407 protein-coding genes and 2 pseudogenes (2 of these 409 cut by a window edge) are annotated in these 454,779 nt (G+C 69.5%); 200 read left to right on the top strand and 209 right to left on the bottom strand.

Annotated features, from left to right (window positions below; all coding sequences use genetic code 11):
* On the bottom strand, positions 1-1,305 hold the beginning of the coding sequence (gene uvrA, locus NBY65_RS26800; RefSeq protein WP_150043902.1) for an excinuclease ABC subunit UvrA. Its footprint begins 1,554 nt before the window's first position; 1,305 of the gene's 2,859 nt are visible here — the first part of the coding sequence; its start codon is at positions 1,303-1,305; its stop codon lies beyond the left edge, outside the window.
* Between the two features lie 191 nt (positions 1,306-1,496).
* On the opposite strand from uvrA, the gene ssb reads away from it, so the two are divergent.
* Entirely contained in the window at positions 1,497-2,006 is a 510-nt protein-coding gene (gene ssb / locus NBY65_RS26795) for a single-stranded DNA-binding protein (RefSeq protein ID WP_150043900.1), read from the top strand.
* A 237-nt stretch (positions 2,007-2,243) separates the two neighbouring features.
* Here the strand turns inward: ssb and NBY65_RS26790 are convergent, their stop codons facing one another.
* The 3 genes from NBY65_RS26790 to NBY65_RS26780 form a co-directional block, all read right to left on the bottom strand.
* Entirely contained in the window at positions 2,244-3,503 is a 1,260-nt protein-coding gene (locus NBY65_RS26790) for an ATP-binding protein (protein ID WP_150043898.1), read from the bottom strand.
* Between the two features lie 101 nt (positions 3,504-3,604).
* On the bottom strand, positions 3,605-4,429 hold the full coding sequence (locus tag NBY65_RS26785; protein ID WP_150045871.1) for an IS5 family transposase: 825 nt from the start codon (positions 4,427-4,429) through the stop codon (positions 3,605-3,607).
* Between the two features lie 51 nt (positions 4,430-4,480).
* Entirely contained in the window at positions 4,481-6,139 is a 1,659-nt protein-coding gene (locus NBY65_RS26780) for a PAS domain-containing protein (protein ID WP_250265746.1), read from the bottom strand.
* Between the two features lie 322 nt (positions 6,140-6,461).
* Between NBY65_RS26780 and NBY65_RS26775 the strand changes: the two genes are divergently transcribed.
* Positions 6,462-8,741, top strand: a complete 2,280-nt coding sequence (locus NBY65_RS26775; RefSeq protein ID WP_150043017.1) for an ATP-binding protein — start codon at positions 6,462-6,464, stop codon at positions 8,739-8,741.
* A pseudogene (locus NBY65_RS26770) lies at positions 8,738-9,115 on the top strand (response regulator); the annotation flags it as partial. The gene NBY65_RS26775 and the pseudogene NBY65_RS26770, both read left to right, overlap by 4 nt.
* A gap of 200 nt (positions 9,116-9,315) precedes the next feature.
* Here NBY65_RS26770 and NBY65_RS26765 read toward each other — a convergent pair.
* The 10 genes from NBY65_RS26765 to NBY65_RS26720 all read right to left on the bottom strand — a co-directional run bounded on the left by NBY65_RS26765 (position 9,316) and on the right by NBY65_RS26720 (position 23,943).
* A complete protein-coding gene (locus NBY65_RS26765) occupies positions 9,316-10,746 on the bottom strand; it encodes an amidase family protein (protein WP_239002940.1) in 1,431 nt (476 codons plus the stop codon).
* Positions 10,747-10,769: 23 nt separating this feature from the next.
* Positions 10,770-12,371 (bottom strand): gamma-glutamyltransferase, encoded by a 1,602-nt coding sequence (locus tag NBY65_RS26760; RefSeq protein ID WP_150043014.1) that lies wholly within the window; start codon positions 12,369-12,371, stop codon positions 10,770-10,772.
* Between the two features lie 28 nt (positions 12,372-12,399).
* Positions 12,400-13,800: an amidase family protein gene (locus NBY65_RS26755; protein WP_150043013.1), complete on the bottom strand. Its 1,401-nt coding sequence runs from the start codon at positions 13,798-13,800 to the stop codon at positions 12,400-12,402.
* Positions 13,801-13,828: 28 nt separating this feature from the next.
* Positions 13,829-15,352, bottom strand: a complete 1,524-nt coding sequence (locus NBY65_RS26750) for a M81 family metallopeptidase (protein WP_150043012.1) — start codon at positions 15,350-15,352, stop codon at positions 13,829-13,831.
* A 41-nt stretch (positions 15,353-15,393) separates the two neighbouring features.
* Entirely contained in the window at positions 15,394-17,046 is a 1,653-nt protein-coding gene (locus NBY65_RS26745; protein WP_150043011.1) for a dipeptide ABC transporter ATP-binding protein, read from the bottom strand.
* Positions 17,047-17,084: 38 nt separating this feature from the next.
* The gene (locus NBY65_RS26740) at positions 17,085-18,005 is read right to left on the bottom strand and encodes an ABC transporter permease (protein ID WP_239002939.1); all 921 of its coding nucleotides are present in this window, start codon (positions 18,003-18,005) and stop codon (positions 17,085-17,087) included.
* Between the two features lie 22 nt (positions 18,006-18,027).
* Positions 18,028-18,969, bottom strand: a complete 942-nt coding sequence (locus tag NBY65_RS26735; RefSeq protein WP_150043010.1) for an ABC transporter permease — start codon at positions 18,967-18,969, stop codon at positions 18,028-18,030.
* A gap of 3 nt (positions 18,970-18,972) precedes the next feature.
* Positions 18,973-20,571 carry an ABC transporter substrate-binding protein gene (locus tag NBY65_RS26730; protein ID WP_150043009.1) on the bottom strand — a complete coding sequence of 533 codons (1,599 nt, stop codon included), beginning with the start codon at positions 20,569-20,571 and terminating at the stop codon, positions 18,973-18,975.
* 532 nt (positions 20,572-21,103) lie between these two features.
* The gene (locus NBY65_RS26725) at positions 21,104-22,426 is read right to left on the bottom strand and encodes an aspartate aminotransferase family protein (RefSeq protein ID WP_150043008.1); all 1,323 of its coding nucleotides are present in this window, start codon (positions 22,424-22,426) and stop codon (positions 21,104-21,106) included.
* 20 nt (positions 22,427-22,446) lie between these two features.
* A complete protein-coding gene (locus tag NBY65_RS26720) occupies positions 22,447-23,943 on the bottom strand; it encodes a CoA-acylating methylmalonate-semialdehyde dehydrogenase (protein WP_150043007.1) in 1,497 nt (498 codons plus the stop codon).
* Positions 23,944-24,074: 131 nt separating this feature from the next.
* Here NBY65_RS26720 and NBY65_RS26715 point away from each other — a divergent pair, with 131 nt between their 5' ends.
* Entirely contained in the window at positions 24,075-24,962 is an 888-nt protein-coding gene (locus NBY65_RS26715; protein ID WP_150043006.1) for a LysR family transcriptional regulator, read from the top strand.
* A 100-nt stretch (positions 24,963-25,062) separates the two neighbouring features.
* The gene (locus NBY65_RS26710) at positions 25,063-25,236 is read left to right on the top strand and encodes a hypothetical protein (protein WP_162530730.1); all 174 of its coding nucleotides are present in this window, start codon (positions 25,063-25,065) and stop codon (positions 25,234-25,236) included.
* Between the two features lie 20 nt (positions 25,237-25,256).
* Here the strand turns inward: NBY65_RS26710 and mazG are convergent, their stop codons facing one another.
* Complete coding sequence (gene mazG, locus NBY65_RS26705) at positions 25,257-26,048, bottom strand: nucleoside triphosphate pyrophosphohydrolase (RefSeq protein WP_275266324.1); 792 nt, start codon at positions 26,046-26,048, stop codon at positions 25,257-25,259.
* A gap of 199 nt (positions 26,049-26,247) precedes the next feature.
* Here mazG and ilvD point away from each other — a divergent pair, with 199 nt between their 5' ends.
* The gene (ilvD, locus tag NBY65_RS26700; RefSeq protein ID WP_150043004.1) at positions 26,248-28,098 is read left to right on the top strand and encodes a dihydroxy-acid dehydratase; all 1,851 of its coding nucleotides are present in this window, start codon (positions 26,248-26,250) and stop codon (positions 28,096-28,098) included.
* A gap of 156 nt (positions 28,099-28,254) precedes the next feature.
* Here the strand turns inward: ilvD and msrA are convergent, their stop codons facing one another.
* A complete protein-coding gene (gene msrA, locus NBY65_RS26695) occupies positions 28,255-28,821 on the bottom strand; it encodes a peptide-methionine (S)-S-oxide reductase MsrA (protein WP_150043003.1) in 567 nt (188 codons plus the stop codon).
* Positions 28,822-28,894: 73 nt separating this feature from the next.
* Between msrA and NBY65_RS26690 the strand changes: the two genes are divergently transcribed.
* Complete coding sequence (locus tag NBY65_RS26690; protein ID WP_150043002.1) at positions 28,895-29,695, top strand: enoyl-CoA hydratase-related protein; 801 nt, start codon at positions 28,895-28,897, stop codon at positions 29,693-29,695.
* Here NBY65_RS26690 and cuyA read toward each other — a convergent pair.
* Positions 29,659-30,669, bottom strand: coding sequence for a D-cysteate sulfo-lyase (gene cuyA, locus NBY65_RS26685; RefSeq protein WP_150043001.1), 1,011 nt, complete (start codon positions 30,667-30,669; stop codon positions 29,659-29,661). The genes NBY65_RS26690 and cuyA overlap by 37 nt on opposite strands.
* A 180-nt stretch (positions 30,670-30,849) precedes the next feature.
* On the opposite strand from cuyA, the gene msrP reads away from it, so the two are divergent.
* Together msrP and NBY65_RS26675 are read left to right on the top strand one after the other, a co-directional pair.
* Positions 30,850-31,821 (top strand): protein-methionine-sulfoxide reductase catalytic subunit MsrP, encoded by a 972-nt coding sequence (msrP, locus tag NBY65_RS26680; RefSeq protein ID WP_150043000.1) that lies wholly within the window; start codon positions 30,850-30,852, stop codon positions 31,819-31,821.
* Positions 31,821-32,129 (top strand): hypothetical protein, encoded by a 309-nt coding sequence (locus NBY65_RS26675; protein ID WP_150042999.1) that lies wholly within the window; start codon positions 31,821-31,823, stop codon positions 32,127-32,129. Before msrP ends, NBY65_RS26675 begins: the two co-directional genes overlap by 1 nt.
* Before the next feature lie 13 nt (positions 32,130-32,142).
* Here the strand turns inward: NBY65_RS26675 and NBY65_RS26670 are convergent, their stop codons facing one another.
* Positions 32,143-32,475, bottom strand: a complete 333-nt coding sequence (locus NBY65_RS26670; RefSeq protein WP_150042998.1) for a hypothetical protein — start codon at positions 32,473-32,475, stop codon at positions 32,143-32,145.
* Between the two features lie 142 nt (positions 32,476-32,617).
* Between NBY65_RS26670 and NBY65_RS26665 the strand changes: the two genes are divergently transcribed.
* Genes NBY65_RS26665 through NBY65_RS26635 form a run of 7 tightly spaced genes read left to right on the top strand, consistent with a single transcriptional unit; the run spans position 32,618 to position 40,392 of the window.
* Complete coding sequence (locus NBY65_RS26665; protein ID WP_150042997.1) at positions 32,618-33,718, top strand: NAD-dependent epimerase/dehydratase family protein; 1,101 nt, start codon at positions 32,618-32,620, stop codon at positions 33,716-33,718.
* Positions 33,718-34,752, top strand: a complete 1,035-nt coding sequence (locus NBY65_RS26660) for an NAD-dependent epimerase/dehydratase family protein (RefSeq protein WP_150043020.1) — start codon at positions 33,718-33,720, stop codon at positions 34,750-34,752. The genes NBY65_RS26665 and NBY65_RS26660 overlap by 1 nt, the downstream gene beginning before the upstream one ends.
* Positions 34,749-36,029 (top strand): TIGR04295 family B12-binding domain-containing radical SAM protein, encoded by a 1,281-nt coding sequence (locus tag NBY65_RS26655; RefSeq protein WP_150042996.1) that lies wholly within the window; start codon positions 34,749-34,751, stop codon positions 36,027-36,029. The genes NBY65_RS26660 and NBY65_RS26655 overlap by 4 nt, the downstream gene beginning before the upstream one ends.
* Entirely contained in the window at positions 36,017-37,099 is a 1,083-nt protein-coding gene (locus NBY65_RS26650) for a glycosyltransferase family 4 protein (RefSeq protein WP_150042995.1), read from the top strand. Before NBY65_RS26655 ends, NBY65_RS26650 begins: the two co-directional genes overlap by 13 nt.
* A 5-nt stretch (positions 37,100-37,104) precedes the next feature.
* A complete protein-coding gene (locus NBY65_RS26645) occupies positions 37,105-38,208 on the top strand; it encodes a CgeB family protein (protein ID WP_150042994.1) in 1,104 nt (367 codons plus the stop codon).
* A 1-nt stretch (position 38,209) separates the two neighbouring features.
* Positions 38,210-39,304 (top strand): CgeB family protein, encoded by a 1,095-nt coding sequence (locus NBY65_RS26640; protein ID WP_150042993.1) that lies wholly within the window; start codon positions 38,210-38,212, stop codon positions 39,302-39,304.
* Positions 39,301-40,392, top strand: coding sequence for a CgeB family protein (locus tag NBY65_RS26635; RefSeq protein WP_150042992.1), 1,092 nt, complete (start codon positions 39,301-39,303; stop codon positions 40,390-40,392). The genes NBY65_RS26640 and NBY65_RS26635 overlap by 4 nt, the downstream gene beginning before the upstream one ends.
* 90 nt (positions 40,393-40,482) lie before the next feature.
* Here NBY65_RS26635 and NBY65_RS26630 read toward each other — a convergent pair whose 3' ends face one another.
* On the bottom strand, positions 40,483-41,076 hold the full coding sequence (locus NBY65_RS26630) for a DUF2939 domain-containing protein (RefSeq protein WP_162530729.1): 594 nt from the start codon (positions 41,074-41,076) through the stop codon (positions 40,483-40,485).
* A 361-nt stretch (positions 41,077-41,437) separates the two neighbouring features.
* Between NBY65_RS26630 and NBY65_RS26625 the strand changes: the two genes are divergently transcribed.
* Complete coding sequence (locus NBY65_RS26625; protein ID WP_150042990.1) at positions 41,438-44,428, top strand: PAS domain-containing protein; 2,991 nt, start codon at positions 41,438-41,440, stop codon at positions 44,426-44,428.
* 54 nt (positions 44,429-44,482) lie between these two features.
* Here the strand turns inward: NBY65_RS26625 and NBY65_RS26620 are convergent, their stop codons facing one another.
* The 6 genes from NBY65_RS26620 to NBY65_RS26595 all read right to left on the bottom strand — a co-directional run bounded on the left by NBY65_RS26620 (position 44,483) and on the right by NBY65_RS26595 (position 50,604).
* A complete protein-coding gene (locus NBY65_RS26620) occupies positions 44,483-45,247 on the bottom strand; it encodes a carbonic anhydrase (RefSeq protein WP_150042989.1) in 765 nt (254 codons plus the stop codon).
* Positions 45,248-45,391: 144 nt separating this feature from the next.
* Positions 45,392-46,783 (bottom strand): tetratricopeptide repeat protein, encoded by a 1,392-nt coding sequence (locus tag NBY65_RS26615; RefSeq protein WP_150042988.1) that lies wholly within the window; start codon positions 46,781-46,783, stop codon positions 45,392-45,394.
* A gap of 30 nt (positions 46,784-46,813) precedes the next feature.
* Positions 46,814-47,953, bottom strand: a complete 1,140-nt coding sequence (locus tag NBY65_RS26610; protein ID WP_150042987.1) for a CaiB/BaiF CoA transferase family protein — start codon at positions 47,951-47,953, stop codon at positions 46,814-46,816.
* Positions 47,934-48,692, bottom strand: coding sequence for an SDR family NAD(P)-dependent oxidoreductase (locus NBY65_RS26605; protein WP_150042986.1), 759 nt, complete (start codon positions 48,690-48,692; stop codon positions 47,934-47,936). Before NBY65_RS26605 ends, NBY65_RS26610 begins: the two co-directional genes overlap by 20 nt.
* A 204-nt stretch (positions 48,693-48,896) precedes the next feature.
* Positions 48,897-49,406 carry a cyclase dehydrase gene (locus tag NBY65_RS26600; RefSeq protein WP_150042985.1) on the bottom strand — a complete coding sequence of 170 codons (510 nt, stop codon included), beginning with the start codon at positions 49,404-49,406 and terminating at the stop codon, positions 48,897-48,899.
* A gap of 28 nt (positions 49,407-49,434) precedes the next feature.
* Positions 49,435-50,604 carry a zinc-dependent alcohol dehydrogenase gene (locus NBY65_RS26595; protein WP_150042984.1) on the bottom strand — a complete coding sequence of 390 codons (1,170 nt, stop codon included), beginning with the start codon at positions 50,602-50,604 and terminating at the stop codon, positions 49,435-49,437.
* A 181-nt stretch (positions 50,605-50,785) separates the two neighbouring features.
* On the opposite strand from NBY65_RS26595, the gene NBY65_RS26590 reads away from it, so the two are divergent.
* Positions 50,786-52,255, top strand: coding sequence for an MFS transporter (locus NBY65_RS26590; protein WP_203330615.1), 1,470 nt, complete (start codon positions 50,786-50,788; stop codon positions 52,253-52,255).
* Positions 52,256-52,278: 23 nt separating this feature from the next.
* Here the strand turns inward: NBY65_RS26590 and NBY65_RS26585 are convergent, their stop codons facing one another.
* The 4 genes from NBY65_RS26585 to NBY65_RS26570 all read right to left on the bottom strand — a co-directional run bounded on the left by NBY65_RS26585 (position 52,279) and on the right by NBY65_RS26570 (position 56,421).
* The gene (locus tag NBY65_RS26585) at positions 52,279-53,070 is read right to left on the bottom strand and encodes an EcsC family protein (RefSeq protein WP_150042983.1); all 792 of its coding nucleotides are present in this window, start codon (positions 53,068-53,070) and stop codon (positions 52,279-52,281) included.
* Entirely contained in the window at positions 53,067-54,245 is a 1,179-nt protein-coding gene (locus NBY65_RS26580) for an EAL domain-containing protein (RefSeq protein ID WP_150042982.1), read from the bottom strand. Before NBY65_RS26580 ends, NBY65_RS26585 begins: the two co-directional genes overlap by 4 nt.
* A 180-nt stretch (positions 54,246-54,425) precedes the next feature.
* The gene (locus NBY65_RS26575) at positions 54,426-54,851 is read right to left on the bottom strand and encodes a DUF3597 domain-containing protein (protein WP_150042981.1); all 426 of its coding nucleotides are present in this window, start codon (positions 54,849-54,851) and stop codon (positions 54,426-54,428) included.
* Between the two features lie 190 nt (positions 54,852-55,041).
* Positions 55,042-56,421, bottom strand: coding sequence for an FAD-binding oxidoreductase (locus NBY65_RS26570; RefSeq protein ID WP_150042980.1), 1,380 nt, complete (start codon positions 56,419-56,421; stop codon positions 55,042-55,044).
* Between the two features lie 67 nt (positions 56,422-56,488).
* Here NBY65_RS26570 and NBY65_RS26565 point away from each other — a divergent pair, with 67 nt between their 5' ends.
* The 6 genes from NBY65_RS26565 to NBY65_RS26540 all read left to right on the top strand — a co-directional run bounded on the left by NBY65_RS26565 (position 56,489) and on the right by NBY65_RS26540 (position 62,553).
* On the top strand, positions 56,489-57,478 hold the full coding sequence (locus NBY65_RS26565) for an ABC transporter ATP-binding protein (protein WP_150042979.1): 990 nt from the start codon (positions 56,489-56,491) through the stop codon (positions 57,476-57,478).
* The gene (locus NBY65_RS26560) at positions 57,471-58,163 is read left to right on the top strand and encodes an SDR family NAD(P)-dependent oxidoreductase (protein WP_150042978.1); all 693 of its coding nucleotides are present in this window, start codon (positions 57,471-57,473) and stop codon (positions 58,161-58,163) included. Before NBY65_RS26565 ends, NBY65_RS26560 begins: the two co-directional genes overlap by 8 nt.
* A gap of 77 nt (positions 58,164-58,240) precedes the next feature.
* Positions 58,241-59,800 (top strand): ABC transporter substrate-binding protein, encoded by a 1,560-nt coding sequence (locus NBY65_RS26555; protein ID WP_150042977.1) that lies wholly within the window; start codon positions 58,241-58,243, stop codon positions 59,798-59,800.
* Positions 59,797-60,738 carry an ABC transporter permease gene (locus NBY65_RS26550; RefSeq protein ID WP_150042976.1) on the top strand — a complete coding sequence of 314 codons (942 nt, stop codon included), beginning with the start codon at positions 59,797-59,799 and terminating at the stop codon, positions 60,736-60,738. Before NBY65_RS26555 ends, NBY65_RS26550 begins: the two co-directional genes overlap by 4 nt.
* Before the next feature lie 10 nt (positions 60,739-60,748).
* Positions 60,749-61,582, top strand: a complete 834-nt coding sequence (locus NBY65_RS26545; protein ID WP_150042975.1) for an ABC transporter permease — start codon at positions 60,749-60,751, stop codon at positions 61,580-61,582.
* Positions 61,579-62,553 carry an ABC transporter ATP-binding protein gene (locus NBY65_RS26540; protein ID WP_150042974.1) on the top strand — a complete coding sequence of 325 codons (975 nt, stop codon included), beginning with the start codon at positions 61,579-61,581 and terminating at the stop codon, positions 62,551-62,553. Before NBY65_RS26545 ends, NBY65_RS26540 begins: the two co-directional genes overlap by 4 nt.
* A gap of 23 nt (positions 62,554-62,576) precedes the next feature.
* Here the strand turns inward: NBY65_RS26540 and NBY65_RS26535 are convergent, their stop codons facing one another.
* A complete protein-coding gene (locus NBY65_RS26535) occupies positions 62,577-63,590 on the bottom strand; it encodes a methyltransferase (protein WP_150042973.1) in 1,014 nt (337 codons plus the stop codon).
* A gap of 199 nt (positions 63,591-63,789) precedes the next feature.
* Between NBY65_RS26535 and NBY65_RS26530 the strand changes: the two genes are divergently transcribed.
* Positions 63,790-64,566: an HpcH/HpaI aldolase family protein gene (locus NBY65_RS26530; protein WP_150042972.1), complete on the top strand. Its 777-nt coding sequence runs from the start codon at positions 63,790-63,792 to the stop codon at positions 64,564-64,566.
* A gap of 166 nt (positions 64,567-64,732) precedes the next feature.
* Here the strand turns inward: NBY65_RS26530 and NBY65_RS26525 are convergent, their stop codons facing one another.
* The 5 genes from NBY65_RS26525 to NBY65_RS26505 form a co-directional block, all read right to left on the bottom strand.
* The gene (locus tag NBY65_RS26525; protein ID WP_150043210.1) at positions 64,733-65,788 is read right to left on the bottom strand and encodes an alkene reductase; all 1,056 of its coding nucleotides are present in this window, start codon (positions 65,786-65,788) and stop codon (positions 64,733-64,735) included.
* Between the two features lie 212 nt (positions 65,789-66,000).
* Positions 66,001-66,846 carry a fumarylacetoacetate hydrolase family protein gene (locus tag NBY65_RS26520; protein ID WP_150043209.1) on the bottom strand — a complete coding sequence of 282 codons (846 nt, stop codon included), beginning with the start codon at positions 66,844-66,846 and terminating at the stop codon, positions 66,001-66,003.
* A 19-nt stretch (positions 66,847-66,865) separates the two neighbouring features.
* The gene (locus tag NBY65_RS26515) at positions 66,866-67,621 is read right to left on the bottom strand and encodes an SDR family oxidoreductase (protein ID WP_456313038.1); all 756 of its coding nucleotides are present in this window, start codon (positions 67,619-67,621) and stop codon (positions 66,866-66,868) included.
* 16 nt (positions 67,622-67,637) lie between these two features.
* Complete coding sequence (locus NBY65_RS26510; protein ID WP_150043208.1) at positions 67,638-69,428, bottom strand: IlvD/Edd family dehydratase; 1,791 nt, start codon at positions 69,426-69,428, stop codon at positions 67,638-67,640.
* A gap of 169 nt (positions 69,429-69,597) precedes the next feature.
* Positions 69,598-70,407: a dienelactone hydrolase family protein gene (locus NBY65_RS26505; protein ID WP_162530751.1), complete on the bottom strand. Its 810-nt coding sequence runs from the start codon at positions 70,405-70,407 to the stop codon at positions 69,598-69,600.
* Between the two features lie 150 nt (positions 70,408-70,557).
* Here NBY65_RS26505 and NBY65_RS26500 point away from each other — a divergent pair, with 150 nt between their 5' ends.
* Positions 70,558-71,139, top strand: a complete 582-nt coding sequence (locus tag NBY65_RS26500) for a helix-turn-helix domain-containing protein (protein WP_150043206.1) — start codon at positions 70,558-70,560, stop codon at positions 71,137-71,139.
* Positions 71,136-71,792 (top strand): GNAT family N-acetyltransferase, encoded by a 657-nt coding sequence (locus tag NBY65_RS26495; protein WP_150043205.1) that lies wholly within the window; start codon positions 71,136-71,138, stop codon positions 71,790-71,792. The genes NBY65_RS26500 and NBY65_RS26495 overlap by 4 nt, the downstream gene beginning before the upstream one ends.
* On the opposite strand, the gene NBY65_RS26490 is transcribed toward NBY65_RS26495, so the two are convergent.
* Both NBY65_RS26490 and NBY65_RS26485 read right to left on the bottom strand, forming a co-directional pair.
* Positions 71,689-73,248, bottom strand: coding sequence for a DHA2 family efflux MFS transporter permease subunit (locus NBY65_RS26490; RefSeq protein WP_150043204.1), 1,560 nt, complete (start codon positions 73,246-73,248; stop codon positions 71,689-71,691). The genes NBY65_RS26495 and NBY65_RS26490 overlap by 104 nt on opposite strands.
* Positions 73,245-74,381: an HlyD family secretion protein gene (locus NBY65_RS26485; protein WP_150043203.1), complete on the bottom strand. Its 1,137-nt coding sequence runs from the start codon at positions 74,379-74,381 to the stop codon at positions 73,245-73,247. Before NBY65_RS26485 ends, NBY65_RS26490 begins: the two co-directional genes overlap by 4 nt.
* A gap of 116 nt (positions 74,382-74,497) precedes the next feature.
* Between NBY65_RS26485 and NBY65_RS26480 the strand changes: the two genes are divergently transcribed.
* On the top strand, positions 74,498-75,073 hold the full coding sequence (locus NBY65_RS26480; protein ID WP_150043202.1) for a TetR/AcrR family transcriptional regulator: 576 nt from the start codon (positions 74,498-74,500) through the stop codon (positions 75,071-75,073).
* A 4-nt stretch (positions 75,074-75,077) separates the two neighbouring features.
* Here the strand turns inward: NBY65_RS26480 and NBY65_RS26475 are convergent, their stop codons facing one another.
* On the bottom strand, positions 75,078-76,082 hold the full coding sequence (locus NBY65_RS26475) for a C-terminal binding protein (protein ID WP_150043201.1): 1,005 nt from the start codon (positions 76,080-76,082) through the stop codon (positions 75,078-75,080).
* Positions 76,083-76,177: 95 nt separating this feature from the next.
* On the opposite strand from NBY65_RS26475, the gene NBY65_RS26470 reads away from it, so the two are divergent.
* On the top strand, positions 76,178-77,722 hold the full coding sequence (locus tag NBY65_RS26470; RefSeq protein ID WP_150043200.1) for an acetolactate synthase large subunit: 1,545 nt from the start codon (positions 76,178-76,180) through the stop codon (positions 77,720-77,722).
* Positions 77,719-78,591 carry a phosphonopyruvate hydrolase gene (locus NBY65_RS26465; RefSeq protein ID WP_150043199.1) on the top strand — a complete coding sequence of 291 codons (873 nt, stop codon included), beginning with the start codon at positions 77,719-77,721 and terminating at the stop codon, positions 78,589-78,591. Before NBY65_RS26470 ends, NBY65_RS26465 begins: the two co-directional genes overlap by 4 nt.
* 93 nt (positions 78,592-78,684) lie before the next feature.
* On the opposite strand, the gene NBY65_RS26460 is transcribed toward NBY65_RS26465, so the two are convergent.
* Positions 78,685-78,990: a hypothetical protein gene (locus tag NBY65_RS26460; protein ID WP_239002971.1), complete on the bottom strand. Its 306-nt coding sequence runs from the start codon at positions 78,988-78,990 to the stop codon at positions 78,685-78,687.
* A gap of 12 nt (positions 78,991-79,002) precedes the next feature.
* Positions 79,003-79,452 carry a hypothetical protein gene (locus tag NBY65_RS26455; protein WP_150043198.1) on the bottom strand — a complete coding sequence of 150 codons (450 nt, stop codon included), beginning with the start codon at positions 79,450-79,452 and terminating at the stop codon, positions 79,003-79,005.
* Positions 79,453-79,603: 151 nt separating this feature from the next.
* Here NBY65_RS26455 and NBY65_RS26450 point away from each other — a divergent pair, with 151 nt between their 5' ends.
* On the top strand, positions 79,604-80,182 hold the full coding sequence (locus NBY65_RS26450) for a YqaA family protein (protein ID WP_150043197.1): 579 nt from the start codon (positions 79,604-79,606) through the stop codon (positions 80,180-80,182).
* A 15-nt stretch (positions 80,183-80,197) separates the two neighbouring features.
* Here NBY65_RS26450 and ftsH (NBY65_RS26445) read toward each other — a convergent pair whose 3' ends face one another.
* The 6 genes from ftsH (NBY65_RS26445) to NBY65_RS26420 form a co-directional block, all read right to left on the bottom strand.
* Positions 80,198-82,018: an ATP-dependent zinc metalloprotease FtsH gene (gene ftsH, locus NBY65_RS26445; protein ID WP_150043196.1), complete on the bottom strand. Its 1,821-nt coding sequence runs from the start codon at positions 82,016-82,018 to the stop codon at positions 80,198-80,200.
* Between the two features lie 17 nt (positions 82,019-82,035).
* Positions 82,036-82,659 carry an exopolysaccharide biosynthesis protein gene (locus NBY65_RS26440; RefSeq protein WP_162530750.1) on the bottom strand — a complete coding sequence of 208 codons (624 nt, stop codon included), beginning with the start codon at positions 82,657-82,659 and terminating at the stop codon, positions 82,036-82,038.
* A gap of 10 nt (positions 82,660-82,669) precedes the next feature.
* Positions 82,670-83,662 carry a TerC family protein gene (locus tag NBY65_RS26435; protein ID WP_239002969.1) on the bottom strand — a complete coding sequence of 331 codons (993 nt, stop codon included), beginning with the start codon at positions 83,660-83,662 and terminating at the stop codon, positions 82,670-82,672.
* 138 nt (positions 83,663-83,800) lie between these two features.
* Positions 83,801-84,301, bottom strand: a complete 501-nt coding sequence (locus tag NBY65_RS26430; RefSeq protein ID WP_203330631.1) for a CinA family protein — start codon at positions 84,299-84,301, stop codon at positions 83,801-83,803.
* A 51-nt stretch (positions 84,302-84,352) separates the two neighbouring features.
* Positions 84,353-84,805 (bottom strand): phosphatidylglycerophosphatase A family protein, encoded by a 453-nt coding sequence (locus NBY65_RS26425; RefSeq protein WP_150043193.1) that lies wholly within the window; start codon positions 84,803-84,805, stop codon positions 84,353-84,355.
* A 71-nt stretch (positions 84,806-84,876) separates the two neighbouring features.
* Entirely contained in the window at positions 84,877-86,808 is a 1,932-nt protein-coding gene (locus tag NBY65_RS26420) for a lytic transglycosylase domain-containing protein (RefSeq protein ID WP_150043192.1), read from the bottom strand.
* 126 nt (positions 86,809-86,934) lie between these two features.
* Between NBY65_RS26420 and dapA the strand changes: the two genes are divergently transcribed.
* The gene (dapA, locus tag NBY65_RS26415) at positions 86,935-87,813 is read left to right on the top strand and encodes a 4-hydroxy-tetrahydrodipicolinate synthase (protein WP_150043191.1); all 879 of its coding nucleotides are present in this window, start codon (positions 86,935-86,937) and stop codon (positions 87,811-87,813) included.
* A 77-nt stretch (positions 87,814-87,890) separates the two neighbouring features.
* Positions 87,891-88,376 carry an SsrA-binding protein SmpB gene (gene smpB / locus NBY65_RS26410; protein ID WP_150043190.1) on the top strand — a complete coding sequence of 162 codons (486 nt, stop codon included), beginning with the start codon at positions 87,891-87,893 and terminating at the stop codon, positions 88,374-88,376.
* A gap of 263 nt (positions 88,377-88,639) precedes the next feature.
* Here smpB and parC read toward each other — a convergent pair whose 3' ends face one another.
* Both parC and recO read right to left on the bottom strand, forming a co-directional pair.
* Positions 88,640-90,856 (bottom strand): DNA topoisomerase IV subunit A, encoded by a 2,217-nt coding sequence (parC, locus tag NBY65_RS26405; RefSeq protein ID WP_150043189.1) that lies wholly within the window; start codon positions 90,854-90,856, stop codon positions 88,640-88,642.
* Positions 90,849-91,595, bottom strand: a complete 747-nt coding sequence (recO, locus tag NBY65_RS26400; protein WP_150043211.1) for a DNA repair protein RecO — start codon at positions 91,593-91,595, stop codon at positions 90,849-90,851. The genes parC and recO overlap by 8 nt, the downstream gene beginning before the upstream one ends.
* Before the next feature lie 83 nt (positions 91,596-91,678).
* On the opposite strand from recO, the gene NBY65_RS26395 reads away from it, so the two are divergent.
* Positions 91,679-92,872, top strand: coding sequence for an MFS transporter (locus NBY65_RS26395; protein ID WP_150043188.1), 1,194 nt, complete (start codon positions 91,679-91,681; stop codon positions 92,870-92,872).
* A 4-nt stretch (positions 92,873-92,876) separates the two neighbouring features.
* On the opposite strand, the gene NBY65_RS26390 is transcribed toward NBY65_RS26395, so the two are convergent.
* The 6 genes from NBY65_RS26390 to NBY65_RS26365 all read right to left on the bottom strand — a co-directional run bounded on the left by NBY65_RS26390 (position 92,877) and on the right by NBY65_RS26365 (position 99,689).
* A complete protein-coding gene (locus NBY65_RS26390; RefSeq protein ID WP_150043187.1) occupies positions 92,877-93,503 on the bottom strand; it encodes an NUDIX hydrolase in 627 nt (208 codons plus the stop codon).
* Between the two features lie 94 nt (positions 93,504-93,597).
* Positions 93,598-94,479 (bottom strand): sulfurtransferase, encoded by an 882-nt coding sequence (locus NBY65_RS26385; RefSeq protein WP_150043186.1) that lies wholly within the window; start codon positions 94,477-94,479, stop codon positions 93,598-93,600.
* Between the two features lie 85 nt (positions 94,480-94,564).
* On the bottom strand, positions 94,565-95,176 hold the full coding sequence (locus NBY65_RS26380) for a methyltransferase family protein (RefSeq protein ID WP_150043185.1): 612 nt from the start codon (positions 95,174-95,176) through the stop codon (positions 94,565-94,567).
* Positions 95,177-95,347: 171 nt separating this feature from the next.
* Positions 95,348-98,017 carry a molybdopterin dinucleotide binding domain-containing protein gene (locus tag NBY65_RS26375; protein WP_250265745.1) on the bottom strand — a complete coding sequence of 890 codons (2,670 nt, stop codon included), beginning with the start codon at positions 98,015-98,017 and terminating at the stop codon, positions 95,348-95,350.
* A 4-nt stretch (positions 98,018-98,021) separates the two neighbouring features.
* Positions 98,022-99,014, bottom strand: a complete 993-nt coding sequence (gene nrfD / locus NBY65_RS26370) for an NrfD/PsrC family molybdoenzyme membrane anchor subunit (RefSeq protein WP_150043183.1) — start codon at positions 99,012-99,014, stop codon at positions 98,022-98,024.
* 3 nt (positions 99,015-99,017) lie between these two features.
* Positions 99,018-99,689, bottom strand: coding sequence for a 4Fe-4S dicluster domain-containing protein (locus tag NBY65_RS26365; RefSeq protein WP_150043182.1), 672 nt, complete (start codon positions 99,687-99,689; stop codon positions 99,018-99,020).
* Positions 99,690-99,889: 200 nt separating this feature from the next.
* On the opposite strand from NBY65_RS26365, the gene purU reads away from it, so the two are divergent.
* Together purU and NBY65_RS26355 are read left to right on the top strand one after the other, a co-directional pair.
* Positions 99,890-100,750, top strand: a complete 861-nt coding sequence (gene purU, locus NBY65_RS26360; RefSeq protein WP_150043181.1) for a formyltetrahydrofolate deformylase — start codon at positions 99,890-99,892, stop codon at positions 100,748-100,750.
* Between the two features lie 253 nt (positions 100,751-101,003).
* The gene (locus NBY65_RS26355; RefSeq protein ID WP_250265744.1) at positions 101,004-104,132 is read left to right on the top strand and encodes a hybrid sensor histidine kinase/response regulator; all 3,129 of its coding nucleotides are present in this window, start codon (positions 101,004-101,006) and stop codon (positions 104,130-104,132) included.
* A 208-nt stretch (positions 104,133-104,340) separates the two neighbouring features.
* Here the strand turns inward: NBY65_RS26355 and ftsH (NBY65_RS26350) are convergent, their stop codons facing one another.
* Entirely contained in the window at positions 104,341-106,191 is a 1,851-nt protein-coding gene (gene ftsH / locus NBY65_RS26350) for an ATP-dependent zinc metalloprotease FtsH (RefSeq protein WP_150043179.1), read from the bottom strand.
* A 29-nt stretch (positions 106,192-106,220) separates the two neighbouring features.
* Positions 106,221-107,087: a universal stress protein gene (locus tag NBY65_RS26345; protein WP_150043178.1), complete on the bottom strand. Its 867-nt coding sequence runs from the start codon at positions 107,085-107,087 to the stop codon at positions 106,221-106,223.
* 318 nt (positions 107,088-107,405) lie between these two features.
* On the opposite strand from NBY65_RS26345, the gene NBY65_RS26340 reads away from it, so the two are divergent.
* Together NBY65_RS26340 and NBY65_RS26335 are read left to right on the top strand one after the other, a co-directional pair.
* On the top strand, positions 107,406-108,122 hold the full coding sequence (locus NBY65_RS26340) for a CBS domain-containing protein (protein WP_150043177.1): 717 nt from the start codon (positions 107,406-107,408) through the stop codon (positions 108,120-108,122).
* Between the two features lie 3 nt (positions 108,123-108,125).
* Positions 108,126-109,643 carry a DUF294 nucleotidyltransferase-like domain-containing protein gene (locus NBY65_RS26335; RefSeq protein ID WP_150043176.1) on the top strand — a complete coding sequence of 506 codons (1,518 nt, stop codon included), beginning with the start codon at positions 108,126-108,128 and terminating at the stop codon, positions 109,641-109,643.
* A 94-nt stretch (positions 109,644-109,737) separates the two neighbouring features.
* On the opposite strand, the gene NBY65_RS26330 is transcribed toward NBY65_RS26335, so the two are convergent.
* Complete coding sequence (locus NBY65_RS26330) at positions 109,738-111,204, bottom strand: PAS domain-containing sensor histidine kinase (protein ID WP_150043175.1); 1,467 nt, start codon at positions 111,202-111,204, stop codon at positions 109,738-109,740.
* Positions 111,205-111,554: 350 nt separating this feature from the next.
* On the opposite strand from NBY65_RS26330, the gene NBY65_RS26325 reads away from it, so the two are divergent.
* Complete coding sequence (locus tag NBY65_RS26325; protein WP_150043174.1) at positions 111,555-112,343, top strand: hypothetical protein; 789 nt, start codon at positions 111,555-111,557, stop codon at positions 112,341-112,343.
* A 4-nt stretch (positions 112,344-112,347) separates the two neighbouring features.
* Here the strand turns inward: NBY65_RS26325 and NBY65_RS26320 are convergent, their stop codons facing one another.
* The 3 genes from NBY65_RS26320 to NBY65_RS26310 form a co-directional block, all read right to left on the bottom strand.
* On the bottom strand, positions 112,348-115,779 hold the full coding sequence (locus tag NBY65_RS26320) for an indolepyruvate ferredoxin oxidoreductase family protein (protein ID WP_150043173.1): 3,432 nt from the start codon (positions 115,777-115,779) through the stop codon (positions 112,348-112,350).
* 92 nt (positions 115,780-115,871) lie between these two features.
* The gene (gene mmsB / locus NBY65_RS26315) at positions 115,872-116,765 is read right to left on the bottom strand and encodes a 3-hydroxyisobutyrate dehydrogenase (RefSeq protein ID WP_150043172.1); all 894 of its coding nucleotides are present in this window, start codon (positions 116,763-116,765) and stop codon (positions 115,872-115,874) included.
* On the bottom strand, positions 116,762-117,907 hold the full coding sequence (locus NBY65_RS26310) for an acyl-CoA dehydrogenase family protein (RefSeq protein WP_150043171.1): 1,146 nt from the start codon (positions 117,905-117,907) through the stop codon (positions 116,762-116,764). The genes mmsB and NBY65_RS26310 overlap by 4 nt, the downstream gene beginning before the upstream one ends.
* Positions 117,908-118,180: 273 nt before the next feature.
* Between NBY65_RS26310 and NBY65_RS26305 the strand changes: the two genes are divergently transcribed.
* The 3 genes from NBY65_RS26305 to NBY65_RS26295 all read left to right on the top strand — a co-directional run bounded on the left by NBY65_RS26305 (position 118,181) and on the right by NBY65_RS26295 (position 120,283).
* Positions 118,181-119,074, top strand: a complete 894-nt coding sequence (locus NBY65_RS26305; RefSeq protein WP_150043170.1) for an alpha/beta fold hydrolase — start codon at positions 118,181-118,183, stop codon at positions 119,072-119,074.
* A gap of 251 nt (positions 119,075-119,325) precedes the next feature.
* Positions 119,326-119,655, top strand: a complete 330-nt coding sequence (locus NBY65_RS26300) for a hypothetical protein (protein ID WP_150043169.1) — start codon at positions 119,326-119,328, stop codon at positions 119,653-119,655.
* Positions 119,656-120,055: 400 nt separating this feature from the next.
* Complete coding sequence (locus NBY65_RS26295; protein WP_150043168.1) at positions 120,056-120,283, top strand: hypothetical protein; 228 nt, start codon at positions 120,056-120,058, stop codon at positions 120,281-120,283.
* Between the two features lie 6 nt (positions 120,284-120,289).
* On the opposite strand, the gene NBY65_RS26290 is transcribed toward NBY65_RS26295, so the two are convergent.
* On the bottom strand, positions 120,290-121,141 hold the full coding sequence (locus NBY65_RS26290; protein ID WP_150043167.1) for an MBL fold metallo-hydrolase: 852 nt from the start codon (positions 121,139-121,141) through the stop codon (positions 120,290-120,292).
* A gap of 123 nt (positions 121,142-121,264) precedes the next feature.
* On the opposite strand from NBY65_RS26290, the gene NBY65_RS26285 reads away from it, so the two are divergent.
* Entirely contained in the window at positions 121,265-122,377 is a 1,113-nt protein-coding gene (locus NBY65_RS26285; protein ID WP_162530944.1) for an IS4 family transposase, read from the top strand.
* 489 nt (positions 122,378-122,866) lie between these two features.
* On the opposite strand, the gene NBY65_RS26280 is transcribed toward NBY65_RS26285, so the two are convergent.
* Both NBY65_RS26280 and NBY65_RS26275 read right to left on the bottom strand, forming a co-directional pair.
* The gene (locus NBY65_RS26280; protein WP_150042233.1) at positions 122,867-123,397 is read right to left on the bottom strand and encodes a carboxymuconolactone decarboxylase family protein; all 531 of its coding nucleotides are present in this window, start codon (positions 123,395-123,397) and stop codon (positions 122,867-122,869) included.
* Positions 123,398-123,516: 119 nt separating this feature from the next.
* The gene (locus NBY65_RS26275) at positions 123,517-124,092 is read right to left on the bottom strand and encodes a peroxiredoxin (protein WP_150042232.1); all 576 of its coding nucleotides are present in this window, start codon (positions 124,090-124,092) and stop codon (positions 123,517-123,519) included.
* 124 nt (positions 124,093-124,216) lie between these two features.
* On the opposite strand from NBY65_RS26275, the gene NBY65_RS26270 reads away from it, so the two are divergent.
* The 4 genes from NBY65_RS26270 (at position 124,217) to NBY65_RS26255 (ending at position 130,113) form a co-directional block, all read left to right on the top strand.
* A complete protein-coding gene (locus NBY65_RS26270) occupies positions 124,217-125,158 on the top strand; it encodes a hydrogen peroxide-inducible genes activator (RefSeq protein ID WP_150042231.1) in 942 nt (313 codons plus the stop codon).
* A 70-nt stretch (positions 125,159-125,228) separates the two neighbouring features.
* Positions 125,229-127,304, top strand: a complete 2,076-nt coding sequence (locus tag NBY65_RS26265; protein ID WP_150042230.1) for a hydantoinase/oxoprolinase family protein — start codon at positions 125,229-125,231, stop codon at positions 127,302-127,304.
* The gene (locus NBY65_RS26260) at positions 127,304-129,037 is read left to right on the top strand and encodes a hydantoinase B/oxoprolinase family protein (RefSeq protein ID WP_150042229.1); all 1,734 of its coding nucleotides are present in this window, start codon (positions 127,304-127,306) and stop codon (positions 129,035-129,037) included. Before NBY65_RS26265 ends, NBY65_RS26260 begins: the two co-directional genes overlap by 1 nt.
* A gap of 20 nt (positions 129,038-129,057) precedes the next feature.
* The gene (locus NBY65_RS26255) at positions 129,058-130,113 is read left to right on the top strand and encodes an NHL repeat-containing protein (RefSeq protein ID WP_150042228.1); all 1,056 of its coding nucleotides are present in this window, start codon (positions 129,058-129,060) and stop codon (positions 130,111-130,113) included.
* 5 nt (positions 130,114-130,118) lie between these two features.
* Here the strand turns inward: NBY65_RS26255 and NBY65_RS26250 are convergent, their stop codons facing one another.
* Positions 130,119-131,189 (bottom strand): ROK family protein, encoded by a 1,071-nt coding sequence (locus NBY65_RS26250; RefSeq protein ID WP_150042227.1) that lies wholly within the window; start codon positions 131,187-131,189, stop codon positions 130,119-130,121.
* A 100-nt stretch (positions 131,190-131,289) separates the two neighbouring features.
* Here NBY65_RS26250 and NBY65_RS26245 point away from each other — a divergent pair, with 100 nt between their 5' ends.
* Complete coding sequence (locus NBY65_RS26245) at positions 131,290-132,087, top strand: YdcF family protein (protein ID WP_162530660.1); 798 nt, start codon at positions 131,290-131,292, stop codon at positions 132,085-132,087.
* Positions 132,088-132,433: 346 nt separating this feature from the next.
* Complete coding sequence (gene fusA, locus NBY65_RS26240) at positions 132,434-134,521, top strand: elongation factor G (RefSeq protein WP_150042225.1); 2,088 nt, start codon at positions 132,434-132,436, stop codon at positions 134,519-134,521.
* A 219-nt stretch (positions 134,522-134,740) separates the two neighbouring features.
* Here fusA and NBY65_RS26235 read toward each other — a convergent pair whose 3' ends face one another.
* From NBY65_RS26235 to NBY65_RS26220, 4 genes are all read right to left on the bottom strand, one after another.
* The gene (locus NBY65_RS26235) at positions 134,741-135,865 is read right to left on the bottom strand and encodes a DegT/DnrJ/EryC1/StrS family aminotransferase (RefSeq protein WP_150042224.1); all 1,125 of its coding nucleotides are present in this window, start codon (positions 135,863-135,865) and stop codon (positions 134,741-134,743) included.
* Between the two features lie 13 nt (positions 135,866-135,878).
* Entirely contained in the window at positions 135,879-136,850 is a 972-nt protein-coding gene (locus tag NBY65_RS26230; RefSeq protein ID WP_150042223.1) for an NAD-dependent epimerase/dehydratase family protein, read from the bottom strand.
* Between the two features lie 190 nt (positions 136,851-137,040).
* On the bottom strand, positions 137,041-137,901 hold the full coding sequence (locus tag NBY65_RS26225) for a metal ABC transporter permease (RefSeq protein WP_239002880.1): 861 nt from the start codon (positions 137,899-137,901) through the stop codon (positions 137,041-137,043).
* Between the two features lies 1 nt (position 137,902).
* Complete coding sequence (locus tag NBY65_RS26220) at positions 137,903-138,649, bottom strand: metal ABC transporter ATP-binding protein (protein ID WP_150042222.1); 747 nt, start codon at positions 138,647-138,649, stop codon at positions 137,903-137,905.
* 261 nt (positions 138,650-138,910) lie between these two features.
* Between NBY65_RS26220 and NBY65_RS26215 the strand changes: the two genes are divergently transcribed.
* A complete protein-coding gene (locus tag NBY65_RS26215) occupies positions 138,911-140,200 on the top strand; it encodes a DUF445 domain-containing protein (RefSeq protein ID WP_150042221.1) in 1,290 nt (429 codons plus the stop codon).
* Positions 140,201-140,237: 37 nt separating this feature from the next.
* Here NBY65_RS26215 and NBY65_RS26210 read toward each other — a convergent pair whose 3' ends face one another.
* The 4 genes from NBY65_RS26210 to NBY65_RS26195 form a co-directional block, all read right to left on the bottom strand.
* On the bottom strand, positions 140,238-140,603 hold the full coding sequence (locus tag NBY65_RS26210; RefSeq protein ID WP_150042220.1) for a hypothetical protein: 366 nt from the start codon (positions 140,601-140,603) through the stop codon (positions 140,238-140,240).
* Between the two features lie 312 nt (positions 140,604-140,915).
* Complete coding sequence (locus tag NBY65_RS26205; protein ID WP_150042219.1) at positions 140,916-141,197, bottom strand: hypothetical protein; 282 nt, start codon at positions 141,195-141,197, stop codon at positions 140,916-140,918.
* A gap of 61 nt (positions 141,198-141,258) precedes the next feature.
* Positions 141,259-141,726, bottom strand: coding sequence for an NfeD family protein (locus NBY65_RS26200; protein WP_150042218.1), 468 nt, complete (start codon positions 141,724-141,726; stop codon positions 141,259-141,261).
* Positions 141,727-141,736: 10 nt separating this feature from the next.
* The gene (locus tag NBY65_RS26195; RefSeq protein ID WP_150042217.1) at positions 141,737-142,711 is read right to left on the bottom strand and encodes an SPFH domain-containing protein; all 975 of its coding nucleotides are present in this window, start codon (positions 142,709-142,711) and stop codon (positions 141,737-141,739) included.
* A 109-nt stretch (positions 142,712-142,820) separates the two neighbouring features.
* Here NBY65_RS26195 and NBY65_RS26190 point away from each other — a divergent pair, with 109 nt between their 5' ends.
* From NBY65_RS26190 to NBY65_RS26170, 5 genes are all read left to right on the top strand, one after another.
* Complete coding sequence (locus NBY65_RS26190) at positions 142,821-143,606, top strand: SDR family oxidoreductase (protein WP_239002879.1); 786 nt, start codon at positions 142,821-142,823, stop codon at positions 143,604-143,606.
* Positions 143,607-143,719: 113 nt separating this feature from the next.
* Entirely contained in the window at positions 143,720-144,397 is a 678-nt protein-coding gene (locus tag NBY65_RS26185) for a trypsin-like serine peptidase (RefSeq protein WP_162530659.1), read from the top strand.
* A 73-nt stretch (positions 144,398-144,470) separates the two neighbouring features.
* On the top strand, positions 144,471-144,974 hold the full coding sequence (locus tag NBY65_RS26180; RefSeq protein WP_150042215.1) for a polysaccharide deacetylase family protein: 504 nt from the start codon (positions 144,471-144,473) through the stop codon (positions 144,972-144,974).
* A gap of 440 nt (positions 144,975-145,414) precedes the next feature.
* Positions 145,415-146,413 carry a sel1 repeat family protein gene (locus tag NBY65_RS26175; RefSeq protein ID WP_150042214.1) on the top strand — a complete coding sequence of 333 codons (999 nt, stop codon included), beginning with the start codon at positions 145,415-145,417 and terminating at the stop codon, positions 146,411-146,413.
* Positions 146,410-147,561 (top strand): TAXI family TRAP transporter solute-binding subunit, encoded by a 1,152-nt coding sequence (locus NBY65_RS26170; protein ID WP_239002878.1) that lies wholly within the window; start codon positions 146,410-146,412, stop codon positions 147,559-147,561. Before NBY65_RS26175 ends, NBY65_RS26170 begins: the two co-directional genes overlap by 4 nt.
* A 188-nt stretch (positions 147,562-147,749) precedes the next feature.
* Here NBY65_RS26170 and NBY65_RS26165 read toward each other — a convergent pair whose 3' ends face one another.
* The 3 genes from NBY65_RS26165 to NBY65_RS26155 are packed head-to-tail and all read right to left on the bottom strand — an operon-like array spanning position 147,750 to position 149,856.
* Positions 147,750-148,082: a DMT family transporter gene (locus NBY65_RS26165; protein WP_150042213.1), complete on the bottom strand. Its 333-nt coding sequence runs from the start codon at positions 148,080-148,082 to the stop codon at positions 147,750-147,752.
* Positions 148,079-149,101, bottom strand: coding sequence for a glycosyltransferase family 2 protein (locus NBY65_RS26160; protein WP_239002877.1), 1,023 nt, complete (start codon positions 149,099-149,101; stop codon positions 148,079-148,081). The genes NBY65_RS26165 and NBY65_RS26160 overlap by 4 nt, the downstream gene beginning before the upstream one ends.
* A gap of 38 nt (positions 149,102-149,139) precedes the next feature.
* Complete coding sequence (locus NBY65_RS26155; protein ID WP_150042212.1) at positions 149,140-149,856, bottom strand: class I SAM-dependent methyltransferase; 717 nt, start codon at positions 149,854-149,856, stop codon at positions 149,140-149,142.
* Positions 149,857-150,019: 163 nt separating this feature from the next.
* On the opposite strand from NBY65_RS26155, the gene NBY65_RS26150 reads away from it, so the two are divergent.
* Entirely contained in the window at positions 150,020-151,102 is a 1,083-nt protein-coding gene (locus NBY65_RS26150; protein WP_162530658.1) for a patatin-like phospholipase family protein, read from the top strand.
* A gap of 392 nt (positions 151,103-151,494) precedes the next feature.
* Here the strand turns inward: NBY65_RS26150 and NBY65_RS26145 are convergent, their stop codons facing one another.
* The 3 genes from NBY65_RS26145 to NBY65_RS26135 form a co-directional block, all read right to left on the bottom strand.
* A complete protein-coding gene (locus NBY65_RS26145) occupies positions 151,495-152,820 on the bottom strand; it encodes an outer membrane beta-barrel protein (RefSeq protein WP_150042210.1) in 1,326 nt (441 codons plus the stop codon).
* 248 nt (positions 152,821-153,068) lie between these two features.
* The gene (locus tag NBY65_RS26140; protein ID WP_239002876.1) at positions 153,069-153,539 is read right to left on the bottom strand and encodes a polysaccharide biosynthesis/export family protein; all 471 of its coding nucleotides are present in this window, start codon (positions 153,537-153,539) and stop codon (positions 153,069-153,071) included.
* A gap of 283 nt (positions 153,540-153,822) precedes the next feature.
* On the bottom strand, positions 153,823-154,833 hold the full coding sequence (locus NBY65_RS26135; protein ID WP_162530657.1) for an acyltransferase family protein: 1,011 nt from the start codon (positions 154,831-154,833) through the stop codon (positions 153,823-153,825).
* A gap of 194 nt (positions 154,834-155,027) precedes the next feature.
* On the opposite strand from NBY65_RS26135, the gene NBY65_RS26130 reads away from it, so the two are divergent.
* The 6 genes from NBY65_RS26130 to NBY65_RS26105 all read left to right on the top strand — a co-directional run bounded on the left by NBY65_RS26130 (position 155,028) and on the right by NBY65_RS26105 (position 163,980).
* Positions 155,028-156,467: an oligosaccharide flippase family protein gene (locus tag NBY65_RS26130; protein ID WP_162530656.1), complete on the top strand. Its 1,440-nt coding sequence runs from the start codon at positions 155,028-155,030 to the stop codon at positions 156,465-156,467.
* 246 nt (positions 156,468-156,713) lie between these two features.
* The gene (locus tag NBY65_RS26125; RefSeq protein ID WP_162530655.1) at positions 156,714-158,201 is read left to right on the top strand and encodes an exopolysaccharide biosynthesis polyprenyl glycosylphosphotransferase; all 1,488 of its coding nucleotides are present in this window, start codon (positions 156,714-156,716) and stop codon (positions 158,199-158,201) included.
* A gap of 25 nt (positions 158,202-158,226) precedes the next feature.
* Positions 158,227-160,485: a GumC family protein gene (locus tag NBY65_RS26120; RefSeq protein ID WP_162530654.1), complete on the top strand. Its 2,259-nt coding sequence runs from the start codon at positions 158,227-158,229 to the stop codon at positions 160,483-160,485.
* A 31-nt stretch (positions 160,486-160,516) separates the two neighbouring features.
* Complete coding sequence (locus NBY65_RS26115) at positions 160,517-161,899, top strand: O-antigen ligase family protein (RefSeq protein ID WP_162530653.1); 1,383 nt, start codon at positions 160,517-160,519, stop codon at positions 161,897-161,899.
* A 105-nt stretch (positions 161,900-162,004) separates the two neighbouring features.
* The gene (locus NBY65_RS26110) at positions 162,005-162,988 is read left to right on the top strand and encodes a CorA family divalent cation transporter (RefSeq protein ID WP_250265743.1); all 984 of its coding nucleotides are present in this window, start codon (positions 162,005-162,007) and stop codon (positions 162,986-162,988) included.
* 98 nt (positions 162,989-163,086) lie between these two features.
* Complete coding sequence (locus NBY65_RS26105; RefSeq protein ID WP_150042202.1) at positions 163,087-163,980, top strand: DMT family transporter; 894 nt, start codon at positions 163,087-163,089, stop codon at positions 163,978-163,980.
* A 179-nt stretch (positions 163,981-164,159) separates the two neighbouring features.
* Here NBY65_RS26105 and NBY65_RS26100 read toward each other — a convergent pair whose 3' ends face one another.
* Both NBY65_RS26100 and NBY65_RS26095 read right to left on the bottom strand, forming a co-directional pair.
* The gene (locus NBY65_RS26100) at positions 164,160-166,175 is read right to left on the bottom strand and encodes a lysylphosphatidylglycerol synthase domain-containing protein (protein WP_150042201.1); all 2,016 of its coding nucleotides are present in this window, start codon (positions 166,173-166,175) and stop codon (positions 164,160-164,162) included.
* 19 nt (positions 166,176-166,194) lie between these two features.
* Positions 166,195-167,775 carry a lysine--tRNA ligase gene (locus NBY65_RS26095; protein ID WP_150042200.1) on the bottom strand — a complete coding sequence of 527 codons (1,581 nt, stop codon included), beginning with the start codon at positions 167,773-167,775 and terminating at the stop codon, positions 166,195-166,197.
* A 63-nt stretch (positions 167,776-167,838) separates the two neighbouring features.
* Here NBY65_RS26095 and NBY65_RS26090 point away from each other — a divergent pair, with 63 nt between their 5' ends.
* From NBY65_RS26090 to NBY65_RS26080, 3 genes are all read left to right on the top strand, one after another.
* Entirely contained in the window at positions 167,839-170,664 is a 2,826-nt protein-coding gene (locus tag NBY65_RS26090; RefSeq protein WP_150042199.1) for an ATP-dependent DNA helicase, read from the top strand.
* A gap of 90 nt (positions 170,665-170,754) precedes the next feature.
* Positions 170,755-171,354 carry an SIS domain-containing protein gene (locus tag NBY65_RS26085; protein WP_150042198.1) on the top strand — a complete coding sequence of 200 codons (600 nt, stop codon included), beginning with the start codon at positions 170,755-170,757 and terminating at the stop codon, positions 171,352-171,354.
* The gene (locus NBY65_RS26080; protein WP_150042197.1) at positions 171,302-172,453 is read left to right on the top strand and encodes an HAD-IIIA family hydrolase; all 1,152 of its coding nucleotides are present in this window, start codon (positions 171,302-171,304) and stop codon (positions 172,451-172,453) included. Before NBY65_RS26085 ends, NBY65_RS26080 begins: the two co-directional genes overlap by 53 nt.
* Positions 172,454-172,504: 51 nt before the next feature.
* Here the strand turns inward: NBY65_RS26080 and NBY65_RS26075 are convergent, their stop codons facing one another.
* The gene (locus NBY65_RS26075; RefSeq protein ID WP_162530652.1) at positions 172,505-173,161 is read right to left on the bottom strand and encodes an OmpW/AlkL family protein; all 657 of its coding nucleotides are present in this window, start codon (positions 173,159-173,161) and stop codon (positions 172,505-172,507) included.
* 300 nt (positions 173,162-173,461) lie between these two features.
* On the opposite strand from NBY65_RS26075, the gene hemN reads away from it, so the two are divergent.
* Complete coding sequence (hemN, locus tag NBY65_RS26070) at positions 173,462-174,814, top strand: oxygen-independent coproporphyrinogen III oxidase (RefSeq protein WP_150042195.1); 1,353 nt, start codon at positions 173,462-173,464, stop codon at positions 174,812-174,814.
* A gap of 147 nt (positions 174,815-174,961) precedes the next feature.
* Here the strand turns inward: hemN and NBY65_RS26065 are convergent, their stop codons facing one another.
* Entirely contained in the window at positions 174,962-175,519 is a 558-nt protein-coding gene (locus tag NBY65_RS26065; protein WP_150042194.1) for a hypothetical protein, read from the bottom strand.
* A gap of 104 nt (positions 175,520-175,623) precedes the next feature.
* Here NBY65_RS26065 and NBY65_RS26060 point away from each other — a divergent pair, with 104 nt between their 5' ends.
* The 4 genes from NBY65_RS26060 (at position 175,624) to NBY65_RS26045 (ending at position 179,607) form a co-directional block, all read left to right on the top strand.
* Positions 175,624-176,379, top strand: coding sequence for a Crp/Fnr family transcriptional regulator (locus NBY65_RS26060; RefSeq protein WP_150042193.1), 756 nt, complete (start codon positions 175,624-175,626; stop codon positions 176,377-176,379).
* Positions 176,380-176,516: 137 nt separating this feature from the next.
* The gene (locus tag NBY65_RS26055; RefSeq protein WP_150042192.1) at positions 176,517-177,698 is read left to right on the top strand and encodes an efflux RND transporter periplasmic adaptor subunit; all 1,182 of its coding nucleotides are present in this window, start codon (positions 176,517-176,519) and stop codon (positions 177,696-177,698) included.
* Positions 177,695-178,939, top strand: coding sequence for an ABC transporter permease (locus tag NBY65_RS26050; RefSeq protein WP_150042191.1), 1,245 nt, complete (start codon positions 177,695-177,697; stop codon positions 178,937-178,939). The genes NBY65_RS26055 and NBY65_RS26050 overlap by 4 nt, the downstream gene beginning before the upstream one ends.
* Positions 178,939-179,607, top strand: coding sequence for an ABC transporter ATP-binding protein (locus tag NBY65_RS26045; protein WP_150042190.1), 669 nt, complete (start codon positions 178,939-178,941; stop codon positions 179,605-179,607). Before NBY65_RS26050 ends, NBY65_RS26045 begins: the two co-directional genes overlap by 1 nt.
* A 252-nt stretch (positions 179,608-179,859) precedes the next feature.
* On the opposite strand, the gene secA is transcribed toward NBY65_RS26045, so the two are convergent.
* On the bottom strand, positions 179,860-182,595 hold the full coding sequence (gene secA / locus NBY65_RS26040; protein WP_150042189.1) for a preprotein translocase subunit SecA: 2,736 nt from the start codon (positions 182,593-182,595) through the stop codon (positions 179,860-179,862).
* Positions 182,596-182,826: 231 nt separating this feature from the next.
* Here secA and NBY65_RS26035 point away from each other — a divergent pair, with 231 nt between their 5' ends.
* The 3 genes from NBY65_RS26035 to NBY65_RS26025 all read left to right on the top strand — a co-directional run bounded on the left by NBY65_RS26035 (position 182,827) and on the right by NBY65_RS26025 (position 185,677).
* Positions 182,827-183,729, top strand: coding sequence for a peptidylprolyl isomerase (locus NBY65_RS26035; RefSeq protein WP_150042188.1), 903 nt, complete (start codon positions 182,827-182,829; stop codon positions 183,727-183,729).
* Between the two features lie 36 nt (positions 183,730-183,765).
* Positions 183,766-184,995: a bifunctional glutamate N-acetyltransferase/amino-acid acetyltransferase ArgJ gene (gene argJ, locus NBY65_RS26030; RefSeq protein WP_150042187.1), complete on the top strand. Its 1,230-nt coding sequence runs from the start codon at positions 183,766-183,768 to the stop codon at positions 184,993-184,995.
* 337 nt (positions 184,996-185,332) lie between these two features.
* Entirely contained in the window at positions 185,333-185,677 is a 345-nt protein-coding gene (locus NBY65_RS26025; protein WP_162530651.1) for an Hpt domain-containing protein, read from the top strand.
* A gap of 384 nt (positions 185,678-186,061) precedes the next feature.
* On the opposite strand, the gene NBY65_RS26020 is transcribed toward NBY65_RS26025, so the two are convergent.
* Complete coding sequence (locus tag NBY65_RS26020) at positions 186,062-187,546, bottom strand: mannose-1-phosphate guanylyltransferase/mannose-6-phosphate isomerase (RefSeq protein ID WP_150042185.1); 1,485 nt, start codon at positions 187,544-187,546, stop codon at positions 186,062-186,064.
* On the opposite strand from NBY65_RS26020, the gene NBY65_RS26015 reads away from it, so the two are divergent.
* Genes NBY65_RS26015 through NBY65_RS26005 form a run of 3 tightly spaced genes read left to right on the top strand, consistent with a single transcriptional unit; the run spans position 187,545 to position 189,866 of the window.
* Positions 187,545-187,715, top strand: coding sequence for a hypothetical protein (locus NBY65_RS26015; RefSeq protein WP_162530650.1), 171 nt, complete (start codon positions 187,545-187,547; stop codon positions 187,713-187,715). The genes NBY65_RS26020 and NBY65_RS26015 overlap by 2 nt on opposite strands.
* A complete protein-coding gene (locus NBY65_RS26010) occupies positions 187,699-188,883 on the top strand; it encodes a M20 metallopeptidase family protein (RefSeq protein ID WP_150042184.1) in 1,185 nt (394 codons plus the stop codon). Before NBY65_RS26015 ends, NBY65_RS26010 begins: the two co-directional genes overlap by 17 nt.
* The gene (locus tag NBY65_RS26005; RefSeq protein WP_150042183.1) at positions 188,883-189,866 is read left to right on the top strand and encodes a ketopantoate reductase family protein; all 984 of its coding nucleotides are present in this window, start codon (positions 188,883-188,885) and stop codon (positions 189,864-189,866) included. Before NBY65_RS26010 ends, NBY65_RS26005 begins: the two co-directional genes overlap by 1 nt.
* Here the strand turns inward: NBY65_RS26005 and NBY65_RS26000 are convergent.
* Positions 189,854-190,735, bottom strand: coding sequence for a hypothetical protein (locus NBY65_RS26000; protein ID WP_239002875.1), 882 nt, complete (start codon positions 190,733-190,735; stop codon positions 189,854-189,856). The two genes, NBY65_RS26005 and NBY65_RS26000, sit on opposite strands and share 13 nt — an antisense overlap.
* A gap of 116 nt (positions 190,736-190,851) precedes the next feature.
* Here NBY65_RS26000 and NBY65_RS25995 point away from each other — a divergent pair, with 116 nt between their 5' ends.
* The gene (locus tag NBY65_RS25995) at positions 190,852-191,391 is read left to right on the top strand and encodes a cytochrome b (RefSeq protein ID WP_150042181.1); all 540 of its coding nucleotides are present in this window, start codon (positions 190,852-190,854) and stop codon (positions 191,389-191,391) included.
* A gap of 70 nt (positions 191,392-191,461) precedes the next feature.
* On the opposite strand, the gene NBY65_RS25990 is transcribed toward NBY65_RS25995, so the two are convergent.
* From NBY65_RS25990 to NBY65_RS25975, 4 genes are read right to left on the bottom strand one after another with little or no spacing between them, the layout of a single operon-like run.
* Entirely contained in the window at positions 191,462-191,671 is a 210-nt protein-coding gene (locus tag NBY65_RS25990; protein WP_150042180.1) for a hypothetical protein, read from the bottom strand.
* A 44-nt stretch (positions 191,672-191,715) separates the two neighbouring features.
* A complete protein-coding gene (locus NBY65_RS25985; RefSeq protein WP_150042179.1) occupies positions 191,716-192,468 on the bottom strand; it encodes an ABC transporter permease in 753 nt (250 codons plus the stop codon).
* Complete coding sequence (locus NBY65_RS25980; RefSeq protein WP_150042178.1) at positions 192,465-193,277, bottom strand: ABC transporter ATP-binding protein; 813 nt, start codon at positions 193,275-193,277, stop codon at positions 192,465-192,467. Before NBY65_RS25980 ends, NBY65_RS25985 begins: the two co-directional genes overlap by 4 nt.
* A gap of 34 nt (positions 193,278-193,311) precedes the next feature.
* A complete protein-coding gene (locus tag NBY65_RS25975; protein ID WP_150042177.1) occupies positions 193,312-194,307 on the bottom strand; it encodes an ABC transporter substrate-binding protein in 996 nt (331 codons plus the stop codon).
* A 147-nt stretch (positions 194,308-194,454) separates the two neighbouring features.
* Here NBY65_RS25975 and NBY65_RS25970 point away from each other — a divergent pair, with 147 nt between their 5' ends.
* The 10 genes from NBY65_RS25970 to cysC all read left to right on the top strand — a co-directional run bounded on the left by NBY65_RS25970 (position 194,455) and on the right by cysC (position 205,457).
* On the top strand, positions 194,455-194,790 hold the full coding sequence (locus NBY65_RS25970) for a DUF1491 family protein (protein ID WP_150042176.1): 336 nt from the start codon (positions 194,455-194,457) through the stop codon (positions 194,788-194,790).
* 214 nt (positions 194,791-195,004) lie between these two features.
* Positions 195,005-196,075 (top strand): OmpA family protein, encoded by a 1,071-nt coding sequence (locus NBY65_RS25965; protein ID WP_150042175.1) that lies wholly within the window; start codon positions 195,005-195,007, stop codon positions 196,073-196,075.
* 249 nt (positions 196,076-196,324) lie between these two features.
* Positions 196,325-197,581, top strand: coding sequence for a thiamine pyrophosphate-dependent enzyme (locus tag NBY65_RS25960; protein ID WP_150042174.1), 1,257 nt, complete (start codon positions 196,325-196,327; stop codon positions 197,579-197,581).
* A 3-nt stretch (positions 197,582-197,584) separates the two neighbouring features.
* Positions 197,585-198,598, top strand: a complete 1,014-nt coding sequence (locus NBY65_RS25955) for an alpha-ketoacid dehydrogenase subunit beta (RefSeq protein WP_150042173.1) — start codon at positions 197,585-197,587, stop codon at positions 198,596-198,598.
* 3 nt (positions 198,599-198,601) lie between these two features.
* On the top strand, positions 198,602-199,822 hold the full coding sequence (locus NBY65_RS25950) for a dihydrolipoamide acetyltransferase family protein (protein ID WP_150042172.1): 1,221 nt from the start codon (positions 198,602-198,604) through the stop codon (positions 199,820-199,822).
* Between the two features lie 13 nt (positions 199,823-199,835).
* Positions 199,836-200,501 (top strand): bifunctional nicotinamidase/pyrazinamidase, encoded by a 666-nt coding sequence (gene pncA, locus NBY65_RS25945; protein WP_150042171.1) that lies wholly within the window; start codon positions 199,836-199,838, stop codon positions 200,499-200,501.
* Positions 200,502-200,748: 247 nt separating this feature from the next.
* On the top strand, positions 200,749-201,618 hold the full coding sequence (gene cysE, locus NBY65_RS25940) for a serine O-acetyltransferase (protein ID WP_150042170.1): 870 nt from the start codon (positions 200,749-200,751) through the stop codon (positions 201,616-201,618).
* A gap of 410 nt (positions 201,619-202,028) precedes the next feature.
* On the top strand, positions 202,029-202,748 hold the full coding sequence (locus NBY65_RS25935) for a phosphoadenylyl-sulfate reductase (RefSeq protein WP_239002881.1): 720 nt from the start codon (positions 202,029-202,031) through the stop codon (positions 202,746-202,748).
* Positions 202,745-203,539, top strand: coding sequence for a sulfate adenylyltransferase subunit CysD (cysD, locus tag NBY65_RS25930; RefSeq protein ID WP_150042168.1), 795 nt, complete (start codon positions 202,745-202,747; stop codon positions 203,537-203,539). The genes NBY65_RS25935 and cysD overlap by 4 nt, the downstream gene beginning before the upstream one ends.
* A gap of 16 nt (positions 203,540-203,555) precedes the next feature.
* A complete protein-coding gene (gene cysC, locus NBY65_RS25925) occupies positions 203,556-205,457 on the top strand; it encodes an adenylyl-sulfate kinase (protein ID WP_150042167.1) in 1,902 nt (633 codons plus the stop codon).
* A 279-nt stretch (positions 205,458-205,736) separates the two neighbouring features.
* Here cysC and NBY65_RS25920 read toward each other — a convergent pair whose 3' ends face one another.
* Positions 205,737-206,951 carry an MFS transporter gene (locus tag NBY65_RS25920; RefSeq protein ID WP_150042166.1) on the bottom strand — a complete coding sequence of 405 codons (1,215 nt, stop codon included), beginning with the start codon at positions 206,949-206,951 and terminating at the stop codon, positions 205,737-205,739.
* A gap of 89 nt (positions 206,952-207,040) precedes the next feature.
* On the opposite strand from NBY65_RS25920, the gene NBY65_RS25915 reads away from it, so the two are divergent.
* Positions 207,041-207,604: a lipocalin family protein gene (locus tag NBY65_RS25915; protein ID WP_150042165.1), complete on the top strand. Its 564-nt coding sequence runs from the start codon at positions 207,041-207,043 to the stop codon at positions 207,602-207,604.
* Positions 207,605-207,727: 123 nt separating this feature from the next.
* Positions 207,728-208,327, top strand: coding sequence for an NAD(P)H:quinone oxidoreductase (gene wrbA / locus NBY65_RS25910; protein WP_150042164.1), 600 nt, complete (start codon positions 207,728-207,730; stop codon positions 208,325-208,327).
* 563 nt (positions 208,328-208,890) lie between these two features.
* Here wrbA and NBY65_RS25905 read toward each other — a convergent pair.
* Positions 208,891-209,643 carry a hypothetical protein gene (locus tag NBY65_RS25905; protein WP_250265742.1) on the bottom strand — a complete coding sequence of 251 codons (753 nt, stop codon included), beginning with the start codon at positions 209,641-209,643 and terminating at the stop codon, positions 208,891-208,893.
* A 515-nt stretch (positions 209,644-210,158) separates the two neighbouring features.
* Between NBY65_RS25905 and NBY65_RS25900 the strand changes: the two genes are divergently transcribed.
* Complete coding sequence (locus NBY65_RS25900; protein WP_150041304.1) at positions 210,159-210,500, top strand: hypothetical protein; 342 nt, start codon at positions 210,159-210,161, stop codon at positions 210,498-210,500.
* A 143-nt stretch (positions 210,501-210,643) separates the two neighbouring features.
* On the opposite strand, the gene NBY65_RS25895 is transcribed toward NBY65_RS25900, so the two are convergent.
* Entirely contained in the window at positions 210,644-211,423 is a 780-nt protein-coding gene (locus tag NBY65_RS25895; RefSeq protein WP_150041303.1) for a DUF72 domain-containing protein, read from the bottom strand.
* Between the two features lie 340 nt (positions 211,424-211,763).
* On the opposite strand from NBY65_RS25895, the gene NBY65_RS25890 reads away from it, so the two are divergent.
* The 3 genes from NBY65_RS25890 (at position 211,764) to hisC (ending at position 216,482) form a co-directional block, all read left to right on the top strand.
* Positions 211,764-214,337: an MASE1 domain-containing protein gene (locus tag NBY65_RS25890; protein ID WP_162530575.1), complete on the top strand. Its 2,574-nt coding sequence runs from the start codon at positions 211,764-211,766 to the stop codon at positions 214,335-214,337.
* A 56-nt stretch (positions 214,338-214,393) separates the two neighbouring features.
* Positions 214,394-215,308, top strand: coding sequence for a transcriptional regulator GcvA (gcvA, locus tag NBY65_RS25885; protein WP_150041301.1), 915 nt, complete (start codon positions 214,394-214,396; stop codon positions 215,306-215,308).
* Between the two features lie 109 nt (positions 215,309-215,417).
* A complete protein-coding gene (gene hisC, locus NBY65_RS25880) occupies positions 215,418-216,482 on the top strand; it encodes a histidinol-phosphate transaminase (protein ID WP_150041300.1) in 1,065 nt (354 codons plus the stop codon).
* A gap of 13 nt (positions 216,483-216,495) precedes the next feature.
* Here the strand turns inward: hisC and NBY65_RS25875 are convergent, their stop codons facing one another.
* Positions 216,496-217,671, bottom strand: coding sequence for a GntT/GntP/DsdX family permease (locus NBY65_RS25875; RefSeq protein WP_162530574.1), 1,176 nt, complete (start codon positions 217,669-217,671; stop codon positions 216,496-216,498).
* 187 nt (positions 217,672-217,858) lie between these two features.
* Here NBY65_RS25875 and NBY65_RS25870 point away from each other — a divergent pair, with 187 nt between their 5' ends.
* Genes NBY65_RS25870 through arsB form a run of 4 tightly spaced genes read left to right on the top strand, consistent with a single transcriptional unit; the run spans position 217,859 to position 220,518 of the window.
* Positions 217,859-218,215 (top strand): ArsR/SmtB family transcription factor, encoded by a 357-nt coding sequence (locus NBY65_RS25870; protein ID WP_150041298.1) that lies wholly within the window; start codon positions 217,859-217,861, stop codon positions 218,213-218,215.
* Positions 218,202-219,005 (top strand): arsenite methyltransferase, encoded by an 804-nt coding sequence (locus NBY65_RS25865; protein ID WP_150041297.1) that lies wholly within the window; start codon positions 218,202-218,204, stop codon positions 219,003-219,005. Before NBY65_RS25870 ends, NBY65_RS25865 begins: the two co-directional genes overlap by 14 nt.
* Complete coding sequence (gene arsC / locus NBY65_RS25860; RefSeq protein ID WP_150041296.1) at positions 219,002-219,439, top strand: arsenate reductase (glutaredoxin); 438 nt, start codon at positions 219,002-219,004, stop codon at positions 219,437-219,439. Before NBY65_RS25865 ends, arsC begins: the two co-directional genes overlap by 4 nt.
* The gene (arsB, locus tag NBY65_RS25855; protein ID WP_150041295.1) at positions 219,436-220,518 is read left to right on the top strand and encodes an ACR3 family arsenite efflux transporter; all 1,083 of its coding nucleotides are present in this window, start codon (positions 219,436-219,438) and stop codon (positions 220,516-220,518) included. The genes arsC and arsB overlap by 4 nt, the downstream gene beginning before the upstream one ends.
* A 23-nt stretch (positions 220,519-220,541) precedes the next feature.
* On the opposite strand, the gene NBY65_RS25850 is transcribed toward arsB, so the two are convergent.
* Positions 220,542-222,209 (bottom strand): methyl-accepting chemotaxis protein, encoded by a 1,668-nt coding sequence (locus NBY65_RS25850; RefSeq protein ID WP_275266307.1) that lies wholly within the window; start codon positions 222,207-222,209, stop codon positions 220,542-220,544.
* A gap of 228 nt (positions 222,210-222,437) precedes the next feature.
* Here NBY65_RS25850 and NBY65_RS25845 point away from each other — a divergent pair, with 228 nt between their 5' ends.
* From NBY65_RS25845 to NBY65_RS25835, 3 genes are read left to right on the top strand one after another with little or no spacing between them, the layout of a single operon-like run.
* Complete coding sequence (locus tag NBY65_RS25845) at positions 222,438-222,731, top strand: ArsR/SmtB family transcription factor (protein WP_150041293.1); 294 nt, start codon at positions 222,438-222,440, stop codon at positions 222,729-222,731.
* The gene (locus tag NBY65_RS25840) at positions 222,728-223,780 is read left to right on the top strand and encodes a permease (protein WP_150041292.1); all 1,053 of its coding nucleotides are present in this window, start codon (positions 222,728-222,730) and stop codon (positions 223,778-223,780) included. Before NBY65_RS25845 ends, NBY65_RS25840 begins: the two co-directional genes overlap by 4 nt.
* A 19-nt stretch (positions 223,781-223,799) precedes the next feature.
* Complete coding sequence (locus NBY65_RS25835; RefSeq protein WP_150041291.1) at positions 223,800-224,036, top strand: thioredoxin family protein; 237 nt, start codon at positions 223,800-223,802, stop codon at positions 224,034-224,036.
* 125 nt (positions 224,037-224,161) lie between these two features.
* On the opposite strand, the gene NBY65_RS25830 is transcribed toward NBY65_RS25835, so the two are convergent.
* The 4 genes from NBY65_RS25830 to NBY65_RS25815 are packed head-to-tail and all read right to left on the bottom strand — an operon-like array spanning position 224,162 to position 229,909.
* Positions 224,162-226,093 carry a heavy metal translocating P-type ATPase gene (locus NBY65_RS25830; RefSeq protein ID WP_150041290.1) on the bottom strand — a complete coding sequence of 644 codons (1,932 nt, stop codon included), beginning with the start codon at positions 226,091-226,093 and terminating at the stop codon, positions 224,162-224,164.
* Positions 226,090-227,097: an SPFH domain-containing protein gene (locus NBY65_RS25825; protein WP_150041289.1), complete on the bottom strand. Its 1,008-nt coding sequence runs from the start codon at positions 227,095-227,097 to the stop codon at positions 226,090-226,092. Before NBY65_RS25825 ends, NBY65_RS25830 begins: the two co-directional genes overlap by 4 nt.
* On the bottom strand, positions 227,094-228,020 hold the full coding sequence (gene hflC / locus NBY65_RS25820) for a protease modulator HflC (protein ID WP_150041312.1): 927 nt from the start codon (positions 228,018-228,020) through the stop codon (positions 227,094-227,096). Before hflC ends, NBY65_RS25825 begins: the two co-directional genes overlap by 4 nt.
* A 5-nt stretch (positions 228,021-228,025) precedes the next feature.
* Positions 228,026-229,909, bottom strand: a complete 1,884-nt coding sequence (locus tag NBY65_RS25815; protein WP_150041288.1) for an SPFH domain-containing protein — start codon at positions 229,907-229,909, stop codon at positions 228,026-228,028.
* 347 nt (positions 229,910-230,256) lie between these two features.
* On the opposite strand from NBY65_RS25815, the gene NBY65_RS25810 reads away from it, so the two are divergent.
* From NBY65_RS25810 to NBY65_RS25785, 6 genes are read left to right on the top strand one after another with little or no spacing between them, the layout of a single operon-like run.
* Positions 230,257-231,105, top strand: coding sequence for an STAS domain-containing protein (locus NBY65_RS25810; RefSeq protein WP_150041287.1), 849 nt, complete (start codon positions 230,257-230,259; stop codon positions 231,103-231,105).
* 10 nt (positions 231,106-231,115) lie between these two features.
* Positions 231,116-231,472 carry an STAS domain-containing protein gene (locus NBY65_RS25805; protein WP_150041286.1) on the top strand — a complete coding sequence of 119 codons (357 nt, stop codon included), beginning with the start codon at positions 231,116-231,118 and terminating at the stop codon, positions 231,470-231,472.
* On the top strand, positions 231,459-231,857 hold the full coding sequence (locus tag NBY65_RS25800) for an ATP-binding protein (RefSeq protein WP_150041285.1): 399 nt from the start codon (positions 231,459-231,461) through the stop codon (positions 231,855-231,857). Before NBY65_RS25805 ends, NBY65_RS25800 begins: the two co-directional genes overlap by 14 nt.
* Positions 231,858-231,861: 4 nt before the next feature.
* Positions 231,862-232,920 carry an ATP-binding SpoIIE family protein phosphatase gene (locus NBY65_RS25795; protein WP_150041284.1) on the top strand — a complete coding sequence of 353 codons (1,059 nt, stop codon included), beginning with the start codon at positions 231,862-231,864 and terminating at the stop codon, positions 232,918-232,920.
* A 1-nt stretch (position 232,921) separates the two neighbouring features.
* A complete protein-coding gene (locus tag NBY65_RS25790) occupies positions 232,922-234,661 on the top strand; it encodes an ATP-binding protein (RefSeq protein WP_203330502.1) in 1,740 nt (579 codons plus the stop codon).
* Positions 234,643-237,069 (top strand): response regulator, encoded by a 2,427-nt coding sequence (locus NBY65_RS25785; RefSeq protein ID WP_150041282.1) that lies wholly within the window; start codon positions 234,643-234,645, stop codon positions 237,067-237,069. Before NBY65_RS25790 ends, NBY65_RS25785 begins: the two co-directional genes overlap by 19 nt.
* Here the strand turns inward: NBY65_RS25785 and NBY65_RS25780 are convergent.
* From NBY65_RS25780 to NBY65_RS25745, 8 genes are all read right to left on the bottom strand, one after another.
* Positions 237,036-237,827: an MBL fold metallo-hydrolase gene (locus tag NBY65_RS25780; protein ID WP_239002818.1), complete on the bottom strand. Its 792-nt coding sequence runs from the start codon at positions 237,825-237,827 to the stop codon at positions 237,036-237,038. The two genes, NBY65_RS25785 and NBY65_RS25780, sit on opposite strands and share 34 nt — an antisense overlap.
* Positions 237,828-237,832: 5 nt before the next feature.
* Positions 237,833-238,612, bottom strand: coding sequence for a TatD family hydrolase (locus NBY65_RS25775; protein ID WP_150041310.1), 780 nt, complete (start codon positions 238,610-238,612; stop codon positions 237,833-237,835).
* Positions 238,613-238,619: 7 nt separating this feature from the next.
* Positions 238,620-240,155: a methionine--tRNA ligase gene (metG, locus tag NBY65_RS25770; protein WP_150041281.1), complete on the bottom strand. Its 1,536-nt coding sequence runs from the start codon at positions 240,153-240,155 to the stop codon at positions 238,620-238,622.
* A complete protein-coding gene (locus NBY65_RS25765) occupies positions 240,152-241,171 on the bottom strand; it encodes a DNA polymerase III subunit delta' (protein ID WP_239002815.1) in 1,020 nt (339 codons plus the stop codon). The genes metG and NBY65_RS25765 overlap by 4 nt, the downstream gene beginning before the upstream one ends.
* On the bottom strand, positions 241,168-241,794 hold the full coding sequence (gene tmk / locus NBY65_RS25760) for a dTMP kinase (protein WP_150041279.1): 627 nt from the start codon (positions 241,792-241,794) through the stop codon (positions 241,168-241,170). Before tmk ends, NBY65_RS25765 begins: the two co-directional genes overlap by 4 nt.
* 154 nt (positions 241,795-241,948) lie before the next feature.
* Positions 241,949-243,196, bottom strand: a complete 1,248-nt coding sequence (locus NBY65_RS25755; RefSeq protein WP_150041278.1) for a D-alanyl-D-alanine carboxypeptidase family protein — start codon at positions 243,194-243,196, stop codon at positions 241,949-241,951.
* A 22-nt stretch (positions 243,197-243,218) separates the two neighbouring features.
* On the bottom strand, positions 243,219-244,127 hold the full coding sequence (locus NBY65_RS25750; RefSeq protein WP_162530573.1) for a septal ring lytic transglycosylase RlpA family protein: 909 nt from the start codon (positions 244,125-244,127) through the stop codon (positions 243,219-243,221).
* On the bottom strand, positions 244,124-245,131 hold the full coding sequence (locus NBY65_RS25745; RefSeq protein ID WP_162530572.1) for a lytic murein transglycosylase: 1,008 nt from the start codon (positions 245,129-245,131) through the stop codon (positions 244,124-244,126). The genes NBY65_RS25750 and NBY65_RS25745 overlap by 4 nt, the downstream gene beginning before the upstream one ends.
* 229 nt (positions 245,132-245,360) lie before the next feature.
* Between NBY65_RS25745 and NBY65_RS25740 the strand changes: the two genes are divergently transcribed.
* On the top strand, positions 245,361-246,752 hold the full coding sequence (locus NBY65_RS25740) for an MmgE/PrpD family protein (RefSeq protein ID WP_150041275.1): 1,392 nt from the start codon (positions 245,361-245,363) through the stop codon (positions 246,750-246,752).
* Between the two features lie 111 nt (positions 246,753-246,863).
* Positions 246,864-247,550, top strand: a complete 687-nt coding sequence (locus NBY65_RS25735) for a metal-dependent hydrolase (protein WP_239002814.1) — start codon at positions 246,864-246,866, stop codon at positions 247,548-247,550.
* Positions 247,551-247,566: 16 nt separating this feature from the next.
* Here the strand turns inward: NBY65_RS25735 and NBY65_RS25730 are convergent, their stop codons facing one another.
* The 3 genes from NBY65_RS25730 to NBY65_RS25720 form a co-directional block, all read right to left on the bottom strand.
* Entirely contained in the window at positions 247,567-248,415 is an 849-nt protein-coding gene (locus NBY65_RS25730; RefSeq protein ID WP_150041273.1) for an NAD(P)-dependent oxidoreductase, read from the bottom strand.
* 31 nt (positions 248,416-248,446) lie between these two features.
* Entirely contained in the window at positions 248,447-249,457 is a 1,011-nt protein-coding gene (locus NBY65_RS25725) for a lipid A deacylase LpxR family protein (RefSeq protein WP_150041272.1), read from the bottom strand.
* Positions 249,458-249,601: 144 nt separating this feature from the next.
* Positions 249,602-250,906 carry an Nramp family divalent metal transporter gene (locus tag NBY65_RS25720; RefSeq protein WP_150041271.1) on the bottom strand — a complete coding sequence of 435 codons (1,305 nt, stop codon included), beginning with the start codon at positions 250,904-250,906 and terminating at the stop codon, positions 249,602-249,604.
* 216 nt (positions 250,907-251,122) lie between these two features.
* On the opposite strand from NBY65_RS25720, the gene mntR reads away from it, so the two are divergent.
* Complete coding sequence (gene mntR / locus NBY65_RS25715) at positions 251,123-251,590, top strand: manganese-binding transcriptional regulator MntR (protein ID WP_408895201.1); 468 nt, start codon at positions 251,123-251,125, stop codon at positions 251,588-251,590.
* A gap of 47 nt (positions 251,591-251,637) precedes the next feature.
* On the opposite strand, the gene NBY65_RS25710 is transcribed toward mntR, so the two are convergent.
* Positions 251,638-252,552 (bottom strand): LysR family transcriptional regulator, encoded by a 915-nt coding sequence (locus tag NBY65_RS25710; protein ID WP_150041270.1) that lies wholly within the window; start codon positions 252,550-252,552, stop codon positions 251,638-251,640.
* A gap of 153 nt (positions 252,553-252,705) precedes the next feature.
* Here NBY65_RS25710 and NBY65_RS25705 point away from each other — a divergent pair, with 153 nt between their 5' ends.
* Complete coding sequence (locus NBY65_RS25705; RefSeq protein WP_203330501.1) at positions 252,706-253,728, top strand: zinc-dependent alcohol dehydrogenase family protein; 1,023 nt, start codon at positions 252,706-252,708, stop codon at positions 253,726-253,728.
* Positions 253,729-253,804: 76 nt separating this feature from the next.
* Here NBY65_RS25705 and NBY65_RS25700 read toward each other — a convergent pair whose 3' ends face one another.
* Entirely contained in the window at positions 253,805-256,192 is a 2,388-nt protein-coding gene (locus NBY65_RS25700) for a heavy metal translocating P-type ATPase (RefSeq protein ID WP_150041269.1), read from the bottom strand.
* A gap of 119 nt (positions 256,193-256,311) precedes the next feature.
* A complete protein-coding gene (locus tag NBY65_RS25695) occupies positions 256,312-256,761 on the bottom strand; it encodes a YccF domain-containing protein (RefSeq protein ID WP_150041268.1) in 450 nt (149 codons plus the stop codon).
* 347 nt (positions 256,762-257,108) lie between these two features.
* Here NBY65_RS25695 and NBY65_RS25690 point away from each other — a divergent pair, with 347 nt between their 5' ends.
* Positions 257,109-258,185 carry a radical SAM protein gene (locus NBY65_RS25690; protein WP_150041267.1) on the top strand — a complete coding sequence of 359 codons (1,077 nt, stop codon included), beginning with the start codon at positions 257,109-257,111 and terminating at the stop codon, positions 258,183-258,185.
* A 48-nt stretch (positions 258,186-258,233) separates the two neighbouring features.
* Here NBY65_RS25690 and NBY65_RS25685 read toward each other — a convergent pair whose 3' ends face one another.
* From NBY65_RS25685 to NBY65_RS25670, 4 genes are all read right to left on the bottom strand, one after another.
* Positions 258,234-258,506 carry a hypothetical protein gene (locus NBY65_RS25685; RefSeq protein ID WP_150041266.1) on the bottom strand — a complete coding sequence of 91 codons (273 nt, stop codon included), beginning with the start codon at positions 258,504-258,506 and terminating at the stop codon, positions 258,234-258,236.
* A 12-nt stretch (positions 258,507-258,518) separates the two neighbouring features.
* The gene (locus tag NBY65_RS25680) at positions 258,519-259,049 is read right to left on the bottom strand and encodes a ferritin-like domain-containing protein (RefSeq protein ID WP_239002813.1); all 531 of its coding nucleotides are present in this window, start codon (positions 259,047-259,049) and stop codon (positions 258,519-258,521) included.
* A gap of 228 nt (positions 259,050-259,277) precedes the next feature.
* On the bottom strand, positions 259,278-260,363 hold the full coding sequence (locus tag NBY65_RS25675; protein ID WP_150041264.1) for an ABC transporter ATP-binding protein: 1,086 nt from the start codon (positions 260,361-260,363) through the stop codon (positions 259,278-259,280).
* Entirely contained in the window at positions 260,363-262,021 is a 1,659-nt protein-coding gene (locus NBY65_RS25670; protein ID WP_150041263.1) for an ABC transporter permease, read from the bottom strand. The genes NBY65_RS25675 and NBY65_RS25670 overlap by 1 nt, the downstream gene beginning before the upstream one ends.
* A gap of 39 nt (positions 262,022-262,060) precedes the next feature.
* On the opposite strand from NBY65_RS25670, the gene NBY65_RS25665 reads away from it, so the two are divergent.
* Entirely contained in the window at positions 262,061-262,996 is a 936-nt protein-coding gene (locus NBY65_RS25665) for a helix-turn-helix transcriptional regulator (RefSeq protein WP_338110416.1), read from the top strand.
* A gap of 439 nt (positions 262,997-263,435) precedes the next feature.
* On the opposite strand, the gene NBY65_RS25660 is transcribed toward NBY65_RS25665, so the two are convergent.
* The gene (locus tag NBY65_RS25660) at positions 263,436-264,233 is read right to left on the bottom strand and encodes an alpha/beta fold hydrolase (protein ID WP_150041261.1); all 798 of its coding nucleotides are present in this window, start codon (positions 264,231-264,233) and stop codon (positions 263,436-263,438) included.
* Between the two features lie 134 nt (positions 264,234-264,367).
* On the opposite strand from NBY65_RS25660, the gene NBY65_RS25655 reads away from it, so the two are divergent.
* Positions 264,368-265,498, top strand: coding sequence for a mandelate racemase/muconate lactonizing enzyme family protein (locus NBY65_RS25655; RefSeq protein WP_150041260.1), 1,131 nt, complete (start codon positions 264,368-264,370; stop codon positions 265,496-265,498).
* 24 nt (positions 265,499-265,522) lie between these two features.
* On the opposite strand, the gene NBY65_RS25650 is transcribed toward NBY65_RS25655, so the two are convergent.
* Complete coding sequence (locus NBY65_RS25650; RefSeq protein ID WP_150041259.1) at positions 265,523-266,701, bottom strand: vWA domain-containing protein; 1,179 nt, start codon at positions 266,699-266,701, stop codon at positions 265,523-265,525.
* Positions 266,702-266,705: 4 nt separating this feature from the next.
* Complete coding sequence (locus tag NBY65_RS25645) at positions 266,706-267,548, bottom strand: AAA family ATPase (protein ID WP_150041258.1); 843 nt, start codon at positions 267,546-267,548, stop codon at positions 266,706-266,708.
* Positions 267,549-267,747: 199 nt separating this feature from the next.
* On the opposite strand from NBY65_RS25645, the gene NBY65_RS25640 reads away from it, so the two are divergent.
* Positions 267,748-268,839: an NAD(P)-dependent oxidoreductase gene (locus NBY65_RS25640; RefSeq protein ID WP_150041257.1), complete on the top strand. Its 1,092-nt coding sequence runs from the start codon at positions 267,748-267,750 to the stop codon at positions 268,837-268,839.
* Positions 268,840-268,888: 49 nt separating this feature from the next.
* Complete coding sequence (locus tag NBY65_RS25635) at positions 268,889-269,635, top strand: SDR family oxidoreductase (RefSeq protein WP_150041256.1); 747 nt, start codon at positions 268,889-268,891, stop codon at positions 269,633-269,635.
* 310 nt (positions 269,636-269,945) lie between these two features.
* Here NBY65_RS25635 and NBY65_RS25630 read toward each other — a convergent pair whose 3' ends face one another.
* A complete protein-coding gene (locus NBY65_RS25630) occupies positions 269,946-270,713 on the bottom strand; it encodes a transporter substrate-binding domain-containing protein (protein WP_150041255.1) in 768 nt (255 codons plus the stop codon).
* Between the two features lie 313 nt (positions 270,714-271,026).
* On the opposite strand from NBY65_RS25630, the gene NBY65_RS25625 reads away from it, so the two are divergent.
* A complete protein-coding gene (locus NBY65_RS25625) occupies positions 271,027-271,332 on the top strand; it encodes an antibiotic biosynthesis monooxygenase family protein (RefSeq protein ID WP_150041254.1) in 306 nt (101 codons plus the stop codon).
* A 146-nt stretch (positions 271,333-271,478) separates the two neighbouring features.
* Here NBY65_RS25625 and NBY65_RS25620 read toward each other — a convergent pair whose 3' ends face one another.
* A complete protein-coding gene (locus NBY65_RS25620; protein ID WP_150041253.1) occupies positions 271,479-271,847 on the bottom strand; it encodes a response regulator in 369 nt (122 codons plus the stop codon).
* A 229-nt stretch (positions 271,848-272,076) separates the two neighbouring features.
* On the opposite strand from NBY65_RS25620, the gene NBY65_RS25615 reads away from it, so the two are divergent.
* Positions 272,077-274,056: an AsmA family protein gene (locus tag NBY65_RS25615; RefSeq protein WP_150041252.1), complete on the top strand. Its 1,980-nt coding sequence runs from the start codon at positions 272,077-272,079 to the stop codon at positions 274,054-274,056.
* 19 nt (positions 274,057-274,075) lie between these two features.
* On the opposite strand, the gene NBY65_RS25610 is transcribed toward NBY65_RS25615, so the two are convergent.
* The 3 genes from NBY65_RS25610 to NBY65_RS25600 are packed head-to-tail and all read right to left on the bottom strand — an operon-like array spanning position 274,076 to position 276,169.
* Positions 274,076-275,299 (bottom strand): anion transporter, encoded by a 1,224-nt coding sequence (locus NBY65_RS25610; RefSeq protein ID WP_150041251.1) that lies wholly within the window; start codon positions 275,297-275,299, stop codon positions 274,076-274,078.
* 30 nt (positions 275,300-275,329) lie between these two features.
* Positions 275,330-275,731, bottom strand: coding sequence for a hypothetical protein (locus NBY65_RS25605; protein WP_150041250.1), 402 nt, complete (start codon positions 275,729-275,731; stop codon positions 275,330-275,332).
* Between the two features lie 57 nt (positions 275,732-275,788).
* Positions 275,789-276,169: a YraN family protein gene (locus NBY65_RS25600; RefSeq protein ID WP_150041249.1), complete on the bottom strand. Its 381-nt coding sequence runs from the start codon at positions 276,167-276,169 to the stop codon at positions 275,789-275,791.
* Between the two features lie 46 nt (positions 276,170-276,215).
* Between NBY65_RS25600 and ggt the strand changes: the two genes are divergently transcribed.
* Positions 276,216-277,928, top strand: coding sequence for a gamma-glutamyltransferase (ggt, locus tag NBY65_RS25595; protein ID WP_150041248.1), 1,713 nt, complete (start codon positions 276,216-276,218; stop codon positions 277,926-277,928).
* A 28-nt stretch (positions 277,929-277,956) separates the two neighbouring features.
* On the opposite strand, the gene NBY65_RS25590 is transcribed toward ggt, so the two are convergent.
* The 3 genes from NBY65_RS25590 to NBY65_RS25580 form a co-directional block, all read right to left on the bottom strand.
* Positions 277,957-279,216, bottom strand: coding sequence for an Hsp70 family protein (locus NBY65_RS25590; RefSeq protein ID WP_150041247.1), 1,260 nt, complete (start codon positions 279,214-279,216; stop codon positions 277,957-277,959).
* Between the two features lie 68 nt (positions 279,217-279,284).
* The gene (locus NBY65_RS25585; protein WP_150041246.1) at positions 279,285-280,076 is read right to left on the bottom strand and encodes an FAD binding domain-containing protein; all 792 of its coding nucleotides are present in this window, start codon (positions 280,074-280,076) and stop codon (positions 279,285-279,287) included.
* A gap of 38 nt (positions 280,077-280,114) precedes the next feature.
* Positions 280,115-280,609, bottom strand: coding sequence for a (2Fe-2S)-binding protein (locus NBY65_RS25580; RefSeq protein ID WP_150041245.1), 495 nt, complete (start codon positions 280,607-280,609; stop codon positions 280,115-280,117).
* A 220-nt stretch (positions 280,610-280,829) separates the two neighbouring features.
* Between NBY65_RS25580 and NBY65_RS25575 the strand changes: the two genes are divergently transcribed.
* The 3 genes from NBY65_RS25575 (at position 280,830) to NBY65_RS25565 (ending at position 283,311) form a co-directional block, all read left to right on the top strand.
* Complete coding sequence (locus NBY65_RS25575) at positions 280,830-281,228, top strand: GtrA family protein (RefSeq protein ID WP_150041244.1); 399 nt, start codon at positions 280,830-280,832, stop codon at positions 281,226-281,228.
* 86 nt (positions 281,229-281,314) lie between these two features.
* Positions 281,315-282,151 carry a penicillin-insensitive murein endopeptidase gene (mepA, locus tag NBY65_RS25570; protein ID WP_150041243.1) on the top strand — a complete coding sequence of 279 codons (837 nt, stop codon included), beginning with the start codon at positions 281,315-281,317 and terminating at the stop codon, positions 282,149-282,151.
* The gene (locus NBY65_RS25565) at positions 282,151-283,311 is read left to right on the top strand and encodes an MFS transporter (protein WP_150041242.1); all 1,161 of its coding nucleotides are present in this window, start codon (positions 282,151-282,153) and stop codon (positions 283,309-283,311) included. The genes mepA and NBY65_RS25565 overlap by 1 nt, the downstream gene beginning before the upstream one ends.
* Positions 283,312-283,393: 82 nt before the next feature.
* Here NBY65_RS25565 and NBY65_RS25560 read toward each other — a convergent pair whose 3' ends face one another.
* Positions 283,394-284,755 carry a formimidoylglutamate deiminase gene (locus tag NBY65_RS25560; RefSeq protein WP_150041241.1) on the bottom strand — a complete coding sequence of 454 codons (1,362 nt, stop codon included), beginning with the start codon at positions 284,753-284,755 and terminating at the stop codon, positions 283,394-283,396.
* Between the two features lie 191 nt (positions 284,756-284,946).
* Here NBY65_RS25560 and NBY65_RS25555 point away from each other — a divergent pair, with 191 nt between their 5' ends.
* Both NBY65_RS25555 and NBY65_RS25550 read left to right on the top strand, forming a co-directional pair.
* Entirely contained in the window at positions 284,947-287,301 is a 2,355-nt protein-coding gene (locus NBY65_RS25555) for a xanthine dehydrogenase family protein molybdopterin-binding subunit (RefSeq protein ID WP_150041240.1), read from the top strand.
* 70 nt (positions 287,302-287,371) lie between these two features.
* Positions 287,372-287,989 (top strand): LysE family translocator, encoded by a 618-nt coding sequence (locus NBY65_RS25550; protein ID WP_150041239.1) that lies wholly within the window; start codon positions 287,372-287,374, stop codon positions 287,987-287,989.
* A gap of 10 nt (positions 287,990-287,999) precedes the next feature.
* Here the strand turns inward: NBY65_RS25550 and NBY65_RS25545 are convergent, their stop codons facing one another.
* Positions 288,000-288,974, bottom strand: coding sequence for a Gfo/Idh/MocA family protein (locus NBY65_RS25545; protein WP_239002812.1), 975 nt, complete (start codon positions 288,972-288,974; stop codon positions 288,000-288,002).
* Positions 288,975-289,126: 152 nt separating this feature from the next.
* Between NBY65_RS25545 and NBY65_RS25540 the strand changes: the two genes are divergently transcribed.
* The 3 genes from NBY65_RS25540 to secF all read left to right on the top strand — a co-directional run bounded on the left by NBY65_RS25540 (position 289,127) and on the right by secF (position 292,603).
* Entirely contained in the window at positions 289,127-289,972 is an 846-nt protein-coding gene (locus NBY65_RS25540; RefSeq protein ID WP_150041238.1) for an arylamine N-acetyltransferase family protein, read from the top strand.
* 82 nt (positions 289,973-290,054) lie between these two features.
* Positions 290,055-291,635, top strand: coding sequence for a protein translocase subunit SecD (gene secD / locus NBY65_RS25535; protein ID WP_150041306.1), 1,581 nt, complete (start codon positions 290,055-290,057; stop codon positions 291,633-291,635).
* 14 nt (positions 291,636-291,649) lie between these two features.
* Positions 291,650-292,603 carry a protein translocase subunit SecF gene (gene secF / locus NBY65_RS25530; RefSeq protein ID WP_150041237.1) on the top strand — a complete coding sequence of 318 codons (954 nt, stop codon included), beginning with the start codon at positions 291,650-291,652 and terminating at the stop codon, positions 292,601-292,603.
* 88 nt (positions 292,604-292,691) lie between these two features.
* Here secF and NBY65_RS25525 read toward each other — a convergent pair whose 3' ends face one another.
* Complete coding sequence (locus NBY65_RS25525; RefSeq protein WP_150041236.1) at positions 292,692-293,249, bottom strand: precorrin-2 dehydrogenase/sirohydrochlorin ferrochelatase family protein; 558 nt, start codon at positions 293,247-293,249, stop codon at positions 292,692-292,694.
* A gap of 100 nt (positions 293,250-293,349) precedes the next feature.
* On the bottom strand, positions 293,350-295,050 hold the full coding sequence (locus NBY65_RS25520) for an NADPH-dependent assimilatory sulfite reductase hemoprotein subunit (protein WP_150041235.1): 1,701 nt from the start codon (positions 295,048-295,050) through the stop codon (positions 293,350-293,352).
* A gap of 94 nt (positions 295,051-295,144) precedes the next feature.
* Here NBY65_RS25520 and cobA point away from each other — a divergent pair, with 94 nt between their 5' ends.
* Positions 295,145-295,954, top strand: a complete 810-nt coding sequence (cobA, locus tag NBY65_RS25515; protein ID WP_150041234.1) for a uroporphyrinogen-III C-methyltransferase — start codon at positions 295,145-295,147, stop codon at positions 295,952-295,954.
* A 152-nt stretch (positions 295,955-296,106) separates the two neighbouring features.
* Here the strand turns inward: cobA and NBY65_RS25510 are convergent, their stop codons facing one another.
* Positions 296,107-297,114, bottom strand: a complete 1,008-nt coding sequence (locus NBY65_RS25510; protein ID WP_162530570.1) for a polysaccharide pyruvyl transferase family protein — start codon at positions 297,112-297,114, stop codon at positions 296,107-296,109.
* A 439-nt stretch (positions 297,115-297,553) separates the two neighbouring features.
* Here NBY65_RS25510 and NBY65_RS25505 point away from each other — a divergent pair, with 439 nt between their 5' ends.
* The 4 genes from NBY65_RS25505 to NBY65_RS25490 all read left to right on the top strand — a co-directional run bounded on the left by NBY65_RS25505 (position 297,554) and on the right by NBY65_RS25490 (position 305,830).
* Positions 297,554-298,741: an efflux RND transporter periplasmic adaptor subunit gene (locus NBY65_RS25505; RefSeq protein ID WP_150041232.1), complete on the top strand. Its 1,188-nt coding sequence runs from the start codon at positions 297,554-297,556 to the stop codon at positions 298,739-298,741.
* A gap of 4 nt (positions 298,742-298,745) precedes the next feature.
* Positions 298,746-301,871, top strand: a complete 3,126-nt coding sequence (locus NBY65_RS25500) for an efflux RND transporter permease subunit (protein ID WP_150041231.1) — start codon at positions 298,746-298,748, stop codon at positions 301,869-301,871.
* A gap of 233 nt (positions 301,872-302,104) precedes the next feature.
* Positions 302,105-304,432: a xanthine dehydrogenase family protein molybdopterin-binding subunit gene (locus NBY65_RS25495; protein WP_150041230.1), complete on the top strand. Its 2,328-nt coding sequence runs from the start codon at positions 302,105-302,107 to the stop codon at positions 304,430-304,432.
* A 150-nt stretch (positions 304,433-304,582) separates the two neighbouring features.
* Positions 304,583-305,830, top strand: a complete 1,248-nt coding sequence (locus NBY65_RS25490) for a patatin-like phospholipase family protein (protein WP_162530569.1) — start codon at positions 304,583-304,585, stop codon at positions 305,828-305,830.
* A gap of 6 nt (positions 305,831-305,836) precedes the next feature.
* Here the strand turns inward: NBY65_RS25490 and NBY65_RS25485 are convergent, their stop codons facing one another.
* From NBY65_RS25485 to NBY65_RS25455, 7 genes are all read right to left on the bottom strand, one after another.
* Complete coding sequence (locus NBY65_RS25485) at positions 305,837-306,472, bottom strand: ABC-type transport auxiliary lipoprotein family protein (protein ID WP_150041228.1); 636 nt, start codon at positions 306,470-306,472, stop codon at positions 305,837-305,839.
* The gene (locus NBY65_RS25480) at positions 306,469-307,485 is read right to left on the bottom strand and encodes an MlaD family protein (protein ID WP_150041227.1); all 1,017 of its coding nucleotides are present in this window, start codon (positions 307,483-307,485) and stop codon (positions 306,469-306,471) included. The genes NBY65_RS25485 and NBY65_RS25480 overlap by 4 nt, the downstream gene beginning before the upstream one ends.
* Complete coding sequence (locus NBY65_RS25475) at positions 307,482-308,231, bottom strand: ABC transporter ATP-binding protein (protein WP_203330498.1); 750 nt, start codon at positions 308,229-308,231, stop codon at positions 307,482-307,484. The genes NBY65_RS25480 and NBY65_RS25475 overlap by 4 nt, the downstream gene beginning before the upstream one ends.
* The gene (locus NBY65_RS25470; protein WP_150041226.1) at positions 308,228-309,316 is read right to left on the bottom strand and encodes an ABC transporter permease; all 1,089 of its coding nucleotides are present in this window, start codon (positions 309,314-309,316) and stop codon (positions 308,228-308,230) included. The genes NBY65_RS25475 and NBY65_RS25470 overlap by 4 nt, the downstream gene beginning before the upstream one ends.
* Positions 309,316-309,771 carry a hypothetical protein gene (locus tag NBY65_RS25465; RefSeq protein ID WP_150041225.1) on the bottom strand — a complete coding sequence of 152 codons (456 nt, stop codon included), beginning with the start codon at positions 309,769-309,771 and terminating at the stop codon, positions 309,316-309,318. The genes NBY65_RS25470 and NBY65_RS25465 overlap by 1 nt, the downstream gene beginning before the upstream one ends.
* 115 nt (positions 309,772-309,886) lie before the next feature.
* Complete coding sequence (locus tag NBY65_RS25460) at positions 309,887-310,900, bottom strand: extracellular solute-binding protein (RefSeq protein ID WP_150041224.1); 1,014 nt, start codon at positions 310,898-310,900, stop codon at positions 309,887-309,889.
* A gap of 90 nt (positions 310,901-310,990) precedes the next feature.
* Entirely contained in the window at positions 310,991-312,151 is a 1,161-nt protein-coding gene (locus NBY65_RS25455; RefSeq protein WP_150041223.1) for an ABC transporter ATP-binding protein, read from the bottom strand.
* 65 nt (positions 312,152-312,216) lie between these two features.
* Here NBY65_RS25455 and NBY65_RS25450 point away from each other — a divergent pair, with 65 nt between their 5' ends.
* Genes NBY65_RS25450 through NBY65_RS25440 form a run of 3 tightly spaced genes read left to right on the top strand, consistent with a single transcriptional unit; the run spans position 312,217 to position 313,988 of the window.
* Positions 312,217-312,489: a DUF883 family protein gene (locus NBY65_RS25450; protein WP_162530568.1), complete on the top strand. Its 273-nt coding sequence runs from the start codon at positions 312,217-312,219 to the stop codon at positions 312,487-312,489.
* 3 nt (positions 312,490-312,492) lie between these two features.
* Positions 312,493-312,927: a phage holin family protein gene (locus NBY65_RS25445; RefSeq protein WP_150041221.1), complete on the top strand. Its 435-nt coding sequence runs from the start codon at positions 312,493-312,495 to the stop codon at positions 312,925-312,927.
* Positions 312,928-312,983: 56 nt separating this feature from the next.
* On the top strand, positions 312,984-313,988 hold the full coding sequence (locus NBY65_RS25440) for an enoyl-CoA hydratase/isomerase family protein (protein ID WP_150041220.1): 1,005 nt from the start codon (positions 312,984-312,986) through the stop codon (positions 313,986-313,988).
* Positions 313,989-314,069: 81 nt separating this feature from the next.
* On the opposite strand, the gene NBY65_RS25435 is transcribed toward NBY65_RS25440, so the two are convergent.
* Positions 314,070-314,657: an HdeD family acid-resistance protein gene (locus NBY65_RS25435; RefSeq protein ID WP_150041219.1), complete on the bottom strand. Its 588-nt coding sequence runs from the start codon at positions 314,655-314,657 to the stop codon at positions 314,070-314,072.
* A 187-nt stretch (positions 314,658-314,844) separates the two neighbouring features.
* Here NBY65_RS25435 and NBY65_RS25430 point away from each other — a divergent pair, with 187 nt between their 5' ends.
* Positions 314,845-315,144 carry a hypothetical protein gene (locus NBY65_RS25430; RefSeq protein ID WP_150041218.1) on the top strand — a complete coding sequence of 100 codons (300 nt, stop codon included), beginning with the start codon at positions 314,845-314,847 and terminating at the stop codon, positions 315,142-315,144.
* 7 nt (positions 315,145-315,151) lie between these two features.
* Entirely contained in the window at positions 315,152-315,838 is a 687-nt protein-coding gene (locus tag NBY65_RS25425; RefSeq protein ID WP_162530567.1) for an SIMPL domain-containing protein, read from the top strand.
* Between the two features lie 4 nt (positions 315,839-315,842).
* Here NBY65_RS25425 and NBY65_RS25420 read toward each other — a convergent pair whose 3' ends face one another.
* Positions 315,843-316,337, bottom strand: a complete 495-nt coding sequence (locus NBY65_RS25420) for an L-2-amino-thiazoline-4-carboxylic acid hydrolase (protein WP_150041216.1) — start codon at positions 316,335-316,337, stop codon at positions 315,843-315,845.
* Positions 316,334-317,266 (bottom strand): DMT family transporter, encoded by a 933-nt coding sequence (locus tag NBY65_RS25415; protein ID WP_150041215.1) that lies wholly within the window; start codon positions 317,264-317,266, stop codon positions 316,334-316,336. The genes NBY65_RS25420 and NBY65_RS25415 overlap by 4 nt, the downstream gene beginning before the upstream one ends.
* 516 nt (positions 317,267-317,782) lie before the next feature.
* On the opposite strand from NBY65_RS25415, the gene NBY65_RS25410 reads away from it, so the two are divergent.
* Positions 317,783-318,031, top strand: coding sequence for a hypothetical protein (locus tag NBY65_RS25410; protein ID WP_150041214.1), 249 nt, complete (start codon positions 317,783-317,785; stop codon positions 318,029-318,031).
* Positions 318,032-318,178: 147 nt separating this feature from the next.
* Here NBY65_RS25410 and NBY65_RS25405 read toward each other — a convergent pair whose 3' ends face one another.
* The gene (locus NBY65_RS25405; protein ID WP_150041213.1) at positions 318,179-319,333 is read right to left on the bottom strand and encodes a transglycosylase SLT domain-containing protein; all 1,155 of its coding nucleotides are present in this window, start codon (positions 319,331-319,333) and stop codon (positions 318,179-318,181) included.
* Positions 319,334-319,650: 317 nt separating this feature from the next.
* Here NBY65_RS25405 and NBY65_RS25400 point away from each other — a divergent pair, with 317 nt between their 5' ends.
* The 3 genes from NBY65_RS25400 to NBY65_RS25390 all read left to right on the top strand — a co-directional run bounded on the left by NBY65_RS25400 (position 319,651) and on the right by NBY65_RS25390 (position 321,816).
* The gene (locus tag NBY65_RS25400; protein WP_150041212.1) at positions 319,651-320,082 is read left to right on the top strand and encodes a hypothetical protein; all 432 of its coding nucleotides are present in this window, start codon (positions 319,651-319,653) and stop codon (positions 320,080-320,082) included.
* A gap of 179 nt (positions 320,083-320,261) precedes the next feature.
* Positions 320,262-321,035, top strand: a complete 774-nt coding sequence (locus tag NBY65_RS25395; protein ID WP_239002811.1) for an ABC transporter permease — start codon at positions 320,262-320,264, stop codon at positions 321,033-321,035.
* A gap of 4 nt (positions 321,036-321,039) precedes the next feature.
* Complete coding sequence (locus tag NBY65_RS25390) at positions 321,040-321,816, top strand: ABC transporter ATP-binding protein (protein ID WP_150041210.1); 777 nt, start codon at positions 321,040-321,042, stop codon at positions 321,814-321,816.
* Between the two features lie 81 nt (positions 321,817-321,897).
* Here the strand turns inward: NBY65_RS25390 and NBY65_RS25385 are convergent, their stop codons facing one another.
* From NBY65_RS25385 to NBY65_RS25370, 4 genes are all read right to left on the bottom strand, one after another.
* Positions 321,898-323,133, bottom strand: coding sequence for an outer membrane beta-barrel protein (locus NBY65_RS25385; protein WP_150045844.1), 1,236 nt, complete (start codon positions 323,131-323,133; stop codon positions 321,898-321,900).
* 106 nt (positions 323,134-323,239) lie between these two features.
* The gene (locus NBY65_RS25380) at positions 323,240-324,577 is read right to left on the bottom strand and encodes an ammonium transporter (protein ID WP_284347520.1); all 1,338 of its coding nucleotides are present in this window, start codon (positions 324,575-324,577) and stop codon (positions 323,240-323,242) included.
* Between the two features lie 18 nt (positions 324,578-324,595).
* Positions 324,596-324,934, bottom strand: a complete 339-nt coding sequence (locus tag NBY65_RS25375; RefSeq protein WP_150044597.1) for a P-II family nitrogen regulator — start codon at positions 324,932-324,934, stop codon at positions 324,596-324,598.
* 279 nt (positions 324,935-325,213) lie between these two features.
* Complete coding sequence (locus NBY65_RS25370) at positions 325,214-326,449, bottom strand: ABC transporter substrate-binding protein (protein ID WP_150044599.1); 1,236 nt, start codon at positions 326,447-326,449, stop codon at positions 325,214-325,216.
* A 180-nt stretch (positions 326,450-326,629) separates the two neighbouring features.
* On the opposite strand from NBY65_RS25370, the gene NBY65_RS25365 reads away from it, so the two are divergent.
* Positions 326,630-326,809, top strand: coding sequence for a hypothetical protein (locus NBY65_RS25365; protein WP_150044602.1), 180 nt, complete (start codon positions 326,630-326,632; stop codon positions 326,807-326,809).
* Between the two features lie 250 nt (positions 326,810-327,059).
* On the opposite strand, the gene NBY65_RS25360 is transcribed toward NBY65_RS25365, so the two are convergent.
* Positions 327,060-327,680 (bottom strand): hypothetical protein, encoded by a 621-nt coding sequence (locus NBY65_RS25360; protein ID WP_162530831.1) that lies wholly within the window; start codon positions 327,678-327,680, stop codon positions 327,060-327,062.
* Between NBY65_RS25360 and NBY65_RS25355 the strand changes: the two genes are divergently transcribed.
* Complete coding sequence (locus NBY65_RS25355; protein WP_162530832.1) at positions 327,645-329,345, top strand: ATP-binding protein; 1,701 nt, start codon at positions 327,645-327,647, stop codon at positions 329,343-329,345. The two genes, NBY65_RS25360 and NBY65_RS25355, sit on opposite strands and share 36 nt — an antisense overlap.
* A gap of 36 nt (positions 329,346-329,381) precedes the next feature.
* Here the strand turns inward: NBY65_RS25355 and NBY65_RS25350 are convergent, their stop codons facing one another.
* Positions 329,382-329,825 carry a c-type cytochrome gene (locus NBY65_RS25350; protein WP_162530833.1) on the bottom strand — a complete coding sequence of 148 codons (444 nt, stop codon included), beginning with the start codon at positions 329,823-329,825 and terminating at the stop codon, positions 329,382-329,384.
* Between the two features lie 604 nt (positions 329,826-330,429).
* Here NBY65_RS25350 and NBY65_RS25345 point away from each other — a divergent pair.
* From NBY65_RS25345 to NBY65_RS25320, 6 genes are all read left to right on the top strand, one after another.
* Positions 330,430-331,986 carry a GMC oxidoreductase gene (locus NBY65_RS25345; RefSeq protein WP_203330702.1) on the top strand — a complete coding sequence of 519 codons (1,557 nt, stop codon included), beginning with the start codon at positions 330,430-330,432 and terminating at the stop codon, positions 331,984-331,986.
* A 327-nt stretch (positions 331,987-332,313) separates the two neighbouring features.
* A complete protein-coding gene (locus NBY65_RS25340) occupies positions 332,314-333,732 on the top strand; it encodes a bifunctional enoyl-CoA hydratase/phosphate acetyltransferase (protein WP_150044610.1) in 1,419 nt (472 codons plus the stop codon).
* Between the two features lie 224 nt (positions 333,733-333,956).
* Positions 333,957-335,177 carry a serine hydrolase domain-containing protein gene (locus NBY65_RS25335; protein WP_150044612.1) on the top strand — a complete coding sequence of 407 codons (1,221 nt, stop codon included), beginning with the start codon at positions 333,957-333,959 and terminating at the stop codon, positions 335,175-335,177.
* A gap of 114 nt (positions 335,178-335,291) precedes the next feature.
* Positions 335,292-337,451, top strand: a complete 2,160-nt coding sequence (gene glgX / locus NBY65_RS25330; protein WP_150044615.1) for a glycogen debranching protein GlgX — start codon at positions 335,292-335,294, stop codon at positions 337,449-337,451.
* Positions 337,452-337,527: 76 nt separating this feature from the next.
* Positions 337,528-337,947 (top strand): tellurite resistance TerB family protein, encoded by a 420-nt coding sequence (locus NBY65_RS25325; RefSeq protein ID WP_150044617.1) that lies wholly within the window; start codon positions 337,528-337,530, stop codon positions 337,945-337,947.
* A 193-nt stretch (positions 337,948-338,140) separates the two neighbouring features.
* Entirely contained in the window at positions 338,141-338,695 is a 555-nt protein-coding gene (locus tag NBY65_RS25320; protein WP_150044619.1) for a hypothetical protein, read from the top strand.
* 55 nt (positions 338,696-338,750) lie between these two features.
* Here the strand turns inward: NBY65_RS25320 and NBY65_RS25315 are convergent, their stop codons facing one another.
* The 3 genes from NBY65_RS25315 to groES all read right to left on the bottom strand — a co-directional run bounded on the left by NBY65_RS25315 (position 338,751) and on the right by groES (position 341,302).
* On the bottom strand, positions 338,751-338,954 hold the full coding sequence (locus NBY65_RS25315; RefSeq protein WP_150044621.1) for a cold-shock protein: 204 nt from the start codon (positions 338,952-338,954) through the stop codon (positions 338,751-338,753).
* 350 nt (positions 338,955-339,304) lie between these two features.
* Positions 339,305-340,942: a chaperonin GroEL gene (groL, locus tag NBY65_RS25310; protein ID WP_150044623.1), complete on the bottom strand. Its 1,638-nt coding sequence runs from the start codon at positions 340,940-340,942 to the stop codon at positions 339,305-339,307.
* Between the two features lie 45 nt (positions 340,943-340,987).
* Positions 340,988-341,302 carry a co-chaperone GroES gene (gene groES / locus NBY65_RS25305; RefSeq protein ID WP_150044626.1) on the bottom strand — a complete coding sequence of 105 codons (315 nt, stop codon included), beginning with the start codon at positions 341,300-341,302 and terminating at the stop codon, positions 340,988-340,990.
* 296 nt (positions 341,303-341,598) lie between these two features.
* Here groES and NBY65_RS25300 point away from each other — a divergent pair, with 296 nt between their 5' ends.
* From NBY65_RS25300 to NBY65_RS25290, 3 genes are all read left to right on the top strand, one after another.
* Entirely contained in the window at positions 341,599-341,871 is a 273-nt protein-coding gene (locus NBY65_RS25300; protein ID WP_150044628.1) for an usg protein, read from the top strand.
* Between the two features lie 104 nt (positions 341,872-341,975).
* Positions 341,976-342,719, top strand: coding sequence for a glycosyltransferase family 2 protein (locus tag NBY65_RS25295; RefSeq protein WP_150044630.1), 744 nt, complete (start codon positions 341,976-341,978; stop codon positions 342,717-342,719).
* Positions 342,720-342,724: 5 nt separating this feature from the next.
* On the top strand, positions 342,725-344,365 hold the full coding sequence (locus NBY65_RS25290; protein ID WP_150044632.1) for an ArnT family glycosyltransferase: 1,641 nt from the start codon (positions 342,725-342,727) through the stop codon (positions 344,363-344,365).
* Here NBY65_RS25290 and NBY65_RS25285 read toward each other — a convergent pair.
* A complete protein-coding gene (locus NBY65_RS25285; protein WP_239003103.1) occupies positions 344,347-345,057 on the bottom strand; it encodes a TVP38/TMEM64 family protein in 711 nt (236 codons plus the stop codon). The genes NBY65_RS25290 and NBY65_RS25285 overlap by 19 nt on opposite strands.
* Positions 345,058-345,193: 136 nt before the next feature.
* Between NBY65_RS25285 and NBY65_RS25280 the strand changes: the two genes are divergently transcribed.
* Entirely contained in the window at positions 345,194-346,306 is a 1,113-nt protein-coding gene (locus NBY65_RS25280; RefSeq protein ID WP_150044635.1) for a COX15/CtaA family protein, read from the top strand.
* 111 nt (positions 346,307-346,417) lie between these two features.
* A complete protein-coding gene (gene tldD, locus NBY65_RS25275) occupies positions 346,418-347,881 on the top strand; it encodes a metalloprotease TldD (RefSeq protein WP_150044637.1) in 1,464 nt (487 codons plus the stop codon).
* A gap of 230 nt (positions 347,882-348,111) precedes the next feature.
* Here tldD and minE read toward each other — a convergent pair whose 3' ends face one another.
* From minE to crcB, 13 genes are all read right to left on the bottom strand, one after another.
* Positions 348,112-348,375 carry a cell division topological specificity factor MinE gene (gene minE, locus NBY65_RS25270; RefSeq protein WP_150044640.1) on the bottom strand — a complete coding sequence of 88 codons (264 nt, stop codon included), beginning with the start codon at positions 348,373-348,375 and terminating at the stop codon, positions 348,112-348,114.
* Positions 348,372-349,187, bottom strand: a complete 816-nt coding sequence (minD, locus tag NBY65_RS25265; protein WP_150044641.1) for a septum site-determining protein MinD — start codon at positions 349,185-349,187, stop codon at positions 348,372-348,374. Before minD ends, minE begins: the two co-directional genes overlap by 4 nt.
* 23 nt (positions 349,188-349,210) lie before the next feature.
* Positions 349,211-349,948, bottom strand: a complete 738-nt coding sequence (gene minC / locus NBY65_RS25260) for a septum site-determining protein MinC (protein ID WP_150044643.1) — start codon at positions 349,946-349,948, stop codon at positions 349,211-349,213.
* Between the two features lie 382 nt (positions 349,949-350,330).
* Positions 350,331-351,779 carry a sigma-54-dependent transcriptional regulator gene (locus tag NBY65_RS25255; protein ID WP_338110438.1) on the bottom strand — a complete coding sequence of 483 codons (1,449 nt, stop codon included), beginning with the start codon at positions 351,777-351,779 and terminating at the stop codon, positions 350,331-350,333.
* 206 nt (positions 351,780-351,985) lie between these two features.
* Positions 351,986-352,327 carry a hydrogenase maturation nickel metallochaperone HypA gene (gene hypA, locus NBY65_RS25250; RefSeq protein ID WP_150044647.1) on the bottom strand — a complete coding sequence of 114 codons (342 nt, stop codon included), beginning with the start codon at positions 352,325-352,327 and terminating at the stop codon, positions 351,986-351,988.
* 352 nt (positions 352,328-352,679) lie between these two features.
* Positions 352,680-352,859 (bottom strand): rubredoxin, encoded by a 180-nt coding sequence (locus tag NBY65_RS25245; protein ID WP_203330703.1) that lies wholly within the window; start codon positions 352,857-352,859, stop codon positions 352,680-352,682.
* Positions 352,856-353,665: a hydrogenase expression/formation protein gene (locus tag NBY65_RS25240; protein WP_150044650.1), complete on the bottom strand. Its 810-nt coding sequence runs from the start codon at positions 353,663-353,665 to the stop codon at positions 352,856-352,858. The genes NBY65_RS25245 and NBY65_RS25240 overlap by 4 nt, the downstream gene beginning before the upstream one ends.
* Positions 353,666-353,849: 184 nt before the next feature.
* A complete protein-coding gene (locus NBY65_RS25235) occupies positions 353,850-354,152 on the bottom strand; it encodes a HypC/HybG/HupF family hydrogenase formation chaperone (RefSeq protein WP_150044652.1) in 303 nt (100 codons plus the stop codon).
* Positions 354,153-354,157: 5 nt separating this feature from the next.
* Positions 354,158-354,724, bottom strand: coding sequence for a HyaD/HybD family hydrogenase maturation endopeptidase (locus NBY65_RS25230; protein ID WP_150044654.1), 567 nt, complete (start codon positions 354,722-354,724; stop codon positions 354,158-354,160).
* Positions 354,724-355,467 (bottom strand): Ni/Fe-hydrogenase, b-type cytochrome subunit, encoded by a 744-nt coding sequence (gene cybH / locus NBY65_RS25225; RefSeq protein WP_150044657.1) that lies wholly within the window; start codon positions 355,465-355,467, stop codon positions 354,724-354,726. The genes NBY65_RS25230 and cybH overlap by 1 nt, the downstream gene beginning before the upstream one ends.
* A 13-nt stretch (positions 355,468-355,480) precedes the next feature.
* Positions 355,481-357,271, bottom strand: a complete 1,791-nt coding sequence (locus NBY65_RS25220) for a nickel-dependent hydrogenase large subunit (RefSeq protein ID WP_150044660.1) — start codon at positions 357,269-357,271, stop codon at positions 355,481-355,483.
* 25 nt (positions 357,272-357,296) lie between these two features.
* Positions 357,297-358,382, bottom strand: a complete 1,086-nt coding sequence (locus tag NBY65_RS25215; RefSeq protein WP_150044662.1) for a hydrogenase small subunit — start codon at positions 358,380-358,382, stop codon at positions 357,297-357,299.
* A 327-nt stretch (positions 358,383-358,709) separates the two neighbouring features.
* Positions 358,710-359,114, bottom strand: coding sequence for a fluoride efflux transporter CrcB (gene crcB / locus NBY65_RS25210; RefSeq protein ID WP_203330704.1), 405 nt, complete (start codon positions 359,112-359,114; stop codon positions 358,710-358,712).
* 308 nt (positions 359,115-359,422) lie between these two features.
* Here crcB and NBY65_RS25205 point away from each other — a divergent pair, with 308 nt between their 5' ends.
* Complete coding sequence (locus NBY65_RS25205) at positions 359,423-360,649, top strand: glycosyltransferase family 4 protein (protein WP_348539798.1); 1,227 nt, start codon at positions 359,423-359,425, stop codon at positions 360,647-360,649.
* A gap of 2 nt (positions 360,650-360,651) precedes the next feature.
* Here NBY65_RS25205 and NBY65_RS25200 read toward each other — a convergent pair whose 3' ends face one another.
* From NBY65_RS25200 to NBY65_RS25180, 5 genes are all read right to left on the bottom strand, one after another.
* Entirely contained in the window at positions 360,652-361,431 is a 780-nt protein-coding gene (locus NBY65_RS25200; protein ID WP_150044667.1) for an enoyl-CoA hydratase-related protein, read from the bottom strand.
* A gap of 156 nt (positions 361,432-361,587) precedes the next feature.
* Positions 361,588-362,493 carry a hydroxymethylglutaryl-CoA lyase gene (locus tag NBY65_RS25195; protein ID WP_150042691.1) on the bottom strand — a complete coding sequence of 302 codons (906 nt, stop codon included), beginning with the start codon at positions 362,491-362,493 and terminating at the stop codon, positions 361,588-361,590.
* The gene (locus NBY65_RS25190) at positions 362,490-364,505 is read right to left on the bottom strand and encodes an acetyl/propionyl/methylcrotonyl-CoA carboxylase subunit alpha (protein WP_150042692.1); all 2,016 of its coding nucleotides are present in this window, start codon (positions 364,503-364,505) and stop codon (positions 362,490-362,492) included. Before NBY65_RS25190 ends, NBY65_RS25195 begins: the two co-directional genes overlap by 4 nt.
* Positions 364,506-364,512: 7 nt before the next feature.
* The gene (locus NBY65_RS25185) at positions 364,513-366,120 is read right to left on the bottom strand and encodes a carboxyl transferase domain-containing protein (protein ID WP_150042693.1); all 1,608 of its coding nucleotides are present in this window, start codon (positions 366,118-366,120) and stop codon (positions 364,513-364,515) included.
* A gap of 44 nt (positions 366,121-366,164) precedes the next feature.
* Entirely contained in the window at positions 366,165-367,334 is a 1,170-nt protein-coding gene (locus NBY65_RS25180; protein ID WP_150042694.1) for an isovaleryl-CoA dehydrogenase, read from the bottom strand.
* A 172-nt stretch (positions 367,335-367,506) separates the two neighbouring features.
* On the opposite strand from NBY65_RS25180, the gene NBY65_RS25175 reads away from it, so the two are divergent.
* Positions 367,507-368,217 (top strand): TetR/AcrR family transcriptional regulator, encoded by a 711-nt coding sequence (locus tag NBY65_RS25175; protein ID WP_150042695.1) that lies wholly within the window; start codon positions 367,507-367,509, stop codon positions 368,215-368,217.
* Between the two features lie 24 nt (positions 368,218-368,241).
* Here NBY65_RS25175 and NBY65_RS25170 read toward each other — a convergent pair whose 3' ends face one another.
* Together NBY65_RS25170 and NBY65_RS25165 are read right to left on the bottom strand one after the other, a co-directional pair.
* Positions 368,242-369,768 (bottom strand): alpha/beta fold hydrolase, encoded by a 1,527-nt coding sequence (locus NBY65_RS25170; RefSeq protein ID WP_203330598.1) that lies wholly within the window; start codon positions 369,766-369,768, stop codon positions 368,242-368,244.
* A 90-nt stretch (positions 369,769-369,858) separates the two neighbouring features.
* The gene (locus tag NBY65_RS25165) at positions 369,859-371,097 is read right to left on the bottom strand and encodes an acetate/propionate family kinase (protein WP_239002916.1); all 1,239 of its coding nucleotides are present in this window, start codon (positions 371,095-371,097) and stop codon (positions 369,859-369,861) included.
* Positions 371,098-371,364: 267 nt separating this feature from the next.
* On the opposite strand from NBY65_RS25165, the gene gmd reads away from it, so the two are divergent.
* Positions 371,365-372,387 carry a GDP-mannose 4,6-dehydratase gene (gene gmd / locus NBY65_RS25160; RefSeq protein ID WP_150042697.1) on the top strand — a complete coding sequence of 341 codons (1,023 nt, stop codon included), beginning with the start codon at positions 371,365-371,367 and terminating at the stop codon, positions 372,385-372,387.
* Positions 372,388-372,389: 2 nt separating this feature from the next.
* Positions 372,390-373,367: an NAD-dependent epimerase/dehydratase family protein gene (locus NBY65_RS25155; RefSeq protein ID WP_150042698.1), complete on the top strand. Its 978-nt coding sequence runs from the start codon at positions 372,390-372,392 to the stop codon at positions 373,365-373,367.
* Between the two features lie 2 nt (positions 373,368-373,369).
* Here NBY65_RS25155 and NBY65_RS25150 read toward each other — a convergent pair whose 3' ends face one another.
* Positions 373,370-373,954 carry a phosphatase PAP2 family protein gene (locus NBY65_RS25150; protein ID WP_162530701.1) on the bottom strand — a complete coding sequence of 195 codons (585 nt, stop codon included), beginning with the start codon at positions 373,952-373,954 and terminating at the stop codon, positions 373,370-373,372.
* A 172-nt stretch (positions 373,955-374,126) separates the two neighbouring features.
* Positions 374,127-374,426 carry a DUF2312 domain-containing protein gene (locus NBY65_RS25145; protein ID WP_150042700.1) on the bottom strand — a complete coding sequence of 100 codons (300 nt, stop codon included), beginning with the start codon at positions 374,424-374,426 and terminating at the stop codon, positions 374,127-374,129.
* 189 nt (positions 374,427-374,615) lie between these two features.
* Between NBY65_RS25145 and pyk the strand changes: the two genes are divergently transcribed.
* The 3 genes from pyk (at position 374,616) to NBY65_RS25130 (ending at position 377,317) form a co-directional block, all read left to right on the top strand.
* Positions 374,616-376,049 (top strand): pyruvate kinase, encoded by a 1,434-nt coding sequence (pyk, locus tag NBY65_RS25140; RefSeq protein ID WP_150042701.1) that lies wholly within the window; start codon positions 374,616-374,618, stop codon positions 376,047-376,049.
* Positions 376,050-376,094: 45 nt separating this feature from the next.
* Complete coding sequence (locus tag NBY65_RS25135) at positions 376,095-376,949, top strand: formate/nitrite transporter family protein (protein ID WP_150042702.1); 855 nt, start codon at positions 376,095-376,097, stop codon at positions 376,947-376,949.
* Positions 376,950-377,065: 116 nt separating this feature from the next.
* Positions 377,066-377,317 (top strand): hypothetical protein, encoded by a 252-nt coding sequence (locus tag NBY65_RS25130; RefSeq protein WP_150042703.1) that lies wholly within the window; start codon positions 377,066-377,068, stop codon positions 377,315-377,317.
* A gap of 92 nt (positions 377,318-377,409) precedes the next feature.
* On the opposite strand, the gene ada is transcribed toward NBY65_RS25130, so the two are convergent.
* Positions 377,410-378,459 carry a bifunctional DNA-binding transcriptional regulator/O6-methylguanine-DNA methyltransferase Ada gene (ada, locus tag NBY65_RS25125; RefSeq protein WP_250265741.1) on the bottom strand — a complete coding sequence of 350 codons (1,050 nt, stop codon included), beginning with the start codon at positions 378,457-378,459 and terminating at the stop codon, positions 377,410-377,412.
* Between the two features lie 165 nt (positions 378,460-378,624).
* Between ada and pal the strand changes: the two genes are divergently transcribed.
* Positions 378,625-379,146 carry a peptidoglycan-associated lipoprotein Pal gene (pal, locus tag NBY65_RS25120; RefSeq protein WP_150042705.1) on the top strand — a complete coding sequence of 174 codons (522 nt, stop codon included), beginning with the start codon at positions 378,625-378,627 and terminating at the stop codon, positions 379,144-379,146.
* A 111-nt stretch (positions 379,147-379,257) separates the two neighbouring features.
* Here the strand turns inward: pal and NBY65_RS25115 are convergent, their stop codons facing one another.
* Together NBY65_RS25115 and epmA are read right to left on the bottom strand one after the other, a co-directional pair.
* Positions 379,258-379,623, bottom strand: coding sequence for a hypothetical protein (locus NBY65_RS25115; protein ID WP_150042706.1), 366 nt, complete (start codon positions 379,621-379,623; stop codon positions 379,258-379,260).
* Between the two features lie 31 nt (positions 379,624-379,654).
* Positions 379,655-380,650: an EF-P lysine aminoacylase EpmA gene (epmA, locus tag NBY65_RS25110; protein ID WP_150042707.1), complete on the bottom strand. Its 996-nt coding sequence runs from the start codon at positions 380,648-380,650 to the stop codon at positions 379,655-379,657.
* 27 nt (positions 380,651-380,677) lie between these two features.
* Here epmA and NBY65_RS25105 point away from each other — a divergent pair, with 27 nt between their 5' ends.
* Together NBY65_RS25105 and NBY65_RS25100 are read left to right on the top strand one after the other, a co-directional pair.
* Positions 380,678-381,703 carry a lysine-2,3-aminomutase-like protein gene (locus tag NBY65_RS25105; protein WP_150042708.1) on the top strand — a complete coding sequence of 342 codons (1,026 nt, stop codon included), beginning with the start codon at positions 380,678-380,680 and terminating at the stop codon, positions 381,701-381,703.
* Between the two features lie 140 nt (positions 381,704-381,843).
* Positions 381,844-384,279, top strand: a complete 2,436-nt coding sequence (locus NBY65_RS25100; RefSeq protein WP_150042748.1) for a glucose/quinate/shikimate family membrane-bound PQQ-dependent dehydrogenase — start codon at positions 381,844-381,846, stop codon at positions 384,277-384,279.
* Here NBY65_RS25100 and bla read toward each other — a convergent pair.
* On the bottom strand, positions 384,264-385,154 hold the full coding sequence (gene bla, locus NBY65_RS25095; protein WP_150042709.1) for a class A beta-lactamase: 891 nt from the start codon (positions 385,152-385,154) through the stop codon (positions 384,264-384,266). The genes NBY65_RS25100 and bla overlap by 16 nt on opposite strands.
* A gap of 135 nt (positions 385,155-385,289) precedes the next feature.
* On the opposite strand from bla, the gene efp reads away from it, so the two are divergent.
* The 15 genes from efp to NBY65_RS25020 all read left to right on the top strand — a co-directional run bounded on the left by efp (position 385,290) and on the right by NBY65_RS25020 (position 399,483).
* Positions 385,290-385,856: an elongation factor P gene (gene efp, locus NBY65_RS25090; protein WP_150042710.1), complete on the top strand. Its 567-nt coding sequence runs from the start codon at positions 385,290-385,292 to the stop codon at positions 385,854-385,856.
* A 36-nt stretch (positions 385,857-385,892) separates the two neighbouring features.
* Positions 385,893-386,732: an inositol monophosphatase family protein gene (locus NBY65_RS25085; protein ID WP_150042711.1), complete on the top strand. Its 840-nt coding sequence runs from the start codon at positions 385,893-385,895 to the stop codon at positions 386,730-386,732.
* Between the two features lie 136 nt (positions 386,733-386,868).
* Positions 386,869-387,567, top strand: a complete 699-nt coding sequence (locus tag NBY65_RS25080; RefSeq protein ID WP_162530702.1) for an OmpA family protein — start codon at positions 386,869-386,871, stop codon at positions 387,565-387,567.
* Positions 387,567-388,736 carry a flagellar motor protein MotA gene (locus tag NBY65_RS25075; protein WP_150042713.1) on the top strand — a complete coding sequence of 390 codons (1,170 nt, stop codon included), beginning with the start codon at positions 387,567-387,569 and terminating at the stop codon, positions 388,734-388,736. The genes NBY65_RS25080 and NBY65_RS25075 overlap by 1 nt, the downstream gene beginning before the upstream one ends.
* Before the next feature lie 179 nt (positions 388,737-388,915).
* The gene (locus tag NBY65_RS25070) at positions 388,916-390,376 is read left to right on the top strand and encodes a peptidoglycan -binding protein (RefSeq protein ID WP_150042714.1); all 1,461 of its coding nucleotides are present in this window, start codon (positions 388,916-388,918) and stop codon (positions 390,374-390,376) included.
* A gap of 109 nt (positions 390,377-390,485) precedes the next feature.
* Entirely contained in the window at positions 390,486-391,529 is a 1,044-nt protein-coding gene (locus tag NBY65_RS25065) for a ligase-associated DNA damage response exonuclease (protein ID WP_150042715.1), read from the top strand.
* The gene (locus tag NBY65_RS25060; RefSeq protein ID WP_150042716.1) at positions 391,526-393,148 is read left to right on the top strand and encodes a cisplatin damage response ATP-dependent DNA ligase; all 1,623 of its coding nucleotides are present in this window, start codon (positions 391,526-391,528) and stop codon (positions 393,146-393,148) included. The genes NBY65_RS25065 and NBY65_RS25060 overlap by 4 nt, the downstream gene beginning before the upstream one ends.
* A gap of 49 nt (positions 393,149-393,197) precedes the next feature.
* Positions 393,198-393,593, top strand: coding sequence for a PRC-barrel domain-containing protein (locus NBY65_RS25055; protein WP_162530703.1), 396 nt, complete (start codon positions 393,198-393,200; stop codon positions 393,591-393,593).
* A gap of 9 nt (positions 393,594-393,602) precedes the next feature.
* Complete coding sequence (locus tag NBY65_RS25050) at positions 393,603-394,829, top strand: MFS transporter (protein WP_150042718.1); 1,227 nt, start codon at positions 393,603-393,605, stop codon at positions 394,827-394,829.
* 77 nt (positions 394,830-394,906) lie between these two features.
* The gene (locus NBY65_RS25045) at positions 394,907-395,230 is read left to right on the top strand and encodes a ribbon-helix-helix domain-containing protein (protein WP_150042719.1); all 324 of its coding nucleotides are present in this window, start codon (positions 394,907-394,909) and stop codon (positions 395,228-395,230) included.
* A gap of 213 nt (positions 395,231-395,443) precedes the next feature.
* Positions 395,444-395,839, top strand: a complete 396-nt coding sequence (locus tag NBY65_RS25040) for a VOC family protein (RefSeq protein WP_150042720.1) — start codon at positions 395,444-395,446, stop codon at positions 395,837-395,839.
* Between the two features lie 30 nt (positions 395,840-395,869).
* Positions 395,870-396,406, top strand: a complete 537-nt coding sequence (locus NBY65_RS25035) for a gluconate 2-dehydrogenase subunit 3 family protein (RefSeq protein ID WP_150042721.1) — start codon at positions 395,870-395,872, stop codon at positions 396,404-396,406.
* 15 nt (positions 396,407-396,421) lie between these two features.
* Positions 396,422-397,990 (top strand): GMC family oxidoreductase, encoded by a 1,569-nt coding sequence (locus NBY65_RS25030; RefSeq protein WP_150042722.1) that lies wholly within the window; start codon positions 396,422-396,424, stop codon positions 397,988-397,990.
* Positions 397,991-398,199: 209 nt separating this feature from the next.
* Entirely contained in the window at positions 398,200-398,985 is a 786-nt protein-coding gene (locus NBY65_RS25025) for an HpcH/HpaI aldolase family protein (RefSeq protein WP_150042723.1), read from the top strand.
* A 138-nt stretch (positions 398,986-399,123) separates the two neighbouring features.
* The gene (locus NBY65_RS25020) at positions 399,124-399,483 is read left to right on the top strand and encodes a hypothetical protein (protein ID WP_150042724.1); all 360 of its coding nucleotides are present in this window, start codon (positions 399,124-399,126) and stop codon (positions 399,481-399,483) included.
* A gap of 51 nt (positions 399,484-399,534) precedes the next feature.
* On the opposite strand, the gene NBY65_RS25015 is transcribed toward NBY65_RS25020, so the two are convergent.
* From NBY65_RS25015 to NBY65_RS25000, 4 genes are all read right to left on the bottom strand, one after another.
* On the bottom strand, positions 399,535-400,341 hold the full coding sequence (locus NBY65_RS25015; protein WP_150042725.1) for an NAD-dependent epimerase/dehydratase family protein: 807 nt from the start codon (positions 400,339-400,341) through the stop codon (positions 399,535-399,537).
* Positions 400,342-400,559: 218 nt separating this feature from the next.
* Entirely contained in the window at positions 400,560-401,516 is a 957-nt protein-coding gene (locus NBY65_RS25010; RefSeq protein WP_150042726.1) for an acetyl-CoA carboxylase carboxyltransferase subunit alpha, read from the bottom strand.
* 32 nt (positions 401,517-401,548) lie between these two features.
* Complete coding sequence (locus NBY65_RS25005; protein WP_150042727.1) at positions 401,549-402,469, bottom strand: site-specific tyrosine recombinase XerD; 921 nt, start codon at positions 402,467-402,469, stop codon at positions 401,549-401,551.
* A gap of 3 nt (positions 402,470-402,472) precedes the next feature.
* Positions 402,473-402,622 (bottom strand): hypothetical protein, encoded by a 150-nt coding sequence (locus NBY65_RS25000; RefSeq protein ID WP_162530704.1) that lies wholly within the window; start codon positions 402,620-402,622, stop codon positions 402,473-402,475.
* Between the two features lie 73 nt (positions 402,623-402,695).
* On the opposite strand from NBY65_RS25000, the gene aroB reads away from it, so the two are divergent.
* Entirely contained in the window at positions 402,696-404,372 is a 1,677-nt protein-coding gene (aroB, locus tag NBY65_RS24995) for a 3-dehydroquinate synthase (protein WP_239002919.1), read from the top strand.
* Between the two features lie 18 nt (positions 404,373-404,390).
* Here aroB and ctrA read toward each other — a convergent pair whose 3' ends face one another.
* Positions 404,391-405,227 (bottom strand): response regulator transcription factor CtrA, encoded by an 837-nt coding sequence (gene ctrA, locus NBY65_RS24990; protein ID WP_150042728.1) that lies wholly within the window; start codon positions 405,225-405,227, stop codon positions 404,391-404,393.
* A gap of 170 nt (positions 405,228-405,397) precedes the next feature.
* On the opposite strand from ctrA, the gene fliI reads away from it, so the two are divergent.
* The 3 genes from fliI to NBY65_RS24975 all read left to right on the top strand — a co-directional run bounded on the left by fliI (position 405,398) and on the right by NBY65_RS24975 (position 409,043).
* Positions 405,398-406,777: a flagellar protein export ATPase FliI gene (gene fliI / locus NBY65_RS24985; RefSeq protein ID WP_150042729.1), complete on the top strand. Its 1,380-nt coding sequence runs from the start codon at positions 405,398-405,400 to the stop codon at positions 406,775-406,777.
* Positions 406,774-407,199, top strand: coding sequence for a flagellar FliJ family protein (locus tag NBY65_RS24980; RefSeq protein ID WP_150042730.1), 426 nt, complete (start codon positions 406,774-406,776; stop codon positions 407,197-407,199). The genes fliI and NBY65_RS24980 overlap by 4 nt, the downstream gene beginning before the upstream one ends.
* 161 nt (positions 407,200-407,360) lie before the next feature.
* On the top strand, positions 407,361-409,043 hold the full coding sequence (locus NBY65_RS24975) for a methyltransferase domain-containing protein (RefSeq protein WP_150042731.1): 1,683 nt from the start codon (positions 407,361-407,363) through the stop codon (positions 409,041-409,043).
* 182 nt (positions 409,044-409,225) lie between these two features.
* Here NBY65_RS24975 and NBY65_RS24970 read toward each other — a convergent pair whose 3' ends face one another.
* The 4 genes from NBY65_RS24970 to NBY65_RS24955 all read right to left on the bottom strand — a co-directional run bounded on the left by NBY65_RS24970 (position 409,226) and on the right by NBY65_RS24955 (position 414,808).
* A complete protein-coding gene (locus NBY65_RS24970) occupies positions 409,226-411,157 on the bottom strand; it encodes a DUF3857 domain-containing protein (RefSeq protein WP_162530705.1) in 1,932 nt (643 codons plus the stop codon).
* Between the two features lie 128 nt (positions 411,158-411,285).
* Positions 411,286-411,582 (bottom strand): 50S ribosomal protein L28, encoded by a 297-nt coding sequence (gene rpmB, locus NBY65_RS24965; RefSeq protein WP_150042733.1) that lies wholly within the window; start codon positions 411,580-411,582, stop codon positions 411,286-411,288.
* A 120-nt stretch (positions 411,583-411,702) separates the two neighbouring features.
* Positions 411,703-411,981: a hypothetical protein gene (locus NBY65_RS24960; protein ID WP_150042750.1), complete on the bottom strand. Its 279-nt coding sequence runs from the start codon at positions 411,979-411,981 to the stop codon at positions 411,703-411,705.
* 166 nt (positions 411,982-412,147) lie between these two features.
* Positions 412,148-414,808, bottom strand: a complete 2,661-nt coding sequence (locus NBY65_RS24955) for a bifunctional acetate--CoA ligase family protein/GNAT family N-acetyltransferase (RefSeq protein WP_150042734.1) — start codon at positions 414,806-414,808, stop codon at positions 412,148-412,150.
* Positions 414,809-415,357: 549 nt separating this feature from the next.
* Here NBY65_RS24955 and NBY65_RS24950 point away from each other — a divergent pair.
* The 5 genes from NBY65_RS24950 to NBY65_RS24930 all read left to right on the top strand — a co-directional run bounded on the left by NBY65_RS24950 (position 415,358) and on the right by NBY65_RS24930 (position 420,232).
* Entirely contained in the window at positions 415,358-416,560 is a 1,203-nt protein-coding gene (locus NBY65_RS24950) for an ABC transporter substrate-binding protein (protein WP_150042735.1), read from the top strand.
* A 21-nt stretch (positions 416,561-416,581) separates the two neighbouring features.
* Positions 416,582-418,417 (top strand): ABC transporter permease, encoded by a 1,836-nt coding sequence (locus NBY65_RS24945; RefSeq protein ID WP_150042736.1) that lies wholly within the window; start codon positions 416,582-416,584, stop codon positions 418,415-418,417.
* Entirely contained in the window at positions 418,414-419,172 is a 759-nt protein-coding gene (locus tag NBY65_RS24940) for an ABC transporter ATP-binding protein (protein ID WP_150042737.1), read from the top strand. The genes NBY65_RS24945 and NBY65_RS24940 overlap by 4 nt, the downstream gene beginning before the upstream one ends.
* The gene (locus tag NBY65_RS24935; protein WP_150042738.1) at positions 419,172-419,873 is read left to right on the top strand and encodes an ABC transporter ATP-binding protein; all 702 of its coding nucleotides are present in this window, start codon (positions 419,172-419,174) and stop codon (positions 419,871-419,873) included. The genes NBY65_RS24940 and NBY65_RS24935 overlap by 1 nt, the downstream gene beginning before the upstream one ends.
* 101 nt (positions 419,874-419,974) lie before the next feature.
* Positions 419,975-420,232: an Lrp/AsnC ligand binding domain-containing protein gene (locus tag NBY65_RS24930; protein ID WP_150042739.1), complete on the top strand. Its 258-nt coding sequence runs from the start codon at positions 419,975-419,977 to the stop codon at positions 420,230-420,232.
* A 54-nt stretch (positions 420,233-420,286) separates the two neighbouring features.
* On the opposite strand, the gene NBY65_RS24925 is transcribed toward NBY65_RS24930, so the two are convergent.
* Together NBY65_RS24925 and NBY65_RS24920 are read right to left on the bottom strand one after the other, a co-directional pair.
* Positions 420,287-421,483: a DUF5666 domain-containing protein gene (locus NBY65_RS24925; protein WP_150042740.1), complete on the bottom strand. Its 1,197-nt coding sequence runs from the start codon at positions 421,481-421,483 to the stop codon at positions 420,287-420,289.
* Positions 421,480-422,325, bottom strand: coding sequence for a DUF6502 family protein (locus NBY65_RS24920; protein WP_150042741.1), 846 nt, complete (start codon positions 422,323-422,325; stop codon positions 421,480-421,482). Before NBY65_RS24920 ends, NBY65_RS24925 begins: the two co-directional genes overlap by 4 nt.
* A gap of 119 nt (positions 422,326-422,444) precedes the next feature.
* Between NBY65_RS24920 and NBY65_RS24915 the strand changes: the two genes are divergently transcribed.
* The gene (locus NBY65_RS24915; RefSeq protein WP_162530706.1) at positions 422,445-423,401 is read left to right on the top strand and encodes a glycosyltransferase family 2 protein; all 957 of its coding nucleotides are present in this window, start codon (positions 422,445-422,447) and stop codon (positions 423,399-423,401) included.
* 40 nt (positions 423,402-423,441) lie between these two features.
* Here NBY65_RS24915 and NBY65_RS24910 read toward each other — a convergent pair whose 3' ends face one another.
* Together NBY65_RS24910 and NBY65_RS24905 are read right to left on the bottom strand one after the other, a co-directional pair.
* Entirely contained in the window at positions 423,442-424,932 is a 1,491-nt protein-coding gene (locus NBY65_RS24910; protein ID WP_150042743.1) for an amidase, read from the bottom strand.
* A 190-nt stretch (positions 424,933-425,122) separates the two neighbouring features.
* Positions 425,123-426,721 carry a gamma-glutamyltransferase family protein gene (locus tag NBY65_RS24905; RefSeq protein WP_150042744.1) on the bottom strand — a complete coding sequence of 533 codons (1,599 nt, stop codon included), beginning with the start codon at positions 426,719-426,721 and terminating at the stop codon, positions 425,123-425,125.
* Positions 426,722-426,862: 141 nt separating this feature from the next.
* On the opposite strand from NBY65_RS24905, the gene NBY65_RS24900 reads away from it, so the two are divergent.
* On the top strand, positions 426,863-427,195 hold the full coding sequence (locus NBY65_RS24900; RefSeq protein ID WP_239002920.1) for a tRNA-binding protein: 333 nt from the start codon (positions 426,863-426,865) through the stop codon (positions 427,193-427,195).
* Positions 427,195-427,692: a xanthine phosphoribosyltransferase gene (gene gpt / locus NBY65_RS24895; protein ID WP_150042746.1), complete on the top strand. Its 498-nt coding sequence runs from the start codon at positions 427,195-427,197 to the stop codon at positions 427,690-427,692. Before NBY65_RS24900 ends, gpt begins: the two co-directional genes overlap by 1 nt.
* Positions 427,693-427,849: 157 nt before the next feature.
* Here gpt and NBY65_RS24890 read toward each other — a convergent pair whose 3' ends face one another.
* From NBY65_RS24890 to NBY65_RS33925, 3 genes and pseudogenes are all read right to left on the bottom strand, one after another.
* Positions 427,850-428,011: a hypothetical protein gene (locus NBY65_RS24890; protein WP_239002783.1), complete on the bottom strand. Its 162-nt coding sequence runs from the start codon at positions 428,009-428,011 to the stop codon at positions 427,850-427,852.
* Positions 428,012-428,045: 34 nt separating this feature from the next.
* Positions 428,046-428,408 (bottom strand): annotated as a pseudogene (locus tag NBY65_RS34025) (ATP-binding cassette domain-containing protein); the annotation flags it as partial.
* A complete protein-coding gene (locus NBY65_RS33925; RefSeq protein ID WP_275266298.1) occupies positions 428,405-428,536 on the bottom strand; it encodes a hypothetical protein in 132 nt (43 codons plus the stop codon). The gene NBY65_RS33925 and the pseudogene NBY65_RS34025, both read right to left, overlap by 4 nt.
* 477 nt (positions 428,537-429,013) lie before the next feature.
* Here NBY65_RS33925 and NBY65_RS24885 point away from each other — a divergent pair, with 477 nt between their 5' ends.
* Positions 429,014-430,453 carry a family 16 glycosylhydrolase gene (locus tag NBY65_RS24885; protein WP_150040827.1) on the top strand — a complete coding sequence of 480 codons (1,440 nt, stop codon included), beginning with the start codon at positions 429,014-429,016 and terminating at the stop codon, positions 430,451-430,453.
* A 30-nt stretch (positions 430,454-430,483) separates the two neighbouring features.
* Here NBY65_RS24885 and NBY65_RS24880 read toward each other — a convergent pair whose 3' ends face one another.
* From NBY65_RS24880 to NBY65_RS24870, 3 genes are read right to left on the bottom strand one after another with little or no spacing between them, the layout of a single operon-like run.
* The gene (locus NBY65_RS24880) at positions 430,484-430,942 is read right to left on the bottom strand and encodes a DNA polymerase III subunit chi (RefSeq protein WP_150040828.1); all 459 of its coding nucleotides are present in this window, start codon (positions 430,940-430,942) and stop codon (positions 430,484-430,486) included.
* A gap of 2 nt (positions 430,943-430,944) precedes the next feature.
* Entirely contained in the window at positions 430,945-432,360 is a 1,416-nt protein-coding gene (locus tag NBY65_RS24875; RefSeq protein ID WP_150040829.1) for a leucyl aminopeptidase family protein, read from the bottom strand.
* Between the two features lie 22 nt (positions 432,361-432,382).
* Positions 432,383-433,873 (bottom strand): leucyl aminopeptidase, encoded by a 1,491-nt coding sequence (locus tag NBY65_RS24870; protein WP_150040830.1) that lies wholly within the window; start codon positions 433,871-433,873, stop codon positions 432,383-432,385.
* A gap of 105 nt (positions 433,874-433,978) precedes the next feature.
* Between NBY65_RS24870 and cysQ the strand changes: the two genes are divergently transcribed.
* Complete coding sequence (gene cysQ, locus NBY65_RS24865) at positions 433,979-434,743, top strand: 3'(2'),5'-bisphosphate nucleotidase CysQ (RefSeq protein WP_150040831.1); 765 nt, start codon at positions 433,979-433,981, stop codon at positions 434,741-434,743.
* Positions 434,740-435,720: an L-threonylcarbamoyladenylate synthase gene (locus NBY65_RS24860; protein ID WP_150040832.1), complete on the top strand. Its 981-nt coding sequence runs from the start codon at positions 434,740-434,742 to the stop codon at positions 435,718-435,720. Before cysQ ends, NBY65_RS24860 begins: the two co-directional genes overlap by 4 nt.
* Before the next feature lie 28 nt (positions 435,721-435,748).
* On the opposite strand, the gene NBY65_RS24855 is transcribed toward NBY65_RS24860, so the two are convergent.
* Together NBY65_RS24855 and NBY65_RS24850 are read right to left on the bottom strand one after the other, a co-directional pair.
* Positions 435,749-435,964 carry a hypothetical protein gene (locus NBY65_RS24855; RefSeq protein ID WP_150040833.1) on the bottom strand — a complete coding sequence of 72 codons (216 nt, stop codon included), beginning with the start codon at positions 435,962-435,964 and terminating at the stop codon, positions 435,749-435,751.
* A gap of 250 nt (positions 435,965-436,214) precedes the next feature.
* Entirely contained in the window at positions 436,215-437,075 is an 861-nt protein-coding gene (locus tag NBY65_RS24850; protein WP_150040834.1) for a universal stress protein, read from the bottom strand.
* 259 nt (positions 437,076-437,334) lie between these two features.
* Here NBY65_RS24850 and NBY65_RS24845 point away from each other — a divergent pair, with 259 nt between their 5' ends.
* Both NBY65_RS24845 and NBY65_RS24840 read left to right on the top strand, forming a co-directional pair.
* Complete coding sequence (locus NBY65_RS24845) at positions 437,335-438,432, top strand: glycoside hydrolase family 5 protein (RefSeq protein ID WP_150040835.1); 1,098 nt, start codon at positions 437,335-437,337, stop codon at positions 438,430-438,432.
* Positions 438,419-439,186, top strand: coding sequence for a WecB/TagA/CpsF family glycosyltransferase (locus NBY65_RS24840; RefSeq protein ID WP_150040836.1), 768 nt, complete (start codon positions 438,419-438,421; stop codon positions 439,184-439,186). The genes NBY65_RS24845 and NBY65_RS24840 overlap by 14 nt, the downstream gene beginning before the upstream one ends.
* Before the next feature lie 28 nt (positions 439,187-439,214).
* Here the strand turns inward: NBY65_RS24840 and NBY65_RS24835 are convergent, their stop codons facing one another.
* Complete coding sequence (locus tag NBY65_RS24835) at positions 439,215-439,697, bottom strand: Fur family transcriptional regulator (protein ID WP_150040837.1); 483 nt, start codon at positions 439,695-439,697, stop codon at positions 439,215-439,217.
* Between the two features lie 20 nt (positions 439,698-439,717).
* Between NBY65_RS24835 and hisI the strand changes: the two genes are divergently transcribed.
* From hisI to lpxB, 4 genes are all read left to right on the top strand, one after another.
* Positions 439,718-440,125: a phosphoribosyl-AMP cyclohydrolase gene (gene hisI, locus NBY65_RS24830; protein WP_150040838.1), complete on the top strand. Its 408-nt coding sequence runs from the start codon at positions 439,718-439,720 to the stop codon at positions 440,123-440,125.
* Entirely contained in the window at positions 440,118-441,182 is a 1,065-nt protein-coding gene (locus NBY65_RS24825; RefSeq protein WP_150040839.1) for a CobW family GTP-binding protein, read from the top strand. The genes hisI and NBY65_RS24825 overlap by 8 nt, the downstream gene beginning before the upstream one ends.
* A 137-nt stretch (positions 441,183-441,319) precedes the next feature.
* Entirely contained in the window at positions 441,320-441,496 is a 177-nt protein-coding gene (locus tag NBY65_RS24820) for a hypothetical protein (RefSeq protein ID WP_162530542.1), read from the top strand.
* 45 nt (positions 441,497-441,541) lie between these two features.
* On the top strand, positions 441,542-442,708 hold the full coding sequence (gene lpxB / locus NBY65_RS24815; protein ID WP_150040840.1) for a lipid-A-disaccharide synthase: 1,167 nt from the start codon (positions 441,542-441,544) through the stop codon (positions 442,706-442,708).
* A 566-nt stretch (positions 442,709-443,274) separates the two neighbouring features.
* Here lpxB and NBY65_RS24810 read toward each other — a convergent pair.
* From NBY65_RS24810 to NBY65_RS24785, 6 genes are all read right to left on the bottom strand, one after another.
* The gene (locus NBY65_RS24810) at positions 443,275-444,189 is read right to left on the bottom strand and encodes an N-acetylneuraminate lyase (protein ID WP_162530543.1); all 915 of its coding nucleotides are present in this window, start codon (positions 444,187-444,189) and stop codon (positions 443,275-443,277) included.
* 82 nt (positions 444,190-444,271) lie between these two features.
* Positions 444,272-445,099 (bottom strand): FadR/GntR family transcriptional regulator, encoded by an 828-nt coding sequence (locus NBY65_RS24805; protein WP_162530544.1) that lies wholly within the window; start codon positions 445,097-445,099, stop codon positions 444,272-444,274.
* A 238-nt stretch (positions 445,100-445,337) separates the two neighbouring features.
* On the bottom strand, positions 445,338-446,639 hold the full coding sequence (locus NBY65_RS24800; RefSeq protein ID WP_203330479.1) for an MFS transporter: 1,302 nt from the start codon (positions 446,637-446,639) through the stop codon (positions 445,338-445,340).
* A gap of 84 nt (positions 446,640-446,723) precedes the next feature.
* Positions 446,724-447,542 carry an SDR family oxidoreductase gene (locus NBY65_RS24795; protein ID WP_150040844.1) on the bottom strand — a complete coding sequence of 273 codons (819 nt, stop codon included), beginning with the start codon at positions 447,540-447,542 and terminating at the stop codon, positions 446,724-446,726.
* 469 nt (positions 447,543-448,011) lie between these two features.
* A complete protein-coding gene (locus NBY65_RS24790; RefSeq protein WP_150040845.1) occupies positions 448,012-449,328 on the bottom strand; it encodes an MFS transporter in 1,317 nt (438 codons plus the stop codon).
* 47 nt (positions 449,329-449,375) lie between these two features.
* On the bottom strand, positions 449,376-449,741 hold the full coding sequence (locus NBY65_RS24785; RefSeq protein ID WP_203330480.1) for a MarR family winged helix-turn-helix transcriptional regulator: 366 nt from the start codon (positions 449,739-449,741) through the stop codon (positions 449,376-449,378).
* Between the two features lie 329 nt (positions 449,742-450,070).
* On the opposite strand from NBY65_RS24785, the gene NBY65_RS24780 reads away from it, so the two are divergent.
* Entirely contained in the window at positions 450,071-454,189 is a 4,119-nt protein-coding gene (locus NBY65_RS24780; RefSeq protein WP_250265740.1) for a PAS domain S-box protein, read from the top strand.
* A 29-nt stretch (positions 454,190-454,218) separates the two neighbouring features.
* Here the strand turns inward: NBY65_RS24780 and NBY65_RS24775 are convergent, their stop codons facing one another.
* Both NBY65_RS24775 and NBY65_RS24770 read right to left on the bottom strand, forming a co-directional pair.
* Complete coding sequence (locus NBY65_RS24775; protein WP_150040848.1) at positions 454,219-454,572, bottom strand: DUF4189 domain-containing protein; 354 nt, start codon at positions 454,570-454,572, stop codon at positions 454,219-454,221.
* A 199-nt stretch (positions 454,573-454,771) separates the two neighbouring features.
* On the bottom strand, positions 454,772-454,779 hold the 3' portion of the coding sequence (locus NBY65_RS24770) for an efflux transporter outer membrane subunit (RefSeq protein ID WP_150040849.1). It continues 1,534 nt past the right edge of the window; the window shows 8 of its 1,542 coding nt (coding positions 1,535-1,542); the start codon falls outside the window, past its right edge; the stop codon is at positions 454,772-454,774.

Here is a 454,779-nt window from a genome sequence, read left to right as displayed (position 1 = left end):
GATCGACAGCTCGGAGGCTTCGGCGATGGTGCTGCCGGCGACCTTGACCGCCAGCGCCTCCGGCTTGAGGCGGGCGCCGTGGCAGGTGGCGCAGGGCTTTTCCGCCTGGTAACGGCTGAGGTCCTCGCGTACCCAGGCGCTGTCGGTTTCCTGGAAACGGCGCTGCAGGTTGCGCAGCACGCCCTCGAACGGCTTGGTCACCGTGTACTGGCGGACCCCGTCCTTGTAGGTCATCGCCACCGGTTCCTCGCCGGTGCCGTTGAGGATGGCGTCGCAGACGCGCTTCGGCAGCTCACTCCAGGGGGTGCGGGGCGACACCTTGAAATGCTTGGCCAGGCTCTGCAGCGTCTGGTCGTAATACGGGCTCTGCGCATTGGCCCAGGGCAGCACCGCGCCGGCACCGAGGGCGACGCGCTCATCCGGCACCACCAGATGCGGGTCGAAGAAGGTCTCCACGCCCAGCCCGTCGCAGGCCGGGCAGGCGCCGTGCGGGGAGTTGAAGCTGAACAGCCGCGGCTCGATCTCCTCGATCGAGAAGCCGCTGACCGGGCAGGCGAAGCGCGAGGAGAACACGGTGCGCTCCCCGTCGTCGGCGCCCTCGGCATAGACCACGCCGTCGGCAAGGCCGAGCGCCGTCTCGAAACTGTCGGCGAGGCGCTGCTGCACGCCGTCGCGCACCACGATGCGGTCCACCACCGCCTCGATGTCGTGCTTGATCTTGCGGTTCAGCGACGGCACCTCGCCGATTTCGTAGAGCTTGCCGTCAACCTTGACGCGGGTGAAGCCGCGGCGCTGCAGCTCGGCCAGTTCCTTGCGGTACTCGCCCTTGCGGTCGCGCACCACGGGCGCCAGCAGCAGCAACCGTGTTCCTTCCTTCATCGCCATGACCCGGTCGACCATCTGGCTGACCGTCTGCGCCTCGATCGGCAGGCCGGTGGCGGGCGAATAGGGCACGCCCACCCGCGCCCAGAGCAGGCGCATGTAGTCGTGGATCTCGGTGACGGTGCCGACGGTGGAGCGCGGGTTGCGGCTGGTGGTCTTCTGCTCGATGGAAATGGCGGGCGAGAGGCCCTCGATCGCATCGACGTCGGGCTTGCCCATCAGCTCCAGGAATTGCCGTGCATAGGCCGAGAGCGATTCGACGTAGCGGCGCTGGCCCTCGGCATAGATCGTATCGAAGGCAAGCGATGACTTGCCCGACCCCGACAGGCCGGTGATCACGGTCAGGCTGTCGCGCGGGATCTCGACATCCACGTTCTTGAGATTGTGCTCGCGCGCACCGCGCACGCGGATGGAGCCGGCCATCGGTGGGTCGTCCTTGTGTCGGGTCTTGGGAAGGGGGTGGATTGTGTTCTTGAACTGTTCCCCCTATATGGACCTTCCGGGCCGGCTTGGGAAGCCTGCAGAGCATGCACAGGCTGCCATGCTGGGGGCCGGCGCTGGCCTGCCCACCGGGTCCCGGCTAGTGTGGAACGAGTGAATCGGGACGAGACATCATGGCAGGCAGTGTGAACAAGGTCATCCTGGTGGGCAATGTGGGGCGTGACCCCGAGGTGCGGAACACCCAGGACGGGTCGAAAATCGTCCAGTTCAGCCTGGCCACCAGCGAGACCTGGAACGACCGTGCCTCGGGCGAGCGCAAGGAGCGCACCGAATGGCACCGGGTTGTGGTGTTCAACGAGCGCATCGGCGACGTGGTGGAGAAATACGTCCGCAAGGGCAGCCAGGTCTATGTCGAGGGCAGCCTGCAGACGCGCAAATGGACCGACCAGAGCGGCCAGGAAAAATACACCACCGAGGTGGTGATCGGGAAATTCCGCGGCGAACTGACCCTCCTCGGCGGGCGTGGCGGCGAGGGCGCCGGGGCCGGCCCGGGCGAGGGCGGCGGCTATCAGCGCAGTGCGCCGGCGGCGCGGCCGGCGGCGGCGGCGCCCCGCGGCGGCAGCGGTGGCCCGTCCTGGGATGCGCCCAAGGGGGGCGACCTGGACGACGAGATCCCGTTCTAGGGTCCGGTGATTCTGTAATGTAAGGACGTCCCCCGGAACCGGGTGCCGCTCGCCATAAGAACGGGCCCATTTCGGCGGCCATTCACGCGGCGAGCGGTTTACCGATCATATCGGGGCGAACACGCTGGACTTGCCCTTCTGGCCGGGCCAGGTGGCGGGCGCGTGTCGAAAATGTCGGGACGAGGAACGTCCCGACACCGCCTGCGGGCCAAGCCTGAGTACCGCGGCGGCTTGTTTCTATCTCGGAACGGCATCCAGCGTCTCCCGGACTTTCCGGGCCAACGCCGCGAAGGAGTACGGCTTGGTGAGTGTCCGGGCTTGCGCATCCGACGCGTGGCCGTGCATGGCGGCGTTGCTGTAGCCCGTCGTGAACAGGACGGGCAGCTTCGGCCAGCGCTCCGCGGCCTGCTTCGCCAGAGCGAACCCGTCCATGCTTCCAGGCATGACGATGTCGGTGAACAGGAGGGTAATGCCTGGGATCCGGTCCGCCCCGAGTTGTATGAGTGCTTCGTCCGCGTCGGCCACCGCCGTCACGTCATACCCCAGCTCCGCCAGCGCCTCTTCGACATAGTGGCGCACGTCCTCGCTGTCCTCCACGAGCAGGATCGTCTCCCCGCCGCGGGATTTCGGCAGGGAAGCCCGGTCGATGGCCGGCGACGCGGGCAGCGCGTCATTCCCGGCCCCGGGGACGAACCGGGGCAGGTAGATCTTGACGATCGTCCCGTTGGCGACCTCGCTGTAGATGTGGGCGTGGCCGCCGGACTGCTTGACGAACCCGTGGACCATGGCCAGGCCAAGCCCCGTCCCGCGGCCAGGAGGCTTGGTTGTGAAGAACGGCTCGAACACATGTTCCAGCACGTCCTCGGCAATGCCGGCCCCCGTGTCGGTGATGCTGAGCAGGACGTAATCGCCCGGTTGAACGTCGCCCAAGGGGAAGACGTTCGCCTCGTCGAAGGTGACGTTCGCCGTCCCGATCGTCAGCCGCCCGCCGGACGGCATGGCGTCGCGCGCATTGACGACGAGGTTCAGGAGCACCGCCTCCAGTTGGTTGGCGTCGGCGAAGATCGGCCACAGGTCGTCCGCCAGAGCCGTCTCCACCGCCACGGCTCCGCCGAGCGTGTGCCGGATCAGGTCTAGGAAACCCTCGACGAACGCGTTTGGTCGGAGTTCGGTCGGCTCCAGCGCCTGGCGACGCCCGAAGGCGAGCAGGCGCTGGGTCAGTTGCGCCGCACTGCCCGCGGCCCGCCGGGCGTTGTCCATCGGCCGCAGAACGCCGTCCGCCCCACCCGGTGCAGAATCCAACGCCTCCCCCCGGTGCAGACGCCTCCCGGCGATGTCCAGGCTGCCGAGGATGACCTGCAGCAGGTTGTTGAAATCGTGCGCGATGCCGCCCGTGAGCTGGCCGATCGCCTGCATCTTCTGCGCCTGCAGGAACAGCGTCTCTGCCTTGATGCGCCGGCGGGTCTCCTCGATCAGGGCGACGGTGCGCTCGTTCACGCGGTGGTCGAGTTCCGCGTTCGCCTCTAAGTGTCTGACTCGAATCGGCTTCGTATCTCTATTTCCCTGATTCTATGTGGGAAGTGGATCAGGTGCTCGGCTCAAGTCGCGGCGAGGCGACGGGACATCAACTTGACGCTGGCGATGTAGAGCCAGGTCACGGCGCTTTCCGTGGTGGCCTCGAAATCCTTGGCCAGGCGCCGGTTGCGGTTCAGCCACGCGATCGTCCGCTCGACAACCCACCGCCGTGGCAACAAGACGAAGCCCTTGGCTGCGTCGGACCGCTTGATGATCTCGAGGGTCCATGTGCCGATGCTGTCCAGGGCCGTGCGCAGCTTCTCACCCGCGTAGGCAGCATCGGCGAACACATGGCGCAGCCAGGGGAATGAACTGCGGATGCTCTCCAGCAACAGTGGCGCGCCGTCGCGGTCCTGGATGTTTGCCGAATGCACAATCATTGCCACCGGCAGGCCGATGGTGTCGGTGAGGATATGCCGCTTGCGGCCTTTGACCATCTTTTCCGCCGCATAGCCGCGGGGGCCGCCAGCCTCGGTGGTCTTGACCGACTGGCTGTCGATCACGCCCGCAGTCGGGCTGGCTTCGCGGCCGGCCGCCTCGCGAACCTGCATCAGCAGCACGTGGTTGATCGCCTGCCACAGCCCGCTGTCACGCCAAGCGTAGAAGTAGCGCTGCACCGTGGTGAACGGCGGGAAATCCTTGGGCAACAGGCGCCACTGGCAGCCGGACTGGGCGATGTAGAAGAGGGCGTTGATCACCCCTCGCAGGCTGGTTTCGCGAGGCCGTCCGCACCCCGCTGGCGGCGGCAGCAGCGGCGCGATCACCGCCCATTCGGCATCGGTGGTGTCGCTTGCATAGCGCAGCCCGTCGCGCCGATACTTCGGTCGCGTGATGTCGGTCCAGACCATGACGAAGTCCCTCGTGTCTTTGCAAACTCGAGAGAATCGCGGTTGCTGACATCACGCAACCCCAGTGTACCAACCAATCCTCCACCACAAGCGATTGGAATAACTCGCTTTATTGTTGCAATTCCATTCCGGGTCAGCCTCTAAGAGCGCGTCGGCCAGGTTGCGGCGGGTGGTGATGTCGATGTTCACCCCCAGCATGCGTTGCGGACGCCCCTCGGCGTCCGCCATCAGGGAGCCGCGATTGGCGAGCCAGCGGGTGCCGCCCTCCGGCAGGATGACGCGGTATTCGGTGTCGTACGCCTTGCCGGACATCAGCGCTTCCGAGACCGCCGCGTCGGTCCGCTGGCGGTCGTCCGGATGCACCGCCTGCAGCCAGTCCATGTAGTGCATCGGCCGGGATGCCGCGGCCATGGCGTGCAAGCGGAAGTTCTCCGGTGACCAGCGGACGGCGTCGGCGCCGACATCCCATTCCCAGGTGCCGACCTCCGCGGCCTCCTGGGTCAGCCGCAGCCGCTCCTCGCTCCGGGCCAACGCCCGTTCCGCGCGGTGGCGCTCGGTCACGTCGCGGCCTTCGGCAACCAGGAACATCAGGGCGCCGGACGCGTCGCGCACGGGGCAGAGCGAGACGTCGACGCTGGCCACCTTCTCCCGCGGGCCGTTCAGCTCGATGTCGAAGCGGACCGTCTCCCCGCAGGTGGCCCGGGAGATGGCCTCGCGCAGGTGCAGCCTCGCATCGGGCGAGTCGGGCCAGCAGGGCGGGCTGCCGAAGGGCCGCCCTTCGACGGCTTCGGCCGGGCAGTCGATGAACTCCAGGAAGGTCCGGTTCGCCTTGAGCAGCGTGCCGTCCGGCGCGAGCAGCGCGATGAACGTGAATGTGCCGTCGAAGACGGCGCGCAGGCGCGCCTCGCTGGCCCGGACCGCGTCCTCCGCGGCGCGCTGCTCGGTGACGTCCAGCACCACGGCGTGGCAATGCCCGGGCCGGTCGGCGGCGTCGTACTCGATGGCGTAGCGCATCTCGATGCGCCTGATTTCGCCCGTGTCGGGGCGGCGGATCCGGAACTCGACGGAAGCCCCCGGGGCGCGCCGCGCAAGGATGGCCTCCCGTTCGGCGTCGATCCGCGCCATGTCCTCGGGAAGGCGGATGGCGTGCCATTCATCGAAGGACATGACGGCCTGGTCCGGCCGGAAGCCGAGCAGGCACTGGCCGCCCGATGACCAGCGGATGATCCGGGCGGGGATGTCCTGCTCGTAACTGGCGATCCGCCCCGCCTCCTGCGCCAGGCGCAGCAGCCGTTCGTTGGCGGCCAGGGCTTCCGTGCGCCGCCGCTCCGCCTGCTGGGTGAAGCGGTCCCGGGCGGAGTCGATCGCCCGCAGGAGCATATCCGGCGCCAGGAAGCGTTTGGGGAGATATTCCTGCGCCCCCGCGCGCAGGGCGGCGGTAGCCAGCGACCGGTCCTGCGCGCCCGTGAGCACGACGACCGGGACGGGCAGGTCATCAGCGCCGTTTTTCAGGCGCGCCAGAAACTCCAGGCCGTCCATGTCCGGCAGGTAGTAGTCGAGCAGGACGCAATCCGGAGCCTCGGAACGGCAGGCAGCCAGGCCGTCTTCGCCCGTGACGCTCTCCCGGATCCGGAAGTCGATCCCTTCTTTTGCGGCGTCGTGAAGAAGGAATTGGCGTGCTGTGTACAAATCTTCCTGGCAGTCATCCACCAGAAGAATTGTAGCGCGTTTATATGATTCTGATATTTTTGTTGTCCGGATGTTGGAATTTTCCGGCGTAGACACCATGGCTCCGCCAATTCACATGTAAGTAGATCATAAATAGGCCATAACAAACACACGAAGTCAAATGTCATGGAACCAGACTCAAAAAAACTACTGACGCGATCACTGGCAATGATGAATAAATGCACTCTGGCATTTCATCAAGATTTGCCTTGATTTGATGACGGTAGCCTGCCGAACTCCTGCGATCCGCCGTGGTTCCGCGCGTGGGCGGCGCGGGCTGATCGCGTTGCGGCGAGGGGATGGAATGCAACATGAAGCGGGCGCAGCCGACGCGGTCGTGACGGCCGCGAACGTGGACCTGAGCAACTGCGACAGGGAACTCGTCCACATGCCCGGCCTGATCCAGCCGCACGGGGTCATGCTGGTGCTGCGGCCATCGGATCTTGGCCTGCTGCAGGCAAGCGCGAACATGGCCGACCTCTTCGGGATCCCCGTTCCCGACCTGCTGTCACGCGGGCTGCCGGCCCTGCTGGGCGACGAGTTGGCGGCTGCCCTCGGCGCCGCCATCCGCCAGGCGGGCGAGAGGCTGGACCGTGGGCCGGCCCACTTGCTGGAAGTGCCGGCCGCGCCGGGCAGGGACGCCTTCGACGCCATGGCCCACCGCGCCGGCGACGTGCTGATCCTGGAGCTGGAACGCCGCGGCGCCGCGGACCTGCCGATGCTGAACCCCTACGCCGACCTGGCCGACTGCACGGGGCAACTGCAGTCCGCCGCCAGCCTGCAGGGCTTTCTGGAGGCAGCCGTCACGCAGGTACGGGCTTTCACCGGATTTGACCGGGTGATGGCGTACAGCTTCACTGCGGACGGCAGCGGCGCGGTGGTCGCCGAAGCCATCCGGGACGGCCTCAATCCCTATCTCGGCCAGCATTTCCCGGCCAGCGACATCCCCGCGCCGGCCCGGCGCCTGTTCGCGCTCAGCTGGCTGCGGCACCTGCCGAACGTCGATTACACGCCCGTGCCGCTGCTGCCGCCCTCCGACCAGCCGGTGGACATGAGCCGGGCCATCCTGCGCCATGTCTCCGTGATGTATTCCAGCTACCTGAAGAACATGCGCGCCCACGCGACCATGGTAATGCCGCTGATGAAGGACAGCGCGCTGTGGGGCCTGATCTCCTGCATGCATCACGCCGCGCCGCTGCACGTGCCCTGCCGGACGCGTACCGCCGTGGAACTTCTGGCGCACATGGTCTCGTCACTGATGGCCGAGCAGGAGGAACGCGACACCGCCGCCTACCGGGGACGCATGGGGGACGCCATCATCGTGCTCCATCGGCAGATGGAGGATGAGTCGGACCACCGCCGCGGCCTCTGCCGGGGAGACGTGACCTTGCTCGGATGGCTCGACGCGACGGGAGCGGCCCTGGTCACGGAAGGCGGCGTCATGCTGCTCGGGACCACGCCCTCGGAGACGGAGGTGCGCGGGATCGCCGCCTGGCTGGACGAACAGGACGACACGGGGCCGGTCTTCGCGACCGACGGGCTTGCGGAGGCTTATCCGCCCGCCCGGTCGTTCCAGCAGGCCGCGAGCGGCCTGCTGGCGGCGCGGTTGATGCGCAGCAGGCAGGAATTCGTCATGTGGTTCCGCCCCGAACTCGTCCAGACGGTGAGTTGGGCGGGCGACCCGCGCAAGCCGGTGCAGATCGACGTGGTGGACGGCGAGGCGCGCCTGACGCCCCGAACCTCCTTTGATCTCTGGAAGGAGGACGTGAGGGGACGGTCCCGGCCATGGCTGGCCTGCGAGGTGGAAGCCGCCGGCAGCTTGCGCCAGGCCATCGCCGAGGTCGTGCTGCTGCGGCTGAACGAGGAACTGCGGAAGAGCAACACCGAGCTGGACAGCTTCGCCTACGTCGCCTCCCATGACCTCAAGGAGCCCCTGCGCGGGATCCACAATTTCGCGCATTTCCTGGACGAGAGCGCCCACGAGAAGCTGAACGAGGAGGAGCGCGGCCGCATCGAGACGATCCTCCGCCTCACGCGGCGGATGGACGACCTCACCGATGCCCTGCTGCAGTACTCCCGCGTCGGCCGGACCGAGGTCGTGCTGCAGCCCGTCGACCTCGACGCCCTCCTGCGCGCCGTGCTTGAGCAACTGGCGCCGCGGATCGCCGAGGGGGGCGTCGAAATCCGGGTGCCGCGCCCCTTGCCCAAGGCGCTGGGCGACCCTGTCCGGCTAACCGAGGTACTCACCAACCTGATCGTCAACGCGCTCAAATTCACTGAACGTCCCGCGGGCGAGCGCTGGATCGAGATTGGCTGGCGGGAGGAGAACGGACAACGGTTGTTCTGCATCCGCGACAACGGCATCGGCATCGCCCCGCAGCACCTGGAAACGGTGTTCCAGATCTTCCGCAGGCTGCACGGCCGCGACAAATTCGGCGGTGGCACCGGTGCCGGACTGACCATCGCGCGCCGGATGGTGGAGCGGCTTGGTGGACGCCTGTGGGCCGAAAGCGACGGACCCGGCCAGGGGACGAGCTTCCTGTTCACCCTCGCAGGAACGCCTGAAGGGGAGAACCGGCCTTGAGGGCCCACCTGCCCGAGCGCCCGCTTGTCGTCGTCGAGGACAGCGACGAAGACTTCGAGGTCCTGGTCTGGGCGCTGCGCAAGGCCGGGCTGCCCAATCCGGTGCATCGCTGCAAGGAGGCGGATGACATCGCCACGCTGCTGGCCGGCCGTTCCAACTGGCCGGACGCGCTGTGCGGCGCCTATCCGCTGGTGGTCCTGCTCGACCTGAATTTCCCGGGAGCCGACTGGCCGGAGACGCTGCGCTCCCTGCGTGACAGCCCGTGGTGGCGATCCGTTCCGGTGGTGATCGTGTCCACCTCGAGCCATCCGGCGACGGTGTCCACATGCTATGCCATGGGCGCCGCCGGGTATCTGCAGAAAACCCTGGATCCGCTCGCGTTCGCCGCCACGGTACGCCGCTTCGCCGCCTACTGGCTGGAGGCGGTTGTACCGCCACCGCCGCCCGAGCGGGGAAGCCTCGGAGCGCTGCCCGCCATGTCCGTCATTCCGGCCTGCCCCCTTCCCAACAGAGACGCCCAGGATGGCAGCGTGGCCGTGGCTGGCCGATTTCCGGCCGCCACGGCCGCCGCGCGTCAGGGTTCGGCGATCCCCAGCTTCGGGCATCGCGCCTCGATCGCCGCCGCGGCGGCAAGGCAGACATCTTCCCGGAAGCGCCCCGCGACGATCTGCACCCCGGCCGGCATGCCGCCGGCGAGCAGCCCGGTGCACAGGGTCAGCGAGGGCAGGCCGGTCACCGGCAGCGCGATCATCGGCATCTGCGCCGTCCAGACCCGGCGATAATCCTCGGCGCTGCGCAGGTCGAGATCGTCGGGGAAGGGCAGTTCGGCACTCGGCGGCAACAGCACCACCGGGGTCTCGTCCATGAACCGCGCCCAGGCGCGGGCGATGCCCAGGCGCCGGACCAGGGCATCGGAATACTCGGCGATGCCGATGGTTTCGGCGAAGTCGCGCTGGCCTTCCAGGGCGGCGATCGCGCCGGGATCGCCTTCCCGGCGCGCGGTCGCCATCTGGCCGGCCCAGTCATCGCCCATCCACAGCGTGACCTGGATGGGAACGGCCGGGGCGAGCGGCGGCAGCGACTCGACTTCTTCCACGGTCCAGCCTGCATCCCGCAAGGCGGCAGCGGCGGTTTCCAGGGCCATCACCAGTTCGGGCGCCGTCGCCATGCCGTCGGGGCGGTGGCAGACCACGGCCCGGCGCGGCAGGTCCGGCCCGTCGAGCGGCACCGGCACCGACCAGGGATCGCGCGAATCGGGCCGGGCCAGCGCCGCGAGCCCGAGTCGCAGGTCGTCGACGCTGCGCGCGATCGGCCCTGACACCGCCATGATCTGGGGGCCGATGGTGCGGTCCTTCGCCCCGCTGGCGTTGTAAGCGGCGACGCGGCCCAGGCTCGGGCGCAGGCCATGCACGCCGCAGGCATAGGCGGGGTAGCGGATCGATCCGGCGATGTCGGTGCCGTGGGCGATCGTGCCGATGCCGGCGGCGACCGCGGCGGCGGCGCCGCCCGAGGAGCCGCCAGGGGTCAGGGTCGGGTTGCGGGGATTGCGGGTGGCGCCGTGGATGCGGTTGCTGGTGAACCAGCGATAGCTGAAGGCGGGCGTGTTGGTGCGTCCCACCGGCACCGCTCCGGCGGCGAGGAAGGCATCGACCACCGGGTTGTTGGTCTCTGCGATCAGGTCCTTCTGCAGGGTCAGGCCGTTGGTGGTGGCGAAGCCGACCTGGTCGACATTGACCTTGATCGTCACCGGCACCCCGGCGAGCGGGCCGACCGGATTCCCGGCGGCGATCGCCGCGTCGATCGCGCGGGCGCGGGCCAGCACCTCCTCGGGGCGATGCTCGACCACGGCGTTGAGCTTCGGATTGACCGCATCGAGCCGGGCGAGGGTGGCTTCGGCGACCTCGACCGCGGACACCGCGCGCCGGGTGACGAGATCGGCGATGCGGGCGGCGGGAAGACCCCACAGCGGTTCAGAGGCATTCGGCGAAGCAGGGAGAGCAACCACGTTTCGATCTCCGATCGGCGGCATCAGGCGAAGAGGGCGTCGCCCTCGGCGACGGCATCGGCCCAGGCGTGGTAGGGCTCGACGAAGCCTTCGTTGACGCCGCCGCGCCGGCGCACGGCGCCGAGATTGGTGAAATGCGCGGGATGCCCGATCCGCTCGGCGAGCACGGTCGGCCAGCGTTCGCCGAGCGCCGCGACCACATCGGCGGGCAGGCGCGCATCGGCGACGATCGTCGGCGGCGCCGAGCTGTCGATGCGCGGGGCGGCGATCGCCGCGTCGAGCGGCCAGTCGGAATCGGCGATGAAGCTGAGCGCCTGGAACACCGCCGGCAGGATCTTGCGCCCGCCCGAGCCGCCGATCGCCACGACATCGTCGCCAGGGCCGGTCATCACCATCGGGCTGTAATTGGCCAGCGCCTTCTTGTCCGGCGCGATGGAATTGACCCGGCCGGGGCGGGGATCGAACCAGTTGATGCCGTTGTTGAGCAGGATGCCGGTGCGCGGCGACACCATGGCGGAGCCGAAGGCCGAAAGCAGCGTCTGCGTCAGCGCGACGCAGGTGCCGTCACGGTCGACCACGCTCAGATGGGTGGTGCAGCTCGGCAGGGTTCGCTCGGCGCCATCGCCGAGTTTCTCGAAGCGATAGGTCCACGCCTTCGCCATGGCCTCGGCGGCGGCGAGGAAGCTGGCGCGGTCGGGCGCCGAGGCCGTGGGAGTGAAGGCGTGCGCGTACTCGCGCATCATCATGGCGACGGTCACGCCGCCGTTCAGCGCCGGCACGAAATGCAGGCTGTGGCCGCGATAGGGCTCGGTCGCGGCGGGTTCGACCACGGCGGTGAAGGCGGCGAGATCCTCCATCGAAAGCCAGCCGCCGGCGGTGCGCACGTCCTCGGCCAGGGCACGGCCGAGATCGCCGCGATAGAAGGCATCAGGGCCGGCCTCGGCGAGCAGGCGCAGCGTCTCCGCCAGTGCCGGGGTGGGCAGGCGCGCCACCTTGCCGGAGACGGCGGCCGGGGCGGAAGGCGGCAGCCCGCCCGGCAGGAAGCGGTCCCGGCAGGCCGGATCGCGCCGGATCCGGCTCATTTCCTGGGCGATCCACAACATGGTGTGGTGATCGACGATCGGTCCTTCAGCAGCGATCGTTGCCGCCGGCAACACGAGATCGCGCCAGGGCATGCGCCCGAAGCGACGATGCGCCGCGGCGAGCCCGGCGACCAGGCCCGGCACGCCGACCGAGCGGGCGCCGGTGACGTTGCGATCCTCCAGCACGTTCGGCCAGCCGAAGAGATCGCCGTCGCGGCCCTCGACCAGCGGGAATTCCGCCGGATCGAGGCCGCGCGGCGAACGGGCCCCGGCATCGATCGCGATGACGGCACCGTCCGGGCTGCGCACCAGCATCGCGCCGACGCCGCCGATGCCGCTCATCCAGGGTTCCAACACGCCGATGGCGAAGGAAGCGGCGAGCGCGGCATCGACCGCCGTGCCGCCGGCGCGCAGCACCTCGGTGCCGATATGCGCGGCGAGGCGGTTCTGCGCCACCACGATCCCGCCCTCGGAGCGGGTGAGCTTTCGGCGGAACTCGATCGAGCGCGACAGGTTGGGTGAGCGGATATCGACGACGGGCATGGCGGGCACTCGGGCTTGCGGGTCAGGGTCAGGCGACGACCGGATCGATCGGCATGGGCGGGACGCCGCGCGCCTCGATGGCCTCACCGGCGGACAGGCACAGATCCTCGCGGCCGCGCCCGGCGAGAATCTGTACACCCACCGGCCGGGTGCCGACCATGCCGGTTGAGACCGTCAGCGCCGGAATGCCGATGACCGGCGGGCCGGCCATGAAATGCTGGCGCTCCAGCACCCAGCGGAAGCCTTTGCGCTCCGGCAGGTCGATCTCGTCGTCGAACGGCAGTTCGGAGGAATTTGGGATCAGCAGCACCGGATAGGTTTCGAGGAACCGCAGCCATTCGCGCACGATGTCGGCGCGCCGGGTGAGGGCGGCGGAGAAACGGGCGACATCGACCTCGCCGACCATCTCGACGGCGCCGCGCATCGCCTCGATGGCGCCGGGGTCGCCTTCCGCCTCGGCATCGGCGATCTTCTGCGCCGGATAGTCGGCGACCCAGAGCAGCAACTGGATGTCGGTCGCCTCCTTGATCGGCGGCACGTGATCCAGTTCCACCACGGTCCAGCCGGCATCGCGCAGGCGTTGCGCGGCATCCAGCAGCGCCGCTTCCACTTCGGGCACGGTGTCGATGCCATCCGGGTGCAGACACAGCGCGGCGAGCTTCGGGTTGTGGGTGGAGACCGGGGCTTCGAACATCCAGGGATCGCGCATGTCGCGTCCGGTCATCACCTCGAAGCCGAGGCGTACATCGTGCACGGTGCGCGCCAGCGGTCCCTGCACCGACATGAGCTGGAAACCGATGGTGCGGGCCGGACCGCTGGCATTGTAGGTTGGCACCCGGCCGAGGCCGGGCCGCAGCCCATGGATGCCGCAGGCATAGGCCGGGTAGCGCACCGATCCACCGATATCGTTGCCGTGGCCGATGCAGCCGATGCCGGCGAGCACCGCCGCCGCGGCCCCACCCGAGGAGCCCCCTGGCGTCAGCGCCGGATCGCGCGGATTGCGGGTCGGGCCGTAAAGCTGGTTGTTGGTGAACCAGCGCGAGGAAAAGGCGGGGGTGTTGGTGCGGCCCAGGATCACCGCGCCGGATTTGCGGAAATTGTCGACCACCGGATTGTTTTCGGTGGCAATGAGATGGGCCTTGGAGCGCAGGCCGTTGCTGGTGGCGTAGCCCGCCTGGTCGATATTGGTCTTGATGGTGATGGGCACGCCGGCGAGCGGGCCGAGCGGGCGCTTGTCGGCGACCGCCGCGTCGATGGCCGCGGCCTGGGCCAGCGTGTCCTCCGGGTTGTGATCAACGACGGCGTTGATCGCGGGATTGACCGCGGCAAGCCGTGCCAGCGCGTCGCGGGCGACCTCGGTCGCGGAGACCTTGCCGAGACGCACCAGATTGGCGACCTGGGCAGCGGAGAGACGCCAGAGTTCCGACATGGATGTCCTTCTCGTCCGGATGGGGGGCTCAGCGCCGCGTCGTCGCGGCGACCTCGGCGAAACGCGGCCCGCCGGGCAGCATGCGCAATTCGTCCGGAAGGTTTTTCCAGACGCGGTCGGTCGCCAGCATGAACATCGGTCCGGGGGCGACGGCGGTGATGATCCGGCCGGCGATCTGCCGGAAATCGGCGCGGAAATGGATCGTGCTCTTGACCACCAGCACATCCGCCGTGGTCGGCTCGATGCCGACGAAGCGGAACATCGCCTGATCGGCCAACTGCGCCTTATGGCTGGCCACCACCACGCGCACTCCGTCGTGCCGCAGGCAGGCGCTCGGGCCGAGATCCATCTCGCGCGCGCCGTAATAGGGACCGGTGGTCTGGCAGCGGCCGTCCGAAAGCTTTTCCACCACCACGTCGAGTTCGAAGGGCGCATCGCCTTCCACATCGGAACAGCCGCCGAGCGTGAGCCGGATGGTGGCGCCTTCACCGGCCGCATGGGCGGCGGCGGCAGCAGCCGGGTCGACCATCAGCCCGAGTGCCGCGTTGCGCACCTTGGCCGCGACCAGGGCGCGCAACAGGCCGGTGGTGTCGGAATTGCCGCCCGCGCCGGGATTGTCCTGGGCATCGGCGATGACGATCGGCCGGAGTCCTTGCGCGGCCTCGGCCATCGCCTGTCGCACCGCGGCCTCGGCGGAGAGAAGATCGCCCGCGAAGCGGGACTCGGCCGCAAGCACGGCCGCTTCCAGCGCGCTGGCGGCGGCCTCGACGGCGGCGGCATCCGCGCCGCAGGCCCAGACCACCGGGCTGCATTCGGGGAAATCGGCGGCCGGGAAGCCCATGGTGAAGGAAAGCCCGGCGATGCCGGTGTCCGCCTCGATCGCGGCGAGCTTCGCGTACAGCCCCTGCGCCGGTTCGTCGTCGGTGCATTGCCAGCAGATCGGGATCAGGAAGGGGATGCGCCGCGCCGCAACGGCGAAGCGCCGGCCGAGCGCGTGGCGTGCCTCGATCAGGCGCAGCGCGCGCGCGCCGGTCTCGGCCATGTCGACATGCGGGTAGGTGCGGAAGGCGGTCAGCGCATCCGCCGCTTCCAGCATGCGCGCGGTGACGTTGGCGTGCAGGTCGAGGCTCGCCACGATCGGCACCTCGGGGCCGACCACGGCGCGGACGCGGGCGAGGATCTCGCCTTCGCCGTCATCGGCATGCTCGGCCACCATGGCGCCATGCAGGTCAAGATAAACCGCATCGACCGCACCGGCGGCCTGGATGCCGGCGACGATGGCGCCGGCGATGCGCTCATAGGCATCACGGGTGACGTGCGCCGAAGGGCTCGCGGCGGCCCAGCAGGTCGGGACGATCTCATGCCCGGCACGCCGCGCCGCCGCCAGGAAGCCGGCGCCGGGAATGTTGGCGGTCGGAACCAGCGCGTCGAAGATCCCCGGTCCCTGGCACAGCCCCGGCCATCCGCCGCCATGTTCGAAGGCCGCGAAATCGGCCTTGGTCGGGGCGAAGGTGTTGGTCTCGTGTTGAAAGCCGCCGAAGGCGATGCGCATGGCTGCGCTCCTCTGGGATGGGCACGGATGAAGGAAGCGGGTCAGGCCTGGGCCGAGGCGGCCGGACGGAAGTTCTGGAAATCCCAATGCGGGGCGGGGGCGGCACCGATCAGGGCGCGGGTGTAGGGATGGCGGGGCGCGCCGAGGACCTCGGCGGCGCTGCCCTGCTCGACCACCTTGCCGCGCTCCATCACCACCACCGTGTTGCAGATCTGCGCGGCGACCCGGAGGTCATGGGTGATGAAGAGGATGGCGACCCCTGTCTCGCTCCGGATCTTCTCGAAGAGTTGCAGCACCTGGGCCTGCACCGACACGTCCAGGGCGGAGACCGCCTCGTCGGCGACGAGCAGGTCCGGATTCATCACCAGGGCACGGGCGATGGCGATGCGCTGGCGCTGGCCGCCGGAGAACTGGTGCGGGTAGCGCTGCATCACCGCGGCCGGCAGCCCGACCGATTCGAGCGTGCGGGCCGCCGCGGCCAGCGCCTCGGCGCGCGGCGTCCCGTAGTTGAGCAACCCCTCGATCAGCGAATCGCCAATGGTGCGGCGCGGATTCAGTGACCGGTACGGATCCTGGAAGATATACTGGATGCGCCGCCGCACCGGCCGCAGGTCGCGCTCATGGGTGATGTCCTCGCCGCCGAGCAGGACGTTGCCCTCGGTCGGCTGGGCGAGGCGGATGATGCAGCGCGCCACCGTCGACTTGCCGGATCCGGATTCGCCGATGATGCCGGTGATCTCGCCGTGCCGCACGGTGAAGGTGACATCGTTCGCCGCCACCACGACACGATCGGGACGGAAGATCCGCCGTTCCTCGTAGGTCTTGCCGAGGGCCACCACTTCCAGCACCGGCTTGTTCTCCGGCAAGGGCACGCAGCGCGGAATGAGGCTCGGCACCGAGGAGACCAGCAGCCGCGTATATGCCTGCTTCGGCGCGGTCAGGATCTCCGCGCGGCTGCCGACCTCGACCATGTCGCCGCGGTTCATCACCACGATCCGGTCGGCGATCTCGGAGACGACGCCGAAATCATGGGTGATGAAGACGACGGCGGTCTGTTCTTCCTCCTGCAACTCGCGGATCAGCGCGAGGATCTGCTTCTGGGTGGTGACATCAAGGGCGGTGGTCGGCTCGTCGGCGATCAGCAGCCGTGGCCGCAGGATCAGCGCCATGGCGATGACGATGCGCTGGCGCTGGCCGCCGGAGAGCTGGTGTGGATAGGAGGCATGGACGCGCTCGATGTCGGGCAGCCGGACCCGTTCGAGCATGGCGAGCACCCGGCGCCGCCGTTCCGCCGCCGGCAGCTTCGTGTGCAGGCGCAGCACCTCGTCGATCTGGTCGCCGACGCGCTGCACCGGATTGAGCGCGGTCATCGGTTCCTGGAAGACCATGGCAACGCGGGTCGCCCGCAGCTCGCGCCGCCGCGCCGGCGTCGCCGCCACCAGGTTCTCGCCATCGAGCAGGATCTCGCCGCCGCTGGTACGCAGGCTGCCTTCGGGAAGCAGCCCCATGATCGCGAGCGAGGTGACGGACTTGCCCGAACCGGATTCGCCGACGATGCAGACCGTCTCGCCGGCGTGCACGTCGAAGCTGATGTTGCGGACGATGCCCTGGCGGCCCTTCGGCACCGTGTCGACGGTCAGGTTCCTGATCGAGAGCACGACGGTCGGATCCGAAGGGGGCGGCGCGTCGGCCATGGCGGTACCCTTTCCGGGAGCGGAAACCAGTGCGGACATCACAGGCGCTTCGCCATGCGCGGATCGAGGCCGTCGCGCAGCGCGTCGCCGAGCAGGTTCACGCTGAGCACGGTCAGCGACACCATCAGGCCGGGATAAAGAATGAGCTCCGGCTTCAGCAGGAAATAGACCCTGCCATCGGCCATCATGTTGCCCCAGGAGGGCGTTTCCGGCGGGATGCCGGCACCGAGGAAGCTCAGGATCGCCTCGGTCAGGATGGCCGAGGCGAAGATGTAGGTGCCCTGCACCAGCAGCGGCGCCAGGGTGCTCGGCAGCATGTGGTTCCAGACCATGGCCGGCAAGGGCGTGCCGAGACAGATGGCCGCCTCTACATAGGGTTCGTTGCGCACGCCGAGGATGACGCTGCGCACCATGCGGACGACGCGCGGGATCTCGGGGATGGCGATGGCGACGAGCACCGTGGTCAGGGTCGCGCCGGACACCGCCACCAGGGCGATCGCCAGCAGGATGCCCGGAATCGCCATCAACCCGTCCATGATGCGCATGACGATCATGTCGAGCCAGCGGAAATAGCCGGCCAGCACGCCGAACAGCAGGCCGAAGAGGACGCTCACGATCACCGTGCCGACGCCCACCACCAGTGAGACGCGGGCGCCATAGGCGATGCGCGAATAGACATCCCGGCCGAAGCTGTCGGTGCCGAGCCAGTGTTCCGGTGAAATTCCCTTCAGCCGCTGCGCCGGTGCCAGTTGCACCGGATCGACGGTGCCGAGCCAGGGGGCGAGGATGGCGATCAGCACGATCGCCACCAGAACGGCGAGGGACAGCCTGACCGCCCAGGCGGACAGGATGCGCCTGAGTGAAGCGACAAGGCCCGGTCGTTCGGCCGGTGCATCCATCGGCGGCAGCGATGCGTCCACGGCCGCCGGCGCGAAGGGGATTTCTGCTGGTTTCGTCATCTCGTCCCGGGTCCTCTGCGGATCAGTGGCGGATGCGGGGGTCGAACACGCCGTACAGCAGGTCGACACCCAGGTTGATGAGCACGTAGAGGACCGAGAACAGCAGGATCAGCGACTGGATGACCGTGTAGTCGCGGGCCAGGACCGCCTCCAGCACCAGCCGTCCGAGCCCGGGGATGTTGAAGACGGATTCGGTGACGACCACGCCGCCAATCAGCATGGTGATGCTGACACCGATGATGGTGATGATCGGCACGGCGGCGTTGCCAAGGGCATGGTGGACCAGCACGGCGCCTTCCGTCATGCCCTTGGACCGGGCGGTGCGGATGAAGTCCTCGTTCATCACCTCGATCACGTTGGTCCGCACGATGCGGGCGATCAGGGCGATATAGGGGAAGCTCAGCGTCACCGTCGGCAGCACCAGCCGCCGTGCGAACTCCACGAAGCCCGCCGAGAGTGGCTGGTATCCCTGCACCGGCAGCAGGTTCAGCATCCGGGCGAAGACCAGGATCAGCACGTAGCCGATGATGAACACCGGCACCGAGAACCCCACCACCGATCCAGCCATGATCAACCGGTCGAGCGGCTTGCCCTGCTGCCGCGCAGCGACGACCCCGAGCGGGATCGCCACCACGACGGCAAACAGGATCGTCGAGAGACTCAGCGCCAGGGTCGGGCCGAAGCGGTCCAGCACCATATCGGCCACCGGCATGCCGGAAATCAGCGATGTCCCGAGATCGCCGGTGAGCACCTGGTGCAGCCAGATGGCCAGTTGCTGCAGCATGGGCTGGTTGAGGCCCATGGCCTCGCGCAGCGCCTGCAACTGTTCTTCCGTGGCGTTGCTCCCGGCGATCATGACGGCAGGATCGCCGGGGGAAAGGCGCAACAACAGGAAGACGATGACCGTGACGATGAACAGCACCGGGATCGCCGCAAGCAGGCGCCTGGCGATGGTGAGCAGCATCGATCAGCGGCCCGCGGACTTGGACATGGCCCAGAACACCGGTGCCTCGGCATCGACCTGATAGGCCACTTTCTTGCTCAGGGCGGTGACCGAATAGAACTCGCCCATCGGGATCATCACCACGTTGTCGATGACCAGCTTGTGGATTTCCTGGCCGATCTTCGTGGCTTCGGCGGCATCGGCGGTGCGGGCGAGCTTCGCCCGGGCAGCCTCGATCTCCAGCACGTTCGGCCAGCCGAACCAGGCGGAGTCGCCGCCGGCAGCCACGCCGATGAAGCCCAGCGGATCGGCGACATCAGGCAGCACGTTGGTGGTGGAGAAGACGTTCCAGCCGCCTTCGGCCGCCGGCGCCTTGGAGGCACGCCGCGCCACCACGCTCGCCCAGTCCATCGACAACATCTGAACGGTGAAGCCGGCATTGCGCAGTTGCTGGGCGAAGACCGGTCCCATCGGCGCCAGCGTGGCAAGGTCGGTGGCGTGCAGCAGGACGATCGGCTTGCCGTCGTAGCCGGCTTCCTTCAGCAGCGCCTTGGCCTTCGCCGGCTGGGCCTTCACGGTCCGGTCGGCGCCGTAGCTGCTGGCATAGCGGCTGCCGCAGCCGAACACCGCCGGGCAGGTCTCGGCGTATTTGGAGCCACTGCCGACCTGGGCATCGAGCAGCGGCTGCTGGCCGAGCGCGAGCAGGGCGGCCTCGCGGATCTTCGGGTTGTTGAAGGGCGGCTGGGTCCAGTTGAGGCGGGCGAGATTCTGGCTGCCCTGCTTGCGGAAGACCACCGTGGTGAAGCCGGGATTGCCTTCGACCAGAGGCAGCAGATCGTGCGGCACCTGCTCGATCATGTCGATCTCGCCGCCGAGCAGCGCATTCACGGCGGTCATCGGGTCGGGCATGGTGGTCCAGACCACCTTGTCGATCTTGACCACCTTGCCGCCGGCGAGGCCGTCGGCCGGCTCGGGTCGCGGTACATAGGCCGTGTTCTTCACGAAGCTGGCCTGCACGCCGGGCTTGTACTCGGCCGTCACGAACCGAAACGGACCGGATCCGATGGTCGAGGTGATCGCCTGGCTGACCGGTGTCGCGGCGACGGCCTTGGGGAACATGAAGGGGGCGACGCCGCTGGGCTTGCTGAGTGCCATCAGGCCGATCTCGGTGGGAACCGAGAAGGTCATGGTGAAGCTTTTGGCATCCACCGGCTTCATCTCGGTCAGCAGCGAAGCCATGATCTGGCCGAGCTTGTCGACCTTGCTCCAGCGCCCGAGGCTGGCCACGCAGTCCTCGGCCGTGACCGGCGTGCCGTCATGCCAGGCCAGTCCGTCGCGCAGCGTGAAGGTGTAGGTCTTGCCGTCGGGCGAAACCGTCCAGGACGCCATCTGCGGCTTCACGTTGCCCTTGGAGTCCCGCGCCAGCAGGGTGTCGTAGACCAGGTAGCCGTAATTGCGCACGATATAGGCGGTGCTGATCACCGGATCGAGCGCCCGCAACGGGGCGTGCATCACCGCCGTGACGGTGGTCTCGGCTTTCGCCGTGGTGAGGCAGGAGGCCGCCAGCCAGGCGGAAACAAGGCTCGCCGCAAAGACGCGAAGGCGGGATGGCTTCGTGACCATGGAAGTCCTCAAAAGGAGCGGAATCAGTCAGGATCCGGCCCGACGGTTCATGGTTGTCGGCACGCAGCCGTTCGCAATTGGCATGCCAGCCAACGCCATCTTGCAGGTCTGTTGCGTTTTCGTCGCAAATCGTGCCTGCGCGTTCCATCAGGTGAAATCGCAACGGAGTCGCAGAGGTTTTGGCGAATGGGTACGTGGGTCCTGCGCACTGCCGGCGTCGGGATGCATGACAATGGTTGATGCAGAGTCGGTTTATCTTGCGTCATCGTCAGGCATTTTCTGCCCCATGCATGCGCATCAGCCGCAAATTGCAGCGACGACAGTTCCGAGGGCGAAAATCTTGTGCAGGATGACGGACGCCTGCATGGATCCGCTTCCGCAATAGCACGTAGGTCGACGGTTTCGGGATTTCGCGGCCGGACGTGATGTCTTTTGCCGAGCAGGCCCGCAAACGCACATGCGGCCCGGCTTGCGCCGGACCGCATGTGATGGCCATCGAATTTCGGTTGCCGTACCCGGCAACCCGCCCGTGTCAGGCGGCGCGCTTCAGGACATCGGCCAGCTTGCCGAACAACTCGTCGATCTGCGGCTTTTCGATGATCAGGGGCGGCGACAGGGCGATGATGTCGCCGGTCGTGCGGATCAGCAGGCCGTGCTCGAAGGCATCGAGGAAGCAGGAGAAAGCCCGCTTGGTCGGATCCCCCGGGATCGGCTCGAGTTCGATGGCACCGATCAGGCCGAGATTGCGGATGTCGATCACATGCGGCAGGCCACGCAGCGAATGCAGCGCATCGGCCCAGTACTCCGCGAGCTCGGCGCCACGCGTGAGCAGCCCTTCCTCGGCATAGGTGTCGAGCGTGCCGATGCCGGCGGCGCAGGCGATCGGGTTGCCGGAGTAGGTGTAGCCGTGCCCGAACTCGATCATGTATTCGGGGCCGCTCATGAAGGCGTCATGAACCTTCCCCGTGACGAAGACGCCCCCCATGGGAACGACGCCGTTGGTCATGCCCTTGGCGATGGTGAAGAGGTCCGGCCTGACACCAAAATGATCGACCGCGAAGGGCGTGCCGAGCCGGCCGAATCCCGTGATGACTTCATCGAAGATCAGCAGGATGCCGTGTTTGTCGCAGATCGCGCGCAGCCGCTCGAGGTAGCCCTTCGGCGGAATCAGCACGCCGGTCGATCCCGCCATCGGCTCCACGATCACGGCGGCGATCGTGCTGGGATCATGCAGCGCGCACAGCCGCTCCAGTTCGTCGGCGAACTCGGCGCCATGCTCCGGCTGGCCGCGCGAGAACGCGTTGCGTGCCGGATCATGGGTGTGGCGGATATGGTCGACGCCGGGCAGCAACTGGCCGAACATCTTGCGGTTGCCGCCGATGCCGCCAACCGACATGCCACCGAAATTGACGCCGTGGTAGCCGCGCTCGCGGCCAATCAGGCGGGTACGCTGCGCCTCGCCGCGGATGCGGTGATAGGCCAGCGCCATCTTCAGCGCCGTGTCAGCGGATTCCGACCCGGAGTTGGTGAAGAAGACGTGGTCGAAGCCGTCCGGTGCGATGGCGACGAGACGGTTGGCGAACTCGAACGCCTTCGGATGCCCCATCTGGAAGGCCGGCGCGTAGTCGAGCTCGCCGGCCTGCCGACGGATCGCCTCGACGATCTTCGGCCGGTTGTGGCCGGCGTTGCAGCACCACAGCCCCGCGGTGCCGTCGAGCACGCTGCGCCCGTCATCGGTCCGGTAGTGCATGCGGTCGGCGGCGACGAACAGGCGCGGCGCCTTCTTGAACTGCCGGTTTGCCGTGAAGGGCATCCAGAAGGAGGCGAGGTCGTTGGGACGGGCAGGGATCTGCATGGAGAAGGGACCTTGCTTGTTCACTTCATCGTCGGCATGACGAATTCGGCGCCCGCGCGGATGCCGGTCGGCCAGCGCGTGGTGATGGTCTTCAGCCTGGTGTAGAAGCGCACGCCTTCCGGGCCGTGCATGTGATGGTCGCCGAACAGAGATGCCTTCCAGCCGCCGAAGGAATGGAAGGCCATCGGCACCGGGATCGGCACGTTGACGCCGACCATGCCGGCCTTGATCTCGTGGGCGAAGCTGCGCGCGGTGTCGCCGTCACGGGTGAAGATGGCGGTGCCGTTGCCATAGGCGTGCGCATTGATCATCGCCACCGCCGCCGCGTAGTCGGGGGCACGGACGATCGCGAGCACCGGGCCGAAGATCTCTTCCTGATAGATCGTCATCGCGGTGGTGACGTGATCGAACAGCGTCCCGCCGATGAAAAAGCCGTCCTCATGGCCCGGCACCCGCAGGCCGCGCCCGTCAACCAGCAGCGTCGCGCCTTCCGCGACACCGGCATCGACGTAGCCTTTGACTTTCTCGAAATGCGGGCGGGTCACCAGCGGTCCCATCTCGGCGGCGGGATCGGTGCCGGGGCCCACCTTCAGCGCCCGCACGCGCGGTTCCAGCCTGGCAATCAGGGCCTCCGCCGTTGCCTCGCCCACCGGCACCACCACCGAGACCGCCATGCAGCGCTCGCCAGCCGAGCCGTAGGCCGCGCCCATCAGCGCATCGACCGCCTGATCCAGATCGGCATCGGGCATGACGACCATGTGGTTCTTGGCGCCGCCGAGCGCCTGGGCGCGCTTGCCGGTCGCGGTCGCCGTTTCATAGACATAACGGGCGATCGGGGTCGATCCCACGAAGCTCACCGCCTGCACGTCTTGATCGAGCAGCAGCGCGTCGACCGCGACCTTGTCGCCCTGCACCACGTTGAAGACGCCATCCGGCAGCCCTGCCTCCTTCAGCCATTCGGCCAGCAGGATCGCCGCGGAGGGCACGCGCTCGGACGGCTTCAGCACGAAGGTATTGCCGCAGGCGAGCGCCACCGGGAACATCCACATCGGCACCATGGCCGGGAAGTTGAACGGCGTGATGCCGGCGACGACACCGAGCGGCTGGCGCAGCGAATGGCTGTCGACGCGGGTGCCGACATTCTCGGTCATTTCGCTCTTCAGCAACTGCGGTGCCGCGGTGGCGAATTCGACCACTTCAATGCCGCGCTGGATCTCGCCGAGCGCGTCGGAATGCACCTTGCCATGCTCGGCGCTGATGACCCGGGCGAGCTGGTCGGCGCGATCCTCGAGCAGGCGCAGGAACCGGTTGAGGATGCGGGCCCGGCGCAGCGGCGTGGTCTCCGCCCAGTCGGGGGCGGCCGCCGCCGCCGCCGCGACGGCGCCGCGCACCTCATCCGCCGAGGCCAACGCCACGGCACCGGTCTGCTGCCCGGTGGCCGGGTTGAACACGGAGGCGGTGCGGCCCGTTCCGGGAACACGGCGACCATTGATGAAATGCGGTATGCGCTCGACCATGGCCGATCCTTGATCCTGGGGGCCTGGGTGCGGCAGCCGTCGCAGGCCGGTTGTGGAACGCCGGATCCTTATATATCGTCTACCGCACATCAATTCGATAATCAGCACAAACGTTGTGCGCGAAATATATAATGGATTGGGATCACCTGCGTATCTTCCTCGCGGTGGCGCGGAGCGGGCAGATGCTGGCCGCCGCGGCGCGGCTGGGGCTCAACCACGCCACCGTGGCCCGGCGCCTCGACGCCCTGGAAGACTCCCTTGGCGTGCGCCTGTTCGACCGGCGGCCGGCCGGGTCGGTGCTGACGCAGGCAGGGGAGCAATTGCTGCCGACGGCCGAGCGCATCGAAACGGAAATCCTCGGCATCATCGAGACTTCCCACGAGAAGGCCAGCTCGGTCACAGGGACGGTCCGGATCGGCGCCCCCGATGGGCTCGGCAATTATTTCCTGGCTGTCGAGCTGGGAAAATTCACCCGGCTGCATCCCGGCCTCGTGGTGGAACTCGTGCCGCTGCCACGGACCTTCTCGCTGTCACGGCGTGAAGCGGATCTCGCCATCTGCCTCGACCCGCCGACGGAAGGGCGGCTGCTGGTGACGCGATTGAGCGACTATTCGCTCAGCGTCTACGCGGCCGGCAGCTATCTCGCCGCGAACGGAACGCCCATCGCCCCGGACGACCTTGCCGACCACGTCATCGTCACCGGGGTCGAGGACTACGCCTATGCCTCATCGCTCGATTACGCCATGGCGCTGGAGCGGCATGCGCGCCGCCTGTTCCGGTGCGCGAGCGTGGTGGGGCAGATGGAAGCCGTCAAGGCCGGGGTCGGCATCGGCATTCTGCACGACTTCGCCGCACGCGGTTCGGCCGGGCTGGTGCCAATCCTGCCCCAGCTCCGGTTTCGCCGCAGCTATCACCTGCTCGCCCATCCCGACACGCAGGCGCTGTTGCGCGTCGCGTCCTGTCGCGCGTTCCTCGCCCGACGCTTCAAGGAAGAACGCCTGCGCTTCCTGCCCGACTGAGGGCGGGGCGGACTTTCCGTGCGATATCGAACGTAATGATCAAGTTAATTTGACATCGATACGGATTTGTCCAGGCAATCCCAAAGCGTAAATCTTGTCCATGACGATCAACCAAAAATTGTCGCCGATGGCCCAGGATCTTGCCGAGGCCGCCCGGTTCCGGCAGTTGGCCAGGGACGCGGGCGATCCCTGGATCCGCGCGCTTCTGCTCGATCTCGCAGAAACCTACGAAGACGCGGCGCATGACCGCGAGGCACCGAACGGCGCCGCGTAGAATCCCGCGGGAATTCCGTCTCAGCCGCGTTCGGCGCGCTTGGCGTCCTGCCAGTGCGCTTCCATCTCGTCGAGCGTCGCATCGGCCGGCGTCCGCCCTGTCTCCGCCAGGCGCCGTTCCACCTCGCCGAAGCGGCGGGCGAATTTCAGGTTGGCTTCCCGCAGGCAGCGCTCGGGGTCGAGGCCGAGCTTGCGGGCGAGATTGGCCATCACGAACAGCAGGTCCCCCATCTCGTCGGTCAGCCGCGCCGGATCGGCGCCCGGCAGTTCGGCGCGCAATTCGGCCACTTCCTCGTCAAGCTTGGCCAGCACCGCCTCGGCATCGGGCCAGTCGAAGCCCACGCGGGCGGCGCGACGGGTCAGCTTCTCGGCGCGGGTGAGGGCAGGGAGCCCGAGCGGAATGCCGGCAAGCGTGCCGGTCTCGGCGCGGGCGGCGCGCTCGGCGCGCTTCTGTTCCTCCCAGGCGGCTTCCTGCATGCCCGCGGTCCGCGCGGCGGCCTCGCCGAAGACATGCGGGTGGCGGCGCACCATCTTGTCGGCGATGTGCCGTGCCACCTCGGCGAAATCGAAGCGGCCTTCCTCCTCGGCCATGCGGGCGTGGTAGACCACCTGGAACAGCAGGTCGCCCAGCTCGTCCGGCAGGGCGGCGAAGTCGCGGCGGGCGATCGCGTCGGCGACCTCGTAGGCTTCCTCGATCGTGTAGGGGGCGATCGAGGCGAAATCCTGCGCGACATCCCAGGGACAGCCGCTGGCGCGGTCGCGCAGGGCGACCATGATGTCGAGCAATCGGCGCAGTTCGGTTTCGGCGGTCACGCGCACTCTCCGGGGCAGGGCATTCTCGGCGCAGACATAACCCCCTGGCGGGGGCTGTCCCAGCCCGCGGTGATACCCATCTTCCCGTGCTCCCATGCCAACCCGGCATCCCTCCCAGCTTCCCGCAGGGTTGAGTCCGCCCCCGGCTTCGGGTCACATGCCGCAAAATCCGCCGCAAATTTCGCCAGGAGCAAGCCGCATGCCCGCCTACCGTTCCCGCACCACCACTCACGGCCGCAACATGGCCGGCGCCCGCGGCCTGTGGCGCGCGACCGGGATGAAGGAAGGCGATTTCGGCAAGCCCATCATCGCCATCGCCAATTCCTTCACCCAGTTCGTCCCCGGCCACGTCCACCTGCACAATCTCGGCCAGCTGGTTGCGCGCGAGATCGAGGCGGCGGGCGGCGTCGCCAAGGAATTCAACACCATCGCCGTCGATGACGGCATCGCCATGGGCCATGAGGGCATGCTCTACAGCCTGCCCTCGCGCGAGCTGATCGCGGATGCCGTCGAGTACATGGTCAACGCCCATTGCGCCGACGCGCTGGTCTGCATCTCCAACTGCGACAAGATCACGCCGGGCATGCTGATGGCGTCGCTGCGCCTCAACATCCCCACGGTCTTCGTCTCCGGCGGCCCGATGGAGGCCGGCAAGGTGGTGCTGAAGGGCCGGCAGCGCGCCGTCGACCTGATCGACGCCATGGTGGTCGCCGCCGATGCCTCGGTCACCGACGCCGAGGTCGAGGCGGTCGAGCGCTCGGCCTGTCCGACCTGCGGCTCCTGCTCGGGCATGTTCACCGCGAATTCCATGAACTGCCTGACCGAGGCGCTCGGACTGGCGCTTCCCGGCAATGGCACCACGCTGGCCAGCCACGCCGACCGCCGCAAGCTGTTCGTGGAAGCCGGCCACCTGATCGTCGACCTCGCCCAGCGTTGGTACGAGCGGGACGACGCCTCCGTGCTGCCGCGCAACATCGCCAGCTTCGCCGCCTTCGAGAACGCCATGACGCTGGACATCGCCATGGGCGGCTCGACCAACACCGTGCTGCATCTGCTCGCCGCGGCGCAGGAAGCCGGTGTGCCTTTCGGCATGGCCGATATCGACCGCCTCTCGCGCCGCGTCCCGGTGCTGTGCAAGGTCGCCCCCGCCGTCGCCGACGTGCATGTCGAGGACGTGCACCACGCCGGCGGCATCTTCGGCATCCTCGGCGAGCTCGACCGCGCCGGGCTGGTCAACCGCGACACCGCCACCGTGCACAGCCGCACCCTGGCCGAGGCACTGGACCGCTGGGACGTGCGCCGCACCGAGGCCGCCTCGGTGCACGAACTCTTCCGCGCCGCCCCGGGCGGAATCCCCAGCACCGAGCCGTTCAACCAGTCCGCCCGCTGGCCGGAGGTCGACATTGACCGTGAGAAGGGCGTGATCCGTGACGCCGCCCATGCCTTTTCCAAGGATGGCGGGCTCGCGGTGCTGACCGGCAACATCGCCGAGGAAGGCTGCGTGGTGAAGACCGCCGGGGTCGACGCCTCGATCCTGCGCTTCTCCGGCCCCGCCCGCATCTTCGAAAGCCAGGACGCCGCGGTCGCCGGGATCCTCGGCGGCGTGGTGCAGGCCGGCGACGTGGTGCTGATCCGCTACGAAGGCCCCAAGGGCGGGCCGGGCATGCAGGAGATGCTGTACCCGACCAGCTACCTGAAATCGAAGGGGCTCGGGAAGGCTTGCGCCCTCATCACCGACGGACGCTTCTCCGGCGGCACCTCGGGGTTGTCGATCGGCCATGTCTCGCCCGAGGCGGCCGAAGGCGGTACCATCGGGCTGGTGGAGGAAGGCGACACGATCGAGATCGACATCCCCGCCCGCTCGATCCGGCTCGCCGTGCCGGACGCCGAGATCGCCCGCCGCCGTGCCGCGATGGAAGCCCGGGCGGAACCCTGGCAGCCGGTCGGGCGTGATCGGAAGGTGTCGGCGGCGCTGCAGGCTTACGCGGCGCTGACCACCAGCGCGGCGCGTGGCGCGGTGCGGGACGTGGCGCAGCTCAAGCGGCGTTAAGGGAAGGCGAGGGCTCTGCCCTCGACCCGGCAGGGGCCACAAGGCCCCTGCACCCCATTCGCGCTGCGCGGCAAATCATGGGTTCCAAGGGCCTGTGGCCCTTGGTGGAGGTCCAGGAGGCGAAGCCTCCTGGCAGGGCCGGGGCAGCGCCCCGGATCAGGCGACCGTGGCCACCGGTTTCAGCCGATCCGCGAACGTCTCCCGGAACTTGAGCACCTTCGGCGCCACCACCACCTGGCAATAGCCGGTCCAGGGATTGCGGGCGAAGTAATCCTGATGGTGGGCCTCGCCCGGCCAGAAATGGTCGAGCGGCTTGAGTTCCGTCACCAGCGGCGCCGGCCAGATGCCGGCCTCGTTGATTTCCCGGATGATTTTCCGGGCGGTGGCCTGCTGGGTCTCGTCATGGGCCAGGATGATCGAGCGGTATTGCGGCCCGACGTCGTTGCCCTGCCGGTCCTTGGTGGTGGGGTCATGGATGGTGAAGAACACCCGCAGCAGGTCTTCGTAGCTGATCTGGGCGGGATCGTAGCTGATCTGCACCACCTCGGCGTGGCCGGTCTGCTTGCCGCAGACCTGTTCATAGGTCGGGTTCGCCACGTGTCCGCCGGCATAGCCGGAGACCACTTTCCGCACCCCGCGCAACCCCACGTAGATGGCTTCCAGGCACCAGAAGCACCCGCCCCCGAGGGTCGCGAGCTCTGTCTTCGTCGGTTCTTCTGCCATGGCTTTCCTCCGCGTCGTTACCTAACGTTGGGTTTGGGCGCCCGCATGTCCAGCGCTCGCCAAGGGATGACCGATGACGCCGGCAATCGTGACACGGATGCGGGAGCGGCCGGAGGGACGGGTGGCGCGGATCACGCTTGCCCAGTCCGGCCCGTTGAATGTGCTGGGCCTGGGGCTGATGGAGGACCTCGCCGCGGCGTTGCGGGATCTGGCGGGGGACGAGGCGTTGCGGGCGGTGGTGCTGGCCGGGGAGGGCGCGCGCGCCTTCATCGGCGGCGCCGATCTTGCCGAGCTGGCGGAAGCTGACCGGGCCATGGCGCAGGATTTCGCTGTCCGGTTGCAGGGGGTGTGTCAGGCGATCCGGACCTTGCCGGTGCCGGTGATTGCGCGGCTGCAGGGCTGGACGATCGGGGCGGGGCTGGAACTCGCCTGTGCCTGTGACCTGCGCATTGCCGCCAGTGGCGCGCTGTTCGCCATGCCGGAACTGCGCATGGGCCTGCCTTGCGTGACCGGGGCGGCGCTGCTGCCCGGGCTGATCGGCTGGGGGCGCACGCGGCGCCTGCTGCTCACCGGCGAGCCGATCGATGCCGCCACCGCGCTGGCCTGGGGGCTGGTGGAGGAGGTGGTGGAGGAAGCCGAACTGGAACGGGCGCTGGAGCGGCTGGTCGGCGAGATCCTGGCCGGCGCGCCCGGGGCGGTGCGCCGGCAGAAGGCGCTGATGCGGCAATGGGAGGACCTGCTGCCGGCGGAGCGGGCCGCCCCCGGCCTTGCGGCCTTTGCCGCGTGCTGGGACGGCCCAGAGCCCCGACAGCGCCTGCGCGCCGTCCTGGCCGGCGCTCAGGACGCCGCGGCGCGGGTGAGGACGTCGCGGTAGCCGAACAGCCCGGCCTGGCCGCCGGTGTGCACGAACACGATATTTTCGTCGCGGCCGAACGCGCCCTTGCGGATCAGGTCGATCAGCCCGGCCATGCCCTTCCCGGAATAGACGGGGTCGAGCAGGATGCCTTCCAGGCGGGCCAGCAGGCGCACCGCCTCGGCCATGCCCTCGGTCGGGATGCCGTAGCCGGCGCCGACATAGTCGCAATTGGCCTCGACCGCCGCGCGCGGCACGCCGCCCTTCACCCCTAGCCGTTCCGCCGTCGCCTCGGCGAGCCGGTGCACATTGGCTTCCTGCCTGTCCTTGGGCGCGCGCACGCCGATGCCCAGCACGCCGATGCCGGCGTTCAGCCCCGTGAACCCGGCGACCAGCCCGGCCTGGGTGCCGGCGCTGCCGGTGGCATGCACCACCCGGTCGATGCGCAGGCCCTGCTCGTTGGCCTGGGCCAGCAATTCCAGCGCCACATTGGCGTAGCCGAGCGCGCCGGTGGCGTTGGAACCACCGCCGGGGATCAGGTAGGGCCTGGCGCCCTGGTCACGCAGCCGGGCGCCCAGTTCCTCGATCGCCGCCTGCATGTCGGTTCCGGCGGGGCGATAATCGATGTCGAGCCCCAGCACCCGGTCGAGCAGCACGTTGCCGCTGTCGGTATAGTCGGTGTCCGGGGTCTCCACCCGGTGTTCCAGCAGCGCCGAGCATTTCAGGCCGAATTTCGCCGCCGCCGCGGCGGTCTGGCGGACGTGGTTGGACTGCACCGCGCCCTGCGTCACCAGGTGATCCGCACCCGCCGCCAGGGCCTCGCCGACCAGGAATTCCAGCTTGCGGTTCTTGTTGCCGCCGGTGGCGAGCCCCGTGCAGTCGTCGCGCTTGATCCAGAGCTGCGGCCCGCCGAGGTGGCGCGTCAGGTTCGGCAGGAATTCGAGCGGGGTAGGGGCGTGGCAGATTTTTACGCGCGGAAATCGGGAAAAATGCATGGAACCACGAATCCGTATCGGGGCAAGGGAGCGTGACTGTCACAGAGGCGCGGCGGCAAGGCAATCCGCGATCCCGCCCTGGCTTGCGGACGTTGAAGGACGCGCCATCTCCGGGGCACAGTGCTGCCGTCCGACTCTTTCCTCGCGGCGGAGCCGACGGACAAGGCATAGGGGGACCAGATGCTGATCCGCAGCCGTCGGGGCTGGGAAATTCCCGAGACGCAGGTGACTCCCGAGGCGATCGTGACCCGGCGGCGGGCGCTGCTGGGCACGGCGGGGCTGGCCGCCGCCACCATCGCCACCCCCGCCCAGGCCGGCTGGGGCCTGTTCGGCGGCAGTGCCCCGCCGCCGCCACGCAAGCCGCTAGTGGCCCCCGCCAACCCGGCATACCAGGGCGGCCGGCCGCTCACGCCCGAAGCGGATGCCACGAGCTACAACAATTTCTACGAATTCGGCGGCTCCAAGTCGGTCGCCCGCGCGGCACAGGCCCTGCCGGCCGAGCCCTGGACGATCGAGCTCGCCGGGCTGGTGGCAAGGCCGCGCAAGCTGGCGCTTGAGGACCTGCTGAAGCAGGTATCGTTGCAGGAGCGGGTCTATCGCCATCGCTGCGTCGAGGCCTGGGCGATGACCGTGCCCTGGGTGGGCTTCCCGCTCGCCGAACTGGTGAAGCTGGCCGAGCCGCGACCCGAGGCGCAATATCTGGTGTTCACCAGCCTTGCCGATCCGGCGACGATGCCGGGATTGCGGCAGAGCTGGTATCCCTGGCCCTATACCGAGGGCTGCACCCTCGCGGAGGCGACCAACGACCTGGCCTTCCTCGCCGTCGGGATGTACGGAAAGGTGATCCCGCCGCAGAACGGCGCGCCTGTCCGGTTGACGCTGCCATGGAAGTACGGGTTCAAGTCGGCCAAGTCGATCGTGCGGGTGGAATTCACCACCCGGCGGCCAGTGAGCTTCTGGGAGCGACTGCAGGACAGCGAGTATGGCTTCTGGGCCAACGTCAACCCCGACGTGGCGCATCCCCGCTGGAGCCAGGCCCGGGAGCGCCTGCTTGGAACGGATGAGATGGTACCAACGCGGATCTGGAACGGGTACGGGGAATTCGTGGCAGGGCTTTACACCAATCTCGAAAACGAGCGGTTGTTCGTGTAATGACTGTGCGCGTCCTGGCGGTGATTGCCGCTATTCTGCTGGTGGTTGCGTTCGCGCTCGCCAGCCTGCTGCCGCCGATGCTGCCGCTGGCCCAGGCGATCTCGATCGCCAACCATGGCTGGCTGGTGAGCTTGCAGAATGCCGTGCGTGACGGCGTTTCGGAATGGGTGTGGCTGCATCTGTTCATGCCGTTGCTGCTGCGCCCGGCCTGGCTGACGCCGGCGGCGCTCGGCATGCTGGCGGGGGGGGCGGCGCTGACGCTGCAATCCCATCGGGATGCGCCGCGCTCGCACCGCCACCGCGGGTGATCCAGGCGAACGATCAGGGCATGAGGCTGCCGGCCAGCCGGCGCAGGTCAGGGGTCTGCACGGTCCGCCAATAGGCCACCGTGCAGGCCAGGGTCGGCGGCAGGCTGGGGAAGTGATGGTGGATATAGGCGTCGGCGAACAGCCCCGTGGGCGCCGCGCCTTTCAGCGTGCCGAGCAGGGATTGCAGGCGCGGGTTGTCGCCCGCGACGCGGTCGATCTGTGCGTCGGCCAGCGCCTTCACCCGGTGTTCGAAGGCGGCGCAACTGGTCTCGCTGTCCTCGGCATAGGGGGGATAGAGAAACGCCACCGAAACGGCGACCACGATCAGAAGCAGCAGAAGTTTCATGGTGGGGCAGTCTAGCCGCCGCCATTTCCGTATGAAACCGCAAAGACCGCCGGCCGCCATCCCGCCGCCTGATCGTAGCGGCGGGAACAAACCCCGGAGCCGCCGCGTTCGCGCTGCCTGAACGGGCGGAGAGAGCGCAGCCATGGCGGAACGGGTCCTGGTCACCGGTGGGGCTGGTTTCATCGGTGGCCATCTCGTTCGGGCATTGCTGGCCCGCGGTGAGCGCGTGCGCGTCCTCGACAGCCTGATCGAGCAGGTGCACGGCCAGGGGAGCGCCCAACGCCTGCCGGACGATGTCGAACTGGTCCGCGCCGACGTGCGCGACGGCGCCGCCGTACGCACGGCGCTCGCCGGCGTCGACAAGGTCGTGCATCTCGCCGCCGAGGTCGGCGTCGGCCAGAGCATGTATGCGATCGACCGCTATGTCTCGGTCAACGATGTCGGCACCGCCGTGCTGTTCCAGGCGCTGACCGAGCGGCCGGTGGCGCGCGTGGTGGTGGCGTCCTCGATGAGCATCTATGGCGAGGGCCTGTATCGCGACATCGCGGGCCGGCTGGTCGAGGATGCCACCCGCGACGGTGGCGCGTCGTGGGACCCGGTGGACGCGCAGGGGCACCGGCTGGTGCCGGTGGCCACGCCGGAATGGAAGCAGCCCTCGCTCGCCTCGGTCTATGCGCTGACCAAGTTTGCCCAGGAGCGGCTGACGCTGACGGTGGCGCCGGCCTATGGCATGCAGGGCGTGGCGTTGCGCCTGTTCAACGTCTACGGCCCCGGGCAGGCGCTGTCGAACCCCTATACCGGCGTGCTGGCGATCTTCGCCGCGCGGCTGCGCAACGGCCAGCGCCCCATGGTGTTCGAGGACGGTGCGCAGCTTCGCGATTTCGTGCATGTCGCCGATGTCGCCCGCGCCTTCCTCGCCGCCCTCGACCTGCCCGCCGCGGCGGGCCGGGTGTTCAACATCGGCAGCGGCTGCTCGGTCAGCATCGCCGACGTGGCGCGGCGCTTCGCCGCCGCCATGGGCCGCGAGCGGCTGGCCCCGGAGATCACCTTCCAGGCCCGTACCGGCGATATTCGCCATTGCTTCGCCGATATCACGCTGGCGCGCGAAAGACTGGGCTTCACGCCGCAACAGGATTTCGACGCCAGCCTGGCGGAGCTGGCCGCCTGGGTGGAGCGCCGGCACGCCGTCGACCTGGTGGCCCAGGCGCGACGCGAACTGGAAGCGCGGGGGCTGGTCGCGTGATGGCGCCGCGGCGGCCGGTGCTGGTGACCGGGGGCGCCGGGTTCATCGGCTGCAACCTCGTCGACCGGCTCGCCGCCGGGGGCCATGACGTGCTGGTGCTGGACAGCCTCGCCCGGGTCGGTGCCGAGTCCAACCTCGACTGGCTGCGCTGCCGCCACCCGCGCCGCATCTCCGTTGCCATCGCCGATATCCGCGATGCGGACGCGCTGGCGCAGACGACCCACGACGCCGTGGCGGTGTTCCATCTCGCCGCCCAGGTCGCAGTCACCACCAGCCTGGCCGCTCCGTTCGAGGATTTCGCCGTCAACGCGCTCGGCACCGTCACGTTGCTGGAAGCGCTGCGCCGGCGCGCGGAGAAGGTGCCGCTGATCCTGGCCAGCACCAACAAGGTCTATGGCGATCTTTCCGACATCACGCTGGCGCTCGAGGACGATGCCTGGCGTCCGGTCGATCCGCGGCTGCGTCGCGGCATCGATGAAAGCCGGCCGGTATCGTTCCACACGCCGTACGGCTGCTCGAAGGGTGCGGCGGACCAGTACGTGCTGGACTGGGCGCGCAGCTTCGGCATCCCGACCACGGTGCTGCGCATGAGCTGCATCTACGGCACCCGCCAGCACGGCACCGAGGACCAGGGCTGGGTCGCGCATTTCCTGTTGCGCGCGCGCGCGGGCGAGCCGGTCACCCTCTACGGCGACGGGCGCCAGGTGCGCGACGTGCTGTACATCGACGACGCGGTGGCGGCCTATCTGGCGGCCTGGCGGCGCATCGGCAGCGTCGCCGGCCGGGCTTTCAACCTCGGCGGCGGTCCGGCCAATGCCGTCAGCCTGCGGCAGATGCTCGCCGCCATTGCCCGCCTGACCGGACGGCCGGTCGTGTCGCGCTTCGCCCCGTGGCGGCCGGGCGACCAGCGCTGGTTCGTCACCGACACCACGCGGGTGACGGCGGCGCTCGATTTGCCGCAGCCATTGCCCTGGCAGCAGGGGCTCGCCCGGCTGGCGGATGCCTTCGCCGCGGAGGGGAGGGCGGCGGCGTGAGGGTCACCCTGGTCAATCCGGCCTGGGATTTCGCCGGCAGCATCTATTTCGGCTGCCGCGAGCCGCATCTGCCGCTCGAACTGGGCTACGCCGCGGCGCTGCTGCGCAGGCGCGGGCACGAGGTGTGCCTGCTCGACGGCCGGCTCGATGGCTGCGGCAACGCGGCGCTGGCCGATGCGGTGGCCGATTTCGGCGCCGACATGACGGTGGTGACCACCGCGCCCACCTACCTGTTCTGGCGCTGCCCGCCGCCGGAGCTGCGCATTCCCCGCGCCTTCCTGGCCTGCCTCGGCGCGCGCGGCGGATGCACCGTCGCGGTCGGGCCGCACGGCTCGGCGACCCCTGGGGCGGTGCTGCGCAAGCTTGGCGTGGACGTGGTGGTGCGCGGCGAATGCGAGGAGGTGGTGGCTGCCCTTGCCGACGGGACGACGGCGGCCGGCACGGCGGTGCTGCGCGCGGGCGAGGCGGTGCTGCATGGCCCGCCGGCCGCCGCACGCTTCACCGATGCGGCGCCGCTGCGCTGGCCGGAGGCCTGGATCCAGCGGCACCTGCATCACCACCATCGCTTCGAAGGTCCGCCCCGGGGCGCCGGAGCCGAAGTTGAAGCAAGCCGCGGATGTCCTTATTCTTGCAGCTTTTGTGCCAAGACTGACTATCGCGATCGTTACCGACGCCGCGATCTCGGGCTGCTAGTGCAGGAGATCGACATCCTTCAGCGTCAGGGAGTGAACTATATTTACTTCATTGACGAGATATTTCTACCTTGGCGTGAATTATTGGTCGAGCTCGCGGCGCGCCGTCTGGTTTTCGGCGTGCAGACCCGCATCGACCTATGGAAGCCCGAGATGATCGAGCTGCTCGGGCAAGCCGGCTGCGTGTCCATCGAGGCCGGGGTGGAGAGCCTGACCGAGGCAGGCCGCGCGGCGCTCGACAAGGCGTGCCGGATGGATACCGACGCCCTGGCCGGGCGGCTGATCCTGGCGCGCCGCCACGTGCCCTTCGTGCAGGCCAACCTGATCGCGACCGAGGCCGACGATCCGGCGCTGGTCGCCGCCTGGCGGGCGAAGGTGCAGCGGGAAGGCGTCTGGGCCAACGACCCGGTGCCGCTCTATCCCTATCCCAGCTCGCCTGATTACCGCCGCCTGTTCGGCGCGCCCGACGATGCCGCCTGGGAACGTGCCCACGGCCATTATCTCGATCGCGTCACCCGGTTCTCCGACATCCAGGACGGGACGCCACGCCCGCTCGCCGAGCTGGAGGCGGCGTGCGGGAGGTGAGGCGCACCCTGCTGACCGGCGACGCCGTGGGCGGCGTGTGGCGCTATGCCCTGGTGCTGGCGCAGGGGCTGGCCGAGCGTGGCGTCGAAACCATGCTGGCCGTGCTTGGCCCGCCGCCCTCGCCGCAGCAGATGGACGAGGCCGCCGCCGTGCCCGGGCTGCGCGTGGTGCCGACCGGGTTGCCGCTCGACTGGACCGCCGTGAGCGAGGCGGAGCTGCGTGAGACCGGGGCGGCGCTGGCGGGCATGGCGCGGCGTGCCGGCGTCGACAGCGTGCATCTGCACACGCCGGCGCTGGCGGCCGAGGTGCCATGGTCGGTGCCGGTGGTGGCGGTGGCGCATTCCTGCGTCGGCACCTGGTGGCGCGCGGTGCGCGGCGGCCCGATGCCGGCCGACCTGGCCTGGCGCGCCGCCGCGGTCGGCCGCGGCCTCGCCGAAGCCGACATGGCCATGGCGCCAACCCGCAGCTTCGCCCTGGCACTCGGGCGGGAGTACCGGCCCGGCCGGCGCATCACGGTGATTCATAACGGCACCGAGCCACCCACCCCGCCGCCGGCGGAACGCTGCGCGGCGGTGCTCTCGGCCGGGCGGCTATGGGACGAAGGCAAGAACTTCGCCGCGCTCGACCGGGTGGCCGGACAGGTCGATTTCCCCATCCTGGCGGCGGGGCCGCTGGTGGGTCCGACCGGGGCGCGGTTCACGCCGGCGCATCTGCACTGGCTCGGCGTGCTGCCGCAGGCCACGCTGGCGCATGCGATGGCCCAGGCGACGGTGTTCTGCGCCCCGTCGCGCTACGAGCCGTTCGGGCTGGCGGTGCTGGAAGCGGCGCAATCCGGCATGGCGCTGGCGCTCGCCGACATCCCGGTGTTCCGCGAGCTGTGGGACGGCGCGGCGCTGTTCTTCCATCCCGACGACGATGCGGGGCTCGCCGAGGTGCTGGACCGGCTGATCGGGCGGCCGGAGAACGTGGCGATCCGGGCGCGCGAGCGGGCGACCCGGTACCGCGCCGACACCATGGTCGAGGCGGTGCTGGCGGCGCATCGCGACCTGGTCGCCATGCGGGTGAGCTGACCGCCATGCGCATCGTCGTCTTCGCCCATTCGCTGCTGTCCTGCTGGAACCACGGCAACGCCCATTTCCTGCGCGGCGTGCTGCGCGAGCTGGTCGCGCGCGGCCACGACGCCTGCGCCTTCGAGCCGGAAGACGGCTGGAGCCGTGCCAATCTGTGCGCCGATCACGGCGCCGCCGCCCTGGCGGAGGCTGCCGCGGCCTTTCCGGAGCTGCGCAGCCACGCTTACCCGGCCGGCTTCGATCCCGCCGCGGCGGTGGAGGGGGCCGATCTCGTGCTGGTGCACGAATGGACCGATCCGGCGCTGGTGGCGGCGCTGGGCCGGCTGCGCGGGCAGGGCGGGCGCTTCACCCTGTTGTTCCACGACACCCATCACCGTGCGGTCAGCGATCCCGCCGCGATTCGTGCCTTTGACCTCTCGGGCTATGACGGCGTGCTGGCTTTCGGCGCGGCGCTCGCCGAGGTGTATCGCGGCTGGGGCTGGGGCGATCGGGTGTTCGTCTGGCACGAAGCCGCCGACCTGCGCCTGTTCCAGCCCCCGCCCGTGCCGGGGCCACGGGCCGGGCTGGTGTGGATCGGCAATTTCGGTGACGGCGAGCGCACCGCCGAGCTGGAGGAGTACCTGCTTGCCCCCGCCCGCGATGCCGGGTTGGCGCTCGACATCCACGGCGTCCGTTATCCGCCGGAGGCGCTGGCGCTGCTGGCCCGCCACGGCGCGCGCTATCATGGCTGGCTCGCCAACCACCGGGCGCCGGAGGTGTTCGCGCGCCACCTCGCCACCGTGCACGTGCCGCGGCGCTTCTATGCGACGGTGTTGCCCGGCATCCCCACCATCCGTGTGTTCGAGGCGCTGGCCTGCGGCATTCCCCTGGTCTCCGCCCCCTGGCGGGATGCGGAAAATTTGTTCCGTCCAGGGATCGACTATCTGCTTGCAACCGATCCCGCGTCGATGCGGGCGCATCTGCGCGCGCTGTTCCATGACGCGGGGCTGCGGGAGGCGCTGGCGCGGGAGGGGCTCGCCACCATCCGCGCCCGCCACGGCTGCGCCCACCGCGTCGACGAGCTGCTGGCCATCCTGCGGCGCCTGCGGGCCCCGGCCGGAGTGGCCTGAAATGGACATCGCCTTCTACGGATCGAGCCTGCTGTCCTCCTACTGGAACGGGGCGGCTACCTATTATCGGGGGTTGCTGCAGGCGCTGGCGGAGCTGGGTCACGCCATCACCTTCCTCGAACCCGACGCCTTCGACCGGCAGCGCCACCGCGACATCGACCCGCCGCCCTGGGCGCGGGTGGTCGTGTGGCCGGCCACCGGGGCGGGGCTGCGGGCGGCGATGAACGCGGCGGGCTGCGCCGATGTGGTGGTGAAGGCCAGCGGGGTCGGCGTCTACGACGACGAATTGCTGGCCGGGGTGATGGCGGCGGCGCGTCCGGGGGCGCTGCGTGTGTTCTGGGACGTCGATGCGCCGGCCACGCTGGCGGCGATGCGGGCGGATCCGGACCATCCGGTGCGGCGTGCCCTGCCGGGGCTCGACCTGGTGCTGACCTATGGCGGCGGCGATCCGGTGGTGCGGGCCTATCGCGGCCTCGGCGCGCGCCACTGCGTGCCGGTCTACAACGCGCTCGATCCGCGCACGCATGCCCCGGTGCCGCCCGATCCCGCCTTCGCCGCCGATCTCTCGCTGCTGGCCAACCGCTTGCCCGACCGCGAGGCGCGCATCGAGGCGTTCTTCCTCGCCCCGGCCGCCGCCTTGCCCGACCGGCGCTTCCTGCTCGGCGGCGCGGGCTGGCATGACAAGCCGGTGCCGGCCAATGTCCGCCTGCTCGGCCATGTCGGCACCGGCGCGCACAACGCCTTCAACGCCTCGGCGCTGGCGGTGCTGAACGTCGCTCGCGACTCCATGGCCGAGACCGGGTTTTCCCCGGCCACTCGCGTCTTCGAGGCAGCCGGCGCCGGCGCCTGCCTGATCACCGACGCCTGGGAAGGGATCGAGCTGTTCCTCGCCCCCGGCGAGGAAGTGCTGGTGGCGCGCGACGGGGCCGAGGTCGCCGGGTTGCTGCGCGCGCTCACCCCGGGGCGGGCGCAGGCGATCGGGGCCGCCGCCCGCGCCCGCGTGCTGCGCGAACACACCTACGCCATCCGGGGAGCGGCGGTGGACAGGCTGCTGCGCGAGGCAGTGGCCCGCAAACGCGAGGAGGCGCTGTCATGAGGCGACGTCTGCTGGTGCTCGGCCTGTCGCTCAGTTCTTCCTGGGGCAACGGGCATGCCACCACCTACCGGGCGCTGCTGAAGGCGTTGGCCGGGCGCGGCCACGACATCCTGTTCCTGGAACGCGATGTGCCCTGGTACGCGGCGGCGCGGGACCTGGTCGATCCGCCCTGGTGCCGGCTGCGCTTCTATGACGGGGTCGCGGCGCTGGCCGGGCAATGGGGCGAGGCCATCGCCACGGCGGATGCGGTGATCCTCGGCTCCTACGTGCCGGACGGGATCGCGGTGGCGCGGCTGGTGCAGCGCCTCGCCCGCGGCGTTACCGCATTCTACGACATCGACACGCCGGTGACGCTGGCGCGGCTGGCGGCAGGCGACGGCACGTATCTGGCCCCCGAGCTGGTGCCGGGCTTCGACCTCTATCTTTCCTTCGCCGGCGGGCCGACCCTGCGCCAGCTGGAAACGGCCTGGGGCGCACGGCGCGCCCGCGCGCTCTACTGCTCGGTCGACCCGGAGCTCTATCACCCGCTCGCACGACCCCGGCGCTGGGCGCTCGGCTATCTCGGCACCTACAGCGCCGACCGCCAGCCGGGGCTGGAGCGGCTGCTGCTGGCGCCGGCGCGGCACTGCCCGGACCTGCGTTTCGTGGTGGCCGGGCCGCAATATCCGGCCGGCATCGACTGGCCTGCCAATGTCGAGCGCATCGAGCACCTGCCGCCGGGCGAGCATGCCGGCTTCTATTCGGCGATGGGCTGGACGCTGAACCTGACGCGGGCGGACATGAAGGTGGCGGGATTCAGCCCGAGCGTGCGGCTGTTCGAGGCCGCCGCCTGCGGTACGCCGATTCTCTCCGATATCTGGCCGGGCCTGGACAGTGTCCTGCGCAGCGGCTCCGAGGTCGCCGAGGTGCGCGACGGCGAGCAGGTGCTGCAATTCCTCGCCCTGCCCGAGTCGGCGCGCGCGGCCATGGCCGCCGCCGCGCGGGCCCGCGTGCTGGCCGAGCACACGGCGGCGCACCGGGCCGCCTTGCTGGAAGCCTATCTGGAGGACGTGATCACCGGTGCCGAGGCGCGGCTGGAACGCGCCTGACGCACGGCGGCGCGGAGGGGAAGCCGCCACATCGCGACCACCTGGCCGGGCTGTTGCGATGTGGCGGCCTTCCGGCCGTTGCGCTGCCTCTCAGCTCCCCGAATTGGCGCGATCCATCAGATCCTGCGGGATCCAGACCCGCACCACTCGCCAGGTGCCGTGGTCGAAGGCGAAGCGCAGGTGCAGCGGCTGTTCCCCCGCGTCCTGGCCCGGCGCACGCAGGCGGACATCGATGCTGGTCGGCGAGGTCAAGCCGAAGCCGAGAATGCCCGGCCAGCCCGCCCCCCGTGCCGGTGATCCATCGCCGAGGTTTCGCGCGGCTTCCAGCATCGCCTCGGGCGAGACCTCGCGGTCGATGGCGCTGGCCGCAATGCCGCTGACGAAGCCGGCGCCGAACGGCGGCAGGGTGTTGCTGGCCAACTGCGTCTTCTGCGGGATGCCCAGCAGGCCCTCGGTCACGTCGTCCTTCAGCCCCTGCCGCACCGAAGGCCAGTCGATGGTAGCGTGCAACGTGGCGACGTCACCGGTCTGCAGCGCCTGCAGGATCCGCCAGATCGTCACCGCCGGCCCCGTGCAATAGCCCATGGTCATGGCGGCAACCACCATCAGCGCGACCCGGCCGGCGATCCGGCGCCCGCCCGGCACCGTGCAGGGCGTGCCTTGCTCGATCAACGCATCCGACATGATCCGATCTCCTGTCGACATAGATCATTGACCTCGTTCGGCTGTCTCAACGTGGATGTCACATCGCCGTTGTTGGACCATACCGCATGTGAGCGGATGACCGTGACGCCAGGCGCCGAACCTGACATCACGGGGTCGTGAGAGAAATCGCGCAATGGTTGAGAATTGTTGGCGGTGTCAACCGAAGAGACATGCGATCGCATGGTTGAGCAAAACTTCGTGAAGTTAAACTTAAAAGTTTTCCAATTCTGTATCGCATGCAATGGTCCACCAGTTCGGGCCTTGCTTGACTTGACATGGCGGGAGCCCTCCTGAACAAGTGAGACCACTTTCCCGCGAGCGGCCGAACAGGGCGAGGGATATGAATAGTCTGGTCGGGCGCCTGTTGCTGCTGGTGACCATTGCCGTGCTGCCGGCCCTCGCGGGCGAGATCTGGAGTGCCCTGCAGGCGCGGGAGACGCGCGCGCATGCCATCGAGGACGATGCGCGGCGGCTGGTGCAACTGGTGGCAACCGACCAGGCGCAGATGATGGCGGCGACCCGGCAGGCGCTGACCGTGCTGGGCATCATCCGCTCGGCCCAGGGGGCGGGCGATCGCTGCAATACCTTCTATGCCGACCTGCTGTTCACCATGCCGGGATACCAGACGGCGCAGGCCGCGCGGCTGGACGGCCGGATCGATTGCACGCATGCCCCGGTCGGCGGGGAAGGCGACGTCACCACGACCGACTGGTTCCAGCAGGCGCTGGCGCGGGGGTTCGCGGTCTCGCGCTCTCCCGGGGCGGCCGAAGCCGGGGAAGGGCTGATCTTCGCCGCGCCCTGGCGGGATCAGACCGGCCGGGTCGGGGGCGTGGTCGCGGCCAGCATCGGCCTCGACTGGCTGAAGGCGCGGCTGGAAAGCCTGCCCCTGCCACCGGGGGCCGCGGCGGTGCTGATCGGGAGCGATGGCAGCATCCTGGTCGGCCGGCTGGATCCGGCGATGCGGCGGGCCTGGCAGGCACACGGGCCGATCCGGCCCGTTTCCCAGGCCGAGGGAATCAGCCTGCGGACTTTCGATGGCCCCCGCGGCAGCACCTATCTCGTCGGCATCAGCGCGCTCGGGCGGCAATCCGGCGATCTGCAGGTCGCCATCGCCTTCGACCGCGACCGGGCCTTCGCCGCCGCGGCGCGCGCCGGCCAGCGCGATGTGACCCTGTTGATTCTCGGCCTCGGCCTTGCCCTGGCGGTGGCCGCGTCCGGAACCCTGCATCTGGTGCGCCGCCCTGTCGGCCGCCTGCTCGACGCCGCGGCGGCCTGGCGCAGCGGCGCGCTGTCGACGCGTACCGGCCTCGCCGCGGGCGCGAGCGAATTCCGCCGCCTTGCGATCGCCTTCGACGACATGGCCGCCGCCCTGGAAGGACGCGAACGCGCCCTGCGCATCGCCCTGGAAAGCACCACCGACAGTGTCTTCGTTCTCGACCATGACTGGCATTTTTCCTTCCTCAACGCCCGGGCGGCGGAACAACTCGGCGGGGGCGACCTGCTCGGGCGCAATTTATGGGAAATCTTCCCCAAGGCGGCCGAGACGCCGCTGTGGAGCACTTTCCACGATGCCGTCGCCCATCGGCGGCCGGGGCATGTCGAACTGCTTGAGCCGACACTGCAGCGCCGGCTCGACCTCTATGCCTATCCATCCGCCGAGGGCCTGACGGTGTTCTTCCGCGACGTCACCGAACAGCGGCGCATCGAGGCGCTGGCGGCCGAGCACGACAGCCGGCTGCGCGCCATCGCCGAGGCGATCCCAAGCCTGCTGTTCGTCTCCGATCCCGATGGGCGCAACGTCTTCGTCAACCGCCGCTTCCAGGAATTCACCGGCCTCCCGCCGTCACGGCTGCTGGGCGATGCCTGGGCCGACCTGCTCCATCCCGCCGAGGCGGCGCGCGTCGAGGCGGTGTGGCGGGAGAGCATGGCCGCCGGCAGGCCCTACGAGATGGAAATCCGTATCCGCGCCGCCGATGGAAGCTGGCGCTGGTTCCTGCTGCGCGGTGCCCCGCTGCATCTGCCCGATGGCCGCATCGAGAACTGGTACGGCGTCTGCACGGAAATCGACGAGCTGATCGCCGCCCGCGAGGCGATGGCGCGCCAGGGCGAGATGCTCGAACGTCTCGTGGCCGAGCGCACCGCCGAGCTGCGCACCCGCGAGGCGCAACTGGCGCAGGCGCAGAAGATGGAGGCGGTCGGCCAGCTCACCGGCGGCGTCGCCCATGACTTCAACAACCTGCTGCAGGCGGTGTCGGGCAATCTGGAGCTGGCCTTGTCGGCGCTCACCCGCGACGAGGTCGGCCGCGTGCGGCGGCTGCTCGGCAATGCCGCGCGCGCCATCGGCCGCGGGGCCCGCCTGACCTCGCAATTGCTGGCCTTCTCGCGGCGGCAGGTGCTGCGCAGCGAACGGGTCGAGCCGCGCCGCCTGCTCGCCGACATGGCCGACCTGGTCCGCCGCGCCGCCGGCGAGACGGTGGTGGTGCGCACCGAGGTCGAGCCGGGGCTGTGGTGCTGCCGGGCCGATCCGGCACAGCTTGAGGCAGCGGTGCTGAACCTGGTGATCAATGCCCGCGACGCCATGCCGGACGGGGGCGAGCTGGTGATCGCGCTGGCCAATGCGCCGCTCGATGCCGAGGCGGCCGGCGGCCTGGATGTGGTCCCTGGCGATTATGTCCGGGTGGAAGTGGCCGACAACGGCATGGGCATGCCGGCCGAGGTGCTGCAGCGTGCCTGCGAGCCGTTCTTCACCACCAAGGAAGTCGGGCGCGGCTCCGGGCTCGGGCTCGCCCAGGTGCACGGCTTCCTGCGCCAGTCCGGCGGCGCCTTGCGCATCACCAGCGTGGCCGGCACCGGCACCACGGTGTCCATGTTCTTCCCGCGTGACACGGCGATGGCCGAGGTCGCGGTGGCGCCGCGCGTGGCTTCGGTGGCGGTGCGGCCGGGAAGGGGGGCGCAGGTGCTGCTGGTCGAGGACGACCAGGAGGTGCTGGACGCGCTGCAGTTCGCGCTGATCGATGCCGGATTCCAGGTGGTGCCCGCCCGCGACGGCGCTGATGCGCTGTCGGTGCTGCAATCCGGCCGGCATCTCGATGTGGTGCTGTCGGACGTGGTGCTGCCGGGGGGGGTCTCCGGGGTCGATGTGGCGCGCGAGGCGCGGCGGCTGCAGCCGGAACTGCCGGTGCTGCTGACATCGGGCCATGCCGGCGACGTGCTGGCCCGCTGCGGCGCCGAGCTGGAATTCGAGGTCATTCCCAAGCCATGTCCGCAGGCCGAGCTGCTCTCCCGGGTTGCCACCGCCGCCGCGACGCGGCTGCAGGCGGCGGTGGGATAGGCGGCATGCGGATGGGGCAGGGGCCCCGGCCGCAGCCGGAAGCCCCTTGGAACGTCAGCTCGACCGCAGCACGAAGCGCTTGAATGCCTGCTGCGGCGGCCGGGCGTCGTTCGGGTAAAGCGAGGTGAACTTCGCCACGCTCGGCCCGGCGACGGCGATCGGCGCGGCCAGCAGCATCCAGTCGACATCCTCGCTGCAGGGCGGCGTGGTCAGCGACCCGGCATACCGATAGTAATTGCGCACCTTGGGCAGCAACTGGTTCGGGTCGATCGCGTCCAGCCCTTCGCTGACCTCGCCTTCCTGCGCCGGCGCCAGCTTCATGATTTCGGTGAAGGTGGCGTTCACCCCGCCCTCGTTGATCAGCACGCCGACCACGCCAAGCGTGCCCTGCGCGGTGCGGTGCACGAAATGGCATTCCATGGGATAGGACTTGCCGGCGATCAGGTGTTCGCTCGGGTGGTGGAAATGGAACTGCAGCAGCTCGTAGGTCTGCGCACCGACCACCGTCCGCGATCCCGGCGGCACGTTGACCTGGATCGTATGGCCGTTGTTGACGATCTGCTTCGCGCCGCGCCGGAACGAAATCCGCAAGGGCGGCAGCTCGGCCTTGATCGACTCGACGATGTCGATCGGCGACTGGCGGGTGCCGATGCTGCAGGCGCGGTTGGCTTCCGATAGTTTCGACCAGTTTGTCGGGCCGGTATCGCCCTCATAGGACCAGTGGACGGCGTGATCGCTTTCGGCGGCGCGGGCCAGCCCGGCACAGACGGGACAGGCAGCGATTCCGGCCAGGGCGGCGAAGAAAGAACGTCGACGCATGACAGGCTCCTGGATTTTTATGGCCCTCGCATGCTGCCGGGTCGATGGCGCCTTGCATTGACATATCTCATGTAAAATTGGCAGTTTTTCATGAAGAATTGTTATTTTCGTCTGATGTATGATTAGCTAATTAGGTAAGAATTATTATTTATGATTTATAATTTCCTGCCGTACTTCCTGCAACACCCCGTCCCAGTTGTCATGGCGGCGCTGCCGGAACAGTCGCGCCGTCGGATACCACGGGCTGTCCGTGCGTCCACGCAACCAGCGGAAATCCGCGCCGAGCTGCAGCAGGATCCACACCGGCGCGCCCAGCGCCCCGGCCAGGTGGGCCGGCGATGAATCCACCGTCACCACCAGGTCCATGAGCGAAACCAGCGCCGCCGTATCGGCGAAGTCATGGATCGCCGCGTCGTGCTGCCTGACCCGTGCGAGCGCGGGCCGGTCCGCCGCGCGGATCTCGGTCTGCAGCAGGTGCAGCTCCGCCCCGGTGTCGGCGAAAGCCTGCAGGAAGGCTGCCGCCGGAATCGAGCGGCCGGCATCCTCGGCGTCCTCGCTGCTGCCCGAAACGACGATGCCGATCCGCCGGCCCCGGTGCGGCCCCAGCCGGGCCGCCCAGGCCTCCTGCCGTGCTGGCGGGGGCTGCAAATAAGGAATCGTGGCGGGGATCGTCGCCAGCTCCGTGCCCAGGCGATGGGGCAGGCTCATCAGCGGGCAGGCGAAGTCACAGGCCGGCAGCGGCGCCCCGACCGGGATCACGGCATCGGCCAGCGGCGCCGCCAGCTCCTGCAGCGCCGCGGGCAGGTGCAGCACCACCCGCGCCCCCTGCGCCCGCAGCAGCGGGGCATAGCGCAGGAACTGGATCGTATCGCCCAGGCCCTGCTCGCTCTGCAGCAGCAGGCTGCGCCCGGCCAGGGCTTCGCCGCGCCAGAGCGGTGGGGCGGAGGGCGAAACCGTGCCAAGGCAGGCCGGATCGAGCCAGCGGCTTTCGTACTCGGTCCAGCCTTCGCGGAACCGGCCGCAGGTCAGCAGCGCCAAAGCCAGTCCCAACCTTGCCTGGGGGTGCCCGGGATCGAGCCGCACCGCCCGCCGGAACCAGATTTCCGCCTCCGGCGCGGCATCCAGCGCGAGCAGGGCGCCGCCGAGGTTGTTGCACGCCTCGGCGAAGTCCGGTGCCAGGCGCACTGCCTCGCGCAGAGGCGCCAGCGCTTCCTGTGGCCGCCGCAGGGCCAGCAGCGTCGAGCCCACGTTGTTGTGGACCGCGGCCAGGTCCGGCCGCCGCGCCAGCGCCTGCCGGAACTGCGCGAGCGCCTCCTCCGGCCGGTCCTGGTGGCGCAACAGGCTGCCGAGGTTGGTCAACGCCAGGGCATGCCCGGGATCGCAGGCAAGCGCCTGCCGGAAACAGGCTTCCGCCTCTGCCATCGCGCCCCGGCACAGTTGCGCGTTGCCGCGGGTGAAATGCAGCTCCGCATCATCCGGCCGTTCCGCCGTGCCAACGGGTGGGGGCACGGTCTCGGCATCGGGGTCTGGCAGCATGTACCGGCTCGCTCGTTGCAGCCGCAGGACTTATCCCGGGATGGTACGTGGTGCCTGCCAGGGAACGACGGCCTGATCCGCTCTATCCTCCGCCAGGGCCGGGCTGTCCAGTAGGCCGGGGGGCGCGCGGAAGCCCGGATCGACCGGAACCGGCAGCGCCGGCAGCTCCGCCGCGCCATGACGCAGCCGGTGCGCGAACACGGCACGCGCGGCGAAATGCGGATCCCGCGTCGCTTCCTCGATGCTCGCGACCAGCGAGCAGCACACGTCGCGCCCGGCGAAGCGGCGCTGCCACTCCGCGCTGTCGCGGCTGGCGATACGCGCGGCGATCTCGGTCCCCCCGGCGGTTTCCGCCACCTCGACGATGGCGCAGAATTCCCGCCAGAACCGGTCCTCGAGCGGCGCCGCCGCCAGGTAGCGCCCATCGGCGGTGCGATAAATCCGGTAGCGCGGCGAGCCGCCATGGGTCAGCAATTCCGACGCGGCAGGGAAGCGGCCGGTGCCGAACCCCTCCGCCAGCGCGGCATAGGCGAAGGTCCACAACCCATCCTGCATCGAGACGTCCAGGTGGCAGCCGCGCCCGGAGCGCGCGCGGACCTGCAGCGCCAGCAGGATGTTAATCACCGCCGGATAGGCGCCGCCGCCGATGTCGCCGACCAGCGCCGGCGGCAGCACCGGCGCGCCATCCCCGTCGGCGACCAGCGACAGCAGCCCCGATTCCGCCATCCAGTTGATGTCGTGCGCCGCCTTTTGCGCATTCGGCCCGGTCTGGCCATAGCCGGTGATCGAGCAATAGATCAGCCCCGGATTGAGCGCCGACAGGGCCTCGTAGCCCAGGCCCAGCCGCGCCATCACCCCCGGGCGGAACTGCTCGACCAGCACGTCGGCGCCGGCCAGCAGCGGCAGCAGCCGCTCGCGCGTCTCCGGGGCCTTCAGATCGAGGCACAGGCTGCGCTTGCCGCGGTTGAGCAGGGCGAACACCGCGCTGCCGCCGGGCATCTGCGGGGGGAACAGGCGCATTTCGTCGCCGGTGCCGGGGCGTTCGATCTTCACCACCTCGGCGCCGGCCTCGGCCAGGATCAGCGTGGCCAGAGGGCCGGGCAGCAGCGTGGAGAAATCCAGCACGCGCAGCCCGGCGAGCGGGCGGGGGTCAGGCGCTGAGCAGGCCATCGTCCGCCACCATCACCGAACCGTTGATGAAACGCGCCGGGCCGTCCGAACAGAGCAGCAACAGCAACGCATCGAGATCCCGCGGCTCGCCCATGCGCTGCCGCGGCAGGGATTGCACCATGCGATGTCCCGCCTCCGTGGTCAGGAAATCCTCGGCCATCTCGGTCACGATATACCCGGGCGCGATGGCATTGGTGTTAATGCCGTGGCGGCCCCATTCCCGCGCCATGCAATGGGTCATGTGCGCCAGCGCCGCCTTGGAGATGCTGTAGGGCCCCTGCCGGCCGAGCGGCCGTTCCCCGGCGATCGAGCCGATATTGACGATGCGCCCGGCGATGCCATGCCGGATCATCTGCCGCGCCGCCGCCTGCGCCAGGAAGAAAGCCCCCTTGAGATTGGTGTCGAGCACCGCGTCCCAGTCGGCTTCCTCGACCTCCTCGAGCCGCTGCTGCCGGCTGACCCCGGCATTGTTCACCAGGATGGCGATGGGACCGAGGCGCTGCTCCACCTCGGCGGCGGCTGCGCGCACCGCACCGACATCCGCGACATCCAGCGCCAGGGCGATCGCCTCGCCACCGGCGGCGCGGATCTCTTGTTCGAGCGCCGCCAGCCGGTCCGTGCGCCGCGCCGCCAGGGCCACCCGTGCCCCCGCTTGCGCCAGGATTCCGGCGAAGCGGCGGCCGAGCCCGGCGGAGGCGCCGGTCACCAGGGCAATCCGCCCCGGGATGCCACTCTCCATTTTCGTTCCTCCCTGCGTCCGGGGGCATCAGACACCAGACACGGGGCGAAAGGCCAGGGCTTCGCCCTGGACCGACCAAGGGCCACAAGGCCCTTGGATCCCAGTCTCGCTGCGCGGCACAGAGTCTTGGGTTCCAAGGGCGAAGCCCTTGGTGGAGGTCCAGGAGGCGGAGCCTCCTGGTGGGGGCGGGGCAACGCCCCGCGATCAGCCGGCCGGGTAAGGGCGCATCGGCCGCGGTGCGCGCATGTCGCGTGGCGTCTCGAAGTCGCCGGCCGCGCCGTGCGCCCGGGCCAGCCCTTGTGGCAGCCCGCTGCGGTTGCTGTAGTCGAAGCGGAGCCATCGGCTGCGCCGATCGGCGAGCAGGCGGACCGAGAGCAGGTCGACGGCGGTGATGGCGCCGACCGCGAGCAGGGCCAGGCCGAGCGTGCCCCGGTGGGGATTGCGCCGCTGCATCCCTGCACTCAGCGTGGCGAGGTCGAGCGCGTCGCCCGCGACCCGTCCCCAGATCCAGGGCGTAGGGTTGGCCGCGGTCAGGATGCCGATGCCGGTGCCGATCTCGCGCAGTCCGGTGCCCGACAGCACCTTCTCGCCACGACGCAGTCCCAGTCCGCGCGCGAGCCCGCGCGGGGCCAGCAATTCGGTGACGCCGATGCAGAGGCTCAGCCAGCCGAGGCCGCGCGCGAGCTGGCCGGCGTCCTTGCGTGCGATGGTCATCGCCTTGTCTCCTGCGGGAAGGACGGCGTTACGGCTTCAGCACGACCTTGATGCAGCCGTCCTGCTTGTCGCGGAATGTCTTGTACATGCCCGGTCCTTCGGCGAGGTCCACGGTATGGGTGATGACGAAGGAAGGATCGATCTGGCCCTCCCGGATGCGGCGCAGCAGGTCGTCGGTCCAGCGGTTCACGTGGGTCTGGCCCATGCGGATGGTCAGGCCCTTGTTCATCGCCATGCCGAACGGGATCTTGTCGAGCAATCCGCCATAGACGCCCGGCACCGACAGCACGCCGGCGGGACGGCACACGTACATCATCTCGCGCAGCACATGCGGACGGTCGGTCTCCAGCATCACCGCCTGCTTGGCACGGTCATAGAGCGAGTCGACGCTGCGGCCCGCATGTGCTTCCAGGCCGACGGCGTCGATGCATTTCTCCGGCCCCTTGCCGCGGGTCAGTTCGTTCAGCCGTTCGATGACGCTTTCCGTGTCGAAGTCGATGGTGATGGCGCCGCCGGCCCGCGCCATGCTCAGGCGCTCCGGCACGTGGTCGATGCAGATCACCTGGCGCGCGCCGAGCAGCACGGCGCTGCGCACGCAGAACTGCCCGACCGGCCCCGCGCCCCAGATCGCCACCGTATCGGCCGGCTGCAGGTCGCATTGCACCACCGCCTGCCATCCGGTCGGGAAGATGTCGCCGAGGAACAGGACCTGCTCGTCGCTCAGCCCGTCCGGAACCTTCACCGGCGCCTGGTCGGCAAACGGGACGCGCACGTATTCGGCCTGCCCGCCGGGATAGCCGCCGGTCAGGTGGGTGTAGCCGAACAGCCCCGCGGTCGCGTGGCCGAAGACCTTGTCGGCGAGCTCCTTGTTGCGGTTGCTGCGTTCGCAGACGGAAAAATTGCCGCGCCGGCACTGGTCGCATGCGCCGCAGACGATGGTGAAGGGCACCACCACGCGGTCGCCTTTCTTCAGCTTGCGGTTCTCCGCGCCGACCTCCTCGACCACCCCCATGAACTCATGGCCCATGATGTCACCGTGCTCCATGCCTGGCATGAAGCCGTCATAGAGATGCAGGTCGGAGCCGCAGATCGCGCAGCTCGTCACCCGGATGATGGCATCGCGGGGATGCTCGATCCTCGGGTCGGGAACGGTGTCGCAACGGATGTCCTGCTTGCCGTGCCAGCACAATGCTCTCATCTTCGCTTTCCTCCCCCCTGCGGCCCGACCCATGGCTCCGGGGTGGCGGAGCGATGATCACCGGCCCGCGAGACGAAGCCGCACCGGCAGGCGGAGTTCCGGGCGATGGCAAACACGGTTGCCGTGAGGCGCGCGCGCATGGCAGCACCGCTTCCGCCCGGCGTGGCAGGATCGAAATGAGGTGCCATTTCGGGCAACCATGGACGCTTCCGCCCCCATCCCCCCGGCCAATGCCGCCGCAAGCCATGCGCGGGCGCTGCGCGTGCTCACCGGCGTCATGCTCTGCGTGCTGCTCGGTGCCCTCGACCAGACGGTGGTGATCCCCGCCGTTCCGGCCATCGCCGCCGACCTCAACGGTTTTGGCCACCTTTCCTGGATCGTCACCGCCTACCTGCTGACCTCGGTGAGCTGCACGCCGATCTATGGCAAGCTGTCCGACATCTACGGGCGCCGGGCGCTGCTGCTGCCCGCGATCGTCCTGTTCGTGGCGGCCTCCGGCCTGTGCGGGATGGCACAGGATCTCGGCCAGCTGATCGTCTTCCGCGCCCTGCAGGGAATGGGGGGCGGCGGGTTGATGGCGATGGCACAGGCTTCCATCGCCGACGTGATCGCGCCGCGCGAACGCGGCCGCTACCAGGCCTATCTGTCGGGCATGTGGGGCATCGCCTCGGTCGCCGGCCCGGTGCTCGGCGGACTGCTGGTCGACCACCTGTCCTGGCGCTGGATCTTCTGGATCAACCTGCCGCTCGGGATCGCCGCCCTGATCCTGAGCAACCGGGCGCTGCGCAACCTGACGGTGCACCGGCGCGAGGTCCGCATCGACTATCCCGGCGCGGTGCTGATGGCGGGCTGTGTCACCGCCAGCCTGCTGGTCATGAGCTGGGGCGGGTCGAGCTATCCCTGGGCCTCGGTGCAGATCCTGGGCCTGTCCGCCGTGGCGCTCGGCCTGCTGGTGGCGCTGGTGGCGCAGGAACGCCGCAGCATCGAGCCGCTGCTGCCGCCCCGGCTGTTCGGCCATTCCGTGTTCACCTCGGCGGTCAGCATCGCCTTCCTGGCCTCCGCGGCGATGCTGGGGGCGACGTTCCTGCTGCCGCTCTATTTCCAGCTCGCCCACGGCGTCGACGCGGCCACCTCCGGCACGCTGCTGGTGCCGTTCCTGCTGGCCAGCGTGGCCGGCGCCTATGCGTCAGGGCAGGCGGCGCGGCGGTTCGGCCGGCTGAAATACGTGGTGCTGACGGGACTGGCCGTGGCCACCACCGGCTTCGCGCTACTGACGCTGCTCGCCGCCAGCGCCGGCCCGGTGGCCATCGCCGCGCTGATGGTGCTGATGGGGGCGGGCCTGGGCACCTGCATGCCGAGCAGCCTGGTGATCGGCCAGAACGCCGCCGAGCGGCGCGACATCGGCACCGCCACCGGCGCGCTGCTGCTGCTGCGGGCCATGGGCGGCGCCTTCGGCAGCGCGCTGGCCGGGGCGGTCCTGGCCCTCAGCTTCGGCGCGGCGCTGACCCAGGCGGGCCATGCCGCCGGTATCGACCCCGGCCTGCTACGGACGGGATTCCGGGCCGGGTTCCTCGCCTGCACGGTGGTCAGCGCGGCGGGGCTGCTGGTGGCACTGCTGATGCGGGACCTGCCGCTGCGGTCGGGGAATTAGCGGGGCTTGATCCCGGCCCCCGTTCATTTCACCCGTTGTTCGCGCAGGACCGCTTCGAAGCAGGCCCGTAGCTGCGCCCGGCCATAGCGTCGCTCCATCGGCAGCAGGGCCAGCAGGATGTCCCCGACTTCCTGGAAATAGCCGGTGAAATGCCAGTTCACCCCGGCCCCGGCCGCCACCGAGATCACCGGCACCGCCCGCGCCGGCAGCATCACCGCCAGCCGCCCGGACAACCGCCCGGCCACCTGCGGCAGCATCTCCGCCACCATCGGTACCGCTGCGCGCGCCGACCAGAAGGCCAGGTCGGCATCGTCGTCCTCGTCGGTCGGCCCGCCATAGGAGAAGGCTTCCAGGCAAGCCGCCTGCACATCCGCCCCGGTGACATCCAGCCCGCGCGCCCGGGCCTGGGCGGCCAGCGAGCGCAGCACCAGCAGCGTCGAGGCAGGCAGGTCGACCAGCACCCCCGGCAGCCCCGCCATCCCGGTCACCGCCCCCGATCCCGTGGTCAGCAGGCGATAGAACAACGGCGGCGCCTGCCGCGCGGGAGGCTCGTGGTCCATGCCCAGGGTGGCCTGCCGCCAGGCCCAGGACAGTGCCTCGCGCGCACGCAGGTGCAGGGTCTGCTGCCACTCCGCCGGCAGAAAGGACAGGCCGCGCTCGGCATACTTGCCGGCCCATTCCATGAAGGTGGTGAAGCCGCTGCGGGCGGCGAGGTAGCGCCCGGCCAGTTCCTGCAGCGCCGCATAATCCTCGTCGGACAGCGCCAGGCAGGCATTGCCGCGGCGCGAGGCAGGCACCGGCAGCACCGCGCTCATGCGGGAATGCGCTTCTGGCACCAGGCGGCATGCCAGATCGGCACGATCGCCGCCGGCAACGGGCGGGCGATCAGGAAGCCCTGGGCCGCGTCCACCGCCAGCGCCGCCATGCGGTTCCAGGTGGCGACATCCTCCACGCCCTCGGCAATCACCTTCATTCCCGCTCCATGCGCCGCCGTCACGGCGCCCTCGAGAAACCGCGCCGCGTGCGGATCCGTGGCACTGTCACGCACCACGTGCTTGTCGAGTTTCAGGATAGTGAAAGGCAGTCCCATCAGTTCCTCGTGGTTGCGCATGCTCGGCCCGACATCGTCCATGGCCAGCCCGTACCCGGCTGCGCGCAGCCGCGTCAGCACCCGCCCGAGCGGCGCGGGGTCGGTCACCGGGCAGGTCTCGGTCAGCTCCACCACGATCCGCGCGGCCGCGATGCCCTGTTCCCCGCGCAGCGCCTCGATCCGGTCGAAGGCGTCCGGTCGCAGCAGGACCTCCAGCGGCGCGTTGAGGGTGAGACGCAACCCCAGCCGGGCGAGCGCATCGCCCCGCCAGTCCCGCAACGCGCACGCCGCCACGCCCTGCGCCAGGTCCCAGGCGAAGCCGGCCGTCTCGATCGGCGGCACGAAACTGTCCGGCGCCAGCGTTCCCAGCTCGGGATGATCCAGCCGGGCAAGCACCTCGATTCCGGCGGGCCGGCCATCGGCGATGCACACCACCGGCTGGTAACGCGCCTGCAACCCTCCGTTTTTCAGCGTGGCCAGCAACTGGCTGATCGGCACGTCCGCCGCGCAGGCGGCTTCCGCGGATTGGCTGGCGAGGGCATGGGCCAGCCACCCATCGCCCCGCGTGTCGATCACGCGCAGCCGTGACCTGGGGCAGGGCAGGCGAAACGGTCCGTCGGCACTTGCCAGCAGCACCGTCGTGGTCTGCGAGGCGGCTTCTCCGACGGTCATGTCGATCAGGTCGGCCAGCAAGGGACCGGCCGCGGCGGTATCCATCAGCAGGTGAGAGTAGGACCGATTGCCACTCAGCAGCGTCGCCGCCTCCGCCGCGGTCTCCACCGCCCGGAACCGCGTCAGGCCGAGGCAGGCAGCCTGGGCCCGCGCGGTTTCGATCCAGCCGGCATTGCCGCTGAGCATCAGCAGTGCCGTGGTCGCCGTCCCCTCCGGTTCGCCCGTCATGTTCCCATCCGCCGGATTGACCGGGTACCAGGCCAGAATGGCCTGCTGCCAGAAACGGCCTGAATGACAGGCTACTTTGCCGTGCGGGCGAAGAAAACCTCCGAGATTTGCGCGTTCCCGGAAATCCGTCCGGGGGCCCGCCAGCGCAGGGAGCCATCCCGCCCGGTGGAATCCGTGTCCCTAATTCCTGAGTTCCTCCGGCACACGGCCACCATTTTCGGCCAGCTTCCGCATGACCTGCTGATGCAGCCAGATATTCATGGCGGCCGAGTCATTCATGTCTTCTTTGTAATGCAATTCCTGCGCGAGTTGCCGGCGCGCCGTCAGGCTGCTGTCGAGCCCGAGCAGCTTGAGCAGGTCGACGATCGAGCGCCGCCAGTCGAGTGTCTCGGGCGCCTGCGCGGCCATGGCGGTGAGCCGGGCGGCCACGTCGACCTCCCCGGCCGGCGGGGCGGCGGGGGCAGGAGTAGGAGCAGGAGAGACACCTTGCGCCTCGGCAACCGCCGCCTCGGCCGGCTTCCCGGCCTCTGGCTTCCCGGTCTCCGCCGGGGCCGGCGTCTCGTCATGGCCGAAGATCCGGGAGGCAATCGAACCAAAAAGACTCATGTTGCGCACCCCTGGCTTCAGGATGTGGAGGTCGGCATGCAGCCAGAACCACACAGCCTCCGTCAGGTTGGGCGCGCACCCGGACCGCCGGCCGGATTTATCGTCACTTCAAGCGGTCTTGACCCTGTTGTCCCGGCGGAACGGCGCCGGGCCGCCGCAGGCACGGCCAGCCCGGCGCACGCCCACCGGGTCAGTCGATGAACAGCTTGCCGGGATTGAGGATGCCGCGCGGGTCCAGCGCCGCCTTGACGCTGCGCATCACCGCCAGCGCTTCCGCCCCGTGCTCCTGCACCAGGAACTCGCGCTTGCCCAGGCCCACGCCGTGCTCGCCGCTGCAGGATCCGCCGAGCGCCAGGGCGCGCGCCACGATCTTGCGGTCCAGCGCCCAGGCCCGTTCCATCCCGTCCGGCTCGGGCGGGACCAGGATCACCGTGTGGAAATTGCCGTCGCCGACATGGCCCACGATCGGCGCCATCAGCCCGGAGGCGGCGATGTCCTCCTTGGCGCCCAGGATCACCTCGGCCAGCTTGCTGATCGGCACCACCGCATCCGTGGCGATGCCGCGATGGCCCGGCCGCAGCGACAGCCCGGCCCAGTAGCCGTCATGCCGCGCCCGCCACAGCCGCGACCGCTCTTCCTGGCCGGTCGCCCAGGTGAAGCCCTTGCCCTCGAAGCCCTCGGCGATTTCCTCGACGAGCTGTGCCTGCTCGGCGACTCCCGCGGGGCTGCCGTGGAACTCGAAGAACAGCGTCGGCAAGGGTTGGAATTCATCCAGCTTCGAATAGGCGATGCTGGCGCCCATCTGCACCTCGTCGAGCAGCTCGATGCGCGCCACCGGGATGCCCGCCTGCATGACGGTGATCACCGTCTCCACCGCGTCCTTCAGCGTGGGGAACTGGCACACCGCCGCGCTGGCCGCCTCCGGGATGCCGTGCAGGCGCAGCTGGATCTCGGTGATCACGCCGAGCGTGCCCTCCGAGCCGATCAGCAGATGCGTCAGGTCGTAGCCGGTCGCCGATTTGCGCACGCGCCCGCCGGTGCGCACCACCCGCCCGTCGGCCATCACCGCGGTCAGCCCGAGCACGTTCTCGCGGATGGTGCCGTAGCGCACCGCGTTGGTCCCGGAGGCCCGGGTGGCGCACATCCCGCCGATCGAGGCGTCGGCGCCGGGATCGACGGAGAAGAACAATCCCTGGTCGCGCAGCGCGATGTTGAGGTTGCGATGGGTCACGCCCGCCTCCACCCGGCAATCGAGGTCGGAGGGGTTGATCTCCAGGATGCGGGTCATGCGCGAGAGGTCGAGGCTGATGCCGCCCCGCACCGGTGTCACGTGGCCTTCCAGCGAGGTGCCGGTGCCATAGGGCACCACCGCCACCCCGTGCCCGTTGCACAGGGCGAGCAGGCGGGAGACGTCCTCGGTGGTTTCGGCGAAGACGACGGCGTCGGGCATCACCGGGCGCTGGGAATCCTGGCCGTGGCTGTGATGCTCGCGCAGCCCGGCATTGGTGGTGATACGCTCGCCGAGAAAGTCGCGGGCGGCGGCGATCACGGTTTCAACCGGAGCGGGCATGGCACGGGGTCCTTGGTGACATTCAGTGGGTTGCAGGTTTGGCCGGGCTCGGCCACGCTGGCAAGCAATGGAAGATCATGACCCGGTCCTGCTGATCGAGGACCTGCGAACCGAGTTCCGCATCGGCGGCACCTGGCGGGCCGCCGTGGACGGCGTATCCTTGTCGCTGCGTCGCGGAGAGACACTGGCGCTGGTGGGCGAATCGGGCTGCGGCAAGTCGATGACCTCACTGTCGATCATGGGCCTGGTGCCGCGCCCGGCCGGGCGAATCGCCGGCGGGCGAATCGTGCTGGAAGGCCGCGACATCGTTCCGTTGCCGGAGCATGCGCTGGAGCAGTTGCGCGGCGACCGGATGGCGATGATCTTCCAGGAGCCGATGACCAGCCTCAATCCGGTGATGACCATCGGCGAGCAGGTGGCCGAGCCGTTGCGCCTGCATCGCGGCCTGTCGCGCGCCGAGGCGGCGCGGCGCGCGCTCGCGGTGCTGGAGGAGGTCAAGATCCCCTCGGCCGCCCGCCGCTATCATGAATACCCGCACCAGTTCTCCGGCGGCATGCGCCAGCGCGTGATGATCGCGGTGGCGCTGGCCTGCGAGCCGGCGCTGCTGCTGGCCGACGAACCGACCACCGCGCTGGATGTCACCATCCAGGCGCAGGTGCTGGGGCTGCTGGCCGACCTGAAGGCGCGGCACGGCATGGCGATGCTGTTCATCACCCACAACCTTGGCGTGGTGGCGCAGATCGCCGACCGGGTGGCGGTGATGTACGCCGGCCAGATCGTCGAGGAAGCCCCGGTGCTGGAGATCTTCGCCGCCCCCCGCCATCCCTATACCCGCGCGCTGTTCGCCGCGATCCCGCGCATGGACCTCGATGCGCAGGAACTCGCCGCCATTCCCGGCCGGGTGCCGCCGCTCGACGCCATGCCGCAGGGCTGCCGCTTCGCGCCGCGCTGCCCGCTCGCCCGCGCCGGCTGCGAGGCGCCGCAGGCGCTGCTGCCGGCCGGACCGGAGCATCGGGCCCGCTGTCATCTCGCCACGAAGGAACTGGCCCATGCTTGATCCCACCGGTCGCGTCGTCATGGTCTCGGGGGCCGGGCGGGGCATCGGACGAAAGGTCGTGGACACGCTGCTGGCCGCGGGCTTCTGCGTCTCCGCCGGGCTGCGTTCGCCGCGGGCGCTGCCGGCGCATGAACGCCTGTTCTCCCACACCTACGAGGCCGAGAGCCTGGACAGCGCGCAGGCCTGGATCGATGCCACCCTGGCCCGCTTCGGCCGGCTGGACGGGCTGGTCAACGCCGCCGGGATCAATCCGATGGCGCGCATCGAGGATGCGGACGAGACAGCGTTCGACCGGATGTGGGAGGTGAACGTGAAGGGGCCGCTGCGGCTGATCCGTCTTGCCCTGCCGCACCTGAAGGCCGGCGGCGAGGGCAGGGTGATCAACCTCGCCTCGCTCTCGGGCAAGCGCGTCGCCAACGAGAACGCCGGCTACGCCATGAGCAAGTTCGCGCTGATCGCCCTGACCCAGGCGGTGCGGCGCGAGGGCTGGGACCATGGCATCCGCGCCACCGCGCTCTGCCCGGGCTTCGTCGCCACCGACATGACCCTGCACGCGACGCATCCGCGCGACCGGATGACCGATCCCGCCGACGTCGCTGCCCTGGCCGAGATGCTGCTGCGCCTGCCCAACACCGCAACGATCGGCGAATTGCGTGTCAACTGCCGGTTCGAGGCATTGGTGTGACGCTTCCCCCTTGCGGCGAGCCGCCGCGTCCTGTCCAATTCCCCATCATACGCCGGAAATTGTTCGGGAGAGGGATCATGACGTTCCGTGCCGCCCTGCTGGCAGCCGCCTTTGCCGTACCCTTCGCGGCAACGCTGCCGGCCTCCGCACAGGCCGCGCCCAGGACCACGCTGGTGGTGGGCATGGCCGCTCAGGACGTGGGCCGCCTCGACCCGCACTTTGCTGTCTCCACCATCGATCGCACGGTGGTGGCGTGGATGTTCAATGGGCTGGTGCGCTTCCGCCCCGGCAGCATGTCGCCCACCGATATTGAACCGGACCTCGCCGAGCGCTGGGAAGCGAGCGCCGACAAGACGGTCTGGACCTTCCATCTGCGTCACGGCGTCAAGTTCCATGGCGATTACGGCGAAGTCACCGCCGACGACGTGGTGTTCAGCCTGCAGAAGGCGGCCGATCCGAAGCGCTCGGCCTTCTCCGCCGATTATGCCGCCTTCGACAAGGTCGAGGCGATCGATCCGTACACGGTGCGCATCACGCTGAAGCAACAGGTGCCGAGCCTGCTCGGCATCGTCACCAATTATGCCGGCGGCTTCATCGTTTCGCGCAAGGCGGTGGAGGCTCTCGGCGACGGCTTCGCCCGCGCGCCGATCGGCTCCGGCCCCTTTGCCTATGCCTCGCTCACGCCGAATCAGTCGCTGGAACTGGTGGCCCATAAAGCCTATTTCCGCGGTGCCCCGAAGCTGGAGCGCATCAGCTACCGCTTCCTGCCGTCCACGGCCTCGCGCGACCTCGCCTTCCAGAACGGTGAGCTCGACCTCGAATTCGGCATGCAGGACCAGACCTGGGTGAACCGCGCCAGGAAGATGCCGAATGCCGTGGTCGACGTGTTCGAGCCCGGCGAGGAGGCACTGCTGCACCTGAACATGGCGCAGAAGCCGCTCGACGACATCCGCGTGCGCCAGGCCATCGCCTACGCCATCAACCGCCCGGAGATCCTGCGCTGGCAGGGCGCGGAGATTTCCCGCCAGCCCGGCAGCGTGATCCCGATCGGCAATCTCGGCTACACCGCCGAGAACGGCCTGCCGCAGTTCAACCTCAACAAGGCCAAGCAACTGCTCGCCGAGGCCGGCTACCCGCAGGGCCTGACGCTGAAGGTGATCCACACCCAGTTGCCCAACATGCTGGCGCAGATGCAGGTGGTGCAGGCCCAGCTCAAGCGTGCCGGCATCAACCTCGACCTGCAGGTGGTCGAGCACGCCACCTATCACCAGATGATCCGCCAGGATCTTTCCTCGATCGTTTCCTATACCGCGGCGCGCTTCCCGGTGGCGGATGTCTACCTGACCCAGTTCTACCATTCGCGCAGCACGGTGAAGACGCCAACGGCGGTGACCAATTTCAGCCACTGTACCGCGGCCGACGCCGAGATCGACGCCGCCCGCACCGAACCCGACGAGAAGAAGCAGATCGCATTGTGGCAGACGGCGCAGCGCAAGATCGTGACGCAGCTCTGCGCCGTGCCGCTGATCGAGACGCTGCAGGCCTGGGTGCGGCGTGACAGCCTTGATTACGGCTACACGCTGAAAGGATCGCTCTCGCTCGGCCCGGTCATCACCGAGACCACCCACTTCAAGTGATCTTCTACATCCTGCGCCGGCTGCTGGCGGCGATTCCGACGCTGCTGGCAGTGTTGACCCTGGTCTTCGTGATCGTGCGGATCGTCCCTGGCGATCCGGCGATCGCGATCCTGGGCGACCGTGCCACCCCCGCCGCCGTCGAGGCGCTGCGCGCCAAGCTTGGCCTCGACCTGCCGATCTGGCGGCAATATCTCGATTTCATCGGGCAATCGCTGTCGGGCGAGTTCGGCCGCTCCATGGTGACGGACCGGCCGATCCTGAGCGATGTCGGCGCGGTGCTGCCCTACACGATCGACCTGACGCTCGCGGCGCTGCTGGTGGGGACCCTGCTGGGCGTGCCCGCCGGGGTCTGGGCGGCGCTCTACCGCAACCGCGCCATCGACGTGGCGGCGCGGCTGCTGTCGCTGGTCGGCCTGTCCTTTCCCGTGTTCGTCTCCGGCATCTTCATGCTGCTGGCCTTCGCGCTGCACTGGCGCCTGTTCCCGGTGATCGGCAATGCCGACCTGTCCGACCCGCTCGACCGGTTGCACCGGCTGGTGCTGCCGGCCCTGACGCTCGGCGTGGTCATGGCCGCCTACATCACCCGGGTGACCCGCAGCGCCATGCTGCAGGTGCTGTCGGAAGACTACATGCGCACCGCCCGCGCCAAGGGCATGCCCTGGCGGCGCGTGGTCTGGCGCCACGGCCTGCGCAATGCCGGCCTGCCGGTGGTGACGGTGGTCGGGCTCTATGTCGGCATCCTGATCGGCAATTCCGTGCTGACCGAGATCGTGTTCAATCGTCCGGGGCTCGGCAAGATCATCGTCGGCGCCCTCAACCAGCGCGACTATACGATGCTGCAGGGACTGATGGTGATCTATTGCTTCCTGATCGTGGTGGTGAACCTGCTGACCGATCTCACCTATGGCCTGATCGATCCACGGGTGAAGCAGGCATGAGCGCGGCCCGATGAAACGCTTCCTTGCCGCCATGCTGCGCAATCCCACCACCTCGATCGGCATTGTGCTGTGCGGGCTGGTGGTGCTCGGCGCCGTGCTCGCGCCCTGGATCGCGCCTTATGATCCGGTCGACCAGAACATCATCGAACGGCTGCAGCCGCCGGGCGGCGATTTCCTGCTCGGCACCGACACCTATGGCCGCGACGTGCTCTCGCGCATCCTGTGGGGCGCGCGCATCTCGCTGGTCATCGCCGTCACCTCGATCGGCTCGGCCATCCTGATCGGTGGCGCCATCGGCATGGTCAGCGGCTACGTGGGCGGGCGGTTCGACCTGTTCATGATGCAGTTGATGGACATCATGCTCTCCTTCCCGAGCCTGATCCTCGGCCTGATCGTGGTGGCGCTGCTCGGCCCCGAACTGATCAACCTCGTCATTGCCATCTCGCTGACCGCCATCGCCCCCTTCGCCCGCATCGCCCGCGCCCCGGTGCTGACGCTGAAGGAACGCGCCTTCGTTGAGGCCGGACGGGCGCTCGGCTTCTCGCATGCGCGCGTGCTGTTCGTGCATATCCTGCCGAACATCCTGAGCGAGGTGCTGGTGATGGGCAGCCTGTGGATGGCGACCGCGGTGCGCACCGAGGCATCGCTGTCCTTCATCGGCCTTGGCGTGAAGCCGCCGACCGCCACCTGGGGCGGCATGATGCGGGACGGCTTCGAGAACATCCTGGATGCGCCGTGGCTGTCGATCTGGCCCGGTATCGCCATCCTGATGCTGGTGCTGGGCCTGAACATGGTGGGCGACGGCTTGCGCGACGCCACCGATCCGAAGCTGAGCGGCACATGAGCACTGCCCCGATCCTGGATGTGCAGGGCCTGCGCAAGCACTTCACCGTGGTGAAGGGCTTCCCCCGCCCGGTGCGGACCACCGTGCGCGCCGTCGACGGTGTCGATTTCTCCGTCCTGCCCGGGGAGGCGTTCGGGCTGGTCGGCGAATCCGGCTGCGGCAAGTCCACCGCCGCGCGCGCCCTGCTGCGCCTGATTGAACCCGATGACGGGAGCATCCATTTCGACGGAACCGATTTGCGCGCGGCCTCCGGGGTGACGCTGCGCCGCCTGCGCCGGCGCATGCAGATCGTCTTCCAGGATCCCTATTCGTCGCTGAATCCGCGCCGCACCATCCGCCGTACCCTCACCGAGCCGTTGCAGGTGCACGGCCTGGCCCAGGGACGCGAAGCCGACGACATGGCCGCTGCGCTGCTGGAAGAAGTGGGTCTGCCGGGGGCGGCGCTGTCACGCTTCCCGCACGAATTCTCCGGGGGGCAGCGCCAGCGCATCGGCATCGCCCGCGCGCTGGCGCTGCGACCGGACCTGATCGTCGCCGACGAACCGGTCTCCGCCCTGGATGTGTCCGTGCAGGCGCAGGTGCTGTTGCTGCTCAAGGAACTGCAGGCACGCCGCAACCTCGCCTTCGTGTTCGTCAGCCACGACCTGGGCGTCATCCGCTGGTTCTGCGCGCGGGTGGCGGTGATGTATCTCGGCCGCATCGTCGAGCAGGGGCCGGCGGCACAGGTCTTTGCGCGGCCGCGTCATCCTTACACGCGCATGCTGCGCGATGCCTCGCCGGTGCCCGACCCGCGGCGCCGCGGTACCCTGCCGCGCGTCGTCGGCGAGATCCCTTCCGCCGCCGCGCCGCCGCCGGGATGTCATTTCCACCCGCGTTGCCCGCGGGCGAGCGATCTCTGCCGCGTGACTTATCCCGAATGGACCCAGGATGGCGTCACGGGTGTTGCTTGCCACCATCCACATGACGACTGACGCGAGATCGCCGGCCTGATGGATCAGGCGGCAACGGCTTCCAGCAGCGATTGCCACGCCGACGTCGGGAGGATGCGTTCGAGCCGCAACCCGGCGCGGGCGAACAGGTCACGGAAATCGTCTTCCGTGCGTTCGCGGCCGCCTTCGGTCATGACCAGCATCTCCAGGTCGAGCAGCCGCGCCGGATCCATCCCACCCGGAGGCTGCAGCACCAGTTCCCCTGCCAGCACGCGGGCGTTTTCCGGCATCACGCTGCGGATGTTGCCCAGCAGGGCCACGGCGCGGTCGTCGTCCCAGTCGTGCAGGACCGAGGTCATCAGATAGGCGTCGGCGCGGACCGGCACCCCGGCAAAGAAATCGCCCTCGATCACCTCGCAGCGTTCCGCCAGCCCGGCCCGGGCGACCACTGCCCGGGCCGCCGCGACCCTGTCGGGGTGGTCGAACAGGATGCCACGCAGGGCCGGGTTGCGCTGCAGGATGCCGCACAGCACCACTCCCTGGCTTCCGCCAAGATCGACCAGCGTACCGAACGTGGAGAAGTCACAGGTTGCCAGGACCGCATCCCGGAACATGGCGGCATTGCCAGCGATCATGCCGTCGAAGCGACGCGCCAGCCCCGGATGCGCCTCCATATGGTCCCAGAAGCTGACGCCGTGCACATGCGTGAAACCACTTCTGCCCGTGCGCAGGCTGTGCTCGAGCCCGCTCCAGGCGGCGTCATGCTCCGGGCTGCCAAGGAACAGCACCGCGTCGTGCACCGAATGGGGTGCATTGGGACGCAAGCTGTGGCCCAGCGGCGTCAACGCCCATCCTGCGCCGGTATCCTGCACCACGCCCAGTGCCGCCAGCGCCCCCAGCAGGCGCACGAGCGGTGCCTCGCGCGTGCCCAGCGAAAAGGCCAGATCCGCGCCCGACAGCACGCCGTCGCCAATCGCATCCGCGACCCCCAGTCGCGCCGCCACGATCACGGCCTGCGAGGCGAAGCGGCCCATCACCAGTTGCAACATCCGGCACGACGGGGTGAGCACGTCGGGCATCAGCGAATTCCTGGGGCGTGAATGGGAAAAAGCATGCCATCGAAGGCACGTCTTGATGGATAACGCTCCTGTGCGTCACGAAACTGCGCCGCGTCAGCCTGCCCCGAACGGCTCGCGCGGTTGCGCCCGAGGAGCGAATTGACCCGGCCTTTCCCGCGCCCTAGCCTCGCTGCAACCGACGCGAGGGGGAACGCGGATCATGGCCAATCGACTGAAGCAGATCTGGGCATCGGGCAAGGCCGCCGTGAATGGCTGGCTCGCCATTCCATCCGGTTTTTCCGCCGAGGTCATGGCCGGATGCGGCTTCGATGCCGTGACCGTCGACCTGCAGCACGGCGTGCAGGACTACCTGTCGATGGTGCAGTGTTTCCAGGCGATGTCCGCCGCTCCCGTCACCCCCATGGTGCGCGTGCCCTGGAACGAGCCGGGCATCATCGGCAAGGTGCTCGATGGCGGCGCCTGGGGCGTGATCTGCCCGATGGTCAACACCGCCCGCGAGGCCGAAGCCTTCGTCCAGGCCTGCAAATATCCGCCGCGCGGCACCCGTTCCAACGGGCCGATCCGCATGGTCGGCTACGGCACGGCAAGCGACTACCAGGCGATCGCCAATGACGAGACGCTGTGCATCCCCATGATCGAGACCCGCGAGGCGGTCGAGAACATGGAAGCCATCCTCGATGTGCCGGGCATCGCCGCGGTCTATGTCGGCCCGTCCGACCTCGGATTCTCGTTTGGGCTGGTGCCCAAGCTCGATCGCGAGGAGCCGGACATCCTGGCGATCTACGAGAAGCTCCTCCGCGAGGCATCCCGGCGCGGCATCGCCTGCGGCATCCATTGCGGCAGCGCCGCCTACGCCGCCCGTGCCATCCGGATGGGATTCAGGCTGACCACCATCCTTAACGACAGCGGGCTGATGGCGCTGGCGGCACGAACCGCGGTGGCGCAGGTGCGCAAGGACGCGGAAGGCCTCGTGTAAGAAAAGGAAGGCGAGGGCTCTGCCCTCGACCCGGCAGGGGCCACAAGGCCCCTGCACCCCCATAGCGCTGCGCGGCAAAGAATGGGATCCAAGGGCGAAGCCCTTGGTGGAGGTCCAGGAGGCAAAGCCTCCTGGTCAGGTGCGGGGCGAAGCCCCGCCATCAGGCTCAGGCGGCGGCCAGTTCCGGATAATCGGTGTAGCCCTTCGTGTCGCCACCGTAGAAGGTCGAGGGGTCCGGGGCATTGAGCGCGGTCCCCTTGGCGAGGCGCTGCACCAGATCCGGATTGGCGATGAAGGCCTTGCCGAAGGCCACGGCATCGGCTTCGCCGGTGTCGATCACCTGTTCGGCGCTTTCCCGCGTGAAGCCCTCGTTGGCGATCCAGGCGCCGCCGAACGCCGCCTTGAGCTGCGGGCCGAGTCGGTTGTCACCGAGCGACTCCCGCGCGCAGATGAAGGCGATCTCGCGTTCTCCAAGCTCGCGGGCGACATAACCGAAGGTCGCCGCGCGGTCGGAATCGCCCATGTCGTGGCTGTCCGCCCGCGGTGCCAGGTGCACGCCGACGCGCCCGGCGCCCCAGACTTCGATGCAGGCATCGGCGATTTCCAGCAGCAGCCGGGCCCGGTTCTCGATCGGGCCGCCATAGGCGTCGGTGCGCCGGTTGGTGCTGTCCTGCAGGAACTGGTCGATCAGGTAGCCGTTCGCCGCGTGGATCTCTACTCCGTCGAAGCCGGCGGCCAGGGCATTGGCTGCCCCGCGCTGGAACTGCGCCACCACCTCGGCGATTTCCTCGGTTTCCAGCGCGCGCGGCGTCACGAAGGGGCGCTGCGGCCGCAGCAGGCTGACATGGCCCTTTGCCGCGATCGCGCTCGGCGCCACCGGCAGTGCGCCGTCGAGATAGGACGGATCCGAGATGCGTCCGACATGCCACAACTGCAGAACGATGCGTCCCGTGGCGGCATGCACCGCGCGGGTGATCTCCGACCAGGCCTTGACCTGCTCATCGGACCAGATGCCCGGGGTGTCCGGGTAGCCGACCCCTTGCGGCGTCACCGAGGTCGCCTCGGTCAGGATCAACCCGGCAGTGGAGCGCTGCACGTAGTAGTCACGCATCAGCGCATTCGGCACCCGCCCGGGGGCGCGACAGCGGGTCAGCGGCGCCATGACGATGCGATTGGGCAAGTACAGGTCGCCGAGCTGCAAAGGGTCGAACAAACCGGGCATGGTTTCGTCCTGTGGTTGTCGCTGCGATGCGATATGGCGATGTCTCAATGCCGCAGGAGACCGATCCCACACAAGGCTGGAATGCTCCGGACCTGGCTTGAATCGCGGGCACGGCGCGGACGTACAGGCGAAGGGGCAGGCCCTGCCATGACCTGCCCCCTGGGTGACTTGTCCTCGCCGGGCCACCGGGCGTGGTGCCCGGACGGCGTGGCTCAGGCCGGTACCGTTGTCTGCTTCTGCTCGCCCAGCCCCTGGATGCCCAGGCGCATCGTCTGGCCCGGCTTCAGGAACACCGGCTCCGGCTTCATGCCCATGCCCACCCCGGGCGGGGTGCCGGTCGAGATGATATCGCCCGGATGCAACGTGATGAAATGGCTGACATAGGAAACGAGCTGGGAGACGTTGAAGATCATGGTCCGGGTATTGCCGGTCTGCATGCGCTGGCCGTCCACCTCCAGCCACATGTCCAGGTTCTGCGGATCGGGGATCTCGTCCTTGGTCACCATCCACGGCCCAACCGGCCCGAAGGTATCGCAGCCCTTGCCCTTGTCCCAGGTGCCGCCGCGCTCGGCCTGGAATTCGCGCTCGCTGATGTCGTTGACGATGCAATAGCCGGCGACGTGGTTCATCGCCTCGTGCTCGGGCACGTAGCTGGCTTTGGTGCCGATCACCACGCCGAGTTCCACTTCCCAGTCGGTCTTCTTCGAGCCGCGCGGGATCTTCACCTCGTCGTACGGACCGGTGAAGGCGCCGAGCGACTTGAGGAAGACGATCGGCTCCTTGGGAATCGCCGCCCCGGTCTCGGCGGCGTGGTCGGCGTAGTTCAGCCCGATGCAGATGAAGTTCAGGGGGCGGGCGATGCAGGGGCCGATGCGGTGCTGGCCGTGCAGGATCGGCAGGGTGTGCATGTCCATCGCCGACAACTTGGCCAGCCCCTCCAGCGACAGGGCGTGCCCGTCGATATCGGTGACGAAATCCGACAGGTCACGCACCTGGCCGGCATCGTCCATCAGCCCGGGCTTCTCGGCTCCCGGCGGGCCCCAGCGCAGCAGCTTCATGGTGGTGCTGTTCCTTCCTTCACAGTGATATTCCGCCGTCGATCAGGACGGCCTGGCCGGTAATGAACTCCGCCGCGTCACTGGCGAGATAGACGGCCAGGGCCGCAATCTCCTCCGGCCGTCCGAGTCGCCCCATCGCCTGCCGCGCGACGAAGGCGGCACGGGCGGCCTCCAGCCCGCCGGCGGCCTCCGCGTTGGCGGCGATGCGGTCCTGCAGGCTCGGGCTTTCAACCGTGCCCGGGCAGATCGCGTTGCAACGAACGCCCTGGCGCACGAAATCGGTCGCCACCGACTTGGTCAGCCCGATCACTGCCGCCTTGCTGGTGCCGTAGATCGCCCGGTTCGGCAGCCCCTTCACGCTGCTCGCCACCGAGGCAACATTCAGGATCACGCCGCCGCGACGTTCGAGCATGGACGGCAGGAAGGCCTGGATCGTGCGCATCATCGAACGGACATTGAGGTCGAAGGCGAAGGTGAACTCTTCCTCGGTCGCTTCCAGGATATTGCCCTGGTGCACGAAGCCGGCGCAATTGAACAGGATATCGACCGGCCCGGCCGCCTCTGCCGCCGCCAGCACGGCAGCCCGGTCCAGCACGTCCAGCTTCGCCGTGCGCACCCGCTCCGAGGCGATCCCGGCGAGCCGGGCCTCGTTGATATCGGTCGCGATCACCTCGGCCCCCGCCTCGGCGAAGGCGAGGGCGGTGGCCCGCCCGATCCCCTGCGCCGCCGCCGTCACGAACGCCCGCTTGCCCACCAGTTGTCCCGGCATGGTCATGATCCCCTTCCACATGTCAGTGGTTGTTGCGGCTTTCCCCGCGTGTCTCCAGCACGTTCAGATAGAGCGTCGCCGGCTCCAGGCAGCCGCCGGTGCCGAGCGGACCGACCATGCCGCGATAAATCTCCTCCCACGGCGTCTTGTGATCCAGCTTTGGCGGCGTCCAGGCCTGGCGCCGTGCCGCCAGTTCCGATTCGGGAAGCAGCACGTCCACCCGGCGCGTATTGAGGTCGATGCGGATCCGGTCACCCGTCTTCAGCAAAGCCAGCCCGCCGCCCACCGCCGCTTCGGGGGAGACGTTCAGGATCGAGGGCGAGCCGGAAGTGCCGCTCTGCCGCCCGTCGCCCAGGGTGGGCAGGGCGCTGATGCCGCGCCGGAGCATGGCAGCCGGTGGCTGCATGTTCACCACCTCGGCACTGCCGGGATAGCCGACCGGGCCGCAATTGCGGATCACCAGCACCGATTGGTCCTCGACGCCGAGATCCGGGTCCTCGATGCGTGCGTGGTAGTCCTCCGGCCCTTCGAACACGATTGCCTTGCCTTCGAACACGTTCGGGTGCGCCGGGTTGGAAAGGAAGCGGTCGCGGAATTCCTGGTCGATGACGCTGGTCTTGATCACCGCGTTGTCGAACAGGTTGCCGCCCAGCACGACATAGCCGGCGTTTTCCTTCAGCGGCTGCTCGTAGGCGCGGATCACCTCGCGGTCGCCATCGGGCACGCTTTCCAGGTTGGCGGCGAGCGTGCGGCCGGTGACGGTCATGACATCGCCATTCAGCCGGCCGGCGCGCAGCAATTCCTTCAGCACTGCGGGCACGCCGCCGGCGCGGAAGAAGGCTTCGCCGAGGAAACGGCCGGCCGGCTGCATGTCCACCAGCAGCGGAATCTCCGGCCCCAGGCGCTGCCAGTCATCCAGGTCATGCGCCACGCCCATGTGACGCGCGATCGCGATCATGTGGATCGGGCAGTTGGAACTCGCCCCCAGCGCCGCGGCGGCGACCACGGCGTTCTCGAAGGCGGCGCGGGTCATGATGTCGGAGGGACGCAGATTGGCGTGCACCATCTCGACGATGCGCCGCCCGGTCGCATGGGCCATCTGCCCACGTTCGCGGTACGGCGCCGGGATCGCGGCGCAGCCGGGCAGGGACATGCCCAGCGCCTCGGCCAGCGCGTTCATCGAACTCGCGGTGCCCATGGTGTTGCAATGCCCGACCGACGGCGCCGAGGACGCCACCATCTCCATGAACTGCTCGTAGTCGATCTTGCCTTCGGCATGCAGCTTGCGGGCTTCCCAGACGATCGTGCCGGAGCCGGACAGCCGGCCGTGCCACCACCCGTCGAGCATCGGCCCGCCGGACAGCACGATCGCGGGGATGTTCACCGTCGCCGCCCCCATCAGGCAGGCCGGCGTGGTCTTGTCGCATCCCGTCGTCAGCACCACGCCATCGATCGGATAGCCGTGCAACACTTCAACAAGGCTCAGATACGCAAGGTTGCGATCCAGCGCCGCGGTCGGCCGCTTGCCGGTTTCCTGGATCGGATGGATCGGGAATTCCAGGGGGATGCCGCCGGCATCGCGGATCCCTTCGCGCACGCGCGTGGCGAGATCGAGATGGTGGCGGTTGCAGGGGGCGATGTCCGATCCGGTCTGGGCGATGCCGATGATCGGCTTGCCGCCCTGGATCTCCTCGCGCGTCAGGCCGAAATTCAGGTAGCGCTCGACATACAGCGCCGTCATGCCGGGATCTTGCGGGTTGTCGAACCACCGCCGGCTGCGCAGGCGGTGGGATCCGCTGTTTTCATTGGCCATGCTTCGTTTCCTCTCCGCAGGACCCGCCGGGTTTCATGATCCCGGCGTGGGGCAGGGCAGGGTGGGCGTGGCCGCAAGCGCGTGTCAACGGGGGGAAATTGGCACGTGACGACGGAAAAGCCGTTGAGTCCGCTTGTATGATTCGAAACGATCCGGCGCCGCCGGAAGCCTAGCGTCGCCCGATGGTGCGGTTCAGGAAGGCGTGGACATCCGCGAAGCTCGCCTCCGCGGCTTCGGGGGCATATTGCATCGGATGTCCCTCTGACCAGCGACGCTCGGCCAGGCGCGGATTGTCGAAACCATGCACGACCCCCGGATAGGTCCGCACGGTGATGTCCTCGGCGCTGCCCACCTCCTGGGCGAAGCGCCGGCAGGCGGCAGCGGGACGGCTCCAGCTATCGTCCTCGCCGGCCAGGGCGAGCAGCGGAATCGTGCCATGCCCGGCCGGCTCGCGGCAGGCGCCGTAATAATCCACGACGGCCTTGATCAGGCCATTCGCCTCGGCCTGGAAATGGCGATTGGCCACCGTCGCGGCGGTGGCACCACCGTGCGAGTTGCCCAGCACGCCTATGCGGGCCCCGTCCACGCCACGCGCCGTCTGCAGCCAGCGCACCGCCGCGATGACATCGCCGGCGCGATCCTGGCGCGTGACCAAAGGCTGGTCGGCATGCGCGCACACGCTGCGGATGCCGCGCGGCGTCAGGCTGTCCAGCACGAGTGCGCCGTAGCCCCACGAAACCAGCCGCTTCGTCCAGAAGGCCTGGTTGGTCCCGACACCGCTGCAGCCATGCAGCAGGATAACCACGGGATGCGGCCCGGGGCCCGGCGGGAGCACCAGCCGGACCGGCAACGGGCGCGGTGAGGGGCGGGCGCCAGGGACCGTCACCACCGGGATTTCATCGGTGACAGGGACCAGCGCCGCTGCCTGGGCACCACCGCCCAGCAGCAGGCAGGCCATGAGGACGGCCACGTCGCGCATGGGCGTCCGGGCCGGATCAGCGGCAGGTGTGCGGCATGAGCGGAACATTGGAGTCCTCGCCCGTAAGGTGAGATTCAGCAGGGTAGGATAACCGTCTGATACGGTCCAGCGTGGCCTTGATTCCAATATAATGGAATATATGATGATCATATGAGCCTGCCCGAAACCGACATCGATGCCCGGATCGGGGCCCGCATCCGCGGCCTGCGGACCGAGAAGAACCTGACTCTGGATGGCCTTGCGCATCTGGCCGATGTCAGCCGGGCCATGCTCTCGCGCATCGAGCGGGGGGAATCGAGCCCCACCGCGCAGCTTCTGGGCAAGATCTGCGGTGGCCTCGGCATCACGCTGTCCACCCTGTTCGCCGCGACCGAAACGCCGGCCAGCCCGCTGCTGCGGCGGCGTGAGCAGCCGACCTGGCGCGATCCCGCCAGCCAGTACCTGCGCCGCCAGGTCTCACCCCCCGGCACCGGCTCGCCGGTCGACATCGTCGAGGTCGAGTTCCCGCCCGGTGGCAGCGTCGCTTTCGACACCCAGCGCCTCGCCGGCACCGACCAGCATGTCTGGGTGCTTGACGGCACGCTGGAACTGCGGCTCGGCGAGGAGGTGTTCCGGCTGGAGACGGGGGATTGCCTGCTGACGCGCTTCGACCGGCCGATCCTGTTCCACAACCCGACCGGGCGCCCCGTTCGCTACGCGGTCGTCATCAGCCATGGAGCCATGCGGCCATGACCGCGATCACCGTGCCATCCGTTGCCACGATCATCCGCGCCCTCGATGCCGCCCAAGCCGAGACGCGGCTCGACGAACTGGCCGACATCCTGGTCGATGCCGTGGCGCATGGGGCCTCGGTCAATTTCATGGCCGGTTTCCCGCAGCCGCAGGCACGGGAATTCTGGCGCGGCCAGTTGCCCGGACTGGCCGATGGCACGAAATGCCTGCTGGTCGCGGAGGCCGGCGCGCGGCTGCTGGGAACCGTCGTGCTGAGCTTCGCGCACCAGCCCAATGCGCCGCATCGCGCCGAGATCGGCAAGATGCTGGTGCATTCCGCGGCACGTCGGCAGGGGCTGGGCCGTCGCCTGCTCACCGCGGCGGAGCAGGCGGCGTGCGCGGCCGGGCGGACGCTGCTGCTGCTGGATACCGAAACCGGCAGTGCCGGTGACAGGCTTTACCGCAGTTGCGGCTGGACCGAGATCGGCCGGGTCCCCAACCACGCCTTCAAGCCCGATGGAAGCCTCGCCGAGACCACGATCTTCTGCAAGGAACTGGGCGCGCACCGCTTCAGTGATCGGACACCGGGGCTGCCGCACCGGGCCGCCGCAGCAGCGGAATCAGCAGCAGCGCCAGGAAGAACAACGCCGCCATCACCAGCAGGATGTCGTTGAAAGTCAGGGTCAGCGCCTCCCGTCGTGCGAGCCGTTGCAGCATGCCGAGCGCGGCAAGCTGCGCCCGGTCGGCATCGCCCATGACGGCATCGAAGCGGCTTGCCAGCCGGTCCAGCACGCCACCCATCGCCGCATTGGCGGCGATGGCATGATCGGCGAGGCGGGCGGCGTGCAGCCGCTCGCGGTTCTGCAGCAGGATGCCGATCACCGCGATGCCGACCGCGCCGCCCAGGTTGCGCATCAAATTGTAGAGCCCGCTTGCCATCTTCAGCCGTGCCGGTGGCAGGTTCCCCAGCGCCAGCACGGTGATCGGCACGATCACGAACATCGAGGCGAAGCCTCGCACCGCCTGCGGCCACAGCAGTTCCGCACCGCTCCATTGGCTGGTCATCTGCCCTGTCATCCATAGCCCGATGCCGAACAGCGCGAAGCCGACCACCAGCAGCCGGCGCGGATCGACCCGGCGCGACAACGGCGCGACGATGGCGGTCGAGAGCAACTGGAAGATCCCGGTCACGAACACCGCCTGGCCGATCTGCAAACTGTCATAGCCGCGTACCCGCGCCAGGAACAACGGCAGCAGGTAGACCGAGCCGAAGATGCCGAAGCCCAGGATGAAGGACAGCACGCAGCCGAGCGCGAAATTACGGTTGCGCAGCGCGCGCAGGTCCAGCACCGGATTGCGGTGCGTCAGGCTGCGCCAGATCACCACCACGAAGGACAGGGCGGAGACGATGGCGAACAGGCAGATCAGGTCATCGTCGAACCAGTCGTCGCGCACGCCTTCTTCCAGCACATATTCCAGCCCGCCGAGCGCCGCGGCGACGAAGGGGATCGACAGCGCGTCGAAGCCCTTCAGCAAGCCGAAATCCGGCCGGTCGAAGCGGATCAGCAGGGGCACGCCGATGGCGATCACCAGTCCGGGCAACACATTGAGGAAGAACAGCCAGTGCCAGGACCAGGCCTGGGTGATCCAGCCGCCGATGCTGGGGCCGAGCGTCGGCGCAAGATTGGCGCAGCCGCCAAGGATGGCCGGAATCAGCACAGCCTTGGGGCCGGTGAACAGCGTGTAGCCGGTGGCGAAGGCCAGCGGGATCATGGCGCCGCCGACGAAGCCCTGCACGGCGCGGAACGCCACCATCGAGCCGATACTCCAGGCGAAGCCGCAGCCGATGCTGGTCAGGGTGAAGCCGATCGCCGAGGCGGTGAACACCCACCGCGTGGAGAACACCCGCGCCAGCCAGCCGGAGAGCGGGATCATCACCACCTCGGCGATCAGGTAGGCGGTCTGGATCCACGAGATCTCGTCCGGGCTCGCGGCCAGACCCGCCTGGATCTCGCCGAGCGAGGACGCGACGATCTGCACGTCCAGCAGCGCCATGAACATGCCCAGCGCCATGATCAGGAAGCCGACGAACTTCGCCCGTTCCGACATGGGCGGAGCAGGTGGCGTCATCGCAACTCTCCAGCCCGAGCCTGCGGAAATGCGCCGGCGGTGGCAATGGCTGCAGTGCCGGTATCGACCGCGACCACGACCGAGAGGCCCGGGCGAATGCGCCCCGCCAGATCGGCGGGCGCCCCGTCCAGGCGGATGCGCACCGGCACGCGCTGCACGATCTTGGTGAAGTTGCCGGTGGCGTTCTCCGGCGGCAGCAGGCTGAACTGCGCCCCCGTGCCCGGCGCGAAACTTTCCACGCTGCCGCGCAGGTCGTGCGCGGGGAAGGCATCGACGGCGATGCGGGCCGGCTGGCCGGGCCGCATGTGCTCGAGCTGGGTTTCCTTGAAATTGGCGGTGACGTAGAGCGACTGCAGCGGCACCAGTGTCACCAACTGGCTGCCCGGCTTCACGAACTGGCCGAGCTGGGCAGCACGATTGCCGACGACGCCGTCATTGGGGGCACGGATCACCGTGTCCTCGAGATTGATCTCGGCCAGCCGCAACGCTGCGGCCGCGCCCTCGCGTTGTGCCTCGGCCTGGGCGCGTGCGGTGGCGAGCACCGGCATCCGGTCGCGCTCGCTGCCGGCGGCGGCCTGGGCGCGGATCAGGGCCGCCTCGGCCTTCAGCAGGTCGGCCTCGGCGCGCTCGGCCGCCTGCCGGCTGGCTGCCTGATCGCGGGCGAGGGCGCGGTAGCGTGCCTGATCCAGCCGGGCGCGGTCGCGTTCGGCAACGGCGCTGCCGATGGCGGCCTCGGCCTGGGCGATCATGCTGCGCTGCTGGCGCATCTCGGCATCCAGATGCCCGATCGCCGCGGTGGCGGCGGCGGCGGCCGCGCGGGCCTGGTCGCGCCGGGCCCGGTAGTCGCGGTCATCGAGGACGAACAGCACGTCGCCGGCCCGGACCTGCTGGTTGTCGGTGATGGCGACGTGGCGGACATAGCCCTCGACCCGGGGGCTGATGATGGCGGCATCGGCCTGCAGATAGGCGTCGTCGGTGCTGCGGATGAAGCGCCCGACCTGCCACCAGTGCCAGCCATAGCCGCCCCCGCCGCCGAGCAGCCCGAGCGCCAGCAGCGCCGTCGCCGCGCGCCGGAGCGATTGCCGGGAAAGCGGCAGGCCGCCGGCACGCGAGAACGTTTGAACGGCTTGCATCGGTCTTTCCCTCCGGGGAATGGCGTTTTGATGATGGTCGCCATCATTGCCTTAAGATTGCGTACGTCATCAAAACCTGTCAAGAAACAGGCAACGCACGGACGCGGGAGGACGGGATGCGGGTAAGCCGGGAACAGGCGGCGGAGAATCGGGAACGGATCCTGGTCGCGGCGGCGCGGCTGTTCCGTGAACGGGGATTCAGCGGGATCGGGGTGGATGCGCTGACCGAGGCGGCGGGCCTGACGCATGGCAGCGTCTACAGCCAGTTCGGCTCGAAGGAGCAACTGGCGGCGGAGGCGGTGGCCCGCGCGTTCACGCTGAGCGGGGAGGCATGGGCCTCGTTGTTCAGCGGGGAGGAACACCCCGCCGATCTGAAAAAGATCGTGCAGCGCTACCTTTCCCAGCGGCACCGGGACGCGCCGGGCAGCGGCTGCGCATTGGCCGCCCTCGGCGGCGAGGCCGCCCGTCAGGGGGCGCCGGTGCGTGAAGCCTTCACCGCCGGGGTGCGCCGCATGGCGGCCCGGCTCGCGCCCCTGCAGCCCGGCCCGTCCAAGGCCGCCCGCGAGGATGCCGCGCTGGCCACCATGGCGAGCCTTGTGGGCGCGCTGGTGCTGGCCCGCGCGGTGGACGATCCGGCGCTGTCCGACCGCATCCTCGCGGCGACCCGGCAGAGGCTCGACGCGGAGGGCTGATCCGCTACCAGCTTTCCGGCGGGATGACGTTCCTCGGCTGGTCGGTCAGCAGCGCTGCCGCCATGGTCTCCGCCGATTTGCGGCGGATGTCCTCCCAGGCTTCGGGGGAATGGAAGGCCGAATGCGGCGTCACCACCAGCCGCCCGGCCAGCCACGCCTCGCGGGCGCGGTAGGCGCGCAGCAGGTCGGGCAGGGGGTCACCCGGTGGTTCCTCCGGCAGCACGTCGAGCCCCGCGCCGGCGATGCGCCCCTCGCGCAGCAGCACTTCCAGCGCAGCGAGGTCCATCAGCGGCCCGCGGGCGGTGTTGATCACCACGGCCCCTTCCGGCAGCAGGCGCAGTTCGTCGAGGCCGAGCATCCCCCGCGTCTCCGGTGTCAGCGGCGCGTGCAGGCTCAGCACGTCGGCACCAGGGAGCAATTCCTCCAGCGTCCGCGCGCGGGCGATGCCGAGCGCGCGTTCGGTGCCGTCCGGCCGGTAGGGATCGTAGAAGGTCACGCGGAAGCCGAAGGCCCTGGCCCGCAGCGCCACCGCGGTGCCGATGCGCCCGAGCCCGACGATCCCGAGGCCGAGCGTCTCGATCCGCCGCACCAGTGGCGTCTCGATCACCTTCCAGGACGCGGGGGAGGCGGCGCGCTGGGCGTCGTGGTGCAGGAACAGGCCGCGGCGCAGCCCCAGCATCAGGGCAAGCGCGTGATCGGCCACCTCCGCCGTGCCGTAATCGGGCACGTTGCAGACCAGGATCCCCCGCGCCGCCGCCGCCGCCCGGTCGATGCGGTCATAGCCGACCCCCATGCGCACCACCGCCCGCAGCCGGGGGAACCGGGCGAGATCCTGCGCGGTGACCCATTGGCGCATGATCATCAGCCCCTCCGCCGCGGCGCAATCCGCTTCATTCAGCTCCGCGATCACGCCGACGTCGCGCATCAGCACGCGCACCCCGGGGCCGAACACGTCACGCTCCAGCGCGTCATCCGAGTACAGCGCCTCGGGATACAGGACCGTCGTCATCGTACCTCCACCGTATTGTGCTTCGGTTGGGTCTCGCCCAGAAAGACCAACTGCCGGCGCAGACCGGCCAACGCAGAGAGAGAGTAATCACGCCCATGAACGGCGCCGAAAGCCTGGTGCACACGCTCCTGGCCTGTGGGATCGATACCTGCTTCGCCAATCCTGGCACCAGCGAGATGCATTTTGTCGCGGCCCTCGATCGCGTCCCCGGCATGCGCTGCGTGCTCGGCCTGTTCGAGGGCGTGGTTACCGGCGCCGCCGACGGCTATGCCCGCATGGCGGAAAAGCCGGCGGCGACGTTGCTGCATTGCGGGCCGGGCCTCGCGAACGGCCTCGCCAACCTGCACAACGGCCGCCGCGCCAGCACGATGATGGTCAATTGCGTGGGGGATCAGGCCACGCATCACCGCCCGCTCGACGCGCCGCTGACCGCCGACACCGAAGGCTGGGCGCGTGGCGTCTCCGGCTGGGTGCGCAGTTGCGCCCGCGCCGAGGATGTCGGCCGCGACGCTGCCGCCGCGGTGCAGGCCGCCTTCATCGCGCCGGGGGGCATCTCCACGCTGATCCTGCCCTCCGACACCTGCTGGAACCCGGGCGGGATGCCGGCCGCGCCGTTGCCGGTGCCGGCGCGACCCCAGGCTGATCCGCACGCCATTGCCGAGGCTGCCCGCCTGCTGCGCCGCGGCGAACCGAGCATGCTGTTGCTGACCACCGATGCCCTGCGCGCCGGCCCGCTGGCCGACGCCCACCGCATCGCCGCCGCCACCGGGGCCAGGCTCTATGCCCCCACCTCCAACCGCCGCATCGAGCGTGGCGCCGGGCGCCATCCGATCGATCGCGTGCCCTATGCGATCGATCTGGCCACCCAGGCGCTCGCCGGCATCCGCCACGTGATCCTGGTCGGCGCGCTGAGCCCGCCGGTCGGCTTCTTCGCCTATCCCGGCAAGCCCGGCGTGGTGACCCCCTCCGATGCCACCGTGCACGTGCTGGCCCGTCCCGAACAGGACCTCGCCGGCGCGCTGGCCGCGCTGGCCGACGCGCTCGATGCCCCGGCGGCGCCGCCCGCCCCGCACCGCGCCCAGGTCGAGCCAGCCGGTGGGCCGGTCACCGCCGACGCGCTCGCCCGCTCGCTGACCGCGCTGCTGCCGGAGCAGGCCATCATCATCGACGAAAGCGTCTCCTTCGGGCGCTCGATCTTCGGCGCCACCGCGCAGGCCGCGCCGCATGACTGGCTCGCCCTGGCCGGCGGCGCGATCGGCGAGGGCATCCCGCTGGCCACCGGGGCCGCGGTCGCCAGCCCGGGGCGGCGCGTGGTCACGCTGCAGGCCGACGGCTCGGCCATGTACACCATCCAGGGGCTGTGGACGCAGGCGCGCGAGAACCTGGACGTGACCACCATCATCCTCGCCAACCGCAAATACGCCATCCTGCTCGGCGAGCTGGCCAATGTCGGCGCCAATCCCGGCCGCACCGCGCTCGACATGATGGATCTCAGCCGGCCGGACCTCGATTTCGTGAAGATCGCCGCCGGCATGGGGGTGGCAGGCGCCCGCGCCGAAACGATGGAGCAGTTCAATGACCTGTTCGCACAGACGCTGTCGCGCCGGGGGCCGTTCGTGATCGAGCTGGCAATCCCATGACGCCCGCAACCCCCGCCGCCCGGCTGCGGGCGCGGCTGACCCCCGACCGCCCGGCCATCGCCATGGCCGCGCACAACCCGCTGGCGGCGAAGCTTGCCGCCGAGGCCGGCTTCGACGCCATCTGGGGCAGCGGCTTCGAACTCTCGGCCTCCTACGCCGTGCCCGACGCCAACATCCTGTCGATGGATACGCACCTGGCGATGATGCGCGCCATGGTGGAGGTCCAGCCCGCCCCGGTGGTGGCCGACATCGATACCGGCTTCGGCAACGCGGTGAGCGTCGCCTATGCGGTGCCGCGCTACGCCGCCGCCGGCGTGGCCGCGGTGGTGATGGAGGACAAGACCTTCCCCAAGGATAGCAGCCTGCGCCCCGGCGGGCGGCAGGTGCTGGTGCCCATGGCCGAGTTCCAGGGCAAGATCGAGGCCGCGCGCCTGCCCGGCGGCCCCCTGGTGGTGGCGCGCACCGAGGCGCTGATCGCCGGGCTCGGCCGCGACGAGGCGCTGCGTCGCGCCGAGGCTTATGCCGAGGCCGGTGCCGACGCGGTGCTGTTCCACAGCAAGCAGAAGACGCCTGACGAGATCCTGGAGGTCTGCCGCGCCTGGTCCGGGCGGGTGCCGCTGGTGCTGGTGCCGACCGCCTATCCGCAGCTTTCCTTCGCCGAGGTGGCGGCGCTGGGGAAGGTCGGGCTGATCATCTGCGGCAACCACGCGATCCGCGCCGCCGTGGCCGCCATGCGCGACACCTTCGCGCGCATCCTGGCCGAAGGCGGGTTGGCGGGGGTGGAAGACCGGATCGCCAGCGTCAACGAGATCTTTGCCCTGCAAGGCGACCAGGAGATGCGGACATTGGAGGCGCGCTTCCTGCGCTGAACGTCGTCCTTGGCTGTAGGGCGGATGCAATCCGCCAGCGCAAGCCGGCCACACTGGGGAACCTTGCGATGGCGGATTGCATCCGCCCTACAGCTACGGCGGCTCCGCCGCGAGCAACTCGCAGACCAGCGCGGTCCATTCGTCTTCCAACGCGCCGTCCACAGGGCGGCGGCCGGCGCGGGCGTACCAGTAGCGTGCGTTCGCCGGATCACCTTCCTTGCGGTGCAGATAGGCGTGCACTGCCGCGCCGGGCGCGTCGTCCTGGTCCTGGGCGCAGCGATGTGCCTGGTCCCAGTCGCCCTTGCCGTCCCACCACAGCCCTTGCAGGGCGAGCGAGGCGAAGGTCGGCGGGGCAGGGGCATCCAGGCTTTGGCGGAAGCCGGCGAGATCCATGGTCATGCCTCCGGCGGCTCAGGGCGAGGGGCAGCGCACCAGGGGGTTGGGAAAATCGGCACAACCGGGAAAGATGATTTCGTTCTCGCCATGGCGCTGCACGTGCAGCACGTCGGGGCTTTCGCAGCCGAAGCCGGGCGCCCCCGGGCCGGCCGCCACGCCGAGCAGCCCGTTGCCCACGGGGGCGGCAGCGACGAAGCGGATCTCCGTCGATCCTGCGGTTGTCAACGCCGTCTCGATCTCCCGTTGCAGATAGATGACGTCCATCAGCGTCGCCCGCAGCACCACGTCCTGGGTGAAGATCACGGTGGGATGAGCAAGGCACTGCGCCGCGGTGGGCCGGGCGGGGGCCGGGTAGAGTCCGCCGGTCCAGGTCCCGAACAGCCAGGCATGCGGCGGCCCCGATTGTGCCTGCGCGCCCAGGGGAGCGGCCAGCACGAGAGCGAGGCAGGCGACGATGCGGCGCATGGAGATCCTCCGGAATTCAGTGCTTGCAGCCTAGATGCCATTCCTCCGATGCGACCACCATCGGCAATAGCCGCTTGCGCAGTGGTGATCCGGCCCGGGTTGCCGCGGCCGTTTCGACGTGGCATCCCCCGCGCGAACTGGGGTTTGTTTCATGCTTCGAAGACTCTACGACCGGGTTCTCGCGCTGGCCGGCAGCCGGCGCGCCGGGCTCTGGCTGGCGTTGGTCAGCTTCGCCGAGAGCAGCTTCTTCCCGATCCCACCCGACGCCCTGCTGATCCCGACCGTGCTCGCCCGGCCCGAGCGTGCCTGGCGGCTGGCCTTCATCTGCACCGCCGCGAGCGTGGCCGGTGGCGCCCTCGGTTACTTCATCGGCTACGCGCTGTTCGACCAGCTCGCCCGGCCGATCCTGGCGACGTATCATTACGAGGCTGCGTTCCAGGCTTTCCAGGCGAAATACGCCGAATGGGGCCTGTGGGTGATCCTGATCAAGGGGTTGACGCCGATCCCCTACAAGATCGTCACCATTGCCTCGGGCGCCGCGAAGTTCGACTTCCTGGTCTTCATGCTGGCCAGCACCGTGACCCGCGCGTCCCGGTTCTTCCTGGTGGCCGCGCTGCTGCGCCAGTTCGGCGAGCCGGTGCGCGACTTCATCGAGCGCCGGCTGACCCTGGTCACCACCGTCACGGCCGCCGGCATCATCGGCGGGTTCCTGGCGCTGAAGCTGCTGTGAGGCTCCGGCGGCGGCTCAGGCCGCCGCCGGCCTGGGCTGGGCCAGCGCCTTCAGCTCCGCTTCGTCCAGCGTCTCCCGCTCCAGCAGCCGCCGTGCGGTGCGGTCCAGCACCTCGCGGCGGGCCCGCAGCAGCTCGACGCTGCGCGCGAAGGCCGCGTCGGTGATCGCCTTCACCTCGTGGTCGATCACCGAGGCGGTGTCGGGCCCGTATTCGCGCTCGGCCGGCATCGCCACGCCGGGGCCGAGAAAGCCCTGCCGGTCCTTCTCGTAGGCGACGTTGCCCAGGCGCTCCGACATGCCGTAGCGCACCACCATGGCGCGGGCGATGTCGGTGACGCGGCGCAAATCGTCGGCGGCCCCGGTGGAGAGATGGCCGAACACCAGGAACTCGGCGGCGCGCCCGCCCATCAGCACCGCCATGCGGTTCTCCAGCTCCTCCTGCGTCATCAGGAAGCGGTCCTCGGTCGGGCGCTGGATGGTGTAGCCGAGCGCGCCGATGCCGCGTGGGATGATGGAGACCTTGTGCACCACGTCCGTGCCGGGCAGGGCCAGCGCCACCAGCGCATGCCCCATTTCGTGATACGCCACGATCTCGCGCTCGCGCGGGTTGAGCAGCCGGTTGCGCTTCTCCAGCCCGGCGACCAGCCGTTCCACCGCATGGTCGAAATCGGCCATGGTGATCGCCTCGCCGCCGCGCCGTGTGGCGCGCAGCGCCGCCTCGTTCACCAGGTTGGCCAGGTCCGCGCCGGTGAAGCCGGGCGTCAGCGCCGCGATCTTCTCGGCATCCACCTCCGGCGCGAGCCGCACCCGCCGCAGATGCACCTGCAGGATCTGGATCCGTCCGGGCTTGTCCGGCCGGTCCACCAGCACCTGCCGGTCGAAGCGGCCGGCGCGCAGCAGGGCGGGGTCGAGGATTTCCGGCCGGTTGGTCGCGGCCAGCAGCACCACCCCGGTCGTGGTGTCGAAACCGTCCAGTTCCACCAGCAACTGGTTCAGCGTCTGCTCCTTCTCGTCGTGCCCGCCGGCGAAGCCGGCATTGCGGGCGCGCCCGAGCGCATCCAGCTCGTCGATGAAGATGATGGCCGGGGCCTTCTGGCGCGCCTGCTCGAACAGGTCGCGCACGCGCGCGGCGCCGACGCCCACGAACATCTCGACGAATTCCGAGCCGGAGATCGAGAAGAACGGCACATGCGCTTCCCCGGCCACCGCCTTGGCCAGCAGCGTCTTGCCGCTGCCCGGCGGCCCGACCAGCAGCACGCCCTTGGGCATGCGCCCGCCGAGCCGGGAATGGCGCTGCGGGTCGCGCAGGAAATCCACCACCTCGCGCAGCTCGTCCTTGGCTTCGTCAACGCCGGCCACGTCCTCGAAGGTGACGCCGGTATTGGCTTCCATGTAGACCTTGGCGCGGCTCTTGCCGATCGACATCAGCCCGCCGCCCATGCCACCCCGCTCGGCCATGCGGCGGATCACGAACCACCACACCGCCATGAACAGCAGGATCGGCAGGGTCCAGCCGAGCAGGTCGCGCAGGAAGGTGCTCTCGATCACCCCGGTGACTTTGACGCCGTGGGGTTGCAGCAGCGCCGCGATGTCCGGATCGACCCGGGTGGTCTGGAACCGGGTCTCACCGCTGGGCAGCTTCTCCTTCAGCGCGCCTTGCACGAACCGGTCGGAGACCTGCACCGACTCGACCTTGTTCTGGCTGACCAGCTGCTCGAACTCGCTCCAGGGGATGGTGCGGGTCTGCACCCCGAACATGGCCAGCTCGTGCACCAGCAGCACCGCGAAGGCGGCGGCGAAGAAATAGAGGATGTTGATTTTCGCGTGACGGGTCATGGGATTCTTCGCGGGCATCAGACGAACAGGGCGAGCGCGGCGTCGAAGACATGGGCGCCGGAGACGACCAGCGCGCCGACCACCAGCACCGACAGCACGGTCAGGCCGAGCCCGGCGAGGACGGCACCGCCGTCGCGCACCAGCAGCCCGCAGGCGAGCACCGCCGCGGCCAGCCCCGGCGCGTTGTTGCCGAAGGGGATCGGCACGGCCAAAGCGAGGCCCAGCACCGCCACCGGCAGGCCGAGCGCCGCCTGCACCCGCCCGGAGGTCAGGTCGCGCAGGCGGCCCGGCCGCAGCCAGGCTTCCATCCGCTTCACCCAGGGCAGGCTGCGGCGGATCGCCTCGGTCACCATCCGCCCGCGCAGGCGGCGGCGACGCAGCCGGCCGGGCAGCCAGGGCCGGTGCGCGCCGCTGGCCATCTGCGCGCCCAGCGCCACCATGGCGAGGCCGAACACCAGGCCCACCGGCAGGCCGGGGATCGGGATCATCGCCGGCAGCGCCAGCAGCAGCAGCATCAGGCCGAGCCCGGCATCACCGAGCGCATCGACGATGTCGCCGACGGTGGCGTCCTCATGGCCCTCCAGCGTCTCGCCCAGCGTGGCCAGGCGGATGGAGACGGGGGTCGTGATGGCAGCGGTCATCCTGAAATCCTCAACCGGCCGCCGGCCGGTCAGACCGGCGCAGCAGCGACACAAGAACGCCACCGGCGAGCAGGGCGACGGTGACGCCGAGCGACAACGCCGGATCGACATGGCCGATGCCGAGGCTCCAGAGGATCTTGCCGCCGATGAAGATCAACACCAGCGCCAGCGCCCAGCCCAGCGCAGTGAACCGCCGGATGCTCGCCGCCAGCGCGAAATAGAGCGCCCGCAGGCCCAGGATGGCGAAGACATTGGAGGTGATCACCAGGAACGGGTCGGTGGTGATGGCCAGCACCGCCGGCACCGAATCCACGGCGAACACCAGGTCGGCCGCCTCGACCATGATCAGCGCCAGCAGCAGCGGGGTCGCGTACAGCACGCGGCGTCCGGCGGCATCGGGCAGGCGCACCAGGAAGCGGGCGTCATGCGGCTCGGGCGTCACCCGCAGGATCCGCCGCAGCCAGCGCTGCAGCCCGTCTCCGGTCGGCTCCGGTCCCTGGCCGCCCGAGAGCAGCATCTTCGCGCCGGTCCAGATCAGGAACAGGCCGAAGACCGGCAGCACCCACCACAGATGGGTCACCAGCGTCGCGCCGAGCAGGATCAGCACCGCCCGCATGACGATGGCGCCGAGCACACCCCAGAACAGCACCCGGTGCTGCAACGCCGGCGGAATCGCCAGTTGCGCGAAGATCAGGGAGATGACGAAAACGTTGTCGAGCGCCAGTGTCTTCTCGACCAGGAAGCCGGTCGTGTACAGCAGCGCGGCTTCCTGGCCCATCAGGTACCAGACCCAGCCGCCGAAGCCGAGCGCGATGGTGATGTAGGCCGCGCTCATCCACAGGCTCTCGACGGCGCCGATGACGCGGCTGCGCCGGTGCAGCACCCCGAGGTCGAACGCCAGCAGGGTCACGATCAGCCCGCCGAAGGCGAGCCAGGTCCAGGCCGGCGTGCCGAGCAGCGGCGCCGACAGGTCGGGAAGCGGGAGTGGCAGGTCGGGGAGCACTGTCGTCCCTCCAGATGCGATCGCGCCCGTCGGCGCAAAGGCAGGTGAAAGGATCCGACATCACGGCGACGCCTCGCCGTCAGAGGGGCCCGGATCCGGGCTTGATCTCGCCCCATCTGGGAAGGGGCGGGGGATTCGTCAACCCGGCTCCGGTCCGATGGCCGCGCGCAGCAGCAGCAGCGCTTCGGCCACCGTGGCGGCGCGCACTGCCTGCCGGTCGCCTGGGAAGACATGGCGGAGCGAGGCGGTGAAGCGCCCGGTGCGCGCCAGTCCGAACCATACCAGCCCAACCGGCTTGTCCGGGCTGCCGCCGCCCGGGCCGGCGATCCCGGTCACCGCGATGGCCAACTGCGCGGAGGAACGGGTCAGGGCGCCTTCGGCCATGCGCCGCGCCACCGCCTCGCTGACCGCGCCAACCGAGGCGATCAGCCCGGCCGGCACGCCGAGCATCGCGGTCTTGGCCTGGTTGGAATAGGTGACGAAGCCGCGGTCCACGACGTCGGAACTGCCGGCGATCGCGGTCAGGGTCGCCGCGATCAGCCCGCCGGTGCAGCTTTCGGCGGTGGCGATCCGCACCCCGGCGGCCCGGCTCGCCGCCAGCAACTCCTCGGCCTGCGCCAGCACGCGCGCGTCGATCATCATTCCCCTCCGGCCCCTGTCCGACCCTTTATACTCAGGGCAGAAGGTAGGTCAGTCGAGCCATCCCGGCAGGGCCAGCTGCACGGCGCTGACCAGCAGGCCGGCGGCAAGCCCCGCCAGCACGTCATCCATGATCACGCCCGCCGGGCCGGGCAGGCGCTCCGCCCAGCCGATCGGGCCGGGCTTGAGGATGTCGAACAGGCGGAAGGCCAGGAAACAGGCCAGGATGCCGAGCGGGGCCGGACGCGCCAGCGCCAGCAGGGCGATCCACTGCCCGGCGACCTCGTCGATCACCACCCATCCCGGATCGCTTTCGGCCCGCGCCGCCCGCACCGCCCAGAATCCCGCCGGGATCGACAGCAGCGCCGCTACGGCCAGCAGGACCGGCGAGGCCCAGAGCAGCAGCACGCCGGGCAGCAGGGCGGCAAGCGACCCCACCGTGCCGGGCGCCACGGGCGACAGCCCCGCGCCGAGAAACGTCGCCACCAGTCGCGGAAGGGTCATGGGATGGCCTTGCAGTACCGGAACGATTCTCTCACGCGCCCCCGGGGGCGGCAAGCCGGGGGCAGCGCCGGTCACCGCCATTGCGCGATCGGCAGCACCGCCGTCCCGCCCCGCTGCGCCTGGTAGACCACCAGGTTCTCGGTCACCCGCTGCACGTAGTTGCGGGTCTCGTTGAAGGGGATCTGCTCGATCCAGTCGAGCATCTCGACGTTGCCGCCGCGCGGGTCGCCATAGGTGTCGAGCCATTCGGCCACCCGCGACGGCCCGGCATTGTAGGCGGCCACCGCCAGCGGCACGCTGTTGTCGAACCGGTCCAGCAACTGGCGCAGATAGGCGGTGCCGAGCTGGACATTGTAGCGCGGATCCCCGTTCAGCGCCGGGATCGAGGCCGGCAGGCCGAGCCGCCGGGACACCTGGGTCGCGGTGGCCGGCATCAATTGCATCAACCCGCGTGCCCCGGCCGGGCTGATCGTGCCGGTGTCGAAGCTGCTTTCCTGGCGGATGATGCCGAGCGCGAGCGCCGGCTCGACGCCGGCTCCGGCGGGGATCTCGGCGGCGGCAGGCCAGCCCGCATCGAGCAGGGCCAGCCCGTCGCGGCCGGCCCGGCGGGCGATGGTGATGGCCACTTCCGGCAGGCCGAACCCGTTGGCGAGTCGGGCCGCGAGCGCCCGGTCGGCGCCGTCCGGCAGCACGTCGTTCAGTCGCAACAGGAAGGGCTGCGCTCGCCGCGGCTCGCCCCAGCCGACCAGATAGGCGGCGGCGCGGGCCAGTTCCCGGCTGGCGAAATCGAGCGCGCGCTGCGGATCGGCCGCCGGGTCGCGGGTGGCGCGGATGCGGGCGACCGGATCCTGGCCGAGCGCCACCATGGCAAGCTGGCCGTAGAAGGTCGAGGGATAGCCGGCGGCGATGCCATATTCGGCGCGTGCCCCGGCCTCGTTGCCCTGCGCGGCCAAGGCGCGGCCCAGCCAGAAATGCGCCCGCGCCTGGGTGATCGCCGAGGCCGAGGCATCGGCGAGGGTGCGGAAATGCGGCACCGCCGCGCCGGCATTGCCGAGCTTGCGCAGGGCGATGAAGCCGGCCAGGAACTCGGCGTCGAGCAGGCCCTCGCCGCGGGTCTGCGCATGCCCGGCCGCCAGGGCGTAGGCCTCGTCGGCGGCCCCCTGGCGCAGGCGGCGGCGAGCGATGACGTTGCGCTCTTCCCAGAAGGCGGCAAGGCGTTCCGGCGGGGCGCGGCGCTCCGCGGCGGTCACGGTGGTCTTCCAGAACGCCGCCGCCTCGCTGTCCTGGTTGGCCCGGCGCAGCCAGCGCGCCTGCTCCAGCACCAGCCCGGGATCCTGGCGGGCGGCATCCGGCAAGGCCGCGACCAGGGACAGCGCGCCCGGATCGTCGCGTCGCAGCGCCAGCCTGGCCTCGGCGGCGGAGCGCTCGGTGGCATCCAGCCGGGCCGCCTGGCGCTGGGCTGCGGCGAGATCGCTCCAGATCAGGCGCTCGAACCGGGCGGACTGGTCGGCGCGGGTGAGCACGCTGCCCCAGCGCTGCAGGAACCGGGCTTCCCCGGCGCTGTCGGTGATGCCGCCGAGCCATGCCTGCCGGGCCGCGTTGGCCGCGTCGCCGGCGCGGCCGAGCCGGTTGTAGCCCTCGGCGCAGCGCAGCAGCGCGGCGGGGGCGGCGACGGGGAGGAACCGGCCGCCGTCGCAGGCGGTGGCGGCGACGCTGTCGTCCGGCTCGACCGCGACCGCGTCGTCGCGCCGGCGCGACAACGTGCCCTGCAGCGGCCAGTCCGGGCTTTCCGCCATGAAGGCGTCGATCTCGCCGATCGCGGCTGCCCCCGGCGTCATCAGCCGGAAATAGGTGACCAGCTTGCGCGCCACCGGGTCGGGCAGGCGGGCGGCGGCGGCATCGGCCGCGGCCCAGCGCTCGGTGCGGACCAGCGCCATCACCTCCTGCGCCCGGGCGGGGGTGGCGAGGACCAGAAGCAACGGCAGGATGAGCAACGCGACCATCGACACGACTCGGGGGCGAAGGGGAGACATGCAGATGGTTCTACAAGGCCCGGCCTTGCGGCGCATCAGTTGCGCGCCTAGCTTGCGCTGCCCGCCCCATTACCCGACCGCACCGGAGCAAACGTCATGTTCAAAGGGTCGCTCGTCGCCCTGATCACCCCCATGAGCGCGGACGGTGCCGTGGACGAGAAAGCCCTCGAGCGCTTCGTCGACTGGCAGATCCGCGAAGGCACGCACGGCGTGGTGCCGGTGGGCACCACCGGCGAAAGCCCGACCCTGTCGCATGAAGAGCACAAGCGGGTGGTGGAGATCACGGTCGCGGTGGCGAAGGGCCGGGTGCCGGTGATCGCGGGCGCGGGCAGCAACAGCACCGCCGAGGCGATCGACCTGGCCCGCCATGCGAAGCAGGCCGGTGCCGACGCGGCCCTGGTGGTCACGCCGTACTACAACAAGCCGACCCAGGAAGGGCTCTATCTGCATTTCACGGCGATCGCGGACGCGGTCGACCTGCCGATCATCATCTACAACATCCCCCCGCGCAGCGTGATCGACATGAGCGTCGAGACCATGGCGCGGCTGGCGAAGCACCCGAATATCGTCGGCGTGAAGGACGCGACCGCCAACCTGGCCCGGCCGCTGCACACCCGCCGCGCCTGCGGCGAGGCATTCTGCCAGTTGTCCGGCGAGGACCATACCGCCATCGCCTTCCTTGCCGCCGGCGGGGCGGGCTGCATCAGCGTGACCGGCAACGTCGCCCCGCGCCTGTGTAGCCAGATGCAGGCCGCCTGGCAGGACGGGCGGGTCGCCGAGGCCATGGCGCTGCAGAACCGGCTGCTGCCTCTGCATGACGCCCTGTTCACGGAAACCAGCCCCGGCCCGGTGAAATACGCGGCCAGCCTGCTCGGCCACACCGCGGAAACCTGCCGCCTGCCGCTCGCCCCCTGCGGCGAGGCCACCCGGGCCCGCGTGCGCGCCGCCATGGCCGAGGTCGGCCTGCTGAACTGACCGGCCCCGCCGGCCACATCGCCTTCGGCCATATCGCCCCCTCCCACACGCGGAGGGGGCTGAGCTAGGTTGTCCCCATGGCCACCGCGAAGAAAAAATCCTCCCTGATCTCCCACGGCATCGCCGCCCAGAACCGCAAGGCACGCTTCGACTACACCATCAAGGAACAGGTGGAAGCCGGGATCGTGCTGAAGGGACCGGAAGTGAAGTCGCTGCGCCACGGCCGCGCCACGCTCGGCGAAGCCTGGGCCGGCGAACGCGAAGGCGAGCTGTGGTTGTTCAACTGTTACATCCCGGAATACCAGGGCGGCGTGCTCTCACGCTTCGAGCCGCGCGCCCCCCGCAAGCTGCTGCTCAAGCGCAAGGAAATGCGCCGGCTGCTGGGCGCCGTCGCGCGGGATGGCATTACCTTGGTGCCACTCGACATTCACTTCAGCGACCGGGGCATCGCCAAGGTGCAGCTTGGGGTGGGGCAGGGACGCACCAAAGGGGATAAGCGACACGCCATCGCCGCAAGGGACTGGCAGCGCGACAAGGCCCGGCTGATGCGCGAACGCGGGTGAAGATCCGGGGCCACAAGGCCCCTGCACCTCATTTTCAGCAAGTGTAGGGCGGATCAGCGCAGCGCAATCCGCCATCGCAACGCTCCGCAAGGTGATCGCACTCCATTGACGGGCGCTGGCCTTGGACCCCGTTATTTTCTCTGCCGTGGCAACGAACCAGATTGACGTGGGGCGGATGTTGTCCGCCATCGCAAGACCGGCGCCTTGCGATGGCGGATTGCGCTTCGCTTATCCGCCCTACGATTGCTGTGGAGCGCTGCCTTTCAGCTGAAGCGGCCGCTCCGGGGGAAGCCATTGGGTGGCAGGCGGCCGACCTGGGCCCGTTCCCCCAGCCAGTCCTTCAAGGCCGTCTCGGTGCGGACCTTTTCGCCCAGCTTCCAGGTCAGGCCATCGGCCAGCCGGAACACCTTCACGTCCTTCAGGCCACCTTCCTTGTATTTCTGCAGGATCACGCCGGCACCGCGGACCAGTTCCGGTATCTGCTCCAGCGGGAACACCAGCAGCTTGCGGTTGTCGCCGATGACGGCGACGTGGTCGCCCTCGGCGGCGATGCAGAACGCCGCTTCCTCGCCGGGGCGCAGGTTCAGGATCTGCTTGCCGGTGCGCTTCTCCGCCGAAAGCTCCTCGGCCTTGACCAGGAAACCACGGCCGCTGTTGGCAGCAACCAGGTAGCGCTGGCCCTCGCGCGGCACGAACAGCGCGGTGACGTCGTCCTCGTTGGTCATCTCCACCAGCAGCCGGACCGGCTGGCCATCGCCGCGCCCGCGCGGCAGGTCGCCGGCACGCAGCGTGTAGGCACGGCCATTGGTCGAGAACAGGCACAGCCGGTCGATGGTCTCGCACGGCACCAGCAGACGTAGCCGGTCGCCTTCCTTGAAGCGCAGGTCAGCAGGATCGGCGACCTGGCCGCGCACGGCACGGATCCAGCCCTTGTCGGAGAGGATGACGGTGATCGCCTCGCGCTCGATGAAGGCCTCGGGCGCCACCTCGGCCACCGCGGTCACGTCGCCGAACACGCTGCGGCGGGTGCCGAGCGCGCCGCCGCCGAACTTCTCGCGCATGCTCTCCAGTTCGCCGGCGATGCGCTCCCAGCGCAGCTTCTCGCTGGCCAGCAGCGCCTGGGTGTCCTTGCGTTCCTTGGACAGCGACTTGTGCTCGCGGCGGATCTCCATCTCCTCGAGCTTGCGCAGCGAGCGCAGGCGCATGTTGAGGATGGCCTCCGCCTGCACCTCGGTCAGGTCGAAGGTCTTCATCAGCACCGGCCGGGGCTCGTCCTCGGTGCGGATGATGCGGATCACCTCGTCGAGGTTGAGGAAGACCTTGATGAAGCCGTCGAGGATTTCCAGCCGCCGCTCGATCGCGGCGAGCCGGTGCTTCGCCCGGCGGACCAGCACCTCGTGGCGGTGGTCCAGCCAGGATCGCAGCACCTCGCGCAGCGACAGCACCCGCGGCGTGCGGTCGGCGGTCAGCACGTTCATATTCAGCGGGAAACGGCTTTCCAGCGCGGTGGCGCGGAACAGCGTCGCCATCAGCACTTCCGGCTCGACCGCGCGGGTCTTGGGCTCCAGCACCAGCCGCACCACCTCGGTGCTTTCGTCACGCACGTCGCCGAGCAGCGGCAGCTTCTTCTCTTCCAGCAGTTGCGCGATCTGCTCGATCAGCTTGGCCTTCTGGACCTGGTAGGGGATCTCGGTGACCACCACCACCCAGTTGCCGTGCTTGCCGCGCTCCACCTCCCATTTCGCGCGGATGCGGAAGCCCCCGCGCCCCTGCTCGTAGGCGGCGAGCATGGAGGCCGGTTCCTCGACGATGATGCCGCCGGTGGGGAAGTCCGGGCCGGGCATGTGCCTGAGCAGCTCGGCGGTGCTGGCCTCGGGGTTGTGGATCAGCGCGATGGCGGCGGCGCAGACCTCGCCGGCATTGTGCGGCGGGATCGAGGTCGCCATGCCGACGGCGATGCCGGCGGCGCCGTTGGCGAGCAGGTTGGGGAAGCCGCCCGGCAGCACCACGGGCTCGCTTTCCTCGCCGTCATAGGTCGGGCGGAAATCGACGGCGTCCTCGTCGATGCCGGCGAGCAGCGCCTTCGCCACCTCGGTCAGGCGCGATTCGGTGTAGCGCATGGCCGCGGCGTTATCGCCGTCGATATTGCCGAAATTCCCCTGGCCCTCGATCAGCGGGAAGCGCGCGGCGAAATCCTGCGCCAGCCGCACCAGCGCGTCATAGACCGAGGCGTCGCCGTGGGGGTGGTATTTACCGATCACGTCGCCGACCACGCGGGCGCATTTCTTGAAGCCGGCGGTGGGATCCAGTCGCAACTGGTGCATGGCGTAGATCAGCCGCCGGTGCACCGGCTTGAGGCCGTCGCGCACATCCGGCAGCGAGCGGGACATGATGGTCGAGAGGGCATAGGCGAGGTAGCGCTCGCTCAGCGCGTCCGCGAGCTTGGTGTCCTCGATCTTGCCACTCAGGTCGTCAGGCATCCGAATCGGTCTCCCCCATCTGGGTGACGCGCTCGTACAGCGCCTGACGGGCCTGGGGCAACGGGCGGTGGCGCAGGCCGAACACGTCGCGGGCCAGGAAATGGCCGGTCAGCCGCAGCCCGTCGCGCCATTGTGCGGCATCGCCGTCACTGTTGCTCTCCCGGGTCAGCAGCGACGGCAGCGGCAACAGGCGCGACCGCCAGGGGCCCGCGGCTTCGTCGGAGATCGCCCGGCCGGTGCGTGGCGAAACCCAGGCAAGCCCGGTGCTCGCGCCGGTCACCGGGCAGGAGGACAGATCGAGCCCATAGCCGAGTTCCGCCAGCAGCTCCGCTTCCCAGCGAATCAGCCCGGCGAGCAGGGGCGCGCCGGTGGAAAGGCGGGCAATCAGGGCCAGCAGGCCGGCGAACACGCGGGGATGCGATTCGCGTTCGGGCAGCGCCCCCTCGGCCACCGCGCAGGCCGCGCTCAGCATCGCCAGTTGCAGCGGGTCATCCATGGCGAGGGCGGCAGCGGGATGCACCAGCTCGGCGCTGAAGCTGCCGAGCTGGTCGGCGGTGCGGCCGACCCAGCGCACCTGCACCAGGTTGCCCGGCTGCCAGGTGCCGGCGCCGCGCCGTCCCGTGCCGCCGCGGGCAAGGCCGCGATGCGCGCCCTGCGCCTCGGTCATGACGGTTGCGATCGCATCGCCTTCGCCGAAGGGGCGAGCATCCAGCACGATCGCCGGCGCGTCCCACTCCATGTCAACCCTGCCGCCGCCCGCGCCGGGGTTCCGCCCCCCGGTCGGCGCTGCCAGCATCGCGACCGCAACATCCTCGTGCCGTCATGCATCCTCTCTCCAGCGTCGCCCTGTTCCTCGGCTTCCGCCTGCTGCGCAACCTGTATTTCCACATGGCGGTGACCGTGCCGTTCTACATGGGGTGCGGCCTCGACATGACGCGCATCCTGACGCTGGAAAGCGCGTACTACGTGGCGAAGGTGCTCAGCGACGTGCCGACCGGGCTGCTGGCCGACCTCGCGGGGCGGCGGCTGTGCCTTGCGCTCAGCGGCTTCCTCGCCGGGTTCGGCTACCTGACCATGGGGCTGGGCAGTTCCTTCGGCGTGTTCCTGGTGGCCGAAATCCTGCTCGGCGTCGCCTTCAGCCTGGCCTCGGGCGCCGACAGCGCCGCGGTCTACGAAGCGCTGGCGGCCTCCGGGCGGGAGCGCTGGTATGCGCGGGTGGAGGGCGCTGGCTGGGCATTGCGCAATTGCGCGGCGGCGCTGGCCGGCGCCGGGGGCGGGCTGGTTGCCGCGGCGGCTGGCCCCGGTGTCACCTGGTTCTGCACCGCCGGTTGCGTCACCGCGGCGGGGCTGCTCGCGCTCGGGTTGCCGGAGCCCCGGACACGGCCGGTGGCGGGCCATGGCGGGCCGGTGGCGCTGTTGCGGCAACTGGCCGGCTTCATGCGCGCCGACCGTTTCGCCGCCGATGCCTTCCTGTTCTTCGCGGCGGTGTACTCGGTGGTGCGGGTCGGGCTGTTCTTCCTGCAGCCGCTGCTGGCCGGGCTGGGCTTCGGCATCGCCTGGAACGGCATGGTCTATGCCGGGGCGGTGGGACTTTCGATCGGGTTCGCGGCGCTGGCGGCCACGCTGTTCCCGACCAGCCGGCCCGGTCGCGGGGCGGCTGTCTTCGCCGCCGCGGCGGGGTTGTTCTTCCTGGCCTGGGGGGTGGGCGGAGCCGGGCTGGGGGCGTGGTCGGTCGTCGCCGGCTTCGCCGGTGTTGTGCTTTATTCCGCCATGCATGGGCTCTATGACCCGGTGCTGCGCGGCTGGGTCACGCCGCGCCTGCCGGCCGCCCTGCGCGCCACGCTGCTCTCGTCCGGCGCCATGATGGCGAACCTGCTGTTCGCCGGAATCGGCCCGCTCGCGGGATGGCTCACTGACCGGGTGGGCCTGTCGGGTGCGATGCTGGTGCTGGCGGTGCTGCATGCCCCGGCGCTGGTGCTGCTGCCCTTGCGGCTGCGGCGCCACGCCCCGGGGTGAGGTGTCAGTCGAAGTCGGTCGGCAGTTCCGGATGGCGGAAATGCTCGAACATCCGCTGGATCTGCCCGGGCAGCACGCGGCCGAGCGAGAGGTCGTCCGGGATCTCGTCGGGGCCAAAGAAGGCCGCGCCCTGGGTTTCCAGGCTGTCCGAAGCGGTGCCGCCGGTGATCTCGCACAGGTAGAACAGCTTGAGGCAGGAAAACGGTGAGGGCGGATGTCCTTGCCGCGTCCGGTCCCAGGCGGCGGCGAGCTTGACCGCACGGGTTGTGTAGCCGGCCTCCTCCATCACTTCCTTGGCGACGTTCTCGGCGCCGGTGAGGTTCACGTCGGCCCAGCCGCCCGGCAGGGTCCAGCGGCCGGCATCGACCAGTTCGCGCACCAGCAGGATGCGTCCGTCGCGGAAGGCGGCGGCGCGCACGTCCACTTTCGGCGTGGCGTAGCCCTGTTCCCCGGCAAAGAGGTCGACGATGCGCTGCACATTGCCATCCGTGTGTGCCGCCATCGCCCGTGCCGCCAGCAGCCGCAGGGTTTCGTAGCGTTCCCGGTCATAGGGATCGCGGGTAAAGGCGAGGCCGGTCTGTGCGATCGCCTGTAGTTCCCGTGCCCAGGTCAACCAGTCGGGTTCGGTCATAGCGTGTCCGTGCCTTATGCCGCGCAGCGCGAATGGGGTGCAGGGGTCCCCTGACCCCTGCCGGGTCAAGGGCGGAGCCCTTGCCTTTCTGGACTTACCGAATCACCGGCCTGGAGGGATCGGCGGTCCATTCCGACATGGACCCGTCGTACAGCCTGGTATTCGGCCGGCCCAGTACTTCGGACAACACGAACCAGTCCCCGGCTGCCAGGGTACCGGTGTTGCAATAGGTGATCACCGGCTTGGCCGGGAGGGAACTGAACAGTTTCGCCTGGTGTTCCGCCGGCTGCAGCCGGCCATCCGGCGCCAGTGTCGCCTGCTGGTCCACCCAGACCGCGCCCGGCAGGTGCCCGCCGGTCCGCACCACGGGCGAGCGTGCCGTGCCGTTCCACTGCGCCAGCGGGCGTGCGTCCACCAGCGTCGCCGCGCCGCTGGATGCGGCCAGAGCCACCTCGGTCAGGCTCGCCCGCAGTGAGGGGTTGTACTGGGGCGTGAACTGTGCCGGCTGCGGCTGCACCGGGCCGCGTTCCTGTGGGCCGCGCCAGGCATTCCAGCCGCCATCGAGCACCGAGACCTCGGCATGGCCAAGCACCTTGAAGGTCCAGTAGACCCGAGCCGCCATCGGGAAGTGCTCCGCCACGATCACCACGTGGTCGTCGTTGCCGACGCCCAGCGCCCCGATGGTGCTGGCGATCTGCTCGATGGGGGGCAGGGCGCCGGCCGCGCCGCCGGGTTGGCGGGCCAGCCAGCCCGCGGTTCCGTATTCGGCCGAGACCGCCCCCGGCACGTGCCCGGCCGCGTGCTCGGCGGCCGGGCGGACATCCAGCACGACCAGTCTTTTCCCCGTTCCCGGCCCGTCCGACAGCCGCGTTTCCAGCCAGCTCCCCGCGACCAGGGGATCAGCGGCGCGGGCGGAGGCCAGGGTTGCGCCGGCGAGCGCCAGCGCCAGGAGAACGGCGACGAGACGACGAGGCATGGAGGCTGCATCCTTACCCGTATCAGTCCGGGCAGCTAACCCATGCCGTCGCTCAGGCGCAACGCCCGGCGGGGACGATCAGGACTCAGCTTTCCGCGCGCCGCCACGCGCGACCACGCCAGGGCAGCAACGCCGGCACCTGGGCCTGGTAGGCGGCATAGTCCGCGAACCGGCGCAGCAATGCCCGCTCCTGCAGCCGCAAGGCGACCAGGATGCCGATGATCGCGAAGATCGCCGTGGCCGCCGAGCGCAGGTCGTGCACCAGGGCCACCAGGATCAGGATCGCGCCGGCGCTGAAGGGGTGGCGCACATAGGCGAGCACGCCGCGCACGACGAATGGCGCATTCTGTTCGGGTTGGGCGTCACCGGCCAGGGGGAGGCCGAGCAGCGCCCAGACATCGCGGGCCTGCGCCGCGGCCAGCAGCACCAGCAGCCCGGCGATGCCGATCCCCTGTTGCAGAACCAGCAGCAGCCAGGGGCGCGGCCATTCCAGATCCGGAACTGTTTTCCCGCCGACCACCAGCACGATCCCGAGCAGCACCGCCCCGATCGCGTTCCGCGCCAATCGCTGGTTGCGTTTGAAGGCCCGCGCCAGCAGCGCCTCGGCCTTGTCCTGCGTCAGGAACCAGACCACCGCCCCGAATACCACCCAGGCCAGCGCATACGCGGCCGTGCCGATCACCACACCGATTGCCATGTCGGATCCTTCCGTTCAGCTCGTTGGAGCCCGTCCTGCAATGCCATGGCAGGGTGAGACAGGCCGGCTGCCCGGGGCGGTTGGCAACGAGGCCGGCCGTGCCCTGCGAACGGCAAGTCATTTCATTCTAAATGAAATAAACGGGGCGCGTCAAATGTGACGTTCTTGCACCTATGCGCGCATCACCCGTGCCGGCAAGCCCTGTCGCACGACGCTCCCGCTGGCCGGGTCGACCCAGAGCGATTCGCCCGTCCGGGTCGGATCGCGCAGGCCCGGCCCGGGGGAGAGGTCATCGCCGGCCAGTGCGATCACCCCGCGCATGATGCCGGCGCGCAGCACTGCGGTCCCGGTCATGCGGCCGTCCGGCGTCTCGACGAGCACGGTGTCGCCGCTGCCCAGCCCGAGCCGCGCGGCATCGTCCTGGTGAAGCAATACGGTTCGGCCGGCTGCCGGCACCGGGTCCTGCTGGCTGACCAGCAGGAACGGCCACTGCGCCGGCGGATACGGCACCTGCAGCGCCGTGCCGTCGGCGAAGGAGGGCGGCACCCAGCGCGGCACCCCGGCCGGGCAGGTGAGGTTTTCGTGACAGATGTTTACCTGGCGCGGCACGGCCGTCGCGGTGCCCGGATCGGCGAAGCGCCCGCCGCGTGCCAGCACGCCCGCCACCTTGCGCCATTCCCCGGGTTTCAGCGTGGCCTCCAGCTCCGGGCGCAGGCGATCAAGGCCGGTCAGCCACAGATCGTCATCGCCGGCATCGGGCACGGATGGGGCCGCGAAGGCGATATTGGCACCGGCGCGCAGATACCAATCGGCGGCGCGGACCAGCGGATACGCGGCGCCGGCCGCATCCCGGATCGCCGCCGTCCCGAACCCGGGCAGCCCCAGGGCCTTGGCGCAGCCGATCAGGAAGCTTTCCAGGGTCACCGGCGCGCCATCGGCGCTGGTTGCGGTGCGCGGCGACACCACCGGCCAGCCGGCCGTGTGTGTGCGCGCGGCCCAGCCCCAGCTTTCAGGTCCCATGCTGTCCGGGACGATGTAGTCGGCGAAGGCGGAGCTGCCGTCGGCGAAACGGTCGATCGCCACGATCAAGGGCAGTTTTTTCGGGTCGGCCAGATCTCTCGCCAGGGCCGCGCGCAATCCGGGCGTGCCGTCGAGCGGCGGCGCGCCCCACAGGACCAGCGCCCCCAGCGGATAGGGCGTGCCCTGCAGCGACGCCGCCAGCCACTCCGCCGGGACGGCGGATGACACCACGCCAGAGGCCACGCGCATGCCCGGAAAGGTGGCGAGGTCATAGCGCGGTCCCGCGGCTTCGGCCGGGAAGGCGTCGCCATCGGGCAGCATCCCACCCGGAGAGCCAATGTTGCCGATCAGCGTGTTCAGGGTCATCAGCGCGAAGGTCGCGAGGCTGCCATTGGCGGTACCGGAGATGCCCGGCACCATCACCGCGCGCCGGCCATGGCTGGTGAAGTCCCGGGCCAGCGCCGCAAGCGCCTCGGCCGGCACGCCGCAGATGGCGGCGAAGGCCGCAAGCGGCTGCGCCTGCGTGCTCTCGCGCAGCAGGTCGAGGCTGGAACGGATGCGCAGCCCACCGACGCGGCGATCGACGAACAGCGCGGCGCGCGGCACCACGGTCGCCGGCCGCAGCGTGCCGTCGGCGGCGTCCTCGACCACGCAGGGATCGTCCTCGTCGGCTGCGGTGTGGCCGCGATCGGAGGCGCGCAGGAAGCTGCCCTCGCGCGGATGGCCGGGCTCGCAGATCACCAGATGCGTCGCGTTGGAAAAGCTCGCGGTCCCGGCCGCCGCATGGGGGCGCGACAGGTACTCTGCGTCGTAGCGCCCCTGCGCGATGATACAACCGATCATGCCGAGCGCCAGCGCCAGTTCGGTGCCGGGCCGGATCGGCAGCCAGCCGGCATGAGCGCCGGCGGCGGCATTGTCGAAGGTCCCGAGCACCGGTGCGGCGACGACATAATCGAGCCGCCCCGTGGCACGGCCCGCGGCGAGGCGACGCAGCATCGGCCGAAACGAATCGCCCGTTCCGCCGCCGCAGACGATCACGTAGGCAGCCTGCCCAATGTCGGGCCAGGAGGGGGACGTGTCCGTGGCCAGGAGATTGACGCTGCCGAAACCCTGGCGCACGAAACGGCGCACCAACCCAAGACGCCCGGGCTCGGCCGTGCCCAGCCAGGCGAACTGGTTCGCCCGCGGTCCCAGATGTGGCCGCGCCGGGTCGATCGGGGCATCGTCGCGCAGGGCCCGCAGCCCCGCGACCGGCCCTTCGCCGAACAGGTCGCCGCCCTCCACCACCTCGCGGATGAGCTGCTCGAGGCTGATCGCCTGCCAACGCCCGGCATGGCGCGGCCCCACCCGCTTGAGCGGGGTCAGCACGCGCCCGGGATCGGCGGCCTGGGCGGGCAGCGCGGCGCCGCGGCCACACAGCGTTGCGCGATAGGTCAGCCCGGTCTCGTGATGGCGCGACAGCAGCCGCAGCGCCTCGCGCGGCGTGGTGGCGTCGGGCAGCGGCGGATCGGCCACAAGCGGATGCCAGGGGTTCCCGCCGACGCGCAGCACGCGGCCGGTGGCGCGCTCCACCCGCACCCGCAGGCCGCAGCCGGCGCCGCAGCCCTGGCAGAGCGTCTGCGCCACGTACTGCTCAGGGTTTGGCGTGACCTCGCCTGTCAGCGGATCGACCACGGCCTCGGGGGCCGGCGCCCGCCCGGCGGGGCGGGGGGCGGCGAGGCCGGAAACCAGGCGGCGCCCGGTCTCCGCGGTGCCGGCGGCGAAGGCGGCGAGACCGGCCCCGGCGGCGCCGGCCTTCAGCAAACTGCGACGAAACGCCATGCGCTCACGCCCTTCCGGGACGATGCGGACCCAGCACCGGCAAGGATCCGGCCAATGCGATCACCAGGAACAGCAGCAGCCCGGTCGCGCCGAGCAGGCCGGACAACGCCGGCAGATCAGGCAGCAGATCCGCGACGGATGACCCCGGAAGGCTTTGGCCACCGGCCAGCACGACCCAGTCCATCCCCCAGCCGCTTGCCGCGGCGATGCCGCCGACCAACCAGCCCGCGCGGAGCAACGCCGGCAGCAAGGCGAGGCCCGCTGCCCCCGCCAGCGCGGTCACGACCGGGGATCCCCCCATCCACCCCCAGCCGAGCCCGGCCAAGATCGCCAGCGCCGCCACCGTGCCCCACGCCAGCAGCGCCGTCATCCGCGGCTCGCAGAGCGTACGGCTGCCGGCCGGGGCGCAGCTTCGGTCCAGCACCAGCGCCAGCCCGAGCGCGCCGGCGAGGCCGGCGACGGCAAAGATCCAGGGCAGCAGCGGCGTGTTCCACAGCTCCCGTGCCGGCACCGCGGTCAGCACCCTGGCGCCGCAGATCAGCAGGCCGAGGCCGCAGCCGGCGGCGGCGATCATGGCCAGCAGGCGCAGCCGCGGCGCGCCACCGCCGCCGAGCGAGGCGATCCGGTGCAGCTTCGCCCGCAGCCCGGGGCCTTCCGCCGCGGCGAGGTCGCGGCGCAGCGTGGTCCAGGCGAAGACCACCAGCGCACCAAGATAGCAGGGAAGCATCCAGGCGACCGAGGTCATCGCGGACGACCCGTTGCCGCGCGCGTAGATGGTCAAGGCCCGTGCGGGCTGGGCCAGACCGGCCAGCAATGCTACCGGTGCGGCCACGCCGCAGGCCAGCGCCACCAGCAGTCCCAGCCGCGAGACACGCTGCCAGTGCGGATGCCCGAAGGCGCGTCCGGGCAAGGCCAGCAGGAACGCCCCGAACGACGTCGCGGCCAGGAACAGGAACTGTGCCGTCCAGACCTGCCAGACCAGGGGAGACGCCGGCATCGGTCAGTCCTCCTGCGCCGTGGCGAGGCCGAAATAGAAGACCTGTGGCGCAGTGCGCCGGGCCGGTTGCAGCACCCGTGCCTCCCGCCCGGCCAGGGCACGATTGGGCGCGCTGACCGGATCGTTGAGGTCGCCGAAGATGCGCGCGCCGCCGGTGCAGCTCTCCACGCAGGCGGGCAGCAACCCGGCATCGAGGCGGTGGGCGCAGAAGCTGCACGCATCCGCCGTGCCGGTCTCCGCGTCCAGGCGGCGGGCGTCATACGGACAGGCCTGCACGCAATAGCCGCAGCCGATGCAGGCATCCGCATCCACCAGCACGATGCCGTCGGGCCGCTGGACGCTGGCGCCGACCGGGCAGACCGGGATGCAGGGGGCCTCGGCGCAGTGGTTGCACAGCAGCGGCAGCATCTCCAGGCGGGGGGCGCCGTGCCGCGCGACCTCGCGGACCGGGACAGAGGTCAGCGCGCCGCCCGCGGGCAGGCCGTTCTCCTCGGCGCAGGCGAGGGTGCAGGACTGGCAGCCGATGCAGCGGGCAAGGTCGATGACCATGCCCCAGCGCGGCGCGTCCGTGGCCACCGGCGGACGAGGGGCGGCAGGACCGGCGGCCTGCGTCGCGGCGGTCCCCCCGCGGAACAGGCTGCGCCGCGTCCGGCCCGGGAGGGAGTTCGCTGCCATGGCCGCAAGCTGCCCCGGTCCCGGCGCAGCGGCGTTGACTCATGTCAAATGAGAAAGCAGCAACATTCGGCCCCGTGACCGGGCCGGCGCGGCCCAGGTGGCGGTTTGTGCGACGCAAGGTTACAAGTCGCCCGCGCAAGATCATGGCCGGTGCTGTCGCCGGCCCGTCGTTTTTCACTCCGTCCACCGAAAGGCGCGTCATGCCCGACGCTCAGTACGTCCTGACACTGTCCTGCCCGAACCGCCCTGGAATCGTGGCCGGAGTTTCAACTTACCTTTTCGAGCATCACTGCAACATCCTCGACGCACAGCAATTCGACGATACGGTCGGCGGCCGCTTCTTCATGCGCGTGTGCTTCAACGGCATCGAGAAGGCGGTATTCGACAACCTGCTGGAAGGTTTCGGCCGCATCGCCGGCGAGTACGACATGAACTGGGCGCTGCAGCCGGTGTCGCGCAGGAAGCGCGTCATGGTGCTGGTCTCGAAGTTCGACCATTGCCTCGCCGACCTGCTGTATCGCTGGCGCATCGGCGAGCTGCCGATGGAAATGGCCGGCATCGTTTCGAACCATCCGCGCGAGAGCTACGAGCATCTCGATTTCGATGGCGTGCCGTTCCATTACCTGCCGGTCACGCGGATGACCAAGATGGAGCAGGAAACCCAGCTCTGGAGCCTGATCCGCGAGCAGAAGATCGATCTGGTGGTGCTGGCGCGCTACATGCAGATCCTGTCGGACGGGCTGTCCGCCAAGCTCTCGGGCCGCTGCATCAACATCCACCATTCGTTTCTGCCGGGCTTCAAGGGCGCGCGTGCCTACCATCAGGCGCATGAGCGCGGCGTGAAGCTGATCGGCGCGACCGCGCATTACGTCACCTCCGACCTCGACGAGGGGCCGATCATCGAGCAGGACGTCGAACGCATCAGCCATCGCGACACGCCTGATGACCTGGTGCGCAAGGGCCGCGACATCGAGCGGCGGGTGCTCGCGCGTGCCCTGCGGCATCACCTGGAAGACCGGGTGCTGCTGAACGGCCGTCGCACGGTGGTGTTCGCCGAATAGAGCGACATCGCCCGCTTTTCCCCGGTCCATGCCCATCCCGCCCGTGGCACGGGCGGCAGGGATGGACCGGGGATTGCCGCTTCCCCGGCGCTGCAACCGGCAAGAAGTGCCTAGATCAGAGATACAACAGAAAGTCGCGCGCGCCGTTCCAGGTGGTGGTTTTTGGTTCTGGACTAAGGTCTTTCGCACGATCTCGTGACTAACATTGGCTGGTCCGCTCGAATAGCGTGCAATATTGAATTGAGCGAAACCGATGTCCCGGGTCTGTCCGCCGAACGCCACGCGCGACGAGGCCAATATTACTCTCGCAATCCTCGTTGCCAAGGAAGAACGCATGCGCCTCGCCCTGGAGGGGGGCGAGCTGTCCGTGTTGGACTGGGACATCGACAGCGGCAGCATCATCTGGTCCGATGCACTCGCCAGTGCGCTCGCCCTGCCGGAAGGCGGTTTCCGCGACAGCATCCAGGGCTTTCTCGCCCAGGTTCACCCGCATGACCGCGACCGGGTGCAGGCGGCGATGGACCAGGCGATCGCCGGCCGCGCCTCCTACGACATCCGGTTCCGCCTGCGCCGCCCGGACGGCACGATGCGCTGGACCGCGAGCCGCGGCGTGGTGGTGCGCGACGAGGCGGGGCGCCCGGTCCGCATGGTCGGGATCGGCCGCGACGTCACCTCCGAGCAGGAAGAGCTGGAAGCCCTGCGCCAGAGCGAAAGGCGGTTGCGCCGCCTGGAACGCGCCGCCCGGCTCGCCGCCATCGAACTCGATCTCGGCGATCCGCTGGCGGAGGCGGCGGTTTCGGGCAAGTTCGCCGAGCTGTGGGGATTGCGTTCCGGCGACCGGCGCGACCTGGCGACCCTGCTGCGCCGCGTGCATCCCGCCGACCGCTCCCCCCTGGCGGCCACGCTCGGCCGCCTGGCCCTCAGCGGTGGATCGATCGATACCGAGATCCGCCTGCTCGCGGTCGATGGCGGCATCCTCTGGATGGCCATCCACGGCGAGGCCGAGCCGCCGCCGCCCGGCAAGGGCCACCGCCTCGTCGCCGCCTGCTTCGACGTCACCGCCCGTCACCGTGCCGAGGACCTGGCGCGCGAGCGGCTGGAGGAGCTGGAGGCGACCTACGCCGCCGCGCCGGTCGGGCTGTGCGTGCTCGATGTCGGCCTGCGCTACCAGCGCATCAACGCGCGCATGGCCGAGATCAACGGCGTGCCGGAATCCGCCCATCTTGGCCGGCACATCGATGAGATCGTTCCCGACCTCGCCCCTGCCATCGAGGCCCTGCTCACCCGCGTCACCGACACCGGGGAGCCGGCCCGCAGCCTGGAGATCAACGGCGAAACCCCGGCCCAGCCCGGCGTCGTCCGCACCTGGCTGGTGAACTGGTTTCCCCATCACGACGCCACCGGCACGGTCGCCGGCTACAGCGTCACCGCCGAGGAAATCACCGATCGCAAACACGCCGAACAGGCGTTGCGCGCCAGCGAGGCGCAGTTCCGCACGCTGGCCGACACGGTGCCGGGCATCGTCTTCATCAGCGACGCGACCGGCCGCACCGTCTTCACCAGCCGCTACCTCGCCGAGCTGACCGGCCTGGTGCCTGCCGCGCTGCAGGGCGAGGCCTGGCTGCAGACGATGCACCCGGACGATCATCCGCGCGTCATCGTCGCCCGTGCCGCCGCGATCCGCGCCCAGCGTCCCTACCGGCTGGAATATCGCCTGCGCCGTGCCGACGGATGCTGGCGCTGGTTCAGCGTGCGCGGCGTGCCGCATCGCGACCCCGACGGCGTGGTCACAAGCTGGATCGGCATTGCCACCGATGTCACCGACGCGGTCGCCGCGCGCGAGGCGCTGGCGCGGAAAGTGCACGCCAGCGCCGTCGCCCTGGGCCAGACCGAGGCCCGTTTCCGTGCCATCTTCGACGCCCAGTTCCAGTTCACCCTGCTGCTTTCCCCCGACGGCCGCGTGCTGGAAGCGAACCGGGCAGCGCTGGAAGCGGGCGGATTGCGGATCGGGGATGTGATCGGCCGTCCGTTCTGGGAAACCCCCTGGTGGCCCGACTCCACCCGGCCCTGGTTGCGCGAGGCGATTGCCGCCGCGGCCTCCGGCACGCTCGTGCACCACGAGGTGGAACTGCGCGGCGGTGACGGCGGCATGCTCGACGTGGATTTCTCGCTCAAGCCGCTGCACGACCCGCAGACGGGGCAGGTCCTGACCCTGATCGCCGAGGGCCGCGACATCACCGAATGGCGCAACGTGCAGGCCCGGCTCGCCCACACCGAACGGCTGTCGGCGCTCGGCCAGCTCGCCGGGGGCATTGCCCATGATTTCAACAACGTGCTGCAGGCGATCGCCGGCGCCGCCGACACCATCGCCCGCCATCCCGGCGACGCTGCCATGGTGCGCCAGCAGGTGGAACTGGTGCAACGCTCCGCCACCCGTGCCGGGGCGATCGCCCGACGCCTGCTCGCCTTCGCCCGCAGCGACGAACTGCAGGCCGCCCCGGTGGATGTCGCCGCCCTGTTCGAGGAACTGCGCGCGATGCTGGTGCACCGGCTCGGGCCGGGCTTCCGGATCGACGTCGTGGTGGAACCGGGACTGCCGCCGGTGCTGGCCGATCCGGGGCAGCTTGAGACCGTGCTGGTCAACCTCGTGGCCAATGCCCGCGACGCCATGCCGGACGGCGGCATCATCCGTTTCGCCGCGGCCACCGATCCCGGCGCCGCCTCGCCGCCGGAAATCCGCCTCTGCGTCACCGATACCGGCACCGGCATGGACGCCAGGACGCTCGCCCATGCCGAGGAACCGTTCTTCAGCACCAAGCCGCGCGGGCAGGGCACCGGACTTGGCCTGGCCATGGCCCGCGGCTTCGCCGAACAATCGGGCGGGCGCATGGCGATCGACAGCACCCCGGGGCGCGGCACCTCCGTCACGCTGTGGCTGCCACAGGCCCTCGCTGCCACCGATGCCGGCACGACCGCACGGCCCGGCCCCGCCACCGCCTCGGACGACGCGGCACCACGCCGGGTGCTGGTGGTCGATGACGACGAACTGGTGCGCATGACCGTCACCGACGCGCTGGAAGACGCCGGCTTCGCCGTGCAGGTCGCGCCCGGCGCCAAGGCCGCCCTGGAATTGCTCGCGCGCATGCCGGTCGAGGTCATGGTGACCGACCTGGCCATGCCGGAGATGGACGGACTCGCCTTGATCCGCGCGGCCCGGGAAGCACGCCCCGAACTGCCCTGCGTGCTGCTGACCGGCTACGCCGGGGACGGCGCGGATGCCGAACTCGGCGGTACTGCCACACGCCATTTCCGCCTGCTGCGCAAACCCTGCCGCGCCCACGAACTGACCAGCGTGGTGGCGGAATTGACAGCTTTGAACTGAAAGAAAAGCAAGGCCAGGGCGCTGCCCCGGACCCGGCGTCGTGCGCAGGCACGCTTGCGCGCGACGGCCACAAGGCCCCTGGAACCCATTCGCGCTGCGCGGCACAGCAGGAGTAGGGCGGATCAGCGAAGCGCAATCCGCCATTGCAAGGCACCGCGAGCTGGCCGACCCGCGTTGGCGGACTGCGTCCGCCCTACCACTGCGCGGCTTATCCTTCCGCGAGGCGGACCTCGCCGCCACCTTCGGGCACCGGTTGCGGCAGCTCCTCGGCGCCCAGCGTCTCGTGCGCGAGCAGGCTCTCCGCCCCTTCATCCAGCTTCGTGCGGTTGCGCCGCAACACCGCGAGCGCCCGATCGAGCGCGCGCTCCAAGGTCGCCTGCACCGCCTGGTCGATCTCCCTTGCGGTCTGTTCGGAGAACCGGCGGGGACGCCAGAAGGCACCGGGCTGGTCGAGGAAACGACCCTCCTCGGTGTCCCAGGCAACCGGGCCCAGCTTCGCGTCCATGCCGAAGCGCAGCACCATGCCACGGGCGATGTCGGTCGCCTTGGCGAGGTCGTCGGCCGCGCCGGTCGAGATGTCCGGCCCGGTCAGCATCTCCGCGGCCCGCCCCCCCATCAGCACCGCAAGCTTCGCCTCCAGTTCCGCGCGGCCCATCAGGAAACGGTCCTCGGTGGGGCGTGCCAGGGTGTAGCCGAGCGCGCCGATGCCGCGCGGGATGATCGAGACCTTGCTCACCGGATCCGCCCCGGGAAGGGCCAGTGCCACCAGGGCATGCCCCATCTCGTGAAAGGCGACGGTGCGCCGCTCGCGCGGGATCAGCACGCGCGAGCGCTTTTCCAGCCCGGCGATGATGCGCTCCACCGCCGCGGTGAAATCCCCCATGCCGATGGCATCGGCGCCGCGCCGCGTGGCATGCACCGCTGCCTCGTTCGCGAGATTGGCCAGGTCCGCCCCGGTGAAGCCCGGGGTCAACGCCGCCAGCTCCGTAAGGTCGACGTCATGCGCCAGGGCCAGGCCCTTGAGGTGGACCTTCAGGATGTCGATGCGCCCCTTCTTCTCCGGCCGGTCCACCAGTACCTGCCGGTCGAAGCGGCCAGCGCGCAGCAAGGCGGGGTCGAGGATCTCCGGGCGGTTGGTCGCCGCCAGGATGACGATCGCCACCGCCCGGTCGAACCCGTCCATCTCCGCCAGCAACTGATTGAGCGTCTGCTCCTTCTCGTCCTGCCCGGTGATCGGCGAGGCATGCCGGGCCCGCCCGAGCGCATCCAGCTCGTCGATGAAGATGATGCAGGGAGCACTCTCGCGCGCCTGCTCGAACAGGTCACGCACGCGCGCGGCGCCGACGCCCACGAACATCTCGACGAATTCGGCGCCGTTGGTGGAGAAGAAGGCGACCCCGGCTTCGCCGGCCACCGCACGCGCCAGCAGCGTCTTGCCGGTGCCCGGCGGCCCGACCAGCAGCACGCCGCGCGGCATGTGCGCGCCGAGGCGGGTGAATTCCTCCGGCCGGCGCAGGAAATCGACGATCTCCCGCAGTTCCTCCTTGGCCTCGTCGACGCCGGCGACATCGTCGAAGGAGGTCTTCACATCGGTCTCGGCGATCAGCTTGGCGCGGCTGCGCCCGACCGAGAGCAGCCCGCCGCCGAGCATGCCGCCGCCGCCGCGCCCGCCCGCGAGAAACCGGGAGGCGGCGAGCCAGACCCCCACGAACAGCAGCGGCGGCATGATCCACGACAGCGCCGTCGCGACCGGCCCCATGCCGGGCGCCCCGTTGTATTGCTCGACGCCGTGCTTCGACAGCTCAGCGGCGATGTCCACCGGCACCCGCTGGGTGGTGAAGCTGGTGGCACCGTTGGGCAGCTTCTCGCGCAGCTCCCCGCGGATCGTGTCGCCGGCCACCGTGACCTTCGCCACCTTGCCGTCTGCGAGCAGTTGCTCGAACCGGCTGTAGGGAATCGGCTCGGTGACCGCCCCCAGCCCGAACTGACCGACCAGGCCGAGCGACAGCATCACGATGGCCGCCATCCACAGCATCTGGACGAAAGGCAGCTTCTGCATGCGACCGATCCGGCGCCGTGGGGGGGAGTTCAGTGCGCCATCAGCACCGGCACGTCGATGCCGGAGAGGATGTGGCGGGTGAAGCCGCCGAACACCACTTCGCGCAGGCGGCTGTGGCTGTAGCCCCCCATCACGATCAGGCTCGCCTGCAATTGTCCGGCCTCGGCCAGCAGCACCTCCACCGGCCGGCGTCCCTCGCGCCCGAGTTGGCGGACGCAGGTATTGGCATTGTGCCAGCGCAGCGTGCGCAGCAGCCGGTCGGAGCTGTGCTCGCGCGACTCGTCGCCCTCGACCACCGTCACGATCACCACGCGCTCGGCCCGCTCGATCAGCGGCAGCGCGGCGGCCACCGCGCGAGCGGCCTCGGGCGTGTCCTTCCAGGCGATGACCACGGTGCCGGGCAATGTTTGCGGCACCTTCCGCGGGGCAATCAGCAGCGGCCGCCCGGTATCCATCAGCGCTGCTTCCAGCACCTCCATCGCTACCTCGCGCCCGGGCTGGGCGTGGCCCACCACCACCAGGTCGGCGAAGCGGCCGTATTCGGAGATCCACTGCGCGTCGCTGCCGGTCTCTACCGTGAACTCGGCGGACAGACCCTCGCCCGGGTGCGGGGTGCCACGGGGGATGCCATGCCGTTCGCAGAACCGACCGACCTCCTGGCGTGCACGCGCCTCGACCTGCCGCGCTTCCGCGTCGAGCTTGTCGACCATGCCCCGCATCGCCACGCCGCCACCGAAACCTCCGGTCGACATCGAAATCACCACCTCGGTGACGTCGACCCGCACGTGCAGGAACTCGAGATGGGCAGAGAAGGGGCGGGCGGCGAGCAGCGCCGTCTCGAACACGGTCTCGTCGGTGGCGGAGCCAGTGGCGGGGACCAGGAGGTACTTGTACATCTTCCTCTCCTTCGCCGGCAGCGCCGCGCGGCGTGCCGGCCCGGGCTGGCGCCAAGTCAAGCACGAAAGTCCCTGGCTGTCGCGCCCGGATGCCGCTTCCTCCGGCCAGGGCAGACCACCCCCGCGTGCCGCGAAGATCGGGCGCACGCCTTGCCCTGCGTCCGGATCATGGCCGGGTGGAACCGGGCCGGGCCGGCGCGACAGCCTCGCCCGATTGGCGATACAACAGGGGCGAGCTGCCGCGGCGGCTGATCCAGATCAATGCCGTGCCGCGGTGGCCCATCGTGCTATGGTGCCAAATATTGACAGGAGGCAGCCATGAAAGCAGGCGATGTGATGACCCGTGAGGTCGTGACCGTCGGCCCGGACACTCCCGTCCTGCAGGTGGTGAAGCTGCTGCTGGCGCGGGGCATCTCCGGCGTGCCCGTGGTCGACGAGGATGCCGCCCTGGTTGGCGTGGTCAGCGAAGGCGACCTGATGCGCCGGGTGGAACTCGGCACCCAGAAGCGGCGCGGCGGCTGGCGCGAGTTCTTCACCGGCACCGCCACCCTGGCCGAGGATTACGTCCGCTCCCACGGCGTCTTCGCCCGCGACGTGATGACGCGCGACGTTGTCTCCGTGACCATCGACACCGAAATCAGCGACATCGCCGACCTGATGGAGGCGCGCCGTATCAAGCGGGTGCCGGTGCTGCAGGATGGCAAGCTGGTCGGCATCGTCAGCCGCTCCAACCTGCTGCGCGCCTTCGCCTCGCAGGAGACCGACGCGTCCGCCCCGGTGCATGCCGATGATGCCTCGATCCGCGCCGCCCTGCTCACCGAACTGGGCCGCGAAACCTGGAGCCGCCGCGCCGAGAACACCGTGGTGGTCACTGACGGCGTCGTGCATCTGTGGGGTCTGGTGGCGACCCCGGAAGAGCTGCGCGCGCTCGAACTGGTCGCCCAGGGCGTGCCCGGGGTGAAGTCGGTGCGCAACCACATGATCGTGCTGTCGGAAGAACCCTATCCGCTGTTCCCCGGCTCCTTCGCGGCCTGACGCGTGGCCGAGGCGCCCTCCGCCGACCACCCGGCACCGGACCCCACCCTGGCGCCCGCGCCGGGTGGGGTCATTCCGGCCTTCGCGCCGAGCGCCCTGCTGTCCTGGCTGACCCGCAGCGTCGGCGAGGCCGCCATGCCCGATCCCTCGGTGGTGCCGGCCGGCACGCCGCTGCGGGGCGCGATCGCGGTGCTGCGCCGCTCCGACGCGCCGGCCTGTCTGGTCGCCGGTGCCGACGGCCGTGCCATCGGCCTGCTCTGTTCCGACACGCTGGTGCGCGAGGCGATGTTCCACGTCGATCCGGCGACCCCGGTCGAGCGGGTCATGCAGGGGCCGGCCGCGCTGATCGGCGCCGGCGAGCCGCTGCACCAGGCGGCGGCGCGGCTGCGGCGGGAGGGGCGGCGGGCGCTCGGCGTGGTCGATGCCGACGGGCGCCCGGACGGGCTGTTGACCGCCGAGGCGGCGCTCACGCCGATGCTGGCGCCGGTGGCGGCCTTCGTGGACCGGGTCGGCCTGCCCGGTTGGGCGGACCGGGCCGGGTTGTGGGCGGCGCTGCTGCGCGACGGCCAGGACCCGGTCGCGGTGCAGGCGGGCATCGGCGGCATGATCGATGCGCTGGTGGCGCGGCTGTCCGAGGGCATCGTCCGGGCCATGGGCGAGGCCGGCTGGGGCGAGCCGCCGGTCCGCTTCACCGTGCTGATGATGGGCTCGGGCGGGCGGCACGAGAGCTTCCTGCATCCCGACCAGGACAATGGCCTGATCCTGGAGGATTATCCCGACGAGCTGCACGGCCTGGTCGACCATTGGTTCATCGAGTTCTCCGAGCGCTTCACCCGGGCCCTGGCCGCCGCCGGCTTCCCGCTCTGCCGTGGCCATGTGATGGCGACCAACCCGGTGTGGCGGAAGTCGATCTCGCAATGGCGGGCCCAGGTCGCGGGCTGGGCGCACCGGCGCAGCCTGCAATCGGTGATGTGGGCCGACATCTTCCTCGATTTCCGCGCGGTCGGTGGGGCGGTGGAGCTGGGCGAGGCGCTGCGCCATGCGGTGCTGGAGGTCTGTGCCGAGCAGCCCAACTACCTCAAGCAGCTTTCCTGGGAGCATGTGCGCCATGACGTGCCGCTCGGCCTGTTCGGCCAGTTGCTCGGCGAGCCCGGGGCCGAGCACCATCACGAGATCGACCTCAAGCTGCGGGCGACGCTGCCGCTGGTCGGCCTGATCCGCACGCTGGCGCTGCGCAATGGCATCCACGCCACCGGCACGCTGGAGCGCCTGCGCGCGCTGATCGCGGCCGGGCGGGTCAGCGATGGCTTCGGTGTCATGTTGGCCGAGGATTTCGCCATCCTCACGGCGATGCGGGCGCGCCAGCAGCTCGCCGACCTGGAAGCCGGTCGTGTGATCGGCAATCACCTGGCCTTGGCCGGCCTTGGCGAGCGGGAGCGCAAGCGTCTGGTGCGGCTGTTCCGCAGCATCGACACGCTGCGCCGTGTCGCCGCCCAGGAGTTCGGCGGTCGCCTGGGCTAAAACCGAATGGGATCCAAGGGCCACAGGCCCTTGGTGGAGGTCCAGGAGGCAAAGCCTCCTGGTGGGGTCCGGGGCAACGCCCCGGCAGCGGCGGTCAGGGCAAGGGCAGCAAGATGTTCCAGCACGTCCCCGGCCGGGCGCGATGAGCGCGCGTGGTCGCCCCGATCTGACGGGACAGTGATTCGATCAATCGCATCCCCAACCCTCCGCCGCCCTTGGCGTCGTTGGGCAGTCCCGGCCCGAAATCGCGCACGCTGAGCATCATGTCCCCGTTGCGCCGGCGTCGCAGCCGCACTTCCGGTTCCCGGCCGGCCTGCGCGTATTTCAGCGCGTTGGTCACCAGCTCGGTCGCGAGCAGCCCGAGCGGCACCGCGATATCGGTCGGGATCTCGATGCAATCCGTGCGGATGTCGCAGAGCGTGCCGCCGGCGATGCGGGTGAACTGTTCGCACAATCCGCGCAGATAGGCGCCGAATTCGATGCGGCGCGGATCCTGGCCGTTATGAAGTTGTTCGTGGACCTGGGCGATCGCGCCCATGCGGGCCACCGCGTCCTCGAAGGCATGGCGCACCCGTGCCTCGTCCTGGCGCTTGATCTGCAGCTTCAACAGGCTGGCCACCATCTGCAGTGAATTTTTCACGCGATGATTGACTTCGCGGAGCAGCAGATCGTTTTTTGCGATCAGTGCATCCTTTTCGGCCAGCGCCACCTGCTGCTGCGCCTGAAGCCGCGCCGTGGCGTCCCAGACCACGCCGGTCAGCGTGCCGTCCGTGCCGATCGGATCGGGCAGCCAGCGTCCGCGTGCCGTCATCCAGCGGCATGGGCCAGAGGGCAGGTTGACGCGGTAGCCGATTTCGAAGAACCGGCCGTCCGTATCGGGGTCGTCCTGCCCTGCCACCGCCAGCGCCCCGGCGACGGTGGTGCGGTCGTCGGGATGCACCGCGTGCAGGAGGGTGGCGAGGTCGAGCGCCCCTTCGAGGGGCAGGCCGTGCAGGCGGCGTGTCAGCGCCGAGGCGGTGAAGCGGCCGGAGGCTGGCCGGATGCTCCATTCGCCGGTGCCCGAGGCGTCCAGTGCCAGCCGCAACCGTCTCTCGCTGTCGCGCAACGCGGCGGTTTCCCTGGCGGTCTGCAATTCGCGCGTGACGTCCTGTGTGATGATCAGCACGCCATCGGCGAGCGGATGGTACTGGATGTTCCACCAAGTCGGTGGACCGATGCCGCCGGTGGGAGCCTGGTGGGCGAGCAGGCACACGGCGGTCCGGGTGACGTGCACCTTCTCCAGCAGCGCCAGGTCTTCCGCCGTCAGGCCGGGGAAGACCTCGGCGATGGTGCATCCGGTCACCGGCTCGGTCAGGCCCGGGATGGCGCGGTAAGCGGCATTGGCGAAGACGTGACGATGCGCCGGCCCACGCAGGACGGCGACGCCGACGGGGGCCTGCTCGACGATGCGCAGCAGCACGGCGGGATCGGGCACCTCGCCGCCCGGGCCGCCGGGTGTCGAGATGACAGCAAGCAGGGCCTCTGACCGCGCATGCATGGCTTCGGTCGGCTCGATCGGCATCGCTGTCCCATTCCCCCAGGCCAAACCGCGAGGACGGTCGCAGGTTCGGCAGGACCTGCGGAACTACATCTGCTTTTTACAACCGGCGGTAATCAATTTCTTGCGATCCTGAATATCATCGGTTGATGCGCTGTCGAATTGCCCCGACACGTGATCGCATCGTGAAAAACGGCGCGAAGGCAAGTGCAGGTCACTGGTTTTGTGAATTCTCTTCCGACAGGGCGCCTGTCGGCACCCCATCCTTGGCAGCAATGATACGTACATACCCTTATGGTCATGGCGTTTAGGTCGCCTTCATATGCCGTTACATTTCGAAATGTTGCGGCTTTTCTGCAAGGACCCAGCTCCCGTTGTTCCTCCGCCATGCTGCCCTGAAACCTGTCCGGGGACATTCCGGGCAATCCGGCGGGCTGCCCACGCTTGGGGCTGTCATCACCTTTCTCCTCGGCGGTGTGGTTCCGCACGGGCGGGTTCCGGCCACCCCCGGCTGGCCCGGACCGCGCGAGGCGCTGCGCCGGGGCCTGGGCCTCGTCCTGGTGCTGGCCGTGCTGGGGCTTGGCATCAGCGTCATCTCGCTGCGGACCGGCTGCGTCGCCGCGGATCGTGACGTGCGCCACCTGGCCGTGGAGATCCAGGACCTCGATCGCGTGCTGCGCCGGCTCGGCCCGCCCGCCACCGAGGCGCGCGAATTGCTGTTCCGAACCACCGCCGTGCTGATCCGCGACACCTTCCCCTCCCTCGACGCCGCGTTGCGGGGCGAGACCCGTGATGCCACCACCCTGCACGGCGTGCTCGGTACCAGCCTTCTGCGCCTCGGCCCGGGCAATCCGGTCATCGACGAGGCGCAGAGCCGGATGCATGGGCTTGCCGAAGCCCGGCTGGCGGTCGAACAGGCGGTCGGCAGCGCCATCCCCCACCGGCAGGCCGGGGGGCTCGCGTGCTGGCTGACACTCGTCGCCGCAGCCCTGGGGCGGGTGGCGCTGCGCCAGGACGGGCGGAGGGGGATGCTGATGCCGGGCCTGACGGTGCTGGCCGGTGTCATCGTGCTGCTGGCCGTGGCCGTCGGGGCCTTCGAGGGGATTCTCACCGTGTCGGGAGAGCCGTTGCTCATGGCCCTGCACGTTCTCGCCGATGGCTGAGCGATTACGCCGCGGCCAGCGCAGATGCCGCCGGAGGACGCAGCCGTTCGAGCAGACGGCTCCGCTCCGTCGCCGCCTCGTGCATGCTGCGCTCCTTCACGTGACCGAAGCCGCGGATGCGTTCCGGCAAGGAGGCCAGCGCGACCGCGACCGGCAGCGTCGCCGGTGACAGCTCCTGCAGGATGACCTCGATCGTCTCCTCGTATTCGGTGATCAGCGCCCGCTCCGCCCGTCGCTCGGCGGACCGGGCGAACGGATCGAACAGCGTGCCGCGCAGGAAGCGCAGCGCCGCGAGCACCCGGAAAACCCCCATCATCCAGCCGCCATAGCTCTGCTTGAGCAGATGCCCCGTATGCGGGTCGCGCGCCCCGAGGAAAGGCGGCGCCAGATGGAATTCCAGCCGCTCGTACTCGCCGAACTGCGCCGCCAGCGTCGCGGCGAAGGCCGGATCGACGTAAAGCCGCGCCACTTCCCATTCGTCCTTGGCCGCCAGCACCCGGGCATAGCCGCGGGCCACTGCCTCGGTCAGCACGGTGCCCCCGGAGAAACGCTGCTCCTCGGCCTCGCGCACGCGATCGACCAGCGCCAGGTAGCGCCGCGCCAAGCGGTGGGACTGGTAATCGGTCAGCAGCGCCTCGCGCGTGGCGATGATCTCATCAAGCGTGGGCGGGGCAGGGGGGGGCAGCGTGATGCCGGCGGCCAAGGCCACCCGCTTCAGGTCGACCGCCGCGGCCCGCCCCCAGATGAACGCCGCCGTGTTGGCCGCGACCGCCGCGCCATTGAGCGCGATGGCGTGCAGCAACGCCTCCTGCCCGACCGGCACCAGCCCCTTCTGCCAGGCGAAGCCCAGCAGGAAGGTGTTGGCGGCAATGGCATCGCCCACCAGGGCGGTGGCCAGGGTGGTGGCGTTCACCTGAATGACGGCATCCTCCCCGGCCGCCGCGATCACTGCGCGGCGCAGATCCGCCGCCGGCAGGCGCGCATCCGCATCCCTGACGAAATCCGCCGTGGGAATCTCGAACGTATTGAGCACCACCCGCGACACGCCGGGCCGCAGCACCGCCAGCGCCTCGCGCGCGGCGGAGACGACCAGGTCGCAGCCCAGCAACAGGTCGGCGGTGCCGCGCCCCAGCCGCAGGCCGTGCAGGGCAGCATCGGCGGGGGCAATGCGGATATGGCTGGTCACCGCGCCGCCCTTCTGCGCCATGCCCATCTGGTCGAGCACGGTGACGCGCCGCCCCTCCGCATGCGCTGCCATGCCGAGCAGGGCGCCGATGGTGACGACGCCGGTGCCGCCGATGCCGGTGACCAGGATGTTCCAGGGGCGGTCCAGCACTGGCAGGGTCGGCTGCGGCAGGTCCGATGCCTCGGGGGTCACGCGCGCGCGCGGCACCGGCTGCGCCCCGTGCACGGTGACGAAGCTCGGGCAGAAACCCTCGACGCAGGAGAAATCCTTGTTGCAGGAGGCCTGGTCGATCGTCCGCTTGGTGCCGAACGGGGTTTCCACCGGCACCACCGCAAGGCAGTTGGAGGCCCGCGAGCAATCGCCGCAGCCCTCGCAGACGGCGGGGTTGATGAGGGCGCGCTTCGGCGGATCGGCCAGGGTGCCGCGCTTGCGCCGGCGGCGTTTCTCGGACGCGCAGGTCTGGTCGTAGATCAGCACCGTGCAGCCTGGCGTGTCGCGCAGCGAGCGTTCCACCTCTTCCATGTCGCGGCGGTGATAGATTTCCACCTCGGGGGCGAAATCCTCGGCCTGGTCATGCTTTTCCGGTTCGTCGGTGACCACGACGATGCGCACCACGCCCTCGGCCGCCAGTTGCCGGGTGAGCTGCGGCACGGTCAGGCCACCCTCGACGGGCTGCCCGCCGGTCATCGCCACCGCGTCGTTGAACAGCAGCTTGTAGGTGATGTTCACCCCCGCCGCCGCAGCGGCGCGGATCGCCATCAGCCCGGAATGGAAATAGGTGCCGTCGCCCATGTTGGCGAAGACGTGCCGCTCCTCGGTGAACGGCGCCTGGCCGAGCCAGGCCATGCCCTCGCCGCCCATCTGGCTGAAGGTGTCGGTGCTGCGGTCCATCCAGACCGCCAGGGTGTGGCAGCCGATGCCGCCCAGCGCCCGGCTGCCCTCGATCACCCGCGTCGAGGTGTTGTGCGGACAGCCCGAGCAGAAGAACGGCCGGCGCGACGCCGCCGCGGCGCGGCCGGGCTGCGCGTCCTGCTCGCGAAGGAAGCCGAGACGACGGCGCAGCGTCTCGCTGTCGGCGAAGCGCGCGATGCGCGGCCCCAGTGCCAGTGCTATATCGGCCGCGGACAGGTCGGCATGCCGCCGCAGCAGCGGGGCGCCGGCCTCGTCGGTCTTGCCGAGCACGCGCGGGCGCAGGCTCTGCCCGTAGAGGATGTCGCGCACCTGCTGTTCGACCAGCGGCGCCTTTTCCTCGACGACCACGATCTCCTGCAGCCCGGCGGCGAAGTCCCGCACGATCTCCGGATCAACCGGCCAGGCCAAAGCGAGCTTCAGCAGCCGGATCCCCGCCCGCGCGCCGTCTTCCAGGCCCAGCTCGGCCAGCGCCTGCCGGGTGTCGTGATAGGATTTGCCGACGGTGACGATGCCCAGCCGCGCCGCCGGCGGATCGAGCACGATGCGGTCCAGCCGGTTCGCCCGTGCATAGGCCTGCGCCGCCGGCAGCCCGACCGCGAACACCCGCGCCTCCTGCTCGATCGGCGCGTCGGGCAGGCGGATGCCGGCATTCGGATGCGGCCCGTCCGGGTCGCGCGCGGCGAAGCCGGCGAGGTCGAAGGCGACGCTGGCCGAGCTGTCCATCACCTCGGCCACCGTCTTGAAGCCGACATAGCGCCCGGACCAGCGCGACATCGCCCAGCCGTGCAACCCCAGCTCCAGCAGGTCGCGCAGGTCGGCCGGCACCAGCACCGGGCAGCCGGCGGCGACGAAGGCGGGCTCGCTCTGGTGCGGCACCGTCGAGGATTTGCAGCCATGGTCGTCGCCGGCGATCAGCAGCACCCCGCCGGTGCGGGCCGTGCCGGCGTAATTGGCATGGCGGAACACGTCGCCAGAGCGGTCCACCCCCGGGCCCTTGCCGTACCAATAAGCGAACACCCCGTCATAGCGGGCGCCCCGCAGCAGCGGCACCTGCTGGCTGCCCCAGATGGCGGTGGCGGCCAGTTCCTCGTTCACGCCGGGGCGGAAGACGATGTGATGTGCCTCGGTATGCGGACGGGCCGCCCACATCTGGATATCGACCTGCCCGAGCGGCGAGCCGCGATAGCCGGACACGTAGCCCGCGGTGTTCAGCCCCGCGGCAAGATCGCGCTGACGCTGTAGCAGCGGCAGCCGCACCAGCGCCTGGGTGGCCGTGAGGTACACGCGGCTCGCGCCGGTCTGCCATTTGTCGTCCAGCGTGACTGCCGCGTGCTTCATCGTCCCCCGCCCGGGCGCCCCTGCGCCGGATCGGCCAGATGGCCAGGTCCGCTAGATAGGATGACCGCCGCATCCCATCCAGCCGCATGGCCTCACGGCGCGTCCGCGCGCATCAGCTCCGCGAGATACTCGTAGGTGACCGAGAAGTCGCGGTCGCCGTATCCCGCCTCCATCAGGGCCGCGTAGATCCGCGCCGCATGGGCCCCGAGCGGCGTGGCCGCGCCGCCGGCCTCCGCCGCCTCCTGCGCCAGCGCCAGGTCCTTGAGCATCAGCGGCACGGCGAAGCCCGGCAGGTAGCCACTGTTGGCCGGGGAGGACGGCACCGGCCCGGGAACCGGGCAATAGGACGTGAGCGCCCAGCACTGGCCCGAGGAGGTCGATGCCACCTCGAACAGTTTTTGCCGATCGAGTCCCAGCCGGTCGGCCAGCACGAAGGCTTCCGACACCGCGATCATCGAGATGCCGAGGATCATGTTGTTGCAGATCTTCGCCGCCTGCCCCGCGCCCGGCCCGCCGGTATGCACGACGGTCTTGCCCATGGCCTGCAGCAGCGTCCGGCCCCGGGCGAATGCCGCCTCGCCGCCACCTACCATGAAGGTCAGCGTGCCGGCGATCGCCCCGCGCACCCCGCCCGAGACCGGGGCATCGAGTATCTCGATCCCCCGCGCCTGGGCCTGTCGCGCCATCTCCCGCGTGGTGGCGACGTCGATGGTGCTGCTGTCGATCAGCAGCGGCGATCCCACCGCCGCCCGCAGCACGCGCGGTACCACCTCGGCGACGTGGCGCCCGGCCGGCAGCATGGTGATCACCGCCTCGGCCCCGTCCACCGCCGCCTCGATGGTCGCCGCGGCGCGGCCGCCCTGGGCCACGTGCTTTTCCACATTGGCCGCGGCGATGTCGCAGCCGGCCACGTCATGCCCGGCCCTGACCAGATTCGCCGCCATGGGCTGGCCCATGTTGCCCAGGCCGATGAACGCGATCCTCATGATCCCTCCAGCAGCTTGCGCGCGATGATCACGCGCATGATCTCGTTGGTGCCTTCCAGGATGCGGTGCACGCGCAGGTCCCGCAGGTAGCGCTCGACCTGCGTCTCGCGGATGTAGCCGTAGCCGCCATGCAGTTGCAGCGCCTCGTCGCAGATGCGGAAGCAGGCATCGGTGGCGAAGCGCTTGGCCATGGCGCAGCGCAGCGTCGCGTCCGCCGCCCCGGCATCGAGCGCAGCCGCGGCGCGATGCACCATCAGCCGCGCCGCCTCCAGCTCGGTCGCCATGTCCGCCAGCCGGAACTGCAGCCCCTGGAACTCGGCCAGCGCCTGGCCGAAGGCCCGGCGCTGCTGCACATAGGCGGTCGCCGCTTCCAGGCAGGCGCGTGCCCCGCCCAGGCTGCAGGCGGCGATGTTGATGCGCCCGCCATCCAGCCCCATCATCGCGAACCGGAACCCATCGCCTTCCGCGCCCAGCCGGTTCTCCACCGGGATCAGGCAATCGGCGAAGGTCACCATGGTGGTCGGCTGGCTGTTCCAGCCCAGCTTCTTCTCCGGCTTGCCGAACAACAGCCCCGGCCGGCCCTTTTCCACCAGCACGCAGGAAATGCCGCGCGGTCCTTCGCCGCCGGTGCGCACCATGGTCGCGTACAGCCCGGACACGCCGCCCCCGGAGATGAACGCCTTCGATCCGTTCAGCCGGTACTGCGCGGTGCCTTCCCGGTCAGCGCGCGTGCGCAGCGCGGCGGCGTCGCTGCCGCAGCCGGGCTCGGTCAGGCAGTAGCTGGCAAACTGCGCGCCGCTCAGCAGGTCCGGCAGGAAGCGCTCCTGCTGCGCCGCGTCGCCGAAGCGCGCGATCATCCAGGCCACCATGTTGTGGATGGACAGGAACGCTGCGGTGGAGGGATCGGCCGCGGCCAGTTCCTCGAAGATGATCGCGGCATCCAGCCGCGACAATCCGGTGCCGCCGGCCGCTTCCGGCACATAGATGCCGGCAAAGCCGAGCGAGGCCGCCTCACGCAGGGCCTCGGCCGGGAAATGGTGCGCCTCGTCCCAGTCGCCCGCCTGCGGCAGCAGCCGCTCGCGGGCGAAGTCCCGCGCGGTCTCCTGGAAGGCGACCTGCTCCGGGGTCAGCCCGAAATCCATGGCCTTGGGCCCCCGCCCATGCGCCCGCGCCGCGTCGTTCCCACCGATCGCATCCTGCTCCTCCCTGCCCGTGCGGGTCTGCGTTGCGGCCAGATTGGTCCCCCCGCGGCAATCCCGGCAAGACCCGCCCGGCCCTGCCGCATTCCTTCCGTCGCGTGGCCTGACGCAGCGGTTTCCCGACCCGAGGGCGGTTCGCGGCAGAGGCGCGACCGGCGCGCTTTGCAGCCCGTGCTCCCGGCCGCATCATCGCCCCCTACGACCCGAGGAATCTCCATGCGCGCCCGTATCCGCGACACCGAACTCTATTTTGACATCGAAGGCATGGGGCTGGTCCCCGAGGGCGACCGCATGGTCGAGCGCCCGGTCGGCTTCCTGATCCATGGCGGTCCCGGCAGCGACCATTCCGGCTTCAAGCCCGCCTTCACCCCGCTCGCCGCGCGCATGCAGCTGGTCTATTTCGACCATCGCGGCCAGGGGCGCTCCGCCACCGGCGACCCGGCCCGCTACACACTCGACGAGAACGTGGAGGACATGGAGGCGCTGCGCCGGCATCTCGGGCTTGGCCCGATCGTCTCGATCGGCACCAGCTACGGCGGCATGGTCGCCATGGCCCACGCGGCCCGTTACCCGGAGGCCGTGTCACATCTGGTGCTGATCGTCACCGCAGCCCACGGGGGGTTCCGCCCGCGCGCCGCCGAGATCGTGGCCGCGCGCGGCACGCCGGCGCAGCAGCGCATGGCGGACATGCTGTGGAAAGGCGAACTCGATACCGAGGCGAAGCTGCGTGATTTCTATGATGTCATGGGGCCGCTCTATTCGCTGAAATACGATGCGGCGGCGGCATCCCGCACCCGCAATCGCGGCATCCTCGCCCCCGCCGCCCTGAACCGCGCCTTCGCGCCGGGGGGCTGGATGGAAACCTACGACCTGCGACCCGAACTCGCCCGCATCACCGCGCCGACGCTGATCCTGGCCGGACGGCACGACTGGATCTGCCCGCCGGAATTCTCCGAGGAAATCCACCGGCTGCTTCCCGGATCGGAACTGCATATCTTCGAGGACAGCAGCCACTCGGTCCGGGTCGACGCGCCGGCAGCGATGATCGGCGCCATCACCGGCTTCCTCGACCGCCACGGTGCCGCCGCACCGGCCTCATCCGCCGCCTGACGCCGGCGGCACGCCTTACTCTGCGGGCCCGGGTCGTTGAACGATCCGGGCCTGTGAGAACAAGGTGCGGCACGGTTATCCCATGCGTCATGGATCCCAATAAGCTAGTGTAGCCTGCGGTAATTCGTGTGAATGTCTGCATTGTGCGGATCGACTACAACAAAATATGTTTGCTTTGCTCCGTTGTGCATTGATTGTAAGTGGCAAATAGTAAAAAAAATGATACGCTCACCAAAGCACGGAGGAATCACATGAAGAATTCTACCTTGAACTTTGCTCAACTATCTCTCATCAACAACCTTCTCAAATTGAATGAAGAGCAAGTCGACATGGTTTTTGGCGGTGTCGGCACCAATACATCTTCTGGCATCTCTTCCGCGCATCGCCCCGCGATGGACCCGCGGGGCGGCCTGGACAGGGCTGCGCCCTATTCGTTCGCTTCGGAAATCGGCGTGCCGGTGTCGACGCCACAGCCACCTGCCGGCGTGGCCGCCCCGGGTGGAACCAATGAGTCCGGGGGAACTTCCCAACCCAACATTCCGCCTTTCGGGGTCTTCAGGACAAAATCCGGGCAGAACTGACCCTGTTGGCTGCCGTACAAAACGCATAAGGTGAACAATTTGGATTAATTTTCAATCTATTCGATTTAATTTCAGTTTTGATCTTATTTTGCGATTGCGATATTTGTCGTGCATGGATTTCGCCTGATGCCATCCGGCATCACCATGCATGGACAGAATGTTGATTGCGCGTGAATCAAGCCTTTCGGGCGCGCCAAGCCGACGAGCCCCATTCCCCCGCATCGCCGCGCATCGACGGCGCCTGCTGCTGCGCGCCGCGACCTATGGTGCCGCCTTCCTCGGCTGCACCTTCACGGCATTTCTCGGCGTGCTCATCATCGCCGGTGACCGGTCCGCACCAGTGTCCCAAGCGGCATCGGTGCCTCATGCCTCCGCGCCTGTCGCACCGGCTGGCGTCTCCATGGCAACCCGGCTGGAAGACCAGGCGGGGGATCTGCGCGTCCAGGTGGAAGTGGCAAATGTCACTCTCGCCGCCCTGCGTGATCAGGTCAGCCAGGCGGAGCAGGAACTCGCCGCGTTGCTCCGCCAGCAGCAGGCCGCGGAGGTGGAACTGGCTGACCTCGAACGACAGCGTGATTTCATGCCGGTCTCGGGGGATTGGCCCGAGAGGGGACGCAAGGAACGCTGACGCGGCTCAGGCCCCCGCCTTCAGGGTTTCCGCTTCGCGCTGGCGTTGCAGCAGGTCATGGAAATCATGGCTGCACACCACCGACACCGCGTCGCCCTGGGCATGGACCAGCGTCCGCAGCCGCTCCCGGTTCTGCCGCCACGCCCTGCGGTCGGTCCGCATCAGCCACTGATAGGCCAGCGCCAGCGGTGCCGGGGACGGGCCGTCGGCCAGTTCCCCCTGGTGGAACACGGCATCGCCGGCATGCAACAGCCAGCGCCCCTGCGTGCGCACCGCCACCCCCGCATGCCCGGGCGAGTGGCCGGGCAGCGGCACCATCAGGATCTCGGGCGGCAACCCGGTGAGCGCCCGCACCGAGGCAAAGCCGAACCAGCTTTCCCCCGCCGGCATGGCATATTCGCGCCAGGACCGGGCCGCACGGAACTGCGCCGGACGGTAGCGCCGCCGCCGCAGCAGGCCCCGCCGGGACCGCGCCGCCGCGGCTTCCTCCGCCATGACGTGAACCGTCGCGTGCGGGAAATCGGCGATGCCGCCGGCATGATCGAAATCCAGGTGCGTCAGCACGATGTGCCGCACGTCGCCAGGATGGAATCCCAGTTCGGCCACCTGCTCCAGCGCGGTGTCGCGCCGGTCCAGCGTGATCCGGTCGAGCGCCAGGAAAAAACGGCTCAGCCGGGGCACCGGACGGGTCACATCCGCAGTGCCGAAGCCGGTGTCGACCAGCACCAGACCACCGGGCGCCTCGATCAGCAGGCAATGACAGCATAACCGCGCCGGTCCGAGCCCGGGGGTAGTGCCGTCGAACAGCCACCCGCCATAGGGACACATCGAACCGCAATTCAGATGATGGATGCGCATCAACGTATGCAGACGCGCCGTTGCCAGACGGGTTCCATTCACGACACCCGGCCCGCCGGGGCGTTGCCCCATAGGCGTTAGGATATTCTTGCGCTGAGGGGTTTGGCTTATTTTATGAGGGAGATGCAGACATTTGCATCTCCCCATGCGGATGACTGGGCCTTGGTTCGGTCGCGGTTGCCGCGCGATCTGGATCTGTCGCGATTGGCGCGTGAGACGAAGGCGCTTCTCCGGCTGCGCGGTGTGCGGGATGCGGAGAGCTTGCTGCGGTTGGCGCTGGCGCGCGGTCCGGGGGGGCTGTCGATCCAGGAGACGGCGGCCTGGGCTGAGTTGGTGGGGGTGGCCCAGCTGAGCGGCCCATCGCTGCACGATCGGTTGCATCAGTCCGTCGATTTTCTGCGGGCGATCGTGAGGTCTCAGCTGGAACACGGCCGGTCGGCGCACTCACCGCTGTGGGCCGGGCGACACCTGCGCATTGTCGACAGCACCAGCCTCAGCCAACCTGGCAGCAAGGGGACCGATTGGCGGGTGCACGCGGTCTACGACCTTGCCGCGGGCGGGTTTACGCATCTGGAACTGACCGATGCCAAGGAAGGCGAACGGTTCAGCCGAGGCGCTCCGGTGCCGGGTGAACTCCGTCTGGGCGATCGTGGCTTCTGCAATGGTCCCGAACTGGCGCGCTACCTGCAGCAGGCTGGCGAGGGGGGCGCCGATTTCATCGTCCGCATGCGCTGGAACACCTTGCCCCTGCGCGATGACACAGGGGATCCCTTCGACCTGATCCGCTTGCTGCAGCAGATTTCCCAGCCGGGCGAGGTAGGCAGCGTTCTCGTCAACGCTGTGACGGGCCGCGATCGCCCCCTGCTGCCGTTGCGGGTGGTGGCGCTGCGCCTGCCCGCAGAAAAGGCCGCGGCCAATCGCAAGCGCTTGTTACAGAAAGCCAGCCGCCAGCAGACCACGCCCGACCCCCGCAGTCTCATCGCAGCGGAGTTCCTCATCCTGGGCACCACCCTCCCCAGCGAGATCCCGGCCACGGAAGTGCTAACCACCTACCCGCTGCGCTGGCAAATCGAACTCGCCTTCAAGCGGCTCAAATCGCTGCTGCACATCGACCGCCTTCCAACCCACACCCAGACCGGCGGACAGGTTTGGCTCCATGCCCATCTCATCCTGGCGCTGCTCTGCGACACGGTGAACCGGGATTTCCTGGCCTTTTTCCCCTCAGGACCTCAGTGAAGCCAACGCCGCCCCATCCTTGTGGCGCAGCTCCAAAATGGTCCTGCGCACGTTGCTCCAGGCCGTGCTCGGTGCCATCGGGCTGCTCAAGCTCCTCGCCAACGCCGCCAGCGTCCATCGCAAACTCGCCGATCCCCCACGACGCCGACAAAGGCAGGTCAATTATGCCCCACAGGCGCTATCCTAACGCCTATGGGGCGTTGCCCCGGACCCCGCGTTGATCGCCGCCATCCTGCAAGGACGCACAGACAAGCTGCGCAATCCATACGACGAACCCAACTCGCCTGGTTCGCCTGGATCGTCGCCCGCCTCGGTGGCTGGTCCGGATACACCTCCCGCGGATACAAACCCCCAGGACCCAGGACCATGCATCATGGTCTCATCCGCCTCGACCAGATCCTGCTCGGTTGAAAACTGGCAAATCGTTCCGGAATTGCGCGACTCCCGTAGGGACCTCCACCAAGGGCCAAAGGCCCTTGGATCCCGGTTTCAGGTGCTCAGGGCCGCTTCGCCGTCCAGCGTGGCCGCCACCGCATGCACCACTGCCGCGATGCGCACGGCCGCCTGTACTTGCTCGCGGCTGAGCCCGGCCTCTATCACCACGCGCTCATGCGCCTCCATGCACATGCCGCAGCCATTGATCGCCGACACCGCGAGCGACCACAGCTCGAAATCGGCCTTTTCCACTCCCGGCTTGGCCATGACGTTCATGCGCAGCCGGGCCGGCAGCCGCGAATACTCGCCGCCGACCAGATGGGTGAACCGGTAATAGACGTTGTTCATGCCCATGATGGCAGCGGCCGCCTTGGCAGCGGTCAACGCCTCGGGGCTGATCTGCGGGCCGAATTCCGCCACCAACGCGCGTGTGACCTCGGCGTTGCGGGAGGCCAGGGCACTGGCGATGAAGGTGCCGGCCCGCTGCTGCGCCGAAAGGACGGGCTCGGTGGCGAGCGACCCGAGATTGAGCTTCAGGTCCTTCGCATACTCGGGAAGCTGGTTGCGCAGGGCTTCGAGAGACATCCTGGTCGTCCTTGCATGAAAAGATGGGGGCATGGAAAGACGGGGAGGGGGACATGCCCCCTCCCCAGGACCCTCCCGGTGACGGAAGGGACGCTCCTGACGGATCGCGAAGCCGTGGCTCAGGCCACCTTCTCGAACAGCTTCTGCGGCTGCAGCGTCTCCTTGCCTTTCTCCCAGTTGCAGGGGCACAGCTCGTCGGTCTGCAACGCGTCCAGCACACGCAGCACTTCCTGCGGGTTGCGGCCGACATTCAGGCCGTTCACCGCCACCCACTGGATGGTGCCCTCGGGATCGACGATGAAGGTGGCCCGCAGCGCCACCCCGGCGGTCTTGTCGAGGATGCCAAGCGCTTCCGCGAGCTCGCGCTTGATATCGGCGAGCATCGGGATCGGCAGGTCACGGATGTCGTCGTTGTGCACGCGCCAGTTCAGGTGCACGAATTCACTGTCGGTGGAAACACCCCAGACCACCGCGTCGCGGTCCGCGAACTCGCCCGCCAGCTTGCCGAAGGCGGCGATTTCGGTCGGGCAGACGAAGGTGAAATCCTTGGGCCAGAAGAAGACGATCTTCCACTTGCCGACATCGGATTGATCGGAAATCTCGGTGAAGGACTTGCCGGGCCCGCCCAACCCATCCGGGCCGCCCTTGACGGCGGTGAGGGTGAAGGAGGGGAACTTGTCGCCGACCGTGAGCATCCTGCCATCCTTGTCTGTTGCATGGGCCGGCGGGGTGGGGCGTCCCCCCGGCCAGCCGGGGATATCGCAAAGCGGCATTCTACGTGCTAATGAATAATTCTTGTTGTTTCTATCGACTGTATCGATGACGCCCCTGCCCAGCCCACAGCAACTCCGCTACCTTCTGGCGCTTGCCGAACACCAGCATTTCGGCCGGGCCGCCGAAGCCTGCGCGGTGACGCAATCCACCCTCTCGGCCGGCATCCTGGCCCTGGAACGCCAGCTTGATGCGCGCCTGCTCGACCGCGACGGCGGCAAGCGGGTGGTGTTCACCACGCTCGGGCGCGAGATCACCGCCCGCGCCCGGGTGGCGCTGACCTCGCTGGAAGCGGTGGTGGAAGCGGCGGCGGCGGCGCAGGCGCCGATGAGCGGCACGCTGCGGCTCGGCGTGATCCCGACCATCGGGCCGTTCCTGCTGCCGCGGCTGATGCCGGCCCTGCGCAGCGCCTATCCGCGGCTGAAACTGTTCCTGCGCGAGGACATTACCGATCGGCTGGTGGCCCGCCTGGGCGACGGCCGGCTCGACCTGCTGCTGCTGGCGCTGCCGGTGGCGGTGGACGGGGGCGAGACCCTGCCGGTGGTGCGCGACGAGTTCCTCGCGGCGCTGCCGCCGGGCCATCCGCTGGCCGCGCGCGACACCGTGCCGGTGGCGACGCTGCACAACGAGCGCCTGTTGCTGCTGGAAGATGGCCATTGCATGCGCGAGCACGCGCTGCAGGTCTGCGGCTATGCCCGTGGCGAAGGCCCCGCGCGCGACCCGACCGATCCCGACGGCTTCGTGGCGACCAGCCTGCACACGCTGGTGCAGATGGTGGCCGGGGGACTCGGGGTGACGCTGCTGCCGCGCATCGCGGTGGAGGCGGGGGTGACGACCGGGACCGCGGTGGAACTGCGGCCGTTGGCGGGGTCCGGCGGCTGGCGGACGCTTGGCCTGGCCTGGCGGCCACATGCGGCACGGGCCGGGGAATACCGTGGCCTGGCGCCGATGATCAGCCAGGTGGTGGAAGCGGCAGTCACGGCCGGGTGAACACGGGCCTTGCCAGGGCGGCGCGCGGGCGGTTCACTTTGACCGCCCACCGTCACGGATTCCGCCCCGCATGCCCTCAGCCCGGCTTGCCGTCGATATCGGCGGCACCTTCACTGATCTCGCCCTGGACCATGACGGGCGCCGCACCACCGCAAAGGTCCTGACCACCCCTGCTGCGCCTGAACAGGGCGTGCTGGCGGGGGTGCGGCAGGTGCTGGCGACCGCCGGACTCACCGCCGCCGACATCGCCCTGCTGGTCCACGGCACCACGCTGGCCACCAACGCCATCATCGAACGCAAGGGCGCCCGCACCGCGCTGCTGACCACCGAAGGCTTCCGTGACGTGCTCGCGCTCGGCAACGAGAGTCGTTACGACCAGTACGACCTCAACATCGTGCTGCCGCAGCCGCTGGTGCCGCGGCACCTGCGCCTGCCGGTGCCGGAGCGGCTGGACAACGAAGGCAACGTGCTGCTGCCGCTCGACGAGGACGCGGTGCGCGCGCTGGTGCCGGTCCTGCGCCGGGAAGGCGTGGAAAGCATCGCGGTCGGTTTCCTGCATGCCTTCGTCAATCCTGCGCATGAGCGCCGCGTGCGCGAGATCCTGGCGGACGCGATGCCGGACGTGCCGGTCTCGCTGTCCTGCGAGGTCAGCCCGGAGATGCGCGAATGGGAGCGTTTCTCCACCACCGCCGCCAATGCCTATGTGCAACCGCTGATGGCCAGCTACCTGACCCGGCTGGAGCAGGAACTGCGCGGGATGGGGCTGGTGGCGCCGATCTTCCTGATGCTCTCGGGCGGCGGGCTGACCACCATCGCCACCGCCTGCCGCTTCCCGATCCGGCTGGTCGAGAGCGGTCCGGCCGGCGGCGCGCTGTTCGCTGCCCATGTCGCGCGGCAATGCGGGCTGGATAACGTCCTGTCCTTCGACATGGGCGGCACCACGGCGAAGGTCTGCCTGATCGATGACGGCCAGCCGCAGACGGCGCGGACCTTCGAGGTGGCGCGCGTCGGACGTTTCCGGCGGGGTTCCGGCCTGCCTCTGCGCATCCCGGTGATCGAGATGGTGGAGATCGGCGCGGGCGGCGGTTCGCTGGCGCATGTCGACGCGATGGGCCGCATCGCGGTCGGGCCGGAGAGCGCGGGCGCCGATCCGGGACCGGCCAGCTACGGGCGCGGCGGCAGCAGGCCGGCGGTGACCGATGCCAACCTGGTGCTCGGCCGCTACGATCCGGCGCGCTTCGCCGGCGGGCGGCTGCCGCTGGATGTGGCGGCGGCGGAAGCGGCCCTGACCGCCGAGGTCGGCGAAAAGCTCGGCTTGCCGCCGGCGCTGGCGGCGCTCGGTGTGATCGAGATGGTCGACGAGAACATGGCCAACGCCGCGCGGGTCCACGCGATCGAATCCGGCAAGACCTATGACGGGCGCACGCTGATCGCCTTCGGCGGCGGCGGGCCGGTGCATGGCTATCGCGTGGCCGAGCGGGTCGGCATCGACCGCGTGCTGGTGCCCACCGGCGCGGGCGTGGGCAGCGCCATCGGCTTCCTGGTGGCGCCGGTCGGCTACGAGGTGGTGCGCAGCCTGTACCAGCGTCTGGCCAGCTTCGACATCGTCGCGGTCAACGCCCTGTTCGACGACATAGCGGCCGAGGCCGAGGCGGTGGTGGCCGAGGGCAGCTTCGGCGCGCCGACGCGCCAGCACCGGCTGGCCTATATGCGCTATGTCGGCCAGGGCCACGAAATCCCGGTGCCCTTGCCCGCGCGCAGCCTGACGGCCGGGGACGTGCCGGCGATCCGTGCCGCCTACGACGCCGAATATGCCCGCTTCTACGACCGGCCGGTGCCCGGATCCGATGTCGAGATCATGAGCTATGCCGTGCTGGTCGCGACCATTCCCGCGCCGGCGGCCGCGCCCGTCGCGCCGGAAGAAGCCGCCCCGGCGGCGTCGGTTGGCTGGCAGGCAGTGCGCGACACCGCGAGCGGCGAGGTCAGCCAATGGGCGGTGCACGACCGGGCCCGGCTCGCGCCCGGCGCCACGCTGCAAGGGCCGGCGATCATCGCGGAGGACGAGACCTCGACGCTGGTCGGGCCGGGCTGGTCGGCACGGGTGAACGGTCTCGGCTATATCGAACTGGTGCGGGGAGAAGGCTGATGGCACCGCTGGATGGCGCTCTGGCCGGCATCCGCCGGCAGGTGATGTGGAACCGCCTGATCGCCGTGGTCGAGGAGCAGGCGCAGACCATGATCCGCACCGCCTTCTCCACCACCGTGCGCGAGGCGGGGGATCTCTCCGCCGGCATCTTCGATCTGCAGGGACGGATGCTGGCGCAGGCGGTGACCGGCACGCCCGGCCACGTCAACTCGATGATGGAGAGCGTCGGGCATTTCCTGGCCAAGTTCCCGGCCGCGACCATGCGTCCGGGCGATCACTACATCACCAACGATCCGTGGCTCGGAACCGGGCACCTGCACGACCTGACGGTGGTGTCGCCGGCCTTCCATCGCGGCCGCATGGTCGGGCTGTTCGCCAACACCGCCCATGTCATCGATGTCGGCGGGCTCGGCATGGGGCCGGACGGGCGCAGCGTCTTCGAGGAAGGGCTGTACATCCCGATCGTCAAATGCTTTGACCAGGGCCGGCCGAACGAGACCTTCTTCGATTTCGTCCGCGCGGGATCCCGGCTGCCGGTGGAGCTGGAAGGCGACATCTATTCGCTGTGCGCCTGCAACGACGCCGGGGCGCGGCGGCTCGCGGGGATGATGGACGAGTTCGCGCTCGAGGATCTCGACGCGCTGGCGGAATTCATCTTCGACAGCAGCCGGCGGGCCACGCTGGCCGAGATCGCCAGGCTGGGCCACGGCACCTTCGCCGCCGCGATCTGCAGCGACGGCTACGAGGAACCGGTGACGCTGCGCGCCGCCATGACCATCCTGCCCGACGCGATCGAGGTGGATTTCGCCGGCACTTCCGGCCTGTCGCAGCGTGGCATCAACGTGCCCCCCGCCTATTGCCGGGCCTATGCCTGCTTCGGCATCAAGGTGGTGGTGGCGCCCGAAGTGCCGAACAACTGGGCCTCGCTGGCGCCCTTCCGCATGAAGATCCCGGACGGCTGCATCCTGAACGCACCGCGGCCCTCGCCGGTGGCGGTGCGGCACGTGATCGGGCAGTTGCTGCCCGACCTGATGATGGGCTGCCTGCACCAGGTGGTGCCGGATCGCGTCGCCGCCGAGGGCAGTTCCTGCCTGTGGAACCCGCCGCTGCGGGGCGGCGCGCAGGTTTCCGGCCAGGCGCGCGCCAACCGTCGGGTGGTGGCCGATTTCGAGGTCATCACCTTCAATTCCGGCGGCACTGGCGCGCGGCCCACGGCGGACGGGCTGGACGGCACCGCCTTCCCCTCGGGCGTGCGGACCATGCCGGTGGAGGCGACCGAGAACGTGGCGCCGGTGATCTTCTGGAAGAAGGAATTGCGCTCCGACAGCGCCGGTCCCGGGCGGACCCGTGGCGGATGCGGGCAGGTGATGGAGATCGGCACCAAGGGCGAGCTGGAATTCGCGGTGAATGCCGTCTTCGATCGCGTCGGCCACCCGGCGAAGGGCCGCGAGGGCGGCGGCGACGGCGCGCCGGGCGTGGTGATGCTGAAATCCGGCACACGGCTGCGGCCCAAGGGCTTCCAGGTCATTCCGGACAATGACCGCCTGCTGCTGCTGCTGCCGGGCGGCGGCGGCATGGGCGACCCGCGCGCGCGCGACCCTGCATTGGTGCAACGCGACCTGCGCGACGGCGTGATCAGCCCGGACGTCGCCCGCGATGCCTACGGCGTGGCGGTCGATGCCGAGGGGCGGATCGATGCGGCGGCGACGGCGCGGCTGCGTGGCGGGGTGTAGGGCATCGTTTGGGAAGGCCCATGCGACATTTTCTGATCCTGTTCATGGTGCTGCTGCTCGGTGCCGGCGCCCGGGCGGCGGAGGCCCCGCATCTGCAGGTCGACCCGTCCTGGCCGAAGCCGCTGCCGCATGGCTGGGTGCTGGGCGAGGTGTCGGGGGTCGCGACCGATGCGCGCGACCATGTCTGGATCATCCACCGCCCCCATAGCGTCCCGGCCGGCCAGCCGGCCGCGCCGCCGGTGATCGAATTCGATCCCGAGGGCAGGCTGCTGCAGGCCTGGGGCGGGCCATGGCGCGGGCAGGGGCCGCGCTATGACTGGTTCGGCAACGAGCACGGCGTCCATGTCGATCCGCGGGGCTTCGTCTGGCTCGGCGGCAACGGCCCGCAGGACGGGCAGGTGCTGAAATTCACCGCTGACGGGCGCTTCGTCCTGCAGATCGGCCATCCCGGCGGCAAGGTCGACAGCAACGACGTCACCCGGCTGGCGCGCCCCGCCGATGTCGCGGTCGATATCGAGGCCAACGAGGTCTATGTCGCCGATGGCTACGGCAACCACCGTGTCATCGTCTTCGACGCCGAAACCGGTGCCTACCGGCGGCATTGGGGCGCCTATGGCCGTCGTCCCGTCGACCAGCGGCGCAGCTACGACCCGGCGGCGGCGCCCTCGTCGAATTTCGGCAATCCCGTGCATTGCGTGAAGCTCGCCCGCGATGGGCTGGTCTATGTGTGCGACCGGCAGAACGACCGCGTGCAGGTGTTCCGCCACGACGGCACCTTCGTGGCCGAATGGCGGATCGCACCGGCGACGCGCGGCCTGGGCAGCGTGTGGGACCTGGGCGTGTGGCCGGACGCGGCGCAAAGCTTCCTGCTGGATGCCGATGGCGGCAACGGGCAGGTGCACATCCTCCGCCGCGCCGACGGCACGGTGCTCGGCGCCTTCGGCCGGCCGGGGCGGCAGCCGGGGCAGTTCCACTGGCTGCACAACATCGCCGTGGACAGCCGGGGAGACGTGTTCACGACCGAAGTCGATGCCGGCCGGCGGGTGCAGCGCTTCGTGCCAACAGCGCGGCCGTAGCACCTTCAGGGGGGACGGGGGCGATTGGTGAAGCGGGCATTGCCGAGCCCGGTGCCGATGGTCAGCACCCCCCACTGCGGCACGTCGCGCATGAAGGGCGCCTCCGACAGCCCCTGCACCACGGCATCGTTGTGCAGCAGGCACACCGTCTCGTGGCTGCCGATCGCCGGGATTGCTTCGCGCAGCCGCGCCGGCAGGTTGAAGTCCTCCGCCTCCCAATCGCCGGGAAGGTTCTGGCCGCCACGGGCGATCCTGCCATCCGGCCGGATCAGGCCGGGGCAGCCAATGCCGATGAACGGCGCGAGCATCTGCTTCTTCTTGTGGGCGCGCTCGATCAGCGTCCGCAGCATCTCCGCCAGCCGTTCCACTGCCTGCTCGCGGCCCGGCTGGTCCTTGCGGTGCCGCCACAGCAGCGGCTCGCGCACCCGGGTGCGGGCGAGGTCGGGGCCCCGGTCCAGCCGCAGCTCCACCAGCCCGGCGCGGATGTTGGTGCCGCCGATATCGACGCCCAGGATGCTGTCATGCCCGGCGAACAGCCAGGTCGGGGCGAGGTGCGCGCAGCCGATCAAGCCGGCCTCGTCGGGATCGTGGCGGATCGGCAGCAGGTCGACCTCGCAGCGCTCGCCCTTCAGCAGCACGGCGGTCCGGCCGATCACCAGCTCGCCGATTCGTCCCCCGCGCAGCCCGCCGCCGACCACGATGCGCGGGGTGCCCTGCCAGTCGGGCGTGCGCAGCAGGTGGCGGATCACGCCGGCGAATTCCTGCGCGAACGCCTCGATGGCGGCCTGCACGACGCCGGCGGCATTGGGGTCGCCGTCCGCAAGCACGCGATCGAGCGTGGACTTGCCGATGGTTTCGGTGGGGGTGTCGCCGAAGGGATCCTCGCCGGCGGTCCGCAGCCGCTCCCGCCAGGACTCCAGCGTGTCGCGGAACGCGCCGCGGCTGGCGCGGTCGCCGAGGAAGCCCTCGTCGCTGCGCAGCTCGGCGTTGTAGGCATCGACGCAGACGGCGGGCAGGACCGATCCGCCATGCGTGGCGATCGGTGACGCCGGATCGCCTGATGTTGAGGACGGCATTGCCCGGGCCAACGGCGGGCGGAGCCTCGGGTTGCATGCGCCGGGGGCATCGTTGCCGATGGAGATTCACCCGGCGCGCGGGTGGTGCTATGTCCCGGCCATGTCAGCCTTCCTGGGTTACCTCGCCAACGCGCTCGCCCGCCCGAGCGTGGCCCTCACGCTCATCGCCCTGGCCGGGCTGGTCTGTCTGTTCGCCCGGCGGGCCATCCTGGCGCGCGTGCTGCTGGTGAGCGGCATCGGCTGCCAGGCGCTGCTGCTGGCGCTGCCGGTCGACCAGTGGATCGCCCGGCCGCTCGAGGACTGGTACCCACAGCGGCACGAGGCGCCGGCCAGGGTGGACGGAATCGTGGTGCTCGGCGGCGCGGTACGGCCCTGGATCGCCGGGGACCGTGGCACCCCCGGCCTCAATTCCGCCGCCGAGCGCATGACCACCTTCGTCGCGTTGGCCCGGCAGCATCCCGAGGCGCGGCTGGTGTTCACCGGCGGCATGGGGTGGATGACGCCGGGCGGCACCACGGAAGCGGACGCGGCACGGCTGTTCTTCGCCGATTTCGGACTGGCCGATCGGGTCGTCTACGAGGCGGCCTCCGACAACACCTGGGAAAACGCGGTGCTCACCCGGGATCTGGTGCGGCCCCGGCCGGGCGAGACCTGGCTGCTGGTGACCTCGGCCCTGCACATGCCGCGCGCGGTCGCGACCTTCCGCGCGGCCGGCTGGGAGGTGGAGCCGTGGCCCTCGGCCTATCGGACGCGGCGGCATTTCGCCTGGCGGCTGTCGCTGGAACTGGCCGACCGGCTGGAATTGCTGGATTCGGCCGCGCATGAGTGGCTGGGACTGCTGGCCTACCGCCTGCGCGGCCGCGCCGTGGCGCCGGCGGACGGGCCGGCTCCGCAGTAACCCGCCACAGAGGCTCGCCGCCCCGCCGTCCCGGGCCAACGCGAACCGGGGCATGGAAAGCGCGCATGTCCATGCCCATATTCCAGCGCAAGGCGGGTCGGGCCCGCCACGAAACGGTTTCGCACGACAATGCGGCCGGCGGCACAGGACGCCGGCACGATGCCGTGCAGCCATGCGACAACCATGCGGCGCAACCCTCACGCGGCCCTTGCAAATCGGCGTGCAGGAGGGCATTTGACGGTCCACATCGCACCGGCTCGTGGGGCCGGACACCGACGGGCGCGAGGGGCGGAAGCCTCTCCGCGCCCGTCGTTGGTTGTGCCCGATGGGCTAATGGAGGTTTGCCGTGTCCGGAACGCCGCTTGAGAGGATTCGCAATATCGGGATCACCGCGCATATCGACGCGGGGAAGACCACCACGACCGAGCGCATTCTCTATTACACGGGCGTGTCACACAAGATCGGCGAGGTGCATGACGGCAACACCACGACCGACTACATGGAGCAGGAGCGTGAGCGTGGCATCACGATCACGTCCGCCGCGGTGACGTGCGAGTGGAAGGACCACCGCATCAACATCATCGACACGCCTGGCCATATCGACTTCAACATCGAGGTGAACCGCTCGCTGCGCGTGCTGGATGGCGCGGTGTTCATCATCGAGGGCGTGGCCGGCGTGCAGCCGCAGTCCGAGACCAACTGGCGTCTCGCCGACCGCTACAACGTCCCGCGCATCATTTTCATCAACAAGCTTGACCGTACCGGCGCCGATTTCTACCGCGCCTTCGACACGCTGAAGGAAAAGCTCGATATCGTGGCGCTGCCGCTGCAGCTGCCGATCGGCATCGAGGACCGCTTCGTGGGCGTCGTCGACCTCGTCGAGATGAAGGCCATCGTCTGGGAAGGCGGCGAACTCGGCGCCAAGTACCATGACGAGCCGATCCCCGCGGATCTGGAAGAGAAGGCCAAGGAATACCGCCAGACCCTGCTCGACACCGCACTGTCGGTGGACGACGCGGCGATGGAGGAATATTTCGAGCATGGTGACGTCGCCGTCGCCACGCTGAAGCGCTGCATCAAGGCCGGCGCCATCAGCGGCGCCTTCCGCCCCGTGCTGTGCGGCACCGCCTTCAAGAACAAGGGCGTGCAGCCGCTGCTCGACGCCGTGCTCGACTACCTGCCGAGCCCCCTGGACGTCCCGGGCATCGCCGTCGCCGGCGAGGAAGGCGAGGAGGAGCAGGACGAGAGCCTGCGCCGCCGCATCAAGGCCGACCCGAAGGCATCCTTCGCCGGTCTGGCCTTCAAGATCATCAACGACAAATACGGCACGCTGACCTTCGTGCGCGTCTATGCCGGCACGCTGAAGAGCGGCGACACGCTGCTGAACACCACCAAGGGCCACAAGGAACGCGTCGGCCGCATGTTCCAGATGCATGCCGACAAGCGCGCCGAGATCAAGGAAGTCGAGGCCGGCGACATCGCCGCCTTCGTCGGCCTGAAGGACACCGGCACGGGCGACACGCTCGCCTCGCAGGACGATCCGGTGGTGCTGGAGCGCATGGCCTTCCCGGTGCCGGTGATCGACATCTCGGTCGAGCCGCGCACCAAGGACTCGGTCGAGAAGATGACGATCGGCCTGCAGAAGCTGGCCGGCGAGGATCCGAGCCTGCGCCTGCGCACCGACCAGGAGACCGGCCAGACCATCCTCTCCGGCATGGGCGAGCTGCATCTCGAGATCATCATCGACCGCCTGAGGCGTGAATACGGCGTCGAGGCGAATATCGGCGCGCCGCAGGTGGCCTATCGCGAGACCATCAGCAAGTCGCACACCGAGGTCTACACCCATAAGAAGCAGACCGGCGGCTCCGGCCAGTTCGCCGAGGTGAAGATCATCTTCGAGCCGCAGGAACGCAACGGCGGCGTGGTGTTCGAGAACAAGGTGGTCGGCGGCTCGGTGCCGCGGGAATACATCCCGGCGGTCGAGAAGGGCATCAAGATGCAGGCCGACACCGGCGTGCTGGCCGGCTTCCCCACGGTGGACTTCAAGTACACCCTGGTGGACGGCAAGTACCACGACGTCGACTCCTCGGCGCTGGCCTTCGAAATCGCCGCCAAGGCCTGCTTCCGCGAAGGCATGAAGAAGGCCGGGCCGATCATCCTCGAGCCGATCATGGACGTGGAAGTGACCACGCCGCAGGACCATGTCGGCGACGTGGTGGGCGACCTCAACCGCCGCCGCGGCATGATCCAGAACCAGGAGAGCGCCGGCTCCACCGTCATGGTGCGCGCGCACGTGCCGCTGAAGGAAATGTTCGGCTACATTTCCGACCTGCGCAGCATGACCAAGGGCCGCGCGTCCTTCACCATGCAGTTCAACCACTACGAGCCGGTGCCGCGGAACATCGCCGACGAGATCATGGCGAAGAGCGCGTAAGCGCTCTCAGGCGGACACGACGACAGCAGGGGCGGGGGCGAGTGATCGCCTCCGCCCCTGGCGTTTGAAAGGCCAGGGCTCCGCCCTGGACCTGCCAAGGGCCACAAGGCCCTTGGATCCCAGTCTCGCTGCGCGGCACAGAAATTTATGGGTTCCAAGGGCGAAGCCCTTGGTCGGTCCAGGGCGAAGCCCTGGTCGGGTGCGGGGCAACGCCCCGCGCTATGTCAGGGCCGTGCAGACCTGGTCCACCTGGGCATCCGTCAGTTCCGGATACATCGGCAGGCTCAGCACTTCGGCCGCGGCGCGTTCGCTCTCGCGGCAGGCGGCGGGTCCCAGGGCGACGCGGCCGCAATAGGCCGCCTGCAGGTGCACCGGCACCGGGTAGTGCACGCCCGTACCGATGCCGCGCTCGCGCAGCCGGGCCTGCAAGGCCGCGCGGTCGGGCACGCGGATGACGTATTGGTGGAAGACGTGGCCGGCCTCGGGGCGGCGTGCCGGCGGCGTGATCGCCGTGCCGGCCAGGGCTGCGTCGTAGCGGGCGGCGATGGCGGCGCGGCGGGCGTTCTGCGCGTGCAGATGCGGCAGCTTGGCGCGCAGGATCGCGGCCTGCAGTTCGTCGAGCCGGCTGTTCACGCCGATATCCTCCGAAATGTAGTGCCGGCGCCAGCCGTACTGGCGCAGGGCTGCGAGGCGTTCGGCCAGGGCCGTGTCGGCGGTCGCGATCACCCCGCCATCGCCCAGCGCGCCCAGGTTCTTCGTGGGATAGAGCGAGAAACAGGCGACCTGTCCGAAGGTCCCGACCGTGCGCCCGTGCAACGTCGCGCCATGCGCCTGGCTGCAATCCTCGATCATGGCGGCGCCGTGGCGGTCGCAGGTGGCGGCGATCGCATCGAGATCCGCGGCCTGCCCGTAGAGATGCACCGGGATCACCGCCCGGATCGGCGGCAGGCCGGCCGGCGGATGGGCCAGCACGGTGTCCAGCTCGACCGGATCGATCGTGTAGTGGCGTGGATCGATATCGATCAGCACCGGGGTGGCGCCGGCCATCTCGATCGCCGCCACGGTGGCGACCGCGGTGTGCGACACGGTGGCCACGGCGCAGCCCGGCCCGATGCCCAAGGCCCGCAGGGCGAGTGCCAGCGCATCCGTGCCGTTGCCGCAGCCCACGGCGTGGGGGATGCCGAGCCAGGCGGCGAACTCCCGTTCGAAGCCGCGCCCTTCCTCGCCCAGGACATACCATCCCGACGCGAGCGCGCGTTGGATCGCGGCGTCGATCTCCGGTTTCAGGGCCCGGTATCCGGCCCCGGGATTGGCCTGTGGCACGCTGAGCGGCGTGGAGGTCATGGTATCGCCCTCTTCAGAGATACGCCGCCAGGCGCGGCCGGAACCAGTCGAGCGAGCGCCGGATGCCGTCCTCCAGCCCGACCTCGGGGGTCCATCCGGTGGCCTGCCGGAACGCCCGGTCATCGGCATGGTAGCTGCCGATGTCGATGCGGGCCCGGTCGGCGGGGAATTCCCGGATGGTGTAGCGCGCGCCGGCCCCGGCCACCCGGACGGTGATGTCGGCAATTTCCTTCAGACTCGCCGGCGGCGAGCCTCCGATGTTGAAGATCCGGCCGTGGCAGGCGGGGGTCGCGCCGGCCAGCAGGAAGGCGTTGGTCACGTCGTCGACATAGGTCATGTCGCGCAGTTGCTCGCCGCCCCACACCTCGAACGGCCGGTCCTCCAGCACCGAGCGGATCCAGATGCCGAGGAAGGTCTGGCGCGCGTCGCGGATGCGCAGGCGCGGCCCGTAGCAATTGGTCAGGCGCAGGCTGACCACCGGCCGGCCGTTCACCCGGTGCTCGATCATCCAGTATTGCTCGCCGGCGAATTTCGAGACGCCGTTGGCATCCGGCGGGTTGACCGGATGCTCCTCGTCGACCGGCAAATGGTGGGCGCGTCCGTAGAACTGGCGGGTAGAGGCGTGCACCACCACCGCGTCCGGGGCCGCCTCGCGCGCCGCCTGGATCAGCCGCACCTGCGCCACCGCGTTCACCGCGATGTCGGCCAGCGGGTCGCGTTGGCCGCCCATGTGGCTGGTCTGGGCGGCGAGATTGAAGATCACTTCCGCCCCCTCGCAGAGCGGCCGCAGGTCGACATCGCGGATATCCGCCCGCACCAGCTCGACTTCGGCGCCCTCGAGATTGGCGGGATTGGCGCCGCCGCCGAACAGGAAGCCGTCGAGCGCCACCACCCGCGCGCCCTGCGTTGCCAGCGCATGGCAGAGATTGGAACCGAGGAACCCCGCTCCGCCCGTCACCAGGACCTTGCGACCGCGCCAGTGCATCTCGTTCTCCTCGATCAGCCGTGGCAGCCTGCCGCGGCTTCGTGGCGGAACCCGGGCAGGTCCGCGACGGAGGGCGTGTTATGCGATCGGGGAAGGCGGGATGCCAAGAGCCCGTAATGATCGGCTCGCCCCGGCTGTCCCCGTTGGGAAACGGTTGCGTCGCCCGGCTTTTGCGACGGATCGTCGTGCTTCAGCCGCGGTAATGCGGCCGGTGCAGCCGGGCGCGCAGGCTGTGGCGGGGGCCGGCGAGCATGCCGCCTGCCCAGAGCGCGCCGGCGGCCAGGATGATGGCGGGGCCGGCCGGCAGGTCGGCGTGGTAGGACAGCAGCAACCCCGCGACCGAGGCGAGCAGCGCGAGCGCCACTGCGGCGCGCACCTGCCCGGCCAGTTCGGCGGCGAAATGCCGGGCGGCGACCGCGGGCAGCATCATCAGCCCGACCGACATCAGCGTGCCCAGGGCGGCAAAGCCACCGACCACGCACAGCACCACCAGGGCCATGAACGCCAGGTGCCAGGCGGTGCCATGCCCGCCCACGGCGCGCAGGAACCCCGGATCGAGGCTTTCCAGCACCAGCGGCCGCCAGATCACCGCGAGCCCGAGCAGCGACACCGAGGCGACCGAGGCCATCAGCAGCAGCGCCGGATCGTCCACCGCCATCACGCTGCCGAACAGCAATTGCATCAGGTCGATGCCGCGCGTCGAGGACACGATGGCGACGCCGAGCGCCAGCGCGATCAGATACAGCCCGGCAAGCTGGCTGTCCTCCCGTCCGCCGGTGGCGCGTGACAGCCAGCCCGCGAGCAGCGCCAGGGCCAGCCCCGCGCCCAGCCCGCCCAGCCCCATCGCCCACAGCGACAGCCCGCCCAGCACCGCCCCCAGCGCCACCCCGGGCAGGATGCCGTGCTGCAGCACGTCGCTGGTGAGGCTCATCCGTCGCAGCACCAGGAACACGCCGAGCGGCGGCCCGGCCAGCGAGAGCGCCGCGCAGCCGATCAGGGCGCGGCGCATGAAGCCGAGCGCGAACGGCTCGAGCAGGAAGGATCCGATCACGTCAGGCGGCGTCGCGGCAGAGTTCCGGCGAACCGGCCCAGGCTTCGGCGGCGAGCCGGGCACGCAGGCGATGCTCGGCGGTCAGCACCTGGGCGGTCGGGCCCCAGGCCACCTGCTCGCGCGCCAGCAGCAGCGTTTCCGGAAATTCCCGCGTCACCAGGTCAAGATCGTGCAGCACGGCGATGATGGTGCGACCCTCGCCATGCCAGCGCCGCAGCATGGCCATCAGGTCCGCGGCGGTGCGGGCATCCACCGCGTTCAGCGGCTCGTCGAGCAGCAGCACCGGGGCGTCCTGCAGGGCGAGTCGGGCAAACAGCATGCGCTGGAACTGCCCCGCCGAGAGCGAACCGACCAGCCGCCGCTCGAAGCCGGCCAGCCCGACCTCGCGCAGCGCCGTCGCGACCCGGTCGGCGATATCGGAGGGCAACCGGCGGAACGGGCCGATGCGCGTCCAGGCGCCGAGCGCCACCACGTCATGGCAGGTCACCGGGAAGCTGCGGTCGAGCGTGCCCGCCTGCGGCAACAGGGCGATCTGGCCCGCCGCCAGCCCGCCCCGGTCGATGCGTCCCTGGTCGACCGGGTGCAGCCCGGCGAGCGCGCGCAGCAGCGTGGTCTTGCCTGCCCCGTTCGGGCCCGCCACCGCGGTCAGGCTGCCCGGCGCGAACCGCCCGGACAGGTGATGCACCGCAGGGCGGCGTTCATGCACGCAGGTCACGTCCTCGAGCACGATGGCGGAGGGGATCGTCATGCGAGCACCCACCAGACGCCCAGCCACAGCAGGGCACACAAGGCCAGGGCCAGGGCCAGCCTCGGGGCGAGGCCGGACGCCAAGGACAGGGGATCGATCATGGTTATATTATAACATCTCCGTCCTCCATCGACAAACCCTGCCGTCCCTTTGCCTTGGCGCGTTTGATCGCGACAGCAAATCAAGGCTGGTGCTGTGGCGGAGACGGTACTATCCGTCACAGTCGCAGCACGAGTTTTCCAGCAGCAGCGTCGGGGATACATGACTGTTCTCCCACCGCCTCCCGGCCCTGATCCCGATGCCGCGGCGCGCCGCGCGCTGCAGGAACATCGCAATCTCGCGACCGGGCTGCTGGTGGCCATGGCGTTGCTGACGCTGGCCACCTACCGCATGCCGCCCGGCCTGTTCACCGACATCCTGCAGGCCTCCGCCAAGGCCGGGTTCGTCGGCGGCGTCGCCGACTGGTTCGCCGTCACCGCGCTGTTCCGCCATCCGCTCGGCCTGCCGATCCCGCATACCGCCATCATCCCCAACCAGAAGGAGCGGCTCGGCCGGGCGCTCGGCCGCTTCGTCGCGGGGCATGTGTTCACCCGCGAGGACGTCGCCCGCTTCCTGCAGCAGATCGACCTGCCGGGCATCGTGCGGCGCTTCCTCGCCGATCCCGCCACCCGCCGGCCCGCCGCCGAGGCGATGGCCGCCATGCTGCCGCGCTTCCTGCGCACGCTCGAGGACGGGCGGGCCCGGCATGTGCTCGCGCGGCTTGCTCCACGCCTGCTCGGCGGCCCCGGGGCCGGGCGCCTGGTCAGTCAGGCACTGGGCAAGCTGGTGGAAGGCGGCAAGCACCAGGATGTGTTCAGCTTCATCCTCGGCAGCCTCAAGGCCACGCTGACCAGCCGCGAGGGCGCGCTGAAGCGGGCGATCGAGGATCGCGTCGCCGAGCAGGGCGGAAAGCTGGTCGGCTGGGCGATCGGCGCGGCGGTGGCGCACAAGGTCATCGGCACCATCAATGCCGAGCTGGCACGCATGGAGCCCGACAGCTCCGAGATGCGCGCTGCCTTCGACGAATGGGTGCGCCGCGAGATCAGCCGCATCGAGACCGACCCGGCCCGCGCCACCGAGATCGGGGCGACGATCCGCGGCGTGGTGGCGCACGAGACCATCCGTGTCTGGCTCGCCGATGTCTGGCACCGCCTGCGCGATATCATCGAGACGGACGTGACGCGGCAGGACGGCCATACCGTCGCCTTCATCGAGGGGGCGCTGGCCAATCTCGGCACCATGATCGAGCATGACCCGGACGTGCGCGCCCGGCTGCAGGCCGCCGCGGGCAGCGTCGCCGGCACCTTGCTGCCGGCCGCGCAGGTGCAGCTCGCCACCTTCATCGGTGACGTGGTGGCGCGCTGGGATGCCGAGACGGTGACCGACAAGCTGGAATTGCGGGTCGGACGCGACCTGCAATACGTGCGCATCAACGGCACGATCGTCGGGTTTCTGGTGGGCGGGACGGTCTATGTGGTGCTGCACGCCCTGTTCGGGAGCGTGAGCTTCTGAGGCCCGGCTCCGCCGCCGTGGCGGCGGGGATGACTCCCTATCGCCGGTTCGCCCCGCTGCGCTGGCACGACAGGTTGTCCTCGGTCAGGCACCAGCGCACGATCGAACCAACCTCCGGGCCGGTTGTCGCGCATTTCTCGAAATCCGGCGTGACGCAGTAATGCGCGCTGTTCTCTTCGCTGAAGTCGACAGGCCGGGTGGGAGCGAAGGGACGGTAGACGCCGATCTTCATGTCCGGCAATTTGTGTTCGACGGCGACGGAGCCCGTGGGAACACCAACTCCGCTCAAGGAGGCTGCGTAATAGAAGCCGCCGCTGATGACGAACGCCATTGCGGCCGCGGCAGCGTACTCCGTAAGCAGCACGGTCTTCAGCCAAACAACAAGCACGGAAATATTGATCATTGTCACGCTCGGGAATGCGTGCGCAAAGTTGCACGCTCCAGAGGTGAATTTTCAAGAAGATTTTTATCCTGTGATTGGGTAAATCTGGAATGAATGCCGATTGTCACCGGATTTATATTGATCTCGTTTTATATCGATATCATGTTATTTTGTTATTTTGCGCCAGTGTTAATAGAATTCATAAAAATAACGTCAAATAACTTATGGATTTTTCCGCAAAATTTCCGCCCACGGCAATGCTGCCGTCCACCGGCGGATGTCAACGGGCGGGGAAGGGGGGTGCGCTCCCGGTTGGGGGCCGGGAGCTGCCGTTCAGGGGCGCCAGATCTGCCGGCCACGGCGGCCGGCGCCGCGGGCCAGTTGCCACAACCGCCAGCGCCAGGCGGCATAGGCGATGCCGGCGGCAACCAGGGCAATGGGAACAAGGGCGATCGCCGCCGAAACCAGCAGCCCGGCGAGCACCAGGCCGCCGGCGACGAAGGCCACCAGCACGGCATAGACCAGCACGCGCGTGGCCAGCGGCGGGCGCGGCGGTTCGATGAACTGCCCATCGGGGGTCATCTCGATCTGCGGGCCGGGGCGGGTACGTGACATCTCAGTCCTCCTGCCCCCGAGGTGGCCCGGATCGGGGGCACGATCAAGTCTCGAAGCGTGTCTACGCACGTGACGGTTCGGTCATCCCCGCGGGTTTGGCGGGTTCCACCACCAGCACCAGACCACGCACGCCGACCACGCGCAGGATCGCATCCGGCTCCGGCACCGCGGCGCCGGCGGCAAGTTGCGCCGGCCAGTCGCTGTCGCCCAGCCGGACCCTCCCTTCCCGGCCGCGGAAGGACAGGGCCTGCGCGGTGCGGCCCACCAGCCCCGAATCCGGCGTGTTCACGCCCGGGCGCGCCCGCGGGCGGCGGCGCAGCCGCAGGGCGATGGCGATGCTGGCGGCGCTCAGCACGGCGAAGCAGGACACCTGCACCGCGAAGCCCGGCGTGACCGCCAGCACCAGCCCGCCCGTGCCCAGGGCGGCCAGCCCCACCCACATCAGAAAGGCGCCGGGGATGAACACCTCGGCGCCGAGCAGCGTCAGCCCGGCCGCAAGCCACAACAGCGCGGGCTCGATCGTGATCATGGCGCGCGTGTCATGGCGTGGCGGCCGGCGGCACGGGGCCGACCTGGGGCACCGAGCCGGGTGCCGCCGGCCGCGGCGGCGCCCCTCGCAGCAATTCGAGCGCCTGGGTGATCCCGGCGGCGAGCCCGGCGGCTTCCATCGGCACGATCAGCAACCGTCCGTTCGGCGCCGTCGCGATCGCGCCGAAGGCCTGCACGTAGCGGTCGGCGATGAAGTAGCGCAGGGCCGGCTCGCCCCCCTGCGCCGCTGCCTCGGCCACCGCGCGGGTGGCGAAGGCCTCGGCTTCGGCCAGGCGCTCGCGCGCCGTGGCATCCCGCTGCGCGGCTTCCTGCCGGCCCTCGGCGGCCAGGATCAGGCTCCGCTTGGCGCCTTCGGCCCGCATGATCGCGGCCTCCCGCTCGCCATCCGCCTTCATCACCGTGGCCCGGCGCTCGCGTTCGGCAGTCATCTGCAGGTTCATCGCCTGGATCAGGTTCGACGGCGGCTCGATCTTGCGCAGTTCAACGCGGCTGACCTTCACCCCCCAGGGGGAGGTGGCGCCGTCGAGGATCACCAGCAGCGAGGTGTTGATGCGCTCGCGCGAGGACAGCGCCTGGTCGAGGTCCATCCCGCCGATCACCGCGCGGATATTGGTCATGGCCAGCGTGGACAGCGCGAGCGGCAGGTTGGCCACCTGGTAGGCCGCCTTTTCCGCCTCCAGCACGCGGTAATAGATCACGCCGTCGACCGCGACGGTGGCGTTGTCGCGGGTGATGACGCTCTGCTCGGGAATGTCGAGCACCTGCTCCTGCACGTTCAGCCTGTGGCCGATACGGTCGACGAACGGAACCACGAAGTTCAGGCCGGGATTGAGCAGGCGGGTGAAGGCGCCGAAGCGTTCGACGGTCCAGACCTGTCCCTGCGGCACCGTCTTGGTGCCGGCGAACACCGTGATGACCACGAGGACGAGAACCAGGCCCCAGACAAGGCCAAAGCCGATTTCCATGCGAGGCCGGTCTCCACGAGGCGTGGCGGGAACCAAACCCGGCATTCCCGCCCGTTTACGATCCGCTCGCGGGCATCCTAGCATGCCGGCCAGGGAAGGAGACGCAAGAATGATCCAGGGTGCAACGACCCCGCTGCCGGTGGACCTGACCGGGCTGCGCGTGGCGATCACCGCGGGCGCGGGCGGCATCGGCCGGGTGATGGCCGACAGCTTCGCCGCCTGTGGGGCCAGCCTGTTCGTTTCGGACATCGACGAGGCGGCGCTGGCTGCCTGTGGCCATCCTGGCCGGCTGGCCGACGCGGCACGGCGGGAGGACATGGAAGGCTTCGTGGACGCGGCGCTGGACCGGCTCGGCGGGCTCGATGTACTGGTCAACAATGCCGGCATCGCCGGCCCCACCAAGCCGGTCGAGCAGGTGACGCCGGAGGAGCTGGATGCGGTGCTGCAGGTCGATCTCGCCGCCATGTTCCATTGCGCCCGGCGCGCGGTGCCGGCGCTGCGGGCGGCCGGCGGTGGTTCGATCGTGAACCTGTCCTCGGCGGCGGGACGGTTCGGCTTCCGCCTGCGCAGCCCGTATGCCGCAGCGAAATGGGGGGTGGTGGGACTGACCAAGACGCTGGCGATCGAGCTCGGCCCCGACGGCATCCGCGTCAACGCCATCCTGCCGGGGCTGGTGGACGGGCCGCGCATCCGCAGCGTCATCCGCAACAAGGCCCGGGCCGACGGGATTTCCGAGAACGAAATGACCGAGCGCGCGGTCGCCACCACCAGCCTGCGCTGCTTCGTCACCCAGCAGGACATCGCCAACATGGCGCTTTATCTCTGCAGCCCCTTCGGCGCGACGATCAGCGGCCAGGCGCTGGCGGTCGATGCCGACACCCAGGTGTTGATCTGAGCGCAGCCCCGCCGCACCGATCCGCCACGGGCCGGGGGGGCGATCCGCGGCGGTGGGCCTGTCTTGCCGTCGTGCTCATGGCAATCGCGGTGCTGGCGGGGATTCGGGCCGCCATGGCGGCCGGACCGCTCCCGTTGCCGGGCCTTGGCGAAGGGCAGCGGCGGTTGCCGGTGGATCCACGCAGCCCGCCCTGGCCGGCGGTGGCCCGCCTGCAGATCCCGGGGACGGCGCGGTGCACCGCCGTGCTGCTGGCGCCGCGCCTGGCGGTCACTGCCGCACATTGCCTGTACGCCCCCAGGCTGGGCGGCTGGGTGCAGGCCGGCGCGGTGCACGTGCTGGCGGGCTATGCGGCCGGCAGCTTCCTCCGCCATGCCACCGCCCTGTCCTACCGGATCGCCCCCGGCTTCGATCCCCGCGACACCGCCGCCACGCGCGGCGCCGATCTCGCGGTGGTCACCCTGGCGGCGGCGATGCCGGATACGCTTGCCCTGGCCGGGGATCCGCCGCCCGGCACCCCCGTCCTGCTCGGCGGCTACAACCAGGACCGCGCCGAGGTCATCGTGGCCGACCGGCATTGCGCCATCACCGGCCGCCGCGCCGATCCCGGCGGGCGCCCCTTGCTGCTGCATGACTGCGCCGGCACCCGCGGCACCAGCGGTGGCCCGTTGCTGGTGCAGGCCCCCGACGGCACGCCACTCCTCGCCGGGCTGCAGGTAGCCGCGCGCGGCGATGCCGCCGGCGGCGTCGCGATTCCGGCCGCGTCGATCCACCGGATGCTGGCGCAGCCGTGATCGGGGGATTGATGCCGATCAACGTCCCTGTCCGCCGCCCGCGCGAGCCTGGGTCGGACAAGGGAGGCGTGCCATGGTCGGTCTTGTCCTCAGCCCCGAGCAAGTGAAACTGGCGCCACCGGAAGTCCGCGCCTGGCTGCATGCGCTGCTGGAAGCCGAATACGGCAATCCGGAGCTGCATGGCGCGCGGGAGGCGCACGAGACCCTCGCCGCCATGACCCCCGAGGAAGCCGCCGCGGTGCTCGCGCAGATCCGCGAGGATTTCCTCGCCGCGCAGGTGTTCTTCGAGCTTGGCCGCGAGAGTGGCTATACACCGCATCTGCCGGCGCATCTGCACCGGGTCGCCATCCCCGACATCATGCGCCATGCGCAGATCGGCGAGCTGGAGCATCTCGCGGCCTGTCTCGACCGGATCACGGTCGCCTTCCGGGCCGTGCGCGGCGATCCCGAGGCCGTGCTGGTGGCCTTCGACCAGGGCGGCGGATGCTACGTCAACACGGCGACACGGCGGAGCATCCAGGCCATCCGCCGGCAGGTGGTCCGCCCTGCCGGGTCCGTGGCCACCCCGATGCCATAGGATCGCCGGTCCCGCACCATGCCCCTCGGCGGTTGAACCGATCCTGCTACGGCGCATCGGCGTCGGGCGGCGTCAGGTCATCGCGGACAGGCATCGGCGATGACCTCCGCCGTGTCGGAGTACCTGTCCTCGCAATCCATCGGATGCATCTGCGGATTGCTCCCGGGAACGCCCGCGCGGGCGTGAGGCATTGGCGCTTGCGCGGACGCCCGCAGTAACGGAGTACCGGTGTCCCCGTTGCACCACTGCACAAAATTCGGCGTCACGTCCTTTTCATCCGCAATCGATGGAAACGCGAACCTGTTCAGTGGACAGCGGCAGCCGCCCCGGCGAAGTTCATCGTGTCGACACGGTCAATTTTGCTTCGGTCCGGAATGACCGGCGCACGGCCCCACGGCGATGCCGGGAAGCGCGAACGGTCCGTTTCAAGGGACAATGGCATGCGCGGGTTGAAGTACGGCGTGATCATGATCGGCCTGGCCGGGGTGGTGCTGCCGGCCTGGGGTCAAGCCCTGCCTCTCGTCTCGGCCGGCACGGGCGTGCAGGACACGGCTTCCCAGGACAACGAACAGCCGGCCGATCGCGAGATCACCCAGCTCATCGACCGGGTGGAGTTGCAGGTCGCCGATGGCCGGGTCTGGTCGCCGCCGGGCGACAACGCCCTGGAGACGGTCCGGCGCATCCTGGACCTGGTGCCGCAGGCCGGCGAGGCGACGATCGCGGAAGTCAATGCGATGCCGCAACGCCTGCGTGACCGCGCCGCCATCGAGACCGCCACCGGCCACAGCGTTGAGGCACGGCGCTTCACCATCTTCGCCGATGCGCTCTCGCCGGGCAGCAATCCGCCGCCGCTGGCACCCCGGGTGACGGCGACTCCGGCCGACCGTTCCCCCCCACAGGAAGAGACGCGTTCCCCGGGCGTGACGCAGGCCGAGGCTTCCACCGGCATGGCCACCGATGCCTCCGGGCCCGGCATTGCGGCGCCCGCCCGCGCGGCGGAGCTCGCGACGGTATCGCCGCCCGTGCCCGCGCCGATGGCGGTGCCGACCGTGGCTCCGGCCAGCCGCCCGGCCCCTGAACCGGAGACGCGGCAGGCCCTGACCGGAAAACCGGGAACGTCCGTGCCGGGCATGCCCGCGCTGCAGCCGCTCGCGCCGGAGGTGATGGCGGCGCTGATGCGCCGCGGCGACGAGATGCTGGCAATCGGCGATATCTCGGCGGCGCGCCTGCTGTACGAACGTGCTGCGCTGGGCGGCAGCGGCGCGGCCGCCACCGCGGCCGGCCGTACCCATGATCCCGATGTGCTCGCCGGGCTCGGCACGCGTGGCATCCGGCCGGACCCCGAAGCGGCCATGACCTGGTACCGCCGTGCCGCTTCCCTTGGCGATCCCGAAGCCATGAAACGGCTCAAGCGACTGGAGGCAAGCGGAACGCGATGAGGCAAGTCTTGCGCATGGGCACGCGGCCAGGGCTGCGCGCCGCGCTGATGGGAATGCTGCTGCTGCTGGCGACGGCCGGCATCGCGGCGCGCGCACAAGGCAATGGCGACGCTGCCGCGCGGGCGAATGCCGAAGCCGTGGCACGGGCGAATGCGGGGACCGTCGGCGTGATCGCGGGCGGGGTCGATGGCACCTACATCCGCATCGCCGCCGATCTGTCCGCCGTGCTCGACGACGGCGAGAAGCTGCGGGTGCTGGCCCTGATCGGCAAGGGCTCGGTGCAGAATCTGTCGGACATCATCTACCTGAAGGGCGTCGACATCGGCATCGTGCAGTCCGACGTGCTGGCCTTCGCCCGCAAGCAGCGCCTGTTCCCCGGGGTCGAGCAGGCAGTGCAGTACATCGCCAAGCTCTATGACGAGGAGGTGCATATCCTCGCCGGTCCCGACATCGCCCGCATCGAGGATCTTGCGGGCAAGCCGGTGAATGTCGATGTGCGCGGCAGCGGCACGGCGATGACCGCCTCGGTGCTGTTCGAGGGCCTGGGCATCGCGCCGAAATTCACCAATGACAGCCAGGCCGACGCGCTGGAGAAGCTGCGGCGCGGCGACATCGCCGCCCTGGTCTATGTCACCGGCAAGCCCGCGCGGCTGTTCTCGGGCCTCGATGGGGCCGAGGGGCTGCACCTGCTGGCGGTGCCGCTCACGCCGACCTTGCTCGAGACCTATCTGCCGGCGCGTTTCGCGCATGCGGACTATCCCGGGCTGCTCGGCGAGCAGGAGGCGGTCGATACGATCGCGGTCGGATCGGTGATGGCGGCCTTCGCCTGGTCGCCGGGCAGCGATCGCTATCGCAAGGTCGCGCGCTTCGTCGATGCGTTCTTCGGCAATTTCCCGGCCTTCCAGCAGAAGCCGCGCCACCCGAAATGGCGCGACGTGAACCTTGCCGCCCAGGCGCCGGGCTGGACCCGCTTCCCGGCGGCACAGGAATGGCTGCAGCGCCAGACCGTGGCGGGCGGGCCGGATGAACGCGCCTCGTTCGATGCCTTCCTGGTCAGCACCGGCGGCACGCCGGCGGGGCTGAACGAGACGCAGAGGGCGTTGCTGTTCCAGCAGTTCCTGGCCTGGAGGAAACGGCAGGGCCTGTAAAACGCGGGGCGGTGCCCCATCTGCATTAGGATCAGCATCATGAAGTGTAGGGCGGATCAGCGTAGCGCAATCCGCCATCCCAAGCTGGCCACCTCGCGGAGCGTTGCGATGGCGGATGGCGCTACGCTGATCCGCCCTACATCACCTGCGCTGAAACTGTCCGAACACGGATGGGGCAGCGCCCCGCGCTACGCCAGGGCCAGGGTGATGACACCCGCCGCGATCAGGCCGATCGCTGCCATATGAGTAACGGTGATCGTTTCATCGAAGGCGTAGTAGCCGATCAGCGCGGCCGCGACGTAGGAGATGGCGGTACAGGGCAGGGCCACCGACATGGGGATGCGGCGCAGGGCGACGATGTAGAGCAAGGCGGCCCCACCGTACAGCGACAGTCCGATGATGGTGCGCCAGTCGAACAATTGCCCGATGAAATCGGGCGCGCCGGCCCCGGCCTTGAGCAGGGTCTGGCCCCCCATGCTGGTGGCGATGGCGACGGCCAGGGCAAGCCAGTAGGGGGTCATGCCGCGTCCCGCTGCAGGGAGGTGGCCTCGCTGCGTTCGATCAGCCGTACCGTGCCCTGTGGCTTGCCGTTGGACGAGAGGAAGGTGCGGCCGACATATTCGCCCATCACCCCGAGCATCATCGACTGCACGCCGGAGACCAGCAGGATGACGGTCATGGTCGAGGCCCAGCCACTCGGCGTGTTGTGGGAGGTCAGGGCCTCGACGATGGTCGCCACCGCGCCCACCATGCCGAGCGCGGCCATGGCCACGCCGGCGAGGACGGCCAGGCGCAGCGGCGCCAGCGAGAAGCTGGTCGCCAGATTGAGCCACAGCCGCACCAGCCGCTTGAGCGTGTAGTTCGAGCGCCCTTCGGCGCGCGGCAGATGGCGGACCTCGATGCTGTCGATGCGCTGCGTGACTTGCATCAGCAGCCCGTCGACGTAGGGGTAGGGGCCGCGGTAGCGGGTGACGGCGCGCACCACCAGCGCGGACATGCAGCGGAACGAGGAAAGATAAAGCCCCGGCGGCTTGTCCAGCAGCCAGTCCGCCACCTTGTTGGCGAAGCGGCTGCCGAGGTTGCGCCAGGCCGCGTGCTGCTTGCGGGCGTAGCGGGTATAGACCACGTCCCAGCCGCCGTGCCGCGCATGGTCGAACAGCCGCAGCACCTCCTCCGGGGGGTTCTGCAGGTCGTCGTCCATGGTGATGACATAGGCGCCGCGGGCATGGCGCAGGCCGGTCATGACGGCGTTGTGCTCGCCGAAGTTGCGGGCGTGCTCGATGTAGATGACCGGCACGGTGGCGTGGCGCAACAGGGCGCGACAGACCTCGCCGGAGTTGTCGGGGCTGCCGTCATTGACCAGCACGATCTCCAGCCCGCCTTCGGCGCGCAGCGCGCTGAGTGCCTCGACCAGCACCCCGATGGTGCCGGCGCCCCGGTAGACCGGCACCACGATGGACAGGGCGGGCGCCGGCACGGGCGCGCCGCCCGGACCGGGGTGCGTCTGGCCTGGCATGGCGGCGAGCGGGGTGGCTGGCATGGGCGGCAATCCTCGGGGGGTCTCTTGGAAGCGGTCTCTCAAGGGCGGATCGCGGTCGCCAGCACCGAGCCGCCGGCGGGCAGCGTCACGGGCAGGCGCCGTTCCAGGGCGGTGATCGCATGCAAGGTGGCGTCGAGCCATGGCGAAAACACGGCGACATCCGACCTTGCCTCGGCGCCGCGGGCCAACAGGCGTCGCTGCAGGATCATCAGCGGCAGCAACAGGCCGTTCCAGTAACGGGCGCGGATCCGGGTGAAGCCGGCGGCGGCGAGCGCGGCGCGGGTCTCGCCGGCGGTCCAGCGGCGGGCGTTGTGCACGCGCCGGTCGTGGGCGGAATGCAGCCAGGCATAGGCCGGCATGTTCACCACCAGGCATCCGCCGGGACGGATCACCCGGTGCAGCTCGGCCAGCGCGACCGGCGGATCGACGGCGGCGTGGCACAGCACGTCGGCGAGGATCGCGGCATCGAAGCTCGCAGTAGCGAAGGGCAGCGCGCCGACGCTGCCGCGCACCACCGGGGCCCCGGATTTCTGCCGGGCCCGGGCGGCTGCCGCGGCGGCCCATTCGATGCCGGTGAGGGCGAGATCGGGGCGCCGCCGGCGCAGCATCGCGAGCAATCCGCCCGTGCCGCATCCGCCGTCCAGGACGTGTCCGCGCACATCCTCCAGGGCATCGCCAAGCCGGGCATGCAGGGCGCGGTACCACCACATCCGTGTCTCCACGGCGTCCATCAGCCCGTATTCGCCCGGCTCCATGCGCCTGCCCGCCCAGTTCGGATCAGGCGTAACGGCCGGAGCGCCGCGCCACCAAGCGTTAAGGATGCATAGTACGGATGCGGACCGGCATCGGATGGATCATGTTGCACTGCAACATAAGACCCCCAAATGCGTTGGCGGTGCAGCATCGGGATATCCTGTCATGATCCGGATCCGCAGGGCGAACGAACGCCGCCGGCCAGACGTACTGCCGGTGACGCTGGCGCTCGAAGGGGGCGGGGCCATGGGCGCCTTTGCCTGGGGGGCGATCGAGCGCCTGCTGGATGCGCCCGGGCTGCGCATCGGCGCGGTCAGCGGCGCGAGCGCAGGGGCCATGAACGCGGCCCTGCTGGTGCAGGGGCTGGCGACGGGCGGGGCGGCGGAGGCGAAGCGGCTGCTGGAGCTGTTCTGGCGCCGGGTGGCGGTGGCCGCGGGATCGCTGGATGGCCCGACGGAGGCCTGGTTCCACATGCTCAGCAGCGCCATGGCGCCGGTGGTCGGCGCCCTGCGCGGCGCGACGAATTCCTGGGCGCCAGGGCCCGCCGGGGCCAATCCGTTGGCCGGCGTGCTCGAGGGGGTACTGGATCCGACCGCCTTCGGGCGGCCCGGGGCCCCGACCCTGGTGGTTTCGGCGACACGGGTGCGGACGGGCGAGGCGCGGCTGTTCCGTGACGGCGAGGTCACCCCGGAGGTGCTGCTGGCCTCGGCCTGCCTGCCGCAGTTGTTTCCTCCGGTCGAGATCGACGGCGAGATCTATTGGGACGGAGGCTATTCAAGCAACCCGCCAGTACGGCCCCTGATCGAGGCGGGAGCGCCACCGGACATCGTGATCGTCCGCACCACTCCGATCGAGCGGCCGGAAGTTCCGGCGAGTGCCGCGCGCATCCAGGAACGGACGCACGAGATCGCCTTCGGCACGGCGCTGCGGCAGGAGCTGCGGTCACTCGCGGTGGCGCAGGTGCTGCTGTCCGGGATGCACACGCTGCCGCCGCCGCTGGCACGGCTGCGTGCGGCGCGGCTGCACATGATCGGGGCGGAAGAGGAATTCCGCGAGGTCGCCGCCCGCAGCAAGCTGTACCCGACCTGGGCCTTCCTGCAACGGATGCGTGGCCTCGGCGCGGAGGCGGTCGATCGTTTCCTGGCCGAGCAGGGGGATGCCCTGGGCAGGCGTTCGACCATGGGGCTGTGTCGTTTCGCCCGACCACTGCTGCCTGATCTGGCTGGCGACGGCGTCAGACCGGCATGACGGGCAGGGATGGTACAGCATCAACCCCCGCGCGCCCATGAGCGTCATGCGGGGGTTTGGGTGCGAAGAAAGTTTCTTCGCGCTCGGTGATGTATAACCCGAGCACAACTTGGACTTCTGAAGTCTGTTGCCGATGCCAAGAAAGTCGGCAACTAGAAACGGCCCGGTGGATCTAAGCTATCTATTTGGCCTCCTCCTGCAAGTGATGGGGAAAGTCTGAGACCGATAGCGGCGCCTTGTCAAGCGCGATTTAGGTGCGCGACCGCATGCAGTGGTAACGGTTTTGCGCTCCCACCTGGACACGCAGCAAAGCCGACAGGGGCGCGAGACGCGCAAACGGCCGCTCGATCCATTTCGGATCGAGCGGCCGTTTGGCTGGCCGTTTGGCTGCGTCAGAGTTGGAAGCGCAGATTCAGCAGCGTAATGTTCTGCAGGTAGGATCCGCCCCGCACCGGAGACGTGACGCTCCCACCGGTATCGCCTGTCTGGTTGATCAGGCTGTAGTTGAGGCCGAGCCGGAAATTCCGGTCGATCAGCCAGGCCGCGCCGACGCCCAGCGAGTAAAAGGTCTGGCTGGCGGGGCTGCCGATGTAGTCCGCGCGCTGGTAGCCGACATAGCCGCTCAGGATCACGTTGCGCAGATACTCATGATCGATCGAGATGGTGGTGCTGGTGTAGTCATAGCCGGCCACGGCCGGGTCGCTGGAATCCTCGATGGTGCGGGCGACGCGCCCGGTGACGGTGGTCAGCCCGGTCGGTGTCCAGATCACGTTGGCCTCACCGACCGGGGAGGTGCGTTGCTTGAACGCCGAGCTCTGGAAATCGCGAATCTCGTAGCCGATCAGGCCGCGGAAGCGCCAGACCGCGCTGGAGGCATAGTCGAGGCCGACCAGCACTGCGTAGCCGAGGGAGTTGTGACCCTGCATGGCGGTGCTGCTGACATAATCGGTGCCGGTGGTGCGCACTTCCAGCACGGCGTTACGCTGGGGGGCGAATTCGTAACGACCCTGCACCGCACCGCGATACACATTCCGGTTCTGATAGGACTGGCTGACCTGTGCGCCGGTGCCCAGGTCGGCCGGCGAGAAACGAAGCTGGGTGTAGTCGAAGCTTGGCAACAGCGCGAAACGACCGAAATTCGCATAGTAGCCGATATGGGCATTGTCGAGGTCGTAGGGGGCCGGCCGGGTGATGTAGCGGCGGGCATCGACCGATGTCGGCGTGACGTATCCTGACAGATGGGTGTAGCCGAGCTGCACCTGGTCACGGCCGATGTCGTAGGTGCCGCCGAGCGAGCCGTTCCACACCGTGGTGTTCTGGCTGTTGACCGAGGGGTAGCGGCTGTCCTCGACGCTGATCGAGGCGCCGAGACTGTTGCGGCCCCAGTCCGAATTGGCGGTCAGCGAAGCCTGGGAATTGATCACCAGGCTGCTCTTCTTGTCGTTGATGCTGCCGAGGACGTTGTCGTTGTAGCCGATGCCTTCGATCGCCCGTGGCCGGATGATGAAGCTGCCGGCCCGGATGCCGGGGGCATCGTATTCCGGGCGCATGCGCGACTGCACGGTGACACCGGGCTCGACATAGTAGCCGGGCGTGCCTTCGGGAAAATAACGGTCGAGCAGGAACTGCCCGACCGGCTGCGCGCTCGCGGTGGAGGCAATCAGCGCGCTGGCGCAAGGCAGCCCAGCGAACAGCAGGTTCAACCTGGAACGAGACATCAGATTCCTCCGCCAACTCACGGGGCGAGTTCAATACACCGCGGCGGAAGGATGCGCAGGGACCTTGCCGCATCGCGATGATCGCGATTGCGTGAGCACCTGTCACCCACCCCGACAGCGTTCTTCAGTCATTTGCAATGATCCAGGCTGATGGCGCAACAGGGATGTTACACTTGCGTATCCTGTTACGACGCGGACGCGCCGGGGAGAGATCCCCCCGGCGCCAGGCGGCACAGGATGAGCCGCCTTCAGAACCGGCGCTCGAAGATGGTGATGACATCTCCTGGTTGCACCAGGCTTTGACGCCCGGCCCGGTACTCGGTCGCCTTGCCGTCCTGCAGCCGCACGATGGAAGCGGAGTCCTCGACCGCGCGATAGGTGAAGCCGCCGGCCACGGCCACCGCGGTTACGACGGACATGCCGGGCTGGTAGGGGTACTGGCCCGGCCGGGTGACCTCGCCCAGCACGAAGACGGGTCGGTAGGCAATGATTTCCACCGCGACCGACGGATCGCGATAGAGATTCTTGCTGCGCAGCGTCGCGGCAACCTCATCGGCGAGCTGGTTGGTGGTCAGCCCGGCGGCCCGCACCTGTCCGAGCAAGGGCAGAGCAATGGTGCCGCTGTCGTTCACCCGGAAGTCGCCGGTCAATTGCTCGTCGGAGAAGGTGATGATGCGGATCTGGTCCCCCGGGCCGAGCTTGTAATCCTCGAAGGTCACGGCGGGAACCGGAGGCAGGCGGGATCCGGGTGAGCTGCATGCAGAGGCCGCCAGCAACCCGATCAGTAACGTCACAGTGAACAGTGAACGCAGAAATGAAGTCACAGTTGACTGGCTCCCAGACTGATGACAGTTCCGGGTTGAGTATAACGTTTCCTCCTCAATCGCCTATATTGCGCGAACGTTCCTCCGGCAGTTGTGACTGATGTTGCCACATCGTACCACCTTTTCACGGGATCGATGCGGCCGCGTCACGGTCAGGCTATGCACCTTCACGCATGCCCTATCCGGTCATGCGCGCGAGCACGGGGATCCGCCGCAGCACCAGTCCCTTCAGCGCAATCGGCCCGAACGTGCCCGCCGCCATCAGCGCGACCGCCATGATCGGGAAGCCCGTGGCGTTCCAGGCCAGCACCGTCAGCAACACCGCCTTCGTTGCCCCGATGAACAGCGTGTTGAACAGGTAGATGACGAAGCTCTCGCGGCCGAGGAATTCCAGCGCGGCGCTGCGTCCCATCGCGCGCGCGAGCCCGTGAATGGCCGGCAGTGACAGCAGCCCCGCGAGCAGGAGCGCCCATTTGTAGGGGAAATGCCAGAGCGCCACGCGCCAGTCGAAGGGGATCCAGCCCAGTGCCACCGGCACGGCCACCGCCGCCAGGGCCGCCAGCGCGAACGGCCAGGCCGCATCGATCCGCCGCAGCCAGCCGCGCCCCGCCTCCGCCGCCAGCCCGCCGGCGACGAAGAAAACGAAGAAGGTGCAGATACGGTCGAGGTAGAAGGGCGGCCCGACGGGCAGCACGTACAGCACCCCGGCCAGCAGCACCAGCCACAGCCGCCCGCGTGGCAACGCCAATACCAGCGGCGTGATCACCGAATAGACGAACAGGACAAACACGAACCAGACCGCGGTGGCCGGGCTGCGCGAGGTATCCCACAGCAGGTCGCGCAGCCCTACCCAGAATCCGGTGGGAAGATTGTCGACCGGCGCCACTTGCGCCGCCACCACCTTGACCAGCAGGGTGCCCAGGCCGAAGGCCAGGAACGGCACCAGCAGCCGCACCGCCCGCCGTCGCACCAGGCGTGGCCATAGCGCCAGATCCACCCGCGCCGTGCCCATCCGGAAGGCGAGATAGCCGCTGAGGAACATGAACAGCGGCATGTGGAACAGGTAGATCGCGATTCGCAGCGGCTCGTACCAGGTCACGCCCACGGGATTGTCCCGCGCCACCAGGTGGCCGAGCACCACAAGCAGGATCGCCATGCCTTTGGCGCGATCGAGTTCATGCAGGCGCACGCGAGGCGTTCCCTTGGCCCTCAATCCGCGTGGAAGCTGGACGGCGCGGATCAGGGCGGCGATAGAGGGGGGAGAAGAGGTGCGGTCCGACATGCTCAGCATGCCAGGAAGCGCAACAGGTCGCCATGCGTTGCCGCCCCTGGCGCGGACGTGACGGCCGTGCCGGTGTCATGGACAGGACCCGGATGCGGTTGATGCGGATATTGAAAAGCAATGTCTTTTGGTCGGGCCTCGAGGCGGCGGTGGCCGCGGCCCTGTCTTTCGTCTCCGCTTTCGTGATCGCCCGCATCGTCGGGCCGGCGGAACTGGGTGTCGGCGCGGCCGCGGTGGCGGTCCACATCCTGGTCTGGGTGGCGGTGAACGGGTTGTTCGCCGACCCGCTGGTGCAGCGCGCCGGGTTGACCGACGAGGAGGCGTCCAGCGCCTTCTGGGCTTCGGTGCTGGGCGGCGTGATCGGCGTCGGGCTGCAGGTGGCGGCCGGCTGGGCGGTGATGGCGGCGATCGGTGATCCGCGCCTCCTGGCGATGACGCTGGTGCTGGCGGCAACCTTGCCGCTGGTGGGGGCGGGCGGGGCGATGCAGGGCCTGCTGACGCGCCAGCGCCAGTACCGCGTGCTGGCCGGACGGACCCTGCTCGGCCAGGGCCTTGGCACGCTGGTCGGCATGGCCCTGGCTTGGGGCGGGGCCGGCGCCTGGGCGCTGGTGCTGCAGCAACTGACCACCTCGCTGGGGGGCGCGCTGGCCCTGTTGCTGGGCGGTGGCTGGCGGCCGCGGCCGGTGCTGCGACTCGCCCCGGTCCTGGCGCTGCTGCGCTTCGGCGCGCCGCTGGTGGCGAGCACGCTGGTGGTGAACGGGCGCTACCGCCTGTTCGCGGTGCTGATCGGCGGCACCGCGGGCCCGGCGGCGCTGGGACAGGTCCACATGGCGTTCCGGCTGGTCGACACCGTGCGCGAGCTGGCCTGCACGGCGATGTGGCGGCTGAGCCTGCCCAGCCTCTCGGAGCGACAGGGTGACCTGCCGGCGTTGCGGCGCGCCGTTTCACGTCTGGTCGAGCTCTCCGGCGTGGTGCTGTTCCCGGCAATGGGGGCGCTGCTGGTGATCATCGACCCCCTGGTGCATCTGCTGCTCGGCCCCGGCTGGGCGCCGGCGGCCACGGCGGCGGGGCCACTGATCCTGCTGGCCTGCTACACCTTCCTCGCTTTTCCCACCTCGGTTGCGCTGCTGGCGCGGGGCGCCACGTTGCCGGCCCTGGCCAGCAGCGTGGCAACGCTGGCGATCATGACGGCGGGAGTGCTGTTGTTGCGGCCGGAGACGCCGGCGATGGCCGCCCTGGTCTGGGTTGGCGCCCAGGCAGTTGTCATCCCACCGATGCTGGTGGTGAACGGGCGGATCCTGCAGGGCAGTGTGCTGGCATTGCTGCGGCCGGGGCTGCCGGCCCTGCTGCTGGCTGCCGCCGCCACCACCGCGGCGTTGCTGGTGCCGCGGGCGCTGGGCGAGCCCACGGCACCCCTCGCGGTTATGGCTTGCCGACTCGGCGTCGGCATGAGCGTGTATATTCCCGGTGCATTATTGCTACTGCGTCCCAGTATCGCTGCCGCGCTTGGAAGTTTCGGCTTCCGAGATCGTCCTGTATGAACAAAAAAATGTGAACAAACAATGGGTTTAAATCTGTTAACGCGCTGAATGCATGTCAATTTCGCCGGTGCAACTCTGTGTGTGACTTCAAAGGTACGGCTGGATGCATTTTCTACGTGGATTCAGCGATGTTGCGTCGCAAAAGAACTTTCTGATTTTAATCCGCGTTGCCCCCCTGAGCGGATTCTCAGCGGCAGTCCTGGGCCCCGTTCCGTGCCGTCCCGATCAAGAGTGATGGACAACACCATGAGCCGTCTCGGCGGATCCGTGCACTCCGTTGCGCTTGCGCCCGGGGTGGTGGCCTTTTCCCTGCGTCCGGCCGATTTCGGCCGATCCCCTGTGGCTCCCGCGCTGCTTGCCGCGCTGGTGCTGCTGCTCGACCTGCTCGTCTGCGTGCTGGCGGCGGGCGTGACGGGCTGGCTGGCGCCGGGGCAAATGCAACCATTGGCCACGCATGCCGGGCTGCTGCTGCCACCCCTGTGCATCGCCGCCATTGCCGGCAGCGGCGGTTACCGGATGACGATCCTGTGTGACACCGCCGCGCAGGTGACATCGGCCCTCGCCGCCGCCGCCGCGGCACTCGCGATCGTGTGGCTGGCTACCGCCGTGCTGTTGGGAGCGGGAGAGGTGATGACCGCCTGGACGGTCACGGGCGCCGCGGTGATGTTGCCGCTGCTGGCCGTGGAACGGGGCCTGCTGGCCGCGGCGGTGCTGCGCGATGCCGGCCAGCGCTTCGGCCCGCGCACTGTCATCGTCGGCCTCGGGCCGGCGGGGGCGAGGCGGGCCCGCCATCTCGGCGTGACGCGCCCGGGCGGACTGCGCGTCGTCGGATTGCTCGGCGATGAGATCCCCGTCGGTCCCGACGACGATGACGAGCAGGTGATGCCGCCGCATCTGGGACCGGTCGAGCACGTGTTTATGCTGATGCGACGGGGCCTGGTGGATCGCGTGGTCCTGGCCCAGCCCTGCACCGAAGAATGGCGGATCGGTGATCTCATCATGCGATTGGCTGACTATCCTGTGGAGATCTGCTTCGTTCCCGACATCCCGCCCATTGGGCCGGGCATCGGCCTGCCCGCCCGCGGCGATGCGATCCCGTTGCTGCCGATCGCGCATCCGCCGCTCAGCGGCGCGAGGGGAGTGGTGAAGCGGGTGGAGGACCTGGTGATCGCCTCGGTGGCGCTGGTGCTGTGCGCGATTCCCATGCTGGCGATCGCGCTGGCGATCCAGCTCGACAGCCCCGGCCCGGTGCTGTTCCGGCAATGGCGCACCGGCTTCGGCAATCGCGATTTCCGGATGTTCAAGTTCCGCACGATGTATCACCACATGACGGATCACGAGGCGCGCCAGCAGACGACGCGCAACGACCCGCGGGTGACACGGGTGGGCGCCATTCTTCGCCGCACCTCGCTTGACGAGCTGCCGCAGATCTTCAACGTGCTGCGCGGGGAAATGTCGATCGTGGGGCCGCGGCCGCACGCTCCGGGCACGCGCGCGGCAGGACGGACCTTCGACGAGGTGGTGGAACGCTACGCCGCTCGCCACCGCGTGCGGCCGGGCCTGACCGGGCTTGCGCAGGTGCGCGGGCTACGCGGCGAGACCCGCACCGAGGACCGCATCATCCGCCGCGTCGAGAGCGACCTTGAATACATCGACTCCTGGTCGCTGTGGCTCGACCTCAAGATCCTCGCCCGCACGGCGGTGATCGTGCTGCGCATGAAGAATGCCTACTGACCCCCCCGTGAGCGAAGAGACGCAGATGCTCCATGTCCCGGGCGGGGCAGCGTCCGGTCCCGCCCCCGAGCGGCGCACGCGCGTGGCGGGGGGCGGCGATCCGCCGCATCTCGCCGCCCATGCCGTCTCGGTGGTGCTGTCGATGCTGCGCCGGCGGATCTGGGCTTTCGTGCTCTGCGCTGTGGCGATCCCGGTCATCGCCTTCGTGGTGCTGGAGCAGATGGCGCCGCGCTACACCGCGACCGGTACCGCGGTCTACGAGCCGGAAAGCTATGCCGCGCAGGAACTGCAGAGCATCCTGCGGGTCGATCCGATGACCGACGCGGTGATGGCAAGCCAGGCCGAGATCGTGCGCAGCCAGCAGGCGACCGAGCGCCTGATCGACCGTTTCGGCCTGATGAACAGCCAGGAATTCAACTGGACCCTGCGGCCGCCTTCGATCTTCGCATCCGCCGTGCAGATGCTGCGCGACGGGCTGGATACGGTGTTGCGGCCGGTGCTGCCCGCGCTCGCCGACCTGCTGCTGCCCGCGCCCAGGCCCCCGCCCAACCCGGTGGAGGTGCGCCAGTCGGTGGTGCGGGCGGTGCAGAACGCCATGGAAGTCACCGTGGTGCGGCAATCGCACGTGCTGAACGTCAGCTTCACCACCGAGGACCGCCAGCTTGCCGCCGACGCGGTGAACGCCATGCTGGAATACTACATCGCCGACCAGCTCGCCCTGAAGTTCGATGCGGTGCGCAACGCCACCACCTGGCTGCAGGCCCGCGCCGATGAACTGCGCCGGGAAGTGCAACTCAGCGAGGACAAGGTCACCGCCTATCGCACCCGGACCGGGCTGGTGCAGGGCGTGCAGGCCGCGCTCGACACCGAGCAGGTCAGCCGCGTGTCGGCGGATCTGCTGCAGGCCCGCAACGAACTTGCGCAGGCAGAAGGAAAGCTGGATGCCGCGCGCGGCGGCCGCGGCGCGCAGGCACAGGCGGCGGTGGCGCCGAGCGTGGTGCAGATGCGCACGCAGATGGACACGCTGAACGCCCAGTTGCAGTCGCTGACCTCGCGGCTCGGCTCGCGTCACCCCGACGTGCTCAGCCTGCGCAACCAGATCGCCGACCTGCGCCAGAGCGTCGGCAACGAAACCACGCGCGTGGTGGCGGCAAGCGACGCCGAAGTGCGCGCGGCCCGGGCCCGCGTGGCCTCGCTGGAGCAGAACCTGAAACTGGCGCAGGCCGAATACGATCGGAAAGCGCAGTCGCAGCTTCCGCTGAATGCCATGGATCGCGACCTGCAGGCCTCGCGCACGCTGCTGCAGACCGTGCTGGCGCGCATCCAGCAGACCCAGCAGCAGAACGCCATCGAGAAGCCCGACGCGCGGGTGATCTCCTCGGCGCTGGTGCCGGCCGAGCCGAGCTTTCCCAGGATGAAGATCCTGATGCCGGCGGCCGCCGTGTTCGGCATCCTGTTCGGCCTGCTGGTGGTCTACCTGCTCGACGTTTCCGACAGCACGCTGCGCAGCGGCGATGACGTGCGCGCCGTGCTGGGGCTGCCCTGCTTCGCGCTGATCCCGCAGGTGCGCGCGCGGCTGCTCGGGCGGGCGCGGCTGGAGGACTACGTCGTGCGCAAGCCGCATTCCTCCTTCGCTGAGCAGATCCGCGCGCTGCGGGCCGGGCTGTGGCTCGACAACGGCAATCCCCGGATCATCGCCATCACCGCGGCGCGGCCGGGCGAGGCGAAGACCACCACGGCGATCGCCCTCGGCCGGTCGGCGGCGCTGAACAACGAACGCGTGCTGGTGCTCGACTGCGACATCCGCCAACCGAGCTTCGGGCGGATCATGCGCGCCGAGCACGGGCTCGGCATCGCCGACCTGCTGCTCGGGCAGGCGACGCTCGAGGAGGTGATCCGGCGCGACCGGCTGACCGACATGGATTTCATCCCGGCTGGCAGCAACCGCGTAAATTCGCTCGGCCTGTTCATGTCGGATGCGATGAGCCGCGCGATGGAATACGTGCGCGGTCGCTACGACCTGGTGCTGCTGGATGCGCCGCCGGTCTTCGCCATGACCGATGCGCGCATCATCTCGCGCTGCGCCGATGCGACGCTGCTGTGCGTGCGCTGGCGCGAGACGCCACGCAGCGTGGTGTCGCGCTCGCTCGACCTGCTCGACGAGGCGGATGCACGGGTGATCGGGGTGGTGATGACGCGGGTCGATCCGCGCGCGCATGTGCGCGGCGGGCACACCGATTCCGAGGTGTACCATCCGCGCTATGGCGGCTACTACCGGGACTAGGAATGCCACCATCCGCTTTCAGCAAGGCACCATGACCCGGCCCCTCATGCGGCCGGCCACCCCCGTCTTCATCGACCATCACGTGGCGCAGACCGTGATCGTCACGGCCGCCGTGCTGACCATCCTGGCCTTCGCCGGGTTGTCGCTGTGGAATCCGCAACTGGTGCCCTATCTGCTGGGCGCAGGGGTGCTGCTCTGCCTCGGGGCATTCGCCGTCCCGTTCACCACCGCGCTGACGGTGGCCTGGATGCTGGTGGCCGCTTCCAGCCCGGAGATGTGGGTCGCCGACATCACCAGCCCGGCGCTCGGCACCACCATGGCCGGGATGGTGAAACTGGGGGGGTTGGCGCTGGCGGGGCTGTGCGTCCTGCGCACCGGGCTGCGCCTCGATCTGTTCAATCCCGGCTTCGCCTTCGCGGTGATGTTCGTGACCGGCGTGGGCCATGGGCTGTTGCCGGGGCTGACGCTGGGCGACAGCCTGCGCACGCTGCTCGGATCGGCCGGTCCCTATGCGTTTTCCTTCGCGCGCCTGACCCGGGGCTGGTGCGCCGCGGTGATCGCGACCACGATCTGGGCAGCACCGTTCGCGGTGCTGTTCGGCGCGGCGCTGGCAGGCGCGGGGCTGCGCGACGTGCTCATGGTCACCGAGGGCTCGCTGCGCCTGGCCGGCTCCACGCATCCTGCCTTTCTCGGCGCCTTCGCGATGACCGGCATGTACGCCGCCCTGCTGGAGCTGTGGCGCGGCGGACGGATCGTGAACCTGTGGCTGATCGCGCTGAACGGGGTGATCCTGGTCGCCTCGGGCGCGCGGGCGCCGCTGTTCTGCGCCGCCGTGGTCATCGGCTTCAGCTTCTTCTTCCTCCGCTCCGAGGCGTTCGGCCCGATGCGGCGGGTCCTGCCGCTGCTCGCCGGGGCGATGGTCGTGCCGATCGCGGTGGCGCTGGCCAGCGGCCGATCTTCGCTGCGGCTGCTGAGCGTGTTGTCGGGCGAGGCGCGTTCGCTCAGCGGGCGCGACATCATCTGGCCGTTCTTCCAGGCGGCCTGGGACGCGTCGCCCTGGTTCGGCTGGGGCGTGGGCGCGGGCAAGGTGGTGGTCGATCCCGACAGCCTGACGGCGAAGCTGCTCGGTACCACTGCCGCCCATAACGAGTACCTGCGCATCGGCGTGGACGGCGGCTGGTTCGGGCTCGTGCTGCTGATCGTGGTGATGGCGCTGTGGTGCTGGCACTGGACGCGGGTGATGCCGCGCATCGACAAGGTGATCATGCGCCTGGTGTTCCTGATGTTCGCGGTGCATTCGGTCACCGACAACACGCTGATCGCCAGCACCGCGAGCGTGCTGTTCGCCTGGATCTCCGCGGTGTTCGCGCGGGCGGCGCTGGAACGCGAGGCAGCGGAGGCGGCAAGCGGCTGACCCCCGGCGCTGCCACGGCGCTTGCATGACCCGGCGGGCGGCAGCTATGTGCCGCAGCAGGATCATGACGGTGGCGGGGCGCCCTTTCCACACCGGGAGCGTTGCATGGATCTGCCGGAAACGTCGGGTCGGCCCGATGGCCTCGCCTGGGCAGTCGCCTTCCCGCCGGACGTGCGGCCGGTTGCCGGTGAGCCACGTCCGCCGGGGCAGGGGGGCTGGGACTGGCTGCATTACGACTTGGTCCATAGCCGGGCCCGCGCCGCCATCGAGGCGGAGCCGGTGTTCCCGCCCTTCGCGCTGCGGCTGCTGACCGGGACGGACGAGACTCCGCGCATCGTCTCCGATGGCGAGGCGGTGGCCGGCGTGCTGCCGAGCTTCGCGCGCACCTCCGGGCCCGACCAACAGGAGATTGTGTGGTGGCGCTTTGCCATGCTGCCCGGACGGCTGATCACGGCGCGCCGCCGGCCGATGCGTTCGCTGGCCGATGTGTGGTCGGCGCTCAGGACCGGGCCGGTGCCGGGCGGGCCGATGGAGTTGCTCGACGGGGCGATCACCGATTTCGCCCGGGATGCGCGCCGGCGCGTGGCGGCACTGGAAGATTCGCTGGATTCGGCCGAGGACACGCTGCTCGACCGCAGCCTCCCTGCCGATCTTTCCGGCGTCGGGCCGCGCTTCGGTCTGGTGCGGCGCGACCTGACCGACATCAAGCGTGCCCTGACGCCGCTGGTGCGGCTGCTGGACGAGGACGCCGAGGAACTGCCGGCCTGGGCGAAGCAGATCCCACACGACGCGGCCCGCACGGTGCTGGTCGGCGCGCTCGAGGAAATCGCGGCGCTGCACGACCGCGCGCGGGCGCTGCAGGACGAACTGACCACGCGGCTGGCCGAGGAAACGAACCGCCGGCTCTACATCGTCTCCGTGGTCACCACGGTGGTGATGCCGGCGACCCTGGTGGTGGGCTTCTTCGGCATGAACACGGGCGGGCTGCTCTGGGCCAACCATAACTGGGGCACCGCCTTCGCCGCCGCGGTCTGCCTCGTCGCCATGCTCGGCACGCTGCTGCTGATGCGCTGGAAGCGGCTGCTCTGAACCACCGCCCTGGCCGAGATGCTGCCCTGCACAGGGGTGCCTTGACCCCCCGGTGAGCCGCGGACAGAGTTTCGCAACTCACCGGGGAATTTCGTAAAATGGACGCCGCCGAAACGCGGGCAACCGATAACCCGCTGCGCGGCGTCGCGCTGATCATCGGTGCGTCGCTGATGTTCAGCCTCTCCGATGCTTCGGCGAAATTCCTGAGCCGGTCGCTGCCGGTGGTTGAAATCGCCTGGATCCGCTATGTCTGCTTCGTGGCGATGGCGGTCATCCTGGTCGCCCGCAGCGATGGCCGCCTGCAGCGGCCGCGCAGCTCGGTGCTGCAGGTGTTGCGGGGGCTGGGCCTGGTCGGCTCGGCGATCTTCTTCATCCTGGGCGCAAGCCGCATGCCGCTGGCCGATGCCGCCGCCGTCAGCTTCGTCTCGCCGATGCTGATCACGCTGCTGTCGATCCCGATCCTGGGCGAGCAGGTGGGGATACGTCGCTGGGCGGCGGTCGCGGTGGGGCTGTTCGGCGTGCTGGTGGTGGTGCGGCCCGGCACCACCGCCTTCGATCCGGCGGCGCTGATCGTGCTGGCCTCCTCGGCCTGCTGGGCGACCGGCTCGGTGCTGACGCGGCGGATGTCCCAGGGCGAGCGCGCCACCACCACGCTGCTGTGGTCGGCCCTGACCGGGCTGGTCGTGCTGACGGCGCTGCTGCCCACCGGGGTGAAACTGCCCACCCTGACGGAACTGGGGATCGCCCTGTTCCTGGGCACGGTGGCGGCGATCGGGCAATACCTGATGCTGCTGGCCTACCGCCATGCGGCCGCCTCGCTGCTGGCGCCGTTCAGCTACCTGCAACTGATCTGGTCCACCGCCCTGGGCTGGCTGGTGTTCGCCGCCTTCCCCGATGGCTGGACCCTGCTGGGGGCGGTGATCATCATCGGCAGCGGACTCTATACGGTGCACCGCGAGCGGGTGCGCATGCGCGAGGCGCGGGCCAAATAAGTGGCGGGGCGCTGCCCCGCACCCGCCAGGAGGCTTTGCCTCCTGGACCTCCACCAAGGGCTTCGCCCTTGGAACCCGATACTCTGTGCCGCGCAGCGCGAATGGGATCCAAGGGCCTTGTGGCCGTCACGCGACCGCGTGCGTGCGCACGACGGCAGGTCCAGGGCGGAGCCCTGGCCTTATTCTGCCGCGGCCTGCTCCGGATGGTCGAGCTGGGGCAGCAGCGGCAGCAGGGTGCTGAGGTCGCGTTCGGCGCGGCACACCAAATAGTGGGTCGCGTGCGGCCCTTCCTCGTCCTCGGCGTCGCCAAGCGGCATGCCGTCAGGCCCGAGCGGCAGCGCGGCCAGGCCCAGGTCGGCATAGACCTTCAGCAGACCGCGTTCCGCCCGCCAGATCGCCGGCGTGAGCCCTTCCTGCCGCGCGAGGTCGCGCAGGCGCCAGATCGCAGACACCCGGTCGCTGTCGGCCCCGGCCGGATCGCCGAGCCCCAGCATCACCCGGCCGACGCGGCGGAAGGGAATGCCGGCGCGCTCCGCCTCGCCCCAGATGATGCCATCGGCGCGGGCTGGCGGATCCGTTCCAAGCGAGGCATAGCGCAGCCGCGCCTCGGCGCCCCAGCGCAGATAGCCCACCCGTCCGGGACGCAGCAGCCGCCACAGCGCCAGCAGCGCCAGCAACACCGCCAGTGCCACCGTCGCCCGCAGCGAGTTCGACAACTCGGGCGAGAGCACCACCTCCCACCAGGAATTGTCGGCGAGCCAGCGTACGTGCTTCTCGTTGGCCACCAGTGCCAGCACGCAGCCGATCAGCGTCAGCAGCGGCACCACCACCGATGCGTCGAGCTTGCCGGTCAGCAGCCTTGCATGGCGGTAGAATGCGCTGCGGAACGGCGCGATCAGCAGGGCGGCCAGGACCAGCAGGCCGGGGATCCACACCGGCTGTCCTTGCACCACGGTGAAGGCCGCAGCCAGCAGCAGCAGGCCGATGGTCAGCCCCCAGGCCAGGGTCACGCGCTGCGACAGCGCGATGGCGCAGACCATCAGCGCGGCGCCGATCAGGCTGGGGGCGAATTCGCCGGCCTGCGAGGCGACTTCGCCGAAATCGGGATCGATCCAGGAGAAATCCGGCCGGTGCTGCAGCACGCCCAGGCCGAGCAGCAGCGCGCCGCAGATACCGACGGCGCCGGTGACGGCGGCGACCACGAAATCCGGCTCGCTCCAGCGGGCCACCGCCACGCCACGCCGTCCCGGCGGCGCTTTCAGCAGGGATCGGCCACGCAGCAGGATCTCGTTGCCCGCGAACAGCCCGCCGGCGAGGAACAGCGGAATGATGTAGTAATACAGGCGGAACACCACGATCGCGCCGACGATCTGCGGCGGATCCATGTACGGCGACAGGCCGAGCAGCATGGCCGTGTCGAACACGCCGATGCCGCCGGGGATATTGGCGGCGAGGCCGGCGGTGTAGGAGGCGACGTAGACGCCGAGGAAGCGGATGTAGTTCATCCCCTGCGCTTCCGGCAGCAGCGCATGCACGATCGCCGCGGTGACCGCGACGTCCACCGTCGCCAGCATCACCTGGACGATCGCCATCCGCCAGCCCGGCAGCTCGATCTCATGCCCGAACAGGCGCAGATGCGGCGTCATCCGCGAGAGGGTGATGTAGGCGGCGACGATCGCCCACAGCAGCAGGCCGATCGCGTACATCACCCAGGTCGGCAGATGCTGGCCGAAGAACGGCACCGCCTCGGGCTCGACAAACAGCACGATGCCGCCCAGCACCATGCCGCCGAGGCCGAAGGTGAGGCTGCAGAACGCCACCACCTTGGCGATCTGCAGCGGGGTCAGCCCCCAATGGGCGTACAGGCGATAGCGCACCGCCGCCCCGGAGACGGCGGCGAAGCCCAGGTTATGCGCCAGCGAATAGGCGCAGAACGAGGCGAAGGCGACCTTGCCGTAGCTGACCGGCCGTCCGGCATAGTAGGTGCCCAGGCGGTCGTAGAAGGTCAGGATGCCGTAGGACAGCAGCGTCCAGCCGAAGGAAATCGCCAGGGCCTCGCGCGGGATTCCCTCCAGCGCGCGGGCGATGTCCTCGATCTTGAGGCTGCGGAATTCCTTCTGCACCACATAGATGGCGCCGATCAGCAGGACGACCCCGAGGATCGCCGGAAGATGGCGCAGCCAGCGTTTCAGCATCTCGCCCGGCCCCGCCCGCTCAGGCCGGCGTCCGAGCGAGCGCGGTCTCGATCAGGGTTATGGTTTCGGGGATGCCATAGAGCGCGATGAACTGGCCGAAGCGCGGCCCTTCCTGCTGGCCCAGCAGCACCTGATAGAGACAGCCGAACCAGGCGCGCAGTTCCGGGAAGGGATGGCGCTTGCCGACATCGTAGAGCAGCGTCTGGATGTCCTCGGCCGGGGCATCCGCGGGCAGGGCGCGCAGCCCTTCGGCGAGATCCTGCAGCGCCGCCCGCTCGGTGGCATCCGGCTCGCGGAACTGCTTGGCCGGGCGGACGAAGTCACGGTAGTACGCCAGCGCGTATTCCACCAGCCGTGCCAGGAACGGCATGTCCTCCGGGGTCGCCTGCGGGTTGTAGCGGCGGATGAAGCCCCACAGGATGTCCGGCGTCTCCGCGTTCACCACGCTCGCGAGGTTCAGCAGCATGGCGAAGGACAGCGGCGAATGCGCTTCCTGCGGCACCTGGCCGGCATGGATGTGCCAGGCCGGGTTGGCGGCGCGCTCCACGCCCTCCTGCTCGTGCGCGCGCGCGGCATTGGCCAGGTACTCGTCGACCGCGCGGGGGATCACGTCGAAATACAGCCGCTTGGCGCGCTGCGGCTGGTTGAACATGAACTGGCCCAGGCTCTCGGGGGGGGCGTAGCGCAGCCATTCCTCCACCGACAGGCCGTTGCCCTTGCTCTTGCTGATCTTCTGCGCCTGTTCGTCGAGGAACAGCTCGTAGGTGAAGCCCGTCGGCGGCTCGCTGCCCAGGATGCGGCAGATCCGGCCGGACAGCTTCACGCTGTCGATCAGGTCCTTGCCCGACATCTCGTAATCGACGCCGAGCGCATGCCAGCGCATTGCCCAGTCCGCCTTCCACTGCAGCTTGGCCGCGCCGCCGGTGACCAGGGTCTCGAACCACTCCTCGGTGTCCGGGTCGCGCCAGGCGATGGTGCCGGCCGCCGGATCGAGCTTCTCCACCTTCACCTGCATGACGATGCCGGTCTTCGGATGGATCGGCAGGAACGGGGAGTAGCTGGCACGTCGTTCCGCCCCCAGCGTGGGCAGGATCACCGCGAGGATCTCGTCGTGCCGCTCCAGCACCCGCAGCAGCGCCGCGTCGAAGCGGCCCGAGGCGTAATATTCCGAGGAAGACGCGAATTCGTAGGCGAAGCCGAAGGAATCGAGGAAGGAACGCAGGCGGGCGTTGTTGTGCGCGCCGAAGCTCGGATGGGTGCCGAACGGGTCGGGGATGCGGGTCAGCGGCTTGCCCAGGTGCTGGGCCAGCATCTCCCGGTTCGGGACGTTGTCCGGCACTTTGCGCAGCCCGTCCATGTCGTCGCTGAAGGCGAGCAGCTTCGAAGGGAGGCCGGTCAGCTCGGTGAAGGCATGCCGCACCCAGGAGGTGCGGGCGACCTCGCCGAAGGTGCCGATATGCGGCAGGCCCGAGGGACCGTAGCCGGTCTCGAACAGCGCCGAGGACTTGCCGGTCCGGGCGAGCCGTTCGGCGACCTTGCGGGCTTCCTCGAAGGGCCACGCCTTCGGAACGGCCGGGAGAGAGGATTGTGTGTCTGGCATTTCGCGGCAAGCTATGGACGGGGGGTGCCTTGGTCAATCGCACGGCGCCCATATAGTGCTTCCATGACCGAACGCGCCATCCATGCCGCGGCGCGCCCGCGCCTCCGCCTTCCCGCCGCGCCCGCGGTCGTGGCCGGAACCGGCCGGGCCGCCATCCTCACCGAAGACGGCGAGGTGCTCGACCTGCCGGCCGAGGAAGCCGCCGCCCGGCTGCGCAAGATGGCGCCGCCGCTGCTGGTGCATGCCCCGGCCACGCTGCGCCGGCTCGGCCTGCGCACGCTGCCCGCGCTCGACCTGCTGGAACTGTTTGCCTTCGTACTCCCAGGCCATCCGGCGGCACCGACGCCGCGCGGCCTTGCCTTGGCGCTCGACCTGAAGCCGCCCGGGCCGGGGCTCGAGTCCGCCGTCTCGCTGCTGCCCGACCTGACGCAGGCGCTGCTGGCGCGGCTGGCGGCCGGCGCCTCGCTGCCGCTCAACCGCGACGCCGCCGCGCTGGCGGCGCGGATGGGGCAGGCGGGCTGGGACTGGGCGGACTTCGTCATCGCCGCCGCGGGTGGGCCGGCCGTTGCCGGCGCCGACCCGCTGCGGGTCTGGCGCCGCCTGCCGGAATGGGAGGAGGTGGCGCCGCCGCCACCGCCCGCCTCGCATCCGGTCTCGCCCGCCGATGCCCGCGCCCGGCTCGGGGCGATGCTGGGCGAGGGGGCCGAGGAGCGCCCCGGCCAGTCCGACTACGCCGCCGCCGCCGCTGCCGCCTTCGCCCCGCGCGAGCAGCGCGGCGACCCGCATCTGGTGCTGGCCGAGGCCGGCACCGGCACCGGCAAGACGCTCGGCTACATCGCCCCGGCCAGCCTCTGGGCCGAGCGGAACCAGGGGCCGGTCTGGATCTCCACCTTCACCCGCCACCTGCAGCGGCAGGTGGAGGCGGAACTGGTCCGGCTGCATCCCGACCCCGCCGAGCGCCGCCGCCGGGTGGTGATCCGCAAGGGGCGGGAGAACTATCTCTGCCTGCTCAATTTCGAGGACGCGGTGAACGCGGCGCTGGCCGGCAACGCGGCGGTGCCGGTGATTCCGCTCGGCCTGATCGCCCGCTGGGCGCTGACCGGTACCGACGGCGACATCCAGGGTGGCGACCTGCCCGGCTGGTTCGCCGAGCTGTTCGCCGGCGGGCTCATCCCGGCCCTGGCCGACCGTCGCGGGGAGTGCATCCATGCCGCCTGCCCGCACTGGCGCCGTTGCTTCGTCGAGCACACCATCCGCCGCGCCCGCGGCGCCGAGCTGGTGGTGGCGAATCACGCACTGGTGATGGCGCAGGCCGCCTGGGGCGGCATCGACGACACCACGGTGCCGCTCCGCTACGTGTTCGACGAGGGGCATCACCTGTTCGATGCCGCCGATGGCGCCTTCGCCGCCACGCTTTCCGGCGTCGAGGCGGGCGAGCTGCGCCGCTGGCTGCTCGGCGCCGAGGGCAGCCGCTCCCGTGCCCGTGGTCTGCGCCGCCGCATCGAGGAACTGGTGGCCGAGCGCCCGGAATTGCTGGCGCCGCTGGATGCCGCGCTGCAGGCCGCCCGTGCGCTGCCGGGGCCGGGCTGGTCCAGCCGGCTGCAGGATCCCGCCCTGGACCCGGCCCCCGATCTGGCCGGCGTGGAGCCGGGCCGGCAGAATCCCTGCGAGGCCTTCCTGCGCGCCGCCCGCCAGCAGGTGCTGGCGCGCGCGCCGGGCGAGGGCGAGCCCGGCCGCGGCAGCGTGGAATGCGACCTGTTCCCGCCCGCGCCCGGCCTGGCCGAGACGGCCGCCGACCTGGATCGGGCGCTCGGCCGGCTTGCCGCTCCGCTGGAACGAATCGTGGAGCGACTCGCCGCCCGGCTCGAAGACGAGGCTGAGGAGCTCGACGCCGCCACGCGCAACCGCATCGAGGCGTCCTGCCGCTCGATCCGCCGCCGGGCCCTCGACCGGCTGGCCGCCTGGCAGGAGATGCTGCGCAGCCTCGCCGCCGACCCGCCCGCACCCGGCATCCGCCCGACCCAGGTGATGTTCCTGCGGCTCGATCGCTGGGACGGCCGCGATGCCGATGTCGGGCTGCACCGGCACTGGCTCGACCCGACCATTCCCTTCGCCCTGAGCCTCGCCCAGCCGGCGCAGGGGCTGCTGGTCACCTCGGCCACGCTGCGTGATGCCGGGGCGGGCGATCCCGAGTCGGCCTGGGCGGTGGCGGAGGCGAGGGCAGGGGCGGTGCATCTGCCATCCCCGGCGATCCGGGTGGCGGTGGCCAGTCCCTTCGACTACGCCGCCCAGACCCGCGCCTTCGTGGTCACCGACGTCAATGCCCGCGACATCGCCGCGCTCGCCGCCGCCTATCGCGCCCTGTTCCAGGCGTCCGGCGGCGGCGGGCTCGGGCTGTTCACCGCGATCAGCCGCCTGCGCGCCGTACACGCCCGCATCGCCCCGGAGCTGGAGGCGGCCGGCATCCCGCTGCTCGCCCAGCATGTCGATCCCATGGACAACGCCACGCTGATCGACATCTTCCGCACCGAGGAGGAAAGCTGCCTGCTCGGCACCGACGCGATGCGCGACGGGGTGGACGTGCCCGGCCGGGCGCTGCGCCTGGTGGTGTTCGAGCGCGTGCCCTGGCCGCGCCCGGACATCCTGCACCGCGAGCGGCGCGTGCATCTCGGCGCCGGCGATCCCACCGGCTATGACGACCGCATCGTGCGCTTTCGGCTGCGCCAGGCCTTCGGCCGGCTGATCCGCAGCACCACCGATCGCGGCGTCTTCGTGCTGCTGGATCGCCAGACCCCGACCCGGTTGCTCTCGGCGTTTCCGCAGGGCGTGGCGGTGCGGCGCCTCGGGCTGGCCCAGGTGGTCGCCGAAACCCGTGACTTCCTGAGCTGAGTTGAAGGCGGCGGGCCTACGATGATAAGGGGGTTGCAGGCTGGCGGCAGCTCCTCGCCGTACCGGTTCGATGGCGGCAAGAGAGGTCCCATGCACGAGTCCGACAGACATTTCGCCGCCGGCTGGCTGTCCGAATCCGCCGCCGTGACCGCCGCCTTCGCCGCCGATCCGCAGGCCATCGGGGTGCTGTCGGCGATGTCGGATGCCATCACCGCATCGCTGCGCGCGGGCGGCAAGCTGCTGATCGCCGGCAATGGCGGCAGCGCCGCCGACGCGCAGCACATGGCGGCCGAATTCGTTGTGCGCATGAACTATGACCGAGCCCCGCTCGCGGCGCTGGCGCTGACCACCGACAGTTCGGTCCTCACCGCTGCCGGCAACGACTATGGCTACGATCATGTGTTCGCGCGTCAGGTCCAGGCGCTCGGCCGCCGCGGCGACGTGTTCCTGGGCATTTCCACGTCCGGCCGCTCGCCCACGATCCTGCGGGCGCTGGACGCGGCGCGGCAGAGCGGCCTGATCACGCTGGGCTTCACCGGCGCGGCCGGCGGCGCCATGGCGGAGCAGTGCGACGTGCTGCTGCGCGCGCCCTCGGCGGTGACGGCGCTGATCCAGCAGATCCACATCATCGCCATCCATGTCATCTGCTCGCTGGCCGAACGGGCGCTCTGCCCGCGCCCTGGTGCCTGAGCCGTTCCCGGCCACGCCGCGCCAGGGCGTCGTGCTGCTCGAAGGACCCGCCGCGCTGGAGCCCTGCGGCGACCGGCCCTTCCTGGCCTGGCAGTTGCGGGAACTGCTGCGCCTCGGCATCAGCGAAATCCTGCTGCTGACCGACACGCTGCCCGACCTCCTGCGCGAGCGCCTGGACGCGATCGCCACCACCCTGCCACGCCCGGTACCGATCCTTGTTTCCGGGCCGGACGCCCTGCTTCGCGCGCGTGACCGACTCGATGCGCGCTTCCTGCTCTGCGGATCCAGCGTGGCGTGGGACGGCAATCTCGCGCCGCTGCTGGCCGGCGCGGCACAGCGCGACCCGGCCGACAGCCTCGGCCGGGTCGCGCTGTGCCGCGCCGGGACGGGGAGGGACGTCGCCGGTATCGGCGTGTTCGGCCGGGCCGTGCTGGACCACCTGCCCGCGTCCGGCTGCTTCACGCGCGACACGCTGTCCGGGCTCGTTGCCGCTGGCCTGGTGGGCGGCACCGACATCCAGGGCGACTGCTTCGCGCTCGACCAGCCTGCCACGCTGCGGCGCGCCCAGGCCGAATTGCCGCCGCGCCTGCGTCGTCCGGCTTTGTTCCTTGATCGCGACGGCGTGCTGAACCGCGATCACGGCTATGTCGGCACCCGCGAGCGCTTCGAGTGGATGCCGGGGGCGATCGAAACCGTACGCCTGGCCACCGCAAGCGGCTGGCATGTCTTCGTGGTTACCAACCAGTCGGGCGTGGCGCGTGGCCTGTACGACGAGGCGGCGGTGCGGTGGCTGATGGCCTGGGTGCAGGACCGGTTGCACGCCGCCGGTGGCCTGCTCGATGACTGGCGCTATTGCCCGCACCATCCCGAGGCGGTGCTGCCCGCCTATGCGGGTGTCTGTGGCTGCCGCAAGCCCGCGCCCGGCATGTTGCTCGACCTGATCCAGGCCTGGGAGCTGGATCCCGCGCGCTGTGTGCTGATCGGCGACCAGCCGACCGACCTGCAGGCGGCGGAAGCTGCCGGGATGCCGGCGGCCCTGTTTCCGGGCGGCGATCTGGCGGCTTTTGCCGCTCCGCTGCTGGCTGGCAAGGACGCCTGACGACCGGCCGCAATGGTCGCGCGGCCGGTCGCATGGGTCAGGTAGAAACGATCAGAACCGGTAGCCGAGACCCGCGCCAACCACCAGCGGGTTGAGGTCGGTCTTGGCGGTGACCGGGCCGAGGGCGGTGTTCAGCTTGGCCTTGGTGCTGACGAAGATCTGCTTGACGTCGACGTTGGCGTACCACCGTCCGGTCAGATTGATGTCGACGCCGGCCTGCAGCACCCAGCCCCAGTTGCTTTCCAGCGCCAGCTTGGTGACCGGAGACCCAGAGCCGGGAGCTTCGGTATTATAGAACACGGTGTAGTTGATACCGGCGCCGAGATAGGGGCTGACCCGGTTATCGTGGAAGAAATGATATTGTACCGTCAGCGCAGGCGGCAGTACCCAGGTCTTGCCGACGGTCAGGTTGCCGATCGCGGTGTTGGAGGCACTGATCGTGTGCTGCGTGGTCCCCGCGATCAGTTCAAGAGCGATGTTATCGGTAAAGAAATAGGAAAAATCGACTTCCGGAGCTATGGCGTTGGTGGCGTTCACCTTGCCACCGACGGAAGTCGAAGAACTGCTGTTCAGCGGCACCACGTTGATCAGGCGGGCCCGCACCATGAAGCTGCCCGTGGTCTTTCCTGTATCCGGCGTCTGTGCGACCGCCGTTCCCGCCAGCGAGAGGGCACCCGCGAGGTACGTCAGGAACGTCCTTGCTTTCATTCGGCTCTCCAGCGACCGTTCATATCTGTCCGGTCGTTCCCCATTGTGAAATCGTAGCGATCGGGAGCTAAGCGGTCTGTCCGATAGCACCGCCTTGATGCACATCAATTCGTGCGAATTCCTGGTTGACACGGAGCAAGGTGTGGCATTCGTACAGAATATACATTTTTTCTTGTGAAATGATTTCGAATGGGTGTCGGGGAGCGGCCCATGGCATCGCCCCGGCGCGCATCAATCCGTGCGAACTCCTGCTTGACACAGATCAAGGCAAGCGATCGCCCGAATGAGCATCTGTTTGCCATGGACACACAGACGCTGATCGCCAAGTACGACGCGCGGGTGCCGCGTTACACGAGCTATCCGACCGCCCCGCATTTCTCGGCAGCGGTTGACGCCGCGGTCTACCGGACCTGGCTGGCCGCGCTGCCGGATGACGCCTCTCTGTCCCTCTACCTGCACGTGCCGTTCTGCGCCCATCTCTGCTATTACTGCGGGTGCCACACCTCGGTCGTGAATCGGGTCGAGCCGCTCGAGAGCTACGCCGATACCATCCTCCAGGAAATCGACCTGGTCACCGAAGCCGTGGGGCGCCGCCTGACGGTGCGCCACGTGCACTGGGGCGGTGGCAGCCCGACCATCATGCCGCCGGCGCGGCTGCAGCAGATCATGGACCGGCTGCGCGAGCGCTTCGCCTTCGATCCGAAGGCCGAGGTCGCCGTCGAGATCGACCCGCGCACCGCCAATGACGAAGTGCTGGACGGCCTGATCGCCATGGGCTGCAACCGGGTCAGCCTGGGCGTGCAGGATTTCGATCCCAAGGTGCAGGAAACGGTCAACCGCATTCAGTCCTGGGAGACCACGCGCGCCTGCGCCGACGGGCTGCGCGCGCGCGGCATCACCTCGATCAATGTCGACCTGATGTATGGCCTGCCGTACTCGACCGAGGCCAGCATGGAGGACACGGTCGCCAAGGCGCTCGACCTCGGCCCCGACCGCATCGCCGTGTTCGGCTACGCGCATGTGCCCTGGGTCGCCAAGCACCAGCGCCTGCTGCCCGAGGACGCGATGCCGGGGGCGGAGGAGCGCTGGGCGCAGTTGCACGTCGCCGAGCGGGTCATCGCCTCGCGCGGCTACCGCGTCATCGGCCTCGACCATTTTGCCCGGCCCGATGACGAGCTGGCCACCGCGATGGACGGGCAGGTGCTGCACCGCAACTTCCAGGGCTATACCACCGACACCGCGGAAGTCATGGTCGGCTTCGGTGCTTCCTCGATCGGGTCGCTGCCGCAGGGCTACGTCCAGAACATCCCGGCGCTGCCGGAATGGCGCGATCAGGTGCGCGCCGGCCAGTTGCCCACCAAGCGCGGCATCGTCCTCAGCGAGGATGACCGGCTGCGGCGCGACGTCATTGAGACGCTGATGTGCCAGGGTCGCGTCGATCTCGCCCAGGTCGCCGCCGCGCACGGTGCCGATCCCGAGGGCCTGCGCGCCGCCGCGCCGCGGCTGGCCGACATGGCCGCCGACGGCCTGATCGACTGGGACGGCACGACGCTGGCGATCCGGCCGCATGCAAGGCCCTTCGTGCGGACCGTCGCGTCCGTATTCGATACCTATCTCCGCCCCGACGGGGCGAAGCACTCGCGCGTCGTGTGAACCGGCTCACCGGGCGGGATGGCGCATCCATCCCGCCCGGCGGTCATCCGCCGCGGACAGCCTGAATGCCAATGGCCGCCGGCCCGGATCCACGGGGCAGCGGCCATTGGCATGACAGAGGCAATTGCTGGGGCGGGCGCTGGCCCGTTATCGCACGGCGTCGGCCTGGTTAGGCCGGCCTTCGCCACCGTGGTCGAGCGACTTCCACAGTGTCGCGCCTTCCGGCCGGTGCCCGGCCGCATACAGGCCCGACGCCGCCAGCGAGGTCTTGCCCAGCACCATCGTCCGGATGGCCGCGCAGCCCAGCCGTTCGGCCAGCGCTTCCAGCTCGGCGACCAGCGTCGACATCACAGCTTCCGGATCGAGCACGTCCATCGCCACCATGTGTTCGGCGATCAGGATCGGGCCATGTGCAAGATCATGTTCGCGGCGGTAGAGGAACAGGCCGCACGGTAATTGCCGCGGTTGGCGCAGCACCGCCCGGATGCCGGCCTGGTCGGCCCGCTTCGGGTTGGCAATGCGTCTGGCGATGCGCGTCCACGTCTTGAGGTCGAGTGTCGGCACCACTTCCCGCACCAGAGGGTACACGGTATGTACCTCGTCTGGCCGCAGATTCTGACAGGCGAAGCCCGACATCGCACACATGGTTCTGCTCACGTTGAAAGTGTGCTCAGTGCCGATTTTTCCCGCCTTGATGCAGATCAAGGCACTGACCTGTAAGCCCGGCGCAAAAATGGTTCACGCTGGGCAAGCTGTGCGCTAAATTCACACGAACGCTACCATTTGGTGGTCGTTTTCCGTATGGGTCGATGATGACGCCTGTCCGCGCCCGCCCACTCGTCGTAGAGCCGATCCGACCGACCGATCCATGTACCAACTGCGAGGCGCGCTCCTTCAGCGTCTGTAACGCGATCGAAGCCAAGGATCTCGAACGGCTTGCGGCCCTGGCCGTTCCTCTTGCCATCGATGCCGGCCGCACCTTCATCGAGGAAGGTGACACGGCTGAACACTTCTTCAATGTCACCGCCGGCACCGCCAAGCTGTTCAAACTGCTGCCGGATGGCCGCCGCCAGATCACCGGCTTCGCCTGCGTCGGCACCTTCCTGGGCCTCGCTGTCTCCTCGACCTACGCCTTCGGCGCCGAGGCGGTGGAGCCGATGCGCGTCTGCCGCTTCTCCCGCGCCAAGCTCAAGGCCCTGCTCGACGACTTCCCGGCAATGGAAAAACGCCTGCTGGAGGTCGCCTCCAATGAACTTGTCGCGGCACAGGAGCAGATGCTGCTGCTCGGGCGCAAGACCGCGCGGGAGCGTCTGGCCTCGTTCCTGGTGGTGCGGGCGGTCAACATGGCGAGCGGAGTCCTGCCCTGCAGTTCCCGTCCGGCCGACAAGGTCACGCTGCCGATGACCCGCAGCGACATCGCCGACTATCTCGGCCTGACCATCGAGACCGTCAGCCGCACCCTGACGCGCTTCAAGAGCGAGCGGCTGATCGACATCCCCAGCGCCTCGGAGATCGCCATCCGGGATTTCGCCGCGCTGGAAGGACTGGCGACCGGCCTGAACTGACCGGCACCGCACTGAACGGTAACTGTCCAAAAATTGACCCTGTCCTGACCACGGACAGGTGAGCGGCGCCAGCGGAACTCCAGGATCTTGACCTGCCTCATGGCGCATGCGTCACGAGGCAGGTACAGAGCGCGCCAATGCATGATCTCGCCAACCAGGAAATGCGATCTTCCTCGGCGCGGCGGGATGCCGGCCTGCCGGCACCGTCGCGCGGCTTGCCACCACTCGCCCCCGGGCCGCGTCCGCTCGCCCCGCTGGGAGCCCCCCCACGCCGGCGGCCGTTGCGGCTGGCCCTGGTGCTCGTGCTGGTCGCCATCGCCATTGCCTTCGTGGTGTGGTCGCGCTGGTTTCAGGCGATCCCGGTCGAGGTGATCCACCCGACCCGCGGCCCGGCCCTGGAAGCGGTCTATGCCACCGGGGTGGTGGAGGCGATCGACACCGCCCGCGTCGGCACCATGGTGGCCGGCCGCATCCTCTCCCTCGGCGCCGAGGAAGGTGACCGGGTTCGCGGCGGCCAGGTGCTCGCCCGACTCGATGACCGTCAGCCCCGCCAGCGCGTCGAGGACGCCCGCGCCCGGCTCGTCGTCGCCGAGCAGGAACTCGTGCGCACCCGCGACCTGATCGACCGTGGCGTGCGGTCCGCCGCCCAGCTCGAACGCGCCGTGCAGGAACGCGACCAGGCGGTCGCGGGCCTGCAGCTCATGGCCCGCCAGCTCGAGGAATACAGCATCACCGCGCCACTCGACGCGCTGGTGATGAAGCGCCCGGTCGAGCCCGGCGAGACCGTCGCCGCCAACGCCACCCTGTTCGAGATCGCCTCCACCGCCCGGCTGCGGGTCGCCGCCGACGTGGACGAGCGCGACATCCCCCAGGTGCGCATGGGCGCGAAGGTGGCGATCCGCGCCGACGCCTTCCCCGACGAGGCCTTCCCCGCCCAGGTCACCAATATCCGCCGCCGTGGCGAGACCGCCACCCGCACCTTCCGCGTCGAGGCCAACCTGCCGGCGGACACGAAGCTGATGATCGGCATGACGGTGGACGTGAACGTGGTGGTGGCCGAGCGCCGCGATGCCCTGCTGGTGCCCGCCACCGCGGTGCATCACGACCCGCCGCTCGGCGGGCGGCCGGGGCGGGCCTGGGTGTTCCGCGTGGTCGATGGCCAGGCTCGCCGCACCGAGGTGCAGACCGGCGCCGCCGGGGCCGAGGCGGTCGAGATCCGCCAGGGCCTGGCCAGCTCCGACGTGATCGTGGCCACTACCCCGGATCGGCTGAAGGACGGGCAGGCCGTGCGGGGCCGGCCCGATCCCAAGGCCTCATGATCCCGCTGCCGCTGGCCATCGCGCTCGCCCATCTGCGCATGCGGCGGCGCCAGACCCTGGTTTCCGTGCTCGGCGTCACCCTTGGCGTCGGCGTGTTCATCTCGATGACCGGGCTGATGCAGGGTTTCCAGAGCTATTTCCGCAACCAGATCATCGAGACCAACCCGCACGTCACCATCACCGACGAGACCCGCCGGCCGGCGCCGCAACCCCTGCAGATGCTGCATCCCGCCGCGGCGGTGCAGGTCGCGCGCATCGTGCCGCGCGACCCGGTGCGCGGCATCTCCGCCGCTGGCGGCATCCTCGATGCGCTCGCCGCCATGCCCGGCCTCGATGCCGCGCCCACGCTGCGCGGCCAGTTGCTGCTGCGCCGGGCCGGGCGCGACTTCGCCGTCACCGCGCTCGGCATCGACCCGGTGCGGGAGCTGCGCGTCACCACCCTGCAGACCGACATGGTCCAGGGCAGCATCGAGGCACTCGGGGGCCGCGAGGACGGCATCGTGCTGGGCATCACCCTGGCCAACCGGATGGGAGTGGCCCTCGGCGACACCATCGCCGTCGCCACCCCGGCCAATATCGCCACCACGCTGCGGGTCGTGGGCATCTTCCGAACCGGCCTCGAACAGCAGGACACCAGCCAGGTGCTGGTCAACCTGACCAAGCAGCAATCCATGCAGGCCCGCCCGCGCGTGGTGAACGAGATCCATATCCGGCTCGCCGACATCAGCCGCTCGATCCCGGTCGCCGCCGCGCTCGAAGGCCGCTGGGGCTACAAGGCGGCCCCCTGGGAAGAGACCTACGCGCGTATCCTGGACGTATTCGTGTTGCAGAACGCCATCATGTTCTTCGCCACCGGTGCGGTGCTGGTGGTGGCCGCCTTCGGCATCTTCAACATCATCTCCACCGTGGTGATGGAGAAGGCGCGCGACATCGCCATCCTGCGCTCGATCGGCTTCGCCAGCGGCGACGTGGTGGCGATCTTCGTCATCGAAGGCGTGATCGTCGGCCTGCTCGGGATCTCCGCGGGCGCCCTGCTGGGCTGGCTGCTCTCGGCGGGCCTGGCGATGGTGCCGGCGCCGGGCGCCACCGATCCCTCGGAGACGCTGCGCATCGCCCGGGCGCCCTGGATCTACGGCGTGGCCGCCACCATCGCCTTCGTCTCGGCCCTGGCCGCCTCCTGGCTGCCCGCCCGCCGCGCCGCCCGCAGCGATCCGCTGACCATCATCCGCGGGGCGATGTGATGCAGCCCTCGCTGCAGGCAAGGGGCCTGACCCGGATCCTGCCCGGCCCGGTGCCCACCACCCTGGTGGAAGGCATCGACCTCGACTTCACCCCCGGCGACTTCGCCGTCATCACCGGCCCGTCCGGCTCGGGCAAATCCTCGCTGCTGTACCTGCTCGGCCTGCTCGATCCGCCGACCGGCGGCGATGTGCTGGTCGAGGGCGCGTCCACCGCGGAACTCGACGGCGAGCAACGCGCACGGGTGCGGCTGGAACGCTTCGGCTTCGTCTTCCAGTTCCATTTCCTGCTGCCGGAATTCACCGTGCTGGAAAACGTCATGCTGCCGATGCGCCAGCTCGGGCGATTCCACACCGGCGACATGCACGCCCGCGCCGAGTCGCTGCTGGGGGCGCTCGACATGCTGCCGGTCGCGCATAAGCGGCCGGACGCCCTCTCGGGAGGGCAACGCCAACGCACCGCGGTGGCGCGCGCCCTGGCCAACGATCCGGAATTCCTGCTCGCCGACGAGCCGACCGGGGCGCTCGATACCCGCAACGCTGCCGCCGTGTTCACGATCCTGCGCGATCTCGCGCGGGAGGGACGCACCGTCATCGCGGTGACCCACGACGAAGGACTCGCGGCGACCGCCGATCGTCGCATCCGGATCGTCGACGGGCGGCTGGTTTAGAAGGGCAAGGTCCCGCCTTGGACCGACCAAGGTCCAAAAGGCTCCTGGCCGGTCCAGTCATGTAGGGCGGATAAGCGCAGCGCCATCCGCCAACGCAACGCTCCACGAGGTGGCCATCTTGCGATGGCGGATGGCGCTGCGCTTATCCGCCCTACACTTGCTTTGCCGCGCAGCGAGAATGGGATCCAAGGGCCTTGTGGCCCTTGGCAGGTCCAGGGCGGAGCCCTGGCCTTTCCTAACGCTTATGGGCAGTTACATCGTCCGCCCGTGGCAGTGCTTGAACTTCTTGCCGCTGCCGCAGGGGCAGGGGGCGTTGCGCGGGGAGTTGGCCCAGGTGGCCGGGTCCTTCGGGTCCACCGTGTCGGTCCGCATCGGCATGGCCGTCACGCGGCTGGTGGCGGCGTCGTAATCGCCGACGTCGCCGCCGGCCAGGGCCATGGCCGGTTCCGGGTGGCTCGCCACCATGTCGCGGGGCAGCGGCGGCAGTTCGGTCGGGGCAGGGGCGTCGCCAGCCAGTTCGACGCGCGCCACCAGCGAGGTCACCCGTTCACGCAGCTCGTCCAGCATGCCGTTGAACAGGGCGAAGGCCTCGGTCTTGTATTCGTTCAGCGGATCGCGCTGGCCGTAGGCGCGCAGGCCGATGCCCTGGCGCAGGTGGTCGAGGGCGAGCAGGTGTTCCTTCCACACCGCGTCCAGCGTCTGCAGCAGCAGGCTTTTTTCGACGAAGCGCATCAGGTCCGGCCCGAAATTGGCCGCCTTCGCCGCCATCGCCGCGTCCGCCGCCTGTTCGATGCGTTCGCGGATGCCGTTCTCGTCGATGCCTTCCTCGCGCGCCCACTCGACGATCGGCAGGTCGAGGTTGAGCAGGCGCCGCACGTCCTCGGCAAGCTCGGCCGATTCCCACTGCTCAGCGTAGGCTTTCTCGGGAATGCGGCGGGCGACCATGATGGCGATCACCTCGGCGCGCATGTCGGCGAGGGTGTCGGACACGTCGGACGCTTTCATGAACTCGCGGCGCTGCGAATACACCTCGCGGCGCTGGTCGTTCATGACGTCGTCATATTTCAGCACGTTCTTGCGCGTGTCGAAGTTGCGGGCCTCGACCTTCTTCTGGGCCTTCTCGAGCGCCTTGTTGATCCAGGGATGGACGATGGCCTCGCCGTCCTTCAGCCCGAGTCGGGTCAGCATGCCGCCCATGCGGTCCGACCCGAAGATGCGCATCAGGTCGTCTTCGAGGCTGAGGAAGAAGCGTGACGCGCCCGGGTCACCCTGGCGGCCGGAGCGGCCGCGCAACTGGTTGTCGATGCGCCGGCTTTCATGCCGCTCGGTGCCGATCACATACAGGCCGCCGGCCTGCTTCACTGTCTCGTAGCCGCTTTCGATCTCGGCGCGGATGGTGGCTTCGCGGGCGGCGCGCTCGGCGGGATCGGCGAGGCCGGCCGCCTCGTTCTTCACCCGCATCTCGAAATTGCCGCCGAGTTTGATGTCGGTGCCGCGGCCGGCCATGTTGGTGGCGATGGTGATCGCGCCGGGGGCGCCGGCCTGGGCGACGATCTGCGCTTCCTGCTCGTGGTAGCGCGCGTTCAGCACCTGGTGCGGGACCTTCTTCTTCTTGAGGATCTCGGAGAGGATCTCGCTCTTCTCGATGCTGACCGTGCCTACCAGCACCGGCTGGCGGCGCGTGAGCGCCTCCTCGATCAGTTTCGCCACCGCCTCGTATTTTTCCGCGGCGGTGCGATACACCTCGTCATCCTCGTCGCGACGGATGCAGGGCACGTTGGTGGGGATCTCCACCACCCCCAGACGGTAGATCTCGGCGAACTCGTCGGCCTCGGTCATCGCCGTGCCGGTCATGCCGGCCAGTTTGGGGAAGAGGCGGAAATAGTTCTGGAAGGTGATCGAGGCGAGGGTCTGGTTCTCCGGCTGGACGGTGACGGCTTCCTTGGCCTCCAGCGCCTGGTGCAGCCCCTCGGAGAAGCGGCGGCCTTCCATCATGCGGCCGGTGAACTCGTCGATCAGCACTACCTTGTCGTCGCGCACGATATAGTCCACGTCGCGGGCGAACAGGGTGTGGGCGCGCAGCGATTGCTGCACGTGGTGCACGACCGACACGTTGGCGATGTCATAAAGCCCGCCCTCGGTGAGGATGCCGGCCTCGCGCAGCATTTCCTCGACGCGGGGCGTGCCTTCCTCGGTCAGCGTGACCGTGCGGAACTTCTCGTCCTTTTCGTAGGTCGATTCGTCCTTCACCAGTTCGCGCACCACCGCGTTGACGGTGCGGTAGAGATCGGAGGAATCCTCGGCCGGACCCGAAATGATCAGCGGCGTGCGCGCCTCGTCGATCAGGATCGAGTCGACCTCGTCGACGATCGCGTAATAGAAATCGCGCTGGACCATATCTTCCAGGCGATATTTCATGTTGTCGCGCAGGTAGTCGAAGCCGAACTCGTTGTTCGTGCCGTAGGTGATATCGGCGGCGTATTGCGCGCGGCGCTCGGTATCTTCCAGGCCGTGCACGATGACGCCTACGGACATGCCGAGGAAGGTATAGATCTGCCCCATCCATTCGGCGTCGCGCCTGGCGAGGTAGTCGTTGACCGTGACGATGTGCACGCCCTTGCCGGCCAGCGCGTTCAGGTAGACGGGCAGGGTGGCGACCAGGGTCTTGCCCTCGCCGGTCTTCATCTCGGCGATCTGGCCCTCGTGCAGGACCATGCCGCCGATCATCTGGACGTCGAAATGGCGCATGCCGAGCGTGCGCTTGGAAGCCTCGCGCACCACCGCGAAGGCCTCGGGCAACAACTCGTCGAGCGTCGCCCCGTTGGCGAGGCGCTCGCGGAATTCGATGGTCTTGTTGCGCAGCGCCTCGTCCGACAGCGCGGCCAGTGCAGGCTCGAAGGCATTGATCTCCGGCACCCGGCGCTGATAGGCCTTGAGCGCACGGTCGTTCGAGGTGCCGAAGATGGCTCGGGCGAAGCGGGCGAACATGGAAAGCCTTCCTGGGGCCGGCACGGCAATTGCGGCCCGGCGAACGACCCGTCCGCGCGCCGCACAGCCGCCCACCCCCCATTCTTCGTGTTGGGCAGGCCAGTCAGATAGGACCCAACCGGTGCGCGGTCAACGAGCAGGCGTCAGCTCCGCGCCGCAAACGGCCCCCGGCAGGTTGTGAGGGGGGAACGCTTCGGCCATAACTCCGGCCGCTTTCAGAAGGAACATAGCATGCGGCATCTCTCCAGGACCGCACCGATCCTGGCCTTGACGGCCTTTTGTGCGGTCGCCGCTCCCGTGTCCGGCCGCGCCCAGGCGCCGGCCCCTTCCGCCCCGCCGGCCGCCGCCGACCCCGTGGTCGCGCGGGTGGACAGCACCGATATCCGACTCTCCGACGTCCAGGGGGCCATCCAGTCCCTGCCGCCCGAGTACCGGGCGATGCCGCCGCAGATGCTCTATCCCGCCCTGGTCGACCAGCTGGTGGACCGCAAGGCGGTGGCCCTGCTCGCCACCAGGCAGGGGCTCGACAAGGATCCGCAGGTGCAGCGGCAGATGGCCCGCGCCGCCGAGGAAGCGCTGCAATCCGCCCTGTTCCACCGCGAAATCGGCCCGCAGGTCAGCGATGCGGCGGTGCGCGCCCGCTATGACCACGACATCGCCGGCAAGACCGGCGCGCCGGAGGTGCATGCCCGTCACATCCTGGTGGCGAGCGAGGCCGATGCCAAGGCCATCATCGCCGAGCTGAAGAAGGGCGGCGACTTCGCGGCCATCGCCAAGGCCCGCAGCACCGACCCGGGCGCCGCCCAGGGCGGCGATCTCGGCTGGTTCAAGCAGGGCGACATGCTGCCCGAGTTCTCGGAAGCCGCCTTCGCGCTCAAGCCCGGCCAGGTCTCCGACAAGCCGGTGCAGACCCGCTATGGCTGGCATGTCATCAAGGTCGAGGAACGGCGCACCGCCCCGACTCCGACCTTCGAGCAGGCCCGCGACGACCTGCGCAACACCATGGTGCAGGAAGCCGCCCAGAAGCTGCTGACCACCGCCCGCGCCGGGGTGAAGGTGGAAAAGTTCAACCTGGACGGCATGATGCCGCGCGCGACCGACGGCGCCGAGCCGCCGCCGGCCCCCGCCAAGTAGCTTTCAGATCCACTTACCACCTAAGGACTGCCGACCATGCCACCCGCCGTTTCGCCGCTTGCCGTTCCGCTGCCGTCGCTCGCGCCGCTCGCGGGTGTGCGCCTTGGCGCCGCCGCCGCCGGCATCCGCTACCGCGGGCGGACGGACCTGGTGATGGTGGAGCTCACGCCAGGCACCACCGCGGCGGGCGTGTTCACCCGCAACCGCTGCCCCGGCGCGCCGGTCGACTGGTGCCGGGCGGCGCTGAAGGGGGGCAAGGCACGCGGCGTCGTCATCAACGCCGGCAACGCCAATGTCTTCACCGGCCGGGCCGGGGCCGAGGCGGCCAAGGCCTCGGCCGAGGCCGCGGCGGCGCTGATCGGCTGCCGGCCGCGCGAGGTGATGCTGGCCAGCACCGGCGTGATCGGCGAGGTGCTGCCGCATGAGCGCCTCACCGCCGCCCTGCCGGCGCTGCATGCCTCCCTGCATGACGATGCCTGGGAAGCGGCCGCGCGCGGCATCATGACCACCGACACCTTCCCCAAGGGGGCGGTGCGCCGCGTCCGGATCGGTGATACCGAAGTGACCATCCAGGGCTTCGCCAAGGGCAGCGGCATGATCGCGCCGGACATGGCGACCATGCTGTGCTTCGTCTTCACCGACGCGAAACTGCCGGCGGCGGTGCTGCAATCGCTGCTGCAGAAGGGCGTGGCGGGCAGCTTCAACTGCACCACCGTCGATTCCGACACCTCCACTTCCGACACCGTGCTGCTGTTTGCCACCGGCCAGGCGAAGCATCCCCGCGTGCCGCCCGAGGGCGGCCGGATGCTGCGCGAGTTCAAGGCGGCACTCGATGACCTGCTGCTCGATCTCGCGCTGCAGGTGGTGCGTGACGGCGAGGGGGCGCAGAAGCTGGTGCGCATCGACGTGACCGGGGCGGTTTCCTCCGGTTCGGCGAAGCGGGTGGCGATGGCGATCGCCAATTCCCCGCTGGTCAAGACCGCGATCGCCGGCGAGGACGCCAACTGGGGCCGCATCGTCATGGCGGTCGGCAAGGCTGGCGAGCCCGCCGACCGGGACCTGATCTCGGTGGCGGTCGGCGGCGTCTGGATGGCCCGCCAGGGCGGCGTGGTCGAAGGCTATGACGAGGCGCCGGTGGTGGCCCACATGAAGGGGCGCGAGGTCGCCATCGAGGTGGATCTCGGCCTTGGCCGGGGGCGTGCCACCGCATGGACCTGCGACCTCACCCACGGCTACATCGACATCAACGGGTCGTACCGCTCCTAGACGATCCGATCATCCGATCGCACGGGGCTCCGCGTCGGATAAACCGGCCCGGGCCATCGCAACGGCATCAGGCGCGCGGGGCATCCCACCCCGCGCGCCTGAGCCTTGCGTGGGCTGCCGGTGCCGAAGAGAATCGGCTGTACATCGCTTTGCAATCCGGAGTAGAACAACCGCGACGGGCATGCTGAATCCCGATATGGTTGTGCCCCGGCTCGGTCCCGAGCAAAGTCTCCAAGGCAGCAATGGCCATGTTCCAGCCGACCAGTTTCGATCTCCCCCGGTCGCGGCCGCCTTCGCCCGCCCGGCGATCGCGTGGCTGTCGGCGCGGCCCGGTCCAATGAGCGAGGCGGAGTTTGCGGCCCGGCTGGTTCGCGACCTCGATGCAAAAGATGTGTGTCTCGTGCTGGACGTCTTCCGCAACGACGTCCTGCGCCTGACCGGCGTGCTGGAGGCCGCGGCCGCGATGGGCGACGTCACGAATTTCCGCCGCACCAGCCATGCGCTCGCTGGCGCCGCCGGGGCGGTGGGGGCGCAGGCATTCGAGCGCGCCTGCCGTCAGGCGATGACCCGTGCCGATCTGCAGCCCGGCGAACTCGCCGCCACCGCCGCGGAGATCCGCCGCTGCGGCGAGTCGGCGCTGGTGCAGGCAGCCACCCTGCAGGCTTCGCTGGCGCGGCCCTGATCACCGATCTGTGATCAAAAGTTTGTCTGGTCGGGGCGGTTCGCGGCGCCGGGCGCTCCTTGACGGATCCCGCCCCCGCCACATGTCAGCCATGCCAAAAAACAAACGGGGAAAGGCACACAAAATGGACCCTCTGTTCTTTCTGATGATCGGGACTCTGGCGTCCGGGATCTTTATTGCGTGGCGTGATCGCTCGGCATCGCGCCGCTGAGAGCGATCTGTATTTCTGTCAGGCCGGGATCTGTCGGACGACTTTTGCTGTCGCAGTGTTGGTGCGCCTGTAATACTGCATCATTAGTGCAATGGCACTGACGTCCCGGTGCCAAAAGTAAAGGGGAGGCCAGGTGCCTCCCCTTTATGATGCGTGATGTCCGCCGCCTGCCTTTACCGCCGCCCGTAAGTGTCCTCGAAACGGACGATGTCGTCCTCGCCCAGGTAGCTGCCCACCTGCACCTCGATCAGCGTCAGCGGAATCCGGCCGGGATTCTGCAGCCGGTGCACGCTGCCGAGCGGCAGGTAGATGCTCTCGTTCTCGCGCACCATCTTCTGCGTGTCGTCGCAGGTCACTTCGGCCGTGCCGCTCACCACCACCCAGTGCTCGGCGCGATGGAAGTGTTTCTGCAGGCTGAGCTGGTGGCCCGGATTGACCAGGATGCGCTTCACCTGGAACCGCTGGCCCTGGATCAGGCTCTCGTAGAAGCCCCAGGGGCGGTACACCCGGTTGTGCGACACCGCCTGCCGCTTGCCGCCCGCCTTCAGCCGGTCGACCACGCGCTTGACGTTCTGCGCCTGGGAGCGGTCCATCGCCAGCACCGCGTCCTCGGTCACCACCACCACCGCGTCCTTCAGCCCCAGCACCGCGGTCAGGATGCCGTCGCTGCGCACGTAGCAATCCGTGGCCCCTTCGAGCAGCACGTCATCGCCCACCGCCACGTTGCCGGCCGTGTCCTTGTTGCCGAGTTCCCACAGCGCGCCCCAACTGCCCACGTCCGACCAGCCGAGATCGGCCGGCACCACCGCGGCACGGTCGGTCTTCTCCGCCACCGCATAGTCCAGGCTGATATTCGGCACCGCGGCGAAGGCCACCGGATCGAGCCGGCAGAAATCCAGGTCCTGCGTGCGCCCCGTCACCGCCGGGCGCAGCGCTGCCAGCACGTCGGGGGCGTGCCGCTCCATCTCTTCCAGCAAGGTGCGTGCGGTAAACACGAACATGCCGGAATTCCACAGATGCCGCCCGGAGGCGACCAGCGTTTCCGCCTGCGCCGCATCCGGCTTCTCGACGAAGCGGGCAAGGTCGTGCACGCCCGGCAGGCCGGGCAACTGCGTTCCCACTTCGATATAACCATAGCCGGTTTCGGGCGCGGTCGGCCGCATGCCAAAAGTGACGATGCGCCCGGCCCGCGCCGCGGCGACGGCGGCGTCCACGGCGCGATGCAACGCCGGCAGATCGCCCATGGCGGCATCGGCCGCCATCATCCACAGCACCGCGTCGGGATCCTGCTCGGCCACGATCAGGGCGGCGGCGGCGATCGCCGGGGCGGAGTTGCGGCCGACCGGCTCGAGCAGGATCGTCGGCGTGGTGATGCCCACCCGATGAAGCTGCTCGGCAACGACGAAACGATGCTCCTGGTTGCACACGACAATGGGAGGCGCGAAGCCGTCGCCGGTGGCGCGCAGCGCGGTCTCGGCGATCATCGGCCGGTCGGAGGCCAGCGGCCAGAATTGCTTGGGGAAGCTTTCCCGCGACACCGGCCACAGCCGCGTGCCGGAGCCGCCGGACAACACCACCGGGACGACCAGGCCGGTGGCGCGGCCGGGCGCGGAGAGGGCGGGCGTGGTGCCGGGAGCAGGGGGCGGCAGAACGGTCATGGCCGGTCCTGATGTCCTTGTTCTGGGGAGTGATCGTGTCAGCTATGGCAGCGTGACAGGGATGGTGTCCACGCCCCGGCAGCGTGATGTAACCTTGCAGCACCCCAATGTGACCGGCAAGCATGCGATGCCTCAACTGAAAGCTGCTCCGCATGTCCTTGTCGAATGACCCCACGGACCGGATCCGCGAGCTCATCGCCGCCATCGAGCCCGAGCTGATCGCGATCCGCCGCGACATCCACGCTCATCCCGAGCTCGCCTTCGAGGAAGTGCGCACCGCCGCGGTGGTGGCGCGCGAGCTCACCCGACTCGGCATCCCTCACCAGACCGGCATCGGCCGCACCGGCGTCGTCGGCCTGATCGAGGGCGGCCGGCCCGGCCCGGTGCTGGCGCTGCGCGCCGACATGGACGCGCTGCCGATCCAGGAACAGACCGGCCTGCCCTGGGCGAGTCGCATCGAGGGGAAGATGCATGCCTGCGGCCACGACCTGCACACCACCACGCTGATCGGTGTCGCCGCCCTGCTGCGCCAGCTCGCGCCGCAACTGGCCGGCACGGTGAAGCTGGTGTTCCAGCCTGCCGAGGAGGCAGTGGGCGGCATGCAGGCCATGCTCGACGATGGATTGCTGGACAATCCCCGCATCGACCTCGCGCTTGGTTTTCATAACGCACCGAACCTGCCGGTGGGGCGATTCAGCTATACCCGTGGTCCCGGCCTCGCCGCTGCCGACACCTTCGCCATCACTGTGCATGGCGTCTCCGGCCATGCCGCGCATCCCCATTCCGCGATCGATCCGGTGGTGGCGGCGGCGTTGCTGGTCACGCAACTGCAGACCGTGGTCTCCCGCGAAGTCGATCCGATGCATCCGGCGGTGGTGACCGTCGGCGCCATCCATGGCGGCGAGGCCGCCAACATCATTCCCGACAGCGTCACCTTCCGCGGCACCGTGCGCACGCTGCACGCCCCGGCACGCAACATCGCCGAGGCCGCCATCCGCCGGCTCTGCCAGGGGGCGGAGGCATCGCTGCGCGTGCGCTGCGAGATCGCCTACCGGCGCGAGGTGCCGGCGCTGGTCAACGACGACCGGGTGATCGACCCCACCATCGCCGCGATCCGCCGCCAGCTCGGCGAGGTGGTGGAGGAGCGGGGGCCGATCATGGGCGCCGAGGATCTCGCCGTGCTGCTGGAGCGGGTGCCGGGGTTCCAGTTGCGCATCGGCTCGGGCGCGCCGGGGCGGGCGGACCGTTTGCACAATTCCGGTTATGCCCCTGACGAAGCCTGCATTGGCATCGGCGTGCAGGCGATCACGCGGGCGACGCTGGAGCTGCTGTCGTGATGCGCGTCTGTGTTTTCGGCGCCGGCGCCATCGGCGGACATCTTCTCGCCCGGCTCGCACGGGGGGGCGCGGAAGTTTCGATGGTGGCGCGGGGCGCGCATCTCGCCGCCATCCGCGCGGACGGCCTGCGTGTGCAGGACCGCGACGAGGAAATCCATGTGCGCCCGGCGGCGAGCGACGATCCTGCCGAACTCGGTCGCCAGGATATCGTGCTGACCACCGTCAAGGCGCATGCGCTGCCCGCGGCGGCGGCGATGCTGGCGCCGCTGCTCGGGCCGGACACCCCGGTGGTGTTCGTCGTGAACGGCATTCCCTGGTGGTATTTCCAGCACCATGGCGGCCCGCTCGACGGGCGGCGCCTGCCCCGGCTCGATCCGGACGATACGATCCTGCGTGCGGTCGGACTGCAGCGCACGATCGGGGGTGTGGTCTACGCGCCCTGCGAAGTGATCGCCCCTGGCGTGGTGCGGGTCGAGGGCTCGACGCAACACCGGCTGATCCTGGGCGAGATCGACGGCCGGCCGGGTCCGCGCGTCGAGGCGCTCGCCGAAGTGCTGCGCGCAGGCGGCACCGGCGCCGAGGTGACGCCGCGTATCCGCGACGCGGTCTGGGCCAAGCTGATGAACAACCTGAGCACCGGCCCCATTGCCGTGCTCAGCGCCAGCGTGCCGCAGGACAGCACCGCCGAACCTGCCATCGCCTCGGCGATGCGCATGGCGATCGCCGAGGGCGCGGCGATCGCCGCCACGCTCGGCTGCGACGCCTCCATCGATCCCGACTGGCAGATGGCCTGGGCCCGCCGCAGCCGTCATCGTCCGAGCATCCTGCAGGACCTGCAGCTCGGCCGGCAGATGGAGGTGGATGCGCTCTACACAGTGCCGCTGGAGCTGGCGCGGCTGGCCGGCGTGGCAACACCCACGCTCGATCTGCTGGTGGCGCTGCTGCGTCAGCGTGCCCGCGCGGCCGGGCTCTACGCCGACTGATCGCGCGGCAAGGCGGTCTGGCCGAGCACCCAGCCTTCCCAGTGCCGGATCCAGGGATCATCCGGCACGAAGGCGGGCCGGTGCCCGGCCAGCACGTTCAGCACGCACAGCACGCCCAGCACGCAATCGAAACGGTCCTCGCCGGCCGCGTCGGCGCCGAAACCATCGGTCGCCGCCGCCACCAGAGCCGGTTCCGGCCGGGCGCCCAGCCGTGGCAGCACCGCCAGCAACGCGGGGGCGAGGGCGGCCCGGTCCGCGCGCCGCCGCTTGCTGCCGATAAGCCGCAGGCCGAGATGACGCAGCGCTTCCGCCGGATAGGTTTCGGCCATGACGATGCGTCCGGGCGCGAGCAGCGCCGGCAGGTCGCCCTCGAACGGCCAGAGCCGCAGCGCATCGCCCGACAGTGCCGGCATCACCAGATCGCGCCAGGCGGAGATGGCGGCCTTGCCGGACTGGTTGGCCCCGAGCGTCCAGAACGGCGGCGCCCCGGCCGGGCGCTCGGCGGTGGCGTGGTCCACGGCACGGCACAGCGCGGCGGCATCCGGCAGGCCCAGCGCGGCGGCATGGGCGGCGCGGGTCATGCCGGCCACCCCGCGGGCGGGATAGAAGGGGCGGTCCGGGCCGACCTCGGCCAGCGTCGCGCAGACACGGAAAAAATCCGCGCTTGCCGCGAGGCCGCGCAGGAAGGCGGGAAAATCCGCCGCCCGCAGCCGCGCGGCATAGCCGCGTGGCAGGCCGAGCGGCAGGTCGGCGCCCAGCAGCACGGCGGCAGCAGGGTCATGCAGGCGCGCCAGCAGCGTGGAGACCTCTCCCACCGGTTCCGGCGCGGCGACCCGCCAGCCCGCCGGCGTGCGGCGGGCCAGCGTCATCCATCTTTTCCGCGGGTCCGTACTCCAATCCGCGTGAACGGCGCAGCGAATGCCGGCGTCGCTCGTAGTCATGTCAAGTCCCAGCCTGTCCGGGATGACCAGGGGAGAGACCGTTGATGCTGGAAGGCTATTCGCGCGAACAGCGCCTTATTCATTGGACTGTCGCAGGACTGGTGGTGGCCCAGATCCTGATCGGAATCAGCCTGGCGAAACTGCTGCAGTCGTCGCCGGAAAATGCCGACGAACTCAGCCGAATGCTGGGCTTGCATGGCGGTACCGGGACCTTGCTGTTCGTGCTGATGGCATGGCGGCTCAGCCTGCGCCGCCGCCTCGGCGTGCCGCCGCCGCCAGAGGGCACACCCGAGGACGTGTCCACCCTTGCGCGCCTGAATCATCTGACGTTCTACGTGTTGCTGCTGGCCATGCCGATCGTTGGCTGGCTCGCCGCGAGCGCGTCGGGGCAGCAACTTTCGGTGTTCGGCCTCGTCCATCTGCCGGCGCTGATCGGGAAGAACCAGGACGTCGCCGCGGCGCTGACGCGGATGCATGTGGCCAGCGGCTACCTGCTGATCTGCCTGATCGGCCTGCACCTGATGGGCGTCGTCTATCACACTTACATGCGCCGCGACGGGCTGCTGCGACGCATGACCGGATGACGCGGCGACAGATTCACGACAGCCGGGACGCTGCCAAGGGCCGGAGGCCCTTGGATCCCGCGACGAAAAGTTACAGCGGCTTGTGGGCGCGCTCGATCAGGCGGCTGAAGAAGCCAGGCTTCTTCTCCGCGTCGGCCGCCTTGGCGGACTGGGCACGGCTGCGTGCCTCGTCCTGCTTCTCGCGGTCCTTCACGGAGAGCCACTTATCGAGGCTCATCCCGGCCTTGGCGGCCCGCTTTTCCTCATAGGCGCGCTGGCCTTCGCTCATTTGCTTGGTCATGGGGGAACCTCCGGCGCGCGTTCTGGCATTCCGGCCCGGCGGCATCAAGCCTCTCCGCGCCGGCGCAGCAACAGGCCGGCCAGCGCGCCGAGCGCCAGGTTGATGGTGATGCCGCTGGCCGAGAGCAGCACCAGGGCGGCGAACATCCGCGGCACCTGCAGCCGATATCCGGCCTCGAGGATGCGATAGGCGAGGCCCGAGGCGACGCCGCCCGCCCCGGCAACGATCTCGGCACTGACCGTCCCGACCAGGGCGAGCCCGCCGGAGATGCGCAACCCGGCGAGGAAATAGGGCAGCGCCGCCGGCAGGCGCAGCAGGCGCAGGGTCTGCCAGCGCGTTGCCCCGTTCAGCCGGAACAGGTCGAGCAATTCCGCCGGCGCCGCGGCAAGCCCCGCGGCGGTGTTGGAGAACACCGGGAAGAAGGCGATGATGGTGGCGCAGATCACCACCGAGGCGAACGGATCGCCCACCCAAACAATCACCAGCGGTGCGATCGCAACGATCGGCGTCACCTGCAATACCACCGTCCAGGGCTGGAAGGCGGCGCGGGCCAGCGGGCTGGCCTGCATCAGCAGGGCCAGGGCGACGCCAAGCCCGGCCGAAACCGCCAGCGCCACCAGGGTCACGCCGAGAGTGGACGCCAGCGAGGCCAGCAACAGCGACGGCGCGTCGAGGAAGGCGCCCAGGACCGCAACCGGACCGGGAACGAGATAGACCGGAACGCCGCTGGCACGAACGGCAATTTCCCACAGCGACAGGAACAGCAGGGCGAACAGCCATGGCGCGGCGCGGGTCACGGGCGGTCCTGCCGCCAGCCTTGACCCGCCCAGGCCGGCGCCGCGGCATGGGACGGGGCGAGGGGACCTTCGGCGGTGGGAATTTGCTGCAGGGCGTGTGTCACGTCGGCGACCAGGGCCGCATAGGCGGGGTCGAGCCGGGCTTCCGGCGAAGCGGTGAGCCGCGATTCGATCTCGGTGACGATGCGCCCGGGCCGTGGTGTCATCAGCACGATGCGCCGGGCGAGGAAGCAGGCCTCGTAGATCGAATGGGTGACGAACACCACCGAGCAGGACAGTTCGCGCCACAATGCCAGCAGGTCTTCCTGCAGGCCGTGGCGGGTGAATTCGTCGAGGGCGGCGAAAGGCTCGTCCATCAGCAGCAGGCGCGGGCGGCTGACCAGGGCGCGGGCGATCGAGACGCGCATGCGCATCCCGCCCGACAATTCGCGTGGCAGCGCCGCGGCGAAGCCGTCGAGGCCCACGCGCGCCAGGGCCGCCTGCACCGCCGGGCCTGCCGTCCCCCGCGCTACCCCGCGCAGGCGTAGTGGCAGGAACACGTTCTCCGCGGCGCTGGCCCATGGCAGCAGGGTCGCGTCCTGGAAGACAAAGCCGATTTCGCCAGGGGCTGGGGCCTGGCCGCCGTCCCAGTGGATGCGGCCGGCATCCGGCGCGTCCAGCCCGGCGATCAGGCGCAGCAGCGTCGACTTGCCGCAGCCCGAAGGGCCAAGCAGGGCCACGAAATCGCCCTGTTGCAGCCGCAGCGACGCATCGCGCAGCGCTTCGGTGCCGTTGGGGAAGCGGCGCCCGAGCCGCTCCAGCGTCAGCACGCGCGCCCGGCAGAGCGAAATGTGTCGCGTCGCATCACGGACGCCGGGTCTCCGTCCCGGCCGCGTGGTCGATGAAGCGCAGTGTATAGGCGCGCTTCCAGTCGAGGTCGGCGGGATAGAGCCCCTGGGCGGACATCGTGGTGAAGAAATCGGCCCAGCGCGCATCGGTCATCACGCCGATGCCACGGCCGGCGGCATCGCCGGACTCGAGAATCCCGTGCCGCTTCAGCGCCGCCCGGCCGTAGGCGAGCAAGGCCTCGGTCATTTCCGGGTTGTCCTTGCGGATCAGGGCATTTCCCGGTGCCGGATCATCCCCGAGATAGGACCGCCAGCCTTCGATCGAGGCATCGACGAAGCGTTGCACCAGATCGGGCTTTGTGGCGATCAGCCGATCCGAGGTGGCGAAGAGCTGCGCATAGCCGGAGAATCCGGCATCGGCGATCAGCAGCACCACCGGATCGAACCCGGCCTGCGCGCGGATGGAGAACGGCTCGGACCCGAGGAAACCCTGCTGGATCGCTCCCTTGTCGGCCAGGAAGGGCTGCAGGTTGAAGGTATAGGGGCGGATCTGGGCGTCGCTGTAGCCGAACCTGGCGCGCAGGAAGTTCCACCATCCGGACCGGGTATCGGCGCTGATCATGATCGGCCTGCCGCGCAGGGCCGGGAAACTGTCATGGCCCTGCCCGGGATGGGCGATCAGCACCGAGGGGTCCTTCTGGAACATCGCCGCGACCACCCGGAAGGGGATGGCTTCCTTCACGAAGTTGAGGGCGATGAAGCTGTTGGAGGCGATGGCGACATCCAGCCGCCCGGCGAGCAGCAACTGTGTCTGGTTCACGCCCGGGCCACCCTGGCGGATGGTCACGTCCAGGCCGTGCCGGCGATAGATGCCGTTCGCCAGCGCCTGATAGTAGCCGCCGTACTCGGCCTCGGCGAGCCAGTCGGTGCCGAAGGCGATGCGGTCATCGGCGCGGGCCGGTGCGGCCGCGCACGCCAGCCCGATCAGCAGTGCGGCCAGGTATGCCCTCATTCCGATCCCTCCGTTGCCCGTTGCGCGCCCAGGATGTTGCGCCGATCGGCCGGAATGCCAGTCCGATCCTGCCGCCGCGTCCGGGGATTGCCAACCCGAAGGGGAAGAGGCTCATCTGCGCGGCATGAGCGACTCGGTGCGTCCGTCATGAGCATGCCGCGGGTGAAGGTAGGACTTTGGGTGCAGATGGCGCTGCGGCTGGGCCACGCCGATGGCCGCTACGGCGCGGTGCTGCGCCGGGGCGACGAGGATGCCGGCGGCGTGCTGGTGGTGCTGCGCGGACGCCAGGGGCTGTCCGTGCTGTCGCAGATCCGCACCGCCGAGGGCGAGGCCGCCTGGATCCGGGCGACCGGCCCCGTCGCGGTGGAGCAGGCAGTGGCCGACGCCTACATCGAGCGCCAGGTCCGGCGCGACCCCGATCTCTGGGTCCTGGAGTTCGAAAGCCCCGATCTGCTGCCGCCTTTCGACTGCAAGATCGTCTGACGGGGAGAAAGGCGGGCATTTTCACCTTTTGGTCCGATCGGGTGGCGAAACCTTCGGGTTGAAGCGACGTTCCGCTTCCCGTATCGGTCACTGTTGCGTCCTGGCCACAGCTTCGCTACCGCAGGGCCGCTCGCGGAGGCGTACAGTGTCCGGGAGCGGGCCGACTCGCAGTTTGGCTCCATATGGCACGATGCCCTCGACCGGATTGGACAGCATGAAGCGCGCTTTGCTTGCCACCACCCTGATCGCCCTCCCGCTCGCCGCCCGGGCGCAACCCATCGAGGGGCTTTATGTCGGTGGCGGCGCCGGCGCGAACTGGCTCGAGCAGGAGCGCATCCGTAGTTCCACCGTGGGCGGCGTGTCGGTACGACTGCCGGGTGACCAGCGCCTGAACTTCGACCCCGGCTTCGCCGCGGTCGGCAGCGTCGGCTGGGGCTTCGGCAATGGCGTGCGGCTGGAACTGGAAGGCAGCTACCGGCGCAACGGGGCCAACAAGGGCAGCGTGCCAACCGGCGTCACGGCGCTCGGCGGCGACCAGAAGACCTATGGCGCCATGGCGAACGTGTTGTTCGACATGGATATCGGCTCGCCCTACGTGTTCCCCTACCTGGGCGCCGGCGCCGGCTATCAGTGGCTCGAGCAGCGAAGCTGGCAGGTCGCCGGCGGCACGCAGCAATCCTGGTCGGGCACCCAGGGTGGTTTCGCCTATCAGGCGATCGCCGGCACGGCGTTTCCGGTACCCTGGGTGGTCGGGCTCTCGGCGACGCTGGAATACCGGTTCCTCGGCGTGAACGGGAAGCAGGGCTATTCCGGCCCGGGCGGGTTGCACGTCATCACCAGCGACCAGCACAACCACTCCGCGCTGGTCGGGTTGCGGTATGCCTTCAATGTCACGCCGCCGGCCGGCGCGGTGGCCCCGGTGCCCGCGCCGGTCACGGCGCCGGCCCCCGCGCCGACGCGCAGCTACCTGGTCTTCTTCGACTGGAACAGCGCGGCGCTGACCGATCGGGCGCGCCAGATCGTGGCCGAGGCGGCACAGGCGACCACGCGCGTGCAGGTGACGCGCATCGAGGTCGCCGGCCATGCCGACAAGACCGGCACCGCGGCCTACAACCAGCGCCTGTCACTGCAGCGGGCCGAGGTGGTCGCAGCGGAGCTGGTGCGCAACGGCGTGCCGCGGCAGGCGATCACCGTGCAGGGCTTCGGCGAGACCCGCCCCCTGGTGCCGACCGCCGAGGGCGTGCGTGAGCCGCAGAACCGGCGGGTTGAGATCGTCCTGAAGTAAAGGCCAGGGCTCCGCCCTGGACCTGCCAAGGGCCACAAGGCCCTTGGATCCCGTTCGCGCTGCGCGGCACAGAGTCATGGGTTCCAAGGGCGAAGCCCTTGGTGGAGGTCCAGGAGGCGAAGCCTCCTGGTGGGGTTTGGGGCAACGCCCCAAGATCAAGCCTGCGTGAAAAACGCGAATTGAGCGGGAGGTTTCCCGCGTGATGCGCACCTCTCCCGATGCGGCAACGGCTGATCGAGGGAGGAGCGCATGGACGGGCCGGACCGGAACGCGACGCCCGAGGGCGGGGCAACGCCGCGCCTGCACTTCCCGGAGCCGCCGGCCCGGCCGGGCCAGCCGCCCGATTTCTCCTGGGTGCAGGTGCCGCCCGCCGGCGCCGTGCCACGCCCTGACATCGACGTGCATCCGCGTGAGACGCAGGACCTCGCCAACCTGTTGATTCGCGTGCTTGACGAGGCCGGGGAGGCGGTCGGCCCCTGGGATCCCGGCCTGGATGCCGAGACGCTGCGCCGTGGCCTGCGGACCATGTTGCGGACCCGCGCCTTCGACGAGCGGATGGCCCGGGCGCAGCGCCAGGGCAAGACCTCGTTCTACATGCGCTGCACCGGCGAGGAAGCGGTCGCGGTGGCGCAGGCGATGGCGCTCGATCCGCGCGACATGACCTTCCCCACCTACCGCCAGCAGGGCATCCTGATCGCGCGCGGCTGGCCGCTGGTGGAGATGATCAACCAGATCTTCTCCAACCGCGGCGATCGGCTGAAGGGCCGGCAACTGCCGATCCTCTATTCCAGCAAGGAGGCCGGGTTCTTCTCGATCTCCGGCAACCTGGGCACGCAGTTTCCGCAGGCGGTGGGCTGGGCGATGGCGGCGGCGCTGAAGGGCGACGACCGCATCGCCGCGGGCTGGATCGGCGAGGGCGCCACCGCCGAGGGCGATTTCCACAACGCGATGACCTTCGCGGGCGTCTACCGGGCGCCGGTGATCCTGAACGTGGTGAACAACCAGTACGCCATCTCGACCTTCCAGGGGGTGGCGGGCGGCGAGGGCGCCACCTTCGCCTCGCGCGCCGCCGGCTACGGCATCGCCGCGCTGCGGGTGGACGGTAATGATTTCCTGGCGGTCTACGCGGCTTCCCGTTGGGCGGCGGCGCGGGCGCGGGGCAATTTCGGCCCCACCCTGATCGAGCATTTCACCTATCGCGCCGGCCCGCATTCCAGCAGCGACGATCCCGCACGCTACCGCCCCGCCGCCGAGGCCGCGTCCTGGCCGCTCGGCGACCCGGTGGCGCGGCTGAAGGCGCACCTGATCGCGCGCGACGCATGGTCGGAGGAACGCCACACCCAGGCCGAGGCGGAAGCGGCCGAAGAGGTGCGCGTGGCCTATCGCGCGGCGGAGGCGAACGGCACGCTGGGCGAGACGGAGCACGATCCCGCCACGCTGTTCGACGACGTGTTCAAGGAGATGCCCTGGCACCTGCGCGAGCAGCGCGATGCGATGGAGGGCTGAGCGATGCCGGCGATGACGATGGTGCAGGCGCTCAATTCGGCCATGGACGTGATGCTCGCGCGCGATCCGGACGTGGTGATCTTCGGCGAGGATGTCGGCTATTTCGGCGGCGTGTTCCGCTGCACCGAGGGGCTGCAGAGGAAGCACGGCCCGGCGCGCTGCTTCGACACCCCGATCGCCGAGGCCGGCATCATCGGCGTCGCCGTCGGCATGGGGGCGTACGGGCTGCGGCCGGTGATCGAGATCCAGTTCGCCGACTACATCTATCCGGCGACCGACCAACTGGTTTCCGAGGCGGCGCGGCTGCGCTACCGCTCGGCCGGGGATTTCACGGCCCCGATCACCGTGCGCGCGCCCTGCGGCGGCGGCATTTTCGGCGGGCAGACGCACAGCCAGAGCCCGGAGGCGATCTTCACCCATGTCTGCGGGCTGAAGACGGTGATCCCGTCCAATCCCTACGACGCCAAGGGCCTGCTGATCAGCGCCATCGAGGACGACGACCCGGTCATCTTCTTCGAGCCCAAGCGCCTTTATGGCGGTCCCTTCGACGGCCATCCCGAGCGGCCGGCCGTGCCCTGGGCGGGGCATCCCAGGGCCGAGGTGCCGGAGGGCTATTACGCGGTGCCGCTCGGCCAGGCGGCGGTGGTACGGGAGGGCGAGGACCTGACGGTGCTCGCCTATGGCACCATGGTGCACGTGGCCCTGGCGGCGGTGGCGGAAAGCGGCATCGACGCCGAGGTAATCGATTTGCGCACGCTGATCCCGCTGGACATCGAGACCATCACCGCCTCGGTGCGACGCACCGGTCGTTGCGTGGTCGTGCACGAGGCGACGCGCACCGGTGGCTTCGGCGCGGAACTCTCGGCGCTGGTGCAGGAGCATTGCTTCCACCACCTCGAAGCGCCGATCGAGCGGGTGACCGGCTGGGACACGCCGTATCCGCACGCGCTGGAATGGGCCTATTTCCCGGGGCCGCACCGTGTTGCCGCCGGCATGCGGCGGGCGCTGGAGGGCTGAGCCATGGGGCGCTTCGTCTTCCGCCTGCCCGATATCGGCGAGGGCATCGCCGAGGCCGAGCTGATCGCCTGGCATGTCCGGCCGGGCGATGCGATCGCCGAGGACGCGCCGATGGTCGAGCTGATGACCGACAAGGCGACGGTGGAAATTCCCAGTCCGCGCGCCGGGACCGTGGTTTCGATGAAGGGCGCGCCGGGCGAGCGGATTCCCGTGGGCTCGGAGCTGATCGTGCTGGAGGTGGAGGAAAAGCCGCAGCCGGCGCTGGCGCAATCCAGGCCGGCGGCAGCGATGGGGGAGGCGTCCCCGGCCAGGAATGTGGGCGTCGATGGGCATGAGGCCAGGGCTCCGGTGGCGACGCTGCCCGCGTCGGCGGCGCGCGTGCTGGCAGCGCCGGCGGTGCGGCAACGCGCCCGCGCCCTCGGCATCGATCTGCACGGCATTGCCGGCAGCGGACCGGAAGGGCGGGTCACTCATGCCGATCTCGACGCACATCTGCGCGACGGCGCAGCCCTCCCCACGCCACTCCGCACGGAGGTCGAGGACCTGCGCCTGACCGGGTTGCGCCGGCGCATCGCCGAGCGGCTGGAGGAGTCCTGGCGCCGCATCCCGCATTTTTCCTATGTCGAGACCATCGATGTCGGCGCGCTCGAGGACCTGCGCGCGGACCTGAATGCGCGCCATCCCGGCCGGCCGCATCTGACGCTGCTGCCCTTCCTGCTGCGGGCCCTGGTCGGCGCGATCCGGCGCGTGCCGCAGGTGAATGCGCAGTACGACGACGCGGCCGGGATCCTGCGCCGCCATGCCGCCCTGCATGCCGGCATCGCCGTGCAGACGCCGGGCGGGCTGATGGTGCCGGTGCTGCGCCATGCCGAGGCGCTGGACCTCTGGCAGGCTGCCGCCGGCATCGCCCGGCTCGCGGCGGCGGCGCGCGAGGGCCACGCCGGGCGCGAGGAGCTGAGCGGTTCGACGCTGACCATCACCAGCCTCGGCCCGCTCGGCGGCATCGTCAGCACGCCGTTGATCAATCCGCCGGAAGTGGCGATTGTCGGGGTCAACCGCATCGTCGAGCAGCCGGTGGTGCAGGGGGGAGGAATCGTGGCGCGACGGATGATGAACCTGTCGTGCTCCTTCGATCATCGCGTGATCGATGGCTGGGACGCGGCGACCTTCGTGCAGGAGGTGAAGGCGCGGCTGGAACAGCCGGCCGCGCTGTTCATGGAATAAGGGGAGAGGGATGATGGCCGAGCGCATCCGCATCGATCCGGTCACGGACGCGTTGCTGTTGGTCGATGTCCAACCGGACTTCATGCCCGGTGGCGCGCTGGCGGTCCCGGACGGCGATGCCGTGCTGCCGGTGATCAACCGCCTGCTTGCCGGGCCGTTCCGGCATGCGGTCGCCACCCAGGACTGGCACCCGCCGGGGCACGCCTCCTTTGCCAGTGCCCACCCGGGGCGGGCGCCGTTCGAGACGGTCGGCGCGCCGTACGGGCCGCAGACGCTGTGGCCCGATCATTGCGTGCAAGGCAGCCCGGGGGCGGCCCTGCATAACGGGCTCGACCAGGCGCGCATCGAATTGATCCTGCGCAAGGGCTGGCATCCTTCGGTGGACAGCTACTCGGCTTTCCGCGAGAACGACCGCACCACCTCGACCTGCCTGGATGCCTGGTTGCGCGCGCGCGGGTTCCGGCGGCTGTTCCTGACCGGGCTTGCTACGGATTTCTGCGTGGCCTGGTCGGCCGAGGACGCGGTGGCGCTGGGATTCTCGGTGGTGGTGATCGAGGATGCCTGCCGCGGGATCGGCCTGCCCGCGGCATCCGGCCACAGCAGCATCGACATCGCCCGCGAGCGGCTGCAGCGCACCTTCGGCGTTCCCTTCGTGACCAGCGACCTGCTGGCAACCTGATGGCGAGGCGCGCGGCCCGGATCGTTATCCCACCGCGATGAGAGCATGCGCCCGGCGGCATCTCTCGCATTCGGGCAATTCGCTTGTCGGTGGCGTGGTATGGACATAAGCGAAACATCGCGGCCGGCCCGGAAGTGAATCTTTACCCGGCCTCGCTTGCGCCTTCCGGTGACCGCACCGACATAGCTGCGCCATCGCCACCTCGCTCACCCGCCCTGCACAGCCCCTCAGGCAGGAGACCTCGCCAATGCCGCGTCCGACCCTCGGCCACCTGACCCTGGTCTCCCGAAACCCGCAGGATCTGCAGGAATTCACAGATTCCCTGTGGTCGCGCCTGCGGCAGGAAGCGGAGGAGGCCTATCATTGCGCCCCCCAGCTCGCGCCGCTGTTTCTCGATTCCATCATCAACCAGCCCAGTTTCGAAGGCGCGGTGGTGCATCGCGTCGCCTCACGCCTGAAGAACGACGTGATCTCCCTGCCGTTGATCGTGCAGGCCTTCCATCGCGCGCTGGCGGCGGATCCGGCGATCGGCACGGCGGTGCGCGCGGATATCACCGCGGTCTACGAGCGCGATCCGGCCTGCGAACGGTTCATCGAGCCGTTCCTGTATTTCAAGGGGTTCCACGCCATCCAGGCGCATCGCCTGACGCACTGGCTCTGGGGCAACGGCGAGCGTGATTTCGCGCTGTATCTGCAGAGCCGCTCCTCCGAGGTGTTCCAGACCGACATCCATCCGGCCGCCCGGTTCGGGCAGGGCATCTTCCTTGACCATGCCACCGGCCTGGTGGTGGGCGAGACCGCCGAGCTGGAAGACGATGTCTCGATGCTGCAGAACGTCACCCTCGGGGGCACCGGCAAGGAGGCGGGCGACCGCCACCCCAAGGTCCGCCGCGGCGTCATGATCGGGGCGGGGGCGAAGGTGCTCGGCAACATCGTGGTCGGCGAGAACGCCCGCATCGCCGCCGGCTCGGTGGTGCTGCGGCCGGTGCCCGCCCATGCGACCGTCGCGGGGGTGCCGGCGCGGGTGATCCGGACGGAAACGCCGGATCGGCCTTCCCAGACCATGGACCAGATTCTGCGGGATCTGTCGTACGAAGCGTTCAATTACACGATCTAAACACGATCTTAATCGCGACCTCCGGCGGCACTGGTATAAGTATCAAGCACGCCAATATGGCGTGAGATGAATCGCCGGCCCCACGGTTGATCCGCCGCGTGCCCTTTGTCGGGGCACGCGGCCGAATGGCTTTATCACGTGTGCAACCAACTGGCCGGACGGTCAGCGGGAGGTCAGCCTGTGTCCTTGTCATTGGGCCGGGAAATCGGCGCGCCTCGCCATCACGCGCGAGCGATGCATGGCCGTCATGAATTGCAATAAGATAACGTAAAACATGCTTGAATGACAAAATTACAACGTACATTTTGCGGTCAGGTTCACCGCGCCGAAGGTCGGGGGGCATCGTGACGACATTCCATGCCCGCGCGCTACAGCCGGTCGATCCGCTTTTCCCGAAGGCCGGGGCTGCCATCGACCTCCTGCGCGAGGCCATCGTGCGCACCCACCATGGCCACATCGCCGTGGTTTCATCCTTCGGGGCCGAATCCGCGCTGCTGCTGGCCCTGGTCGCCGGGATCGATCCCGGCTTGCCGGTGCTGTTCCTCGACACCGGCAAGCATTTTCCTGAAACCCTCGCCTATCGCACGCAGCTCGTTGCGCGACTCGGCCTGACCGACCTGCGGGTGGTGCAGCCGGACGCCGCCGCCCTGGCCCGGATCGATCCGGACGGCACGCTGCATCGCTTCATCCCCGATGATTGCTGTGCGCTGCGCAAGGTCGCGCCGCTCGAACACGCGCTGGCGCCGTTCGATGCCTGGATCAGCGGGCGCAAGCGCTACCAGTCAGCCGGCCGGGCCGTGCTGCCGCTGCGCGAAGAGGTGGATGGCCGGGTCAAGCTCAATCCCCTGGCCGAATGGAGCGCGGCCGAGATCGCCGCCGAGATCCGCCGGCGCGACCTGCCGGCGCATCCGCTGGTGGCGCGCGGCTTTCCCTCGATCGGCTGCGCCCCCTGTACCCGCGCCGTGGGCCCGGGCGAGGATGTCCGCGCCGGCCGCTGGGCCGGGTCGGGCAAGACCGAATGCGGCATCCATCGCTCCCCGGCCTCGCGGCGCCCCGACCCACAGCCGGTTTTCCCCCAGCCAATCCCCGCTTCTCCTTCCGCGACCCCAGCCACCGGAAATGAGCCATGACCGATCTCGATCACCTCGAAAGCCAGAGCATTTTCATCCTGCGCGAGGCGTACCGGCGCCTGCGCCCGCTCGGGCTGTTGTGGTCGCTCGGCAAGGATTCCAACGTGCTGGTCTGGCTCGCGCGCAAGGCGTTCCTGGGGCGGGTGCCGTTTCCGGTGCTGCATGTCGATACCGGCCGGAAATTCCCGGAGATGTACGCCTTCCGCGACCGCTATGCCGTCGAATGGAGTCTCGACCTCCGCATCGGTGGCTGCCCACCGGTCGATGAGATCGATCCCACGCTGCCGCCCGCGGCGCGCTCGGCGGCGCGCAAGACCGTGGGCCTTGCCAACCTGATCGAGCGGGAACGCTTCGCCGGGGTGATTGCCGGCATCCGCCGCGACGAGCAGGCGACGCGGGCCAAGGAGCGGGTGTTCAGCCCGCGCGGGGCCGGGCATCGCTGGGACGTGCGCAACCAGCCGCCGGAGTTCTGGGACCAGTTCGTCGCCCCGGTCGAGCCGGGGGCGCATGTGCGGGTGCATCCGCTGCTCGCCTGGCGCGAGATCGATGTCTGGCGCTACATCGAGCGCGAGGGCATCCCGGTGGTGGACCTTTATTTCGCCCGCGACGGCCGCCGCTACCGCTCGCTCGGCGACCAGGACATCACCCAGCCGGTGGTGAGCGAGGCCACCACCATCGCTGAGATCATCGCCGAGCTGCAGGCTACGCGCGAGGCCGAGCGCGCCGGCCGCGCCATGGACCATGAATCCGAGGACGCCTTCGAGCGCCTGCGGATCGCCGGCTATCTCTGAGCGGGAGAACAGGCAGATGTCCGAGGCTCCCGCGGTCGAGGCCGTCACGGTCCCGCCGCCGACCGCGACGACACCGATCGTCATCGTCGGCCATGTCGACCACGGCAAATCGACGCTGATCGGTCGGTTGCTGTACGACACCGGCAACCTGGCGGAAGGCCGGGTCGATGCCGTCATCGCCTCCAGCGAGCGGCGCGGGTTGAAGGTGGAATGGTCGTTCCTGCTCGACAGCCTGCAGGCCGAGCGCGACCAGGGGGTGACGATCGACAGCACCCGCCTGCCGTTCGTGCTGGATGGCCGGCCCTTCGTCATCGTCGATGCGCCCGGCCACCGGCAGTTCCTGCGCAACATGGTCACCGGCGCCGCCGGGGCCGGTGCCGCGGTGCTGGTGGTGGACATCGCCGAGGGCGCGCAGGAGCAGACCCGCCGCCATGCCGTGCTGCTGCGCCTGATCGGTGTGCGGCACGTCATCGTGGTGCTCAACAAGGCCGACCTGCTCGACTTCGACCAGGACCGCATCGCTTCCGCCAGCAGCGCCGTCCTGGCCCTGCTCGAGCGGCTGGAAATCCGCCCGGTGGTGCTGATCCCGGCCTCGGCGCGGCATGGCGACAACGTGGCCGCGCGATCGGAGCACACGCCCTGGTACGAAGGACCGACGCTGACCGAGGCCCTGGCGCAGGTGCCGCCGCTGCCCTCGCAGGCGGAGGGGCCGCTGCGCCTGCCGGTGCAGGACGTCTATCGGTTCGATGACCGGCGGCTGGTGGTCGGGCGGATCGAGAGCGGCCGGCTGAAGGTCGGCGATGCCGTGGTGGTCGGCCCGCACGGCACGCTGGCGCGCATCGCCGCGATCGAAGGCTGGCACACCAATCCCCAGATCGCCGCCGTCGCCGGCCAGTCGGTGGCGCTGGTGCTGGAACCCGACGTGGTAGTGGATCGCGGCGACCTGCTGCATCCGCCCGGCCAGCCGCCGCTGCGGGCGGCGCGGCTGCGCGCCCGGCTGTTCTGGTTGCGGCAGGAGCCGTTGCGGGTGGGTGAATCCTTCCGCCTGCGGCTGGCCACCGCCGAGCACACGGTGACGGTGGCGGCGATCGAGTCCGTGCTGCAGATCGAGGACCTGACCGAACACCCCGCCGACCACGTGCCGCCCGAGGGCTTCGCCGAGATCACGCTGGCGGCCCCGGAAGGCGTCCTGTTCGATCCCTTCGCTGCCGCCGGCGCCGGCGGGCGCGGCGTGCTGGTGGACCGTCACCAGCAGATCGTCGGCGGCGCCCCGCTGCTCGGCCCGGCGCCGCTCGCCGTCGCCGCGCCCTCGGTGTTCCCGGTCGACAGCGCGGTCAGCACCTGGGAACGGGCGCAGGCGAAGGGTCACCGCAGTGGCGTGTTCTGGATGACCGGCCTGCCCGGCGCGGGCAAGAGCACGATCGCGCGCGCCACCGAGGCATTGCTGTTCCGGCACGGCCTCGACGTGGCGGTGCTGGACGGCGATACGTTGCGGGCGCGGCTGTCGCGCGATCTCGGCTTCTCGCCGGCCGACCGGCACGAGAACGTGCGCCGCGCCGCCGTGGTGGCGCGCATGATGGCTGATGCCGGGATGGTGGTGCTGGTGGCGCTGATCTCGCCGCGCGCGGTCGACCGGACACTGGCCCGCACGACGGTGGGCGAAGGGTTCCACGAGATCCATATCCACGCCGACCGCGACACCTGCGAACGGCGCGATCCCAAGGGGCTGTATGCGGCGGCGCGGGCGGGCAAGCTCGCCGGCTTCACCGGCATCGATGCGCCCTACGAGATCCCGGAGGCGCCCGATCTCGTCGTCGATACCACGGCGGGCAGCGCGGCGCAGGCGGCCGAGCGCCTGGCCGCCCATATCGAGGGCAAGCTGATGTTGCCGAGCGCCCGCGCGGTAAAGCGGTCCTGAGGTCTTTCGCGGTTCAACATGACCTGCCACCGCCGGGGCGCCGATCCGGGCCGGAACCGGTCGGATGCGCCGGCGGTGGCAGTGCGCGGACACTCCGGCGGGCGCGAGAGAGAGGGGAACCGCCGGTTGTCGCCAGGAATGCCGCGACCCGGTCGGGCGGACCCGGGCCGCGGCGCTCCTGCAAGATCGGGCCGTCATCGTGGCCGACGCCGAAGTCTTTACTGCTATTGCGACTGACTCGCAATAGCATTTCGACAGGGTGCCGTCCCGCTCGCACCTTCAGGGGCGCGGCGGTGCGGCCCCGATCCGTTTGACCGGGGCGATGGCCAGCAGCACCAGGCACAAGGCGATGTTGATCCCCGCCGCCGCGCACAGCAGCAGGGTCGTCGCGACGGGGCCGACCTGCGCGATCAGCACCGTCCCGATCGCCGGCGAGGCCGCCTGCGCCAGCAGGGCAGGCGCCGCCAGTTGCCCCATCAGCGCCGCGTAGCCCTCCCGGCCGAACAGCGCGAGCGGCACCGTGCCGCGGGCGATCGAGCGGACGCCGTTGCCGCCGCCGTACAGTACCAGCCCGGCGGCCATCACGCCGGCGCCGCCCATCAGCATGGCCAGACCCGCCGACACCGCCACCATGGAGACCAGCAGGCTCCAGAGCGGGTGGTGGTGCCGGCCGAACGTGGCCTCGATCACGCGGGCACCGACCTGGGCCGGCCCGATCAGCATGCCCAGCCCCACCGCGGCGGCCAGGTCCAGGCCCCGCGCCTGTACCAGGGTGATCAGGTGCACCGACACCACCGTGGTGACCACTGAGGACAGGGTCATGATCATGGCGAAGACGATCAGCGCGGAGCGCCGCCCGCACGGGGACGGCGCCGGGGCGGCGGCCTCGGCTGCCGGCAGCGCGGGCGGACGGGGCGCTTCCTGCGGCAGTCCGATCAGATACAGCGGCAGCATCACGGTCAGCGCGATCAGCGCATAGGCCAGGCAGGTTCCCCGCCAGCCCACCTGTGCCACCAGAAAGGCCGAGAGTGGCCAGCAGACCGTGCTGGCGAAGCCGCCGTAGAGCGTCACCTGGGTGATCGCGCCGCGGGCCTGGTCCCCGTACAGGCGTCCGAGTGCGGCGAAGGCCGGGTCATAAAGGCCGGCCCCCATCGCCAGTCCCATCACCAGCCACGCAGCCAGGAACATCGGCAGCGAGGGGGCGCCGGCCAGCAGCGCCAATCCGGCCGCCATCAGCACGGCACTGCCCGCCAGTACCCGCCGTCCGCCGGACCGCTCGATCAGCCGTCCGATCGCGGGCGAGACCAGCCCAGAGACCAGCAACCCGAGCGAGAGGGCGCCGACGACCCACGGCAACGGCCAGCCGGTATCGGCGGCGACCGGCGCGGCGATGATGGCCGGCAGGTAGTAGGAAGCACCGAAGGCCAGGATCTGGGCCACCCCGATCGCCGAAACGACCAGCAGGCGCGGGCGGGAAGCATGGGGGCCGAACATGCGGTGACGCTAGAGCAACATCTTGTGGTTTGGCGAGAACCCGGCATCGCGCATCTTGCGGTGCCTGCGCCCATCGCCACCTTGAGCGCATGGTTGCTGATATCCTCGTCGCCGCCGTCAATGCGCTGCGTCGCCGCTCTCCGCCCGGGCCGCCCCTGATGACGGTGCCCTCGGTCGATCTGACGCGCTATCTCGGCCGCTGGTACGAGGTCGGGCGGTTGCCCAATCCGGAGCAGGATGGCAACGGACGACGCTGTGTCGACGTGGTGGCCACCTATACGGCCCGCCCGGACGGCACGGTCACGGTGCACAACACCGCCCGCGATGCCGCGGCGGGGCTGCGCCGGCGCTCGGTGCGGGCGCGGGCGCGCGCGGTGGACGACAGCGGGGCGCGGTTGCGGGTCGTGTTCTTTGGGCTGTTCGGCGGCGATTACTGGGTGCTCGGCCTGGACGAGGCGTATCGCTGGGCCGTCGTGGGAACCCCCAGCCGCCGCCGGCTATGGCTGCTGTCCCGTACGCCGGCCCTGCCGCCCGACGACTATGCCCGGGCGCTCTCCATCGCGGCGGCGCAGGGCTACGACCCGGCCCGCATCGTGCCCACGCTCCAGTCGGCGGCGCAGGACTCCATCGTCAGGGTGCCGGCGGTGACCTGATCCGTCGCATCCCCTCGCGCGGGATTGTGTGGCTGGCCCGGTGGCCAGGGCAGCGGTCCAGGCCATGTCAGCTTGCGCAAGCCCTGACCGGCACCGCCGTGCCGGCAGGCCGGGGGAAAGACCATGACCAATGTGCTGATCGCCTTCTATTCCCGTTCCGGTACCATCGAGAGCCTGGCCGCCGCCGCAGCCGAGGGCGCCCGCAGCGAGGGGGCGGAGGTACGGCTGCGCCGCGTGCGTGAACTTGTCTCCGACGAGGTGATGACCCGGGTGCCAGGCTGGCACGAGACGGCGCAGCGCATGAATGCCGCCTACGAGGCGCCCTCCGCCGAGGATGCGGTATGGGCCGACGCCGTGATCCTGGGGACGCCGACCCGGTTCGGATGCGTCAGCTCGGAGCTGAAGTCCTGGATCGATTCGCTCGGTGGCCTGTGGGCTGCCGGCAAGCTGGTCGGGAAGGTGGGATCGGTGCTGTCCTCCACCGCTTCGCTGCATGGCGGCAACGAGGCCACCATCCTGTCGCTCTGGCCGCCGCTCGCGCATCTGGGCTTCATCATCGTGCCCACGGGCTATGCCGACCCGGCGATGACGAAGGCCGGCACGCCCTATGGCGCGACCGCCGCCGTCGGGCAGAGCCCCCGGCCGATCACCGAGGATGAACGCGCCGCGGCGCGATGGCAGGGGTGCCGCGTGACCCGAGTCGCGACGGCGCTGCGAGGATAGGGCAGGGGAATTAAAGCCCTTCTCGTTCCCCTCGGGGGCCGGAGGTTGCTGAAATTCCACAAATTATCATGTCGCACGAAACATTCCGCTTGGCTTGCCGCGGGGCAGAGGCTAGCGTCCGACGAATGCCGGTGGCGGATTAGCCGCCTGGGGGCCCCTCATTCATATGGAAGAGGCCCCTTCGCCTCAGAGACGCATGACCCGCCGACGTCGAGACGACCGGATATCTGTGCAGCCCGCCCGCGGCCGACCCTTGCGCGGGCGTTCTTTGTACGTGCACTGGTACGGTCGCCGTCGCGCCAACCCAGTTCACGTGCAAGGAGGCACATATGCTCGGCCCGCGCCGATGCAAGGTGGCGCGTTGCGCCCCTTCGGCATCAGCCGCGACCGGGCATGACCTGCCTTCTGTTTATCCATCGCGCCGTTGGAGGACGACATGACCGCCGAAGAATTCGTCAAGCGCCCTTACCATTTCCTGGTCTTCCTGGCTTTCGTCGTTGTGGTGCTCCTGTGGGTCGCTGGTCACGGCGCTGCAGGCGCGGCGCTGTATGCGCTGATCGGTGTTATGACGATCGTTGCCAGGGCCCGTCCTGACTGGCCGGGCCGGGACAAGATTTCCCACGACTACCTTCCTCTCGTGCTGATCGCCTGGCCGCTGTTCGCGGTGCGTGACGCGCATTGGGCGTTGATGACAGGCAACGACAAGGCCGAAACAGCCACTGCCGCGCCCAAAGCCGTTGCTGCTGCCAAGCCGGACCGGGTGGTTGCAACATCGCCGAGCCCGGCCGCCGCCGCGGCCGTCGCCGTGGCGGCGGCCAAGCCTGCGCCGGCCCCTGTCGCCGCCGCGCCACGCCCGGCGCCCGCGCCTGCGCCGACGCCCGCACCGAGCCCTGTCGTCGCCGCCGCGCCACGCCCGGCGCCCGCGCCTGCGCCGACGCCCGCACCGAGCCCTGCCGCCGCCGCGCCACGCCCGGCGCCCGCGTCTGCTCCGGCACCCGCGCCGAGCCCGGCCCCTGCCGCCGCCGCGCCACGCCCGGCGCCCGCGCCTGCTCCGGCACCCGCGCCGAGCCCGGCCCCTGCCGCCGCCGCGCCACGCCCGGCGCCCGCGCCTGCTCCGGCACCCGCGCCGAGCCCGGCCCCTGCCGCCGCCGCGCCACGCCCGGCGCCCGCGCCTGCTCTGGCGCCCGCACCGAGCCCGGCCCCTGTCGCCGCCGCACCACGCCCGGCGCCTGCTCCGGCGCCGGCGCCCGCGCCGAGCCCGGCCCCTGCCGCCGCTGCGCCACGCCCGGCGCCTGCTCCGGCGCCGGCAGCCGCATCCCCTGCGGTCCCGGCGCGTCCCGCCGCCGTGACTCCGGCGCCGCGTGTGGAGGCCAAGACCCCGACGAAGAAGGGATCTTCGCGCAAGCGTCCGAAGTAAATCCCGGCATGGGACCAGGCGGCCGACCGAAGGTTGGTCGCCCGCCCCTGGCCCCTGCCTGCGGTGATCGCCGTCACGTGCGATCATCCGCTGGGGGGCTGAGCGGCCCTGTGCCGAAGTAGCTGCAAGTCAAATCAGGCGCCGCTGGCAAGCCTTCCTGCCTGGGATACGATACGGCTGATACGTGACGCTCCGGCCTCATGGGGCCGGCAGGCGGGCCTTTGGCCGCTCCACCGATAAACCTTTCCGCCAGAACAGGAACCTGAACCGTGCAGGCCCGAAACGGCTGGCCTCCGTCGGTGAAGCGTGCCGGCAGCACGGATGAGCCTAATTGCTGCAGTCGCGAAGGGAGTCATGTTATAGGACAAAAATGAGCTGCACTCATTCGCGGCTCGTATTGAGGTAATCGTCATCATGAAATTCTTTGTTGCAGCGCTTGGCGCCCTGATTGCCTTCGGCATGGCTGGGCAGGCATGCGCCGCTACCATCAAGCCCGGCCAAGGCGTTGAAACGCAGATCGGGTCTTATTCTCTTGTTTCTTACTTTACCAGGGCCGGGTCGGATCTGCGCGTGGTCACGACCGCCCAACGGATCGACGACGAGCGCGGGGAGCCGATACGGATGGTGGCGACCCTGGCACCGGGACAGGAAGCCATACTCTCCGTGCCGCAGAAACTCGGCGAGCCCGCACTCAGCGTGACCATCATCCGCGTTGGCGACAGTATCGAACTGCATTGTGGCAATGCCGGCCAATAGTCATGTAGGCGGATCAGCACGAATGGGTTGCAAGGGTCTTTTGGCCGTCACGCGACAGCGCCCTGGCCTTTCCTGATGCTGATGGGGCCGCGCTCCGCTCCCGGCGTCATGCACATGCACGCATTTACATGTCGTGCCCAGCGTCATCCGCCATCGCACCGCCCCACACGGTGAGCGCCTTCCATTGGCCGGCGACATCTGTCCGCCAGGCACCGGCAGAGGCGCAACGCATCGTTGGTGGCTTCTCCGCGAGCCGTGTTGTCGAAGATGCACCAGACCACCCGGGCCGAGGTCGCTTGTCGGAGGATCCGTGTCGCAAGGTCCTCGATGACATCTGTCGGATAGGCCGAGTAGTACATTTGTGGAGAGCCATGCAGGCGATGGTAGACCAACTGATCGTCTCCGCCCGGTCCGGCCGCGGCGGCGACGATTGCCGGGTCCGCCGCCACGCGGGCCACGGCGAAGCGGCGCAGCATGGCCTCGGCCGGGTCGGTGAACCATGACGCATGCCGTGGTTCGCAGACCACTTCACCGGCGCAATGTTGCCGCAGCCCGTCAAGGAACGGCTCCACGGAGGCCGCGGCAAAGCGCAGGGCAGGGGGGAGTTGCACAAGCAGCGGGCCAAGCCTGTCCCCCAGCCCGCTGACGGCAGCGAGGAACCGCAGCAGTGGCCCGGTGCTGTCCTCCAGCCCGCGGACATGCGTGATCTCCTTCGGCAGTTTCACCGCGAAACGGAATGCCTCGGGCACGCTGCGCGCCCAGCGCTCGTACGTCGCCAGCCGGTGCGGACGATAGAATGAGGAGTTGATCTCAACCGCACCGAAGCGCCGGGCATAGCGTGCCAGGTGAGTTTCGCCGGCGGGAAAGGCGGCCGCATATTGCGGCGGAATACTCCAGCCCGCGATCCCAATATGCACGGGCATCGGCGCGCCCCTTACTGCGTTGCATTGCCACGATCATTCAACATAAAACTGTTGGCATTTTTAAATATTAAAATTTGCCATTTAAAATTTGACTCAAGATTTATTTGTACTTATCGGGGTAGGGGGTGATCGCTTCACAGTGCGTTTCATAGCGCATGTCAACTTCCATCAAATGATTTTTTACCCATCAACAATGATTCATCTCTGTCAACGTGTCGACTGAAGTTGCCGTTCCATGCCCAGCCTTTGTGCCCGGCTGAGGCGCACGGCGATGCGCGACTTGTTCGGTCCTCTGCTTTTTCGGCCCACCCCAGGAGGCGCCCCATCCTGGCCGGGCGCCATGGCGCTTTTCGCCCTTGCCTACCTGGCCACCGTCATGCTTGGGCACGCGCTGTCCCTTCGCACCATCGCCGTCGCGACCTTCTGGCCTGGATCGGGGGTGCTTCTCGCGGCGCTCCTGGCGACGCCTCCCCGGCGCTGGGCCTGGGTGCTTGCCACCGCGGCGGCAGTCACTCTCGTCACGGATGGCCTGGTGCTGGGCCTGCCAATTCCCCTGGTCGGGGGGGGCATCGCCGGCAACGGTACCGAAGCCCTGGCGGGGGCGGCGGTGGTCCGTCTGATCCTACGGGAAGGCCGGGAGCAGGTATCGCCCGGCCAGCGCCTGCGCGATACCCTGGCCGTGGGCGCGGCGGCGCTGGTCGCCCCCGTCGCCGGAGCCACCCTCGTCGCCTGGGCGGCCTCGGGCCAGAGCGGTACCGACTTCGCCGAGGTCTGGCGCATCTGCTGGGCGGCCGATTCCGTGGGCGTGGCGGTGGGAACGCCAGCAGCCCTGGCCGCAGCGCAGGGATGGTCGAGGTGCCACGCGACGCCCGGCCTGCCCGGACGTCACTTGGCCGCCTGCGGCCTTGTCGCCGTCATCGTCACGCTGTGGACGGCGGCAGTGCTGTGGGCGCCCGGACCGTCGATCCGGCCCTTGACCCTGACCCTGCCGCCTTTGATCTGGGCCTCCCTGCGCCATGGCCAGCTCGGCGCCACCGTTGCCGTGGCGGTCCTTGCCCTGATGATGGCCGCCAGCCTCGCCATCGATGCCACGCCCTATCTGCGGTCCGGCATGACCCCGGCGGAGCGGGTCGTCTTCGTGCAATTGATGCTGTTCGTGGCGGCGGCGACGGCGCAGTTGCTGGCCGCCGCCACCACCGAGCGGAGAGCCGCCCTGTCCGTTCTGGCCACGGCGAATGCCGGGCTGGAGGCGACGGTGGCCGCGCGCACCGCCGCGCTGCAGGCCGCGAACGCGGCGCTGGCCGCGGGCGAGGCGCGGCTGCGGCTGTTCGTCGATCGCGCACCCGCCGCCATTGCCATGTTCGACGCCGAGATGCGCTACCTCGCCGTGAGCCGGCGCTTCCTGCAGGACTATCGGCTGCGGGAGGAAACCGGGCCGGAGGCGCTGGTCGGCCGCCGCTATGACGACGTGTTCCCGCACATGTCGGACCACTGGCGCGAGGTGCACCGGCGCGTGCTGGCCGGCGAGACCCTGGCGGCCGAGGACGAGGCATTCCCGCACGCGGACGGCCGTACCGACTGGGTGCGTTGGGAAATGACCCCCTGGCATCGGGCCGACGGCTCGATCGGGGGCGCCTTGTTGTTCTCGGAAGTGGTCACCGCCCGCCGGCAGGCCGAGGCGGCCCTGGCCGGGATGAACCGGGATCTGGAAAGACGGGTCGCCGAGGAGGTGGCGGCGCGGGAGGACGCGCAGGCGCGGGCGGCCCAGGCGCAGCGCATGCAGGCGCTGGGACAACTGGCCGGCGGCATCGCCCATGATTTCAACAACATCCTCCAGGCGGTGCAAAGCGGCGTGACCCTGATCGCGCACCGCGCCGAGAATCCGGCGACGGTGCGGAAATTCGCCCGCACGGTCCTGGGCGCGGCCGAGCGTGGCGGCGCCATCACCCGTCGCCTGCTCGCCTTCGCCCGGCACGGCGACCTGCGGGCCGAGCGCATCGACATGGCCCGGCTGCTGGAGGGCCTGCGGGAGGTGCTGGCCCAGACGCTGGGCAGCCATATCGCCGTGTGCGTCGAGGTCGGGCAGGGGCCGTTCCTGGCCCTGGCCGACCGGAGCCAGTTGGAAACCGTGCTGGTCAACCTGGCGACCAATGGCCGTGACGCCATGGCCGAGGGCGGCAGGCTCACCCTGGAGGTCGCAGCCGAGGCGATCGCGGCTGACCCGCCGCATGCCTCGGGCCTGGCGCCCGGCCGATATGTGCGCCTGCGGGTGGCCGACACCGGCACCGGCATGGACCTGGCGACGCTGCAGCGCGCGCCGGAGCCGTTCTTCACCACCAAGCCGCAGGACAAGGGCACCGGCCTCGGCCTGCCCATGGCCAAGGGCTTTGCCGAACAGAGCGGCGGCGCCCTGGCCATCGAGAGCGCACCCGGGCAGGGCACCGCCGTCACGCTCTGGCTGCCGGCGGCCGAGGCGGCGGCCGAGGCCACGCCGGCACGGTCGGCCGGCCTCGCCGCGGCCAGCCCCGGCCGGCGCATCCTGGTCGTGGACGACGAGGCGATGGTGCGCGAGACCCTCGCCGCTACGCTCGAGGACGCCGGATTCGCCGTCCTGGCCGCCGGCGGCGGGGCCGCGGCGCTCGCGATGCTGGACGCGGGCGAGGCTGTGGACGCCCTGGTGTCCGACCTGTCGATGCCGGGCATGGGCGGGCTCGCGCTGATCCGCGCGGCGCTGCAACGCCGTCCCGGCCTGCCCGCGGTGCTGTTGACCGGCCACGCGGGAGATGAGGCCCTGCATCTGGCCGATGGCCTGCCGCACGGCGCCTGTTCCCTGCTGCGCAAGCCGGTCGGCGTCAGCCAGCTGGTGGATTGCATCGAGACCCTGCTCGCCGCCGGAGACAGGGCAACGGGCTGAGACCGCGCGCCGGCCCTCGGCGCCGTGCGACAGATGGCCTAATATCCGCCTTCATCATGAGTTCCGATCATGCAGCCGCAGGCCAGCCATCCCTGCTCGCGGTGCGCGCCTTCGAAGCGGCGGCACGGCTGGGAAGCTTCACCCGGGCGGCCGCCGAGCTGGGCCTGACCCAGAGCGCCATCAGCCGCCATGTCCGCACCCTGGAGGGGCATTTCACCACCCCGCTGTTCGCACGGCATGGCCGCCACATCGCCCTGACGGAGGCGGGCCGGGCCTATTTCGGCGCGGTGGCCGATGGCCTCGCCCGCATCCGCGACGCCAATGCCGCCCTGGCCGCGCGCGGGCGGCGGCAGGAACGGGTGACGCTGTCGCTGCTGCCGTCGCTGGCGGCATTGTGGCTGGCTCCGGTCCTGCCCGAGTTCACCGCACGGCATCCCGGCATCGACCTGCGCATCCATGCCAGCCGCGCCATCGCCGACCTCCGGCGGGATGGCATCGACCTGGCGATCCGCTATGGGCGGGGAAGCTGGCCCGGCGTGGCCGCCGCCCTCTTCGCCGAGGAGACGCTGACCCCGGTCTGTGCGCCGGCCCTCGCGGAGCGCCACGGCCTGTTCCGCTCGGCGGAGGCGCTGGCCTCAGTGCCGCTGCTCGGCGATGACATCCCGGATGGATGGGAGAGCTGGCTGCGCGCCGCCGGCCTCGGCGCCCTTCCCGTGCGCCTGGGGCCGCGCTTCGACGAAAGCACCAGCCTCTACCAGGCGGCGGTGGCCGGAATGGGAGTGGCGCTTGGCCGGTCGCTGCTGGTTGAACGCGACCTCGCCGCGGGGCGGCTGGTCGCGCCGGTCCCGGTCCGGGTGCGCGCGAGCTACGCCTACTGGCTCGTGCAGCCGGAGGGCGTGACGGCCAACCGTGCCACCCAGGCCATGATGGCCTGGCTGCGAAGCCGCGTGCTCGCGGAACACCCGCCATGAGCGTGGCGCCACCGCGCCAGGGTGCACGGCTGCGCATGCCGGTGGTACGGAACACCAGCGGTCCGGGATGGGCCGGTCCGGATGAAGCGATGTCTTCGGTGAGGGGTGAATGAGCCGTTTCTGGAGCCAGATCGTGCACGACCTGACGCCCTATGTGCCGGGCGAGCAGCCCCGGCTCGCGGATCTGGTCAAGCTCAACACCAACGAATGCCCGGTCGGCCCTTCGCCGCTGGTGCTGCAGGCGATCCGCGACGCCACCACCGACGCCCTGCGGCTCTATCCCGATCCCACCGCCACGGCGCTGCGCCAGGCGATCGCGGCCTGTCATCAGGTGCGGCCCGAGCAGGTCTTCGTCGGCAACGGGTCGGATGAAGTGCTGGCGCATGTGTTCGTGGCGCTGTTCCGGCACGAGGCGCCGCTGCTTTTTCCTGATATCACCTACAGTTTTTATCCTGTCTGGTGTCGCCTGCACGGGATCGGCTTCGAGACGGTTCCGCTGGACGCCGACATGCGCATCCGCATCGAAGCCTATGCCCGCCCGGCCGGGGCGATCATCCTGGCCAACCCCAATGCCCCCACCGGCATCGCGCTGTCCCGCGCGGAGATCGCCGCCCTGCTGGATGCCCATCCCGACCAGCCCGTCGTCATCGACGAAGCCTATGTCGATTTCGGCGCCGAGACGGCCATCCCGCTGGTCGCGTCCCATCCCAATCTGCTGGTGGTGCACACGCTGTCGAAGTCGCGGGCCCTGGCCGGACTGCGCGTGGCCTATGCCATCGGCGATGCCGCCCTGATCGAGGCGCTGACCCGGGTCAAGGACAGCTTCAATTCCTACCCGCTCGACCGGCTGGCCCAGCAAGGGGCCATCGCGGCGCTGTCAGACGAGGCGTGGTTCCGCCAGACCCGGTCGCTGGTGATGGAAAATCGCGCGTATCTGCGCCAGGGGCTGGAGCGGCTTGGCTTCGCGGTGCTGCCCTCCTGCGCCAACTTCGTCTTCGCCCGCCATCCGATGGAGGAAGGGGCCCGGCTGGCGGCAGCCCTGCGCGAACGCGCCGTGCTGGTGCGTCACTTCGCATCGCCGCGGATCGCGGACTATCTGCGCATTTCCATCGGCACGCGGGCCCAGATGGACCGGCTGCTGTCCGCGCTGTCGGAGATCCTGGGGCGCGCCTGACCGGATTGGCCGCTCACCACCCCGCCGCCTGGAACGCCAGCACGACGGCCAGCGCGGCGAGGCCCTGCAAGGTCGCGCCACCCGCCAGGATCCGTGTGATGGCGGCCCCGTCCCGGCCGGGCAGCGCATCCTGGCGCGCGAGCCAGTAGAGGCTGTCGTTCGGCGCGATGGTGACGAAGGCCCCGGCGCACATGGCCAGGGTGGCCAGGGCGGGCGACACGCCGAGGCCGGGCAGCAGCGCCGCCACGATGCCGCTCGTCCCGGCGAAGGTCGCCATGGATGAGCCCTTGGCCAGCTTGAAGCTGGCGGTGAAGATGAACAAGGCGGGGAGAACGAGGCCGGTGCCGACCAGGGCCTGCGCCCATCGCTCGACCGGCAGCACGGCGACCAGCATGGCCCCGAAGGCACTGGCCGAGCCGATGGTCAGCAACAGCGGACCGGTGCGGCGCATGCCGCTTTCGATCGCCGCGGCGCGCCCGGGACCGGCCAGCGGCACCAGGGCCACCACGCCCGCGGCCAGAAGCGCGCCCTTGGGGTCGAGCAGGAAATCCAGCAAGGCGGGCGGCGTCCAGCGACCGCGCAGGACGAAACCGAGCGCGAGCAGGCCGGCGAGGGTCGCCAGCGGCGCCAGCACGCGGCGGGGCAGGGGGCCGCCAGCTTCGCGCCGGCGCGCCCGCTCGCCCGGCTCGAAGCGGCGTGCATAGGCCCAGCCGACTCCCCAGGCCACCAGGAACACAGGGAGGCTCAGTGCGATCAGGTCGGCCGACAGCCCCCCGAGCGCGGTGCCGATGATGGCCGGCCCGGCGGGAACCAGCAGCTTGAAGCCTGCATAGGCCCCGAACAGCACCGACAGGCGCCGCCGCCCGGCCATGGGGCCGAGCGCCGCATAGGCCGTGTCCGGGCAGATCATCGCGGCACCGGCAAACGGGGCCATGAAGGCGGCCGCCCGGCCGGAGCCGACGGCGTCACCTTCCCCCGCCAGCGCCGCCGCCAGCGTGAACGAAGGGATCAGGATGAGGGCATAGCTGCCCAGCGAGCCGCCGAACCCGGCATCGAGGGCGGCAAGGAGATGCGCGGTATCCATCCCTCCGGCGATGCCCAGCGCGAGCGCCGCCAGCAGCATGGCCACCGGCAGTGGCAGTCCCCGCGACCAGGGAGCCTTGGCGCCGACCGTCGCTGCCTGAGACATGATCCTCACCTCTGATTCCGCGTGGGAATCATGATGGGGCATGAAAGGGCCATGGCAGAGCGACTAATGTCGCCTCTTATCATGATTGTAACTCATGCTGGAGTGATAGTTCGATATTTCTAAAAATGTCGTTGACTCGGGGTTTCACCGGGCGCACTGATGGCACCGCGAACGGAAGGATCGCGGCATGGACAGCCAGCAGATCGTGAAGGCCCTGGGCGCCCTGGCGCAGGAGACGCGCCTGCAGGCGTTCCGGGAACTGGTGCAGGACGGCCCCGGCGGATGCCCGGCCGGCCTGCTGGCGGAGCGCCTCGGCGTGCCCGCGACGACGCTGTCCTTCCATCTCTCGCAGTTGCTGCAGGCCGGGCTGATCTCGCAGCGACGGGTCGGCCGCCAGTTGATCTATGCCGCCCGGTACGAGGCCATGAACGGCCTGATCGCCTTTCTCACCGAGAACTGCTGCGGCCGCGGCCCGCAAGCCGGCGCCGCCTGCAACCCGACCTGTCCCCAATCGCCCCAGGAGCTGAAAGATGGACACGGCTGAGATCAAGGATCTGGTCCGCGCGCGCTACGGCAGCGTCGCCGCCGGCGCGGATGCGTCCGGTTGCTGCGCCCCGGCGGCCACGGGCTGCTGCGGCGGCAAGCCGACCCCGGAGACGAGATCGCGGGCGATGGGCTATTCCGAAGCCGAGCTGGCCGCGGTGCCGGACGGCGCCAATCTCGGCCTTGGCTGCGGCAACCCGCAGGCGATCGCCAACCTGAAGACGGGGGAGGTCGTCGTCGACCTGGGCAGCGGGGCGGGCATCGACTGCTTCCTGGCAGCCAGGCAGGTCGGGCCCGCAGGCCGGGTCATCGGCGTGGACATGACCCACGAGATGCTGGCGAAGGCACGCGCCAACGCCGGCAAGCTGGGCGTCACGAATGTCACGTTTCGCCTCGGCGAGATCGAACATTTGCCCATCGCCGACGGCACCGCCGACGTGGTGATCTCGAACTGCGTCGTGAACCTGGTGCCCGACAAGGCGCAGGTGTTCCGCGAGGCGTTTCGTGTGCTGAAGCCCGGCGGGCGCGTGGCCATCTCGGACGTGGTCAACGTGGCGCCGCTGTCGGCGGATCTGCAGGCCGACCCGGCCTTGCTGTGTGGCTGCGTCAGCGGCGCCGCTCCGGTGGAGCGGATCGAGGGGTGGCTCCGCGAGGCCGGGTTCGCCGGGGTGCGCGTCGCGGTGAAGCCGGAGAGCCGGGAGATGATCGCATCCTGGGCGCCGGGCCGGGGCATCGAGGACTGCGTCGTGTCCGCCATGATCGAGGCGCGCAAGCCCGCGGAGGCCGCATGAGCATCACCATCTACCACAACCCCGCCTGCGGCACGTCGCGCAACGTGCTGGCGCTGATCCGCAACAGCGGCGAGGAGCCACGGGTCGTCGAGTACCTCCGGACGCCGCCGACGCGTGACGAACTGGTCGATCTGATCCGGCGCATGGGCATCGGCGCGCGCGGCCTGTTGCGCGAGAAGGGTACGCCCTATGCGGAACTCGGCCTCGGCGATCCCGGGCGGACCGAGGACGAACTCATCGACGCCATGATGCGCCATCCCATCCTCATCAACCGGCCGATCGTGGTCACGCCCCTGGGCGTGAAGCTGTGCCGCCCCTCCGAGACGGTGCTGGACATCCTGCCAACGCCGCAGCAGGGCGCCTTCAGCAAGGAAGGGGGAGAGCAGGTGGTCGATGCCCGGGGACGGCGCGTCATTCCGGAGAATCCGGCATGAGCGCATCCGCGCCAACCGAGGCCCACGCCCCCCGTAAGGCGTCGCTCGGCATCTTCGAACGCTACCTGACCCTCTGGGTCGGCGCCTGCATCCTCGCCGGCATCCTGCTCGGCAGCGCCTTCCCGGGCGTGTTCCGCATGATCGGCCGCCTCGAAGTGGCTCAGGTCAACCTGCCCGTGGCGGCGCTGATCTGGGCGATGATCGTGCCGATGCTGCTGCGGGTGGACTTCGCCTCGCTGGCCCAGGTGACGCGGCACTGGCGCGGCATCGCCGTCACCGTCGGGGTGAACTGGGCGGTGAAGCCGTTCTCCATGGCCCTGCTGGGCTGGCTGTTCGTCGGCGTCCTGTTCCGCCCGCTGCTGCCGGCCGGGCAGATCGACAGCTACATCGCCGGCCTGATCCTGCTCGCCGCCGCGCCCTGCACCGCGATGGTGTTCACCTGGTCGAGCCTGGTGAACGGGGATGCCAATTTCACGCTCTCCCAGGTGGCGTTGAACGACACCCTCATGCTGGTCCTGTTCGCACCCATCGTCGGCCTGCTGCTCGGGCTGTCGTCGATCACGGTGCCCTGGGACACGCTGTTCGCATCGGTCGTCATCTTCATCGTGGTGCCGCTGCTGGCAGCCCAGCTCTGGCGGCGGTCGCTGCTTGCCGCCGGGGGGGAGGTGGCCCTTGCGCGCACGCTCGGGCATCTGCGGACCCCCTCACTCGGCGCGCTGCTGGCCACGCTGGTGATCCTGTTCGCGCTGCAGGGCCAGCAGATCGTGGCGCAGCCGCTGGTCATCCTGCTGCTCGCGATCCCCATCATCATCCAGGTCTTCTTCACCGCGACGCTGGCTTATTGGTTGAACCGCTCGCTCGGCGAGGCGCAATGCGTGGCGGGGCCAAGCTGCCTGATCGGCGCGAGCAACTTCTTCGAACTCGCCGTCGCGGTCGCCATCACGGTCTACGGCTTCGAGAGCGGCGCGGCGCTGGCCACGGTGGTGGGCGTGCTGGTCGAGGTGCCCGCCATGCTGGCCGTCGTGAGGGTGGTGAACCGCACGCAGGACTGGTACGGATCGCGGCAGGCGCGGCCGTAACCGCACGCGCCTGCCGCGGCCGGTCAGGCGGCCTTCACGCCGGCCAGGAACGCGCCGACCTCCCGGTTCAGGTTCTCCGCCTGGCGGGACAGGCTGTCGGCGGCCGAAACGACATTGAGGGCGCCATTGCCGGTCTTCTTCGCGGCCCTGTCGACCTCGCCGATGTTCGCGGTCACGTCGCGCGTCCCGGACGCGGCCTGATGGACGTTGCGCGCGATCTCCTGGGTGGCGGTCCCTTGCTCCTCGACCGCCGTCGCGATCGCCGTCGTCCTCTGGCTGACCTGATCGATCGTCACGGCGATCGCCTGGATGGCTGCCACCGCGGCGCGGGTGGCCGTCTGCACCTGTCCGATCTGCGTGGCGATTTCCTCGGTGGCCTTGGCCGTCTGGCTTGCCAGCGTCTTGACCTCGGAGGCCACCACGGCGAAGCCACGGCCCGCTTCTCCCGCGCGGGCAGCCTCGATGGTGGCGTTCAGGGCCAGCAGGTTGGTCTGGCCGGCGATGCCGCTGATGAGGCTGACCACCTGGCCGATGCGCTCGGCGCTGTCGGCCAGCGACTGCACGATCGCCTCGGTTTCCCGCGCGTTGGTGGCGGCCTTGCCGGCCTCCGAGGCGGACTGCGTGATCTGGTTGTTGATCTCGGTGATCGAACTGACGAGTTCCTCGGTCGCGGCCGCCACCGTCTGGACGCTCCCGTTGGCCTGCCCGGCGGCGCTGGCAACCGCCTCGGCCTGCCGCGCGGTGCCGTCCGCCGTGTCCGACATGGATTGCGCCGTGGCGTGCAGCTCCGTGGCCGATGACGAGAGAACGCCTGTCATTTCCTCGATCTTTGCCTCGAAGGCCCTGGCCAGGGTCTGCAGCCTGCCGGCGCGCTCGACGTCCTCGGCATGGCGCCGCCGCTGGGCCTCCGCCATGGCATCGGCTTCCTTGAGGCCGTTGCGGCATTCCTCGATGGCCCTGGCCATCTCCCCGATTTCGTCATGCCGCCTGGTGCATGGCAGGTCGAAGGCATAGTCCCGGTGGGCGAGCTGGCGCATGGTTCCGGCCAGCCTGACCACCCGGGCGGTGACATCGCTGTTCAGCCATGCGGTCGCGACCAATGCCAGCAGGGCGGACAGGACCGTTATCCCGCCGATGATCCAGAATGTCTGCGCGGCTTCCGTCTCGGCGTCACTCGCGCCGATCTTCCCCATGCGCTCGTTGTAGGCGATGTCGGCATGCACCGCGTCCCGCAATCTGGCGAAATACGGATGGAGATCGTTGATGAAGAAGTGCGCCGCGGCGGCGTCATTGCCTTTGAGCGCGTCCAGCTTCGCGCTCTGCTCCTTGTAATCCCGCCAGGCCGCATCGATGGCGGGAATGATGGTCTGCGCTTCTTCGCCGGCATCGACGAGGGGAAGGTACTCCTGCCGCGCTCTCTCGACGTCGGCGAACGCCTTCATCCGACGCTCGTCGACGAGGCTCTTGTCCTTGGCGTCCGCGGCGGCCAGGGCTGTGCCCTGCGCCAGACGGACGCGAGTGACTGCTTCGGCCAGACGGCCGACGATCAGGATGCTTGGCAACCGGTTACGGGCCAGATCGGCGGTGATGTGGCTTGCGTGGGTCGACTGGTGCAGCGAAATGCCGCCGACCAGAAGGAGCATGAACAGCAGGCTCCCAAGGGCCAGGAGAATTTTTCTGCCGATCTTCATTTCAGCCAAGACAGTCATGGATCTGAACCTGTACCGAATTCCCAATCTGTTTCCGCTGTGAATTATTTCAAACAGCGTTCCTTATCAATAGGCTATACCTATATTTTCCAAATAAATCGAGGCCCATCGGAAGATCTGATCTTACATTCGGAAAGGGAATTAGATCTTCCCTTGCGCAACAAGGAAGGGGGCTATTATATGCGGATAAGCGCATAAGCGGATATAGGCATGGACGTTTGCGGACTGATGGGGGCCTTGTCCGAGCCGACCCGGCTTGGGGCCATCCGGATCCTGTGGGACGGCGACGAGCACTGCGTCTGCGAACTGATGCGCCGGCTGGGCGCCACCCAGTCCCGCATGTCGCGCCACATGGGCGTGCTCAAGGCGGCGGGCCTCGTGATCGACCGCCGTGACGCGCAATGGGTCCGCTACCGGCGCAATCCGCATCTGCCGGCGGCGATCGCGACCGTCGTGGACGCCGTGCTGGCCGCGCTGCCCGGGCAGGAGAGGGACGCCGCATGAACACCCTGGCGCCGCCGGCCCCGGCACGATCCGGCTCTCCCGTGCTCTGGCTCGGGGGAACGGCCGCCGCGCTCGGGCTCTGGAGCGGCGCCTGGCTGCTGCTCGGTCCCTTCGCCGAGGCCGTGACATCGCTGCTGCCCATCCAGCGGGCGAGCCGCCTGGGCGAAGCTGTCGCGTTCTTCGCCTATGACGTGCCCAAGGTGCTGCTGCTGCTCATCCTCGTCGTGTTCGGCATGGGCGTGGTGCGGAGCTACTTCTCGGCGGAACGCACGCGGACGCTGCTGGCGGGGAAGCGCGTGGGAACAGGCAACGTGGCGGCCGCGGCGCTGGGCATCGTCACCCCGTTCTGTTCCTGCTCGGCGGTGCCGCTGTTCATCGGCTTCGTCTCGGCGGGGGTGCCGCTCGGCGTCACGTTCTCCTTCCTGGTCGCCGCGCCGATGATCAACGAAGTGGCGCTCGGGCTGCTGTTCGCGCTGGTCGGGTGGCGGGTGGCGTTGGCCTACCTGGTGCTTGGGCTGGGGATCGCGATCGTTTCCGGACTGGTCATCGGGCGCCTCCGGCTGGAAGGCTGGCTCGAGGCGTGGGTCCGCACGATCCGTGCGGGCGCCGTTGAACTGCCGGCGACCGACCTGACCGTCGCCGGCCGCATCGCCGCGGGGCTGGAGGCGGTTCGCGACATCGTCGGCAAGGTCTGGGTCTGGGTCGTGCTCGGGATCGCGGCCGGGGCCGCCATCCACGGTTACGTTCCTGCCGAAATCCTGGGCTCCATCATGGGCAGCGGCAGTTGGTGGTCGGTGCCGGCTGCCGTCCTGCTCGGGATCCCGATGTATTCGAACGCCGCGGGAATGATTCCCGTGGTCGAGGCCCTGCTTGGCAAAGGCGCCGCGCTCGGCACCGTACTGGCCTTCATGATGGCGGTGACGGCGCTGTCGTTTCCCGAAATGATCATCCTGCGCAAGGTCATGAGTCTGCGACTGATCGTCGTGTTCGTCACCGTGGTCGGTTGCGGCATCCTGGCCGTCGGCTTCCTGTTCAACGCCTTGTTCTGACGAAAGCGGGAGACATCCCATGAAGGACGTGAAGGTTCTCGGCCCGGGGTGCAGGCGCTGCACGACCACCGCCGAGATGGTGCAGGCCGAGGCCACCCGGCTCGGCGTGGCCGTCCACATCGAAAAGGTGACCGATTACGCCGCGATCGCAGGCTATGGCATTGCGTCCACCCCAGGCATCGTGGTCGACGGCAAGGTGGTGCATGCGGGCGGGGTGCCCAGGGCCGAGGACATTGCGCGCTGGCTGGCCAACTGACCCGGTGCGGAAGCCGTCCTGCATCTCATGGTAGAATGAGGCGGGCGTCTTCAGCCTGACAGGATAGTCGTATAAGATATATTATGGAAAGTCAGCATGCCGGAACCCGGGCCGCCGGGCCACGGTCATGGCGTTGGCGGCACCGCGCGTCCGGTCTCGTCGAACAGCAGCAGCCGCCCGGCATTGGCCAGGCCGATGAAGGTGGACAGGTTATGCAGCAAGGCGGCGATCACCGCGCCCTGGGCGCCCAGCAGGCCGGCGGCCGCCAGCGCCACCAGCACCATCGTCCAGCCCAGGCCGATCGCGACATTGACCTGGATGGTGCGGCGGCAGCGCCGGCTGAGCCGGATCGCGGTGGCGATCCGCCGCAGGTCGCTGGTGATCAGCACCACGTCGGCCGAGGCCAATGCCACGTCAGTGCCCTGCGCCCCCATGGCGACACCGACCGCGCCGGCCCGCAAGGCCAGCGAGTCGTTGATACCGTCCCCGACCACCAAGGGCGGAAACCCGTTGCGGGTCTCCTGCTGCACCCGCTGCATCTTCTGCTCGGGCAAGGTCTCGGCGCAGATTTCGGGAATGCCGAGCTCGCCGCCGATGCGTCGTGCCACGGCGGCCCGGTCGCCGGTCAGCAGCAACTGCCGCTCCAGCCCCAGCCCCCGCAACTCGGCCAGCACCGAGGCGGCTTCCGGGCGCGGCGCGTCGGCGAACAGCAGCCATCCCAGGAACACGCCGTCGCGGCCGACCCCGGCGATCGGGCCGTCATGCGCCGGGACCGGCGGCACCGCGACCCCGAGCCGCCCGAACAGCTCCGGCCGCCCGAAGGCGACCGGCACGCCGGCGCAACTGCCGGTCATGCCGAAACCGCCTTCCTCCCGCAGCCCGGTCACGGCGGGCGACGCCGCGTCCGGCGCGGCCCGCATCGCGGCGCGGACGGCGGCCCGGCTCACCGGATGGCTGCTGGCAACCCCGAGGCTCGCCGCGACCAGCAGCAAGTCCCGCTCCGTCGTCCCCGCGCACGGCATGGCACGGGCCAGCGACAGCTCGCCGGTGGTCAGGGTGCCGGTCTTGTCGAACACCACCGACCTGACATCGGCGAGGCTTTCAAGGAAGGCGGCGCCCTTGATCAGGATGCCGTGCCGCGCCGCCACCGCGATGGCGGCGATCGCGGTGGCCGGCGCCGCCAGCACCAGGGCACAGGGACAGGCGGCGACCAGCACCGCCAGGGTCGCCGCCATGTTGCCCGAGGCGAACCAGGTGCCGCCGGCGATCACCAGCACCAGCGACAGATACTGCCCGGCATAGCGCTCCAGCAGCCGCGTGACCGGCGGCTTGGCGTCTTCCGCCGCCCGCATCAGCGCAATGATCCGGCCGAGCGTGGTGTCGGCGCCGGTCAGCGTGACTTCGACCTCCAGCCGGCCGTTGGTGGCGATGGCGCCGAGCAGCGCCGTCTCGCCGACCGTGACGTCCACCGGCACCGATTCCCCGGTCAGCGAGGCCATGTCGAGGCTGGCGGTCCCTGCCCGCACGATGCCGTCCGCCGGCACGCGGTCGCCGGCCCGCAGTTCCACAAGATCGCCCGGACGCAGCGAGGCGGCAGGCACGATCTCCACCACGCCGCCGCGCAGCCGCCGCGCCTGCGTCTCGGTCAGGCGGCCGAGTGCCCGGATCGCCTCGCGCGAGCCGAGCAGGCTGCGTTCCTCCAGCACATGGCCGATGATCATGACGATCGGCAGCACCGCCGCCGTCATCATGTCGCCATTCGCCCAGGCGGCGATCAGCGCCAGCGCGATCAGCCGGTCGGCGATGCCGTGCAGGCTCGGCGCGCGCAGGCTCTGCCAGGCGGCCATCAGCACCGGCACGGCGACCAGCGCCGCGGCGGTGCTCGCCACCAGGGTCGCCACTGCCGTCCCTTCGGGCACGGCGAACTCCCAGGCCAGCGCTACCACCAGCAAGCCGGCGGCGAGCATGGCCAGGGTCAGCCGCGCCCCGAGCAGCAGCCGCTCGCTGCGCGCCAGCATCCCGGTCGGCAACTCGGTGACGGTGGCACTCATGCTCATGGCTGTATTCCGGGCAGGATCAGGCGGTTGCTGCCCTGCGGGTCCACGGTGATCACCCGGCCGGCCTGGCCCAGCACCGCGGCGATGCGCTCGCGGTAGAACTGGTCCAGCAAGGCGGGACGGCCGGCGGGCGCGTCGCGCGCCGCCAGCGCGGCCACGGCGGCGACCTCGGTACGGACCTTCCCGACCCGCTCCTCCGCCTCGCCGCGCGCCTGGGTCACGATGCGGTCGGATTCGCGGTCGGCGGTCTGCAGGGTGCGGGTGGCCTCGGTGCGGGCATCGGCGAGGCGTTGCTCGGCGCGCTGGGTGGCCGCCAGCACCGCATCGAAGCCCGGCCGGGCCTGCGCGGGCAACGACGCTTCCAGATCGGCCCGGGTCACCTCGACGCCGAGCGGCGCGCCCGCCGTCTCCAGCGCACGGAGCCGGCGGTTGATCTCTTCCACCAGTTCGCCGCGCAGCGCCTGGCGCTGGGCCTGGACCTGCGGGTCGGCACCGTCGCGCTCGGTCCGCACCACCAGGAAGCGGTCGATCGAGCGTCCCGCCGCGATGCTGACCGCGCTGGCGGCGAACAGCCGGTTCAGCGCCGGGGCAACATGGGTGCGACTCTGGAAATAGGCGACCGGATCGACGATGCGCCAGGTCAGCGTCCCGCCCAGCAGCACCGCGCCGGCGTCGCCGGTCAGGTAGGTGCCGGCGCCGTCCGGCAAAGCGGGATTGCGCGCGGTCACCTTCATCTCGTTCTGGCGCGCCGGCGCCGGCAGCAGTTCGACCTGCTCGATCGGCCGTGGCCAGGCCAGCAGCAACCCGGCCTGCTGCACCCGCACGACGTCGCCGAACCGGGTGACGACGATCTGCGACTCCGGCGGCACCTGGCGGCAATTGGAAACGGCCCAACCCAGCCCGAGCAGCAGCGTGGCCAGCGACAGCACGCGGAAGCTGATCCGCAGCGACTGGACGACCGGCCCGTCCGGCGTCCCGTCCCCCGCGAGAGGGCCGGCGGTCATTTCCGCGGCTCCGCCGCGAGGGGTTCCTGCACCAGCAGCGAGAACGGCGCGGCATCGGTGCGCAGCACCAGCCGGGTGTTGCTGCCGACCACCTGTCCCAGCGTGTCGAGACCGCGCAGCATCATGTAAAGCTGCGGGTCGGCCGCATAGGCGCGGCCCTGGATCTCCGCCGCCTCGCGCCGTGCCGTGGCCTCGATCTCCGCCGCCTCGGTGCGGGCGCGGGCGATGGTGATGCGGGCGTCGCGCTCGGCGTTGAAGCGGACCTCGGCGGCGGCGCGCAGCCCTTCCGCGGTGCGCTCGGCGGCCACCGTCTCGCGCTCGGAGCGCATGCGAGCCACCGTGGCGACGAGGCTGGCGTCGGGCAGGCTGAGCGTCTCGATGCCGACCTGCTGCACCTGGATGCCGTAGGTCTGCAGCACCTGCCCTTCCACCTGCGCCTTCAGCCGCTGCTCGAAGGCGCCGAGGCGCAGCCGGGCGGGATCGGTGTTGACCAGGTCGGCCAGATCGAAGCTGCTGGCGGTGACCTGCAGCGCTGAGCCGACGAAGCTGCGCAACTGGCGCGCCGCCTCGTCCGGATCGTTGCGGACCGCGCGCAGAAACTGGCGGACGCGCTCGGGCTCGGGCGGCACCTGCCACGCGACGTAGGTCTGCACCAGGATGCGCAGCCCGTCGCGAGTGCCTACGTCCTGCAGCCCGGTCGAGCTGGTGCGCAGGCGCAAATCGACGGGGATGGTGGCCTGCAGCGGCGCCGGCAGCTTCCAGGCGAGCCCCGGCTCGGTGAGCACCCGCACCGGGGCGCCGAACTGGGTCACCACCACCGCCTCGCCGGAGCTGACCATGACGGCGGTTCCGGCCAGCCCGGCCCCCGCCAGCACGATGCCGGCCAGGGTGAAGCGCAGCGTGGCCTGCAGCAGGCGTGGCATCGGGATCAATTCGTGGGCTCCTTGCCGAGGCTGCTGGTGGGCGGGCGCAGGTCGATCAGCGGCGCCTCCGCACCGCCGAGGCGATGATCGACCACCAGCAGGTCCATCGAGGTCAGGGCGGTGGCGAGGCTGGAAAGGCGGCGTTCGAACAGGAAGGCGCGGCCGGCGGCCGCAGCGGCGTCGCGGTCGGCGGCGAAACGGGTGGCGTCGGCGGTCGCCGTGTTGACCAGCTCCGCCGAGGTCGCCCGGGCATCGGTGGCCAGCGCCGCCACGCCCTGCCAGGCTTCCGCCTGGGTGGCATGGGCCCGGCCGCGCTCGGCAGAAATGCTTGCCTCGGCGCTGATCTGCGCCGCCTGCACGGCATGGTAGGCATCGGCGGCGCCGCCGGGCGGATGGATCGCATCGATCATGACCGCGGTGAGGTCGAGCCCGGTGCCCGCCGCATCCAGGTCGCGCTGCAGCACGGCGCGCAGCCGCTCGGCCATGGCCTCGCGGTTCTCGCCCAGCGCCGCTTCCAGCGTGCGCCCGGCGAAGAAGCCCGCCATCACCCGCCCCGCCATCCGGCGCAGCAGCAACGGCAGGTCGACCACGCCATAGGTGGCGCGCAGCGCGTCCGCGTCGCCGAGCCCGATCCGGTAGAACAGCCGGATATCGGCGTTGACCATGTGGAAGCTCTGCTGGCCGTTACGCGCGGCGGCGATCAGGAACCAGGTCTCGTTGGCGTGGCTGCGCTCCCACAGGCGGTCGGCACCGGGCGGCGGAATATCCTCGGCGCCGAAGCGGTCCGGGACGGCATCACCGCGCTTCAGACCGACTTCGTGGACGGTGCCGAATTCGACCGCTCGCAACCGGCCGAGCGGCCAGGGCAACACCAGATGCAGCCCCGGCTGCAGCACCCGCACCGGCGCCCCGAAGCGTTCATAGACGGCGCGCCGGTCGACCCCGACGATGGCGACGCCGCTCAGGCCCCAGGACAGCAGCAGCAGCGCCAGCACCAGCGGCGCGAAGGCGGCGCGGACATAGGCCAGCGCCCAGCTCCGGGTGAAATCGATGCCCAGGTGCTGCCGCACCGGCGCGGCCAGCCCCCCTGCCCTCGGCCCCTCGGCCAGCAGGCGGGCCAGCACCGAGCGCACCGCCGCGCGAGCCTCGGCGGCCGGCGGCGGCGGCAGGAAGCAGCGCCCGGCCGCGCGCAGGGCCAGCTCGGCGGCGATGGCGCAGGGCAGCAGCGACAACGCCGTCGCCAGCCGCCCGGCCAGGGACGGCGCCCCCAGCCCGGCGGCGATTTCCAGCAGGCCGGCAGCCGGCAGGAGGATCGTGGGCAGGAAGATCAGGCCGCGCAGCGCCGGCGCCTCCGGCAGCCGCGCCGGCGGCAGGGTCGCCAGCACCCGCTCGGCCAGCAGCAGCGGGAAGGCCAGGACGACCATGGTCCCGCCCCACAGCCAGGCCGTCTCCGGGGCGGCCGGCGGGATCGCTGCCCGTGGCAGCAGCACGGCCGCGGCCACCGCCCCGGCCAGCGGCACCACCAGCAGCGCCTGCGGCCAGCGCGCCGCGCGCCGCACCAGATCGGGGTCGCCGCGCCCCCTCGCCCAGGCCATCGCCCAACTGCCGGCGAACCCGGCCAGGGCCACCAGCAGGGCCGCCAGGGGCAAGGTCATGAACGGGGCACGGCCCAGTTCCCGCAGCATCGTGACAGAGGGAAACACCCCGGCCAGGGCCGGCGGCGCCGCCAGCAGGGCAGCCGCCAGGGCGAGGCCCAATGTCAGCCGGCGCACCAGCCGCAGCGCCGACGCCGCGGTGGCCCGGTCCGGCAGCGCCGCACCTTCCCCTGGCTCGGGGCGCCCAGGATCAAGATGTGCAGGCTCGAGGCGTGCAGCGGGAAGATCGTTCATTTGACGCAACGATGTTGGAAAAGGAGAAGCGGCCGGGCCGCCTGGGTCAGCGCATGATGACGGGCGCCGCCAACGGCGCCCCTTCTAGGCCAGTCGTCTCGCGCCCCGCAACCTCGGGTGGGCTCGCCCTCCGGTTGCCCTCCGCACGCCTGCATTTCCGCGGATGCGTGCCGTGCAGGGCGTGGGGGACCGGACCGCTTCTCAAGGTCATGTGACCGCGTTTGCGCCGCCATGGCCCCCCGGGCAGGAGCCCGGTGCGTTTCCCGCTGCCGAGGCCCCTCCTACACTCACCCAAATCCTTCACCAGCCATTCCGCCCCCATTCCTGACCAGGAGCGTTGCGCCGGTATGTCCCAGGCTTCCCCGTCCGATCTCGCCACCCTCATCGCCGCGCACGAGCCGGACATCCTGGCGCACTGGCTCGACCTGCTGCGCCAGCAGGGGGCGTTGCAGTCCGGCCGGCTGCGCGAGGGTGAACTGCAGGCGCAGTGCCGCACCGTGCTGCACCGCCTCGCCACCGCCCTCGCCGCCGCCGGCACCGATGCCGCCGCACCCGACTATGCCCCGCTGCGCGACAGCCTCACCGAGATTTCGCGCAGCCGCGCGCTGCAGGGCTTCTCCGGCGCCGAGACCGCCATCTTCGTGTTCTCGCTCAAGCAGCCGGTCTTCGCCACGATCGAGCGCAACCGTGGCGATGCGCGCATGGTCTGGGACATCACCCAGGTGATCGACACCCTCGGGCTGCATGCCTTCGAGATCTACCAGCGCAACCGCGAGGAGATCATCGTCCGCCAGCAGCAGGAGATCGCCGAGCTGTCGACGCCGGTGGTCAAGCTGTGGGACGGCGTGCTGGCGCTGCCGCTGATCGGCACGCTGGATTCGCAGCGCACCCAGGTGGTGATGGAGAACCTGCTGCAGAGCATCGTCGATCACAGCGCCGAGATCGCGATCATCGATATCACCGGCGTGCCGACCGTCGACACGCTGGTCGCCCAGCATCTGCTGAAGACCGTCGCCGCGGCTCGGCTGATGGGGGCGGACTGCATCGTCAGCGGCATCCGCCCGCAGATCGCCCAGACCATGGTCCATCTCGGCGTCGAGCTGAACGTCGTGTCCAAGGCAACGCTTGCCGACGCCCTGGCGTTGGCGCTGCGTCGTATCGGCCGCGAGGTCATCGCCTCCGCCCCACGCGCGTGACGCAAGCAGGATGGACCGCATTCCGATCCTCAGGATGGGCGACGCGCTGCTGGTCTCCATCCAGGTCGACATGCACGACCAGTTGGTCCTGGCGCTTGAGGAGGACCTGACCAACCGCATCGCCGCCACCGGGGCGCGCGGGGTGATGATCGACATCTCCTCCCTCGAGATCGTCGACAGCTTCATCGGTCGCATGCTCGGCAACATCGCCGCCGTCTCCCGCGTGCTCGACGCCGAGACGGTGGTGGTGGGGATGCGGCCCGCGGTGGCGATCACCCTGGTCGAACTCGGCCTCTCGCTGCCCGGCGTGCGGACCGCGCTCAATGTCGAGCGCGGCATGGCGCTGATCCGCCGTGCCCGGGCGTGAAAGCCTGCCCATCCGCAGCAGCGACGACGTCGTGCGCATCCGCCAGGCCGTGCGGCTGCATGCGGTCCAGGCCGGGCTGGGCCTGGTCGACCAGACCAAGATCATCACCGCCGCCAGCGAGATCGCACGCAACACGCTCGACTATGGCGGCGGCGGCTCCGTGCTGATCGAGACCCTGAGCGATGGCCCGCGCCGCGGCGTGCGCCTGACCTTCGAGGACCAGGGCCCCGGCATCCCCGACATCGAGCAGGCCCTGACCGACGGCTTCACCACCGGCGGCGGCCTCGGCCTGGGGCTCGGCGGCGCCAGGCGGCTCTGCAACGAATTTCACATCGTCTCCCGGTCCGGTGAAGGAACCCGGGTGACGCTCGCGCGCTGGAAATGATCAGGTGCTAGCGGTTGCAATAACCGAAACGAGCCAGGTTGGCGAAGCCCGCCGCCTCTGCGTGGAGGTGGCACAGGAGGCGGGTTTCGACACGGCCGGCGTCGGCCGGGTCGCGCTGGTGGCGACCGAGCTCGCCACCAATCTCCTCAAGCATGGCGGCGGCGGCGAATTGCTCTGCGGTCCCTGGTCCGATCCCGCGCATTCCGATCCCTCCCATGCCGGGCTGGACCTGCTGGCCCTCGATCGCGGGCCCGGCATGCGCGATCCCGGGCTTTGCCTGCGGGATGGTTATTCTACCGCGGGAACGTCCGGCACGGGCCTCGGCGCGGTGCGGCGCAACGCCCGGCTGTTCCGGCTGCAATCCGCCCCGGGCAGCGGCAGCGCGGTGCTGGCGCGGCTCGCCATCGCGGCGTCCCGTCCCACGCCGGACGGCCTTGCCATACAGGATCATTCGCCCATGGATCTCTCGCCTGCCTGGGGAGCCGTCACTGTTCCGCATCGGGGCGAGCGTGCCTGTGGCGATGCCTGGACCGCCATCAGCGAGGGCGCGCTGCGCGTGTTCCTGATGGCCGACGGCCTTGGCCACGGGCCCGACGCGGCGCATGCCGCCGCGGAAGCGGTGCGGCGGTTTCGCCAGGCGCCGCTGCGCCCGCCCGGCGCCATTCTCGAGGCAATCCACCAGGCGTTGCGCCCCACGCGCGGCGCCGCCGTCGCCATCGCTCGCGTCGATGCGGCGCGTGGCGCCGTGACCTTCGCCGGCATCGGCAATATCGGCGCCGCGGTGGTCGCGGGCACGGAGATCCGGCGGATGCTCTCCCATAACGGCACCGCCGGCCACCAGCTGCGCCGCATCCAGGAGTTCGAGTATCCCTGGCCGGACGGCGCCGTCCTGGTCATGCACAGCGACGGGCTCGCCTCGTCCTGGTGGCCGCCGCGCCAGGCCGGCCTGCTCGCCCTGCACCCGACCCTGGCCGCCGCCCTGCTCTACCGCGATCATGCGCGCGGTCGCGACGATTGCTGCGTGCTGGTCGCCGCGACGCCCGCGTCCATCCCCGATGATTGAGATGGACAGGCCGCTCGTCACTCTCGCCTTGGCCCAGGAACCCGATGTTGTCGCCGTGCGGCAGCGCGTCCGCCATGTCGCCGCGCGGCTGGGAATGGATCCGCAGGACCAGACCCGCCTCGCCACCGCCGTGTCGGAGATCGCCCGCAACGCCATCGTGCATGGCGGCGGCGGCCGTGCCGAGATCCTGTTGCTGCAGGATCCGCAGCCGATGCTGGCCGTCCGCATCGCCGACCAGGGGCCGGGCATCGCCGATCTCGATGCCGCGCTGTACGGCGCCGATCGCTGGCGGGCCGGCATGGGATTGCTCGGCGCGCGCCGCCTGACCGACCGTTTCATCATCGAAAGCCGCCCCGGCGGCACCGTCGTCCTGCTCGGCAAGGCGCTGCCGCCGGGAACAGCCTTGCCATCCGCCGGCGCCCTGGCCGCCCCCCCCGCCAGCCGCGAGGATCCCGCCCTCGCCCTGCGCGAGGCGAACGGCGAGTTGCTGCGCACGCTGTCGGCGCTACAGGCGCGCCAGGAAGACCTCGATCGCCTCAACCGCGAGCTGGAAGACACCAATCGCGGCGTGGTCGCGCTCTATGCCGAGCTCGACGAGAAGGCGCGCGAGCTCGGCGAGGCCAGCGAGCTGAAATCCCGTTTCATCTCCAACATGAGCCACGAGTTCCGCACGCCGCTGAACTCCATCCTGGCGCTCTCGCGCCTGCTGCTCGACCGCACCGACGGCGAGCTGTCCGCCGAACAGGAAAAGCAGGTCCTGTTCATCCGCCAGTCCGCCGGCAGCCTGCTGGATCTGGTGAACGACCTGCTCGATCTCGCCAAGATCGAGGCCGGCAAGGTGGAGATCCGCCCGGCGTCGCTGCGCGTCGGCGACCTGTTCGCCGGGCTGCGCGGCATGTTCAAGCCGCTGCAGGCCAATCGCAGCGTGGAGCTGGTGTTCGAGCCGCCGGCCGATCCGCCGGACCTCGTCACCGACGAGACCAAGCTCACCCAGATCCTGCGCAACCTGATCGGCAACGCGCTGAAATTCACCGAAACGGGCGAGGTCCGCGTGAGCGTGGCGGCGTTGGAGGAGGACCGGGTGGCCTTTACCGTCAGCGATACCGGGATCGGCATCGCGCCCGTCGACCAGGGGCGCATCTTCGAGCCGTTCGAGCAGGTGGAAAGCAGCCTGCAGGCGCGCAACAAGGGCACCGGCCTCGGCCTGCCGCTGTCGCGGCGGCTCGCCGAGTTGCTCGGCGGCACGCTGACGGTCAGTTCCACCCCCGGTGCCGGCGCCAGCTTCCGCCTCGTCATCCCGCTGCGCCACGCCGCGGCGCTGCCCGCGCCGGGGCCGCGCGCCGGCTGGCGGCGGGTGCTGGTGATCGACGACGAGGATGCCGCCCGCTACGTGCTGCGGCGCCTGATCGGCGCCGAGCCGGGCTGGGAGGCGATCGAGGCGGCCGACGGGTTGAGCGGCCTGCAGCAGGCGCGGGAGCTGCAGCCCGACGCCATCCTGCTCGACCTCAACATGCCCGGGCTGGACGGCTTTTCCCTGCTGCGCGCGCTCACCGCCGATCCGGCCACGCGAGCGGTGCCGGTGGTGGTCTGCACCTCCCTGCCCGTCGACGGCGCCCTGCGCGCGCGCCTGCCGCGGGGCGTTCCCGTCCTGTCCAAGAGCGTGCTCGACCGGGCGAGCCTGTGCGAAGCGCTGCACCTCGCCGCGGCGATGGAGGCCGGCGCATGCCCGACCACAGACTGATCCTCAACGTCGACGACCAGGAACCCATTCGCTACGCCAAGCGCCGCATCCTGGAGCAGGCCGGCTACCGGGTCATCGACGCCGCCACCGGGACCGAGGCGCTGCGGCTGGCCGCGGAGCGGCGTCCGGCGCTGGTGCTGCTGGACGTCCGCCTGCCCGACATCGACGGCATCGAGGTGTGCCGGCGCCTGAAGCGCGATTCCCAGGCGATGATGGTGCTGCAGATCTCCGCCACCGTGAAGGCCAGCTCCGCGCGCGTGCGCAGCCTGCAGAGCGGCGCCGATTCCTTCCTCAACGAACCGGTCGAACCGGAGGAACTGGTGGCCGCCGTGGGCGCGCTGCTGCGCATCCGTGCCGCCGAGCAGGCGGTGCGCGAAAGCGAGCTGCGCTTCCGCACCCTGGTGGAAGCCACCCCCCAGGTGGTCTGGATCGGCACCGCCACGGGCGAGATCACCTACTGGAATCCCTACTGGTACGAGTTCTCCGGCTTCACCGAAGCCCAGACCCGGGACGGCGGCTGGCTGGAGGCGGTGCATCCCGACCAGCGCGCCCAGGTCCGCGAGCTGCACGGCCGCGCCATCGCCGAGGGCCACGCCTATGCGGTGGAGATGCAGCTGCGCAATGCCGCCGGGGCGTGGTCCTGGTTCACCGCCCGCGGCAACCCGGTGCGCAACGAGGCCGGTCACGTCCTGCAATGGGTCGGCAGCGCGCTGGAGGTCGATGCGCTCAAGCGCGCCGAACTGGAGAGCGCGCTGCTTGCCGCCATCATTTCCTCCACCTCCGATGCGGTGGTCAGCTTCGCCGCCGAGGACGGTCGCATCCTCAGCTGGAACCGGGCCGCCGAGCGCCTGTTCGGCTACACCACCACCGAGGCGCTCGGCGGCCCGGTCGGCTTGCTGGTCCCCCCCGAGGGGCCGGAGGGCCATGGCGAGGTGTTCCGCCGCGCCATGGCCGGTGCGCCTGTCAATCTCGAGACCATCCGCCGCGCCAAGGACGGCGAGCGCATCGACGTGGCGATCGCCGCCGCCCGCATGCTCGCCCCCGACGGGCGGGTCCTCGGCGTTTCCGCCATCCTGCGCGACATCCGCGACCGCCGCCGCGCCGAGGCGGCACTGCGCGAAGCCAACGAGATGCTGGAAGCCAAGGTCGCCGCCCGCACTCGCGCCCTCACCGAGGCCTACGAACGTCTGCGCCGCGAGGTGGTCGAACGCGAGCGGGCCGAGGCGGCGCTGCGCCAGGCGCAGAAGCTGGAGGCGCTGGGCCAGCTCGCCGGTGGCATCGCACATGACATCAACAACACGCTGCAGGCGGTGCTCGGCGGCGCCCGCCTGATCACCCGCCGTGCCGGCGATGCCGCCGCGGTCGAGCGGCTGGCGCATCTCATCGTGGAGGCCACCGAGCGCGGCGCCTCGGTGGTGCGGCGCCTGCTGGCCTTCGCCCGGCGCGACGCGCTGCGGGCCGAGCCGGTCGATCCGGCCCTGCTGCTCGGAGAGCTGGCCGAGATGCTGGCGCCGACGCTGGGCGGGCGGATCGGGGTGGAGGTGCGGGCCGCCGCCGACCTGCCCCTGATCCTGGTGGACCGTGCCCAGCTTGGCACCGTGCTGGTCAATCTCGCCATCAATGCCCGCGATGCCCTCACCGGGATCGAGCATCCGCGGCTTTGCCTGGAGGCGGTGGGCGACACCGCGGGGCCGGGGCTCGCGCCGGGCCAGTACCTGCGCATCATCATCATCGACAACGGTGCCGGCATCCCGCCCGACATCCTTGGCCGTGTCACCGAGCCCTTCTTCACCACCAAGCCGCATGGCGAGGGCACCGGCCTCGGCTTGCCGATGGCCAAGGGATTCGCCGAGCAATCCGGCGGGGCGCTGGCCATCGACAGCACGCCCGGCGTCGGCACGCGGGTCACGCTGTGGCTGCCGGTGGCGCTGCTGGCTGCCGCCGAGGCCCCCGTGCCGGCGCCGGCGCCTGCCCTGCCCGCCGCCACCCGCGTGCATGTGGTGCTGGTCGACGATGACGCTCTGGTGCGCGGCATGTTGGCGGCGTCGCTGCGCGGCTATGGCCAGGAGGTGGAGGAAGCGGCCGATGCCGCGGCGGCTCTGACGCTGCTGGCCGCGCTGCCGATGCCGCCCGACGTGCTGGTGACCGACCTGTCCATGCCCGGACGCAACGGCGCCGACCTGATCCGCGAGGCGCGCCGGCGGTTCCCCGGCCTGCCGGCCATCCTGATGACCGGCTATATCGGCGGCGGTGCGGTGGAAGCGATCGGCGAGCTCGGCCCCGGGCCGTTCGCGTTGCTGCACAAGCCGGTCGATCCCGATCGCTTCGCCGACCGGGTCATGAGCCTGCTCGCCGCCACCGAGCCGCCACCGGATCAGGCCGGCGCGTCGATTACCATGCCGTCATAGCCGGGCTCGATGCCGGCCGGCAGGTGCTCGACCAGCCAGGCCCAGTCCATGTCCTGGCCCATATGCGTCAGCACCGTCCGGCGCGGCTGCACCCGCTCGACCCAGCTCAGCACCTGGTCGATCCAGGCATGGCAGCGATGGCGCTGCCGCTGGAAACAGGCCACCACCCAGGTGTCCACCCCTTCCAGCGTGGCGAAGGCGGCCTCGTCCAGCCCGACCACGTCGGTCGAATAGGCGAACCCGCCGATGCGCATGCCAAGCGAGCGGGAATAGCCGTGGTCCTGGTCGAACACCTGCACCCGCATGCCGCTGGCATGCACGGTCTGGCCGGGGGTGACCACGTGCTCGATCAGCACCGGCCGGTAGAAGCCGGGCGGCTCCCAGGGGCGGAAGGCGTAATCAAAGCGGCGCTTCAGCTCGGACAGCGTGGCCTCGGTGGCGAAGGCCTCGATCGGCCGGCCGATGTTGCGGTTGAGCATGCGCACGTCGTCCAGCCCGAGGATGTGGTCGGCATGGGCATGGGTGAACAGGATCGCGTCCACCCGCGCGGTCCCGCTGGCCAGCAACTGGGCGCGCAGGTCGGGGGGGGTGTCGACCAGCAGGGTCGCACTGCCCTGGCTGACCAGCAGCGAACTGCGGGTGCGGCGGTTGCGCGGTTCCTGCGGGTCGCAGGCGCCCCAGTCGCCGTGCCCGTCGGCGCCGCCGATATGCGGGACGCCGGCCGAGCCCCCCGTCCCCATCAACACCGCCCGGATCATGGTATTCACGCCTCTGCCGCCTTCCTGAACAACCGCCGGAAATTCGCGGTGGTCGTCGCGGCCATCGCCTCCGGGCTGACCCCCTTCACCTCGGCCAGCACGCGCGCGGTATGCGCCACCCAGCCCGGTTCGTTGCGCTTGCCGCGGAACGGCACCGGCGCCAGATACGGGGAATCGGTTTCAACAAGCAGACGTTCCATCGGAACGTCGCGCGCGATGTCCCTGATTTCCTGGGATTTCGGGAAGGTCAGGATGCCCGAGAAGCTCAGGTGGCCATCCAGCTTCAGCGCCGCTTCCGCGAGTCCTCGCCCGGAACTGAAGCAATGCAACAGGAAGGCGAAAGGACCGCCGCCATCCCATTCTTCCTGCAGGATCGCCGCGACGTCGGCATCGGCGTCGCGGGCATGGATGGCCAGTGGCACCCCGGCCAGCCGGGCGGCGCGGATATGTGCGCGGAACACCGCCTGCTGCACATCCCGCGGGGCCTTGTCGTAGAAATAATCGAGCCCGGCCTCGCCGATGCCGATGCAGCGCGGATGCTCCGCCAGGGCGGCGATCGCCTCGGGAGACGGCACCTCCTGCTCGGCGGCATGGTGCGGATGCGTGCCCACCGTGAACCAGACATTGGGATGGGTCTCGGCAAGGCGCCGCATCACCTCCGACTGGCTCAGCCGGGTGCCGATGGTGACCATCTCGCCCACCCCCGCCGCGGCGGCGCGGGCCAGCACGGCCTCGATCTCGTCGGGGCGGTAGTAGTCGAGATGGCAATGCGAATCGATCAGCATGGCCGGGTCAGGCGGCATCTTCGACATGACGGGGGAACACCCCCTGCGGCGGCGGCAGGATGGTGCCATCCGGCAGCGGAGCGCCCAGCGCCGCGATCGTCCGTGCCTCCTCCGGGACGCCGAGCTGGTCGAGCATCTTCGCCATGCTGCCCGGCATGACCGGCTGCAGCACGGTCGCGACCGCGCGCAGCACGTCGGCCAGCACCCGCAGCACCGTCGCCATGCGCGCCGGATCGGTCTTGCGCAACGCCCAGGGCGCCTGGCGGTCGATATAGCTGTTGGAGGCCCGGATCACCTTCCAGATCTCCTCCAGCGCGTCGTGGAAGGCCTGGCGGTCGAAGCGCTCCCGCACCGCGCCGGGCAGCGCCTCGGCGGCGGCGAGCAGGGCGGTGTCGTCCTCGCTCAGCGGCCCGCGCACCGGCAGCCTGCCCTCGCAGTTGCGCGCGATCAGGCTGAGCGAGCGCTGAGAGAGATTGCCCAGGTCGTTGGCGAGTTCACCGTTCTTGCGCTGGATCAGGGCACGGTGGCTGAAATCGCCGTCATTGCCGAACGGCACCTCGCGCAGCAGGAAGAAACGGACCGGGTCGAGCCCGTAGCTGGCCACCAGCTCGGCGGGGGCGATCACGTTGCCCAGCGACTTGCTCATCTTCTCGCCCTCGATGGTCCACCAGCCATGGGCGAAGACGCGCTTCGGCGGTTCCAGCCCGGCCGCCATCAGGAAGGCCGGCCAGTAGACGGTGTGGAAGCGCAGGATGTCCTTGCCGACCATGTGCAGGTCGGCCGGCCAGAACCCCGCGCGCGGCGCCTGCAGGTCGGGCCAGCCCGTCGCGGTCACGTAATTGTTCAGCGCGTCCAGCCAGACATACATCACATGCGCCGGATCGCCCGGCACCGGAATGCCCCAGGTGAAGCTGGTGCGACTGATCGAGAGGTCCTTGAGCCCACCGCGCACGAAGCTCAGCACTTCGTTGCGGCGGCTGGTCGGGGCGATGAAGTCGGGATGGGTTTCGTAGAATTCCAGCAGCTTGTCCTGCCAGGCGGACAATTTGAAGAAATACGAGGGCTCGACCACCCACTCGACCGGCGCGCCGGTGGGCGCCACCTTGGTGCCGTCCGGCCGGGTGACCAGCTCGCTCTCGTCGTAGAAGGCCTCGTCGCGCACGGCGTACCAGCCTTCATAGCCGCCGAGATAGATCTGCCCGTTGGTCTGCAGCCGCCGCCACAGCTCCGCCGTCGCCCGCTTGTGGCGCGGCTCGGTGGTGCGGATGAAGTCGTCGTTGCTGACGCCCATCACCTGCGCCATCTCGTGGAAGGCCGGGCTGACCCGGTCGGTGAAGGCCTGCGGCGCCACCCCCGCGGCGGCGGCCGCCTTCTCCACCTTCTGGCCGTGCTCGTCGGTGCCGGTGAGGAAAAACACATCATACCCGTCCAGCCGCTTCCAGCGCGCGAGCACGTCGCAGGCCAGCGTGGTGTAGGCGTGCCCGATATGTGGCACGTCATTCACGTAATAGATCGGGGTCGTGATGTAGTATTTTGATTTCATGACATTCTCGGGGCAGTGCCGGCCAGCAGGCCAAGGCCGGAGACGATGGCTTGGCGCCGGTCGAGATAAAACGCCTGAGTCTCATCCTGAAGGCGGGTCAGCGCGTGCCACACCTCCACCCAGGCATCAAGGGGCCGGGCGCCGAGCAGCCTTGCCTGGTCGGGATCGGCGCGTCCCCTGGCAGCATCGCGCACCGCGCTCGCCACGGTGCCGCGCAGCAGGTCCATGAAGGTGGCGAAACTGTCCTCGTCCCGCGCCACCGTGTCGGCGACCTCGTGCGCCTGGCCGGCGCCGAGGCCCGGCAGCCGTTCGATCACCTGGGACACAAGATCGGCCAGCGCCACCCCGCCGCCCTCGGCCAGGGCCAAGGCGCGGCCGGGCGAGCCCTCGGCCATCGATGCCAGCCGCGCCCGTTCCTCGGCGTCGGTGCCGGGCAGCGCCCGGTCGAGCAGGTCCCGCACCTCTTCCTCGGCCAGCGGGGAGAGGCGCAGGCGGCGGCAGCGGCTGCGGATGGTCGGCAGCAACCGGCCGGCGGCGGCGGAGACCAGCAGCAACACCGCCCGTGCCGGCGGCTCCTCCAGCACCTTGAGCAGGGCGTTGGCGGCGTGGCGGTTCATCTCTTCCGCCCCGTCCAGCACCACCACCCGCCAGCCGCCCTCGGCCGGAGTGAGGCGCAGGAACTCGCTCACCGCGCGCACGTCGTCGGCGACGATCTCGCCGCGCAGCTTCTTGCGCTTGGGGTCCCAGGCGCGCTCGATGGTCAGCAGGTCGGCATGGGTGCCGGCGGCGACCCGGCGGAAGGTCGGGTGGGTCTCCGGCAGCGCCAGTGCCTCCTCGCCGCCGGCGAGCAGCCGGCGGGCGAAGCGGAAGGCCAGGGTGGCCTTGCCGATGCCGGGTGGGCCGGTGATCAGCCAGGCATGGTGCAGCCGGCCGCCCCGCAGCGCCTCCAGCATCGCCGCTTCCGCGGCTGCATGGCCGATCAGGAGCGGGTTGGCGCGGGGCTCGGGCAGGGTCACGGTCGCCCCAGCCTCACGCGCACCGCGTCCGTGACCTGGGCCGCCACCGCGTCCATCGCATCGGCGGCGTTCACCACCGCGCAGCGCCCCGGTTCAGCCGCCGCCACCGCCAGGAAGCCTTCGCGGATGCGGGCGAAGAACGGGGCCCCCAACCGTTCGTAACGGTCGGCCGCCGTGCCTCGCCCGGCCAGCCGGGCCATCGACACCTCCACCGGAACATCCAGCACCAGTGTCAGGTCGGGCCGCAGGCCGAGCATGTCAACCAGTTGAGCAATGACCGCCCGGTCGGCACCCTGCCCCCAGCCCTGGTAGACCAGGGTCGAATCGAAGAACCGGTCGCACACCACCCAGGTGCCCGCCTCCAGCGCCGGGCGGATCGTCTTGGCCACGTGCTCGGCTCGCGCGGCGAAATGCAGCAGGCATTCCGCCAGCGGATCCCAGGCAACCGGTCCTTCCAGCAGCAACTGCCGCAGCGCCTCGGCGCCGGGGGCGCCGCCGGGCTCGCGCGTGCGCAGCACCGGCACGCCGGCCGCGTTCAGGGCCTGGGCCAGCAATGCCGCCTGGGTGGACTTGCCCGCCCCCTCGCCGCCTTCCAAGGTGATGAAGCGGCCTGATTGCGGCATCCCTGATACCTATGTTTGGCGGGGCGTTGCCCCGCACCCGACCAGGAGGCTCCGCCTCCTGGACCTCCGCCAAGGGCTTCGCCCTTGGAACCCGTTATTTCCTGTGCCGCGCAGCGCGAATGGGGTCAAGGGCGGAGCCCTTGCCTTCCTTGTCTTAGCTACCCGTCACATAGTGGGTCAGCACCGCCCAGGCCCGCCCCGGCAGCCCGAGCCGCGGCACATCGGCCCCTGCCAGCAGCGGCACCTGCATTTCCGGCACGCCCTGCCCGATCACCGTCAACCGACCCAGTTGGGCGCCCCGCGCCACCGGCGCCTGCACCGGCGTGTCATATTCCAGGGTGATCTTTGCCCGGTTGCGCCAGCCCCGCGGCATGGTGACCACCAGGTCGCGCCCGCCGACCAGCGGCACCGTCGGCTGGGTGCCGAGCCAGACCGGCACCTGTTCCACCGGCTGGTCGGCAGTGAACAGGGTCACGTTCTCGAATTCCCGGAACGCCCATTCCAGCAGTCGCTCGCCTTCCTCGGCGCGCTGGCGCATCGAGTTCAGGCCGTTGACCACCAGCACGATGCGCCGCCCGCTGCGCTCGGCGCTTGCCACCAGGCCGTAGCCACCATCGTCGGTGTGGCCGGTCTTGAGCCCGTCGGCGAGGTTCTTCTGCACCAGCGGATTGCGGTTCTGTTGCTCGATATTGTTGTATTTGAAAGCTTTTTCGGAATCGTAATGGTAGTATTCCGGAAAATCCTGGATCAGCCGGCGCGCGAGGACGGCGATGTCGCGCACGCTCATGCGGTGCTCGGGGTCGGGCCAGCCGGTGGCGTTACGGAAATTGCTGTTCTGCAGCCCGATTTCCTTGCCCTTCTGGTTCATCAGCTCGGCGAACTGTTCCTCCGAGCCGGCGATCGCCTCGGCCAGCACGATGCAGGCATCGTTGCCGGACTGCACGATCACGCCGCGGATCAGGTCCTCGACCTTCACCTGCGTGCCGATGCCGACGAACATCTTCGATCCGCCCATGCGCCAGGCGCGCTCGGAGACCGGCAGTTCCTGGGTCAGTTGCAGCCGCCCCGATTTCAGCAGGCTGTAGACGATGTAGATCGTCATCAGCTTGGTCATCGACGAGGGCGGCATGCTCGCATCCGCGTCCTTGTCGAGCAGCGTCGCCCCGGTGGCGAAATCCAGGACCACCGCCCACCGGGCGGCGGTGTCCAGCGGCCCGATCGGCGTATTGGCCGGCGTGCCGGTGGGCACGGGCTCGGCGGGGCGGCGGCCCCGGCCAGGCGCGGCCCCGGCGGGATGCGGCGCGGGCGGGCGCGGCGCCGGGTGCTGGGGCCGCGTCTGGGCAGCGGCAAGGCTGGGCAGGCCGACGGCGGCGCCGGCCAGCAGGAATCGACGGCTGAGCATGAGGCGGCTCCTTGCGTGGACTCTACCGGGAATCCACGACGATGCGGGCATCAGATACGCCGGCCCGCAAGGTACGGTCCAGCATCGCATCGGCCTGCGTGGTATCGGCAAACGGACCGATGCGAACACGAAATGCTCGCTCGCGTGGGGCGTTGTAGTCGGTCGATACCTGGGGCCCCAGGCCGGCGAGCGTGTGCTGCATGACCCGGGCATATTCCAGGCGGGCAAAACTGCCGCATTCGATATACAGCAATCCGGGGTCCGCCGGCTGCTGCCAGACCTGCTCGGGCAGGCGCAAGGGCACGGTCGGCACGGCAGCATTGCCGGTGGCCTGAGCCACCGGGCCGGCAGCCGCGCCGCGGACCCGCACGGCCTGGCGGGCACCGGGCGGCGGAGCCAGGCTCTCGGCCTGCACGCCGCCGCGCGGGGCGGTGGCGACGCTGAGCAGCGGCACTTCCGCAAGCGCGCCCGCCATCGCCCGGCTCTCGGCCTCGAGCAGTTGCACGCGCACCCGCAGCGGTCCCTTGCCGCCGCCGAGCAATTCGGCGGCGCGCGGGGTCAGCTCGATCAGCCGGCCCGGGTCGGCCGGGCCGCGATCATTGATGCGCACCAGCACCGCCCGGCCGGTCTCCAGACTGGTCACGCGCGCCAGCGCGGGCAGTTGCAGCGTGCGATGCCCGGCGGCGAGCGCGGTGGGGTCGTAGGTCTCGCCATTGGCGGTCTGCGGCGCGTGGGCGCCGGCCACCGCGGCGAGTCCGGTATCGGCGTACTCGAACTGCTCGCGCGGATAGCGCCACAGTCCCCCGGTCTGGTACGGCTCCCCGACCACGTAGCGGCCCGGTTGCGGGGCCGCCTGTCGCGGCCCCGTATGACAGCCGCCGACACACGCGGCGAGCAGCAGCACCGGCAGGAGGCGGGCGGCTTGCGTCACGTGGTAATACGATCGGCGAGCAGGCAGATGCACAGCGCGTAGTAATCCGACGGGTTGTAGGCGCGCAGGGCGCGGAAGTTGCTGGCATTGACCAGGAACGCCTCGCCGCCCGGCCCGCCGGGCAGGATGATCGAGGCCGGGGCGTCGCCCGGCCGCAGGCTGCCCCCGTCGAACGACACCACCCCCATGCGGGCCCATTCGCTGGTCGGGCGCCGGTTGGCCCGGCCGCCCCAGGCCGGGTCGAACCCACCCGGCAGCCGCACCTGGGTGCCCCAGGGCTGGCCCGCCTTCCAGCCGTCCATGGCCAGGTTGTTGGCGGTGGAGGCGAACACGTCGGGGAAGCTGGTCCACAGGTCGCGTCGCCCGTCGCCGTCGAAATCGACGGCGTATTTCAGGAAGCTGTCGGGCATGAACTGGGTCTGGCCCATCGCCCCGGCCCAGCTTCCGACCATCTTCTCGGGCGGGATGTCGCCAGCCTGCAGGATCTTCAGGCAGTCCATCAACTGTCCACGGAAATAGGCGCCGCGCCGCCCTTCCCAGGCGAGCGTGGCCACGGCCTCGACCACGTTGAAGCCGCCCATGGCGCGGCCATAGTCGGATTCGAGCCCCCAGAGCCCGACGATGATCCCGGCCGGAACGCCGTAGCGTGCGGAGACCTGGTCGAGGATGGCGCGATGCTTCGCCAGTTGCTCGCGGCCGCGGGCGACGCGGCCGTCATTGACGATGCGGGTACGATACTGTTCCCAGGTGAACTTGACTTCGGGCTGGTTGCGGTCGAGCTCGATGACCCGCCAGTTGATGCGGATCGGCCCGAGCGCGCGATCGATCACGGCCGGCGAGATGCCCTTCCTGCGGGCCTCGGCCGCCACATCGTCGAGATAGCGACGGAAGCTCGCGGTCTCTTCGGGGGTGGAGACACGGGCGGGTTTGGCAGGCTGCTGCGCCAGGGCGGAGGCAGCGAGCAGGGCCGGCGGGACGGCCAGCAGGATACGGCGGGTGAGCATGGGAAAGGCATCTGCCACAGAGGCGGAGTCGCCGGCAACGATCGTCCGCCTCCGCATTGTTACAGTCATGGTTGCATTGACGACAGCGCAACCATTGCGAAGCGGCGCCGGGAACAGGACCGGTCGGGTCGCGGGGCAAACGTTCGGGCTCGTGAACCCTTGTTCATGCGGCAGTGGCACCGCCCCAGATGGCACGGTACACTAACACCCGGCTGGGAGGACCAAGAAAATGGAAATAACCCGCGAATTGTCGCGTTTCAGTGCTGTCATTTCCCTCTCGTCCCTGCCGCCCGAGGTGGTGGCGCGTGCAAGGTTGCTCGTGCTCGACCTGGTCGGCAGCATCGTGCGCGCCCGTCATGACGCCGACAGCACCCCGCCCTTGTTCGCCGCCGCGCGCGCGCTCGGGCTGGGGGCGGGCCATGCCTGCGTCTTCGGTGATTCTTCCCGCTGGACGCCGGCGGGGGCGGCGCTGCTGAACGGCGCGCTGGGGCATTCGCTGGATTTCGACGACACCCATGCGAGGGCGTCGCTGCATCCGGGGGCGGCGGTGATCCCGGCGGCGCTTGCCGCCGGCGAGATGACCGGCGCCACCGGGGCCGACGTGCTGGCGGCCATCGTCGCGGGCTACGAGGTGACCTGCCGGCTGGCGCTCGCCCTGCCCGTGCGCGCCCATTACGACCGCGGCTTCCATCCCACTGCCACCTGCGGCGTGTTCGGCGCCGCCGCCGCGGCCGGGCGCTGCTTCGGGCTGGACGGCGACGGCATCGCCGATGCCTTCGGCATTGCGCTCAGCCAGTCCGCCGGCAGCCTGCAGTTCCTCGCCAACGGCGCCTGGACCAAGCGCTTCCATGTCGGCTGGGCGGCGATGGGCGGGCTTTCCGCCGCGACCCTGGCCACCGAGGGTTTCCGCGGCGCCGCCGCCGCGCTGGAAGGACGCTACGGGTTCTTCAACGCCTATGCGCCCGACGCCACGCCAGCGCGTGCGCTGGAAGGTCTCGGGGCGGAATTCGAGCTGATGCGCACGGCGGTGAAGCCCTACCCGTCCTGCCGCTACGGCCATGCCGGCATCGACGCGGCGCTCGCCCTGCGCGCGGCGCACGACCTGCTGCCGCAGGAGATCGAGAGCGCCACCTACGCGATTTCCCATGCCGGTATGTTGCAACTGGGCGAGCCGGAAGCGCGCAAGGCCAACCCGCAGAGCGTGGTCGATGCCCAGTTCAGCGCGCCTTTCGCCATCGCCTGTGCCCTGGCCACCGGCACGCTGGGCTGGGACAGCTACCGGCTGCTGCGCGATCCCACCATCCGCACCCTGATGCCGAAGATCCACAGCGAAGCCGATCCGGAGGTGGAAGCGCTCGGCCCGATGGCCGGAAGGTTGACCATCGCCGCACGCGGCACAACTTTCGAACATACCGTCGCCGTGCCCCGGGGCGAGCCGGAAGCCTTCCCCTCGGCGGCCGAGCTGCGCGCCAAATTCCTCATGCTGGCCGGCGAGCCGCTCGGAGCCGAGCGCGCCTCGCGGCTGGCCGATGCGGTGCTGACGATGGACGCGGCCCGCGACATCGCCGCGGTGCTGCGCTTCGGCGTGCCACCGCTGCGCGCCCGCCTCGCCGGTGAGTGACTGTACCGGCGCGCCGTCTTTGTTGATGGATTCCAATCGACATTTCTTACTTGTGGGGGCGAGTCCTCAGATTTAGGTTCAAGCGTCTCGCGCAAGGACGTAACGGCCGTGATGGTGGGGTCGCATGTGGCGCTGGGGGCGGCCTCATGGTTGGTCGTCGCCCCGCATCTCGGCCAGCCCGCGGTCGGGCTGGTGCCGCTTGGCCTGGCGGTCATCGGGGCGCTGCTGCCCGACATCGATCATCCGAAATCCTGGGTGGGCCAGCGCGCGCGGCCGCTTTCAACCGTCTGCGCCATGCTGCTCGGGCATCGCGGCATCACCCATTCCCTGTTCGCGGTGGCGGTCTGCACCTGGTTGCTGGTGGAGCACGGCTTCTCCGAAGCCACCGTGGCACCGCTGGTGGTGGGCTATCTCTCGCATCTCGGCGGCGACCTGCTGACCCCGCGGGGCCTGCGCCTGGCCTGGCCGCTGAAAGGCACCTGGGCCTTGCCGATCTGCCGCACCGGCTCGGCCTCCGAGCCGCTCGTGGTGATGGTGGCACTGTGCTGCGCGATCGTCGCCACGGTTGGCCTCGACCGCGTGCAGGCGACGGTGCGCGCCACCGGATTGTGCCGGCTGGTGCCGGACCTGCCGGCGATCTGCCAGGCGCTCGGCGGTCCGCCGTCGAAGGCCCAGGCCTGCCCGCCCCCGGCCGCGGTGGAACGGCAACGGGCGCGCGTCGCGGCCCCGCCGCCGGCGCGTCCAAGGCCGCCGACGCGCGCGGCCGGATCGGAACCGCGGCCGGCGACGGCCGGCTGACCCCGTCGATGCCGGGCTAGGTGCCGCCCGGGGCCGGTGCGGCAAAGCTGGCGGCGAGCCGCGCCGTTTCGCCATCTTCCGCAGGCGCGGCCGCGTCGCGGGCGATCGCCTCGTAGTGGCGCGCGGCGGCCAGGTAGGCCGGGCCGAAGGGCATGCCGTCGAGGAAGGCGGCGATCTCCTCCATCTCGGCGACCCAGCGATAGGCCTTGCCGAACATGTCGGGCACGCCGCGCCGCAGGTAAGCGAGCAAGGCGGGCTGGCTCTCGGCCAGTTCGGCGATCAGCGGCCCGGCCACGCCGGCCCGCGCGGCGCCGAGCGCCATGGCGCTGCCCAGCGCGGTCAGCCCCTTGGTGATGCCGGCATAGCTCAGCTTCAGCGCCGAGGCGGCGCCGATCCCGCCTTCGACCGCCCGCACATCCAGCCCGTGCGCGCGCAGCGCCAGCAACGCTCCGGCCGGTTCGCCGGAAACGTAGAAACGCGGGCCGGCATCGTCGCCCTTGGGCGGGCCGCCGATGATGCCGATATCGGCGAAGCGCAGCCCCGGCAGGGCGGCGGCGACCGCCTGCACGGTTTCCGGGCTGACCGCGTTGCAGTCGGCGAACACCACCGCCGCACCGCGCGGGCACAGCACCGGCGCCAGCCGCCGGGCCAGCGCCAGGGCCTCGCCGGGCGGCAGGATCGACAGCACCAGGTCGGCCCAGCCGGCCAGTGCCGCCTCGCTTTCCTGCGTGGGAAGGCCCTGGGCGCGGGTCGCCGAGGCGGGGCCGCGGCCCTGCAGGGTCACCGCCACCTCCGCGCCCCGGCCGGCAAGGCGTCGCGCCACCGCCGCCCCCATGGCCCCCGGCGCGATCACGGCAATGCGCATGCTTTCCCCTCCCCGGTTGGGTGCCGGCCGTTCAGAACCGCACGTTCAGCGCCAGCGAGCCGAACTGGTGCAGACCGCCCTTCTGGTGCTTGAATTCCTGGGTCTGGAACACCTGGGTGTAGGTCAGGCGGACGCCCGAAACCATCACCGCGAGCCCGACCTGGAACTCGCCCACCAGGGGCTTCAACGTGACGCTGCGGCTGTCCTGCCAGAGATTGCCGTTCAGGGTGATGTCATGGGCGACGACCTGGCCGTCGGCCCCGAGGAACACGTACCAGGCGAGCGGCCGGGTCGGTCGGAACACGTCGCTGCCGGACAGGCCGGGGCGCAGCCGCGACACCCCGTAATCCGAATCCAGGCCCTGGCCGAGCCGGAAGGTAACGCCGCCCTGGCCGTAGACGCGCAGCGTGCCGGCCCCGGCGATCAGCGACGGCAGGGCATCGACATCGACGGCCCCCAGGCTGGTGACCGGCAGCCGCCAGGTGCGCTCGCTGAGGATCTGGAACACCGGCTCGTCGTGCAACTGGGTGTCCCAGCCCTGCACCCGGTTCTGTCCGATCAGGTCATGCCAGCCGTTCTGGACCTGCTCGCCGAGCGCGGAGGGGCCGACCACGCCGGCACTGACGGCGAAGGCACTGCGGGCCTCGCCATCGTCGTGCTGCAGGGACAGCGTGCCCAGCAACACGCCCGCAAAAGGCCGGTCACCGGGCGGCGGATAGCCGGAGGTGTTGTCCTTCGCGGTGAAGATCTGCTGGCTGATGTCGAAGCCGATGCGCATGCGTCCGTCACCCCACAGGGTGCGGCCCATGCGCTCAAGAAAGTCCGGCGCCCCGCCCTCGCCCGAGGTCCAGCCGAGGCGCAGGCCGTTGGTGTAGTAGCGGTCCGACAGCGTCGCCGTGGTGATCGACGCGTTCTCGCCCTGGATCGTCCAGATGGCAGCCGTATCCGGGCCCGGCTGTTGCGCGGTGGTGGGAGGCGCCGTCAGCGCGCCAACCCCGATCGCTGCTGCCGCTGCCATGGCGATCCGCGTCGGTCGTGTCATGTGAGCCTTCTCTCTTCAACGCCAGTGACACAGGAGTAACGGTTGTGCGACCGCGCCGGAACCCCCGGCACTTTGCGAGTGCCGGGCGATAACGTTGACAGGAGAGAATGGCTGCAAGGCGGGCACGCGAAAAGGGACGCCGGTTCAGCCCGGTAAGGGCAGCTCCAGCCCCGCGACCTGGGCGAGCAGCACCAGGTTCAGCGCGATCACCACCATCGCCGCGAGCACCGCGAAAACCTGGGTCAGCGGCCGGTTCACGAACTCGCCCATCAGCCGGCGGTTGCCGGTCAGCAACACCAGCGCGATCATCGGCACCGGCAAGGCGAGGCTGAGTACCACCTGGCTCCAGATCAGGGCCTCGGTCGGATTGGCGCCGAGCGCCACCACCACGAAGGCAGGCGACATGGTGAGGCTGCGGCGCAGCCACAGCGGAATGCGGAAGCGCACGAAATCCTGCATGATCACCTGGCCGGCCATGGTGCCCACCATGGAGCTGGAGAAGCCCGAGGCCAGCAGCGACAGCGCGAAGATCACCGCGGCCCCACCGCCGAGCAGTGGCACCAGGGTTTGATAGGCCTGCTCCAGCTCGGCGACCTCCGAATGGCCGAGATGGAACGCCGCCGCGGCCATCGCCACCATCGCCATGTTCACTAACCCGGCCCCGCCGAGCGCCACCACCACCTCGATGTTGGAGAAGCGCAGCACCTTGCGCCGCTCCGTGCGCGTCGGCGTGGGCATGCGGTTCTGGGTCAGGCTGGAGTGCAGGTAGAGCGCGTGCGGCATCACCGTGGCGCCGATGATGCCGACCGCCAGCGTCACCGCGCCGGCATCGGGCAGCGAGGGGGTGATGGCGCCGCGCAGGAAGGCACCGGGCTCGGGGGGGGCGATGAACAGTTCGAGGATGTAGGCGAAGCCGATCATCATCACGAAGCCGCCGATCACCAGTTCGGCCGGGCGGAAGCCGCGATTGCCGAGCAGCAGCAGCACATAGGTGACGATGCCCGTGACCACCAGGCAGGCCATCAGCGGCAGGCCGGTCAGCAGCATCAGGCCGATCGCGCCGCCGAGGAACTCCGCGAGGTCGGTCGCCATCGCCGCGAGTTCGCTCACCACCCACATCCCCCACACCACCGGCGCGGGGAAATGGTCGCGGGATGCCTCGGCGAGGCTGCGGTCGGTGACGATGCCGAGCTTGGCCGAGAGCGCCTGGAACAGCATGGCGACGACATTGGCCATCACCACCACCCACAGCAGGGCGTAGCCGTATTTGGCGCCGGCCTGGATGTTGGTGGCGAAATTGCCGGGATCCATGTAGGCGACCGAGGCGATCACCGCCGGTCCGACGAACGGCGTCACCGCCCGCCAGCCACGCCGCCGGCCCGCCAGGACCTCGCGCCCGGCGGCCACCGTGCGCTCCGACATGGACATCTGTACCGTCGCCCCGCTCATGAATCCCCCATTTGCTGTTCTGGCATGCGATCCGGCGGCTGCCGCGTTGCAACGGTCAGCGTAAAATGTAGCCTCGGCTACATTTCGTGGCCTCGGATATCGGTACGCCCTGCTGTCCTGTCAATCACCACGGGCGCGGCATAAAATGACAGGGCGTTGAAATCGTCGCCGCCCGCCGCCATGGTCGCCGCGTCGCCGCACCGAGGAGAGTTTCCCGTGGCCCGACGTCCCGACATCGTCCTGCACGCCGATGCCCCTATCCACCTGCCCGAGGAACCGACCCAGGCCCGCCGCTTCGGCAAGACCCGGACCGCCCTCTCGACCGCGGTGCTGGAAGACTATGCCGAACTGATCGCCGACCTGCTGGCCGCCAACGGCGAGGCGCGGCCGACCGACATCGCGCGCCGGCTCGGGGTGTCCCACGCCACCGCCATCAAGACGATCGCGCGGCTCAAGCGCGAAGGGCTGGCGACGGCACGGCCCTATCGCGGCGTGTTCCTGACCGAGGCGGGCGAGGCCCTGGCCGCGCGGGTGCGCGCCCGGCACCGGACCGTGGTCGACCTGTTGCTGGCGGTCGGCGTGCCGCCGGAGGCGGCGGAGCAGGATGCGGAAGGACTGGAACACCACGTCTCGGACGCGACGCTCGCCGCCTTCTCACGCTTCCTCCGCGCACGGAAGGGATGAGACCGAACCGGATGACGCGGAACGGAGAAGTTCCTGACACGCAACGGTCATGGGCGGGCAGCGAGGGATGAACCCGGCAGCTTTATGAAGTCGATGAAGGCCCTCAGCGCGGCAGGCAGGTGGGTCCTGTTGGGGTAGTAGAGATAAAATCCCGAAAAGGGCTTGCAACAGGCATCCAGCACGCGGATGAGCTCGCCTCTGGCGATGTGGGCCGCCACGAAGCTTTCGGGGAGGAAAGCGAGCCCTGCGCCCTGCAGCGCCGCCGCAAGAAGCAGATCCGTGTCGTTGGCGGTTATGACGCTGTCGACGTCGACATCGATCGATCCGCCGGGGCTGTCGAAGGTCCAGCGGTACAGCGCCCCTGTCTCGTGCCACCGATAGGTGATGCAGGCATGATCGCGAATATCCCGTGGCACCTGGGGCAATGATCGATGCCTGAAATACGCGGGTGAGCCAACGACGGCCATCCTCAGGTCGGGCGTCAACCTGACCGCGACCATGTCCTGCGCCACGCGTTCGCCTGACCGAATTCCGGCATCGAAACCCTTGGCCACGACGTCGGTGACAGCGTCATCAATCACCAGGTCGAGCCGAACCTCGGGATATCCGCGAAGGAAGTCCGCAAGGATGGGGGTGACGACCAGGCAGGCGGCGATGCGCGGCAGGTTCACGCGAACGACGCCCCTGGGCTGCATCTGACAGGCGCCGACGTCGCGAACGGCACCTTCCATATCGGCGATCGCGGGACGCAGGCGATCGAACAATACCTGGCCAGCTTCGGTCGGGGCGACACTTCGGGTCGTCCGGTTGAGCAGCCTGGCACCCAGGCGCTCCTCGAGCGAGCGGATGGTATGGCTCAGGGCGGAAGGCGACATCCCAAGTCGCCGTGCCGCACGCCTGAAGCTCCTTTCCTGCGAAACGGCCATGAAGGCCACCAGTTCGGCGAACTCCGTGCCCTTCATATTGATGCCCCACACGCAACTGCCTGTGCCGATTATAGGTCATTATCCGACACAATCGAGCGTGCGACGTTATGGGCCGGCGATTCAACGTCCCGTTCCGGCATCACCTGTCCGGGCGAAAGGACGTCTCCCAACAGTGCGAAGGGGTGTGCGATGGCGAAGACAATGCGGCGTTGGGAAATGGATGCCATCGGCCGGGACCGGCTCCGGCTGAGGGAGGTGCCGATCCCGTCACCGGGGCAGCGGGAAGTATTGGTGAAGGTGGCGGCCGTATCACTCAATCATCGCGACAAGATGGTGATCGAGAGTGGCCGCGGTTTGCCGATCACGTTCCCCTTCACACCCGGATCCGATCTTGCGGGAACGGTGGTCGCGCTCGGCGAGGGTGTCACCCGCTTCAGCATCGGCGACGAGGTGATCTCAACCTTCACGCCTGACTGGATCGACGGCGTCCGGCGCGGGAACGCTCGCACGCCCTCCTACCGGACGCTGGGGGGGTATTATCCCGGTGTCCTGGCGGACCATGTGGCGTTTCCCGAAGACTGGTTCGTGCGAGCGCCGGCGACGCTGGACCATGCCGAAGCCAGCACCTTGCCCTGCGCGGGGCTTACCGCCTGGTTCGCGCTCGTCGAGCGCGGCCGGTTGCACGCGGGTGAAACGGTGCTGGTCGAGGGTACGGGCGGCGTTGCACTGTTTGCTCTCCAGATCGCCAAGGCGCATGGAGCCGAGGTGATCGTCTCCGGCACTGTCGAGAAGCTCGCCCGCGCCAGGGCATTGGGAGCCGACCACGGCATCGATCGTCGACGGGAGGACTGGGTCGACGCCGTGCTCGGGATCACCGCCGATCGTGGCGCCGATCACATCCTCGAACTGGTCGGCGGGCCGCATCTCGGCAAGGCCATCCAGGTCGCCGCCGTCGGTGGCCGTATCCATCAGATCGGCGCGCTGGCGGGGTTCGACCTGGCGGCTCCGGCCATGCCGTTGATGCTCAAGGATGTGACGATCCAGGGGATCGGCACGGGCCATCGCCGCGCCCTGGAGGATCTCGTCCGCGCCGTTGACCGGATGGGACTGAAGCCTGTGATCGACGCGCGCTATCCACTCGGCGACCTGGCTGCGGCACTCGATCATCTCGACCGGGGTGCGTTCGGCAAGATCGTCATCGAAATGGCGTGAATGCATGATCGCGCGACGGAATGTCCGCTGACCGGATCCAGGGCGCACGACACCGGGTCAAAGCCCTGGCCTTCCGTCAGGGATGCCAGCGGCGCAGCAGCAGGGCGTTGGTGACGACGCTCACGCTGGAGGCCGCCATCGCGGCGCCGGCGATCACCGGGTTGAGCAGCCCGGCGGCGGCGAGCGGGATGCCCACCACGTTGTAGGCGAAAGCCCAGAACAGCCCCTGGCGGATCTTGCGATAGGTGCGGCGGGAAATGTCGAGCGCCTGCGGCACCAGGGTCGGATCGCCACGCATCAGCGTGATGCCCGCGGTGTGCATGGCCACGTCCGTGCCGGTGCCCATGGCGATGCCGACATCGGCCGCGGCCAGGGCCGGGGCGTCGTTGATGCCGTCGCCGACCATGGCGACCACCGCGCCCTCGCGGCGCAGCAGCGCGACCTGTTCGGCCTTGCCGTCCGGCAGGATTTCCGCGGCAACGCGGTCGATGCCGAGCGAGGCGGCCACCGCCGCGGCGGCACCGCGGCTGTCGCCGGTCAGCATGACCGGGATGATGCCACCGGCGCGCAGCGTGGCGACGGCCTGGCGGGCGGTTGGCCGGGGCGTGTCGCCGAAGGCGATCAGCCCGAGCAGGCGGGGGGACGGCGCGGTCTCGGCGAGGAAGGAAACGGTGCGTCCCTGCCCTTCCAGCGCCGTCGCCGCCCCGGCCAGCGCCGCGGCGTCGATCCCGGCCTCGGCGATCAGGCGGCGGCTGCCGAGCAGCAGGTCGCGGCCTTCCACCCCCCCCGCCACGCCACGCCCGGCCAGGGCGCGGAAGCCTTCGGCGCGGGGGATGTCGGCGCCGGCGCGACGGCGCACCGCTTCGGCCAGGGGATGCTCGCTGCCGGCCTGCAGTGCGGCGGCGAGGCGCAGCAGATCGGCCTCCGTCACGCCGTCCGCGGCGCGCAGGTCGGTGACCTCCGGGCGGCCTTCGGTCAGCGTGCCGGTCTTGTCGAAGGCGACCACGGTGACGGCGTGGGCGCGTTCCAGCGCCTCGGCGTCCTTGATCAGGATACCGTGGCGGGCGGCCACGCCGGTGCCGGCCATGATCGCGGTCGGCGTCGCCAGCCCAAGCGCGCAGGGACAGGCGATCACCAGCACGGCAACGGCGTTGAGGATCGCGGGCACCGCCGCGCCGGTGGCGATCCACCAGCCCGCGAAGGTCAGCGCGGCGATCGCCAGTACCACCGGCACGAACACCGCGCTGACGCGGTCGACCAGGCGCTGGATCGGGGCCTTGGAGGCCTGCGCGCCCTCGACCAGCCGCACGATGCGGGCCAGCACGGTTTCGCCGCCGACCGCCGTGGTTCGCACCACCAGCACGCCGTCGCGCGCGATCGACCCGCCGGTCACGGCGTCGCCGGGGGCTTTCTCCACCGGCAGGCTCTCGCCGGTGAGCATGGATTCATCGACGCTGCCGCCGCCCTCGATCAGGCGGCCGTCGACCGGGATGCGCTCGCCCGGCCGCACCACCACGACGTCGTCCACCACCACCTGGGCGATCGGGATGACCTGCTCGGTGCCGCCGCGGCGTAGCCGGGCGGTGTCGGGGCGCAGCCCGGCCAGCGCGCGGATGGCGGCGGCGGTCTGCCCCTTGGCCCGCGCCTCCAGCCATTTGCCGAGCAGGATGAAGGTGATCAGCACGGCGGAGGATTCGAAGTAGAGCGCCGGGGCGTGATGGCCGGCGGGCGCGGCCAGCCATTCGAAGGTGCTGAGCGCCCAGGCCGCGCTGGTGCCGAGCGCCACCAGCAGGTCCATGTTGCCGGCCCCCGCCCGCGCCGCCTTCCATCCGGCCACGTAGAAGCGCGCGCCGAGCCAGAACTGCACCGGCGTCGCCAGGGCGAATTGCAGCCAGCCCGGCAGCATCCAGGGCAGGCCGAACAGATGGCCGCCCATGCCCAGCAGCAAGGGTGCGGAGAGCGTCGCGGCGATCAGCAGATGCAGGCGTTCCCGCGCGGCCCGGTCCTGCTGCGCCGCCGGCGCCGCCTCGGCCAAAGGCTGCGCGCCGAAGCCGGTCTTGCGCACGGCCGCGCCCAGGGTGGCGACATCGGCCGTCCCCTGTACCGCCACCACGCGGGCCCGCTCGGTCGCGAGGTTGACCTCGGCCGAGAGCACGCCCGGCACGCGCGACAGCGCCCGTTCGACGCGGGCGACACAGGACGCACAGGTCATGCCGGTGATGGCGAGATCGGTGACGCTGCGGCCAACGCCGAAGCCGGCCTTTTCCACCGCGTCGGTTACCGCACGCGGATCGGGCGTCCCGGTGATGCGGGCGCGCTCGGTGGCCAGGTTCACCGTGGCCTCGGTCACGCCGGGCACGCGCCGCAGGGCCCGTTCGACCCGGCCGGCGCAGGAGGCGCAGGTCATGCCGGTGACGGAAATATCAAGTGTCGGGGCCGCGGCCTGCGCCACGGGCACTGCCATCGTGTCCATGATACGGAGATGGGGTGATGCTCCATCCCGGCGTCAAGACCCCGGGATGGGCAGGTCAGGCCCGCGCCGCGACATCGGCGGACAGCGATGCCGCGGTGCAGCAGCCTGCCCTAGCGATAGGCCACCGGCGGCCAGCGGCGGGCGGCGTCGGCGTCCTCGGCCGGCACCACGGCACGGCCGATCGGCCACAGCGCCAGCCCGGCCAGTTTCAGATGTGCCCAGGCGAAGGGAATGCCGATGATGGTGATGGCCAGGGCCAGCGCGGTCAGCACATGCCCGAGCGCCAGCCACCATCCGGCGACGAGCAGCCACAGCAGGTTGCCGATCACGCCGAGCGGGCCGGTGCCGATGTCGTGCCGCCCGGTCACCTGCTCGCGCGGCACCACGCGATAGCCGAAGGGCAGCAGGGTGTAGATGGCGATGGAAAAGGCCGCGCGCGCCCAGGGCAGGCCGATGATAGTGATTGCCAGTACGATCCCGGCGATCGCCCAGCCGGCCGCCATCCACAGGCCGCCGGTGACGATCCACAGCAGGTTCAGCAGCAGGCTCAGCAGAGTCATGGCATCCCGTGTCCCGATTGCGGAGGACAGAAATAGGGCAAGGCAACGACGCATCAAAGCCGGGCAACAGCAGAGTGATGGCGCCGGCACCGGCGGACCGGCGCCGACAGACCGGCAAGGTTGCAACGGGTCATTACCATTTCTTGACAGACGCGGGCCGGAAACCGGATCATCACCGCCCTGACGGAAACGACCGGCACGTATAACGCCGGGGCCGGCAAGGAGGAAAAGTCCGTGTTCGAGACACTGTCTCGCGGCGTTCGCGCGCGTGGGGCAGCGTGGTGCGCCCAGGGGCCGCCCGCTCCCTCCGTCCCTGTCCGCATCGCCCGCTGCGGTGGCGGCGTGGAATGAGCAGCTGTTTTCCTGATGTCGCGCCGGGCCGCCTGCGCGCCCTGGCGCCGGGCGCGGGGTCACCCGGGCTGGTGCGCGTTTCCACCGCGGCTGCGATCACGCTCGGGGTGCTGCGCCAGCAGATGCAACGCTGCGGCTTCACCCGCTGCCTCAACCTGTTGCTGGCCTATCCGGAGGAACCGGGCGTGGAGTGCCATGGCTGCGGCCTGGCATGGTCCGGCGACGCAGCCGGATGCGGTGCCACGGAAACGGAGTGGCCCTGGTTGTCGCTGGATGCGCTGATCACGAGGGTGGCAACCGATCCCACCCTGCCCTTCGAGCGCATCTGCATCGCCATGGGCCCGCATCCGCGCGCGGCGGAAGATACGCTGACCGTGCTGCGCCGCTGGACCGAGGCGGTTCCCGCCATGCCGATCTCGGTGCTGGCGAATCCGGCCATCATGCGTCCGGGCGACGTGGAAACGCTGGCGCAGGCCGGTGCCGGAATCTTCGCGGTGGCCCTGGAGGCAGCGACGCCGGAGTTGTTCGCCCGCCATCGCGGCTGTGGGCACGGATGGGAGCAGTACTGGGAAACCTTTGGCCGCGCGAGAATGGTGTTCGGGCCGGGGCGGATCGGCATGCACCTGACCGTCGGGATGGGCGAGACCGACCGCGACATCCTGGCACTCTGCCGCGACCTGCATGCGATCGGCGGGCACAGTCACCTTTCCTGCTTTTCCCCCCCGCCCGGCGTGCGGCTGCACGAGCATATGGTGCCGTCCCGCCGGCGCTGGCGGCGGCTGCAACTGGCGCGTTATCTGCTGGAGTATCAGGACCATGGCTTCGGTGCGCTGGCCTTCGACGCCGAGGGTGGCCTGGTCCGGTTCGGCCTGGATGGCATCACACTCGAGCGCATCGTGCGCAGCGGGGTACCGTTTCGCACCTCCGGCTGCCCCGGGGCAACGCGCGAGGATCTGTCGGTGTGCGAACGCCCGTACGGGGATGGCCCGCCCTGGGATATCGCGAGCTATCCGTTCGCGCTGAACGGGGGCGACATCAGGCGGGTGTTGCGCCAGCTCGGCGCGCTGGAATGAGCGTGGGCGGCGGCGGTGGATGCCCGGGGGCCGGACATCCACCCTGCCTCAGCGACGGTTGGCGCCGGTCTTGTCGCCCTCTGGCGGGTTAACCCCGCTCTGGCGGGCTGCCGTGGTTTCCTGCGCGTAACGCTCGCTGGTCGGATGCCCCTTCGGCTCCGCTTCACCGGCGCCCGCATGCGGCGCGCCGGCCTGCGCCTCGTGCAGTTCCCGGGCGGCCCGCGTGCCGCCCGGCGGCGTGGTGCTGGGTGGATCGCTGGCGGGGAAGCTGTCCTCGCTCATGCGGTCCACCGCCTGGTCTTCCCGTCGCTTGTCGGCCATGCGGATTCTCCCTTACAGCCCCGCCTTCTCGCCCTGCTCGGAGCGCCGCAGGAAGGTAAGCGTGGTGTCCTTGAGGTGATCATCGATCCATTGCGCCATCGCCTGCTCTTCGGTCAGGGACTGGCCAAGCAGGCGGATCGCATCGGCATGGCTCACCACCTCGGCGATGGTGATCAGGCTCTTGTAGCTGGCGATCTCGTAGTGTTCGAACGCGTAGTTGGCGAAGGAGTTCTTGATCACCTCGTCACTGGCAGGGACATGGGCCAGCGCCATCACGTTGCCCATGAAGGACATGGCCGTATCCTTCAGGACCGAAGGCGAGCTGTCGAGCGAGGCCAGGAGCTGATCCAGCCGCTGTGCCTGCTGGCGCGATTCCTCCAGATGCTGCTGCAGGCGCGCCCGCATCTCCGGGTAGTTCTCCAGGCGGCCGATCTGGCGTTCGAGTATTTCAATCGCCTGGTTCTCGACCGCATGCTGGTTGCGCAGGCCGGCGGTGTAGATGCTCTGCGCCTGCTCCGAGGCGGTCAGCAATGTGCGTTCCACGGTGCGTTCCCTTTTATGTTTACAGGCCCATGGCCGGGCACAGGCGAAGCCTCGCCCGATCACACCGGTCCGATGTGCAGGCAAAGCCTGTCGGCGCCGGCAGTTCCGCCGGGACTGTCGTTTGCCATCGGAAAGCCGATGATTATTCCAATGCTTTTTCTGTTGCATGGGCTCGCGGGCAACACTGTGCGAGGCAGGGCGCGGCAATGCCGGGTGCGGGAGCGGCGGCTACGTCGCGTAGACCCAGCATGCATCCGGCGGCAGCGCGATCGGCAGCGAGGAGCCCACCGGGAATCTTGGGCGTGATCCCGGATCGATGGCGTCGATAGGCGTGCCGAACAGGTCGAGGACGTACAGGGTCCGCGTTCCCTGGTAATGCCGGGCAATGACCGGCACGCTGAAGTGGTTGGGGCCGCCGGCCGGGGGCAGCAACTGCACGGTATCCGGCCGCAGGGCCACCCGGACTTTCTGGCCCTCGGAGAGGCTGCCGGGCATGCGTGCCAGCAGCAGCCGGCCTGGACTGATCTGAACCGTGCCGAAGCTGCTGGTGCGCTCGAGCAGACGTCCGTCGATCAGATTGGAGGCGCCGGTGAAGCCGGCCACGAACAGGTCGGCGGGGCAGTGAAAGATGGCGTCCGGCGTGTCGTACTGCAGCAGCCGGCCCGCCTGCATGATGCCGATGCGGTCGGCCAGCGCCACCGCATCGGCCTGGTCGCGGGTGACGTACAGCGCCGTCACGCCGACCTGACGGATGATCCGTCGCAGCTCGTCGCACAAACCCGGTCGCAGCCGCGCATCAATCCCGGCGAGCGGCTCGTCCAGCAGCAGCAGCCGTGGCCGGTAGACCAGGCTGCGCGCCAGCGCGACGCGCTGCATCTGCTCGCCCGACAGCGGGCCCACCGCGCGGTCGGCCTGCGCGCGCAGGCCGACCAGCGCCAGGGCCTCGGTGACGGCACGGTCGATCTCCGCGCGGGGCAGCCCGCGATGGCGCAGCGGATAGGCCACGTTCTGCCGCAGGGTCATGTGCGGCCACAGCGCGCCGGAGCGGAACAGCATGCCGACGCCGCGACGCCGCGCCGGCACCAGGATGCCCTGGGCGGGATCGCAGCAGATCGTTTCGCCGATGCGGATGCGTCCCGATGTCGGATGCTCGAGACCGGCGACGCAGCGCAGCGTCGTGGTCTTGCCGCAACCGGATGGCCCGAGCAGAACGGCGATCTCGCCGGCCGCCACGTCGAAGCTGACATCATCGACTGTCGGCGGCAGCGGATCGAACCACCGGGACAACCGCAGGACGGAGAGATCGGTCGACATCACCGGCGCCGCGGGCGGGCGCCGACGCGCAAGAGCCAGGCCGCGCCGCCGAGCAGCGTGCCGAGCAGGAGCATCAGCACCAGGCTCAATACCGCGGCGAGGCCGGCATCGCCGCGTTCGTACATGGCCAGCACCTGCACGGTCATCACCCGGTCGCCATCGGAACAGAGCAACAGCGCGGTGCCAAGTTCACGGATCGTCAGGATGCACGACAGTACCAGGGCGGCGGCCAGGCCCGGCCGGGCCAGCGGCAGCACGATGGTGCGGATGGCGGAGGGCACCGGATGTCCGCAGATCCAGGCTGCCTCTTCCAGATCCTTGTGCACCACCGCCAGCGCGGCCGAGGCCGCCCGGATGCCGATGGGGAGGAAGCGGATCACGAAAGCCAGCGCCAGGATCGACACCGTGCCGTACGAACCGGGAGACAGGTCGATCCAGGTCCGGTCATGGGCAAAGCCGATCACCAGGCCAGGAACGGCAAGCGGCAGCGTGGCCAGCAGGCCGATCACCCAGCGTCCGGGCACGCGCGTGCGCGCCAGGGTGTAGGCGATCGCCAGGGCGAGCCCGGTGCCGGCAAAGGCAGTGACCAGCGCGAGGCGGAGCGTGGTGCCGATCGACGACATGGCCTGCGGATCCTGGAACAGGCGCCGGACCTGCAGCCAGCCGTCATGCTGCGCCGCGAGCAGCAACCCCAGCAGGGGCAGGCCGAGCACCAGCAGCAGATACAGCGCTGCCAGCCCGGGCATCAGCCATTGCCACGCGCGTGGTTTCACCTGTCGCGGCCGGAACGCCCCGCCGGCACGTGGGCGAATTTCCGGCGCGACGAGGATCCGGTGTTGCGGCAGCACCAGCAGCGCGGTGACGCCTGCCAGCATCACCGCCAGCGCGGCAGCCGCGTGCCCATGACCAGGCGATGCGGCCAGCGCGAAGATGGCGGTGCTGGGCAGGGAGCGATGGCCGGGCGTGCCCAATGCCGCCGGAATGCCGTAATTGCCGAGCATGACCGCGAAGGCCAGCAGCGCCGTGGAGAGAAGCATCGGAAGGATCGATGGCAAGGTCACCGTGGCCACGCGGCGCAGCGCGCCCGCCCCCGCGAGCTCCGCGGCGTCTTCGAGCGTGGGATCCATGCGCCACAGCGCCGCCGCGGTGAACAGGGCGACATAGGGGGCATGATAGAAGCCGAACAGGATGATGATGCCCGACAGGGACCGGAGATCCACCCACGCCTCCAGGCCGGGCCAGGCCGGCATCGACCAGGCGATGCCCGCGACCAGAGGCGGCATGAGCAGCGGCAGCAGGCCGGCTGCCGCGATGAAGCGCTTCCCAGGGGCGTCGGTCCGTACCACGATCCAGGCGAAGGCAAATCCGATGATCACCGCGACCACCGTTCCGCCACCACAGGCCGCCACCCCGTTCAGGATGGCCGCGCGCAAGGCCGGGTCCGCCAGCACGTCCGCAAAATGCCGGACGGACAGCTCCGGAAACGCCGTGTCCCCGGCACGCGAATCCGTGTCGATCAGGGCATCGAGCAGCAGCAGCGCCAACGGCACCAGCAACAGCAGGACGGGCACGGCCAGCAACAGGCCGGACCACAGCCGCGCCGTCGCCTCTCTCTGCGGCCGGCGCGCCGTCGCATCCGGCGCTATGTCGGCTGACATGTTCACGCGTGCTGCCAAGTTGCTTCCCCCGCGGCCACCATGGGGCCTTATCGCTGCGCACGTAGCCCGGACTATCGGGCGAAGATGACCCGCCGGCAAGCTGCCATGCCTGAAGCCGCGGACACGGACTCCGGCGATCCGGTGCTGCAGGCCCTCGCCTCCCGGCTGCGCCTGCTGCGGGCGCGCCGGGCCATGACCCGCCGTGCCCTGGCCCGGCAATCGCGCGTGTCGGAGCGCTACATCGCCCAGCTCGAGGCGGGCACGGGCAATGCCTCGCTGGTGCTGCTGCACCGCATCGCCGCGGCACTCGGGGTGCCGGTCGGGGTGCTGCTGCAGGAGGTGGCCGAGCCACCACCGGAACTGCTGCCGGTGCAACGCCTGCTCGAACGCCTCTCGCCGGCGCAACTGGCCGAGGCGCGGCACCTGCTCGCCGAGCGCTTCCTGGCGGTGCGGCCGGACTTGCGGCGCCAGCGCATCGCCCTGGTCGGCCTGCGCGGCGCCGGCAAGAGCACGCTCGGGCGCCGCCTCGCCGGGCGGCGTGGCGTGCCCTTCCACGAACTCGATCGCGAGATCGAGCGCGAGGCCGCGGTGGAACTGCGCGAGATCTTCGAGATGCAGGGCCAGGCGGCGTTCCGGCGGCTGGAGCGGGCGGCGCTGGACCGGCTGCTCGCCGGTCCCGGCGGCATGGTGATCGCGACCGGCGGCAGCCTCGTCACCGAGCCCGACACCTACGAGACGCTGCTCGCGCATTGCCGCGTGGTCTGGATCCGCACCTCGCCCGACGAGCACATGCGCCGGGTGGTCGAGCAGGGCGATTTGCGGCCGATCCGTGACTCACGGCAGGCGATGCGCGACCTGAAGTCGATCCTGGCCAGCCGCGAAAGCCTCTATGCCCGCGCCGACCTGGTGCTGGATACCTCGGGCCAGGACGAGGACCGCAGTTTCAGGGACCTGCTGGACCTGCTGGAGCCCTGATGCCGGCGCCGCAGCATCCGTGGCCGCCGGACCGGCAGGCGGGGTATTTTGCATGATGTTGCGGATGCAACCGACTCTCGTGGGGGCCATGACGGCCGGACCGCTCCTGCACTGACAACGCCCGGTCGGGGCGCGTCATGCTTTTGTTTTCAATGGAAGCTGTGGTGGGGCGCCACCGGAGCCGCCGCAACAGCACAAGGACGGAGAGGTTAACCCCCTCCGTCCTGCTGCCGCAGTGTTTGGCATTGCTCTCCTGGACGAAAGCTGCCTGGCACATCGGTCATCAGCGCCGACTTGGCTGCCTGGGTCGGCCTTCGGAGGTCAAACCGCTGCCGTGTACCGGTCTCGCAACCGGAGCACAACGCCGTCGAACCATCCTCCGCCTTGGGTTGCAGGCACTATAATGCCCGAATCGCACGGCGGCAAAGCGAAATATAATTCATATTCGCTTGAGCATCCGTTCGGAAAAAGCAGCGATCAGCGGGCGTGTCCGGTCCGGCGCTTCCAGATGCGGGGCGTGCCTGGCGCCGGGAATCATGGCCACTTCCACCTCCGCGCGCGCCAGCCGCGCCGCCGCCTCCGGTTGTGCTGCCGTCCCGTACGGGTCGTCTTCTCCCTGGATCACCAGCATCGGCTTGCTCACGTTCCGCAGATCGCCCGAGAGGTCGAAGTCGCGGGCAAAGGCCGGATCGAGCCAGGCCCGGTTCCAGCCCCAGAAGGCGTCGTCCACATGGGCGTGGTACCGCCCGAGCCGGACGCGGAAATCGCTTTCGAGATAGGCTTCGCGGGCGGCGGTGATCCCGGCCAGCACCTGCGGCTCCATGAGGAAATGCGGGGCGATCAGCACCAGCCCGGCGATGCGCGGGTCATCCTGCGTGGCCGCGTGAATCGCCGCGATCGAGCCGCCGTCGGAATGCCCGATCAGCACGGCCTGGCGGATCTCCGCCGCGTCCAGCACCCGTGGCAGCACCCAGCCGGCTTCCCGGCGCAGGTAGTCGAGCGGCCAGGGCGCCGGATTGCGGCCGGATTTGCCATAGCCCAGGCGCGAATAGGCGAACACGCCGAAGCCGGTTCGCCCGGCAAGCCATGCCGGCAGGTCGCGCCAGAGGGATATGCAGCCAAGCCCTTCGTGCAGCAGCACGAAGCTGGGGGCGGCCTCGGGTGGCGCGCCCCACCAGGCGGCCTCCAACTCCCCTTCCGACAGGCTGATTCGCCATTCCCGTGACGCACGCGTCATCCTGGCCTCCCTGTTTCTGCATTATGTCGCGATGTGTACCCGCCGGTCCGGCGCGCAACCGGTGGCGCAGGGTGATTGTGCGGCCTGATGCGGCTTCCTATCCTTATCTCCCGGACGCTTGAGCGGAGGCAGACATGTCGCGCATCCGCGACATTTCCATCGTGCCGGTTACCTACAGGATGGATCCCGGCGATGCCTACGGCACGGCGCGCGGGCTGGAAGCGACGCGCGAGGCCGGGCTGGTGATCCTCGACACCGAGGATGGCGTGAGTGGCATCGGCGAGGTCGCGGGGCCGGGTGGCGTGGCCCGCGCCTGGCTGGAGCGGGTCCGGGAGGCGTTCCTCGGCACCAGCGTGTTCGCCCAGCGCGGTGTCGCGCGGACGCTGCTGGCGCGGCATCCGCATCCGGGGCTGCGGGGCGGGTTGGCGGCGCTGCTCGGCGGCATCGACATCGCCGCGCATGACGCGATGGGCAAGCTGCTCGGCGTGCCGGTCAGCGAGTTGATCGGCGGGCGGCAGCGCGACCGCGTGCCGGTCTATGCCTCCGGCGGGTATTTCACCGCCGATGCCGACCAGGACATGGCGCTGGAGGCACAGCTCGATGCGTTGCACGCGAGCGGGGTCACCGCGGCCAAGATCCGCATCGGCCGCTCCCCCGCCGACGACCTGATGCGCGTGCGCATGGCGCGCCGGCTGCTGGGCGAGCGCCCGTTGCTGCTGGTGGAGGCCGGCGGCGGCTACACGACGGGAATCGCGCTGGAGAGCATGCGCCGCATCACGCCCTTCGGGGTGCACTGGTACGAGGAACCGCTCGCGCCGCAGGACTGGCATGGCTATGCCGCGCTGGCGCAACAGGCGCCGATGCCGGTCGCGGCCGGCGCGGCCCTGTCCACGCTGTTCGAGTTTCATCGTGCCGTAGACGGGCGGATCGCCTCCGTGCTGCAGCCCGACCTGACGCTGTGCGGCGGATTCGAAGGCGCGCGGGCGGTGGAAGTCCTGGCGCGCGCGGGGCATCTGCGCCTGTCGGCGCACTGCCGGGGCACCGGGGTCGGCCTCGTGGCGGCGCTGCACTGGGTGGCCTCGCTGCCGCTCGGTCAGGAGGACCCCTCCCCGGTTTTCATCGAGTACGACGTGGGCCGCAATCCGTTGCGCGACGACGTGCTGACCGAACCGCCCCGCCTGCGCGAAGGCATGCTCGAGGTGCCGACCGGCCCGGGGCTCGGCATCGCGCTCGATCCGGACGCGGTGAAGCGCTTCTCGATCTGATCGCCGTCCGCACGTGAGCCTGCGCTACCGCGCGAGGTCGCGGGTCATGTCCTCGATGCCCGAGACCGTCAGCGGGTACATCCGCCCTTCCATCAACTGCCGCACCATCCCGACCGAGCGGGTATAGGCCCAGCGCTGCGGCTCCAGCGGATTGAGCCAGGCGGCGCGGCGGTACTGCCCGGTCAGCCGCTGCAGCCAGACCATGCCGGCTTCCTCGTTCCAGTGCTCGACGCTGCCGCCGGCATGGGTGATCTCGTACGGGCTCATGGAGGCGTCGCCGACGAAGATCAGGCGGTAATCGGCGCCGTAGGTGCGCAGCAATTGCAGCGTGGGCATGGCGCTCTCGCCGCGGCGGCGGTTGTCGCGCCAGAGCTGCTCGTAAGGGCAGTTGTGGAAATAGAAATACTCGAGGTGCTTGAACTCGGTGCGGGCCGCCGAGAACAACTGCTCGCACAGCCGCACGTGCTCGTCCATCGAGCCGCCGATGTCAAAGCAGAGCAGCAGCTTCACCGCGTTGTGCCGCTCCGGCACCAGCTTCAGGTCAAGTTGCCCGGCATTGCTCGCGGTGGCGCGCACGGTGTCGGGCAGGTCGAGCTCGGTCGCCGCCCCCTGCCGGGCGAAGCGGCGCAACCGGCGCAACGCCAGCTTCAGGTTGCGGGTGCCGAGCGCGACATCGCCGTCGAGATCGCGGAACTCGCGCCGGTCCCACACCTTCACCGCGCGCCGGTGCTGGCTTTCCTCCTGGCCGATGCGCACGCCCTCGGGGTTGTAGCCATAGGCGCCGAAGGGCGAGGTCCCGGCGGTGCCGATCCATTTGGACCCGCCCTGGTGCCGTCCCTTCTGTTCGGCGAGGCGCTGGCGCAACGTCTCCATCAGTTTCTCGAAGCCGCCGAGCGCCTCGATCTGCGCCATCTCCTCGGGCGTGAGCAGCTTCTCGGCCAGCTTGCGCAGCCATTCCTCGGGCAGTTCGCGCGGAGCCTCGCCCGGCGGCGTCTCCACCCCCTTGAAGCATTCGGCGAAGACGCGGTCGAAACGATCGAGCAGGCGCTCGTCCTTCACCAGCGCCGCCCGGCTGAGATAGTAGAAATCCTCAATGCTGTAGGCGGCCACCCCCGCCTTCATCGCGCCCAGCAGGGCCAGGTACTCGGTCAGCGAGGCCGGGATGCCGGCCTGCCGCAGCGCCAGGATGAAGGGGACGAACATGGCGCTAACCGCCGCGGCGCGAAAGGAAGGCCAGCCGCTCGAACAGTTGCACGTCCTGCTCGTTCTTCAGCAGCGCCCCGTGCAGCGGCGGGATCACCAGTTGCGGCTCGCGCGCGCGCAGCGCCTCGGCCGGCAGGTCCTCGGTCATCAGCAGCTTCAGCCAGTCCAGCAGCTCGGAAGTCGCCGGCTTCTTCTTCAGGCCGGGCACGTCGCGGATGCGGAAGAACAGCTCCAGCGCCTCGCGCGCGAGGTCCTGGCGGATGTCCGGGTAATGCGCCTGCACGATCCGCTCCATCGTCTCGCGGTCGGGAAAGCGGATGTAGTGGAAGAAGCAGCGCCGCAGGAAGGCGTCGGGCAGTTCCTTCTCGTTGTTGCTGGTGATCAGCACGATCGGGCGGTGCCGGGCGGCGATGGTCTGCCGCGTTTCGTAGACATGGAACTCCATGCGGTCGAGTTCCAGCAGCAGATCGTTGGGAAACTCGATGTCGGCCTTGTCGATCTCGTCGATCAGCACCACCACCGGATCGGGACTCTCGAACGCTTCCCAGAGCTTGCCGCGCAGGATGTAGTTGGAGATGTCATGCACCCGCGGATCGCCGAGCTGGCCATCGCGCAGGCGGGATACCGCATCGTACTCGTAAAGCCCCTGCTGCGCCTTGGTGGTTGACTTGATGTGCCATTCGATCAGGCGCAGCCCCAGCGCGGTGGCGACTTCCTGGGCCAGCACGGTCTTGCCGGTGCCGGGTTCCCCCTTCACCAGCAGCGGCCGTTGCAGCGTCACCGCCGCGTTCACGGCCACTTCCAGATCGCGCGAGGCGATGTAACGCTGCGTGCTCCTGAATCCCAAGGATCGGTCCTCCGTCTGGCTGGCGAAAGGGTAGCGGGTCGGGGCGGCAAAGGCGAAGACCCAAAGAAAGCCGGGCCGGAAACCGTTCCTGCTCAGCCGCGTGGCATGCAATGGGGGCGCGCCTCGGACGCCCCGGGCGCGATTGTGGCCTTGGGGATCCGCCATTAGGTTGCCGCGCCCGTCTGTCGAGGTCCGTTGCATGGCCACCGTCGAGACCAAGCGCGTCTTCTACTTCAACCGCCTGAGTCATCAGGTCTTCGCCGACCTGCTGCTGGCCCGGCCCGACATCCGCCTGGACCGGCTGGACAACGACAGCCCGGACAGCGAGGTCGAGGCGGTGATCGGCGCCGCCCACGCCTACCAGATCGGCGCCACCCGCTCCGAGCTGCCGCTGCGGTTCCATGCGACCGCCGGGCTGCTGGCGCGGGCGCCCAACCTGCTGGTGGTCTCCTCCAGTGGCGCGGGCTACGACACGATCGACGTCACCGCCTGCACCGAGGCCGGCGTGCTGGCGGTGCACCAGGCCGGCGGCAACCGGGAAGCGGTGGCCGAACACGTGCTGGGCATGATGCTGGTGCTGTCCAAACGTATCATCCAGGCGGACCGGCACATGCGCCGCGAGCCCGGCATCCGCCGCAAGGACTATATCGGCCACAACATCTTCGGAAAGACCATCGGCATCATCGGCCTCGGCAACACCGGCGCCCGTGTGGCCGAGATCTGCCGGGGCGCCTTCGGCATGCGCGTGCTGGCCTGCGACCCCTACCTGACGGCGGAATGGATCGCCGCCCGTGGCGCCGCGAAGGTCGGGCTGGAGGACCTGCTGCGGCAGGCCGACTTCGTTTCGGTCAACTGCCCGCGCACGGCGGAGACGCTGAACATGATCGGCGCGCGCGAATTCGCGCTGATGCGGCCCGGCGCCATTTTCATCACCAGTGCCCGTGGCGGCATCCACGACGAGGGCGCGCTCGCGGCCGCGCTGGCCAGCGGGGCGCTGGGCGGGGCCGGGCTGGATGTCTGGGCGCACGAGCCGCCATCGCCCGATCATCCGCTGCTGCGCTTCGAGAACGTGATCGCCAGCCCGCATATCGCCGGCGTGACCCGGGAATCCTACGAGCACATCGCCCGCATCGCCGCCGAGCAGTTGCTCGACATCCTTGATGGCAGCCGTCCGCCGCGCCTGCTCAATCCCGAGGCCTGGCCGCGCTATGCCGCGCGCCATGCCCGGATTTTCGGTGCGCCGCCGGTGGCGGATGAGCCGGCCCGGCACCTGGACATGATCGCGCCATGACCGCAGTGTTTTCCATGCAGGTTCAGGCCGGGTCGGGGGAGACAGCCGCATGAGCAGGATCGCCATGGTCACGGGGGCGGGCAGTGGCGTGGGCCGTGCGGCGGCGCTGGCGCTGCTGCGGGACGGCTGGTCGGTGGTGCTCGCCGGACGGCGCCACGAGGCGCTGGAAGAAACAGCGGCGCTGTCCGGGGCCGCCGACCGCACCTTGTCCGTCGCCACCGACGTGACCCGGCCCGCCGAGGTCGAAGCCTTGTTCGATGCCACGCAGGCGCGGTTCGGCCGGCTTGATCTGTTGTTCAACAATGCCGGCGGCAATGTGCCGGCGACGAATTTCGGCGACATGACCTGGGAGCAGTGGTCGGGTGTGGTGGCGGTCAACCTGAATGGGTGTTTCCTGGTCGCCAATGCCGCGTTCCGGCTGATGCGCGCGCAATCACCGCGGGGTGGGCGCATCATCAACAACGGTTCGATTTCGGCGCATGTGCCGCGGCCGGGCTCCGCCGCCTACACGGCGACCAAGCATGCCATCACCGGGCTGACCCGGTCGATTTCGCTGGATGGCCGTGACTTCGACATCGCCTGTGGCCAGATCGACATCGGCAATGCGGCGACGCCGATGACGGCGCGCATGGCGCGGGGTGTGCCGCAGGCCGATGGTTCGGTGCGGGTAGAGCCGACGATGGATGTCGAGGCGGTCGGCCGGACCCTGGTGTATATGGCTTCTCTTCCCCCGGACGCGAACGTCCAGTTCATCACGGTGATGGCCACGAAGATGCCGTTCATCGGCCGAGGCTAAGCCGCGCAGCGCGACCGGGGTCCGGGGCCGAATGGCCCCGGCGGGTTCGGGCGGAGCCCGACTTCCTTACGTTGCAAATGAAGAAGGCCCCGATTGTTACCGGGGCCTTCGCATTGTTTGAGCCAACGGCCGGAGGACCGTTCAGTGCGTCAGAGGGCGTCCGACGGTGGTCATCCAGGTCACGGCGGCAGCCGGCTTCAGACAATGAGACACTGGATCACCTCCTTTCAGTTGTTGACAGGGACTCCTCAGATAGGGCGGCGCCATGGCGCCGCAACCCCCTCCCTGAGCGGAAATTCCCGTGGTGCTGTCAGGGCGCCTGCTGGGCCGCCGTCAGTGTCTTCTGCCACTGTCCCGAGCCGATCTCGGTGTCGAGCCAGGTGGCGACGAGGTGTTCGAAATCGCTGTCCTTCTGCAGCCAGTACGCCTTTTCCAGATGGGTAAAGGGCGCGGGCACGGCGGTGGGGCACAAGGACGGTTTCAGGTGAGCCTGGTGGTCCACTTCGATGCCGTCGGTCACCATCACGTCGGCCCGGCCGGCGGCGATCTCATCGAACACGGTGGCGTTGTCGGCGTGCACGGTCAGGGTGGCGGCGGGGAAGTTGGCGCGCGCGAATTGTTCGTTGGCCGCGCCGGGATTGACCACCACGCGGACGGTGGGGAGGTTGATCGCGGCGATGGAGGTGAAGCGGTCGCGATCAGCGCAACGGGCGATCGGGCGCTTGCCGTCGACGAACACGGTGCGGCTGAAGGGGCCCATGGCGGCACGGGCCGGCAGGTTGGTCACGCCGCCCATGGCGATGTCGAAGCGGCCGGCGGCATAGTCGGCGTTGAGCTTCGCCCAGGTCGTCGGCACGATTTCGAGCCGCACCCCGATCGTGCCGGCCAACCGTTGCGCCATTTCGATATCGGCGCCGGCATAGGTGCCATCGGCGTTGCGGAAGGTGAAGGGCTTGTAGTCGCCGGTGGTGCCCACGCGCAGGGTGCCGCGTGTCTTGATGGCGTCCAGCACGGCCTCGGCCTGTGCCACGGCCGGCATCGCCAGCAGCACTGCCAGCAGGGCGGCAATTGGTTTCATGCCCTGAATTCTCCGTTGACCGCGCGGCACGGCATGGCCGCGCAAGGGAGAGCAACCTTATGTCGAATTGTCATGATGGGAAAATCGCCATGGCGATAATGGCCGGCGATTGTAAATCAGGGCGTGCTGCGCTTCGCCGCGTCACACAATTGCAATAATTCCATGACGCGGAACGGCATGGGTCAAAAGACGGCCGCTGTCTTCCGCAATCGCTTTCCGGTGTTGTTCACAGGAATGCTGGCTTGTTCATTGAACCGGAAACTTATCGGGAGCATGATCTTTCGGCGGGGTCGATCATTCAGGGGAGGCCGTGATGTACGTCAGCATTCGCTCGTACGAAGTGCAGGAAGGCTGTGTTGCTGAATTCGCCCGGCGCGTCCAACGCAGCTTTGTGCCGTACCTGAACACGACTCCAGGATTCCAGGCTTATTACATGGTGGATTCGAAGGAAGGTCGGTTGACGACGATATCTTTATTCGACACTTACGAGGCGGCACTGGCCTCTCAGGCGCGTGCGTCGGAATTCGTCAAGGCCAATCTCGCCGAATTCGTCAGCGGCACGCCCAGCGTGGCCACTGGAGAGACGGTGCTCTGCATTCACGGCCCGTCCAACCATTAACCACAGATCCCGGCTGAGCGGCATGCCCCGGGCCGCTGACCCGGCGCAGAGGATGTGAGTCAGGCCGGTAACGGGCTGGCCGGCGGATCGTCGGCCGGCTGCGTACGTTTGTATTACTGGTCCGGCTGTCCGGGGATTACGTCAAGCTATCCCAGCTCGGCCCGGACGATGGCCGCAAGATCCTTCATATGGAAAGGCTTCTTGAGAAAGCGCTGAGGCACCGCCTGGGGCAGGAAATACCCGGAGATCAGTACCACCTTCACGTCCGGGCGGCGGTGGCGGATCTGATCGGCCAGTTCCAGCCCGGTCATCCCGGGCATCCGTACATCGGTGATGACAAGGCCCACGCCGTGCTCGCGCAGCACCACCGACAGCGCTTCCTCGCCGTTGCCGGCGGTCATGACGGAATAGCCGAAATCCTCGAGGGTTTCGGCGAGGATTTCCCTCACCTCAACCTCGTCGTCGACGACGAGGATGCGAGGAACAGGTTGAGGCAGGTCGGGCAGGGCGTTCATTCCGTGTCAGCAATTCGTCGGGGCAATGGTGACCCGCACAGGCATACAGAGAAGCATAACGGGCTGCCTGGCACTCCGGTGATCAATCGTTGGTGGTTTTAATGGATTTTTAACGCCTCTTTTGCGTTCACCCAAGGCCCCGGCTCTGGCATCGGCACAACCCCACCGCATGGCGGAACCAATCGCGTCAGACGGGCGTTGCTGACAGGATAAATGCATTCGCTCCTCAATGCATATCCGCCAGGGGACGCGCAAGATCAACAAAATGAGCCGTTCCCTAAAAATTGCGACTGGTGTAATTGTTGCGTTGGCCGGTGCCATCGCCCTCCTCATCGCCGTCTGGAACTGGGACTGGTTCGTCCCACTGGCCGAGCGACAGGCAAGCGCGTCACTTGGCCGTCCTGTCAACATTCAGCATCTTCACCTCACCCTGGCCCGCAATCCTGTGGTGACGGTCGAGGGGCTGGAGGTGGAAAATCCCCCCGATTTCCCGGACGACGCGCCACCACTGGCGCGCATCGAACGCATCGGCGTCACCGTCGACGCCATGGCCTGGCTGCGCGACCGCAGCGTCGGCCTGACCGAAATCACGGTCATCCGGCCGGTCGTCGAGGCCCGTGCCCTGTCCGACGGTCGCAACAACTGGACCTTCACGGAGAAAACCGACCCCGCCCAGGCACAGCAGCAGGCGCGGGACACGGCCGGCGGTTCCCGCCCGACGCTCGGGGCGGTGCATATCGAGGACGGACACCTGCATGCCCTGGTCCCCAGGTTGCGGGCGGATTTCAGTCTCGATATCGCGACCCGCGCCCCACCGGGTGACACGTCCCCCGAAGACCGGCAGAAGCAGAGCCGGATCGTGGTGACAGCCAAGGGAACATACGCCGGTGCCCCCATCACCGGCCGCTTCGAGGGCGGCGCCCTGCTGGCCATCCGCGACAAGGACAACCCCTACCCCGTTGACCTGCACCTGGAGAACGGCCCGACCCAGGTCGACCTCAAGGGGACGCTGCTCGATCCCACCGCCTTCGGCGGCGCCGACCTGCGGCTCGACCTGCGCGGTCCCAACATCGCCCGGCTCACGCCGCTCTCTGGCATCCCGCTGCCCGACACCAGGCCGTTCCGGCTGACCGGCCGCATCGACTACGCACAAGGACGATTCCGCTTCACCGACATCAGCGGCAAGGTCGGCCGCTCCGACATCGGCGGGACGATCTCGGTCGATCCCGGCACCGAACGGCCGCAGGTGGCGGCGAACCTCGCCTCCGAGCGGATCGACCTTGCCGATCTCGGCGGCCTGATCGGAGCCAATCCGAACGCCCCCACGCCACCGCCGACTGCGAAGCTGCTGCCCGATACCCCCATCAGCCTGCCCGCGCTGCGCTTTGCCGATGTCGACCTGACATACCGTGGCAAGCGTATCGAGGGAAAATCCATGCCCCTCGACGACCTCGCCGCCGAGCTCACGCTCAAGGACGGGGCGTTGCGGGTGCATCCGGCCACGTTCGGAGTCGGACGCGGCCGCATCGAGGCGAACGTGGCGCTCACGCCACTGGAAAAATCGGTGCGCATCCGCGCCGACGTGGCGTTTCGCCAGCTCGATCTCGCGCGCATCATGGCAGCCACCCAGAGCTTCGGCGGCGGCGGCACCATCGGCGGTCAGGCCGTGGTCGAAGGCAGCGGCACCTCGCTTGCCACCATCCTGGGGGCGGCGGATGGCAGTCTGAAACTGTTCATGACCGGCGGCGACCTCAGCGCCCTGCTTGTCAACCTGTCGGGCCTGGAATTCGGCACCTCCCTGCTTTCCGCGCTTGGCCTGCCGGACCGCACCCGGATCCGCTGCATGGTCGCCGACCTGCCGCTGCGGCAGGGCATGGTCGAACTGCGTACCCTGGTGCTGGATACCGAGGCGGCCAACGTCATCGGCACGGGGCGCGTCAACCTGCGCAACGAAACCCTCAACCTCGAACTGAAGACCGAAGCCAAGCATTTCAGCATCGGCTCGCTGCCGGGGCCGATCGATATCGGGGGCAGGCTGCGCAGCCCAACCATCCGCCCGGGCGCGGAAACCACTGCCCGCGCGGGCGCCGCCGCCGGACTCGGCCTGCTGCTGACGCCGCTCGCCGCCTTGATTCCCACCATTCAGCTCGGGCTGGGGGAAGACAACGATTGCGGCGCCATGATCCGCGGCGCCCAAACCGCGCGGTAAGAAACGGGGCCTGGAAACCTCAGAGCAGAGCCAGGCCGACCAGAATCGAGAGCACACTCAGCGGTGCGCCGACCTTGAAATAGGTCCAGAAGCCGATCTCGATGCCCCGGGCACGGGCCGCCTGCACCACGATCAAATTGGCCACCGACCCCAGGATCGTGAAGTTGCCGGCCAGCGTGGCAGCCATCGCCACCACCAGCCAATCCTGCGACGACGCCACGAACGGCTTGAGCAACAACACCGCCGGCACGTTGCTCACCAGATTGGACAGCACCGCGGTCACCCCGGCCAGCACCGGCGCCGTGCCCAGCCGCGGCACCGCACCGTCGAGACTGCCAAGCACGCTGCGCTCCAGGCCCGTCACCACCACGAACAGCCCGGCAAACATCAGCAACAGCGGCCAGTCCACCTCCCGATACATCTTGCCGACCTTGACGCGCCGGCTCGGCAACAGCACCGCGCCGGCGACCAGCGCGGCCAGGGATGGCCGCACCCCCGCGGCGAAGGCAGCCACCAGCCCGGCCAGCACCAGCAACGCCTTGATCAGCAAGGCCCGGTGCACATAGGTCGGCGGCGGCTCGGCACTGAGCCGGCCACCACGCAGGAATTCCCGCCACCAGACCAACGCCACCAGGACCAGGGTCAGCACCAGCCCCGCCACCGCCACCGGCGCCAGCGCCGCGGCGAAGTGCAGATACGGGATCTGCGACAGACTGCCGACGATCATGTTCTGCGGATTGCCGGTGATGGTCGCCACGCTGCCGGCATTGGAGGCGAGCGGAATCGCGATCACATACGGCACGGGATTGCGCCGCAGGTGCAGCACCACCTCCACCACCAGCGGCGCCATCACCAGGCAGACCGTGTCGTTGACCAGGAAGGCCGAGAGCACGCCGGCTACCAGGATGATGGCGCCCAGCAGCAGCAACGGGTGATGCGCCCGCCGCACTGCCCAGGCGGTGATCAGGCGAAAGAACCCGGCCAGCCGCAGATTGGCCACCACCAGCATCATGCCCAGCAGCAGTGCGATGGTATCCCAGTCGATCGCCCGATAGGCGGCGTCCAGCGGCAGCACGCCGGCGGCGACCATCAGCGCCGCCCCCAGGAAGGCCATGCCGGCACGATCGATGTGCAGCCCCGGCACGCGGCCGATGGCGACGGCGAGATAGGTCAGGACGAAAATCGCGATGGCCATGATCTCGGACGGATGGTCCCGGATCAGGCTTTGGAGCGTCTCCATCATCGGTGTCACTGTCCGCGTCGCGGCGCGGGATCAGTCCTGATTCTGCGTCGCGGTTGCCAGGGCCGCCTCGACCGACTGCAGCGCCCGCATCCGGTCACCGGCCTGCAGGGCCTGCCGCGCTGCCCCGATCTTCTGGACCAGCGGCTGGCTGTCGGGAATGCCGGCACGCGAGGGCCGGACCGAGCGGTCCAGCGCCCGGCTTTCCGCGCGTTCGAGCGCTTCCTGGGCCTCGCCGATATTGCCGGCGGCGATGGCGCCGCGTGCCGCTTCCAGGAAGGCGATCGGCGCGGCGTTTTCGTCCACGTCGGGGATCGGCAGCCGCGCCGAGGGAAGCGGCTCCGGCGGCTGCTGCTGGGCACGGACGGTGGCGGGAAGAAGCAGCGTCGCCGTGACCACGGCAAGGAGCGGCAGTGCGCGCAGAGGCGATATCATTTCGGCTCCGTCATATCAGCGGGATCGCCCCAGCAATACGCCGAAGCCACGTCCCGGTCATCCCTCCCGGCGGAACGCGTCGGCGATGCGCCGCACCCGCCCGGTGGCATCCACCACCAGCACGTCGAATCGCGCCCCGGCCAGCCCCCAGCCGGGATTGGCCGCCAGCAGCCATTCGCCCGCCGCCAGCAGGCGCTCACGCTGTCGTGGCCCGAGCGCGCCGGCGGCCCCGGCCAGGGTCGGGCGGCTCTTGACCTCGACGAAGGCGACCAGCCCGTCCTTCTCGGCGACGATATCGATCTCACCGGCGATGGTGCGCAGCCGTCGTCCCAGCAGCGCCCAGCCCTCGTCCAGCAGGGCGGCGCAGGCGGCGGACTCGGCATCCACCCCCCGTGCCTGTGCCTCCCGCCCGACTCGGCTGCGTACCGTTCCGCTCATCGGCTGGAGAGTTCCAGAGCCGGGGCCGGGCTGGCAACATGTGCCCATGAGAAGCAGAACGCTTCGGATCGCCGCCACGGCCCTGGTGCTGTGGCTGGCGGTCCTGTTCGCCCCGGCGCCGGCCACGGCCGATCCCGCGCGCGCACACACCCACATGGTCGCGGCGGCGCATCCCCTGGCGGCACAGGCGGGGCTGGCGGTGCTGCGCGAGGGCGGTACGGCGCTGGATGCCGCGATCGCCGCGCAATTCGTGCTGGCGGTGGTGGAGCCGCAATCCTCCGGGCTGGGGGGCGGCGCGGTCATGCTGCACTACGATGCGGCCAGCCGGGCGGTGACCAGTTGGGACGGGCGGGAAACCGCGCCGGCGGCGGCGGGCCCGGACCTGTTCCTCGGACCGGACGGCCAGCCGATGGGCTTCTACGAGGCCGGGCTGGGCGGGCGCGCGGTGGGCGTCCCGGGCGCCATCCGCATGCTGGAAGCCGCGCATCGCCGGCATGGCCGCCTGCGCTGGGAACGCCTGTTCGCCGAGGCCATCCACCTGGCCGAGCATGGCTTCCTGGTCTCGCCGCGCCTGGCCGGCGCGATCGCCGCCGATGCGCAACGCCTGGCCACGCGCGCCGGGCCGCGGGCGGTCTTCCTGCACGCCGACGGCACCCCGCTGGCGGCAGGCACCCTGCTGGTGAACCGCCCGCTCGCCGAGACCCTGCGCGCCCTTGCCGCCGGCGGCGCCGACGCGCTGCATCGCGGCGCGGTGGCGGCGGCGATCGCCCGGGCGGTGCGCACCGATGCCAATCCGGGGCTGCTGACGGTCGATGACCTCGCCGCCTATGCGCCGAAGCGGCGCGAGCCGGTCTGCGCCCCCTATCGCAGCGTGCTGGTCTGCGGCATGGGGCCGCCCTCCTCGGGCGGGCCGACGGTGCTGCAGGCACTTGGCCTGCTCGCGCATTTCGACATGGCCTCGCTGCCGCCCGGCGGCGCCGACGCGGCCCAACTGCTGGTGGAGGCAGAGCGGCTCGCCTGGGCCGATCGCGCGACCTTCCTCGCCGACAGCGACTTCGTGCCGGTGCCGCTGCGCGGGCTGCTCGGCCCGGGATACCTGACGGCGCGGGCCCAGCTGATCGACCAGGACCATGCCATGGCCGAGGCGCGCGCCGGCAACCCGAACTGGGAGGCGCCCAACCTCGCCCCTGCCCTGCCCCAGCCGGAACATGGCACCAGCCACGTCTCGGTGGTGGACGATGCCGGCAACGCGGTGGCGCTGACCACCACGGTGCAGGACGCCTTCGGGGCGCGGGTCATGGTGGGCGGGTTCCTGCTCAACAACCAGCTCACGGATTTCTCTTTCCTGCCCGCCCGCAACGGCCGGCCGGTCGCCAACCGGGTGCAGCCCGGCAAGCGGCCGCGCAGTTCCATGGCACCGACCCTGGTGCTCGATGCCGACGGGCGGCTGCTGTTCGCCCTGGGCTCGGTGGGCGGGGCGCGCATCATCGGCGATGTCGCGCAGGCGCTGGTGTCGCTGATCGACTGGCGGCTCGATCCGCAGGCGACGGCGGCGGCGGCACATATCGGCACGCTGGGGGAGACGGCGGACCTGGAAGCGGGCACGCCGGCCACGGCGCTGGCACCGGCGCTGGAAGCCCGCGGCCAGAAGGTGCGGACCTACCAGGCGATCAGCGGGGTGACCATCATCGCCGTGACGCCACAGGGCCTGCTCGGCGGGTCCGATCCGCGGCGCGAAGGCGTGGCCCTGGGCGATTGATCCGCGGGGCGCCGCGGCCGGACATGGATCAGGCCGCGGCGGCGCGTTCCTGCCCGATCAGCGCCAGACCCTCGGCCACCGAGACGAACTCCCCGCCGGCCATGACCCGCCCGGCGCCGAAGCGCGTCTCGAACAGCCGCCTCACCGCCGGCACGAAGGACGTGCCGCCGGTGAGGAAGACATGGTCCACCTCGGTCGCCGCGACCCCGGCCGCCTGCAGCGCCTCGTCGACGGCGGCCTCGAGCCGCGCGAGGTCGGGGGCGATCCAGGCCTCGAAATCCGTACGGGTGATCGTTTCCTCGATCCTCAGATCACCATAGGTGAAGCGCAACACCGTGCTGTCGGCGGTCGAGAGGGCCGCCTTCGCCGCCGACACCGTCTGGTACAGGCGAAACCCCTGCTCGGCCTCGATCAGCGCCAGCAGCGCCTGCAGCCGTTCGGGATGCCGCGCGGTGCGGGCCACCTCGGCGATGTCGCGCAGGGTCTTCGGGCTGCGCATCAGGCTCAGCCGGTGCCAGCGGGCGAAGGTGATGAACCATTCCGGCGGCACCGGCAATTCCTTGCCCATGACCGTATAGGTATCGCCGCGACCGAGACGCGGGCTGACCACATGGTCGATGATGCGCACGTCGAAGGAATCGCCGGCAATGCCCACGCCGGCATGACCGAGCGGCTGCATCCCCTCCCCGGGCACGAAGCGCAACAGGGAAAAATCGCTGGTGCCGCCGCCGAAATCGCCGATCAGCACGGTCGCCGGCCGGGTCAGCGTGCGGGCGAAGCGCCACCCTGCCCCTTCCGGCTCCAGCGCCACCGACACGTCGGTGAAGCCCGCGGCGGTGAAGGACTCGCGCAGGCGCTGCTCACCCAGCGCGTCGTCGGCGAATTCGCCGGCGAAGCGCACCGGCCGGCCGGCGACCACCCGCAGCGTCGCCGGCACCACCCCCGCGGACTCGGCCAAAGCGCGCAGGAACAGCGCTACCAGGTCGGGCAGGGTGAAGCGGCGGCCGAAGATGCGAGTCTCGACGAAGCTCGGCTGCGCCAGGTAGCTCTTCATCGACATGATCAGCCGGCTTTCCAGCGGATCGTCCAGCCAGGCGGTGATCGCCCCCGGCCCGGCCGCATGGTGCAGGCGCGGGCCGCCCCGCTGTTCCTCCGACCAGAAGCACAGCACCGAGCGGAACACCTCGTGCGCATCCGGCCCGAACCTTGCGGTGTGCACCGCTCCGTCCGGCGTGAGCAGCGCGATCACGCTGTTGGTGGTGCCGAAGTCGATGCCGACCTGAAGCATGCGCGCCCCCGCAAAAGGGCGCGGGTTCAAGCCCAGGGCGGGCCGGCCGTCAAGCCCACCCCGCAGCCTCAGATCGCCACCGCCACCGCGCGCTTCGCCATCACCCCGATCAGGTGGGCCCGGTACTCGGCACTGCCGTGGATGTCGCTGTTCAGCCCGTCCGCCGGGGTCACGATCCCGTCCAGCGCGTCCGCCGACCACGATTTGGCCAGTGCCTGTTCCATCGCTTCGTGGCGGAACACGCCATCCTGTCCGGCGCCGGTCACGGTCACGCGCAGGCCCGCCGGCCCGTCCGCCACGAACACGCCCACCATGGCGTAGCGCGAGGCCGGATTGCGGAACTTCTGGTAGCCCGCCTTGCGCGGACGCGGGAACGACACCTCGGTGATGATCTCGTCGGGCTCCAGCGCGGTGGTGAACATGCCCTGGAAGAAATCCTCGGCCGCGAGCGCGCGCCTGTTGGTGCGGATCGTCGCCCCGGTCGCCAGCACGGCGGCCGGATAGTCGGCGGCCGGATCGTTGTTGGCCAGGCTGCCGCCGATGGTGCCGCGGTTGCGCACCTGGATGTCGCCGATGCCGGCGGCCATGCAGGCCAGTGTCGGAAAGGCCCGCTGCACCTCGGGGCTGTCGGCGATGGCCGCGTGCGTGGTCATGGCGCCGATAACCACGGCATCGCCGGTGACCTTGATGCCGGCGAGGTCCAGGCCGGCGAGGTCCACGACCACCGAAGGCCGGTTGAGGCGCTGCTTCAGCACCGGAATCAGCGTCTGGCCACCGGCCAGCGCCTTCGCGTCCTCGGCCCCGAGCGCCTTCACCGCATCGGCGAGGCTGGCGGGCTTCGCATAGGAAAAATCGTACATCGGGGGCTCCTGCCCTGTGCGGCGCTGCGGTCCCGGCGCTATTCGGCGACGACCGGCTGTTTGTCCTGCAGCAGCGGCGCCGCCGCGGCGATCGCCTTGACGATGTTATGATAGCCCGTGCATCGGCACAGGTTCCCCTCGAGCCCGTGGCGGATCTGCGCCTCGGTGAGGCCCTCCGGATGGCGCTGCACCAGGTCGATCGCGCTCATGACCATGCCGGGCGTGCAGAAGCCGCATTGCAGGGCGTGATGCTCGCGGAACATCTCCTGCATCGGGTGCAGCGTGCCATCGGGCGCGGCCAGGCCCTCGATCGTCAGCACCGAGGCACCGTCGGCCTGCACCGCCAGCATGGTGCAGGATTTCACGCTCTCGCCGTTGACATGGACCACACAGGCCCCGCACTGGCTGGTGTCGCAGCCGACATGCGTGCCGGTCAGGCCAAGCTGCTCGCGCAGCAGCTCGACCAGCAGCGTCCGTCCCTCCACCTCCACCGTATGCTTCGTGCCGTTCACCGTGAGGCTGACCAGCGGCATCGTTGTTTCTCCCCCTTGACCCCGTCTCGCCCCGGTCGTGGCGGCTCCGGCGCGAAGTGTCGGGAGTGTTGTCACCCCCCCTGGATGCGGTCAAGCAGCCGGCCGCCGGGCCATGTCGCCGGATCGCTGCGGCATCCCAACCATCGTGACTTCCCATCCGGCGGCGGCATCGGATAAGCGCCGTTGCATGGAAGCCCTCCTTGCCCGTTGCATGCCGCGCATGTTGCACCCCAGGCTGCCACTGCTGGCGGAGTTCCTGCGCTTCGGCACGGTCGGTTTCGTCGGCTTCCTGGTGGACACGGCCACGGTCTATGGCACGCGCGGCCTGCTGGGGCTGTACGGCGCCGGTGTCGTCGCCTATCTGACGGCGGCGAGCACGACCTGGCTGTTCAATCGCATCTGGACCTTCCGGGGCCGCGGCAGCGGGCCGGCGCACCGGCAATGGGCGATCTTCCTGGCCGCCAACCTGCTGGGCTTCGTGCTCAACCGCGGCACTTATGCGCTGCTGGTGACGTTTTCCCCGCTCTGCGCGGACCAGCCGGTGCTGGCCATCATCGGCGGCGTGGCCGTCGGCATGTTTCTGAACTTTCATCTTTCACGATCGGTGGTGTTCCGCTGACCTGCCGCGCGGCGGCGTCATTCCGTCTCCGCCGGGTTAATCTCCTGACGGTTGACGGCTCCGCCGCGCCGGCGCCACATGCGGGCATGTGCCGCCTTGTGTTCGCCCTGGTCCCCCTGGTGTTGCTTGCCCTGTCCGTGCCCGGACATGCGCAGACAGGTGCCGCCGGAGGGATCGGACCCGCGCCCGGTCCGGTGCGGGTGATCGGTGGTCAGGGGGCGGGCTGCATCGCCGGCGCCGTGGCGCTGCCCGATACCGCCCCCGGAATGCAGACGATCCGGGCGTCCCGCAGTTCGTTCTGGGGGCATCCGGACATGATCGCGACCCTGCTGCGCCTGGGCCGGCTGGCCCAGGCCGCGGGGCTGCCGGACATCTACATGGGTGACATCTCCGGCCCCCGGGGCGGCCCGTTGCGCGGCGGCCATGTCAGCCATCAGATGGGCATCGACGCCGATATCTGGCTCGATGTCGATCCGCCGCATCCGCTGCGCCTGGTGGCCGAGCGCGAGGCGATCGACCCGCCCAGCCTGGTGCGTCCGGACGGGCGCGCGGTCGATCCGGCGCGCTGGCGGCCCGGGCATGTGACGCTGCTGCGGCTGGCCGCCGGCCTGCCGCGGGTCGATCGCATCCTGGTCAATCCCGCCATCAAGTTGCAGCTCTGCCGCGAGGTGACCGGCGACCGGTCCTGGTTGCGGCTGATCCGGCCCTGGTGGGGCCATGCCAGCCACATGCATCTGCGACTGCGCTGTCCCGAAGGCCAGCCTTTGTGCGTGCAGGCGCCGCCGCCCCCGCCCGGTGACGGCTGCGACGCCACGCTGGACTGGTGGTTCGCGCAGCTCGACCTGCCGCCGAAGCCGCCGGGCCCGCCGCGGCGGCCGCCGCCCTTGCCAGCGGCCTGCCAGGCGATCCTCGGCGCGCCGTGATGCTCGACCGGCGCAGCATCGGCGTGGCGGTGGCCGGTGCCACCAACTTCCTGAACCTGTACACGCCGCAGGCGATCCTGCCCGACATCGCCCGCGATTTCGGGGTCAGCGTCGGCCAGACGGGTTGGACCATCACTGCGCCGTTGCTGGCCGTGGCCTGTGTCGCGCCCTTCGCCGGCACCATCTCCGACCGGCTCGGCCGCAAGACGCTGATCGTGACGGCGGCGTTCGCGGTGATCGTGCCGACGCTGCTGGTGGCGGCGGCGCCGGGGCTGCAGGCCATGGTGGCGTGGCGCTTCCTGCAGGGATTGCTGCTGCCCTTCATCTTCACCGTCTGCATCGCCTATATCGGCGATGAGTGCCAGGGCGCGGCCGGCGTGCGCGCGGCCGGCGCCTATTCGGTCGGCACCATCTTCGGCGGCTATGCCGGGCGGATGATCTGCGGCCTGGGCACCGAATTCGGCGGCTGGCGCGTGGGGTTCCTGGCGGTGGCGCTGGTCAGCCTGCTCGGGGCGGCGTTCGTGGCGCTGGTGCTGCCGCGCGAGCGGCGGTTCGTGCCGCTGGAAGGCGGGCTGCGCTCGGCGCTGGCGACCTATCTGTCGCATCTGCGCACGGTGCGCCTGCTGGCCACGTGCCTCATCGGCATGGGCATGCTGTTCACCAATGTCGGTGCCTACACCTACGTCAATTTCTATCTCGCGGCGCCGCCGTTCAACCTGAGTCCGGGCGTGCTGGGCCTGGTGTTCACGGTCTATCTGGTGGGCATGGTCACCACGTCCTTGTCCACGCGGCTGACCATCCGCATCGGCCGGCGGGCGACGCTGCTGCTGGCGGTGGCGCTCGATGCGTTGGGACTGGTGCTGACGCTGGTGCCACATGTCGGCGCGGTGATCGCCGGGCTGGCGTTGATGAGCGGCGGATTGTTCGTGGTGCAGGCGCTGTCGCTCGGCTTCATCGCCGCAACGATCCGCAAGGCGAAGTCCACGGCCGTTGGCCTGTATGTCACCTGCTACTATGTCGGTGGCGCGTTGGGCGGCGTGATTCCCGGCGGCGCATGGCATCATGTAGGCTGGCCGGGCGTGATTGCGGTGTTGCTGGCCATGGCGGCGGCGATTGCCACCACCGGCCTGTTGTTCTGGCGCGACCCCCAGGGATATTGAATGGGTTCCAAGGGCTTCGCCCTTGGTGGAGGTCCAGGAGGCAAAGCCTCCTGGCGGGTTCGGGGCAGCGCCCCGAGCTGCGTCAGAGCGCTGCGGCCAGTCGCCGCATTGTCCCGGCAAAAGCGGCGGTAATTTCGGTGTCGCGTGGATGCCGCCCATCCCGGATGACCCAGCGTCCGGCCACCATCACGTGGCGCACCGGGCTGGAATTGCCGCTGAACAACCAGGCATCCAGCAGGGACTCGCCGCTGCGTCCCACCAGGGCCGGATGGTCGGTGTCGAGCACCACGAGGTCAGCCAGCCGGCCCGCGGCAATGGCGCCCGCCTGTCGTCCCAGGGCCTGCGCCCCGCCGCTCGCCGCCGTGCTGAGCAGGTTGGCGGCGACCGAGGCCCCTGCCCGTGTGGCGGTGACGTTGCGCCTCCGCCGGGTCAGGCGCTGGGTGTATTCCAGCCAGCGCAGTTCCTCGACCGGGCTGGTGGAAACGTTGCTGTCGGTGCCGATGCCGAAGCGGCCCCGCGCGTCCAGCCAGGGCAGCAGGGGGAAGATGCCGTCGCCGAGATTGGCTTCCGTGGTCTGGCAGAGTCCGGCCACCGCGCCGGACGCAGCGAGGCCGGTGCTTTCAGGGGCGGAAATATGCGTGGCGTGCACCAGGCACCAGCGCGGGCCAACCGGGGCGTGGGCCAATAGCCATTCGACCGGGCGTTGGCCGCTCCAGGCCAGGCAGTCGGCCACTTCGCGTTCCTGCTCGGCGATGTGGATGTGCACCGGGGTGGCCGCCCCCAGCGCATCGGCGATCGCCAGGGCCGCGTGCAGTTCCTCCGGCGTGACCGCGCGCAGGGAATGCGGGGCCACGCCGATGCGGGCGACGGCGGCGAGGTCCTGGCACAGCCGGGCATAGGCGTCGATGTCCATCAGGAAGCGGCGCTGTCCGGGGCCGGGCGGGGCCGCGCCGAAGCCGCCATGCCGATAGAGCACCGGCAGCAGGGTCAGGCCGATGCCGGTGTCCGTTGCCGCCGCCAGGATGCGCCGCGCCATCTCGGCGGGGTCGGCATAGGGCGTCCCGTCCGGCGCATTGTGCAGGTAGTGGAACTCGGCGACGGCGGTATAGCCGTGGCGCAGGCACTCGGCGTAGAGCATGGCCGCGATCGCCTGCACGTCCTCCGGCGTGAGCGCGCCGAGGAAGCGGTACATGACCTCGCGCCAGCGCCAGAAATCGTCGCCCTCGGGGCCGGCGCGCTCGGCCAGCCCCGCCATGGCGCGCTGGAACGCATGGCTGTGCAGGTTGCCGAGGCCCGGGACCACCAGGCCGGGGATGCGCTCGCCGGTGCCGGTGCCCGCGCCCGGCGTGACCGAGACCAGATAACCGGACGGGTCCACCTCCAGCCCGACGTCCGGCTGGATGGCGCCGTCCACCCAGGCAAGCTCGGCGACATAGGCGGTCATGCGATTGGCCCCGCGTGCAGTGCGTGTCCCCTCTTTGCCGACAGAGCAGCGATGTGCAAGCGCCGGCGGTGACGCATGACAGATCAGCCCTGCCGCGCCGGTTGCGCGTCTCCGTTCCGCTCGCCACGTTACCGAAGTTTGCGGCCCCCGTTCCCGGCGGAGGCCCCGTGCCGCTGCAAGGACCGTCCCGCATGACCCGAGACCTGCGCACCACCCCCACCCCGCGATCGGGGGCATTCGCGGTGGGCCAGCCGGTCTCGCGGCTCGAGGATCCGGTGCTGCTGCGCGGCCAGGGCCGCTATACCGACGACCTCACCCTGCCGGGACAGGCCCATGCGGTGGTGGTGCGCAGCCGCATGGCGCACGGAGTGCTGACCGCGATCGACACGACGGCCGCCGCCGCCATGCCAGGTGTGCTCGCCATCATCACCGCCGCCGATCTGCAGGCCGCCGGCATCGGGCCGATGCCGGCCAATGTGACCGGCCGGAACCACGACGGAAGCCCGGTTCCCAAACCGGTGCAGGGCGCGCTGGCCGGGACGCGGGTGCGTTATGTCGGCGATCCCGTGGCGGTGGTGGTGGCCGAGACCGTGGCCGAAGCGAAGGACGCCGCCGAGGCGGTGCTGCCCGAAATCGACCCCCTGCCCGCGCTCATCGACCCTGTCGAGGCCATGCAGCCGGGAGCGCCGCGACTGCATGCGGAGGCACCGGGCAATCTGGTGCTTGACTGGCGGTTCGGCGATGCCGTCGCCGTCGAGGCGGCCTTCGCCACCGCGGCGCACCGGGTGCGGCTGCGTCTCGCGAACAACCGAATCGTGGTCGCACCGATGGAGCCACGGGCGGCGCTCGGCGAATACGATGCCGCCAGCGGACAATGGACGCTGCGCGTGGGCTGCCAGGGCGTGTTCGGGATGCGCCGGACGCTCGCGGGCATCTTCGGCGTCGCGCCGGAGAAGATGCGGGTGCTGACCGGCAATGTCGGCGGCAGCTTCGGCATGAAGGCATCCTGCTATCCGGAATACGTCGCCCTGCTGCATGCGGCGAAGCTGCTGGACCGGCCGGTGAAGTGGACGGACGAGCGCAGCGACAGCTTCCTCTCCGACAGCCATGGCCGCGATCACGTGGAGGACTGCGAACTCGCGCTGGATGCCGAGGGACGGTTCCTGGCGCTGCGCGTGACCGGGCTCGCCAATGTCGGTGCCTATCTCTCGAACAGCACGACGCTGCCGCCAACGATGAACATCGTGAAGAACATCATCGGCGTCTATCGCACGCCGCTGATCTCGGTGGCGGTGAGGTGCGTGTTCACCAATACCACCCCGGTCGGCGCCTATCGCGGCGCCGGGCGGCCCGAGGGCAATTACTGCATGGAGCGCCTGGTCGACACCGCGGCGCGCCAACTCGGGATCGATCCGGTGGATCTGCGCCGGCGCAACCACATCACGCCGGAGCTGCTGCCCTACAAGGCGCCCTCGACCATGGAGTACGACAGCGGCGATTTCCCGGCGATCCTGACGCGGGCGCTGGCGATGGCCGACTGGGACGGCTTCCCGGCCCGTCGCGCCAAGAGCCGCGCCCGTGGCCGGCTGCGCGGGCGCGGCATCGGCCAGTACCTGGAAGTCACCGCGGCGGCCAGCAACGAGATGGGCGGCATCCGTTTCGAGCCCGACGGCAGCGTCTGTATCGTCACCGGCACGCTGGATTACGGACAGGGACACTGGACGGCCTTCGCGCAGGTGCTGGTGGACAAGCTTGGCGTGCCCTTCTCCCGCATCCGATTGGTGCAGGGCGATTCCGACCAGTTGCTGGCCGGCGGCGGCACCGGCGGGTCGCGCAGCATCATGAACTCGGGCGGCGCCATCCTTGCCGCCGGCGACGCGGTGATCGAAAAGGGCCGTCAGGCCGCCGCGCATGTGCTGGAAGCCGCCACGGTGGATATCGACTTCGCCGCCGGGCGCTTCAGCATCGCCGGCACCGACCGTGGCATCGACATCCTGGACCTGGCCGAGGCACTGCGCACCGCCGGCCCCTTACCGGACGACGTACCGGCGAACCTGGATGTCGGGCTGGTGTTCCCCGGCGTGCCCAGCGCCTTCCCCAATGGCTGCCACATCGCCGAGGTCGAGGTGGATCCGGACACCGGCCGGGTCGCGGTGGTTGCCTACCAGATGGTCAATGATTTCGGCGTGCTGGTGAACCCCGCTTTGGTCGCGGGACAGGCTCATGGCGGCATCGTCCAGGGCATCGGCCAGGCGCTGTGGGAAAGCGTGCGCTACGACGAGACCGGCCAGCTCGTCTCCGGCAGCTTCGCCGACTATGCCCTGCCGCGGGCGGGGGACGTCCCTGGCTTCGCCTTCACCAGCCATCCGGTGCCGGCGCGGACCAATCCGCTCGGCGCCAAGGGCTGCGGCGAGGCCGGCTGCGCCGGCAGCCTGCCGGCGGTGATGAATGCGCTGGTCGATGCCCTGGCGGAATTCGGCATCACCCATATCGACATGCCGGCCACCCCGGAACGGGTCTGGGCGGCGATCCGGGCGGCACGGTAGCACCGCCGGCTCTTTGCAAGCGGCACCCGATCGGCTGTGATGACCGGGACGATGGCAACGGAGAACGGATGTGGATCTGCTCGCGCTTTACCTGAAGGCTGCCGGCTTCGGCCTCGCCGTCGCCGCGCCGGTCGGCCCGATGAGCGTGCTGTGCATGCGGCGCAGCCTGACCCAGGGCTGGCAATTCGGGCTGGCGACCGGACTCGGCATCGCCGTCGCCGACGCCGCCTACGCGGTGGTGGCGGCGCTGGGACTGGCCAGCGTCTCGGCCTTCCTGCTGGCCTATGAGCAGCCGTTGCATCTCGCGGCGGGATTGTTCCTGATCTGGCTCGGCGTGAAAACCTTCCTGACCAGGGATCCCGGGACCTCCGCCGAAGCAGGTGGCGCCGCGTCGGTGGGAACGGCGTTCGGCAGCTCATTGCTGCTGACCCTGACCAACCCCCCGACCATCATCATGTTCGCCGCCATCTTCACCGCCCTGGCACCACGCTCCGGCTTCGACCCGCTGACCGCGCTGTGGACGGTCGCGGGCGTGTTCTCCGGCTCGTTGCTGTGGTGGTGCGGCATGGTGGCCGTCGTGTCGGCCCTGCGCCATGCAATCGGGGCAAAGGCGCGACGCTGGATCGATCGCGTGGCCGGCGTCGGTCTCATCGCCTTCGGGACGGTCGAGGTGCGGCGGGCCGTCTGATCCCGCCGCGCTACTCCTTCTGGATCAGACCGGACGCCTCGGCACGGGCCCGGCTTTCCTCCATGCTCGCCGTCACCGCCAGGGCGGCGGCGAGCGCCCGCCGCCCGGCGGTGGCATCGACCAGCACCGGAGCCCCATCAAGGATGGACGCGGCGAAGGCGGCATGCTCGGCCTCCAGCGCATCATGCTCCTTCCAGGTGGTTTCCTCGATGCGCCCGCCGCCGGTGCCGGGGATCGGCAGGCCACGCTCGCGGCCGATCATCATCAGCTTGCGGCTGCCGAAATCGACCGACATGTAGCCTTCCTGGCTGAACAGCCGCATCTTGCGCTCGGTCTTGAGGCTGATCCGGCTGGCGGTGATGGTGGCGACACAGCCATTCTCGAAGCGCACCCGCGCATTGGCGATGTCCTCGTGCGCGCTCGCCACCGGGGCGCCCACCGCATCCACGCTGGCAATCGGGCTTTCCACCAGCGACAGCACCAGATCCAGATCGTGGATCATCAGGTCCAGGATCACCGAGACATCGGTGCCGCGCGGCTTGAACGGGGCGATGCGCACGCAATCGATATAGAGCGGGCGACGCATGCGGCTGCTGATCGCCTTGTGCTCGGCGGAGTAGCGCAGCAGGTGCCCGACCTGCAGCACCAGGCCACGCCCGGCCGCCAGCGCCGCCAGCGCGTCGGCTTCCTCCAGCGTGGCGGCGATCGGCTTCTCGACCAGCACGTGGCGCCCGGCCTGCAGGGCCTCGGCCGCCATGGCGTAATGCGTCTCGGCGGGGGTGGCGACCACGATCGCGTCGGATGCCTCCAGCAGCGCCGGCCAGTCGAGCGCCCCCGCCCCGGCTTCCTTGGCGACCGAGGCCGCGCGCGCCCCGTCGCGGTCATGCACGCCGGCCAGGGTAGCCCGCGGGTTGCCCGCGACCTTCAGCGCATGGAAGCGCCCGAAATGGCCGGCACCCAGAACCCCGATCCGCAACCCTGACACGACCTGCCCTCCATTTTGCGACGGCACAGGTAGCAGCGCCGCGCCGGTTCGGCCATCGGGTCCGGCTGGAACTCGCCGCGCTCCTGGTGCAGATGCGGGCGGCGCGGCAACGGATCCGGGCGGCAGGCGCGCCCGGCAGGCAGGAGGCAGGAATGATCCCGGCGGATGCAGGCATCGATCTCGACGGCTATTTCGCCCGGATCGGCTACCAGGGCGCACACGAGGCCACGGCGGCGACGCTGCACGCCCTGCACCTGCTGCATCCCTGCGCCATCCCGTTCGAGAACCTCGACCCCCTGCTCGGCCGCCCGGTGCGACTCGACCCGGATTCGCTGCAGCGGAAACTGGTCCGCGATGGCCGCGGCGGCTACTGCTACGAACACAACCTGCTGTTCGGCCAGGTGCTGGCGATCCTGGGCTTCCGGGTCACCGGACTCGCCGCCCGGGTACTGTGGAACCGGCCGGAGGGCACAGTCGGGCCGCGCAGCCACATGCTGCTGCGGGTCGAGTTGGCGGACGGCCCGTGGATCGCCGATGTCGGCTTCGGCGGCCTGACCATGACCGCGCCGCTGCGCCTCGCGCCGGGCCGCGAGCAGCCGACGCCGCACGGCCCCTTCCGGATCGTCCCGGCCGGCGATGACCTGCGGATGGAAGGCCTGGTGGCAGGGATATGGAAGCCGCTCTACCGCTTCGACCTCACGCCGCACCTGCGGGTGGATTACGAAGTCAGCAGCTATTTCCTGTCGACTCATCCGGCCTCGCACTTCGTCACCGGGCTGATGGTGGCGCGACCAACCGGAACGGGGCGGCTCACGCTCGCCAACACGCGGCTGTCGATCCATCACCCGGACGCGCCGAGCGAACATCACACCCTGGGTTCGGCGGAGGCGATCATGGCGGCGCTGGAGGAGCGCTTCGGCATCACCCTGCCCGACCGTCCGGCGCTGCAGACCCGGCTGGCGGCGCTGGTCGCGGAGGCCCCGCCCCGCACACCATGATCGCGCATGGTTTGCTCCCGCCCCGGTTTGCCGCTATCTGCCCGCGAGCCAGGAACCACGAATGGGAGCAGGTCGCGCCGCCATGATGTATTTCAGCCGCCTCAAGACCGCGTTGGTGCTCGGGGTGTGCCTGCTCGGGGCGCTGCTCTGCCTGCCCAACCTGCTGCCCCGGCCGGCCGACTGGGTGCCCTGGCGCACCATCCACCTCGGGCTCGACCTGCGCGGCGGCAGCTACCTGCTGCTGGAAGTCGACATGAACGCGGTGATCCGCGAGCGGCTGGACAGCCTGGCCGATTCGGCACGGCAGTCGCTGCGGCGGGCCGGCATCGTCCGCTTCCTGGTCTCGGCGCAGCCGCAGGAGAACCGGATCGTCGCCCGCATCGACGAGGCCGGCAAGCAGGACGCCGCCCAGGCGGCGCTGCGCGAGCTGATCACCACCGCCTCGCAGAGCCTGGGCAGCCGCCCGGACCTGGAGCTCACCACCCAGGCCGATGGCAGCCTCGCGCTGACGCTCTCGCCGGTGGCCCTGCGCGAGCGCGCCACCGCCGCGGTGCAGCAATCGATCGAGATCGTGCGCCGCCGCATCGACCAGACCGGCGTGGTCGATCCGCTGATCAGCCGCCAGGGCGAGAACCGCATCATCGTGCAATTGCCCGGCGTCGAGGATCCCAACCGGATCAAGGAATTGCTGGGCAAGACCGCCCGCATGACCTTCCGCCTGACCGACGAGAACGCCAATCTCGGGGCCGCGGTGCCGCCGCCCGGCGTCGATTTCCTGCCGCTCGAGAACGGCCGTGGCCAGAAGATCGCGGTGCGCCGCCGCATCGAGGTGGACGGCGCCAACCTGACCGATGCCCGCGCCGGCCAGAACTCGCAGACCGGCGAATGGGTGGTGAACTTCACCTTCGACTCGGTCGGCACCCGCCGCTTCGCCGACATCTCCCGCGCCAATGTCGGCCACCCCTTCGCCATCGTGCTCGACGACAAGGTGATCAGCGCCCCGGTCATCCGCGAGCCGATCACCGGCGGGCGTGGCCAGATCAGCGGCCGGTTCGACGTGCGCTCGGCCACCGACCTCTCGGTGCTGCTGCGCGCGGGCGCGCTGCCGGCGCCGCTGACGGTGGTGGAGGAACGCAGCGTCGGGCCCGAGCTCGGCGCCGATGCGATCCGCGCCGGCGCGATCGCGCTCGCCGTCGGCTTCGTGCTGGTGATCGCCTACATGGGGATCTTCTACGGCCTGTTCGGCTGGTTCGCGAACCTCGCCATGTTGGCGAACCTGGTGCTGCTGATGGCCATCCTCAGCCTGTTCGAGGCGACGCTGACCCTGCCCGGCATGGCCGGCATCCTGCTGACCCTCGGCATGGCGGTGGACGCCAACATCCTGATCAACGAGCGCATCCGCGAGGAAGTGCATAACGGCCGCACGCCGCTGAACGCCATGGAAACCGGCTTCCGGCGCGCCTTCGCCACCATCGTCGACAGCAACGCCACCACCTTCCTCTCGCACCTGATGCTGTTCTTCTTCGGCGCGGGGCCGGTGCGCGGCTTCGCGGTCACGATCACCGTGGGCATCGTGACCACGATGTTCACCGCCACCATGCTGGCCCGCCTGTTCATGGTGCGTTGGTACGCGGCCAACCGGCCGCAGGCGCTGCCGGTCTGAAGGAGCAAGCCCCGATGTTCTTCCGCCCCCTGCTCCGCATCGTTCCCGACAACACCCGCATCCATTTCATGCGCGGGCGCTATATCGGGGTGATCACCTCGGCGGTGCTCTCCATCGCCTCGGTGATCCTGTTCTTCCACCCCGGCCTGCATCTCGGCATCGATTTCGCCGGCGGCATCGTCATGGAAGCGCGCACCCCGGGTCCTGCGGATTTCGGCAAGCTGCGCGAGGCCATGGCTGCCCAGGACGTGCGCCAGGCCGGCGTGCAGCGCTTCGGCGACGCCGATTCCGTGGCGATCCGCCTCGACGCCCAGCCCACCGAGGCCGCCACCCAGCAAATGGTCAGCCGCGTCCGCGCCGCCCTGGAAGCGGCCCAGCCCGGCACCCGCGTGGTTCGCACCGACGCGGTCGGCGCCTCGGTCTCGGCCGAACTGTTCCAGGCCGGCATGCTGGCGCTGTTCATCAGCCTGCTGATGATCCTGGTCTATATCTGGTTCCGCTTCGAATGGGAGTTCGCCGTCGGCGCCGTGGTCACGCTGATTCTCGACCTGACCAAGGCGATCGGCTTCCTGGCGCTGACCCGCTTCGAATTCGACCTGGTGATGGTCGGCGCGCTGCTCACCATCCTCGGCTACTCCACCAACGACAAGGTGGTGGTCTACGACCGCATGCGTGAAAACCTGCGGAAGTACAAGGCCATGCCGCTGCGTGACCTGATCGACCTGTCGATCAACGAGACGCTGAACCGCACCATCGGCACCTCCATGACGGTCTTCCTGGCAACACTGCCGCTGGCCTTGTTCGGCGGGGCCTCGCTGGCCGGCTTCGCCTGGGTGATGCTGTTCGGCATCGTGGTCGGCACGTCCTCGTCGATCTTCATCGCCGCGCCGATCCTGCTGTTCCTGGGCGAACACCGGCTGCGCCGGGACGCCCAGCCTGCCTCGCCGAAGGCGAACGCCCCGGCCTGAAAGAAAGGGTTCCAAGGGCCTTGTGGCCCTTGGTGGAGGTCCAGGAGGCAAAGCCTCCTGGTAGGGCGCGGGGCAACGCCCCGCCCAGCTAGGGCAGCCAGCGCTCGCGATCGATCAGGACGTTAACGGCGGAACTGACTTCATCCCCGCGCCCGGCGGTGCGCAGTTGCGTGCGCACATCCGCCGCCGCGTCGAGCCGCCCCGCCCATTCCGGCCCGAAGCGCTCAGCGAGCCAGCGGCGCAGCCGCCCGGCCAGCACGGGGCTGCGTCCGCCGGTGGAAACCGTCAGCAGCAGCGCGCCGCGTCGCACGATGGCGGGCATATGGAAATCACAATTGAGCGGTTCGTCCTCGACGTTCACCAGCACCCGGTGGCGGCGCGCCAGCGCGGCCAGGGGCTCGCCGTCCGCCGGACCGAGCCCGGCCACCAGCATCAGCCGGGCGGCCGCGATCTCGGCTTCGGTGGGCGCGCGCGGGACGGAGCGTGACCCGGCGGCCTTTTGCAGCGCCGGGTCCTCGGTCGGCGCGAACACGCTCACCGCGCAGCTTTCCGCGGCATCCAGCAAGGCGAGGCGCCGGACCGCCAGCGGTCCCGCCCCTACCAGGATGATCGGCCAGTCGGCGCAGTCCAGCACAACAGGCAACATGACATCACGATGACGGATAGCGCCCGGCAATCAAGCAAAAGCTCGGACCGCCACGTCACGGCTTCGCCATGAAACCGTGCGCGGCGGCAATGGGACGCCGTCAGGCCGCGCTGGCCCTGGCGTTTTCCACCAGTCCCAGCAGCGCGTCCGCGCCCCGACGTGCGCAATAGTCGCCGAAGCCTTCGCCGCCCTGGCGTTCGGCGGCATAGGCGGCCAGCAGCGGCGCGAGCACGGCGGCGATCTCGGCCTGCGGCACCCGTTCGAGCAACTTGAAGGAAAGCCGCGTGCCCGCGAAGTCGCCGCCGACGAAGATGGCGTAGGAGCCGGGAACGCGGCCCACCAGCCCGATATCGCCGCCATAGCTGTGTGCGCAGCCGTTCGGGCAGCCGGTGATGCGCAGGCTGATCCGCTCCTGTGTCAGCCCAAGCCGGTGCAGCACCGCTTCCAGGCCGGCGACGATCGGTTCGCGCACCCGCTCGGCCTCGGTCAGCGCCAGGCCGCAGGTCGGCAGCGCCGGACAGGCCAGCGCCCAGCGGGCAAAGGGGGTGAGTTCCTCGGCGAGTGTCACCCCGTGCTCGCGCAGCAGCGCCGTGATCGCGGCGCGATCGGATTCGGCGATGTTCGACAGCAGCAGGTCCTGCTGCGGGGTGATGATCGGGTCCGGGGCGAAGGTTTCGACGATCCGGCGCAGCGCCGTGCGCAGCCGCACCTCCGCGGTGTCGGCGATGCGCCCGGAGGGCACCGGCACGCCGAGCCACCAGCGCCCGTCGCCCTGGGCGTGCCAGCCCAGCAGCTCGGGCATCGCGAAGGGCGGCGTGGGCAGCGGGTCGGCCAGCTTCGCGCCCAGTTCGCGTTCCACTTCCGCGCGCACCCAGTCGATCCCCTTGTCGTCCACCACGTATTTCAGGCGGGCGCGCTTGCGGTCGGCGCGGTTGCCGTTGTCGCGCTGCACCCGGATCACCGCCTCGGCGGTGGCCAGCAGCGCGTCGGGCCCGACCGATCCCAGGACACTCGCCAGCCTCGGATAGGTGTCGGCGCGGTTATGGGTCATGCCCAGCCCGCCGCCCACCGCCACGTTGTAGCCGCGCAGGGTCTCCCCCTCCCACACGGCGATGAAGGCAAGGTCGTTGCTCAGCGCGTCGATGGTGTTGTCCTGCGGCACGGCGATGCCGATCTTGAACTTGCGCGGCAGGTAGGCAGGGCCGAGCAGCGGTTCTTCCTCCTGGCCGGAATCGGCGCGCGGGGCCTCATCGAGGAAGATCTCGTCATAGGCCCGGCTGCGCGGCAACAGCGTCGTCGACAGCAGGCGGGCATCTGCTTCCAGCCGGGCATGCACGGCATCGCGCACCGGCGCGGGGCTGGTGATGACGTTGCGCACCACGTCGCCGCAGGTGGAGCGGGTGGTCAGCAGGGTGGCATTGATAGCAGCAATGAGCGACTTCAGATTATCCTTGCGAACGGCGTGGAATTGCAGCGTCTGCCGGGTGGTGGCGCGCATCGTGCCGTTGCCATGGCTGTCGGCCAGCCCGTCGAGGGCCAGGTACTGCGCCGCGGTCAGCCGCCCCCCGGGGGCGCGCAGCCGCACCATGAAACCGTAATCCTTTTCCAGGCCCTGCTTTTTCAATGCGGTCGCGGTGTCACGGTCGTACTGCTCGTAGCTGCCGTGGAATTTCAGCAGGTTGTACGCATCCTCGCTCACCTGGGTGCCGCCGGCGGCGAGTTCGGCGACGAGGTTGCCCCGCAGGCCGCGGCTGGTTTCCTTCAACGCCTCGACCGCGGAGCGTTTCGTACCTGATGACATCGTGGCTTCTCCTGGGAGGCGGCGTGTAAGCACGGGTTGTGGTGAGGAAATAAGGCTTATATACCCAGTGTCAAATGTGTTTCCGGAAGTCGCCATGAGCCGTGACGTCATAACGGCGGGACCCGCCCCCGGCACTGTCTGGCTGGTCGGTGCCGGCCCGGGCGATCCGGGATTGCTGACCTTGCGTGCCGCCGAGGCGCTGCGCAGTGCCGACGTGGTCCTGCACGATGCGCTGGTGGGGCCGGGCATTCTTGGCCTGATCCCGGCCGGGGCCACGCGCGTCAATGTCGGCAAGCGCAAGGGTCATCACCCCTGGCCGCAGGCGGCGATCAATGCCCGGCTTGTGGCAGAGGCCCAGGCCGGCCGCCGCGTGGTGCGGCTGAAGGGCGGCGATCCTTTCGTGTTCGGTCGCGGCGGCGAGGAAGCGCTCGCCCTGCAGGCGGCCGACATTCCCTTCCTGGTCGTGCCGGGGATCACCGCCGGCACCGCGGCCCCCGCGGTCGCGGGCATCCCGGTGACGCATCGTGGCCTGTCCGCCGCCGTCACCTTCCTCACCGGCCATGCCGGCGAGGGCGTCGCCGACACCATCGACTGGGACGCCCTGGCGCGGGCCGGCGGCACCGTGGTCGGGTTCATGGCGCTGACCAGCCTCGACGCCGTGGCGCTGCGGCTGCTCTCGGCCGGTCGCCCGGACACCACCCCGGTGGCGGTGATCGCCCGGGCCACGCTGCCCGGCCAGCGCGTGCTGCGGACCACGCTGGGGGCCTGCACCCTGGCCGTGCGGCGCGCCCGCCTGCCGATGCCGGCGCTGGTGGTGATCGGCGCGGTCGCCGCGCTGGATCTGCTGTCGGACCAGCTCACCGACATCTCCGTCGCCTCGGGATTCGCCCATCCCGCGTCCTGATCCCCGCCCATCTTCAAGGAAGCGCGCCATGCCGACCGGTCCCGACCGCTTCGACGACAAGCTGCTGCCCGCCCGCGATGTCAGCGCGACCTGCGCGACGGTGATGCTGCTGGCCGCGCTCATGGCCTGGCTGCTGGGCTGACCGGTACCGGTCAGGAAAGGGCGAGTTCCCCGGCCATCTCGATCGCCGCGGGCAGGGACGGCGCCATGCGCAGCAAGGTGCTGTCCTGCGTCCAGGCAGAAATGAAGCGGCCCAGCTTGCCGTAGCTGTTGTCGGCGACCGCGTGCGGAATGCCGAGCAGCAGGCACAGGATATGGGCGTGCAACCGATCGGTGGCGACCGCGCGCGCCGAGGACAGCAAAGCCAGGCCACGTTCCACCCGCGCTTCCGCCAGGCGGCGCCGGTAGCGGTCGCGTTGCGCCTCGCGATCCAGCGCACGCAGGTCGCAATCGAGCACGCTGGTGGCCAGCGACTTCAGCTTGGCCCGCGCCAGGAAGGCATCGGATTCAGCCAGCCAGTCCATGCGCACCGCGCCAGGCGGCAGATCCTCGGGCGCGGCGGATGCCGATTCGTGGTCGAGCCGGGCCAGCACGAGCAGATCATGCACCGGCACGCCCCGGCGGGCCTGCGGCCCCAGGCAGAACGCCATGTCCGGGCAGAGCCGCGTCTCGCACCGGAAATGGGCGCGGGCGGTTTCCAGGCTTTCGCGGTCGCGCACCAGCAGGACGAAATCGCCGTGCGCCGCGACCGCATCCGCCATCCGGGCCAACGCGGCGGGATCGTCGAAATGCAGCGATTGCGGCAGTTGGATGACACGCCGTCCGCGATACAGGTGCAGCGCTTCTTCCCGCGCGAGTTGGTGGCTGGGCCAGGTGTCGCCGAGATTGCCGCCACCGTGGATGAAGACGGGACCATCACCGATCGCGCGGGCCACCAGGTCCGGGTCGGGCGGGCGATGGGCGGCGATAAGGCTGGGGGCGATACCATGGCGCTCGCGGAAATAGGCGATCTCCCCCGTCCAGATGGCGCTGTCGCCGACATTGCTGTGATCGGGAAAGTCGATCAGCGCGAAGTTCTGGTCCGGCTGGATCAACGGACCCAGGGCAGTGTGCACGGCATCGGCAAGCCGTGCGATGAGGTCTGCGGAAGTGACCGCCATGTCGTCCCTTCTCTGGGGGATTGCGCCCTGCCAACCATCGCGGCATGACCTGCCGCACACCGTGTCTCCAGGATCGGCATCCCCCGTCGCATGAGATGATGCCTCCTGTTCGACTGCGGCTGCACCGTTACCTGGATCCATGCCGTCCACCGTGCACACGAGTACCCGAACGATCAAACCGTCATTACCGAATGACGCATGGAGTTGATCGCGGGTTGCGCCTCCACCGTGCTGTGCGAGGGCAAGATGCGCGATAACGTTGAACCGGGGGAGGCGCATGCACGGATGCCCTGTGGCCCTACGCATCTCCACGCCCGCCCCCCCATTCGTCTGGGCCAGGGGAGGTTCGCAAGCTCGTTCAGATAGTGCAAGAAGGCTGCCGCTTGTGGCCTTGGGGCAAACCCCTTACCTGAGGGGCGCCTGAAACAGAGGGTTGAGGATGGCCGTACGCCTGCTCGTTGTCGTCCTGGCATTCGCCGTGGGCTGTGCCATGCCTGCCCGGGCCCAGATGGGGCCACCCGGACCACCCGCCGTCGGCGTGATCACGGCGGAGCGGAAACCGATTACGGAGACCAATGAGTTCGTCGGCCGCATCCAGGCCACCGATCGCGTCGACATCGTCGCCCGCGTGACCGCGTTCCTGCAGGAACGGCTGTTCACCGAAGGGGTGGAAGTGCAGAAGGGCGACCTGCTGTACCGGCTGGAGCGTCCGCCCTTCGAGGCCGACCTGCAGGCCAAGCTGGCGACGGTCGCGCAGATGCAGGCGCTGCTGCGCAACGCCACCATCACCCTCAACCGCGCGCAGACGCTGCTCAACACCCCTGCCGGCCAGCGCAGCCAGGTGGACGACGCGCTGGCGCAGCAGGCCAGCTACGCCGCACAGTTGCAGGGCGCTCAGGCACAGGCACGGTCCTCGCAGATCAACCTCGACTACACCGAGATCCACGCCCCGATCGCCGGCAAGATCGGCCGCACCACCGTCACCACCGGCAACGTGGTCGGGCCCACCACCGGGGTGCTGACCACCATCGTCAGCCAGGACCCGATGTACGTGCTGTTCCCGATCGCGGTGCGCACCGGTCTCGACCTGCGTAACCGCTATGCCGACAAGGGCGGGTTCGCCGCCGTCAAGATCCGGGTGCGGCTGCCGGACGGCGTGACCTACCCGCTGGACGGCCAGCTCGACTATGTCGATCCCACGGTCGCCCAGGGCACCGACACCATCATGCTGCGTGGCCGCGTTCCCAACCCGCTGCGCCCGGGGGCGAAGCAAGGCGAGCCCGGCAACCGCCAACTGGTCGATGGCATGTTCGTGACCGTGCTGCTGGAAGGGGTGGAGCCGGTGCTGGCACTCGCCATCCCGCGGTCTGCGGTGCTGTCCGACCAGCAGGGCAACTTCGTTTACGTGGTCGACAAGGACAACAAGGCGCAGCAGCGCCGCATCCAGCTCGGCCAGTCGACCCCGGACACCGCCGTGGTGATGGCGGGGCTACAGCCGGGCGAACAGGTGATCACCGACGGCATCCAGCGCGTGCGGCCGGGCGTCGTGGTCAATCCCGGCCCGGCGGCCGCCGCGCCGAAAGCACCCCCGTCAGGCTCCCCCGCTTCCTCGCCGGCCCGGAACTGACCCCGTGATCTCAGCTGTCTTCGTCGACCGCCCGCGGCTCGCAGTGGTCATCGCGATCGTGATGACGCTCGCGGGCCTGATCGCGCTCACCCGCATCCCGGTCGCCCAGTTCCCCGACATCGTGCCGCCGCAGGTGTCGGTGCAGACCCGCTATCCCGGCGCCTCGGCCGCGGTGGTGGAAGCGACGGTGGCGCAGCCGCTGGAGGCGCAGATCAACGGCGTCGACCAGATGATCTACATGCGCTCCAACAGCGCCAACGACGGCAGCTACCAGCTCAACGTCAGCTTCGCCATCGGCACCAGCCCCGACATCAACACGGTCAACGTCAACAACCGCGTGCAGGCGGCGCTGGCCAAGCTGCCCGCCGAGGTGCAGCGCAACGGCGTCACCGTGCGCAAGCAATCCTCGGCGATCCTGCAGTTCATCCAGTTCTACAGCGAGGGCGGCAAGCAGGATCCGCTGTTCCTGTCGAACTATGTCACCATCAACGTGCTGGATGCCGTCGCCCGCGTCCCCGGCGTCGGCCAGGCCTTCGTGTTCGGCGCGCTCGACTACTCGATGCGCATCTGGTTCTCCACCGAACGGATGGTGCAGCTCAATCTCTCGCCATCCGACATCATCGCGGCGATCCAGGCGCAGAACGTGCAGGCGGCGGTGGGACGCGTCGGCGCCAAGCCCACCGCCGACGACACCCAGTTCCAGATCAACCTGCAGACCAAGGGCCGCCTGACCACCGCCGCCGATTTCGGCAACATCGTGCTGCGCGCCAACCCGGACGGGTCGGTGCTGCGCGTGCGCGACGTCGCCCAGGTGGAGCTCGGCGCGGCCACGCAGGACACCGAGGCGCGGCTCAACGGCAATCCCGCCATCACCATCGGCATCTATCTCTCCCCCGGGGCCAACGCCGTCGCCACCGCGGCCCGTGTCACCGACACGCTCGACCAGCTCTCCCGCCGCTTCCCGGAGGGCATGAAGAAGATCGTGCTGTGGGACAGCTCGAAATTCGTCTCCGACACCATCCACGAAGTCATCAAGACGCTGATCGAGGCCTTCGTCCTCGTGGTGCTGGTGGTCTTCCTGTTCCTCGGCAATCTGCGCGCCACCATCATCCCCACCGTCGCGGTGCCGGTCAGCCTGATCGGCACCTTCGCGGTGCTGCTCGCGCTCGGCTTCTCCGCCAACACCGTGTCGCTGCTGGCCATGGTGCTGGCGATCGGCATCGTGGTCGACGACGCCATCGTGGTCGTGGAGAACGTCGAGCGGGTGATGGAGGAAGAACCCCACCTCACCCCCGGGGAAGCCACCAAGAAGGCGATGCAGCAGATCACCGGGCCGATCATCGCGATCACCCTGGTGCTGCTCAGCGTGTTCGTGCCGATCGGCTTCATCCCCGGCGTATCCGGCCAGTTGTTCCGCCAGTTCGCGGTGACGATCAGCGTCTCGATGCTGATCTCGGCGATCAACGCGCTGACGCTCTCCCCCGCGCTGTGCGCGGTGTTCCTGCGCCCGCTGGACAAGCGGCGCGGCATCATGGCGCATGTCCTGCGCGGCATCGACTTCGCGCGCGACGGCTACGCCGCGGTGGTGCGTCGGCTGGTGCGACTCGCCGTGCTGGCGCTGCTGCTGATCGGCGTCTTCGGCGTGGCCATCTGGGGCACCGCCCGCATCACCCCCACCGCCTTCCTCCCCGAGGAAGACCAGGGTGCCTTCTTCGTCGCCGTGCAACTGCCCGACGCCGCCTCGGTCGCCCGTACCCGCGAGGTGGTGACGCGGGTCGAGGGCATTCTGAAGTCAATGCCGCAGGTCGAGAACGTGCTGGCGATCGTCGGCTTCTCGCTGCTCGACAGCGGCGCGCAGAGCAACTCCGCCTTCCTGGTGGTGCGCCTGAAGCCCTTCGAGGAACGCACCGCCGTCGCCGACAAGGCACAGACGCTGATCGGACGGGTGTTCGGGGCGGCGCAGGGCATCCGCTCGGCGACCGTGTTTCCCTTCAACCTGCCGCCCATCATCGGCCTGTCCACCAGCGGCGGCTTTGAATACCAGCTGCAGAACATGGAAGGCCGCGACCCCGCCGAGATGGGCAGCGCCATGCTCGGGTTGATCTCGGCCGCCAACCAGGACCCCCGGCTCGCCCGCGTGTTCTCGACCTTCAGCGCGACCACGCCGAGCTACTACCTGGAAATCGACCGCGACAAGGCACAGGCGCTCGGGGTCGGCATCTCCGAGATCTTCACCGCGCTGCAGGCCACGCTCGGCAGCATCTACGTCAACGACTTCAACCTGTTCGGCCGCACCTGGCAGGTCAACGTGCAGGGCGAGGCGCGCGACCGCAACGACATCCCCGCGGTCTGGCGCATCTTCGTGCGCAACAAGCAGGGCACCATGGTGCCGCTGGCCGCCCTCGCCGAGGCCCGCGTCGTGCTCGGGCCGCAGACCATCAGCCGCTTCAACAACTACCGCTCGGTTACCATCAACGGCGCCCCCGCCCCCGGCGTGTCCTCGGGCGATGCGCTGGCGGCGATGGAACAGATCTCCGACCGCACCCTGCCCGGGGGCTACGGCTTCGACTGGTCGGGCACCGCCTACCAGGAGAAGCAGGCGAGCGGACAGACCGGCATCCTGCTCGGCCTTGCCGTGTTGTTCGCCTATCTCTTCCTGGTGGCGCTGTACGAAAGCTGGGTGATCCCGGTGCCGGTGCTGCTGTCGGTGACCGTCGGCGTGCTCGGCTCCTTCATCGGGCTGAAACTCGCCGGCATGCCGCTCGACCTGTATGGCCAGATCGGGCTGGTGGTGCTGATCGCGCTGGCGGCCAAGAACGGCATCCTGATCGTGGAATTCGCCAAGGAACGCCGTGAGGAAGGCGCGGAGATCCGCGATGCCGCCGTGCTCGGGGCCCGCACGCGGTTCCGCGCCGTGATGATGACCTCGATCGCCTTCGTGCTCGGACTGCTGCCCCTGGTGACGGCCGAAGGCGCCGCCATGCTCAGCCGCCGTGCCGTCGGCATGCCGGTGTTCGCCGGCATGATCGCGGCCAGCACCGTAGGCATCTTCGTCATCCCGATGCTCTACGTGACGTTCCAATCCTTGCGCGAAGCCGCGAAACGCCGCCTCGGCCGCCCGACCCACTAGCGCGGGGCGCTGCCCCGCCCCCGCCAGGAGCTCTGCTCCTGGACCTCGGCAGGGGTCGAAGACCCCTGCACCCAGGAACCAAACATGGGATCCAAGGGCCTCCGGCCCTTGGTGGAGGTCCAGGAGGCGAAGCCTCCTGGTGGGGTCCGGGGCAACGCCCCGGGCTCGCGTGCAATTTGCCGCTGCATCGTACATGCTGGTGGCCAACGCGAAAAAACGGGGAGAAACCGCCTATGACCAAATTCGGCGTCGCCCAGTCCGTCCGTCGTGTCGAGGACCCGCGTCTGCTGAAGGGCCATGGTGCCTATACCGATGACATCCAGCTTCCCGGCACGGTGCATGGCGTGGTGCTGCGCAGCCCGCATGCGGCGGCGCGGATCCTGTCGATCGATGTCGCGGCGGCCGAGGCGACCCCGGGCGTGCTGGCCGTCATCACCGCCGCCGATCTCAAGGCCGATGGCCTGGGTGGCATTCCTTGTGCCATCAGCCTGAAGAATCGCGACGGCTCGCAACAGTATTCGCCGCCGCGTCCGGCCCTGGCCGATGGCGCGGTCCGCCATGTCGGCGATCCGGTCGCCTTCGTCGTGGCCGAAACGGCACAGGCCGCCCGCGACGGGGCCGAAGCCATCCTGGTCGATTATGACACCTTGCCCGCGATCACCGATCCCGGCGCCGCCATGGAGCCCGGCGCGCCGCAGGTCTGGGAGGGCGCGCGCAACAATGTCTGCTTCGACTGGGAGATCGGCCAGAAGGACAAGGTCGAGGCGTTGTTCCGCCAGGCCGCCCATGTCTCCCGCCTGACCGTGGTCAACAACCGCATCGTCGTCGCCTCGATGGAAGCGCGCGCGGCCTGCGCCGAGTACGATGCCGCGACGGGCCGTTTCACCCTGCGGGCCAACACGCAGGGCGGCTGGGGCATCAAGCAGATGCTCGGCGATGACATCTTCAAGGTCGGGGCGGACCGGTTCCGCATCATCACCCCCGATGTCGGCGGCGGCTTCGGCATGAAGCTGTTCCTCTATCCGGAACACGTGCTGACCTGCTACGCGGCCCGCAGGCTGGGCCGGCCGGTGAAGTGGACCAGCGAGCGCAGCGAGGCCTTCCTCGCCGACACGCATGGCCGCGACAACATCACCCTGGGCGAACTCGCGCTGGACGCGGAGGGGAAATTCCTGGCGCTGCGCACGCGCAACATCGCCAACATGGGCGCTTATCTCTCCAACTACGCGCCGTTCATTCCCACGCTGGCCGGCACCGGCGTGCTCGCCGGCGTTTATGGCTTCCAGGCGGTCTACGCCAACGTGATCGGCGTGTTCACCCACACCGTTCCGGTCGATGCCTATCGCGGCGCCGGGCGGCCGGAGGCCAACTACCTGGTGGAGCGCCTGATCGACCACGCCGCGCGCGAGCTGAAGATCGACCGCGCGGAATTGCGCCGCCGCAACATGGTCGGACCGGAGGCGATGCCGCACACCACGCCGGTCGGCAAGGTCTATGATTCAGGCGATTTCCGCACCGTGCTGGACGCGGCGCTGCGCAACATGGACTGGGCCGGGTTCGAGGCGCGCCGGGCCGAGGCCGCAGCACGTGGCCGGCGCCGGGGCATCGGCCTGTCCTACTACCTGGAAGCCACCGGCGGTGCGTCCAGCGAACGGGCCGAGATCCGCTTCGCCGAGGACGGTTTCGTCGATGTCTATGTCGGCACCCAGTCCACTGGCCAGGGACACGAGACCGCCTATGTGCAGCTCACCGTCGATCGCCTCGGCGTGCCGGGAGAAAAGGTGCGCATCCGCCAGGGCGACACCGATACCATCCCGGAAGGCGGCGGCACCGGTGGGGCGCGCAGCCTCTATTCCGAGGGCCAGGCGATCCTCGCCACCGCCGCGACGGTGATCGAGAGAGGGCGCAAGGCGGCCTCGGAAGCCCTGGAGGCATCCCCTGCCGACATCGTCTTCGAAGCCGGCCGGTTCGCGATCGTCGGCACCGACCGCGGCATCGACATCCTGGAGCTGGCACAAACCCAGCGGGCGCGGGCGCGGCAGGGCCAGGACGTCACCACGCTCGACGCCGCCGAGGTGGCGCAGATCTCGGCCCATACCTTCCCCAATGGCTGCCACATCGCCGAGGTCGAGATCGACCCGGAGACCGGCACGGTGCAGGTGCAGCGCTATTCCGTGACCGACGATGTCGGCCGTGCGGTGAACCCGCTGATCGTGCGCGGGCAGGTGCATGGCGGCGTCGCCCAGGGCTTCGGGCAGGCGGTGCTGGAGCGGACCGCCTACGATCCGCAGTCCGGGCAATTGCTGTCGGGCAGCTTCATGGACTACGCCCTGCCCCGCGCCGCCGACCTGCCGGACATCGAGGTCGATCTCATCGAGGTGCCCTGCGGCACCAATCCGCTCGGCGTGAAGGGCGCGGGCGAAGCGGGGGCGGTCGGCAGCCCGCCTGCGGTGATCAACGCCATCGTCGATGCGCTCGCGCCGCTCGGCGTCGACCATATCGACATGCCCGCGACACCCGAGCGCGTGTGGCAGGCGCTGGCCACCGCCCGCGCCGCCTGACGCGATTGGGGCCGGGAGCGGTCGCGTCCGGCCCCGTCACGTAAAGTTCAGTCTGAAACGATGTGCACGGCGCCGAAATCCCGCTCGGCGGCGCTCGCCCCCCTCTTATCTTCGATGTATCGCGGCCAGGGGACAGGGGGGAGGCGATTCATGAACAGCAAGCGTGCCGCCGGGGGATCCGGCATTGGTGGCCCACCAACCGCCACCCACCATCACATCCCGCCTCCCGGCCGGCCGGAGATCGTGCTCGTGCTGCAGGGCGGCGGGGCGCTGGGCTCCTATCATATCGGTGCCTATGAGGCGCTTGCCGAAGCGGGACTGCATCCCGACTGGGTGTGCGCCATCTCGATCGGCGCGGTGAACGGGGCGCTGATCGCCGGTTCGCCGCCGGAGCAGCGCGTGGCCCGCATGCTGGATTTCTGGGAGGCGATCTCGCGACCGGAAGTGGTGCCGCGCTCCGGCCTGCAGGCACTGCGGATCGCCCAGAACTGGGCCAATTTCGGCGAGGCGTTGCTGTTCGGGCAGCCCAATTTCTTCCTTCCCCGCCCGTTCAATCCGTGGCTCGCACCCGATTCGGACCCGCAATCCGTCAGCTTCTACGACACCAACCCGCTGCTGTTCACGCTGGTACGCTTCGCCGATTTCGACACGATCAACACCCCCACTGTCCGGCTCAGCCTGGGGGTTACCGACATCGCGGACGGCCGGCTGACCTTCTTCGACAACCGCGACCGGCGCATCGGGCCTGAGCATGTGCTCGCCAGCGGTTCCCTGCCTCCGGCCTTTGCGGCCACTGCGGTCGAGGGCGGCTATTACTGGGACGGGGCCTGCGTGGCGAACACCCCGCTCGACGCGGTGCTCAACGACCCGGCGCCGGTCCACCGCGTGGTGTTCATGCTCGACCTGTGGTCCGGCCCTGGTCCGGTGCCGCGCAACATCGCCGAGGCGATCTGGCGGGCCAAGCAGATCCAGTACGCGAGCCGCACTCCGCGCGCCATCGATGCCGCCGCCACCAAGGTCAATCTCTGCCATGCGCTGCGGACCCTGAAGACAGCCGGTGGCCCCGCAGCCGCTTCCATTGCCGAGGAAGCGGCGCCGGCCATGGGGCGCCTCGATTTCGTCCACGTCACCTACCAGCAGGCCTCGGCCGCAATCCCCTACAGCGACGCCGAATTCTCCCGCGCCTCGATCGCCACCCACCGATCCGCGGGCTATCGCGACATCAAGGCGGCGCTGGCAGCGGCGCCGTGGCGGGACGCCCCGTTGCCGCCACATCTTGGGGCACTGGTGCACCGGGTCAGTGCCGAGCAGGTCACCACCCTGCCGCCTGCCTCGCTGAGCCTGACTGCCGGCGATCCGGCTTTCGCGCCGCCGGCCCTGCCCGTTCCGGTCGGCTGACCCGTATCAGCGAATTCGTGCCGTCCGCAGCGCCGCCTCGACCTGACCGCAGAGGCCGGCAACCGCGGCTTCCATGGCCTGGGCGCTGGCCTGCGGGGTGGCCGCGGCCAGGGGCGCATCCGCTTCCAGCCGGGTCTGCAGCAACAGGCCGGCCTCCACCGGCAACTGGCGCAGCACGGTCAGGCCCAGGGCCGCATGCGCGCGATTCTGCGCCGGCAGGGTCCAGAGCGCGGTCAGCTCTCCCTCCAGCACCAGATCGGCGCCGAGCCGGCTGCCGGAGAGGATGACCGCCTGGAACAGCCCCGCCTCGGCCAGCCACGCCCGCACCGCTTCCTGCACCGCCTGCGCCGGCGGGACCGACCATTCCTCGTAGAATTCCGTGCGGATGCTGCCGTCCGCCGCGATCGACTGCAGGCCGCGCGCCTCCAGCCCGGGACCGGCGGCGAGGTCGCGGATCAGCAGCACCGGGCCGCGCGCCGGCGGCGGCAGCGCCTGCGGGCGGCGCACGCGCAGCGGCCATTGCCGGCGCTCGGCATAGGGGCGCGTGGCCAGGCCGCAGCCGGCCAGGGCCAGCAGCAGGCCGAGCGCCGCGCGCCGGGGCGTCGCCGGTGCGATGTCGTGGGCGGGTCCTGCCTGGCTCATCGGCCGTTCTCCCGTGGCGGCGGTCCGCCCAGCAGTGCCCCGGCCGGGTAGCGTCGCAGCGTTTCGGTGGTCTCGCGCAGATTGGCGGTGGCCGCCCGCGCATCGCGCAGCACCGGCGCCAGTTCGGCCTGCAAATCGACGATCCCGGTGTTGGAGCGGCGCACCACCGCTTCCAGCGCCACCACCAGCGCCGGCAGGCGGGACGCGACCTCGGCGAAGCGATTGGCCGCACGCGCGACGGCGGCCATCGTCTCCTTGCTCTGCGGCCCGCTCAGCGTCCGCCGCAGCGCCGCCGCGGTCGCCTGCAACTCGGCCGCCAGCGCCGGGACCTGCGCCGCCTCGACCGTGCCGCGCAGCGTGTGCATCAGCTCGGTCGCCGCCACCAGCGCCTGCTGCGCCTCGCCCTCGGTGAGCTGGCGGTGGACATCGTCCAGCACCGTCTGGGTGGTGTGGCCGAGGGCGACGAGGTCGATGGAATTGATCCGCGCCAGCAGCGCCTGCGCCGCGTCCTGCACCTGCACGATGGTGCTGGGCATCGACGGGATCTCGGGATAGTGCGGCCGCCACGGCACCGTGATCTCCGGGAACAGCCGGGGATCGACGAAGTCCAGTTCGATATAGGCGAGCCCGGTGATGCCCTGGTTGGCCAGCCGGGCGCGCAGCCCGCCGCGGACCACGGCGGCGCCGTCCTGCACCCGGCCGACGCGCTGCAGGTCCAGCATGTAGCGCACATAGACCAGGGCGTCGGTGGGCCGGTTCACGTCCACCGGCTGGTTATCGAGATAGACCGCGCTCACCAGCCCGATCTCGGTCACCTCGCCGAGCGAAACACCGCGGAACTTCACCGGCGCGCCGATATTCAGCCCCTGCACGCTTTCGTTGAAATAGGTCTCGTAGATCTGGCCGTTGCGGATGCGGTTGCCGCCCAGGAACAGCGCCAGCCCGACCGCGACCGCGATCCCGGTCGCCAGCAGCAGGCCCACGCGCAGGAAAGTACCGCGTGTCCCGCTCATGCCGCCTCGCGGCGGAAGAAGGCACGCACCATCGGCACCTCGCTTTCCTCGCGCAGGCGCCGCGGGTCGCCGGTGGCGATCACCCCTTGCGCGGCGCGGTCGAGCATCAGGCAGCGATCGGCAATGGCCAGGATCGAGGCCAATTCATGCGTCACCACCACGAAGGTCAGGCCGAGGTCACGCCGCAAATCCAGGATCAGCCGGTCGAGCCCGGCCGAAGTGACCGGATCGAGCCCGGCCGAAGGTTCGTCGAGGAACAGCAGCGGCGGATCGAGCGCCAGCGCCCGCGCGATCGCCGCGCGCTTGGCCATGCCGCCGGAGATCTCGGCGGGCAGCCGGCCGGCGGCATCGGCCAGCCCGACCAGCCCGAGTTTCAACCGCGCAACGTCGCGGCGCGCGGCCGGGGGCAGCCCGGTATGGATCTCCAACGGCAGCATCACATTCTCCAGCAGCGTCATGCTGCCGAACAGGGCCCCCGACTGGAACATCACGCCGACCCGCCGGAGCAGCGCGGCGCGCGTTTCGGATGAAACGGAATAGAGATTTTCGCCGAAAAGTTCCACCTGCCCTTCGGCCGGCGGCAGCAGCCCGATCGCCTGGCGCAGCAGCGTCGACTTGCCGCACCCCGATCCGCCGAGGATGACGAACACTTCGCCCGGCTGCACCGCGAAGCTCACGTCGCGGTAGATCGTGCGGGAGCCGAAGCGTTGGGCCAGCCGGCTGCCCAGCAGGACCGGGGCCGTCACAGCCCGAGCCGGTAGAACAGCACGGCGAACACCCCATCGAGGACGATCGTGGCGACGATGCCGCCCACCACGGCGGCCGTGGCCGCCTGCCCGACCGCGCGCGGCCCTACCCCCGCCGCCAGCCCGGCCCGGCACCCGATCGCCGCCACCACCGCCCCGAACACCACCGCCTTGGCCAACCCGCCATAGAAATCCTGCGGCCGCACCCATTGCGCCACCTGGTTGCCCACGGCAACGAGGGGAATGCCGGAGGCGACCAGCACCAGGGTCATGCCCACCAGCCCGGCGAGTTCCAGCAGCACGGTCAGCACCGGCATCACCAGCATCGCCGCCGACAGCCGCGGCAGCACCAGCATGGTCATGGGATCGACCCCCATGGTGGTCAACGCATCGATCTCCTCGTTGACCTTCATGGTGCCGATCTCGGCGGCGAAGGCCGAGCCGGACCGGCCGGCCAGCACCACCGCCGCCAGCAGCGGCCCCAGCTCGCGCAGCAGACTGATCGCCACCAGATTGGCGACGAAAATGTCGGCGCCGAAGCGACGCATCGGGATCAGCGACTGGAACGCCAGGATCAGCCCCATCAGCACGCCGAGCAGCAGGATCAGCGGCACCGCGCGCACCCCTGCCTGATCGGCCGTGCGCAGCAGGTCGATCCGGCGGAACTGGCGCAGCCGGCGCGGCAGGGCCAGCAGGGCCAGCACCGCTTCCCCCAGATAGGCGAAACCATCGGCCATGGCGTCCAGGCCATGGCGCAGCGTTACGTACCAGGGGGTTGGCGGCGCCGTTGGCACGGGGGGCGGCTCCTGCAGGGCGTTGCGCGCCCGCCCCAGCATCGCGGCGACCTGCGCGCTGGCGCTCTCCAGCCGGCCGCCGCGGCGTTCGATCGCCACCAGCAAGGCCGCGCCGGCACTGTCGCAGCCCGCCAGCGCCGCCAGATCGACGACCGTGCCCTCACCTGCCCGCCGGGTCGCCTCGGTCCACAGGCGGCCGGCCCCATCGATGTCGAGATGGCCGCGCAGGGTCAGCACGGTGGTGGTGCCCTGCGTCACGGCCTCAAAATTCACCACGGCCTGCGGAGGCATCAGTCGCTCCGGTGCAGCAGCGCACCCAGCAACGGATAGGCGGAGGCCGCGAACAACACGGCACCAAGCCCCTGCAGCCTCAGGTCATCGCTGCCACCGAGCGCGCGGGCGAACCCCAGCAACAGGCCCAGCGCCAGGCCCGGCCCCACCAGCGGCAGCCAGATGCGGCGTACCCTTGACACGATCGTCGCGCCAGAAATGGTGGCCATGCGCGACATTGCCGGCGTCACGCGCCTTGCCGACCACGCCAGCGGGATCACCACGAAGGGCAGCAACCCCGCCGCCTGCCCGGGAAAACCGGGAAGCGGCAGCAAAGGCGGCAACAGGGCCAGGGCTAAAAGCGCCGCTCCCACCGGCACGGGCAGGCGCGCGATCAGGACAGCGAACGGCACGGCAGGAAGCGCACACAGCAACGTGGCCGCCACAGCGAGGCCGATGCCGTTCAGCCAGATCATCGCCCCGGATCCGTTGGGGCTTTGCCCCAAACCCCACCAGGAGGCTTCGCCTCCTGGACCTCCACCAAGGGCCATAAGGCCCTTGGATCCCATTCCTTTTTTCGTGGGATCAACGTCACCGACTGACCCAGGTATCGAAGCGCTTGCCCAGACGCTCGCCATTCTCGCGCCAGAACGCCTCGTCGACGAATAACGCCGCCCCTGAATTCACGGTCGGCGAGACAGCACTCTGCTCGGGGGACAGGCCCTCCTGCGCGCCCTTGGCCACCGCGCCCAGCGCCGCCACGGCCGGCAACCGCGCCTGTACTTTCGGGTCACCGGCGAAGTCGAGGAAACGCCGGGCGGCCTCATGGTTCGGACTGCCCTTGACGATCGCCCAGGACTCGATCTCCACCAGCTCACCCGCCCATTGCAGGCCGAAACTGTGCGCCCCGCCCCGATTGGCCAGGGCGATCGCCTGTGACGGCGCGCTGGTCATCAACACTTCGCCCGCAGTCAGCAGACGCGCCCCGTCACGGCCCGCCGCATCCCACCAGACGATATAGGGCGCCAACTGGTCGAGCCGGCGGAAGGCACGGTCGCTTCCTTCCTCGGTGCGCAGCAGGCGATAGACGTCATTGGGCGCCACGCCATCGCCGAGCAACGCGATCTCCAGCGTGCCTCGCGGCGAACGGCGCAGGCCACGCTTGCCGGGCACCTTGGCGATGTCCCAGAAATCCTGCCAGGTCGGCGTGCCGGGGAATTTCTCGCGGTCCCATGACAGCACGGTGGCCCGGGCGAAGGCACCCTGGCCGCATTCGGTCGCCGCCTGCGGCAGGATCCGGTCGCGCCCGCCGATCGCGCCCCAGTCGAGCTTTTCCACCAGCCCGGCCTGGCAGGCCGCCGCCAGCGTGGCTGCGCCGAGCTGTACCACATCCCACCGCGCCGCCGCGTCGCGCAACGTCTCCAGACCAGGCTGGCGCGTGGCGGTCACCACCGGGGTGCCGGTGGCGAGGAAGGGAAGGATATAGGTCTGGCGCAGCCCCTGCACCGGGCCACCAGCAACCAGGGCGACGGTCAGGTCACGGGCCTCTGCGTGCACCGGCGCGGCAAAGGCGATCAGGATGGCCGCAATAAGGGCGCGCGTCATGCTGTTACTCCGTCGGGCCGCGCCGGAGACCGGCGGCGCGCGCGGCGGACCGTATCGCCGGCCGTGTGGCACCGCAACGGTCACGATCGATCATTCGATCACGGGATCCTCGCGCGCCAGCACGCGCGCGTACTCGGCCTGCCAGGCCACGGCGACCTGCTGGCCGGCGGTCAGCCCGGCCAGCGGCACCACCGCCGGGCGGGTCACGATCAGCTCCGCCGGGCGCGGCCCCTCGGCCCCCAGGCGCAGCGACAGCCGCACTTGATCACCCCGCCAAGCGATGCCGGCCACCAGCGCCGGCAAGGCGCCCTCCCCCATGTCCGCCGGCGTCACCGCCGCCACCGCCACGCGCTCCGGGCGGATGAACACCTGGCAATCGCGTCCCGGCACCGCGGCCGGCGTCGCCGCCGCCTCCACCGTCAGGCCGCAGCCGAGCCGCACGATGGCGATGTCGTCCTCCACCGCCTCCACCCGGCCCGGCAGCAGGTTGGCGGCGCCCAGCAGGCGGGCGACCCGCAACGAGTCGGGCTGATCGTAGACCTCCTGGACCGGACCGGCCTGCAGCAACGCGCCGGCCTCCAGCACGGCGACGCGCCCGCCCAGGTGCAACGCATCGCCGGGGTCGCGCGTCGCCAGCACCACCGCCATGCCCTGCAGCAGCGGGGCAAGGTCGGCCAGCACCGCCGCCCGGGCCGACGGATCGAGCCCCGCGCAGGGATCGTCGAGCAGCACCAGCCCCGGCTGCGTCACCAGCGCGCGCGCCAGCACTGTGCGCGCGCGCTGCTCGGCCGACAGGTCACAGGGCCGGCGGTCGGCGAGGCCAACCAGGCGCAGCGCATCCATCAGCCGCCCGACCCGGTCGGCATGGCCCACGCTCGGCCCGGAGCGCAGTTCCAGCGGCAGGGCGATGTTGCCGGCGACGCCCAGATGCGGCAGCAGGACCTCGTCATGGCCCACCAGGGCGAGTTCACGCGCCGCCGGTGGGATGTCGGCCGCTTCCCGCCCGCCCAGCAGCACCGAACCCGTGTCCGGCCGTGTGAAGCCCGACAGCAGCATCAGAGCCGCGGTTTTCCCCGCCCCCGCCGGCCCCAGCAGGGCCAGCCTCTCGCCGGTGGCGATCTCCAGGCCGAGGCGCCGCAGCACCGGCTGGCGACGTCCGGCCAGGCTGACCTCGCGCAGCGCCGCGACCTGGCGCGTGGCCGGGGGCGGCCGCGAGGGCATACGCAGGGCGGTAACGGGATGAGATGCCACGGCAACCCCTCGTCCGGCATTCGCGTTGCAGCGACCGACTTTCCGAAAACAGGGAGCATCCCGCAATGGCTTCTCCAACCGATACGCTCAGTGACACCGCCACCGATGCACGTGAGCAGATCCGCCAGCTGCGCAGCCAGGTCGACCAGCTGATGCGCGAGCGCGTAAATCCGGCGATCAGCGACGCGGCCGGACGCGCCCAGGACATCGCCCGCCAGGCCCAGGACGTCGTGACCGACCAGGCCGAGGCGGTGTCGGGACGGGTGCGCGAGATGCCGCTGACCTCGGTGCTGATCGCGGCAGGCGTGGGATTCATCCTTGGCCGCCTGACACGCTGATCGATGCGGACGGTCAGCCTCGCCAGGGTCGCCGCTCAGGCGGAGATCCTGCGCCTGCGCCGGCAGGGGCGGCGCACTGCCATCCGCGCTGCCCTCGGGGCCGTCGCCGGGATCTTCCTGATCGCGGCCCTCGCCGCCCTGCACGTCGCTGCCGTGCTGGCCCTGGTCCCGCGCTTCGAGCCGATCACCGCGGTGCTGATCGTGGCCGGCGGCGACGTTGTGATCATGGTCGTGCTCGGGCTGCTGGCCCTGCGTGACCGTCCCGACCGCATCGAGCGGGAGGCGGAAGAGGTCAAGCACACCGCTCTCGTGCAATTGCAGGAGACGGTGGCCATGGCGGCGCTGGTCGGGCCGGCGCTGCGCATGGTGGGGGGACGCAAGCTGTACGGCATCACCCTCGCGGCGCTGACCGCCCGGTATCTGGGCGCACGGCGATAGCGGCGCTATAGCACCCCTCGCGACACTCAGGTGATCACGAGGGGGGCTCCGCGCGCATGTCCGATGCCAGCGTCATCGTCAACCGGGATGGCCGCATCGGCCATATCCTGCTGAACCGCCCGAAGGCGCTGAACGCGCTGGACCTGCCGATGCTGCGGGCGATGCAGGCGGCGCTGGACGAATGGCGTGACGATCCCGCCGTGCATGCGGTCGTCATCGAAGGTGCGGGGGGGCGGGCCTTCTGCGCGGGCGGCGACATCCGTGCCGTGCGCAGTCTGATGGCCGAGGGCAGGACCGACGAGGTCGAGGCGTTCTTCCGCGAGGAATACGCGCTCAACGCTACCATCGACGAATATCCCAAGCCCTATGTGGCGCTGATCGACGGCATCTGCATGGGCGGCGGCATCGGCGTCTCGGTGCACGGGCAGATGCGCGTGACCACCGAGGCCGGGTTGTTCGCCATGCCCGAGACGGCGATCGCCATGTTCCCCGATGTCGGCGCCACCTTCATGCTGCCGCGCCTGCCCGGCGAGCTCGGCACCTATCTTGGCCTGACCGGGGCGCGCATGACCGGGGCCGAGGCGGTGCATGCCGGCATCGCCACGCATTTCGTGCCGCGGGCGGCCCTGCCGGCGCTGCGCACGGAGCTTGCCCGCGATGGCGTCGCCGCCGTGGCCGCGCATGCGCAGACGCTGCCGCCTTTCTCACTGGCGCCGCACCGCGCCGCCATCGACCGCTGCTTCGGGGCGACCAGCGTGCCGGAGATCATCGAGCGGCTGCAGCACGAGCACACCGACTGGGCGCAGGAAACGCTGGCGACGCTACGCACGGTGTCGCCGTCGTCGGTGTTCTGGTCCTTCGCCGCGATGCGGCGGGGGGGCGGCCTGTCGCTGCGGGCGGCCCTGGCCGCCGAGCTGAAGCTGACGCGCCATGTGACCCGCCATCCCGATTTCGCCGAGGGCGTGCGTGCGATGGTGATCGACAAGGATCGTCAGCCCAGGTGGTCGCCAGCCCGCATGGAGGATGTGGACCCGGCGGCGATCGCGGCGATGCTGGCATAGCGCCCCGCCGCGCAGCGAGAATGGGGTCCAAGGGCCTTGTGGCCCTTGGTCGGTCCAGGGGCGAAGCCCTGGCCTTTTTTGTCAGGCTTGCCGGTGCCGTGCCCGCAGTCGCAGGCCGAGCGCGATCATGGAGATGCCGAACAGCAAGGCGTAGGCGCCAAGCCAGATGGTCAGGGCCAGGGCGCCGGTGATCGGGCAGAACAGCAGCAGCCCGCCCCAGATGACCGAGACCACTCCGCCCAGGCCCATCAGCCAGTTGCCATGCCCGGAATCCAGCCGCAGGGCCGAGACCAGCATCAGCACGCCGGTGACGATGGCCCAGGCCGCGAGGGCCCAGATCCACACCACCAGGGTCAGCACGGGCAGGAAGATCGCGACCAGGCCGAGGCCGAGGTCAGCGATGCCTTCCAGCAGCAGCAGGCCCCAGCGTTCCTGCCGGTTGATCGCGCGGATGGCGGCGACGATGCCGAACACGCCGTCGGCCAGCAGGTAGATGCCGAGGATCAGCACCAGTGATCCCGCCACCACGCCGGGTGCGGCGAAGGCCAGCAGCGCGAACAGGATGGCCACGATGCCGCGGAGGACCAGCGCCCACCAGTTGCGGGCCAGGCCGGCGCGATGGCCGATCCAGGGGGCGCCTCCGAAGCGAGGCTCGGCCAGGTCGCTCATGCACATCCTCCTGTGAGGTGCCGTTACGGGAATTATACCTCCCCGAAGTGGTTTCGCCCTCCAACGGCTTCGCGGGATGCGCATCACGCCTGCGACAACCGCAACCGGATCGGTCGGATCCTCCGTCAGCCGCACGACCCGGGGGCGAACCGGCTTCCCCTGGTCGGCGTTGCTCCGGCGGAGGGACATGATGCACGCAGTCTTGTTGATGGCCTTGCTGGCCGTGGCGCCGGCCGCGCGCGCCCAGACGCCGCAGCCCGGGGCGTCCCCCGCCAGCCCCGCGCCCGCCGCCACGGTTCCGGAGAGCACGCCCGCCCCGGTGCCGTCGGTGCCGCCACCGACGCCGCAAGGTGGGGCCACGGCCCCGGTGCCTGAGCGGATCGCCCCTGGCCCGGGCGACACGCCGTTCAGCGGAGCCCCCACCCCGGCCCTTCCGCCCGCCGACAGCAAGGGGCAGGATGGCGTGGTGCCGAAACTTTCACGCTGAGGGGTGCATGCGGTTTTCTCTCGTGCCGATGCTGCTGGTGGCGCTGGCGGGGCCTGCGGCGGCGGCCGAAACACTGCTGCATCTGTCGGAGACGGCGCGCGTCCTGGCCCGCCCCGATGAGATCACCGCCGTCCTGCGCGCCGAGGCGACCGCCCAGACGCCTGCCGCCGCCCAGGCCCGCGTGAACGCGGCCATGGCCGCGGCGATCGAGCAGGCCAGGGCGGTTGCCGGGATCGCGGTGGCGACGGGCGGCTATGCGGTCTGGGACCAGACCCCGCGCGAGCCCACCGCCTCCACCTCGCCGCAATGGCATGCTGCCCAGACGCTGGAGCTGCGTGGCCGCGATGGCGAGGCCCTGCTCCGGCTGGTCGGCACGTTGCAGGCGAAGGGGCTGGCGACGGAACGGCTCGGCTGGCAGCTCGCGCCCGAGACGGCCCGGCGCGCCCGCCAGGAGGCGACCCGGCAGGCGCTGGCGGGCCTGCGCGGCCGCGCCGGGGAAGCCGCCGAGCTGCTGGGACTGCGCTTCGACAGTTTCCGCTCGGTGCGGCTCGATGCGGCGCCGCCGGTCGCGATGCCGATGCTGCGGGCGACCATGAAAGCGACCCTCGATGCGACCTCGCCGCCAAGCGCCGAGGCGGAGGACGTTCCGGTGGAGGCTGCCGTCGAGGCGGAGGCCGTGCTGGTGCCGAAATAGCGCCTCAGTCGGCGGGGCTGTCCTTCGGGGCTTCCGCCTCGTAGCGATAGCGGAAGTCGCAATGCGGGGCGCCGCTCATCAATGTCTGGGTGCGCTCCATTTTCAGCTTCGGGTCGTAGCCCTCGCAGAACGCGCCGTCGCGGTTGCAGGACAGGATCGCTCCCAGCTCCGCCAGCCCCATCTCGCGATACATCTCGGCATAGCGGCAGCGCGTCACGTTGAAATGGAACTCGGTCGGGGTGGATTTCAGCACCTCCGTCCGCAGCGCGTCCTCGGCGGTCCACAGGTGCTGGATGGCGCGGAAGCTGTCCAGGCTCGGCCCGCCCCGCGCCCCGGCGGCCATCCGTGCGGCCGTCGCCTGCGCCATCTTGACGATCGCCGCGGAAAGAACGCGCCGGGCGGCATCCTCGCCGAATTCGGCCTTGAGCTCCTCGAAGATGCCTTGCGCGAACTCCGCCTCGATGCGCCGGCGCGTCAGGATGGGCATGTTTTCGGTCATGTCGGTCGTCCCTTGCTGTTGATCAGCCGCAGCCCGACCGCGATCGCGATCAGGCCGGCCAGCAATGCCAGGCTCGCATGCTCGCCCAGCAGCGTCGCGCCCGCCAGGATCCCGAACAGCGGCGTGAGGAAGGTGAACCCGGCCAGGCGTCCGGCCGGATAGACCTGCACCAGGCGGAACCAGGCGAGGTAGCTCGCGAAGGCCACCACCGCGGTCTGATAGAACAACCCCGTCCAGGCCAAGGGCGTCGTCGCCTGCCAGTCGAGCCGCTCGCCGGCCAGCAGGGAGGCCGCCGCCATCAACGGCACCGAGCCGGCGAGCTGGAGGAACAGCACGCGCTCCGGGGCCGCGCGCATCAGGGACGGACTTGCTTTCACCACCACGGTGGTCGCCCCCCAGGCGGCCCCGGCAGCGAGGCAGAGCAGGTCGCCGACGAGGTTGCCTCCGCCCGCCGTCAGCCCGTCGGCGAAGGCCGCCACCACCCCGGTGAAGGCGATTGCCAGTCCGGTCGCCTGCCGCCGGTCCAGGCGTTCGGCGGGCAGGAACACATGCACGCCGAGGGCCGTGAAGAATGGCGCGGTGTAGAGGAACAGCACGCCGTGCGAGGCGGTGGTGAGCTTCAGCCCGGGCAGCAGGGCGATGAATTCCAGGGCGAACAGCGCCGCGATCACCAGGCCTGGGCCGATGGCGGAATCGATACTCCACAATCTTCGGGCGGCCCCGGCACCGCCGCGGGCGCGCACGAACATCCAGACCAGGGCGGCGGCGACGACATGACGAATGCCGCCCTGCAGCAACGGCGGCAGCCCGCCGGTGATCGCCACCTTCACCGCCACCTGCTGCAGCCCCCACAGCGCGCAGAGCAGGGTGATGACACCCACCGCGAACGCATCGAGCCGGTCATGACGAGGCGGCGGGCTTCTGTCCATGCGCCGATGCTGCGGAGCGCGCCCCGGCCCGGCAATGCCGCTGCGTGCAGGGCCGCTGCGCGTGCGGGGCCAATCGGCGCCGCGCTGGAACGGTGGCGTCTCGGGTTGTTACTTCGGGGGCACGAAATGGTGCTGCAGCGCGAAAATGCGTTTGTGCTGCGGCGCAGCCTTTGACTGGCTGCACGCGGCATATCTGTAAACATCAAATAATGCTAATCCATTTCATTAGAAATTTCACAAATATTCTACATATATATTGCGGAATTTTGCCAGTACACGAGACGTGAGCATCGAGAATTCGATTTGCATTGATCGTCGTTTAGCCCAGGAGCATCCTGTTCCAATCAACATCGGCTCGTATCGGCACATCTCGAGGCTAGGCAGGTGGCGGCTTTGGGTCGTTGAGTGTGCAACGACGCCTGCCCGTCTCCCCGTCCCCAGGTGGCGATGTCCCCGTGAACGCCGGTGGCACACGAAGGGGAGAGATCGTGCCGGAAAGGGCCCGGAGGTGCTTCCATGTTCAGGGTTCTCGGCGAACAGGAAAACTACCTGCTGGTTTCCAACGGCGATTCCTATGCCGTGGTGGAGCGGCGCGCAGGTCGGTACTACGCGTTGCGCAACCGCAACCGCGAGGGCCTGCCGCTCGACGACAGGGGCGTGGCGCAGCTCATCCGGCGATCGGGCACGGCGGACGAAGTCGAGGCGCGTGATCTTCTGGCTTCGGTCGCCACCCAATGGCGGGATTTGTGCGAGCACGTCAGGTAATCGCGGACGTGTCTCCGCCCAGCCACGCGGTCGCCCTCCAGGGGCGACAATGCCGGGGCAGCGGGTGACGCCTCACCCGCTGCCCCGTCCGTTCAACAGGCAATGAGGCATGGCCGGCGCCGGGCAAGCCCTGGCGCCGGCCAGTCGTCAGGATTGGGCGTCCGGCGAGAGCACGATGCAGGCGCCACGGCGGCCGATCCGCTCGCAGGCCTGCACGGCGGCATCCCGCGACAGCCCGGTCAACCGTGCCCGGTAAAGCGTCGTGCTGGATTGCCGGACTGTTCCCACCGCCGGCCGGGCATTGGCCAGCAGGTCACGGGCCTGGCCGCGGGCCTGGTCGGCCGCTGCCCGGGCCTGGCCTTCGTTGCCGAAGGCGCCGACCTGGATCGCCCAGCTGCCGGAGGCGTTGGCGACGACCCGCTGCGCCGGCAGCGTGTCGGCGTGGGCCTGGCTGATCAGGCGCAGGCCGTTGTTGCCACCACGGGCCGGCGCGGGCGCCGCCGAGGCGACCTGCACCGCGACGGGGGCCGGCGTCTGGCGCGGCGGGGCCGGCAGCGACGTCGCCGCCACCACCCGTGTCGGGGCCTGCCGGGTCACGCGGTTCTCGGCCAGGGCGACGGGAGCGGAAGCGCTGCGGTTGCGCGGATAGCGGGGACCGGGGGGGATGTTGATGGGCAACTGGTTCATCGCCAGCTGGCCGGCGGCGGAGGGCCGGTTCGGCTCGAAGCCGGCCAGGTACGGCCCGATCTTGGCGACGTAGCGCCGGGTCTCGTCGGGCAGCGGGCGGTTGCGCGTCAGGTAATCATCGAGCCGGCCCGGCCCGGCATTGTAGGCCGCCAGGAAGCCGGGAGAGCCATAGATGTCGTACATCTCGCGCAGATAAGCGGTGCCGGCGACGATGTTGTCGTGCGGCTCGTAGGGGTCTTCACCAAGGTCGTAGCGGTTGCGCAGCTCGTCGTAGGTGGCGGGCATGACCTGCATCAGCCCCATCGCTCCCACCGGCGAGGTGTCCATGACCTTGCCGCTCGACTCGACGCGCATGACCTCACGGATCCAGCGCTCGGGAATGTCAAATCGCGCCGACGCTTCCGTGATGTACGGTCCCCAGGGATCGGAGCGGGGACCGGGCGGGGTGTAGCTGCGGCGGGCGCGTGCCTGGTACTGCGCCGCTTCCTGCGTGGCGCTCATTTGCTGTCCGGCCTGGTGATTGCCGGCGCAGGCCGACAGCAGGGCCAGGGTGGCGCAGCAGGCCAGGGCGCGCAGCAGCGGCAAGCCGGAATGGGGGGTCGATCGGGATGACATGGCTGTCGCAGGCCTCCGTCGTGAGCGCGGCCGGGTGGCGCCGGGCCGGTGCGCACGACCGCCTTGGCGGCCGCTCGCAGATTCCCCGTCTCAAGACCAACCGGTTGGAGGCCGTCCTTGAGTCGGTCGTTCAAAAGTCTCGGCTAACCCCCTAATCCAATGGCCGCTTCAATGCAAGACATCTCGGCGGCAGAGCATTGCCCGATTTCGGTGTAGTAATGGTTGTACGTCGGTCGCGGCGATTGTGCTAGTGGTTGCGGCACCGCGCGGCTGCGAGATGCCCCGCCTACTCGAACTGCGCCCAGGAGAAGACCGACGTGCCGCGTTCCTTCATTCCGGCGGTGCTCGCGCTGGCCGCCCTGCCCGGGCTGACGGCCTGCGTCCCGAGCAGCACCCCCGCCGTTGCCCCGGCCGGCCGTGACAGCGTCGCCACCCGTGGCCCGCAGGCCAGGTATGGCGTGATCGTCTCGGTGCGCCCGCTGCTCGCGGAGCCGCCCGCCCAGGCGGCGGCACCCGGGGCCGCTCGCGAGGATGTGCGCACCCATATCCTGGGCGTGGTCGGCAGCGCCGCGGGCGGCGGCGTGCTCTCCCCCGGCACGCGGCGCGGCGCCGAGGCGCGGGAATTCATCATCCGGCTCGACAACGGCGGCACGCTTTCGCTCGTGCAACCGAACGAGGAGCGATTCCGTCCGGGCGAGCGTGTGCAGATCCTCTCCGGCGAGCACACCCGGATGGCGCGCGCCACCTGAATTTCGTCCACGTCATTCCCGCACAGCCCCGAACCGGGGATTTCAGGCAAGTCGGGTTGCAGGCGAAGGTGGGATCGGCTATCGCGCGGCGGCCCATGAACACCCTCGTGCAAGACGCCGAGAGATCCACGCCCCCGATTGCGTCGTCTCCGGACCCCTCGTTCGCCACCCGGCGATGGATGGTCGTGCGTGACCTGGCCGAGGCGGCCGGGCTATGGCGGCTGTGCTGGACCCTCGCCTGGTTCGACATCAGGCTGCGCTATCGCGGGTCGGTGCTCGGGCCGTTCTGGCTGACCCTCTCCACCGGTGCGATGGTTGGCGCGATGGGCATCGTCTACGCGACGCTGTTCAAGATGAACCTGCGCGAGTACCTGCCCTTCCTGGCGCTGTCGCTGGTGCTGTGGGGGTACCTGAACACGCTGGTGGGCGACGGCTGTGTCGCCTTCATCTCTTCCGACAGCACGATCCGGTCGGTACGGATGCCGTACTCGCTCTACGCGGCACGGGTGGTGATCCGCAACATCCTGGTGCTGGGGCACAACGTGGCGGTCATCATCGTGGTCTATGCGGCGCTGGATACCTGGCCCGGGGCAACGGCGGTGCTGGCGCTGCCGGGGATCGTGCTCTGGCTGATCGATTCGCTGGCGATCTGCCTGCTGCTGGGGGCGGTCTGCGCCCGCTTCCGCGATATCCCGCCGATCGTGAACAGCGTCATGCAGATGGCCTTCTTCATCAGTGCGGTGATCTGGAAGCCCGAGCAGCTCGGCCCGAGCGAATGGATCCTCACCTTCAACCCGTTCTATACGGTGCTGGAAGTCGTGCGCGGGCCGCTGCTCGGCACTGTTCCCAGCCTGACGGTCTGGGTTTCCGCCCTCGCCTTCTCGGCCCTGGCCTGCCTGGCGAGCTGGCTGGCATTCGTACGGGTGCGCGAGCGCATCGCATTCTGGGTGTAGCACCATGGCCGGCCTCGATTGCAGCCACGTCACCATCTATTTCCCGCTCTACCATGGCAGCGCCCGCAGCCTGAAACGGGCGGTGTTCTCCACCGTCTCCGGGCGGGTGGCCGCCGACACCCGCAACCGCGTGGTGGTGCAGGCGCTGCGGGACATCGATTTCTCACTCAGCAGCGGCGACCGCCTGGGCCTGATCGGCGGCAACGGCGCGGGCAAGACCACGCTGCTGCGCACCCTGGCCGGCATCTACGAGCCGCAGTTCGGCCAGGTGCGCGTGCAGGGCTCGCTGAATGCGCTGCTTGACCCAAATCTCGGCATGAATCCCGACCTGACCGGCCGGGAGAACATCGCCCTGCGCGGGCTCTACAATGGGCTCTCGAAGCCGGCGATCCGCCGCCTGGAAGAAGACGTCGCCAATTTCGCCGAGCTCGCGGAGTTCCTCGACCTGCCGGTGCGTGTCTACAGCTCGGGCATGGTGGTGCGGCTCGGCTTCGCGCTGGCGACGGCGATTCGCCCGCAGGTGCTGCTGATGGACGAATGGTTCCTCGCCGGCGATGCGAACTTCATGGAGAAGGCCCGGGCGCGGCTTGAGGACATGGTGCGCGGCGCCGAGATCCTGGTGCTCTCCACTCACGTCACCAGTGTCGTGCTGGACTGGTGCACCCGGGTGATCTGGCTGGAGGAAGGCCGCGTGCGGGCGGATGGACCGGCCGAGACGGTGCTGTCCGCCTATCTCGGCCATCCCGTCGCCAGGGAAGTCCCCGTCCCCGCCGAACCCTGAAAAGGCCGCGCAGCGAGACCGGGGTGCAGGGGCCGTGTGGCCCCTGCCGGGTCCAGGGCAGCGCCCTGGACTTTCCTTGGATCAGAACGTCAGAACCACATCGGTGGCGATGGTGAACTGGCCGTTGTCCTTGCCGTTGTTGTACGGCTTCGGACCGGCCAGGCCGGCGTCGTAACGCACTTCCGGGCGCACCAGCAGGCCGCTGATCGGCTTGGGCAGATCGGGCTTCCAGGTGGCGCCGAAGGTCAGCGCGCCGTAGGTCGCGTGCGGACCACCGACCGAGGTGCTCGGGCGGCCACGTTCGAAGTTGATGAAATCGAGATTGCCTGGGAAGTAGCCGACGTAGAAGCCCTTGCCATCACGGAAGATTTCGCCGCGGGCGTTCAGCGTGACGGTGTCGGTGATCGCGTAGGACACGTACTGGGCGACACCGAAGGCCTCGGCCCCGATCAGGTCGTCCTTGGTGTAGTTGATCTCGGTCGTGAACGACAGCTTGTCATTGTGCTTGTACGTCACGTAGGCGTCGTTGTAGTACCGATTATAATGGTTGGCGTTCGGCACGCCCACCGACTGCGTCGGCGTATAGGAGGCATTCTCCGGGCCGATATGCGACAGCACCACGGCGGTCAGCTTGCCGTCGAGCAGGTTGAGGCCGAAGCCCACGATGCCGCTCATGGAGCTGTTGTTGTCGCCCCCGGTCGGGAAGGTGGTGTTCACGCCGGTGGTGAGGCCGCCATAGATGTCGAGGAAGTCGGTGACGTGGATATTCGCCAGCCCGCCGGTGTGCTTGAACGGCAGGGCGTAGCTGAAGATGTAGGAGTGCGAATAGAACGCGTTGGTCGAGGGATCGATCGTCTCGAAGCCGATCGGCGTGCTGAACAGGCCGAGCTTCAGGTCGATGCCGCCGGCCGTCAGTACCGGCATGTGCGCCGTGACATTCGCCTCGACCAGGTCGAGCTGGTTGCGGTCGGTGATGGCCTGGTTCAGCACGCCGATGTAATGCGTGTAGCGGGCGTCGGAACCATAGAGGCCCTGCACCTTGAAGCCGACATCCCAGCCGCTGGCATCCTTGGGAATTTCACGGGAGACCGTGAGCAACGCCTGATTCAGCATCAGCTGGTTCGGATGGTCGGTCAGCGCCTGGCCGAAATTGGTCTTGGGCCCGGCCGGATTGAAGGTGATGCCGCTCTGGATCTGGGCACCGAACTTGATGCTGTCCTGCCAGCTGGTCGGGGCGTCCTCGGCGCGGGCCGGCGCGCCAGCCGCCAGTGCTGCGGCCACCAGTGCGGTGGAAGCGGCTAAACGGAAACGAGTCATGGTATGGTCCTTGCGGTGTCGCCTGGATCCGGCCGAAGCGGGATCGTGACGATATCGATACGTATTCGGCGGATGGCGCCAGGGCAATGCCCCGGCGCCGTATCGGTCAGCCGAGGCGCTCGCCGTGCAGCACGACGTCGAGACCCTCGCGCTCTTCTTCCTGGCTCACCCGCAGGCCGACCACCGCGCCGACCACCAGCAGAATGACCAGGGTGGCGACGGCGGTGTAGGTGACGGTCGCCGCCACCGCGATCGCCTGGATCTTCACCTGCGCCAGGCTGCCGATGTAGACGCCGTCCGGATGCCCGGCATCGGCCGAAAGCGGGCCATAGGCGAACCAGCCGGTCAGCAGCGCGCCGACGATGCCGCCGACGCCGTGCACGCCGAAGGCGTCCAGGCTGTCGTCATAGCCGAGCGTGTGCTTCAGCCAGGTCGCCGACCAGAAGCAGATCACGCCGGCGATCACGCCGATCACCAGCGCCGCCCCCGGCAGCACGAAGCCCGAGGCCGGGGTGATCGCCACCAGCCCCGCCACCGCGCCGGAGATCACGCCCAGCACCGACGGCTTGCCCTTGGTGATCCACTCGGCGAACATCCAGCCCAGCGCCGCCGCGGCGGTCGCGATCTGGGTCACCGCCATCGCCATGCCGGCGCGGCCCGAGGCCGCCACCGCCGAGCCGGCGTTGAAGCCGAACCAGCCCACCCACAGCAGCGAAGCCCCGATCACCGCCAGCGCCAGGTTGAACGGCGCCATGTTGTCGGTGCCGTAGCCGATGCGCTTGCCCAGCACCAGCGCGCAGACCAGGCCGGCGACACCGGCGTTGATGTGCACCACCGTGCCGCCGGCGAAGTCGGCCGCGCCCAGCCCGGCCAGCCAGCCGGTCGGCGCCCACACCCAGTGCGCGATCGGCGCGTACACCAGCAGCGACCACAGCACCATGAACACGCACAATGCCGAGAACTTGAGCCGGTCGGCAAAGGCGCCGGCGATCAGCGCCGGGGTGATGATCGCGAAGGTCATCTGGAACATCATGAACACGGTCTCGGGGACCGTGGTCGCCACCGCCGCGTCCGTGCCCGCGCCCAGGGTGAACGGCTTGTCCCACGCCTCGCCGATGCCGCTCAGCATGAAGCGCGAGAAATCACCGAAAAAGGCGTTGCCGTTGGTGAAGGCGATGGAGAAGCCAGCCACCATCCACGCCACCGTCACCAGGCAGGTGATGGCGAAGGACTGCATCATGGTGGCGAGCACGTTCTTCTTGCGCACCATGCCGGCATAGAACAACGCCAGGCCGGGGATGGTCATCAGCAGCACCAGCGCCGTGCTGGTCAGCATCCACGCGGTGTCGCCGGAATCGATCTTCGGCGTCTCCTCGGCCCAGGCCGGGGCGGCAGCCAGAAGCAGCGGAAGCGCCATGATGGCGCGCCGCATCAGCGTTTTCATGCGAATGTCGTCCTTGTCTTACAGTGCGTCGACGTCGGTCTCGCCGGTGCGGATGCGCACGGCCCGCTCGACATCGAGCACGAAGATCTTGCCGTCCCCGATCTTGTCGGTCCGGGCGGCCTTGGTGATGGCCTCGACCACCAGCTCGGCGCGGTCGTCCGGTACCACCAGCTCGATCTTCACCTTCGGAATGAAATTCACGTGGTATTCGGCGCCACGATAAATTTCGGTCTGCCCTTTCTGACGACCGAAGCCCTTCACCTCGGAGACGGTGAGGCCCTGCACGCCCAGCGGCGTCAGCGCCTCGCGCACGTCGTCGAGCTTGAAGGGCTTGATGATGGCCATGATCAGCTTCATGTCGCGCCCTGTTGCTATGTGTCGGCCGCCGCACAGCGTGTGACGCTGGACGTGCACGGGCACGTCCGGGCGGCGACACGATGACCGCACGATGGCGGCCGAACCATTTCAAAATTCATGCCATAGTCACGGGCTGCGGATTTGGCCGGTTCAGGGCTGCCCCGCCTCCCGTGACTGCCTTGTCATTAAGCAGAAAGAATTGCCGTGCAACCACTTTATGCAGGTTCGAAACGGTCCAGGATCAATTCGGCGGAGCCACACCTGGGCCGCCGCTCTCCGCTAAATCGGGAAATGCCGCTCAAAACTTTCAACCAGCCGAACCATCCAGCTCGGGTGCGGCTGCGGCAGCGCCGGGCCGAGCTCGGCCGGCGACAGCATGGACCGGCCAGGCGGCAGCGCCGCGAAGCGGGCCCGGTCGGCGGGGGCGAGTCGGTCGGGCGCCAGCACGGACGGGATGCCCAGCAGGCTGGGATCGGCGGCCCGGGCCTGCGCTTCCGGCGAAAGCAGGAAATTGGCCAGCACCAGCGCCGGGGCCTTGTTGGCGGCGTCGGAGGGAATGGCGTTGCAACTGCAATGGCCGATGCTGCCGCCATCCAGGGCGAAGCTGCGGACCGTGTCGGGCAGGAGACCGGAGGCGATGGCGGCGGATGCCTCGCCGGGGTTGAACGAGACCATGATGTCGATCTCGGTCTCGCGCAGCAGGGCCCGCTGGGCGGAACCGGTTTCGGGAAAAGCGGTGCCGCGGCGCCACAGCATGGGCTGCAAGGCGGCATACCAGCGCCAGAACGGCGCCGTCATCGCCTCGAAATCAGCGACCGTGTGCCGCAGCGCCGCGGGGTCGGGGGCGAACTCGCACAGCGCCTGGCCGAGGAAGGCCGCACCGAGGACATGGCGCGGATGCGGATGGGCCAGCCGGCCGGGATGCGCCGCCGCCCAGGCGCCTATCGCCGCCATGCTGCGCGGCGGATCGGGCACGCGCGCGGCATCGCAGACGAACACCAGCCGCGCCATGTGCCAGGGAATCCCGGGGCCATCCATCGGCCCCGGCCCGCCGGCGGGAGCGAGGCGGATGGCATTGGGCAGCCCCCCGGGCACCAGCCCGCACAGCAGATTCCGCTGCCCCGGTGACAGCAGGCCGGGGTCGTTCAGCCAGATCAGGTCGATCCCGCTGCCCGACGCGCGCGCGCCAACCTTGCCGGCACCGAGACGGGCGAGCGCCTCGGTGGGATCGCGCAGGCGGACGTGACGCACCGCGATGTCGTGGGAGACGCGCAGGCGCTCGGCGCTCCAGGCGATGAAGGCGTTGATGCGGTCGTCGCCCGCCCAGGCATTCCAGAACACCGGCCTGCCGCGCGCGGCCCGTTCGATCGCCGCCCAGTCCGACATCGAGGTCGCGCCAGGCGCGAAGGAAGCGAGGCCGGTGGTGGCGGTGGCCAGCACGGCGCGCCGGGACAGGGCGGTGGGGGCATCGCGGGATCTGCGATGGCAGGCCTGCCCCCTGTCGATCGATTCCATGCCGTTTGCTGCCTTCCGCCAGAGGATGAACGCGCCACGGGAACCCGCCGGTCCTGTTCAGATCGGACTGAAGACGCAAATTCCTATATCGGCGGCGCCGGCATTCCGGGGCTTTCCGGCAGGCGGGATCACGCTGCCGGCCCTTGCGGTGCCGTTGCCGGTGCGGGATAGACTCATCCCATGTCCATGGACGCATTCGAGCAGTTGCGGGCGCTGACGCTGCTGACGATCGCCTTGCTGCTGGCGCCCGCCGCCATCCCGCCGCTGCGGCGTTATCGCAGCCGCCTGCAGGTGGCGATGCTGCTGCTGTATTTCGGCGGTGCCGCGGTGATCCTGGCGCTCTGGCTGCTGCGTCGCTGAACCGGTCCCCGGGCGGCCCCGGCGACGAACGCCCCCCTGAACCGACTGCCAACACGAGCATATTTCGCCCAAATCTTGAGACCGACGCGAATAAGAGTCAATTTACCACTATAGCTTCCAATGATTCACGAGCAACACGCGAGTGAATAACGTCAGAAATTTGGCAATTGCCGCGATGGCCGTCGTTCTTTTCGTGGTCGCTTCGGCAAGCTGGCTCGTGGTGACTTCGCTTCAGGAATCGCGGCAACGTTCAACGGCTCTTGCCGACGGTTTGGCTTTGCTGGTTGAACACGAGCTCAACAGATATGTTCATGTCTACGATGCCGCCTTGGGCGCCGTCGCCCTGCGGGCACGCATGGCGGCCCAGGCGAACGGCACGACCGCAGATCCCGGGCCTGGCGCATTCGTCCTCACCGATGCCCATGGCGATGTCCTGGCCGCCTCGGCCGGCTTTCCCGCCAGCATCCAAAGCCTGGCGGACCAGCCCAGCTTCCGTTTCCACGCCGGCTCGCCCGGGCCCGGGCCGCACCTGACATTCGATTCCGGCCCCCTTGCCGCCGGCATGCCCGCGCTCGTCGTCAGCCGGCGCGTCAACGGGCCAGGTGGACAATTCGCCGGCATGGTGGCCGGCGTGCTTCGGCTGGATCTTCTCGGACAGCTCCTCGACGACCTGCCGTTGGGCAAAAACGGCCTGGCGCTCATCGCCCTCGGGGGCGGGCAACTGCTGGCATGCAGCCGCCATCCGGCCTGCCGCGGCGGCGGCGATATCGGCGGCTCCGGGTTGGCGCATGCATTCAGGCGACAGGCCACCGGGGCCGTGGACGCCGGGGCCGGCGTGGACGACCTGTCCCGCCTGTTCGTCTTTCGCCATGTCACCGACCTGCCGCTCGTCATCGCCGTGGGCCAGTCGTTCGGCGAGATCTACGCCCAGTGGCGCGCGCATGCGCCGGGCAGGCTCGCGGTGGTCACCGTGCTGTTCGCCTCGGCCGGCACGCTGGCCGTCGGACTGGCGCGTGAACTCGCGCGCAGGACAGAGGCGGAGCGGAAGGCGGTCGCCATCGGCGAGGAGCTGCGCATCGTCACCGACAGCAGCGCCGACACGATCCAGAAGATCGACTGGGACGGGTGCCCCGTGTTCGTCTCGAAGGCGGCGGAGCGCATGTTTGGGCTGCCGTTGCAGGAGCTGTGCCGGCAGGACCTGCTGCGCTTCGTGCATCCGGACGACGCCGCCAGCGTGCGCGACGCGCTGGCGCGGCTGCGCCGCGGGGCGGAGGCGTGCCAGTTCACCTACCGCGCCATGCCGCCGGGTCGCAAGGAAGGCTGGTTCGAGGCGCATGGCAGCCGGCTGCATGACGGGAGCGGCGCGATCGTCGTGATCCGCGACGTGACGGCACGGCGCGAGCTCGAGGAGCATCTGCGACGGGCCCACCGGCTGGAAGCCGTCGCCGAACTGACCGCGGGCATCGCCCACGAGTTCAACAACCAGATCCAGGTGCAGATGGGCTCGCTCGAGCTGATCGGCGCCCTGGCGCCCGAGGGGGAACTCGGCGAGCTCGCCGCCGTGCTCATGCGATCGGTCGCGCACAGCGCCCGGTTGACCCATCGCCTGCTGGCGTTCACGCGCCAGCAGGTGCTCTCGCCGCGCAGCATCGATCTCGCCGCGTTCTTCGAGGATGCCGCCCCTGGCCTGCGCGCCGCGGCGGCGCCGGATTGCCGGTTGTGCCTCGAGGTTCCGCGCGCCGTCCTGGCAATCGTGGATCCCATCCAGCTTGGGGCGGCGCTGCTCAACCTGGTGCAGAATGCCCGGGAGGCACGGCCGCGCGACGGCCTGATCCGGATCATCGCCGCGCGTGCCGGGCCGCTCGCCGGGAGGCCGCCGGTCGTGGTGATCACGGTGGAGGACAGCGGCATCGGCATGTCGCCCGAGGTGCTGCAGCGGGCCTGCGAGCCGTTCTTCAGCACCAAGGGACAACTGGGCACGGGACTTGGCCTGGCCATGGTCCAGGGATTCGCCCGGCAGTCGGGCGGGGAGCTGTCCCTGCGCAGCGACCCGGGCCGGGGCACGCGGATCGAGCTGCGCCTGCCAGGGGCCGCCGGGGCCGGCCCCGCGGAGCCGCCGCCGGCGGAACGGATTCCGGACGGGGACGGAAGGCGGGTCCTGCTGGTCGACGATTCCGGAGACGTGCTTGCGACCGTTGGCGCAATGCTCCGGCACGCGGGCTACACGCCGGAGCGGGCCGGGTCCGGGGCGGCGGCCATGACGCTGCTTGGCGACGGCCAGCCGGTCGCGGCGCTGATCACCGACTATGCCATGCCGGACATGAACGGCGCGGACCTGATCCTGCGCGCGAGGTCCCTGCGGCCCGACCTGCCGACTGTGATCATCACGGCCTACCTCGCCGAAGCCATGATGGAAGAGGTCAGCCGCGACACGCGGATCCTGGTGAAGCCGTTCCGCCGGGACCAGTTGATTTCCGTGCTCGCGGCGGCGCTCCGCTCAGGGCTCGACCGATCGGAGAAGGGGACGAGGCCCTGAGGCAGGCCCGCCGCCGCAGCGGCGGGCCTGGGCAGATCAGCGCTGCCGGAAGGGCCGGTGGCACCCGCCGCAGGTTTCCCCGGTCGCCTTCAGGGCGGCGGCGAAGGCGGCGCTGTCACCGCTCGCCGCGGCCTTCTCGAGCCCTTCCGCAGCCGCGACCAGGGCGGCGCTGGCCTTCTCGAAGCCGGCCACGTCCGACCAGACGGCCGGCTTCGCCTTGCTGTTGGCCTCGGTTCCGACCGGGAACAGGCCGGGCAACACGCGGCCCCACGCAACGATGCCTTCAGCACTCTGCTTGAAGGACTTCACATCAGAGGATGTTTCCACCGCACGCTTCATCTCGTTCATGCTGCCGCCGAGCAGCTTGAAACCGGCCTGCCGCGTGGCAACCACCGCGGCGGGGGACAGCGGCACGGTCTGGGCGACGGCCGTACCGCCGAGCAGGCCGGCAAGGCCGATGGCCAGAAACGCTGTTCTCAATTCTTTTCTCCATCCTCTGATCAGGCGCGAACCGCCAGGGCCTGGCGTCCACGGCTGCCGAGCACATGGCCGTAATGAAATCGCCCTGCAAGGCCTGACCGTCGCGATCCTGCCGGGCGCGGCACGGCCTGGCGACATCCATCCGCCCTCCGCCTTCGAAGAGACACGTGGAATGGATATAAGCCCAGACATGTTTCAAATATCACCAAATCATATTCCGATATCGGTTTAAGTACGTATTTGCGATTTTTATGATCACTCACAGTTGCTGCTTGGTAATCTTGCTCAGTCAAATGGCCCGAGCAGAATCGACCCGACCGACCGGATGAAGCGATATCCAGGGGTCCAGTGCATCAGAGGAGTGTCTCTTGGCACCTAGCGGTATCATGACCATTAGCCATCCAATGGTCAAACAAATGCATACATGTGCATTTATTACTCAATTAAATATATATCGCTTACGTATAGTTTTTACGGTGCCACGATGATCATCGATGCACGCACACTTCCTTTAAACGCGATCATCGAATCTGATATTTGCGTCATCGGTGCGGGGCCCGCGGGCATCACCCTCGCCCGGGAATTCGAGGGCGGACCGTTACGCGTGGTCCTCCTTGAGGGTGGCGGCATGGACTTCGACCAGGCCAGCCAGTCGCTCTATCAAGGGGAGAATATCGGCCTCTGCTATGACGCGCTGGACCGGACGCGGTCGCGCTATTTCGGCGGCAGCTCGAATTGCTGGGGTGGCTTCTGCCGCCCGCTCGACGCCCATGACTTCCAGGTCCGCGACTGGGTGCCCAACAGCGGCTGGCCCTTCGGCCTGGCCGAACTGCTGCCCTATTACCGCCGCGCGCATGCGCTGCTGCAGATCGGCCCGTTCGAGTACGACCCGCAGACCTGGCAGGACTGGATCGGCCGGCCGGACAGCCGGTTCATTCCCTTCGACCGCGAGCAGGTGCTCAACATCGTCTCGCAGCTCAGCCCACCGACCCGGTTCGGCCGCATCTACGGCGAGGCCATCGCCCGCTCGGGCAACGTGACCGCCTTCCTGCATGCCAACGTCACCGCGATCGAAGCCCCGGGCAACGGCAGCCAGGTCACCGGTGTCGAGGTCCGCACCCTGAGCGGCGCCGCCTTCCGCGTGGCCGCGCGCTGCTACGTGCTGGCCACCGGCGGGATCGAGACCCCTCGCCTGCTGCTGGCCTCAAACCGGCACCACCCCGCCGGACTCGGCAATGAGCATGATCTGGTTGGCCGCTATTTCATGGACCATCCGCGTATCCGCAACGGCGAGATCGTCTTCAGCGACCCGCGCGCCTTCAGCCGCATCTACGACGTCCACGTGACCTATCCCGGCGGCACGGCCGCGCGGGGCACCAAGATCAGCTCCCATTTCGGCCTCTCGCCCGCCATCCAGGGCCGCGAGCGGCTGGGCAACACCCGCTGCTACGTGACCTCGCGCTTCGTGGGCGACCATCCCGAAAGCTATGCCGCGCTGAAGCTGCTCTACCAGGCGCTCAATCGCGGCAGCAGCCTGCGCGGGCGCCGCGGCGAGGTGCTGCGGGCGGTGGCGCGGAACCTGCCGCGGGTCGCCGTGCTCGCGGTCGGGCTGAAGTTCAGGCCGGGCTTCCTGGCCCGCGGCTTCACCCTGGAGACAGTGGTCGAGCCATCGCCGCTGCCGGACAGCCGGGTCATGCTGGGCGAGGGCCGCGACCGGCTCGGCGTGCCGCGCGTCAGGGTGGACTGGCGGCTGGGGGAAATGGAGAAGCGCACCTTCCGCCGCACCCAGGAGATTCTCGGCGCGGAACTGGAACGGATCGGTGCCGGGACAGTGCGCGTCGCGGCGCCGCGGGAAGGCGAGCCCTGGCCGGAGACGCTCGACGGCTGCTGGCACCACATGGGCACGACCCGCATGCACGCCGATCCGCGGCAGGGCGTGGTCGATCCGAGCTGCCGCGTGCATGGGATGGAGAACCTGTTCATCGCCGGCAGCTCCGTGTTCCCGACCGGCGGATCGGACATGCCGACCATCACCATCGTCGCGCTGGCATTGCGGCTGGCCGAGCACATCAAGGCCGGCTTCGCCTATTCCGGCCGCGACCTTTCGGTGCCGGTGCCCGTGGTCGCGGCATTGGAGTCAGAGGAAAAGGCAGCGGCCTAGCCGAGGCCGGGCGACGGGGGTGGCCAGCCCCCGCATCCGCCCGGGGATTCAATGGTGACAGCACAAATCGAAGCAAAGGAACAACCTTATCAACCGCGCAATGCAATGTAACAAAGCGTTCGTTTGAAAATAGTTGATCACGACTTCGTGCAATGCTATTTGATTTTGCGTTGCAGCATAGACGTAAGTGTTACGTTGCGGCAGAACTGGATTCATATTTTGCTGTAAATTCAGCACTTTCGTCTCGCGCCGGGATAAGGATACCCCTATGCCTGATCTGCGCCGGACCTCGATGCGCCCCCGCCCGCGCCGGGATGGAGTCGCGGCATGACACGCATCAACCACGTCTTCGCCGAGATCGCGGTCGGTGAGACCGCCGCCATCACCCGCGTGGTCACGCCCGAGGACCTCTATGTCTTCGCCCATGTCACCGGCAACCTGAACCCCATCAACCTGCCGGGCTCCGGCCACGACGTGGAGGCGCGCGACGCCCATCCCGCCCCGTCAATGTGGCTCGGCTCGCTGTTCTCGGCCGTGCTCGGCAATGTCCTGCCCGGGCCGGGCACGTTGTACGACATGCAGACGCTGCATTTCCACGGCCGCGCCTATGTCGGCGACATGCTCGACATCTCGGTGACCGTCACCGGCAAGCGCCCGCCCAACACGATCCTGCTGGCCACCCGCATCTGCCGCGGCGGCGAGACGATCGTCGAAGGCACGGCGGAAGTCACCGCCCCCGCCGAGCGCCGCGAGGTCGAGGACACCCCCCTGCCCGGCCTGACCATCGCCCGCCATCGCCATGTCGAGCGCCTGCTGCAGGCCTGCCACCCGCTGCCGCCGATGCGCACCGCGGTGGTGGCCCCCACCGAGGAAACCGCCCTGCTCGGCGCCCTCGCCGGCGCCCGCGCCCGGCTGATCGAGCCGATCCTGGTCGGCGACGCCGCCCGGATCGCCGCCGTCGCGGCATCCTGCGGCGCCAGCCTGCAGGGCTGCGAGATCGAGGACGCGTCAGGCGACGATGCCGCCGCCGCGCGCGCCGTCGAGATGGTGACCCAGGGCCGCGCCGCCGCGCTGATGAAGGGCCACCTGCATACCGACACGCTGCTGAAGCACGTGGTGAAGTCGCAGGGCGGGCTGCGCACCGGGCGCCGGATCAGCCATGTCTTCGTCATGGACGCGCCCTCCCTGGCCGAACCGCTGCTGGTGACCGACGCCGCCATCAACATCGCCCCGACCCTCGATGAGAAGGTCGACATCGTGCAGAACGCGATCGACCTCGCCTTGGCGCTGGGCATCGCCGTGCCGAAGGTCGGCATTCTCTCGGCGGTGGAGACGGTGAACCCGCGGATGCAGTCCACGCTCGACGCCGCGGCGCTGTCGAAGATGTCCGAGCGCGGCCAGATCAGCGGCGGCATCGTCGACGGGCCGCTGGCCATGGACAACGCCATCAGCCTGATGGCGGCCCGCACCAAGGGCCTGACCTCGAAGGTCGCCGGCCGCGCCGACATCCTGGTGGCGCCGAACCTCGAGGCCGGCAACATCCTGGCCAAGGAACTCACGTTCGCCGCCCAGGCCGAGGGCGCGGGGCTGGTGCTCGGGGCCAGGGTGCCGATCCTGCTGACCAGCCGCTCGGATGGCGAGATCGCCCGGCTGTTCTCCTGCGCCGTGGCGGCGCTGTACGTGCACTGGCAGGCCACCGGCCGCAGTGCCGCCCGGCCGGTGGCGCTGGCAGCCGCCGCCGAATGAGCCCCACCGTACCCGGCCCGGCCGGGTACGGTGTTCGATCGAAACGGTTTGTCTATAACAGAAATTTGTCCTGGTAATCGGTTACACAGGCCGGCAACTCATGGGCTGCGTGATGGTGTTCCGGCACCGTTTCCAGCACGACGCGTGTGTTTGATCGCGTCCATGCTTCTGGCCCTTCGTCACGGTTCTGCTAGGAAGGCAGTTCCGCGGGAAGGAGGAAAAGCATGCAGGACCTGGTGAGCGCACGACCCGAAGAAGTCGGGCTGTCCTCGGCTCGGCTGGCCCATGTCGAAGCCTGGGCGCAGCGCCTGGTCGACGAGGGCAAGCTGCCGGGCGTGCTGACGCTGGTGGCGCGCCGCGGCCGCGTCGCCCATCTGCATGTCTGCGGCCAGGCTGATCTCGCCCGCGGTGTGCCGCTCGGCGCCGATACCATCTTCCGCATCTATTCGATGACCAAGCCGCTCACTTCGGTCGCGCTGATGATGCTGTACGAGGAAGGGCGGTTCCAGCTCGACGATCCGGTGGCGCGCTTCCTGCCCTGCTTCGCCAACATGCGCGTCTTCACCGGCGGCAGCCGCTTCAAGTTCGACACCGCCCCGGCCGAGCGCGACATCACCATCCGCGACCTGCTGACCCATACCGCGGGCCTGACCTACGGCTTCATCGACGCCCACCCGGTCGATGCCATGTACCGCGAGCAGGGCGTTGATTTCCAGACCTCGATGGACACGCTGGCCGAGGTGGTGGAACGCGCGGCCCGGCTGCCGCTGATCGCCCAGCCCGGCCGCGCCTGGAACTACAGCATCGCCTCCGACGTGCTCGGCCACCTGATCGCGGTGATCTCGGGCCAGAGCTTCGAGGCCTTCCTGCAGGAACGCGTGCTCGGTCCCCTCGGCATGGACGACACCGGCTTCCACGTGCCCGCCGGCAAGCTTTCCCGCTTCGCGGCCCTCTACACGCCCGGGCCGGAGGGGCTGCGGCTGATGGACGACCCGCAGCAAAGCATCTTCGCCGTCCAGCGCCCGATCGCCTCGGGCGGCGGCGGGCTGGTCTCCACCGTCGCCGACTACCTCACGTTCTGCCGGCTGATGCTGAACGAGGGCGAACTCGACGGCGTGCGGCTGCTCGGGCGCAAGACGATGGAGCTGATGACCAGCAACCACCTCGGCGGCGACATGGCCGACCTGGGCACGCCCCGGTTCTCCGAATCGACCTATGCGGGAATCGGCTTCGGACTCGGCTTCTCGGTCATGCTGGATCCGGCGAAGGCGCAGATCGTCGGCACGCCGGGCGAATATGCCTGGGGCGGAGCAGCGAGCACCTCGTTCTGGATCGACCCGCAGGAAGATATGGCGGTGATCCTGTTGACGCAGCTCTTTCCCTCCTCGACCTATCCGATCCGGCGGGAATTGCGGGTGCTGACCTACGCGGCGATCACCGACTGACGGCCGGGGCGTTTCCCCGGATGGCCGTGTGGTGGGGCGGGCCTGCCCCACCACACACCCCCGCATGCACCCCCCGGCCATAACGCATCGGAACCATCCGCCCCCGCCGCGCTTATGGCCTTGCTTGTGTGCAGCACGGAGGCATTGGGCGTGCCGGTACCCACCACTCCCAAGACACGATTGAGCGAAGGTCTGCCACATCCGCTTGGCGCAACATGGGATGGGCTTGGCGTCAACTTCGCGTTGTTTTCAGCCAATGCCACCAAGGTCGAACTCTGCCTGTTCGACGACGACGGACGGCGCGAGCTGCAGCGGATCGAACTGCCCGAGTTCACCGACGAAGTCTGGCATGGCTACCTGCCGGAGGCGCGGCCGGGCACGGTCTACGCCTATCGCGTGCACGGGCCGTACGAACCGGATTCCGGCCACCGCTTCAATCACAACAAGCTGTTGCTCGACCCCTACGCCAAGGGCCTGGTGGGCGAGCTGCGCTGGGATCCGGCGGTGTTCGGCTACACGCTGGAATCCGGCGACGACCTGACCTTCGACACCCGCGACAGCGCGCGCTTCGTGCCGAAATGCCGCGTCATCGACCCGGCCTTCACCTGGGGACACGATGCGCGGCCGAACGTGCCGTGGGAACGTACAATCGTATACGAAACGCATGTGCGCGGCTTCACCCGGCGCCATCCGGCCGTGCCCGAGCCGCTGCGTGGCACCTTCGCGGGACTCGCGGTGGCCGAAGTGATCGACCACATCCGCCGACTCGGCGTCACCTCGGTCGAGCTGCTGCCGGTACACGCCTTCATCAACGACAGCATGCTGCTGGACAAGGGCCTGACCAATTACTGGGGCTACAACACGATCGGCTTCTTCGCCCCCGATGTGCGCTACACCGCCACGCATGCCATCAACGAATTCAAGGAAATGGTGGCGCACCTGCACGCCGCCGGGCTCGAGGTGATCCTCGACGTCGTCTACAACCACACCGCCGAAGGCAATGAACGCGGCCCGACGCTGAGTTTCCGCGGCATCGACAATGCCAGCTACTACCGGCTGCTGCCCGACCAGCGGCGCTACTACATCAACGACACCGGCACCGGGAACACGTTGAACCTGTCGCATCCGCGCGTGCTGCAGATGGTGACCGACAGCCTGCGCTACTGGGTCACCGAGATGCACGTGGACGGGTTCCGTTTCGATCTGGCGACAATTCTCGGTCGCGAGCCCTACGGCTTCGACGAGGGCGGCGGATTCCTCGATTCCTGCCGGCAGGATCCGGTGCTGTCCTCGGTCAAGCTGATCGCCGAGCCCTGGGATATCGGGCCGGGCGGCTACCAGGTCGGCGCCTTCCCGCCGGGCTGGGCGGAATGGAATGACCGCTTCCGCGACACGGTGCGGGCCTTCTGGAAAGGCGACAGCGGCAGCGCGGCAGAGATGGCGGCCCGGCTCTGCGCCTCGGGCGACCTGTTCAACCGGCGCGGCCGCAAGCCGTGGGCGAGCGTGAACTTCGTCACCGCCCATGACGGGTTCACGCTGAACGACGTTGTCTCCTACAACGAAAAGCACAACGCGGCGAACGGCGAGAACAATCGCGACGGCCACGACCACAACCGCTCCTGGAACCACGGCACGGAAGGACCGACGGACGATCCGGACATCCGTCGCCTGCGCGAGCGGCAGAAACGCAACATGCTCGCCAGCGTGCTGCTGGCGCAGGGCACGCCGATGCTGCTCGCCGGCGACGAGCTCGGCCGCACCCAGCGCGGCAACAACAACGCCTATTGCCAGGACAACGAGATCTCCTGGGTGGACTGGGAAATCGACGCGGATGGCCATGCGCTCATCGAGTTCGTGCGCCGGCTGACCGGGCTGCGCCAGCAATATCCCATCCTGCGGCGCGGCCGCTTCCTGACCGGCGAATACAACGAGGAACTCGCCGTGAAGGACGTGAGCTGGATCGCCGCCGGTGGCAGCGAAATGGCCCAGGACGACTGGACCAATCCGGGGACGCGCTGCTTCGGGATGCTGATGGATGGCCGCGCCCAGGCCACCGGCATCCGCCGCCCGGCCAGCGACGCGACGCTGCTGTGGATCCTGAATGCCCACCACGACATCGTCGCCTTTACCCTGCCGCGGGTGACCGGCGGACGGCGCTGGATGACCATGTTCGACACCGCCACCCCGGAGCGGATGCGCGAGCACAGTCATCGCATCGGCGAGACGATCGATATCGTCGGCCGCTCGATGGTGCTGCTGGCACTGCATGCCTGACAGAAAGGTCATGCGTTTGGCCCTTGATCTTGGGGACGTGGGCGCGCACCGTCTTCCGCCGAGGAGGAAAGCGAGGATGCTGGCCCGGACCGGACTGGAAGCCCAGGAAGCGCTGGTGTGCACCATGGTGCTGGCGGCAGCGACCGGCGGTGGCATCACCGACCGCGAGATCGGGGTCATGTCCGGATTGGTGCAGACCCTGCCGATCTTCCGCAATTTCTCGGCCGAGCGGCTCGGGACGGCGACCGACGCCGCGGTGGCGCTGCTCGATGAAGAGGACGGTCTTGCCCACGCCGCCCGATTGATCCGCGGGGCGCTGGAGCCACGGCTGCGGGAAACCGCCTACGCCCTGGCCTGCGAGGTGGTGGCCGCGGACGGCTTCGTGCAGCAGGAAGCCCTGCGCATGCTCGATTTCATCCGCTCCGAGTTGCATCTCGACCCGCTGGTGGCAGCAGCGATCGAACGCGGCGCCCGCGCGCGGCATCAGCAGGCTTAAAGGAAGGCAAGGGCTTCGCCCTTGACCCACCAAGGGCCACAAGGCCCTTGGATCTCATTCTCGCTGCGCAGCACAGCAACGGCAGGGTGGATCAGCGCAGCGCAATCCGCCGTCGCAACGCTCCGGCTGAAGCAGCGGAACGGGCAGGCCCACCCAGGCGTTCAGACAGCAGAAGCCTGGGAGGAAATGCCACATGTCCGACAGGACCGAACCGGTGAAGGCCGGACCTGCCCTTCCCGAAGATGTCGCCGAGGTGGAGGGCATTTTCCCCAATGACGCGGCACTGCAGGAAGCGGTGACGCAACTGGCCCAGGCCGGCTTCGACCGCGCCGAGCTGAGCCTGCCCGAGACCGGCGGAGCGCCCCCGCAGCACGGTGACAGGGGACCGGTGACCGACACCGACCTGCGGCAGGCGCGCACGCTTGGAACCGGTCTTGCGGCGTCGGTGGCCGGAATGGCGGCGGCGGGCGTGGTGGTGGCGACGGGGGGTGCGGCGGCACTCGCCGCGGGCGCGGCCGCCGCAGCCGGAGTGGGCGCGGCGGCCGTGAGCGAGACGGCTGGTCAGGCGGCCGGCTCGGCGACGCACGCAGCGAATGAACGCGCAGCTTCGCGGGGACGACTGGTACTGGCAGTGCGGGCGGTCGAACCGGCCCGTCAGGCGCGGGCGCGGCAAGTCATGGAAACGGCTGGTGCCACGCGGGTGGAGACGTTGCGGCACTCCGGCGGTCCCATTTCCGCCGTTCCGTGACGGTCAGCGGGAGCCCTGGCCCAGGACCCCCGCCTTCCTGTCGAATTCCGGTGATTCAGGCGAGCTTCAGGTTGGTCGCCGCCGCCTTGCCACGCTCCATCGCCACGTCGTAGCTGACCTTCTGGCCTTCATTGAGACCACGCAGGCCGGCAGCCTGGACGGCGGTGATGTGGACGAACACGTCCTTGCCACCATCCTGGGGCATGATGAAGCCGTAGCCCTTGGTGGTGTTGAACCACTTGACAGTACCGATAGCCATAGCTGCGTCTTACTCCGCTGCAAGCGCCGTGCAACAGCGCACGGCACGGACAACCGGGCCTTTGGACGTCTTGAAGGCACCCGATGGGTCGGAAGCGCAGCAAGCCAAGCCAAAATGCGATTGCGATCGCGAGCATGGCCAGAAGCCGTTCGCAAGTCAATTGGTCCGACGCAACCGGAGACCCTGCGGGACGGCTCAACTTTGGATCATGCGCCGGCTATGCGAAAGACCGCAACGCAGCATTTGCGCAGGGCAGTTACAGAAAAAAGCGAGGGCGGAACCGGTTCCCCGGTCCCGCCCCCATTGTCGTCATTGTGACGACGCGGCTTCCGAGCGCGGTTGGCCGCGGCTCAGAAATCCATGTCGCCCATGCCGCCGCCCGGAGGAGCCGCCATGGGGGCCTTCTTCTCGGGCCTCTCGGCGATCATCGCCTCGGTGGTGACCAGCAGGCCGGCGATGGAGGCCGCATCCTGCAGCGCCGTGCGCACGACCTTGGTCGGGTCGATGATGCCGGCCTTCACCAGGTCCTTGAACTCGCCGCTCTGCGCGTCGAAGCCCCAGTTGTACTCGTCCTTGTCGAGCACCTTGCCGGAGATCACCGCACCGTCCTCGCCGGCGTTCTCGGCGATCTGGCGCAGCGGCATCATCACGGCCTTGCGGACGATCTCGATGCCGAAACGCTGGTCGTCGTTGTCGGCCTTCAGCTTCGCCAGGATCAGGCTGGCCCGCGCGAGCGCCACGCCGCCACCCGGAACGATGCCTTCCTCGACCGCGGCGCGGGTCGCATGCAGCGCGTCGTCGACGCGGTCCTTGCGCTCCTTCACCTCGACCTCGGTGGCGCCGCCGACGCGGATCACCGCCACGCCGCCGGCCAGCTTCGCCAGACGCTCCTGCAGCTTCTCGCGGTCGTAGTCCGAGGTGGTCTCCTCGATCTGCGCGCGGATCTGGTTGCAGCGGCCCTTGATGTCGTCCTTCTTGCCGCTGCCTTCGACGATCGTGGTGTTCTCCTTCTCGATGATCACCTTCTTGGCCTTGCCGAGCATGCCAATGGTGACCGTCTCGAGCTTGATCCCCAGATCTTCGGAGACGACCTGACCGCCGGTCAGGATGGCGATGTCTTCCAGCATGGCCTTGCGGCGATCACCGAAGCCCGGCGCCTTCACCGCCGCGACCTTCAGGCCGCCGCGCAGCTTGTTGACCACCAGGGTGGCCAGCGCCTCGCCTTCCACGTCCTCGGCGATGATCAGCAGCGGACGGCCGGTCTTCACCACTTCCTCGAGCAGCGGCAGCATCGGCTGCAGGCCCGAGAGCTTCTTCTCGTGGATCAGGATCAGCGGCTGGTCGAGCTCGGCGATCATCTTCTCCGCGTTGGTGATGAAGTACGGAGAAACGTAGCCGCGGTCGAACTGCATGCCCTCGACGACGTCGAGCTCGGTCTGGATGCCCTTGGCTTCCTCGACCGTGATCACGCCCTCGTTGCCGACCTTCTGCATCGCCTCGGAGATCATGTGGCCGATATCGGCCTCGCCGTTCGCCGAGATGGTGCCGACCTGCGCGGTCTCGCCCTGGGTCGTGATCTTCTTGGTGCGCTTCTGCAGCTCTTCCACCAGAGAGGCCACGGCGCGGTCGACGCCACGCTTCAGGTCCATCGGGTTCATGCCGGCGGCAACGGCCTTCGCGCCCTCGCGCACGATCGCCTGGGCCAGCACGGTCGCGGTGGTGGTGCCGTCACCCGCGAGGTCGTTGGTCTTCGAGGCCACTTCGCGCACCATCTGCGCGCCCATGTTCTCGAACTTGTCGGCCAGCTCGATCTCCTTGGCGACGGTCACGCCGTCCTTGGTGATCCGCGGCGCGCCGAAGCTCTTGTCGATCACGACGTTGCGGCCCTTGGGGCCCAGCGTGACCTTCACCGCGTCGGCCAGGATATCAACACCACGCAGCATGCGTGCGCGGGCATCACCGCCGAAACGAACGTCCTTGGCAGCCATATTGTCGTCCTTCGAATTGATCCGGTGGAAACGGAGAGAAGAGGATTACGCGGCCTTCTTCTTGGAAGCGCCGCCCTCGATGATCCCCATGATGTCGGATTCCTTCATGATCAGCAGCTCCTCGCCGTCGATCTTGACCTCGGTGCCCGACCACTTGCCGAACAGGACGCGGTCGCCGGCCTTGACGTCCAGCTCCACCAGTTGACCCTGTTCGTTGCGCGCACCCGGGCCGACAGCCACCACCTCGCCTTCCATCGGCTTTTCCTTGGCCGTGTCGGGAATGATGATGCCGCCTGCGGTCTTCTCTTCGGCGGTGATACGCCGGACCACGACCCGGTCATGCAGGGGACGAAACTTCATTGCGGATCGCTCCTCGATCTCGGTTCTCGGACCTCCCGCCGGATGCGGAATTGTTAGCACTCCACACCGGGGAGTGCCAGCGATCTAAGAGCAGCCCTCGCCCATGTCAAGACGCCGGCAGCACTCTCCGGCGTCGAGTGCCAATCATCTGATATCCCACGGTTTTTTGCTTGCGGTCCGCCCCACTGCTCATGTCATGCTGACATCCTGCAGTCGAAACTTCGGCGCCAGACCGAAGTTGGACGCAGGGAGCCATGATCAGCGGCAAAAGGACAGAACCTGGCACGGAGGCGTGAATGAAAGCCGAGATCCAGATCAGAAAACAACTGGATGGATACCGCCTGACCACGGCGGAAATACTGTACCATTTGCCGGATCATCCGTCAGTGCTGCAATCCTACATCTGGCAGGATCTCGATATTGCCCCGCGCTTTCCAGTTCTGAGCAAATTCCTTGATTTCTGGGCCCGTGAACTCGACGGCAAGCTGCATTCGGTCCGGGTTGCCTCGGTCGGCCTGATCCAACCTGCCCGTTACGGCCATACCGCCCACCTGATGCAATTGCACTGATCCCCCCGGGGAAGGCACGGGTGTCGGTCTTGTGAAGACGCCCGCCGGCGGGCTTGCGGCGCGCCCACGAAAAGGTCATGGCTGCGGCACGAGGGAGCCCTGCCATGCCAGCCGTCGAGTCCGCCACCCCGCCGCGCGTCAGCATCGTCATCGCGGTGCTGAACGAGGCCGAGAACATCGCCCCCGTCTGTGCCGAGCTGATCCCGGCGCTGGCATCGCTGCACCCCTTCGAAGTGATCTTCGTCGACGACGGCAGCAGCGATGCCACCGCCGCTGCCATCGCCCGCGCGCAGGCGCAGCATCCGGAAATCCGGCTGCTGCGCCACGATCGTTGCTGCGGCAAGACCGCGGCGCTGCGCACCGGCATCACCGCCGCGCGCGCGCCCTGGATCGCCACCATGGACGGCGACGGCCAGAACATCCCGGCCGACCTGGTGCGCATGCTGGAACTCGGGCTTGCGGCCGGCAGCCCGGCGCCGCTGGTCGCGGGCATCCGCACGCGCCGTCATGACGGCTGGTCCCGGCTGGTGGCCACCCGCATCGCCAACGGCTTCCGCCGGGCCGTGCTGGGCGACGAATGCCCGGATACCGGCTGCGGCATGAAGGCCTTCGCCCGCGAGGACTTCCTCCGCCTGCCCGCCTTCGAGGGCATGCATCGCTTCCTGCCGGCACTGTTCCAGCTCTATGGCCGCCGCCTGGTCTGCTGCCCGGTCGGGCATCGCGCCCGCATGGCCGGGCGATCGAAATACACCAATCTCGGCCGTGCCCTGGTCGGGCTCGCCGACACCGCCGGGGTGATCTGGCTGCGTGCCCGCACCCGCGTTCCGGCGCGCGTGGCGGAGGAATAAGCCGGATGCGCCGTCTCGTCGCGATTCGTTATCCTCTGCTGGCGCTGCTGGCGGCCTTGCTGCTGTGGCCGGGCATGAACCTGATCCCGCCCTTCGACCGCGACGAGTCGCGCTACGCCCAGGCGACCGCGCAGATGCTCGCCAGCGGCGACCTGATCGACGTGCGCTTCCAGGACCAGCCGCGCTACCTGCAGCCCGCCGGCATCTACTGGCTGCAGGCGAGTTCGGTCTCCCTGCTCTCATCTCCCGAGGCGCGGGAGATCTGGGCCAACCGCGTGCCGAGCGCGATCGCCGCGGTCGTCGCGGTGCTGCTGACCTGCTGGATCGGCTCCACCCTGTTCGGGCCGCAAGCCGGGCTGGTCGCGGGGCTGCTGCTGGCCTGCTCCGTGCTGCTCGGGGTGGAGGCACGGATGGCGAAGATCGACGCCACCCTGCTCGCCGTCATCCTGGCCGCGCAGGCCGCGCTGCTCGCGGTCTGGCGCAGCCGCGACGCCACGCCGGCGCGGCTGACGCCCTGGCTGTTCTGGGCGGCCAACGGCGTCGGGCTGATGCTGAAGGGGCCGGTGGTGCTGCTGGTCACGCTCGGCACCCTGGCGGGGCTCGCCATCGCCGAGCGGCGGGTGCGCTGGATGCGCGGGCTGCGGCCGCTGCCCGGCATCGCGCTGATGCTGGCGATCGTGCTGCCCTGGGTGATCGGCATCGTGCTGGTCAGCGGCGGGACGTTCTTCGCCGATTCGCTGGGACAGAACTTCCTCGGCAAGGTGGCGACCGGGCAGCAGGCGCATGGGTTGCCGCCCGGCTATTACCTGCTGGCCTTCCTGATCAGCTTCTGGCCGGGCTCGCTGTTCGCGGCGCTGGCGCTGCCCTGGACCTGGGCGAACCGGCGCCGGCCGGAAGTGACCTTCCTGCTGGCCTGGATCATCCCGACCTGGGTGGTGTTCGAACTGGTCGCGACCAAGCTGCCGCATTACGTGCTGCCGACCTATCCGGCGATCGCCTGCCTCGCCGCCGCCGCGTGCTGCCGCGCCGATCCATGGCCGATGGGGCGCTGGGGCCGGGCGCTGACCGGGATCTATGCCGCGCTCTGGCTGTTGGTCGGGCTGGGGCTGGCCTTCGGCGGGCCGGGCCTGCTCGGCTGGGTCGAACATGAGGCATCGCTGCTGGCCGGACTCGTGGCCCTGCTCGGCGCGCCGCTGGCGGTCTGGGCCTGGCGCCTCGCCCGCCGCCGCGCCGCCATGCCGGCGCTGGCCTGCGCCGCCGGGGCCGCCGCCGCCATCTATGCCGGGGTCTGGCTGGCGGTGCTGCCACAACTGCACACGATCTGGCTGAGCCCGCGCATCGCGGAGACGGTGGCCCGGCTGCGCCCCTGCCCCGACTCGGTGCTGGCCTCCGCGTCCTTCAGCGAACCCAGCCTGATCTATCTGGTGGGGCGGGAGACCAGGCTGATCGGTCCGGCGGATGCCGCCGATTTCCTCAAGGCAGGGCCTGCCTGCAACCTGGCCCTGGTCGATGCGCGCGACGCCCCCGCCTTCCTCGGCCGTGCCGGCACGCTCGGGCTGGCGCCGCGCGCGCTCGGGCTGATCGAGGGGATCAACTACTCCAACGGCAAGCGGCTGGCGCTGACGCTCTACAGCGCCGCGCCGTAGCGGCCGGCGCGCAGGCGGCGCAGCAGCACGAAGCCGATGGCGCCGGAGATGGCGAACAGCGCCGCGCCGAGGCCGAGCATCACCTGCTGGTCGACGCGGGTGCCGGCGCCGATCAGGGCGAACACCAGGGTCTGCGGCAGGTAGCCGAGCAGCGAGGCCAGCAGGAACGGCCCGGCCGCGACAGCGGAGACGCCGGCGAGCAGGTTGAGCAGCAGGTTGTTGCCGACCGGCAGCAGCCGCAGCATCAGCGTCGCCGAGAACGGATTGGCGGCGAGGAAGCGGTCGAGCCGCGCCATCCGCGTGCCCAGCCGGCGCTGCGCCCAGTCCTGCGCCACCAGCCGGGCCCAGTAGAAGCTGGCGATGCAGCCGAGCACCACCCCGAGCAGAGACACCACGGTGCCGCCCCACAGCCCGAAGGCGAGCCCGGCGGCATAGGCCGGCACCTGTCGCGGCACGCCGAGGAAGCACAGCGCCGCGGTGGCCGGCACGAACAGCAGCTCGGCCAGGGTCTGGTGGCGGGCCACCACGCTTTCCAGCAGCGCCGCGGCATCGCCGCCGAGCACCGCCTTCAGCACCAGTTGGCCGCCCAGCAGCACCACGACCAGCAGCGCCGGACGCCAGAGCACGCCCAGGGCGCCCCACCAGGCCCGTGGATCCTGCCAGGCAGGCCTGGCGCCAGAACAATCCTTCATCCCCTGCCGCTACCACCCTGTCCCGGCGCCGGCAACCTCGGTCCCATGGGCCGCACACGCAGCCGCGACGAGGGCATGCCCGGTTTTTCCCCCGGCGGCACTGTTTCCGCCGATTCCCCGCCTATATGGTGGTGCCATGCCGCTCGATGTCACGCAGCCCCACCCGGCCGGCGCCGCCGACGCCCGCCGCCGGGCGGTCGCGATCTGGCTGCTGGTCATCTGCGGGATGATCCTGGTGATGATCGGACTGGGCGGCGCCACCCGGCTGACCGGCTCGGGCCTGTCGATCATGGAATGGGCGCCGCTGCGCGGCACGCTGCCGCCGCTGACCGAGGCGGAATGGCAGCGGCTGTTCGCCCTGTACAGGCAGATCCCGCAATACACGCTGCTGAACCCGGATCTCGATCTCGACGGGTTCCGGCGGATCTTCTGGCTGGAATACGTGCACCGGCTGTGGGGGCGGCTGATCGGCCTGGCCTTCCTGCTGCCGCTGCTGTGGCTGTGGTGGCGCGGCGCCATCGACAAGCGGCTGCGGCCACGGCTGCTGGTGCTGTTCATGCTTGGCGGGCTGCAGGGGGGCGTCGGCTGGTTCATGGTCGCCTCCGGCTTCTTTCCCGACAGCATTGCCGTGTCGCAGTACTGGCTGGTGGTGCACCTGACCCTGGCCCTGGTGCTGTACGGGGCGATCCTGTGGACGGCGCTGTCGCTGCTGCGGCCGGCGTCCCTGCCGGGCGGACCGCCGGCACTGCGCCGGGCGGTCTTCGCCTGCTGCGTCCTGGTGACCGTGACCATCGTCGCCGGAGGCTTCGTCGCCGGGCTGAAGGCCGGGCTGACCTACAACACCTTTCCCTTGATGGATGGCCGGATCGTGCCGGACGGCTACGGCGATCTGCGCCCGGCCTGGCGCAACCTCACCGAGAACATCGCCGCGGTGCAGTTCAACCATCGCCTGCTGGCGACCGCGACGGCGGTGACGGTGCTGGGCACGCTCGCCTGGGGCCTGACGCGGGCGCGCGGACTGGCAAAGGCCGGGCTGTGGGCGCTTGGCATCGCGGTGGCGGTGCAGTACGGGCTGGGCGTCGCCACCCTGCTCGCGGTGGTGCCCCCGCTGCTGGGGACCGCGCACCAGATCGTCGCCGCGCTGGTACTGAGCGCTGCCCTGCTCGCCCTGCATGGGCTTCGCCCCACCGCCGCGCTGGCGCACGACCCGCTGCACGAAGATGGCTTCCGCCAGGAAGGCCGCGCGTGAAAGAGGTGCAGCAACCCCGTTGCCGTTCCACCGGCATGACGCCAGTTATTCCCGGCGTGGACACGCTGCCTTGACTCCTCTCCCTTCCCTCCAGCTTGCGCAGGAATTGCCATGACAGCGGATGCGATATCGTTGGACACCCCGCTGGCCGTCACCGACCGGCTGTTCTTCGAACGGGAAGGCGCCACGCTGGACCGCGACACGGCCGGGCGCATGGTGGCGCAGGCCATGGCCGGCCGCGATGACGGTGAGCTGTTCCTGGAATACGAGGAAACCGAGTCGATCAGCCTCGATGACGGCCGCATCCGCAGCGCCGGCTTCGACACCACGCTCGGCTTCGGTCTGCGGGCGGTCGCGGGGGAAGCCACCGGCTACGCCCATTCCGGCGAACTGTCCGAGGACGCGCTGAAGCGCGCCGCCGCCACCGTCGCCGCGGTCGCCGCCGGCCATTCCGGCACCGCCGCCGAGGCGCCGCGGGCCAGCAACGCCCGCCTCTACTCCGACGCCAATCCGCTGAGCAGCATGGATTTCGGCCAGCGCACCACGCTGCTGTCGGAACTCGACGCCTACGCGCGCGGGCGCGATCCGCGGGTGAAGCAGGTGATGGCCTCGGTGTCCGGATCCTGGCAGGCGGTGCAGATCATCCGCGCCGACGGGCGCCGGGTCGCCGATCTGCGGCCGCTGGTGCGGATGAACGTCTCGGTGGTGGTCGAACAGAACGGACGGCGCGAGACCGGCAGCTTCGGTTGCGGCGGGCGGTTCGGCTATGACCGGGTGCTCGGCGCGGAGGCCTGGCGCGCGGCCGTGGACGAGGCGCTGCGCCAGGCACTGGTCAACCTCGACAGCGTGCCCGCGCCGGCCGGCGAGATGGAAGTGGTGCTCGGCCCGGGCTGGCCGGGCATCCTGCTGCACGAAGCGATCGGCCACGGGCTGGAAGGCGACTTCAACCGCAAGAAGACCTCGGCCTTCGCCGGGCTGCTCGGGCAGCGGATCGCCGCCCCCGGCGTGACCGTGGTGGACGACGGCACCCTGCCCGACCGGCGCGGCAGCCTGACCGTGGACGACGAGGGCACGCCAACCAGCCGCACCGTGCTGATCGAGGACGGGTATCTGCGTGAATTCATGCAGGACCGCCTGAACGCGCGGCTGATGGGGGTGCGCGCCACCGGCAACGGCCGGCGCCAGTCCTATGCCCATGCCCCGATGCCGCGCATGACCAACACCATCATGCTGTCCGGGCCGCACACCCCGGAAGAGATGATTCGGTCGGTGAAACGCGGCCTCTACGCGGTGAATTTCGGCGGCGGCCAGGTGGACATCACCTCGGGCAAGTTCGTGTTCTCGGCTTCCGAGGCGTACCTGATCGAGGACGGCAAGGTCACCACCCCGGTGAAGGGCGCCACCCTGATCGGCAACGGGCCGGATTCGCTGACCAAGGTCGAAATGATCGGTAACGACATGGCTCTCGACCCGGGCATCGGCACCTGCGGCAAGAACGGCCAGGGCGTGCCGGTGGGCGTGGGACAGCCCACGCTGAAGCTGAAGGGACTGACGGTGGGCGGCACCGCGGCCTGACGAAGAGGAAATCGGGTTCCAAGGGCGAAGCCCTTGGCCCGGTCCAGGGGCGGAGCCCCTGGTGGGGGCGGGGCGAAGTCCCGCATGTTAATTTATTCTGCTAAAATAACAAAACCAGGCTGCTTCTGCCCCGTTCGTGACGAGGAAGAAGACGCTCAAGCCCGGGCGCTGCCCCGCATTCATGCATGGCGCGCCCCCAGCCGTTCCGGATGAGCGTTTCCCGAGGCGTTTCAGCCCGCGACGGCGGGCTCGGCCGGCATGTGGATGTCGATTTCCAGCGTGGAAATCGAATCGCCCCGGTCGAGCTTGATCTGCACCATCTCGCGCTCGATCTTGATGTGCTTGGCGACCACCGCCAGGATTTCTTCCTGCAGCAGCCGCACCAGATCACCCGACGAGCCGTTCAGGGCCCGCTCATGCGCGAGCACGATCTGCAAACGCTCCCGCGCCACCGGCGCGGAGCCTCGCTTTCCAAGGAAATTAAAAAGGTTCACGCGACCCTCCGCCCGAACAAGCGTTGCACCAGGCCGCGCTTCTCCTCCGGCACACCCATCGGCACCGCCTCTCCGCGCAGCCGTTTCGCGGCGTCGAAATAGGCCCGTGCCGGCGGGCTGTCCGGGCTGCTGAGGGTCACCGGCGTGCCAAGGTTGGAGGCACGCAGCACCTCCTGGCTTTCCGGGATGATGCCGAGCAGCGGGATGGACAGGATCTCCAGCACGTCGTCCGTCTTGAGCATTTCCCCGCGGGCGGCGCGGCCAAGATCGTAGCGGGTCAGCAGCAAATGCTTTTCGATCCGCTCGCCCCGCTCGGCGCGCTCGGTCTTGGAATCGAGCAGCCCGATGATGCGGTCGGAGTCGCGCACCGACGAAACCTCGGGGTTGGTCACCACGACCGCGACATCGGCATGGCGCATCGCCAGGGTGGCGCCGCGCTCGATGCCCGCGGGGCTATCGCAGATCACCCAGTCGAACTTCTCGCGCAATTCCTCGACGACGCGGGCAACACCTTCGGGTGTCAGCGCATCCTTGTCACGGGTCTGCGATGCCGGCAGCAGGGAGAGCGTGTCGACGCGCTTATCCCGGATCAGGGCCTGCGGCAATTTCGCATCACCCTGGATAACATTGACCAGGTCGAATACGACGCGTCGCTCGGCCCCCATCACCAGATCAAGGTTGCGCAGGCCAACATCGAAATCGACCACCACCACGTTCTGTCCGGCCAACGCGAGCGCTGCCCCCAGCGCGGCGGTGGAGGTGGTCTTGCCGACCCCCCCCTTGCCGGATGTCACGACCAGGACCTTCGCCATCTCCGCACCCTCCGTTGACCCCGTCAGTCCAGGGTCGTCATGACGATCGAATCACCGTCGAGCCAGGCCTGCACGGCACGGCCGCGCAGCGATTCATCCATATCGTCGGCGGTACGGTAAACGCCGTCGATCGCCACCAGCTCGGCTTCCAGTCTCCGGCAGAACACCCGCGCCTTGGGGTTGCCGGTGAAACCGGCCACCACGCGGCCGCGCAGTGTGCCATAAATATGCACCGACCCACCGGCGAAAACCTCGGCCCCGGAAGCAACGGACCCAAGCACGGTCACGTCCCCCTTGGGATAGATGACCGACTGCCCGGACCGCACGGGGCTGTCGATCACCAGGCCGGCCGGCTCCTCCTCCGCCGCGGGGGGCGGCGTCGCCGGCTGGGCGGCCGACGGCAATTCCACCGCGCCGGTCGGCCGGCCGCCGCTGAACGCCGGGCCGAACTCGGCGGCTCCGGGCCAGCCAGGCTCGGCGTTCTCCACGCCAACGATGCGCAGGCCACGGGCCTGCAGCGCACGCGCCAGTCCCAGCAGGTCGGCATCCTGGGCCGTCACCCCGCCAAGATCCAGCAATACGGGCTTGCCGTCGAGAAAGACCGGCGAGCGCGTCACCTGTGCGTCGAGCTCCGCAAGCCACTGTTCCACTGGCGGCTCGGGCCGAAGCACGAGCGCGAGAAAGGACCGGCCATGGATGCGGAAGACAGGACGGGTTCGGTCTGTTGAGCTCACTCTCGCCGGGTATCCGGGCGTCGGCATAGAATCAAGAAGGAATCACGCGTAGTCAGCGGATTTGCCACCTTGACGGATTCGCCTGCAACGCTTCCACCGGCGGTTATGGCCCGGCCATGCCTACGCCCTCCTCCGACCCGTGGCGAATCCGGCCCAAACGCCTTGCGGGCCGCCATGCGCGATGCCTGCGCCCTCCCGGTTTCGTTCCGACATGGATTCAACCGGAAGAACCGATCCCGCGATCTCTCCCGCTGCCGCCATGGCGGCCGGCACATGGAAGAGCACCTCCTGAAAACAACAGGTTAGATGTTTCCACCCGTGAGGTCCGGACGGCAAGATACGCTTGTACTGAAATCGTAACAAAACGTACCGCCACGCCCTCGCACGCGTTCTTGATGGGAGATCCGGGTCACGCGTCCGTCGCACCCGCGCCCCGGCGCAGGCCATGGCGCTCGATCTTGCTGCGCAGGCCGACGCGCGAGAGGCCGAGCTCCCCGGCCACGTGGCTGACATTGCCGCCGAGCCGCTCCATCGCCTCGGCGATCACGCGGCGCTCGAGCTCCTCCACGCGGTCCTTCAGCGTGCGGGCGGCCGGCGCGCAGGGCCTGTCCCCACCGGCGCAGCGATCCGCCAGGATCGCCGGCGACAGCAGATGGGCGGGCAGCGGGGCATCGTCCTCGGACAGCGCCACCATGCGCTGGATCTCGTTGTGCAGCTCGCGGACATTGCCGGGCCAGGCGTGGCGGGCCAGCAGCTCCAGCGTCTGCGGGGCGAAACCGGCGACCCTGCGGTGGAAGGCCCGGTTGACCTCGCCCAGGATGCGTTCGGCGATGGCGGGGATGTCCATCGGCCGGTCCCGCAAGGGAGGCAGGTGGATCGGGAAGGCCGCGAGCCGGTAATAGAGGTCGCGGCGGAACCGCCCGGCCTCGACCTCGGCCATCAGGTCGCGGTTGGTGGCGGACACCACGCGCACGTTCACCCGGCGCGGCCGTTGCGCGCCGAGCGGGCGGATCTCGCCTTCCTGCAGCACGCGCAGCAGCTTCACCTGGAACGACGGCGAGGTCTCGCCGATCTCGTCGAGGAAGATGGTGCCGCCATCGGCCACCTCGAACAGGCCGATGCGGTCCTGGTGGGCGCCGGTGAAGGCGCCCTTCTTGCAGCCGAACAGCTCGCTTTCCAGCAGCTCGTCGGGCAGCGCGCCGCAGTTTTCCACCACGAAGGCGCGCCCCGCGCGCGCGGAGGCGTCGTGGATCGCCCGAGCGAGCAATTCCTTGCCGGTGCCGGAGGCGCCGGTGATCAGCACGGAGATGTCGTACTCCGCCGCCCGGCGCGCGAGGCCGAGCACCGCCGCCACCGGGCTCGAGGGCTCGTGGACGATCCGGCCGAAGCCCGACAGAAGCGGCCCGGCCTGGCCGCGCGCGGGAAGCAGGCAGGGCAGCGGGCCGCTTGCCCGCCGGGCAGTGAGGGCCGTGGCGGGAATGGATTGTATCTGAAACAGTTCGGCAGCCGCACGAACCGAGCGGAGCAGCCGCTCCGGATGCCAGGGCCGGGAGATGGATTCGTGGATGCCGGCCTCGCCCACGCAGGCGACGGTGCCCTCGGCATCGTCGGTGCCGGCGATGATCATGCGCACGGGGCCGGGCCAGAGCGTGCGCACCCGCCGCAGGAAGGCGATGCCGCAGGCGCCCGGCAGGTTCTGGTCGCACAGGATGACCTGCACCGCCTCGCCGCGCAGCCGGGCTTCCGCCTCGGCGGCATCGCGAGCGCCGATCACCGCGAAATCCCTGGCGAGCACGTCACGCAGGGCGGCGAAGGAACGGCCTTCGTCATCGACCACGAGAACGGTCGGTGGTGCCACCACGTCTCTCCCTCAACGACTCCGGAGCGGGACTCGCCCGAGGGTCAACCGGCCCCCCGCCCCCATCGGGCACCGGTTCCCCGCCTGCGGCGGCGCGCCGGGCCGGGGATCCGGCCGGGCGCCGCCGAGGCTGGCGTCATCCGGACCGGATCAGGTCGCTGGCGGCGAACAGGTCCGGGTCCCTGGGCGGCTTGAAGGGCTGCACGTCACGTCACCTCCATCTCGCGAACCCGCAGCTCGCCGCCGCTGGTCATCTGCACGCGCTGCCCGCCGCAGTCCGGGCAAGGGCCGAAGCGGCCGGTAATCGGCACGCTCCGGCTGCAATCGAGGCACCAGCCCTGGCCTGGCATCGTCACGATCTCCAGCCGCGCCCCCTCGGCGAGGGTGCCGCGGCTGACCACATCGAAGCAAAAACGCAGCGCCTCCGGCTCGACATGCCCGAGCACGCCGATCTCAACCACCACCACCCGCACGCGTGTCGCGCGCTCGCGGCGGGCGGTTTCCTCGACAATGGCGATGAGGCTCTGGGTCAGGGCCATCTCATGCATCGGGGCATTCCCGCAGGACGATCCCACGCGACCCGCCGGGATCGGATGGGGCGATGCGCCGGTAAGGGCCCTTCGGCGCGAAATCCCGGACCAAGGGCGGTCGCAGGGCGGCGGGGGCGCGACGCACCGCCGCATTCAGCAGACTCCGGGGCCACATGGACCCACAGGCGCCCCAGGCGGGCATGGCCGCTCCTCGCCACGCGAGACGCCGCGAAAACGCATCGTGCTCACGCGGCCAGATTGCGACCCCCATGCACGGAAGGAAACCTGTCGGCACGGCGCCCAGGGGCACGGCGACGGCGCTACTGCCGCGACTGCGACAGACACATCTGTCGCGATCGGACCACCAGGGTCACGCGTTCGGCCGCACGAAGACGATCCGCGTGGCGTCGCAGATGGGGCAGCGCCAGTCCTGCGGCAACGCCGTGAAGGCGGTGCCGGGCGGGACCCGTCGGTCGGGATCACCCTCGGTAGGATCGTAGACGTGCCAGCACACGCCACATTCCATCATGCCGTCAGGGGGAAAGCTCATGCGAAACAAGCCTCGGCCATCTCGAGCAGGCGGGTGGCGGACTCACGGAAATCCTCGGTGGCAGCCAGAACCGCTTCCGGCACATCGCCGATCTCCAATGTGTCCAGCACGACCACGCCGGCCGTGTTGAAATACTGCACGGACCACACGTGACGCAGCCCGGTCGCCACCACCCGGCAGGCGCCGTAGCCGCGCGAGAACAACATCACCGGTCCTTCCCCCAGCGATGCCTGCAGGAAGCCCATGTCGGCTTCCGTCATCGGCAACAGGGTGAAGTTGATGACATGGGGCGGTGCGCCTGGCTGGTGCCGGGCCGCATGGTCGCGGATCTCGGCCAGCACGGGCAGCACGTTCATCGTCCCTTCCGGCGGAACGCCGACCTCGAGCCCGGTCCGGGTCAGCAGCGCCGCCCGGCACACCGCCTCGGGGACGGCGGCGACCTCCAGGTAATCGGCGACGCAGCCGCCGCCCGGCCCCTGGAACCGCACACGCCACAGCCCGGCCAGCACAGATTCCTGCACCTGCGCCACGATGCCGTCAGGCAGCGCCGCCATGCCGGACACTTCGCCTTCGCCAAGCACTTCGCCGATCAGCGCCGTCTCGTCGGCGGAGAAGTCGGTCAGATCGAACAGACGACCCGCCATGGTTGAGGCGTGGGCTGCAAGCGCCTCGGCCAGTTGTGGCAACAGGGCAGCGACGCGCGGACAGCGCGCGGCGAGATCCTGCTGCCCGGCAGTGGCAAGAATGCTGCCGGCACCCGATGCGATGCGCCAGGGGCTGCGCGCCGCGATGTTCCCAATCGGCATGACCTCCGAACCTCCCGCTCCCCACTTGCTCCGGCCGGTGACCGATGCGGAATTGAAAAGCAAAATGACAGATCTGGCAAGAACATTGCCAGTCCCGGCCGGAACGGGACAGATCCTGTCCAACGCCCCCCTCATCGCCATGACGCGGGCCGGGGCGCGAAATCCGGTCAGGCGAAAGCCGGGATCACTTTGCCCCGGCGCGCAGGAACGGTGGCAATTCCGGCTCACGCCCGATCAGATCGGCGAAGAACGGCTCGAAATCGCGGCCATCGAGCGCGGCCTGCACCCCGTCCAGCGCGGCCTCGATCGATCGCGCCTCCGCCGCATCCAGCACCCGGACCGCAGTGTCGATATGCACCAGCAGGTGCATGCCCGGTGTGACGTCACCCACCAGCAGGGTCGACACCACGCGGCGCTCGCCGCGATGCTCGCAGACCGCGCTGCCGGCCTCGACGGCCAGCACCGTCATCGGTATCCCCAGGCACATCCGCGTCAGCCCGTCCCACGCCGCTCGTAGCCGGCGAAGTCGCAGTCATTCGCCAGCAGGCCGGGCGGCGCGGCGCGGCGCCGGTCCAGGGCCACTCCCCATTCCGCCAGCACCTGCCCGGCCGCTTGCAACGCCGGAGCGATGGCATCGCGCACCGGCGGCGTCAGCGGCGCCCCCCAGTTCTCGAGATCGACCGGCTGGCATCCCACCAGCGCCAGCCGCGAGGGGCAGCGCCCGGTGAACTCGGCAGCGCTCAGCACGTCCTGGAAGCCGGTCTGGTGCAGGCTCATTTTCTTCGCCCCGGTGAAGCGCGGCACCTCGGCGTCGCGCACCACGCGCAGCGTGCCGGGGGCCAGCCCGTAGTCAATGGCATCGAACACCAGCAGCGCGTCGGCCTCCTGCACGTGGTGCACCAGGTAGAGCCCCTGGGTGCCGCCATCCATCACCGTGACATGCGCGGGCACCTGCCAGGTGGCGTGGAAGGTTTCCACTGCGCGCACGCCGAACCCCTCGTCCGCCCAGAGGATGTTGCCGATGCCCAGCACCAGAACGCGTTGAGGCAGGTCCGGCATCAGTCGTCGCGATCGTCGCGGAACTGCCGCTCGCCCGAGATCATGGTGGCGATCATGGTCTGGCGCGACATGATCTCCTCACGGATGGCGGCATAGATGTGCAGGATGGCGAAGGTCACGATCACCCACATGCCCAGGTGATGCAGTGTGTGCACGTCCTGGCTGTTGGGGAGATAATCGAACACCCAGCCGAACGCCCACGCCTGCCAGGAATCGCGGCCGGTGCCTTCGGAATACAGCGCGAAGCCGGTGATGATCATGCCGATCGTGCCCAGGGTGATGACGAAGAACATCGAGATCTGCGCCAGCGGATTGTGCCCCAGGTATTTCTTCGGCTCCTTCACCAGGAACGTGTACCAGGCCAGTTCCCAGAACACGCCGCGCCACCAGCGCCGGTTCCAGACCGGCAGGTAGAAGATCTGGCGGGAATGGCGGTTGCCGAAGAAGGCCCAGACGATCCGCAGGATAAAGCCGATCGCCAGCACATAGCCCGCGGCGAAATGGGCGAAGCGGATATAGCCGAACAGGAAATGCGCGCTCGCCTCGCCGGGCAGCGTCGGCGGCGGCGAGCCGATCAGGTAGCCGGTGATCGCCAGCACCGTGATGGCGGCCGCGTTCACCCAGTGCCAGATCCGGATCGGCGCCTCGTAGACATAGACGGTCATCCGTCCCCAGATGACTTCCTCGGTCTGGTCGATGACGCCGCCGAACTCGTAGCGGCCCTTGCGTACCGTGTTGCTCATGTCGCGCCCCCCTTCATCGCACGGTGACCCGCGCCAGGTCCTGGCCATCGGGCGACATGACATGGGTGGAACAGGCCAGGCACGGATCGAAGGAATGCAGCGTGCGCAGGATCTCGAGCGGCTTCGCCGGATCGGCCATCGGCGTGTCCAGCAGCGCCGCCTCGAAGGCGCCGATCCGGCCGGCCGGATCGCGCGGCGAGCCGTTCCAGGTGGTCGGCACGATGCACTGGTAGTTCTCGATCCGGCCATCGGCGATGCGGATCCAGTGACCGAGCGCGCCGCGCGGTGCCTCGGTGAAGCCGACGCCGCGGGCGCGGGCGGGCCAGCTCTGTGGCTCCCACTTGTCGATATTGGCGGTGGCGAGGTCGCCGGCACGGATGTTCGCCACCAGCTTGTCCTGGAAATAGCGCAGCTCGCGCGCGGCCCACTGGCATTCGAGGCCACGCGCCGCGGTGCGCCCGAGCGTGGAGAACAGCGCCGCCACCGGCACGTCCAGCTCGCGCAGCAGCGCGTCCACCGGTTCCTTGAATTCGGGCTTCTTCTGCGCGTAGCCGATCAGGAAGCGGGCGAGCGGCCCCACTTCCATGGCATGGCCCTTCCAGCGCGGCGCCTTGATCCAGGAGTATTTGCCGGCTTCGTCCACCGCCTCGATATTGGTTCGGCTGCCCTTCGCGTTGGGGCCGAGCACGTAGTTGGGTTCGGTGACGCCCTCGAAGGGATGCAGCCCCTGCCCTTCGTCCGGGTACTTGTACCACGAATGAGTGACGAATTCCTGGATCTGCTGCGGGTCCGTCAGGTCGACCGGCAGGATCTCGTCGAGCCGGCCGTTGATGATGGCGCCGCGCGGCAGCTTCAGCGACTCCGGCGAATAGTCGTTCGCGTGCTCGGGAATGTCGCCATAGGACAGCAGCGATTTCGACGAGAGCCCGCCGCCGTACAGCCAGTCCTTGTAGAAACCCGCGATTGCCTTCAGGTCCGGCAGGTAGACCTGCTCGACGAAGGTACGGGCGCTGTCGATGATGGCGGAGACGGCATTCAGCCGCTCCATGTTGATGGCGCCGACCGCGCCGGTGCCGTCGATGTTGATGGCGCAGGGCACGCCACCGACGAGCCAGTTCGGATGCGGGTTCTTGCCGCCATAGATGGCGTGGATGCGCACGATGTCCTTCTGCAGGTCGAGCGCTTCCAGGTAATGCGCCACCGCCATCAGGTTCGCCTCCGGCGGCAGCCGGTAGGCGGGATGGCCCCAATAGGCGTTGCGGAAGATGCCGAGTTGCCCGGACTCGACGAATTTCTTCAGGCGGATCTGCAGGTCCTTGAAATAGCCCGGCGAGGAAAGCGGCCATGGCGAGATCGACTGCGCCAGCGCCGAGGTCGCCTTGGGATCGGCCGAGAGCGCCGAGACCACGTCCACCCAGTCAAGCGCGTGCAGGTGATAGAAATGCACGATGTGGTCATGCACCTGCAGCGTGAGCTGCATGATGTTGCGGATGGTGTTGGCGTTCTCGGGGATGGCGATGCCAAGCGCGTTTTCGACCGCACGCACTGAGGTCAGCGCATGCGTACCGGTGCACACGCCGCAGATGCGCTGGGTGAAGGCCCAGGCATCGCGCGGGTCGCGCCCCTTCAGGATCACCTCGATACCGCGCCACATCGTGCCGGTGGAGACGGCGTTGCGGATGACGTTGTTGGCGTCGACGTTGACCTCGACGCGCAGATGGCCCTCGATCCGGGTGACCGGATCGACGACGACGCGCCGGCCGGAATTGTCCAGGCTGAAGCCGTTCGGGGTCTGGATGCCCATGGCGATGTTCCTTGCTGGCCTGGTCTCAGTCCTGGTCCGGCTTGCGGCCGTTGGTCAGGCGTTTGACAGCGGTGACGCCGGCATGCGCGACCACGCCGGCGGCAACGGCCCCCGCCACGATGCCGCCGACGCGGTCGGCATTGGCCTCGACATCGAAGGTGCGGATGTTGGACAGGCGCTCGTAGAACGGGCCGTTGTCCCAGAACCCTTCCTCCGAGCAGCCGATGCAGCCATGCCCCGACTGGATCGGGAAAGAGACGCCGCCGTTCCAGCGAACCGTCGAGCAGGCATTGTAGGTGGTCGGGCCGCGACAGCCCATCTTGTAGAGGCAATAGCCCTTGCGTGCCGCCTCATCGTCCCATTCCTCGACGAACTGGCCGGCGTCGAAATGCGGCCGACGATAGCATTTGTCGTGGATGCGCTGGGAATAGAACATCTTCGGCCGTCCCTGCCGGTCGAGTTCGGGCAGGCGGCCGAAGGTGACCATGTAGGTGATCACGCCGGTCATCACCTCAGCGATCGGCGGGCAGCCAGGCACCTTGATGATCGGCTTGTCGCGGATGACCTTGTCGATCGGCGTGGCCTGGGTAGGGTTCGGCTTGGCGGCCTGCACGCAGCCCCAGGAGGCGCAGGATCCCCAGGCAATCACCGCCTGGGCGTCCTCGGCCATCCATTTCAGCTTCTCGACGAAGGGACGGCCACCGTCGATGCAGAACATGCCATCGCCGGCGAGCGGCGGGTTGCCCTCCACCGCCAGGATGTAGCCGCCTTTGTGCTTCTCCTTGGTCTCCAACAGGATTTCCTCGGCCTGGTGGCCGGCGGCGGCCATGAGGGTGTCGTCGTAATCAAGCGAGATCATCGACAGCACCACATCCTTCACCAACGGATGCGCCGAGCGGATGAAGCTCTCCGAGCAGCAGGTGCATTCCAGCCCATGCATCCAGATGACCGGCACGCGCGGCTTGGTCTCCAGCGCATGCGCCATCTTCGAGGCGACCAGCGGGCCAAGCCCCAGGCTGGCGGCAGTCAGGCTGCAGAAGCGGGTGAAGCTGCGGCGGGTCATCCCCTGCCTGCGGATCACGTCATAGAACGTTTCCGTGGCCGCACTCATTGCTTGCCTCCCCTGCTTCGGCTGCGCGTTTCATCGTAATCGGGTGTAACGGAACTCAATCAGCAAGAACCGGGCCAAGTCTGGCAGAATGATGCGTCCACGAAAAGACAGCATGTTTCCTGCACACCGGCACCGTGACGACCGCTGTGGGCGGAAAGCAGATGATCAGCGCCGAAAGGCAGATAACCAGCCCGGCACGCGCGAGGTGATGCCCATGTCACGGCGGCCCCGACATGAAGACTTCGCCTTCCGGTTTATCATTTCAGAAGAAACACAACTTCCGTGATCCGTCGCTGATGCGGGGCCGCAGCCCCGGAGCGGGCGCGATCAGCCTCGCGCGGAAGGCATGACCCCGAGCCGGCTCGCCAGCACATGCCCCGCGGTGACAGCCGCGAGGCACAGGATGACGGAGAGCGCGACATTGGCGATGGCCCCGAGCCAGGCATCGTCGCGCGCCAGTTCCAGCGTCTGCAGGCTGAACGAGGAAAACGTGGTGAACCCGCCGCAGAAACCGACCATGACAAAGATGCGCAGCCCCGGATCGGCCTGCAACCGCCCGCCCGGCAGGGTGAGCGTGCCGAAGAAGGAGATGACGAAGCTGCCGACGACGTTGATGAGCAGCGTCCCCCAGGGAAAACCGGCCCCCCACAGCCGGGCTGCGGCAATGCCGACGCCGTAGCGGGCCATGCCACCGAGCGCGCTGCCCAGCGCCACCCACAGATAGGTCATCATCGCATCCGAAGTCCCGTTAGCACGCCTGCGACCGATCGGGCACGTCGCGGCCAGGCGAACGGCACCACACCGATATCGGCCGAAGGATAGCTCATTGCGGAAGGAACCGCCCGCCTGCTCCCGCAGCACTGCTCTGTGCCGATGCGGGGCGATGTGCGGGGGTCTCCCGCCCCTCCCCCCCCTGGGGGGCCAGGCCGGTTATCGCGGGAAAGCAACCTTCGGATGAACACGGATACCCAGACTTCCCTTTGACCCGGCGCAGTTTGTCCGGGAACGGTAACACGCTATTCTCGGGCCAAGAACGGTGGATGCGCCAGGGAAGCATGAAATACCTCCTGATCCATCAGAACATGCCCGGCCAGTTCCGACATCTTGCCCCGGCCCTTGCACGCAATCCGACAAACCAGGTCGTGTTCATGACCAGGCGCAGCGACGTCACCCTGCCCGGCGTCCAGCGCCTGACCTATGCGCCGACCCGCGTCGCTTCGGCCAGCACCCATCATTACGTGCGCCTGTATGAAAACTGTGTCCTGCACGGGCAGCAGGTGGTGCGCGCCTGTCTCAAGCTGGCGAACGAGGGGTTCCGCCCGGACATGATCATCGCCCATCCCGGCTGGGGCGAATCCCTGTTCGTCAAGGACGTCTTCCCCGACGCGAAGCTGCTGAACTACTGCGAATTCTACTATCACGGCCACGGCGCCGATGTCGGTTTCGACCCCGCAAGCCCCGCCTCCATGGACAGCATCTGCCGGGCCCGCGCCCGCAACGCTCACCTGCTGCTGAGCCTGGAAGCCTGCGACCACGGGATCAGCCCCACGCACTGGCAACGCGACCGGCATCCCGAGCCGTTCCGCCACAAGATCTCCGTCATCTTCGACGGCGTCGACACCGATATGGTCCACCCCGACCCGGAGGCCCGCTTCATCCTGCCCGACGGGCGCGCCCTGATGGCCCGCGACGAGGTGGTCACCTATGTCGCCCGCAACCTCGAGCCGTATCGCGGCTTTCCGTCCTTCATGCGCGCGGTGCCGCAGATCCTGCGCGCCCGCCCGGAGGCGCGCATCGTCATCATCGGCGGCGACGAAATCAGCTACGGCCACGCACCGTCCGGACACACGACCTGGCGCGAGGCCATGCTCGCGGAGGTCGGACCGCTCGATCCGGACCGGGTGCACATCCTCCCCCGCATCCCCTATGCCAGCTACCTGACCCTGCTGCAGGTGTCGGCGGCCCATGTCTACCTGACCGTGCCCTTCGTGCTCTCCTGGTCCTGCATGGAAACCCTCGCGGCCGGATGCCTGGTGGTCGGATCGCGCACGCCGCCGGTGGAAGAGGTGATCGAGGACGGACATAACGGTGTGCTGGTCGATTTCTTCGCCCCCGACCAGATCGCCGCCCGTGTCGCGGACTGCCTCGCCGACCGCGCCGGCCAGGACAGCCTGCGCCGCCGTGCGCGCGAGACGGTGCTGGAGCGATACGCGCTCAACCGCTGCCTGCCGGCACAACTGCGCCTGATCGAAAGTCTTGTGGCCTAGCCTCAGCGCCCGGTCCAGATCGGCGGGCGCTTCTCGTTGAAGGCACGGCGGCCCTCAGCGGCATCCTCGGTCAGGGCCAGTGTACCGATCTGCGCTTCCATGAAGCTGGCGGCATGATCGAAATCCAGCGCTTCGATCTGGCGCATCGCATACTTGCCACGCCGGATCGCGGTCGGGCTCTTGTCGAGGATGCGCGCGAGCAGCCAGTCGAGCCGAGCATCCAGATCCGCCTTCGGCACCACGTAGTTCAGCAGGCCAAGCGACAATGCCTCGGTGGCGTCGATCGGCTCGCCACTGAGCGCCAGCTCGTACAGCTTGCGGCGCGGGATCAGATCCTGCAGCACCGCCATGATCTGCATGGGGAAAACACCGACCTTCACTTCCGGCAGGCCGAACCGGGCATGCTCGGCGGCAACTGCCATGTCGCACATGCCGAGCAGGCCCATGCCGCCGGCCATGCAGGCCCCGTTGACGCGCGCGATCAGCGGCAGGGTCAGGTCACGCGCCTGCCGCATCAGCCGCACGAACGGAACCCCGACCTGGGAAAAATCATACTGGAACGACCCGGCCCCCGGGGCGAGATCAACCCCCGCACAGAACGCCCGCTCCCCCACGCCCGTCAGCACCACCGCCCGCAGGAAACTGTCCGCCATGGCCTGGGTGAAGGCATCGGCGATCGCGGCGATGACCGCGTCGTTCATGGCATTGCGACGCTCCTCGCGGTTGATGGTGATCCACATCACCGGGCCACGCGTCTGCACCAGGACCGTCTGTTCGCTCACGTTCCCTTGCTCCCAAGCCTGTTGGCGGGGCGTTGCCCCGCACCCCACCAGGAGGCTTCGCCTCCTGGACCTCCACCAAGGGCTTCGCCCTTGGAACCCATGACTCTGTGCCGCGCAGCGAGAATGGGGTGCAGGGGGCCCCTGCCCCCTGCCGGGTCAAGGGCGGAGCCCTTGCCTTGCTTTTGCTACCCGCGACCCGCTCGGCCGTCCCAGTGTCGCCGCGATCATGTCTCCCGCCGCACACAGCCGATCGAGATCCACGCCGGTGGCGATGCCCATGCCGTGCAGCATGTACACCAGATCCTCGGTCGCCAGATTGCCGGCCGCCCCTTTCGCATAGGGGCACCCCCCCAACCCGGCCACCGCAGCGTCGATCACGGCAACCCCCGTCTCCAGGCAGGCCAACGTATTCGCCAGTGCCTGCCCATAGGTATCATGGAAGTGCAGCGCCAGCCGTGCCACCGGCACGTCCTGCGCCACGCGCTCGACCAAGTGCCGCGCCTGCAGCGGCGTCCCCACGCCGATCGTGTCGCCCAGTGAGATTTCGTAACAGCCCATCGCCGCCAGCCGCGCAGCGACGCCGGCAACCGCCGCCGGCGCGACCGTGCCTTCGTAGGGACAGCCGAGCACGCAGGAGACATAACCCCGCACCCGCATCCCGGCCGCCAGGGCCCGTTCCACCACCGGCGCGAACCGGTCCAGGCTTTCGGCGATCGAGCAATTGATGTTGCGGCGGGAGAACGCCTCGGACGCGGCGCCGAAGACCGCGATCTCCGTGACTCCGGCGGCGAGCGCGCGATCCAGTCCCTGCAGGTTGGGCACCAGCACCGGATAATCGACGCCCGGAACACGCCGCAGCGAAGCCAGCACTTCTTCGGTGCCGGCCATCTGCGGCACCCATTTGGGCGAGACAAAGCTGCCCGCTTCGATGCGGGTCAGGCCGGCGGCAGCGAGCGCCTCGATCAGCGCCACCCGGGTGGCCACGGGCACCTGGATGGGTTCGTTCTGCAACCCATCGCGCGGGCCGACCTCGACGATGCGGACGCGTTCGGGAAAGCTCATGCCGCTTCCTCGGCGGGGGCGAAGGTCACCAGTTCGGTGCCCTCCTCCACCATGTCGTTGACCTCGTGGCGCACGCTCTCGACCCGGCCGTCGATGGGGGCGGCCAGTGTGAGTTCCATCTTCATGGCTTCGAGGATGATCAACGGCGTGCCCTTGGGCACGATGTCGCCGGGCCGGACCAGCACGCGGGCGACGCGTGCCGGGATCGGCGCGGTCAGGCGATCGTCGCCCGCGCTATCGGTGCAAGGCGGCGCGAGCGGATCCACGGCGTGCACCACATGGTTGCGTCCGCCGAAGATTACCGTCAGCTCGGCGCCGCGGCGCACCACGTGCAGGCGGCGGTGCACGCCATCGAGGCGCAGGATCATACCGTCGGTGTCCTCGGTGGCATCGGCATGCACCGAACCCGCCGGCAGATCGAGCACGAAGCCGCCATCGCCGCGCGGATGCGCCCGGACCGGCACCGTTGCTGCTTCGTCGCGCAGCAGCAGATCCTGGTAGCCATCGCCGTTCAAGCGCCAGGCATCGGCCAGCCCCCAGGGCGACCATGTGTCGGCAGATGCCGCCGCCTGCGCCTGCTTGGCCACGAGCTGGTCGCGCAGCAACGCCATCGTCGCCGCCGCCCACACCACCGTGGTGTCCACCGGATTCGCCGCGGCGGGGGGCATCAGCTCCGCCTCGTGCCGGAGGATGAAGCCGGTATCGAGATCCGCGCCTGCGAAAGCCGGATGCGCCGCGATGGCCCGGAGCAGGCCGAGATTGGTCTGCACGCCGGCAACTTCATACTCGGCGAGCGCCGCAGCCAGGCGACGCAGCGCGGCGGCACGGTCCTCGCCCCGGACGATCAGCTTGGCGATCATCGGGTCGTAGTGCGGCGTGATCCTGTCGCCCTGGCGCACGCCGGTATCGACGCGCACATCCGCGCTCTCGCGTGGCTGGCGCAGATGCAGCAGCGGACCGATCGAGGGCAGGAAATCGCGTGCCGGATCCTCGGCATAGATCCGCGCCTCGATGGCATGCCCGCTGATCGCCAACTGGTCCTGCGTGAGCGGCAGGGGCTCGCCGTGGGCGACCCGGATCTGCCATTCGACCAGTTCCTGGCCGGTGATCATCTCGGTGACGGGGTGCTCGACCTGCAGGCGGGTATTCATTTCCATGAAGTAGAAGCCATCGCCCTCGGCGATGAATTCCACCGTGCCGGCGCCGACATATCCCACCGCACGGGCCGCGGCGATGGCGGCCTCGCTCATGGCGCGGCGCCGCGCCGGATCCATGCCGGGCGCCGGCGCCTCCTCGATCACCTTCTGATGGCGACGCTGGATCGAGCAGTCGCGCTCGAACAGCGACACGGTGTTGCCCTGGCGATCGGCGAACACCTGGATCTCGATGTGGCGAGGCCGGGTCAGGTATTTCTCGATCAGCACGCGGTCGTCGCCGAAGGACGACGCCGCCTCGCGTCGCGCGGCTTCCAGCGCCGCCGGGAAATCCGCCGCCCGGGTGACGACGCGCATGCCCTTGCCGCCGCCGCCGGCCGAGGCCTTGATCAGCACTGGATAGCCGATGCGCGCCGCCGCGGCGGTCAGCGTGGCGGGATCCTGGTCCTCGCCGTGATAGCCGGGCACGAGCGGCACGCCGGCGCGTTCCATGATCGCCTTGGCGGTGGCCTTGGACCCCATGGCGCGGATCGCCGCCGGCGGCGGGCCGATGAAGACGATGCCGACCTCGGCGCAGGCCTCGGCGAAGGCCGCGTTCTCCGACAGGAACCCATAGCCGGGATGGATCGCCTCGGCACCGGAGCGGCGCGCGACCTCGATGATCCTGTTGATCACCAGATAGCTTTCGCGCGCCGGTGCGGGACCGATCGGCCAGGCCTCGTCGGCGAGGGCGACGTGGCGGGAATCGGCGTCGGCATCGGAGCAGACGGCAACGCTGGCAATGCCCATCCGCCGGCAGGTCGCCATCACCCGGCAGGCGATCTCGCCGCGATTGGCAATCAGGATTTTCCTGAACATCGCTCCCTCACATCCGGAACAGGCCGAAGCGGGTCGTCTCGACCGGGGCGTTGAGACTGGCCGACAGGGCCAGGCCGAGCACGCGGGCGGTGTCGGCCGGATCGATGATGCCGTCATCCCACAGCCGCGCACTGGCGTAATAGGGATGGCCCTGCGTTTCGTACTGCGCGCGGATCGGGCGCTTGAACGCCTCTTCTTCCGCGGCAGGCCAGGTCTCCCCCCGGGCTTCGAGATTGTCGCGGCGCACCTGCGCCAGCACCGACGCCGCCTGCTCGCCGCCCATCACGCTGATGCGCGCGTTCGGCCACATCCACAGGAAGCGCGGCGAATAGGCGCGGCCGCACATGCCGTAATTGCCGGCGCCGAAGCTGCCGCCGATGATGACGGTGAATTTCGGCACCGCGGCGGTGGCGACCGCGGTCACCATCTTGGCGCCGTCCTTGGCGATGCCGCCGGCCTCGTATTTGCGGCCGACCATGAAGCCGGTGATGTTCTGCAGGAACACCAGCGGAATGCCGCGCTGGGCGCAGAGCTCGACGAAATGCGCACCCTTCTGCGCGCTTTCGCTGAACAGGATGCCGTTATTGGCGACGATGCCGACCGGATAGCCCCAGATATGCGCGAAGCCGGTGACCAGGGTCTGGCCGTACAGGCGCTTGAATTCGTCGAAGGCGCTGTCGTCGACGATGCGGGCGATCACCTCGCGCACGTCATAGGGGCGGCGGCGATCCGCCGGCACCACGCCATGGATCTCCGCCGGATCATGGCGCGGCGGCACCGGTGCGCGCAACGCCAGGCCCGGCCGCTTCACCGTATTCAGTCCCGCCACGATGTTGCGGGCGATGCCGAGCGCATGCGCATCGTTCTCGGCGTAATGGTCGGTCACGCCCGAGGTCCGGCTGTGCACGTCGGCCCCGCCCAGGTCCTCGGCGCTGACCACCTCGCCGGTGGCCGCCTTCACCAGCGGCGGGCCGCCCAGGAAGATCGTGCCCTGGTTGCGCACGATGATGCTTTCGTCCGACATCGCCGGCACGTAGGCGCCGCCCGCGGTGCAGGAGCCCATCACCACCGCGATCTGGGCGATGCCGGCGGCCGACATGGTGGCCTGGTTGTAGAAGATGCGGCCAAAATGCTCGCGGTCAGGGAAGACCTCGTCCTGGTTGGGCAGGTTGGCGCCGCCGGAATCCACCAGGTAGATGCAGGGCAGCCGGTTCTGCGCGGCGATCTCCTGTGCGCGCAGGTGCTTCTTCACCGTCATCGGGTAGTAGGTGCCGCCCTTCACCGTCGCGTCGTTGGCGACGATCATGCACTCCCGCCCGGACACGCGGCCGATGCCGGTGATGATGCCGGCTGCCGGCACTTCCCCGCCATACATGCCGTGCGCGGCAAGTTGCCCGATTTCGAGGAACGGCGAGACGGGATCGATCAGCGCGCGAATGCGATCGCGCGGCAGCAACTTCCCGCGAGAGAGATGGCGCTGCCGCGCCGCCTCCCCGCCGCCCTGGCGGACGGCGTCGACGCTCTGGCGCAGATCCGCGACCAGCGCGCGCATGGCCTCGGCGTTCGCGCGGAACTCCGGCGAAGCCGTGTCGATGGCGGTGTCCAGGACCGGCATGGCTGGAACTCTCCCTTCACACGCGCGGAGAAACGGGGCAGCGGTCAGGCGCTCTCGGTGTACAGCTCGCGCCCGATCAGCATCCGCCTGATTTCACTGGTGCCGGCGCCGATTTCGTAGAGCTTGGCGTCGCGCAGCAGGCGACCGGTCGGGTAGTCGTTGATGTAGCCGTTGCCGCCCAGGCACTGGATCGCCTCCAGGGCCATCCAGGTGGCGCGCTCGGCGGCGAACAGGATCGCACCCGCGGCGTCCTTGCGGGTGGTGCGGTCGCGGTCGCACGCCTTCGCGACCGCATAGACATAGGACTTGGCCGCGTTCATGGTCGTATACATATCAGCGACCTTGGCCTGCATGATCTGGAATTCGCCGATTGGTTGGCCGAACTGGCGGCGCTCGTGCAGATAGGGAAGCACCACGTCCAGGCAGGCCTGCATGATGCCGAGCGGCCCGGCCGCCAGCACCGCGCGTTCGTAATCAAGCCCGCTCATCAGCACGTTGACGCCACGGCCGACCGTGCCGAGCACGTTTTCTTCCGGCACCTCGCAATCCTGGAACACCAGTTCGCAGGTGTTGGAACCGCGCATGCCCAGCTTGTCGAGCTTCTGAGCGGTGGAAAAGCCCGGGAAGCCTTTCTCGACCAGGAAGGCGGTGATGCCGCGCGGCCCTGCGGCGGGGTCGGTCTTGGCATAGACCACCAGCACGTCGGCATCGGGGCCGTTGGTGATCCACATCTTGTTGCCGTTGAGGATGTAACGGTCGCCGCGCCGCTCCGCCCGCGTGCGCATGCCGACCACGTCCGACCCCGCGCCCGGCTCGGACATCGCCAGCGCGCCCACATGCTCGCCCGCGACCAGCTTCGGCAGGTAGCGCCGCTTCTGCGCCTCGTTGCCGTTGCGGTGGATCTGGTTGACGCAGAGATTGGAATGCGCGCCGTAGGACAGGCCGACCGAGGCCGAGGCGCGGCTGATCTCCTCCATCGCCACCACGTGTTCCAGGTAGCCCATGCCGGCGCCGCCGTATTCCTCGCCGATGGTGATGCCGAGCACGCCGAGATCGCCGAACTTGCGCCACAGATCGGCCGGGAACTCGTTCGCGGCATCGATCGCGGCGGCGCGCGGGGCGATCTCGGCGGCGGCGAAATCCTCCACCTGGGCGCGCAGCATGTCGACGGTCTCGCCGAGACCGAAATCGAGGCCGCGCAAGTGGTTGCTCATCCCGGGTCCCTCCCAAGCCATTCCCGGTGGCGCCCGCCAGAGGCGGGCCACACCGGCATTTTTACGAACAGTCGTGTGTTTCCGATACGGTCATACGTTAGTTTCGAATTGACTGCAAGATCACTTTCTCAGTAAAACTGGCGGTGCCACCCAGATGTTCCCAGGAGAGGGCATGACCCGCAACGCCGGCTCGCACGGCCCGACCACAGCCGCCTCGATCCGTCGGGTCGGGCTGAAACTGATCTATGAGCATGGTTTCAACGCCATGAGCCTGCGCCAGCTCGCCGCCGAGGTCGGATTGCAACCGGCCTCGCTCTACAACCACATCCGCACCAAGCAGGGATTGCTGTTCGGATTGGTTCACGATCATATGCTGGCGTTGCTGGAGCAGTCCGCGCAGGCGCTGGCCGCCGCCCCGCAGGGGGATCCGGTCGGCCGGCTGCGGGCCTTCATCGCGCATCACCTGCTCTATCACATGGAAAAGAAGCGGGAGGTCTATATCGCCAATTTCGAGCTGCGCTCGCTCGAACCGGCGAACTACCGCATCATCGTGGCCTTGCGGCGCACCTACGAGGAACGGCTGATCGCCCTGCTGGAGGAAGGGGTGGCGGCCGGGGTGCTGGACGTGCATGACGTCCCGGTGACCGCCTATGCCATCCTCGCCATGCTGACCGGCGCCTGCACCTGGTACAAGCCGGAAGGCCGCCTGTCCAAGCCGGAGATCGTGGCGCTGCACACGGATCTGGTGCTGAAAGGATGCCTGCGCACCGCCGAGGCGCCGCAAGGGCGCGGCCCCGACCTCTCCAAGCTCACCGGGCAGCCGCCGCTGCGACGCGGCAACCGCCCCACCCCACCTGCCGCCGGACATGAGGCGCCGGCCTGACCGGCGCCCGACATCCGCAAGGAGTCAGTGGACCACCAGGGGGAAGGTCACGCCGACCGCCCAGGCCAGGGCGATGGCGTTGGCCAGCGCCCCCGGCAGCGGATGGCGTACCGCCGCATAGGTCCAGGCGCTGAACAGCCCGTAGATCACGAAGAACAGCAGGATCACCGGCACGATGATGATCAGGAAGAACAGCCGGTGCAGATCCAGCGCGATCGCCAGCGCCAGCGACAGCAGGAAGCACAGCTTGGTCACGGCATAGGCCCCACGGGGCGCGGCTGCCCCACGGGTCAGCCATTCATCGGCGAGGAACCAGGGCAGCATCCCTGCCAGCATCGCCAGCACGAACGGCACCCGCGTGGGGGTGGGCAGGAAGGAGGACACGAAGGCGTTCATCGGCAAGGCCAGCGCCAGCACCGCATAAGCCGGCACGGCGAGCGCGGCGATGACCAGGCTGGAACGGCGGATCCGCACGGCCTCCCCCGCCGCGTCACGCCGGCGCAACAACCACATCCCGCCGGCGGTCAGCAGCCCGTACAGGGCGCAATGCACCGCCAGGTAATCGCCCAGCAGCAAGGGCAGGAAATCGGTCGGCAGCTTCCACAGCAGCAACGGCGTCGCCACCGCCGGCAGCATGGCCAGCGGCAGCAGGTGCCGCCAGCGCAGCCCCGCCCCGGCCGCCGGCACCGCCGCACGCGGCAGCAGCGCCGAGAGCGGCCAGGCCAGCAGCACGGCCCCCAGCAGCAGCAGCCCGATCCAGGGGCCGCGGGCATCGACGAAGTCGCCGCCCTGCCGGGCGAAGGCGGCATCCAGCCAGTCGCGGACCGCGCGCAACGTGTCGCGGCTGTACAGCACCCCGATATGCTCGACCCCCGGCGCGACCACCAGCCGCCGCGCCGTGCCATCGGCGAACCGTCCGTAGGTGACGCCTTCCCTGACGGGACCGGCGCTGGCCATGCCGACGATGCGCCGCCCTTCCGCGTGCAGCATCTCCGGTTCCAGCCCACCCACCACGACCTGCAGGTTGCGCGGGCTGTCGGCGGTGACGTCGCGGGCGAACACCGAGACGGCCACGGTGGCGTCCACGTCCGGATGGGCCCGGGCGTACTGGATCGCGATGTCGGAGGCCATGGAATGACCGACCAGGGCCACCCGCCCATCGCCGCCGGGCAGGTCGCGGGCGAAGGCGACCACCCGCCCGAGCGCGCCCACCAGCGCGCCCGATGCCGCGGCATCGTCGGTCAGTCCGCCCGCCAGCTTCTCCGGATTGCGGCCATGGCCGGGAAAGTCGAAGGTCACGACAAGGACGCCATCGCGGGCGAGTGTCGTCGCGAAGGCCTGCATCATCTGCTGCGATCCGGCGAAGCCATGCGCCACCACCGCCACCGGGGCCGGGCCGGGGGCGGCCGGCCGGAACACCGTCACCGGAATCGGCCCGACCGCGGCGCGGGTGATCGACAGCCCCGCGGTCGCCGCGGTCAGGTGCCAGAGCGCGAGGACGATGGCGAGCAGCGCCGCCACGGCGACGACAGGACGTGCAAGGGATCGCAAAGGCGCTCGCTCCGACAGCAGCGGGAGAGGTCGCCGCCCGCCTGGCTTCGGTCTACATCGGCGCGGCGGGCGCGGCCACCCGTCCCGGGCTCAGCCAGGCGGCGCGCGCAACCCGAGCAACGCGGCGGTGTGGCGCGCGATCATGCGTTCCTCGTCGGTGGGCAGCACCCAGGCATCGATGCGCGATCCCGCCGCGCTGATCCGGCCCGTGCCCTGTGCGTTGCGGGCAGCATCGATGGCCAGGCCGAGCCAGGCGCAGCCATGTGCCACCTCGGCGCGAATGGCGGCGTCGTTCTCGCCGATGCCACCGGTGAACACCATGGCGTCGATACCGCCCATCGCCGCGGCCATCGAGGCGACCTCCCGGACGATCCGGTGCACGAACAGTGCGATCGCCTCGGCCGCCTCCGGCGCGGAGGAAGCGCGCAACCGGCGCAGGTCGGAGGAAATCCCGGACACGCCGAGCAGTCCCGATTGCCGGTACAGCAGGTCCTCGATGGCACGCGCATCCATGCCGTGCGTATCCATCAGGTAGAGCAGCACGCCCGGATCGAGCGTGCCGCAGCGCGTGCCCATCGCCAGCCCCTCCAGGGTGGTGAAGCCCATGGTGGTGGCAACGCTGCGCCCGTCCTGCACCGCGCACAGGCTGGAGCCGCTGCCGAGATGGCAGATCACCACGCGTCCCGCGGCGCTCTGCGGCGCCACCTCGCGCAGGCGGGAGACGATGAACTCGTAGGACAGGCCGTGGAAGCCGTAGCGGCGCAGGCCCTCGTCATGGAAGCGACGCGGCAAGGCGTAGCGCTGCACCACCAGGGGCTGGCTGCGATGGAAGGCGGTATCGAAGCAGGCGACCTGCGACAGAGTGGCGGCTTTCTCCGCGATCGCATGCATCGGCACCAGGGCATGCGGCTGGTGCAGCGGCGCCAGCGGCACGAGCCGCGCCAGGTCCGCCAGCACCGTCGCGTCCACCCGCACCGGGGTCGCGTACTCGGTGCCGCCATGCACCACCCGGTGTCCTACCCCCAGCACCCGCGCGCCCTCTACCAGGTCCGGCAGCAGGCGCAGGATCTCCCCGGTCGCGGCGTGGTGGTCGAAGCCTTGCGCCGGCCATTCCCGCTCCTGCACCGTGCGGCCGGCCTGGTCGCGGATGCCCAGATGTGGCCGCGACCCGATGCCCTGGACCTGCCCGCGGAAGCGGGCAACGCCATCCGCTTCCGCCGCGTGGATCGCGAACTTGATGGAGGAGGAACCGGCATTGAGAACGACGATGCAGCCGCGCGGATGACCATCGGACACCATCGGGCCGGCATGAAGGGCTTGGTCGGTCACGCGACCTCCTCCTTTGGTAACGGGGCACGCCGTGTATTTCGTGTCCTGCGTGCAGGCTCCGTCAATGCCGGATGCCCTGGTGCCGCGACAGCTCTCACAAATCCATGATATCGAAAAGGATAGACTGGCCTGGTTGCATCCGACCGGCGAACCATCGCCGGCGCGGCGGCGCAGATGGACGGGGCAGCCCGCTTCGTCTACAGCACCGCGCCCGGCGGATGCGCACGCGTCCCGAACGGATCCAATACGGAGGCGAATGCCGGCCCCATGCCCACCGCTCTCATTACCGGAATTACCGGCCAGGACGGCGCCTATCTGGCGAAACTGCTGCTCGACCACGGCTATGCCGTGCACGGGCTGCTGCGCCGCTCCGCCTCGGCCGACGTGATCGGCGAAAGATTGCGCTGGCTTGGCGTGCTCGACCAGGTGACGCTGCATGACGGCGACCTGATCGACCTCTCCAGCGCGATCCGCATCATCCAGACGGTCAGGCCCGACGAGGTCTACAACCTCGGCGCCCAGAGCTTCGTGCACGCCTCCTGGCAGCAGCCGCTGCTGACCGGGACAGTCACCGGGCTCGGCGCGGCGACGATGCTGGAAGCGGTGCGGCTGGAACGGCCGCAGGCCCGCTTCTACCAGGCGTCATCCTCGGAGATGTTCGGCAAGATCCAGCAGCAGCGGCAGAACGAACAGACCCCGTTCTATCCCCGCAGCCCCTATGCCGCGGCCAAGCTCTACGCGCACTGGATGACGGTGAACTATCGCGAGAGCTTCGGGCTGCACGCCTCCTCGGGCATCCTGTTCAACCACGAGAGCCCGCTGCGCGGCATCGAATTCGTTACCCGCAAGATCACCGATGGGGTGGCGCGCATCAAGCTGGGGCTGGCGCGCGAGCTGAAGCTCGGCAACCTGGAAGCGATGCGTGACTGGGGCCATGCGCGCGACTATGTTCGGGCGATGTGGCTGATGTTGCAGCAGGACCGTCCTGACGACTACGTGATCGCGACCGGACGCACCACCCGGATCGCAGATTTCTGCGCGATGGCGTTCGGCCATGTCGGGCTGGACTGGCGGGAGTTCGTCCACACCGACCCGGCGCTGCTGCGCCCGGCGGAAGTGGACATCCTGCTGGGCGACCCGACCAAGGCCAGGGAACGGCTCGGCTGGACGGCCACGACCTCGCTCGAGGAGATGGTGGCCGAAATGGTGGAAGCCGATCTTGCCCGTTACCGGGCCCGCGCGACCGTGGTGCTGCCCACCGAGGCCAGCCTGCGCGCGGCGACACCCTGACCATGTCGCCGGCCGTGCCCCCCGGACGCCTGCTGCACCGCATCCTGGTGACCGGGGCGGGCGGATTCGTCGCCACCCATCTCGTGCCGCAACTGCGCGCCGCCTTCCCTACCGCCGAGCTGACGCTCTGCGGCGGCGCGCCGGGCATGACGCCGCTCGATGTCACCGATGCCGCGGCGGTGGAAGCGCTGGTGGCGCGGCTGCGTCCCGACGCCTGCGTCCATCTCGCGGCCATCTCGGCGGTCCCGGCGGCGCGGCAGCATCCTGCCCAGGCCTGGCAGGTCAACCTGCACGGCACGCTGGCCCTGGCCGGCGCGGTGCTGCGGCACACGCCGGATTGCACCTTCCTGTATGCGTCATCGGCCGATATCTATGGCCGGTCGTTCCGGGCGGGGACACCGCTCAACGAAACCGCCGTGCCCGCCCCCACCAATGTCTACGGCGCCAGCAAGGCAGCGGCGGACCTTGCCCTCGGCGCGATGGCCGCGGAGGGGCTGCGGGTGGTGCGGCTGCGGCCGTTCAACCATACCGGTCCCGGCCAGTCCGCCGCCTTCGTCGTGCCCGCCTTCGCCCGGCAGGTGATGCGCATCGCCGCCGGAATGCAGGCGCCAGTGCTGCAGGTGGGCGCGCTTGATCCGTTCCGCGACTTCCTCGACGTGCGCGACGTCTGCGCCGCCTACGTCGCCTGCCTGGAGCGGCGCGACTCGCTGGAGCCCGGCCTGATCCTGAACATCGCCGCCGGCGCGCCGCGCCGGGTCGGCGACGTGCTCGCGGACCTGCTGCACCTCGCCGAGGTCGAGGCCCGGCCGGAAACCGGGGCGGCCTTGCTGCGCCCGGCCGATATCCCCGTGGCCTGCGGCGATCCGCGCCTGGCGCGCCGGGTGCTGGGCTGGGCGCCGGTAATCCCGTGGGAACGGACGCTGCGCGACGTCCTGGCCGACTGGCGCCTGCGCGTGCAGGACGAACTCGTTCCCGGCTGACGTTACCCTGGCGGCAGACAGACCGTCAGCGGCCAGACCAGGTGCGAGAGATGCCAGATGCGGCCCTCGGCATGCAGGTGCTCCCCATGGAACAGCAGCACCACGCCCACCGCCGCGGCCAGCGGCAGAGCCAGCCTGACCCCCGGCGGGCGCTCGCCGGCCAGACGGGACAGCATCATCACGCCGGCGATGCCAACCACCGCCCCGACGAGCACGTCCGCCCTGGTGTGGACACCAAGCGCCAGCCGGGTCCCCCCGATCACGGCCGCGGCCACGATCGCCGCCAGCACGGCCAGCAGGCGCGGACGCCAGGCTTGCGGCGCCAGCAGCGCCAGCAGCCCGCCATAGGCGATGGCCGCGGACGCCGTGTGGCCGCTGGGACTGCGCAACCCACTCACGGACAGCAGGGTGCCGGCACAGGCATGGACAACCAGCTTGCCCACCAGGATAACCGCCAGGGTGACGAGGATGGCCGTGACCCAGGCCAGGGCGCCGCGACGCCATCCGGCGGCCACGAGCGCAAGCGCGACAGCAAAGGTCAGTGGCAGCACCACTGCCTGATCAGCGAAGTTGGTCAGGAACAGCATGCCAGCAGCAATGCCGCGTTTTGTGCCCTGCACAAACAACATTTCGCGGCGCGGGAGCGAATCGAACCGCGGACGCAATCAGGGGCGTTGCCCCTGACCCTACCAGGAGGCTTCGCCTCCTGGACCTCCACCAAGGGCCGAAGGCCCTTGGATCCCGGGTTTTGAGGCCTGGTTACATTCCGAGGGCGCGACGATAGACGTCGAGCAGCGTCTCCGCTTCCTCGACCTCGGCAGGCTCCTGCTTGCGGATGCGAATCAACTGACGCAACACCTTCACGTCGAAGCCAGCGCTCTTGGCCTCGGCATAGATGTCCTTGATGTCGCCGGCGAGGGCCTTGCGCTCCTCCTCGAGTCGCTCGATTCGCTCGACGATGCTGCGCAGCCGGTCGGCGGCGACATTGCCCCACTGGGCATTGTCCGAACCGGCGGCCTCGCCGGTGGCATCCTTCAGGGCGGCGTTGCTGCGGGCCATGCGCGCCTGATCTCCTTTGACGACGGGCGGGCGGGCTTACCGGCCAGACCCGCCCGGGTCAATGCCCGGGATGGCCGGGCGCGAATGCCCTGTCATCGTCCTCACATGGCATCCCTCCCCCGGCTTCGCCATACTTCCCGCGCCGTCGCTTCGGCCCGGCCGAAACTGCCCCAGCCTGAAGGAGAGCCGATGCCCCCCCGCGTCAAGCTCCGGCGCCGCCGTCGCACCAAGATCATCGCCACCCTCGGACCGGCCAGTTCCACCCAGGAGGTGATGTCCCGCCTGTTCCAGGCCGGCGCCGACGTGTTCCGCCTCAATTTCTCGCATGGCAGCCACGAGGACCATGCCGCCCGCATCGCCATCATCCGCGAGCTGGAACAGCAGTTCGACCGGCCGATCGGCATCCTCGCCGACGTACAGGGGCCGAAGCTGCGGGTCGGACGGTTCGGCGGCGGGCGCGTGCAATTGCAGACCGGGCAGGGATTCCAACTCGACCTCAACCCGACTCCGGGCGACGTCACCCGCGTCAACCTGCCGCATCCGGAAATCATCCAGGCCGCCGCCATCGGCACCACGCTGCTGCTCGATGACGGCAAGCTGCGCCTGCGCGTGGTGCGCAAGCGCGACGACATGCTGGAAACCGAGGTAACCGTCGGCGGCCCGCTCTCCGACCGCAAGGGGGTCAACGTCCCCGACGTGGTGCTGCCGATTCCGGCCCTGACCGCCAAGGACCGCGAGGACATCGCTTTCGCGCTGCAGCACGGCGTCGACTTCATCGGCCTGTCCTTCGTGCAGCGCCCCGAGGACGTCGCCGAGGCCCGCGCGATCGCCGCCGGCCGCGCCTGGATCATGACCAAGATGGAAAAGCCGCAGGCGCTGGAGAATCTCGACGAGATCCTGCGGTTGTCGGACGCGGTCATGGTCGCGCGCGGCGACCTCGGCGTCGAGCTGCCGCCCGAGGAAGTGCCGCTGGCGCAGAAGCGCATCGTCCGCGCGGCGCGGCAGGCCGGCAAGCCGGTGGTGGTGGCGACCCAGATGCTGGAAAGCATGATCACCGCCCCCGCCCCGACCCGCGCCGAGGCCTCCGACGTGGCGACCGCCGTGTTCGACGGGGCGGACGCGGTGATGCTCTCGGCCGAGACCGCGGCCGGGCAGTTCCCCTACGAAGCCGTGAACATCATGGACCGCATCGTCGCCCGGGTGGAGCAGGATCCGGGCTGGCGGGCGATCATCGAAGCGTCGCGGCCGGCGCCGGAGAATTCCACCGCCGACGCCATCGCCGCCGCGGCGCGGCAGGTGGCGGGCACCATCGGGGCCGTGGCCATCTGCGCCTTCACCGCCTCCGGCAGCACCGCGCTGCGCGCCGCCCGCGAACGACCGGATGCGCCGGTGGTCAGCCTCACGCCCTCGGAGGCGACGGCGCGGCGCCTCGCGCTGGTCTGCGGCGTGCATGCGGTGGTGTCGCCGCAGACCCACGGCATGACCGAAACGGTCGAGCGGGCCAGCCGCATCGCCCTGACGGAAGGCTTCGCCGCGCGCGGCGAGGAAGTGGTGGTGATCGCCGGCATCCCGTTCGGCCAGCCGGGCACCACCAACGCGCTGCGGGTCACCCAGGCGGGCTGAGATGGCGGCACGCAACCTGTCTCGCCGCGGTCGCGTTGCGGCCGGGTGAGACAGGCAGGCGCACACTCCCCGCATCTGGACGAACAGCAGCAACGGCAGGCCGCCGAGCGGGCACCGCCGGGGCCGCTGGTCATCCACGAAATCGTGCGTGAGCAGGGCGAGATCGAGCTCGCCCGCTCCTTTGCCGGGCTGGCCTGGTCGGGACTCGCGGCCGGGCTGTCGATCGGCTTCTCGATGGTGGCCCAGGCCCATCTGCAAGCCGCCCTGCCGGAGGCGCCGTGGCAGCGCCTGGTGGCCGGCTTCGGCTACTCGATCGGTTTCCTGATCGTGATCCTTGGCCGCCAGCAATTATTCACCGAAACCACCCTGACCGCGCTGATTCCCGCCCTGACCCGGCCCAGCCTGGGGATGGCGCTGGGAACGCTGCGGGTCTGGGGCATCGTGCTGGCGGCAAACCTGGTCGGCACGATGCTTTTCGCCACGATGGCGGCGATACCGGGCGTGTTTGCCCCGGACGCCACCGCCGCCATGGCCGCGCTGTCGGCCGAGACCATGCGCCATCCCTTCTGGCAGGTAGTGGTCCGCGCCGGTTCGGCGGGCTGGCTGATCGGGCTGATGGTCTGGCTGCTGCCGGCGGCCGGCACGGCGCGCCCGATCATCATCATCCTGCTCACGTATGTCATTGCCGTCTGCCAGTTTCCCCATATCATCGCGGGCTCGGTGGAGGCCGCCTTCGGTGTGGCCGCGGGCCATGCCGGCGTGGGCGACTATCTGCTGCGTTTCCTGTTGCCCACCTTTCTCGGCAATGCCTTCGGCGGCACCGCCCTGGCGGCCTTGTTGAACCACGCGCCCGTCGCGGGCGAGCTGGGGGAGCCCCGCGCCGCCCGACGGGTGACGTGACGGCAACATGACGGGGGGGAAGCCGGCCGGCGCAACCCCCGGATGTGTACGCGCTTTGCCTTCTGCGCGTCCCGTGCCAGCTTTCCGGCCTGGGCATTATGCTGAAGGCATTGTGGATGGACCAGTCGACCGAAGAGCTGCAGGCAAGAATCGCGCAACTCGAGAAGCTGATGTCGACCATACGCCATGATGTCCGCTCGGCGCTGGCGCCGGCGATGCTGGCGGCCGACGTGCTGCGCACCAATGCCGAGCCGCGCGTCAAGCGTTCCGGCGATGTCGTCGTGCGGGCGATCGAGCGGGTGATGGACATGCTGGCGGAAACCCGCGACGTCGTGCCGTCCAAGCCCGCCGACAAGCCGCTGGCCTGACCGGCCATGCCCTTGTGCCGGGGCATCGGTGCCCCGGCACAAGGGCGTGCTGTCTCAATGGCCACCCGGATTCCGGAGAGGAATCCGGGTGTTCAGCTTTTGCCGGCCAGGTCACGTTCCCTGGCCAGCAGGGCCCGCTTGCGCGGAATGCCCCAGCGATAGCCGGTCAGCGCCCCATCCGCCCCGATCGCGCGATGGCAGGGCACGGCCAGCGACACCGGATTGACCGCGCAGGACCGGGCCACCGCCCGTACCGCCGCCGGCGCCCCCGCCATCGCGGCGATTTCGGAATAGCTGCGGGTCTGCCCGGGCGGAATGCGCCGCAACGCCTCCCAGACACGGACCTGGAAGGCGGTGCCACGCAGGTCGAGCGGCAGGTCGAGGGCCGCCCGCGGCTCGTCCAGGAAGTCCAGCACCGCCCGCAGGGTGGTCGCCAGCCCCGCGTCGTCGGCCACCACCCGCGCCCGCGGGAAGCGCCGGCGCAGGTCGCCCATCAGCGCCTCGTCCGGCTCGGCGAATCCCAGGAAACACACGCCGCGGTCCGTGGCCCCGACCAGCAGCCGCCCGAACGGGCAGTCGGCGAAGGCGGTGCGGATCGTCTCGCCCGCGCCGCCACGGCGGGCCGCCCCCGGAGTCATGCCCAGCAACCGGCCCGGATCCTCGTAGACCCGCGACTCGGAGCCGAATCCGGCCTCCGCCACGGCGTCGGCGACCCGGGCCCCCTCGCCCAGCGCCGCCTGCAGGCGCCGGGCCCGCACGCCCTCGGCATAGCTGCGCGGCGTCAGCCCGGTGTGCTCCTTGAAGAGGCGCAGGAAGTGGAAGCGGGAATACCCGGCGCGCGTCGCGAGTCGCTCGAGCGAGGGCATGGTGTCCGCCGTCTCCATGAAGGCGCAGGCGTCGCGCACCACCGCCTGCGCCAGCGCGGCGCGCTCGCCTTTGGGATCGCAGCGGCGGCAGGGGCGGAAGCCGGCGGCCTCGGCGGCGGGCACGTCGGCGAAGAAGCGCACGTGCTCGCGCCGCGGCCGCGGACTCGGGCAGCCGGGCCGGCAATAGATCCCCATGGTGGTGACGGCGTACAGGAAATCCGGCGCCGTCTCGCGGCGGCGGACCAGGTCCCAGCGGGCGTCATCGATGGTGCTCATGCCGCCAGAATGGCGCGGCCCCGGGCGCGTCGCCATCCGATGCTTGCGCCGGCTCTGCGCCCGCGGCACGGCAGCCCGGTGCGGCAACGCAACACAGTTTCGGTTGCGACGCGCTCCCGGGAATGTCAGTGCTGAGCCGTTCCGCATCCTCGTCGTGGAGTTTCCATGCGTCGTATCTGGCTTGTTCTTGCCGCCACCGCCATGCTCGCGGCGTGCACTTCCGGTAGCGACACCGGCAACAGCGCCGGCAGCGGCGCCAGCACCGCCGGCAACGGTGGGCCGCTCGGAGGCTACGGCAGCACGGGCGTCGGCAGCTCGTCCCTGAACGGCCCGGGTGGCGCCGGCGCGCTCGCCGAGGGCGTGCCTGACCGCGTGCTGTTCGATACCGACCGCTCCACGCTCAACTCGGAGGCCCAGGCGGTCCTGTCGCGCCAGGCCGCCTGGCTGCAGCAGAATCCGCGTGTCGCCGTGCAGATCGCCGGCAACTGCGATGAACGCGGCACCCAGGAATACAACCTCGCCCTCGGCCAGCGCCGCGCCATCGCCGCGCGCGACTTCCTGGTCTCCCATGGCGTGCAGGCCAGCCGGCTGAGCACGATCAGCTACGGCAAGGACCGCCCGGTGGCGCTCGGCTCGACCCCGGATGCCTGGGCGCAGAACCGCAACGCGATCGCCTCGACTCACTGACGCAACGGCGGCTATCGCCGGAAACGAAGCGCGTCGATCGGACACGATCGGCGCGCTTCGCCATTCCGGCACCGATATTTCCGGCCGGGCGTTTTCCGCTGGCGAAACGAGTCAGCCGCAGGCGTTGCCGCGGAGCTGGTAGCTGCGCACCCGGCCATCGACGATCTCGAAGGTCGTTTCGCAGACGCGCGCCACGATTTCGGTCGGGAACCCGCCATAGCCCCAGGGGCCGTACCAGCCGGGCCTCCCCCAAGGTATGGGGCCAGGGCCGGGGATGACATCCAGCCGGGTCTCGGTATAGGCCAGGAAACGCTGCCCGCCGGTGTCGATGGCGCGGGTCGGCACCCCGATTACCTGCACCAGCTCCGGCTCGGTCTTGCCGATGAGGCTGGCCAGGAAGGCCTGCCGCTCCGCCAGGCGATCGACGCAGCCCCCCAGCAGCGCCAGGATCAGAACGACACAGCCGGCGCGACGCATCGGATTCTCCTTCCCTGGCCGACCCGGCCGGTCACGGCAGCCACGACACCTGCCCGATCCGGGCTGCGCCCGATGCAATCATGGCCAGCCGGTCGAAGCCCAGCGCGATTCCCGCGCAAGAGGGCAGGCCATGCGCCAGCGCGCCCAGGAAGGCCTCGTCCATCGGCCACCCGACATCGCCGTACAGCGCCGCCCGCCGCTGCCGGTCGGTCTCGAAACGCGCCCGCTGCTCGTCGGCGTCCGTCAATTCGACGAAGGCATTGGCCAGCTCGATGCCGCAGACGAACAGCTCGAATCGTTCGGCGACGCGCGGATCCGCCGGATCGCGCCGCGCCAGCGCCGCCTGCGCCGCCGGCCAATGCGTCAGGAAAGTCGGGCGGTCGCGACCGAGACGCGGCTCGATGCGTTCGAGCAACAGGCGGAAGAACAGGTCTTCCCAGTCCTCGCCGGGGCGCAGGGCGACCCCGGCCTGCGCCGCCAGCGCCGGCGCGTCCCCCGCGGTGGCCAGCACATCGGCGCTGACATGGCGGGCGAAGGCCTCCGCCACGGTCAGCCGCTCGATGGTCCCGATCGTCGTGCGCACACCAAGGCATTCCACCACCGGCGGCAGCACCGCGCGCAGCAAGTCGTGCGTCTCGGCGATCAGCGCGTCCATGCCGGCGCCGGGACGGTACCATTCGAGCATGGTGAACTCGGGCGCATGCAGGTCGCTGCCCTCGCCGTTGCGCCAGACCCGGGCGAGCTGGAAGATCGGCCCCGCGCCGCCCACCAGCAGCTTCTTCATCGCGAATTCGGGGCTGGTGTGCAGGAACAGCCGCTCGCGCGTGCCATCGGGGGCGATGCGCTCGGTGGCGAAGGGCGCGAGGTGGACCTCCTCGCCCGGGGCGGTCACGGCATAGGGCGTTTCCACTTCCAGATAGCCGCGCGCGGTGAAGAAGGCGCGCACGGCGGCGGCCAACCTTGCCCTGCGGTGCAGGAAAGGCAGGCGTGCGGCAAGCGACTCGGGGTGCCAGGATGGTTGCGGCATGTCGCCGCGCACACTACAGCCACGGCCATGCCGGACGGCAGCCCCCCTTCCCGCGCGCGCACGCTGCGCGACCCCGACGCCCTGGCCCAGGCCGGGCTCGTGGACGACCCCCCCGCACTGACGGCGGTGGCCCGACGCTATGCCATCGCCATCACCCCGACGATGCGCGCCCTGATCGAACGGCCGGACGACCCGATCGGCCGGCAATTCGTGCCCGACCCGTCCGAGCTGGCGGCCGCGCCGTACGAAAATCCCGACCCGATCGCCGATGACGCGCTGAGCCCGGTGAAGGGCATCGTGCATCGCTATCCCGACCGGGCGCTGCTGAAGCCGCTGCTGGTCTGCCCCGTCTATTGCCGCTTCTGCTTCCGCCGCGAGCATGTCGGCCCGGATGGCGGGCTGCTGACCGAGGCGGAGCTGGACGCCGCCTATGCCTGGCTCTCCGCCCACACGGCGATCCGGGAAGTGATCCTCTCCGGCGGCGATCCGCTGATGCTCTCGCCGCGGCGGCTGGGGGACATCCTGGCGCGGCTGTCCGCGATCCCGCATGTGGAGATGCTGCGCATCCACAGCCGCGTGCCGGTGGCCGATCCGGCGCGGGTGAGCGCGGCACTGGCCGATGCGCTGGAAACCGAAACGCCGCTCTGGCTGGTGGTGCACGCCAACCACGCCCGGGAATTCACCGACGCGGCGCGCGCGGCGCTGCGGCTGGTGCAGGCGCGCGGTGTGCCGGTGCTGGGGCAATCGGTGCTGCTGCGCGGCGTCAACGACTCGCCGGAGGCGCTGGAGGCGCTGTTCCGGGCGATGCTGCGGGCGCGGGTGAAGCCCTATTACCTGCACCAGCTCGATCCCGCCCCCGGCACGGCGCGCTTCCGCGTGCCGATCGCGGAGGGACAGCGCCTGCTTGCGGCCTTGCGCGGGCGCGTCACCGGGCTCGCCTGGCCGACCTACGTGCTGGATATCCCTGGCGGGCACGGCAAGGTGCCGATCGGGCCGGGTTATCTGGAGGGCGATGCCGTGCGCGACCCCTGGGGCGAGCAGCACCCGCTGTGACGCCCGCAGGCCCGGAGCCGATCCGGTGCCTGCCAGCACAGCATCCAACGGTGATCGACGCCGGAGAGCAACCATCCGCACCGGGCGCAGTTGGGAAACCGCTGCTGCACGGGAAGACCGCCATGCCCAGACGGGTCGTCATGTCGGAATGGACAAGGGACGAAGCACCGCGGAAAGCGCCGCTGGTTTCCGGACTCGTCATCGCCCTGCTGGGAGCGGTCGTGACCGCCGGAGGCGGCTGGCTCGTGGCCCTTGGCGGATCCTGGTACTACGTGCTGGCCGGGCTGGGCATCCTCGCGACCGGTGGCCTGCTGATCGCCGGCCGGGCGGAGGCGCTCTGGGTCTACGCGATCGTGGTGCTCGGCACTGTCATCTGGGCGGTGGCGGAGATCGGGCTCGACTGGTGGCAACTGGCGCCACGGGGCGATGTCATCTTCCTCATCGGCCTCTATCTGCTGATGCCGTGGGTCACGCGAGGCCTTGTCCGGTCCCCCGGCGCGCGTGCGCCGGCTGCCTGGCGGGGCGCCGGAGTACCGCTCGGCGCCACCCTGGTGATCGCCGCCGTGGTGGGGCTCGCCGCCATGATCTCCGACGAGCACGACCAGACCGGCACGCTGCCCACCGCCCAGGCGGCCCCCGCCCCACCGAATGCCGCCGCCGAGGCGGACGGCGACTGGCGTGCCTATGGCGGCTCCGGCCGTGGCGACAAGTATTCGCCCCTGGCCCAGATCACGCCCGACAATGTCGGCCGGCTGCAGGTCGCCTGGACCTACCACACCGGCGACATCCGCGGCCCCAACGACCCGCAGGAAACCACCTACGAGCTGACGCCCATCAAGGTCGGCGACACGGTCTATATCTGCACGCCGCATGACCGGGCGATCGCCCTCGACGCGGAGACCGGCCGCGAGAAGTGGACCTTCGATCCGAAGATCGACGAGCGGAAAAACCTGCAGCATCTGACATGTAGGGGCGTTTCCTACCATGAACAGACAGCCGGTGCGCCCGCGCCCCCCAACGGCGAGTGCCCGCGCCGCATCTTCCTGCCCACTGCGGACGCCCGCCTGATCGCGCTCGATGCGGCGACCGGCCGGCCCTGCCCGGGCTTTGGCCGGAACGGCACCGTCAGTCTCTGGACCGGCATGCCGGACCCGGGGGCGCATCAGGGCGAGTACTATTCGACCTCGCCCCCGGTGGTCACCCGCAACCTCGTCATCATTGCCGGCGAGGTCACCGACAATTATTCCACCAACGAGCCTTCAGGCGTGGTGCGCGCCTATGACGTCAACACCGGCGCACTGGCCTGGAACTTCGACAGCGGCAACCCGGAACAGACGGCGCCGATCGGGCCGGGCCAGAGCTATGTCCGCAACTCACCCAATAGCTGGAGCATCTCCAGCGCCGACGAGTCGCTCGGCCTGGTCTACATCCCGTACGGCAACCAGACCCCCGACCAATGGGGCGGCGACCGTGGCGCCAACACGGAACGCTTCGCCAGCTCGGTCACCGCGCTCGACATCGCCACCGGGCAGGTACGCTGGGTGTTCCAGACCGTCCATCACGACCTGTGGGACATGGACGTGCCGGCGCAGCCAGGCCTGCTGGACCTGGACACGCCGAACGGCCGGGTGCCGGCACTGGTGCAGGCGACCAAGCGGGGCGATCTCTATGTGCTCGACCGGCGCACCGGCCAGCCAATCATCCCCGTCGAGGAACGCCCGGTCCCGCAGGGCGCGGGCAAGGGCGACCACACCGCGCCGACCCAGCCTTTCTCGGCCCTGAGCCTGCTCTCGCCCGAGGACGCGACGATCCGGGAAGCCGACATGTGGGGGGCGACGATGTTCGACCAGCTCGCCTGCCGCATCCGGTTCCGGTCGCTGCGCTACGAGGGCATGTTCACGCCGCCCTCGGAGCAGGGATCGATCGTCTATCCCGGCAATTTCGGCGTGATCGACTGGGGCGGCATCGCCGTCGATCCGGTGCGCCAGATCGCCTTCGCCAATCCGGACGCGATGGCTTTCGTCGACAAGCTGATACCACGTACGCAGAACAGTCAACAACAATCTGAAAATGTACAACATCCTGCCGGCGGCGCCGACATCGCCGGCTCGACCGAAGGCGGCGCCAACCCCAATCTCGGGGCGCCCTATGCGGTGGAGCTGAATGCCTTCCTCTCGCCGATCGGCTTCCCCTGCCAGGCGCCGCCCTGGGGCTACGTTGCCGGCATCGACCTGCGGGCGGGCAAGGTCGTCTACCGGCACCGGAACGGCACGGTCCGTGACCTCTCGCCGGTGCCGCTGCCATTCAAAATGGGCGTGCCGAGCCTTGGGGGACCGATCCTGACCGCCGGCGGAGTGGCCTTCCTGACATCCACGCTCGACTATTATGTGCGGGCCTATGACGTGACCAGCGGCCGCCAGCTCTGGCAGGACCGGCTGCCGGCCGGGGGGCAGGCCACGCCCATGACCTATCGCGCCGACAGGAGCGGCCGCCAGTTGGTGGTGGTGGTCGCCGGCGGCCATGGCTCGCTTGGTACCAAGGCGGGGGACGCGGTCATCGCCTACGGCCTGCCCTGAGGGACGGCGATCCGCCCGACCTCGGCGAGGACCGCGTTGCGCCGCTCCTCCGGGCCCGGTGATTCGGCGTAATAGGCAGCCACCAGCAGGGCGCCACCGCCCGGCGGCCAGGCGATGGCAATGTCATTGGCCACGCCGGTGCCATTGCCCCCGGTCTTGTCGCCGACCCGCCAGTCCGGCGGGAACCCGGCCCGCAGCCGGCGCCCCCCGGTCCTGCTGCCGAGCAGCCAGCCCGCCAGTTGCGTCCGCGATGATTCGGACAGCGCATCCCCGACCATGATCCGGCGCATGTTGCCCAGCATCGCCGCCGGGGTGGTGGTGTCGCGGGGATCGCCGGGGGTCCCCTCGTTCAGCGCCGTCTCGAAGCGGTCGAGCCGGGTGACATCGTCGCCCAGGGCGCGCGCGAACCCGGTCAGGCCGGCCGGCCCGCCGAAGCTGCCGAGCAACAGGTTACCGGCGGTGTTGTCGCTGAGTGTCACCGCCGCCTCGCAGAGTTCGGCGAGCGTCATGCCCGGCGCCCCCGGATGCTTTTCCGTCACCGGCGACCAGGGCCGGATGTCCTCCCGCGAGAACACCACGCGGCGGTCCAGGCGCTCCTTCCCGCGATCCACCCGGGCCAGCACCAGCGCGGCGGCGAGGACCTTGAACGTGCTGCAGAGCGGGAAGCGCTCCTCGGCGCGATACGCGATCCGGTGCCCCGTCGCCACGTCGAGCACCGCGACGCCAAGGCGCCCGCCATGCTCCCGCTCCAGCGCGGCGAGCCGGGCTTCTGGAGCGGCCGCCTGCGCCCGCGCCGTCCCGCAGGCGGGGAGACCGGCACCGGCCAGCAGCCATGTCCCGCCAACCGCCACCCTGCGTCTCGTCAGTCCTGCCATATAGCCGTGATCCCTGGCTTTCCGCGCATCTCTGCCCCCCGCCACAAGCCACCCACGCCCCGCCCTGGCTTGCCCCCGCCCCCGTCGCGGGCTAGAAGCCGCCGCTCCGCAGTTACCCCCGAGAGATCCCGCCCCATGAAGCAGCAGGCGAACCTGATCCGCGCCGGCCAGGTGATCGAGCACGACGGCCGCCGCTGGACCGTGCTCAAGCAGCAGATCATCACCCCCGGCAAGGGCGGCGCATTCATCCAGGTGGAGATGCGCGACCTCAAGACCGGGAACAAGACCAACGAGCGCTGGCGTACCGCCGACACCGTCGAGCGGCTGATGACCGAGGACAAGGAGTACACCTACTCCTACACCGAGGGCAGCAACCTGGTGCTGATGGACCCCGAGACCTTCGAACCCACCCACGTCCCGGTCGAACTGCTCGGCGACGTCGCCCCCTTCCTGCAGGACAACATGACCATCACGGTCGACCTGGTGGAAGGCGAGCCGGTGGCGCTGCACCTGCCGCAGAGCGTGGTGCTGGAAGTGGTCGAGGCCGACCCGGTGGTGAAGGGCCAGACTGCCTCTTCGTCCTACAAGCCCGCCAAGTTGTCCAACGGCGTCAAGACCATGGTCCCGCCGTTCATTGAAGCCGGCGAGAAGATCGTCGTCCGTATCGAGGACGCGAGCTACATGGAGCGGTTCAAAGGCTGAACCGCCCCTCCCGCCGGCATCCGGGGAGCCCCAGCGATGGCGCAGCGCCTGTCCGCCCATATGACCGTCATGCAGAACGCCGCGCAGCGTGCCGCGAAGCGTCTGCTGCGTGATTTCAACGAGGTCGAGCAGCTCCAGGTCAGTGTGAAAGGCCCCGGCGACTTCGTCAGCCAGGCCGACATGCGCGCCGAGCAGATCCTGCGCGACGACCTCACCAAGGCGCGCCCCGGCTATGCCTTCCTGATGGAAGAATCCGGCGCCTCCGGCAGCGAGAACTGGGCCTGGCGCTGGGTGATCGACCCGCTGGACGGCACCAGCAACTTCCTGCACGGCATCCCGCACTGGGCGATCTCGATCGCCCTGGAGCGACGCCTGCCCGACGGCAGCACTGAAATCGCCGCCGCCGTGGTCTACGCCCCCGCGGTCGACGAGATGTTCTGGGCCGAGAAAGGCACCGGGGCCTACCTGAACGACCGCCGCCTGCGCGTCTCCGCCCGCCGCGAGATGCGCGAGGCGGTGTTCGCCACCGGCATCCCCTTCGCCATCACCAGCCCCCGCAACCGCCTCGCCTTCGCCCGCACCCTCGGCACGCTGATGCCCCATGTCGCAGGCATCCGGCGCTTCGGCGCGGCGGCGCTGGATCTCGCCTGGACCGCGGCCGGCCGCTACGACGGCTACTGGGAATGCGGGATCAAGGCGTGGGACATCACCGCCGGCCTGCTGATCGTGCGCGAGGCGGGCGGCTACGCCACCGATCCCGGCGGCGGTGACCCGCGCACCAGCGGCGACGTGGTGGCGGCCAACCCGCACCTGCACCCGGCGCTGCGCGACGCCGTCATCGACGGCATCACCGCCGCCGAGGCCCGCTCGGCCTGACAGGGGTGGCGACAGGACCGGCCGCCGCTCGGCCGGCCCTGCCCTGGCGCCCCCGCGACACCTTGGCAACGAAATGCACGCCGCACGGGGGCGTTCGTTGAGCGTTTATCGCCCCTCGGCTAGGCTGACCGGGACGATGCAGAAGATAATCCTTTCCCTGGCCATGGCCGGACTCGGCGCGGTGGTGCTGGTGGCGCCACGCGCGCATGCGCAGGCGACCATGGATCAGCGGGCGCTCGAGCAGTTGCAGAAGCCCGGTACGGGCAGCGAAGCGCCGAAGCAGGCCGCACCGGCCCGCCCCGCCCATCCTGCCCAGCCCCCGGTGAAGCACAGCGCGACGCCGCCGCCGCCGCATCCGCCGGCCCCGCCGCAGGTGCGCGTCCCGCTCGCCGCGCCACCGCCGCCGGTGCTGCCGCCGGCCCTCGCAGTGCCCACCCGCCCGCCGGCGCCACCCGCCCCGGTGCAGGTCTCGGCCGACGCCCCCGGCGCCGCCGCGCCGCTGCCGGAAGGCCTGCGCATCACCTTCGGCAGCGGCAGCGCCGACCTCAACCCCGCCACCGACAGCGCCCTACGCAAGCTGGCCGGCACCGCGCCGGCAACGGCCAGCTTCAGCGTGGCCGCCTTCGCGCCGGGCACGCCGGAAGACCCTTCCACCCCGCGGCGCACCGCCCTCTCGCGCGCGCTGGCCGTCCGCTCGGTGCTGATCGCCGAAGGCATCGCCTCGCCGCGGATCTACGTGAAGGCGATCGGCGCCAATGCCCCGATCGCCGAAGGCCCGGCGGACCGCGTCGACGTGACGGTCAGCACCGCCACCCCGCAGGCAAAGTCACCCTGATGACCCGCCCGACCAAATACCTGTTCCGGATGCTGGTCTTCCTGGTGGCGGTACTGGTGATCGCCGGCCTGCTGTCGGGCCCGCTGCTGGTCGCCTTCGAGGCGAACCCGCTGCTCAACAGCCTGATCCTGCTGGTGCTGCTGCTGGGCATCACCTGGAACATCCGCCAGGTCACCCGCCTCTCCCCTGAAGTCACCTGGCTGGAAACCTTCCAGCAATCCCGTCCCCGCCTCGCCACCCTGCCGCCACCGCGGCTGCTGGCCCCGATGGCCAGCATGCTCGCCGCCCGCGCGGTGAAGGGACAGGACGCCAGCGGCCAGCCCCGCCTGGACCACTTCACCATCTCCTCGCAGGCGATGCGCTCGCTGCTCGATTCGATCGGCAGCCGACTCGACGAATCGCGCGAGCTGTCGCGCTACATGACCGGGCTGCTGATCTTCCTCGGCCTGCTCGGGACCTTCTGGGGCCTGCTGCTGACCGTCTCCTCGGTCGGTGATGTCATCACCGGCATGTCGGTCGGCTCGGGCGACATCAATGCCCTGTTCGAACAGCTCAAATCCGGCCTGGCCCGGCCGCTCAAGGGCATGGGCACGGCCTTTTCCTCCTCCATGCTCGGCCTCGCCGGCGCCCTGGTGCTCGGCTTCCTCGACCTGACCGCCGGCCAGGCACAGAACCGCTTCTTCAACGAGCTGGAGGACTGGCTCGCCGGCATCACCCGCATTTCCTCGGGCGTGCTCGGCCAGGAAGGCGAAGGCTCGATCCCGGTCTACGTGCAGGCGTTGCTCGAACAGACCGCCGAGAACATGGAGAACCTGCAAACCATCCTCGCCCGCGGCGAGGACGGACGGCGGGAAGCCAATCAGGCGGTGCTGGCGCTCACCGAACGCATCGCCACGCTCTCGGATACCATGCGCACCAACCAGCAGCTCATGCTGCGCATCGCCGAAAGCCAGCAATCGCTTGGGCCGGCCCTGCAACGACTGGGCGAGCGGCGCGACAGCGGCAACGACGACATCATCCGCGCCCATCTGCGCAATATCGAACTCTACATGCAGCGGCTGCTGACCGAATCCGAACAGGGACGGGCCCAGACCACCGCGGAATTGCGCAACGATATCCGCATCCTCACCCGCACCATCGCCGCCCTCGCCGAGGAACAGCCCCGGTGATCGGCGGCTTCGCCGCCGGGCTCCGCCGGCCAGGGGGCTCTGCCCCCTGGACCCTCGCCAAGGGCCAGCGGCCCTTGGATCCCATGGGGTGCAGGGGCCCCTGGCCCCTGCCGAGGTCCAGGGGCAGAGCCCCTGGCCGGCGGAGCCGGGGGGCGAAGCCCCCCATCGGGGGCTGATCCATGGCGCTGCGGCGACGGGGAGCCAATGGCGACGGGTTGAATGCATGGCCGGGCTACGTGGATGCGCTGTCCACGTTGCTCATGGTCATCATCTTCGTGCTGCTGGTGTTCGTGCTGGCGCAGGCGTTTCTCTCGGTCGCCTTGTCCGGCCGTGACCAGGCGCTCGACCGGTTGAACCGGCAGGTGGCCGAGTTGTCCGACATGCTCTCGCTCGAACGGGGGCGGACCAGCGAGTTGCAGCTTTCGCTGGCGCAGGTGAACAATGATCTGGCCAGTGTCGCCTCGGCGCGGGATGCGCTGGCGCAGCAGGTGGCGGCGCTGCGTCGTGACCAGGACCAGTTGGCGGCCGATCGCGACGCGCTGCGGACCGACCGCGATCGTCTGTCGGCCAAACTGGCCGATGCGGCCTTGCAGAGCCAGACGGCGCAGGCACGGATCGAGGACCTGACCGGGCAGCTCGCCGAAGCGGCGAAACGGGCCGACACCCAGAGCCTCGACGTGTCGGGACAGTTGGGCGAGGCGCGGCGCCAGTTGACAGCCCGCACCGCGGAACTGGCCGACGCGAAGCGCCAACTGCAGGCGGCGCAGGCGCAACTGGAAGAAATGCAGCGCCAGATGGCCGAGCTCGATCGCACCGTGAAGGCCGACAAGGCCACGATCGAGGCGAAGCTCTCCGATCTCGCCAAACTGACCGAGCAGATCCGGACGCTGACAGCGTTGCGCGATGACCTGGAGAAGCAGGCCGCCGCGGCGGCGGCCCGGGCCACCACGGAAGCGCAACAGCGTGCCGCCGTTGCCGCCCAGCTCGACGAGGAGAAGAAGCTCGGCGATTCCGCCAAGGCCAGGATCGCGCTGCTGAGCCGGCAGGTGGACGAGCTGCGGGCCCAGTTGGCGAGCATCCAGAAGGCACTCGATGCCTCCGAGAGCGCCGGCAAGGAGAAGGACGCCCGCATCACCGATCTCGGCAACCGGCTGAACACCGCGCTCGCGCGCAAGGTCGAGGAGCTGCAGCGCTATCGCAGCGACTTCTTCGGCCGGTTGCGGGCGGTGCTGGCGAACCGGCCGGGCATCCAGGTGGTCGGCGACCGCTTCGTCTTCCAGAGCGAGGTGCTGTTCCCGGTGGCCAGCGCCGACCTGACCCCGGCCGGGGTGGAGCAGATCAGCAAGCTGGCCGATACGCTCAAGCAGATCAGCGCCGAGATCCCCGCCGACGTGAACTGGGTGCTGCGCGTGGACGGCCACGCCGACCGGCAGAAGATCGAGAACAGCCGGTGGGGCAGCAACTGGGAGCTCTCGGCCGGACGCGCCATCACGGTGGTCAAGCTGCTGATCGCCGATGGCATCCCGCCGACCCGGCTGGCCGCCACCGCCTTCGGCGAGAATCAGCCGCTCGACCCGGCCAACACGCCGGACGCCTACGCGAAGAACCGCCGCATCGAGATCCGGCTGACAGACCGCTAGGATATTTTAGTTTAAATTCAATTGATTATATAAGGTCGCTCGTAAGCAGCTTGAAATCTGCGCCGGATGCCCTGGCAGCGCCGGCCTGGCCAACCCACATTATGTGGCGATGCCGCACCCTTCTACCTGGTTGAAACCCACGCCGCAGGGGCTGTGCTGCGAGCCGGGAGGGTTCTTCATCGATCCCGTTCGGCCGGTGGAACGGGCGGTCATCACCCATGCGCATTCCGACCATGCGCGGTCCGGCCATCGCGCGGTGTTGGCCAGTCCGGTGACGATTGCGCTGATGCGCGCGCGCCTGGGCGAGCGCGCCGCCGCGTCCTGGCAGGACTTGCGCTGGGGGGAATCGCTGCGGATCGGCGAGGTGGAGCTGTCCCTGCAGCCGGCGGGCCATGTGCTGGGCAGCGCGCAGGTGGTGCTGGCCTGGCGCGGTAGCCGCGTCGTGGTCGGCGGCGACTACAAGCGGGCGCCGGATCCCACCTGTGACGCCTTCGTTCCGATCCCCTGCGACGTCTTCGTCACCGAGGCGACCTTCGCACTGCCGGTATTCCGCCATCCGCCGGCGGCGGCCGAGATCGGACGGTTGCTGGCCTCGGTGGCGCTGTTTCCCGGGCGGACGCATCTCGTCGGCTGCTATTCGCTGGGCAAGTGCCAGCGAATGATCGCGCTGCTGCGGCAAGCCGGTTGGGATGCGCCGATTTACCTGCATGGCGCCCTGGCGCCGCTTTGCGGGGTGTACGAGGCCCTGGGCGTGAGGCTGGGCGCATTGCGCCCCGCCGCCACCGCGCCGGCGCTGGCAGGGGCGATCGTGCTGGCACCCCCGGCGGCGGCGGCGGAAGCGTGGGCGCAGCGGCTGGCCGAGCCGGTGCTGTGCATGGCCTCCGGTTGGATGCGGCTGCGCCGGCGCGCGCAGCAGAGCGGGGCGGAACTGCCTCTGGTGATTTCCGACCACGCCGACTGGGACGAGCTGAACGCGACGGTGGACGAGGTGGGAGCGCCCGAGGTGTGGGTGACGCATGGGCGGGAGGAAGCGCTGATCCATGCCCTCGGGCAACGCGGCGTGCGCGGTCGGGCGCTGCGGCTGCTGGGATATGACGGGGAGGACGAAGCCGGGCCAAAGGACGGGGATGCGCGCCCCGGTGCGGACGGATGACGCCTTTCGCCGACCTGCTGGAACGGCTGGCTTTCACACCGGGCCAGGACGCCAGGATCGCCTTGCTGCGCCGCTATTTCGCCACCACGCCGGACCCGGACCGCGGCTTCGGCCTGGCGGTTCTCGGCGGCGCGCCCGGCTTCACCGCGGCCAGGCCGGCGCTGCTCCGCGCCCTGGCCACCGCCCGCACCGATCCGGAACTGTTCGCCTGGTCCCATGAGCATGTCGGCGACCTGGCCGAAACCGTGGCGCTGATGTGGCCCGCCACCGCGCCCGCCGGCGCCGCCGCGCCGGCACTGGCGGAGGTGGTCACCACGCTGCAGGCCGCCTCCAGGGCCGACCTGCCCGGCATCGTCGCCGGCTGGCTCGACGCCATATCCGATGCCTCGGTCCGCTTTGCGCTGCTCAGGCTGGTCACCGGCGGCCTGCGCACCGGCATCCCGGCGCGGCTCGCCAGGATCGCAGTGGCGGAGCTGGCCGAGGGGCGCATCACCAGCGACGCGATCGACGAGGTCTGGCACAGCCTGACGCCCCCCTACGGGACGCTGTTCGCCTGGGTGGAAGGACGCGGTCCCCGGCCGGATCCGGGCGAGGCGCCGACCTTCCATCCGCCGATGCAGGCCCCGCCGCTGCACGCGCCGGATCTCGCGGGGCTCGATCCGGCCGCCTTGCGGGCGGAGTGGAAATGGGACGGGCTGCGCGTGCAATTGGCGGCGACGCCGGGCGGGCGGCGGCTGTTCTCCGCCGATGCCGAAGACATCTCCGCCGCCTTTCCGGACATCCTGGCGGCGATGGAGTTCCAGGCCGTGCTGGAGGGCGAATTGCTGGCCGTGCGCGACGGCGCGGTGGCCCCCTTCGCCGAGCTGCGGCCACGGCTCAACCGCAGGACGGTCACCGCCCGGATAATGCGGGATATGCCGGTAGCGGTACGACTGTACGACATCCTGTTCGAGGACGGGGAGGATCTCCGCCCCCTGCCCTTCGATGCACGCCGCGCGCGGCTGGAAAAATGGCATGGTCGCACGCGGCCAGCGCGCATGGATCTCTCCCCGATGATCCCGTTCACGGGCCTCGCGGAGCTGGCGACGCTGCACGGCGGCACGCGCGACGCGGCGATTGCCGGGCTCATGCTCCGGCGTGGGGACGCGCCCTATCTGCCGGGTCCGCAGCCGGGGCTGTGCTGGACCTGGCAGCGCGACCCGCTGACGCGACTGGCGGTGCTGATGTATGCGCAGCGGGGTCAGGCCAGGCCCGGCAGCGGATATTCCGACTGCACCTTCGGGCTGTGGCGGCCCGCCGCAACGGAGGGCGAGGACCTGGTGCCGGTCGGCAAGGCGGAATTCGCCGGCTGCGAACAGGATCTGGCATGGCTCGACCGCTGGATCCGTGCTCACACGATCGCGCGCTTCGGCCCGGTCCGCGAGGTCGAGAAGGCGCTGGTGCTGGAAATCGCCTTCGATGCGGCCCAGCTTTCCTCCCGCCACCGTTCCGGTGTCACGCTGCGGTCCCCGCGCATTGTGCGGCTGCGCACTGACACGCCGGCTGCCCTGGCCGATCGTCTGGCCGGTCTGATGCGCCTCGTCGAGAACCATCCGGTTGCCGATGCGCTCATGGCATGACCTGCTGCTGCGCCCGTCTCGTCCGGTCTTCACTTGTCCTGGAGCACGCGTGCCAATCCTGCTGACCCTTCCGATCGCCCTTTTCCTGGCTCTTCTGCTGCTCGCGCCACCGGCCTGGGCGCAGGCGGTGCAGACGATTCCGCCCGCCGAGTCGGCCGAAGTCCTGGGGCAACTGGTGCATGTGGAAGATGAAGGCAAGAACCAGGAGGTCGGCCGTATTGCCGAGATCCTGGTCAATGCCGAGGGCCAGCCGGTGGCAGTCGTACTGGACGTCGGCGGCTTCCTCGGGGTAGGTAACCGCAAGGTCGCGGTGGCATGGTCAGCATTACGTTTTCAAAAAACCAAGGATAAACTGGATATTACCCTCGCTGTTCCTGCCAATACCGTTCGGGCGGCCCCAGATTACAAGGGGCCAGGCAAGCCGGTGCAGGCGGTGGGGCCCTGAATGCCGACGATGACCCGAAACCAGACGCAGATGGCCAGGGAGCGCCTTGCCGGCCTTGACTGGCTGAATTTCTGCGTGGCGACCTTGCAGACCGGCTTTGGCCCGTTCATCGCGGTCTACCTGACCGGCAACAAATGGACGCAGGGCAGCATCGGCCTGGCGCTGGGCGTCGGCACGGTGGCGATGATGGCAAGCCAGGTGCCGGCCGGCGCGCTGGTCGATGTCTGGCGCCACAAGCGCGGCGCGGTGATGCTGTCCACGGTGCTGGTGGCCATCAGCGCCGCGATGCTGGCGCTGTGGCCTGCCACCCTGCCGGTGATGACGGCCCAGGCGCTGCATGGCTTCGCCAGTTGCATGCTGACCCCGGCGATCGCCGCCCTCACCATGGCACTGGTCGGCCCGGCGCTGTTCGCCGCGCGGATCGGCCGCAATGCCCGGTTCGCCGCCATCGGCAATGCCTGCGGGGCCCTGTTGATGGGCGCGGTCGGCACCTGGGTGAACAGTCAGGCGGTGTTCTGGCTGGCAGCGTTCATCGCCGTGCCGGCGCTCCTTGCCCTCTCGACGGTGCATGGCGGCGGCCATGGCGCCTCGCTGAACGCCCCGCCCCCCGCGCCGGGCAGCCTGCAACGCCTGCTGAAGGACCGGCGCCTGATCGCGATCGCGGGGTGCATCCTGCTGTTTCACCTGTGCAACGCCGCGCTGCTGCCGCTCGCAGGCGGCACCCTGACCCGGCAGGCCGGTGATTCCGCCAACCTGCTGATCGCCGCCTGCATCATCGGCCCGCAATTCCTGGTGGCATTGCTCTCGCCCAGCGTCGCCGTCGCCGCCGAGCGCTGGGGGCGCCGCCCGGTGATGCTGCTGGGCTTCGCCGCCCTGCCGCTGCGGGCGGCGATCTTCGCCGGCACGCAGGATCCCGCCGTGATGGTCGCGGCACAGATCCTGGACGGCATCTCGGCCGCGATGCTGGGGGTGATGCTGCCGCTGGTGGCCGCCGATCTCACCCGTGGCAGCGGGCGGTTCAATCTCTGCCTCGGCCTGCTGGGGCTGGCGACCGGCATCGGCGCCACGCTGAGCACCGTGCTGGCCGGGGGAATCGCGGACCTGACCGACGACCGCACCGCCTTCCTGCTGCTGGCGCTGGTCGGCGTGGTGGCGGTGTTCGCGGTCGAGCTGGTGATGCCGGAGACCCGGGCCCGCAACAACTGGCGGCCGGCGGCCGAGGTCAGCGCCGACTGACCGGCGGATCTCCTTGGCAAGCCGGCAGGCCCTGCCCCATCCTGCGGCAAACCGGAACGGAGGGGGAAAAGACCAGCATGTGCCGCATTTTCACGTCACAGGACCCGGCCACCTACGCCGCCGAGACCCGGGCCGTGCGCCTGCACGGGCATGCCACGTCGATCCGGCTGGAAGCGGCCTTCTGGGCCACGCTCGAACAGATCGCCGCGGCCGAGGGCCTGACCGTCACCCGCTTCATCACGGTGCTGCATGACGAGATCCTGGCCAGGCACGGGGACATCCCCAACCTGGCCTCGTTCCTGCGGGTGACCTGCATGCACTGGCTGCGCAACCAGGACGCGCATGCGCAGGAAGTGGCGCGGCGCCAGGCCATCCGGGAGACCGCATTGCCGGCGGCGTGACGCGCACGCCGCCGCACCGGCAATAGCCCGCTACTACCGACGCCTTCCCTCTCCTTCCTATCCTGCCCCGCAAGAAGCGGAGGGGAAGCCGGCATGACCGCATTGCGGCGTCAGGACCGTCATCGGACCTGCGGGTCGCCATGGCGTGCGGCACCCTTGCGCTCCTGGCCAGTCCCGTGGCCAGTCCCCATCCTTTCGAGGAGTTGCCCCACGATGGCGAAACCCATCCATGCCATGATCCGCGTGCTCGATGAGGCACGCTCGGTCGCGTTCTACCAACGGGCCTTCGGGCTCGAGGTCGCCGACCGCTTTCCCTTCGACGGCTTCACCCTCGTCTACCTGCGGGGGGCGGAGGATGATTTCGAGATCGAGCTGACCATCAACCACGACCGCACCGATCCTTATCCCCTTGGGGAAGGCTACGGGCATCTCGCCTTCGTGGTGGACGACCTGGAGGCCGAGCACGCGCGGTTCACCGCCGCGGGGCTTGCCCCCAATCCGGTGAAGGAATTCCACCGCGAGGGCGCGCTGATGGCAAAGTTCTTCTTCGTCACCGATCCGGACGGGTACCGGATCGAAATGCTGCAGAAACACGGCCGCTATCGCTGACAAACAGCGGCCACCGGGAGGAAACGAACAATGAGAAACGTCGATCGCCGCATCACCCTGCGCCGCCGCGCCATCCTGCAGGGGGCGGCCAGCGTCCCCGTCGCCGCCGCCGGCATGGGTCTCTCGCCGCAGTCCGCCTGGGCGCAGGCGGCGAAGAACCTCAGGCCCGCCACCCTGGTCACGCTGGCACGGGCCGCCCGCGACATCTTCCCCCATGATGGCTTCCCCGATGCCGTCTACATCACCGCGGTCAGCGGCTATGACGCGCTCGCCGCCGAGGCCGCGTTGCGCGAGCTGATCGAGGGCGGGGTCGATCAGCTCGATGCCGAATCGCGCCGGCGTCACGGTGCCGCCTATGCCGAACTGGCACAGGAGCGCGACCGGGTCGCCCTTCTGCGCGCGATCGCGCCCACGCCGTTCTTCCAACGGTTGCGCGGCGACCTGGTGGTAACGCTCTACAACCAGCGTTCCGTCTGGACCCGGCTCGGCTACGAGGGGCCTTCGTACGAGCTGGGCGGCTACATCCACCGCGGCTTCGACGACATCGACTGGCTGCCGGCGAGCTGAGGGAGGACCGCAGACATGGCCAGCTTCGACCTCGACGACGACGGCGTGGTGGTGATCGTGGGCTCGGGCGCGGGCGGCGGCACGCTCGGCAGCGAGCTCGCGCAGAAGGGCGTGCGCGTGGTGATCCTGGAAGCCGGCAAGCGCCACGAAACCCAGGATTTCATCAACGACGAATGGGCGAGCTTCGCGCAGCTCGCCTGGACGGACATGCGCACGACCTCGGGATCGTGGCGGGTGGCGAAGGATTTCCCGAACCTGCCGGCCTGGATCGTCAAGTCGGTCGGTGGATCGACGGTGCACTGGGCAGGTGCCTCGTTGCGTTTCCACGCGCACGAATTCAAGGCGGCAAGCACCTACGGCACGCTGCCCGGTGCCAACCTGCTGGACTGGCCGATCAGCCTCGATGAGATGGCGCCCTGGTACGACCGCGCCGAGCTGCGCATGGGCACCACCGGCACGCACGACATCCCGCGCCTGCCGGGCAACAACAACTTCAAGGTCATGGCGGCCGGCGCGCACAAGCTGGGCTACCAGGTCGTGCACACCGGCAACATGTCGATCAACAGCCAGCCGCGCGACGGGCGGACCAGTTGCCAGCAGCTCGGCTTCTGCTTCCAGGGCTGCAAGATGGGGGCGAAATGGTCGACGCTGGTCGCCGAGATCCCCAAGGGCGAGGCAACCGGCCGGCTGGAGGTGCGACCCGGCTGCATGGCCGTGCGCATCGAGCACAATGACCGTGGCCGCGTGACCGGCGTCGTCTACGCCGACGAATCCGGCACGCTACACCGCCAGCGTGCCCGCGTGGTGGCGGTCGCCGGCAATTCGATCGAAAGCCCCAGGCTGCTGCTGAACTCGGCCTCGGCGGCGTTTCCGGACGGGTTGGCCAACAGCTCCGGCCAGGTCGGGCGCAACTACATGCGGCACATGACCGGCAGCGTCTACGGCATCTTCGAGCGCCCGGTGCACATGTATCGCGGCACCACCATGGCCGGCATCGTGCGTGACGAAAGCCGCAACGACCCCGCCCGCGGCTTCGTCGGCGGCTACGAGATGGAAACGCTTTCGCTTGGCGTGCCGTTCATGGCGGCCTTCCTGCAGCCCGGCGCCTGGGGCCGCGACTTCACCGCGGCGATGGAGGGATACGCCAACATGGCCGGCATGTGGCTGGTCGGCGAGGACATGCCGCGCGAGACCAACCGCGTCACGCTCGATCCGGCCGTGAAGGACCGGTTCGGCCTGAAGGTGGCCAGCGTGCATTATGACGACCACGACAACGACATCGCCATGCGCCGGCATGCCTGGCGCAGCGGCGCCGCGATCTACGAGGCGGTCGGCGCGAAGCGGACCATCCTGACGCCGCCCTATCCGAGCACGCACAACCTGGGCACCAACCGCATGAGCGCCAATCCGCGCGACGGCGTGGTGAACCGCTGGGGGCAGACGCACGACGTGCCGAACCTGTTCGTTTCAGATGGCAGTCAGTTCACCACCGGCGCGTCCTGCAATCCCACCCTGACCATCGTCGCCCTGGCCCTGCGCCAGGCCGACGCCATGGCCGGAATGATGGGTCGCGGCGAGATCTGAGGAAAATGGGCGAGGCGCGCTGCCCGCCTCGCCCATTTTCCTTCCCTCCACAGGCGAGCAACCGAAGCTGCATTTGCATAATTCAGGTTCATTGCTGGCGGCGCCCCACGCGGCGCCGTTGCGTTCATGACGTATCTCCCCTGTGTGCTTCGGGCTTGGCACCTCGATCCGCCCGGAGCACGTTCCTGCATCGTGTCGGGGAGTCTCCCATGCCTCTCATTCCCAACGCCGCGCTGGCGCGGCTGCGTGCCGGTAAGATGGCGCTTGGCTATGGCCTGCACCATATGCGCACCGCCGCGGTGCCCGCCCTTGCCCGGGCAGCCGGTTACCATTGGCTGTTCATCGACATGGAGCACGGCGCCTTCAGCATCCACGAGGCGAGCGAGCTCTGCCTTGCCGCCCTGCCGGCCGGCGTCGCGCCGATCGTGCGCATCTGCACCGATGCGCTCGATGAAGGCACCCGTGTGCTCGACAACGGCGCCCAGGGCATCATCGTGCCGCATGTGGACACCGCCGAGCAGGCGCGCCGCATCGCCAATGCCTTCCGCTTCCCCCCGCGCGGCAATCGCAGTTGGGGTGGTCTGGCTGCCGCCGCCTATGGCTTCCGCGCGCCCGAAATCGCGGTCGCGCAGAGCGAGATCAACCGCGAGGTCCTGGTCGCCGTCATGATCGAGACGGCGCAGGCCGTGGCGAACGTGAACGCGATCGCCGCCGTGCCGGGGATCGACTGCCTGCTGGTCGGCACCGCCGACCTGACCGCCGACCTCGGCATTCCCGGCGAGATCGGCCATGAGCGCGTGGCCGCCGCCTATCGCGCGGTCATCGAGGCCTGCGGCCGCCACGCCAAGTTCGCCGGCATGCATGCCGTGTTCGACGAGACCCATGCCCGCACTTATGTCTCCATGGGCGCGCGCTTCGTGCTCGGCGGCACCGATTCAATGTTCCTGCAACAGGCGGCCGCCGCGCGGGCCGAATTCCTCAACGATATCGGTTAAGCCGTAATATGCTCTCGGCAGCGTGATGAGCGCTGCCGGGATGTCACCACGCGCCTGCCGCGAATCCGCCACATCCCGGCGCTTGATTCCCTGTCACGGCGGGGATGAGCCCATCCTGGCCGGAAAAGGAACCCGATCATGCGCGTCCGTCCAGTCCTGCTCGTTGCCCCGATCGTTGCGATGATGCTGGCCGCACCTGCCGCGCAGGCGCAGTGGGGTGGCCCCGGTTGGGGCGGTCCGCACTACTACCGTCCGCCGCCGCCCCCGCACTATTATCATCGCGGCGGCAATGGAGCAGCCATCGCCGGCGCCATCATCGGGCTGGGCGTGGGTGCCGCCATCGCCGGGGCGATGGCCCCGCCGGTCTATGCCGCGCCTCCCCCGGTCGTGGTCGCGCCACCGCCCGCGGTGGTCTACGCGCCGCCGCCCCGCGTGATCTATGCCCCGCCGCCGGTGGTGTACGCGCCGCCGCCGCCCCCGGCCTATTACGGCTGGTAAGCCGGATCGATCGATGCCCGACGCACCCCTGGCGTGCATCGGGCGGGGCGCCTACCACTCGGACAGCATCACCTGCGCTTCCAGATCGGCGGCAAGGGCCCGGCTGCGACGGGCCATCTCCTCCTGGGCGCTCTTTGCCTCGTCCAGCTCCGCCGTCCAGCCATCCTGCGGCGCGTAGCCGATCACCCGCTTCGTTGTCTCGATGTCCCAGGGCATGCCGGGATTGTCGCTCATCAGATTGAGCACGGCGAAGTCCACGCCCTCGGCCAACACGGCGCGCTCATGCGCCTGGCAGAGATCCCTGTCGGACAGCCACATCTGCTGGCCCCAGCGCCCCATCGTCATGTGCGGCCCCGGGCGATTGCCGGGAACCGGCTGATTCCAGCCGATGCGAAAGGCAATGAAGCCGACCCCCTGCTGGGCGACATCCCAGCCCAGGCGTTCGCCCGCCAGCTTCGACATGCCGTAGGGCGTCAGCGGATGCGGGGTCAGGTCCGGGGTGATCGTCACCCCGGCGAAGCGATACCCCACCATCACCCAGTTCGAACTGGCGAAGATTACCCGCCTCGCCCCGTGCCGGCGCGCCGCGCGCAACACGTTGGCGGTCATGTCGATGTTCTCCTGCGCCATGCGCCAGTCGCCGAACTGCGAGCCATGGCCGGCCAGATGGATCACCGCATCCACCCCGGCGAAGCTGGCGGCCCAGGTGTCGTCGTACTGCAGCAGATCGGCGGCGATCACGCCCGGCATGGCGCTGCGATCGAGCCGGCGCAGGGTCCAACCCAGGCCCACGCAGTGCGCGCTCAGCTTGCGGCCGATATTGCCGGCCGCACCGGTGATGGCAACGATGCGGGACATCCGCTCCTCCCTGAATGAGACGGGGGGGGAAGAGTGGCACGGTTTCGAGGATCATGCGCGTTGGGGCTTTGCCCCAAACCCGACCAGGAGGCTTTGCCTCCTGGACCTCCACCAAGGGCCAGAGGCCCTTGGATCCCATATCTTTTGCCGCGCAGCGCGATGGGGGTGCAGGGGCCTTGTGGCCCCTGCCGGGTCGAGGGCAGAGCCCTCGCCTTGCCTTAGGCCGGCAGTTCCCGTCCCATTTCCAGGAACTTCTCCCGCCGCTTCGCCTGGAGTGCCGCCGGCTCCAGCGCCAGCAACGGCGTCAGCGCCGCCTGCACCGCATTGCCCACCGCGGTGATCGCCGCGGCCGGATCGCGATGAGCGCCGCCCAGCGGTTCGGGCACGACCGTGTCGATCAGCTTCAGCCGCCGCAGGTCCTCGGCGGTCAGCTTGAGCGCCTCGGCGGCGACGGAGGCCTGGGCCGCGTCCTTCCACAGGATCGCGGCGCAGCCTTCCGGCGAAATGACCGAGTAGATGGAATGCTCCAGCATCAGCACGGCATCGCCCGCGGCGAGCGCGATCGCCCCGCCCGAGCCGCCTTCGCCGATGATGGTCGCGACCACCGGCACCGGCGCTTCCAGGCAGGCCTCGATCGACCGGGCGATCGCCTCGGCCTGGCCGCGGGCTTCCGCCTCGATGCCGGGGAAGGCGCCGGCGGTGTCGACGAAGGTCAGCACCGGCAGGCCGAAGCGGCCGGCCAACTGCATCAGCCGGCGTGCCTTGCGGTAGCCCTCGGGCCGGGCCATGCCGAAATTATGCGCGACACGGCTCTCGGTGTCGGACCCCTTCTCGGTGCCGAGCACCATCACCGAACGGCCGCGGAACCGCCCGAGCCCGCCGAGCACCGCCCGGTCCTCGGCAAAGGCGCGGTCGCCGGCCAGCGGCGTCCAGTCGGTGATCAGCGAGGCGATGTAATCATTCGCCTTCGGCCGGTCGGGATGGCGGGCGACCTGCGTCTTCTGCCAGGGCGTCAGCTTCGCATAGGTGGCGCGCAGCTGACGGTCGGCTTTCTCGGTCAGCTTGCCGACCTCCTCGGCGATGTTGAGGCCCTCGGCCTCCGACATCTTCCGCAGCTCTTCGATCTTGCTCTCGAGCTCGGCGATCGGCTTCTCGAAATCCAGGAAATGGCGCATGAGCGGCCCTTTAACACCTGCGGAACGGCAGGTCAGCCCCCGGCGGACGCGCCCTCGGCCCGCCGGGCGAGCGGGTGGTGCGCTTCCACCAGGCGCTGCAGCCGCTCGGCCAGCACGTGGGTATAAATTTCGGTCGTGGCGATATCGGCGTGACCGAGCAGCATCTGCAAGCTGCGCAGGTCGGCGCCGCGGGCAAGCATGTGGCTGGCGAAGGAATGGCGCAGCACGTGCGGCGAGACCCGTTCCGGATCCAGGCCGGCATCCAGCGCCACCTGCTTGAGAATCTGCGCGAAACCCTGCCGGGTCAGCGCACGGCGGGGATCGCGGCCGGGGAACAGCCATCCCCCCTTTCCACCTTTCCGGACGCCCCCTTCCGCGGCGATCAGTGCAGCGGCGGCGTCACGGGCGGCATCGGACAGCGGCACCAGCCGCTCGCGGCCGCCCTTGCCGCGCACCAGCAGCACCGTGGCATCACCGGACAGCGCCGCACGCGGCAGCGCCAGCAGCTCCGAAACGCGCAGCCCGGTGGCATACAGGATCTCCAGCGCCGCGGTCATCACCAGCGCCTGCCGACCCTCGCGCCCGGCAGCGGCGGCAAGCAAGGCGTCGACCTCCGCCTCGGTCAGGAATTTCGGCAGGGGGCTGGGCTGCTTCGGGCTGTCGAGCAGACTGGTGGGATCATCGGCGCGCAGACCGTCGCGCAGCAGGAACCGGTAGAACTGCCGCAGCGCCGAGAGACGGCGCGCCGCCGAGCGGGCGGACAGCCCGCTGGCGGCAAGCCACGAAAGATAGGCGCGCAGCAGCTCCGGCCCGGCAGCGACCAGGGCCTCGCCACGCCGTGCGGCGAAGCCGGCGGCATCGAGCAAGTCGGAACGATAGGCCGCCACCGTGTTGGCGGCGGCCCCGCGCTCGGCCAGCAGCATCTCCAGGAAGGCCTCGAGATGCCTGTCCATGGCTCAGCCGCCGCGCGGGGCGAAACGATCGTTCGGCAACACTTTCTGGATCTGCTTGGCCACCGGCGTGGGCGGGAAGGCCCCCAGGGTGAGCAACGCCGCGCCGAACAGGACGGCCCCGACCAGCACGACAATGAGGAAGACGCGGCTCATGGACTGTCCGACCTGCATGGAAAACCGGGGGCGACGTTTGGCCCCGGCGGGCGGTGTGCTAGCCTCGCTGCCCATGAGAGGCAACACTGCTTTAAAGGAAGGCTGGTCTCTGCCGGACTGGCTGGACGGTCGCAGCATCGTTCTGGTCGGGTTGATGGGGGCCGGGAAGACCTCGATCGGGCGACGCCTGGCCGCCCGACTCGGCCTGCCGTTCCGCGACGCGGATGCCGAAATCGAGCTGGCCGCCGGCTGCACCATCGCCGAGCTGTTCACCCGTTTCGGCGAGCGGGAATTCCGTGACGGCGAGCGGCGGGTGATCCGGCGTCTGCTGGCGGGCGATCAGATCGTGCTGGCGACCGGCGGCGGCGCGTTCATGGATGCCGAGACGCGCGCGACGATGCGGCGGGACGCGGTCAGCATCTGGCTGCGCTGCCGGCTTCCCACCCTGCTGCGCCGGGTCGCGGGCCGCACGCACCGGCCGCTGCTGAACGGGGATGACCCCGCGCAGGTGCTCGAGCGGCTGATGGTTGCCCGGCACCCGATCTATGCCGAGGCCGATATCATCGTCGATTGCGGCGACGACAGCCCGGACGCGACCACTACCCAGGTGCTGGACGCGCTGCTGGCCCACCGTCCGCCGCGGCGGCTGTCGCTGGCGCTGTCCTCGGCCAGCTACGACGTGGTGGTTGGCGAGGGCCTGATCGAACGTGCCGGCGCGTTGCTGGCCCCGGTGCTGCCGCAGAAACGGGCCGTTGTGGTGACGGACGCCACGGTGGCGCCGTTGCATTTGCCGGCGCTGCTGCGCGGGCTGGAGGCCTGCGCCTTCGAAAGCCGCACGATCACCGTGCCGCCCGGCGAGACCTCGAAGAAGCTCGCCACCTACGAGACGGTGGTGGACCAGTTGCTGGAAGGCGGCATCGAGCGGCGCAGCGCGGTGATCGCCCTCGGCGGCGGCGTGGTGGGCGACCTCGCGGGCTTCGCCGCGGCGACCACGCTGCGCGGCCTGCCCTTCGTGCAGGTGCCGACCACGTTGCTGTCCCAGGTCGATTCCTCGGTAGGCGGCAAGACCGGCATCAACACCCGCCACGGCAAGAACCTGCTGGGTGCCTTTCACCAGCCGCACATGGTGCTGGCCGACACCGGCGCGCTGGCGACGCTGCCGCTGCGCGAGCTGCGCGCGGGCTATGCGGAGATCGTCAAGGCCGGCCTGATCGGCGATGCCGCGTTCTTCGCCTGGTGCGAGCAGCACGGCGGCGCGGTGGTCGGCGGCAACCGCGCGGCGCAGGCCGATGCGGTGATGCGCGCCTGTGCCTTCAAGGCCCAGGTGGTCGGCGACGACGAGCGCGAGGAAAAGCCGAACGACGGCCGCGCCCTGCTCAATCTCGGCCACACCTTCGGCCACGCGCTGGAGGCCGAGCTCGGCTACGGCACGCTGCTGCACGGGGAAGCGGTGGCGATCGGCCTCGGGCTCGCCTTCCGCCTGTCGGCACGGCTGGGGCTGTGCAGCGGCGAGGATGCCGAACGCGTGGTCAGGCATGTCGCGGCGGTGGGATTGCCGGCGGAGCTGCACCAGCTCAACCGGCGTCTGTCGGCGGAAACGTTGGTCAGCCACATGCGGCGCGACAAGAAGATGCGCGACGGCAGACTGACCTTCGTGCTGGCCCGCGGCATCGGCCGGGCCTTCACCGAACGGGACGTCGCCACCGAGGCCGTCGTCGCCCTGCTGCGCGAAGAAGGCTGCACCGCGTAACGAGTCCCGCACGGGAGTTCAGGCCGCGCTGAGCGCGGCCTGCCGGCCGGACGCGGCATAAGGCGCCGGCGCATCGGCCATCTGGGAACGTTGCACCGGGGCATGCGGCGACGGGGCATGCGGCAACGGCGCGGACAGGCGCGTCGGCGGCAGGGGCGCCGGCGTGAGCGCCGTTTCCAGCGGGGATGGCTCGCGGATCATGTAGCCCCGCCCCCATACCGTGCCGATCAGGTTGTCGGCACCGGCCAAAGCCAGCTTCTTGCGCAGCTTGCAGATGAAGACGTCGATGATCTTCATCTCCGGCTCGTCCATGCCGCCATAGAGATGGTTCAGGAAGGCCTCCTTGGTCAGGACCATGCCCTTGCGCAGCACCATCAATTCAAGGATCGCGTATTCCTTGCCGGTCAGATGCACCGGCAGGCCACCGACCCGCACCTCGCGGCTGTCGAGATTGAGCTGCAGGTTGCCAAGCTGCAGCGAGGGCTGGCTGAACCCCTTGCTGCGCCGGACGATCGCCTGGACACGGGCGATCAGCTCGCCCTGGTCGAAGGGCTTGGTCAGGAAGTCGTCGGCCCCGAGTGCCAGGCCCTTCACCTTGGCCTGCGGCCGCGTCAGGCCGGACAGGATCAGCACCGGAACGTCGACCCGCGCCGCCCGCAGACGACGGACCACCTCGTAGCCTTCCATGTCCGGCAGCATCAGATCGAGCACGAGGATGTCGTAGTCGTAGTGGCGGGCGAGCTCGAGCCCTTCCTCGCCGGTATCGGCATGGTCCACAACCGCCCCGCCGGAGCGGAGCATCAGACTCAGGCCACGGGCTGTGGTGATGTCGTCTTCAACCAGCAGGACGCGCATTGTTGAAACCCTTTATCCATCCATGGTTGCGAACCGTATACCACCCAGGCGTGCATTTCGCCACGAATTCCTAACCTTAATGGTGTAAAAATAAAATTCGAGACGGAACGGAAGGCGAATTCGCCTCGTTCCACGCGTGCGAGAAAATTTCAGGAAACAAAGATCGAAAAATGAGACGCGCCTCCCTCGCCCAGCGCAGCGCCAGCGCCCTGGCCGCGCTGCACGACATCCCTCCCACCTGCATGGAAGGGCGCATCGTCGGTGTCTCCGGCCTGGCCGTGGAGATCGGCGGCCTGTCGCACCATCTCTCGGTCGGGGATCGCCTTTCCCTCTCCAGCCGCAACGGCCGGCAGGTGGCGGCGGAAATCGTCGGCTTCCGCGGCGGGCTGGCGCAGGCCATGACCTATGGCCCGGCCGATGGCCTGGGCCCGGGCGCCGCCGCGCGTGGCGCCATCCCGCATCCCGATGCGCCGCCTGGGCCGACCCTCGCCGTCGACGACAGTTGGATCGGCCGCGTCATCGATCCGCTCGGGCGGCCACTCGACGGGCGCGGCAAGCTGGCGCGCGGCCCCGCCCCTCGCCCGGTTCGCGCCGCGCCGCCGGACGCGACCCGGCGGGCCCGGCTGGGCGAGCGGCTCGATCTCGGCGTGCGCGTGCTCAATGCCTTCACCACCTGCCGCCGCGGCCAGCGGCTGGGGCTGTTCGCCGCCTCCGGCGTCGGCAAATCGACACTGCTCGCCATGCTCGCCCGCCACACCGCCTGCGACGTGGCGGTGCTGGCCCTGGTCGGCGAGCGCGGACGGGAAGTGCGCGAGTTCATCGAGGACGACCTGGGCCGGCAGGGACTCGCCCGGGCCGTGGTGGTGGTGGCGACGTCCGATACGCCGCCGCTGCTGCGCCGCGAGGCCGCCCACACCGCCATGACGGTCGCCGAGCATTTCCGTGACCAGGGCAAGAGCGTGCTGCTGCTGATGGACAGCGTCACCCGGTTCTGCCTGGCGCTGCGCGAGATCGGCCTGTCCGCCGGCGAGCCGCCGGCCACCCGCGGCTTTCCGCCCAGCGTCTTCGCCGAGTTGCCCCGCCTGCTGGAACGTGCCGGCCCCGGACCTGACATCCCCGGCCGTTCCGCCGGCCATATCACCGGACTGTTCACGGTGCTGGTCGAAGGGGACGACCATGACGAGCCGGTGGCCGATGCGGTGCGCGGCATCCTCGATGGCCATGTCATCCTCGACCGCCGCATCGCCGAGGGCGGACGCTATCCGGCGGTGGACGTGCTGCGTTCGCTGTCGCGGGCGGTGCCTGGATGCAACGGCGCCGAGGAGAACGCCCTCACCCGGCGGGCCCGCGCGATCCTGAAGCTGCACGCCGACATGGCTGATCTGGTGCGACTCGGTGCCTATCGCGCGGGGACGGATCCGGCGGTGGACGAGGCCATCGCGGTGGCGCCGCGCATCGAGGCGCTGCTGCGCCAGGGCCGCGACGAGCGGACCGGCCTGGCCGACAGCTTCGCGCAGTTGCGCACCGCGCTCGAAGCGCCCGTGTCATGAACCGCGCCGTGATGCTGACCCTGCTGCGGCTGCGGCGCCTGGCCTGTGAAGATGCGCGCCGGACGCTCGCCACCCGCCTGCAGGAAGAAGACGCCACCCGCGCCGCCCTCGCGGCCGCGGAAGGCGGGATCGTCCGCGAACGGGCAGCCGCCGCCGCGCCGGGCGCCGACGATGCCATGGCGGAGGCTTTCGCCGCCTGGCTGCCGCATGGCCTGCGGGCAAGGGCACAGGCGGACGATTCGCACCAGCGCGCCGGTGCCGCCACCGCCGAGGCACGCAGCGCGCTCGCCATGGCCCGGACCAACGCCGAAGCGGCCGAGCGCCTGCTGGCCGTGCATGATGCGCACCACGCCATCAAGGCGGCCCGACGCGCCCAGGCCGCGATGGACGAAGCCGCCAGCCGCTCCGCGCGAAGGCCTTGATCGGCGCTGGGCGCGCATCGCGCCGGAATTTGGATCCATAGTAAAATATTCTGCCACGAAAGATGTCTGAATCGCAACATCCGGCAAGAAAGGACAGAGAAGAGGCGGTGGCCGGCCTGACTGCTCTTGCTCGTTTCCTGCCAAGCAGGCATCACACCTTCATGCTGCCGTATCCCGATGTGCCAAATCCCGACCTGCTCGACCGTATTCCCCTCGATGCCCGCGCCGTGCTCGATGTCGGTTGCGCCACCGGGGCGCTCGGGGCCGAGTACAAGCGCCGCAATCCGGCCTGCCGCTTTCTTGGCATCGAGTTGGACGTGGATGCGGCCCGGCTCGCCGCGACCCGACTCGACCAGGTCGCCATCGGCGATGTCGAGGCGGATCCCTTCCCGTTCGGCACCGGACCGTTCGACTGCATCATCTATGGCGATGTGCTCGAGCATCTGCGTGATCCGTGGTCGGTGCTCACCCGCCAGGCCGAGGCCCTGAGCCCCGATGGGGTCGTGCTGATCTGCATGCCCAACGCCGAGCACTGGAGCTTCGTCGAACGCCTGCTGCGCGGCACCTGGGACTACGAGGAAACCGGGCTGTTCGACCGCACCCATCTGCGCTGGTTTACCCGCGCGGCGACGCGCCGGGCGGTGCTTGGCGCCGGGCTGCTGCCGGTCGAGGTCGCGCCGCGCATCTTCGATGCCGCCGCCAGTGAGGAATTCGTGCGCGACGCCGCCCCCGCCCTGGTGGCACTGGGCATCGACGTAACGGCCTATCGCGAGCGCGCCCAGCCCCTGCAACATGTCTGGCGCGCGGCACGGCGTGTTCCGGCACCGCTGCATGTCTGCTCGACCATGCTCGAGCATGTCGGCGGCGTCAGCCATGTGCGCGTGACGCAGCCGTTGCAGGCGCTGACGTCCATCCCCGGGGTGACCACCGAGGTGCTCGCCCCGGGCGCCCCGACCCCAAAAGGGGATGATGCCGATTCGGCACGTATCTTCATCTTCCATCGCCCGGTGTTGGCCGGCGAGACAGGGCTTGCGACACTGCGCTCCCTGATCGCCGAAGGCTGGCTGGTGCTGTGCGAGTTCGACGATCACCCCGACTTCCTGCCCGCCATGCAGCACGAGTCGATCCTCAGCTTCCGCGGCGTGCACGCGGTGCAGACCTCCACCGACCCCCTGGCCGCGGTGCTGCGAAGCCACAATCCCGAAGTGGCGGTGTTCCCGAACGCCATCGCGCGACTGCCCGCTGTGCGCAACTACACCGATCCGAACCGGCTGACCCTGTTCTTCGCAGGCATCAACCGGGAAGAGGAATGGCCACAGTTCCTGCCAGGGCTGAACGCGGCCGCGGCCCTCGCCGGGGAGCGCCTGCAGTTCCGCATCCTGGCCGACCGGGGCCTGTTCGATGCCCTGCAGACGCCGCACAAGACCTTCACGCCCCTCTGCAACTACGACACCTACCTGGACCTGCTGTCGCAGTCGGAACTTTCGTTCATGCCGCTGCGTGACAACGCCTTTAATCGTTGCAAATCAGATCTTAAATTCATCGAGGCGGCAGCCCACCGCGTGACCGCCATCGCCACGCCCACCGTGTATGCCGACAGCATCGAGGATGGCCGCACCGGATTGCTGGTCCAGGATGCCGCCGATCTGCAGAAATGCCTGCTGCACCTGCTGGCGACGCCCTCGCAAGGCCGCACCCTGGCCGATTCCGCCCGCGCCATGGTGGCACGCCGGCGCATGCTCGCGGCCCAGGCTTCGCGCCGCCACGCCTGGTACCGCTCGCTGTGGGAACGCCGGGAGGAACTGACGGCGGCCCTGCTGGACCGCGTCCCGGAATTGCGCTGAAGCGGGGCGCTGCCATCGGTCCGCTTCGCGGCCCGATCCCGCCAGAGGCTTCGCCTCCTGGACCTCCACCAAGGGCAAAGCCCTTGGAACCCAAACTTTCTGCCGCGCAGCGCGATAGGGGTGCAGGGGTCTCCTGACCCCTGCTGGGTCCAGGGCAAAGCCCTGGCCTTTCTTAACCCGACCTACCGGATCCCCACTTCCGCGCGCGCGAGCGTCATCGTCGCCCGGGCGTCATCGAGGGCCGCGTACAGCAGGCGCTCAAGGTCCGGGTACTCTGCCGGCTGGAACACGTCCTGGGCGATGACGAGGTTGCGCTGGACCAGCACCTGGGCGCCGGCGCGTTCGTAGCGGGCGGTATAGTGTCCGGCCGGGGTCCGCACCGTCACCGGCGCCGGCAGCGTGGTGGCGGTCAGTCCGGCCGGCAGGCTGATGGTGGTGGTCCAACTGAGATCGGTGGCGCCCACCAGCATCGGCGTGTGGCGGCTGCCGCTGGCCGAGAGGTAGCGGCGCAATCCATAGACCGGCTTGATATCAGGCCCGGCCGGGATGGTGATGGCGGCGGCGCCGTCACGGAAGGTGACACCGTGCGGGCTGCGCCAGGTCGCGGTCACCGCCAGCGGCGTGCCGAGATCGCGCGGGTCGCTCGCCTGCAGGCTGCCGAAGCCGCCTTCGGGGGTGCCGAGTAGCAGGCGTTCCGCCAGGTCGCGGGGGGAACTGGCATTGGCCAGCCAGGAGCGGAACCCGGTATCCACGTTGGGCGAAAGGACGTAGCCGGCGCTGCCGTCGATATTGCCCTCGTCGTCGATGCCGACGCGGCTGGCGATCGCGTACCGATAACTGGCCGGCGTCGAGGCAGGGGTCCTCAACACCCGGCCGGTGCCGGTGGCGATCACCACGGTCTTGCCGGACAGCGTGCGATCCAGCGAGCCGAACGGCGCATACGGATTGGTTGGATTGAGGAACAGGTCGTAGTCGGGCAGGTAGATGATGGCGTGGTTGAACTGGAAGGGATGGGCGAGCGGCAGGTCGTTGTAGCGATTGCCCCAGTGGATCAGCGCCGCCTGGCCGACGATGCCGCGGGCGGCCAGCAGGGTCTGCATCAGCACCGTGTGGTCCTTGCAGTCGCCGTAGCCGTTCCTGAGCACCTCGGCGGCCTCGTGCGGCACCCAGCCGTCATCTGGGTTCAGATAGACGGCGACGTAGCGGATGTTGACGCTGACCCAGTCGTAGATGGCGCGCGCCGCGTCCAGCCCGGTGCGCTCGCCGACGATGCGCGCGGCCAGCGTCGCGATTTCCGGCGTGACCACCGCCCGCTCCTGGCTCTGGCGGTAATAGATGGCGCCGAGACTGGCGAGGTCGGGGAGCGTGCTGGCCAGGAAGATCGGCTGGAAATCGCTGCTGGCCACGGCGTCGCGTTCGGGGGCCTGGCCGGATGACGGGGCAATCACCGCCTCGATGCGGCGGCGCCCGGCTTCACTGGTCTCGGTGACAGTGACGCTGCCGCGGCTTTTCCAGTACAGGGGCAACCCGGCCGGGGCGTCGATGACGAGGCGGTCCTCGACGGCGGCATTCTCCAGCTCGCCTTCCGACCAGGCGTTGAAGCCCAGCAGCGGTGGGGTGGTCTGGATGCGCCGGTACTTGATGTGAGTGCGGCTGCCGGGCCGCACCTGCGGGAACACCACGGTGGTGGTCTGGCTGCCGGTGAAGCCGGGGGCCCCCTGGCTGGCCGCGGAGGGACGGGTGAAACGGCCTTCAGGCCCGACCGGCAGGCGGGTGCCGTCGGGCTGGTCGACCCAGGCCTCCAGCACCTCGAGACGCTGCGACCGGGAATAGAAAGTGACCGCGGCACGATCGCGCTGGGCAACGCCACGCTGGGTCAGCAGCGTGTGGTCCAGCTCGGCAGTTTCGGTATAGGTGCCGTCGGCGTTGACCGTGAACACCGTCACCGCGCGGTCGACCCGCACATGCGCGACGTGCTTCGGCGATGGGGGGACGATCGTGCCGGCCGTGACCGGCGGTTCCTGCGGCGTTGCCATCTCCTGGGCCCTGGCCGGGGCGACGAGCAGCAGAACAAGCAGGACCGGGCGCAAGGCCGTCCGGAGCCAAAGGATCATCGCGGTCTCATGAACAGGGACATGCCCGCCGTAAATAGCGGACATGTCCCTGACATGTGAACTCGCTGAATGCGGAAAGGCCCGCTTTGGCGGGCCTTTCCGGCTAGCGCGTCAACCGAATCGGCTGATCAGGCGGCCTGGCGCCGGGCCTGGGCCTTCTCGATCCGCCGCTTCAGCGCCAGCGCATCTTCCGGCAGCCGGCGGTCGGGGGTGCCGAGCAGGAAGGAGTCGATGCCTCCGTTGTGCTCGACCGTGCGGATCGCCCGGGTGGACAGGCGCATGGTGACGCTCACCCCGAGGATATCGGACAAAAGCGAAGTCTCCTGCAGGTTGGGCAGGAAACGCCGGCGCGTCTTGTTGTTGGCGTGGCTGACGTTGTTGCCAGTCAGCACGCCCTTGCCGGTGATCTGGCAGCGGCGGGACATCGCGAAAACCTCGGAAAATCAAGGGCGCGCGCAAACGCGCCACGTGCAAGGGAAGGCGCGGCTTATGGCGGAACGCCCCGGAGTCGTCAAGTTCGATGGACGTGCGGCGGATACGGCCGCTCAGGCCCGCCCGCTGCCGTCGAGGTGATGCAGCTCGCCCGCGCGCACGCTGGCGATGGCATTGTCCAGCACGCGGATGATCGCCTCGTCGCCGAGGCTGCGGGCCAGCATGCCCAGCGCGCCGCCGAGCAGGGCCGAGGCAATGGCCAGCGAGCCGATATTCTGCCCGACCATGTATTCGATCGCCTTGTCGATCACCGCGCCGGCATGGCTCAGATCGGCCGGCGGCCCGTCTTCGAGATGGTTGCCGCAGTGATGGGGCGGTGCGTCGCCGCTCATGGCCATGGCTGTGTCTCCGTCGTTTCGCGTCATATGGTCCCTTGCCGGCCCCATGGGAAGCCGGCTTGGCCAGACGCGGAAGCGGAGCGGCGATGTCGTTGCCGGAAGGATGCACTCTCCCCCGCGGGCGACTCGGCGGCGGCGCGGTGGCAGGCGACGGAGCGGTTCAGTCGGAGGCGGCGGCGACGGGTTCCGGCACCAGGGCCAAGCGCGCCTCGACGATATCCTCCTCGCCCGGCACGCGGCGGACCGAGAAACCGATGTGGCGAACGAAGGCGATCATCGGCGCGTTGTCCGACAGCACCTGCCCGACGACATCGGTCAGCCCCTGGGTGCGGCCCCAGGCGATCAACTGGTTCATCAGGTAGCGCGCCAGCCCCCGCCCCTTCATCGAGGGTTCCACCACCACGGCGAACTCGCCATCGCTGCCGTTCATCTCGCGCACCAACCGGGCGACGCCGACGGTCTCGCCGGTCTCCTCGCGCACGGCGACGAAGGCTATCTCCCGCTCGTAGTCGATCTGGGTGAGGCGGGAGACCTGCTCGGCCGACAGCTCGCGCAGGGCCGAGAAGAACCGGTAGCGGACATCCTCGGGCGAAAGCCGCTTGAAGAACTCGCCATGGGCGGCGGCGTCCTCGGGGCGGATCGGACGGACGGTGAGCATCTCGCCGCGGGCGTCGTAGATGGTGCTGAGCTCGGCCGGATAGGGCGGGATGGCCAGCCGCCCCGGCGCTTCTGCGTCCGCGCGCAGGCGAATCCAGGCATCCGCCACCAGCACGCCGTCGGCATCGGCGAACATCGGGTTGACGTCGATCTCGGCGATCTCGGGGAAATCCACCACCAACTGGCTGAGCCGCACCAGCGCGTCGGCCACCGCTTCCTGGTTCGCCGCCGGCTGGTCGTGCAGCGGGCCGAGCGTGGCGGCAACCCGGGTGCGCGCGATCAGGGCGTGGGCCAGCGGCAGGTTGAGCGGCGGCAGGTCGATCGCGACATCGCGCAGGAACTGCGCGGCGGTGCCGCCCTGGCCGAACACCAGGGTCGGGCCGAAGGTCTTGTCCTCGCTGACCCGCATCAGCAGCTCGCGGGCACGGCCGACCTGGCGCTGCACCACGAAGCCGGTGTTCTCACTCTCCGGACCGGGCTCGCCGCGCCGTTCCAGCATGGTGGCGGCGGTGCGCACCTGGTCGGCGTCGCGCAGGTCCAGCACCAGGCCGCTCTTGGCGTTGGGGTCCGGCCGGTCGGCGCGGCGGCGCTTCAGTACCACCGGGAAGCCGAGCATGGTGGCGGCGTAGGCGGCGTCCTCGGCGCCCATGGCCGGACGACTCGGCACCACCGGGATGCCGTAGGCACCCAGCACCACCATCGCCTCGTCCTGGGTCAGCATCAGCCGGTCGGCGGCGCGGGCGCGGCGGAAGGCGCGGCGGACCTCGGCCTGGTCGGGGGCGATGCGCAGGACGGTGCGCGGCGGCAGCTCGCGGGCGGCGGCGCGGTTGCGGCGGTCCTGCACCAGGTGCAGGAAGCCGCGCACGGCCTGCTCAGGGGCGGGGAAGACCGGCACGCCGGCATCGGCGAGGCGGCGGCGATGTACGCCCCCGGTGGTCTCGCCCATGGCACAGACCACCATCGGCACCTTCACCTTGGCCGCGGCGGCGGCGATCCCCTGGATGGCGGCCTCGTCCTGCGCGCCGGTCGGGGCGTGCACGACCAGGACGCCGCCGACTTCGCGGGCCCCGGCCAGCAGCGAGGCGGCCTCGGCCAGCTTGGTGGGGTTGCCCGGCGCGGCATAGACGATGTCGGCGCCGGGGCTGCCGGAATCGGTGACGCTGGTGCCGCCGGGGCGGAAGGCGCCGGGCAGGGCCTGGGTGATCGTATTGCGGGTCTCGGGCGTCAGCTCGGCCAGCTTCAGCCCGAATTCCAGCGCGGCGTCGGCGGCCAGCTGCGCCGGGCCATGGGCATTGGTGACGACGGCCAGCGCCTCGCCGCGGGCCGGGCGGGCGCGGGTCAGCGTTTCGGCCGCGGCCAGGAAGTCGTCCATGTTCGGCACGGCGAGAATGCCGCATCGGCGCAGCGCCGCCACCAGCGCGGCATCGGCCTCGCCCGAGGGATCCTGCATGCGCCCGCCCGGCCGGATCGCCACCATCGGGCGCAGCCGGGCGGCGGCGCGGGCCGCCGAGATGAAGGCCCGGCGGTCCTTGATGTGGCGGATGTCGAGCAGGATGGCACCGGTCCCAGGGTCGCGGGCGAGCCAGTCCAGCACCACGCCAAAGCCGAGGTCGGTGTTGCCACCGATGCCGATGATGTGGCTGAACCCGACCCCGTTCGGCTCGGCCCAGTCCAGCACCGAGCGGCAGAGCGCCGCCGATTGCGAGACCAGCGCGATGCGGCCAGGACGCGGCTGGAGATGTGAGCAGGACGCGTTCAAGCCGATTTCCGGCACCACGATGCCGAACGAGCCCGGACCGAGGGCCCGGACATTGTGCGTGAGCGCCGCGTCGCGTAGGCTGCCGGTATCGCCGACCACCACCCCCGCATGCGTACCCCGCTTCGCGAGCGCGGCGAAGGTGGCATCGAGCGGCATGGCACCGTCGCACAACACGGCGAGATCGGGGGCCACCGGCAGGGCGTCAATCCCGTCATAGGCGAGTACGCCGGAGATGGCATGCTGACCGGGTGCGACCGGGAGGATGGCCCCCTTGAACCCGGCGGCAAGCATGTTCGCCATGACGATGGCGCCGAGCTCCGTCCCGGCGCCGAGGACGGCGACGGATTTCGGGCGGAACAGCGCCTCGGAGCGGAATCGGCCGGAGCCTGGGCGGAGAAGAACCATGTTGCGCTGCAGCATATATGATTGTCAGGTGGGATCGGAAGCCTGATTTCCCCCCGCTTGTCGAGCCCGTCTCATTGCACGGGTTGGCCGACAAGGCGAAGACTTACCATGGGTGATACCCGGGTGGGGGATGGCGAATTGCGTGCGCCCTGCCCCTCCCGCCCCTGCCCCGCGACGGAAAGCCGCCTGGCAAGGCTTTGATTCAGAACGAAGTACAAATCAATCAGCGTGATCGGTCCGGTTCCGGGGCGGATCCAGAGTGGCAGCAACCGGGGATCTTTGGGTGTTTGCAGGGGCCTGGCGTGCCCGGGATGGCATTCGCAAGGTCGTGAAAACATCCACGCTAAATTTGCATATCAGATAGATATTTAAGGAATGAGTTCATTCCACCGCTCCGGCATCGACGTGCCACCGGGCCACAAGGATAACGCCTGTATCGACAGCCATTTCGACGCTATGGAGATCCGCGTGCCCGCGGAGCCCGCTGGTCGATACGGGCAAGGGCAAGGACGGAATGCGCTGAGCGACAGCGCCGGGAGACGACGACAGATGAGCCTGACACGCCGCGCCGTGCTGTGCGGCAGCGCCGCCGCGCTGGCGACCCCTGCCATCCTGCGGGCGCAGCCGGTGCCGATCCGGATCGGTGAGATCAACTCCTACACCGCCATCCCCAGCTTCACCCTGCCCTACCGCAATGGCTGGCAGCTCGCCGTGGCCCAGGTGAATGCGGCGGGTGGCGTGCTGGGCCGCCCGCTCGAGGTGATCAGCCGCGACGACGCCGGTCGCCCGCAGGACGCGGTGCGCATCGCCGGCGAATTGCTGAACGAGCAGAAGGTGGACCTGCTGGCGGGCGGGTACCTTTCCAATGTCGGCCTCGCCTTGTCCGACGTCGCCGCGCAGAACCGCGTCCTGTACGTCGCGGGCGAGCCGCTGACCGACGCGCTGGTCTGGGAACGTGGCCATCGCTACTGCTTCCGGCTGCGGCCCTCGACCTACATGCAGGCGGCGATGCTGGTCGAGGAAGCGGCGAAGCTGCCGGCGCGGCGCTGGGTGGCGGTGGCGCCGAACTACGAATACGGCACCTCCACGGTGAAGTGGTTCCGCCAGTTGCTGCAGGCGAAGCGCCCGGACGTGAGCTTCGTCGCCGAGCAATATCCGGCGCTCGGGCGGATCGATGCCGGCGCCACCGTGGCGGCGCTGGAAGCGGCCCGGCCGGAGGCGATCCTGAACGTCACCTTCGGACCGGACCTGACCAATTTCGTCCGCCAGGGTAACACGCGCGGCCTGTTCGAGAGCCGCAGCGTGGTCTCGGTGCTGACCGGCGAGCCGGAATATCTCGATCCGCTCGGCGAGGAAACGCCGGAGGGCTGGATCGTGACCGGCTATCCGGTGGACTCGGTGGCCGACCCGGCCAACCGGGCGTTCATTGCCGCCTACCAGGCGAAATTCAACGTGCCGCCGAAGATGGGGTCGGTGGTCGGCCACGCCCTGATCGGCGCGATCGTCGCCGGTATCGTCCGGGCGGGCGGCACTGGCACCGAACAGCTCTGCGACGCCCTGCCCGGTACCGGATTCGATACCCCGTTCGGGCGCGCGAGCTGGCGGGCGATCGATCACCAGTCCACGCTCGGCACCTATGTCGGCCGGACCGCCGTGAAGGCCGGGCGTGGCACGATGGTGGACTGGCGCTATGTGGACGGCGCCGCCGCCCTGCCCGCCGACGAGGTGGTGCGCAAGCTGCGGCCGGCCTGAGGACAAGCCGGCGCGACTGCCTTGGACTTCGTTCTGATCCAGTTCCTGACCGGGCTCGCCGGGGCGTCTTCGCTGTTCCTGGTGGCGGCGGGGCTGACCGTGATCTTCGGCGTGACGCGCGTGGTGAATTTCGCCCACGGCAGCCTGTTCATGCTCGGGGCCTATATCGGCTTCAGCATCCTCACCCGGCTGCCGCGCGAGCCGGGCTGGCACGTCGCGGGAGTGCTGCTGGCGGCGCTCGCCGTCGCCGCCATCGGCGTGCTGCTGGAAACCGGCTTGCTGCGCCGGCTGTATCGGGCGCCGGAACTGCTGCAACTGCTCGCCACCTTCGGGGTGGTGCTGGTGGTGCAGGAACTGGTGCTGCTGGCCTGGGGACCGAACGACCTCTCGCTTTCCCGGCCCCGCTGGCTGCGCGGCTTCGTCACCATCGCCGGGGCGCGCTTCCCGCTTTATGACCTGATCCTGATCGGCATTGGCCCGCTGGTGCTGCTGGGATTGTGGCTGCTGCTCGGGCGCACGCGCTGGGGCGTGCGGGTACGCGCGGCTACCGAAGACCGCGAGATGGTGGCGGCGCTGGGCGTCGACCAGCGGCTGCTGTTCACCACCGTGTTCGCGCTCGGTGCCGGGCTGGCCGGGCTCGGCGGCGCGCTCGCCTTGCCGGACGGGTCGGCGAACCTGCACATGGATCTCTCCGTCATCACCGACGCCTTCGTCGTGGTAGTGGTTGGCGGCATGGGCAGCCTGCCGGGCGCCTTCCTGGCCAGCCTGCTGATCGCCGAGCTGCAGGCCTTCGGCATCGTGCTGCTGCCGAAAGCCACGCTGGTGCTGGTGTTCGTGGTGATGGCAGTGGTGCTGGCGGTGCGCCCGCATGGGCTGCTCGGCCGGGCGCAGGCGGCGGCGCGCGGCGAGACGCAGGCGCTGGCACTGATCCGGCCGGCCGGCCGCGCGCTGCGCTGGCTCGGGCTGGCGGTGCTGGTGGCCGGCATGGCGGCACCGTTCCTGGTCGGCCCCTTCGCACTGTCGGTGCTGACCGAGGCAATGATCGCCGTTCTGTTCGCGGCGTCCCTGCACGTCATCATGGGGCCGGGTGGCATGGCGAGCTTCGGCCATGCCGCCTGGTTCGGTATCGGCGCCTATGCCGCCGCGCTGGCGGCGACGCAGCTTGCGTGGCCGATGGCGGCGGGGCTGGCGCTGGCACCGGTGGCGGCGGGCGTGGCGGCACTGGCCTTCGCCGCCTTCGTGGTGCGGCTATCGGGCGTCTACCTGGCCATGCTGACCCTGGCCTTCGCGCAGATCGTGTGGGCGGCTTCGTTCCAGAGCGAGGCGACCGGCGGCGATAACGGCATCCTGGGAGTCTGGCCCGCGCCCTGGGCCGCCGACCCGGCGGTGTTCTGGTGGCTGACCCTGGCTTTGTGCGCCGGCGGAGCCGTGCTGCTGCGCCGGGTGCTGTTCTCGCCCTTCGGCTACGCGCTGCGCGCCTGTCGCGATTCGGCCGCACGGGCCGAGGCAACGGGGCTGTGGCCGGCACCGCTGCGCATGGCCGCCTTCGCCCTGGCCGGTGCCGCGGCGGGGCTGGCGGGGGCGCTGGCGGCCTATTCGAAAGGCAGCGTGTTCCCGACCATGATCTCGATCGAGCGTTCGGTGGACGCGCTGGTCATGGTGCTGCTTGGCGGGGTGCAGACCATGGCCGGGCCGGTGCTGGGGGCCCTGGCCTATACCGGGCTGTACGACACGCTGCTGCTGGCGACCGATCGCTGGCGCCTGGTGCTGGGGCTGGCAATCATCGCCCTGGTGCTGGCCTTCCCGCAGGGCATCGCCGGCGCGGCACAACGGCTCGGGGAACGGGACCGGGCATGACGGTGCTGGCGGTGCAAGGGGTGCGTAAGAGCTTCGGCGGCGTGCGCGCGGTGGACGACGTGTCCTTCGCGCTGGCGGCGGGCGAGATGCTGGCGCTGATCGGGCCGAACGGTGCCGGCAAATCGACATGCTTCAACATGGTCGGCGGACAGGTGCGGCCGGATGCCGGCCGCGTGCGGCTGGCGGGGCGCGACATCACCGGGCTGCCGCCCCGGCGCATCGCGCGGCTGGGCGTGGGGCGCAGCTTCCAGATCGCCGCGACCTTCGCCTCGATGACGGTGCGCGAGAACGTGCAGGTGGCGTTGCAGGCGCATCGCGGCGCCACCTGGCGGTTCTGGCGGCCCGCTGACAGCCTGTTCGTGGCCGAGGCCGAGACACTGCTGGCCGAGGTGGGCATGGCAGAGCAGGCCGGGCGTGCCGCCGGCGTGCTCGCCTATGGCGACGTCAAGCGGCTGGAACTGGCGGTGGCGCTGGCCGGCGCGCCGCGGTTGCTGCTAATGGACGAGCCAACCGCCGGCATGGCGCCGGCCGAGCGTGCGGCGCTGATGGCGCTGGTGCGGCGGCTGGCGACGGAACGCGCCTTGGCCGTGCTGTTCACTGAACACGACATGGACGTGGTGTTCGGCGTCGCCGACCGCATCCTGGTGCTCGATCGCGGCCGGTTGATCGCCGCGGGCGATGCCGCCACGATCCGTGCCGATGCCGCGGTACGCGCGGTGTATCTGGGCGCGGACGCGCTGGCAGGTGACCCGTGATGCTGGAGGTCGCCGGGCTGCACAGTTTCTATGGCCGCGCGCACATCCTGCACGGAATCGGCTTCGAGGTCGGCGCCGGCGAGGTGGTGGTGCTGCTCGGGCGCAATGGCGCGGGCAAGAGCACCACGCTGAAATCGGTGATGGGGCTGGTGCGACCGGCGAGCGGGCGGATCAGCTTCGAGGGACAGGCGATCGCGGGGCTGGAGCCGCATCGCATCGCCCGGCTCGGCCTGGGCTACGTGCCGGAGGAGCGGCGCATCTTTTCCGACCTGACGGTGGCGGAGAACCTGGCCGTCGGACGCCAGGAGCCACGCGCGGGCGTGCCAGCCTGGACCGAGGAGCGGCTGTTTGCGCTGTTCCCCAATCTCGCGGCGGCGCGCCGGCGCCGGGCCGGGCGGATGAGCGGGGGCGAGCAGCAGATGCTGGCGATCGCGCGCACGCTGATGGGCAATCCGCGACTGATCCTGCTGGACGAGCCGTCCGAGGGGCTGGCGCCGGTGGTGGTCGGGCAGATGGCGGCCACGGTGCAGGCGCTGAAGGCGGCGGGCGTGGCGGTGGTGCTGGCGGAGCAGAACCTGCATTTCGCCGCCCGCGTCTCCGACCGGGCGGTGGTGATCGAGAAGGGCAGCGTGATCTGGACCGGCCTGATGCAGGAGCTGCGCGACGATGCGAGGCTGCGGGCGGCGCATCTGCATCTCTGACGCCGGGCCGGCAACAGGGGGCCTGGGCTGGCACAGTCGGATGCATTGAGGCTACAACAAGCGCCCGGACCCCGGTCCGCAACCATCAACGGTTGGATGCCATGAGACCGATCTTCGTGATGATCAAATGCGAGATGGGACGCGCCTACGAGGTCGCCCGGGTCGCCGCCGACACGATCGAGCAGTTGTCGGAGTTGCATTCGACATCGGGCCAGTACGACCTGCTCGGCAAGTTCTATCTCCAGCCGGACGAGGATACGGGCCTGTTCGTGACCGAGAAGGTCCAGACCATTCCTGGTGTGCGCGACACCTACACCCTGATCACCTTTAACGCTTTCCTCGACGGCGGCCGCAGCTAAGCCGGGGCGCCGCGATGCGGCCGGGCCGAGGTTGAACGGAAGCCATACGTCGCCTCATCTGCCCGGCCCTCCACCGCCACCGCCCCCCGGCCCGCCGGCACCCCCCGGCCCACCGCCACCGGGCCCGTCATTCCCCGGGCCGCCGCCTCCCGGGCCACCAACCCCGCCCGGCCCGCCTCCCGGGCCACCAGCCCCGCCCGGCCCATCACTACCCGGGCCTGCATTGCCTGGCCCACCGCCACCGGGCGCTGCCCCGCCTGGCGCAGCACCTGGGCCATTCCCCATGCCTCCGTGGCCGGCGGATCCATGCTGCCCCGGCCCACCCGGAGCCGCGCCGGGCGAACCAGCATCGGACTGCCCTCCACCCATCTCCTGCACGCCGGTCGCGACCAGGCCACGATCGGCCTCCAGCGTCAGGGCGATGACGAGCGGTCCACCGGTCGGGACCAGGGTGAAGGACGGCGCCATGACAACGCTCAGCCCAGGGACAAGCCACAGCCGGCCGCCTTCGCTGCGCGGATAGGCCTCGACCAGGAAACGGTCGATGGCCGGCGGAAAATCCAGAAGCGGATCCGGCCCCGCCGAACGCACCTGCAGCACGCCACGTACATAGCGGCCGGTCACCCGGATCCGCTGCCCGGCCGGCGGCAGCACGGCACCCCGCACCGCCAAGGCACCAAGACGCCATCCCCGCCCGTCCGCTTCCAGCAGGCCGGACACCGACACCTCTCCCGGCCGCCGCTGGTCGACGCGCGAGGCCCGGATCACCCCCTCGGCATCGCGCAGCCCGCTCACCGCGACCCACTCGCCACGGCGCGGCGCGCTGTCCGCTCCCTCCAACCGCACCGTCTGTCCCGCGACCACGATACGGTCACCCTCTGCGGCAACCTCCTCCACCGGACCGGAAACCTCATGGCGAACGGCCAGCGTGCGGGCCTGCAGACGGTCCTGCTGCCATTGGGCAGCCACGGCGACCACCTGGCCGGGGCGCAGGGCGTCCAACCCGGCGGGCAGCCCGTCGACGTGCACGCTCGCCACGGCGTTAGTCCCAATCTGTCGTCCGGCGATGGCCAGGGTGCCATCCTTGCCGACGACACCAACGATCCCGGTGCCGCCAATGCCCCGGTCAGCAACATCGATCCCGGTACCGCCAATGCCCCGGTCGGCGTCAAGCGGCGGAGCAGGCGGCAAGCCGCACCCACCCGGCAGCGTCGCGGCGAATAGTGCCAGCGACAGCCAGCGCCGCCTCACGTCCGCGTCTCCGGCGACTCATCCTCGACATACAGGTAGACGCCCAGGTTGACCCGCTGCGTGGCCCCACCCGGCGTGGCCGTGGCATCGGCCCGGTCGGCAATCTCGATGGCGGCCCGGTTCACCGCCAGCAGCATCGCCTGCGCGGACTCGCGGCCAAGCGCTTCCAGCCGCGCCGCCGCTTCCACCGGCAGCCGGTCGTAATGGACACTGCGATCGAGGAAACGCGCCACCCCGGAACCAGTGACATTGGCACTGGCCGCGGCAATGTGGTCATGCAGGTTGCGGGCAAAATAGAACATCTGCTCGTCGCGACCAGGCGAAGGCACGAAGGCGCGGATATCCAACACCACGCGGTCCTGCGCATCGACGCTGACCAGCCCCTGCTCCATCCAGGCGTCCAGCACCGCCCGCGGCCGCAGGTCACGCGTGCACGAGGCAACAAGTTCCTCGAAGGATGGCGAACCGGCCGAGGCAAGCCGCGGCAAGGCGCGCGGGGTGCCATCCGGGTCGCGCCAGGGTTCCGCCCCCAGCCAACGGGCGATGATCTGGCTGCTCAGCGTCACGTCTTCCGGCACGTCCAGCGACGCCGCGCCGGCCTCCCGCCAACGGCGGATCTCCTTGCGGTGCACGCCACTGAGCAGGCTGATGCGGCTGTCGGTGCGGTCGCGGGGATCGCGCAACAGGTCGCGTGCCACCACATCCACATAAAGGCCGCGCAACAATTCCGCGAACACCGGATAGGTGACGCCGTTGCGGGCGAGCAGGCGTACGAGCGGGCGAAGCAGGCGAAGCACCGCCTTCAGCAACACGTCGCGCGAGGCCGTTCGATCCGAAACCATCTCAATCCCTTCGGAGACTGCCGCCATACCGCGCGGGAATCAATGGCTCCGCCGCGGCATGTTGACGTGGGATAATTTCCCACGTTATGCCTCCTGGCAAGATGACCAAGGAATCCCCGATGCAGTCTCCCCCTTCGCCTGCCGCAAGGGCTGCGGTTGGCCCCTGCGTCAGCGTTATCCTGCCCGCCCGCAATGCCGTCGACACCATCGATCGTGCCGTCGGGTCCGTCCTGCGGCAGAGCCTCACGGACCTGGAGGTGATCGCGTGGGATGACGGCTCCGACGATGCCACGGGGGGGCTGCTGCGCGAGATCGCGCGGGGAGAACGGCGGCTGCGCGTCTTCGGCGGTCGCGAGCCCGTCGGCATCCCGGCCGCATGCAATCGGGCGCTCTCGCTTGCCCGCGGGCGCTGGGTCACCGTGCTGGATGCAGAGGACTGGCTTGGGGGGGACCGGCTGGAGCGCATGATCCAAATTGGTAATGAACAGCAGGCGGATATTGTCCTCGACAACCAGTTCCTTTGCGATGCCGTCACCGGTCAGCCGATGGGAACCGTGCTGCGGCCGGCCGACCAGGTCCGGGCCCTGCCACTGCGGACCTTCCTGCGCAAATCCATGCCCAGAAGCTCGGGATTCGACTATGGCCTGCTCAAGCCAGTGATCCGCCGCAACTTCCTGCAGGCGAACAACATCTGGTGCAACGCCACGTGCCAGGACGGGTACGGCTTCGTCCTGTTGCTGGATTGCTTCATGGCGGGGGCGCGGGTGCTGCTGAGCAACAGGCCAGGCTATTACCGCATGCAACCGCCCCCCGGCATGCCGGCGCGGCATCCCCGATACGACTACGCCGCCATGAAACTCTGGAACGACCAGATGGTCGCGCAATACATGGACATCCTCTCCGAGGAGGAACGTGACCTGCTGGTTCAGCGCGGTGCGTCGCTCGATCGCTGCGCCCGCCTCTTCCAGATGCCCCCCACGCGACAGGATGCCACCCGGACCGACCCAGCGTCGCTGCCCCCTTCTCGCTGGCCCTCGGCACTGCGGGCACTGATGCGGCGGATGGGGAACTGCTGATACGCCCCACCAGCCCCGCGCACCTGATCCCGTTCCGGGATCAGTCGAAGCCCAGGAACCCCGGCATCTCCGCGATCGGCGGTGCCGCCTGCAGCCGGGCGATGTCCGGCACCGGCCGCGCCGTGCGCGGATCGCCGGCCAGCAGCGCCTCCAGCTCGGCCGCCACCGACAGGACGAAGGCATCGCCCCCGCGCGGTCCCACGATCTGCAGGCCGAACGGCAGGCCGTTGCGATCGAGCCCCACCGGCAGGCTGACCGCCGGATGCCCGACCAGCGTCACCGCATAGGCCAGCGCCAGCCAGTGGAAATAGCTGCGGGTTTGGATCCCGTCGATCTCGACCGGATAAAGTTCCTGCCAGGGGCGCGGGCTGATGGTGATGGTGGGGGTGATGATCACGTCGAAGCCGAGGAAGAAACCCTGCCAACGCCGGTACATGGCGGCCTGCAGCGTCTGCGCGCGCGCCACGTCCTCGGCGGTGAGGCGCAGGGCGCTCTCCACATTGCCGCGCACGTTCGGCCCGACATCCTGCGGCCGCGTCCGCACATGCTCGAGGTAGCCAGCCAGGAAATCGACGCCACGCAGGATCTCGAAGGCCTCGTCGGCGCCACGGCAATCCGGCGAGGCGTCCTCGGCGCGGATGAAGACATGGCGGAACAACCCCACCTTCTCGGCGAACAGTTCCATGATCTCGCGCGAGGTGGGGGCGAAGCCGAAATCCGGCGTCAGGGCCACGCGCAGGCGGGAAAGATCGACACGCTGCGGCGGGAAGAACGCCTCCGGGTCACGCCCCGACCGCCCGAGGAGAGTACTGGCGAGCGGATCATAGCCATCGCCGGCCACCATCGCTGAAAGCAGCAGGCACACATCCGGCACGGTGCGCGCCATCGGGCCGATCACCGGCAGCGGCGACCAGCCGGAGGAGCGCTTCTCGTTCGCCACCAGGCCGGGGCTCGGGCGAAAGCCGACGATGCCGCAGAAGGCCGCCGGGTTGCGCAGCGAGCCGCCGGTATCCGATCCGGTGGCGAGCGGCACCATCCCGGTGGCCAGCGCCACCGCCGAGCCGCCCGAGGAGCCGGCCGCCGAACGCTCCGGATCGAAGGGGTTGCCGGTGGCGCCAAACACGGCATTGCGCGTGTTGGCGCCGGCGCCGAATTCGGGCGTGTTGGTCTTGCCGAGCACGATGCCACCGGCCCGCCGCAGCGCGTGCACGATGAGCTGGTCCTCGCTGGGCACATGGTCGCGGAAGATCGGGCTGCCCCAGGTGGTGCGCAGATCGGCGGTCGCCTGCAGGTCCTTCACCCCGAACGGCAACCCGTGCAGGGCGGGCAGCAACTGCCCGTTCATCACCGCGGATTCGGCATCGTGCGCGCTCGCGCGGGCACGGGCGAAGTCGCGCGTGACCATGGCATTGACGGCAGGGTCGACCGCTTCGATGCGGGCGATGCAGCTCTCCACCAGCTCGACCGGCGAGAGCAACTTGCGGCCAATCAGGGATCGTGCTTCTTGCGCAGTGAGATCACAGGGTTCCATGGCTCATGCCGCGGCACTGGGCCGCGCCTTCATGCGGGCGTGGGACACGACGATGTCGGGCGGCAGGATCCCCCGCGGTTTCGCCCCCGTGTCCGCGGCCGCCGCGCGGCGACCCGACACATGGCGATGCGGCGCAGATCCCGATCGGAAATCGGATCTCTTTCTTGCCCTCCCTTTTGCGCTCTCAGGTTCAGTAGCCCAGGGCGCAGCCATCCTTGCGCGGATCCGAGGCCCCGACCAGACAGCCGCGGCTGCGGTCGATCCAGATCGCCTGGCCGCCGCCATGCGGCCGGTCGATCGGGGCGACGACATGGCCGAGACGGGCCAGCCCCTCGCACAACGCGGCCGGCACGCCACGCTCGACCTCGACTTTTCCCCCGAAGGGAAACACCCGCGGCAGGTCGATCGCCTCCTGCAGGTCGAGGCCGTAGTCGAAGTAATTGGCCAGGAAGCTGGTCTGGCCGAAGGGCTGGTAATGCCCGCCCATGACGCCATAGGAGAGCACCGCCTCGCCATTGCGGGTCACCATGCCCGGAATGATCGTGTGCAAGGGCCGCTTGAGCGGGGCGATGCAGTTGGGATGGCCGCGATCAAGCCGGAAGCCGAGGCCGCGATTGTGCAGCATCACCCCGGACCGCTCGGCCAGGATGCCCGAGCCGAAATGCTCGAACAGCGAGTTGATGAAGCTGCACGCATTGCCGTCGCGATCGACCACCGAGAGGTAGACGGTGTCGCGATGCGGCGGCAGCAGGGTTTCGCCGGGCGCGGGCAGGTCCGCCACGGTGGCATCGTCGCGGATCAGCCGGCGCAACCCGGCCAGGTAGTCCGGGCCGGTCAGCTTCGCCACCGGCACCTCGACCTGCAGCGGATCGGCAAGGAAGGCGTCGCGATCGCGATAGACCAGGCGCGACGCTTCGATCTGGCGGTGCCAGCGGGTGATCCCGAGCGGCCCGTCCGGCGCCGGGCCAAGCCCGCCCAGGATGCCCAGCATCATCAGCACCAGCAGCCCCGACCCGTTCGGCGGGCATTGCCAGACCTCGTACTCGTGCCAGCCGATGCGGATGGGGGCGACGAAATGCGCGGCAGTGCGGCCGGTGGCGAAATCCTCTTCGGTATGCACGCCGCCGCGGCGGCGCAGACTGTCCACCATGTCGGCCGCCACCTCGCCCTCGTAGAAGGCGCGGGCGCCGTGACGGGCGATGGCACGCAGGGTCGCGGCCAGGTGCGGCTGGACGAAGCGGTCGCCGTAGCGCGGGGCGTTGCCGCCGGGCAGGAACGATGTCGCCCCGGTCGCGCGCAGCTTGCCCGCGGCACTCTCCCAGTCATACCCGACACGGGAAGAAACGAAGAACCCCTCCTCGGCACAGGCGATGGCCGGGCGCAGCACCTCGTCCAGGCTCTTGCTGCCATGTGCGGCAAGCAGCGTCTCCCAGGCCGAGATGGCGCCGGGCACCGTCACCGCATGCGGCGAGGTGGCCTCGAGCGCGCTGATGCCATGCGCCTCGAAGTAATCCATCGACGCACCGGCGGGGGCACGGCCGGAGCCGTTCAGCGCCACCACGCGACGCTCGCCGGCCGGGGCATAGAGGCAGAAACAATCGCCGCCGATGCCGGTCGATTGGGGCTCCACAACGCACAGCACCGCCACCGCGGCGATCGCCGCGTCCATGGCGTTGCCACCGGCACGCAGCACGTCCAGGGCAGCGAGCGTCGCCTGCGGCATCGAGGTCGCCGCCATGCCGTGGGCGGAAAGCACCGGGCTGCGGCCCGGCAACTGGAAGTCACGCACGCAGCCGTCTCCTTACTTCGTCCCCCTGTCCCGGCCGCGCGCGGGCGCCCGGAGTCGGTGTCACGACGCTGGCACGGGGCTTTCCCATTGGCAACCGCGCAGACCGACGCGATCATGAGGACAAGCCGACAGGGGGCAAAGGTGGCGACGATCGAGGATTTCGACAGGCTGGAGATCCGGGTTGGCAAGGTGGTCGACGCCCAACCATTCCCGGAAGCGCGCAAACCTTCGATCAGGCTATGGATCGAGTTCGGCCCGCCGCTCGGCGTGAAGCGTTCCTCGGCGCAACTGACCGCCCACTACAAGCCGGACACGCTGATCGGTCGGCAGGTGCTGGCGGTGGTGAACTTCCCGCCCCGCCGCATCGGCCCCTTCGAAAGCGAGGTGCTGACGCTCGGAGTTCCCGACGAGGACGGCGCAGTCGTGCTAGTGAGGCCCGACTTCAAAGTGCCTCTCGGAGGACGTTTGTTCTGATGCCGGCCCATTACTACACGGTGACGTGGGATCAGTTGCACCGCGACGCGCGCGCGCTCGCGTGGCGGTTGATCGATCTCGGCCCTTTCAACGGGATCGTTGCAATCACGCGCGGCGGCCTGATCCCCGCGGCCATCATCGCGCGCGAACTGGAAGCGCGGCTGGTGGAAACCGTCTCGGTTGTCACCTATGGCCGCGGCGCCGCAGGCGAGACCGAAATCGGCGCGCCACAGGTGCTGAAGCCGCCGGTGGCGGCGGGAGACGGGGAAGGCTTCCTGCTGATCGACGACCTGGTCGATACCGGCACCACCGCCCGCGTGGTGCGCTCGCTGCTGCCCAAGGCACATTTCGCCACGGTCTATGCCAAGCCGGCGGGCAAGCAACTGGTTGACACCTTCATCACCGAGGTCAGCCAGAACACCTGGATCCTGTTCCCCTGGGACACCGAGCCGCAATTCGCGGTGCCGTTGGCCAAGCGGGAGAAGCAGGCGAGCTAAGAAAAGGCCAGGGCGCTGCCCTGGACCCGGCAGGGGCCACACGGCCCCTGCACCCCAGTCTCGCTGCGCGGCAAGGAATGGGATCCAAGGGCGAAGCCCTTGGTGGAGGTCCAGGAGGCGAAGCCTCCTGGTCGGGTGCGGGGTGAAACCCCGCCAGCTACACCCCCGCCCGCAAGGCCTGATATTCCCGCCGCACCACGCTCAGCAGTTCCTCCACCGAGGTTTCCTGCGCGCCCCGCTCGTAGGTGACAGTGCCGCGCTGCACCAACATGATCCGGTCGGCGATCTCGAGCGTCTGCGCGTCGTTGTACATGATCATCACGATCGCCGGCTCGCCTTTGGCGCGCAGGCGCCGGATCAGGTCGAGGATCAGCGCGGATTCGCGCCCCCCATATTTCCCGGTTCAGGAACAGGTTATGGGCGACGCTCAGCCCATCGACCAAGGCAAGGTTCTGGTAGACGCATTCGATGCCGAGGGCACGGGCATGATCCACCGAGCGTAGCGCGACTTCCTCGCCGTAGACGAACAGGCGACCGCTGCCGGGCGGCTGGTAGCCGGTGAGGATCTTGACCAGTGTCGACTTGCCGGCGCCGTTGTCGCCGAGGATGCCAAGGATCTCGCCGGCGGCGACGTGCAGCGACACGCCGGCCAGCGGACCGAAGCGTTTGGTGACGTTCTCCGCGCTCAATGCGGCAGGCCGGGATGGCACGTTCATCCTGCTTCCTTCCCGTGCATGACGTGATTGACGAACACCAGCCGCCAGCGCGGATGCTCGGGCAGCGCCGCCCGGGCCGGACGCGCCCCCGGCAGCGCCAGGGCCGAGACAAGCGCAGCCCCTGTCATCACCCCCCGGCGTCCGGGGCCGGCATCGTTCGCCTGCGTGACTCGCCCTCACGAGATATATCGTTTTCTCTGTGGTATCGGTTTCCTGGACGTTTCCAGCGGTAGGCCCCGAAGCCGCGCCTTGTCGAATCGCGGATGGGTGATGCGCCGTGGGTTGAACAGCCTGACGGACAGGCACGCGCCAGCCCGAGCGAGATTATTCCAAATTCGGTCTGAATTCTCGTATCTATACTGATGCTGGCCAAAATTTGGCAGCAACGCCATTTCAATGAAAAATATAAGTCACACTAAAATAAGCATATAATTCGATCAAGAAAAGTATTTTCTCTATACAGAGAAATTTTCAAGCGTATTTTTTGATGATTTCATAACTTTGATATTTATCAATTATAGAAATAACTTTAATTTGATAAAACCAGCAGTTGATGCATATACCTTGATCACGGAAATTTTATCACAGAACTCAAGAGCACACACATGCCGACATCGACCACCACGGGAAACATTGCCCCTTCCACCGAGAATGTGGCCGGACTTCGGCAGGTATTATTTGACGGATTCGACGGCGGCTCGCTTGACCGTTCCAATTGGGGCACCGTCTACGAGGGTGGTAACCTTTACCACAACGGCGCCTTCCGCTGGGCGCCCGGCGAACTCGCGGTCGGCAACGGCAAGCTGACCATCGGCCTCGACAAGGGGCATGACGGCATCTGGAACACCTCCGGCGTCTCGACGGCGCCATGGGCCGGGGCGCCAGGCGGCACCGGCTGCAGCATCACTTATGGCCGGGTCGAGATCCGCGCCAAGGTCAGCCAGGAACTCGACGGCACCGGTCCGGTCTTCCTGCTCTGGCCGACCCCTCCCCATACCTGGCCGCCCGAGATCGACATCCTGGAGACGCCTCGCGGCGACGGGATGTCCACGGTCCACTGGGCAGGCGCCAGCGGCGAGGACCAGTATCGCCCTCATCAGTTCGACATCGACTACAGCCAGTGGCACACCTACACCACCGACTGGACGCCCGGGAAAATCAGCTTCTACGTCGACGGCTCGCTGATCCACACGGTGACGCAGCACGTTCCATCCATCCCGATGAGCGTCGCCGTGCAGGGCAATGTCGGTGCCGCGTCCGAGCAATGGTATGGCGGCTCGCCGAACCATAGCGGCGTCAACCATGTCGACATCCAGGTCGACTATGTCAGCATGGCACAATGGACCGGCGGCACGCTGGCGCCCCCCACCGCGTCCGCATCCGCGCCCCCGTCATCCCCCGCCGGGGCCGCCGCGGTGACGCTCGGCGATGGCCCCGACCGGCTGGTCCTGAAGATTTCGGAAGACGCCTCGCAGGGCGATGCCCGATACGTGGTGAAAGTAGACGGCCACCAGATCGGCGGCACGCTGACGGCAAAGGCCCATCACGCGACGGGGCAATCCGACACGGTCACGCTGCGCGGAAACTGGGCCGGGGGCAGCCACCGGGTAGAAATGACGTTCCTCAACGACGCCTGGAACGGCACGGGATCGGACCGCAACCTCTATCTCGACACGGCCAGCTACAACGGCCATGCGATCGCGACGGCCGACCTCGATTTCCGCCAGTCGGGCACACAAAGTTTCAGCTTCACCGATACGGCGCCGGCCGCGGCCGCCGCAACCGGCGGCATCCAGACCGGTACCTCCGGCGCGGACCTGTTCCACTTCACCGACACCGCCGGGGATCGCGTCATCGACGACTTCGAATCGGGCCAGGACAGGCTCGTGTTCCAGGGCGTGGATCCTTCGACGGTCCGGATCACCGCCGACCATGACGATGCCAGCCATGCCTGGGGACAGCGTGTGTCCTTCGGCACCCATGGCGAGAGCGTGCTGCTGCGCTGGAACTGGGGCGTCAGCACCGCGGACATGACCTTCAACTGAGACCGGATCGGGAAAAGATCTGTTGCAGCCTCAGGCTTTCTTTTCCCAGCCGCGCGCGGTCTGCTGCCAATAGGCCAGCGCGTGGCCACCGTCCCGGGCCGCCACCCAGCGCCGCCGCGCCGCCTGCACCGCCGTCTCGTCGGCACCGTCGAACAGGTCGAACACGCGGTCGAACAGATCCAGCCGCGCGCTTTCGGCACCGTCCAGCAGGAACAGGAACCGCGCGCCATTGGCCGCGCCGTCCGCGCCGGCGTCGAGATGCGTGATCCAGATCGGCTGCAATCCGGCATGGCCCGAGGCGGGCGTGCCGTGCGGCAACCAGTCCGGGTCCGGGCAGAGCCACAAGGCCGTGTCCAGTGCCGCCACCCGTTCCTCGCTGCCGCACAGCACCATGGCCCGCTGCCCCGCCGCCAGGGTGCGACCGAGCAATTGCGGCAAGGCCTGGTCGGCCCCGGTCCGGGTGAGATGGTAGAAGCCGATTTCCGCCATGCTCAGTCCACATCCTCGAAGCGCATCGCCACCAGTCGGTCGAGCAGCCGCACGCCGAACCCGGTCGGCCCGGCCGGCAGCAACTCGCAGGGTTCCTCTCGCCGGGCCACCCCGGCGATGTCCAGATGTGCCCAGCGCGTCCCGCCCGCGAACTCGCGCAGGAAGGCGGCGGCATGGCAGGCATCCGGCAGCAACCGGCCCGCGGCGCATTGGCGCAGATCGGCGATGTCGGAGTCGAGAGCGGCGCGATGGTCCGTGTCGATCGGCAGCTTCCACACCGGCTCGCCGACCGCCACCCCCGCCGCCGCCACCCAGGCCCCAAGCACGGGATCGTTGTCGAACAGCCCGGCCATGTGGTGACCGAGCGTGGTGACGACACTGCCGGTCAGCGTGGCGAGGTCGATCATCGCCCGCGGCCGGCAGGTCTGCCGCGTCCAGGACAGTGCATCCGCCAGCGCAAGCCGGCCCTCGGCATCGGTGTCCACCACCTCGATGGTGCGGCCAGCATGGCTGCGCAGCACATCGCCCGGCCGGTAACTGGCCGCACCGATGGCGTTCTCGGCCAGCGCCAGCACCGCGACCGCCGGCGCCGGCGAACGCCGCAGCGCCAGGGCCAGGATCGCCCCGGCACAGGCGGCCGCCCCGGCCATGTCGCCGCTCATGCGCTCCATGCCCCTGGCCGGCTTGTGCGAGAGCCCGCCGGTGTCGAAGGTGATGCCCTTGCCGACAAAGGCGATCGGCGGGGCCTTGAGCCGGCCTTTCCAGCGCAGCACCGCGAGCCGCGGCGGCGTCGCCGCCCCGGCGCCGACCGCCAGCAGCGCCCCGAACCCCTGCGCCCGCAACGCACGCGGTCCCAGCACCGAAATCGTGATGCCATGCGCGGCCAGCGGCGCCAGCCGCTCGACGAAACCGGCAGGAGTCAGCGTGCAGCCCGGCTCGGCGACCAGGTCGCGGGCGAAACAGACGCCGCGCAGCACCGCCTCCGCCCGGGCCCAGGCGGGCGCGACCGATGCCGCTTCCGCCGTGACCAACTCGAAGGCCGCGAGCCGTGGCGCATCCTCGGCCGGACGGGTGCGCAGGTGCTGGTAGCGCCAACTGCGCAGCCAGGCGCCGGCAGCCAGCGCCGTCGCCTCGGCGGCGGAAAGACCGCGCGCATCGAGCGCAATCGCCGGAAAGGCGGCGAGGCGGCAGGCCGCCCGCGCGCCGGCGTCCAGCAAGGCCCGCTCGCCGCCGGTGCCGGTGCCGACCAGCAACAGGTGCTCGCCGGCAGCGAATACCTCGCACAGTTCGCCAGCACGGCCGGCGAACCGCCCCCCCCTGGCCGCGCGCCGGGCCGGGCGCGGCAGCGGTGTGCCCTCGCCCACCGGCACCGCCCGGGGCATGGCGCCGGGCTGCGCGATGAGGCGAAGCTCTGGCATGGGAAGTTGGTGCGCCTCCGTCTCAGGTTTCGAAATGGTCGGCGACCAGCCGGTCGAGCAGGCGCACGCCGAACCCGGTCGCGCCCTTCGGCGTCACCGGTTGGTCCTTGGTGGCCCAGGCGGTGCCGGCGATATCGATATGCGCCCAGGACTTGCCGTTGACGAAGCGCTGCAGGAATTGCGCGGCGGAAATCGCGCCGGCCGGGCGGCCTCCGATATTCTTCATGTCGGCGATGTCAGACTTGATCAGCTTGTCATAGGCATCGGCCAGCGGCATGCGCCAGACCTTCTCGCCGGTCGCCTCGCCGGCGGCGTGCAGGCGCTGGGCCAGTTCCTCGTCGTTGCTGAAGAAACCGGCATGCTCGTGCCCGAGCGCCACCACCATCGCGCCGGTCAGCGTCGCCAGGTCGATCATGAAGGCGGGATCCAGTTTCTCCTGGCAATACCAGAGCACATCCGCAAGCACGAGCCGGCCTTCGGCATCGGTGTTGATCACCTCGACGGTCTGGCCAGAGGCGGTCTTCACCACATCACCCGGACGCTGTGCGGTGCCGCTCGGCATGTTCTCGACCAGGCCGACCAGGCCGACCACGTCGACCCGCGCCTTGCGCCCGGCCAGCGCCGCCATCAGCCCGATCACGGCGCCGGCACCGGCCATGTCGTATTTCATGTCCTCCATGCCCTGCGCCGGCTTGATGCTGATGCCGCCGGTGTCGAAGGTGACGCCCTTGCCGATGAAGGCCAGCGGTTTGGCGGAACGGGCACGCCGGCCCTTGCCGCTGGTGGAGGCGCCCTGCCAGTGCAGAACCACCATGCGCGGTTCGTTGGCACTGCCCTGGGCGACGCCGAGCAGCGCGCCGAAGCCAAGCCGCGCCATTTCCTTGGGACCGAACACCTCCACCTTGAGGCCGAGCGATTCCAGCTTGCGGCAACGTTCCGCCATTTCCGCGGGCGTCAGCACGTTGGCCGGCTCGCTGACCAGGTCGCGGCAGAGATGCACGCCCTCCGCCACCGCCCGCGCCGAGGCCCAGGCCTCACGCACGCGACCGGCATCGGCGACCAGCAGGGTCAGCTTGGCCAGGTTCGGCTTGTCCTCGGGCTTTTCCTTGGTACGGTAACGATCGAAGCGATAGGCGCGCAGCACGGCGCCATACGCGACCGCGGCCGCCAGATCCGCCGTGAGCTCGGCGGCGGCGACGGCGACGGCGGGCTCGCGGGCCAGCGCGGCCACGATGGCGCCGCCGACTTCCTCCGCGACGACGGGGGTCACCTCGGCGAGCTTGCCCAGCCCGACCACGACGACGCGCGAGAACCCGGCGCCGGGCCCGAGGATCGTGCAGGTCTGCGCCTTCCGGCCGGTGAACTCGGCCGCTTCCAGGGCCCGCGTGAGCGCGCCGCCGGTCGCCTGGTCGGCTGCGGTGAACAGGGCATCGCGCGAGCCGCCCTCCTCGGCAAGCAGCACGAGGGCTCCGGACTTCGGCAGGACGGATTTGGCGAACGCGACGTCAAGCATGCGGCAAACTCCCGGGGGCGATAAACGCCGCAACTGTAGCAGCCATGTCATGCTTCGCCAGAGCGGTGGCCTTGCGCCAGGGGGGTGCACCTCTATGGTGGACGCATGGATGACGCAGCCCTGCTCGCCCTGGCCTTCGATCTTGCCGCCGAGGCCGGCGAGACCATTCTGGCGGTCCGCCGGCGCGGCTTCACGGCGCGCCAGAAGGCGGACCGCTCGCCGGTCACCGAAGCCGACGAAGCCGCCGAGGCGATCATCGCCGCCGGCCTGCGCGCGGCAACGCCCGACCTGCCCGTGGTGGCCGAGGAAGCGATCGCCGCGGGGGATGTACCGGCGACGGCCGACAGTTTCTGGTGCGTCGACCCGCTGGACGGCACGCGGGAATTCACCGCAGGCGGCGACGATTTCGCGGTCTGCATCGGACTCGTGCGCGCCGGGCGGGCGGTGCTGGGCGTGGTGGGCGCGCCGGCGAAGGGCCTGCTGTACGGCGGCATCGTCGGATGGGGCGCGGTCCGGCGCGCGGGCGGCGTGGAGTCGCCGATCGCGGCGCGGCACCCGCCCCCTGAAGGGCTGACCGTCCTGGCCAGCCGCCGGCATGGCGATGTCGCCCGGCTCGAGTCGTTCCTGGCCGGCCGGCCGGTCGCCGCCAGGGTGCATATCGGCTCGGCGCTGAAGTTCTGCCTGCTGGCCGAAGGGGCCGCGGATCTCTATCCGCGCTTCGGCACCACCATGGAATGGGACACCTGCGCGGCGCAGGCGGTGCTGGAAGCGGCCGGCGGCAGCGTCCATGACGGCGAGACCGGGGCGGCGCTACGCTACGGCAAGCCGGGCTTCGTCAACCCGCATTTCTACGCCACGGGCCGGACATGACTGAAATACTGCGCCCCGATGCGGCCGGGATCGCCCATGCCGCGGAATTGCTGCGCGCCGGCGAACTGGTCGCCTTCGGCACCGAAACCGTTTACGGCCTGGGCGCCGACGCCACCCAGGCCCGGGCGGTGGCATGCATCTTCGAGGCGAAGGGACGGCCGCACTTCAATCCGCTGATCTGCCACTATCCCGATGCCGAGTCCGCCTTCGCCCATGTGGAAGCCAACCCGGCCGCCCGCAGGTTGGCCGAGGCGTTCTGGCCGGGGCCGCTGACGCTGGTGCTGCCGCGGCGGGTCACCTGCCCGGTCGCCCTGCTCGCCGGCGCGGGGCTGGAGACGCTCGCGGTACGCGTACCCGCCCAGGCGGATACGCTGGCGCTGCTGCGCGTGGTGGGCCGGCCGGTCGCGGCCCCCTCGGCCAACCGTTCGGGACAGGTCAGCCCGACCACGGCGGCGCATGTGCTGGAGGGACTCGGCGGGCGAATCGCCGCCGTGCTGGACAGCGGCCCCTGCCCGGTGGGGGTGGAGTCGTCGGTGCTGGACCTGACCGGACCGCGCCCCTTCCTGCTGCGGCCCGGCGGCGCGACCTGCGAGGCGATCGAGGCCGTGGTCGGCCCGGTGGGACGGGGCATCACCCCGGCGGCGGCGCAGGCGGCGCGGACGCTGCGGTCACCGGGGCTGATGGTGTCGCATTACGCGCCGACCCTGCCGGTGCGGCTCGCGGCACAGGACGTTGCCGCCGACGAAGCGCTGCTGGCGTTCGGTCCGCCCCTGCCGGGGGCTGGCGCGGTGTTTCAGCTCAGTGCCGCCGGCAACCTGACGGAAGCCGCCGCCAACCTGTTCACCGGGCTGCGGGCGCTGGACGCCGAAGGCCAGATCCAGGGGCTGCGCGGCATCGCGGTGATGGCGGTGCCGGAGAGCGGCCTGGGACTGGCGATCAACGACCGGCTGCAACGCGCCAGCGCGCCACGCTCCTGACGCCGTGCCGGCCTCGCGGCCGGCGCCGTCAACCGCTCGCGGCGTCGGCCGCCACGATCTTCCCCTTGCGATATCCTTCTTCATCGTAGGTGTAGGTGAAGGCACCGCGGCGGACGCTCACCGTCGTGCTCGTATGCCCCACCAGCCTGCCTTTCGGCCCGACATCGAAAGCGGCGGTCTGCCGGCCTTTCTCATCGTAGACATAGACAAGGGAATCTTGCTGGATGACGTTCCCGATAGACATCATTGCCTCCCGGGCTGGGTGATTAAGAATAACGTCAAAATAATTACGACGCCGAGATCTTTGTCACGCAATTCGCAGGACACAGGCAGAACCACCCCGCCGGTCGTGACATGCTCCCGGCGTGACTGCTCCGCCTTCTTCGGAAATGAAGGCGAACTGGTTCCTGTCTTACTCCAAAGACCGGCCCAGGGGAACAGCGGGAACATTCCCGTCCCGCCTCATCCCCGGGGCCCGCCTCGGGCCGGCCGGTTCAATGGGACATGAACACGGGAAGCGTCATCTCCGCGAGCAGGCTCCGGCTGACGCCGCCGAACAGCATCTCGCGGGCGCGGGAACGGCCGTACATGCCGCAGACCAGCAGATCGGCGCCGATGTCGGCCGCATAGGACAGCAGCACATCGCCTTCGGAAATGTCGTCCGCCACGGTGTGCACGGCCTCGGCGGCGATGCCGTGGCGCGCGAGATGGGTGGCCAGATCGGCGGCGGGCAGGTTCCCCTCGCCGCTGACGCCCAGGTCGCGCCGGGGATTGATCGACAGCACCGTGACCTTCCGCGCCCCCGCCAGCAGCGGCAGCGCCGCGGCCACCGCGCGGGCCGCCTCGGCACTGGCGTTCCAGCCGACCAGCACGCTCTGGCCGGTCACCGGGAAACTGCCGACGAACGGCACGATCAGCAGCGGCCGTCCCGATGCCATCAGCGTGGCGACCGGCAGGTCCGCCGGCGGATCGGTCTCGCCGCGCGGCGAGGGCTGGCCCACCACGATCAGATCCGCATAGCGCCCGTGCCGGGCGACGGTCTCCCCGCCGAAGCCATCCATCAGGCGCCACTCCCCGGACAGCCCCTCGCGCTGCAGCAGCGCGGCGAAGATCGCTTCCATCCGGCGCGCCTCCTCGGCGGCGGTGGCGCGCATGCGTCCGACGATGTCCTCGGCCCGTTGCAGGTCCAGGAAAGCCGAAGGGAAGCCATAGAACAGGTCGGGGGATGGCAGGTCGACCACATAGAGCCCGGTCAGGTGCGCCCCGTGCCGCGCCGCCAGGCGAGTGGCGATCTCCAGGCGCACGCCGCAGCGCGGCGACGCGTCCAGGTGAACCAGGATGTCCTTCAACGGCATGGCCTGTTCTCCCTCATCGTCGCCTGGGTCAGGCGACTGACCTGCGCGGGGGGCGCGGCATCACCATCAACGGCCGGAATACCGGGGCGAAAGGCCGCCCGCCTGCTTCCGCTGGCCGGCGAGAAGCATAGAGGCATCGTCAAAAACATTCCACATTCACAGTTGATCCTTGTTCATAACAAATAATCACATATATTTTCCGCCGCATTTTGCGACTATCGTAAGCAACCAATTCCGATGTACCGCGTCGTTCGTCCAAATGATCATTCCAATGGCGCAGATGATGCGGGTTCTCGTTATATTGATAACTGTCTTTTTTGGATTCTACTCTTCCGCACACGCTGATGTGCCTGCGGAACGACTTTCTGTTATGGAACGCGGAATCAATTTTACCAATTGGTTCAGATTTCCTGTCAGTCGAGATGATCGCTTTCTGGCGAACTATATCAGTGATCAGGAACTGGATTCATTGCACCAGGTTGGCTTTACCTTTGTTCGTCTGGCAGTTCAGCCAGATGTGCTTGCCGGGCGCACCGGACTTTTGGTTGATACCATCAAGCGTATCCAGCGCCACGGCTTCGGCGTCATGGTCGGCTGGCACAAGCACGACTGGAAGCTGGAAAGCTCCCCGACTGATGCCAAGGCCCTGCTGGACCTGTGGCAACGGACCGCCCCCGCCCTGCGTGGGCTCGACCCGAAGCTGACCTTCCCCGAAATCGTGAACGAGCCGGTCTTTTCCGATCCGGCGCGCTGGGGCGCGTTGCAGCAGGAAGCGCTCGGGCGCATCCGCGCCGCCCTGCCGGACGCCACGGTGGTGCTGACCGGCCCGGACTGGAGCAGCATCAAAGGCCTCAAGTCACTCTCCCCCGTCGCCGACCGCAACGTCGTCTACACCATCCATATCTACGAGCCGCAGGTGCTGACCACGGTCGGCGCCTTCGAGCCTTCGCTCGACCATCGCGCCCTCGCGCGCCTGCCTTTCCCGACCTCCTCGCCCCAGGATTGCGCCCGCGCCCAGGCCGCGGCGGCCGACACCCGCACGCGCGAGGTCGCCAAGTGGTACTGCTCCGAACACTGGGACGCCGAGAAGGTACGCCAGGCCGTGCGTCGTGCCGGCGAGTGGGCGCGCCGCAATGAGGTGCACCTCGTTGCCGGGGAATTCGGCGCCAGCAACAGGCTGGACCGGGCAACCCGGCTGGCCTGGATCACCGCCATGCGCACGGCGATGGAACGCGAGGGCATCGGCTGGGCCCTGTGGGGCTACGATGACAGCCTGGGCTTCGCGCTGCGTCCCCATCCCGGCGCCCGGCTCGACCCCGACCTGCTTGCCGCGCTGGGTCTGCATGCCCAGCGTTGACGCCATGCGCACGGTCCGGCTGCTCGGCCTCGACTTCGCCGACCTGCCGACCGAAGCCGCCGCCCGGCACCTCGCCGCGCGCCCGCCGCAGGCCCCGTTCGGCTACGTGGTCACGCCGAACGCCGACCACCTGGTGCGCCTGGCCCGCCAGCCGGCGCTGGCCCCGCTTTACCACGGCGCCTTGCTGTGTCTGCTCGACAGCCGGGTGGTGGGGGGCGCGGCCCGGCTGCTCGGCCTGCCCTGCCCCGCGGTCGCCCCGGGCAGCGACCTGACGGCGCTGCTGCTGCAGCAACATCTCCATCCCGGAGAGCGGATCACCATCGTCGGACTGGCCCCCCACCACCTGCCCGCGCTGGTGGCCCGCTGCGGCCTCGCCCCGCCGGCGCATTTCGACCCGCCGATGGGCTTCGACCGCGATGCCGGCGCCTTCCGCGAAACCGTGCAATTCGTGCTCGACCACCCGGCGCGGCTGGTGCTGCTGGCGGTCGGCTCGCCGCGACAGGAGAAGCTGGCCGCCGCCATCCACGCTACCGGCCGGGCCCAGGGGCTTGGCCTGTGCGTCGGCGCCAGCCTGGAATTCCTCGCCGGCGCCGTCCCGCGCGCGCCCGGGTTCATGCAGCGCCACGGGCTGGAATGGCTGCACCGGCTGGCCAGCGATCCGCGCCGCCTGGCGGGGCGCTACCTGCGCGATAACCCCCCGGTGTTCGCGCTGCTGCTGCGCGAGCGGCTGCGGCTGCAATCGGAAAACGGCTGAGCAACCACCAGGGCCGGCAGGCACCGACTCAGGAGCGGCAATTGGCGCAGAGCCCCTCCGCCTCGATGGTCGCACCGGTCACCGTGAAACCGACCCGCCGCGCCGCCGCCGCCAGCGCCTCGGCGAGGCCGTGGTCCTCGATCTCGGTCACCCGGCCGCAGCCCCGGCAGATCAGGAACTGCACCGCCTCGTGATGCGCATGCGGCGCCTCGCATACGTCGATGCAGCCGACGAAGGCCGAAAGCCGTTCCAGCCGGTGCACCAGCCCCTGCTCCACCAGGAAATCCAGTGCCCGGTACACCGTGGGCGGGGCACCGCCGCCGCGCCGGGCGCGCAGTCGGTCGAGCAGCTCGTACGCCCCGGTCGGCGCCTCGGTCTCCAGAATCAGGCCGAGCACGTCGCGCCGCAGGTCGGTGAGCTTCGCGCCCCGCTCCTCGCACAGCCGGGCCGCGCGGTCGAGCAGGGCTGTCGTGCGGGCCGAGAACGCCCCGGGATTTCCTTCTTGCACCATCACGCGGCAGGATAGCAGGCATGACCAGCACCGACATCCCTTCCCTGTGGCAGTCGCTCCGCTTCGACGCGAACGGCCTCGTCACCGCCATTGCCCAGCAGCACGACACCGGCGAGGTGCTCATGCTGGCCTGGATGAACCGCGACGCCATCGCCGAGACCCTGGCGACCGGCCGGGTCTGCTATTTCAGCCGCAGCCGCGGCCAGCTCTGGCGCAAGGGCGAGAGCTCCGGGCAGGTGCAGCATCTGGTGGAACTGCGAATCGACTGCGACGGCGACGCGCTGCTGCTGCTGGTCGACCAGAAGGGCGTCGCCTGCCACACCGGCCGCCGCAGTTGCTTCTACCGCGCCACCCGCGACGGCGCGCTGCAGGAGATCATGGCCCCCGAGATCGACCCCGAGCGCCTCTACGGCACCGCCCATGTCTGAAACCGTCCCCGCCGGCGCCGGCCTGGTGCCGGTCACGGTGCTGACCGGCTTCCTCGGCGCCGGCAAGACCACGCTGCTGAACCACCTGCTGCACGATCCGGCCCTGGCCGGCACCGCGGTGCTGGTGAACGAGTTCGGCGAGATCGGCATCGACCACCTGCTGGTCGAGACGCTGGACGAGGACACCGTGCTGCTGAACGCGGGCTGCCTGTGCTGCATGGTGCGCGGCGACCTGGTGCGGGCGCTGCGCAACCTCGCCCCGCGCGTCGCCGCCGGTGCGGTCAGGCGGGTGGTGATCGAAACCACCGGCCTCGCTGATCCCGCCCCGATCATCCAGACGCTGATGGGCGACGCCTCGGTCGCGGTCCGCTACCGGCTCGATGGTGTGGTGACAGTGGTGGACGCGGTGAACGCGCCGGCCCAGCTCGACGCGCAGGAAGAAGCGGTGCGACAGGTGGCGGTGGCCGACCGGCTGGTGCTGTCCAAGACCGACCTGCTGCCCGCCGGCGGGCTCGCCACCCTGACCGAGCGACTGCGCCGGCTCAATCCGGCGGCCCCGCTGCTGACGGCGGTGAAAGGGGCGCTCCATCCGTCGGAGATCCTCGATTGCGGGCTGTTCGATGCCGGCGGCAAGATCGGCGACGTGCGGCGCTGGCTCGATGCCGAGGCCTTCGCCGCGGCGCGGCACGGGCACGCACATCATCACCACCATGACCCGAACCGGCACGACGCCCGCATCGCCGCCTTCTGCCTGACCTGGGAAACGCCGCTGCACTGGCAGGGTATTGGCACCTATCTGGAGATGCTGATCGCCACCCGCGGGGAAAACCTGTTGCGGGTGAAGGGAATCCTCAACCTGGAAGGCCAGGCACGGCCGGTGGCGATCCACGGGGTGCAGCACCTGTTCCACGAGCCGGTGCTGTTGCCGGCCTGGGCGGAGGACGATGACCGGTCCTCGCGCCTGGTGTTCATCACCCGGGACCTCGACCGCGACACCATCGCCGCGGGGTTGCGTGCCTTCGAGGATGCCGCACGCGACACGACCGGCCCGGTCTGATCGATTCCGCACCTATCGGTAGGGTCGCTTTCGCCATAGCTCGCGAAATTGTTGATATACCGGCTGGCCAGGATCGCCTCACACTGGCACAGTCACAGCTACCAGAGCGTGCCCCGCGCCAGCCGGAGTGTCCCGACGTGTATGCGGAGCCCTTCACGCCCCTGACCTTCGAGACGCTGTTAAGCGACCCGTTGATTCGCGCCGTCATGGACAGCGACGGCGTGACCCTGGAGGAAATGCGGGCCGTGCTGGTGGCCGCGGGGGAGGCAGTCGCCGCCCGCGAACGCCATCCGGAGTCCTGGTGCACCAACTGATCCGGCCACCATGGACGCATCTGCCGTCGCGCCCTATGCAGGCGCATGAGCGCGGATGTTCCTCCTGACCCCCTGATCTATCTCGTTGCCGGTGAACAAAGCGGCGATGTGCTCGGTGCCCGGCTGATGGCCGCCCTGCGCGACCTGCGGCCAGGGCTGCGCTTTGCCGGCGTCGGCGGGCCACGCATGGCCGAACAGGGCCTGGTGCCGCTGTTCCCGATGCAGGAACTGGCGGTGATGGGGCTGATCGAGGTACTGCCGCGCCTGCGCCGCCTCAGCCGCCTGCTGAAACACACCGCCGAGGACGTGCGCCGGCAGCGACCGGGCGTACTGGTAACCATCGACAGCCCCGGCTTCACCCTGCGCCTGCTGCGCCGCGTGGCCGGTGCCGGCATTCCGCGCGTGCATTACGTCGCCCCCCAGGTCTGGGCCTGGCGCGAGAAGCGGGTCCGGCATTACCCCGGCCTGTGGGAAAGGCTGCTCTGCCTGCTGCCCTTCGAGCCCGGCTTCTTCGCCGGCCACGGCCTGCCGGCCTCCTTCGTCGGCCACCCGGTGCTGCAATCGGGCACGGACCATGGCAATGCCGCCCGGTTCCGCGCCGCCCACGGGCTGGGGGCGGACGCGCCCGTGCTGGTGCTGATGCCCGGCAGCCGCCGCAGCGAAGTGCCGCGCCTGCTGCCGGTGTTCGGGCGCACGCTCGGGCTGCTGGCCGGGCGCGTGCCGGGCCTGGTGCCGGTGGTGCCGGTCGCCTCCGCCGTGGCCGAGACGGTGCATCAGGCGACAGCCAACTGGCCCGTGCAGCCGCTCGTGGTCACGGAGCTTGCCGACAAGCACGACGCCTATGCCGCGGCCTCGGTCGCCCTGACCAAATCCGGCACCTCGACGCTGGAACTGGCCCTGGCCGGCGTGCCGATGGCCGTCACCTACCGGGTGAACCCGGTCACGGCTGTGATCGCCCGGCACCTGATCCGGGTGCCGCACGTCGCCATGGTGAACCTGCTGGCCGGACGCGAAGTGGTGCCCGAATTGCTGCAGCAGGACTGCACCCCGGCCCGGCTGGCCGAAACCGTGGAAAACCTGCTGAACGACCGTGCCGCCGCCGAGGCCCAGCGCGCCGCCTTCCGCACCGTAGTACAGCATCTGGCACCACCCGTCGGCCTGCCTTCGGAAGCCGCGGCGCGGGAAGTGCTGGCCGTGCTGGATGGGCACTGAAGTAAGAAAGTAAGGCAAGGGCTCCGCCCTTGACCCGCCAAGGGCCACAAGGCCCTTGGATCCCATTCGCGCTGCGCGGCACAGAAAAACCGGGTTCCAAGGGCAAAGCCCTTGGTCGGTCCAGGGCAAAGCCCTGGTCGGGTGCGGGGTGAAACCCCGCCAATCCCGCGCCCACGCCCGAGAACATCCCCCCTCATTCCCCCGCAAGAACCGTCGGCTCGTCCCGGGCCGACGCCCCATCGGTATGCCCGGTGTGTCCGCGTGCGTCCGATGCCCCGTGAGGTCACTCAAATCAGGATTTAGCAGTTTTCTTATTTATCAATGACTTAACCAGAATAAGGCAGACTCTATTCATACGTGATAAGGATAGGTTATCGCGTCTTAGTCCGAAAGGCGCTCCCGCAAGCGATTTGGAGCAAAATCCGTGGGAGATTGGGGAGTTCACGGCGCCGTGAAGGGATCGAGCGGCGGGTGCGCCTCCCCCACCGCATGCGACGGGAGGCGACGGTGGTGTCCGCCGCCTCCCGCAGAGACGCTTCAGGTTCGCTGGAGTGAGTGAGCTTGCCTCAGCGGCCGAGTTCGCCCGCAAGTTCGGCGGCGATGGCATCGAGGCGGTCAATGGCGCCCCCGGTGAGGCTCTCCATCGGGGCGCGACAGAGCGGGGTGCGGATGATGCCCAGCCTGAACAGCAGGTATTTCAGCGCGGGAAACACGCCGAATGCCAGCAAGGTGTCGATCACCGCGTTGCAGCGGGACTGCACGGCGAGCGCCCCCGCCGTGTCACCGGCCAGCACCAGGCGCCGCAACTCACGATAGCGCTGCCCCATCACGTTATAGGTGCTGCCGATGCCGCCATTGGCGCCCGAGACCAGCCCGGCCAGCAGCATTTCGTCGAAGCCGTTCAGCAGCAGCAGCCCCGGAAAGCCCCGATGCAACTGCTCCATCTGGTACATGTCGTTCGTGGTCTGCTTGATGCCCACCACGCCCGGCAGCCCCAGCAGGTCCTGCAGCTCGGCCAGCGTGAAGCGAATCCCGCTCATCGCCGGCACGTTGTAGAGGATGAGGGGCAAGCCCTCCGCCGCATCGACGATCGCCGCGTAATAGTCGCGGATCGCCGCGCGCGAATGCTGAAAATAGATCGGTGGGATCGCCGACACGGCGTCATAGCCCAGCGCGGCGCAACTGCGCGCCAGGATCTGCGCCTCGCGGGTGGAAATGGCGCCGACATGCCCGATCAAGGCACCGCACCCCTTCCCTTCCTCGGCCGCCACGCGGAAGACACGCTGCCGTTCCTCGGTGGTCAGCAGCAGCGATTCGCCGGTCGATCCCCCGACATACAGGCCATCGAGGCCCTGGTTGAACACGGCAGCAACCAATTGCCGCAGGCAAGGCTCGGAAACCTCCCCCGCCGCGTCGTACGGCGTCATCAGTGCGGCATGCAGGCCGGCGAGCCGTGCGGGGTAGGCTGGGATTTCATTCATGGGACATGACCGGGCACCATCGCCCGTCCTCTCTTCGCAGTCCGGTGGAAGCGCGGCGGCAGGGCGGCGCCCCCCGGCGGGGCTACCCCCCTTCCCCGCGCGAGCGCGTGCGCCTGCGGCCGGCGGCGGCGGGGCGCCTGGCCTGCAGCGCGATCCTGACATAGCCGGCACTGCCCTCGATCTGCCGGGCCAGGGCCTGCCGGGCCGCGGCCGCATCGCCCGCCCGGATCAGGCGGTAGATTTCCTCGTGCTCGGCATAGCCGATCGCGAGCGGCTTCTGCGGCACCGCGCTGGCGACCCGGATCACCTCCACGATCAGGGCGTAGAGGTTCTCGTACAGGACATGCAGGATCCCGTTCGGAACCGAGTGCACCAGGCCAAGGTGAAAGGCGGCGTCGTGCACCGTGAAGCGGGGAAAGTCGTCGGCCTCGGCGGCGGCACGCATGCCGGCCAGCGCCCGTTCCACTTCCTCGCTGACCTCCCCGCCCGTGCCGGCCAGCCGGTCGACGACGTCGAGCTCGATGATCCGGCGCACATCCATGAGCTGCACGAAATATTGCGGCTGGCCCATGAACAACTGCTTCAGCGTCACCGCCAGCGAGTCGAGGAACTTGCCGACGTCGTCGCGCACCACCTCGGCCCGCTCGCCATGGCGGCGCTGCACCAGGCCGCGGGTTTCCAGGATCTGCAATGCCTCGCGCACGGTACGGGTGCTGACATCGAAGGTCGCGGCGATCTCGGCCTCCGACGGCAGGCGGTCGCCGATCCGCAGGCGGCCGGACAGGATGTCCGATTCGAGCGATTCGACCACCAGTCCGTGCAGCCGGTCGCCGCGCCGACGGCGGGTGCGCCCGTCTCCCTCCGGCAGCGATGTCGGATCGGCCGGAACGGGTGGCCTGATGGCTACCATGCCGCCGCTCCGCGATCCACCACCGGGTCCGATCCCACCATTCCCACCTTCCGCATGCCGTTCCGCTCGCGCCCCGTCCAGGCCATGCCGGCCTCCAAAGGACACAGGAGCGGACATACCAGCGGACATATTGGCGGTCATCGTGGCAAGCGTCACGAAAAGAGCCGCAGCGCCGGGCGGCGCGAGGGTTCCGCCGCCCGGCATGACAACGCGGCATGGGTGCGCGCGCTGTCGCCACTCAGTCCTCCGCGGCGGCCGGCGCCACCGGCCGTGTCTCCAGCCGCCGGCCGGCGGTCTCGCGCATGCTGAGCACGCAGCCGATGGTGACCAGCGATCCCACCAGCAGGAACAGCGAGATCGACCAGGACTTGCCGCCGCTCATCTGGATGAGCCAGGTGCCGATCAGCGGCGTCAGCCCGCCGATGATGTTGGCCAACTGGAAGCCGAGCGAGATCCCGGTGTAGCGGACGCCAGTATCAAAGGCCTCGGAGAAGAAGGCGGGCTGCACCGCGAACATCACGCCATTGCCGAAGGCATAGGCGAAGGCCACGACGCAGAGGAAGATCGGAAAGCTGCCGAGGTCGACCAGCCAGAACATCGGGAAGGCCATCACCGCGGCGACGCAGGCCCCGAACAGGAACACCGGGCGCCGGCCCAGCCGGTCGGACAGGTAGCCGGCCAGCGGCACCGTGATCATGTCCAGCGCGCTCGCGGCGAGGATCACGTACAGGACCTGGGTCGAATTGTAGCCGAGGTTGCGCGTGGCGTAGGACAGCAGGAAGCCGATCACCAGCCAGCCCAGGATGATCTCGCCGGTGCGCACGCCCATCGCCAGCAGGACGGCGCGCTTGCCGCGGCGCAGGATCTCCATGACCGGGACGCGCGGCACGGCGGCACCGCTGCTCTTCAGTTCCTTGAACAGCGGCGTCTCTTCGATGTTGTTGCGGATATAGAGGCCCACGGCCAGAGCGACGATGCTGATCAGGAAAGGTATGCGCCAGCCGCCGGCCAGCAGCATGTCGCGCGGGATGACCGCGAAGACCAGCGCGGAGGTGAACAGCCCGATGACATTGCCGAGCTGCACGAAGGTGCCATAGAAGCCGCGCTTCTCCGGGGGCGCGTATTCGATGACCATGGTCGCGGCACCGCCCCACTCGCCGCCGAGCGCGAAGCCCTGCAGCAGACGGCAGGTGATGACCAGGATGGGCGCCCAGATGCCGATGGTGTCGTAGCCCGGCACCAGGCCGATGGCGAAGGTGGACAGGCCCATGATCAGCAGGGCCACGATCAGCATCTTCTTGCGGCCCAGCCGGTCGCCGTAATGGCCGAACAGCACGGCCCCGATCGGGCGGGTCAGGAAGGGAATGGCCAGCGTGGCATAGGCGGCCATCAGCCCGGCCACCGGGGAGAGCGTTGGGAAGAAAAGGTGCGGGAACACCAGCGCCGCTGCCGTCCCGTAAATGAAGAAGTCATAAAACTCGATCGTGGTCCCGATCAGGCTCGATCCCACCACGGTCGCGAGGCTCGTGCGCTTTTCCACAGGCACGGAGTCCGTTATCGCTGCAGCCGTTTCCATCTGTCTTGTCCGACTTCGTCGTTGTGTTGGTTGGTCAGGCGCGACGGGCTACCAGGCGGTGAACCCGCCATCCACCACCACGTTGGAGCCCGTCATGTACGTGGAGGCGTCGGAGGCCAGGAACTGCACGACGCCATTGAACTCGTCGATTTCCGCCTGGCGGCCGAGCGGCACGCGCTGCAGGAAGGCCTCGATGAATTCCTTGTCGAAATTCGCCGTCTTCACGCCGCCGAAGGTCACGGTGTTCACCCGGACATTCTTCGGCGCCCAGTACGTGGCCAAATAGCGTGTCAGGTTCAGCAATCCGGCCTTCGAGGCCGCATACGGAACCGCCTTGAAGAACGGTACGCCGTCCCGCTTCTCCCGATAGGCATAGAGCGCCTGGTTGGGAGAGACCATGCCGTACATCGAACCGACATTGATGATGCTGCCACGACCTTGCCCGGCCATCCGCGAGCCGATCACCTGGCAGCATTGCATGACGCCGGTCAGGTTGACGTCGATCACCTCGTCCCAGTACTTGCGGGGATAGGTCTCGAACGGGCCGTTCTGGTCGGCCGAGCCGGATGGCTTGGAATCGATCCCGGCGTTGTTGATGAGCACGTGCGGCGTGCCCCACTCGGCCACCAGTTGCCGGGTCGCGGCTTCCAGCGCGTCCTTGTCCTGGACGCTCGCGTGGTAGACGACGATCCGCTTCCCGAGCCCCGGGAACTTCGCTTCGGTCTGCTCCGCGCTGAACGGCCGGCGGCTGTAGATCGCCACCCGCGCCCCCTGCGAGGCGAGCCATTGCGAGAACTGCGAGCCAAGCTGGCCGAGCCCTCCGGTCACCACGATTACCTTATCTTTGACCGAAAAGATGTCGGTCATCCCTCACCTCCCTGGTGATGGCCGGCATGGCAGGGCCGCAGCCCCAGGATGCCGGCAAGCCATTCGCACGGCACCCGCCTGCATCTCGAACAGTGGCACCCGCAACGAACCGTGCGCCGACATATGACATATGTCAAGAGATTCGGTGACGACATCCGATCGCGGGAAACCGGCTGACCAGGGCATCGGTTTTGCGATTTCACACGTGATGAAAACGAAGTCGTTGCTATCTTTTGGAACGCAACGAAGACGATGCCCGGATACGCCTTTTGGCGGGGCTTTGCCCCGCACCCGACCAGGAGGCTCCGCCTCCTGGACCTCCGCCAAGGGCTTCACCCTTGGAACCCAGGACTCTGTGCCGCGCAGCGAGAATGGGATCCAAGGGCCTTGTGGCCCGTTACGGGATGGCGTGCCTGCGCACGACGTGAGTCAAGGGCAAAGCCCTTGCCTTTCCTGACGCTTATGAAGCTCAGCCCGGCGGAACGGCGGCCGGCGCGACCCGCCCCTCACGGACGCCGACGACCACGAGGGCAATGACGACGCAGAGCAGGCCCGCCACGAAGAAGGCCGGGAGATAAGTGGCATAGAAGGTGCGGCTGAAGCCGGCGCCATAGGCCGCGACGGCGGCGCCGAGCTGATGGCCGGCGAACACCCAGCCGAAGACGAGGTTGGCGCGCGGGCCGAAGCGGTCCGCCGTCAGCTTCACCGTGGGGGGCACCGTCGCCACCCAGTCCAGCCCGTAGAAAACCGCGAACACCGACAATTGGCCGAAGCTGAAATCGGTGAACGGCAGGTAGATCAGCGACAGGCCGCGCAGCCCGTAGTACCAGAACAGCAGGCGGCGGCTGTCGAAACGATCGGACAACCATCCGGATCCGACGGTGCCGAGGAAATCGAAGACGCCGATCGCCGCGAGCATCCCCGCCGCGGTGACCGCGGAGAGGCCGAAATCGCCGCAGAGCGGGACGAAATGCGTCTGGATGAGGCCGTTGGTGCTGGCGCCGCAGACGAAGAAAGACGCAAACAGGACCCAGAAAGTGGTCGAGCCCGATGCCTCCCGCAACGCCAGCAGCGGCGAGGCCAGCATGGCCCGCAAGGTCGCCGGCCGGGCGACGGTGACGGGCGGCTCCGTCGCGCCATAGGGCATGAGCCCGACATCAGCCGGTGCATCGCGCATCAGCAGCAGCACCACGACGGCGGTGAGGGCCAGGATGGCGAGCACGAAAACCAGCGCTCCCCGCCAACCGACGCTTTCGGTCAGTTGCGCGAGCAGCGGCAGGAAGACCAACTGGCCGGTTGCGGTGCTCGCGGTCAGCAGCCCCATGACGAGGCCGCGCCGGTGGACGAACCACCTGGTCGCCACCGTCGCCCCCAGCACCATGGCGGTGAGGCCGGTGCCGAAGCCGACGACGACGCCCCACAGCAGCAGCAACTGCCAGAGTTGCGTCATGGCAAGCGAGCCCAGGATCCCGGCCGCGTTCAGCGCCAGGGCGAAGCCGGCGACGCGGCGGACGCCGAAGCGGTTCATGAAGGCGGCGGCGAACGGCCCCATCAGGCCGAACAGGACCAGTCGCACGGCGAAGGCCGAGGAGATGTCGGCCGTCGCCCAGCCGAATTCGCCCTGCAGCGGCCCGATCAGGATGCCGGGGGCACCGACGGCGCCCGCCGTGGCCAGCATGGTGAGGAAGGTGACGCCGGCCACGACCCAGCCGTAGTGGACGCCCTTGCGAGCCAGCAGGCCGACGAGACCGGGCTGGCGGGATAACGCAACGGGTGGAGCATTCATGATGGTGTCCTGAATATGGGTATATACCCGTTTCAGCGCAATGAAATTCAGATGGCGTCGAGGATGTCCGCCAAAGCGCGGATCCGCTCCTCCCCCAGCCGCGCTTCGACCGCCTGCTGGCAGGCCTGCCAGAGCGGCGCGGCCGCCTGCAACGTCTCGATCCCCCGCGGTGAGAGCGTGATCATTGCTTCCCGCTGATCCTTCCCGGGTCCCTGCGCCACCATCCCCAGCCGCGCCAGCACCCGCACGTTCCGCCCGACCGTGGAGCGGTCCAGGGCGGCAAGCCGTCCCAGTTCGGTGAGGCTGACGGGTTGGGTCCGCTGGATCATCCGCAACAGCGAAAACTGGGCGATGTTGATGCCCAGGGGGGTGAGCGGAGCGTCGTAGATGGCGCCGAGCCTGCGGGTGGCCATCCGCAGCGCTGTGCAATAGCAAGGGGACCTCATGAAAAGGGTATATACCCGCTTTTTGTTGCGACGTCCAGGGTTCGCAGGATCGGGCCGTTCAAGGAGGACTGCCGGAAACCTGTCCCGCGCTCATCTCGCAGCATTGAACAGACATTTCTCAAGCAACGAGGCCCTCTCGCGGGTCTGCTTGATGCACGTCAATGCCACATCGAACAAATCAATGCGAACGCAGAGCAGGTTGAGAAGAAATCGAATAATAATCATCAACCAGCTTACGGTGCCTCACCTGGTCACGATGGCCTCCCGACAGGCACCGGGCCGCAAGGAGAGCCACCGTGAGGACCGTTGCCGTCCAAACTGGCCCCTCGCCATCGCTTCGGGCACGTCTCTCGCACCTTGTCCTGGTCGCCTCGCTGCCGCTGATCCTGCTCGCGGCCGGGGTGGTCTTTGCCGATTACCGGGTCGAGCGGCAATTGGCCGCGCAGCAGGCGCAGGCAATGGCCCGCGGCATCGCGCTCGCCGTCGAGGGGGAACTGCATGCCCGCATCGCCGCGCTCCAGGTGCTGGCGTCCTCCCATGCCCTGATCACCGGCGACCTGCCGACGTTCCGCGCCCAGGCGGAGGCGTTCCTCTCGCGCGAGGACCCGGAGGGAACCATCCTGGTCCTGCGCAAGGACGGAGAGCAGGTGATGAACACCGCGGCGCCCCCCGGCACATCGCTTCCCAGGCGGCAGAACCTGGAGAATCAGCGCCGCGTCCTTGCCACGGGCAGGCCCTCGGTGTCCGACGTGTTCTTCGGCCAGACAGCGCAGCGCCTGACCGTCGCCATCGACGTTCCAGTCCGGCAGGCCGACGGGGGCGCCGGCCTGATCCTGGCCATGGCCCCCTCGCTGCATGCCTTCGACGCGGCCATCCAGCGACAGCACCCGCCCCCTGGCTGGCTGGTCTCGGTAGCAGACCGCAAGGGCGTCATCGTCGCACGCACACACCGGCCGGAGTATTTCATCGGCAAGTCGGCCAGCCCGGATTTCCTGGCGCTCCTCTTTGCCCGCGACGAGGATATCGCGGAAACGACGTCGCTCGAAGGCACGAAGCTGCTCACCACCTGGAGCCGGCCCGGCCCGTCCGGCTGGAGCGTCATCGTCGGCATTCCCCGCGCCGCGTTCTACGGGCCGCTCTGGCGGGCGCTCGGGACCATCCTCACCTTCTCCGCCCTGGCGCTGGCCGCGGCCTTTGTCCTGGCCCGCCGGGCCGCGGCCCGGATCGCCCAGCCGATCCTGGCCCTGGTGGATCCCGGGATGGTGCAAAACCTGGCCAAGGGCAGGTCTGCATCGCTTGGGCTGAGAGAGGCCGACATCACCGCGATCGCCCTCGCTGCCGCGACGGACAGCCTGCGCGATGCCGAAGCACGGCTCCAGTTCGTGATGGAGGCGGCGGAGATCGGCACATGGGACCTGGACCTGGTCGCCGGCACGCCGTCCATCCGGTCGCTGCGCCACGATCAGATGTTCGGCTATCAGGAGTTGCAACCCGCATGGAGCCAGGCCATTGCCGAGTATCACGTGCTCGAGGCAGACCGACCGGTCTTCCGCTCGGCCTTTGAACGGGCGCGGCAGACCGGCCTGCTGTCCTGCGAGGTGCGCGTGCGCTGGCCGGACGGCAACGTCCATTGGATCGCCATGCTCGGCCGCACCGACCACGACGCCGCAGGTTGGCCAGTCCGCATGGCAGGCGTCGTGACCGACGTCACAGAACGCAAGCAAAGCGAGGAGAAGCTGCGCCTTTCGGAGCTGCGCTACCGGATGCTGCACGAGAGTCTGCGGGATGCTTTCGTGCAGGTCGCCATGGACGGGCGCGTCGTCGAATTCAACGATCTCTATCGCGAGATGCTGGGCTACACGGCCGACGAGTTGCACACGATGACATACCAGGACCTGACACCGGAGCGTTGGCATTCCTTTGAAGCCCGCATCGTCCAGGATCAGATTCTGCTGCGCGGCTACTCCGACATCTACGAAAAGGAATATCGCCGCAAAGACGGGACTGTTCTTCCCGTTGAGCTACGCACCATCCTGGTGCGCGACGCCGGGGGTGAGCCGGACATGATGTGGGCCATCGTGCGCGATATCAGCGAACGCCAACGCACAGCAGCGGCGCTGCGCGACAACGAGGAGCGGTTCCGCCTGCTGGTCGAGAGCTGGGCACAGGCCGTGTGGGAAACCGAAGCGGACGGGATGGTGACTGCCGACAGCCCGAGCTGGCGTGCCTACACTGGTCAGTCCCTGGCGCAATGGCTCGGCCATGGCTGGGTGAATGCGATCCACCCCGAGGATCGCTCCTGCGCCGAACGACAATGGCGCGAGGCGGTGGCGGGGCGGCGTCATGTGGATGCGGAATTCCGCCTGCGCAGCGTCGCCAGCAATGGATGGCGCTGGACCAACATGCGTGCCGTGCCAGTTCCCGACCCGGCCGGCATCGTCCGAAAATGGGTCGGGATGAACATCGACATCCATGAACGCAAGATCGCGGAAGCGGCGCTGCGTGAGAGCGAGACGCGGCTCGCCGCCGACCTCGCCGCCATGCAGACGCTGCAGAGCGTCAGCACCGACCTGGTCGGCATGCGCGAGCCGGAAGCCCTTTACAGCCGGATCGTCGAAGCTGCCACCGTGCTCATGCGGTCGGACGCGGCCAGCATCCAGGAGCTGCACGCCGAAACCAACAGGCTGAAGCTGATGGCCTGCCGTGGTTTCCATCCAGAATCCGCCACGCACTGGGAGTGGGTGCGGGCCGACAGCGACAGCGCCTGCGGCCGCGCCCTTCGGGCCGGCAAACGCATCATCATCTCCGACCTTGAGCAGTTCGATGCCGGGTCGGATGATGCCGCGGCGTTCCGGAGCTCGGGTTTCCTGTCCGTCGTGTCCCTGCCGCTCCGCGCGCATAGTGGCCGGATCGTCGGCATGCTCTCGGCCCAATGGCGTGAATGCCGCACGCCCACGGGAGATATGCTCCGCTTTCTCGACGTGCTCGCCCGGCTCGCGGCCAACCTGATCGAACGCCTGCAGATTCTCCGGCGGTTGCGCGAGAGCGAGGCGCGCTTTCGCCAGTTCGGCGAAGCATCTTCCGATGTGCTCTGGATCCGGAATGCCAAGACCCTGCAATGGGAATACCTGAGCCCGGCCTTCGAGGCGATCTACGGTGCCGACCGCGAGACCGTGTTCGCCGACAACGGCTTGCGAAGCTGGGCCGCCCTGATCGTCGAGGAAGACCGCGAGCGTGCCGTGGCCTGCATCGCCCGCGTGTGCGAAGGCGATCATGTCACATTCGAGTACCGCATCCGCCGCCCGGACGGCGCGCTACGCTGGCTGCGCAACACCGACTTCCCGATGCGAAGTGCGAGCGGGGCGGTGGAACGGATCGGCGGCATCGGGCAGGACGTTACCGAACTGAAGCGGGTCGAGGCTGCACTCCGTGACGAGGAAGCACGGCAGCGGGCGCTCGTGGAGGGCATCCCGCAGTTCGTCTGGCGGGCCACCGACGGTGGCAGATGGACCTGGTCGAGCCCGCAATGGAGCACCTTCACCGGCCTGTCCGGGGCGGAGAGTCATGGCCATGGTTGGCTTGGCGCCGTGCATCCCGGTGATCGCGAGCCCGTCATGGCGGCCTGGGCAGAGGCGGACCGGGTGGGCGGGCTGGAGACCGAGCATCGCCTCCTGGATGCCGCACAGGGAGCCTGGCGGTGGTTCCAGACCCGGGCCAGGCCGGTGCGCAACGCCGAAGGACATATCGTCGAGTGGCTCGGCACCTCGACCGATGTCCATGACCTGCGCCGGATGCAGGAAGTGCAGAAGGTGCTGGTCGCCGAGGTACAGCATCGCACACGCAATCTGCTCGCGGTAATCGGCGGTATTGCCGACCAGACGCTCGTGACCAGTGACTCGCTCGACGATTTCGGGATGCGCTTCGAGCAACGGCTCGCCGCCCTGGGACGCGCGCAGGCGCTGCTGTCGCGGGAGGGCTCGTCCGGCATTCTGGTGGAGGAGTTGGTACGCCTTGAGCTTGCTGCCCACGGTGCCGATGCCGGATCGCAGGCACGGGTCGGCGGACCACCGGTGGTGCTGCCCGGCCACACCGTGCAACTGCTCGCACTGGCCCTGCACGAACTGGCCACGAATGCCATCAAGCACGGCGCGCTCGGCCATGAGGGCGGACGGCTGGACGTGGCCTGGACAGTGCAGGCGGACCCCGATGCCGAGGGTCGATGCCGCCTGCACCTTGATTGGCGGGAAAGCGGGCTGGTGCTCGCCGCTCCGTCCGGCGCCATACGTCGTGGCTTCGGGCGGGAACTGCTGGAGGTCAGCCTGCCCTACGACCTGGACGCCGAAACCCTCCTGGAATTCTGCAGCGACGGCGTGCGCTGCAGAATTGAGTTGCCGCTGGACCAGACAGCGGAATGAGGCTTGCCCCGGAGCATTCCCGACGCGACTCAGCGTTCGTCGCAGCCGCGCATTTCGATGCGGCAGCCGCGATTGCCGTAGTCGCGGCAATTCTCCACCGCGGCGATGTCGGCACGACGCTGGTGATCGCGGATCGCATAGCCATAGCCGCCATCAGGGGAGATGGCGACCGAGGCGCAGGCGTTGGAAAAGCGCGCGACGATCCGGCACTGATACCCGCAATCCTCCAGCGCACGGGCCGCGGCGGCGCGGGGATGTTCGTCGTAGGAGAAACCGACACGGCCATTGCCGCCATACGCGATCGCGCCGTCGGCACGAGCCTCCCCCGGCCCGGCGGCGGTCGCGAGCAACACGAAGGAAACGGCCGCAAGGCGGAACAACATGAGAGGAAAACCTTCAATAGATCTTCGCGTCTCAGTGTTATAACGCCTTTCAAAACGCCATTCAAACCAATCTCAATCGCTTGCTAATCTGCATTATATTCGAGCGTTCATCATTTTTCATTTATCCATTTCATCATTATCATAATTTTTGCCGATTATAATGATACGGAACCAATCATGGGCGAAAGCAGATGCCCCTCTAAAGCA

The organism is Rhodovastum atsumiense, from assembly GCF_937425535.1.
Classification (GTDB): domain Bacteria; phylum Pseudomonadota; class Alphaproteobacteria; order Acetobacterales; family Acetobacteraceae; genus Rhodovastum; species Rhodovastum atsumiense.
Note: the sequence above shows the minus strand (reverse complement) of the source record. Positions and strands in the feature narration are given on the sequence as shown.

Bases quoted from the DNA above. Each gene is read 5' to 3' on its own strand.
- ssb (WP_150043900.1), top strand. From the start codon at position 1,497: ATGGCAGGCAGTGTGAACAAGGTCATCCTGGTGGGCAATGTGGGGCGT.
- NBY65_RS26785 (WP_150045871.1), bottom strand. From the start codon at position 4,429: ATGGTCTGGACCGACATCACGCGACCGAAGTATCGGCGCGACGGGCTG.
- NBY65_RS26775 (WP_150043017.1), top strand. From the start codon at position 6,462: ATGCAACATGAAGCGGGCGCAGCCGACGCGGTCGTGACGGCCGCGAAC.
- NBY65_RS26760 (WP_150043014.1), bottom strand. From the start codon at position 12,371: ATGCCCGTCGTCGATATCCGCTCACCCAACCTGTCGCGCTCGATCGAG.
- NBY65_RS26755 (WP_150043013.1), bottom strand. From the start codon at position 13,800: ATGTCGGAACTCTGGCGTCTCTCCGCTGCCCAGGTCGCCAATCTGGTG.
- NBY65_RS26750 (WP_150043012.1), bottom strand. From the start codon at position 15,352: ATGCGCATCGCCTTCGGCGGCTTTCAACACGAGACCAACACCTTCGCC.
- NBY65_RS26745 (WP_150043011.1), bottom strand. From the start codon at position 17,046: ATGGCCGACGCGCCGCCCCCTTCGGATCCGACCGTCGTGCTCTCGATC.
- NBY65_RS26740 (WP_239002939.1), bottom strand. From the start codon at position 18,005: ATGACGAAACCAGCAGAAATCCCCTTCGCGCCGGCGGCCGTGGACGCA.
- NBY65_RS26735 (WP_150043010.1), bottom strand. From the start codon at position 18,969: ATGCTGCTCACCATCGCCAGGCGCCTGCTTGCGGCGATCCCGGTGCTG.
- NBY65_RS26730 (WP_150043009.1), bottom strand. From the start codon at position 20,571: ATGGTCACGAAGCCATCCCGCCTTCGCGTCTTTGCGGCGAGCCTTGTT.
- NBY65_RS26725 (WP_150043008.1), bottom strand. From the start codon at position 22,426: ATGCAGATCCCTGCCCGTCCCAACGACCTCGCCTCCTTCTGGATGCCC.
- NBY65_RS26720 (WP_150043007.1), bottom strand. From the start codon at position 23,943: ATGGTCGAGCGCATACCGCATTTCATCAATGGTCGCCGTGTTCCCGGA.
- NBY65_RS26715 (WP_150043006.1), top strand. From the start codon at position 24,075: ATGGATTGGGATCACCTGCGTATCTTCCTCGCGGTGGCGCGGAGCGGG.
- NBY65_RS26710 (WP_162530730.1), top strand. From the start codon at position 25,063: ATGACGATCAACCAAAAATTGTCGCCGATGGCCCAGGATCTTGCCGAG.
- ilvD (WP_150043004.1), top strand. From the start codon at position 26,248: ATGCCCGCCTACCGTTCCCGCACCACCACTCACGGCCGCAACATGGCC.
- msrA (WP_150043003.1), bottom strand. From the start codon at position 28,821: ATGGCAGAAGAACCGACGAAGACAGAGCTCGCGACCCTCGGGGGCGGG.
- NBY65_RS26690 (WP_150043002.1), top strand. From the start codon at position 28,895: ATGACGCCGGCAATCGTGACACGGATGCGGGAGCGGCCGGAGGGACGG.
- cuyA (WP_150043001.1), bottom strand. From the start codon at position 30,669: ATGCATTTTTCCCGATTTCCGCGCGTAAAAATCTGCCACGCCCCTACC.
- msrP (WP_150043000.1), top strand. From the start codon at position 30,850: ATGCTGATCCGCAGCCGTCGGGGCTGGGAAATTCCCGAGACGCAGGTG.
- NBY65_RS26675 (WP_150042999.1), top strand. From the start codon at position 31,821: ATGACTGTGCGCGTCCTGGCGGTGATTGCCGCTATTCTGCTGGTGGTT.
- NBY65_RS26670 (WP_150042998.1), bottom strand. From the start codon at position 32,475: ATGAAACTTCTGCTGCTTCTGATCGTGGTCGCCGTTTCGGTGGCGTTT.
- NBY65_RS26665 (WP_150042997.1), top strand. From the start codon at position 32,618: ATGGCGGAACGGGTCCTGGTCACCGGTGGGGCTGGTTTCATCGGTGGC.
- NBY65_RS26660 (WP_150043020.1), top strand. From the start codon at position 33,718: ATGGCGCCGCGGCGGCCGGTGCTGGTGACCGGGGGCGCCGGGTTCATC.
- NBY65_RS26645 (WP_150042994.1), top strand. From the start codon at position 37,105: ATGCGCATCGTCGTCTTCGCCCATTCGCTGCTGTCCTGCTGGAACCAC.
- NBY65_RS26640 (WP_150042993.1), top strand. From the start codon at position 38,210: ATGGACATCGCCTTCTACGGATCGAGCCTGCTGTCCTCCTACTGGAAC.
- NBY65_RS26635 (WP_150042992.1), top strand. From the start codon at position 39,301: ATGAGGCGACGTCTGCTGGTGCTCGGCCTGTCGCTCAGTTCTTCCTGG.
- NBY65_RS26630 (WP_162530729.1), bottom strand. From the start codon at position 41,076: ATGTCGGATGCGTTGATCGAGCAAGGCACGCCCTGCACGGTGCCGGGC.
- NBY65_RS26625 (WP_150042990.1), top strand. From the start codon at position 41,438: ATGAATAGTCTGGTCGGGCGCCTGTTGCTGCTGGTGACCATTGCCGTG.
- NBY65_RS26620 (WP_150042989.1), bottom strand. From the start codon at position 45,247: ATGCGTCGACGTTCTTTCTTCGCCGCCCTGGCCGGAATCGCTGCCTGT.
- NBY65_RS26615 (WP_150042988.1), bottom strand. From the start codon at position 46,783: ATGCTGCCAGACCCCGATGCCGAGACCGTGCCCCCACCCGTTGGCACG.
- NBY65_RS26610 (WP_150042987.1), bottom strand. From the start codon at position 47,953: ATGGCCTGCTCAGCGCCTGACCCCCGCCCGCTCGCCGGGCTGCGCGTG.
- NBY65_RS26605 (WP_150042986.1), bottom strand. From the start codon at position 48,692: ATGGAGAGTGGCATCCCGGGGCGGATTGCCCTGGTGACCGGCGCCTCC.
- NBY65_RS26600 (WP_150042985.1), bottom strand. From the start codon at position 49,406: ATGACCATCGCACGCAAGGACGCCGGCCAGCTCGCGCGCGGCCTCGGC.
- NBY65_RS26595 (WP_150042984.1), bottom strand. From the start codon at position 50,604: ATGAGAGCATTGTGCTGGCACGGCAAGCAGGACATCCGTTGCGACACC.
- NBY65_RS26585 (WP_150042983.1), bottom strand. From the start codon at position 53,070: ATGAGCGCGGTGCTGCCGGTGCCTGCCTCGCGCCGCGGCAATGCCTGC.
- NBY65_RS26580 (WP_150042982.1), bottom strand. From the start codon at position 54,245: ATGACGGGCGAACCGGAGGGGACGGCGACCACGGCACTGCTGATGCTC.
- NBY65_RS26575 (WP_150042981.1), bottom strand. From the start codon at position 54,851: ATGAGTCTTTTTGGTTCGATTGCCTCCCGGATCTTCGGCCATGACGAG.
- NBY65_RS26570 (WP_150042980.1), bottom strand. From the start codon at position 56,421: ATGCCCGCTCCGGTTGAAACCGTGATCGCCGCCGCCCGCGACTTTCTC.
- NBY65_RS26565 (WP_150042979.1), top strand. From the start codon at position 56,489: ATGGAAGATCATGACCCGGTCCTGCTGATCGAGGACCTGCGAACCGAG.
- NBY65_RS26560 (WP_150042978.1), top strand. From the start codon at position 57,471: ATGCTTGATCCCACCGGTCGCGTCGTCATGGTCTCGGGGGCCGGGCGG.
- NBY65_RS26555 (WP_150042977.1), top strand. From the start codon at position 58,241: ATGACGTTCCGTGCCGCCCTGCTGGCAGCCGCCTTTGCCGTACCCTTC.
- NBY65_RS26545 (WP_150042975.1), top strand. From the start codon at position 60,749: ATGAAACGCTTCCTTGCCGCCATGCTGCGCAATCCCACCACCTCGATC.
- NBY65_RS26540 (WP_150042974.1), top strand. From the start codon at position 61,579: ATGAGCACTGCCCCGATCCTGGATGTGCAGGGCCTGCGCAAGCACTTC.
- NBY65_RS26535 (WP_150042973.1), bottom strand. From the start codon at position 63,590: ATGCCCGACGTGCTCACCCCGTCGTGCCGGATGTTGCAACTGGTGATG.
- NBY65_RS26530 (WP_150042972.1), top strand. From the start codon at position 63,790: ATGGCCAATCGACTGAAGCAGATCTGGGCATCGGGCAAGGCCGCCGTG.
- NBY65_RS26525 (WP_150043210.1), bottom strand. From the start codon at position 65,788: ATGCCCGGTTTGTTCGACCCTTTGCAGCTCGGCGACCTGTACTTGCCC.
- NBY65_RS26520 (WP_150043209.1), bottom strand. From the start codon at position 66,846: ATGAAGCTGCTGCGCTGGGGCCCGCCGGGAGCCGAGAAGCCCGGGCTG.
- NBY65_RS26515 (WP_456313038.1), bottom strand. From the start codon at position 67,621: ATGACCATGCCGGGACAACTGGTGGGCAAGCGGGCGTTCGTGACGGCG.
- NBY65_RS26510 (WP_150043208.1), bottom strand. From the start codon at position 69,428: ATGGCCAATGAAAACAGCGGATCCCACCGCCTGCGCAGCCGGCGGTGG.
- NBY65_RS26505 (WP_162530751.1), bottom strand. From the start codon at position 70,407: ATGCGCGACGTGGCCGTCCTCATGGCCTGCCTGCTGCTGGGCGGTGGT.
- NBY65_RS26500 (WP_150043206.1), top strand. From the start codon at position 70,558: ATGAGCCTGCCCGAAACCGACATCGATGCCCGGATCGGGGCCCGCATC.
- NBY65_RS26495 (WP_150043205.1), top strand. From the start codon at position 71,136: ATGACCGCGATCACCGTGCCATCCGTTGCCACGATCATCCGCGCCCTC.
- NBY65_RS26490 (WP_150043204.1), bottom strand. From the start codon at position 73,248: ATGACGCCACCTGCTCCGCCCATGTCGGAACGGGCGAAGTTCGTCGGC.
- NBY65_RS26485 (WP_150043203.1), bottom strand. From the start codon at position 74,381: ATGCAAGCCGTTCAAACGTTCTCGCGTGCCGGCGGCCTGCCGCTTTCC.
- NBY65_RS26480 (WP_150043202.1), top strand. From the start codon at position 74,498: ATGCGGGTAAGCCGGGAACAGGCGGCGGAGAATCGGGAACGGATCCTG.
- NBY65_RS26475 (WP_150043201.1), bottom strand. From the start codon at position 76,082: ATGACGACGGTCCTGTATCCCGAGGCGCTGTACTCGGATGACGCGCTG.
- NBY65_RS26470 (WP_150043200.1), top strand. From the start codon at position 76,178: ATGAACGGCGCCGAAAGCCTGGTGCACACGCTCCTGGCCTGTGGGATC.
- NBY65_RS26465 (WP_150043199.1), top strand. From the start codon at position 77,719: ATGACGCCCGCAACCCCCGCCGCCCGGCTGCGGGCGCGGCTGACCCCC.
- NBY65_RS26460 (WP_239002971.1), bottom strand. From the start codon at position 78,990: ATGACCATGGATCTCGCCGGCTTCCGCCAAAGCCTGGATGCCCCTGCC.
- NBY65_RS26455 (WP_150043198.1), bottom strand. From the start codon at position 79,452: ATGCGCCGCATCGTCGCCTGCCTCGCTCTCGTGCTGGCCGCTCCCCTG.
- NBY65_RS26450 (WP_150043197.1), top strand. From the start codon at position 79,604: ATGCTTCGAAGACTCTACGACCGGGTTCTCGCGCTGGCCGGCAGCCGG.
- ftsH (WP_150043196.1), bottom strand. From the start codon at position 82,018: ATGACCCGTCACGCGAAAATCAACATCCTCTATTTCTTCGCCGCCGCC.
- NBY65_RS26440 (WP_162530750.1), bottom strand. From the start codon at position 82,659: ATGACCGCTGCCATCACGACCCCCGTCTCCATCCGCCTGGCCACGCTG.
- NBY65_RS26430 (WP_203330631.1), bottom strand. From the start codon at position 84,301: ATGATCGACGCGCGCGTGCTGGCGCAGGCCGAGGAGTTGCTGGCGGCG.
- NBY65_RS26425 (WP_150043193.1), bottom strand. From the start codon at position 84,805: ATGACCCTTCCGCGACTGGTGGCGACGTTTCTCGGCGCGGGGCTGTCG.
- NBY65_RS26420 (WP_150043192.1), bottom strand. From the start codon at position 86,808: ATGGTCGCGTTGCTCATCCTGCCGTTGCTTCTGGTCCTCGCCACCCCC.
- dapA (WP_150043191.1), top strand. From the start codon at position 86,935: ATGTTCAAAGGGTCGCTCGTCGCCCTGATCACCCCCATGAGCGCGGAC.
- smpB (WP_150043190.1), top strand. From the start codon at position 87,891: ATGGCCACCGCGAAGAAAAAATCCTCCCTGATCTCCCACGGCATCGCC.
- parC (WP_150043189.1), bottom strand. From the start codon at position 90,856: ATGCCTGACGACCTGAGTGGCAAGATCGAGGACACCAAGCTCGCGGAC.
- recO (WP_150043211.1), bottom strand. From the start codon at position 91,595: ATGGAGTGGGACGCGCCGGCGATCGTGCTGGATGCTCGCCCCTTCGGC.
- NBY65_RS26395 (WP_150043188.1), top strand. From the start codon at position 91,679: ATGCATCCTCTCTCCAGCGTCGCCCTGTTCCTCGGCTTCCGCCTGCTG.
- NBY65_RS26390 (WP_150043187.1), bottom strand. From the start codon at position 93,503: ATGACCGAACCCGACTGGTTGACCTGGGCACGGGAACTACAGGCGATC.
- NBY65_RS26385 (WP_150043186.1), bottom strand. From the start codon at position 94,479: ATGCCTCGTCGTCTCGTCGCCGTTCTCCTGGCGCTGGCGCTCGCCGGC.
- NBY65_RS26380 (WP_150043185.1), bottom strand. From the start codon at position 95,176: ATGGCAATCGGTGTGGTGATCGGCACGGCCGCGTATGCGCTGGCCTGG.
- NBY65_RS26375 (WP_250265745.1), bottom strand. From the start codon at position 98,017: ATGGCGTTTCGTCGCAGTTTGCTGAAGGCCGGCGCCGCCGGGGCCGGT.
- nrfD (WP_150043183.1), bottom strand. From the start codon at position 99,014: ATGCCGGCGTCTCCCCTGGTCTGGCAGGTCTGGACGGCACAGTTCCTG.
- NBY65_RS26365 (WP_150043182.1), bottom strand. From the start codon at position 99,689: ATGGCAGCGAACTCCCTCCCGGGCCGGACGCGGCGCAGCCTGTTCCGC.
- purU (WP_150043181.1), top strand. From the start codon at position 99,890: ATGCCCGACGCTCAGTACGTCCTGACACTGTCCTGCCCGAACCGCCCT.
- NBY65_RS26355 (WP_250265744.1), top strand. From the start codon at position 101,004: ATGTCCCGGGTCTGTCCGCCGAACGCCACGCGCGACGAGGCCAATATT.
- ftsH (WP_150043179.1), bottom strand. From the start codon at position 106,191: ATGCAGAAGCTGCCTTTCGTCCAGATGCTGTGGATGGCGGCCATCGTG.
- NBY65_RS26345 (WP_150043178.1), bottom strand. From the start codon at position 107,087: ATGTACAAGTACCTCCTGGTCCCCGCCACTGGCTCCGCCACCGACGAG.
- NBY65_RS26340 (WP_150043177.1), top strand. From the start codon at position 107,406: ATGAAAGCAGGCGATGTGATGACCCGTGAGGTCGTGACCGTCGGCCCG.
- NBY65_RS26330 (WP_150043175.1), bottom strand. From the start codon at position 111,204: ATGCCGATCGAGCCGACCGAAGCCATGCATGCGCGGTCAGAGGCCCTG.
- NBY65_RS26320 (WP_150043173.1), bottom strand. From the start codon at position 115,779: ATGAAGCACGCGGCAGTCACGCTGGACGACAAATGGCAGACCGGCGCG.
- mmsB (WP_150043172.1), bottom strand. From the start codon at position 116,765: ATGAGGATCGCGTTCATCGGCCTGGGCAACATGGGCCAGCCCATGGCG.
- NBY65_RS26310 (WP_150043171.1), bottom strand. From the start codon at position 117,907: ATGGATTTCGGGCTGACCCCGGAGCAGGTCGCCTTCCAGGAGACCGCG.
- NBY65_RS26305 (WP_150043170.1), top strand. From the start codon at position 118,181: ATGCGCGCCCGTATCCGCGACACCGAACTCTATTTTGACATCGAAGGC.
- NBY65_RS26300 (WP_150043169.1), top strand. From the start codon at position 119,326: ATGAAGAATTCTACCTTGAACTTTGCTCAACTATCTCTCATCAACAAC.
- NBY65_RS26295 (WP_150043168.1), top strand. From the start codon at position 120,056: ATGGCAACCCGGCTGGAAGACCAGGCGGGGGATCTGCGCGTCCAGGTG.
- NBY65_RS26290 (WP_150043167.1), bottom strand. From the start codon at position 121,141: ATGCGCATCCATCATCTGAATTGCGGTTCGATGTGTCCCTATGGCGGG.
- NBY65_RS26285 (WP_162530944.1), top strand. From the start codon at position 121,265: ATGCAGACATTTGCATCTCCCCATGCGGATGACTGGGCCTTGGTTCGG.
- NBY65_RS26280 (WP_150042233.1), bottom strand. From the start codon at position 123,397: ATGTCTCTCGAAGCCCTGCGCAACCAGCTTCCCGAGTATGCGAAGGAC.
- NBY65_RS26275 (WP_150042232.1), bottom strand. From the start codon at position 124,092: ATGCTCACGGTCGGCGACAAGTTCCCCTCCTTCACCCTCACCGCCGTC.
- NBY65_RS26270 (WP_150042231.1), top strand. From the start codon at position 124,217: ATGACGCCCCTGCCCAGCCCACAGCAACTCCGCTACCTTCTGGCGCTT.
- NBY65_RS26265 (WP_150042230.1), top strand. From the start codon at position 125,229: ATGCCCTCAGCCCGGCTTGCCGTCGATATCGGCGGCACCTTCACTGAT.
- NBY65_RS26260 (WP_150042229.1), top strand. From the start codon at position 127,304: ATGGCACCGCTGGATGGCGCTCTGGCCGGCATCCGCCGGCAGGTGATG.
- NBY65_RS26255 (WP_150042228.1), top strand. From the start codon at position 129,058: ATGCGACATTTTCTGATCCTGTTCATGGTGCTGCTGCTCGGTGCCGGC.
- NBY65_RS26250 (WP_150042227.1), bottom strand. From the start codon at position 131,189: ATGCCGTCCTCAACATCAGGCGATCCGGCGTCACCGATCGCCACGCAT.
- NBY65_RS26245 (WP_162530660.1), top strand. From the start codon at position 131,290: ATGTCAGCCTTCCTGGGTTACCTCGCCAACGCGCTCGCCCGCCCGAGC.
- NBY65_RS26235 (WP_150042224.1), bottom strand. From the start codon at position 135,865: ATGACCTCCACGCCGCTCAGCGTGCCACAGGCCAATCCCGGGGCCGGA.
- NBY65_RS26230 (WP_150042223.1), bottom strand. From the start codon at position 136,850: ATGCACTGGCGCGGTCGCAAGGTCCTGGTGACGGGCGGAGCGGGGTTC.
- NBY65_RS26220 (WP_150042222.1), bottom strand. From the start codon at position 138,649: ATGACGATCCCCTCCGCCATCGTGCTCGAGGACGTGACCTGCGTGCAT.
- NBY65_RS26215 (WP_150042221.1), top strand. From the start codon at position 138,911: ATGACTGTTCTCCCACCGCCTCCCGGCCCTGATCCCGATGCCGCGGCG.
- NBY65_RS26210 (WP_150042220.1), bottom strand. From the start codon at position 140,603: ATGATCAATATTTCCGTGCTTGTTGTTTGGCTGAAGACCGTGCTGCTT.
- NBY65_RS26205 (WP_150042219.1), bottom strand. From the start codon at position 141,197: ATGTCACGTACCCGCCCCGGCCCGCAGATCGAGATGACCCCCGATGGG.
- NBY65_RS26200 (WP_150042218.1), bottom strand. From the start codon at position 141,726: ATGATCACGATCGAGCCCGCGCTGTTGTGGCTTGCGGCCGGGCTGACG.
- NBY65_RS26195 (WP_150042217.1), bottom strand. From the start codon at position 142,711: ATGGAAATCGGCTTTGGCCTTGTCTGGGGCCTGGTTCTCGTCCTCGTG.
- NBY65_RS26190 (WP_239002879.1), top strand. From the start codon at position 142,821: ATGATCCAGGGTGCAACGACCCCGCTGCCGGTGGACCTGACCGGGCTG.
- NBY65_RS26185 (WP_162530659.1), top strand. From the start codon at position 143,720: ATGGCGGCCGGACCGCTCCCGTTGCCGGGCCTTGGCGAAGGGCAGCGG.
- NBY65_RS26180 (WP_150042215.1), top strand. From the start codon at position 144,471: ATGGTCGGTCTTGTCCTCAGCCCCGAGCAAGTGAAACTGGCGCCACCG.
- NBY65_RS26175 (WP_150042214.1), top strand. From the start codon at position 145,415: ATGCGCGGGTTGAAGTACGGCGTGATCATGATCGGCCTGGCCGGGGTG.
- NBY65_RS26170 (WP_239002878.1), top strand. From the start codon at position 146,410: ATGAGGCAAGTCTTGCGCATGGGCACGCGGCCAGGGCTGCGCGCCGCG.
- NBY65_RS26165 (WP_150042213.1), bottom strand. From the start codon at position 148,082: ATGACCCCCTACTGGCTTGCCCTGGCCGTCGCCATCGCCACCAGCATG.
- NBY65_RS26160 (WP_239002877.1), bottom strand. From the start codon at position 149,101: ATGCCAGCCACCCCGCTCGCCGCCATGCCAGGCCAGACGCACCCCGGT.
- NBY65_RS26155 (WP_150042212.1), bottom strand. From the start codon at position 149,856: ATGGAGCCGGGCGAATACGGGCTGATGGACGCCGTGGAGACACGGATG.
- NBY65_RS26150 (WP_162530658.1), top strand. From the start codon at position 150,020: ATGATCCGGATCCGCAGGGCGAACGAACGCCGCCGGCCAGACGTACTG.
- NBY65_RS26145 (WP_150042210.1), bottom strand. From the start codon at position 152,820: ATGTCTCGTTCCAGGTTGAACCTGCTGTTCGCTGGGCTGCCTTGCGCC.
- NBY65_RS26130 (WP_162530656.1), top strand. From the start codon at position 155,028: ATGCGGATATTGAAAAGCAATGTCTTTTGGTCGGGCCTCGAGGCGGCG.
- NBY65_RS26125 (WP_162530655.1), top strand. From the start codon at position 156,714: ATGAGCCGTCTCGGCGGATCCGTGCACTCCGTTGCGCTTGCGCCCGGG.
- NBY65_RS26120 (WP_162530654.1), top strand. From the start codon at position 158,227: ATGCTCCATGTCCCGGGCGGGGCAGCGTCCGGTCCCGCCCCCGAGCGG.
- NBY65_RS26115 (WP_162530653.1), top strand. From the start codon at position 160,517: ATGACCCGGCCCCTCATGCGGCCGGCCACCCCCGTCTTCATCGACCAT.
- NBY65_RS26110 (WP_250265743.1), top strand. From the start codon at position 162,005: ATGGATCTGCCGGAAACGTCGGGTCGGCCCGATGGCCTCGCCTGGGCA.
- NBY65_RS26105 (WP_150042202.1), top strand. From the start codon at position 163,087: ATGGACGCCGCCGAAACGCGGGCAACCGATAACCCGCTGCGCGGCGTC.
- NBY65_RS26100 (WP_150042201.1), bottom strand. From the start codon at position 166,175: ATGCTGAAACGCTGGCTGCGCCATCTTCCGGCGATCCTCGGGGTCGTC.
- NBY65_RS26095 (WP_150042200.1), bottom strand. From the start codon at position 167,775: ATGCCAGACACACAATCCTCTCTCCCGGCCGTTCCGAAGGCGTGGCCC.
- NBY65_RS26090 (WP_150042199.1), top strand. From the start codon at position 167,839: ATGACCGAACGCGCCATCCATGCCGCGGCGCGCCCGCGCCTCCGCCTT.
- NBY65_RS26085 (WP_150042198.1), top strand. From the start codon at position 170,755: ATGCACGAGTCCGACAGACATTTCGCCGCCGGCTGGCTGTCCGAATCC.
- NBY65_RS26080 (WP_150042197.1), top strand. From the start codon at position 171,302: ATGTCATCTGCTCGCTGGCCGAACGGGCGCTCTGCCCGCGCCCTGGTG.
- NBY65_RS26075 (WP_162530652.1), bottom strand. From the start codon at position 173,161: ATGAAAGCAAGGACGTTCCTGACGTACCTCGCGGGTGCCCTCTCGCTG.
- hemN (WP_150042195.1), top strand. From the start codon at position 173,462: ATGGACACACAGACGCTGATCGCCAAGTACGACGCGCGGGTGCCGCGT.
- NBY65_RS26060 (WP_150042193.1), top strand. From the start codon at position 175,624: ATGATGACGCCTGTCCGCGCCCGCCCACTCGTCGTAGAGCCGATCCGA.
- NBY65_RS26055 (WP_150042192.1), top strand. From the start codon at position 176,517: ATGCATGATCTCGCCAACCAGGAAATGCGATCTTCCTCGGCGCGGCGG.
- NBY65_RS26050 (WP_150042191.1), top strand. From the start codon at position 177,695: ATGATCCCGCTGCCGCTGGCCATCGCGCTCGCCCATCTGCGCATGCGG.
- NBY65_RS26045 (WP_150042190.1), top strand. From the start codon at position 178,939: ATGCAGCCCTCGCTGCAGGCAAGGGGCCTGACCCGGATCCTGCCCGGC.
- secA (WP_150042189.1), bottom strand. From the start codon at position 182,595: ATGTTCGCCCGCTTCGCCCGAGCCATCTTCGGCACCTCGAACGACCGT.
- NBY65_RS26035 (WP_150042188.1), top strand. From the start codon at position 182,827: ATGCGGCATCTCTCCAGGACCGCACCGATCCTGGCCTTGACGGCCTTT.
- argJ (WP_150042187.1), top strand. From the start codon at position 183,766: ATGCCACCCGCCGTTTCGCCGCTTGCCGTTCCGCTGCCGTCGCTCGCG.
- NBY65_RS26025 (WP_162530651.1), top strand. From the start codon at position 185,333: ATGAGCGAGGCGGAGTTTGCGGCCCGGCTGGTTCGCGACCTCGATGCA.
- NBY65_RS26015 (WP_162530650.1), top strand. From the start codon at position 187,545: ATGGCCGGTCCTGATGTCCTTGTTCTGGGGAGTGATCGTGTCAGCTAT.
- NBY65_RS26020 (WP_150042185.1), bottom strand. From the start codon at position 187,546: ATGACCGTTCTGCCGCCCCCTGCTCCCGGCACCACGCCCGCCCTCTCC.
- NBY65_RS26010 (WP_150042184.1), top strand. From the start codon at position 187,699: ATGTCCTTGTCGAATGACCCCACGGACCGGATCCGCGAGCTCATCGCC.
- NBY65_RS26005 (WP_150042183.1), top strand. From the start codon at position 188,883: ATGCGCGTCTGTGTTTTCGGCGCCGGCGCCATCGGCGGACATCTTCTC.
- NBY65_RS26000 (WP_239002875.1), bottom strand. From the start codon at position 190,735: ATGACGCTGGCCCGCCGCACGCCGGCGGGCTGGCGGGTCGCCGCGCCG.
- NBY65_RS25995 (WP_150042181.1), top strand. From the start codon at position 190,852: ATGCTGGAAGGCTATTCGCGCGAACAGCGCCTTATTCATTGGACTGTC.
- NBY65_RS25990 (WP_150042180.1), bottom strand. From the start codon at position 191,671: ATGACCAAGCAAATGAGCGAAGGCCAGCGCGCCTATGAGGAAAAGCGG.
- NBY65_RS25975 (WP_150042177.1), bottom strand. From the start codon at position 194,307: ATGAGGGCATACCTGGCCGCACTGCTGATCGGGCTGGCGTGCGCGGCC.
- NBY65_RS25970 (WP_150042176.1), top strand. From the start codon at position 194,455: ATGAGCATGCCGCGGGTGAAGGTAGGACTTTGGGTGCAGATGGCGCTG.
- NBY65_RS25965 (WP_150042175.1), top strand. From the start codon at position 195,005: ATGAAGCGCGCTTTGCTTGCCACCACCCTGATCGCCCTCCCGCTCGCC.
- NBY65_RS25960 (WP_150042174.1), top strand. From the start codon at position 196,325: ATGGACGGGCCGGACCGGAACGCGACGCCCGAGGGCGGGGCAACGCCG.
- NBY65_RS25955 (WP_150042173.1), top strand. From the start codon at position 197,585: ATGCCGGCGATGACGATGGTGCAGGCGCTCAATTCGGCCATGGACGTG.
- NBY65_RS25950 (WP_150042172.1), top strand. From the start codon at position 198,602: ATGGGGCGCTTCGTCTTCCGCCTGCCCGATATCGGCGAGGGCATCGCC.
- pncA (WP_150042171.1), top strand. From the start codon at position 199,836: ATGGCCGAGCGCATCCGCATCGATCCGGTCACGGACGCGTTGCTGTTG.
- cysE (WP_150042170.1), top strand. From the start codon at position 200,749: ATGCCGCGTCCGACCCTCGGCCACCTGACCCTGGTCTCCCGAAACCCG.
- cysD (WP_150042168.1), top strand. From the start codon at position 202,745: ATGACCGATCTCGATCACCTCGAAAGCCAGAGCATTTTCATCCTGCGC.
- cysC (WP_150042167.1), top strand. From the start codon at position 203,556: ATGTCCGAGGCTCCCGCGGTCGAGGCCGTCACGGTCCCGCCGCCGACC.
- NBY65_RS25920 (WP_150042166.1), bottom strand. From the start codon at position 206,951: ATGTTCGGCCCCCATGCTTCCCGCCCGCGCCTGCTGGTCGTTTCGGCG.
- NBY65_RS25915 (WP_150042165.1), top strand. From the start codon at position 207,041: ATGGTTGCTGATATCCTCGTCGCCGCCGTCAATGCGCTGCGTCGCCGC.
- wrbA (WP_150042164.1), top strand. From the start codon at position 207,728: ATGACCAATGTGCTGATCGCCTTCTATTCCCGTTCCGGTACCATCGAG.
- NBY65_RS25905 (WP_250265742.1), bottom strand. From the start codon at position 209,643: ATGCGGCTGCCGGCGCCGGAGCAGGCGCCGGGCGTGGCGCAGCGGCGG.
- NBY65_RS25900 (WP_150041304.1), top strand. From the start codon at position 210,159: ATGAAATTCTTTGTTGCAGCGCTTGGCGCCCTGATTGCCTTCGGCATG.
- NBY65_RS25895 (WP_150041303.1), bottom strand. From the start codon at position 211,423: ATGCCCGTGCATATTGGGATCGCGGGCTGGAGTATTCCGCCGCAATAT.
- NBY65_RS25890 (WP_162530575.1), top strand. From the start codon at position 211,764: ATGGCGCTTTTCGCCCTTGCCTACCTGGCCACCGTCATGCTTGGGCAC.
- gcvA (WP_150041301.1), top strand. From the start codon at position 214,394: ATGAGTTCCGATCATGCAGCCGCAGGCCAGCCATCCCTGCTCGCGGTG.
- hisC (WP_150041300.1), top strand. From the start codon at position 215,418: ATGAGCCGTTTCTGGAGCCAGATCGTGCACGACCTGACGCCCTATGTG.
- NBY65_RS25875 (WP_162530574.1), bottom strand. From the start codon at position 217,671: ATGTCTCAGGCAGCGACGGTCGGCGCCAAGGCTCCCTGGTCGCGGGGA.
- NBY65_RS25870 (WP_150041298.1), top strand. From the start codon at position 217,859: ATGGACAGCCAGCAGATCGTGAAGGCCCTGGGCGCCCTGGCGCAGGAG.
- NBY65_RS25865 (WP_150041297.1), top strand. From the start codon at position 218,202: ATGGACACGGCTGAGATCAAGGATCTGGTCCGCGCGCGCTACGGCAGC.
- arsC (WP_150041296.1), top strand. From the start codon at position 219,002: ATGAGCATCACCATCTACCACAACCCCGCCTGCGGCACGTCGCGCAAC.
- arsB (WP_150041295.1), top strand. From the start codon at position 219,436: ATGAGCGCATCCGCGCCAACCGAGGCCCACGCCCCCCGTAAGGCGTCG.
- NBY65_RS25850 (WP_275266307.1), bottom strand. From the start codon at position 222,209: ATGAAGATCGGCAGAAAAATTCTCCTGGCCCTTGGGAGCCTGCTGTTC.
- NBY65_RS25845 (WP_150041293.1), top strand. From the start codon at position 222,438: ATGGACGTTTGCGGACTGATGGGGGCCTTGTCCGAGCCGACCCGGCTT.
- NBY65_RS25840 (WP_150041292.1), top strand. From the start codon at position 222,728: ATGAACACCCTGGCGCCGCCGGCCCCGGCACGATCCGGCTCTCCCGTG.
- NBY65_RS25835 (WP_150041291.1), top strand. From the start codon at position 223,800: ATGAAGGACGTGAAGGTTCTCGGCCCGGGGTGCAGGCGCTGCACGACC.
- NBY65_RS25830 (WP_150041290.1), bottom strand. From the start codon at position 226,093: ATGAGCATGAGTGCCACCGTCACCGAGTTGCCGACCGGGATGCTGGCG.
- NBY65_RS25825 (WP_150041289.1), bottom strand. From the start codon at position 227,097: ATGACCGCCGGCCCTCTCGCGGGGGACGGGACGCCGGACGGGCCGGTC.
- hflC (WP_150041312.1), bottom strand. From the start codon at position 228,020: ATGCCACGCCTGCTGCAGGCCACGCTGCGCTTCACCCTGGCCGGCATC.
- NBY65_RS25815 (WP_150041288.1), bottom strand. From the start codon at position 229,909: ATGAACGATCTTCCCGCTGCACGCCTCGAGCCTGCACATCTTGATCCT.
- NBY65_RS25810 (WP_150041287.1), top strand. From the start codon at position 230,257: ATGTCCCAGGCTTCCCCGTCCGATCTCGCCACCCTCATCGCCGCGCAC.
- NBY65_RS25805 (WP_150041286.1), top strand. From the start codon at position 231,116: ATGGACCGCATTCCGATCCTCAGGATGGGCGACGCGCTGCTGGTCTCC.
- NBY65_RS25790 (WP_203330502.1), top strand. From the start codon at position 232,922: ATGGACAGGCCGCTCGTCACTCTCGCCTTGGCCCAGGAACCCGATGTT.
- NBY65_RS25785 (WP_150041282.1), top strand. From the start codon at position 234,643: ATGCCCGACCACAGACTGATCCTCAACGTCGACGACCAGGAACCCATT.
- NBY65_RS25780 (WP_239002818.1), bottom strand. From the start codon at position 237,827: ATGATCCGGGCGGTGTTGATGGGGACGGGGGGCTCGGCCGGCGTCCCG.
- NBY65_RS25775 (WP_150041310.1), bottom strand. From the start codon at position 238,612: ATGCTGATCGATTCGCATTGCCATCTCGACTACTACCGCCCCGACGAG.
- metG (WP_150041281.1), bottom strand. From the start codon at position 240,155: ATGAAATCAAAATACTACATCACGACCCCGATCTATTACGTGAATGAC.
- tmk (WP_150041279.1), bottom strand. From the start codon at position 241,794: ATGCCGCAATCAGGCCGCTTCATCACCTTGGAAGGCGGCGAGGGGGCG.
- NBY65_RS25755 (WP_150041278.1), bottom strand. From the start codon at position 243,196: ATGCTCAGCCGTCGATTCCTGCTGGCCGGCGCCGCCGTCGGCCTGCCC.
- NBY65_RS25745 (WP_162530572.1), bottom strand. From the start codon at position 245,131: ATGCTCACCCGCCGTATCCTGCTGGCCGTCCCGCCGGCCCTGCTCGCT.
- NBY65_RS25740 (WP_150041275.1), top strand. From the start codon at position 245,361: ATGGAAATAACCCGCGAATTGTCGCGTTTCAGTGCTGTCATTTCCCTC.
- NBY65_RS25735 (WP_239002814.1), top strand. From the start codon at position 246,864: ATGGTGGGGTCGCATGTGGCGCTGGGGGCGGCCTCATGGTTGGTCGTC.
- NBY65_RS25730 (WP_150041273.1), bottom strand. From the start codon at position 248,415: ATGCGCATTGCCGTGATCGCGCCGGGGGCCATGGGGGCGGCGGTGGCG.
- NBY65_RS25725 (WP_150041272.1), bottom strand. From the start codon at position 249,457: ATGACACGACCGACGCGGATCGCCATGGCAGCGGCAGCAGCGATCGGG.
- NBY65_RS25720 (WP_150041271.1), bottom strand. From the start codon at position 250,906: ATGAGCGGGGCGACGGTACAGATGTCCATGTCGGAGCGCACGGTGGCC.
- NBY65_RS25710 (WP_150041270.1), bottom strand. From the start codon at position 252,552: ATGAAGGGCACGGAGTTCGCCGAACTGGTGGCCTTCATGGCCGTTTCG.
- NBY65_RS25705 (WP_203330501.1), top strand. From the start codon at position 252,706: ATGGCGAAGACAATGCGGCGTTGGGAAATGGATGCCATCGGCCGGGAC.
- NBY65_RS25700 (WP_150041269.1), bottom strand. From the start codon at position 256,192: ATGGCAGTGCCCGTGGCGCAGGCCGCGGCCCCGACACTTGATATTTCC.
- NBY65_RS25695 (WP_150041268.1), bottom strand. From the start codon at position 256,761: ATGACTCTGCTGAGCCTGCTGCTGAACCTGCTGTGGATCGTCACCGGC.
- NBY65_RS25690 (WP_150041267.1), top strand. From the start codon at position 257,109: ATGAGCAGCTGTTTTCCTGATGTCGCGCCGGGCCGCCTGCGCGCCCTG.
- NBY65_RS25685 (WP_150041266.1), bottom strand. From the start codon at position 258,506: ATGGCCGACAAGCGACGGGAAGACCAGGCGGTGGACCGCATGAGCGAG.
- NBY65_RS25675 (WP_150041264.1), bottom strand. From the start codon at position 260,363: ATGTCGACCGATCTCTCCGTCCTGCGGTTGTCCCGGTGGTTCGATCCG.
- NBY65_RS25670 (WP_150041263.1), bottom strand. From the start codon at position 262,021: ATGTCAGCCGACATAGCGCCGGATGCGACGGCGCGCCGGCCGCAGAGA.
- NBY65_RS25665 (WP_338110416.1), top strand. From the start codon at position 262,061: ATGGGGCCTTATCGCTGCGCACGTAGCCCGGACTATCGGGCGAAGATG.
- NBY65_RS25660 (WP_150041261.1), bottom strand. From the start codon at position 264,233: ATGACGCGTGCGTCACGGGAATGGCGAATCAGCCTGTCGGAAGGGGAG.
- NBY65_RS25655 (WP_150041260.1), top strand. From the start codon at position 264,368: ATGTCGCGCATCCGCGACATTTCCATCGTGCCGGTTACCTACAGGATG.
- NBY65_RS25650 (WP_150041259.1), bottom strand. From the start codon at position 266,701: ATGTTCGTCCCCTTCATCCTGGCGCTGCGGCAGGCCGGCATCCCGGCC.
- NBY65_RS25640 (WP_150041257.1), top strand. From the start codon at position 267,748: ATGGCCACCGTCGAGACCAAGCGCGTCTTCTACTTCAACCGCCTGAGT.
- NBY65_RS25635 (WP_150041256.1), top strand. From the start codon at position 268,889: ATGAGCAGGATCGCCATGGTCACGGGGGCGGGCAGTGGCGTGGGCCGT.
- NBY65_RS25630 (WP_150041255.1), bottom strand. From the start codon at position 270,713: ATGAAACCAATTGCCGCCCTGCTGGCAGTGCTGCTGGCGATGCCGGCC.
- NBY65_RS25625 (WP_150041254.1), top strand. From the start codon at position 271,027: ATGTACGTCAGCATTCGCTCGTACGAAGTGCAGGAAGGCTGTGTTGCT.
- NBY65_RS25620 (WP_150041253.1), bottom strand. From the start codon at position 271,847: ATGAACGCCCTGCCCGACCTGCCTCAACCTGTTCCTCGCATCCTCGTC.
- NBY65_RS25615 (WP_150041252.1), top strand. From the start codon at position 272,077: ATGCATATCCGCCAGGGGACGCGCAAGATCAACAAAATGAGCCGTTCC.
- NBY65_RS25610 (WP_150041251.1), bottom strand. From the start codon at position 275,299: ATGATGGAGACGCTCCAAAGCCTGATCCGGGACCATCCGTCCGAGATC.
- NBY65_RS25605 (WP_150041250.1), bottom strand. From the start codon at position 275,731: ATGATATCGCCTCTGCGCGCACTGCCGCTCCTTGCCGTGGTCACGGCG.
- NBY65_RS25600 (WP_150041249.1), bottom strand. From the start codon at position 276,169: ATGAGCGGAACGGTACGCAGCCGAGTCGGGCGGGAGGCACAGGCACGG.
- ggt (WP_150041248.1), top strand. From the start codon at position 276,216: ATGAGAAGCAGAACGCTTCGGATCGCCGCCACGGCCCTGGTGCTGTGG.
- NBY65_RS25590 (WP_150041247.1), bottom strand. From the start codon at position 279,216: ATGCTTCAGGTCGGCATCGACTTCGGCACCACCAACAGCGTGATCGCG.
- NBY65_RS25585 (WP_150041246.1), bottom strand. From the start codon at position 280,076: ATGTACGATTTTTCCTATGCGAAGCCCGCCAGCCTCGCCGATGCGGTG.
- NBY65_RS25580 (WP_150041245.1), bottom strand. From the start codon at position 280,609: ATGCCGCTGGTCAGCCTCACGGTGAACGGCACGAAGCATACGGTGGAG.
- NBY65_RS25575 (WP_150041244.1), top strand. From the start codon at position 280,830: ATGTTGCACCCCAGGCTGCCACTGCTGGCGGAGTTCCTGCGCTTCGGC.
- mepA (WP_150041243.1), top strand. From the start codon at position 281,315: ATGTGCCGCCTTGTGTTCGCCCTGGTCCCCCTGGTGTTGCTTGCCCTG.
- NBY65_RS25565 (WP_150041242.1), top strand. From the start codon at position 282,151: ATGCTCGACCGGCGCAGCATCGGCGTGGCGGTGGCCGGTGCCACCAAC.
- NBY65_RS25560 (WP_150041241.1), bottom strand. From the start codon at position 284,755: ATGACCGCCTATGTCGCCGAGCTTGCCTGGGTGGACGGCGCCATCCAG.
- NBY65_RS25555 (WP_150041240.1), top strand. From the start codon at position 284,947: ATGACCCGAGACCTGCGCACCACCCCCACCCCGCGATCGGGGGCATTC.
- NBY65_RS25540 (WP_150041238.1), top strand. From the start codon at position 289,127: ATGATCCCGGCGGATGCAGGCATCGATCTCGACGGCTATTTCGCCCGG.
- secD (WP_150041306.1), top strand. From the start codon at position 290,055: ATGATGTATTTCAGCCGCCTCAAGACCGCGTTGGTGCTCGGGGTGTGC.
- secF (WP_150041237.1), top strand. From the start codon at position 291,650: ATGTTCTTCCGCCCCCTGCTCCGCATCGTTCCCGACAACACCCGCATC.
- NBY65_RS25525 (WP_150041236.1), bottom strand. From the start codon at position 293,249: ATGTTGCCTGTTGTGCTGGACTGCGCCGACTGGCCGATCATCCTGGTA.
- NBY65_RS25520 (WP_150041235.1), bottom strand. From the start codon at position 295,050: ATGTCATCAGGTACGAAACGCTCCGCGGTCGAGGCGTTGAAGGAAACC.
- cobA (WP_150041234.1), top strand. From the start codon at position 295,145: ATGAGCCGTGACGTCATAACGGCGGGACCCGCCCCCGGCACTGTCTGG.
- NBY65_RS25510 (WP_162530570.1), bottom strand. From the start codon at position 297,114: ATGGCGGTCACTTCCGCAGACCTCATCGCACGGCTTGCCGATGCCGTG.
- NBY65_RS25505 (WP_150041232.1), top strand. From the start codon at position 297,554: ATGGCCGTACGCCTGCTCGTTGTCGTCCTGGCATTCGCCGTGGGCTGT.
- NBY65_RS25495 (WP_150041230.1), top strand. From the start codon at position 302,105: ATGACCAAATTCGGCGTCGCCCAGTCCGTCCGTCGTGTCGAGGACCCG.
- NBY65_RS25490 (WP_162530569.1), top strand. From the start codon at position 304,583: ATGAACAGCAAGCGTGCCGCCGGGGGATCCGGCATTGGTGGCCCACCA.
- NBY65_RS25485 (WP_150041228.1), bottom strand. From the start codon at position 306,472: ATGAGCCAGGCAGGACCCGCCCACGACATCGCACCGGCGACGCCCCGG.
- NBY65_RS25480 (WP_150041227.1), bottom strand. From the start codon at position 307,485: ATGAGCGGGACACGCGGTACTTTCCTGCGCGTGGGCCTGCTGCTGGCG.
- NBY65_RS25470 (WP_150041226.1), bottom strand. From the start codon at position 309,316: ATGCCTCCGCAGGCCGTGGTGAATTTTGAGGCCGTGACGCAGGGCACC.
- NBY65_RS25465 (WP_150041225.1), bottom strand. From the start codon at position 309,771: ATGATCTGGCTGAACGGCATCGGCCTCGCTGTGGCGGCCACGTTGCTG.
- NBY65_RS25460 (WP_150041224.1), bottom strand. From the start codon at position 310,900: ATGACGCGCGCCCTTATTGCGGCCATCCTGATCGCCTTTGCCGCGCCG.
- NBY65_RS25450 (WP_162530568.1), top strand. From the start codon at position 312,217: ATGGCTTCTCCAACCGATACGCTCAGTGACACCGCCACCGATGCACGT.
- NBY65_RS25445 (WP_150041221.1), top strand. From the start codon at position 312,493: ATGCGGACGGTCAGCCTCGCCAGGGTCGCCGCTCAGGCGGAGATCCTG.
- NBY65_RS25440 (WP_150041220.1), top strand. From the start codon at position 312,984: ATGTCCGATGCCAGCGTCATCGTCAACCGGGATGGCCGCATCGGCCAT.
- NBY65_RS25435 (WP_150041219.1), bottom strand. From the start codon at position 314,657: ATGAGCGACCTGGCCGAGCCTCGCTTCGGAGGCGCCCCCTGGATCGGC.
- NBY65_RS25430 (WP_150041218.1), top strand. From the start codon at position 314,845: ATGATGCACGCAGTCTTGTTGATGGCCTTGCTGGCCGTGGCGCCGGCC.
- NBY65_RS25425 (WP_162530567.1), top strand. From the start codon at position 315,152: ATGCGGTTTTCTCTCGTGCCGATGCTGCTGGTGGCGCTGGCGGGGCCT.
- NBY65_RS25420 (WP_150041216.1), bottom strand. From the start codon at position 316,337: ATGACCGAAAACATGCCCATCCTGACGCGCCGGCGCATCGAGGCGGAG.
- NBY65_RS25415 (WP_150041215.1), bottom strand. From the start codon at position 317,266: ATGGACAGAAGCCCGCCGCCTCGTCATGACCGGCTCGATGCGTTCGCG.
- NBY65_RS25410 (WP_150041214.1), top strand. From the start codon at position 317,783: ATGTTCAGGGTTCTCGGCGAACAGGAAAACTACCTGCTGGTTTCCAAC.
- NBY65_RS25405 (WP_150041213.1), bottom strand. From the start codon at position 319,333: ATGTCATCCCGATCGACCCCCCATTCCGGCTTGCCGCTGCTGCGCGCC.
- NBY65_RS25395 (WP_239002811.1), top strand. From the start codon at position 320,262: ATGGTCGTGCGTGACCTGGCCGAGGCGGCCGGGCTATGGCGGCTGTGC.
- NBY65_RS25390 (WP_150041210.1), top strand. From the start codon at position 321,040: ATGGCCGGCCTCGATTGCAGCCACGTCACCATCTATTTCCCGCTCTAC.
- NBY65_RS25385 (WP_150045844.1), bottom strand. From the start codon at position 323,133: ATGACTCGTTTCCGTTTAGCCGCTTCCACCGCACTGGTGGCCGCAGCA.
- NBY65_RS25380 (WP_284347520.1), bottom strand. From the start codon at position 324,577: ATGAAAACGCTGATGCGGCGCGCCATCATGGCGCTTCCGCTGCTTCTG.
- NBY65_RS25375 (WP_150044597.1), bottom strand. From the start codon at position 324,934: ATGAAGCTGATCATGGCCATCATCAAGCCCTTCAAGCTCGACGACGTG.
- NBY65_RS25370 (WP_150044599.1), bottom strand. From the start codon at position 326,449: ATGGAATCGATCGACAGGGGGCAGGCCTGCCATCGCAGATCCCGCGAT.
- NBY65_RS25365 (WP_150044602.1), top strand. From the start codon at position 326,630: ATGTCCATGGACGCATTCGAGCAGTTGCGGGCGCTGACGCTGCTGACG.
- NBY65_RS25360 (WP_162530831.1), bottom strand. From the start codon at position 327,680: ATGGCGAAAGACGAACAGGCGGGACAGGTCGTCCACGCCGGCCCCGGC.
- NBY65_RS25340 (WP_150044610.1), top strand. From the start codon at position 332,314: ATGACACGCATCAACCACGTCTTCGCCGAGATCGCGGTCGGTGAGACC.
- NBY65_RS25335 (WP_150044612.1), top strand. From the start codon at position 333,957: ATGCAGGACCTGGTGAGCGCACGACCCGAAGAAGTCGGGCTGTCCTCG.
- glgX (WP_150044615.1), top strand. From the start codon at position 335,292: ATGGCCTTGCTTGTGTGCAGCACGGAGGCATTGGGCGTGCCGGTACCC.
- NBY65_RS25325 (WP_150044617.1), top strand. From the start codon at position 337,528: ATGCTGGCCCGGACCGGACTGGAAGCCCAGGAAGCGCTGGTGTGCACC.
- NBY65_RS25320 (WP_150044619.1), top strand. From the start codon at position 338,141: ATGTCCGACAGGACCGAACCGGTGAAGGCCGGACCTGCCCTTCCCGAA.
- NBY65_RS25315 (WP_150044621.1), bottom strand. From the start codon at position 338,954: ATGGCTATCGGTACTGTCAAGTGGTTCAACACCACCAAGGGCTACGGC.
- groL (WP_150044623.1), bottom strand. From the start codon at position 340,942: ATGGCTGCCAAGGACGTTCGTTTCGGCGGTGATGCCCGCGCACGCATG.
- groES (WP_150044626.1), bottom strand. From the start codon at position 341,302: ATGAAGTTTCGTCCCCTGCATGACCGGGTCGTGGTCCGGCGTATCACC.
- NBY65_RS25300 (WP_150044628.1), top strand. From the start codon at position 341,599: ATGAAAGCCGAGATCCAGATCAGAAAACAACTGGATGGATACCGCCTG.
- NBY65_RS25295 (WP_150044630.1), top strand. From the start codon at position 341,976: ATGCCAGCCGTCGAGTCCGCCACCCCGCCGCGCGTCAGCATCGTCATC.
- NBY65_RS25290 (WP_150044632.1), top strand. From the start codon at position 342,725: ATGCGCCGTCTCGTCGCGATTCGTTATCCTCTGCTGGCGCTGCTGGCG.
- NBY65_RS25285 (WP_239003103.1), bottom strand. From the start codon at position 345,057: ATGAAGGATTGTTCTGGCGCCAGGCCTGCCTGGCAGGATCCACGGGCC.
- NBY65_RS25280 (WP_150044635.1), top strand. From the start codon at position 345,194: ATGCCGCTCGATGTCACGCAGCCCCACCCGGCCGGCGCCGCCGACGCC.
- tldD (WP_150044637.1), top strand. From the start codon at position 346,418: ATGACAGCGGATGCGATATCGTTGGACACCCCGCTGGCCGTCACCGAC.
- minD (WP_150044641.1), bottom strand. From the start codon at position 349,187: ATGGCGAAGGTCCTGGTCGTGACATCCGGCAAGGGGGGGGTCGGCAAG.
- minC (WP_150044643.1), bottom strand. From the start codon at position 349,948: ATGCCGACGCCCGGATACCCGGCGAGAGTGAGCTCAACAGACCGAACC.
- hypA (WP_150044647.1), bottom strand. From the start codon at position 352,327: ATGCATGAGATGGCCCTGACCCAGAGCCTCATCGCCATTGTCGAGGAA.
- NBY65_RS25245 (WP_203330703.1), bottom strand. From the start codon at position 352,859: ATGAGCTTTCCCCCTGACGGCATGATGGAATGTGGCGTGTGCTGGCAC.
- NBY65_RS25240 (WP_150044650.1), bottom strand. From the start codon at position 353,665: ATGCCGATTGGGAACATCGCGGCGCGCAGCCCCTGGCGCATCGCATCG.
- NBY65_RS25235 (WP_150044652.1), bottom strand. From the start codon at position 354,152: ATGTGCCTGGGGATACCGATGACGGTGCTGGCCGTCGAGGCCGGCAGC.
- NBY65_RS25230 (WP_150044654.1), bottom strand. From the start codon at position 354,724: ATGCCGGACCTGCCTCAACGCGTTCTGGTGCTGGGCATCGGCAACATC.
- cybH (WP_150044657.1), bottom strand. From the start codon at position 355,467: ATGAGCAACACGGTACGCAAGGGCCGCTACGAGTTCGGCGGCGTCATC.
- NBY65_RS25220 (WP_150044660.1), bottom strand. From the start codon at position 357,271: ATGGGCATCCAGACCCCGAACGGCTTCAGCCTGGACAATTCCGGCCGG.
- NBY65_RS25215 (WP_150044662.1), bottom strand. From the start codon at position 358,382: ATGAGTGCGGCCACGGAAACGTTCTATGACGTGATCCGCAGGCAGGGG.
- crcB (WP_203330704.1), bottom strand. From the start codon at position 359,114: ATGATGACCTATCTGTGGGTGGCGCTGGGCAGCGCGCTCGGTGGCATG.
- NBY65_RS25205 (WP_348539798.1), top strand. From the start codon at position 359,423: ATGCGCCAGGGAAGCATGAAATACCTCCTGATCCATCAGAACATGCCC.
- NBY65_RS25195 (WP_150042691.1), bottom strand. From the start codon at position 362,493: ATGAGCTTTCCCGAACGCGTCCGCATCGTCGAGGTCGGCCCGCGCGAT.
- NBY65_RS25190 (WP_150042692.1), bottom strand. From the start codon at position 364,505: ATGTTCAGGAAAATCCTGATTGCCAATCGCGGCGAGATCGCCTGCCGG.
- NBY65_RS25185 (WP_150042693.1), bottom strand. From the start codon at position 366,120: ATGCCGGTCCTGGACACCGCCATCGACACGGCTTCGCCGGAGTTCCGC.
- NBY65_RS25180 (WP_150042694.1), bottom strand. From the start codon at position 367,334: ATGAGCAACCACTTGCGCGGCCTCGATTTCGGTCTCGGCGAGACCGTC.
- NBY65_RS25175 (WP_150042695.1), top strand. From the start codon at position 367,507: ATGACCCGCAACGCCGGCTCGCACGGCCCGACCACAGCCGCCTCGATC.
- gmd (WP_150042697.1), top strand. From the start codon at position 371,365: ATGCCCACCGCTCTCATTACCGGAATTACCGGCCAGGACGGCGCCTAT.
- NBY65_RS25155 (WP_150042698.1), top strand. From the start codon at position 372,390: ATGTCGCCGGCCGTGCCCCCCGGACGCCTGCTGCACCGCATCCTGGTG.
- NBY65_RS25150 (WP_162530701.1), bottom strand. From the start codon at position 373,954: ATGCTGTTCCTGACCAACTTCGCTGATCAGGCAGTGGTGCTGCCACTG.
- NBY65_RS25145 (WP_150042700.1), bottom strand. From the start codon at position 374,426: ATGGCCCGCAGCAACGCCGCCCTGAAGGATGCCACCGGCGAGGCCGCC.
- pyk (WP_150042701.1), top strand. From the start codon at position 374,616: ATGCCCCCCCGCGTCAAGCTCCGGCGCCGCCGTCGCACCAAGATCATC.
- NBY65_RS25130 (WP_150042703.1), top strand. From the start codon at position 377,066: ATGGACCAGTCGACCGAAGAGCTGCAGGCAAGAATCGCGCAACTCGAG.
- ada (WP_250265741.1), bottom strand. From the start codon at position 378,459: ATGAGCACCATCGATGACGCCCGCTGGGACCTGGTCCGCCGCCGCGAG.
- pal (WP_150042705.1), top strand. From the start codon at position 378,625: ATGCGTCGTATCTGGCTTGTTCTTGCCGCCACCGCCATGCTCGCGGCG.
- NBY65_RS25115 (WP_150042706.1), bottom strand. From the start codon at position 379,623: ATGCGTCGCGCCGGCTGTGTCGTTCTGATCCTGGCGCTGCTGGGGGGC.
- epmA (WP_150042707.1), bottom strand. From the start codon at position 380,650: ATGCCGCAACCATCCTGGCACCCCGAGTCGCTTGCCGCACGCCTGCCT.
- NBY65_RS25105 (WP_150042708.1), top strand. From the start codon at position 380,678: ATGCCGGACGGCAGCCCCCCTTCCCGCGCGCGCACGCTGCGCGACCCC.
- NBY65_RS25100 (WP_150042748.1), top strand. From the start codon at position 381,844: ATGTCGGAATGGACAAGGGACGAAGCACCGCGGAAAGCGCCGCTGGTT.
- bla (WP_150042709.1), bottom strand. From the start codon at position 385,154: ATGGCAGGACTGACGAGACGCAGGGTGGCGGTTGGCGGGACATGGCTG.
- efp (WP_150042710.1), top strand. From the start codon at position 385,290: ATGAAGCAGCAGGCGAACCTGATCCGCGCCGGCCAGGTGATCGAGCAC.
- NBY65_RS25085 (WP_150042711.1), top strand. From the start codon at position 385,893: ATGGCGCAGCGCCTGTCCGCCCATATGACCGTCATGCAGAACGCCGCG.
- NBY65_RS25080 (WP_162530702.1), top strand. From the start codon at position 386,869: ATGCAGAAGATAATCCTTTCCCTGGCCATGGCCGGACTCGGCGCGGTG.
- NBY65_RS25075 (WP_150042713.1), top strand. From the start codon at position 387,567: ATGACCCGCCCGACCAAATACCTGTTCCGGATGCTGGTCTTCCTGGTG.
- NBY65_RS25070 (WP_150042714.1), top strand. From the start codon at position 388,916: ATGGCGCTGCGGCGACGGGGAGCCAATGGCGACGGGTTGAATGCATGG.
- NBY65_RS25065 (WP_150042715.1), top strand. From the start codon at position 390,486: ATGCCGCACCCTTCTACCTGGTTGAAACCCACGCCGCAGGGGCTGTGC.
- NBY65_RS25060 (WP_150042716.1), top strand. From the start codon at position 391,526: ATGACGCCTTTCGCCGACCTGCTGGAACGGCTGGCTTTCACACCGGGC.
- NBY65_RS25050 (WP_150042718.1), top strand. From the start codon at position 393,603: ATGACCCGAAACCAGACGCAGATGGCCAGGGAGCGCCTTGCCGGCCTT.
- NBY65_RS25045 (WP_150042719.1), top strand. From the start codon at position 394,907: ATGTGCCGCATTTTCACGTCACAGGACCCGGCCACCTACGCCGCCGAG.
- NBY65_RS25040 (WP_150042720.1), top strand. From the start codon at position 395,444: ATGGCGAAACCCATCCATGCCATGATCCGCGTGCTCGATGAGGCACGC.
- NBY65_RS25035 (WP_150042721.1), top strand. From the start codon at position 395,870: ATGAGAAACGTCGATCGCCGCATCACCCTGCGCCGCCGCGCCATCCTG.
- NBY65_RS25030 (WP_150042722.1), top strand. From the start codon at position 396,422: ATGGCCAGCTTCGACCTCGACGACGACGGCGTGGTGGTGATCGTGGGC.
- NBY65_RS25025 (WP_150042723.1), top strand. From the start codon at position 398,200: ATGCCTCTCATTCCCAACGCCGCGCTGGCGCGGCTGCGTGCCGGTAAG.
- NBY65_RS25020 (WP_150042724.1), top strand. From the start codon at position 399,124: ATGCGCGTCCGTCCAGTCCTGCTCGTTGCCCCGATCGTTGCGATGATG.
- NBY65_RS25015 (WP_150042725.1), bottom strand. From the start codon at position 400,341: ATGTCCCGCATCGTTGCCATCACCGGTGCGGCCGGCAATATCGGCCGC.
- NBY65_RS25010 (WP_150042726.1), bottom strand. From the start codon at position 401,516: ATGCGCCATTTCCTGGATTTCGAGAAGCCGATCGCCGAGCTCGAGAGC.
- NBY65_RS25005 (WP_150042727.1), bottom strand. From the start codon at position 402,469: ATGGACAGGCATCTCGAGGCCTTCCTGGAGATGCTGCTGGCCGAGCGC.
- NBY65_RS25000 (WP_162530704.1), bottom strand. From the start codon at position 402,622: ATGAGCCGCGTCTTCCTCATTGTCGTGCTGGTCGGGGCCGTCCTGTTC.
- aroB (WP_239002919.1), top strand. From the start codon at position 402,696: ATGAGAGGCAACACTGCTTTAAAGGAAGGCTGGTCTCTGCCGGACTGG.
- ctrA (WP_150042728.1), bottom strand. From the start codon at position 405,227: ATGCGCGTCCTGCTGGTTGAAGACGACATCACCACAGCCCGTGGCCTG.
- fliI (WP_150042729.1), top strand. From the start codon at position 405,398: ATGAGACGCGCCTCCCTCGCCCAGCGCAGCGCCAGCGCCCTGGCCGCG.
- NBY65_RS24980 (WP_150042730.1), top strand. From the start codon at position 406,774: ATGAACCGCGCCGTGATGCTGACCCTGCTGCGGCTGCGGCGCCTGGCC.
- NBY65_RS24975 (WP_150042731.1), top strand. From the start codon at position 407,361: ATGCTGCCGTATCCCGATGTGCCAAATCCCGACCTGCTCGACCGTATT.
- NBY65_RS24970 (WP_162530705.1), bottom strand. From the start codon at position 411,157: ATGATCCTTTGGCTCCGGACGGCCTTGCGCCCGGTCCTGCTTGTTCTG.
- rpmB (WP_150042733.1), bottom strand. From the start codon at position 411,582: ATGTCCCGCCGCTGCCAGATCACCGGCAAGGGCGTGCTGACTGGCAAC.
- NBY65_RS24960 (WP_150042750.1), bottom strand. From the start codon at position 411,981: ATGAGCGGCGACGCACCGCCCCATCACTGCGGCAACCATCTCGAAGAC.
- NBY65_RS24955 (WP_150042734.1), bottom strand. From the start codon at position 414,808: ATGGTTCTTCTCCGCCCAGGCTCCGGCCGATTCCGCTCCGAGGCGCTG.
- NBY65_RS24950 (WP_150042735.1), top strand. From the start codon at position 415,358: ATGAGCCTGACACGCCGCGCCGTGCTGTGCGGCAGCGCCGCCGCGCTG.
- NBY65_RS24940 (WP_150042737.1), top strand. From the start codon at position 418,414: ATGACGGTGCTGGCGGTGCAAGGGGTGCGTAAGAGCTTCGGCGGCGTG.
- NBY65_RS24935 (WP_150042738.1), top strand. From the start codon at position 419,172: ATGCTGGAGGTCGCCGGGCTGCACAGTTTCTATGGCCGCGCGCACATC.
- NBY65_RS24930 (WP_150042739.1), top strand. From the start codon at position 419,975: ATGAGACCGATCTTCGTGATGATCAAATGCGAGATGGGACGCGCCTAC.
- NBY65_RS24920 (WP_150042741.1), bottom strand. From the start codon at position 422,325: ATGGTTTCGGATCGAACGGCCTCGCGCGACGTGTTGCTGAAGGCGGTG.
- NBY65_RS24915 (WP_162530706.1), top strand. From the start codon at position 422,445: ATGCAGTCTCCCCCTTCGCCTGCCGCAAGGGCTGCGGTTGGCCCCTGC.
- NBY65_RS24910 (WP_150042743.1), bottom strand. From the start codon at position 424,932: ATGGAACCCTGTGATCTCACTGCGCAAGAAGCACGATCCCTGATTGGC.
- gpt (WP_150042746.1), top strand. From the start codon at position 427,195: ATGCCGGCCCATTACTACACGGTGACGTGGGATCAGTTGCACCGCGAC.
- NBY65_RS24890 (WP_239002783.1), bottom strand. From the start codon at position 428,011: ATGATCATGTACAACGACGCGCAGACGCTCGAGATCGCCGACCGGATC.
- NBY65_RS33925 (WP_275266298.1), bottom strand. From the start codon at position 428,536: ATGACAGGGGCTGCGCTTGTCTCGGCCCTGGCGCTGCCGGGGGCGCGT.
- NBY65_RS24885 (WP_150040827.1), top strand. From the start codon at position 429,014: ATGCCGACATCGACCACCACGGGAAACATTGCCCCTTCCACCGAGAAT.
- NBY65_RS24880 (WP_150040828.1), bottom strand. From the start codon at position 430,942: ATGGCGGAAATCGGCTTCTACCATCTCACCCGGACCGGGGCCGACCAG.
- NBY65_RS24875 (WP_150040829.1), bottom strand. From the start codon at position 432,360: ATGCCAGAGCTTCGCCTCATCGCGCAGCCCGGCGCCATGCCCCGGGCG.
- NBY65_RS24870 (WP_150040830.1), bottom strand. From the start codon at position 433,873: ATGCTTGACGTCGCGTTCGCCAAATCCGTCCTGCCGAAGTCCGGAGCC.
- cysQ (WP_150040831.1), top strand. From the start codon at position 433,979: ATGGATGACGCAGCCCTGCTCGCCCTGGCCTTCGATCTTGCCGCCGAG.
- NBY65_RS24860 (WP_150040832.1), top strand. From the start codon at position 434,740: ATGACTGAAATACTGCGCCCCGATGCGGCCGGGATCGCCCATGCCGCG.
- NBY65_RS24855 (WP_150040833.1), bottom strand. From the start codon at position 435,964: ATGTCTATCGGGAACGTCATCCAGCAAGATTCCCTTGTCTATGTCTAC.
- NBY65_RS24850 (WP_150040834.1), bottom strand. From the start codon at position 437,075: ATGCCGTTGAAGGACATCCTGGTTCACCTGGACGCGTCGCCGCGCTGC.
- NBY65_RS24845 (WP_150040835.1), top strand. From the start codon at position 437,335: ATGATCATTCCAATGGCGCAGATGATGCGGGTTCTCGTTATATTGATA.
- NBY65_RS24840 (WP_150040836.1), top strand. From the start codon at position 438,419: ATGCCCAGCGTTGACGCCATGCGCACGGTCCGGCTGCTCGGCCTCGAC.
- NBY65_RS24835 (WP_150040837.1), bottom strand. From the start codon at position 439,697: ATGGTGCAAGAAGGAAATCCCGGGGCGTTCTCGGCCCGCACGACAGCC.
- hisI (WP_150040838.1), top strand. From the start codon at position 439,718: ATGACCAGCACCGACATCCCTTCCCTGTGGCAGTCGCTCCGCTTCGAC.
- NBY65_RS24825 (WP_150040839.1), top strand. From the start codon at position 440,118: ATGTCTGAAACCGTCCCCGCCGGCGCCGGCCTGGTGCCGGTCACGGTG.
- lpxB (WP_150040840.1), top strand. From the start codon at position 441,542: ATGAGCGCGGATGTTCCTCCTGACCCCCTGATCTATCTCGTTGCCGGT.
- NBY65_RS24810 (WP_162530543.1), bottom strand. From the start codon at position 444,189: ATGAATGAAATCCCAGCCTACCCCGCACGGCTCGCCGGCCTGCATGCC.
- NBY65_RS24805 (WP_162530544.1), bottom strand. From the start codon at position 445,099: ATGGTAGCCATCAGGCCACCCGTTCCGGCCGATCCGACATCGCTGCCG.
- NBY65_RS24795 (WP_150040844.1), bottom strand. From the start codon at position 447,542: ATGACCGACATCTTTTCGGTCAAAGATAAGGTAATCGTGGTGACCGGA.
- NBY65_RS24790 (WP_150040845.1), bottom strand. From the start codon at position 449,328: ATGAATGCTCCACCCGTTGCGTTATCCCGCCAGCCCGGTCTCGTCGGC.
- NBY65_RS24785 (WP_203330480.1), bottom strand. From the start codon at position 449,741: ATGGCCACCCGCAGGCTCGGCGCCATCTACGACGCTCCGCTCACCCCC.
- NBY65_RS24775 (WP_150040848.1), bottom strand. From the start codon at position 454,572: ATGTTGTTCCGCCTTGCGGCCGTTTCCTTCGTGTTGCTCGCGACCGCC.